This is a genomic window from Nitrospira sp. (assembly GCA_024760525.1).
Taxonomy (GTDB): domain Bacteria; phylum Nitrospirota; class Nitrospiria; order Nitrospirales; family Nitrospiraceae; genus Nitrospira_D.
In genome coordinates this window covers 1,210,791-1,672,163 of the sequence record CP060499.1, presented here as the reverse complement: position 1 = coordinate 1,672,163, position 461,373 = coordinate 1,210,791, and the positions used below count along the sequence as shown (strand labels likewise).

Annotated in this window: 423 protein-coding genes, 6 tRNA genes, 2 pseudogenes and 1 riboswitch; of the genes and pseudogenes, 193 read left to right on the top strand and 238 right to left on the bottom strand. The window is 55.8% G+C overall.

Features of this window, described 5'->3' with window-relative positions; translation table 11 throughout:
- Positions 1 to 600: 600 nt before the first annotated feature.
- Positions 601 to 2,736, top strand: a complete 2,136-nt coding sequence (glgX, locus tag H8K04_07900) for a glycogen debranching protein GlgX (protein UVT17449.1) — start codon at positions 601 to 603, stop codon at positions 2,734 to 2,736.
- Between the two features lie 47 nt (positions 2,737 to 2,783).
- Here the strand turns inward: glgX and H8K04_07895 are convergent, their stop codons facing one another.
- The 7 genes from H8K04_07895 to treZ form a co-directional block, all read right to left on the bottom strand.
- On the bottom strand, positions 2,784 to 3,134 hold the full coding sequence (locus H8K04_07895; GenBank protein UVT17448.1) for a hypothetical protein: 351 nt from the start codon (positions 3,132 to 3,134) through the stop codon (positions 2,784 to 2,786).
- A gap of 14 nt (positions 3,135 to 3,148) precedes the next feature.
- On the bottom strand, positions 3,149 to 4,606 hold the full coding sequence (locus H8K04_07890; GenBank protein UVT17447.1) for a cytochrome B6: 1,458 nt from the start codon (positions 4,604 to 4,606) through the stop codon (positions 3,149 to 3,151).
- 26 nt (positions 4,607 to 4,632) lie between these two features.
- Complete coding sequence (locus H8K04_07885; GenBank protein ID UVT17446.1) at positions 4,633 to 5,163, bottom strand: DUF4142 domain-containing protein; 531 nt, start codon at positions 5,161 to 5,163, stop codon at positions 4,633 to 4,635.
- Between the two features lie 48 nt (positions 5,164 to 5,211).
- Positions 5,212 to 6,387: an alpha/beta hydrolase gene (locus H8K04_07880; protein ID UVT17445.1), complete on the bottom strand. Its 1,176-nt coding sequence runs from the start codon at positions 6,385 to 6,387 to the stop codon at positions 5,212 to 5,214.
- A 522-nt stretch (positions 6,388 to 6,909) separates the two neighbouring features.
- Positions 6,910 to 7,518 carry a DUF2383 domain-containing protein gene (locus tag H8K04_07875; protein UVT17444.1) on the bottom strand — a complete coding sequence of 203 codons (609 nt, stop codon included), beginning with the start codon at positions 7,516 to 7,518 and terminating at the stop codon, positions 6,910 to 6,912.
- 386 nt (positions 7,519 to 7,904) lie between these two features.
- Positions 7,905 to 9,989, bottom strand: coding sequence for a glycogen debranching enzyme family protein (locus H8K04_07870; GenBank protein UVT17443.1), 2,085 nt, complete (start codon positions 9,987 to 9,989; stop codon positions 7,905 to 7,907).
- Positions 9,982 to 11,880, bottom strand: coding sequence for a malto-oligosyltrehalose trehalohydrolase (gene treZ, locus H8K04_07865; protein ID UVT17905.1), 1,899 nt, complete (start codon positions 11,878 to 11,880; stop codon positions 9,982 to 9,984). Before treZ ends, H8K04_07870 begins: the two co-directional genes overlap by 8 nt.
- A gap of 268 nt (positions 11,881 to 12,148) precedes the next feature.
- Between treZ and H8K04_07860 the strand changes: the two genes are divergently transcribed.
- Entirely contained in the window at positions 12,149 to 12,601 is a 453-nt protein-coding gene (locus H8K04_07860; protein ID UVT17442.1) for a hypothetical protein, read from the top strand.
- A gap of 61 nt (positions 12,602 to 12,662) precedes the next feature.
- On the top strand, positions 12,663 to 13,451 hold the full coding sequence (locus H8K04_07855) for a PAS domain-containing protein (GenBank protein UVT17441.1): 789 nt from the start codon (positions 12,663 to 12,665) through the stop codon (positions 13,449 to 13,451).
- A 55-nt stretch (positions 13,452 to 13,506) separates the two neighbouring features.
- On the opposite strand, the gene H8K04_07850 is transcribed toward H8K04_07855, so the two are convergent.
- Positions 13,507 to 14,883, bottom strand: a complete 1,377-nt coding sequence (locus tag H8K04_07850) for a glucose-6-phosphate dehydrogenase (protein UVT17440.1) — start codon at positions 14,881 to 14,883, stop codon at positions 13,507 to 13,509.
- 224 nt (positions 14,884 to 15,107) lie between these two features.
- On the opposite strand from H8K04_07850, the gene H8K04_07845 reads away from it, so the two are divergent.
- Both H8K04_07845 and H8K04_07840 read left to right on the top strand, forming a co-directional pair.
- Positions 15,108 to 15,183, top strand: a tRNA-Met gene (locus H8K04_07845).
- 671 nt (positions 15,184 to 15,854) lie between these two features.
- Entirely contained in the window at positions 15,855 to 17,048 is a 1,194-nt protein-coding gene (locus H8K04_07840; protein UVT17439.1) for a NarK/NasA family nitrate transporter, read from the top strand.
- 191 nt (positions 17,049 to 17,239) lie between these two features.
- Here the strand turns inward: H8K04_07840 and H8K04_07835 are convergent, their stop codons facing one another.
- The 7 genes from H8K04_07835 to H8K04_07805 form a co-directional block, all read right to left on the bottom strand.
- Positions 17,240 to 18,148, bottom strand: coding sequence for a nucleotide-binding protein (locus H8K04_07835; GenBank protein ID UVT17438.1), 909 nt, complete (start codon positions 18,146 to 18,148; stop codon positions 17,240 to 17,242).
- A 936-nt stretch (positions 18,149 to 19,084) separates the two neighbouring features.
- Positions 19,085 to 19,396 (bottom strand): hypothetical protein, encoded by a 312-nt coding sequence (locus H8K04_07830; protein UVT17437.1) that lies wholly within the window; start codon positions 19,394 to 19,396, stop codon positions 19,085 to 19,087.
- A 1,335-nt stretch (positions 19,397 to 20,731) separates the two neighbouring features.
- Positions 20,732 to 20,905 carry a hypothetical protein gene (locus H8K04_07825; GenBank protein UVT17436.1) on the bottom strand — a complete coding sequence of 58 codons (174 nt, stop codon included), beginning with the start codon at positions 20,903 to 20,905 and terminating at the stop codon, positions 20,732 to 20,734.
- A 451-nt stretch (positions 20,906 to 21,356) separates the two neighbouring features.
- Positions 21,357 to 21,845, bottom strand: a complete 489-nt coding sequence (locus H8K04_07820) for a DUF2127 domain-containing protein (GenBank protein UVT17435.1) — start codon at positions 21,843 to 21,845, stop codon at positions 21,357 to 21,359.
- Between the two features lie 425 nt (positions 21,846 to 22,270).
- Complete coding sequence (locus tag H8K04_07815; GenBank protein UVT17434.1) at positions 22,271 to 22,486, bottom strand: hypothetical protein; 216 nt, start codon at positions 22,484 to 22,486, stop codon at positions 22,271 to 22,273.
- Between the two features lie 292 nt (positions 22,487 to 22,778).
- Positions 22,779 to 23,192, bottom strand: coding sequence for a hypothetical protein (locus H8K04_07810; protein ID UVT17433.1), 414 nt, complete (start codon positions 23,190 to 23,192; stop codon positions 22,779 to 22,781).
- Between the two features lie 484 nt (positions 23,193 to 23,676).
- The gene (locus tag H8K04_07805) at positions 23,677 to 24,009 is read right to left on the bottom strand and encodes a hypothetical protein (protein UVT17432.1); all 333 of its coding nucleotides are present in this window, start codon (positions 24,007 to 24,009) and stop codon (positions 23,677 to 23,679) included.
- 435 nt (positions 24,010 to 24,444) lie between these two features.
- On the opposite strand from H8K04_07805, the gene H8K04_07800 reads away from it, so the two are divergent.
- Positions 24,445 to 24,957: an MEDS domain-containing protein gene (locus H8K04_07800; GenBank protein ID UVT17431.1), complete on the top strand. Its 513-nt coding sequence runs from the start codon at positions 24,445 to 24,447 to the stop codon at positions 24,955 to 24,957.
- 15 nt (positions 24,958 to 24,972) lie between these two features.
- On the opposite strand, the gene H8K04_07795 is transcribed toward H8K04_07800, so the two are convergent.
- Entirely contained in the window at positions 24,973 to 25,278 is a 306-nt protein-coding gene (locus tag H8K04_07795) for a hypothetical protein (GenBank protein UVT17430.1), read from the bottom strand.
- Positions 25,279 to 25,456: 178 nt separating this feature from the next.
- Between H8K04_07795 and H8K04_07790 the strand changes: the two genes are divergently transcribed.
- The gene (locus H8K04_07790) at positions 25,457 to 25,819 is read left to right on the top strand and encodes a response regulator (GenBank protein ID UVT17429.1); all 363 of its coding nucleotides are present in this window, start codon (positions 25,457 to 25,459) and stop codon (positions 25,817 to 25,819) included.
- A 173-nt stretch (positions 25,820 to 25,992) separates the two neighbouring features.
- On the opposite strand, the gene H8K04_07785 is transcribed toward H8K04_07790, so the two are convergent.
- Positions 25,993 to 26,208, bottom strand: coding sequence for a hypothetical protein (locus H8K04_07785; protein ID UVT17428.1), 216 nt, complete (start codon positions 26,206 to 26,208; stop codon positions 25,993 to 25,995).
- Between the two features lie 2,105 nt (positions 26,209 to 28,313).
- Between H8K04_07785 and H8K04_07780 the strand changes: the two genes are divergently transcribed.
- From H8K04_07780 to H8K04_07760, 5 genes are all read left to right on the top strand, one after another.
- Entirely contained in the window at positions 28,314 to 28,553 is a 240-nt protein-coding gene (locus tag H8K04_07780; GenBank protein ID UVT17427.1) for a hypothetical protein, read from the top strand.
- A 275-nt stretch (positions 28,554 to 28,828) separates the two neighbouring features.
- Entirely contained in the window at positions 28,829 to 29,017 is a 189-nt protein-coding gene (locus H8K04_07775) for a hypothetical protein (GenBank protein ID UVT17426.1), read from the top strand.
- A gap of 26 nt (positions 29,018 to 29,043) precedes the next feature.
- Entirely contained in the window at positions 29,044 to 29,343 is a 300-nt protein-coding gene (locus H8K04_07770) for a hypothetical protein (GenBank protein UVT17425.1), read from the top strand.
- A 130-nt stretch (positions 29,344 to 29,473) separates the two neighbouring features.
- Complete coding sequence (locus tag H8K04_07765; protein ID UVT17424.1) at positions 29,474 to 29,734, top strand: hypothetical protein; 261 nt, start codon at positions 29,474 to 29,476, stop codon at positions 29,732 to 29,734.
- Between the two features lie 266 nt (positions 29,735 to 30,000).
- The gene (locus tag H8K04_07760; GenBank protein UVT17423.1) at positions 30,001 to 30,183 is read left to right on the top strand and encodes a hypothetical protein; all 183 of its coding nucleotides are present in this window, start codon (positions 30,001 to 30,003) and stop codon (positions 30,181 to 30,183) included.
- A gap of 176 nt (positions 30,184 to 30,359) precedes the next feature.
- On the opposite strand, the gene H8K04_07755 is transcribed toward H8K04_07760, so the two are convergent.
- Positions 30,360 to 30,590, bottom strand: a complete 231-nt coding sequence (locus H8K04_07755) for a hypothetical protein (protein UVT17422.1) — start codon at positions 30,588 to 30,590, stop codon at positions 30,360 to 30,362.
- Between the two features lie 923 nt (positions 30,591 to 31,513).
- Between H8K04_07755 and H8K04_07750 the strand changes: the two genes are divergently transcribed.
- From H8K04_07750 to H8K04_07740, 3 genes are all read left to right on the top strand, one after another.
- Positions 31,514 to 31,933 carry a response regulator transcription factor gene (locus tag H8K04_07750; protein UVT17421.1) on the top strand — a complete coding sequence of 140 codons (420 nt, stop codon included), beginning with the start codon at positions 31,514 to 31,516 and terminating at the stop codon, positions 31,931 to 31,933.
- A gap of 186 nt (positions 31,934 to 32,119) precedes the next feature.
- The gene (locus H8K04_07745; GenBank protein UVT17420.1) at positions 32,120 to 32,731 is read left to right on the top strand and encodes a DUF4142 domain-containing protein; all 612 of its coding nucleotides are present in this window, start codon (positions 32,120 to 32,122) and stop codon (positions 32,729 to 32,731) included.
- A 560-nt stretch (positions 32,732 to 33,291) separates the two neighbouring features.
- Positions 33,292 to 33,777 (top strand): hemerythrin domain-containing protein, encoded by a 486-nt coding sequence (locus H8K04_07740; GenBank protein UVT17419.1) that lies wholly within the window; start codon positions 33,292 to 33,294, stop codon positions 33,775 to 33,777.
- A 212-nt stretch (positions 33,778 to 33,989) separates the two neighbouring features.
- On the opposite strand, the gene H8K04_07735 is transcribed toward H8K04_07740, so the two are convergent.
- Positions 33,990 to 35,993, bottom strand: a complete 2,004-nt coding sequence (locus H8K04_07735) for a cadherin-like beta sandwich domain-containing protein (GenBank protein ID UVT17418.1) — start codon at positions 35,991 to 35,993, stop codon at positions 33,990 to 33,992.
- Between the two features lie 344 nt (positions 35,994 to 36,337).
- On the opposite strand from H8K04_07735, the gene H8K04_07730 reads away from it, so the two are divergent.
- Positions 36,338 to 36,541 carry a hypothetical protein gene (locus H8K04_07730; GenBank protein UVT17417.1) on the top strand — a complete coding sequence of 68 codons (204 nt, stop codon included), beginning with the start codon at positions 36,338 to 36,340 and terminating at the stop codon, positions 36,539 to 36,541.
- 150 nt (positions 36,542 to 36,691) lie between these two features.
- Here H8K04_07730 and H8K04_07725 read toward each other — a convergent pair whose 3' ends face one another.
- From H8K04_07725 to H8K04_07710, 4 genes are all read right to left on the bottom strand, one after another.
- The gene (locus tag H8K04_07725; GenBank protein UVT17416.1) at positions 36,692 to 37,015 is read right to left on the bottom strand and encodes a 4a-hydroxytetrahydrobiopterin dehydratase; all 324 of its coding nucleotides are present in this window, start codon (positions 37,013 to 37,015) and stop codon (positions 36,692 to 36,694) included.
- A gap of 554 nt (positions 37,016 to 37,569) precedes the next feature.
- Positions 37,570 to 37,881 carry a hypothetical protein gene (locus H8K04_07720; protein ID UVT17415.1) on the bottom strand — a complete coding sequence of 104 codons (312 nt, stop codon included), beginning with the start codon at positions 37,879 to 37,881 and terminating at the stop codon, positions 37,570 to 37,572.
- 66 nt (positions 37,882 to 37,947) lie between these two features.
- The gene (locus H8K04_07715) at positions 37,948 to 38,397 is read right to left on the bottom strand and encodes an SRPBCC family protein (protein UVT17414.1); all 450 of its coding nucleotides are present in this window, start codon (positions 38,395 to 38,397) and stop codon (positions 37,948 to 37,950) included.
- A gap of 38 nt (positions 38,398 to 38,435) precedes the next feature.
- On the bottom strand, positions 38,436 to 39,104 hold the full coding sequence (locus H8K04_07710) for a PRC-barrel domain-containing protein (GenBank protein UVT17413.1): 669 nt from the start codon (positions 39,102 to 39,104) through the stop codon (positions 38,436 to 38,438).
- 1,119 nt (positions 39,105 to 40,223) lie between these two features.
- Between H8K04_07710 and H8K04_07705 the strand changes: the two genes are divergently transcribed.
- Positions 40,224 to 40,790, top strand: a complete 567-nt coding sequence (locus H8K04_07705) for an MEDS domain-containing protein (GenBank protein UVT17412.1) — start codon at positions 40,224 to 40,226, stop codon at positions 40,788 to 40,790.
- A 147-nt stretch (positions 40,791 to 40,937) separates the two neighbouring features.
- Here the strand turns inward: H8K04_07705 and H8K04_07700 are convergent, their stop codons facing one another.
- The 4 genes from H8K04_07700 to H8K04_07685 all read right to left on the bottom strand — a co-directional run bounded on the left by H8K04_07700 (position 40,938) and on the right by H8K04_07685 (position 43,203).
- A complete protein-coding gene (locus H8K04_07700; protein UVT17411.1) occupies positions 40,938 to 41,333 on the bottom strand; it encodes a response regulator in 396 nt (131 codons plus the stop codon).
- Between the two features lie 394 nt (positions 41,334 to 41,727).
- Positions 41,728 to 41,970 (bottom strand): hypothetical protein, encoded by a 243-nt coding sequence (locus H8K04_07695; protein UVT17410.1) that lies wholly within the window; start codon positions 41,968 to 41,970, stop codon positions 41,728 to 41,730.
- A gap of 146 nt (positions 41,971 to 42,116) precedes the next feature.
- Positions 42,117 to 42,383, bottom strand: coding sequence for a hypothetical protein (locus tag H8K04_07690; GenBank protein UVT17409.1), 267 nt, complete (start codon positions 42,381 to 42,383; stop codon positions 42,117 to 42,119).
- A gap of 346 nt (positions 42,384 to 42,729) precedes the next feature.
- A complete protein-coding gene (locus H8K04_07685) occupies positions 42,730 to 43,203 on the bottom strand; it encodes a hypothetical protein (protein UVT17408.1) in 474 nt (157 codons plus the stop codon).
- A 639-nt stretch (positions 43,204 to 43,842) separates the two neighbouring features.
- Here H8K04_07685 and H8K04_07680 point away from each other — a divergent pair.
- Together H8K04_07680 and H8K04_07675 are read left to right on the top strand one after the other, a co-directional pair.
- Positions 43,843 to 44,250 carry a hypothetical protein gene (locus tag H8K04_07680; GenBank protein UVT17407.1) on the top strand — a complete coding sequence of 136 codons (408 nt, stop codon included), beginning with the start codon at positions 43,843 to 43,845 and terminating at the stop codon, positions 44,248 to 44,250.
- A 323-nt stretch (positions 44,251 to 44,573) separates the two neighbouring features.
- Positions 44,574 to 44,933 carry a DUF3703 domain-containing protein gene (locus tag H8K04_07675; protein UVT17406.1) on the top strand — a complete coding sequence of 120 codons (360 nt, stop codon included), beginning with the start codon at positions 44,574 to 44,576 and terminating at the stop codon, positions 44,931 to 44,933.
- Positions 44,934 to 45,009: 76 nt separating this feature from the next.
- On the opposite strand, the gene H8K04_07670 is transcribed toward H8K04_07675, so the two are convergent.
- Entirely contained in the window at positions 45,010 to 47,622 is a 2,613-nt protein-coding gene (locus tag H8K04_07670; GenBank protein UVT17405.1) for an ABC transporter permease, read from the bottom strand.
- A gap of 154 nt (positions 47,623 to 47,776) precedes the next feature.
- Here H8K04_07670 and H8K04_07665 point away from each other — a divergent pair, with 154 nt between their 5' ends.
- A complete protein-coding gene (locus H8K04_07665; GenBank protein UVT17404.1) occupies positions 47,777 to 48,055 on the top strand; it encodes a response regulator transcription factor in 279 nt (92 codons plus the stop codon).
- A gap of 2 nt (positions 48,056 to 48,057) precedes the next feature.
- Here the strand turns inward: H8K04_07665 and H8K04_07660 are convergent, their stop codons facing one another.
- Together H8K04_07660 and H8K04_07655 are read right to left on the bottom strand one after the other, a co-directional pair.
- On the bottom strand, positions 48,058 to 48,984 hold the full coding sequence (locus tag H8K04_07660) for a dihydroorotate oxidase (protein ID UVT17403.1): 927 nt from the start codon (positions 48,982 to 48,984) through the stop codon (positions 48,058 to 48,060).
- The gene (locus H8K04_07655; GenBank protein UVT17402.1) at positions 48,984 to 49,682 is read right to left on the bottom strand and encodes an ABC transporter ATP-binding protein; all 699 of its coding nucleotides are present in this window, start codon (positions 49,680 to 49,682) and stop codon (positions 48,984 to 48,986) included. The genes H8K04_07660 and H8K04_07655 overlap by 1 nt, the downstream gene beginning before the upstream one ends.
- A 550-nt stretch (positions 49,683 to 50,232) precedes the next feature.
- Here H8K04_07655 and H8K04_07650 point away from each other — a divergent pair.
- The 5 genes from H8K04_07650 to H8K04_07630 all read left to right on the top strand — a co-directional run bounded on the left by H8K04_07650 (position 50,233) and on the right by H8K04_07630 (position 53,368).
- Entirely contained in the window at positions 50,233 to 50,625 is a 393-nt protein-coding gene (locus H8K04_07650) for a ComF family protein (GenBank protein ID UVT17401.1), read from the top strand.
- Between the two features lie 191 nt (positions 50,626 to 50,816).
- Positions 50,817 to 51,014 carry a helix-turn-helix domain-containing protein gene (locus tag H8K04_07645; GenBank protein UVT17400.1) on the top strand — a complete coding sequence of 66 codons (198 nt, stop codon included), beginning with the start codon at positions 50,817 to 50,819 and terminating at the stop codon, positions 51,012 to 51,014.
- A gap of 14 nt (positions 51,015 to 51,028) precedes the next feature.
- Entirely contained in the window at positions 51,029 to 51,469 is a 441-nt protein-coding gene (locus tag H8K04_07640) for a hypothetical protein (GenBank protein UVT17399.1), read from the top strand.
- 135 nt (positions 51,470 to 51,604) lie between these two features.
- The gene (locus H8K04_07635) at positions 51,605 to 52,081 is read left to right on the top strand and encodes a RusA family crossover junction endodeoxyribonuclease (GenBank protein UVT17398.1); all 477 of its coding nucleotides are present in this window, start codon (positions 51,605 to 51,607) and stop codon (positions 52,079 to 52,081) included.
- An 87-nt stretch (positions 52,082 to 52,168) separates the two neighbouring features.
- A complete protein-coding gene (locus tag H8K04_07630; protein UVT17397.1) occupies positions 52,169 to 53,368 on the top strand; it encodes a DUF3391 domain-containing protein in 1,200 nt (399 codons plus the stop codon).
- A gap of 32 nt (positions 53,369 to 53,400) precedes the next feature.
- Here the strand turns inward: H8K04_07630 and H8K04_07625 are convergent, their stop codons facing one another.
- The 16 genes from H8K04_07625 to H8K04_07550 form a co-directional block, all read right to left on the bottom strand.
- A complete protein-coding gene (locus tag H8K04_07625; GenBank protein UVT17396.1) occupies positions 53,401 to 54,636 on the bottom strand; it encodes an ABC transporter permease in 1,236 nt (411 codons plus the stop codon).
- Complete coding sequence (locus H8K04_07620) at positions 54,637 to 55,347, bottom strand: ABC transporter ATP-binding protein (protein UVT17395.1); 711 nt, start codon at positions 55,345 to 55,347, stop codon at positions 54,637 to 54,639.
- A gap of 117 nt (positions 55,348 to 55,464) precedes the next feature.
- Positions 55,465 to 56,730, bottom strand: a complete 1,266-nt coding sequence (locus H8K04_07615; protein UVT17394.1) for an efflux RND transporter periplasmic adaptor subunit — start codon at positions 56,728 to 56,730, stop codon at positions 55,465 to 55,467.
- 193 nt (positions 56,731 to 56,923) lie between these two features.
- Positions 56,924 to 58,261: an acetyl-CoA carboxylase biotin carboxylase subunit gene (gene accC / locus H8K04_07610; protein UVT17393.1), complete on the bottom strand. Its 1,338-nt coding sequence runs from the start codon at positions 58,259 to 58,261 to the stop codon at positions 56,924 to 56,926.
- 44 nt (positions 58,262 to 58,305) lie between these two features.
- Positions 58,306 to 58,824: an acetyl-CoA carboxylase biotin carboxyl carrier protein gene (accB, locus tag H8K04_07605; GenBank protein UVT17904.1), complete on the bottom strand. Its 519-nt coding sequence runs from the start codon at positions 58,822 to 58,824 to the stop codon at positions 58,306 to 58,308.
- 32 nt (positions 58,825 to 58,856) lie between these two features.
- Positions 58,857 to 59,417: an elongation factor P gene (gene efp, locus H8K04_07600; GenBank protein UVT17392.1), complete on the bottom strand. Its 561-nt coding sequence runs from the start codon at positions 59,415 to 59,417 to the stop codon at positions 58,857 to 58,859.
- A gap of 85 nt (positions 59,418 to 59,502) precedes the next feature.
- On the bottom strand, positions 59,503 to 59,964 hold the full coding sequence (gene aroQ / locus H8K04_07595; GenBank protein ID UVT17391.1) for a type II 3-dehydroquinate dehydratase: 462 nt from the start codon (positions 59,962 to 59,964) through the stop codon (positions 59,503 to 59,505).
- Between the two features lie 100 nt (positions 59,965 to 60,064).
- Complete coding sequence (locus H8K04_07590) at positions 60,065 to 60,817, bottom strand: tetratricopeptide repeat protein (GenBank protein UVT17390.1); 753 nt, start codon at positions 60,815 to 60,817, stop codon at positions 60,065 to 60,067.
- A 7-nt stretch (positions 60,818 to 60,824) separates the two neighbouring features.
- A complete protein-coding gene (gene coaBC, locus H8K04_07585; GenBank protein ID UVT17389.1) occupies positions 60,825 to 62,069 on the bottom strand; it encodes a bifunctional phosphopantothenoylcysteine decarboxylase/phosphopantothenate--cysteine ligase CoaBC in 1,245 nt (414 codons plus the stop codon).
- Between the two features lie 3 nt (positions 62,070 to 62,072).
- Positions 62,073 to 62,432, bottom strand: a complete 360-nt coding sequence (locus H8K04_07580; protein ID UVT17388.1) for a DNA-directed RNA polymerase subunit omega — start codon at positions 62,430 to 62,432, stop codon at positions 62,073 to 62,075.
- Between the two features lie 19 nt (positions 62,433 to 62,451).
- On the bottom strand, positions 62,452 to 63,168 hold the full coding sequence (gene gmk / locus H8K04_07575) for a guanylate kinase (protein UVT17387.1): 717 nt from the start codon (positions 63,166 to 63,168) through the stop codon (positions 62,452 to 62,454).
- On the bottom strand, positions 63,165 to 64,031 hold the full coding sequence (locus H8K04_07570; GenBank protein ID UVT17386.1) for a YicC family protein: 867 nt from the start codon (positions 64,029 to 64,031) through the stop codon (positions 63,165 to 63,167). The genes gmk and H8K04_07570 overlap by 4 nt, the downstream gene beginning before the upstream one ends.
- An 8-nt stretch (positions 64,032 to 64,039) precedes the next feature.
- Positions 64,040 to 64,627 carry an endonuclease III gene (nth, locus tag H8K04_07565; protein ID UVT17903.1) on the bottom strand — a complete coding sequence of 196 codons (588 nt, stop codon included), beginning with the start codon at positions 64,625 to 64,627 and terminating at the stop codon, positions 64,040 to 64,042.
- Between the two features lie 99 nt (positions 64,628 to 64,726).
- A complete protein-coding gene (gene hflX / locus H8K04_07560) occupies positions 64,727 to 66,466 on the bottom strand; it encodes a GTPase HflX (GenBank protein ID UVT17385.1) in 1,740 nt (579 codons plus the stop codon).
- Positions 66,414 to 67,529: a tRNA (adenosine(37)-N6)-threonylcarbamoyltransferase complex transferase subunit TsaD gene (tsaD, locus tag H8K04_07555; protein ID UVT17902.1), complete on the bottom strand. Its 1,116-nt coding sequence runs from the start codon at positions 67,527 to 67,529 to the stop codon at positions 66,414 to 66,416. The genes hflX and tsaD overlap by 53 nt, the downstream gene beginning before the upstream one ends.
- Before the next feature lie 109 nt (positions 67,530 to 67,638).
- Positions 67,639 to 70,065: an ATP-dependent Clp protease ATP-binding subunit gene (locus H8K04_07550; protein UVT17384.1), complete on the bottom strand. Its 2,427-nt coding sequence runs from the start codon at positions 70,063 to 70,065 to the stop codon at positions 67,639 to 67,641.
- Between the two features lie 274 nt (positions 70,066 to 70,339).
- Between H8K04_07550 and H8K04_07545 the strand changes: the two genes are divergently transcribed.
- A complete protein-coding gene (locus H8K04_07545; protein ID UVT17383.1) occupies positions 70,340 to 71,200 on the top strand; it encodes an NAD(+)/NADH kinase in 861 nt (286 codons plus the stop codon).
- A gap of 12 nt (positions 71,201 to 71,212) precedes the next feature.
- On the opposite strand, the gene H8K04_07540 is transcribed toward H8K04_07545, so the two are convergent.
- Complete coding sequence (locus H8K04_07540; protein ID UVT17382.1) at positions 71,213 to 72,574, bottom strand: FAD-dependent oxidoreductase; 1,362 nt, start codon at positions 72,572 to 72,574, stop codon at positions 71,213 to 71,215.
- A 517-nt stretch (positions 72,575 to 73,091) separates the two neighbouring features.
- Between H8K04_07540 and H8K04_07535 the strand changes: the two genes are divergently transcribed.
- Complete coding sequence (locus H8K04_07535) at positions 73,092 to 73,781, top strand: polyprenol monophosphomannose synthase (GenBank protein UVT17901.1); 690 nt, start codon at positions 73,092 to 73,094, stop codon at positions 73,779 to 73,781.
- 99 nt (positions 73,782 to 73,880) lie between these two features.
- On the opposite strand, the gene H8K04_07530 is transcribed toward H8K04_07535, so the two are convergent.
- The 9 genes from H8K04_07530 to radA all read right to left on the bottom strand — a co-directional run bounded on the left by H8K04_07530 (position 73,881) and on the right by radA (position 80,900).
- The gene (locus H8K04_07530; GenBank protein ID UVT17381.1) at positions 73,881 to 74,606 is read right to left on the bottom strand and encodes a hypothetical protein; all 726 of its coding nucleotides are present in this window, start codon (positions 74,604 to 74,606) and stop codon (positions 73,881 to 73,883) included.
- Positions 74,607 to 74,612: 6 nt separating this feature from the next.
- Entirely contained in the window at positions 74,613 to 75,065 is a 453-nt protein-coding gene (locus H8K04_07525; GenBank protein UVT17900.1) for a peptidylprolyl isomerase, read from the bottom strand.
- Positions 75,066 to 75,145: 80 nt separating this feature from the next.
- On the bottom strand, positions 75,146 to 76,240 hold the full coding sequence (locus H8K04_07520; GenBank protein UVT17380.1) for a hypothetical protein: 1,095 nt from the start codon (positions 76,238 to 76,240) through the stop codon (positions 75,146 to 75,148).
- A complete protein-coding gene (gene tatC / locus H8K04_07515) occupies positions 76,237 to 77,013 on the bottom strand; it encodes a twin-arginine translocase subunit TatC (protein UVT17379.1) in 777 nt (258 codons plus the stop codon). The genes H8K04_07520 and tatC overlap by 4 nt, the downstream gene beginning before the upstream one ends.
- A 45-nt stretch (positions 77,014 to 77,058) precedes the next feature.
- Positions 77,059 to 77,298: a YdcH family protein gene (locus H8K04_07510; protein UVT17378.1), complete on the bottom strand. Its 240-nt coding sequence runs from the start codon at positions 77,296 to 77,298 to the stop codon at positions 77,059 to 77,061.
- Between the two features lie 29 nt (positions 77,299 to 77,327).
- A complete protein-coding gene (gene rimI, locus H8K04_07505; GenBank protein UVT17377.1) occupies positions 77,328 to 77,873 on the bottom strand; it encodes a ribosomal protein S18-alanine N-acetyltransferase in 546 nt (181 codons plus the stop codon).
- Between the two features lie 14 nt (positions 77,874 to 77,887).
- Complete coding sequence (gene tsaB / locus H8K04_07500) at positions 77,888 to 78,661, bottom strand: tRNA (adenosine(37)-N6)-threonylcarbamoyltransferase complex dimerization subunit type 1 TsaB (GenBank protein ID UVT17376.1); 774 nt, start codon at positions 78,659 to 78,661, stop codon at positions 77,888 to 77,890.
- 6 nt (positions 78,662 to 78,667) lie between these two features.
- On the bottom strand, positions 78,668 to 79,432 hold the full coding sequence (locus H8K04_07495) for a hypothetical protein (GenBank protein UVT17375.1): 765 nt from the start codon (positions 79,430 to 79,432) through the stop codon (positions 78,668 to 78,670).
- Positions 79,433 to 79,538: 106 nt separating this feature from the next.
- Positions 79,539 to 80,900, bottom strand: a complete 1,362-nt coding sequence (gene radA / locus H8K04_07490) for a DNA repair protein RadA (GenBank protein UVT17374.1) — start codon at positions 80,898 to 80,900, stop codon at positions 79,539 to 79,541.
- A gap of 319 nt (positions 80,901 to 81,219) precedes the next feature.
- Here radA and H8K04_07485 point away from each other — a divergent pair, with 319 nt between their 5' ends.
- The 5 genes from H8K04_07485 (at position 81,220) to H8K04_07465 (ending at position 86,080) form a co-directional block, all read left to right on the top strand.
- Positions 81,220 to 81,654, top strand: coding sequence for an Rrf2 family transcriptional regulator (locus tag H8K04_07485; GenBank protein UVT17373.1), 435 nt, complete (start codon positions 81,220 to 81,222; stop codon positions 81,652 to 81,654).
- 6 nt (positions 81,655 to 81,660) lie between these two features.
- On the top strand, positions 81,661 to 82,509 hold the full coding sequence (locus tag H8K04_07480; protein ID UVT17372.1) for a sulfite exporter TauE/SafE family protein: 849 nt from the start codon (positions 81,661 to 81,663) through the stop codon (positions 82,507 to 82,509).
- Between the two features lie 280 nt (positions 82,510 to 82,789).
- Positions 82,790 to 83,395, top strand: a complete 606-nt coding sequence (locus H8K04_07475) for a fibronectin type III domain-containing protein (protein UVT17371.1) — start codon at positions 82,790 to 82,792, stop codon at positions 83,393 to 83,395.
- A gap of 176 nt (positions 83,396 to 83,571) precedes the next feature.
- Positions 83,572 to 85,437, top strand: a complete 1,866-nt coding sequence (locus H8K04_07470; GenBank protein UVT17370.1) for a transketolase — start codon at positions 83,572 to 83,574, stop codon at positions 85,435 to 85,437.
- A gap of 181 nt (positions 85,438 to 85,618) precedes the next feature.
- The gene (locus H8K04_07465) at positions 85,619 to 86,080 is read left to right on the top strand and encodes a cytochrome c (protein ID UVT17369.1); all 462 of its coding nucleotides are present in this window, start codon (positions 85,619 to 85,621) and stop codon (positions 86,078 to 86,080) included.
- Positions 86,081 to 86,239: 159 nt separating this feature from the next.
- On the opposite strand, the gene H8K04_07460 is transcribed toward H8K04_07465, so the two are convergent.
- Positions 86,240 to 86,560: a cupin domain-containing protein gene (locus H8K04_07460; protein ID UVT17368.1), complete on the bottom strand. Its 321-nt coding sequence runs from the start codon at positions 86,558 to 86,560 to the stop codon at positions 86,240 to 86,242.
- 39 nt (positions 86,561 to 86,599) lie between these two features.
- Positions 86,600 to 87,034 (bottom strand): hypothetical protein, encoded by a 435-nt coding sequence (locus tag H8K04_07455; GenBank protein UVT17367.1) that lies wholly within the window; start codon positions 87,032 to 87,034, stop codon positions 86,600 to 86,602.
- Positions 87,035 to 87,161: 127 nt separating this feature from the next.
- On the opposite strand from H8K04_07455, the gene H8K04_07450 reads away from it, so the two are divergent.
- Together H8K04_07450 and sthA (H8K04_07445) are read left to right on the top strand one after the other, a co-directional pair.
- Complete coding sequence (locus H8K04_07450) at positions 87,162 to 88,025, top strand: HDOD domain-containing protein (protein UVT17366.1); 864 nt, start codon at positions 87,162 to 87,164, stop codon at positions 88,023 to 88,025.
- Positions 88,022 to 89,437: a Si-specific NAD(P)(+) transhydrogenase gene (gene sthA, locus H8K04_07445; protein UVT17365.1), complete on the top strand. Its 1,416-nt coding sequence runs from the start codon at positions 88,022 to 88,024 to the stop codon at positions 89,435 to 89,437. The genes H8K04_07450 and sthA (H8K04_07445) overlap by 4 nt, the downstream gene beginning before the upstream one ends.
- Positions 89,438 to 89,527: 90 nt before the next feature.
- Here sthA (H8K04_07445) and H8K04_07440 read toward each other — a convergent pair whose 3' ends face one another.
- The 5 genes from H8K04_07440 to H8K04_07420 form a co-directional block, all read right to left on the bottom strand.
- The gene (locus H8K04_07440; GenBank protein ID UVT17364.1) at positions 89,528 to 89,878 is read right to left on the bottom strand and encodes a PilZ domain-containing protein; all 351 of its coding nucleotides are present in this window, start codon (positions 89,876 to 89,878) and stop codon (positions 89,528 to 89,530) included.
- Between the two features lie 26 nt (positions 89,879 to 89,904).
- On the bottom strand, positions 89,905 to 91,338 hold the full coding sequence (locus H8K04_07435) for an RtcB family protein (GenBank protein ID UVT17899.1): 1,434 nt from the start codon (positions 91,336 to 91,338) through the stop codon (positions 89,905 to 89,907).
- Between the two features lie 94 nt (positions 91,339 to 91,432).
- Positions 91,433 to 91,870, bottom strand: a complete 438-nt coding sequence (locus H8K04_07430; protein UVT17363.1) for an archease — start codon at positions 91,868 to 91,870, stop codon at positions 91,433 to 91,435.
- Between the two features lie 67 nt (positions 91,871 to 91,937).
- Positions 91,938 to 93,086, bottom strand: a complete 1,149-nt coding sequence (locus H8K04_07425; GenBank protein ID UVT17362.1) for an aminopeptidase P family protein — start codon at positions 93,084 to 93,086, stop codon at positions 91,938 to 91,940.
- 176 nt (positions 93,087 to 93,262) lie between these two features.
- Positions 93,263 to 96,622, bottom strand: a complete 3,360-nt coding sequence (locus tag H8K04_07420; protein ID UVT17361.1) for an AsmA-like C-terminal domain-containing protein — start codon at positions 96,620 to 96,622, stop codon at positions 93,263 to 93,265.
- A gap of 257 nt (positions 96,623 to 96,879) precedes the next feature.
- On the opposite strand from H8K04_07420, the gene H8K04_07415 reads away from it, so the two are divergent.
- Together H8K04_07415 and H8K04_07410 are read left to right on the top strand one after the other, a co-directional pair.
- A complete protein-coding gene (locus H8K04_07415; GenBank protein ID UVT17360.1) occupies positions 96,880 to 98,523 on the top strand; it encodes an alpha-D-glucose phosphate-specific phosphoglucomutase in 1,644 nt (547 codons plus the stop codon).
- 106 nt (positions 98,524 to 98,629) lie between these two features.
- The gene (locus H8K04_07410) at positions 98,630 to 99,424 is read left to right on the top strand and encodes a class I SAM-dependent methyltransferase (GenBank protein UVT17359.1); all 795 of its coding nucleotides are present in this window, start codon (positions 98,630 to 98,632) and stop codon (positions 99,422 to 99,424) included.
- Positions 99,425 to 99,507: 83 nt separating this feature from the next.
- Here the strand turns inward: H8K04_07410 and H8K04_07405 are convergent, their stop codons facing one another.
- From H8K04_07405 to H8K04_07380, 6 genes are all read right to left on the bottom strand, one after another.
- Positions 99,508 to 99,750 carry a hypothetical protein gene (locus H8K04_07405; protein UVT17358.1) on the bottom strand — a complete coding sequence of 81 codons (243 nt, stop codon included), beginning with the start codon at positions 99,748 to 99,750 and terminating at the stop codon, positions 99,508 to 99,510.
- Between the two features lie 280 nt (positions 99,751 to 100,030).
- Positions 100,031 to 100,948: a lipoyl synthase gene (lipA, locus tag H8K04_07400; GenBank protein ID UVT17357.1), complete on the bottom strand. Its 918-nt coding sequence runs from the start codon at positions 100,946 to 100,948 to the stop codon at positions 100,031 to 100,033.
- A gap of 4 nt (positions 100,949 to 100,952) precedes the next feature.
- Positions 100,953 to 101,318, bottom strand: a complete 366-nt coding sequence (locus H8K04_07395; GenBank protein UVT17356.1) for a hypothetical protein — start codon at positions 101,316 to 101,318, stop codon at positions 100,953 to 100,955.
- A 3-nt stretch (positions 101,319 to 101,321) separates the two neighbouring features.
- A complete protein-coding gene (locus H8K04_07390) occupies positions 101,322 to 101,687 on the bottom strand; it encodes a hypothetical protein (protein UVT17355.1) in 366 nt (121 codons plus the stop codon).
- Positions 101,688 to 101,732: 45 nt separating this feature from the next.
- Positions 101,733 to 102,038, bottom strand: a complete 306-nt coding sequence (locus H8K04_07385; protein UVT17354.1) for a Rieske 2Fe-2S domain-containing protein — start codon at positions 102,036 to 102,038, stop codon at positions 101,733 to 101,735.
- A 23-nt stretch (positions 102,039 to 102,061) separates the two neighbouring features.
- Positions 102,062 to 103,003, bottom strand: coding sequence for an Mrp/NBP35 family ATP-binding protein (locus H8K04_07380; GenBank protein ID UVT17353.1), 942 nt, complete (start codon positions 103,001 to 103,003; stop codon positions 102,062 to 102,064).
- 155 nt (positions 103,004 to 103,158) lie between these two features.
- Between H8K04_07380 and H8K04_07375 the strand changes: the two genes are divergently transcribed.
- Complete coding sequence (locus H8K04_07375; protein ID UVT17352.1) at positions 103,159 to 106,107, top strand: bifunctional proline dehydrogenase/L-glutamate gamma-semialdehyde dehydrogenase; 2,949 nt, start codon at positions 103,159 to 103,161, stop codon at positions 106,105 to 106,107.
- Here the strand turns inward: H8K04_07375 and H8K04_07370 are convergent.
- A complete protein-coding gene (locus tag H8K04_07370; protein ID UVT17351.1) occupies positions 106,000 to 106,896 on the bottom strand; it encodes a hypothetical protein in 897 nt (298 codons plus the stop codon). The genes H8K04_07375 and H8K04_07370 overlap by 108 nt on opposite strands.
- 137 nt (positions 106,897 to 107,033) lie before the next feature.
- Between H8K04_07370 and H8K04_07365 the strand changes: the two genes are divergently transcribed.
- Together H8K04_07365 and bioD are read left to right on the top strand one after the other, a co-directional pair.
- Positions 107,034 to 107,810 carry an SDR family oxidoreductase gene (locus tag H8K04_07365; GenBank protein UVT17350.1) on the top strand — a complete coding sequence of 259 codons (777 nt, stop codon included), beginning with the start codon at positions 107,034 to 107,036 and terminating at the stop codon, positions 107,808 to 107,810.
- A gap of 43 nt (positions 107,811 to 107,853) precedes the next feature.
- Positions 107,854 to 108,591, top strand: a complete 738-nt coding sequence (gene bioD / locus H8K04_07360; GenBank protein UVT17349.1) for a dethiobiotin synthase — start codon at positions 107,854 to 107,856, stop codon at positions 108,589 to 108,591.
- Here the strand turns inward: bioD and thiE are convergent.
- From thiE to H8K04_07345, 3 genes are read right to left on the bottom strand one after another with little or no spacing between them, the layout of a single operon-like run.
- Positions 108,542 to 109,156: a thiamine phosphate synthase gene (gene thiE, locus H8K04_07355; GenBank protein ID UVT17898.1), complete on the bottom strand. Its 615-nt coding sequence runs from the start codon at positions 109,154 to 109,156 to the stop codon at positions 108,542 to 108,544. The two genes, bioD and thiE, sit on opposite strands and share 50 nt — an antisense overlap.
- A 56-nt stretch (positions 109,157 to 109,212) precedes the next feature.
- A complete protein-coding gene (locus H8K04_07350; GenBank protein ID UVT17348.1) occupies positions 109,213 to 109,806 on the bottom strand; it encodes an SRPBCC family protein in 594 nt (197 codons plus the stop codon).
- Positions 109,799 to 110,911: a DGQHR domain-containing protein gene (locus H8K04_07345; GenBank protein UVT17347.1), complete on the bottom strand. Its 1,113-nt coding sequence runs from the start codon at positions 110,909 to 110,911 to the stop codon at positions 109,799 to 109,801. The genes H8K04_07350 and H8K04_07345 overlap by 8 nt, the downstream gene beginning before the upstream one ends.
- Before the next feature lie 484 nt (positions 110,912 to 111,395).
- Between H8K04_07345 and queG the strand changes: the two genes are divergently transcribed.
- The 6 genes from queG to H8K04_07315 all read left to right on the top strand — a co-directional run bounded on the left by queG (position 111,396) and on the right by H8K04_07315 (position 116,935).
- Positions 111,396 to 112,430 carry a tRNA epoxyqueuosine(34) reductase QueG gene (gene queG, locus H8K04_07340; GenBank protein ID UVT17346.1) on the top strand — a complete coding sequence of 345 codons (1,035 nt, stop codon included), beginning with the start codon at positions 111,396 to 111,398 and terminating at the stop codon, positions 112,428 to 112,430.
- Between the two features lie 179 nt (positions 112,431 to 112,609).
- Positions 112,610 to 113,557, top strand: coding sequence for a multicopper oxidase domain-containing protein (locus H8K04_07335; protein ID UVT17345.1), 948 nt, complete (start codon positions 112,610 to 112,612; stop codon positions 113,555 to 113,557).
- Positions 113,558 to 113,617: 60 nt separating this feature from the next.
- On the top strand, positions 113,618 to 114,061 hold the full coding sequence (locus H8K04_07330; protein UVT17344.1) for a group 1 truncated hemoglobin: 444 nt from the start codon (positions 113,618 to 113,620) through the stop codon (positions 114,059 to 114,061).
- A 264-nt stretch (positions 114,062 to 114,325) separates the two neighbouring features.
- Positions 114,326 to 114,784, top strand: a complete 459-nt coding sequence (locus H8K04_07325; GenBank protein ID UVT17343.1) for a cytochrome c — start codon at positions 114,326 to 114,328, stop codon at positions 114,782 to 114,784.
- A gap of 275 nt (positions 114,785 to 115,059) precedes the next feature.
- A complete protein-coding gene (locus H8K04_07320) occupies positions 115,060 to 116,397 on the top strand; it encodes a sigma-54-dependent Fis family transcriptional regulator (GenBank protein UVT17342.1) in 1,338 nt (445 codons plus the stop codon).
- Between the two features lie 130 nt (positions 116,398 to 116,527).
- Positions 116,528 to 116,935 carry a tetratricopeptide repeat protein gene (locus tag H8K04_07315; protein UVT17341.1) on the top strand — a complete coding sequence of 136 codons (408 nt, stop codon included), beginning with the start codon at positions 116,528 to 116,530 and terminating at the stop codon, positions 116,933 to 116,935.
- Here the strand turns inward: H8K04_07315 and H8K04_07310 are convergent.
- The 6 genes from H8K04_07310 to H8K04_07285 all read right to left on the bottom strand — a co-directional run bounded on the left by H8K04_07310 (position 116,932) and on the right by H8K04_07285 (position 119,789).
- The gene (locus H8K04_07310) at positions 116,932 to 117,744 is read right to left on the bottom strand and encodes a hypothetical protein (GenBank protein ID UVT17340.1); all 813 of its coding nucleotides are present in this window, start codon (positions 117,742 to 117,744) and stop codon (positions 116,932 to 116,934) included. The genes H8K04_07315 and H8K04_07310 overlap by 4 nt on opposite strands.
- 77 nt (positions 117,745 to 117,821) lie before the next feature.
- Positions 117,822 to 118,289 (bottom strand): thioredoxin-dependent thiol peroxidase, encoded by a 468-nt coding sequence (bcp, locus tag H8K04_07305; protein ID UVT17339.1) that lies wholly within the window; start codon positions 118,287 to 118,289, stop codon positions 117,822 to 117,824.
- A 14-nt stretch (positions 118,290 to 118,303) separates the two neighbouring features.
- Positions 118,304 to 118,750, bottom strand: a complete 447-nt coding sequence (locus H8K04_07300) for a tetratricopeptide repeat protein (GenBank protein UVT17338.1) — start codon at positions 118,748 to 118,750, stop codon at positions 118,304 to 118,306.
- Positions 118,751 to 118,768: 18 nt separating this feature from the next.
- Positions 118,769 to 119,053 (bottom strand): DUF507 family protein, encoded by a 285-nt coding sequence (locus tag H8K04_07295; protein UVT17337.1) that lies wholly within the window; start codon positions 119,051 to 119,053, stop codon positions 118,769 to 118,771.
- 65 nt (positions 119,054 to 119,118) lie between these two features.
- Entirely contained in the window at positions 119,119 to 119,400 is a 282-nt protein-coding gene (locus H8K04_07290; protein UVT17336.1) for a DUF507 family protein, read from the bottom strand.
- Between the two features lie 5 nt (positions 119,401 to 119,405).
- Positions 119,406 to 119,789, bottom strand: a complete 384-nt coding sequence (locus tag H8K04_07285; protein UVT17335.1) for a hypothetical protein — start codon at positions 119,787 to 119,789, stop codon at positions 119,406 to 119,408.
- Positions 119,790 to 120,002: 213 nt separating this feature from the next.
- Here H8K04_07285 and H8K04_07280 point away from each other — a divergent pair, with 213 nt between their 5' ends.
- From H8K04_07280 to H8K04_07255, 6 genes are all read left to right on the top strand, one after another.
- The gene (locus H8K04_07280; protein ID UVT17334.1) at positions 120,003 to 120,752 is read left to right on the top strand and encodes a Stp1/IreP family PP2C-type Ser/Thr phosphatase; all 750 of its coding nucleotides are present in this window, start codon (positions 120,003 to 120,005) and stop codon (positions 120,750 to 120,752) included.
- A gap of 88 nt (positions 120,753 to 120,840) precedes the next feature.
- On the top strand, positions 120,841 to 121,716 hold the full coding sequence (locus tag H8K04_07275; protein ID UVT17333.1) for a nuclear transport factor 2 family protein: 876 nt from the start codon (positions 120,841 to 120,843) through the stop codon (positions 121,714 to 121,716).
- Between the two features lie 80 nt (positions 121,717 to 121,796).
- Positions 121,797 to 122,807, top strand: coding sequence for a hypothetical protein (locus H8K04_07270; protein ID UVT17332.1), 1,011 nt, complete (start codon positions 121,797 to 121,799; stop codon positions 122,805 to 122,807).
- Between the two features lie 293 nt (positions 122,808 to 123,100).
- Positions 123,101 to 124,378: a hypothetical protein gene (locus H8K04_07265; GenBank protein UVT17331.1), complete on the top strand. Its 1,278-nt coding sequence runs from the start codon at positions 123,101 to 123,103 to the stop codon at positions 124,376 to 124,378.
- A gap of 88 nt (positions 124,379 to 124,466) precedes the next feature.
- On the top strand, positions 124,467 to 125,825 hold the full coding sequence (locus H8K04_07260) for a sigma-54-dependent Fis family transcriptional regulator (GenBank protein UVT17897.1): 1,359 nt from the start codon (positions 124,467 to 124,469) through the stop codon (positions 125,823 to 125,825).
- Positions 125,826 to 126,018: 193 nt separating this feature from the next.
- Entirely contained in the window at positions 126,019 to 127,149 is a 1,131-nt protein-coding gene (locus H8K04_07255) for a response regulator (GenBank protein UVT17330.1), read from the top strand.
- Here the strand turns inward: H8K04_07255 and recN are convergent, their stop codons facing one another.
- The 9 genes from recN to moaC form a co-directional block, all read right to left on the bottom strand.
- A complete protein-coding gene (recN, locus tag H8K04_07250; GenBank protein ID UVT17329.1) occupies positions 127,150 to 128,820 on the bottom strand; it encodes a DNA repair protein RecN in 1,671 nt (556 codons plus the stop codon). It abuts the gene before it with no gap.
- Positions 128,821 to 128,985: 165 nt separating this feature from the next.
- Positions 128,986 to 129,363: a thioredoxin gene (trxA, locus tag H8K04_07245; protein ID UVT17328.1), complete on the bottom strand. Its 378-nt coding sequence runs from the start codon at positions 129,361 to 129,363 to the stop codon at positions 128,986 to 128,988.
- 55 nt (positions 129,364 to 129,418) lie between these two features.
- On the bottom strand, positions 129,419 to 131,887 hold the full coding sequence (locus H8K04_07240; GenBank protein ID UVT17327.1) for an LPS-assembly protein LptD: 2,469 nt from the start codon (positions 131,885 to 131,887) through the stop codon (positions 129,419 to 129,421).
- A gap of 1 nt (position 131,888) precedes the next feature.
- Positions 131,889 to 133,187, bottom strand: a complete 1,299-nt coding sequence (locus H8K04_07235) for a bifunctional folylpolyglutamate synthase/dihydrofolate synthase (protein UVT17326.1) — start codon at positions 133,185 to 133,187, stop codon at positions 131,889 to 131,891.
- Positions 133,188 to 133,212: 25 nt separating this feature from the next.
- A complete protein-coding gene (locus tag H8K04_07230) occupies positions 133,213 to 134,049 on the bottom strand; it encodes an acetyl-CoA carboxylase carboxyltransferase subunit beta (protein ID UVT17325.1) in 837 nt (278 codons plus the stop codon).
- A gap of 125 nt (positions 134,050 to 134,174) precedes the next feature.
- Positions 134,175 to 134,879 carry a sulfite exporter TauE/SafE family protein gene (locus H8K04_07225; GenBank protein ID UVT17324.1) on the bottom strand — a complete coding sequence of 235 codons (705 nt, stop codon included), beginning with the start codon at positions 134,877 to 134,879 and terminating at the stop codon, positions 134,175 to 134,177.
- Positions 134,880 to 134,991: 112 nt separating this feature from the next.
- Positions 134,992 to 136,056, bottom strand: coding sequence for a GTP 3',8-cyclase MoaA (gene moaA / locus H8K04_07220; protein UVT17323.1), 1,065 nt, complete (start codon positions 136,054 to 136,056; stop codon positions 134,992 to 134,994).
- Between the two features lie 39 nt (positions 136,057 to 136,095).
- The gene (locus tag H8K04_07215; protein UVT17322.1) at positions 136,096 to 136,794 is read right to left on the bottom strand and encodes a molybdenum cofactor biosynthesis protein MoaE; all 699 of its coding nucleotides are present in this window, start codon (positions 136,792 to 136,794) and stop codon (positions 136,096 to 136,098) included.
- A 12-nt stretch (positions 136,795 to 136,806) separates the two neighbouring features.
- The gene (gene moaC / locus H8K04_07210) at positions 136,807 to 137,301 is read right to left on the bottom strand and encodes a cyclic pyranopterin monophosphate synthase MoaC (protein ID UVT17321.1); all 495 of its coding nucleotides are present in this window, start codon (positions 137,299 to 137,301) and stop codon (positions 136,807 to 136,809) included.
- Between the two features lie 477 nt (positions 137,302 to 137,778).
- Here moaC and H8K04_07205 point away from each other — a divergent pair, with 477 nt between their 5' ends.
- From H8K04_07205 to H8K04_07190, 4 genes are all read left to right on the top strand, one after another.
- Complete coding sequence (locus tag H8K04_07205; GenBank protein UVT17320.1) at positions 137,779 to 139,281, top strand: cadherin-like beta sandwich domain-containing protein; 1,503 nt, start codon at positions 137,779 to 137,781, stop codon at positions 139,279 to 139,281.
- Between the two features lie 187 nt (positions 139,282 to 139,468).
- Entirely contained in the window at positions 139,469 to 140,203 is a 735-nt protein-coding gene (locus H8K04_07200) for a hypothetical protein (protein UVT17319.1), read from the top strand.
- A 155-nt stretch (positions 140,204 to 140,358) separates the two neighbouring features.
- Positions 140,359 to 140,769, top strand: a complete 411-nt coding sequence (locus H8K04_07195; protein UVT17318.1) for a hypothetical protein — start codon at positions 140,359 to 140,361, stop codon at positions 140,767 to 140,769.
- 83 nt (positions 140,770 to 140,852) lie between these two features.
- Positions 140,853 to 141,401, top strand: a complete 549-nt coding sequence (locus H8K04_07190) for an OmpH family outer membrane protein (protein UVT17317.1) — start codon at positions 140,853 to 140,855, stop codon at positions 141,399 to 141,401.
- Positions 141,402 to 141,422: 21 nt separating this feature from the next.
- Here H8K04_07190 and H8K04_07185 read toward each other — a convergent pair whose 3' ends face one another.
- Complete coding sequence (locus tag H8K04_07185; protein UVT17316.1) at positions 141,423 to 141,788, bottom strand: sulfurtransferase; 366 nt, start codon at positions 141,786 to 141,788, stop codon at positions 141,423 to 141,425.
- A gap of 10 nt (positions 141,789 to 141,798) precedes the next feature.
- Complete coding sequence (locus H8K04_07180) at positions 141,799 to 142,878, bottom strand: PA0069 family radical SAM protein (protein ID UVT17896.1); 1,080 nt, start codon at positions 142,876 to 142,878, stop codon at positions 141,799 to 141,801.
- Positions 142,879 to 142,952: 74 nt separating this feature from the next.
- Between H8K04_07180 and serS the strand changes: the two genes are divergently transcribed.
- The 3 genes from serS (at position 142,953) to H8K04_07165 (ending at position 148,011) form a co-directional block, all read left to right on the top strand.
- On the top strand, positions 142,953 to 144,245 hold the full coding sequence (gene serS, locus H8K04_07175) for a serine--tRNA ligase (GenBank protein UVT17315.1): 1,293 nt from the start codon (positions 142,953 to 142,955) through the stop codon (positions 144,243 to 144,245).
- A gap of 979 nt (positions 144,246 to 145,224) precedes the next feature.
- Positions 145,225 to 147,408 (top strand): hypothetical protein, encoded by a 2,184-nt coding sequence (locus tag H8K04_07170; GenBank protein ID UVT17314.1) that lies wholly within the window; start codon positions 145,225 to 145,227, stop codon positions 147,406 to 147,408.
- A gap of 513 nt (positions 147,409 to 147,921) precedes the next feature.
- A tRNA-Ser gene (locus H8K04_07165) sits at positions 147,922 to 148,011 on the top strand.
- A 461-nt stretch (positions 148,012 to 148,472) separates the two neighbouring features.
- Here H8K04_07165 and H8K04_07160 read toward each other — a convergent pair.
- Together H8K04_07160 and H8K04_07155 are read right to left on the bottom strand one after the other, a co-directional pair.
- On the bottom strand, positions 148,473 to 148,964 hold the full coding sequence (locus H8K04_07160; protein ID UVT17313.1) for a universal stress protein: 492 nt from the start codon (positions 148,962 to 148,964) through the stop codon (positions 148,473 to 148,475).
- Between the two features lie 448 nt (positions 148,965 to 149,412).
- Positions 149,413 to 149,640: a hypothetical protein gene (locus H8K04_07155; protein UVT17312.1), complete on the bottom strand. Its 228-nt coding sequence runs from the start codon at positions 149,638 to 149,640 to the stop codon at positions 149,413 to 149,415.
- A 165-nt stretch (positions 149,641 to 149,805) separates the two neighbouring features.
- Between H8K04_07155 and H8K04_07150 the strand changes: the two genes are divergently transcribed.
- Entirely contained in the window at positions 149,806 to 150,120 is a 315-nt protein-coding gene (locus H8K04_07150) for a hypothetical protein (protein UVT17311.1), read from the top strand.
- A gap of 157 nt (positions 150,121 to 150,277) precedes the next feature.
- Here H8K04_07150 and H8K04_07145 read toward each other — a convergent pair whose 3' ends face one another.
- Positions 150,278 to 150,550 (bottom strand): hypothetical protein, encoded by a 273-nt coding sequence (locus tag H8K04_07145; protein ID UVT17310.1) that lies wholly within the window; start codon positions 150,548 to 150,550, stop codon positions 150,278 to 150,280.
- Positions 150,551 to 151,382: 832 nt separating this feature from the next.
- Here H8K04_07145 and H8K04_07140 point away from each other — a divergent pair.
- Both H8K04_07140 and H8K04_07135 read left to right on the top strand, forming a co-directional pair.
- Positions 151,383 to 151,955, top strand: a complete 573-nt coding sequence (locus H8K04_07140) for a Slp family lipoprotein (GenBank protein UVT17309.1) — start codon at positions 151,383 to 151,385, stop codon at positions 151,953 to 151,955.
- An 810-nt stretch (positions 151,956 to 152,765) separates the two neighbouring features.
- Positions 152,766 to 153,332 (top strand): MEDS domain-containing protein, encoded by a 567-nt coding sequence (locus H8K04_07135; GenBank protein ID UVT17308.1) that lies wholly within the window; start codon positions 152,766 to 152,768, stop codon positions 153,330 to 153,332.
- 383 nt (positions 153,333 to 153,715) lie between these two features.
- On the opposite strand, the gene H8K04_07130 is transcribed toward H8K04_07135, so the two are convergent.
- Entirely contained in the window at positions 153,716 to 153,862 is a 147-nt protein-coding gene (locus H8K04_07130) for a hypothetical protein (protein UVT17307.1), read from the bottom strand.
- A 568-nt stretch (positions 153,863 to 154,430) separates the two neighbouring features.
- Here H8K04_07130 and H8K04_07125 point away from each other — a divergent pair.
- A complete protein-coding gene (locus tag H8K04_07125; protein UVT17306.1) occupies positions 154,431 to 155,075 on the top strand; it encodes a hypothetical protein in 645 nt (214 codons plus the stop codon).
- A gap of 357 nt (positions 155,076 to 155,432) precedes the next feature.
- Here the strand turns inward: H8K04_07125 and H8K04_07120 are convergent, their stop codons facing one another.
- Both H8K04_07120 and H8K04_07115 read right to left on the bottom strand, forming a co-directional pair.
- Entirely contained in the window at positions 155,433 to 155,642 is a 210-nt protein-coding gene (locus H8K04_07120) for a hypothetical protein (protein ID UVT17305.1), read from the bottom strand.
- A gap of 230 nt (positions 155,643 to 155,872) precedes the next feature.
- Positions 155,873 to 156,175 (bottom strand): hypothetical protein, encoded by a 303-nt coding sequence (locus H8K04_07115; protein UVT17304.1) that lies wholly within the window; start codon positions 156,173 to 156,175, stop codon positions 155,873 to 155,875.
- Between the two features lie 520 nt (positions 156,176 to 156,695).
- On the opposite strand from H8K04_07115, the gene H8K04_07110 reads away from it, so the two are divergent.
- The 4 genes from H8K04_07110 (at position 156,696) to H8K04_07095 (ending at position 160,228) form a co-directional block, all read left to right on the top strand.
- The gene (locus H8K04_07110) at positions 156,696 to 157,232 is read left to right on the top strand and encodes a hypothetical protein (protein UVT17303.1); all 537 of its coding nucleotides are present in this window, start codon (positions 156,696 to 156,698) and stop codon (positions 157,230 to 157,232) included.
- Between the two features lie 198 nt (positions 157,233 to 157,430).
- Positions 157,431 to 157,850 carry a peptide-methionine (R)-S-oxide reductase MsrB gene (msrB, locus tag H8K04_07105; GenBank protein UVT17302.1) on the top strand — a complete coding sequence of 140 codons (420 nt, stop codon included), beginning with the start codon at positions 157,431 to 157,433 and terminating at the stop codon, positions 157,848 to 157,850.
- Between the two features lie 257 nt (positions 157,851 to 158,107).
- On the top strand, positions 158,108 to 159,280 hold the full coding sequence (locus tag H8K04_07100) for a hypothetical protein (protein UVT17301.1): 1,173 nt from the start codon (positions 158,108 to 158,110) through the stop codon (positions 159,278 to 159,280).
- A gap of 45 nt (positions 159,281 to 159,325) precedes the next feature.
- A complete protein-coding gene (locus H8K04_07095) occupies positions 159,326 to 160,228 on the top strand; it encodes an NAD(P)-dependent oxidoreductase (GenBank protein ID UVT17300.1) in 903 nt (300 codons plus the stop codon).
- A 97-nt stretch (positions 160,229 to 160,325) separates the two neighbouring features.
- On the opposite strand, the gene H8K04_07090 is transcribed toward H8K04_07095, so the two are convergent.
- Positions 160,326 to 160,892 carry a DsbA family protein gene (locus tag H8K04_07090; protein ID UVT17299.1) on the bottom strand — a complete coding sequence of 189 codons (567 nt, stop codon included), beginning with the start codon at positions 160,890 to 160,892 and terminating at the stop codon, positions 160,326 to 160,328.
- Between the two features lie 360 nt (positions 160,893 to 161,252).
- Positions 161,253 to 161,347, top strand: a riboswitch (cyclic di-GMP riboswitch).
- 88 nt (positions 161,348 to 161,435) lie between these two features.
- Between H8K04_07090 and H8K04_07085 the strand changes: the two genes are divergently transcribed.
- Positions 161,436 to 161,789: a flagellar biosynthesis protein FlgC gene (locus H8K04_07085; protein ID UVT17895.1), complete on the top strand. Its 354-nt coding sequence runs from the start codon at positions 161,436 to 161,438 to the stop codon at positions 161,787 to 161,789.
- Between the two features lie 122 nt (positions 161,790 to 161,911).
- Positions 161,912 to 164,086, top strand: coding sequence for a radical SAM protein (locus tag H8K04_07080; protein ID UVT17298.1), 2,175 nt, complete (start codon positions 161,912 to 161,914; stop codon positions 164,084 to 164,086).
- Between the two features lie 163 nt (positions 164,087 to 164,249).
- On the opposite strand, the gene H8K04_07075 is transcribed toward H8K04_07080, so the two are convergent.
- Both H8K04_07075 and H8K04_07070 read right to left on the bottom strand, forming a co-directional pair.
- Positions 164,250 to 165,467: a hypothetical protein gene (locus H8K04_07075; GenBank protein UVT17297.1), complete on the bottom strand. Its 1,218-nt coding sequence runs from the start codon at positions 165,465 to 165,467 to the stop codon at positions 164,250 to 164,252.
- 584 nt (positions 165,468 to 166,051) lie between these two features.
- Entirely contained in the window at positions 166,052 to 166,687 is a 636-nt protein-coding gene (locus H8K04_07070; protein UVT17296.1) for a peroxiredoxin, read from the bottom strand.
- 256 nt (positions 166,688 to 166,943) lie between these two features.
- On the opposite strand from H8K04_07070, the gene H8K04_07065 reads away from it, so the two are divergent.
- A complete protein-coding gene (locus tag H8K04_07065) occupies positions 166,944 to 167,258 on the top strand; it encodes a pentapeptide repeat-containing protein (GenBank protein UVT17894.1) in 315 nt (104 codons plus the stop codon).
- Positions 167,259 to 167,382: 124 nt separating this feature from the next.
- On the opposite strand, the gene H8K04_07060 is transcribed toward H8K04_07065, so the two are convergent.
- Positions 167,383 to 170,322 carry a DUF748 domain-containing protein gene (locus H8K04_07060; GenBank protein ID UVT17295.1) on the bottom strand — a complete coding sequence of 980 codons (2,940 nt, stop codon included), beginning with the start codon at positions 170,320 to 170,322 and terminating at the stop codon, positions 167,383 to 167,385.
- Positions 170,323 to 170,718: 396 nt separating this feature from the next.
- Positions 170,719 to 170,988: a hypothetical protein gene (locus tag H8K04_07055; GenBank protein UVT17294.1), complete on the bottom strand. Its 270-nt coding sequence runs from the start codon at positions 170,986 to 170,988 to the stop codon at positions 170,719 to 170,721.
- 213 nt (positions 170,989 to 171,201) lie between these two features.
- On the opposite strand from H8K04_07055, the gene H8K04_07050 reads away from it, so the two are divergent.
- Positions 171,202 to 171,438 (top strand): hypothetical protein, encoded by a 237-nt coding sequence (locus tag H8K04_07050; protein UVT17293.1) that lies wholly within the window; start codon positions 171,202 to 171,204, stop codon positions 171,436 to 171,438.
- An 846-nt stretch (positions 171,439 to 172,284) separates the two neighbouring features.
- On the opposite strand, the gene H8K04_07045 is transcribed toward H8K04_07050, so the two are convergent.
- A tRNA-Arg gene (locus H8K04_07045) sits at positions 172,285 to 172,361 on the bottom strand.
- Between the two features lie 12 nt (positions 172,362 to 172,373).
- Positions 172,374 to 172,514: a hypothetical protein gene (locus H8K04_07040; protein UVT17292.1), complete on the bottom strand. Its 141-nt coding sequence runs from the start codon at positions 172,512 to 172,514 to the stop codon at positions 172,374 to 172,376.
- Between the two features lie 1,082 nt (positions 172,515 to 173,596).
- Here H8K04_07040 and H8K04_07035 point away from each other — a divergent pair.
- From H8K04_07035 to H8K04_06985, 11 genes are all read left to right on the top strand, one after another.
- A complete protein-coding gene (locus H8K04_07035; protein UVT17291.1) occupies positions 173,597 to 173,797 on the top strand; it encodes a hypothetical protein in 201 nt (66 codons plus the stop codon).
- A 795-nt stretch (positions 173,798 to 174,592) separates the two neighbouring features.
- Positions 174,593 to 175,288 (top strand): C39 family peptidase, encoded by a 696-nt coding sequence (locus H8K04_07030; protein UVT17290.1) that lies wholly within the window; start codon positions 174,593 to 174,595, stop codon positions 175,286 to 175,288.
- Positions 175,279 to 175,965 carry a hypothetical protein gene (locus H8K04_07025; protein UVT17289.1) on the top strand — a complete coding sequence of 229 codons (687 nt, stop codon included), beginning with the start codon at positions 175,279 to 175,281 and terminating at the stop codon, positions 175,963 to 175,965. The genes H8K04_07030 and H8K04_07025 overlap by 10 nt, the downstream gene beginning before the upstream one ends.
- 546 nt (positions 175,966 to 176,511) lie before the next feature.
- Positions 176,512 to 179,532: a filamentous hemagglutinin N-terminal domain-containing protein gene (locus H8K04_07020; protein UVT17288.1), complete on the top strand. Its 3,021-nt coding sequence runs from the start codon at positions 176,512 to 176,514 to the stop codon at positions 179,530 to 179,532.
- Positions 179,529 to 181,337: a ShlB/FhaC/HecB family hemolysin secretion/activation protein gene (locus H8K04_07015; protein ID UVT17287.1), complete on the top strand. Its 1,809-nt coding sequence runs from the start codon at positions 179,529 to 179,531 to the stop codon at positions 181,335 to 181,337. Before H8K04_07020 ends, H8K04_07015 begins: the two co-directional genes overlap by 4 nt.
- 2 nt (positions 181,338 to 181,339) lie before the next feature.
- Positions 181,340 to 183,682, top strand: coding sequence for a CHAT domain-containing protein (locus H8K04_07010; protein ID UVT17286.1), 2,343 nt, complete (start codon positions 181,340 to 181,342; stop codon positions 183,680 to 183,682).
- Positions 183,683 to 183,693: 11 nt separating this feature from the next.
- Positions 183,694 to 184,452: a DUF928 domain-containing protein gene (locus H8K04_07005; GenBank protein ID UVT17285.1), complete on the top strand. Its 759-nt coding sequence runs from the start codon at positions 183,694 to 183,696 to the stop codon at positions 184,450 to 184,452.
- Positions 184,453 to 184,624: 172 nt separating this feature from the next.
- Positions 184,625 to 185,758, top strand: a complete 1,134-nt coding sequence (locus H8K04_07000) for an ABC transporter substrate-binding protein (GenBank protein UVT17284.1) — start codon at positions 184,625 to 184,627, stop codon at positions 185,756 to 185,758.
- A gap of 11 nt (positions 185,759 to 185,769) precedes the next feature.
- A complete protein-coding gene (locus tag H8K04_06995) occupies positions 185,770 to 188,073 on the top strand; it encodes a GAF domain-containing protein (GenBank protein UVT17283.1) in 2,304 nt (767 codons plus the stop codon).
- A gap of 66 nt (positions 188,074 to 188,139) precedes the next feature.
- Positions 188,140 to 189,591, top strand: coding sequence for a sigma-54-dependent Fis family transcriptional regulator (locus tag H8K04_06990; protein UVT17282.1), 1,452 nt, complete (start codon positions 188,140 to 188,142; stop codon positions 189,589 to 189,591).
- 287 nt (positions 189,592 to 189,878) lie between these two features.
- Complete coding sequence (locus H8K04_06985) at positions 189,879 to 191,867, top strand: copper oxidase (GenBank protein ID UVT17281.1); 1,989 nt, start codon at positions 189,879 to 189,881, stop codon at positions 191,865 to 191,867.
- 368 nt (positions 191,868 to 192,235) lie between these two features.
- Here the strand turns inward: H8K04_06985 and H8K04_06980 are convergent.
- The 3 genes from H8K04_06980 to rph form a co-directional block, all read right to left on the bottom strand.
- Positions 192,236 to 192,312, bottom strand: a tRNA-Pro gene (locus H8K04_06980).
- Positions 192,313 to 192,404: 92 nt separating this feature from the next.
- Entirely contained in the window at positions 192,405 to 192,998 is a 594-nt protein-coding gene (locus tag H8K04_06975; GenBank protein ID UVT17280.1) for an XTP/dITP diphosphatase, read from the bottom strand.
- Positions 192,999 to 193,005: 7 nt separating this feature from the next.
- Positions 193,006 to 193,749, bottom strand: a complete 744-nt coding sequence (gene rph, locus H8K04_06970; GenBank protein UVT17279.1) for a ribonuclease PH — start codon at positions 193,747 to 193,749, stop codon at positions 193,006 to 193,008.
- A gap of 434 nt (positions 193,750 to 194,183) precedes the next feature.
- Here rph and H8K04_06965 point away from each other — a divergent pair, with 434 nt between their 5' ends.
- Positions 194,184 to 195,323 (top strand): response regulator, encoded by a 1,140-nt coding sequence (locus H8K04_06965; GenBank protein ID UVT17278.1) that lies wholly within the window; start codon positions 194,184 to 194,186, stop codon positions 195,321 to 195,323.
- 152 nt (positions 195,324 to 195,475) lie between these two features.
- A complete protein-coding gene (locus H8K04_06960) occupies positions 195,476 to 195,970 on the top strand; it encodes a hypothetical protein (GenBank protein UVT17277.1) in 495 nt (164 codons plus the stop codon).
- Between the two features lie 148 nt (positions 195,971 to 196,118).
- Here the strand turns inward: H8K04_06960 and metH are convergent, their stop codons facing one another.
- Positions 196,119 to 199,817, bottom strand: coding sequence for a methionine synthase (metH, locus tag H8K04_06955; GenBank protein ID UVT17276.1), 3,699 nt, complete (start codon positions 199,815 to 199,817; stop codon positions 196,119 to 196,121).
- A 233-nt stretch (positions 199,818 to 200,050) separates the two neighbouring features.
- Between metH and H8K04_06950 the strand changes: the two genes are divergently transcribed.
- Positions 200,051 to 200,833 carry a hypothetical protein gene (locus H8K04_06950; GenBank protein UVT17275.1) on the top strand — a complete coding sequence of 261 codons (783 nt, stop codon included), beginning with the start codon at positions 200,051 to 200,053 and terminating at the stop codon, positions 200,831 to 200,833.
- A gap of 30 nt (positions 200,834 to 200,863) precedes the next feature.
- Here the strand turns inward: H8K04_06950 and H8K04_06945 are convergent, their stop codons facing one another.
- A complete protein-coding gene (locus H8K04_06945) occupies positions 200,864 to 201,415 on the bottom strand; it encodes a DUF4124 domain-containing protein (protein UVT17274.1) in 552 nt (183 codons plus the stop codon).
- A gap of 110 nt (positions 201,416 to 201,525) precedes the next feature.
- Here H8K04_06945 and H8K04_06940 point away from each other — a divergent pair, with 110 nt between their 5' ends.
- A complete protein-coding gene (locus H8K04_06940; GenBank protein UVT17273.1) occupies positions 201,526 to 201,966 on the top strand; it encodes a hypothetical protein in 441 nt (146 codons plus the stop codon).
- Between the two features lie 116 nt (positions 201,967 to 202,082).
- Here H8K04_06940 and H8K04_06935 read toward each other — a convergent pair whose 3' ends face one another.
- Together H8K04_06935 and H8K04_06930 are read right to left on the bottom strand one after the other, a co-directional pair.
- The gene (locus tag H8K04_06935; protein UVT17272.1) at positions 202,083 to 202,316 is read right to left on the bottom strand and encodes a DUF2007 domain-containing protein; all 234 of its coding nucleotides are present in this window, start codon (positions 202,314 to 202,316) and stop codon (positions 202,083 to 202,085) included.
- Between the two features lie 85 nt (positions 202,317 to 202,401).
- Complete coding sequence (locus tag H8K04_06930) at positions 202,402 to 202,686, bottom strand: hypothetical protein (GenBank protein ID UVT17271.1); 285 nt, start codon at positions 202,684 to 202,686, stop codon at positions 202,402 to 202,404.
- 69 nt (positions 202,687 to 202,755) lie between these two features.
- Between H8K04_06930 and H8K04_06925 the strand changes: the two genes are divergently transcribed.
- Both H8K04_06925 and H8K04_06920 read left to right on the top strand, forming a co-directional pair.
- Positions 202,756 to 203,493, top strand: coding sequence for an iron-containing redox enzyme family protein (locus H8K04_06925; protein UVT17893.1), 738 nt, complete (start codon positions 202,756 to 202,758; stop codon positions 203,491 to 203,493).
- Positions 203,490 to 204,374 carry an SUMF1/EgtB/PvdO family nonheme iron enzyme gene (locus H8K04_06920; protein UVT17270.1) on the top strand — a complete coding sequence of 295 codons (885 nt, stop codon included), beginning with the start codon at positions 203,490 to 203,492 and terminating at the stop codon, positions 204,372 to 204,374. The genes H8K04_06925 and H8K04_06920 overlap by 4 nt, the downstream gene beginning before the upstream one ends.
- Before the next feature lie 32 nt (positions 204,375 to 204,406).
- Here H8K04_06920 and H8K04_06915 read toward each other — a convergent pair whose 3' ends face one another.
- From H8K04_06915 to H8K04_06905, 3 genes are read right to left on the bottom strand one after another with little or no spacing between them, the layout of a single operon-like run.
- Positions 204,407 to 205,132: a hypothetical protein gene (locus H8K04_06915; GenBank protein ID UVT17269.1), complete on the bottom strand. Its 726-nt coding sequence runs from the start codon at positions 205,130 to 205,132 to the stop codon at positions 204,407 to 204,409.
- Positions 205,101 to 205,427: a hypothetical protein gene (locus H8K04_06910; GenBank protein ID UVT17268.1), complete on the bottom strand. Its 327-nt coding sequence runs from the start codon at positions 205,425 to 205,427 to the stop codon at positions 205,101 to 205,103. Before H8K04_06910 ends, H8K04_06915 begins: the two co-directional genes overlap by 32 nt.
- 3 nt (positions 205,428 to 205,430) lie before the next feature.
- Complete coding sequence (locus tag H8K04_06905) at positions 205,431 to 205,655, bottom strand: zinc ribbon domain-containing protein (GenBank protein UVT17267.1); 225 nt, start codon at positions 205,653 to 205,655, stop codon at positions 205,431 to 205,433.
- Positions 205,656 to 205,725: 70 nt separating this feature from the next.
- Between H8K04_06905 and H8K04_06900 the strand changes: the two genes are divergently transcribed.
- From H8K04_06900 to H8K04_06885, 4 genes are all read left to right on the top strand, one after another.
- Positions 205,726 to 205,998: a hypothetical protein gene (locus tag H8K04_06900; GenBank protein ID UVT17266.1), complete on the top strand. Its 273-nt coding sequence runs from the start codon at positions 205,726 to 205,728 to the stop codon at positions 205,996 to 205,998.
- A gap of 8 nt (positions 205,999 to 206,006) precedes the next feature.
- A complete protein-coding gene (hemW, locus tag H8K04_06895) occupies positions 206,007 to 207,122 on the top strand; it encodes a radical SAM family heme chaperone HemW (GenBank protein UVT17265.1) in 1,116 nt (371 codons plus the stop codon).
- 130 nt (positions 207,123 to 207,252) lie between these two features.
- Complete coding sequence (locus tag H8K04_06890) at positions 207,253 to 207,465, top strand: hypothetical protein (GenBank protein UVT17264.1); 213 nt, start codon at positions 207,253 to 207,255, stop codon at positions 207,463 to 207,465.
- Between the two features lie 76 nt (positions 207,466 to 207,541).
- Positions 207,542 to 207,838: an ATP-dependent Clp protease adaptor ClpS gene (locus H8K04_06885; GenBank protein UVT17263.1), complete on the top strand. Its 297-nt coding sequence runs from the start codon at positions 207,542 to 207,544 to the stop codon at positions 207,836 to 207,838.
- Positions 207,839 to 207,850: 12 nt separating this feature from the next.
- Here the strand turns inward: H8K04_06885 and H8K04_06880 are convergent, their stop codons facing one another.
- Positions 207,851 to 208,186: a hypothetical protein gene (locus H8K04_06880; protein ID UVT17262.1), complete on the bottom strand. Its 336-nt coding sequence runs from the start codon at positions 208,184 to 208,186 to the stop codon at positions 207,851 to 207,853.
- 247 nt (positions 208,187 to 208,433) lie between these two features.
- Here H8K04_06880 and H8K04_06875 point away from each other — a divergent pair, with 247 nt between their 5' ends.
- Positions 208,434 to 209,105 carry a DUF3386 family protein gene (locus H8K04_06875; GenBank protein UVT17261.1) on the top strand — a complete coding sequence of 224 codons (672 nt, stop codon included), beginning with the start codon at positions 208,434 to 208,436 and terminating at the stop codon, positions 209,103 to 209,105.
- A 2-nt stretch (positions 209,106 to 209,107) separates the two neighbouring features.
- Positions 209,108 to 209,563, top strand: a complete 456-nt coding sequence (locus H8K04_06870) for a DUF5069 domain-containing protein (GenBank protein UVT17260.1) — start codon at positions 209,108 to 209,110, stop codon at positions 209,561 to 209,563.
- Positions 209,564 to 209,598: 35 nt separating this feature from the next.
- Here H8K04_06870 and H8K04_06865 read toward each other — a convergent pair whose 3' ends face one another.
- The 12 genes from H8K04_06865 to H8K04_06810 all read right to left on the bottom strand — a co-directional run bounded on the left by H8K04_06865 (position 209,599) and on the right by H8K04_06810 (position 221,202).
- Positions 209,599 to 209,961, bottom strand: coding sequence for a hypothetical protein (locus H8K04_06865; protein ID UVT17259.1), 363 nt, complete (start codon positions 209,959 to 209,961; stop codon positions 209,599 to 209,601).
- A gap of 271 nt (positions 209,962 to 210,232) precedes the next feature.
- A complete protein-coding gene (locus H8K04_06860; protein ID UVT17258.1) occupies positions 210,233 to 210,697 on the bottom strand; it encodes a hypothetical protein in 465 nt (154 codons plus the stop codon).
- Between the two features lie 21 nt (positions 210,698 to 210,718).
- A complete protein-coding gene (locus tag H8K04_06855; protein UVT17257.1) occupies positions 210,719 to 211,345 on the bottom strand; it encodes an NAD(P)H-binding protein in 627 nt (208 codons plus the stop codon).
- A 310-nt stretch (positions 211,346 to 211,655) separates the two neighbouring features.
- Complete coding sequence (locus tag H8K04_06850; protein UVT17256.1) at positions 211,656 to 212,669, bottom strand: DUF4062 domain-containing protein; 1,014 nt, start codon at positions 212,667 to 212,669, stop codon at positions 211,656 to 211,658.
- A 498-nt stretch (positions 212,670 to 213,167) separates the two neighbouring features.
- Positions 213,168 to 214,019 carry a hypothetical protein gene (locus H8K04_06845; protein UVT17255.1) on the bottom strand — a complete coding sequence of 284 codons (852 nt, stop codon included), beginning with the start codon at positions 214,017 to 214,019 and terminating at the stop codon, positions 213,168 to 213,170.
- Between the two features lie 175 nt (positions 214,020 to 214,194).
- Complete coding sequence (tssI, locus tag H8K04_06840) at positions 214,195 to 216,339, bottom strand: type VI secretion system tip protein VgrG (GenBank protein ID UVT17254.1); 2,145 nt, start codon at positions 216,337 to 216,339, stop codon at positions 214,195 to 214,197.
- 181 nt (positions 216,340 to 216,520) lie between these two features.
- On the bottom strand, positions 216,521 to 217,294 hold the full coding sequence (locus H8K04_06835; protein ID UVT17253.1) for a DsbA family protein: 774 nt from the start codon (positions 217,292 to 217,294) through the stop codon (positions 216,521 to 216,523).
- A 97-nt stretch (positions 217,295 to 217,391) separates the two neighbouring features.
- Positions 217,392 to 218,144 carry a TPM domain-containing protein gene (locus tag H8K04_06830; protein UVT17252.1) on the bottom strand — a complete coding sequence of 251 codons (753 nt, stop codon included), beginning with the start codon at positions 218,142 to 218,144 and terminating at the stop codon, positions 217,392 to 217,394.
- Complete coding sequence (locus H8K04_06825; GenBank protein UVT17251.1) at positions 218,141 to 218,896, bottom strand: hypothetical protein; 756 nt, start codon at positions 218,894 to 218,896, stop codon at positions 218,141 to 218,143. Before H8K04_06825 ends, H8K04_06830 begins: the two co-directional genes overlap by 4 nt.
- Before the next feature lie 4 nt (positions 218,897 to 218,900).
- Positions 218,901 to 220,172 (bottom strand): FAD-dependent monooxygenase, encoded by a 1,272-nt coding sequence (locus tag H8K04_06820; protein ID UVT17250.1) that lies wholly within the window; start codon positions 220,170 to 220,172, stop codon positions 218,901 to 218,903.
- A gap of 92 nt (positions 220,173 to 220,264) precedes the next feature.
- A complete protein-coding gene (locus tag H8K04_06815) occupies positions 220,265 to 220,828 on the bottom strand; it encodes a phospholipase D family protein (GenBank protein UVT17249.1) in 564 nt (187 codons plus the stop codon).
- Positions 220,825 to 221,202 carry a hypothetical protein gene (locus tag H8K04_06810; protein UVT17892.1) on the bottom strand — a complete coding sequence of 126 codons (378 nt, stop codon included), beginning with the start codon at positions 221,200 to 221,202 and terminating at the stop codon, positions 220,825 to 220,827. The genes H8K04_06815 and H8K04_06810 overlap by 4 nt, the downstream gene beginning before the upstream one ends.
- Before the next feature lie 192 nt (positions 221,203 to 221,394).
- Between H8K04_06810 and thiS the strand changes: the two genes are divergently transcribed.
- The 9 genes from thiS to H8K04_06765 all read left to right on the top strand — a co-directional run bounded on the left by thiS (position 221,395) and on the right by H8K04_06765 (position 227,069).
- Positions 221,395 to 221,595, top strand: coding sequence for a sulfur carrier protein ThiS (thiS, locus tag H8K04_06805; GenBank protein UVT17248.1), 201 nt, complete (start codon positions 221,395 to 221,397; stop codon positions 221,593 to 221,595).
- Positions 221,592 to 222,521, top strand: coding sequence for a cysteine synthase A (gene cysK, locus H8K04_06800; protein UVT17247.1), 930 nt, complete (start codon positions 221,592 to 221,594; stop codon positions 222,519 to 222,521). The genes thiS and cysK (H8K04_06800) overlap by 4 nt, the downstream gene beginning before the upstream one ends.
- Positions 222,522 to 222,660: 139 nt before the next feature.
- Entirely contained in the window at positions 222,661 to 223,479 is an 819-nt protein-coding gene (moeB, locus tag H8K04_06795) for a molybdopterin-synthase adenylyltransferase MoeB (GenBank protein ID UVT17891.1), read from the top strand.
- A gap of 21 nt (positions 223,480 to 223,500) precedes the next feature.
- On the top strand, positions 223,501 to 224,751 hold the full coding sequence (locus tag H8K04_06790; GenBank protein ID UVT17246.1) for a threonine synthase: 1,251 nt from the start codon (positions 223,501 to 223,503) through the stop codon (positions 224,749 to 224,751).
- Positions 224,748 to 225,020 carry a MoaD/ThiS family protein gene (locus tag H8K04_06785; protein ID UVT17245.1) on the top strand — a complete coding sequence of 91 codons (273 nt, stop codon included), beginning with the start codon at positions 224,748 to 224,750 and terminating at the stop codon, positions 225,018 to 225,020. Before H8K04_06790 ends, H8K04_06785 begins: the two co-directional genes overlap by 4 nt.
- A 2-nt stretch (positions 225,021 to 225,022) precedes the next feature.
- A complete protein-coding gene (locus H8K04_06780) occupies positions 225,023 to 225,262 on the top strand; it encodes an NIL domain-containing protein (GenBank protein ID UVT17244.1) in 240 nt (79 codons plus the stop codon).
- A gap of 68 nt (positions 225,263 to 225,330) precedes the next feature.
- Entirely contained in the window at positions 225,331 to 226,134 is an 804-nt protein-coding gene (moeB, locus tag H8K04_06775) for a molybdopterin-synthase adenylyltransferase MoeB (protein UVT17243.1), read from the top strand.
- A 9-nt stretch (positions 226,135 to 226,143) separates the two neighbouring features.
- On the top strand, positions 226,144 to 226,653 hold the full coding sequence (locus H8K04_06770; protein ID UVT17242.1) for a M67 family metallopeptidase: 510 nt from the start codon (positions 226,144 to 226,146) through the stop codon (positions 226,651 to 226,653).
- Positions 226,654 to 226,727: 74 nt separating this feature from the next.
- A complete protein-coding gene (locus tag H8K04_06765; protein UVT17241.1) occupies positions 226,728 to 227,069 on the top strand; it encodes a hypothetical protein in 342 nt (113 codons plus the stop codon).
- Positions 227,070 to 227,095: 26 nt separating this feature from the next.
- Here H8K04_06765 and H8K04_06760 read toward each other — a convergent pair whose 3' ends face one another.
- The 13 genes and pseudogenes from H8K04_06760 to H8K04_06700 all read right to left on the bottom strand — a co-directional run bounded on the left by H8K04_06760 (position 227,096) and on the right by H8K04_06700 (position 241,707).
- Positions 227,096 to 227,353: a type II toxin-antitoxin system RelE/ParE family toxin gene (locus H8K04_06760; protein ID UVT17240.1), complete on the bottom strand. Its 258-nt coding sequence runs from the start codon at positions 227,351 to 227,353 to the stop codon at positions 227,096 to 227,098.
- Positions 227,350 to 227,598, bottom strand: a complete 249-nt coding sequence (locus H8K04_06755) for a type II toxin-antitoxin system Phd/YefM family antitoxin (protein UVT17239.1) — start codon at positions 227,596 to 227,598, stop codon at positions 227,350 to 227,352. The genes H8K04_06760 and H8K04_06755 overlap by 4 nt, the downstream gene beginning before the upstream one ends.
- Positions 227,599 to 227,950: 352 nt before the next feature.
- Positions 227,951 to 228,144: pseudogene (locus tag H8K04_06750) on the bottom strand (DUF2283 domain-containing protein).
- Between the two features lie 253 nt (positions 228,145 to 228,397).
- Entirely contained in the window at positions 228,398 to 228,604 is a 207-nt protein-coding gene (locus tag H8K04_06745; protein UVT17238.1) for a hypothetical protein, read from the bottom strand.
- Between the two features lie 3 nt (positions 228,605 to 228,607).
- Positions 228,608 to 228,802 carry a hypothetical protein gene (locus H8K04_06740; GenBank protein UVT17237.1) on the bottom strand — a complete coding sequence of 65 codons (195 nt, stop codon included), beginning with the start codon at positions 228,800 to 228,802 and terminating at the stop codon, positions 228,608 to 228,610.
- 362 nt (positions 228,803 to 229,164) lie between these two features.
- Positions 229,165 to 230,454 (bottom strand): nitrate oxidoreductase subunit beta, encoded by a 1,290-nt coding sequence (locus H8K04_06735; protein UVT17236.1) that lies wholly within the window; start codon positions 230,452 to 230,454, stop codon positions 229,165 to 229,167.
- Between the two features lie 75 nt (positions 230,455 to 230,529).
- The gene (locus tag H8K04_06730) at positions 230,530 to 233,967 is read right to left on the bottom strand and encodes a molybdopterin-dependent oxidoreductase (GenBank protein UVT17235.1); all 3,438 of its coding nucleotides are present in this window, start codon (positions 233,965 to 233,967) and stop codon (positions 230,530 to 230,532) included.
- Positions 233,968 to 234,466: 499 nt separating this feature from the next.
- Positions 234,467 to 235,942 (bottom strand): sigma-54-dependent Fis family transcriptional regulator, encoded by a 1,476-nt coding sequence (locus tag H8K04_06725; GenBank protein ID UVT17234.1) that lies wholly within the window; start codon positions 235,940 to 235,942, stop codon positions 234,467 to 234,469.
- Positions 235,943 to 235,953: 11 nt separating this feature from the next.
- A complete protein-coding gene (locus tag H8K04_06720; protein ID UVT17233.1) occupies positions 235,954 to 238,050 on the bottom strand; it encodes a CHASE3 domain-containing protein in 2,097 nt (698 codons plus the stop codon).
- Between the two features lie 100 nt (positions 238,051 to 238,150).
- A complete protein-coding gene (locus H8K04_06715; GenBank protein ID UVT17232.1) occupies positions 238,151 to 239,875 on the bottom strand; it encodes an ABC transporter ATP-binding protein in 1,725 nt (574 codons plus the stop codon).
- Positions 239,876 to 239,897: 22 nt separating this feature from the next.
- Positions 239,898 to 240,443, bottom strand: coding sequence for a peptide deformylase (gene def, locus H8K04_06710; protein ID UVT17231.1), 546 nt, complete (start codon positions 240,441 to 240,443; stop codon positions 239,898 to 239,900).
- A 49-nt stretch (positions 240,444 to 240,492) separates the two neighbouring features.
- The gene (locus tag H8K04_06705) at positions 240,493 to 241,281 is read right to left on the bottom strand and encodes a HEAT repeat domain-containing protein (protein ID UVT17230.1); all 789 of its coding nucleotides are present in this window, start codon (positions 241,279 to 241,281) and stop codon (positions 240,493 to 240,495) included.
- A gap of 129 nt (positions 241,282 to 241,410) precedes the next feature.
- The gene (locus tag H8K04_06700) at positions 241,411 to 241,707 is read right to left on the bottom strand and encodes a hypothetical protein (protein ID UVT17229.1); all 297 of its coding nucleotides are present in this window, start codon (positions 241,705 to 241,707) and stop codon (positions 241,411 to 241,413) included.
- 143 nt (positions 241,708 to 241,850) lie between these two features.
- Here H8K04_06700 and glgC point away from each other — a divergent pair, with 143 nt between their 5' ends.
- The 3 genes from glgC to H8K04_06685 all read left to right on the top strand — a co-directional run bounded on the left by glgC (position 241,851) and on the right by H8K04_06685 (position 246,085).
- Positions 241,851 to 243,089, top strand: coding sequence for a glucose-1-phosphate adenylyltransferase (glgC, locus tag H8K04_06695; protein UVT17228.1), 1,239 nt, complete (start codon positions 241,851 to 241,853; stop codon positions 243,087 to 243,089).
- Positions 243,064 to 244,923 carry a hypothetical protein gene (locus H8K04_06690; protein ID UVT17227.1) on the top strand — a complete coding sequence of 620 codons (1,860 nt, stop codon included), beginning with the start codon at positions 243,064 to 243,066 and terminating at the stop codon, positions 244,921 to 244,923. Before glgC ends, H8K04_06690 begins: the two co-directional genes overlap by 26 nt.
- A 106-nt stretch (positions 244,924 to 245,029) precedes the next feature.
- Positions 245,030 to 246,085: a DEAD/DEAH box helicase gene (locus tag H8K04_06685; protein ID UVT17226.1), complete on the top strand. Its 1,056-nt coding sequence runs from the start codon at positions 245,030 to 245,032 to the stop codon at positions 246,083 to 246,085.
- A 21-nt stretch (positions 246,086 to 246,106) separates the two neighbouring features.
- Here H8K04_06685 and H8K04_06680 read toward each other — a convergent pair whose 3' ends face one another.
- Positions 246,107 to 247,090: a hypothetical protein gene (locus tag H8K04_06680; GenBank protein UVT17225.1), complete on the bottom strand. Its 984-nt coding sequence runs from the start codon at positions 247,088 to 247,090 to the stop codon at positions 246,107 to 246,109.
- Positions 247,087 to 247,356 (bottom strand): hypothetical protein, encoded by a 270-nt coding sequence (locus H8K04_06675; protein UVT17224.1) that lies wholly within the window; start codon positions 247,354 to 247,356, stop codon positions 247,087 to 247,089. The genes H8K04_06680 and H8K04_06675 overlap by 4 nt, the downstream gene beginning before the upstream one ends.
- Positions 247,357 to 247,587: 231 nt before the next feature.
- On the opposite strand from H8K04_06675, the gene H8K04_06670 reads away from it, so the two are divergent.
- Positions 247,588 to 247,663: transfer RNA gene (locus tag H8K04_06670), tRNA-Phe, on the top strand.
- A gap of 413 nt (positions 247,664 to 248,076) precedes the next feature.
- On the opposite strand, the gene H8K04_06665 is transcribed toward H8K04_06670, so the two are convergent.
- Together H8K04_06665 and H8K04_06660 are read right to left on the bottom strand one after the other, a co-directional pair.
- Positions 248,077 to 248,295, bottom strand: coding sequence for a hypothetical protein (locus H8K04_06665; protein UVT17223.1), 219 nt, complete (start codon positions 248,293 to 248,295; stop codon positions 248,077 to 248,079).
- Between the two features lie 278 nt (positions 248,296 to 248,573).
- Positions 248,574 to 249,224, bottom strand: coding sequence for a hypothetical protein (locus H8K04_06660; GenBank protein UVT17222.1), 651 nt, complete (start codon positions 249,222 to 249,224; stop codon positions 248,574 to 248,576).
- Positions 249,225 to 249,796: 572 nt separating this feature from the next.
- Here H8K04_06660 and H8K04_06655 point away from each other — a divergent pair.
- The 3 genes from H8K04_06655 to H8K04_06645 all read left to right on the top strand — a co-directional run bounded on the left by H8K04_06655 (position 249,797) and on the right by H8K04_06645 (position 251,526).
- Positions 249,797 to 250,096, top strand: a complete 300-nt coding sequence (locus tag H8K04_06655; protein UVT17221.1) for a hypothetical protein — start codon at positions 249,797 to 249,799, stop codon at positions 250,094 to 250,096.
- Positions 250,097 to 250,450: 354 nt separating this feature from the next.
- Positions 250,451 to 250,819: a hypothetical protein gene (locus tag H8K04_06650; GenBank protein ID UVT17220.1), complete on the top strand. Its 369-nt coding sequence runs from the start codon at positions 250,451 to 250,453 to the stop codon at positions 250,817 to 250,819.
- A gap of 179 nt (positions 250,820 to 250,998) precedes the next feature.
- Positions 250,999 to 251,526, top strand: coding sequence for a hypothetical protein (locus H8K04_06645; GenBank protein ID UVT17219.1), 528 nt, complete (start codon positions 250,999 to 251,001; stop codon positions 251,524 to 251,526).
- A gap of 170 nt (positions 251,527 to 251,696) precedes the next feature.
- Here the strand turns inward: H8K04_06645 and H8K04_06640 are convergent, their stop codons facing one another.
- The gene (locus H8K04_06640) at positions 251,697 to 251,984 is read right to left on the bottom strand and encodes an N-acetyltransferase (protein UVT17890.1); all 288 of its coding nucleotides are present in this window, start codon (positions 251,982 to 251,984) and stop codon (positions 251,697 to 251,699) included.
- 534 nt (positions 251,985 to 252,518) lie between these two features.
- Here H8K04_06640 and H8K04_06635 point away from each other — a divergent pair.
- Complete coding sequence (locus H8K04_06635; GenBank protein UVT17218.1) at positions 252,519 to 252,758, top strand: hypothetical protein; 240 nt, start codon at positions 252,519 to 252,521, stop codon at positions 252,756 to 252,758.
- 242 nt (positions 252,759 to 253,000) lie between these two features.
- Here H8K04_06635 and H8K04_06630 read toward each other — a convergent pair whose 3' ends face one another.
- Entirely contained in the window at positions 253,001 to 253,471 is a 471-nt protein-coding gene (locus H8K04_06630; GenBank protein ID UVT17217.1) for a VOC family protein, read from the bottom strand.
- Positions 253,468 to 253,845 (bottom strand): helix-turn-helix transcriptional regulator, encoded by a 378-nt coding sequence (locus H8K04_06625; protein UVT17889.1) that lies wholly within the window; start codon positions 253,843 to 253,845, stop codon positions 253,468 to 253,470. The genes H8K04_06630 and H8K04_06625 overlap by 4 nt, the downstream gene beginning before the upstream one ends.
- 989 nt (positions 253,846 to 254,834) lie before the next feature.
- On the opposite strand from H8K04_06625, the gene H8K04_06620 reads away from it, so the two are divergent.
- On the top strand, positions 254,835 to 255,224 hold the full coding sequence (locus H8K04_06620) for a hypothetical protein (GenBank protein UVT17216.1): 390 nt from the start codon (positions 254,835 to 254,837) through the stop codon (positions 255,222 to 255,224).
- 233 nt (positions 255,225 to 255,457) lie between these two features.
- On the opposite strand, the gene H8K04_06615 is transcribed toward H8K04_06620, so the two are convergent.
- The 3 genes from H8K04_06615 to H8K04_06605 all read right to left on the bottom strand — a co-directional run bounded on the left by H8K04_06615 (position 255,458) and on the right by H8K04_06605 (position 256,679).
- Complete coding sequence (locus H8K04_06615; GenBank protein UVT17215.1) at positions 255,458 to 255,847, bottom strand: hypothetical protein; 390 nt, start codon at positions 255,845 to 255,847, stop codon at positions 255,458 to 255,460.
- Positions 255,848 to 255,944: 97 nt separating this feature from the next.
- Positions 255,945 to 256,109: a hypothetical protein gene (locus H8K04_06610; GenBank protein UVT17214.1), complete on the bottom strand. Its 165-nt coding sequence runs from the start codon at positions 256,107 to 256,109 to the stop codon at positions 255,945 to 255,947.
- A 330-nt stretch (positions 256,110 to 256,439) separates the two neighbouring features.
- Positions 256,440 to 256,679, bottom strand: coding sequence for a hypothetical protein (locus H8K04_06605; GenBank protein ID UVT17213.1), 240 nt, complete (start codon positions 256,677 to 256,679; stop codon positions 256,440 to 256,442).
- 961 nt (positions 256,680 to 257,640) lie between these two features.
- On the opposite strand from H8K04_06605, the gene H8K04_06600 reads away from it, so the two are divergent.
- Together H8K04_06600 and H8K04_06595 are read left to right on the top strand one after the other, a co-directional pair.
- Positions 257,641 to 258,036, top strand: a complete 396-nt coding sequence (locus H8K04_06600; protein ID UVT17212.1) for a hypothetical protein — start codon at positions 257,641 to 257,643, stop codon at positions 258,034 to 258,036.
- A 1,389-nt stretch (positions 258,037 to 259,425) separates the two neighbouring features.
- A complete protein-coding gene (locus tag H8K04_06595) occupies positions 259,426 to 260,562 on the top strand; it encodes a hypothetical protein (protein ID UVT17211.1) in 1,137 nt (378 codons plus the stop codon).
- Positions 260,563 to 262,132: 1,570 nt separating this feature from the next.
- Here the strand turns inward: H8K04_06595 and H8K04_06590 are convergent.
- The 5 genes from H8K04_06590 to H8K04_06570 form a co-directional block, all read right to left on the bottom strand.
- Positions 262,133 to 265,354 (bottom strand): efflux RND transporter permease subunit, encoded by a 3,222-nt coding sequence (locus tag H8K04_06590; protein UVT17210.1) that lies wholly within the window; start codon positions 265,352 to 265,354, stop codon positions 262,133 to 262,135.
- Positions 265,354 to 266,568 (bottom strand): efflux RND transporter periplasmic adaptor subunit, encoded by a 1,215-nt coding sequence (locus tag H8K04_06585; protein ID UVT17209.1) that lies wholly within the window; start codon positions 266,566 to 266,568, stop codon positions 265,354 to 265,356. The genes H8K04_06590 and H8K04_06585 overlap by 1 nt, the downstream gene beginning before the upstream one ends.
- Positions 266,565 to 267,773, bottom strand: coding sequence for a TolC family protein (locus H8K04_06580; protein ID UVT17208.1), 1,209 nt, complete (start codon positions 267,771 to 267,773; stop codon positions 266,565 to 266,567). Before H8K04_06580 ends, H8K04_06585 begins: the two co-directional genes overlap by 4 nt.
- Before the next feature lie 183 nt (positions 267,774 to 267,956).
- Positions 267,957 to 268,805: an RNA methyltransferase gene (locus tag H8K04_06575; GenBank protein ID UVT17207.1), complete on the bottom strand. Its 849-nt coding sequence runs from the start codon at positions 268,803 to 268,805 to the stop codon at positions 267,957 to 267,959.
- A 53-nt stretch (positions 268,806 to 268,858) separates the two neighbouring features.
- Positions 268,859 to 269,200, bottom strand: a complete 342-nt coding sequence (locus H8K04_06570) for a hypothetical protein (GenBank protein UVT17206.1) — start codon at positions 269,198 to 269,200, stop codon at positions 268,859 to 268,861.
- 162 nt (positions 269,201 to 269,362) lie between these two features.
- Here H8K04_06570 and H8K04_06565 point away from each other — a divergent pair, with 162 nt between their 5' ends.
- Positions 269,363 to 269,824 (top strand): helix-turn-helix transcriptional regulator, encoded by a 462-nt coding sequence (locus H8K04_06565; protein UVT17205.1) that lies wholly within the window; start codon positions 269,363 to 269,365, stop codon positions 269,822 to 269,824.
- A gap of 35 nt (positions 269,825 to 269,859) precedes the next feature.
- Here H8K04_06565 and H8K04_06560 read toward each other — a convergent pair whose 3' ends face one another.
- The 12 genes from H8K04_06560 to H8K04_06505 all read right to left on the bottom strand — a co-directional run bounded on the left by H8K04_06560 (position 269,860) and on the right by H8K04_06505 (position 290,058).
- Positions 269,860 to 278,529, bottom strand: coding sequence for a putative Ig domain-containing protein (locus tag H8K04_06560; GenBank protein UVT17204.1), 8,670 nt, complete (start codon positions 278,527 to 278,529; stop codon positions 269,860 to 269,862).
- 192 nt (positions 278,530 to 278,721) lie between these two features.
- Positions 278,722 to 279,900 carry a WD40 repeat domain-containing protein gene (locus H8K04_06555; protein UVT17203.1) on the bottom strand — a complete coding sequence of 393 codons (1,179 nt, stop codon included), beginning with the start codon at positions 279,898 to 279,900 and terminating at the stop codon, positions 278,722 to 278,724.
- Between the two features lie 10 nt (positions 279,901 to 279,910).
- On the bottom strand, positions 279,911 to 280,180 hold the full coding sequence (locus H8K04_06550; protein UVT17202.1) for a hypothetical protein: 270 nt from the start codon (positions 280,178 to 280,180) through the stop codon (positions 279,911 to 279,913).
- Between the two features lie 26 nt (positions 280,181 to 280,206).
- Positions 280,207 to 281,652 (bottom strand): WD40 repeat domain-containing protein, encoded by a 1,446-nt coding sequence (locus H8K04_06545; protein UVT17201.1) that lies wholly within the window; start codon positions 281,650 to 281,652, stop codon positions 280,207 to 280,209.
- A gap of 35 nt (positions 281,653 to 281,687) precedes the next feature.
- Positions 281,688 to 282,875, bottom strand: coding sequence for a WD40 repeat domain-containing protein (locus tag H8K04_06540; GenBank protein ID UVT17200.1), 1,188 nt, complete (start codon positions 282,873 to 282,875; stop codon positions 281,688 to 281,690).
- Positions 282,876 to 282,963: 88 nt separating this feature from the next.
- On the bottom strand, positions 282,964 to 283,281 hold the full coding sequence (locus H8K04_06535) for a hypothetical protein (GenBank protein UVT17199.1): 318 nt from the start codon (positions 283,279 to 283,281) through the stop codon (positions 282,964 to 282,966).
- A gap of 369 nt (positions 283,282 to 283,650) precedes the next feature.
- Positions 283,651 to 284,112, bottom strand: coding sequence for a VOC family protein (locus tag H8K04_06530; protein ID UVT17888.1), 462 nt, complete (start codon positions 284,110 to 284,112; stop codon positions 283,651 to 283,653).
- 116 nt (positions 284,113 to 284,228) lie between these two features.
- A complete protein-coding gene (locus H8K04_06525) occupies positions 284,229 to 286,184 on the bottom strand; it encodes a hypothetical protein (GenBank protein UVT17198.1) in 1,956 nt (651 codons plus the stop codon).
- Between the two features lie 101 nt (positions 286,185 to 286,285).
- A complete protein-coding gene (locus H8K04_06520) occupies positions 286,286 to 287,116 on the bottom strand; it encodes a thioredoxin domain-containing protein (protein ID UVT17197.1) in 831 nt (276 codons plus the stop codon).
- A 432-nt stretch (positions 287,117 to 287,548) separates the two neighbouring features.
- The gene (locus H8K04_06515) at positions 287,549 to 288,028 is read right to left on the bottom strand and encodes a VOC family protein (protein UVT17196.1); all 480 of its coding nucleotides are present in this window, start codon (positions 288,026 to 288,028) and stop codon (positions 287,549 to 287,551) included.
- A gap of 105 nt (positions 288,029 to 288,133) precedes the next feature.
- Entirely contained in the window at positions 288,134 to 288,613 is a 480-nt protein-coding gene (locus H8K04_06510; GenBank protein UVT17195.1) for a methylated-DNA--[protein]-cysteine S-methyltransferase, read from the bottom strand.
- Positions 288,614 to 288,615: 2 nt separating this feature from the next.
- Positions 288,616 to 290,058, bottom strand: coding sequence for a helix-turn-helix domain-containing protein (locus tag H8K04_06505; protein UVT17194.1), 1,443 nt, complete (start codon positions 290,056 to 290,058; stop codon positions 288,616 to 288,618).
- 490 nt (positions 290,059 to 290,548) lie between these two features.
- On the opposite strand from H8K04_06505, the gene H8K04_06500 reads away from it, so the two are divergent.
- Positions 290,549 to 290,788, top strand: a complete 240-nt coding sequence (locus tag H8K04_06500) for a hypothetical protein (GenBank protein ID UVT17193.1) — start codon at positions 290,549 to 290,551, stop codon at positions 290,786 to 290,788.
- A gap of 300 nt (positions 290,789 to 291,088) precedes the next feature.
- Here H8K04_06500 and H8K04_06495 read toward each other — a convergent pair whose 3' ends face one another.
- From H8K04_06495 to H8K04_06480, 4 genes are all read right to left on the bottom strand, one after another.
- Positions 291,089 to 292,318, bottom strand: a complete 1,230-nt coding sequence (locus H8K04_06495; protein ID UVT17192.1) for an alpha/beta fold hydrolase — start codon at positions 292,316 to 292,318, stop codon at positions 291,089 to 291,091.
- Positions 292,319 to 292,484: 166 nt separating this feature from the next.
- On the bottom strand, positions 292,485 to 295,907 hold the full coding sequence (locus tag H8K04_06490) for a sigma 54-interacting transcriptional regulator (GenBank protein ID UVT17191.1): 3,423 nt from the start codon (positions 295,905 to 295,907) through the stop codon (positions 292,485 to 292,487).
- A gap of 321 nt (positions 295,908 to 296,228) precedes the next feature.
- Complete coding sequence (locus H8K04_06485) at positions 296,229 to 296,378, bottom strand: hypothetical protein (protein ID UVT17190.1); 150 nt, start codon at positions 296,376 to 296,378, stop codon at positions 296,229 to 296,231.
- Positions 296,379 to 296,464: 86 nt separating this feature from the next.
- Positions 296,465 to 296,854, bottom strand: coding sequence for a hypothetical protein (locus tag H8K04_06480; GenBank protein UVT17189.1), 390 nt, complete (start codon positions 296,852 to 296,854; stop codon positions 296,465 to 296,467).
- 242 nt (positions 296,855 to 297,096) lie between these two features.
- On the opposite strand from H8K04_06480, the gene sthA (H8K04_06475) reads away from it, so the two are divergent.
- The 3 genes from sthA (H8K04_06475) (at position 297,097) to H8K04_06465 (ending at position 300,432) form a co-directional block, all read left to right on the top strand.
- The gene (gene sthA, locus H8K04_06475) at positions 297,097 to 298,500 is read left to right on the top strand and encodes a Si-specific NAD(P)(+) transhydrogenase (protein ID UVT17188.1); all 1,404 of its coding nucleotides are present in this window, start codon (positions 297,097 to 297,099) and stop codon (positions 298,498 to 298,500) included.
- A 277-nt stretch (positions 298,501 to 298,777) separates the two neighbouring features.
- Positions 298,778 to 299,260 (top strand): YbaK/EbsC family protein, encoded by a 483-nt coding sequence (locus H8K04_06470; protein ID UVT17187.1) that lies wholly within the window; start codon positions 298,778 to 298,780, stop codon positions 299,258 to 299,260.
- A gap of 167 nt (positions 299,261 to 299,427) precedes the next feature.
- A complete protein-coding gene (locus tag H8K04_06465; GenBank protein UVT17186.1) occupies positions 299,428 to 300,432 on the top strand; it encodes a TIM44-like domain-containing protein in 1,005 nt (334 codons plus the stop codon).
- 131 nt (positions 300,433 to 300,563) lie between these two features.
- Here H8K04_06465 and H8K04_06460 read toward each other — a convergent pair whose 3' ends face one another.
- Positions 300,564 to 301,121 (bottom strand): hypothetical protein, encoded by a 558-nt coding sequence (locus H8K04_06460; protein ID UVT17185.1) that lies wholly within the window; start codon positions 301,119 to 301,121, stop codon positions 300,564 to 300,566.
- Between the two features lie 308 nt (positions 301,122 to 301,429).
- Between H8K04_06460 and H8K04_06455 the strand changes: the two genes are divergently transcribed.
- Complete coding sequence (locus tag H8K04_06455; GenBank protein UVT17184.1) at positions 301,430 to 302,878, top strand: hypothetical protein; 1,449 nt, start codon at positions 301,430 to 301,432, stop codon at positions 302,876 to 302,878.
- Positions 302,879 to 303,209: 331 nt separating this feature from the next.
- Here H8K04_06455 and H8K04_06450 read toward each other — a convergent pair whose 3' ends face one another.
- Positions 303,210 to 303,623: a PIN domain nuclease gene (locus H8K04_06450; GenBank protein ID UVT17183.1), complete on the bottom strand. Its 414-nt coding sequence runs from the start codon at positions 303,621 to 303,623 to the stop codon at positions 303,210 to 303,212.
- Positions 303,620 to 303,829, bottom strand: a complete 210-nt coding sequence (locus tag H8K04_06445) for a type II toxin-antitoxin system VapB family antitoxin (protein ID UVT17182.1) — start codon at positions 303,827 to 303,829, stop codon at positions 303,620 to 303,622. The genes H8K04_06450 and H8K04_06445 overlap by 4 nt, the downstream gene beginning before the upstream one ends.
- Before the next feature lie 250 nt (positions 303,830 to 304,079).
- Here H8K04_06445 and H8K04_06440 point away from each other — a divergent pair, with 250 nt between their 5' ends.
- Positions 304,080 to 304,445: a PilZ domain-containing protein gene (locus H8K04_06440; GenBank protein UVT17181.1), complete on the top strand. Its 366-nt coding sequence runs from the start codon at positions 304,080 to 304,082 to the stop codon at positions 304,443 to 304,445.
- A 163-nt stretch (positions 304,446 to 304,608) separates the two neighbouring features.
- Here H8K04_06440 and H8K04_06435 read toward each other — a convergent pair whose 3' ends face one another.
- The 4 genes from H8K04_06435 to gltB form a co-directional block, all read right to left on the bottom strand.
- A complete protein-coding gene (locus H8K04_06435) occupies positions 304,609 to 304,827 on the bottom strand; it encodes a hypothetical protein (protein ID UVT17180.1) in 219 nt (72 codons plus the stop codon).
- The gene (locus tag H8K04_06430; GenBank protein UVT17179.1) at positions 304,820 to 305,329 is read right to left on the bottom strand and encodes a hypothetical protein; all 510 of its coding nucleotides are present in this window, start codon (positions 305,327 to 305,329) and stop codon (positions 304,820 to 304,822) included. The genes H8K04_06435 and H8K04_06430 overlap by 8 nt, the downstream gene beginning before the upstream one ends.
- Before the next feature lie 197 nt (positions 305,330 to 305,526).
- Entirely contained in the window at positions 305,527 to 306,963 is a 1,437-nt protein-coding gene (locus H8K04_06425) for a glutamate synthase subunit beta (GenBank protein UVT17178.1), read from the bottom strand.
- Positions 306,964 to 307,184: 221 nt separating this feature from the next.
- Positions 307,185 to 311,702 (bottom strand): glutamate synthase large subunit, encoded by a 4,518-nt coding sequence (gltB, locus tag H8K04_06420; protein ID UVT17177.1) that lies wholly within the window; start codon positions 311,700 to 311,702, stop codon positions 307,185 to 307,187.
- A 223-nt stretch (positions 311,703 to 311,925) separates the two neighbouring features.
- Between gltB and H8K04_06415 the strand changes: the two genes are divergently transcribed.
- The 3 genes from H8K04_06415 to H8K04_06405 all read left to right on the top strand — a co-directional run bounded on the left by H8K04_06415 (position 311,926) and on the right by H8K04_06405 (position 315,854).
- Entirely contained in the window at positions 311,926 to 312,930 is a 1,005-nt protein-coding gene (locus H8K04_06415) for a polyprenyl synthetase family protein (GenBank protein UVT17176.1), read from the top strand.
- A gap of 126 nt (positions 312,931 to 313,056) precedes the next feature.
- Positions 313,057 to 314,382: a DUF1015 domain-containing protein gene (locus H8K04_06410; protein UVT17175.1), complete on the top strand. Its 1,326-nt coding sequence runs from the start codon at positions 313,057 to 313,059 to the stop codon at positions 314,380 to 314,382.
- Between the two features lie 107 nt (positions 314,383 to 314,489).
- Positions 314,490 to 315,854 (top strand): sigma-54-dependent Fis family transcriptional regulator, encoded by a 1,365-nt coding sequence (locus tag H8K04_06405; GenBank protein UVT17174.1) that lies wholly within the window; start codon positions 314,490 to 314,492, stop codon positions 315,852 to 315,854.
- A gap of 57 nt (positions 315,855 to 315,911) precedes the next feature.
- Here the strand turns inward: H8K04_06405 and H8K04_06400 are convergent, their stop codons facing one another.
- From H8K04_06400 to vanZ, 3 genes are all read right to left on the bottom strand, one after another.
- Positions 315,912 to 316,670, bottom strand: coding sequence for an NDP-sugar synthase (locus H8K04_06400; GenBank protein ID UVT17173.1), 759 nt, complete (start codon positions 316,668 to 316,670; stop codon positions 315,912 to 315,914).
- 46 nt (positions 316,671 to 316,716) lie between these two features.
- The gene (locus H8K04_06395; protein UVT17172.1) at positions 316,717 to 317,820 is read right to left on the bottom strand and encodes a phosphotransferase; all 1,104 of its coding nucleotides are present in this window, start codon (positions 317,818 to 317,820) and stop codon (positions 316,717 to 316,719) included.
- Between the two features lie 68 nt (positions 317,821 to 317,888).
- Positions 317,889 to 318,290 carry a VanZ family protein gene (gene vanZ / locus H8K04_06390; GenBank protein ID UVT17171.1) on the bottom strand — a complete coding sequence of 134 codons (402 nt, stop codon included), beginning with the start codon at positions 318,288 to 318,290 and terminating at the stop codon, positions 317,889 to 317,891.
- A gap of 102 nt (positions 318,291 to 318,392) precedes the next feature.
- On the opposite strand from vanZ, the gene H8K04_06385 reads away from it, so the two are divergent.
- The 7 genes from H8K04_06385 (at position 318,393) to H8K04_06355 (ending at position 326,566) form a co-directional block, all read left to right on the top strand.
- On the top strand, positions 318,393 to 320,588 hold the full coding sequence (locus H8K04_06385; protein UVT17170.1) for a glycoside hydrolase: 2,196 nt from the start codon (positions 318,393 to 318,395) through the stop codon (positions 320,586 to 320,588).
- Positions 320,589 to 320,643: 55 nt separating this feature from the next.
- A complete protein-coding gene (galT, locus tag H8K04_06380) occupies positions 320,644 to 321,648 on the top strand; it encodes a galactose-1-phosphate uridylyltransferase (protein UVT17169.1) in 1,005 nt (334 codons plus the stop codon).
- Positions 321,649 to 321,702: 54 nt separating this feature from the next.
- Entirely contained in the window at positions 321,703 to 323,031 is a 1,329-nt protein-coding gene (locus H8K04_06375) for an HD domain-containing protein (GenBank protein UVT17887.1), read from the top strand.
- 72 nt (positions 323,032 to 323,103) lie between these two features.
- A complete protein-coding gene (locus H8K04_06370) occupies positions 323,104 to 323,298 on the top strand; it encodes a MoaD/ThiS family protein (GenBank protein ID UVT17168.1) in 195 nt (64 codons plus the stop codon).
- Positions 323,299 to 323,654: 356 nt separating this feature from the next.
- A complete protein-coding gene (locus tag H8K04_06365) occupies positions 323,655 to 323,888 on the top strand; it encodes a hypothetical protein (protein ID UVT17167.1) in 234 nt (77 codons plus the stop codon).
- Positions 323,889 to 324,154: 266 nt separating this feature from the next.
- Positions 324,155 to 324,230, top strand: a tRNA-Arg gene (locus H8K04_06360).
- 890 nt (positions 324,231 to 325,120) lie between these two features.
- Positions 325,121 to 326,566 carry a hypothetical protein gene (locus H8K04_06355; GenBank protein UVT17166.1) on the top strand — a complete coding sequence of 482 codons (1,446 nt, stop codon included), beginning with the start codon at positions 325,121 to 325,123 and terminating at the stop codon, positions 326,564 to 326,566.
- Positions 326,567 to 326,749: 183 nt separating this feature from the next.
- Here the strand turns inward: H8K04_06355 and H8K04_06350 are convergent, their stop codons facing one another.
- Together H8K04_06350 and H8K04_06345 are read right to left on the bottom strand one after the other, a co-directional pair.
- Positions 326,750 to 327,559: an OBAP family protein gene (locus H8K04_06350; GenBank protein UVT17165.1), complete on the bottom strand. Its 810-nt coding sequence runs from the start codon at positions 327,557 to 327,559 to the stop codon at positions 326,750 to 326,752.
- 89 nt (positions 327,560 to 327,648) lie between these two features.
- A complete protein-coding gene (locus tag H8K04_06345; protein ID UVT17164.1) occupies positions 327,649 to 328,041 on the bottom strand; it encodes a hypothetical protein in 393 nt (130 codons plus the stop codon).
- Positions 328,042 to 328,398: 357 nt separating this feature from the next.
- Here H8K04_06345 and H8K04_06340 point away from each other — a divergent pair, with 357 nt between their 5' ends.
- A complete protein-coding gene (locus tag H8K04_06340; protein ID UVT17163.1) occupies positions 328,399 to 329,850 on the top strand; it encodes a hypothetical protein in 1,452 nt (483 codons plus the stop codon).
- A 1,186-nt stretch (positions 329,851 to 331,036) separates the two neighbouring features.
- Here the strand turns inward: H8K04_06340 and H8K04_06335 are convergent.
- The gene (locus H8K04_06335; protein ID UVT17162.1) at positions 331,037 to 332,212 is read right to left on the bottom strand and encodes a class I SAM-dependent rRNA methyltransferase; all 1,176 of its coding nucleotides are present in this window, start codon (positions 332,210 to 332,212) and stop codon (positions 331,037 to 331,039) included.
- Positions 332,213 to 332,370: 158 nt separating this feature from the next.
- On the opposite strand from H8K04_06335, the gene H8K04_06330 reads away from it, so the two are divergent.
- The 5 genes from H8K04_06330 (at position 332,371) to H8K04_06310 (ending at position 338,434) form a co-directional block, all read left to right on the top strand.
- The gene (locus H8K04_06330; protein UVT17161.1) at positions 332,371 to 334,032 is read left to right on the top strand and encodes an alpha-keto acid decarboxylase family protein; all 1,662 of its coding nucleotides are present in this window, start codon (positions 332,371 to 332,373) and stop codon (positions 334,030 to 334,032) included.
- A 250-nt stretch (positions 334,033 to 334,282) separates the two neighbouring features.
- Positions 334,283 to 335,527: a glycosyl transferase gene (locus H8K04_06325; protein UVT17160.1), complete on the top strand. Its 1,245-nt coding sequence runs from the start codon at positions 334,283 to 334,285 to the stop codon at positions 335,525 to 335,527.
- Positions 335,524 to 336,849: a glycosyl transferase family 2 gene (locus H8K04_06320; protein UVT17159.1), complete on the top strand. Its 1,326-nt coding sequence runs from the start codon at positions 335,524 to 335,526 to the stop codon at positions 336,847 to 336,849. The genes H8K04_06325 and H8K04_06320 overlap by 4 nt, the downstream gene beginning before the upstream one ends.
- On the top strand, positions 336,846 to 337,553 hold the full coding sequence (locus tag H8K04_06315) for a hypothetical protein (GenBank protein UVT17158.1): 708 nt from the start codon (positions 336,846 to 336,848) through the stop codon (positions 337,551 to 337,553). The genes H8K04_06320 and H8K04_06315 overlap by 4 nt, the downstream gene beginning before the upstream one ends.
- The gene (locus H8K04_06310) at positions 337,553 to 338,434 is read left to right on the top strand and encodes an HAD-IIB family hydrolase (GenBank protein UVT17157.1); all 882 of its coding nucleotides are present in this window, start codon (positions 337,553 to 337,555) and stop codon (positions 338,432 to 338,434) included. The genes H8K04_06315 and H8K04_06310 overlap by 1 nt, the downstream gene beginning before the upstream one ends.
- A 28-nt stretch (positions 338,435 to 338,462) precedes the next feature.
- Here the strand turns inward: H8K04_06310 and H8K04_06305 are convergent, their stop codons facing one another.
- From H8K04_06305 to H8K04_06280, 6 genes are read right to left on the bottom strand one after another with little or no spacing between them, the layout of a single operon-like run.
- Complete coding sequence (locus H8K04_06305) at positions 338,463 to 338,906, bottom strand: type II toxin-antitoxin system VapC family toxin (protein ID UVT17156.1); 444 nt, start codon at positions 338,904 to 338,906, stop codon at positions 338,463 to 338,465.
- Positions 338,907 to 338,910: 4 nt separating this feature from the next.
- Positions 338,911 to 339,180 carry a hypothetical protein gene (locus tag H8K04_06300; GenBank protein ID UVT17155.1) on the bottom strand — a complete coding sequence of 90 codons (270 nt, stop codon included), beginning with the start codon at positions 339,178 to 339,180 and terminating at the stop codon, positions 338,911 to 338,913.
- A gap of 31 nt (positions 339,181 to 339,211) precedes the next feature.
- Positions 339,212 to 340,351: an LPP20 family lipoprotein gene (locus tag H8K04_06295; protein ID UVT17154.1), complete on the bottom strand. Its 1,140-nt coding sequence runs from the start codon at positions 340,349 to 340,351 to the stop codon at positions 339,212 to 339,214.
- Positions 340,348 to 341,835: a hypothetical protein gene (locus H8K04_06290; protein ID UVT17153.1), complete on the bottom strand. Its 1,488-nt coding sequence runs from the start codon at positions 341,833 to 341,835 to the stop codon at positions 340,348 to 340,350. Before H8K04_06290 ends, H8K04_06295 begins: the two co-directional genes overlap by 4 nt.
- Positions 341,836 to 341,850: 15 nt before the next feature.
- Complete coding sequence (locus H8K04_06285) at positions 341,851 to 342,459, bottom strand: penicillin-binding protein activator LpoB (GenBank protein ID UVT17886.1); 609 nt, start codon at positions 342,457 to 342,459, stop codon at positions 341,851 to 341,853.
- A 44-nt stretch (positions 342,460 to 342,503) separates the two neighbouring features.
- Positions 342,504 to 343,070, bottom strand: coding sequence for an LPP20 family lipoprotein (locus H8K04_06280; protein UVT17152.1), 567 nt, complete (start codon positions 343,068 to 343,070; stop codon positions 342,504 to 342,506).
- Positions 343,071 to 343,216: 146 nt separating this feature from the next.
- Between H8K04_06280 and H8K04_06275 the strand changes: the two genes are divergently transcribed.
- Positions 343,217 to 343,387: a hypothetical protein gene (locus H8K04_06275; protein ID UVT17151.1), complete on the top strand. Its 171-nt coding sequence runs from the start codon at positions 343,217 to 343,219 to the stop codon at positions 343,385 to 343,387.
- Between the two features lie 172 nt (positions 343,388 to 343,559).
- On the opposite strand, the gene H8K04_06270 is transcribed toward H8K04_06275, so the two are convergent.
- Positions 343,560 to 344,933 carry a caspase family protein gene (locus H8K04_06270; protein ID UVT17150.1) on the bottom strand — a complete coding sequence of 458 codons (1,374 nt, stop codon included), beginning with the start codon at positions 344,931 to 344,933 and terminating at the stop codon, positions 343,560 to 343,562.
- 190 nt (positions 344,934 to 345,123) lie between these two features.
- Here H8K04_06270 and acs point away from each other — a divergent pair, with 190 nt between their 5' ends.
- Both acs and H8K04_06260 read left to right on the top strand, forming a co-directional pair.
- Positions 345,124 to 347,013: an acetate--CoA ligase gene (gene acs / locus H8K04_06265; GenBank protein ID UVT17149.1), complete on the top strand. Its 1,890-nt coding sequence runs from the start codon at positions 345,124 to 345,126 to the stop codon at positions 347,011 to 347,013.
- Positions 347,014 to 347,065: 52 nt separating this feature from the next.
- Complete coding sequence (locus H8K04_06260) at positions 347,066 to 347,518, top strand: IPT/TIG domain-containing protein (GenBank protein UVT17148.1); 453 nt, start codon at positions 347,066 to 347,068, stop codon at positions 347,516 to 347,518.
- A gap of 404 nt (positions 347,519 to 347,922) precedes the next feature.
- Here H8K04_06260 and H8K04_06255 read toward each other — a convergent pair whose 3' ends face one another.
- From H8K04_06255 to H8K04_06200, 12 genes are all read right to left on the bottom strand, one after another.
- Positions 347,923 to 349,257 carry a hypothetical protein gene (locus H8K04_06255; protein UVT17147.1) on the bottom strand — a complete coding sequence of 445 codons (1,335 nt, stop codon included), beginning with the start codon at positions 349,255 to 349,257 and terminating at the stop codon, positions 347,923 to 347,925.
- 149 nt (positions 349,258 to 349,406) lie between these two features.
- A complete protein-coding gene (locus tag H8K04_06250) occupies positions 349,407 to 350,294 on the bottom strand; it encodes a nucleotide-binding protein (GenBank protein UVT17146.1) in 888 nt (295 codons plus the stop codon).
- Positions 350,295 to 350,936: 642 nt separating this feature from the next.
- Complete coding sequence (locus tag H8K04_06245) at positions 350,937 to 352,706, bottom strand: macro domain-containing protein (protein UVT17145.1); 1,770 nt, start codon at positions 352,704 to 352,706, stop codon at positions 350,937 to 350,939.
- A gap of 495 nt (positions 352,707 to 353,201) precedes the next feature.
- Entirely contained in the window at positions 353,202 to 353,855 is a 654-nt protein-coding gene (locus H8K04_06240) for a riboflavin synthase (GenBank protein ID UVT17144.1), read from the bottom strand.
- Between the two features lie 158 nt (positions 353,856 to 354,013).
- The gene (locus H8K04_06235; GenBank protein ID UVT17143.1) at positions 354,014 to 355,183 is read right to left on the bottom strand and encodes an MFS transporter; all 1,170 of its coding nucleotides are present in this window, start codon (positions 355,181 to 355,183) and stop codon (positions 354,014 to 354,016) included.
- Positions 355,180 to 355,995, bottom strand: coding sequence for a hypothetical protein (locus tag H8K04_06230; GenBank protein ID UVT17142.1), 816 nt, complete (start codon positions 355,993 to 355,995; stop codon positions 355,180 to 355,182). The genes H8K04_06235 and H8K04_06230 overlap by 4 nt, the downstream gene beginning before the upstream one ends.
- Positions 355,992 to 357,281 carry a hypothetical protein gene (locus tag H8K04_06225; protein ID UVT17141.1) on the bottom strand — a complete coding sequence of 430 codons (1,290 nt, stop codon included), beginning with the start codon at positions 357,279 to 357,281 and terminating at the stop codon, positions 355,992 to 355,994. The genes H8K04_06230 and H8K04_06225 overlap by 4 nt, the downstream gene beginning before the upstream one ends.
- Entirely contained in the window at positions 357,278 to 358,366 is a 1,089-nt protein-coding gene (gene ribD / locus H8K04_06220; protein UVT17885.1) for a bifunctional diaminohydroxyphosphoribosylaminopyrimidine deaminase/5-amino-6-(5-phosphoribosylamino)uracil reductase RibD, read from the bottom strand. The genes H8K04_06225 and ribD overlap by 4 nt, the downstream gene beginning before the upstream one ends.
- 26 nt (positions 358,367 to 358,392) lie before the next feature.
- The gene (locus H8K04_06215; protein ID UVT17140.1) at positions 358,393 to 361,191 is read right to left on the bottom strand and encodes a pyruvate, phosphate dikinase; all 2,799 of its coding nucleotides are present in this window, start codon (positions 361,189 to 361,191) and stop codon (positions 358,393 to 358,395) included.
- Positions 361,192 to 361,419: 228 nt separating this feature from the next.
- Entirely contained in the window at positions 361,420 to 361,911 is a 492-nt protein-coding gene (locus tag H8K04_06210) for a hypothetical protein (protein UVT17139.1), read from the bottom strand.
- A gap of 62 nt (positions 361,912 to 361,973) precedes the next feature.
- Positions 361,974 to 364,145, bottom strand: a complete 2,172-nt coding sequence (locus H8K04_06205; GenBank protein ID UVT17138.1) for a glycine--tRNA ligase subunit beta — start codon at positions 364,143 to 364,145, stop codon at positions 361,974 to 361,976.
- Complete coding sequence (locus H8K04_06200) at positions 364,142 to 365,035, bottom strand: glycine--tRNA ligase subunit alpha (protein UVT17137.1); 894 nt, start codon at positions 365,033 to 365,035, stop codon at positions 364,142 to 364,144. The genes H8K04_06205 and H8K04_06200 overlap by 4 nt, the downstream gene beginning before the upstream one ends.
- A gap of 1,002 nt (positions 365,036 to 366,037) precedes the next feature.
- Here H8K04_06200 and H8K04_06195 point away from each other — a divergent pair.
- The 9 genes from H8K04_06195 to H8K04_06155 all read left to right on the top strand — a co-directional run bounded on the left by H8K04_06195 (position 366,038) and on the right by H8K04_06155 (position 379,806).
- On the top strand, positions 366,038 to 368,335 hold the full coding sequence (locus tag H8K04_06195) for a cytochrome c (protein ID UVT17884.1): 2,298 nt from the start codon (positions 366,038 to 366,040) through the stop codon (positions 368,333 to 368,335).
- 30 nt (positions 368,336 to 368,365) lie between these two features.
- The gene (locus tag H8K04_06190; GenBank protein ID UVT17136.1) at positions 368,366 to 369,280 is read left to right on the top strand and encodes a hypothetical protein; all 915 of its coding nucleotides are present in this window, start codon (positions 368,366 to 368,368) and stop codon (positions 369,278 to 369,280) included.
- A 72-nt stretch (positions 369,281 to 369,352) separates the two neighbouring features.
- The gene (locus H8K04_06185; GenBank protein ID UVT17135.1) at positions 369,353 to 371,254 is read left to right on the top strand and encodes a hypothetical protein; all 1,902 of its coding nucleotides are present in this window, start codon (positions 369,353 to 369,355) and stop codon (positions 371,252 to 371,254) included.
- A gap of 36 nt (positions 371,255 to 371,290) precedes the next feature.
- Positions 371,291 to 372,589: a hypothetical protein gene (locus H8K04_06180; protein UVT17883.1), complete on the top strand. Its 1,299-nt coding sequence runs from the start codon at positions 371,291 to 371,293 to the stop codon at positions 372,587 to 372,589.
- Positions 372,586 to 374,097, top strand: coding sequence for a peroxidase (locus H8K04_06175; GenBank protein UVT17134.1), 1,512 nt, complete (start codon positions 372,586 to 372,588; stop codon positions 374,095 to 374,097). The genes H8K04_06180 and H8K04_06175 overlap by 4 nt, the downstream gene beginning before the upstream one ends.
- A gap of 89 nt (positions 374,098 to 374,186) precedes the next feature.
- Positions 374,187 to 375,347 carry a catalase family protein gene (locus tag H8K04_06170; GenBank protein UVT17882.1) on the top strand — a complete coding sequence of 387 codons (1,161 nt, stop codon included), beginning with the start codon at positions 374,187 to 374,189 and terminating at the stop codon, positions 375,345 to 375,347.
- A gap of 74 nt (positions 375,348 to 375,421) precedes the next feature.
- A complete protein-coding gene (locus tag H8K04_06165) occupies positions 375,422 to 376,696 on the top strand; it encodes a cytochrome P450 (GenBank protein ID UVT17133.1) in 1,275 nt (424 codons plus the stop codon).
- A 35-nt stretch (positions 376,697 to 376,731) separates the two neighbouring features.
- Positions 376,732 to 378,285: a hypothetical protein gene (locus H8K04_06160; GenBank protein ID UVT17132.1), complete on the top strand. Its 1,554-nt coding sequence runs from the start codon at positions 376,732 to 376,734 to the stop codon at positions 378,283 to 378,285.
- Positions 378,286 to 378,312: 27 nt separating this feature from the next.
- Positions 378,313 to 379,806 carry a peroxidase gene (locus H8K04_06155; protein ID UVT17131.1) on the top strand — a complete coding sequence of 498 codons (1,494 nt, stop codon included), beginning with the start codon at positions 378,313 to 378,315 and terminating at the stop codon, positions 379,804 to 379,806.
- A gap of 176 nt (positions 379,807 to 379,982) precedes the next feature.
- On the opposite strand, the gene H8K04_06150 is transcribed toward H8K04_06155, so the two are convergent.
- Complete coding sequence (locus H8K04_06150) at positions 379,983 to 380,150, bottom strand: hypothetical protein (GenBank protein UVT17130.1); 168 nt, start codon at positions 380,148 to 380,150, stop codon at positions 379,983 to 379,985.
- 298 nt (positions 380,151 to 380,448) lie between these two features.
- The gene (locus tag H8K04_06145; protein ID UVT17129.1) at positions 380,449 to 382,863 is read right to left on the bottom strand and encodes an endonuclease MutS2; all 2,415 of its coding nucleotides are present in this window, start codon (positions 382,861 to 382,863) and stop codon (positions 380,449 to 380,451) included.
- 222 nt (positions 382,864 to 383,085) lie between these two features.
- On the opposite strand from H8K04_06145, the gene gap reads away from it, so the two are divergent.
- From gap to secG, 4 genes are all read left to right on the top strand, one after another.
- On the top strand, positions 383,086 to 384,096 hold the full coding sequence (gap, locus tag H8K04_06140) for a type I glyceraldehyde-3-phosphate dehydrogenase (protein UVT17128.1): 1,011 nt from the start codon (positions 383,086 to 383,088) through the stop codon (positions 384,094 to 384,096).
- 89 nt (positions 384,097 to 384,185) lie between these two features.
- A complete protein-coding gene (locus H8K04_06135; protein ID UVT17881.1) occupies positions 384,186 to 385,379 on the top strand; it encodes a phosphoglycerate kinase in 1,194 nt (397 codons plus the stop codon).
- A 36-nt stretch (positions 385,380 to 385,415) separates the two neighbouring features.
- Complete coding sequence (locus H8K04_06130) at positions 385,416 to 386,198, top strand: triose-phosphate isomerase (protein UVT17127.1); 783 nt, start codon at positions 385,416 to 385,418, stop codon at positions 386,196 to 386,198.
- A 6-nt stretch (positions 386,199 to 386,204) separates the two neighbouring features.
- Entirely contained in the window at positions 386,205 to 386,561 is a 357-nt protein-coding gene (gene secG, locus H8K04_06125; protein ID UVT17126.1) for a preprotein translocase subunit SecG, read from the top strand.
- 93 nt (positions 386,562 to 386,654) lie between these two features.
- Here the strand turns inward: secG and H8K04_06120 are convergent, their stop codons facing one another.
- On the bottom strand, positions 386,655 to 387,569 hold the full coding sequence (locus H8K04_06120) for a branched-chain amino acid transaminase (protein UVT17125.1): 915 nt from the start codon (positions 387,567 to 387,569) through the stop codon (positions 386,655 to 386,657).
- A gap of 135 nt (positions 387,570 to 387,704) precedes the next feature.
- Entirely contained in the window at positions 387,705 to 388,049 is a 345-nt protein-coding gene (locus H8K04_06115) for a PilZ domain-containing protein (protein ID UVT17124.1), read from the bottom strand.
- Between the two features lie 210 nt (positions 388,050 to 388,259).
- On the opposite strand from H8K04_06115, the gene rplU reads away from it, so the two are divergent.
- The 9 genes from rplU (at position 388,260) to H8K04_06070 (ending at position 396,600) form a co-directional block, all read left to right on the top strand.
- Positions 388,260 to 388,574 carry a 50S ribosomal protein L21 gene (rplU, locus tag H8K04_06110; GenBank protein UVT17123.1) on the top strand — a complete coding sequence of 105 codons (315 nt, stop codon included), beginning with the start codon at positions 388,260 to 388,262 and terminating at the stop codon, positions 388,572 to 388,574.
- A 21-nt stretch (positions 388,575 to 388,595) separates the two neighbouring features.
- Positions 388,596 to 388,859 carry a 50S ribosomal protein L27 gene (rpmA, locus tag H8K04_06105; GenBank protein ID UVT17122.1) on the top strand — a complete coding sequence of 88 codons (264 nt, stop codon included), beginning with the start codon at positions 388,596 to 388,598 and terminating at the stop codon, positions 388,857 to 388,859.
- Positions 388,860 to 388,980: 121 nt separating this feature from the next.
- On the top strand, positions 388,981 to 390,006 hold the full coding sequence (gene obgE, locus H8K04_06100; protein ID UVT17121.1) for a GTPase ObgE: 1,026 nt from the start codon (positions 388,981 to 388,983) through the stop codon (positions 390,004 to 390,006).
- Positions 389,988 to 391,109 (top strand): glutamate 5-kinase, encoded by a 1,122-nt coding sequence (proB, locus tag H8K04_06095; protein ID UVT17120.1) that lies wholly within the window; start codon positions 389,988 to 389,990, stop codon positions 391,107 to 391,109. The genes obgE and proB overlap by 19 nt, the downstream gene beginning before the upstream one ends.
- A gap of 30 nt (positions 391,110 to 391,139) precedes the next feature.
- On the top strand, positions 391,140 to 391,874 hold the full coding sequence (gene nadD / locus H8K04_06090) for a nicotinate (nicotinamide) nucleotide adenylyltransferase (GenBank protein ID UVT17119.1): 735 nt from the start codon (positions 391,140 to 391,142) through the stop codon (positions 391,872 to 391,874).
- A 28-nt stretch (positions 391,875 to 391,902) separates the two neighbouring features.
- Complete coding sequence (rsfS, locus tag H8K04_06085; GenBank protein UVT17118.1) at positions 391,903 to 392,277, top strand: ribosome silencing factor; 375 nt, start codon at positions 391,903 to 391,905, stop codon at positions 392,275 to 392,277.
- 3 nt (positions 392,278 to 392,280) lie between these two features.
- Positions 392,281 to 393,681, top strand: a complete 1,401-nt coding sequence (locus tag H8K04_06080; protein UVT17117.1) for a tetratricopeptide repeat protein — start codon at positions 392,281 to 392,283, stop codon at positions 393,679 to 393,681.
- A 114-nt stretch (positions 393,682 to 393,795) separates the two neighbouring features.
- A complete protein-coding gene (gene bioB / locus H8K04_06075) occupies positions 393,796 to 394,788 on the top strand; it encodes a biotin synthase BioB (GenBank protein UVT17116.1) in 993 nt (330 codons plus the stop codon).
- A 570-nt stretch (positions 394,789 to 395,358) separates the two neighbouring features.
- Positions 395,359 to 396,600, top strand: a complete 1,242-nt coding sequence (locus H8K04_06070) for a class I SAM-dependent methyltransferase (protein ID UVT17880.1) — start codon at positions 395,359 to 395,361, stop codon at positions 396,598 to 396,600.
- A 340-nt stretch (positions 396,601 to 396,940) separates the two neighbouring features.
- Here the strand turns inward: H8K04_06070 and H8K04_06065 are convergent, their stop codons facing one another.
- Positions 396,941 to 398,698 (bottom strand): tetratricopeptide repeat protein, encoded by a 1,758-nt coding sequence (locus H8K04_06065; GenBank protein UVT17115.1) that lies wholly within the window; start codon positions 398,696 to 398,698, stop codon positions 396,941 to 396,943.
- A gap of 134 nt (positions 398,699 to 398,832) precedes the next feature.
- Here H8K04_06065 and trmL point away from each other — a divergent pair, with 134 nt between their 5' ends.
- The 3 genes from trmL to H8K04_06050 all read left to right on the top strand — a co-directional run bounded on the left by trmL (position 398,833) and on the right by H8K04_06050 (position 400,232).
- The gene (gene trmL / locus H8K04_06060) at positions 398,833 to 399,300 is read left to right on the top strand and encodes a tRNA (uridine(34)/cytosine(34)/5-carboxymethylaminomethyluridine(34)-2'-O)-methyltransferase TrmL (protein UVT17114.1); all 468 of its coding nucleotides are present in this window, start codon (positions 398,833 to 398,835) and stop codon (positions 399,298 to 399,300) included.
- 64 nt (positions 399,301 to 399,364) lie between these two features.
- On the top strand, positions 399,365 to 399,922 hold the full coding sequence (locus H8K04_06055) for a metal-dependent hydrolase (protein UVT17113.1): 558 nt from the start codon (positions 399,365 to 399,367) through the stop codon (positions 399,920 to 399,922).
- 139 nt (positions 399,923 to 400,061) lie between these two features.
- Positions 400,062 to 400,232: a YHS domain-containing protein gene (locus H8K04_06050; protein ID UVT17112.1), complete on the top strand. Its 171-nt coding sequence runs from the start codon at positions 400,062 to 400,064 to the stop codon at positions 400,230 to 400,232.
- A gap of 351 nt (positions 400,233 to 400,583) precedes the next feature.
- On the opposite strand, the gene cysK (H8K04_06045) is transcribed toward H8K04_06050, so the two are convergent.
- The 10 genes from cysK (H8K04_06045) to H8K04_06000 form a co-directional block, all read right to left on the bottom strand.
- Positions 400,584 to 401,516: a cysteine synthase A gene (gene cysK / locus H8K04_06045; GenBank protein UVT17111.1), complete on the bottom strand. Its 933-nt coding sequence runs from the start codon at positions 401,514 to 401,516 to the stop codon at positions 400,584 to 400,586.
- A gap of 61 nt (positions 401,517 to 401,577) precedes the next feature.
- Positions 401,578 to 402,645 (bottom strand): sulfate ABC transporter ATP-binding protein, encoded by a 1,068-nt coding sequence (locus tag H8K04_06040; GenBank protein UVT17110.1) that lies wholly within the window; start codon positions 402,643 to 402,645, stop codon positions 401,578 to 401,580.
- Between the two features lie 42 nt (positions 402,646 to 402,687).
- Positions 402,688 to 403,563: a sulfate ABC transporter permease subunit CysW gene (cysW, locus tag H8K04_06035; protein ID UVT17109.1), complete on the bottom strand. Its 876-nt coding sequence runs from the start codon at positions 403,561 to 403,563 to the stop codon at positions 402,688 to 402,690.
- Positions 403,564 to 403,569: 6 nt separating this feature from the next.
- The gene (gene cysT / locus H8K04_06030) at positions 403,570 to 404,406 is read right to left on the bottom strand and encodes a sulfate ABC transporter permease subunit CysT (GenBank protein UVT17108.1); all 837 of its coding nucleotides are present in this window, start codon (positions 404,404 to 404,406) and stop codon (positions 403,570 to 403,572) included.
- 16 nt (positions 404,407 to 404,422) lie between these two features.
- The gene (locus H8K04_06025) at positions 404,423 to 405,259 is read right to left on the bottom strand and encodes an amino acid racemase (protein ID UVT17879.1); all 837 of its coding nucleotides are present in this window, start codon (positions 405,257 to 405,259) and stop codon (positions 404,423 to 404,425) included.
- Between the two features lie 354 nt (positions 405,260 to 405,613).
- Complete coding sequence (locus H8K04_06020) at positions 405,614 to 406,663, bottom strand: sulfate ABC transporter substrate-binding protein (GenBank protein ID UVT17107.1); 1,050 nt, start codon at positions 406,661 to 406,663, stop codon at positions 405,614 to 405,616.
- A 58-nt stretch (positions 406,664 to 406,721) separates the two neighbouring features.
- Entirely contained in the window at positions 406,722 to 407,420 is a 699-nt protein-coding gene (locus H8K04_06015; GenBank protein UVT17106.1) for a hypothetical protein, read from the bottom strand.
- Entirely contained in the window at positions 407,417 to 408,241 is an 825-nt protein-coding gene (gene modA, locus H8K04_06010; protein ID UVT17105.1) for a molybdate ABC transporter substrate-binding protein, read from the bottom strand. Before modA (H8K04_06010) ends, H8K04_06015 begins: the two co-directional genes overlap by 4 nt.
- Positions 408,242 to 408,276: 35 nt before the next feature.
- Positions 408,277 to 409,914, bottom strand: coding sequence for a hypothetical protein (locus tag H8K04_06005; GenBank protein UVT17104.1), 1,638 nt, complete (start codon positions 409,912 to 409,914; stop codon positions 408,277 to 408,279).
- A gap of 158 nt (positions 409,915 to 410,072) precedes the next feature.
- The gene (locus H8K04_06000; protein ID UVT17103.1) at positions 410,073 to 410,261 is read right to left on the bottom strand and encodes a YezD family protein; all 189 of its coding nucleotides are present in this window, start codon (positions 410,259 to 410,261) and stop codon (positions 410,073 to 410,075) included.
- 295 nt (positions 410,262 to 410,556) lie between these two features.
- Between H8K04_06000 and H8K04_05995 the strand changes: the two genes are divergently transcribed.
- From H8K04_05995 to H8K04_05940, 12 genes are all read left to right on the top strand, one after another.
- The gene (locus tag H8K04_05995; protein UVT17102.1) at positions 410,557 to 411,738 is read left to right on the top strand and encodes a helix-turn-helix domain-containing protein; all 1,182 of its coding nucleotides are present in this window, start codon (positions 410,557 to 410,559) and stop codon (positions 411,736 to 411,738) included.
- A gap of 63 nt (positions 411,739 to 411,801) precedes the next feature.
- Positions 411,802 to 413,346, top strand: a complete 1,545-nt coding sequence (locus H8K04_05990) for an alginate export family protein (GenBank protein UVT17101.1) — start codon at positions 411,802 to 411,804, stop codon at positions 413,344 to 413,346.
- A 12-nt stretch (positions 413,347 to 413,358) separates the two neighbouring features.
- Positions 413,359 to 414,114, top strand: coding sequence for a molybdate ABC transporter substrate-binding protein (gene modA / locus H8K04_05985; protein UVT17100.1), 756 nt, complete (start codon positions 413,359 to 413,361; stop codon positions 414,112 to 414,114).
- Between the two features lie 9 nt (positions 414,115 to 414,123).
- Positions 414,124 to 414,798 (top strand): molybdate ABC transporter permease subunit, encoded by a 675-nt coding sequence (modB, locus tag H8K04_05980; GenBank protein ID UVT17099.1) that lies wholly within the window; start codon positions 414,124 to 414,126, stop codon positions 414,796 to 414,798.
- Positions 414,795 to 415,886, top strand: coding sequence for a molybdenum ABC transporter ATP-binding protein (gene modC / locus H8K04_05975; GenBank protein UVT17098.1), 1,092 nt, complete (start codon positions 414,795 to 414,797; stop codon positions 415,884 to 415,886). Before modB ends, modC begins: the two co-directional genes overlap by 4 nt.
- A gap of 33 nt (positions 415,887 to 415,919) precedes the next feature.
- Positions 415,920 to 416,447: a hypothetical protein gene (locus tag H8K04_05970; protein ID UVT17097.1), complete on the top strand. Its 528-nt coding sequence runs from the start codon at positions 415,920 to 415,922 to the stop codon at positions 416,445 to 416,447.
- A 127-nt stretch (positions 416,448 to 416,574) separates the two neighbouring features.
- Positions 416,575 to 416,967, top strand: a complete 393-nt coding sequence (locus H8K04_05965; protein ID UVT17096.1) for a TOBE domain-containing protein — start codon at positions 416,575 to 416,577, stop codon at positions 416,965 to 416,967.
- Between the two features lie 170 nt (positions 416,968 to 417,137).
- Positions 417,138 to 417,341 carry a TOBE domain-containing protein gene (locus H8K04_05960; GenBank protein UVT17878.1) on the top strand — a complete coding sequence of 68 codons (204 nt, stop codon included), beginning with the start codon at positions 417,138 to 417,140 and terminating at the stop codon, positions 417,339 to 417,341.
- A gap of 477 nt (positions 417,342 to 417,818) precedes the next feature.
- The gene (gene lexA / locus H8K04_05955) at positions 417,819 to 418,364 is read left to right on the top strand and encodes a repressor LexA (GenBank protein ID UVT17095.1); all 546 of its coding nucleotides are present in this window, start codon (positions 417,819 to 417,821) and stop codon (positions 418,362 to 418,364) included.
- Positions 418,365 to 418,384: 20 nt separating this feature from the next.
- Positions 418,385 to 418,633: a hypothetical protein gene (locus H8K04_05950; GenBank protein UVT17094.1), complete on the top strand. Its 249-nt coding sequence runs from the start codon at positions 418,385 to 418,387 to the stop codon at positions 418,631 to 418,633.
- A complete protein-coding gene (locus H8K04_05945; GenBank protein ID UVT17093.1) occupies positions 418,614 to 418,796 on the top strand; it encodes a hypothetical protein in 183 nt (60 codons plus the stop codon). Before H8K04_05950 ends, H8K04_05945 begins: the two co-directional genes overlap by 20 nt.
- Before the next feature lie 14 nt (positions 418,797 to 418,810).
- On the top strand, positions 418,811 to 419,629 hold the full coding sequence (locus H8K04_05940) for a hypothetical protein (protein UVT17092.1): 819 nt from the start codon (positions 418,811 to 418,813) through the stop codon (positions 419,627 to 419,629).
- Between the two features lie 52 nt (positions 419,630 to 419,681).
- On the opposite strand, the gene H8K04_05935 is transcribed toward H8K04_05940, so the two are convergent.
- The gene (locus H8K04_05935) at positions 419,682 to 420,386 is read right to left on the bottom strand and encodes a carbonic anhydrase (GenBank protein UVT17091.1); all 705 of its coding nucleotides are present in this window, start codon (positions 420,384 to 420,386) and stop codon (positions 419,682 to 419,684) included.
- Positions 420,387 to 421,089: 703 nt separating this feature from the next.
- Here H8K04_05935 and H8K04_05930 point away from each other — a divergent pair.
- Positions 421,090 to 422,295 (top strand): HipA domain-containing protein, encoded by a 1,206-nt coding sequence (locus H8K04_05930; protein ID UVT17090.1) that lies wholly within the window; start codon positions 421,090 to 421,092, stop codon positions 422,293 to 422,295.
- A complete protein-coding gene (locus H8K04_05925; protein ID UVT17089.1) occupies positions 422,244 to 422,444 on the top strand; it encodes a helix-turn-helix transcriptional regulator in 201 nt (66 codons plus the stop codon). Before H8K04_05930 ends, H8K04_05925 begins: the two co-directional genes overlap by 52 nt.
- 311 nt (positions 422,445 to 422,755) lie before the next feature.
- Here the strand turns inward: H8K04_05925 and H8K04_05920 are convergent, their stop codons facing one another.
- From H8K04_05920 to crcB, 16 genes and pseudogenes are all read right to left on the bottom strand, one after another.
- Positions 422,756 to 423,748: a phosphate ABC transporter substrate-binding protein gene (locus H8K04_05920; GenBank protein UVT17088.1), complete on the bottom strand. Its 993-nt coding sequence runs from the start codon at positions 423,746 to 423,748 to the stop codon at positions 422,756 to 422,758.
- A 56-nt stretch (positions 423,749 to 423,804) separates the two neighbouring features.
- Entirely contained in the window at positions 423,805 to 424,929 is a 1,125-nt protein-coding gene (gene arsB, locus H8K04_05915) for an ACR3 family arsenite efflux transporter (protein UVT17087.1), read from the bottom strand.
- Complete coding sequence (locus H8K04_05910; protein ID UVT17086.1) at positions 424,926 to 425,348, bottom strand: arsenate reductase ArsC; 423 nt, start codon at positions 425,346 to 425,348, stop codon at positions 424,926 to 424,928. Before H8K04_05910 ends, arsB begins: the two co-directional genes overlap by 4 nt.
- The gene (locus H8K04_05905; GenBank protein ID UVT17085.1) at positions 425,348 to 425,821 is read right to left on the bottom strand and encodes a VOC family protein; all 474 of its coding nucleotides are present in this window, start codon (positions 425,819 to 425,821) and stop codon (positions 425,348 to 425,350) included. The genes H8K04_05910 and H8K04_05905 overlap by 1 nt, the downstream gene beginning before the upstream one ends.
- Positions 425,818 to 426,195 carry a helix-turn-helix transcriptional regulator gene (locus H8K04_05900; GenBank protein UVT17084.1) on the bottom strand — a complete coding sequence of 126 codons (378 nt, stop codon included), beginning with the start codon at positions 426,193 to 426,195 and terminating at the stop codon, positions 425,818 to 425,820. The genes H8K04_05905 and H8K04_05900 overlap by 4 nt, the downstream gene beginning before the upstream one ends.
- A 64-nt stretch (positions 426,196 to 426,259) precedes the next feature.
- Positions 426,260 to 429,412, bottom strand: coding sequence for an efflux RND transporter permease subunit (locus tag H8K04_05895; protein UVT17083.1), 3,153 nt, complete (start codon positions 429,410 to 429,412; stop codon positions 426,260 to 426,262).
- 29 nt (positions 429,413 to 429,441) lie between these two features.
- Entirely contained in the window at positions 429,442 to 430,500 is a 1,059-nt protein-coding gene (locus H8K04_05890) for an efflux RND transporter periplasmic adaptor subunit (GenBank protein ID UVT17082.1), read from the bottom strand.
- A 164-nt stretch (positions 430,501 to 430,664) separates the two neighbouring features.
- Positions 430,665 to 431,879 (bottom strand): TolC family protein, encoded by a 1,215-nt coding sequence (locus H8K04_05885; protein UVT17081.1) that lies wholly within the window; start codon positions 431,877 to 431,879, stop codon positions 430,665 to 430,667.
- A 73-nt stretch (positions 431,880 to 431,952) separates the two neighbouring features.
- Complete coding sequence (locus H8K04_05880; GenBank protein UVT17080.1) at positions 431,953 to 432,585, bottom strand: hypothetical protein; 633 nt, start codon at positions 432,583 to 432,585, stop codon at positions 431,953 to 431,955.
- 91 nt (positions 432,586 to 432,676) lie between these two features.
- Entirely contained in the window at positions 432,677 to 432,868 is a 192-nt protein-coding gene (locus tag H8K04_05875; GenBank protein ID UVT17079.1) for a hypothetical protein, read from the bottom strand.
- Between the two features lie 46 nt (positions 432,869 to 432,914).
- Entirely contained in the window at positions 432,915 to 433,121 is a 207-nt protein-coding gene (locus H8K04_05870) for a hypothetical protein (protein UVT17078.1), read from the bottom strand.
- Between the two features lie 648 nt (positions 433,122 to 433,769).
- Positions 433,770 to 436,907, bottom strand: coding sequence for an efflux RND transporter permease subunit (locus H8K04_05865; protein UVT17077.1), 3,138 nt, complete (start codon positions 436,905 to 436,907; stop codon positions 433,770 to 433,772).
- 49 nt (positions 436,908 to 436,956) lie between these two features.
- Positions 436,957 to 438,666, bottom strand: coding sequence for an efflux RND transporter periplasmic adaptor subunit (locus tag H8K04_05860; protein UVT17076.1), 1,710 nt, complete (start codon positions 438,664 to 438,666; stop codon positions 436,957 to 436,959).
- A 16-nt stretch (positions 438,667 to 438,682) separates the two neighbouring features.
- Positions 438,683 to 439,972 carry a TolC family protein gene (locus H8K04_05855; GenBank protein ID UVT17075.1) on the bottom strand — a complete coding sequence of 430 codons (1,290 nt, stop codon included), beginning with the start codon at positions 439,970 to 439,972 and terminating at the stop codon, positions 438,683 to 438,685.
- 795 nt (positions 439,973 to 440,767) lie between these two features.
- Positions 440,768 to 441,589, bottom strand: coding sequence for a sulfite exporter TauE/SafE family protein (locus H8K04_05850; GenBank protein UVT17074.1), 822 nt, complete (start codon positions 441,587 to 441,589; stop codon positions 440,768 to 440,770).
- Positions 441,582 to 441,986, bottom strand: a pseudogene (gene crcB, locus H8K04_05845) (fluoride efflux transporter CrcB). The gene H8K04_05850 and the pseudogene crcB overlap by 8 nt, the downstream one beginning before the upstream one ends.
- Positions 441,987 to 442,090: 104 nt before the next feature.
- Between crcB and H8K04_05840 the strand changes: the two are divergent.
- On the top strand, positions 442,091 to 442,417 hold the full coding sequence (locus H8K04_05840; protein UVT17073.1) for a YnfA family protein: 327 nt from the start codon (positions 442,091 to 442,093) through the stop codon (positions 442,415 to 442,417).
- Positions 442,418 to 442,889: 472 nt separating this feature from the next.
- Here H8K04_05840 and H8K04_05835 read toward each other — a convergent pair whose 3' ends face one another.
- A complete protein-coding gene (locus tag H8K04_05835) occupies positions 442,890 to 443,363 on the bottom strand; it encodes a JAB domain-containing protein (protein ID UVT17072.1) in 474 nt (157 codons plus the stop codon).
- A gap of 655 nt (positions 443,364 to 444,018) precedes the next feature.
- Between H8K04_05835 and H8K04_05830 the strand changes: the two genes are divergently transcribed.
- The 14 genes from H8K04_05830 (at position 444,019) to H8K04_05765 (ending at position 458,820) form a co-directional block, all read left to right on the top strand.
- Entirely contained in the window at positions 444,019 to 444,360 is a 342-nt protein-coding gene (locus H8K04_05830) for a TrbC/VirB2 family protein (GenBank protein ID UVT17877.1), read from the top strand.
- Between the two features lies 1 nt (position 444,361).
- On the top strand, positions 444,362 to 444,703 hold the full coding sequence (locus H8K04_05825) for a VirB3 family type IV secretion system protein (protein ID UVT17071.1): 342 nt from the start codon (positions 444,362 to 444,364) through the stop codon (positions 444,701 to 444,703).
- 17 nt (positions 444,704 to 444,720) lie between these two features.
- Complete coding sequence (locus tag H8K04_05820) at positions 444,721 to 447,180, top strand: VirB4 family type IV secretion/conjugal transfer ATPase (GenBank protein ID UVT17070.1); 2,460 nt, start codon at positions 444,721 to 444,723, stop codon at positions 447,178 to 447,180.
- Between the two features lie 9 nt (positions 447,181 to 447,189).
- Complete coding sequence (locus tag H8K04_05815) at positions 447,190 to 448,236, top strand: type IV secretion system protein (protein UVT17069.1); 1,047 nt, start codon at positions 447,190 to 447,192, stop codon at positions 448,234 to 448,236.
- Between the two features lie 12 nt (positions 448,237 to 448,248).
- The gene (locus H8K04_05810; protein UVT17068.1) at positions 448,249 to 448,965 is read left to right on the top strand and encodes a type IV secretion system protein; all 717 of its coding nucleotides are present in this window, start codon (positions 448,249 to 448,251) and stop codon (positions 448,963 to 448,965) included.
- A gap of 37 nt (positions 448,966 to 449,002) precedes the next feature.
- Positions 449,003 to 449,758, top strand: coding sequence for a type IV secretion system protein VirB8 (locus H8K04_05805; GenBank protein UVT17067.1), 756 nt, complete (start codon positions 449,003 to 449,005; stop codon positions 449,756 to 449,758).
- 13 nt (positions 449,759 to 449,771) lie between these two features.
- Positions 449,772 to 450,698 (top strand): TrbG/VirB9 family P-type conjugative transfer protein, encoded by a 927-nt coding sequence (locus H8K04_05800; protein ID UVT17066.1) that lies wholly within the window; start codon positions 449,772 to 449,774, stop codon positions 450,696 to 450,698.
- Positions 450,699 to 450,708: 10 nt separating this feature from the next.
- Positions 450,709 to 452,115 (top strand): type IV secretion system protein VirB10, encoded by a 1,407-nt coding sequence (gene virB10 / locus H8K04_05795; protein UVT17065.1) that lies wholly within the window; start codon positions 450,709 to 450,711, stop codon positions 452,113 to 452,115.
- The gene (gene virB11, locus H8K04_05790; protein ID UVT17064.1) at positions 452,096 to 453,205 is read left to right on the top strand and encodes a P-type DNA transfer ATPase VirB11; all 1,110 of its coding nucleotides are present in this window, start codon (positions 452,096 to 452,098) and stop codon (positions 453,203 to 453,205) included. The genes virB10 and virB11 overlap by 20 nt, the downstream gene beginning before the upstream one ends.
- Positions 453,206 to 453,213: 8 nt before the next feature.
- Positions 453,214 to 455,331 (top strand): type IV secretory system conjugative DNA transfer family protein, encoded by a 2,118-nt coding sequence (locus tag H8K04_05785; protein UVT17063.1) that lies wholly within the window; start codon positions 453,214 to 453,216, stop codon positions 455,329 to 455,331.
- A 14-nt stretch (positions 455,332 to 455,345) separates the two neighbouring features.
- Positions 455,346 to 456,323: a hypothetical protein gene (locus H8K04_05780; protein UVT17062.1), complete on the top strand. Its 978-nt coding sequence runs from the start codon at positions 455,346 to 455,348 to the stop codon at positions 456,321 to 456,323.
- A gap of 18 nt (positions 456,324 to 456,341) precedes the next feature.
- Positions 456,342 to 457,445 (top strand): hypothetical protein, encoded by a 1,104-nt coding sequence (locus tag H8K04_05775; GenBank protein UVT17061.1) that lies wholly within the window; start codon positions 456,342 to 456,344, stop codon positions 457,443 to 457,445.
- 46 nt (positions 457,446 to 457,491) lie between these two features.
- On the top strand, positions 457,492 to 457,770 hold the full coding sequence (locus H8K04_05770) for a hypothetical protein (GenBank protein UVT17060.1): 279 nt from the start codon (positions 457,492 to 457,494) through the stop codon (positions 457,768 to 457,770).
- Between the two features lie 417 nt (positions 457,771 to 458,187).
- The gene (locus H8K04_05765; protein ID UVT17059.1) at positions 458,188 to 458,820 is read left to right on the top strand and encodes a hypothetical protein; all 633 of its coding nucleotides are present in this window, start codon (positions 458,188 to 458,190) and stop codon (positions 458,818 to 458,820) included.
- A gap of 837 nt (positions 458,821 to 459,657) precedes the next feature.
- On the opposite strand, the gene H8K04_05760 is transcribed toward H8K04_05765, so the two are convergent.
- Genes H8K04_05760 through H8K04_05750 form a run of 3 tightly spaced genes read right to left on the bottom strand, consistent with a single transcriptional unit; the run spans position 459,658 to position 461,370 of the window.
- A complete protein-coding gene (locus tag H8K04_05760; protein ID UVT17058.1) occupies positions 459,658 to 460,839 on the bottom strand; it encodes a ThiF family adenylyltransferase in 1,182 nt (393 codons plus the stop codon).
- Positions 460,814 to 461,092, bottom strand: a complete 279-nt coding sequence (locus H8K04_05755) for a multiubiquitin domain-containing protein (protein ID UVT17057.1) — start codon at positions 461,090 to 461,092, stop codon at positions 460,814 to 460,816. Before H8K04_05755 ends, H8K04_05760 begins: the two co-directional genes overlap by 26 nt.
- Before the next feature lie 38 nt (positions 461,093 to 461,130).
- The gene (locus H8K04_05750; protein UVT17056.1) at positions 461,131 to 461,370 is read right to left on the bottom strand and encodes a DUF2188 domain-containing protein; all 240 of its coding nucleotides are present in this window, start codon (positions 461,368 to 461,370) and stop codon (positions 461,131 to 461,133) included.
- Positions 461,371 to 461,373: the final 3 nt, after the last annotated feature.

The window sequence follows — 461,373 nt, the reverse complement described above, 5'->3', positions numbered from 1 at the left end:
AGCCGAGATACAGCCACGAGCGAAGCTGTATGTGGACTTGGTCGGCGGCAGTGTCGCGGCACAACCAGAAGTGAATAGAGTAACCAGTACGAGGGATACGAATGAGATTCGCTTGTCGCACGGAATCTTCACAATCCCAATCCGCGACTGAAGCAGATTTTGGTGTGGCTACAGTGCAAGCTCCTGTGCGTTTTCTGCGCACTCACTTGCATAGAATCCACGGTTCCGCCATTGCAATCCATAGGTCTTAGGTTGAGTCACTATTGACAACTCCTTGAATTGATTATCTATGGGAAAGTCAATTGCGGATGAACTGGGATTTCCCCTAAATAGCCGGACTTCGGAGCTCATGCATGAGACAAAAGTCTTCAAATTGGTTTCGGGCCTCCATATGAGCCAAAGCCGACTTGTGGTGAGAACCTGCGATATGGCATACCGATCGGACAATCTCCCGCATCTCCATAATCCCCGTCCGCCCGGCTGGTCCCCGTTCTTCGCAAAAGACGCCGACTCCCGTACTAGGGATAACCAGGGTAGTTATATTGCGCTGGTTGCCATAACATAGGCCGATTACACTCATTTTGCTGAGAGGTTACCGACATGCGTACATGGTCCGGAACGCCATTCCCATTAGGCGCCAATTGGGACGGTCAGGGAATCAACTTTGCCCTGTTTTCTGAGAATGCGACGAAGGTCGAGCTCTGTCTATTCGACCGTGCGGATGATCCCAAACCCTCCGTTTGTATCCCGATCGAAGAGCAGACCAACCAGGTATGGCACATTTACATGCCGGAGATTTTTCCCGGACAGCATTACGGGTATCGCGTTCATGGCCCCTATGATCCCAAGCAAGGGCATCGTTTCAACCCCGCGAAACTGCTCATCGACCCTTACGCCAAAGCGGTGGCGGGTAACGTGCAGTGGTCCGAAGGGCGTATGTTCGGCTATCGAATCGGCGACCCGCAAGCCGACTTGTCGATGGACGATCGAGACGATGCCGAGTTTATCCCCAAGAGTGTCGCGGTCGATTCCTCGTTCACGTGGGGGGCCGACAAGCTGCTCTGCACTCCCTGGGATGAGACGGTGATCTATGAGGTGCACGTCAAGGGACTGACCGCCCGTCATCCGGAGGTCCCGGAGGCCCTGCGCGGGACGTATCTGGGCATGACCTCACCCGCTGTCCTGGATCATCTCAAAACCCTCGGCGTGACCGCCGTCGAGTTGCTGCCCGTTCATCACTTTGTTCGCGATCAGCATCTGCACGATCGCGGACTCACGAACTATTGGGGCTACAATTCGATCGGGTTTTTCGCGCCTGACATCCGGTACGCGCATTCCCAAAAGCGCGGGGAGCAGGTGCGCGAATTCAAGACGATGGTGAAGACCCTGCACAGCGAGGGCATCGAAGTCATTCTTGACGTGGTCTACAACCATACCGCGGAAGGCAATCAGCTGGGCCCGACACTGTGCTTCCGGGGCATCGACAACGCCGCCTACTATCGTCTGGTGGACAACGACAAACGCTACTACATGGACTACACCGGATGCGGCAATACACTCAACATGAACCACCCGCGCGTGCTCCAGCTCATCATGGATAGCCTGCGCTACTGGGTCGAAGAGATGCACGTCGACGGGTTTCGCTTCGATCTTGCGTCTACCCTCGCGCGAGAGCTGCATGACGTGAACCGTTTGGGTGCGTTCTTCGACATCATTCATCAAGATCCGGTCCTCTCCCGTGTCAAGCTGATCGCCGAGCCATGGGATTTGGCCTCAGGTGGGTATCAGGTCGGAAACTTCCCTTTGGGCTGGGCCGAATGGAACGACAAGTACCGTGATACCATCCGCCGTTATTGGAAGGGCGACGGCGGACAAGTGTCCGAATTGGGCTACCGGCTTTCAGGCAGCAGCGACCTGTACGAACGCAGCGGCAAACGGCCGTACGCGAGCATCAACTTCGTGACCGCCCATGACGGCTTCACGCTCAACGATCTCGTGTCATACAACGAAAAGCACAATGAGGCGAACGGGGAAGAGAACCGGGACGGAACCGACAATAACCAAAGCTGGAACTGCGGCGTGGAGGGCCCGACCAATGATCCGGCTATCATGGCCTTGCGCGAACAGCAGAAGCGCAACTTCCTCACGACACTGCTCTTCTCCCAGGGTGTCCCCATGCTGTGCGGCGGCGATGAGCTCGGCCGCACGCAGGGAGGGAACAATAATGCCTACTGTCAGGACAATGAGACCAGCTGGTTCGACTGGGACGTGAAAGACCGGGATCGTCAGCTGTTGGCGTTTGTCCAGCGACTGATTCGATTACGGCGCGAACAGCCCGTGCTGCGCCGACGTCAGTTTTTCCAAGGACGGCGTATCCGTGGATCGGAAATCAAAGACATCGCCTGGTTCCGACCGGACGGCCATGAGATGACGGACCAAGATTGGCAAGATGCGCACGCCCGCTCCCTCGGCGTACGCCTGTCGGGTGATGCCATCCATGAGAAGGACTACAAAGGACGGCCTATCCACGGCGATACCTTACTGCTGCTGTTCAATGCCCACCACGAACAGCTCCCGTTCGTCCTCCCCGCGCATCAGCGTGGTGTTCGATGGGAAAGAATTCTCGATACGAGTGATCCGGAATCATTGGATGATCACAGGCAATTGCGAGGCGGCAAAACGTATGACCTCAATGCTCGTTCCATCGCCGTGCTACGGCTGCATAAGACGCGTTAACCCTCTTCGCGTGACCGGCCCGAATCGCTCGTAAGTCTCGCGCCGGTCTACCCTCCTTCACCAGGCAGCTTCTTGCTCGGCACGGTACCACCAGGGACAGGGCCGCCCGGAAGCGTGCCGCCGGGCACCGTCCCGCCGGGCAAGGTCCCCCCTGGAACGGTCCCACCCGGAACCGTTCCACCGGGGAGTGTCCCCCCTGGAACGGTCCCTCCAGGAACTGTTCCACCCGGAAGTGTACCCCCAGGCAGTGTACCTCCGGCCGGTGTATTGGTTAACCCAGATTTCTCCGTCTGTTTGCCGGCGGTGGGAAGCGAGGTCTCGGCTGCTCCAGGTGAAACTGCGAACACCACCAACCAAGCCGATAATCCTATTGCGAGGGTTGTAGGAGTCATGCTCATGACAATTCCGACCTTTATAGCGCCCGTAAAAATGCCGCCAGCGCCTTCTTCTCCTCTTGGTCGAGTTGAAGGCTCCCGACGACGTTGAAGAACTCCACCGTATCTTCCAATGTCGGCAATCGGCCGTCATGTAGATACGGCGGCGAGTCCTTAATCCCTCGCAACACGAACGTTTTGATGGGTCCATCGGCTAACGCGCCGAACCGTTCAAGATGCAGATCGTGCATTTGATGATCCGCATAGGAAGGCGGCATGTGACAGGCCGCACATTTGGCTTTTCCAAAAAATAGATCTTCGCCGCGCGCTTCCAGTTGAGTCGCCTGCGTTCGATCCAATCGTCCGGTCATAGGATCCAGATGCGGCGCCGGAGGGAAATCGATGATACTTTGCATCTGACCCATGTGCGCGACCTGCAGACGATCGATCATGTTGATCCCCTTTTTCATGGCACGAATCGGATCACCGTTGAAATAGGCCGTGCGCTGCTCAAATTCGGTAAAGTCCTCTAGAGATCGGATGGCTCGTTTCGAGCCGTGAATCTGCTGGTTGTACATTCCACGCAGGCTGGTAGTGTCGAGCCGGAACCGCTGCATCTGCGGTCGTGTGTCCGGATTCAAATGGAATTGTCCGGTGGTATGGAAGTTGACGTGGCAATCCAAGCAGGTGACTCCAAGGCTCGGGTTCGCCGTCTTTCGATCGTGCGTGAGATTGAATTCCTCCTGTGGAAACTGGGTCACGAGCAAGCGCAGTCCGTCCAGTTGCGTGTGTGTGACCAAGCCCCGAAACAGACGATCGAAATTATCGGCATTCAACACCTCCCCCTGCGAGACGTCGCCAAGCTCAGGGTGCGTCGTCAGAAAAATCGGCGGCGGAAATTCAGGGAGCCAACATTCGGGCAAATCAAAGTCAACGTCGACCCGTTCCAGTCTGGGGAATTGTTTGACTTGTACTTGGGGGAAAACCTGCCCCCCCACCGCATGTTTCGGGTGGGGTAAGCGATCGAACCCTGCGGGAAAGAGATGCCGACGCTTGATGTCCTCGGCCGATGAGCGACCCAAAGATTCCCACGTGACACTCGAGGGCAATTTGACGACAGGTCCGACTGGTTGCGGTTTTCCTTTTGTCATCGTCTGGCCGGACATGCGCTTACACGACAGATCGTATCGCTCTTCCAACAGTTTCCGTTGTTTGGTCGTGACCTCCGGCTTTTCCGCAATGTCTTTCTTCATGACCTGTTCGGCCATCTTCTGCGGGTCTTGCCCCGGCGGAGCGCCGAACACGTCGTAATAAAAATCCACTCCGTCAAAGCCCTTGGCTTTTGTCTGCTCGATAGATGTGTCTTGGCTCATCTGATGCCGCCCATCGGGCGAGATCTGTGCATGGCCGGAACGAACGAGCAGTGCCGCAACAGCAGCCGTGAGAACCAAGGCTGCTCCGAATGACACCGTTGTATGACTGGGTCCGCGTTTCATACGTTCATCTCCACCGGTTGCAAGGGTTAAGGATTCGTCTGCAGTGAATATTTCACTTGTCGCGCCTTTTCCCGATGGGCCTTCAAAATCGGCACAATCGAGATGATCCACTGCTTGATGTCTTGGTCTTGTGCCGTCTTTGCCTCGCGCTGGAACTCCTCCAGAGTCGTCTCATGGTTCTGCAGAATATAGTTCATGTAGGCGCGATCGAAGGCATGACCGGCGAGTTGAGATAACTCGTTCACCCGCTGCTTGTGTTCCTGATTGACTCCGGCGGAGAGCTGCACGCCGTCCTTCATAGCCAGTTGTTCGACTTGCTGACCGGCCTTCTTGTGGTCATCGACCATTTGCTGTCCGAATTCCTTGACACGCTCGTTCGTCGCGCGTTGAGCCGCAAGTTGGCCCAGGGATATTTCGATCTGGTGTTTTTCCGCCGCTTTGTTCAGAAATGACTGAGCGTTTGCTCGTGCTTCTGGTGTTCCTCCGAACGCATCATTTGAAGCGAAACTTGCCACCGCTGCAAGCATGGCGAGATACATCGAAACGAATCGCAGCATAGAATTACCCTTTGTTAATGTACGCACCGCTCATATCGCCGATGCGCTCTACTCCTGAAGCGGTTCTACTGGTACTGGGCGCCCTGAGCGGTCGTCATAACGGCCCAAAACAGGATCGTCGAACGACCCGTTCATATCCCTCGCAACCAATCGCACGGCCTTCTTGGCATCGCTCACCACTGCTCCCATCCCGAAAAATTCGTGCGTGACTCCTTCGTAATTATGATAGGTCACGGGGACGCCCGCTTGGAGCAGGCGCTCGGCATACCGTTCTCCCTCCGACCGCAGTGGGTCGATTTCTGCCGTGATGATGGTGGCCGGCGGCAGCCCTTTCAGATCCTGGACATTCACGAGATCAATCCATGGATTTCTGCCATCGCTCGGGTTGTTTAAGTATTTTTCGAAGAACCAGACCATCATCGACTTGTCCAACGGTTTAGCTTGAGCATTTTCTTGATAGGACGGGGTATTCAGGTCATACCCGGTTACAGGGTAGATGAGCGCCTGGTGCACCGGCAGGAGCTCTCCACGCCCGCGCGCCATCAGACATACCGCAGCCGCCAGATTGCCGCCGGCGCTTTCACCGGCCACAGCCACCATCGCCGGATCTCCACCAAAGCTTTCGGCGTTGCGCAGCACCCATTGATAGGCTGCGTAGGCATCCTCATGAGCCGCCGGAAACTTATGCTCCGGAGCTTTACGATATTCGACCGAGACCACAATGGCACGCGCAGTCTTCGCAAGGGCCCATGCCGAAGAGTCGTAGGTGTCAATCGTGGCGATCACCCACCCTCCCCCATGAAAATACACAATGACGGGAAAGGGACCTCGTCCTTCCGGTGTGTAGATGCGGATCGGCAGCGCACCGCCGGGGCCAGGAATCGTCCGGTTGTTGGTCTTTCCGACCGCTCTAGGCACCGTCTCCCGATTCCGTTCGCGCAGCAACGCTGCGACGGCATCCGCCGGCGTCGGTTGCGCTCGAGCATCCTCCGCCGACAGCGAAGCGATGTGTTTGGGGTTCAACCCTTGAAGCTCCGTGAGTACCACGGCCATATCTTTATCGGCTCGTGCTTTCGTGGCCGCCATCTCCTGCCTCACTTCCTTGGCCGGAGGCGTCTCGACCTTGCGATAGCCGCCGCCGTAGGTTTCCGTTTGTGACGTTTGACAGCCCATAAGGGCCTGCAGGCCGAACAAAAGGGCCATATGAAGAATTGATTGCCTCATGCTTGGTCTCCAGTTCTCGTTTGTTCAATCACGCCGTTTCCCTGTCGACTCAAGATCCTCATTGGGATTCTTCGAAGATTCCCACACAACGACAACGCTTATATGCGCCGATCAACAACTACCGTGAGTGTTTTATCTATCCCTCAATGGCGTGCCGCTGACGACTAGCATGTTCCCCAGATGTGTTGATAAGCGCGCATCGCCCGATCTGTGAGGTGCTCAACTTGTCGATGAGGAGTCTGTAGCGGATATCCGACGGAATGATTCGCGGGCTTGGCAAATCTTATTGCGTTCCAGTCTGGGAGAGATCGAGATTGGTCGCCTGATCTTTTACGGGGCGCGGCCCTTATAGCGCGCGCCCAGGCTTGCCTTGAGAGTCGTCTATGCGGTCTTTTGTTGCTTACGTGAAGATTTTGGCTTCACTCGTTCCTTGATGGCCAGGCTTTCTGACCCAGTTGTTCCCATTCAATTTCCGCTATTAAGAATTTCTCTCCCGTGCGCAAATTGACCTGTTGCGCCCCGTCAGGACTTAACCTTAGTTTGCTTGGCTTTTTCCGGAACCTCATCACCAAAGTACAGCTGGTGCGAATTCCGGTTCGTATCCGGCTGCACGGCGAACAGCAGGTCCGCCATTTCATCCGCATGCTCTTCTTCTTTGGCCAGAATGCCTTCCAACATGACTCGGGAAGTGGGATCCTTGTCGCCGAAGTACCGCACCATCTCCCTATAGCTCTCGATGGCAATGCGCTCGGCGATCAGATCCTCACGGATCATATCGGCCAATGAGGTGCCTTCCCGATATTCGCTGTGGCTGCGTTCCGCAATCACGGAAGGATGAAGTTCCGGCTTGCCTCCCAACTGCTTGATTCGCTCCGCGAGTTCATCGGCATGGGCCTGCTCCTCCTGGGCATGCTCCAAGAATTCGTCCTTGACTGCGGAAGAATTGATGCCGGTGGCCATGAAATAGTGGAATCGATAACGAAGCACACACATGTACTCGGTGGCCAGCGCATCGTTCAACACTTTGATGGCCTGCTCTCGATCCAACCCATACCCTTCGGTCATGGACCCTTCTTCGATATGCTTACGTGCCCGGTCCCGAATGGCCTGAATGTTGTTAGCAAACTGCATAAGATTTCCTCACCTTCTTCCCTCGATATGAGGGACGCTGTTCACACTAAGGTGTGCACAAAGCCTGCCGCTCAGCTTCTATTGAGCCCAGATGACATTTCCTCAGAACAATGACCGGTCACTACGACAACAGTGCGCATATTTCACCATAACCACGGACAATCTGTCTGAACATGGACATTCTGCATGAGTGCTTCGGATAGACATCGGCATGGCGTCGTGGTCTTAGGTCATGCTTCCTCATGACGAACCTGAATCAACCGGATGGATTGCTGATGCGTCCGTAGCGCATACAGGTCGTTGATTCCATCTCCCGGCAACGCGAAGATCGTGTCCACGTTCCAATTCAAGGAGGCGTTCCACCAAGATATCCGCAACCGTAACCGTCATGGCCTGTTACCCATACCTATCTCGCCGCGGTTTCTGCCGCTCGAATGTGCAGATTGTGTGACCTGGTAGGCCCGCAGAATCTCCGCCACGCTCCAGGCCTGCGCGACACATCCACGCGGGGCGAAGGGCGCCTCGGCATCGAATATCTCGCTCACGGTTCCCATCCCGTCGTCGAACAAGTAGACGTCAAACGCGTCCAAGAATCGCCGGCACTCTGCCCGGTCCACACCCGCCCTCAACGACGCATCGATGAAATGGCCGATCAACCACGCCCATACCGTCCCTTGATGGTAGGCCGCGTCACGCGCGCGCAGATCTCCGAAATACATCGGCTTATAGTCGCGGTGACCCGGCGCCAGACTGCGGAGTCCGAACGGCGTCAGCAATTTCTCACGGACGACGGTCAAGACCGGCATCCATCTCGCTTTCTCCAGAATTGGATATCGAAGCGACATGGTGAACACCTGATTAGGCCGGAGACTCGCATCATCGCCCGCCTCACCGTCCACGACATCGTATAAATACCCACCGGTTGCGTACCAAAAACGATCATTGAACGAATCCTCAATGTGTTTCGCCAACCCGTCCCAGCGGTCCGATCGCTCTCTCAGATCGTCGGCCCACCGCCCCATCAGTCGAATCGCGTTGTACCACAACGCCTGTATCTCCACCGGCTTGCCACGGCGTGGTGTGACCACCCAGTCCTCTACCTTGGCATCCATCCAGGTCAGCGCGTAACCCTGCGCTCCGGCCTTCAAGAGGCCGTCGCGCTCGTCGACACCGATTCCAAAATGCGTTCCCTTCAAATGATGCTCGACCACCTCTTTCAATGCCGGATACAGCACCATCAAGGTATCCCGGTCACCCGTCACCTCGTAATACCGATCGAGGGCGTGGAAGAACCACAAGGTGGCATCCGCCGTGTGATACAGTCCGGTGCGCTCCCCTTCGGGGAACAGATTGGGGATGAGCCCAGCCTTGATGTACCGCGCAAAGGTGCGCAGAATCGCGCGGCCCTCTCGGTGCCGGCCGGTGCACAGCGTCAGCCCTTCCAGACTGATCATCGTGTCCCGCCCCCAATCGGTGAACCAGTGATACCCTGCGATGACCGTCCGCGCTTCATCTCCGGAAGCCTGGGCCAAGGCGTGCTCTTCCATCCGGCTTCCGGGAAACACGATAAACTGATCCGCCGCCAACGTCAGAAGCGTTTCATGACGGTCGGCAGGAAGCCGGTCTGCCTGAACGACGAGTTTGTGCAGCCGCTCTCGTTCGGCGGCAAATATGGCATCGGCATCGTATTGAAGATTCTCCCAGGCTTCCATGCTTGCCACGAAGGATATCGGATGATCCCGATTCAACCGCACGGTGAAGTATCCGGGACTCTCCAGATCCTCGACATGCGCGGAGCCTCGATCGCGATCCACTCGATACGACACGCCATGGCTGACGGAAGCATCGGCCACAAATACACCCGCTTGCGGCCTCAGGCAAAGCTTCAATGGAGACACTCCTTCGCAAAGCGGCATCTCATATCGTCCTCTGACCATGGTCAGGAGGAACGGCGCCTTACGCGTCTCGCTGAGAGGTGCGTCGGGCATGCGAAAGGTCACGAACGGCCGCAGACGAAGAGTGACCGGTTCTCCGGCTTCCAATCGATATTCCACATACACGGTATTCTGCCCATAGGGCATGACGATCCGCTTGACCAAGTCCCGTCCTTGAAATGAAAACTGCCAGGTGGGCGTTTGCCACTCCCGGCGAAAGCTCGTGAGATGCTCGACAATGTCGGCATCCAGATGTCCGTCTGCGTACTCGGCTCCGCTCAAACATACGGAAGCGGTTCCTATCTGCAGTTCCTCGTCCAGGCGAGGAATGACGATCGTGCGGCCTCTGGGGGACGGCAAATCCGGGACAAATATGCCGTGATAGCGGCGTGTGGCCACCTGCATGAGCGTCGTCGACGAGTACCCCCCAAGTCCGTTCGTCACGAGCCATTCGCGCGACAGCAGAGCGTTGATATCCCCGCTTCGCGTCCACGGCAGGGCGATGACGGGCATGGATGGCTCGGGAGTTTCACCCATGGTCCTGCTCGCGAACGACCGCAGCGCCGTCGTAATCAATTTGAAACAACGTCGCGGACTCGGCCGGAATGTGCCACCCTTTTTCCGTGAGTGGATTCACCGTACCGGAGCCGCCGTACTGCGGGTGATCACTCGACCACATGAGGCTCCAAGACCACGTCTGCGGCGGCGCCAGGAGCGGCTCAGGGGCAGGAACCAGATGGAGATCGTCACCAAGATTGACGACAAGGAGGCGATCGCACCCCATTGCTTCGTAGTATCTGATCACAAACGCATGCGAACCCAACACAGCTCCGTCGAGCCGATCTCGCGCTTGCGCCGAGAACACCCTATCCTCCCGACGCAATCGCAACAGATCACAATGCAGCCGGTACAGTGGTTCGTGCTCTTGCTGCTCCGCCCAATGCAGTTTCGATCGCTCAAAAGCCGAGGGATCACTCGGATCCATCATGGAGGCCTGCGCATCTTCTGAGGCGTAGCTGGGAAACTGGCTCAAAAACTCTTGTCGTCCCTTGGCTACTTTTGGGCCGAGTTCGTGCCCCTCAAAATCCACGAAGTAGAGAAAGTTGCTCGACGCGCCGAATTCCTGTCCCATGAACAACATGGGGGTCTGAGGAGCGAGCAGCCAGAAGGCAGTAATCGCCCGGTATCGACCCGGGTTGGTCATTGTGTGGATCCGATCGCCCATCAACGTATTCCCGATCTGATCATGGTTCTGCAGATAAAACACAAAGCTGCTCGCCGGTTCCTTACCGACGACCGTCCCCCGGGCCTTGCCTTGCCAGTGATACCGTTGTCCTTGATACAAAAACCCTCGCTTCACGGCGGACACCAATTCTTGCGGCGCACCGAGATAGTCCGTGTAATAGGCTTCCCGCCGTCCGGTCACGGCAACGCGACAGGTGTGATGAAAGTCGTCGCTCCATATGGCGTCCAGCCCCCACCCTCCTTCATCGACCGGCCGAAGAGCCCGCATGTCCTGCTGCTCGCTTTCGGCGATCAGCACAATCGGCCGTTGCCCCGCTGTGCGCCGCGCTTCCACCGATAGGTCACCTAGGATATGCGTCTCGCTGGCATCATGGATCGCGTGGGTTGCATCGAGCCGAAGGCCGTCCAGTCGGAACTCCTTGATCCAATAGCATGCGTTCTGAATGACCATGTTGCGCATACCCTCGGACCTGGGCCCATCGAAATTGAGGGCTTGGCCCCACTCATTCGGATACCGGTCGGTCACATAGTCATCGCTGAATACCGACAAATAGTTTCCATCCGGCCCGAAATGGTTATACACGACGTCCAGAATGACACCGATCCCCCTCATGTGGGCCGCATCCACGAAGCGTTTCAAGGCGTCATGATCTCCATACCTGTGCGACGGGGCAAACAGACACACGCCGTCATATCCCCAATTCCAACGTCCGGGAAATTCGGCTACCGGCATGAGTTCGAGCAGGGTGATCCCAAGACGCTTGAGGCCGTCCAACTCCTGAATAGCGGCATCGAACGTGCCTTCCTTGGTAAATGCCCCGATATGCAATTCGTACAGGACCTGTCCCGCCATCCTGACGCCGGGCCAGTCCTGTTCTCGCCAGCTATAGGCGGAAGAGGCAACGATCTGCGAAGGACCGTGAGGTCCCTCCGGCTGGAAACGCGAACAGGGATCGGGGAAATCCCCTCCGGTGTTCAATCGATAGCGATACGTCATCCCGGAGCTGGCGGATGACATCGTTCCGCTGAAGTAACCACCCGCATCCTTTTCTAGAGCGAACGTGCGGCCGTTCCCGAACAGTACCTCCACACGTTCGACCTTGGGAGCCCAGACCCTGAACTGCACGCCGCCTTCGCCCACACAGGCTCCGAGCATGTTCCTTTGAGGCTTTGATGCTGACATGGATTTCGGCGCCGCATTCTCCGGAGCATCGGACATAGAGTCTTGCTTCGCCATCGTTGAATGGTGTGACACAAAAATCGGATTCATTCTCCTCTGCATGACGGAAGCCATCCGATTTTCAACGCTAACGGGTTCGGCGTCCCACTCGAACTGGTGAGAACCCTGGTTCCGGCACATCATGCCCTGGGGTCTTTGCCAGCATCTTCCCAAGACGCGAGCTGGCACTATGGGCCTGGCAATCACGGTGGTCAACCATGGGAGGGGATGTATGTCACACACTGATACGACTCACGGCGCATTGACACAGGCAGCGCTCGCGTTAGGCGTGGCGATTTTCGGAGCGGGATGCGCCATGAGCTTGCCCGATACGAGCAGAACCGGATCCATTCACGACATCAACATCGAACAGGAAAACGCTCCGAGCGAGGCCAGTGCAGGCGTAGGAGATGAAGTGCGCTTTGTGAATCATCGAACGGCTGCCATAAAGGTCCAATTCCTCGAGGGCGATCTGGACAAAGTGTCCTGCCAGCGAGGGTTCCGGTCTATGGGCCTTATGCGAGAAACCGCCAACATCTCTTCAGGAGAGGCCGCCAGCGTCTGTTTCAAGAAACCAGGTTTTTATAGCTACACCGTAAGGATGACCTCGAGTGTACCCGGGGGTGAAATCATACGCACAGGCAGCATACAGGTTGGGAAGGTTTCCCCCTCTCCCTCAAAGTGAGGAGTTGACGCGAATTTGTAAATGACCCACGACCTTGTCCTGGGTCGCTCAAGACAGCGTCATGACCATCGGCACGGTTCCGGATGTATCAGGCAAAATCATGAATGGTGTGTTCCCATACGATCAGTCGAAACCGATCCGTGTACAACCAATCGTGCTTGGAGCCATCACGAGTATCATTCTCTTATGTACATTCTTGGTCGATATCGGAACACCGGACGGAGTGGCCACATGGGTGCCCTACTGCATCGCCATCGTCCTTGCGCTGCAATGGAGAGGAGCGGCTACCATTGTGCCCGTCACGGCGGCGGCCTTGATCTTGATGGTTGTAGCATTCTTGTTGAGGCCGCTCGGAGATTTTCAAACCGAGACAACCAATCGAGCGATCGGGGCCGCAACCGTGACGGCCCTTGCCCTGGCATGCTTGTACATCGACTGGCGGCGACACAAGCACCGGAAGGCACTCGCGACAACGGCTTCGCGGCTCAACCGACTACGGTTTTTTGTCAATAGATTAAAGAGGGCGGCTGTTGTCCTGAGCGACAGCCGGGGACGAGTGACCGAATGGAATCAGGCCGCACAATACGTAACCGGTTACTCCATTGAGCAGATGATCGGACGACCGGTCTTTCGCATCTTCCACCGTCGAGAAATTGGGACTGCCAGTTGGGCACAGACCTATCGAAAAGCGCGTACCGAAGAGCGGGCTGTCTATGAAGCCGTGTGCTCTCGTTCCAATGGGTCCCTCTGTCACGTGAGCATCGTGATCAAACCGATCCGGAATCAGGCCGGGGCTCTACAAGGGTATTCGCTGTCCCTGCAGAAACATCGATGGAGAACACCGCGATAAAACGAGCATGGGTTACGGTTAGGCTCTCCCCATAATGACTCCCGCGATGTCTCCTCTATTCAAGAGAAGGCAGGCCAATGGAACCCGCCGGGTAGGATTGAAGCGGAACAACATCTTTCTTCCATGCGGCGGTGATCGGGTCTATGACCTTCCACGCTTCCTCTGCCTCATCGTCCCTGATAAAAAACATCGAGTTTCCGATGAGCACATCCCTGATGAGGCTCGCATAAGGAGTCATCGGCTCCGGCGCAAGATCCGTATGAAGTTCGACCGGCTCTGCTTCCAAGGGATTGCCTGGGCCATTCACATTGACAACCAATCCGACCTGATCAGGCTTGAGACCCAATCGTAACTCATTCGATCTGACCACCTGAGTCGAGATGAACGTTGAGTGCCGGGGAGGCTTGAAAAATATGGAGATTTCCTGCCGATCTTCCTTCAACGCCTTCCCGGTTCGTAAGACGAATGGGACCTTCCTCCACCGTGGATTGTCGATGAAGAAACGAACTTCTGCGAATGTCTCCGTACCACGATGAGGATCGACTCCCGGTTCATCCAGATATCCCTTTACAGCACGGCCCCCTGTCTGTCCGGCCGTATACCGACCTCGAGCCGTGTGCGCGGCGATTTGCTCCTCGGAGAATGGCCGGACCGCCTTCAACAGCTCCATTTTTCGATCATGCAGCTCGGGTTCGGTAAGCTCCGAAGGAGGCTCCAGCGCCAGCAAACACATCAACTGTAACAGGTGGTTTTGAATCATATCCTTGAGAGCGCCGGCGGCGTCATAGTACCCAATTCTCCCCTCCAGAGCATTCGTCTCTTCCCACACGATTTCGACTCTCTCCACGTGCTGATGATCCCATACCGACTCCAAGACCCGGTTGGCGAATCGAATGCCCAATATATTCTGCACCGTCTGTTTGGCCAAAAAATGGTCGACACGAAAAATATGGTCTTCAGGAAACATTTTATGTAACCCGCGGTTTAGGTCCTGCGCCGACTGCAGATTGTGACCGAACGGCTTTTCTATCATGATTCGGCTTTCGGCAGACAAGCCCAGTTCACCGAGCCGTCCAACGATTCCTTCTGAGATCGCCGGGGGGAGCCCCAAATAGAGCACGACGGGATCCCGTATCGTTCCGATCGCGTTTTTGAACCGACGAATGTCGGAGAGATCCACTGACGCCTGATTCACCCGGGTCAACAATTTCGGCAAGGCGCTCAGATTTGCGGTACTCCCGCATTCCTTGACACGCGCTTCAATGTGACGACGGAAGGTTCCGTCATCCTGCCAGACCTTTCTCGTGATCCCCAAGATCACAAATTCCTGAGGCAGTTGGTTTGCCGCTTCCAGCTCAGCCAGGGCAGGAAAGACATAGCGGCAGGCCACATCTGAACCGGCGCCAAGTAGGATGAAATGCTGAAAGTCCATCACGACCCTCGATAATTTTATGTACAGGTACAGTGCTGCGTCGTTGAGGCTCTCAGCCTATATTGTTTATCCTCCTACCCATACTGGCTGAACCCCTTGAGGACCTTCACAGCCCCCGTGACAAAGGGGTCTTCACGACCCCTATCGGACCGCTGTGGTGCGGCGATCTATACAGTGCCCAGGCAGCATGCTATAGTTACCGTTCATTTTGGAAAGTCTCGCGTGGCGGTGTAGCTCAGTTGGCAGAGCAGCGGACTCATAAGCCGCGGGTCGGCCGTTCGATCCGGCCCACCGCCACCAACTTTATTTTTCCCTGAACAACTAACGGGATCAGTCCAGCATAGTCGCCCGCTAGCTCCGCCGTGAAGTAACGGCCTAGCCGGTCTTCCGTTGGATGCAGCACAATCTTTTTTCCCCCTACCAGCCTATGGATAATGCTCCTTGCCTTACCGATTTCGTGGCAAGTCACCCTCATATAACGACAAATAACTGAAGCGAGGCTGTCGTGCGTTTGCAGCCGGTTAACTATCAGAATTCTGATTTCTAGTCGTTTTATCTTTCCAGTCTTTAGCAGAAGCTAAAATTGACCCGGTGAGGAATCCCTCGGGCGAGTCTTCAAGCGGTTCCACATCCGCTCCCCTTCCCCCAATTTTGTTCATAATAGCGATCCATTCTTTCATCGAACTTGATAGATGTTGAATACCGCATATCTTCAGCTTGTCACCCGACTGAAGCTGCGAAATCGCGCTTTCGAGGCCACATCGAGCAGCTTGATTCGCATCGTGAAGATTTCGACACATCCTGCCTATTTAAGACGTTCGACTTGGCGGACGTTTTCCTATGAATTCTCGGCGTAGGCGTAGCCAATCGCCTTTTTCTGTCGCTGTTTGCTGAAAATAGAACGGTGGCGTTCGCTTGCGCCGCTGAAAGCGGCTCCCCTATAGTGACCGCTATCCATCCGGAGGTCTGGCGTGTCTGGGATCTGGGACATCCTGAAAAGCGGTCATTGGCCGTCGCTGGCGGGGGCGTGGTTGCACCTGACGGTCAGTTTCATGGTCTGGCTGCTCGTCGGGGCCATGAGCATTCCGCTCATGGTGGCCCTGCAGCTGAGCGAGACCGAAATCGCCTGGCTCGTCTCCTTGCCGTTACTCGGCGGGGCGGTGTTACGGATGGTAGCCGGATGGAGCGCGGATTGGCTGGGCGCCAGGCCCACGGCCGTGGGCATCCTCGTGATGGAATGTCTAGTGTTGTGCTGGGGGTGGCTCGGTGTCACGGGATACGGAGAAGCGCTGGCTTTTTCGATCTGTCTGGGCGTGGCCGGAGCGAGTTTCGCGGTCACGCTCCCGATTGCGAGCCGCGCGTATCCTCTGCCGGCACAAGGATTTGTGCTCGGTATCGCGGCATCGGGAAACATCGGCACGGTGTTGATCTTATTTTTGGCGCCGCGTTGGGTTGCCGCACTGGATTGGCATCAGGTCTGCGGCATTATGGCCGGGATTGTCGCGGTCACTCTGGCGGGATTTGTACTGATGGTACCTCGAACAGCGAGGATTTCTGAGGACGGTGCGGTGGCCTGGTGGTACCATGCGGTGCAGTTGATTCACCGCCGGTTGGCCTATTGGCTCTCGTTCCTCTATGCCGTCACGTTCGGCGGTTTCGTGGGCCTGTGCAGTGTGCTCCCGCTGGTGCTGCACGATGTCTATCGGATCGACGCGATTGAGGCTGGCGCGGTGGCGGCGTTGTGCGGACTCATGGGGAGCGCGATCCGTCCGGTCGGCGGCTATGTCGCGGATCGTCAAGGAGGGCTACGGACTCTTTATTATGTCCTTCCGGTGATCGCAGGAGCGGTGGTAGCGGTGATCAGCCCTTCGCAGACCATGGCGGTCGTGATGATGGTCGTGGCCACAGCGGCAATGGGATTCGGCAACGGCGTGGTGTTCCAGTTGGTCGCCGAATGGTTTCCCAAGGACATCGGGTTGGCGTCCGGTGTGGTAGGGGCTTCCGGGGCTATCGGCGGATTTCTGCTGCCGATACTCATCGGGACGATGAAGGGGCTCTCAGGCAGCTACGAATCTGGGCTCTGGCTGTTTGCTGGGTTCACGATGTGTGCCTGGGGTACAGTGATCGTAACCCAAAACCCGAAAAGTGGGCCAGCGGGAGCTTAATGATCATTCATTTAAACGGATGGCCAGGAGCCGGAAAACGGTCTTCCCGTTCCGTCAGATGGACTGTTTCAAGTGCTGCTGGTCCTCGGGATACTACTCCAAGAGTTTGCCGGGTACTTTAACGACCAATTCGTCGTGAGATTGAATCTCAAGTCCCGCACAACACCCTTGATGTAATGGATTAGGGGTCTTTACAGGCTGTTCAAGAACCTGCTAATCACTGACTTTATCGGCTCTATCTGTTGTCGGTCTTCAAGCTGAGCATAAATATCACCACCCAAGTCAGCAGGCATTTTTGCTCCCGACTCACGTACGATCAGCACCCTAGACTTGCCCTTGAGCGCGCTGAAATAGCCCGCTTCAAATACCACGTTGTCTCGTGGCACTGCTTGAACCTTTGCGCTACCATCGGCTAGTTCGTCGTCCTTGGTGAATAGGAAGATGCCTGCGCCGCATCGCTTTGAGGCCATCTCAATCTGTTGAAGGATTGAGGTGGCAGGATCGAAGTCAGTTGCCCAATCAAGCACACTGAGACCAACCTCCGATATGAGGAAGCCCTTGAGAGTATTTGCGGTATCAGTTGACGAACTGCAATAGCCAAGGAAAATGTCTCGGCGCTCCTCGATGGCGCGCTTCCACGTAGCAAAAGGACCACGGAAGCTTTCGGTCTGTAGCCATGAAAGATCTTCTTTCAAAGGAATTGTAATGGCGTGGACTCGTGCGTGTTGGTCAAAAATCCCTCGCTGCTCGATCTCTATTGATATTGCGAGGATCGGGAGGTCAAGTGTGTGTGCCACGGCAGCCTCATATGGACAGTAGTCAGTCGGAAGCCAAACCTCTCTCCCCTCCAGCGTAGTTTTCCAAAAGGGCAGGCCGATGATTGCGGCGCCGGCACAACCTCTCGCCACTTTCTCGACCTCCTCAAGCGACCAACCGGCGCCAGCAGCCAGCCCAACGCCACCCTCAGGAGCAAGGAAGATCTGGGGTTCATAGCCCGTCCCCTTAATCTCATCGACGATCGCCTGTTTGATCTTCCTGCGAAGCGGATCCAGGCGAATGTCCCTCGGCGCGCTAATATAAACCCGCCGCTTAACGCTCATCTTCGTTCCTCTTATCAACACTAAAGCTAATGACGTGTATACTGACAAGCGCGGCAAGTCAATAAAAGGATACTCGGCCCGCTGATTGTGTATCAGCGGAAACTTTCATGGAAGACGAATTTCAGCAAGAATCCTGAAAAGTCGCAGGTCAACTCCCCCACTGGGTCTTAGGGGAAGATGTACTGCGTCATTCTCTGGACAGGTTTCCTTGCCGCCCAATTCACCGGTATGGTAAGCTGCAAACAAGTACATTCAGGCGGCATTCACGACACGTTGCAAAATCACACGTGTTTCCGGGCCAAAGTAATTTTTACTGCGGTCCACCGCCACCAAAAACCAGCGACTTAGTCCTCAGCTGCTCCTGCACCCTCCCCTCACGCGATCGAAAAGTTCCGTTTCTTCTCTCCAAGCTTCATCATCTCCATTGTACGCACAGGGAAGAAAGGAGCAGAGGGGTTGGTTCTGGCGCTATGGCCTTGCGTTGGTCCGATCCGGATGAACCCATACTTCCGGTTGAACCTGTACTACCGGTTCCAGACGGTTCGGTAGACAGACTCCTACTCTGTTTCATGATGATTTCAGCAGCCAGAAAGTCACAAACACGAGTCCCCACCCCACCGCATACGCAAATAGAACATGTTCAGCGCGCATCTGTGGTCCCCGTGTGACACGACCTCCGTAGTGATTGAGCATTGCCCAGCCAAAATAGAAGGCTCCGTCCTCTCACAAGAACGGAGCCTCCATCGAGCAGCGCAATTTTTACATCATGTTTCTGATAGGGTCTCTGCTACCGGATCATAATGTTTCCACGGCGCTATGCTCATCCGATGTTCCACTTCCTCTTCCAACCGACACTGGGACAGAACCTTGGCAGGACTCCCGATCAGGCTTCCTGTGATGCATTGGGAACACTCCTCAGGCAAGCCATAGATCGACTCAGTTTACACGCTGCAAAGTCGTGGTATGACCCTGGTCCGTCACATACGCTTTGACCAGGTCACCCACCACCACTTTATCCAATTTGGTGCTCTTATCGACATGGATCTTATAGCTCTTGCCGTCCTCATCTTTAATGGAATAGTACTCTCCCTCCATATTCAGCAAGGTTCCCTTGATCGTGTCTTTCGTCAGGCGCTCTTTGATCGTGGGACTCGCTTCCTTCTCCGCCATGGGATCAGCAGCGTAGGCCACGCCGATACCGGAGCTCAGCAATCCAACCGCCAGGATAGTTAATAATGCCGTTTTCATAATTCCTCCATTTAGTGTTGATCTATTCTCTCAGAGGATTCTCAAATCGGGAGCTGGGGAAACACCGTGGATGAACATGAGCTATGAAAAAAGATAACTTGGGAGGAGGTGCCGACTCGCCATATCGACCGATTCCTGATGAGCCGTAACGCCTCTACCGTATGTCCAGCCCTAAGGCACCAGCGCGGGAACGGGGTTCCGATGCAACGATGTCAGGTTCTGCGAATCAAAGCCAGAGGGCGTCACCTTTTCTCCTGTCAATGCAAACCGAATATGGGTCCCTTACCAAAGTCGGTTGGGGATCTGCCGAGCATGCGCGGGTGACAGGTGTTAGTACGGTGTTAGAAGGAGCGACAAGAAGAGCTGAAGTGAAATAATTGGAAGTCAGGTTCCAAGTAAATGCTTCCTGATTGAAGGAAGGAGGGATTGAACCTAGAGCGCCATGACTCCTCTTCCCGATGTTTTAAAGGGGAAATGATTAGTCTCCACCATATCTGCGCGGGTTTTCACTAGCACCGGGCAGTTCCTCGATATTCACTGCGATGGGTGAGTCTCGGGTCTTTCCTGGTAGGCCCACCGTTACAGCACGTTATGATGGAGCCATGCTTCGGAACGCAGGATGTGGTGAACCATTGTGAGAGTTGATGTTCTATAAACGCTGATCCAATTGTTTCGCTCCCCGTACAGCCAATTCCGCGTCGTCGTGGTCTGCTGTTCGAGCGAGCGAAACAGCGCTCCCCTACTCAGAAGGAGGGACATGCTATGAAGCGCGTTGTCAACTTCTTGATTGCATTCACAACTCTCGGACCTACGCTCGCGGTCGCAGAGGAGGCTACCCATGGATCATATCGGGGAATTGGATTCATATATTTCACAATCATTGGCGCGATCTTAATTTACGGCGTCAATGATGCCTTCGGGAAAAGAGCCATGCTAATCGCAGCCCCCATCATTGTCATCGGCCTATATCTGTTTCTGCCAGGGGCTTAGCCGGCCGACCTATTGGATGTGGAGACGAACAGTTAGAGAGTGCTTTCGCGTTTAGCGCGTCATTGGTCGCACTCTCGATATAGGCCAGGGTACCCCAATGGCCAAACCTTGCAGAAGTTGCGGATCTGCCGGATCCAACACGGTGAGAGACCTTTTGTCCTGTGCCTCAACCCTTATTGGGGCGCCATTGCCAAACCCGTGGAGGGGTGGTCGATTCGAGAATACGAGGCGGTCAAGATCCAACGGACGAACCGGTGCAGGATGCCGCTTCGGTGTTGGCACAAATTAAAGCCCTGTATCCTTAAGGTCAAACCTGATAGCCGGGTCAAAAGCCGGACTCCAGTCTCATGATTGTCCGCAGACTTTCACCACGTTCTCTCCGCATACGATGCAACTGTAATTTCCAGTCCGATAACCGCCCTCACTCCATTCCAATTCCAAGTTCAAATGTTCGCACTTATCAGGATTTGGCTGCTGTTTCCACTTGACGCGGAGTTCAGCCGCTTGCGTCGTAGTCATAGTGCCCCTCCCTGGTAAACCCTGTTCGTTAAGAGGTTCGTAGGCCCGTGTTACCATAACGCTTCTTCAAGTATGGGGATACTGGTGTCTTCACTGGAACTTCAATAAAATCTCGATCGCCAAACATCAGGATTGGCAGCTAATTCGCTTACAGTATGGCCTCCAAACATGTTCCAAACGTACTGCGTCCGCTGTAACCAAACAGGAACCTGGTATCTGGATAGTGCATGCTGGAATCCCTCACCGGTTCATGCAGAGGAGCGGTCGCTTACCAATGATCATACCGCTCAGCCCGCCCCTCGGCTACTCATGGATACCGGAATGTGGGAATTGAATGTCTTCATTTCCTGTTCAACGGAGGACACGGAGGATTGCCGTCATTTCGTGAGGACTGATCGACAGACGACGTTCGAAGAAGCTACGGTCCAATGCATGGCCTATAGCCAACTCATTATCGGTGACAAGATGCTGAATTGTTATTCTCAACGCCTCTAGCACGCCATGCACTCACGAGCAGATACCCAACGATCACGGTATTGATACAGAGCGTCAGAAGCTTCAGAGCGGTCACTTCTTGTAGCAGGCTATGCAGTTGCCACGGGATGAATGAACCAACCACGACGACCGAGAGATATGAGGCCCAGGGCTTAGAGAACCAGAGACCTCCCCCTTGAACAAATGCGAGTCCGCCATATACGAAGCTGCCAATACTCAATGCCTCCAGCATTTCATTGGTAACTGGCAGGAGGTTGGTCAGGAGCCAATAAATGAAGTGATTCTCAGGATCCAAGCGAATGACACGAAGCCAGTCTTTGACAACAAGCAGTTGGTTCTCATCCACGAGAATCAACCCGCCGACTCCCCCTCCGATCAGCAGCAACCCCTGAAGCAAGTAATAGGTAGCAAGCAGTTTCAGAAACCATGGAGAAGACTGCTTCACGGTGAGGCCATTCCCAATACTTGCGGCAGTGCAGCCCCAATCAATGCTCTAGCTATAAAAGAAGACCATCCCGTGTCCCCAATCCCGTCATTACGATGGTTTCTGTTCTGCATAGTCTCGTTCTCCTTGATCATCTAAAAGTGAAGGACTTGTATGCAGGCTCATGCTGCCTCTCATTTCGAGGCTCAGTTCATTGGCCCCCGCGCAATCCTAGCTAAGCCTAAAGGAGTTCTGTACTGGGGAAAGACATGGGTGGGAGTTCTCTCAGAGCGACCGACTATCAACCTCACAACGAGGGAGAGATTTGGGAGTCACGAAAGAAAATGATTACACCATATCTGCGTATGTTTTCACCAGCGCCGGTCTGGCCCCTCAATGCTGACTGCGAGCCCTGAGCGTCCCCCACCAAATGGAAAGAGCGATGGTTAGAGACAATTGGCATCAATCAATCGCTGTCCAGTTTCGAGCGCTTTGGCATGGGCTTGCTCTTCAGATTGGCTGGGTGCGCCAATCGTCTGTATCGCCTGCGGATCGTCAGTCTCGTTCGACGCCGCAGGCCAGATCGTCGTGACGAGCAGCCAGTTGCTTCCCATATGACGCACCGCAGTGGAAATCTTTCTTCCTTTGTAGAAGCTTTCCATGTCTCACTCCATCAGCATGAATCAATGTTATTTTGTGTTTAGCTAGTCTCCCCGCGACATCCTCTTCTGCCGTTGCGAAGCTCCCCGAGTGTAGCCTCTCGTGAATAGCGAGGTCCCAAACTCAAGAATGTTGTATTAATAAATCCACATCCCCTCAGATTGCTCTTCGGTGGTCAATACGATCTCATGGTCTTTATAGCCGCAGGCTGTGTTTCCCCGAATTGAACGTCCTTGAGCTTCAGACTCATTGATCCATTGTAAATCTGGAAACGAGAAAGGCCTTGGCCAGTTTCTACGGCACGACCTCGGCGTTGTCAGACGAATTCAGCAGATAGAGGGTTTCGTTCTTGATAAAGAATCGATACGGTTGCTCGCCGACGTAACTGCCCTTTAGATTCTTCGCATCGATGCCCACCTGCACAAGATAGCCAAACACCGGAGAAGGGTTTTTCGTTCCTGAGATGCGCACGTAACCCTTCTGTGGCTCTCCGAAAAATCGATAGTGGGCGGTATGCGGATCAAACAGAACACCTTGCATGTAGTCCTTCACGGCACTCTGGTAGTTGTGTGAAACCGGGACTCTCCCATAGTCCGCCCTCGCGATCTGTTCAGGAGTGACAAGGGGGATGGATGTGACGCACCCGAAGGTAAAGAACAGGAGAAGGGCCGGGAGTGTTTTGAGGCAGGAATTCAACGGGACGAACATTGCTTCTCCTCGCAGTATTCAAGGGATCTCCGCTGCGTAGCTGGCTACTAGTGGACGGCCTCCTCACCATTCCCAGCTTCCCCAATCAATTCAATATCGTTCAGCCATGCCTCGGGGACAACGTGACCTGTTGCTAGGCCCTCGTTCTGAGAATCAAACCGCCAGCTTTACTCGGTGGTCCGACAGCCCGGGTGGTTGCAGGCACACGCATTGCCCTCGGTGCGGCCAGTGCGGCATTCCTCAGAGCAGAATTCTTTTCCCGCCTTAGCGGGACATCTACACTGAGGATGGGCGCATTGCTTTTCGGTCATGATTGTCGCCTCAATGCCCACCCTGCACCGCCGCCGTGTGGCCTTAGGCGGTCACATAGGCCTTGACCAGGACACCGGCAGCCCTTTGTCCAGCTGGTACTGTCAGAACCTGAACGCATTTATGCGTCGCAGCAAAACCTTAGGGGCTCGCAATACAGACCATAGATCTGGTGCTAGTTTCTGATCGTGTCGATGACATCCTTTCTCGTTGACCCCCCGGTGGATGGATAGACATCACCTTTGGAGCCGACATCCTCGATGACATCCTTTCTTTTCTCTTTTCCGGGTGTCATGCTGTCGGGCTGCGCCCCTTTCTTCGGGACTTGCTCCATAACATCCACTCTCTCCTGACTTCCCGCTTCCTTCGTGCTCTTGGACACCGCGTTCTCCTTTGTGCGCTCCTTGTTTCCCTGTGGGTCTGCTGCGAAGGTGTCGAAAGGGCTCAAGATCAGGGTTGCAGCCAGCATCGACAATAATCCAACTGTTGCTAGGTTTTTTCCTCTCATGACATCCTCCCCTTATTTAGTGAGACTGGTCTAGACACCACACAGCCATCTAATGCATCCCAGATTGGACCGGAACAAGCAGACAGCAACCTGCGACGACTTAAAATTAGGTTGCTGGATTTAGAATAGTTCCGTGTGGTGAAAGGATCCTACTAGGAAAACACATAGTGGCTAGTTCGTCCCCATCAGCGGTGCTCTCCAGAAATGAGGTACCTGATTGTGGGTTCGTCTAGGAAGGACCAACATCGGCCATGCGATGATGCTGAGTCATTTCTGATGAGACATTCTTGTCCGGTACATGAGTTGGAGTGTTTTGTTGGCAAACCAGACCCTCCAGTCCGATTTCGCGAATAGAATAAGCAACGCGAGCATGAGAAAAACATTTGTGTACCCGCAGAATCCTCGGTTTATAGTTGGTTCGATTGCCACGCATCTGTGTATGTTTTATCGGCAGCCCGCAGAGTTGTTGCAGTCGCTGCAGCCTTTCTGAGCGCGGGCCTGGCTAAAGAAGAATCGTGTCTCTGGATTCTTCCCCCACCGTTGACCATATCATCAGCCCTTGATGAACTGGCGCACCATGGCCTGGACGGATCAGCGCTGTTAGCCGCAGAGCAGCTGCACATCTCGTCTGCCGAGTACAGGTATGGCGATGGCACCTTTGATGTCGATGATTCCCTGGATCGGCTCGCGGCCTTACCGGCCAGGGCTCGTCAGCTCGGTTATGTGAGTGTGCGGGCGGCGGGCGGACCGAAGCCATTTACGTCAATCGAATCTCGCCAGGCCTTTATGCGCTACGAACACCAGGCCACAACGATCATTGCTGCATCTCCAATGATCGCCTTGTGCTGCCAGGCCTCAATCCAGAGCTTGGAAGCGGACACGTTCAAGATTATGAGGGCTCATCCACAAACGTTGCTGCGAACGCACACTGGATGGGCCGGCATCTGAGTCGAAGACAGAACCTTAGGCTGATGGAAACTCCCAGACCGAGATGCGTGGACTGGCAGATTCCGGCGCGGGTACACGGATGCTTGTCCTGAAGGCCTTCTTCACGAGATCACTGTATTGGGGGGAAGTCCACGTCAGCGACCATTCCATTTGTGTGCGGGAGTATTGGCGGTCGTGCGTGATTTCGATCTTGACCCACGTCTCAATGCGATCGTCGGGGGGAGAGATTTTCAGAGCCAGTGGTTTGTCTGCGGACCAGTTCCCACGCACCCATCCGCGTGGGGTAAGATGCCACTCAACATGAAATGTTTCAATCCTCATGCTGGATGGTCGATTGTATGAGGGGGACGGCTTCCCCCTCAGGACTCACGGCACAATTATTATACCAAATAGATAGGAATATTAATCAATATATTATCCCATGACCAATCCACCTTTTCGTTGAAACCTCATCCCTTTCACGTACACTTTTAAGAAAGACGAATATTGAGGGAGATCTATGGCCACTATACTCGTGATTGATGATGCCGCGCCCGTTCGCAGGTTGCTTGCTAACACGCTCCAGTCGGCAGGCCATGAGGTGGTGGAAGCGTCTTCCGGGCGGGAGGGGCTGGCGGTATACCGTCAGCGACCGGCGGATCTGGTCATGGTGGACATGCTGATGCCGGAGCTGAATGGGTTGGACACCATCATCGAGCTCACCCGTGAATTCCTGAACGTCAAGGTCATTGCCGTTTCAGGCATGGATGGTGAGCGGAGTTTACTCAGTACCGCCAGGCTATTGGGTGCCCGTCAAACACTTCGCAAGCCCTTTGGCATGGAGGAAATACTCAGCATGATCCGATATGAGCTGGCGCATTAACTCCTCCTACCGCCGTTTTGATCCTGGTGTTGCAAACCCCTTATGGAACACTTTTCCTAAGAGCGGAGGATGCGCCGGTTCGGTTGGGTGGCTGGCGAGGGAATGCGTAATGCAGCACGGTGCACCTTGCGGCCCTCTGTTGCAACGGTTTCAGAACGCGGTCTTGAGGAGTCCTACTTTTCTCTCTTCAAGTGATCGACAACTTGATTGACGATGTCGTTCCTTAACGCAATCGGATCAACGGAAACATTCAAAATTCTCTGACAGAAAGGACAAACCATGCTTGCGCCGATCCATTTTTTCTGATTGCCTTGGTGGATAGGAAGCTGCTCAAATCCGACCTTTTGTAGGATCTGATTGCAGTGAGGGCATTTACCTGTGTGACTCATGGTCATCTCTCCTATCTTTTAGCCGAAACACTGCAGATGGGCAACGGCAATGTACCTATTTACATGTTCAGCGTCAATATTTGTGTGTAGGTAGGACTTTTCAACACTTTCTATTCCGAATCAGCAACGGGGGTACATGTGAATATGAATCCACCGTTTGCCAACATACCCATGACGAAACAACTATTGATGTTCACGGGTCGTAAGCCGTTTTGGCCCTTCTAAGCGGCTTCTTCTATACGGACAACCGGAATGAATGCTACTGATGCTGTCATCTCTGCAATCATATGTTCTTCTGTTGGGAACAGAGCTTGCTGGGCCCTGGGTTTCTAGGCGTATAGGCAGTTACACACGAGTGCCGCAATGCCTTGATTGAGACAACCGTAAAAAATGGAAGGCGCCCGCTGAAATATACTGGAGCGTGTCGGGCTGGAGACAAGGCAATGGATCTTCGCATTAGTGGGTATGATGAGACAGGTACGGGGTGAAGAGCTCGTATTGAAACGCGGGACTAGGACGGGAAACGCACTCTATTTGCCGGAATGACAGTTTCGTCAGAAAGGCTCGGGAGAGCTACCACTTTACGATACGACTCTCGTGCCTATTCACATTCATGCTCAGGTCTCCCCTCCGAGTCATTATCAGTCACTCCATCCAACTCCGCCATTTTGATACCACCAAATACATTAGTCCTATAATGGCCGCCACCAAGAACGGTTCGATAATCCATGGCATCATAGCTTGTCACCTCTCTTCCATATCATCACTGGTACAAAGCCCATAGGTGTCGATTGCGATTGATAAGAATAAGGCCCCGCTGATCCCTATGACTCAGGATGCCGCTTCGATATAAGTTTTTAACTTGTGAGTACATTCAGGACAATCCGACAGGATCTCTCCCGTAGAGCGCCTCACGCCATTACCGGCTTGATCACACGACGAATGTGAGACGTTCATAAATGATACTCCTAGCTTGCGCAGAAAGCGAATGCCTACCGGGCATGTAGCCCGTCTTGTTCGCAGGGCAACTCTCTGTTCGTGTGTGTGACGTCCCAGCGTTCGATGACACGCAACCGGACGTGGCTGCAAGTGGTCCGCCATTTCGACAAGAAACGCCGGACCTATATTTATCTCGTTTCGACCGATCAGGTGATCGAGGGTCGCCACGGAACGCTAGCTACGCCGTGCCGATCCAATCCTGGACAAGTCACGAAGGACCGAACATCAGCAATCTGTCGTTCCGGAAACCACCTTCCAGCAAAGACTCCGCCACGTTTCCTTCCCGCACCCTGACAAAACATTGACGGCTTCAACGCTTGTACACCGTCAAGCTCATGACACTTTATACCCAAGTTATACTACGTATAGTGTAAATACGTGCCATATTGAATGGCACCATTTGGTGCAGCTCTTGCTTATGTTTGCAATCAGCCGTCAACGCAATCAACCTAGGAGGAATCAATGGAATGTCCAAAATGCAAGGGGATGATGATGTTAGAGCGGTTCTCAGATTTCTTTTTCGCGTTTTATGCATGGAAATGCATCAATTGCGGCGCCATTATCGACCGCACCATTTCGAATAATCGCCACAAGAGTTTGTCTCTCCAAAGATCTCAGGCCGTCGCCGCGCGTTAAACGCCTGATCGGGTTGCTCCAAAGAGTCCGAAGGTGCGGTTTCTTAACGGGAGTTTAGGAGGGTGCCACTCCCGATGAGAAGGAAATAGCCGGTATTATAGAAGACATGTAGAGCGATGGAGGGATACACAGATCCAAAGCGCTCCCGTACGAGCGGTGGACAGCCCTTTATGCAGGAGATTACTTACCGGCACGGATGTTTGAGAGAAGAGAGTGGCAGGGTGTTGTTCCTAGAAAGTAGCGGTACTATTTTCTGCTGTTCTCCCCACCCACCACCTTGATCCCTAGGTCCCTTTATGGCCTAGGGCTCGCAGCGAATGGCCTCATCCCGTACGTCTGTTTTTCTTCCTCAGAAATATTCCGAATCTCCAACGCCCTGTGGTAGAACCGCACTGCTTCTCATATGTCCTGGCGCACAGAGAGGTATTCAGGGCCTGATAAGAATGGTCCTGTGGGGGGTATCGTCGCGCATGCCTAAGGATGATTGTGTAGTCTGTGTCCTGATCGAAGAGTCCGCAGCCGCGCTCGAACGCTGGACCCAGATGCATGGGGCTTCTGAGGAAGTCGAGTCGCTGCACCAACATGCGGACCCAACAGACTGTGCATATTGGCGTGCCGGGTATCTCAAAGCGCTACAAGACATCCTATCCCTAATAGCCAGCCGAGAGGAACCGGGTAAGAAATTCGGGACCTACAGTTTATTCCACTAGGGCGAGCGTCATTCGACGGACAAGAACACGGGCCTTGGATAGTCCTGAAGCTGTGCAAGGAAGATCCAACTCATTACGCCGCATAGTACGACTTCATCCCAAATCAATTACCCATTTCCTACTGTGCTGCAAACGATTGGAGCATCCGGCCAATCCGAAGATGAAGCCCATACGACCGCACTCGACACTGTCCAAGGATTAGTCGGTAATTACTATCTGTAAAGACCTTGTTTCTACATAGTCGGCTGAAGTGCTCTCTCAATGGAGGACCGCAGGTGGATAACATCGTCCAGGTGAATCAGGATCTCTATCTCAACATTGTCGAGGCGGTGAAGATCGAGGCTCATGGAAAGAGCTTTCGCATCTCGATCAGGAACGGCAATGGGTCCCTCACGGAGTATTATTGCCATCCCGAAGCACCGGGGTACGAGAAACTGAAAACCCTCTTGACGAAAGCCAAATAGGACGTGCCTTGCACGTCGAGATCACTATGAGCGACGATCACAAAGCATTGGACCTGGAAAAGAGACGAATCATACAAGACTCCCTTGAGAACCTGTTCCATGATGTCAAGATCGGAGGAGACTTCCTCACGCTCTTCGCCTTTAACAACGGCAAGGACAGTTGGCAATTGCAGTTCAATCGGGAGTTCCTGGACGATCTGCGCTCCATAAGGACACTTCAGCTCTATATGGAGAACACGGTTATTCCGGCTGTTTTAGCACATCCAGCAATGCGAGTTCGAATAGGTTCCGATGGAGGGATCACCATCGCCGAGAAACTGTCCTAAATTGCCTCATAGATCAATCCTGGAATCACTACTTCTCCTTAATGTTGTTCTCTAATTGTCCTGAATATTACGTACGCTTAAAATTTGTTGGCTTGACGGAGTCCCTTGGTCCTAGGGCATGGAGAGAGCCATGGAGACGGGCTACAAAGGGAGAAAAATCATGACGACGGCGGCTGTCGAGGGACCCGGCAGTTGGACCGTTGAAACGCGGGTGTGGCCGGCGCCGGAGGATGGGTCTGACCATCCCAAGACGTTACCGACCCTCGCCATCACTGCGCGATCCGAGGACGAAGCCCATGTGAGAGCCATCGAGGCTGGGAAGGCGTGGATCGATTCCAATTGGAAGCACTTCGGACCCGTGCCCGACGACAATTTTCATCTGCGTGCCTAGGTCCTTCACCCGCGACCCCACTCCTGCGTTTGTATTTCTCGTCCCACCGCTTTCCTTTTCTCCTGGCGCTGCATACAGGGTAGGGAACCATAGCCCACGACGTGGGCAGGGTCCACCATCTTGAACTGATAGTGCCTTACCGTCCCAGTATAATAATGTAGGAAACTCAGGAAATTCCTGATTGCTGATATATGCCCTTCTCAGGCTTAATCGCCACCAGCCTAGGTGGCGTATTCACGCTTCATTGTGCAGGAGGACGTTCGCTCATGGAATCGATACGTGACGAGATCCGGCAATTTGCGATCGCTGCTGAACGCTTGATCGTTATCGGCACGAACCCCGACGAGCTTAATAAAAGAGAACGTGAGACCATTCAACATTACCTCGCTATGCTTGCCGCGAAGTTTCCAGCTGTACTTGGAGACGAACCTCAAACCTCTTCGTTTTGACGTGATTTCAGCGTTTTCTTCCGCCTGCTTGATCGTCGGCGCAATCGGCTGACCTTCCCTTTCCCCTGCTGCTGCAAAGCCAATGAAGCCTTATGTCCATGACGTGGGCATGCCGGTTCCACGAGATAGCGGGAAAGCAAGGAGACTTCACTCATATAAGTCCATTTCGTGTTCACTCAAAGACACACTCTACTTTCCGCCGCCACCCACACCACCAGACGAACCCATACCGCCACTCGATCCCGTGCCACCGGATGAACCCGCACTACCGGGCGTGCTCGTACCACCAGTTGAGCCCCTGTTCCCTGATGCACACCCTGTTCCAGTATCGCTCCCCCCAGTGGTTCCAATACCGGGATTAGTCTTGCTCGAATCGGGCGCACTTCCTGATCCTCCCCTTGTTGCATCCCCGCCCTTTCCCGGTCTCGTGATCTCGGGGCCTCCTTGTCCTATCGCTCCTCCCGAACCACCTGAAGTTCCACTACCCAACTGGGCTTGTAATGTTCCGCCGGTGAAAAAGACGATTCCACCGACCATCATCAATGCGCACGTTTGAAGGATCTTCGTCTCGCCTTCTCTTTTCCTCGGATATGACCTACTCACTTTTTGTTAAGCTTCTTTGTCGGATCGTAGCGAACCTCCGAGTAGATCTACACTGGGACAATGCATGGGAAGTGGAAGGAAGGAATGGCTGCCCCAGGGATGGGCACTGAGGGATAGCTCTGGCTGAATGGATGGCATATCCACGCTATCGTATGAGCGTGAGAAATGATCCTTCATTGAACTTGATGATTGAGGAGAGCGCAGGAGAAGCAGAAAACACAGAGCAGAACGATACTGTTCGACTAAATAAGCGCATCGACCTTAACGTGTTCGAACACGCTCATTATGAGGAAGACAACCATGGAGTGTGATGCCAACGGCATGTCCCATACTGGAAAACTATCAAGGGCGCCAGATCGTGTTGACTTCTGGCCAACAGGAGGGCGGAAACTGGGTCTGCGAATACGTCATTTTAGAGACAGGACACACGCCTCGCCGTCCACAAGAGGTTACCCTAAAGGAATTTTTCATTCTCCCAGTGAAGCCACGACGGCCGCCCTCCTCGCGGCGCAAACAATCATCGATTCCCGTGCAAAGGCCGGTAAGGTCGTGAAATCGCTGGCACGGTGAATGTCCCGTTCCAGATGCTTTCACTGCCTTGTGCCTCACTTCGTCTTAACCACTCAAGGTCATATTCCCTCCCTAGGGTATGTCCGAGCATAATTCCTACTCGGAGTCCGCTAAGCTCATGGAGTCTACGGATGGGTCACCTTCGGTCCAGATGTCTATGACTGTGCAACGCACACCAGCTTCCGTCAACACCGGGAGAACACCATCCCAGCCCGTTCGCGTGCTCGTGGTCGAGAACCATCGTCTGATCCGCCAGGAGTTGCGGGACATGGTCAATTCCTCTGATGAGTTCACGGTTGTCGGCGAAGCAGAGAACGGGGAGTTGGCCTGCGTGCTGGCACAACAACTACAGCCAGATGTCATCCTCATGGATCGGGACATGCCCAGAATGAATGGCCTCGATGCGACGCGGTGGATCAAAACGACGCAGCCCCAGGTGATCATTATCGGGCTCTCGGTCTACCCAAGTGGCGCAGTCGCCCGTGACATGAAAGCCGCAGGCGCGTCGGCCTACCTGACGAAGGAAGCCTCGCCGGAGGACTTCTACCAGGCCATTCATTCCGCGCTCTTTAAGTAGGCTGGGCTTCATCCTCTCTCGTAGCGTCTCACATATGTGAGACAATTCCTGGCCCAGGTCATAAACCCGTAGCCATGGTTCCTTGCCTTGCCAGGTCGTGACATCCAGCTGCTCATCTCGTTCCCCTAAGGGCCTTCCTAGTACGAACCCCAATCGCAGTCCGTTACGATTGAATGCGACCATGTCATGGAGGTCGCCATACAGCAGCAGCCACCACCATGTCATCGTTATACATCTCAACATGAGGAGGGCGCTATGTCTCATCCCATCGCATCGATCATATGTGGGGTTGCTGTTGTCATCCTGTCAACCTCCTGGGTTACGGCCGCTCCCGACGTTCCCCTACAAACCACCGAAGCATTCCTACAAAAAACCGCCACTGGTCAGCAGCAGGAAATCGACCTTGGCCACTTGGCAACGCAGAAGGCTGAGAGTGAGGAAGTCAAACGGTTCGGCGCCCGGATGGTGGCCGACCATCAAAAGGCTCGACAAGAGGTTCAGCAGCTGGCCTCCAAGGGAGGACTTCAGCTGGTAAACCAATCGAGCGAGTCGCACACCGCGATGAAAGCTCAGCTCGACAGAGCATCAGGCAAGGGGTTTGATCGCGCCTATATCGCCCTGATATTGCAGGAACATGCGATGGAAATGAAGGAGCTCGAACAGCGCGCACGCGACGAAAAGAATCAAGCGGTTCGTCAATGGGCAGCTGACGCTGTACCAGTGATGAAAGATCACCTTGCCAAGGCGAAAACGATCGCTTCTTCTCTGGGCGTCCCCGAAGAACACATCGAGGAATAGAGAGTGCTTCAAGAGCATGTCGATACGACTGTCTCACTTAATGGGTAACGAAGTGGGGGGAGCCAGAGGATCAGCCGTCTGAGACAGAGGCTGCCAACATGCCGACGCCCAAGAGGTACGGTGAATCCCTGGATCGGCGCCACCCTCAAGCTCCGCCATGGACCAGTCCGCTTTCCTGAGAGGATGCAGTCATGCCTGCCAAGAAGTCATCCAAGCGCGGCGCCAATAAGAGGCACACATGGAGGGCCGCTAGAGGTCCTGCCATAAAGTCAGGAAACAAGCCGTTCCTCGATACCAGCCGCATCCCATGGTTTCCTGCCGTCCCAAAGACCGGAATGGACGCCTCGCCGGTCTCCTTAAGAATTTGAATAAAAAGTAACGACGCGCATACATGAACTGTTTGGAAAGAAACCAAAGGACGAGGTCACATACGAATCGCCCCTGCCGTGCATTTGAGTGTCGAGGCTTTGTTCCATCGGCATTCCTATGCTCTTTCCTAGTAGGACACCGGTCCGAAGTCCATTACGTTGGACAAGTATTGTTTACAAAAGGAGGTCGCTATGTCAGGCAGAACAGCAGTCGTACCCGGCGTGATTGAGATGTTGAAAGAGGACCATGAGAAGGTGAAAAGGTTGTTCGAAGAGTTCGAATCAGCGGAGAGGAAAGAGCAAGCAGACATCGCCGCCACCGCGATTATGGAACTCGAGGTCCATGCCGATTTGGAGGAGAAGCTCATCTACCCGGCAATTCGCGAGGCCATCGACGATGACGAACAGATGAACGAGGCGATCGAGGAGCACCATCTCGTTCACGTTCTCATCAAGGAGCTGAAGAAGCTCAAACCGAAGGATGAAGCCTTTCAGGCCAAGTTCAAAGTCCTGGGAGAGTTGGTCAAGCATCATGTCGAGGAAGAAGAAGGGGAAATGTTCCCAAAGGCACAAGAAACCGAGCTCGACTGGGAAGCACTGGAGATGGAGGTGATGAAGCGCAAGGACACCGTGGTGAACAAGTTTACCAGGGGCAAGAAGCCCTTTGCCAAAACCTAGCTGCTCTAGGCCGCTTTTCTCCAAGCCATGAGAGAAAAGCGGCCCTGCCTACCGCTCCGTCACGCGAAGGCTCACTGTGCTGAGGACTGACTCATGTCAGTCCTTATGACTGCTGTGCGTTGTTCCGAAAAATGAACAGAAGCGCGTTATCGGGAGAACAGTCTCATGAGTGGATGGTTCGAGCCGGATGGATACGTGCGTAGCAGGTGACATTAATCATCTTCCTCATTTCCATTGTTTCCGTTTCCGTTATTTCCTCCATTTCCTCTGTTACTACCGTTCCCCCTATTGCCGCCATTATTGCCCTCGTCTTCATTGGCCGCACGATTTACCGTGATGGAGTAGGTCTTCGATCTCCCATTCGCAGCTGTCACCGTGATCGACACGAATGTGCTCGTTCCTGCTTCGTTAAGCGATATGATCGTTTGTCCTGTCGGGACTCCTGTCCCGGCGCTCACTGAACCGGACATCACGGCATTCGCGTCGGCCTTGGTCGCCGAAACGTTCATGCTCGTGACATCGGTCGCCACGTGTACCGCATAGTCCTCTGTTCCCGCCGCGAACGAAGGAGTTAAGGACCCTGGCGAGACAGCCAGGGCCGACAGGTTGTTATTGTTCGAAGAAGCTGTTCGGTTCACGGTGATGCGGTACGTCTTGGAGGTCCCATTCGAGGCGGTGACCGCGATCAACACCACCGTCGCTGTCCCCTCTCCGCCGAGCTGTATGGATGCTTGGCCGGTGGCTGTTCCTGCTCCGGCTGTCACGTCTTCAGACATCACGGCATTGGCATCGGCTTTGGTTGCAGAAACATTCACGCTGGTGACGGTATTTGCCACGTTTACCGTATAGGTCAGAGTGCTTTGTGCAAACGCAGGGACCAAGGGGCCTGGAGACACGTTCAAGGCGGACAAGTTGTTGTTCCCACCTAATGCGGCACGTTCGACTTCCACCGTATAGGTCCTCTGAGCCCCGTTCTGCGCCGTCACCACAATATTGATCAGAGTGCTCAACCCCGCTGCACGCAACGTAATGGGGTGAGCCTGTCCGGAGGTGGTGGGTGTCCCGTTCACCGTCATCGTGGAACTAGAATTTTGCAGAGTCGGCGTCACCGTGACGGTAGTTACACTGGTCGCCACACTCACAGAGTAGTCTTCCGCACCGGAATTGAAGGTGGGAGATAAGGGACCGGGCGACACCGTCAATGCTGATAGGTTGTTGGTCCCTGCAAGGGCGGCGCGCACCACGTTCACCGAATAGGTTTTGGAGGGGCCGTTCTGAGGGTTCACGATGATATTGATAAAGGTGTTTGCTCCCGGTCCGTTCAACGTGATGGTTTGAGCCTGACCTGAGTTCGTGACTTGGCCATTCACGGTCATGCTTGCTGCGTTATCTTGTACGCTCGGGGTGACCGTGACACTGGTCACGCTGGTTGCCACATTGACCGTATAGCCGACCGTGCCGGCGCTGAAGGCCGGGGACAAAGCACCCGGTGAAATAGCCAGACCCTGCAAGTTGTTGTTGGCGGATATTCCGCGACCTACGGCCACCACGTAGGCCTTGTCATTGCCATTTTGAGCCGTCACGATAATCGTGATGCTCGTGCTTTGGCCTGGGCCATTGAGGGTTATGGCACGGGCTTGACCGGAGAACGCGGCTTGTCCATTTACCGTGAAGGTTGCAGCAGGATCCGACAGCGTGGGTGTGACATTGATGCTTGCGACGCTGTTGGCCACACTGACGGAATAACTTTGTACGTTCGCATCAAATGCGGGGGCCAGGGTTCCGGAGGAGACCGACAGACTCTGTAATGAGTTGTCTCCGACCAATCCCGCTCTGATCAGCCGAATGGTGTACGTTCTTGAATTGTTCGTTGATTCAGAAACCACAATATTGACGACCGTCGTCGAACCTGCCGGATCCAGTGTAATGGTACGGCTTGTCGTCGCCTGACCGTCGATGGTCACGGTGTCGCCTGACACTGCCGCTTGGGCGGTGACGATCACACTTGCAATGTTGCTGGTCAGATCGACACGGTATGAGGTTGTTCCGCCGCTGAACCCCGGTTGAAGGGTGCCGGGACTGACTGTCAGTCTGGAGAGCTCGACTTCCGGGTTCAGTGTTCCTGTATCGCTACAGCCATACGTGCTCAACCCGAGAGCAACAAGAAGAGCGGCGGCTAGATACCGACTCGCAGCGGAGTTAAGAGGATGCTTCATTCGAACCATGTGCTGGACGACATCATGAAGGTGATAATTATTCAATCCTGGACAAGTCCATCTATGAATAGGGCTAGATTCGCAAGGAAGTAGGGATACCCCTAGGCCGTATCGATCCGGTATGCACCTGAGCGCTATAATGGGGCGAGCAGCTTCATACCGTGATGTGGCGGCAGCCGTTGAAGACATCACGAGGTAACGAGCGCTGGTGCCGTACTCTGCAATCGTTCATTGCCCAAGAATCCAATACAATGTGCAGTGAGTAATCATCAAAGTATTTGCGCCGCGTTCCTCTTGCTGTTGCATCGATTCCGTTCAATAGTGGTGATTGAATCGGAGGACCGATGATAGAAACCGCCAAATACTGCCAACCATGCATCGACACGCTATTTCCAGACACAGTGAAGACGGAGGAAGAGAAACAGTTCCTCGATGCCCATCTCTTCGCCCCTCGACCGGCCTCTGATTATGGTCCCACCAACGAGGAAGGGATGTGCCACAAATGTGGACAGCGCGCTCTCGTGACGTATTATCGACTGCCTGGATGAGGCAGGGCAGCGTTGTGAAGACTCGCCATGAACGTTCGATGTGGAAGAACCCTATCCTTCCTGCCAGGACAACCACCCTCAGGCCTTTCAAGCCGGACGTTCGGCAGAAGCTTTCGGCTCACAGAGTTATGAAGAGATTGCGCAAGCCGTTCAGCTTCCTCGATCTGGTCCTGGAAGGGCCATATTTACAACTATACGATCGATCTTTTGGGCGAGGTCAAAGTCGCGCTCGCTGATACCGCCCACCTCGTGCGTCGACAGGTGCAACTTCACGGTGTCATAGACGTTCGACCACTCCGGATGATGGGCCATCGCCTCGGCTGCTTGAGCGACCTTGGTCATGAAGGCGAACGCCGTGACAAAATCATTGAATTTATACTCTCTGTAGAGCGTTCCGTGATCCAAGGCCCAATCGTTCAGGTTGTTTAGCCGATCCTTGATCTCAGGATCTGACAATTTCCGTACCGCTGTCATAGCAACCTCCCATGAAATTCCAAGTGCCTGTGCGGCCTCCACATCACGAGCGTCTCAGGATCATTGTGGGCAATGCTGGCTGGATGGACGCCTAGCCGCAACCCCGGATGCCTTTGCGTGGGCATGGGCTTTTGTGAAGTATATGACGGCCTCAACGATGGCGCATATCCCTGCTCGCAACCAACTGTTCAAGCAATTGCAGTTCTCCCAAAGGTAAGAATGGTATTTCGGATGGCACTTGTCCCGATGTGCGCAGCTCCTCGATTCGCCTCGGCGCAACGCTTACATGAGTGCCTGCATCGTCAGCGGCGCATTGTCTTCTGTCCGATTGTTGACGTCAAAAAGAAAGCTCCGTCCTCGTTCAAGAACGGAGCTTGTCGAACAGCGCAATCTTTCCATCATGTCTTCGATAACGTTTCCGTCATCGGTTCACAACGTGTCCACTGCTCTGTTCTAGGATGATGGTATCGTTTATCTGTCTCGGCCGGTACTGGGAGAGCCCCTTGATTCCTTTCGTCATACCGCGCGCGATCCCAATCAGTCCGAATACACACTCAGTTCGCCCGCTGCAAGGTCGTTGTATGGCCTTGCTCCGTCACGTATGCTTTAATTTGATCACCCGGCAGCACTTTGTCGAGCTTCGTACTCTTGTCGACATGAATCTTGCGGTCTATGCCATTCTCATCTCTTATGTAGTAGTTTTCTCCCACAATACTCATTAGAACCCCCGTGATCGAATCTTTGGTCAGTCGCTCTTTGATGGTGGGACTGGCTTCTTTCTCCGCCATAGGATCCGCTGCGTAGGTACCGCCGATTCCAAAGCCCAATAGTCCAACCACAAGCATCGATAGGAGTATGGTTTTCATAGAACCTCCGTCTGTTATTCTTCAGGCGAGTGCCGTAATGAAACCTGAGCGCGCGTTCTTATTCGCTCAGCTCACATTCCCTCGCCAGGCACCGGTTGCTTGTCCACGCGACTCGATGAACTCCTTGAATCGCTTTAAGTCCCTTTCCACTCGCTGAGACACCACCCCCACGGCATCATCCGTTCTCTCGACCACTCCGTGGGGCTCATGCTCGATGCGCAGGTTGATCTTCGACTTCCCCTCTGTGACAGGAGAAAAGATGACGATCCCTTCGTTCTTCGCCCCGTGTTGACTCCGCCATGCGATCCGTTGATCGGGAACTTGTTCGGTGATTTCCGCATCCCATACTTCCTGCTTTCCGCCAATACTGGCTTTCCAATGCAGATGCTTATCGTCGATCTGCCGGACTTGCTCGACCCCCTCCATGAATCGAGGGAATTCTTCAAATTGGGTCCATTGATTGTAGGCAGTCCGGACCGAAACATTCAGATCAATAGCTTTCTCTATGACAGACATCGTGATCGCCCTCCTGGCTCGATGGTTATTGGGTCAAATTACCGCTTGCTGCTCGGGTGATCCCCTTCATAACCGGGTGCGCCGCCGGGCGGAAGTGTCCTGGTCCCGCTTGGACCGGCACCTCCAACTTCGGACTCACCCATCGGACCCACAGCGGCTGGGCGGTCGGTGCCGCCCCCATCGGGAGCCACGCCTTGCGGCTTCGGTTGACCCCGAACCTTATTAATCTCCTCCATATAAGTGGACGTGTCCGGAGACTTGTCTGTAGCCTGCGTCGCGTTGGTCGAGGGTTGCAGTTCCTCTTTCGTCGCATTCAAGGTCAGCTGTCCTCCGCTTTGCTTGAATTGGCTCCATTGAAGCGGCAGTTGGTGTTTAGTGCCTTCGACCTCGAGGACCGCATATTCCACCTTTCCGGTCTTGGTATCCTTCAACAGCTTTTCGATCGTTCCCAGCGTCTCTCCTTTTGTGTTTTTGACGACCTGATCGAGCGCGCCGCCCTTCTCATCGACTAAGGCACCGCGTCGGACGGGCACCACGTCGTACTCCTCAACAGTGCCTGGTTGTCCACCCGTCATGTCCGTGGCTTGCTTTTCCACGGACGATTTCGGCGGCTTTGGTTTTAAATCCCCTTCCGCAAAGACCCAATGCGGCACGATCACCATCACAGTCACCGCCGTCATATAGTGCAGCAGATTATGTATCTTCATCCCTCACTCCTTCCTGTTGTGACACCTGTGTCGGTCGAGCAAATACAGACCCACTTCACGTAGCGTCTATTCTGCTAGCGCGGCTCAAGCCTTTCCTGCCGTACTGGTCGCCGCTTACCAGGACCGCCTGAGCGAATCCGGTTGGTGTTGATCAACGTTCGCCTCTCTGACCTTGCTGGTTATACCGTAGCCTAGCCTCAAGGATTTCAATACTGGGGAAAGACATGGGAAAGCGGCAAGACGAGATAATGTGCGGCGACTCAGGCCTCGGGAAACGTCTAGTCTGTGTTGTGAACTTCGGAGTTGGTCCTCTTATCTAAACGCTCACCGTTGCACATGCATTCAGACAGTGCGGCCGAGAAAAGCCGGCGTCGCACTGTCAGCAACCTGCAGACGCAGCCGTCGTGGATAATTGAAGCCGGACACAAGGTGCGTCCAGAGAGGGGCCACGTACTCGGGTGAGTCCTAGCGCCTCTATCCTCTTTAGAAAGTTCCGATTCCACTCAGGACGCTCATCATGTCCATTGGTCTCACGATTGTGACCATTCAAATTATAGGCGCCTATCACGTGACCGCGAGGATCACCGGCAACGCGTCCGAGACTACACTGGGCCAGCCGAAGGGTTCTGAAACTGGGCGACCTTACGGATGAGGAAGCGGAGGCCCTCGGAACATGTCCAAGCGGCTTGCCGTCCTGTTCGGTAAAAACCAGGACGATCCAGGTGACTAGCCTATTGTGGTGTAACGCCGACTACCACAGGGCGGGTAGATCTTGGGAGTGTTCCTAGCCTAGAATACGACACGTTGAGATTATCCTCGGCGTATCCAAGGATGCTTGGTGGTTTGTATCCTAAGGGAAGAGGCCATAGCGAAGAGCACCCGAGAAGTACATCCGAGACATACTGTTTGTTCCACATAGCGCGAGAATTATTCGATAGGCATGAGGAAACCAGCGTAGACCGGCCGGTTAACATATCCCAAGCAGGTCTAACGCGCTAAGCCCCGTTGTGAGCCGCTCGATGGCCGAACGATCCTTCCCACTCTGGGTTCATCAACTCTTTCTCGGCGAGACACCGGAGAATGCAGAGATATCCACATATCACGTAGGAGGGTACCCCCATGCCTGCCAGTGGTATTCGTGGCATTCATGATATTCCCTTGGGATCACATCTCTGTCTGTTCTATCGGCGGCCCACAGAATTTCTGCGAGTTACTGCTTCCTTTCTGAAGGCCGGTTTGGCGGAACGCGAGTTGTGTGTCTGGGTGCTTCCGCCCCCGTTGACCATTCTGGTGGCCCTTGATGAACTGTCCAATCACGGCCTTCACGGTCCAGCGCTGCAAGCCGAGAAGCAGCTGCACATCTCGTCTGCGGAAGACTGGTATGGTGACGGGGCCTTCGATGTGGACGATTCCCTGGATCGGCTGACCGCCTTACCGGCCATGGCTCGCCAGCTCGGCTATACGGGGGTTCGTGCCGTGGGCGGACCGGGGCAGTTTCTGTCTGAAGAGCGTCGCCAGGCCTTTATGCGCTACGAGCGCCATGCGACTGCAGTCATCGCCGAACATCCATTCATCGGATTATGTTGTTACGCCTCAATCCGGTGTTTAGCGACAGATATGTTCGATATCATGTGCGCCCATCCCCGGGCCTTGCTTCGCACGCACGGAGGATGGGCCAGCATCTGAGCGGAAGCGTGAATTTGTATTCTACCCATAAGAGCACTGACCAATCTGTGGCAGAACTATCTGCTTGTTCGGCTGTGATCAGGTTTCAGACTCTCAAGGAACGCTTCCGATCCTGATGTGCGATACAGCGGCATCCCGTTCTTACCACTACCGATTGCCATCACAAACTCTCCGATTCGAATTGAAGAGTAACCCCTCGACTTTAGCTCTGATATCGGAGATACGCACGGGCTTATCAAAATAGGCGCTTGCCCCGGACTGCATGACATGGTCTCTCACTTGAGCTCCGCCGAAAGCCGTCATGACAAGAATGGGACACTGCGGAGCGAGTCTGTGCAATCGTGAAATATAATCCGTTGCTCCTGCGGGCAGGTGGAGGTCCGTCAAGATAATATCGGGAGGCGCTTCCAGCACGGCACGGAGGGCCTCCTCGCCATCCTGGGCTTCGCGAATCCGATAACCTGCGCTCCAGAATTCATCATGGAGCAGATGGCGCATGTCTCGATCGCACTCAACGATCAACACAGTCGTTGTGTTAGCCATAATCGTCGCTTCCCGTGAACGAAACCCAGTCGCTGCAAGCATGCCTTACGTTCGCAATTCACATGAGTGAACTTCAGCAAGAGGAGTGCCACTGCAATTCGAGTGTGTTTCACAGGGAAATGGCGGACGAATCGTTGAAGCCGATCCTCGTGGGGGCCTTTTGCAACAGAAGTCCAGATGGGCCTGTAGCAGTAGTACCAGGAATTAGCGCGACGGAGATCAAAACTTATGACTATAGGAGTGCGCTGTGACAACCTACCAAAACTTTAGATGCCTATGGCTTGGTTGATCGCTATATTGATTCAACGCGTGCAAAAGGGACAACCGCCTTCCTTCATTTGCCCCTGACGTGTGATTAAGAGCCGGAAGCCGCGGGTCCCCCGTTCGATCCAGGTCACCGTTGGATCACGGAATCGATGAGCTTTTTTGCTTTGTGCAGGGCCGCGCCTTCTGATTCTTGGCGAGTCGCGAAGGCCCCATCAGGGTAGTTCGTGATATAGGCCGATTGTATTGGCGAGAATCGAATGAATACATAATGGCAGCGCCATGTTCCATCCTCGCCCTGCTGAGGAACCAACGAGATCATGCGCCCCTTATACTCATGCGTGGTTGGAGGGTCGAGACGTTCACCATTCATAGCCCCTCTTCATCTTCCGCCCTCTAGATGGTGGACTCCTGGCCGCCGTCCCTAATCATGCTCTCGCATGTAGTCCATGATGGGTTCAATAAGCTCCCTGATAGCGAGGAGATTTTCACGGGTACTACGGCAAATAGAGGCCCATTCTAACTCGGATTGCAGTCAGCCGAAGCATGCTCGGTTCGGCGATCCGTTCCTCTATTCGCTCGAATCCACAGGGCATGATTCTGAGTATCGACATTGGCTGAAATGCGGTCTCCTTGATTAATGGGAGACTTCTCCGTTGCTTCATCGGTCTGCACGCTCACTTCCTTTCCGCTCTCGTCTTTTAGTACATACGTTGGGCCTTCCACACGTACCACCTCGCCGGAAATCAGATGGCTTCCCCGCATGGCACTTTGTTCGGCTCGCATTGCATTTTGCCCAGATGGTATGTCACATGGGCCACTGATAATCTTGTCTCCTCCCGATGCCATGCAACCGATCTGTAGGATAGTGGCGAGTCCCAGGAACAATACACTTCCTGCTCGAATATCTCTTGGAATGGACATCATACCGCCTCCTCGTTGTCTGGACCTTCATACGTAAGTGTACAGGTCTGGACGCGTCTGCATGACCTGGGCACCTTCCTAGTCTTGGCATACATGACATCCGGCAATCTCCCGCCGATTGCGGCACGAATCGGTACACCCCTTCACGTGGTTTAACGTGGAAACTCATGTGTCGTGTGCGATTCGGAAAGAAGAGGGAAGTGGACCGCTACAGTCCTTCCCAAACCTGACAACTGCCATGGTGCTGACTTGGAAACGGTCCGAATACGGAGAGGTGGCGCGATGAAACGGCTATGAATTCGCGTGATTCGCGTCGGTAGGCTGGAAAGATGGTCGTGAGATTGACGCCCCCATTCGAGGTGGTTTCAAGAAAAGAAAGAGATCCATTGGTTAGAAGAAGCCCAACGTCTGATGACCCTAAATTTCCTAACAATCGAGCATGGCGGTTCTGAATATCAATGCTATCGAAATGAAGGAGAAAATCTTTTTCGGGTTCAGTCTTGATCGTCACATTGCCGTCCTCCCAATAGGTTTGGGACACAATGGAAAATTTACACTTCAATGAATGCGTTTGCAGTAATTTGTGGAAAAGATCATCCTCAGACGCCCAGCCAAGCGTCGCGCATAGCGGGACAACTAGAATAGCGCTGCAGGACATTCGCTTTAGGATATCTCGCGTCATGACATTTCTCCTCCCCTCTGCAGGGGGATGGTTCTACTCGGGTGGATGCCGCTGGAGAAAAGCGACTTACGGAATACAAACTCACAGGGAATGTTCGTATTTTCATCTCCCCAACACATTCTTTCCTTTGTTCACTTTATAGCACTGTACGACAAAGCGGAAGTAGGGCCTAAGGAAGACTTCCCAACTGCGAAACCGCTGCGCGACAGGAGATGTCGGAACGTTACTTCATTGTACGAAACGGTCATTGAGTTTCTCGCACCTTCCTTGCTCAAAGTGAGCAGCCTGTCTAGCCCATTCTCGTGAATACCTCCACTCCTCCCGTCATGTCGAAAAGGGCACTTGGCTCTTCTCTCTATCCTTGCTGGGGCTATTCCCAGGTTCGCACCGGAGATCATCGACCTAGAATGACAGCATTGCTCTCCCCGCTCAGGGAGGAGGTGGCCATGGCGCTTGGACCGATCGAGGATCTACTAACGTACCGACTGCGTCAAACCCATACCCGTTCCATGGGGACCGGGGCATCCCCCGATGATTCCCGCAATAGGCCAATCAGGTGGGTCATGTTTTGGTTGCTGTGTCTGAATGTCATGCTCTTTCTCTGACAATATTAAAAAACCTCAACCGACCGAGGCGACGATGACCACACACACCCATGATCGTGTTCGCGCACACACGGCACCGGAAGTTAACCGACGGTTGGATCATGAGGCACAAAGACGCGTTGAGACGTATGCCGACAGCAGTGCGAAGGAGCTGACTCGCCGAATTGCAGAGCTTGACCGGGAATGGGATATCGAACGCGTGCTCGAGTTGAACGCATCGGTCCTCGCCTTTTCCGGCCTCTGTTTAGGCATCATCCGTAGTCGAAAATGGCTCATCCTCCCCGGCCTCGTGTTGCCGTTTCTCTTTCAGCACGCCGTGGAGGGGTGGTGTCCGCCCCTTCCCCTTCTGCGCCGCCTTGGAGTGCGCAGCCGAAAGGAAATCGATCGCGAAAAATATACCTTGAAGGCGCTCCGTGGCGACTTTTCAGAATGTGAGGTCTAGTCGATTCCAACCGATGGAGACCTCTTTCCGCGCTAAGGCCTAATAATCCCTCCAGCGTGTTCGGAGACTTTCTCTCCCGGCAGGTTTCAGCCCTCCCAGTGCTAGCCCTTTTCGATGTTTTCGTTCTGCAGGAGTCGAAGCACTCACTTGGACCGTTTCTTGATCATCCTATTGCGAGCGACCGGGGCTTAAACGAGTTGCATCGTGAGTGCCTCGGAGGAAGATCGCCCAGGTCCATCCTTTCTATTTTTCTCTCCCCAACACCCTGGCTTCTGATTCGGTTGTAGCGTACAGTGAGAGACTCCATTCTCTTGGAAATGAGCATGCATCCCGTGCTCCGACAAGCCTATGAGAAAGAACTGACGGAAGCGGTCGCTCAGTACAATGCTGGTGACCTCCAGCTTGCATTTTTCCAACTTGAGCGCGCACATATCTTGGGACAATCCTTTCCTGTTGAACACGCAAAGGCCCACTGGTGGATGCTCAAGGTCGGATGGAGACGCCGGGATTTCGTTGAGATCACTGGTCAGATCCCACGAATTCTGGGAGCACTGCTTTTCTCACGAATTTGGGTACCGATAGGCAATCCTGGCGGAGCCCGAGTACCTCCGTTTCAGCCCATGCCCGTTCCTGAAGAGTTTCGATCCATATTGAAGCAGTATGGCCGAGACTCTGAGACATGACGTGCGCTGGGGAACCGCGCAACGGACATCTCGAAAGTCAGCCTGCGCTGTCCATCGTCCGCCCGCATTGCGCACATTACTCTTCCCTCAACCCCTCTATGACCGGTTGCCGCGCCGCCCACCGAGCCGGGAAGTAGCCCGCCACCAACGTGGCAATCGCTGCGAGAGTCACCGCCTGAACCAAAGCGCCGATCGGGACGATCATCTGAATCGTCCATCCGAAGGATTGCTTGTTGATGACCTTTATGAGTAACAGGGAAAGGAGCCCGCCTCCAATGAGACCTAAGGTAATTCCTACTGCACCGAGATAGGCCGCCTCCCAAAGCACGAGCTGTCGAATTTGCTCTGAGCTGCCGCCGATGGCCCGTAGGGTCGCAAACTCCCGGCGCCGTTCGAGGATGGACGTGATCAGCGTATTGACGATCCCCAACATGGCGATCACGACGGCGATCGCTTCCAGCACATAGGTCAGCAAGAACGTGCGGTCGAAGATTTCGAGAATTTCTTTGCGGAGCTCGGCGTTGCTGATCACCAACGGTGGGAGCCTTCCGGCGGCTTTGTCGCTCAATCGTTCCGTAATTCGTTCCCTCACAGGATCGATGCTCGATCCGGCGCTCAGGTAGACCGGGAATACCGTGATCAATTCATCGTGCCATAAGGACTGATAGAGCGCTCGATCCATGAGGAGCTTGCCGCCGTCGGTCGAATAATCATAAAACACCGCCACGATAGGAAATCGTCTGGCGCCGCTCGGCGTCATGATCTCAAGTGTCGATCCCTCCTGCACGCCCAATCGGTCGGCCAATACCTCGGAAACGAGGAGACCGCCGGTATCGGCAGCCCGATTGAGTTGTTCGGAGGAATCGCCATTCCGTACTAGATACCGGCTCCATTGGGCATGCAACCGCAAATCCCGTGATACGATGGCCACACGGTGGCCGTTGACCTCCACCCGCACATCACGGTAGCTATCCACCGCCGCCACGCCGGGGGTCGCGGACAACACGTCCAACCACGAGGGTGGGAGACTCCGCCCCACGCTCCCGATCTCCGTGCCGCGCAACCACATCGACGGCGCCACGACCAGATCAGCCAGGACTGTATCGGTCACCCATACCTCCACCGTATGTCGAAAACTTCGCACCATGACCAGCACCCCGATCATGATGGCGAGTCCCACCATTAAGGCGGAAACCGTGACTCCGTTGCGGCCAGGATTGCGCGATGCATGCTCCACCGCAATCCCCCTCATGACTCCCCGCGCGCCGAACTCACGCCCCACGTATCGGCGGCGGCGCCATCCGGTCACACAGATCGGCGCCAAACAGGCCAGCCCTGCCAGCAAACACAATGTGGCCGCATATCCCAACAGAGGAACCCCGCGAATGGGTCCCGGCCAACTCAACAGTCCTGCGAGAGCGAGCAAACTCAGTCCGAAGATGCCAAGGGTTCCCACCCTCAACTGTTGACTGGCTTCGTAATCACCGGGAGCTAAGGCGCGCACCGTTGCAGTGCGGCTGGCATCCAAACTAGGACCGATGGCACCGATCATGGAGACCACACAGCCGATGATGATCCCCTCGAGCACGATATTCCAAAATTGTGCCGTCCAGAGCAGGCCGCTCTCGCCGGCGCCCACGGGTACGTAAAGATCCGAGATGGTTCGGCTGAGCAGCGCAATGAGCTCTTGAGCCAATACCATCCCCGCCACGCTTCCGACGGTTCCTCCTAAGAATCCGAAGAAGCCGGCTTCCATCAAGAACAGAGCCGCCACTCGTGACTGAGTCATCCCGATGGCCCGATAGATTCCGATCTCGCGTCTCCTCTGCGCAACGGCAAACGCCATCGTGTTGTAAATCAGAAACATTCCGACCAAGAGCCCGACCCAGCTCAGGACCGTCAAATTGAGGCGGAACGCACGCACCATTTGCTCGACTTGCTTCGTCCGATTTGCGGGCCGTTCGACGGTGAGGTGCGGAGGGAGAACGGTTCGTATCCTTTCGGCTACTTCCTCGACGGACATGTTCGTGTCGGTCACGAGATCGATTCGATCCACCTTTCCGACCATGCCGAACGTAACTTGCGCCGCGGCGATATCCATGACGGCCATGCGTTCCCATGACGAGTTCCGGTCTGATTCGCTTCGAAGAATTCCGGCCACCCGACACGTGAGACGCCCAGGCCCGATGAGAAAGTCGACGTGGTCATCGATCGACAGATTCCACTCAGTCGCCAGTTTCGCTCCCAACAACACGGCCTGCGGATGGATCATGTCCATCAACCGGCTTTCCGTCGTCGGCTGGCTTATTCGAAACCCGCGTGAATTGAGTTCGGCCAGTAGATCGAGTCCCAACACCTGTGTCGCGTTGTCCGGCCGGTCTCCACTCACCCGAACCGCCGTTTGTAGAATCACCGGAGATGCAGAGGTCACACCTGTGACCCTTCGTATACGAGTGATGACCTGTTCATCCAATCCGGTCTCTTCTCCTGACACTTCCAAAGTGGTCGGACCCGCCACTGTCAGCACCGCCTGTTCGAATGAACGCAGCACATCGACATTGGCGGTCCGTACCGCCACGGAAGCTGACACCCCAAGCGCCACCCCGACGATCGTCAGCAGCGTACGTAACGGCCACTGCTTCAGATGTGAAAGCAGTAAAAGCGCAACAACCTTAGCGAACGTGGACATTGATTTAGAGGAGAACCACGGTACGCAGAAATGGCCTCATTTGATGCCTTGCGAGGAATTGCAGGTCACTACGGCGTTTGCATATATCGGCAGTTTTATTTACACGATTTCTCTCGTTTGCTAGACTGCCGACTAACGTCGATAAGGAGTACCGATGGCAAAAAAGCAGGATACCGCGACACTGCAGTTCCAACCGGCCGATCGCCGCTTCAAATCCGCGCTCCACATCACTCCCCGCCAGCGCGAGATCCTACGCTTGGTCGCGCTCGGCCATACCAACCGGGAAATTGCCACTTCGCTGGACATCAGTGTGCGGACGGTTGAAGTTCATCGCTTCAATCTGATGCGCCGACTCAATGTTCGGAACGTCGCCCAGCTCCTGCGTCAGGCACTGCAGCAGAACCTATTGCCGCGCAATTTCGGCGCCAAGTAAGCTTACAATTCTTTGAGCCGGCCTCGGCACTCCTGAATCGATTGATATCCCTTCTTCATCAACACTGCGGTCAGTTCCGCTTCGAGTCGGGCAAAGACATCCAGCCCTTCTTCCACCAGCACCGTGCCGATTTGAACGGCTGACGCGCCGCACAAGAAGTGTTCGAAGGCATCAACGCCCTCGACGATCCCGCCGGTGCCTATGATCGGCATCTTCCCTTCAAACAATTTATAGAAGGCCCGGACGTTGGCCAGCGCAACCGGTTTGATCAGTCGCCCTCCTAACCCTCCGAATCCACCCTTCGGCTTGATCACGACGGTTTCACGTTCCGGATCGACCACCACACCGTTGCCGACCGAATTGATCATGTTGAGAAAGTCTACTCCACACCGCCCAAGCACCGCACCCATGACCTCATGATGCGCCGGATCAAAGTAAGGCGGCAGCTTGACTCCCATCGGCACCGTAATCTTTCGGCGAACTTTCTTCAGGAGCCGCTCAGACGCTTCCGGGTCGTAGCCTATTTGCGGTTTGCCGGGAATATTCGGACAAGAGAGATTGACCTCGATGAGATCCGGCTTGGCTGCGTCGATGACCTCTGCGATCGTGGGGAAATCGTCTTCGCCAAGTCCGGCCACGCTGGCCATGACGGGTTTTCCGAAACTTTTGAGATGAGGAATCAATTCGGCATAGGCTTGATAGCCGAGATTGGGGAGCCCCATCGAATTGATCGATCCTCCCGGAAACCCGTAATACCGTGGCTCAGGGTTCCCTTGGCGCGGTTCAATCGTCATCGACTTGGTGACGATGGCTCCTGTACCGGATTTGGCTAACGCCACAAGCTCATCTCGCGTGACGCACAACGCGCCTGCTGCGTTCATGAAACAGCTCGGGAAGGTGACACCGGCTATGGTCGTAGAAAGATTCATCACGGAGCGACCAGTTCAGTGGTGCGTTCGGTACGCGAGACCAGCCGTCCATCCCGCATGCTCCACGTATAGTCGGCGGATTGCGCCGCCTGCGAGCTGTGGGTCACCAGCAGAACCGTCTGTCCGCCGGATTCCGCCAATTCCCGAATAAGTGTCATAATGTCCGCTCCCTGATGAGAATCGATATTTCCCGTCGGCTCATCGGCCAGCAAGAGACGCGGTCGATGCGCCAGCGCTCGCGCGATCGCAATTCGTTGTTGTTCTCCACCGGATAGCTCGGCGGGTCGATGCCGGCGACGGTGACTCATTCCAACCTTGTTCAACATTTCGTCCACCCGTTTTTCGATGTCCCCTCCCTGTTCACCTCGCAGCATCAAGGGCAGCGCTACATTCTCTTCAGCCGTCAAGCCGTGAACCAAATGGAAGGCTTGAAAGATAATCCCGATGGTTTCACGTCTGATCTTGGTCCAGTCGTAGCTGGTCAGGTGTGTGGTGGATCGTCCATCGAGCACGATCTCCCCGGAAGTCGGCATGTCCAGACCCGCAACAAGGTTCAAGAGGGTGCTTTTCCCGCATCCGCTGGGCCCTACGAATGCACAGAACTCACCGGACCGAATCTCCAAATTTACGCCCTGCAGGGCCGTGACTACAGCCTCCCCGCGCGAATAGGTTTTCGAAAGTTGCCGCAATGTCACCATATCGACGCCGATTTCTCCAAAGACAGACCGTGCTCCTCGAGAAATTCTTATTCCTATAGCACAACGAATCAGAGGGCCACAACCTTGACACAGGTGGGTATTTTACCCTAACTATATGTTAGGCAATGATGACAGTCAGCCGATGGCCAGACGAATGTCAGAATTGGTCATAAGTCTCATGCGCCGTGCACTACGGCTTTTCCTACCGATTCATTGCTCGAGCTGCGGTCGCCTGCTGGGAGATGATCCGGTCCCTCACTTTTGTGGGAACTGCTGGAACACGATCTCCCTCATGCCTGCCGGTCGGTGCTCTCGTTGCGACCGTCCCTTTCCTTCTGCGATTGCCACGACCTACAGTCCGAACCATGTATGTCAATCGTGTGCCGAGCGTCCGCCTTCCTATACAAGGGCCTGGGCTCTATACCCCTACAGACCTCCGCTCCAGGATGCGCTCTGCCTCTTTAAGTACCAGGGCAAGGTCTCACTGGCGTCTCCGCTATCCGCACTCATGACCGACCGGCTTCCCCAGCTTGATTTCGTGGATGTGATCATGCCCGTGCCCTTGCATCGTGACCGACTCCGGCAGCGGGAATTCAATCAGTCCCTGCTGCTCGCCGACCAGATAGGGCGCTATCTGAACATTCCTGTCTCGTACACGAATCTGATCCGAAGCGCTCACGCTCCAGCCCAAACCACATTGTCTCGGAAGAGCCGACTGAAAAACCTTCGTCGAGCCTTTTCGGTACGACACCCCGGTGCAATCGTCAATCGACGCGTTCTGCTCATCGACGACGTTTTCACGACCGGTACGACGGTGAACGAATGTGCGAAGACATTACGCAGAGCAGGATCTGGTGACGTATTCGTTCTGACCTTGGGGCGAACCGTGGATTCGAATCTCGTCCCTGACCGTATCCTCTCTCGCCATCCCTATCCCTTCTGAGCGATTCGGAGGTCCAACTCATGCCCATTTACGAGTACTCGTGCCGCACCTGGCTGGGAGCAATTGACCATACCGACGGCCTTTGACATGCAATGTCATACATTTTCACTTGACATTCCCACCCCGATATCTAGAATACCCACATACTGGAGGCAGTATGCACATTCTCAGCCTTGGTGGCAGGTGGAGTGATGAGCATGACTCCAAAGAGCGAACTGATGACGGCGACAGAAACATGCCGTTACCTCAAAATCACACAACGTACGCTCTATCGCTATCTACGGAGTCGGCAGATTCCCGCCTTCAAGCTCGGAAAAGAATGGCGATTTGTGCGTTCGGATTTGGAGCAGTGGATTCGCGACCGAACCCGAACCGCCGTGAACTCCTAAACTAGGATATCGACATGTTTGCTGGCGAGTACCTGTGTAAGGTTGATGAGAAAGGGCGTTTCATCGTCCCCTCACCGATCCGTGAACAAATTGAAGCCGAAGGCCAGGCCGTGATGTTTCTCAGAGGGCCGGAGCAGTCATTGTTGATCTATTCAACGAAAGAATGGGAGAAAGTTCTCGAACGCACAAGAACTTCTCTCGATGAAGACCAAAGTCGTTTATTTATGCACTTTGTCGTTTCCGAAGCGGGCTCATCGGACATCGACAAGACAGGGCGGATCTTGATTCCGGGTCGCTTACGAAAGCTTGTACCGGTCGATGAAGACCAGGAGATTATACTCGTCGGCTTGTATCATAAAATGGAAATTTGGAATCCAAGCGAGTGGCGTCGGTATATTGCTCGCACTGAAGACCGTTATGATCAGAACGTGGCAAAGATCCTGAACCTGCTCTAGTTCAGCTCCATGCCTCCCAACCGACATCGTCGCAATTCCTATTCATCAAGGTTGCCTCTTCGCACGGTTTCCCATCGCACGGAGGGAAGGTTTCCGTCCTCAGCGAAAACACCTCCGCTTCTCAAAGATGCGGCCGTGTCGACGAAATCTAACCCGTCGAACTTGAACACGGTCCGGGAACCATCGCATCCGCGTATCGCCAGATCGGACGGACTCATGATCACGCTGCCTGTCCCACCCAGCATTAATCATCAATATGCGACAGTGAACGGGCGCCGATTGTTATCCTCTGCCGGACGCGCATATAAAACGCAGGTGCGCCAACAAGTGTGGATCGCGTTTGCGCAATGCCCGTCCAGACTTTCCTTCCAGACCCGGCTTCAATCCGAACCGCTGGCGCTTTCAATCCGGTTCTTTTTTGCATCCTCACTACGTCGCGACCTCGACAGCGGTCTCAAGATCGCCCAAGATGCCGTCTGCGAAGGCCTCGGCGTAAACGACAATCGCATCGTCGAAACCCATCTCTACAAACATGTCGACAAAGCCGATCCTCGAATCGAAGTTTCTCTTTCTTTCATTGATCCGGACACTCAGCCTGACCGCCTGCCGTAAGGTTCTCTCCTCTACAGTTGTCTCCAATTCCGACCGATACTGAAGGGCGTTCTTTTCGAAACCGTTTCAGGCACCGCCCGTATCCCGATGGCAAAGATACAAGTTTCCATTTTCGAGCTTCGAATCGGCATGTACGTTGCCGGCCTAGACCTCCCGTGGTTTCGCTCGCCCTTCCTCCGCCATTCATTTCTGGTCGAGGATACTTCGCAGATCGTAAAACTGATGCGCGCAGGGGTAAAGACGGTCGATGTCGATCCCGACCGAGGAGTGGCTTCCCCGCCGCCGTCATCATCGAATACACCCCCATCTGCGTCCGAGATCACCGATTCCACCATTCTCAAACGAACCAAGGCCCTCGCCCAGCTGAACGAGGAATATGCTCAGGCGAAGAAGGCCAAACAACAGTTGGATCAAGCTGTACAATCCGTTTTTGCGACCATCGCCAAGACAGGGACGGTCAATGCTCGGCAAGCGGCCGAAGCGGTCCAAGAAATCACGATCGTCATGAGAACGCTCACCGATTCCTCCATTTTCATGGCATTGAGTCAAAACCGGAGCGGTGACTCCACGCTCAGTCGACATGCGCTGGCTACCTGCACTTTGTCGCTGGTCATAGGCCAGACATTTCAGTTCAACCCTCTGGAATTGCAGGAGCTTGCTATCGCCGCTCTGCTCCATGACATTGGACTCCTACAGGTTCGACCGGCCATTGTCCGTCGTGTTCACAGCGCTTCCAATCTGTGCCAAGCCGACCGACAGGAGTTTGAGACGCATCCCCGTCTCGCAGTTCTCACATTACAGCGACAAGGCGGAGTTGAACCCGCCGTCTTGGATCTCATCGCCAACCACCATGCTGATGTCACCGACGGCCGCGACCGGAGCGAGACGCCGCGACAGCTTTCAACGGACCGTACGCGTATCCTGATGATCGCGGATCAATACGATGAACTGATCACCGGATTCGGCGGGACTTCGCCCCTCACTCCCCATCAGGCGTTTCAACGCTTGTACCAAGCAGCGCAGCAGGGCCGGCTCGATCATCGAATTCTATCGTCATTTATCGCGAGAGTCGGCATATACCCAGTTCATAGTTGCGTACGACTGAATACACAGGAGTTAGCGGTGGTCACAGAACTTAATTCAGAGAAGCTCCACCTACCGATCATCACAATTACGCATCAGTCGAGAGAGTTTCAATACCCGACGCCGTTTGTCGTCGATCTCTCATGTCAAACGGACGAATCTCAGCCGCGTGTCATCGAAACAATTGTCACAATGGATACGTGAAGAAAGAACGCTCGTTGCGGATCGCCGCCACCTTACTCGTAGCGCAACGCTTCGATGGGATTGAGCCGAGAGGCTTTATTGGCCGGATATAAACCGAAGAAGAGGCCCACCACGACGGAAAAGGCAAATGCCACTATAACTGTGTCGCTCGAAATAATAGTCGGCCAGCCGGCAATCACCGTCGTCAAGCGGGCACTTAGAACTCCAAAGAGGATGCCGATACAGCCGCCAACCACGCTGAGGGTCATCGCCTCGATCAGGAACTGCATCATGATATGCCGTCGCTTTGCCCCCACTGCCAGACGCACGCCGATCTCTCTTGTACGCTCGGTCACAGAAACCAGCAGAATGTTCATGATGCCGATTCCGCCGACGAACAGCGAGATAGAGGCGATCGCCATCAACATGACCGTCAAGGTTTGACTGGTTCCCTCCTGTACCTGACCGATATCGACCAGCGTGCGGATCGTAAAATCGTCCGACTGACCACTTTGCAGACGATGACGAGACCTCATGAGGTCTCGAATCTGCTCTGCCGCGTCCGGCAGATCCTCGGTTCGATCCGTGGATGTGACGATGGCTGTCACCGACCCAAGAAAGAGCGTCCCAAAAACTTTCCGCTCGGCCGTACTGAACGGGATGATCACGACATCGTCCTGATCCCATCCCTGAGGGGACTGCCCTTTAGGCGACAGAATCCCAATGACATGAAACGGCACGTTTCTTATACGAATCACCGCCCCGACTGGCTCCTCGCCGGGATCGAACAGGTTCTCAACCACCGTCTGCCCAAGCAGCGCCACCCGAGCTGCGCCATCCAAATCTTCCTGAGTAAAGGAGCCCCCGCTGCTGAAGGACCAGTCTCGAATACTGAGGAGACTGGGCGACGCTCCTTGAATCGAGCAATTCCAGTTGCGGTTGCCGTACACGATCTGCGCCTGATCACGTTTGTACCAGCCCGTATCGGACAGAAGCGGGAGCTTCTTCTTCAGGTCCAGGGCATCTCCGACGGTCAATGTCACCGCGCTGCCCATTGCCCCACGTACCCCACCCGCAGTCGTGGAGCCAGGCCAGATAAAGATGACATTGGTCCCCATTGTGGCTATTTGCCGCTGTACGGCCCGTTTGGCTCCCTCCCCAATGCTGACCATGGCGATGACCGCCCCGACACCAATAATGATCCCGAGCATCGTCAAGCCGGCGCGCAGTCGGTTTCGCCCGAGGATGCGCAGTGCAGTGACGATGGTCAGCCACACGAATGCGGACATTTATGCCCCCACAATTTGAGATCGTCCCTCGGCCACTCGATCGCTCAAGATCTGCCCGTCCTTGATGACAATTTCGCGCGAAGCATAGGCGGCAATATCGACCTCATGGGTCACCAAGATCACCGTAATACCGTCCCGGTTCAACCCTCCGAGAATGCCCATGATTTCTTGGCTGGACTGTGTATCGAGGTTTCCGGTCGGCTCGTCGGCCAACAGCAACGAGGGTGCGGTCACCAGCGCCCGAGCAATCGCCACCCGTTGTTGCTGGCCTCCCGAAAGTTGCGTGGGAGCATGATGTTCGCGCCCGCTCAATCCGACACGTTGAAGCGCGGCAGATGCCAACGCACGCTGCTCCTTCATAGAAAGTCCTCGGTAGAACAACGGCAACTGAGCGTTTTCCAACGCACTGGTCCGGGGAATGAGGTTGAAACTTTGAAAGACAAAACCGATCTGGCGATTCCGAATCTCTGCCAACTGATCGGACCGCAAGTGTCCAACTTCCTGGCCGTTTAGCCGGTATTGTCCCCTCGTGGGTTGATCGAGACAGCCGAGGATGTTCATCAGTGTGGACTTCCCCGATCCACTTGAACCCATGATCGCGACAAACTCACCCTGCTGAATCGTGAGATTTAGCCCGCGCAACGCCTGCACCTCGACATCACCGAGGCGGTAGACCTTCCAAATATCTTCGCACACAATCAAGGGAGTCACGAACGAACACCATGGCGCAGGAACTTGGGGACGGCTGGGATGGAAAGCGCCCTCTCGGTGTCAAAGCTATTGCTCTTCACCGGACGACGACAGCTAAAGAAGAACCCCTCAGGCAAGTCAGGTACCCCCGCGTGGACGAGGACGCTGCGGCTGGTTACCAAACCCCGGCGGCAATTCGCTGCCCTTCTTTTCGCCGAACGGCTGTTCGATCCCAACCACGACCATATCTCCTTCCGTCAGGCCACCGGAAAGGATCTCTGTCGTCACACCGTCCGAGATACCGGTCTCTACCGAGAGAGCAGCCAGATCACCGTTCTCTCCAGGCTTCCAGATGGTTCTCGACGCCATCGTTCGAACGTCGAACTTGACCGGACGGCCTCCGTCCCCTTTAGCGGGTCTCCCGTCGGACCCCTGCCGGGCTCCCTCACCCTTTGGAGGCATGAACCGGAGGGCTGCGTTGGGAACCTTGAGTACATGGTCCTTCTGGGCCACGATGATCGATACGTTGGCGGTCATGCCGGGTTTTAACCGCAGATCCCTGTTATCCACTCCAACCACTACGTTGTAGGTCACGACATTCTGCACATTGATGGGTGCGAGCCGCACCTGCTTGATGGTGCCGAAAAATGACATGCCAGGATAGGCATCCACCGTAAAAACGGCTTCCTTGCCCTCTGTCATTCCGCCGATATCCGATTCACTCACATTGGTATCGACCTGCATTTTGGTGAGATCGAGGGCAATCAGAAACAGATTAGGCGTGGAGAAGCTGGCCGCAACTGTCTGCCCGACTTCGATGTTCCTGGCAACAACGATACCGTCGACGGGCGATCGAATGACAGTGTATTTCAATTCCAACTCAGTCGCATTTAAGGCTGCCTCGGCCTGCTTGACCTGCGCCTCGGCAACCCGCACCTGTGCTTGCGCGCTTTCGAAATTAGTGAGTGCGACATCGACGTCATTTTGCGAAACAAACTGCTGAGGCAACAATGACTGGGCTCGGTCTAATTCGCGCTTGCGCTGAGCCAGGTCGGCCTTGGAGTGTGCCCCGTTCGAACGGGCCATCTCCAGATTGCTGAAGGCCTGTTCTCGGCGGGCCTTGAACGGTTCGGGATCGATGGTCGCTACGGTATCTCCAGCCTTGACGCTCGAATTGAAATCCGCGTGGAGGCTCTTGATCATCCCCGACACCTGCGTGCCGACCTGGACCAACACAACCGGATTGATCGTCCCTGTTGCGCTGACCACGGAAACGACCTGACCACGCTCGACCGCAGCCGTGCGGTAGCGGACGGGCGCTTTACGCTCCCCGTTGAAAAACACATAGCCACCTATGGCCAACCCGATGGCTAACACGCTGACAATCAACCCAATACGGCGCATGAATGAGGAACTCCACCCTTGAAACGCGCGTTTATCCTATCAAGAAGACCTCTGATAATCATCTCCATCGGGGATCAGCGATGAACAGCTTGCATAGCTTAACACGCGGGCAGTCGCATACCAAGAAAGGAGAAACCTTGGTCGAGGAAACGCTGTAAAGACCGGTATTTAGCGGAGAGAGCCTAGGGGACGCTTATCCCAAAAATCGTTCCAAGAATGTCGTCGACACATGGCCCTTCTGAAAGTCGGGATCATCGAGAATCCGGCGGTGAAGCGGGAGCGTCGTTTTGATGCCTTCAATGACACACTCACTCAGTGCTCGTCTCATGCGAGCCATGGACTCCTGCCGATCACGGCCATGGGTGATCAGCTTCGCGATCATCGAGTCGTAGTAGGGAACGACGGCCGAACCTGACTCCATCGCAGAATCCACCCGCACCCCGAAACCTCCCGGCGGACTGTACTTGGTGATGACCCCCGGCGAGGGAGTGAACTTCTCTGGATCTTCGGCGTTTATACGGCATTCCATGCTATGGCCGGTGAGCACGACGTCCTGTTGCCGGATCGAAAGCGCATGACCGGCGGCAAGACGGATCTGCTCTTTGATCAAATCGATGCCCGTCACCATTTCGGTAATGGGATGCTCGACTTGGATGCGGGTATTGACTTCCATGAAATAGAAATTCCGATCCTTGTCGAGCAGAAATTCGACGGTTCCGACGTTTCGATAATGTGCCGCCTTCACGGCTTCCACAGCGACTCGACCGAGCTCCCGACGCAATTTTTCATCCACGACGGGGGACGGGGTCTCCTCGACCAGTTTTTGATGCCGCCGTTGAATCGAGCAATCCCGCTCCCCGAGGTGAATCACGCGGCCCTGGTTGTCGGCCAAAATCTGCACTTCGATATGGCGAGGTTCAAGGAAATAGCGTTCAAGGTACACCCCGTCGTTGCCGAAGGTCGATTTGGCTTCAGCTTGAGCGGCTTGAAAGGCCCGGCCCAAGTCTTCCGCCTTATTGACGACCCGCATGCCTCGCCCTCCCCCTCCGGCCGTCGCCTTGATGATGACGGGGAAACCGATCTTCTGTGCGGCCAGCAAGGCATCCTCCTCGCTTCGCAATTCGCCAGGGCTCCCGGGTGTGACCGGAAGGCCGCGCTTCGCGACGATCTCGCGCGCCTTCGCTTTATCCCCCATCATGGCGATATTTTCAGAGCTCGGCCCGATGAATTTGATGCCGATGGACTCACAGACTTCGGCGAAATGGGCGTTTTCGGACAGGAATCCGTACCCGGGATGGATGGCATCGACTCCTGTGATCTCTGCAGCGCTCAGAACATTCGGAATGTTACGGTAACTCAAAGCGGATTCGGCAGGCCCGACACACACCTTTTCGTCGGCCACTCGAACGTGCAGAGCAAGCGCGTCGGCTTCGGAATGAATGGCGACGGTCTTGATTCCGAGTTCCTTACACGCTCGGATCACTCGCAGCGCGATCTCTCCGCGATTGGCGATCAGAACTTTCTTAAACACGTCTCGGCTCCGGTACAGTTGGAGAGGACTGCCGTCAGAACGACCTATGAAGCAGTTTTGGGATCGATGAGAAATAACGCCTGACCATATTCCACTGACTTGGTGCTTTCCACCAATATCTTGACGATACGACCGTCCACCTCGGATTCAATTTCATTCATGAGCTTCATCGCTTCAACGATGCACAGCACTTGCCCCTTCCTCACAGAATCTCCCTCTTCCACATAAGGATCGGCATCAGGCGAGGGAGACCGGTAAAACGTGCCGACGATGGGTGACGTCACGGTCACAAATCCCGTGGCTCCTTCCACGACCGGCGTCATGGCTGTCGCCTGATGTGCCGGCTGTTGAGAAGGAACTGGAACCGTCTCCTGCGCGACGGCCGCAAAAGGCTTGGCGCCGAATTCGTGGCGAACTCGGATCCTGATCCCCTGACGCTCAAACTCAAGCTCGGTCAAATTATTACGTCGAAGCAGATCGATGAGTTCTTGGATCTGCTTCACGGAGCCGCCTGTGAGCGATGCCTCCGAGATCGGCTTGTTCACAGCATCCGGCAACACGATCCGACGAGTCTTTGCCTTCGATCGACGACGACTCACCGAACACGCTCCACATAGGACCGAGTGCGGGTATCGATCCGGATGACGGTGCCGACCTCCAAGTACAGCGGGACTTTGATCGTCGCCCCTGTTTCGACGACCGCCGGCTTGGTCCCCCCCGATGCAGTATCTCCCCGCACACCGGGATCCGCATCGACCACCTTGAGCTCGATAAAGTTCGGCAACTCAACCGCAATCGGCCGATGCTGATAGATGAGGATCTTGGCGACCATGTTTTCTTTCAAGAGATCGGCATTCTCTCCTAACTGACTTCTCTCAAACGTCAGTTGCTCATAAGTCTCCGTATCCATGAGCGTATAGGAATCTCCGGTGGCGTAGAGAAACTGCATGTCGCGTTCTTCCAAATCAGGCTCTTCAAACCGTTCGCCTGATCGAAACGTACGGTCCAACACATTTCCGGAAAGATAGCTCTTCAATTTGGTGCGCACGAACGCGCCGCCCTTGCCGGGCTTTACATGCTGAAATTCAACGATATAAAAAGGTTCGCCTTCAACCATCAACCGTACACCGCTCCGAAAATCAACCGTGGAAATCACTCGTCACTCCCTTCGACAATGAGCCCGAACGGCCCGAGTCCACCCCTACTCTCCGCCTTGCAGTACGTCTGCCGGCAGAGCAACCTCATTCTGAAGAACTTTCGGCCCCGGACACAGATAGGTGCTCGCATAATCCTCGCAGAGCCAAGAGATAGCCTGCAGGACCGAACCCGGACACCTGCCCCAAGGCAACTCCGGAGACATAGGAATGTCGCCGGAAGTCTTCACGCCGATATATGTTCGACAAATGAACTTCGACGGTGGGCAGATCAACGGCGGCCAGAGCATCGCGTATCGCGATGCTGGTATGGGTATAGGCGGCCGGATTGATGATGACACCCTGATAGCCGCGTCGCCCTTCTTGAATCCACGTCACCAATTCACCTTCGAGATTCGACTGCCGAATCACCAGCTCTGCTCCAAGCTCTCCTCCCAATTTCACGAGAGACGCATCGATCTCTGCCAGCGTTGTCGTCCCATAAATGGATTCTTCGCGATTACCCAATAGGTTCAGATTGGGACCATGCAGAACCAAGATGCGCGGCATATCGCGTATGAAACCTCCTATATCTACACCCGATTCACACCGCCCGCACACCAAGGGCGGCATTCTAGCAGTCCCGTTTCAGGGGGTCAAACCGTTGAAGTCACGAGGAAGTTTTGGGGCTTGGGCGAGAAAGCGCTTGAGAGTCTCGCCGACGTGCCTGAATGGAGGTGAGCCACTGCTCAAGTTGTGTGACGGCCGGATTTCCGGTCACTTGTGCACTTGGTGTCGTAACGGCGGTCGCAGAGACAAGTCGATCTTCTGAAAAAGTCCCCTGGCCGGACAACGTGTCGGCTTCACTGTTGGGGGGCAACGTGGCATCACGTAAGGCGGATGTCACCGGTTCCCCCCGACTACGGTCCGCTTCAAGGCTTGCCGTGTCGGCTGATTTCTCGGACGACTGTCCTTGCACTTCACTTGTACCATCAGCCCCTGATGCGTCGAGACCGGCACGAAGGGATAACGCCTCTTGGTCCTGTGGGTTAACGGCGAGAATGACGTTGCAGGACCGAATGGCTGCCTCCTTGGCCCCTTGGGCTACATACAGCTTGGCCAATGTGCGATGCGCACGAAGATTATCGGGACTGACTTTTATGGCTTCCTCAAGGATAGCTTTCGCCTTGATCGGCTGATTCATCTGCTCGTAGGCCCGACCTAATGCCACCATGGCCGTAATGAACCCTGGGTAGGTTTTCAGCCCGTCTTCAAGGACGGCCACTGCCTCTTCCCACATGCCGGCTTTGCCGTACTCCTCCGCCAGAGGGATGAAGACTTTGGACCCTGGCTCTTTGGCAAAGGCTAAGGCCAGTCGATCGATCTCGTCGGCGTTACCTGTCTTCTTCGAACCCGGGGCCATAGATCGTTTACTCCACTAAGGATGCGCGACGAGACGACATGTCGCACATGTCGTGCACGGCAGTCAGTATTTCGTCCGCCAGGCGACGCTTGGACATGAGAGGCAACGCCCGTTCTTCGCCCGTAGCCGAGAGGATCACCGCCGCGTTGTCATCACTCCCGAAGCCGGCTCCCGCTTGGGTCACATCGTTGGCCACGATGAGGTCGAGTCCCTTTCCTCTGATCTTGTCCTTCGCATGAGACACCACGTGCTCCGTTTCCGCCGCGAATCCAACCACGATTTGCGATGTCCGCCGCGCAGATAACATCGTGAGAATGTCCGGAGTCGATTCAAGCTCCAACACGATCTCGGATTTCCCCTGCTTTTTGAGTTTTTGTGCCGCAAGCATTTTGGGCCGAAAGTCCGCGACCGCCGCCGCCATGATCAGGACCGTGGAGGAAGAGAACTGCCGACACAACGCGTCGGCCATTTCGCCGGCGGTGCCCACACGAACCGTGGTGACTCCCGACGGAGGAGTTAGAAACGAAGGGCCGGTGACCAACACGACCTCAGCCCCTCGATCCCGCGCGGCTTCCGCAATTGCGTACCCCATTTTGCCGGACGAACGATTGGAAATAAAACGCACCGGATCGATCGGTTCGTGAGTTGGGCCGGCGGATACCAAGACTCGTTGACCCCGCCAATCCTGCTGAGGGATGAGGGCTGCGTGGACTGCATCCAAGATACTGGACTCTGAGGAAAGCCTCCCCTGGGCAACCTGTCCGGAGGCAAGCGGTCCTACCTCAGGATCGAGCACGACGACACCGCGAGATCGAAGCGTGTGCACATGTTGAACGACCGTGGGATGTGTCCACATGCCGCCGTCCATGGCCGGAACGATGATGACCGGGCATCGAGCACTCAACAGCATGGTGGTCAGTACATCATCTGCCAGTCCAAGAGCCGCCTTCGCGAGAAAATTCGCCGTCGCCGGCGCCACGATAATCGCATGGGCATGCTCAGGAACCGTGAGGTGGGCCATCTCCTCATGAGCCTCAAAGAGATCCGTCGTGACCCGGCTGCCGGAGAGAACCTCAAACGTCAGGGGAGTCACGAATTTCGTGGCGGCCTGCGTCATGACGACCGACACCGTCGCACCTTCGCGTGTGAAGGCTCTAAGGAGTCCGACTGCTTTATACGCAGCGATGCTTCCCGTGATCCCCAAGGCAAGACGCTTGCCCCTCAGACTGGTCTGCGATGGCGCGACGTCCACAGTCTACTCCTCGGTCGGAGCTGCCGTCGGTTGGACCGTATCATCCACATACACACTGAGCTCTTTCTTGATCTCCCGGGCGTCCTCACCGGTCATCATCGCGATACGCTCAGTTTCGCCTTCCTTCCCGCGCTTGGCTTCCTTCATGGCATCGCGGGCCTCTTTGCCGGTCAAATATCTGGCATGCCCCCTCAACACCTCATCAAGCGCGATGGTCGTTTCTTTCGTAAAACGAGAAGACACGGCAGGCTTGGCTCCTTGAGTCAAGTGCTTCGCGCGTTGGGAGGCGACGATCACCAATCGGTGGCGGGAGTCAAATTCATCAGTTGTGTATTGCGGCAACAAACTCAGCATGTCGATCATAATCCGCCTCGCTCCTCTTCTAGACAGTGGTTGATGGTTCTCGATCGTCGAGTTTCGTCTCTTTCTCCAGAATAAAGCTCTGTTCCAGCCAATGCATGTCCATGCGTTTCGTCTTCAAGCGTTCCGCCAGAAAAATGCTTTGCAACTCGCGAAGAGATTGCGCGAGATCGTCGTTACGAACAATGTAATAGTACTCCCGGAAACACCAGACCTCTTCTTTCACCTTCCGCAATCGGCGTGCAATTTCATCCGGAGAATCCGACCCCCGACTTTGGAGTCGAGTACGCAGCGTGTCCATGGACGGAGGAAGAATGAAGATATAGACGGCATCCTCGAACTTCTTCTTGATCTGGAGGGCGCCTTGGACATCGATCTCAAGCAACACGTCGATACCCTGCTCCATCCTGTCCATCAGGGGTTTCCGCGGGGTTCCATACCAATGGCTGTAGACATGCGCGTATTCCAAGAATTCATTCCGCGCCACCATATCGTGAAACACTTTTTCTTCGATAAAGAAGTAGTCGCGTCCGTGTTCTTCTCCCGGGCGCGGCTTTCTCGTCGTAAACGATACCGAATGCCACACCCCGGAAACTGAGGTCACGATCTGTTTGCACAAGGTCGTCTTCCCCGCGCCTGAAGGAGCCGAAATGATGTACAGAATTCCCCGGCGCTCGGGAGCTTGCCGCTTCCCGGTCACGACTGGAGGGGGATTACTGGTGGTTATCGCCGTGCTCATTCGACGTTCTGTACCTGCTCACGCAACCGCTCAAGCTCTGCCTTCATTCGCACGACATCCGCCGTGATCGCAGCGTCGTTGGCTTTCGATCCGATCGTATTGACTTCCCGACCCATCTCTTGAAGGAGGAAGTCCAGCGTCTTGCCGACAGGCTCCGTGCCTCTGATCGTACGGTCAAACTGTACCATATGCGCGTCTAGTCTGACCAATTCTTCTGTAATGTCGCACCGGTCGGCATACGTGGCCAGTTCCTGATTGAGTCGGGGAAGATCCGGGATAGCATCTCCCAATAACTTCTCGACTCGCAGCTTCATACGATCAAAGGTTTCCCCCGCGACATGCGGTGCACGAGCCGAGACCGCCGTCTTGCATTCACGCAAATGGTTGAGTCTGGCCAGAATATCCTGCGCGAGGAGCTCACCCTCCTTTTTACGCATGCTTGCCATATCGAGCACGGCCTTCAGCCCAAGTTTTTCCACCAATTTTGCGAGTTTGGGATCGTCGGTCGGCTGATCAGAAAACGCAAGAATATCTCGGAACCCCGCTATCAGCCCGATGTCGATGGAGCCTTTCAGCTTCAACGTCCGCTGGAGTGCGCGAAGAGCGTGATGGTACTGTTTCGCCAATCCAGCGTCAAGCTGCAAGGCGCGAGCATTGCCACGCCCCCCTTGCAGCAACACCGTGACATCCACTCTTCCACGCGCACAATGCTGTTGAATGGTCTTCCGAAATACTTCTTCCAAAAGGTTCAGCAATTTCGGCAGACGAATGGACATTTCAAGGAAACGATGATTGACCGACTTCACTTCTACGGTGACCGTCCCATCGGACCACACTCCCTGTCGCCGGCCAAATCCAGTCATGCTTTTAATCATTTCAACCGTTTTCCTTCCCACCCACAGACATCGAAAATCGGGCAGACCGCGCAGCGAGGCTTCCGCGCGAGGCAGACATACCTCCCATGAAGCAATATCCGTTGCGACACGTCCGTCCACTGGGCTTGCGGATAAAGGGATTGGAGGTCCCGCTCAATCTGTTCCGGATCGTTGGAACGTGTCATAGCCAAGCGGTTGGCCACTCGTTTCACATGCGTATCAACCACGAGGGCTGGCTTTCCAAAAGCCGCTCCAAGGAGCACGTTGGCGGTTTTTCTCCCGACCCCGGGAATCGAAGTGAGTTCCTCCATCGTGTCCGGCACCTGGCCGCCAAAACGTGTGCTGATGGCCTGCGCACAGCCGACTAGGTTCTTCGCTTTGTTCTTATAAAAACCGGTCGATCTGATCAGCCCCTCAAGCTCCGTCGGCATCGCCTTGGCCATTGCACGAGGCGTGGCATACCGCTTGAACAGTGCAGGCGTCACTTGATTGACTCTCAGATCGGTGCATTGCGCAGAAAGAATTGTCGCCACCAACAACTGCCATGGAGATCGGTATGCCAATTCGACTTTTGTCGTCGGCATAGCACGGCGCAAGTTTATGGCGATCTGAGCCGGACGGTCCGGTGCAGGCGGTGCATTCGTGTGTTGAGCCTTCTTCACGGCGGGCTGATTGTGCAGCGGTTACCGACGAGATGCAAGGGCCAGTGCATCGTCCTGCAATGCCGTGCCGGACATCCGATCTTCCGCGATCGGCAGAGCTCTGACGTGTGTCTCCAGTCTCGCCAGGAGAGGATGAAGCGTGGAGGGCTGGATGGCCGAAATCCCAATGGCGTCGTAACGTCGACAGAGCAATTCGACTTGCTGCGAAGGTGCTTGATCACACTTATTGAACACGAGCAATCGCGGTATTGTCGTCAACTGCAGCTCCTCGAGAATAGCCACGACGGCGGTGATCTGAACGTCGATGTCCGCGGCGCTGATATCGACAACATGAAGCAAGAGATCTGCCTCCCGTAGTTCATCAAGTGTGGTCCGAAAGGCTCCGACCAATTCCTGTGGAAGATCCCGGATGAACCCTACGGTGTCCGTAATAATGATTTCGCGATCCTCCGGGAACCGCAGGCGTCGGCTGGTCGTGTCGAGCGTTTCAAACAATCTGTTTTGAGCCGAAACCTGACTTTTCGTCAGCACATTGAGCAGCGTCGACTTACCCGCGTTCGTATACCCGACGAGAGACACAACGGGAAGGCCATACCGGCCACGGCGGGACCGCCGTCGGTCTTGATGCCGCGTAAACTGCTCCAGCTCTCGCTCCAAATGCGTAATGCGATCGCGTACCCGGCGGCGATCGGTCTCCAATTTTGTTTCCCCTGGCCCACGAGTGCCGATGCCACCGCCCAGACGAGACAGTTGCGTACCCTTTCCGGATAATCGTGGGAGCAGGTACCGCAATTGTGCCAGCTCTACTTGTACCTTGCCCTCGCGACTGTGCGCTCGCCGAGCAAAGATGTCCAAAATCAGCTGTGTGCGGTCGATCACTTTGATATCGGTCATTTCCAAAATCGCTCGCAGTTGAGCCGGCGACAGCGTTTGATCGAAAATCACCATATCGGCGCCCCGATGCAGCGTCTGAATCAGTACGTCCTTCATCTTGCCACTGCCGAGAAGATACCGCTGATGCCCATCCCCGGTTCGTTGTGTCATGCGGTCGATCACCGTGACATCGGCGGACGTAGCCAGCTCCGCCAGTTCAGCCAAATGTTCTTCTTGCTCCGTTCGACTCTTCACAGAGGCGCTGACCAAGATCGCTGACTCCTTGCCCTTTTCAACCGCGTGGTGCGCCCGGACCTGCTGAAGCTCAGCTTCGAGTTCGTCAATAAACTCGTCGAACCTCATGGTCAGGTTGTGAAAAGGGACAGCCTTGTGCACCTTGAACAATTGACCAGTCGAACTGGGCGGGAGCAAATGCGCCATGTACAGATGGCCTAGCCTACCGTCCTCCTCAATGGAAAGGACCGCGACCAGGTCAAGCCGTAAGAATGCGAGATCGGTGAGCAGCTCCTGGTTTAACGGGTTGTCATGTAGTTGCGTCCGAATGAACCGCAGACCACGAAGAGATCGAGTTCCCGCACGGAACAGAGTCAGGGTCGTCGAAGACAGCGTCAACTCCGTACCCACGATCACTTCTTGAACTTGGCCCCGTCGCGTCAGCAGCACACCGAGCGGCCGGCGAATCTCTAGAGTGAGTTGCGCCATAGCTTTGGCCAGTTCCGGTGAAATGAGTTTGTCACTGGGGACCCTTCGGCGGTAGAGTCGTTCGAGTGACCCCACTTGGCCGGCACGCAGACCTGTGAGATGACCACGGATATCAGTAATAGGCTGTCTCCCTTCTGTCGGGGACAGCCATGCGGCATTCCCCATCGAGAACCGTGGAAGCCTCCATCGGGCTGATGTCAAAATTCAAGGATAGTCCTGCTCCACCCATGAGCAACTGACGCCCGGCTGAAGCGATCATGGCGGCATTGTCGGTACAGTACTCGGCCGTCGGCAGCGACAGACGGATCTGCTCACGCGCCGCACGTTCGCGTAAGACGGCCCGCAATCGTGAGTTCGCCGAGACGCCTCCCACCACGGCAAGCGCACACAGGTTCGACTGCTTAAGAGCAGCGAAGGCTTTCGTGACTAACACCTGGACGATCGCTTCTTGATAGCCTGCCGCCAAGTCGGCGATCTGCCCAGGCCGCAGAGGCGCAGCCATGTCCCGCAGCCGATAGAGCAAAGACGTCTTGAGACCGCTGAAACTGAACTCAAGGCTGTTCTTTGCCTGATGGAATCGAGGAAATCGAATGGCCTGTGGATCACCGGAACGTGCGATGCGATCAACAGCAGGTCCACCTGGATACCCTAGACCAAGCATCTGGGCGCCTTTATCGAACGCTTCACCGGCCGCATCGTCGCGAGTGCGTCCGAGCAGAGCGCACCGACCATCCGGATCACGGCGATAGAGATGAGTATGCCCACCGGATACGACCAGGACGATGCAGGGCAGAGGAAACGTCGGATCGGCAAGCCAAGCCGAAGCGATATGGCCCTGTAGATGATTGACCCCGATGATAGGAATGCCCAATCCGTAGCTTAAGGCTTTGGCGTAGTTGACCCCCACCAGGAGTGCGCCGGCGAGTCCGGGGCCTTGAGTGACGGCCACAGCAGCAAGATCAGTTTTCAAGACCTGGGCGGTTCCCAAGGCCTCTTTGACGACCGTGTCGATGCTGCCAAGATGCGCGCGTGCCGCCAATTCAGGAACAACGCCCCCAAATCTTTCATGGACGGCCACTTGTGAAGAGACGACGTTGGAAAGCACGGTCCCCTCGCGATCGAGTACGGCTGCAGCCGTCTCATCGCATGAGGACTCAATGCCGAGAATCGGCCCGTGATTCCACTCGGCTTGGTACGTAAGCTTCGGTTGTTTGAAAGGAAGACGCATCATGGTACGAGGAAACCGAGGAGGAGCGAGGAACAAAACGGCCTCTGCAGCGATCCGCCGCAGAGGCCACTCAATGATTGCATCGGGCTCGTCACAATCACGAAGGATACTACACTCCAGCCATAGCCTCCTGCTCAATAAAGGTCGGAGCCCCATCCCGAAGAACCACTTTCACCTTGCGACTCTCCTTGAAACGTCCTCTGATGAGCTCATCAGAGAGCGGGTCGCCGATGGCACGTTGGATAGCCCGCCGCATCGGCCTCGCTCCATACAGCGGCTCATACCCTTCCTTAATGAGCCATTGCTTGACTTCGTCATCCACCTCGATCTCAATCCCCTTGTCCAACAAGCGAAGATTCAGCTCGCGGAGGAGAATATCCAGGATGCTGTAGAGCTGCTCTTTCTCGAGCTGATGGAAAATGACGATCTCATCAATTCGGTTCAAGAACTCAGGACTGAACGACTTCCGGAGTTCCCCGAGTACTTCTTCCTTTTTCCGACGGGCGGCTTCGCCTTCCGTACTCTGAAAACCAAGAGACACGCCTTTTTGAATCATCTTGGTCCCGATATTGGACGTCATAATGACCACTGTATTCTTGAAATCGACTTTTCGCCCAAGACTATCGGTCAACACGCCGTCGTCCAACACCTGAAGCAAAACGTTGAACACATCAGGATGGGCCTTCTCGATTTCATCGAACAAGACGACGGAATACGGTCGTCGGCGAACTTTTTCGGTCAGCTGCCCGCCTTCTTCGTACCCGACATAGCCAGGGGGTGCGCCGAAGAGACGAGAACTCGTAAATTTCTCCTGGTACTCGGACATATCTACACGGATCAACGCATCCTCGCTGTTGAACAGAAACTCTGCCAGCGTCCTGGCCAGCTCTGTTTTTCCGACCCCTGTCGGGCCCAGGAAGATGAATGAGCCAATCGGTTTCCGGGCTTCCTTCAAGCCGGCGCGGGAACGGCGGATGGCGCGGGCGACCGCCGAAATTGCCTCATTTTGACCCACCACTCGCTTGTGGAGAAACTCCTCCATCCGCAACAGCTTGTTGGACTCCTCCTCCTCCAATTTGAAGAGCGGAATACCGGTCATTTTTGAGACAACATAGGCGACGTCTTCTTTGCCAATCACCGGCTTGTTCTTTTCCTGGCTCTTTTTCCACTCGCGCTTCGATTCGTCCAGCAGCTTGCGCAACCGCTCCTCTTCCTCACGATGCCGCACCGCCTCCTCGAAATTCTGCATAGAGATGGAGAGTTCCTTCTCTCGAGCAACTTTCTTGAGCTCTTGCTCCATCGCTTTCAACTCGGAGGGCAGGGCATACGTTTGGAGCTTGGCCCGCGACCCGGTTTCGTCGATCAAATCGATCGCCTTGTCGGGCAAGAACCGGTCGGTGATATACCGGTCGGACAACTTCACGGCCTCGACGATCGCATCTTCCGTGATCTCTACTCCGTGATGTTCTTCGTATCGATCCCGAAGCCCTTGAATGATACGCACAGTTTCGTCGAGATTCGGCGGTTGTACATGAATCGGCTGGAATCGACGTTTCAATGCCCCGTCTTTTTCAATGTGCTTGCGGTACTCATCCAAGGTCGTGGCTCCAATGCACTGAATCTCACCCCGCGAAAGCGCCGGCTTGAGCATATTCGAGGCGTCGATAGACCCCTCGGCGGCTCCTGCCCCGACCAGTGTATGGAGTTCGTCGATAAAGATGATGATATTGCCGGCTTGGACGATCTCCTTCATGACGACCTTGAGACGCTCTTCAAATTGCCCACGATACTTGGTACCGGCCACGAGAGAGCCCAGATCGAGCGCAATGACCCGGCGAGAGAGCAAATTGTCGGGGACTTCAGACTGCACGATCCTCTGGGCCAGTCCTTCGACAATTGCAGTTTTCCCGACACCGGATTCGCCGATCAGCACGGGATTGTTTTTGCTTCTTCGACTCAGAATCTGTAGAACACGCTCGATTTCATCGGCCCGGCCGATCACCGGATCCAGTTGACCTTCTTGGGCCAACTGAGTCAGATCCCGGCCGAATTCGTCGAGAGCGGGAGTATTGCTCTTCCGGTCACGCTCACGTGGAGCAGACTTTCGCAAAAACGTGACCGTCAGCTGCCTGGCCGTTAACAGGTTCGCGCCCAAGCTCCGAAGAATTTTTCCCCCGATCCCCTCTTCTTCCCGAAGAAGACCAAGGAGAAGATGCTCACTCCCGATGTGATTATGGCCAAGGAGGCGGGCCTCCTCCACTCCGTATTCGATCACTTTCTTCACTCGTGGGCTGAAGGGGATTTCACCAAACGTCATGGTGGTCCCGCCACCAGGTAGGTTTCGCTCGATTTCAAGCCGGATCTGTTCGGTGGAAAGACCCATCTTTTTCAAGATCATAAGGGCGATACCATCGGACTCACGAAGTATGGCCAAAACGAGGTGTTCGGTCCCGAGATAGTCGTTTTGGTGCCGTTCGGCCTCTTCCCGCGCGAGGATGATGATCTTTCGACCTTTGTCCGTGAATCGTTCGAACATCCTGCCTCCTTCTAGTGAGTGCGAATCATGGGCGCGTTCGAGCAAAACCGTTGAAAAATCTTGACCTAATTCTAACCACAGTATGCGTGAGAGTCAAGGTTGAGCGGAGAACAAGACAGTGCGACACGACGACATCGACCACAACCTCGCCGCTCATTTTTTCTTTTTCTCTGAACCGACGCGACTCGCACCTCGCTTGGCTCTCCGTTGACATAAAAAGGAGCATCTCGATACAATCTCGCTCCGCTTTACGCCATCCATGGGTTTATTATTCGTGAAAAGTAAAAGTATCGGGATTTTGACCAAGCCGAAGTTTCCCGAAGTCAAATCCACGCTGCTCGGAGTCGTGGCGTGGCTCCGTGCGCGCAACATCGATGTCCTTCTCGACACAACATCGGCAACATTACTGAACGAACGGGGCGGGATTCCCAAGACCCAGCTGGCCGACAAAGCCGACGTTCTGTTGGTGCTTGGGGGAGACGGAACCATCCTGAATGCCGCTCGGCTGGCCTCGGAACGGAGCATTCCTATCCTCGGCGTCAACATGGGGGGTCTGGGCTTCCTCACCGAAGTCCGGTTGGACAATCTCTATCCCTCCCTAGAGCGAGTATTCGCCAACGACTTTACCCTTGACGAGCGACTCATGCTGGCAACGCACGTTCATCGGCACGGGGAAACAGTTGCTCGCGGAGTTGTGCTGAACGACATCGTGATCAGCAAAGGGACACTGGCCCGCATGATCGAACTCCAAATCGCTATCCAGGGACAATTCGTCACGAATCTACGCGGTGACGGTCTGATTATCGGGACGCCAACCGGCTCTACTGCCTACTCTCTTTCTGCCGGAGGCCCCATCATGAACCCTGCTGTGCAGGCTCTGATCTTGACGCCGATCTGTCCGCACACCCTGACGCATCGCCCTTTAATCGTCCCGGGAAATGTCATGATCGAAGTGACGTTGACGAGTAGGGATGACGGATCAATGGCCACACTCGACGGGCAAGTCGGCGTCGCCATTACACAGGGCGATACGGCGGTGATTGAGGTTTCAGATCATCGGACCAGATTGATCAGATTTCCTGAAAGCCACTACTACGAAGTGCTGAGGGAAAAACTGAAATGGGGTCACGGATGAGGGGCAGCAGAATCAACTGCTGGACACCCTCCCCTGTTCAATGTGCTTGAGCATCTCCTGATTGGCCACAAACTTGAATTCCCCTATACAATCAGCTTTCCCAGTGGATGAACGCTCTGCCACATCGAGTGCTCGTAACCCGTTCACATCGACCGGCCGGCTCTGCCGCTTCCTCAGAAGTACATGTAAATGATCAAGCACCGTCTTGATGTCGCCACCGCCGTGTTTAGTCGCTAGATAGCGTTCGACGATCTCCGCGCACCAATCTCCGTCACGTTTCGCGACGCCGACAAGCCCCTCACTGGCTTTCCTGGCCCAACCGGCCAAAAACACACCATCCATGACCTTGCCGGCACTTTCGTCATATGCCTGAAAGAGCGCATCGTCGGGATCATTCCCTGTCTTGTTGGGGTTTGTCACAAACATGCCGTTCTTGTATGGGAGGCCGACCGTTTCATCGACTTTGTCTCCAACGGCGAACACCACAGAATCGCATGGAAATTCGTACAGCTGCTTCAAGCCTACGGCGACGGTATCCTCCCCCTTGGGGTCAAGCCTGTTGTCTTCCATCTCAAGCCCACGAACTCGATTGTGGGCATCGACCAAAATCCGCTTCGGCGACGCGAGGAACCGGAAGCCCATCTTCGTCTCGGAGACTTTTGGCTCACATTTCGTGAACTCGTCGGTGAACCCTTTCAAGACTTCGTCGGGATTCTGCCCGACCTTGACCATGCGTTCTTTGATGCGTTCAAACTCGCCTTTGATCCCGTCAAGGTCCATATTGGCGCAGATGGTACGGATTTCTTTTGGATTGTATTTACGCTCAACCGGACCCCGCCGCACGATTGCCGTGACCCGTTCCACCTTCTTGTAGCGAATCAACCAATGGGCAATGTCTACCATCACGTCGCCCGCCCCAATGACCGCGACATGTTTTCCCACCTCAAACGGACGGTCGCCAAAGCCTGGCAGCCGATTGAAGTGATAGACTACGTCTTTCGCATGAAACACGCCTTGAGCTGAATCCCCCTCAACCCCGATGGCCTTGGTTCCTTGCGCGCCGATCGTAAAGACGACCGCGCTTGCTCCAAGCCCACGCACATCCTCAACCGTGAGATCCTTCCCATTTCCAATTGAGACATTCCCCAAATAATGGACATTCTTCTGCTGAAGCAGCTCCCAGTATTGCTTTTTGAGCCCGCCACGGAGTTTTAACTTGGAGGGGAATATTCCATACTCCGCCAAGCCGCCGAATTTGATGTCGCGATTGAGGATGACGACTTCATGGCCCGTCTTCGAGAGCGAGCTCGCAACGGCCATACCGGCCGGTCCCGCTCCCACCACAATAACTACATGCGCCTGAGATCCGCTCATACAGCATTCCTTAAGAAGTGAGTGATAGAAAAGCGTGGAATATCAATGGATCGCGGAATGTAGCATAGCCGTTCCCACACTGTCAAAAACTGTGATCGGATGGCAACGATAGCCGATCGGATCGCTACTTGCGCGGGTATCCCCCGTCGATTACAATGCCGCTCGCTTCCACGAAGGGGGCAACCCTCTGGCGAATCAACCCCCCTGTACTCTCAAGCGACACACGAACGTCATGATACCCACTAGTCAATCACTCTCTCCATCGTTAGCCGAGGCTCAGACACCTCCCGTACATTACTACCCCGTCTGCAAGGGTGACAGCGCGCTTCTTCTGAAAAACCTGGGCATGGAAGAGGCCTTCATTGTCCCTGACTTCGATCTCGCTGAAGAACTCATTGCCCGCGGGGTCGACAGCTCGCGCGTGGCTATCAGCCGTGAAGCGCAGGACCCGGGGTATTCTCAAGCGGCAGGAGGTAAACAGCTTGTGCCCGCCTCACCGTTCGAATTCGACCAATCGATTCTCATTGTCCTTCCAACCTACAACGAACGTTCCAATCTTGAAGCACTTGTGACCGCGATCGGCCGATATTTGGTGGCTGATACGTTGATCGTTGATGACAATTCACCGGACGGCACCGGACAGCTAGCCGATGAACTCAGTTGCCGACACGGCCATGTACACGTGTTGCATCGGGCCAGGAAGGAAGGGCTTGGACCGGCCTATCTCGCGGGATTCGAATGGGCGTTGCACCGAAAGTATGATCGTATCATTGAGATGGATTGTGATTTCAGCCACGCTCCGTGGGATCTGCCTCGCTTGGTACACCGCAGCCGCACCGCCGACCTCGTAATTGGAAGCCGCTATGTACCGGGCGGTGGGACGGAAAATTGGAACGCACGCCGGCGGTTGGTCTCTCGTTGCGGCAACACGTATGTCAGTCTCTTCCTCGGCTCGAATATCCATGACTGGACAGGAGGATTCCGCTGCTATCGTCGCGAGCTTTTGGAGAAGATGGATCTCGAAACCGTGAGGGCCAAAGGGTACATCTTCCAAGTCGAGCTGGCCTGGCGAGCCGTGCGACTGGGCGCCAACGTACATGAATTACCTATCCGCTTCAGTGATCGTATCCAAGGCCAGTCCAAACTCGGCTGGGCCTCGCTCATCGAGGGACTGACGGCAGTCCCGAAAATGTATCTTCGGAGCTGACCCAGGCGAGAGCCGTGCCTCCACCCTTTCCACACTCTCCATGCTCCTCACCGCTCGACTTCGGCTGATGGGATGAGCCGGTCGTCAGCCACGCTGCTGTTAACAGACGGCCTGACCATGCACGCAAGACTGTTTGAAAGAAACCGTCGGCTCAGCGGGCTCAAGTTTGGTTAAATCGATGATCAGTTCGTCTTTGGCGTTGGCCAAAACCCCGTCGAGCAGGCTGCTCTTCACAGGAATAACGGCTTCAGCAGGCTGAAAGATCAGATCGAAGCCTTTTGCCGCGGTTGGTCGCATGGGATAACGCCGATCGTAGATCATCCCATAGGCCGGAATACCGTAAATGATCCGCCAGTTCCCCAGCAGAATATGCATCTCAGTTCCGTGAACATACAGCCCGCCCGTCGTAATAATCCTCCTCGCGAAGGTTTGCGGTTGGCTCAAGTAGAAGGTGACGCGTTCATTGTATTTCGCTTCCGCCAGCGCCTCCGATATCCGCGTAGACAGGAGCCCCAGTTCCTCATCGGTAAACGCCGGGACTAACGGGGATTCACCTTGTATCCAGCGTTGCAGCGCAACCCGATGTTCCCGCACCTTCATGCCCGACAAAATCGCGCGTATTTTTTCCGGCTCCATTACGAAGGGGTGGGCATGGTGACCCGGCGGCCATTCAGCGAGCACATCCGCGTCTTCCTCCAGTCGGACGTAATTGACCGGATCCTCATACACAATTCGTGACGGCACATGAGGAGTGGCGCAACCGAGGAGGACGAAAACAGAGGCCACAACTACCGCGGTGGACCGCCATGCCGATTCAACCTGCATGACACACTACCCTTCGCTCACGATCACGGTCATCTCTGCGCGCTCCAACGGATTGTCTCGCCCATCGCGTTTCATCGTGACGATCTTGTCGGCCACATCCATGCCGCTGACAACTTCCCCGAACACCGTATATTGCCAGTCGAGGAAATTAGCGTCCGCGATGCAGATAAAGAACTGAGAACCGGCACTATCCGGATCATTCGCCCGAGCCATTGAGACAATGCCCCGCTTATGAGGCTTACTGTTGAATTCAGCCTTTACCTTATACCCTGGTCCACCCATTCCATGTGACGACCGGTCGGACTCTTTGCTGTTCGGATCTCCTCCTTGGATCATGAAACCGGGGATGACGCGGTGAAACGTCGTCCCATTGTAGAACCCTTCTTTGGAGAGCTTGATAAAGTTGCTGACATGCCCGGGCGCCACGTCCGGGAAAAATCTGAGAATGATTTCTCCCATCGGTTGCCCCTTACTCGTCACGGCTATTGTGGCTCGTGTCTTCTCGTTGATATCCGACATTGCGTGCATCCTTTCAGTGATCATCGAAAGAGAAAGGGCGGCGGCGCCGTCCCTGCTTCCAATCCTTGGTTGACAGCCACCCAGCTGTGACCGTCATCGCTTCGAAACACTCCCGCGCTCGTCCCCGCATAAAGACCTTTGTCTCCGGTCCCGATCAACACCTGAACCGCGAGGTTGGTCAATCCTTTATTCACAGGAATCCATTGCTTGCCCTTGTCCACCGTTTTAAAAATCCCGTTTCCGGTCGCCACGACCAATCCCTGGTCGCTGAACACGATACCCCGGATAGAGTCGTTGGGCAGCGCCCGGCTGATCGGTCGCCAGGTTAACCCACCGTCGGCACTGCGAAAGACGCCGCCATCGAAAGTGCCTGCAAAAATGCTCTGGTCTTGATCGATGACCAATACGCGAATGAAGTTTTCGATCATCCCTTCATGATCCTTCAACCCATGTCGCAACCGCACCCAACCGGATGAACGAGGGCTGAACCGAAAGACGCCCTTCCCGGAAGTCCCGGCAAACAATGTTCCGTCGGTCGAGCGAGCCAGTGCATGAACCAAAATATCATCCAGTCCCGCAGTCACGGGCGTCCAGTAATTTTCAGAGTCATTCAACCGATACACACCATCGCCTGTCCCTGCATACAGTTCATGATCGACCGTCATCAGGGCTTTGACTTCAAGCCGCTTGAGACCTCCGTTGATCGGCTGCCACGTGTTCCCTTCATCACGCGAACGAAACACCCCGCCACGAAATGTGCCGGCATAGACTGCACCGTCTTTCGCTGAGGCCAGACTTAAAATAAACGGATCAGTGACACCCCCTCCGACCGGAATCCAGGTGGCACCTCGGTCCATGGTACGAAAAATCCCATGTCCGAAAGATCCTGCGTAGATCGTCCCGCTTCCGGCCATCACGAGGGCCTGCACGCTGGCCACGGATTGTTCAAACGGCCCCGACGTCGCCAACGGTTCCGAGGTCATCGACGACGATATCGGCGAGAGATCGGAAGACCCGACGCTCTCCCCCGAGGCCAAGCCGAGCACACTACCCCACATCAGTATCGCAGACATGACGACTCGTATCCGCTTGGCATTCACGGTCTGAGGTGTCATCGAACCCTCGTTCCGGCAGTATTGATCGGCAAATCCGGATCAAGCGGCAAATCGACTCCACTTTGGTCCTGGCTCCGGCCGAACAAGCGGGCGCCGAGGATTCCGATCTCATACAGCACCATCAACGGAACCGCCATCAGAAGCATAGTAAAGAGCGTCGCGTCAGGGGTGACGATGGCGGAGACGATGAGACACGACAAAACGGCATGTTTCCGATACCGCACAAACGTGTGCGCGGATGCCATTCCGGTCATCGCCGCCAGCGTCATCACCAACGGCAATTCGAACGCGCAGCCGAAGATGAGCAGGAATTTCACATTGAAATCAATGTACGTCCCGACACTCAACTGGGGCGTCACATCCCGGTCGAGCCCGAAGTTCACAAACAGATCGATCACCAGCGGCAGAATGACTAAATTGCAGAATACCAGTCCCAGTGCGAAGAGACTTCCAGCCGCACAAAACAGGGGAATCGCCCATCGTTGTTCTTTCGCCAACAACGCCGGCTCGATGAACTTCCAGGACTGGTAGAAGATAACGGGAAGACTGAGAATGACGGCCGCGAGCAACGAGACCTTGATCGAGGCGAACAGCGCCTCCGTGGGTCCATAAAACGCGAGCTGGTTCGGGAACGGTTTATTCAGCCAAGCGATCATCTCGGCTGAAAAAGAGAACGTCACGATCAACGAACCCAAAAGGGTTGCGCCGATGATGACCAATCGTCGCTTGACGGATGCGATATGGACGACAAGCGGATTGACGACCTGTTCCATAACGACAGATTCAGCTACGCGGAGGGCCGGCAGGCGGCCGGCCTCTCATTGGGTGGGCTGCAGCCCTTGTTCGCGATAGTGGCGAATAAGTTCGGCGAGTTTGTCTTTCTTCGCCAGTTTTTCTTTTTGCATCCGTTTTTTCTCGACCTCTTCGGTCGGCGTCAGGACATGGCGTCTCTGCAGCTCATTCAGTTCAAGATCCAGGCGATGGTGGGACTCTTCCAATTCCCGGAATTCGGTGTTGGAGTGGCGAAGCTGTTCGACAATCGCGTCTTCCGTCAACATGCGACACCTCCTGGTTAGGTTGAGTCTATTTAGACTGATTCACCTCCACCGGCCGACACACGGTTTCGGCGTTGGCCACCGTGCATCACAAGCGGGCTCAATTCCATGAGTACTGCGTCTTCAATGGGATTGGTATAGTACTGAGGGCGTGTGCTGATCGGCGCGAACCCCATACGGGCATAAAGCGCGCGTGCCGGTTCATTCGAAGCTCTGACTTCGAGAACCGCCCGAGTGGCCCCTTGCTCCAGACCCAGGCGGATGGCTTCAGCCGCAAGAGCACGTCCGACCCCTTGCCTCCGCATGGTTGCTCTGACGGCTAAATTCATCAGTCGAAGCTCTTCAAACACGATCCAGAAACAATGGTACCCGATGATGCTGGCTCTGGCCAGCGCCTCCGCTCTTCCGCCATGCACCGCAACGAAAAAATGTGCGAATTGGTTTCCGGTCAATTCTGCTTCCAGCATTTTGCGCGTCCAGGGGGACGAGAAGCAAGCCTCTTCCAACGACAGGATGTCCGGCAACATATCCGGCGTCGCCGGGAGGATCTCAACCTCACCAAGAGCCCCGTTATTCATACTTCAAATGTGTTCTACCGCCGACGGCCTCTGGCCAATCGTTCAGCAACTTTCTTTTCGATGCGCTTCTGCCGTCGTGCGACCGGTGACACTCCCCCTGACCGCTCATACTGTATTTCCGCTTCGACTCGCTGAACATAGAGCGGTGCAACCACATCGTCCGCGATCTCGCCTCGTCGAAGCCGTTCTCTTCCGAGCAACGCCACGGGCACGGCCGAAGGTTTAAAGACCTCTATAGATCCTACCGTCACGGTCGCAGACGCGGGCAATGCCGCTCGAATCTCGCACTCCATCGAGGACCATCCTGCTCCGAATACCAGCGTGCGCTCGGAGAGGCTCTGTGCCAAAGCCCGTGGACTCCCGACTTGTTCACCCAACACGCGATTCAATCGCCCATCCTGCGTCCAGCGAAAAATTGCCCAGTACACCTCTCCTCGACGACTGATCAACACCGGACACACCGGAGTCGTTGCCGTTCTTGCACGCCACGCCATTGCTTCCAAGGTTGGGACCAGTGCCAATGGACGTCCGCTTGCAGCCCGCAGTCCTAGGCATGTCGCAAGTCCTACACGGATACCCGTAAACGAGCCTGGCCCGATCGAACACGCGAGGCCGCCGATGTCACGGAGTTGTAATTCGGATTGAGCGAGGAGTCGATGGATCGTAGGCAAAAGTAGAGATCCGTGGGCGCCGCCGGCTTCCTGCTCATGCGTGGCCAAGACGAAATCGTCTTTGACGATCGCCACACTCTGCCAGGTCGTGGCCGTTTCAACCGCGAGAATGTTCATCGCCGATTATGAAATCTGTCCCAGGTCTTCCGCTTTGATCGCTTGATTCTGATGCATCTCATGGAAAATGACCTGTACGGTGCCTTGCCCCCGGCCGTCCTCAAGAGAAATTTTGAACGGACGGAGCGTCCGGACATCCTGATCGCCGACTGCTTCTGCTGGAACAGGCCCCACCTCATTCAGCGGCCTAAAATCCTCGTACTGAATCGTCGCTTCCACCTCTCCGTTGGAGCCCAGCCGATCTTCCTGTACCACCAACAATCGGCGGTCGAACCACAGGCGGCGGATCGGTGGACGCGATGCGCCGGCTCCCTCGCTGACCGGCGCATAGACGTCCAGGCGATATCGGTTTTTATCTTCCGCTAACTTAACCGTCTCATCCTTGGCGATCGAACTCGTTCCCAACACACCGCCGACGGCCCAGGCACTCAACTGAGAAAATCGAGCCAACTTCCCGAGCTCTTTCATGTCGGATTGACGACCGGTATAGACCTTCCCTTCAATGGGCAGACGGAGCTTATACCATTCATCGGCTTGAACAAACTCAAACAGTTCGTTCCCGATCGGCGTAAAGCCCCTGAGCCGAAAGGCATTCGGGCGGCGATAATAGACCGCACCCTCAACCCGCGACACGATGGGAATGAGGCCCCCTCGCACCTTGGCACTGAACAGTCCTTTCAGAGAATGAACCGCCGCATTTCGCTGACGCAACAGAGCCGTTAGTTCTTCCGCCGTCACCTGTTTAAGCGGCAGCTCCTCCTTCGGAGCCATGAGGGCACAACCAGTTATTAATATAGCCGCGAACGGCACAACAACCGATAGAACGGCGCGGCGCTTCGCGATGGTGCCTGTTGAATGTTCAGCAGAGCCCTGGTTCCTACGCCAATACCGCATCGAGCGCCTCTCGCACTTCTTGAATGCCGATCAAATCCATCCCCTCGATAGGCTCCAGCTTGGTCAGATTCCGCTCAGGCAAAATGCAGCGTTTAAATCCCATCTTGGCCGCTTCGCGGATGCGCGCTTCGGCTTGGCTGACGGCACGCACCTCTCCACCTAACCCGACTTCCCCTAATAACAACATCCCAGGCTCGACGGGCACCTCCCGCAAGCTTGATGTGACGGCCGCCACAATGCCTAGGTCGATTGCCGGCTCATCAATATGCATCCCTCCGACGACGTTCACATAGACATCCTGTCCGGAGAGGTGTACGCCCAACCGCTTCTCCATCACGGCGAGCAAGAGCGAGACTCGATTCAACTCCACCCCGTTCGCCATCCGCTTGGGCATCGCATAGCTGGTTGAAGAGACCAACGCTTGGAGTTCCACCAGGATTGGCCTGGTCCCTTCGAGACTCGACACGACCACCGACCCAGTACTCCTATGAGGACGCTCAGCCAAGAACAGTTCTGAAGGGTTGTTCACTTCTTCGAGCCCCGCATCCTTCATTTGAAAGACACCGATCTCGTTCGTCGAGCCAAAACGATTTTTCACGGCGCGGAGGATTCGGTAGCTATGTCCCTTGTCGCCTTCAAAATACAAGACCGTATCGACGATATGTTCCAGCAACCGAGGCCCGGCGATGGCCCCTTCCTTGGTGACATGCCCAATGATGAAGACAGGAACTCCCGCCCGCTTGGCAAACCACATAAGCTGCCCGGCTACCTCCTGCACCTGACTAATGCTGCCGGGAGCGGACGTCAGCTGTTCCGTGTAGACGGTTTGAATCGAATCGACCACCACGGCGGCCGGCTCAATATCCTGCACCGCTTTCAAGATCTGCTCAAGGGACGTTTCGGCCAAAATGAGCAAATGCGGATGCTCGATACCCAGACGCTGCCCGCGCATCTTGATTTGTCGAGGAGACTCTTCGCCGGAGACATACAGAACGGGTGTGTCCTTCGCGGCCAACTTCGGCAGGACTTGCAACAAAAGCGTCGTCTTGCCGATCCCCGGATCTCCTCCGATCAAGATCACCGAGCCGGGAATCACGCCACCCCCCAGAACCCTGTCAAATTCTCCGATGTGCGTGAGCCGACGATCCTCCCCTACTACCTCGATATCGGAGATGGGCGTCGCTGCAGCCTGAACTGTTTTCATCGCAGCGGGACGCCCCTTACCGGTCGCCGCCTGCCGCTCCTCCTTCATCGTGTTCCAGCCGCCGCAGTCTGGGCATCGGCCAAGCCACCGTGGCGCTTGGTGTCCACAGGACTGGCACGAAAAAACGATCTTGGGTTTCAAAAATTACCCTCACAGAGAAACAGTCTCATGCGGCTATTTTAATGGATGCACGGAGGGAAGAAAAGCCGGGAATGTCCGACCCCCGAAGCAGAAACCCCGACTGGAGCGCGGTCAAGTTTTGAAGGGTTATACAGCTTTTCACAACCCAGGTGTCACCCCAATCTTCTTCCCATCGTAGAAGCCTACACACTCTTTTGATGAACGCCACACTACCCCTACAGGAGAGCTTCAGCGATGTCGCGCCTGAGAAATTTTCGTCTTGACGGACCACCAAGATGTACCCTATTTTCTTACTTGTTGATTAACATAGTCATATTTGATGAAGCTCTCGAAAAAAAGCGAGTACGGTCTTCGAGCCTTACTTGAACTGACGCTGGCACATGGCCATGCCACGCTGCAGAGGCATGACATTGCGGCTCGACAGCATATCCCCATCGAATTTTTGGAGCAGATTCTCCTAATGCTCAAACGAGCCGGGCTCGTTTCCAGTCGGCGAGGAGTAAAGGGGGGATACACCCTTATCAAGCCGCCGAAGGATGTCACCCTGGGGCAAGTGATCCGCATACTCGACGGTCCTCTTGCTCCAATCGGTTGTGTCAGTAAGACGGCGTATCAAAAATGCGGTGATTGCCCTTATGCCAATATGGCGCGCTGCCCGGTACAGCAGGTGATGGGTACAGTCCGTGACGCGATCGCCGGAATTTTGGATCACTATACACTTGCCGACTTTGCATCCGGCCGTTACAAGGACTGACCCTCGATGGATACAGTTGTTCTTGTCCTGATTACGTTTGTCGCCGCCACGGTCAATGGCGCGCTGGGGTACGGCTTTTCTTCCATCACCGTTCCTGTCGCTTTATTGTTTTACACCAATCGCATTTTGAACCCGGCCCTTGTGCTCATTGAACTCGTCCTCAATAGCTATGTGCTGTTCATGAATCGAAAAAGTGTCCCGAACATCTGGCGACGGGTGACTCCCATTCTCATCGGCTTAGTCATCGGAATCGGCATCGGCAGCTACATTCTCTTTCTGGTTCAGCCGGCATGGATCAAGTTCGTCACCTATTTCTTTCTGTTACCGTTGATTCTGCTTCAGGCTGCCGGCATCCGGAAACCCATTCAAGCTGAACGTGTCATTGCCGTCCCCTTTGGGGTGGGAATTGGCACACTCTATTCCGTCACGACCATTTCCGGCCCTCCGCTCGCTCTTCTCTTCAATAATCAGGGTTATGCCAAGCAAGACTTCCGGGCCGCATTGGGAGTCATACGCGTCGCGGAATCCTCGCTCACGGCCATCGCCTATGGATTCATCGGCTTCTACAGCGCCGGCAGTATGGAAATTATTCCTTACATTATTCCGAGTGTCATGATCGGGATCCCTTTAGGAACGTATCTCATTCGCTTGATGGATCCCGAGACATTCCGGCGCATTTGCATGGCGTTCGATGGATTGATCGTTGGGTTTGGCCTCTCTCGAGTCTTGACTGAATTAAACCTTGCCTCAACCGTCACCACCTACAGCATTCTGTCGATCGTGATTCTGATCAACGGCTATTTGCTGTTCAGGTTTTTTAGAGATCGCGCCGACCCCCATCGAATTCCGTCTTGATGGCTACCCTTCCTCGGTCTCTGCACGACCGTGGGAACCGACGAAAAACCCCTCCTCTTTCAGCTTTTCGCTATTACCCTTGGCGGTACTTGAAGGTTGAATCCTTCACACCTGCAACTGCCTCTAGGTCGACAAGATACCTAACCTGTTGAATAATTGTAATTCTCTTCTCCTATTTCTTGGGTATAAGTTTTGCTGAACCCCCTGATCGTTCTACATTGCGTACTTGAACGGAAAAGGTTTAGTCATCGCAATTCACCTGTAAGGAGTGTTTCTTATTATGAAGACTCATGTGATTTCGATCAATCTGGTCTATAAGAAGTTTGCCATCGCGTTGGCCCATCTCATGATGCTAAGTGTCATCGTCCTTCCACTGGCCGGATGCGGTGACGATGGCGGAGGAGCACCACCCATCTCTTCACTCTCCACACCGACAGAAGCTCCTTCTGGAACGGACACCCCTCCTGGTGAAGTCGACGGGTCTGACTCTACTATTCCTCAGAACAACGTGGCGGAGTCAGACCATGATAACCGTCTAACTGAACTCGCAGAATTAAACCCTGAACTTTCTGAGGAAGAGGAAGACCCGACGATCTCAATGACCCCCACTCCAGCCGGGGTCACTGCGCGGTTGTCATGGGACGCGTCCACTGATCCCAATGTGGCCGGTTACCATGTCTATTACGGAAAAGAATCATCTGGAGAGCCTGGCTCATGTTCCTATGAGGGAAGCCAAGGGGTTACAGCTCCGCCGGCCACAATTAACGGACTTGAGCCCAATACACCCTATTTCTTTGCAATCAGTGCGTACGGCGGTGAGGAGGGCGAATTGGAAAGCCCCTGTTCGAATGAAGTACTCGTAGTCACACCTCCTGCCCAAAGCTGAGTGAGCACGTTCGCCGCGTCATGACTCTCTTGCAGCTCCCCTGGTTCACTTCAGGGGAGCTGATCCTTTCATTGACCTCCCCCCCGACGATTTGTTAGCCTCAAGTTCTTTCATGCGGCTTCCGAAAATAAACAGTCAGGAAGCCATTATTGACGACTATTCCGAAAGGATCTCCCATGGCCGGTTCACTTGCCTCGTCCGAACTGCTGACCGCCTTACACAATAAAGCGACCCAACTTCGCATCGACAGTGTGCGGGCTACCAGCGAAGCAGGGAGCGGCCATCCGTCAAGCTGCGCGTCTGCCGCCGACATCGTTGCCGCATTGTTTTTCTCCGTCATGCGTTACGATCCGCACAATCCTAAGGCGCCTAACAGCGACCGTTTTGTCTTGTCGAAAGGACATGCCGCTCCGCTGCTCTATGCGGCGTGGGCAGAAGCCGGGCTTTTCCCGACAAGCGATCTTCTTAAACTGCGCACTCTGAAGTCCGATCTTGAAGGACATCCCACTCCGCGTTTGCCGTTTGTGGATATGGCGACCGGGTCACTGGGACAGGGACTTCCCGTGGGCGTCGGCATCGCCCTCAATGCGAAGTTCATAGACAAACTCGATTACCGAACCTACGTGGTGATGGGGGATGGAGAATCGGTCGAAGGTTCGGTGTGGGAGGCAGCCGAGATCGCACGCCAATACGGTTTGGATAATTTGTGCGCGATCGTGGATGTGAACCGGCTCGGGCAAAGCGATCCTACCATGCTGCAACACGACATGGAGGCCTACCGTTCCCGATGGGCAGGATTTGGCTGGCATGCGATCGTCGTCGACGGCCATGATATCGCAGCAATCCTCCAGGCTTTCGACGAGGCGACCCGCACCAAAGGGCGGCCGACCGTGGTCCTGGCCCGAACGTACAAAGGCAAGGGCATTTCGTTCATCGAGAACAAAGCAGATTGGCACGGCAAACCGCTGAAGAAAGGGGAAGAGACCCAGCGGGCTCTCGACGAACTGACGAAGCAATTACACCCGAATGGTGCCTCTATTCAGATCCCAAAACCATCGGCCCCCGCCGCCACACCGGCCCCGGTCGGTGCGATGCCGGCACCGCCGTACAAACTCGGCGACTCCGTCGCGACGCGCGAAGCCTTCGGCGCAGCACTCGAGGCCTTGGGGTCTGTCAACCCCTCGGTGGTTGCGCTGGATGCCGACGTGAAGAATTCGACATATACCGACAAATTCGGGAAGAAATTCTCCAGCCGGTTCTTCGAAAGTTTTATCGCGGAACAAACTATGGTCGGGGCTGCAGCCGGTCTTGCAGCGTGCGGGAAAATCCCTTTTGCTGCGACATTTGCCTGTTTTTTGAGCCGCGCCTACGATTTTATCCGCATGGCCGCCATCAGCGGATCGAACATCAAACTCGTCGGGACACATGTCGGTGTGAGCATCGGTGAGGATGGTCCGTCACAAATGGGACTGGAAGACATCGCGATGATGGCGGCGCAACCAAACGTCACGGTGCTGTACCCCTCAGACGGTAACTCGACCTATCACTTGGTCGAAGCCGCCGCCAACCATAAAGGAATGGTCTACGTGCGTGCCGGAAGACCGAAAAACCCGGTGATTTATGGCCCGGAAGAGCGTTTCCATATCGGCGGCAGCAAAGTCGTCCGGCAGAGCGTTTCGGATGTACTCACCATCGTGGCCGCAGGAGTCACGTTGTTCGAGGCGTTGAAAGCGCATGACCAGCTGAAGTCGAACGGCATTGCGGTTCGCGTCATCGATCTCTACAGTATCGCCCCCATCGATAGACACACCTTATTGGATAGCGGCCGCGCTACACAGTCCCGAATTCTCACGGTTGAGGATCACTACGCCCACGGAGGCCTTGGCGATGCCGTCCTCAGTGCCGTCGCAACCGAGGGGATCAAGGTCCACAAACTCGCCGTCCGGGAAATCCCGCATAGTGGGAAACCCGAAGAACTCGTGGATCATTATGGCATTGGAGTGCGGTCTATTGTCGAGGCAGCCAAACAGATCATCAAATAGCTGGCCTTGCATGGAGGGCGACAACCAACTCGATCAATTCCCTTCTTGATTGTCATGTTTTCATTTTTTCTCAGGGGAAATATGGTATAGTGCACTGCACCAATGGTGCAGTGGAAACGTCGACCAATTCAAGCACACCAAACGGGCAGATCATCCATTACATATTGAGTAGGAGGTGCGAATGACGAGAAGGAATGTGAGGCTATCGCTTCTGGTAATCGGGTGCGCACTGATTTTTTCGGGAGGCATAGCCTCCGCCGAGGATCTTCCCCCGTTGGCTCCGGTTCCACCCGATTATGCCGACAAGAAAATGCCGGCCGGTGGGTGGACTGACGCAAAAGCCATCGAGGAGGGAGGAAAGATTTATAGGGGTGAATTCAAGACCGAGGTCAACTGCAGCAGTTGCCACGGAAAGGACGGCGCACCGGTGAAAAAGGGTGCACGGGACCTTCGTGATCCCAAAATCGTCTGCCGCTTCTCAGACGCGTACTGGTTCTGGCGCGTCGCCGAAGGAGTTCCAAAGACAAAGATGAAAGCCAATAAGGGCCTCCTATCGGAAGAGCAGATCTGGCAGGTGATGGCATATGAAAACCAGTTTTCGCATGGGGGTAAGCCGGCCGACCGTTCGTGTTACAAACCCTAGGTGGAGCGCTGTTTCGGTTTAACGAACCGTCTAGAGACTCCGGAGATCTCGAAAAGTTTGGAGTCTCTGCAAATCTGGTAAGAGCACTATTACAGGGGGAAGAGAACATGAAGTTCTCTTCCCTCTGTTTATTGGATTCCCAGACGCTTGGTGGAATATTCAGGCCGGATTGGGGGCCATAAACACCAAGACCTTAAGCCGCCCGGTTGTATGGTTCTTCACACCATGCTCTTGCCCAGCCGGTGCCAGAGTGCCCTGCCCCGCATCGAGTACTTGCTGATCAGTGCCGACCTGAAATGTTCCTTGACCCTCTAAGACAATGTACACCTTGTCTTGATGACCATGCACATGCCCCGTTTGCTCTTGGCCCGGCTCAAAGCAGTAGATGTCGCAGAAGAACCGGTCCGTTTGAAACACATTGTTCTTCTTCATTTTCTGACTATTGAATTGCTGGAAGTCCGCAAGTGTGACAACCTCCATTATGGATACTCCCTTGGTGCGACCAGTTGGAAGCGGTGATCAGGGCATGTGCGATTGCAGTTTTTGGTATGAATGTTTCAGATCGTTCAGGGCGGTGTTCATCCCTTCCCGTACCTCATGCCATTTTGCATCGGTGGCACTCCTTAATTCGTCTAACCTCTCCTTAACTCCATCTTTCTTTTTCTCCAACTCATGGATCGCTTTCTGAAGCTCAGCTCGCGTGGACTCCGAGGCGTCTGTGATCCTGCCGCGCAACCCGATGATTTCCCTCTGAATGATCGCCAATTCCTCATGAGCTTTCCGCTGGAAGGCCTCCTTTTGCTGAGCCGTATATTGCTTGGTGGCCTCGATCGTTTCTTGGGCTTCCTTCGCGATCTTTTCGGTATTCGCCGGGGATTCAGCCGCCATACCCGACACAGGGATCACCCCTACTATTGCAAATACGACACCCGCCGCAATTCGACCACAATTCATGAACCCCTCCGCAAGACACCAAAGTATAGTCTGCAACCATCGCAAAGTCACGATCGCTAAACTTTCACCGGTAACCAGCCGAAAAAGAAGGTCGTGAGCGCCATGTCTGCAACTAAGGAGTCACTTCATGCCTCCTGACCTCCAGTCAGCACCTGCTCCTCTTGAGAAGCTCGAACAGCTTCTGAATCAAAAGGTCGAAAAAGGAGAGGTTGAGCTTCCGTTATTGCCTCAAGTCGCCAGCCAGGTCATGGCCTTGACGTCGGACCCTTCGGCAGACGCGGCCAAACTGTCTTCGCTCATCCATCAGGATCAGGCCCTCGCGGCGCACGTGCTCCGCATCGCCAATTCGCCCGCGTACATGCCGCGAAGCCCCGTCGTCTCTCTTCAACACGCCGTCGCCATGCTCGGCATCAACTTGCTGTCCGAAATCGCCTTCACCGCTTCGCTAAAAACAGGGGCATTCCAGGTGCCGGGATATGAGGACGACGTGAAGCGATTGTGGCGGCATTCGTTAGGCAGCGGCGCGTTCGCAAAGGAAGTCGCGCGGATACGACGCGTGAATGTGGAAAGCGCATACCTGTGCGGCCTCTTACATGGAATCGGAAAGCCCGTCGTCTTGCGCACCGTCACGACGCTCGCCCGTGACCAGAAAATCACCTTGGACGGCTCAGCGCTTCGCATGCTGATCGATGGGTACCATACGCGTGTCGGCCACCTCATCGCAGAAAAATGGAACCTCCCCAAACCGGTCATGGAAGCCATTCAACACTATAGTGATTACGATCACGCCACGGCGTTCAAACAGGACTGCATGCTCACCTGCGTTGCCGATCGACTGGCCAGCAATCTGCTCGCACCCGAAGACATGCCTGATGAAACATTGCGCGAGCATCCGGTATTCACGGAGTTGAACCTGTATCCTAATGACATTGACCAGCTCGTCGCGGGGAAGGACAAGGTGCTGGCCATCGTCAACGCGATGAACCTATGAGTACACCAACTGTTTTTGACATCATCGTCATTGGAGCCGGCCCCGCCGGCCAAAAAGCGGCCATTCAGGGCGCCAAAGCCAACAAGCGCGTGGCGCTCATTGAACGGGAACGCGGCATCGGGGGCAGCTGTGTCTACCGCGGAACGATTCCCAGCAAGACGTTACGAGAAAGCGCCCTTCATCTTGATGTGCTCAAGCGAGCCAGCGCGGCCTTCGAATTCAACCTCAGACCTGACACACAAATCGCCACCCTTCTGGGCCGGCTGGAAGACGTAGTGAAGGCGCATGATACGTTCATGAGCCAACAGCTGCGGCGCAACGGCATCTTCCTTTTCCACGGCCGCGCGTGCTTCGTCAACGACCGTGTGATCGAAATGCAGACTGTTGACGGAGCCAGTCAACGCTTCACCGCCGACACCATTGTGATTGCCACCGGGTCGCGCCCGAGAAATCCGCCGGAGATTCCCGTCGATCACGAACATATCCTCGACAGCGACTCACTCCTTTCAATGATCTATTTGCCGCGCTCGCTGACGATCATCGGTGGTGGCGTCATCGGATGCGAGTATGCCTCGATTTTCTCTCTGTTGGGCACGCAGGTGACGTTGGTCGATCAAGCCCCCGCGCCCCTTCAGTTTATGGACCAAGAGCTGGTCCGGCAATTCATCACAATTTTCGAGCGACAGGGCGGGCACTACCTGGGAGGGCAGAAAGTACGGGAAGTCCATTGGGATGGCGCAGCGCACGTCGTCACAAAACTTGGCAGCGGTATGACCGTGAAAAGCGAAAAGATGCTCGTTGCGCTCGGAAGGCAAGCGAATGTCGAGGATCTCAATCTGAGCGCCGCAGGGCTCCAGGCCACGGCTAAGGGTACTCTTCCGGTCAACCAATTCTGTCAGACGGATGTCCCTCACATCTACGCAGCCGGAGATATGGTCGGTGCGCCGACCCTGGCGTCAAAAGCCATGGAGGAGGGCCGCAGGGCTGTCCGCCACGCCCTCAACCTCCCGGTCGGCGATGCCGCCTCCACCATTCCACTGGGCATCTATACGATTCCGGAAATGGCCAGTATCGGCCTTGACGAGAAAAGTGCACGGGAACGGTACAGAGATCCGCTGGTCGGACGGGCCAAGTTCGAAGAAATCGCTCGCGCACAGATATCCGGTGCCGGCCATGGTCTCCTCAAGATGGTGGCTGATCCCGACGGCGAGCGGCTCCTGGGCATTCAAATCGTCGGGGATTCCGCCACGGAACTGGTGCACGTGGGCCAATTGGCTCTTCAAAGCACCGCAACCATCGAATCCTTCATCGATAACGTCTTCAACTTTCCGACCTATGCCGAGGCCTACCGGATCGCCGCGCTTGATATCCTGGGCCAAGTGGCAAAACGTCGATCGGCTAAAGCCGCGTAGGCGTCCAACGTCCCAATCCATCGCTCTCCTGATTGAATGCGCAGCTCCCGATCGGCCGGAATCAGAGGAGACACTGCGTCGGTCGAAGAACTACTCGAGGTCGCTCTCGTGAGGTTTTCGCTTGAATAATTCCATTTCCAAGTCTTGGACTACATGGTGGAGCCTGGCCCATTCATCGGGATCCAACTTCACAAACTCGCATCCGAAACTGCCGGCTCGAAACCATCGCACCACCGCTTTGGAAATCTGGATGGGAGGTTCATCCTCACAACTCTGAACCCGCAGCTGCAGAACCGTCCCCGGCTCCACTTCGATAAGAGTGTACACACGGCAACCTCGAATAGAGAGATCGCTCAGAGTGCCTTCACCCGACACGACGTTCGTTGAGCTGAACGAACTTCGAAATGTAACCGGAAAGCGGGCATCCTTTCGTTGTTCCACGGGCACACCCATAGGCGCGTGAGTTGCTAGCCTTTTATATTGCCGATTGGACGCAATTCCGCCACTGGTTTTGTGATTCCCGCACGATCGACTGCTTGGACCACCTCGGAGATGTTTTTATAGGCGAAGCCCGCCTCCTCGGCCAGGCCGGACATGGAGACGGCCTTCACGAGGATGCCTCGCTGCTTCATTTGACTTTGCACTTGCTCCCCCCGAATGGCTTTCTTCGCTTGCGCGCGCGACATCGTACGGCCCGACCCATGCATCGTCGAAGCAAAGGTGTCACGCATCGCTCCTTCCGTCCCCGCCAACAGGTATGAGCCGGTTTCCATTGAACCGCCGCAGATAACCGGCTGTCCTGTCGCGCGATACCGTGGAGGAAGATCGGGACTGCCGGGTCCCAAGGCCCTCGTCGATCCCTTCCGGTGCACGACCACATCGCCTTCCGGGTGCCGCTCGACTTTGGCGATATTGTGTGCCACGTCATAGACCAGCTCCATTCCCATCTCCTCAGCCGCTCGACCGAAGACCGCAGAGAAGGCTTCGCGGATCTGATGGGTGATGACTTGACGGTTGGCAAACGCCATGTTGGCGGCACAATTCATGGCCGAGAAATAATCCTGCCCTTCGATTGATGAAAAGGGAGCACAGGCCAGTTGCTGGTCCTTGACGGAAATTCCGTATCGCCGCATCGCTTTTTCGAATCCTTTAAGATAGTCACTCGCCACCTGGTGACCGAACCCGCGTGAGCCGCAATGAACCATCACGACGATCTGATCCTGTCCCGTAATCCCCCAGGCCGCAGCGGTCTCGTCGTCAAACACACGATCCTTAGAAACCACCTGGACCTCAAGGTAGTGGTTGCCCGACCCCAAGGTCCCCAGCTGATTGATGCCTCGACTGACCGCCCGATCGCTGATTTTCGATGGGTCCGCGCCGGCGATACATCCCCTCTCTTCAATCGCATCGAGATCCCGATGCCAGCCAAACCCCTGCTCGACACACCACCGGGCCCCCTTGGCTATGACATCCTCGAACGAGGAACGGTTCAACCGTACGAACCCACTCGCGCCCACGCCCGCCGGTACCCTCCGAAACAATTCCGTCATCAATCCTTCGAGGTGTGGCTCTACGTCCTCACGGGTGAGATCGGTTCTGATGAGCCGCATTCCGCAATTGACGTCATACCCGACGCCGCCGGGTGAGATGATGCCGGATCCGACATCAAATGCCGCGACTCCACCGATGGGAAAGCCATAGCCCCAATGGCCATCCGGCATGCACAGCGCGTACCGTCTGATGCCGGGCAGGCAGGCAACATTCGTCACTTGCTCGAACACCCCAGAATCCATGGCCTGAAGGATGGCCGGCGTGGCATAGATCCGCGCGGGAACCAGCATCCCATCCTTTTCTGTCGGAGGGATCTCCCAGACCTCGTCCAAGATCCGCACGACCCTCATGTCAGTATTCAGTTTCATGATCGATGACCCGGTTCATCATTTTCGCCCCACTGTTGTTCGCGAACGACGAAGAACGAGATACGCTTCGCGCATCTTATACATCCAACACGATCCTGACGGTCCATTGCCCTTGTTCCTGGGCGAGTCGATAGAGATGCTTGGTGACTCCTTTTACATCGGCCCTCAACGTTTGCGTGGAGCCATTGACCGGGTCACCATAAAGCAGCCCCCTTAGGTTCCAGCAGCCGTCGTCGTGCCGAGTGAGGATGAGTTCCGCCTTGCTGAATACGACCCCGGCCGCATCCTTCCAATACACCAGGTCCGAGAGCCAATCAAACAACAGCGCGGCGGGATCGTCGTCTGTTCGCTCAATCGCTTGTCGCCAAGAGGAGCCAATTGTGTCAGGATCAGCCAGCGCCTCCATGATCGCGCAGGTCGCTCCTTGGAAGAGTTCCTGAAGTGAATCGCCGGAGGCGTCGAATGCCAGATCAGCTGTGGCGATGTCGTCTAGAAACCGAAAAGAGTGAGGCATCCGAGTGCACTCGAAGCGCTGAGCCGATCAGAAGCGCCGCGGGGAGAGCGTACCCCTTGATTGTAGGCTACTCAAGCTCGAAGATCTTGGGGAAGTTGGTGAGATTGCGACAACCGTCCCGCGTCACCAGCACCATGTCCTCGATTCGGACCGCTCCCAATCCCGGATAGTACAGTCCTGGTTCGACGGTAACGACATGGCCCTCTTGCAGGAGAGACCCGGTTCGGCTGATACGAGGCGCTTCGTGAATATCCAGCCCTACCCCATGCCCGGTCCCGTGAAAGTACCCCTGCCTACGGCCGTTCACCACGCCGGTCTTGTATCCCGCTTTCTCGAAACGCGCGCAGATGCCGTGATGGATTTTCATTCCGTCGGCGCCGTCCTTGATCTTGTCGATGGCCTCTTCCTGGGCATCCTTCACGATTCCATACAACCGCTTCAAGTCCTGACTCACCGTCCCGCGTATGACCGTACGCGACATATCCGCAAAATAGCGGCTCGTCGCAGATCGAGGAAACACGTCAAAAATAATGCTGCGATGAGCCGGCAAGGGGCCGCTCCCTTCATTGTGCGGATCACAGGCTTGCTCCCCTCCCGCCACAATCGTATGTTGGGCCACGCAGTTCTGTTCCATGAGTCTCACGTTGATCAGCTGTTTCACCCGTTCGGCGGTCAAGACGGCTACATCAAGCCAGAGCGCTCCGTCACGTATCGTCGCCCGCCGCAGCATATCATGCGCTGAAGCCACGGCATCTTCAGTCGCTCGCTGAGACTGTTCGATATGGCGAACCTCTTCCGCACTTTTCACCACACGTTGCTCGTAGAAGGGATCGCGCTTCGGTTTCAGGCTGTATCCCAACTCTTGCAACCGTGTGGCATGGATGAATGGGAAATTGGCCGGCACCAGCAGACGGCGCACCTTGAACTCTTTTAACACGATGTGCACGATATCGACCGTCGTCGGGTCTTTGATACCCTGGTTCTTCGCCTTCTGTTCGATCTCGGAGTAGGACAGCACTCGATCGACCGACGCTTGAGCCCTGGCGCGATCCATTTCCAGGTCACTCATGACCATCAATCGCTCACCCTTGACCTCCAAATAGATAAACGGATCCGGAGCGATGAATCGCGTCGCATAGAACAAATTCGAGTCCTGTTCGCTGGCGGCAATGAACAATGTGGCGGCTTCAAGGTGAGACATCGTGGTGCGTTTCATGGATGTATCAGTGGAATGATAGCGCTCGGCAATGCCGCTGCAAACGAGGGACCGCGGCGCACCCTCTGGGGTACGTTGAGGGACTAAACGATGCGAGAACGAAGCCGGCGAGCATTTTCAGCATCTTGAACGGGATGCTAGCATGGGAGCGTAGGTCGGTCAAGAATTGGTGTTGGTCAAGGCACGACAGGAGCTGGTGAGAGAGTCATATCCTTTGGTCTCACTCCAGTTTCTTCATCGGGCGTTACCAGATCCATGGGAAGCGTCAGCGTATTCGTCAAGACATCGACCGCCAGTTGGGCCAAGCCCGACAGGCCGGTCGCAAAGGACTTTACCGGCAGATAGGTCACTTCAGGATCTTCTAACGCGCCCTTCACGGTGAACATTGCTGTGGCCAACCCCTTGCGGTCCCCGGCAATGATTCGGCCAAAGAGTGGAATCGTCTTGAGAAATTGTGAATAGGACCCAAACGGACTCACGGCCACGGCGAGATCCAGTTGATCCGTCGGCAGGTCGTAATTTCCGGCGGCGGTAATCTTCAGAATCGGGCTATCGATAATGAGATTTTCTGTCTGAAACATGCCGTCTTGAATGGTCACGATCGCGGATATCCTGTTATACGGGAGTCCCTCCTTTTCAAGATCGACCTTCCCCTGCAGCACAGCGGGGAGGTTCAGCAAACTGATGATTTTCCATACCGCCCGCTCATTTGATTTTAGGATGCGCCCGTTTTCCAACAACAGCTCGACTTTTCCGTTCAACGAAGGGTAGATCCCGTGTGGATTGCGTCCGTGGCCTCGAAGCACACCGCTGAAACGGATTTCTCCTGACACACTGTGGGCTTGCGTCTTCGTCAGTCTCATGAGGTCATCGAACTCCACTCCGGTGGCCCGGAACGAGAGGTCAAGGTCCGCCGGCGCCTTGGGTGGAAGTTGCACCACCAGCCGTCCAGCCACGTGTCCGTGGGTCGACTCGCCGGAAATCCGGTCGATATCCAATACACCGTCCTGAATATTGATCCGCGCCGAAATCGCGCCGAACTTCATATGCCTGTAGTGCCCCCGCGCGACAGCCGCCGACATAGTGACATGACTGGTGGCCGCTAACGTTTCGAGAAACTCACGAATCGGAGTCCGCTCACCCTTCGGAATCAGCAAACCCAAGTCAAGCTGGTTTGATTCGATCCTCCCGGTGATCAACGGCTTTGCCGGCCAGTTTCGAATCGCGGCCTCTATGGCAATGTCGCTGCCCTGAACTTTGAACGACAGCCGCTTGAGTTCGACCTCGTTGCGCACAAATTTTACGCGCGCATAGAGGTCCTGAATATGTCCTTCGATCCCCTTGGCCGTCATCAATCCATTCGTCAACCCCATCCATCCGGTGATCCGCCACGCCTTCCAATCCGTGTCTTTGCCTTTGATGTCGAGCGAGAGCTCGAGATTACCTGCCTCAAGCCAACTCTTGGATGCCCACTCCGGCAGACTGGATACCGACAACGTGCTGGTCGCCACGGCCATATCAATCATGAAGCGATCGCCGAAATGCAGGGTTCCCTTAGCCGGAATACTCACCGCGGGCAAAACCAGCTCTACCCGATGCAACGTCACACCGGTGCCCTGGGGCATCATGCCTTCAAACTCGACCGTGGCCTGCGCTCCAACAGGTTTTTCTATCGACCCCAGCGTCACTTTAGCCTCATCGAGCACGACTGTTCCTCGAATCTGCGGCCTCGTCGTCGAACCTGCTAGAACAACTGCCGAGCTGAGCGTACCCACGAAGGCCTCTGGTTGAGTTACAGCGGGTCGGAACAAGCGCGCCATCTGCGCAGCATCGCCGCGCGTACGAATGGCAAAGTCTTGAAATACGCTCGCCGTGCCGCCGCCAATCATTCCTTGGACCTGCACAGTGGTCCCTCCAAGATGTCCGGTGACTTGTTCAAACTGAGTAGACCCATCAGCCAGAACGAATCGCCCCTGCACTCCGGTCAGACGCTCAGGCAACGCGACATGGGAGAAACTGATCTGACGAGCTGTAATCTCCCCACCGGCAAACGTAATCCCACCGGACTGATTCAAAGGGCCCACAAGACGAAAGGTCGACTGTGCCATACCCTCCGCATCCCGAATGCCGGCAAGCATTTGCGTGACTCGCCCGGCCGATACGGTCTTGGCCAAAAACTCCAGCAAATGCGCAGCCCCCGTCTCTCCTGTGATCTCCAGTTCGAGCCACGGGCCTGCGTCAAGAAACGACACCTCCGCTTTTCCATCAGTGATGTGCATCGCTCCGTACAGTCCGGTCACCTTCGCGATGCGAACACGTCCAGCCTCTACAATGACGACCGCAGCCAAATCTTTCACCGCCACACGATCGCGGCCGATCAGTCCTTGACCTTCACGAATATGGAACTCCCCGGTCGTCGAAAGCTGAGGGCCGGTCGTGGCAGATCCGGTCAATGTCGCATTGATGACCTGCACCTTGCCGTCAATCTGGCGATCTGCCAGTACAGCTGGAAGCTGCGGGTGGATCCAAGCCGAGGGAATCGTTTTCAGCAGCTGAGGAAGAGCGACAAGCGTGCTGGTGAACGTCACCGAAAACGTGGGCTGAGGCGTCAGAAGGCCGGCGAGATTGGCATTTCCTGTCATCGTGATATCGTTCAAATGCGCGGTCATCTCTGATAACACCATGTCATACCCGGCTACCCCCGGCATCACGCGAACGGTGCTCCGGAGATTCAAGGCACCTTGAAGATGCTCAGGAACCGGCCGAGGGCCAAGAAAGTCAGCGGCGTCACGCACTTTGAGATCAGCGGCATCGATATGTCCTTCGAACTGAAATCCTGAACCAGGTTGTCCTGTTTCTTCCCCGGATAAGGACACTGGTTGCTCCGCTTGTTTGATGACTCCATCGAGTGAAACAGCCGATAGTCCCTGCGCCCCTTGGTGAGCCGCCGACGCATGCAATTCCGCAAGCCCACGGTCGGCCCGGACAAGCAGGCCGAACTCGACGTGTTCCAATTTGATGGACCGAATTCCATCGGGTCTGGCCGAATCGATGACGGTAATCGTGCCATTCACGAGCTTGGCTTCCCTGATCATGAATGTCTGGGCCATCTGCTCCATCGTTCGTTCATCGGTATCGGCCTGGCCGTTCAATCCATCCAGAACATTCCAGCGACCACGTTCGTTCCGCCGAAGCGTGAGTGTCGGCTCCTCGATCAATAATCGTTTCCCAACGACTTGCTTCTTGAGAAGCGGCCAGAGACGCAGAACAAGATTGACCCGCTTAGCCGTCAATACCGCCTGATCCGATTGGGGGTCATGAATGGTGACGTCGGAGAGTTCCACACGAATGCGCGGGAAGACGACAAATTTCACGCGATGAACGTCGATCTTCCTCCCCAGGCTCTCTTCGAGTTGATTGAGGACAAAGTCCTTGAGATAGTCTTCCCCGGTCAGTTCTCTGGAGAACGCAAGAAAGATTCCGACCATCATCACGAGGGAAAGGATAATGACAAGCGCAAGCCGAAGACGGGACACACCACCCCCTCAGAGCACATAAGCGTCGTTCTTGGCATCTTACCGGATCGATCAGTTTAAATCTATCAACTCAGCGTTCTACAAGGGATTTCTCACCGCGCCTTCACGCGTCCTCGACGTCCCTTCGATGTAGATAAGGCGTAAAGAAATCGTTCGCGTCACTACCATCTTGATATCGCACCAGCAGTCACACCCTCTCATCTTCATCTGACTTTCCCGAGTTGACAGAGAACGGGTATTGGAACTACACCTTGTCTATGGACACTCATCCTCTCGCAGGACAGCCGGCACCCACGTCAATCCTCGTGGATCTGAGTAAGCTCTTGTCTGCGTATTCGACCGGGAAGCCGGACCCATCTGCCCGTGAACAACGCGTTTCATTCGGCACGTCAGGGCATCGAGGCTCCTCTTTTAAGCACAGCTTTAACGATGATCATGTCGCGGCGATCACTCAAGCAGTCTGCGAATATCGGACTGCACAGCATACGACCGGCCCGCTCTATTTGGGGAAGGATACGCACGCACTGTCGGAACCTGCCTTGGTCACTGCGCTCGAAGTCCTCGCGGCAAATGGTGTTGAGGTCATGATCGACAGGAATGACGGATTCACACCGACGCCCGTTATCTCACATGCGATCCTCACTTATAACCGAGGCCGAACTTCCGGGTTAGCCGACGGTGTCGTCATCACTCCATCCCATAATCCGCCGGAAGACGGCGGGATCAAATACAACCCCCCGCATGGAGGACCCGCCGATACGCAGGTCACCAAGTGGATTGAGGACCGAGCGAATGCCTTGCTGAGCCAAAAACTCCACGGCACGAAGCGCATGTCGATCGGACTGGCCCGGCAGGCACCCACAACCCATCGACACGAGTACACCGGCGCATATCTTGGGGACCTTATCAACGTAATCGATTTCGATGTCATCAAGTCCGCCAGATTGAAGCTTGCCATCGATCCCCTAGGTGGCTCCGGTGTGGCCTATTGGCAGCCACTGGCAGAGCGCTACGGACTCGATATTGAGATCGTCAATCCGGTAGTTGATCCGACATTTCGATTCATGCCGTTGGACTGGGACGGCAAGATTCGCATGGACTGTTCATCTCCCTATGCGATGGCCAATCTCATCGCTTTGAAAGATCGCTTCGACGTGGCATTCGGAAACGATGCGGACAACGACCGGCACGGCATCGTGACTCGCTCCGGCTTGATGAATCCCAATCACTTCCTCGCCGTTTCGATTGCCTATCTCTTCGCCAATCGTCCCGGCTGGCATTCTGACGCTGGTATCGGCAAAACCTTGGTCAGTAGTAGCTTGATCGACCGAGTTGCCGCCAAACTTCAACGAAAACTTGTCGAAGTGCCGGTGGGCTTCAAGTGGTTCGTGAGCGGTCTGCTCGAAGGATCACTCGGCTTCGGTGGCGAAGAAAGTGCCGGCGCATCGTTCCTCCGTCACAACGGCACAGTCTGGTCTACCGACAAGGACGGCATCATCATGGACCTGTTGGCGGCTGAGATGATGGCCAAAACCGGCCGCGATCCGTCCGAGTTATACCGGGACCTTACCGGAGAACTTGGTGAGCCGGTCTATGAACGCGTCGATGCACCTGCGACGCCTGAGCAAAAAGCCGTTCTCTCCAAACTCTCACCCGATCAAGTGAACGCAGCCGAACTGGCCGGAGACCGAATCGTAAGCATGCTGACCAAAGCTCCGGGCAACAACGCAGCGATCGGTGGTCTGAAAGTCGTGACCGAGAACGGCTGGTTCGCCGCCCGGCCCTCAGGCACGGAGGATGTGTATAAGCTTTACGCAGAAAGTTTCAAGGGAAGAGAACATTTGAAACAGATACAGGAAGAGGCACGAGCGTTAGTCGGGAAAGCCCTGAAAATCCATTGATGCCCGGTATTCCGAATATGGAGTTCCTCGAGGTGAGCAGCGCTCCATACCAAGGTGCCTCATCCGATATCCGCAAGGACAAGCCTGATTCCCACCTCCTTCTACCATGAACCAGCCTGCTCTTCGATGGCCTCTTCCGAAGCATGATTATTGGTCCACGCCCTTTGCGGAATCGCTGCTCCGCCATTTGGATCTTCGTCCAGGTATCGGCGTTCTCGATGTCGCCTGCGGTCATGGCATTCCGGCCTTTTATTTGGCTGAACAGGTTGGCCCAACAGGAGAAGTGATGGCCATCGATGCGAGTGCCGGTCAAGTCGCACGCGCGCGAGCCATTCAAGGTTCGCAATTGCCATGGCTTCGATTCGAGTGTATGGACATGCGATCCCTGCCTGCCGATCTGCCGACATTTGATCGCATCACGGGAAATCTTTCGGTCATGTTCTTTCGCCCGAACCGACTCAGAGCGGTTCAGGGACTGGTGCAACATCTCAAACCGGGAGGTCAGCTGGTGCTGACCTTTCCATCGCATGGGACGTTCGATTCACTCTGGCAGCGAATAGATCAGGCGATGATCCAGCACGGCCTGATTGGCGAGCAAGAGCGTTTTCAGGGTTACCTGAACGAACGACCTTCAGCGCAAGATGGGCGACGATGGCTCGAGGAACTCGACCTTGAGCACATCGAGGCAATTGAATACCCACTCGAAGTCACGACCGGCCCCGATCATGAGTTTCTCTATCACCCGCTGCTTCGCGGTGGTTTTCTTGACGACGTCTACGAGTGTTTTGAGGATCAGTCCCTCGCCGACCGGTTTATGATCGAAATCTCGCAAGACATTGCTCGATTCACACCGCTGATTGCTCAACGCTGTGTGCTTTCGGGATGCACACGCACTTCGTGAGAAACCGGAGAGACTAGGATGGACGATTTGGAAGAAATCTGAGGAGGACATGGCCATATCCTCCTCAGTCGTTTCAGCAGGTCTTAGCGGTTCATCGGTGCGATATAAGGATACACCGGCCCTGTAGACTCGATACTTCCGATGACATCCACGCGCGCCTCATGAGCTCCGCCTTTGTTGCTGTCCAACTGCGTCACCAGCTCCTTGTGGGTATCAATAACATCGACCCGACGTGTGTCGGCAGTAAGACTGTTTGAGGTGTCCGCCATGGCAGTTGCAGCCATCGACAAGAATCCAACGGTCAACATCATACTCTTCACACTCATGACATCCCTCCTCTTATAAAGTGAACTCTGTATACTCATGCTTTTTTTATAATTCCGTCACATGAACGCCACATGAATAAATCATGAAGACTTCTTCATGAGCGTTCTTTAATCGAGAGCTCGCTGTAGTTTTGGCGGGGGGATTATCGAGAAGCTCACTCGCAGTATGAAAGTACCGCCTGGCCTGCTGAAGACAAGAAACGAAAGTCTATGCGAAACGAGGAAGGATCGAAATACAATGCCCCATGATCACCGTGAGATGCCCCAGGTCGATCTTTCTTTACGATGCGCGGTCGCTCTGTTGCTCGGCATGATAGGAACTTCTGACCAGCGGACCCGATTCAACGTGACTGAAACCCATTGCGAACCCTTCCTCTTTTAATGCGATGAATTCAGACGGATCGTAGAATCGGGCGACGGGAAGGTGGTCTCGCGTCGGCTGGAGATATTGACCGATGGTGATGATGTCGCAATCAACCTTCCGGAGATCGTGCATGACTTCGCGCGCTTCATCAAGTGTTTCACCCATCCCTACGATCAGACCGGACTTCGTTCTCATTCCATGCTGCTTTGCGCGTGCAAGAAGGTCGATCGATCGCTGATACTTTCCCTGTGGGCGGATCGATGAGAAGAGCCGTCTCACGGTCTCAATGTTGTGATTCAAAATCTCCGGCTTCTCCGCACAGACTGCCGCCAGAGCTGCCTCATTTCCCTCGAAATCCGGAATCAATACTTCAATCGTGCAGGTCGGATTGAGATGTCTGGTCTGCCGAATTGTTTCGGCGAAGACCGACGCGCCCCCGTCCTGTAGTTCGTCGCGATTCACGGACGTGATGACGGCATGGAGAAGACCGAGCGCGCGAATCGCCTCTGCGACACGATATGGCTCTCCGTTATCGACCGGAATCGGCTTCCCGGTCTGCACTGAGCAATAGTGGCAGCGCCTGGTACAGATGTCGCCGAGGATCAGGAACGTCGCGGTGCGGGCATTCCAACATTCCCACCTGTTTGGACAGCCCGCCTCTTCGCAAATCGTGTGGAGCTTCAGCCGCTCCATCGTTTGCTTAATATCGAGATACTCCGGGCCGGTTTTGGCCTGCACCTTGAACCATGACGGAAGACGAGGCCGGCCATCAGAGGATGCCTCGTCTCGCCGAACCGGTGAAGACCGGAGATGGCCCAGCGGAACAAAGGTCATGAGGCTATCCATTCACCGAGCGAGATCTAATCCAGTTCTTGATCTTCTCAAAGAAACCACGTTGCGCCGGCTCGGCTTGCGGCGGATCCGGATACTCCACCCAGAGTTCCTGGGAACCGAGATAGACACCGTTGCGAAAACTCATTTGAGTCTTGAGTTGTCTGTACCCCTGAGCCTGTAAGGCCTGGATCAAAACGGTGAGTGCTTCCTCGGAGGTCCGATGTATCTCCGTCGTGACACGGACGGTTTCATACCGCAAGACCGCCCGATACCCTTGTCCCGTTCGCTCGAACTCGACCGGCCGGCTGAATCCGCGTTCGCGGTCATCCAACCCGGCAAGCTGATGTTTGTCGAACCCCACCTGCCCCATCAGTCATGCTAACGCTCTGAAGACGGCAACTAAGTCGCTGAGCGCGATGGTCTTGTTCCTGAGCACGGCCCGTTCAGCTTGCATCGCCTCTCGACTCTTCGTGTCGGCCGAACCGGCTTTTAAACACGCGGCACCCAGCGTCAGAATCCGGTCACACTCTTCGGCGAGCTTCCTCTTCACGACTGGATTGACCGACAGGATTTCCATGAGCTGTCGGCGTGTCTCATCGAGGTGCGTCTGCAGTTCGGAATCCGGATAGTTCTTCCGAGCGGCGTCATCGAAGCAACGATCCAGGTACTGCGTGAGAAAGACGTAGAGACGCACGAGCGTCGCCGCGATCTCGGTCTGATCTTCGGGAGAAATAGCCATCGCCTCAGCTCCCTGCCCTGCTCGTCCTTTCAGACTCGTTCATACCTAAAGTAATACTTTCACATCATCGCCTTCGATTTGCACCTGATAGGCCAGTACCTTTGCAGATGGATTATTCAGGCAGGCGCCGGTCGTCACGTTGAATTGCCATCCATGCCAAGGACAAGTCACGACGTTCCCTTCCAACTCTCCTTCTCCCAAAGGCCCTTCACGATGACAGCAGGTATTGTCGATGGCACGGATATCTCCCTCTACATTAAATACTGCCAGACTCATCCCGTTTACTTCTGCCACAATACCGTGTCCCGGCTTCACATCGGCTACCGCTGCTATGCGTATGAACTCTGCCATTCCTTCCCTCCGCAATGACGTCTTCAATTAGAGCTAAAGGGTTGCTTGATCTTTTTGAGCAAACTATCGATGGACGAGCCGCTTTTTCCATCAGATTTTAGCTTGTCCATGATCGTCTTCGCAATATCGCGGAAAGCCGCGGCTTGGGGAGATGCCGGATTGGCTACCACGATCGGATGGCCGGTATCTCCACCATCCCGGATGGCAGGATCAATCGGGATCCGTCCAAGAAACGGGACACTGAGCTTCGCCGCCGCCCGCTCACCTCCACCGTAGGAGAAAATCTCCGTCCGCTCACCGCAGTGTCCGCATACGAAGTGGCTCATGTTTTCCACGATTCCTAGAAGGGGAACATTCACCTTCTGGAACATGCCCATCCCCTTACGGACATCATAGAGAGCCACCTCTTGCGGCGTGGTGACGGTAATTGCCCCGGCCAATGGAACCATTTGCGATAAAGAGAGTTGCACATCACCGGTACCCGGAGGCAGATCGATGAGCAGATAGTCTAACTCTCCCCACAGCACATCCCGAAAAAACGCTTGCAGATACTGGTGAACCATCGGCCCGCGCCACACGAGCGGGGCTTCTTCAGGCACCAGAAATGCCATGGAGATCAGCTTCACCCCATAATTCTCGACAGGAACAATTTTACCGTCCTTCTGTTCCGGTCCGGTCGTGCTGCCCATCATCATGGGGATATTGGGGCCGTAGAGATCGGCATCCAATAATCCAACCTTTGCCCCGGCCAATGCCAATGCACAGGCCAGATTCGATGCAACAGTCGACTTGCCGACACCTCCTTTACCGCTGCTGATCGCAATGACGTGCTTGACTCCGGGGATCAATGTATCTTTTGCCTGGGGCTGCTCGGCCCCATGAGCATGTTCGTCAGCCATACGTATTCTCCCATCCGATTGTGCTCGACCGTCGCCATATGCTGAGACGCCTCGTCGAGCCGACATAAAGTGTACGGTCTCATCTTAAGCGATGCGATGCGTGAAATGAAATGGGTCGCTTGGACCATGGCTCTATAACCGACTGGGGAAGGCGAAGCCATGGACATCAGTCGTTAGGCATGTATACTGAAGTCAAACGGAGTCGATATGCAGGTGCCTCGATGACCATGTCGCCATCACTTGAGCCGGCCATCGTTCGTATCGGTGAGCAGCTCGCACAGCTCTCCGCCGGGCTTTCGCCCTCCCTCTTCGACGGTCGCTGGTGGTCCCAGTCGGCAATTAATTTGGCCATGAAGGACGCCTCGTTCAAGACACGCTTGTTTCACTTCATCGATGTGCTTCCTGTCATTCAAGATGACGAACGAGTCGTCTCGCTCGCCGAAGAGTATTTCGGTCGATCAGGCAGCGAGCTGTTTGGACTTCAATGGGGATTGAAGGCAGTGGCCTCTACCGGCATCGGCGCACGCCTCGCAGGCAAATCGATCAGAAAACAGGTCGAACAAATGGCGAGGACCTTTATCGCAGGCGCTTCGATCGAAGAAGCAGTTCCAGTCTTGTCCCAGTTATGGAAGGAAGGTCGGGCCTCCTCTGTTGATCTGTTGGGAGAAGCCACGATCAGCGAGCTGGAAGCCGATCACTACCGTGATCAATGCCTGAACGCGTTGAACGAGTTTGGGAAAGCAGCCGAAGCCTGGCCCTCCGCTTCCCTGCTTGAGCGAGACCATCTGGGGCCGATTCCGCGTGTACAGCTTTCACTCAAGATTTCCGCCCTCTCCTCACGACTGGATCCGATCGATCCCGATGGAAGTTACGAGTCGGTCGCCGCGCGCCTCCGTCCGCTGGTCGACCGGGCGCAATCGCTCCCCGCCGGCCTCATTTTCGATATGGAGCAAGCAGAAACGAAGAATCTGATCTTGGACATTTTCAAACGGCTCTTTGCCGAGCCCGCCTATCGGACCTATCCCTACGCCGGGCTTGCGCTGCAGGCCTATCATCAAGAAACCGAACAAGACGTAGAGGACTTGCTGGCCTGGGTCCGCACGCGCGGCGTGCCGATCACGATCCGACTGGTCAAGGGAGCCTATTGGGATTCAGACACCGTCCGATACCGACAAGCCGGTTGGCCGGTTCCCCTTTTTGAACACAAAGCGGAAACCGACCTGAATTACGAACGCTTGATTCCGGTGCTGTTTCGACATGCCGATCTGATCCGCCCCGCCTTCGGCACGCACAACCTTCGTACCTTGGCGGCTGTGGAAGCCCACGCGGAATCGCTTGGACTGGCACCTGAAGCCCGAGAATACCAGATGATCTTCGGTATGGCCGAGCCGTTCCAACACGCCATGGTGAAATTGGGCCGTCGCGTCCGCTTGTATACCCCCGCCGGACGTTTGCTCCCCGGCATGGCGTATTTGGTTCGGCGACTGTTGGAAAATACATCCAATGAATCGTTCCTGCAAAAGGAGTATGTGGAATCCCAACCGCTCACCCGGTTGCTCGCCTCCCCGACCGTCTCGTCCGACATTCGCCGTTTATCAGTGAGCGTTCCGCCGGTGTTCAACAATGAGCCGCATAGTGACTTTTCTCTGGCCGCGACTCGGACAGCCATGCAGGCGGAGATTGTGTCGGTTCGGTCTCAGCTCGGCCGCCGACGGGAAGCCACGGTCACGGAGAGAGGTCAGACCGGTCCGTTATTGGAATCCCGCAATCCTGCGCAACCAAGTGAGATCGTGGTTCAAGTGCGGAGTGCATCGGTATCCGATCTAAATGAAGTTATCGAACATGCACTGAAACAATGGGACGGCTGGCGGCAAAAAGCCCCGGAAGCTCGGTCGGACATTCTGCGCCAGGCTGCCTCCGCAATGGGTCGTCGCCGCTACGAACTTGCGGCATGGGAAATCTTTGAAGTCGGCAAACCTTGGCGTGACGCTGATGCCGATGTTGCTGAAGCCATCGATTTTCTCCGCTACTACGCCGACGAAATGGACCGTCTCGCACAACCGGTGCGGTTAGGTACCCATCCGGGAGAACTCAACCAGCGCACCTATGGTCCACGCGGCGTAACCGCAGTCATCGCGCCATGGAACTTTCCCCTCGCCATCCCGACGGGAATGGTCTCGGCCGCGCTCGTGACCGGCAATCCTGTCCTCTTCAAACCATCGGAACGGTCGTCCGGCCTGGGGATTCTGCTCACCGATATTTTGATCGAGGCGGGCGTACCGGCTGGTTGCTTGACATGCCTTCCAGGTGGACCGGATATGGGAGAAGCGCTCGTGGCGCATCCCGATGTCGTCACGATCGCGTTTACCGGATCAAAAGCTGCGGGGCTTCGCATTCTCAACGAAGCGTCGCATGTTCGCCCGGGACAGCGCATGATCAAGCGGGTCATCGCAGAGATGGGGGGTAAAAATGCCATCGTTGTCGATGAAACGGCGGATCTCGACGAAGCGATCGCCGGCATCATGACATCATTCTCGGGCTACGCGGGACAAAAGTGTTCGGCCTGCTCACGGGTGATTGTTCATCGCGCCGTCTATGACTCCTTCGTGGCCCGTCTGCGCGAAGCGGTCCTGAGCGTGGAAGTCGGCGATCCTTGGAAGCCGGGCACTAAGGTGGGACCGGTGATCGATGCACGAGCCCAAGCAAGCATCCAACGATATATTTCGCGTGGCCAGGAGGAAGGCCGGCTGCTTGTGCAACGAACCGTGGACCAGAACGGGTATTTCATCGGACCGACGGTGATTGTCGATATCCAACCGCACCACCGTTTGGCGCAAGAGGAGATCTTTGGACCGGTGCTGGCGGTCATGAAGGCGGAGAGCTTCGCCGATGCGATTCGGTTGGCCAACGGAACCGACTATGCATTGACCGGAGGAGTGTATGCCAGAAGTCCGGCTAGTCTTGCCAAGGCGCGGGAGGAATTCGACGTCGGGAACCTCTACTTGAATCGGCCGATTACAGGCGCCTTGGTCTTTCGTCAGCCCTTCGGAGGGCATCGCTTCTCAGGAACGGGGGCGAAAGCCGGCGGGGAGGAGTCCCTGACTCAGTTCATGATTACCAGAGTGATCAGCGAAAATACCCTTCGCCGAGGATTTGAATCCGCGCAATGAAGCCTTCAGCGGTTTGACATCGTGTTCCTCAAGTTCTTCCGTGATTTCCGTCACGACACCGCGGTCTTCTTTGACGGCGGATAATTCCTGCCGTTCCGAATATTTCACCAGCCCGACGCCCTTCGCGAACCAAGCCGTCATCACATCGATTCCTGAAACGGTCCGGCGGCTGCCCGATAAACGAATCTTCATGTTCATCCGTGCTTCTACTTTTACGGCATCCTGAAACGTCCCGGCCGGGACCGTGATGGTTTCTCGAGCGACCACCTTACTCCATCCCTGGACATCGACTTTTTCATCAGTTCCATCACGATCCATGTCGCTGCCGAAATCCACCCCCATGCGGTCAAACTGTTGAAACGACGAAGGTACTTTAAGGGGAAATCGGAAAATCTGATACGGTGTAATCTGTTTCTCCAGCGGTGTTCCTGGGTCCGACCCATAGTACACGATGCCGACCGCGTCCCGCCGATAATAACTGTCCGATGGCCCATGATCTCCCGGATTGGTGTCATGGAACACCGTCACGGCGACTCCATTGATCGTCTTGGTTCCTGAAACCGTCGACACGTTCGTGAAAAACTTCAGTTCGATGGTCTGAAGCGGGCCCTCGCTGATTTGGCCACGATAGGTCCAGCGGCTTCCGAGCGTGTCAGGGAAATACTCCTCGGACTTGAGGATCGTCAGTGCCTCCTCCGCGCCAATCGACGTGGGCCAGGCGTACAGCCCCAGGAGCAAACAGATTCCCACTGTCAGTACCACTCGCAGAGGCAGTCTACGTCTCACCATGATCATGCTCCAAATACCGAGTTTTGACGGTACCACAGGAATCCCGATAGCGGCAAGCCACCGGCGTTCCTAGGATCCGGTCTGGCGCTCGACTCCCGCTTGCCTTCGGCGGTTACTCCCCGCATAATTCTCTCCGCATGGAATCTCCGGCATCGTCAATACTTCCTGTCGCGGACCGCCCGACCAATGCCGTTGTTCATTCGGCTGCACTGATCACTGGAGCCTCCGGAGGCATCGGTCGGGCCATCAGTCAGGCGTTTGGAAGGATCGGATGGTACGTCGGTGTTCATTACTATCGGAATAACCCGGCGGCGGAAGCGACCTTGGATGGCGTCGTCAAAGCCGGTGGAACCGGTGACATCTACTGTGCGGATATTCGAGAAGCTGAATCCATACGCCGCATGATCGACACTTTCGCCAATCGCTCGTCTGGTCCCCTGGCCTTCATCTGCAACGCAGGAATCGGACAGAGCGACTTGCTTGTGCGCCATTCAGAAGAAATCTGGGATAACGTCATCGCCACCAATCTCACGGGAACGTTCCACTGTCTGCGGGCGATTGCGCCGCAGTTGCTCGTTCGCGGTGGAGGCTCCATCATTGTCATCGGTTCCCACACAGGGTTCCATGGCGCGACCGGCCAGAGCGCATATGCAACCTCGAAGGCCGGTTTGATCGGACTCGTCAGAACGGCCGCGCTGGAATGGGGCGCACAGAATATTCGAGTGAATCTCGTGCTACCGGGATGGCAGAAGACCGACTTGACCGAAGGCCTGTTTCCGGGAGAACACGGCTGGCCCGACCATGCGTTACGCCGTCCGCCGGCCATCGAAGAAGTCGTCGGGACCATCGTTCACTTGGCCCAACTCAAGGATGTATCGGGACAAGTGTGGAACTGCGACAGCAGACATCTTTGATTGAGATGAGGCCTCACATGCCGGACACCGTTGGAGCGGGATCATGAAAGGCGGAATCTTCATCACCGGCACCGATACCGGAGTTGGAAAGACACTCGTTGCGGCTGCGCTCGCCCTTCATCTCAAAAAACGCGGGCTTTCGGTGGGCGTGATGAAACCCATTGAGACCGGGGTCACCGCAGGAGGAGAAGCCCGATCGGATGCCGCGCGGCTGCGAGCCGTCATTGAAAGCGAGGAGGCGCTCGGAGCGATCCGCCCCTACTCGTTCGAACTGCCGGTCGCTCCACTCGCCGCGGCTCGAATGGAGGGACAGGATATCAATCCAGGCACGATCAGAAAAGTCTATCGGCTCTTCTCCAGCCGATATGACTGCATGGTGGTGGAGGGAGTCGGCGGGGTACATGTACCCATCACGGGCCGTGACGACGTCATGAGCTTGATCAAGCTCTTGCGGCTTCCAGTCGTGGTCGTTGGACGGTCCGGATTGGGCGGGATCAATCATGCATTACTGACCATCGAGGCCCTTCGACGAAAGCAGATCCACATCATCGCCCTCGTCTTGAATCGGACCGACTCAGTCCGATCGGCCCTCTCCCGATTTCAAGAGCGATCAACCCTTGAGATTCTCCGCCAACAGGCTGGTGTACCACTGGTCGGCCCGCTCCCCTATGAACCCGGCATGCCGGGCCGTTTCTGTCCCTCAGCCAAGCATCTTGCCCGATCCGCTGCAATCAAGAAGCTGGCGAAGTTGGTGCTGAAATTCGCGAGACGAAGTCGTTGACGGCGTCCCGAATGTCCAGCGCCTTCAAAATCGCGGAAATCACCGCCACCCCGTCGGCTCCTGCACGCATCACTTTCTCAACATTCTGCGGCGTAATCCCGCCTATGGCGAAGATCGGCAGCGCCGTCAGCAGACGAATCTCCGTCAGTCCCTCAACGCCGACGATGGGATCATGATCGGCCTTGGAACTAGGCTTAAAGATCGGGCCAAATCCCAAATAGTCCGGTTCACCGGCAATCACCGCCGACACCTGCTCCGGATTGTGCGTTGAGACGCCGATCAGCTTGTCAGGTCCCATCACGGCTCGCGCAAGACTGAGCGGAAGATCTCCCTGCCCGAGATGGACTCCGTCCGCATCTACAGACAGCGCCAGGTCGCAGCGGTCATTGACGATGAACAGCACACCGAGTTCCCGCGCGACATTCCTGAGCACCGACGCTTCAGCGTAGGCCGCCTTCATCGAGTCAGTCTTGTTTCGGTACTGAAAGAGCTTGGCACCGGCTGCGGCCGACACCTTCAAGACATCCGCCAGAGGGCGATGGGGACTGATCGAAGGATCGAGAATGACATAGAGGCCGGACAGTGCCCGGGCACCAGAACTCTTCCTGGCGGATGCCTCCATCATGTTCCCGGCCGCTTGGAATGATCCAACGCCTTCTGTTTGACAAGGCGGAAATGCGCTTCCAGCTCTTGACGCATGGCGACCGCTACGAGCCAATCCGGTACCATGGCCTCGATCTCAACGACGAGTTCAAAATCGGCGCGTGTCTGATTTCCCTCTCCGGCAGGCTGGAGTCTCCAGACTCGATGATAGCGCTTGAAGTCTCCGCCCTTCAGCTCGGTCACGAGGCCGCCATCCGGCAAGGCCTTTGACTCCGTGACCAGCCGATGCTCGCCGGGCATCAACGCGTGATCGATGCGAAGGTCGACCGTGGCCACTCCATCTCTGATATTCAACCCGGCCACCCGCATTCGCACTTCGAAGAGATCGGGCCAATGTCGATAATCAGTCAACAGCGCCTGAACCACGGCCGGGCTCGCCGGGAAGAGCACATGCGCCGTCGCACGCACTCCGCCGCCGGACTCTGCCGCGACCTCTAACCTGTCGGTTTCAGCCGCCACCGAAGTGACAGCCCCCCACACCGCAGCGGACTGAAGATCTGTAAAGACCAGCAGCAAGAGAAGAACCGGGAATATTCCGCTTCGCTTATCCAACAATCGCATCCAGCAACCGCTGGTGAATCTTCCGAACCCGTTCAAGTTGCCCCTTGGCCGGGAAACGCTCATAGAAGCCGTCGGCACGAAAGTCCTTGGTCAGAGGCGCCCAAGGCTTGACGATCTCGGCAAACGGCTTGTGGGAACGTTGCTCGTCCCAGTCATTGATGAGCTTGCGATCCACGATCAGATCGTCCAGCACACGAATCAACGCCTTCAGTGTCACATCGCGGGTGAACATATACCGCTCGTTCTGCCCCCAGACCTCGCTCATGACGTCCTTCACTCCTTTGAGGTAATCGCGCACCAGGGCATAACACCGATCGGGTTTCATTCCAAGGTGCGACTCCATCCAGCGCTTATGGGCCGTCACGACCTTCAACAGCTCATTGAAGACCTCGGACTGCAGAATCCACTTTTCCTGTTTGCTCCGTCCTCCCAGTCGATTGATCTTATACTGCAACGGCGAGTCCGGCTCGCCGTACAGGAGATCGGCGACCTTCGCGGCGAATTTCTTTTCCGGACTTTCCCACGACACCTTTTCATACAGATCAACCAAATGTGACCGGTTGATCCGCGTGTGCGTGGAATTGATGATGACGAACATTTCCGTGGCGAAGTCCGCGCTCCGTCCGTCGAACAACAGGCAGGGCACCTCGACCTGCGCGCTTTGATCCGAATGTTTTTCATGGAAAAAGTGAAGCCCGGCGAGGCGGTGTTGTCCGTCGATCACCAGATACTTTCCCTTGGGTTCGCTCAAATGGCCGATTGATTCCGAATCGTCCATTTTTTGGAATCGAAGTGTTTCATCGGTAAACAGCAGCACCGTGCCGGGAATCATCGGCTGGGCCACGACAGTCTCATAAAAATTGACGATCTGCTTGATCTTCTGCCGATTCAAAACGCGCTGAAAGCCTTTTTCGCTGCGTTCGATTCCTGCGATGAACTGCGCCACTTCGTCATGCTCGGAGATCTTGCTTTGTGCGATTTCTTCACCTTCGAAATAGTAGCGGCTCGTAAAGCGAACCTTTTCCAACAACGCATCGGCTTTATACGCGATAAAATAGAACGTGCCCTCTTTCTGCTTGATCCGCGTGGCGAGCATAGGGCCTCCAGTGGTTGACAGAGAACCTGACGGAAAGATTCTACGCGCACACTCACATGGCCGCAAGATAATCGGCTGTGTTACCATCCGAACCGATGTTCAAGCGACAGGTCTCACTCAGTCTTCTGGTGTCGATATTTCTACTCCCTCTCGCGTTCTCCGTCGATGCCGAGGCACAGAGGGTCGACGATGCTGGAGCCACCACGGAACTTTCATGCAGCTTTGCAATGGAGAAAGGCCAAATTGGACGCCCATGCCGCGTTCCATTTCCACAAGGATGCCTTGTTGCGTATATTCCCGGCACTCAGCAACCCTGGACGACGATCTCAAAAGGAGGGAAACTGCAGTGCCGCTTCGACGAGAAGGAAACCGATTGGAAGACGCGGATCACCGGCACATGTGGCAGATGCCAATCGGTCTATTGTTCAGTTCAGTTCAGCGTACGTTTTGATTGTTCCGCTCACCACTAATCGCCCGTGTGTCCATGTCTCTTTCCACAGCCTTCAAACAAGAAGCTCGCTCCCTGGGATTTGATGCGGTCGGCATTGTGCGCGTCAACCCCGACGATCCATCCTCGTCGACCAAAGATCAGCCAGTCACGTCCTCCAACGATCATACGACATCCCTCCCCCGGCGCCTATTCAGTCGTCTTACCGAATGGCTCCGCCGAGACTATCACGGCACCATGGCATGGATGGGACGTGCTCCTGAAAAACGGGCCGACCCTCGCTTAGTACTGCCTGGATGCCGATCAATCATTTCGTTGGGGATCAACTATCTCACTGAACATCGGGCCAATGAACAGCCCGGTCATGGTCGTATCGCTCGGTATGCTTGGGGGAAGGATTATCACAAGGTCCTGAGCGGCAAACTCAAGCAACTTGAGCAATTCATTCACACTGTGACACCGGACGCTCAAACCCGGTCCTATGTCGATACCGGCCCGGTTATGGAAAAAGCCTGGGCGGAACAGGCGGGCCTTGGCTGGATCGGAAAACATTCCAATCTTGTCTCAGCTGAATATGGCTCCTGGTTGTTGCTGGGAGAAATTCTCACCACCTTGGAACTGGAGCCAGACGAACCGGCAACCGATCTCTGCGGCAGCTGCACCCTGTGCATTCAGGCTTGTCCCACCAAAGCCATCGTCGAGCCCTATGTCGTCGACGCCACTCGTTGCATTTCCTACCTCACGATCGAACTGCGCGGCGATGCCGACGCGATCTCCGATGACCTTCAGGCAGGCATGGGGAACAAGATCTTCGGTTGCGATGACTGCCTCGACGTATGTCCGTTCAACCTCAGGGCAGAACCGACCCAGGAGAGTGCCTTTCAACCTTCGAGCGTGACGCTGGCACCCACGTTGAGCGAGCTTTCGAGCATGGATGAATCGACCTTTGCCACGGTGTTTCAGCACAGCCCGATCCGTCGTGCAAAACATCAGGGGCTTCGGCGGAATGTCGCAATCGCGCAACACAACCTGACATCGTCCCAAACATCCCGGATCGTCTCATCGAAATAAGACTTTTCCCGGCTGATTCCGGTTCAGATAATTCTTCCTCTCCAAAATTGACTAATAGACCTTCGTACGCTAATATCCGGCGCATTTGAGTTAAGGGGACGGGGGGGTAAGGGGAGCCAATACGCTGCGCTCCTCAATGCAGCGTTTCTATTTCCACTAATATTAAAAGGGAGGCGACCATGCAGAGGTTTCGTGTGCTCACATCTACCCTAGGACTTGCCGTCCTATTGGGGGCCAGCGGGTGTATCACTATGCCCGGATCCGCAGGCGCAAAAGTCCATGATGTCACGTTCACGGCGACTGAGTCGGAAATCGTTATCGGCGGCACCGGCGAGAAGTACAAGGCCTGGACCTTTAATGGTCAGATGCCCGGCCCGGTTGTGCGGGTGACCGAGGGTGATACCGTCAATTTCACCCTCGTCAACCCCTCGACGAACGCTCAAGGCCATTCGATGGACTTTCACGCGGCAGAGCTCGACTTCCTGAAGAACTACCGAGAAATCAAGCCCGGCGAGACGATCAAGTATACCTTCGTCGCGAAGAAGCCCGGCGTGTTCTTCTATCACTGCGGTGCACCGCCGATGATCCAACACGTGGGCCGCGGCATGTTCGGGGCGATCATCGTTGATCCGAAGGATGCGAACGCCTGGCCCAAGGCCGATCGGGAATTCGTCTTGGTGCAATCCGAGCTGTGGAAGAACCCGGACAACGTGCAGGCGATGTTCGATCGGAAGTTTGACCATACGATCTTCAACGGCGGCATCTTCAAGTACCATCCCTTCTTCCCGGGATCGGAGCCGTTGGAAGTCAAGGTGGGCGAGCGGGTACGGATCTATTTCGTGAATGCCGGCCCGAACGAGTTCTCTGCTCTCCATCCAATCGCGGAAATCTGGGACAATGTCTACGAGAGCGGCAATCCTGCCAACAAATTCACGGGAGTCCAGACCTATGTGGTCGGTCCAGGCAGCGCCGCCACATTCGATATGATCGTTGATGAACCGGGCGCGTATCCTGTCGTAACCCACTCCTTAACGGGAGCCTTACGCGGAGCGATCGCGGTGGTGATCGCCAATCAGCACCCCAAGAAGTATGACAGCTTGATGCCACTCACACCCTGGAACCCGTAACCCCGGGCCAGGGTACGGAGGTCATACGGTTATTTCATCTTATAAAAAGGAGCAGACGACATGAGATTCTCGAAGCAGATAGCAACGGTCGCCGTTGCGGTAGCGGCAACGTGGACATTGAGCAGCGCAACATCTTTTGCGGCGGACCGATCGCTCTATGAGCGGCTGGGCGGGCAAGGCGCCATTCAGGCCGTCGTCACCAAGTTCATCAACAACGTGGGCGGAGACAAGCGGATTAACAGCTACTTCGCGACCACCGATCTCAAGAAGCTCAATAAGCTTTTGGTCGAGCAGGTGTGTGCGGCAAGCGGCGGTCCCTGCACCTATTCAGGTCGAGATATGAAGACAACGCACAAGGGCATGAAAGTCACCACCGCAGCCTTCAATGCGCTCGTGGAGGATCTGGTCAGCGCACTGGATACCTTTAACGTGCCGGAGAAAGAAAAGGGTGAGTTGCTCTCCGTCCTCGGACCGATGAAGAGCGATATCGTCGAAGTTCCTTGACGACTCGCAGTGGTGAACACTGCAGGGCTCACGTGAGTCGCTTGCGGGCCAGAATCTCTTGAGACTCTGGCCCGCAACGTCTTCACCTAGACACCTAAACCAGCCTCCAACTCTCCATCGTCCCCGATCACTTTCGACTCGGCAGGGGTGCTGCCACTTAGGACAATACCGTGTTATCATACTTTCAAAATCTGCGCCTCTGAACACGCGGCGCCGGTAACCATCTGACGTTAACATGAGTGGGTTAATCATCAAGGAGGAATCATGAGAGGGAAGCGTTTGATCATGACCGTGTGCAGTATCGTCGCCGTTGCTTCGTGGAGTACGGCCGGATGGGCAGCTCCCGAGGCCGATCCCCTAAAGCCGCGTGTTCCGGAGGCTGAACGTCCTGATGCACGAAAAATGAAGAGCCCAATAACCGTCACACCAGAGGTGCTCGCCAAAGGTAAGGAACTCTATGAAGGCAAGGGCACCTGTGCGAATTGTCACAACCAGAACGGAAACGGAGAAGGCGCCGGTGGGATGTTGTTGTCGCCGGGTCCCCGAAACTTCACGAACTGCAAGTTTCATAAGAAGCGGAACGACGGGGAACTCTTCTGGGTCGTCAAGAACGGGAGTCCCGGCACCGGCATGCCGGCCCTTGTGAAGGGCGGCGTGCTCACCGAAGAGGAAGCCTGGACGATTATTGCCTACGAACGGACCTTCTGTAATGACGCTGAATAACCGCTGAAGACATCCAGCATCGTGCATTTCGAAACGAGCTGTAGGTCGACCCGTTCGACCTACAGCTCGTTTTCCCTCCCCATCCATCCTCCAGACCCAGAAGAAGCTAACCAGATTGACTCGCCGGACTTAAGCTGCTCAGAGCTCCAAGCACCTTAATGCCACCTGGGATTCTTGCCCCTCTCATCTATACCCTTTTCTTCCTCACCCAAATGGGTGTAGGCTTAGAATAAGTTGCACTGGTTCTTTAGGAGTCCCAAATAAGGAGCACTCCGATGAACCTTCCCGTGTTCCTCTTGATCTCAAAAGACCCCGGTCTCAGGCGGCTCCTTCAAACCGCATTTCCCCACTCAAGCGTGCACTCGGCGGGCACGGTATCAGAGGGACTTATTCTCTGGTCGAAAATTTCGCCATCTCTGGTTGTCGGCGAAGGGAGTCCGCATACGCTGGCCCCCCTGCTTGAATATGCCCGCCAGGGTCCTGGATTCCCGGCTGTGGTTGCGATCGGGGATCGCGATTCCGTCAAAGACGCGGTTGAGATCATGCGCGCCGGCGCGGCGGATTGCTTGACCAAGCCGATTCTTCTGGAAGATTTGCAGACTGCCGTTGCTCGAGCACTTCACCAACCTTGGCCTGTTCCATCCTTCTCTCCGCATGATCCGTTCGCCTCGATCATCAGCGTCTCGCCGCAAATGAACCTGATGAAGCAACTGGCCAAAGAAGTGGCATCGTCCGATGCGACCGTTCTCATTTCCGGAGAAAGTGGAACGGGCAAGGAACTATTTGCAGAGGCCATTCACCGTGAGAGTCCACGAGCCGCCGGTCCGCTGGTTGCGCTGAATTGCGCCGGCATTCCTGAAAATCTCTTGGAAGCCGAACTATTCGGGTATGAATCCGGCGCCTTCACCGACGCCAAGCGGGCCAAGCCTGGCCGCTTTCAAATGGCTGAGGGGGGCACGCTCTTTCTCGACGAAATCGGAGAAATGAGCCCAATGGCCCAAGCCAAACTCCTGCGGGTGCTGGAAAACCACACGATCGATCCGTTGGGCGATACTCGAAGCCACAAAGTGAACATCCGAATCATCGCCGCTACGAATGAAGACCTGCTCGCACGTATCAAAGCCGGCCGGTTCCGACTCGATCTCTACTATCGGCTGAATGTGTATCAGTTACGCATTCCCCCCTTGCGTGAGCGGCTTGAAGACATTGAGCCGATTCTCCTGATTTTTTTGGATCGGGCCAGAAAGGAACGCGGGTGCCGCATCAAGACCGTTGCGCCATCGACTCTTGCCGTTCTTCAGAAGCACGAGTGGCCCGGCAACGTCCGGGAACTGCACAACGTCGTCGAATGGCTGACGATTACGTGCAAAGAAGAGATGATCGAGCCCCACCATTTACCGGCTTCTGTGAAAGCCCGTCCCTCAACAGATACCCTGAGTCTAGAACCCAGACCGTCGCTGCTGGCCTTTGGGTTGTCGTTCCAGGAGATGGAGAAGAAGATACTGGAAGAGGCGTTGAAAAAAACCTCGGGCAACGTATCGGAAGCCAGCCGTCTCCTCAAGATGACGCGCAACACACTTCGCTATCGCATGGCGAAGTACCAGCTTCAGTAAGGAGGCCGCTCGCGGGAACAACACGGAGAGGTTTGGGTGCGCGCTCCTCCCGTTGAGCATGCACTCAGTCAGCCGACACAGAACGTCTGAATGACCGCAGACCTTGTCCGAGGGACCGAGGGGGTGAACTATGAATCTCGTCCGATGTACCGCCGCACTCACCCTCGTTCTCCTGCACTATGGTTGTGCGTCCACACCCGCACCGCTGCCCGCCGCTCCCGAAAGCAGTGCCATCGCCGTCCGTCACAACGCGGAAGGGATTACCCACTATGAGATGGGGCATTGGCCGGATGCCAGAGCTCACTTCACCTCAGCCACCGAAGCTGATCCGAACCTTGCCGAATCTCACTTCAATTTGGCCTTGACGCTCGACAAACTGGGCCTTCATGCGGAGGCGACGGCCCATTTTAAAAGAGCCGCTGAGCTCGCGCCGGCCAACCCCGCCATCGTTCACTCGAGTGCCTATAGAAGTCATACCGCTCCTCCTTCGCCATCCAGTTACGGCCCAGGCGGGTATGGGGGAATGGGCGGGTACTAGAGCTTCTTCCTGACGGCTTTCCAATCCTTCGCCACTTTCGCTTTGCGCGGAATTTCGCCTTTTAGTGGTTCAGGAACGATGATCGCGTCGAGGCGACGTTGCAGGAAGGCCTCGGCGAAGATTCGTGAGCGCCCGATCCCGGTCTTGATCGTCTTCCAACCTGCAGCGTGGAACTCGTCAACTTTTGCTCCCAAGGCATTGGCATCCGGCGGTAACGCCATCACATAGCCCGTGGGAAACTTGTATGTCTTGAGCCAGTCTCTGGCTTCTGCGGTCGCCTGAAACCCATCCCTCCCTCCCGGCAAGAAGACAAGATAGATGACTCGGTAGTAAAACTGTGTGAGCTTCCCGAGTTCATCCGCCGCCTCGGGCATCGGTTTTTGTGCTGATTCCAGCGTCAATCCGACGGCAGGCACTCGACTGGGTGGCGATTCCTCGATCAGCGAAGACAGCTCGATCATAATGATGGGATTTCTTTTTTCCCATATCACCAGATTGGCTTGGCCCTCCGTGGACGCCACTCGTGGGCTGTTGCCGACACGGACGTGAACCTGTACCAGGCCTTGCGCCTTGGGGGTATAGGCCAAGAAGGCTTTTCCATCCCCGCCGGTCATGGCGGTGGCGACCGTTTTTCCATCGATCACCAATTCGAGCGGTTCTCCACCGAGCATCGCACTCGTGAAAAACCCCTTCGTGATCAATTTCGCTTCAATGGTGGTCGGCTGATTGGGAGACGTCAGCGCATCTTTGACGAGGATGGTTGCAGCGACTTTTTCCCCAGCCTCGAGGAGGGCGGCATTGACGGACATACCGAAGCAAGAAATGAGAAGGAACCAGAGTCTGCAGGAGATGATGGCCGGAAACTGCACAGCCGACGGACTTTCCGCTATGCTTTCAGTGCTTTGAGGACTTCGTCTGCATGTCCATCGACTTTGACCTTCCGAAAAATCGCCTTGAGCTTGCCGTCGGAATCGATGACGAAGGTGCTGCGTTCAATGCCCCAATACTTTTTCCCGTACATGTTCTTCTCTTTGTAGACCCCGTACGCCTTCGAGATTGCGGCATCTTCATCGCTGAGCAACGGAAACGGGAGCCCGAATTTCTTGATGAATTTCTGGTGGGACTCTTTGCCGTCCAGACTCACGCCCACAATGCTGCCGCCCGCCCGAAGAATCTGCGACTCCACATCACGAAAGTCACAAGACTCCTTCGTACACCCCGGTGTATCGTCTTTCGGATAGAAGTACAACACGACCTGTTTGCCCTTGAAGTTCTTCAAGGTCACGGTTTTCCCATGCTGGTCCGGGATTGCGAGTTCCGGCGCGTTGTCTCCGACTGCAAGTTCTTTCGTCATTGATCCATCCTTCATTAATAGCGAGGGGCGCCAAAGTTCGGCCGGGTCGTCCCATAGGGACGCGATTTTGTGCGATTCTTGGTTTCAGGACTTCCGTACGGCGAGAGCGCCGGCGAATCCCAGATGGTTTTGTCTCCGGGAGACAAATCTGCAGCCTCCAAAAAATGTTGCCGAGCAACGTCCGAATCGCCCAGCGCATTCAATGCCAAGGCATAGTTGTAATGGGCAGGGCCGGACTCCGGGGCCGCGGCGACCGCTTGCTCAAAGTACCGCTTGGCTTCTTCGAACTGTTTCGCCTGGTAGGCCTGTGTTCCCTGCTCCGTCAAGACCGTAGCCTGAGACTTCACTTCCCCGTCGAGCGCAAGCGGCACGAGGGGCTTGCGCTTCTGTGAGCACGCGGTTGCGCTTACAAGTATCAGTACGACACCCAGAACTGCCAATCGTTGTATGGTCCTTCCCATAACGGCGCTACCTCTGCCTCAGGTTTTCGTGTGTTTGCGCGTTTCCTCTTCGAACGTCTTCCGATAGAGCACGTCCCACTCAGCACTCCCTTCGACAATGCCCCGCGAATAGGATAACAACTTCGCTCTCACTATTCGATCGATCTCCTGTTCCTGCGCCAACTCGGCAGCCAATACCCGCTTGATCTCTTTCAAGACCCGCTCGTCCCCGCTCTTGACCTTGGTGCCGGTATTTTTCTTGATAGCTGTGAGAACCACATGGGACAGATGACTGACCTTCTCCTCGCTCAACATGCGACACACGACGTGGGCCGCTCGTATCTCGTCGTTCGCAAGCCCTTCACGAAATACGCTTCACGTTTCACGTTTTATAGAATGATGCCCCGTTCACGAACCAACTTCTGCTTCACCATCTGAAACATCTTTTGATAGTCAACCTGTCCCTGCTCGATTTGCTGTTCATACGCCTTCAGCATGTGCCGCACTTCTGCGTTCACACGATCCTCTGCCGATAACTCGTGCGTAATGGCCTGATCGAGGGCATCGATGAATGCCTTGCGTTCTCCGACCAGCTCAACATGTTTCTCCCCTTGGAGATGCCCCGCGAGGCTCTCGGCCATATGTCGTACACGTTCTTTCGAGAGCCGCATCGTCTTCACCCCGGTTCAACTAGGATCGTCGATGCATCCATTACTCGTCGGAGTTGCGTCGCATCCCCTATAATCGTTCCGATAATATTCACTCGATCCGCCGGGACTGGATCAGCACCCAAACTCATCGGTGTTCGCCCAAAAAAGATGGCCAGAACCTGCCCCGCTCCCCAGAAGGCGATGTCTCCGATCTTCACCTGAGTCGTCGCCGTTTCCCGATGGTCGCGAACTCCGGGAATTGGAAAGTAAAACTCTTCCCCCCATGTATTAACGGCAGCCTTGACCGGAAGTGCCGCGTACACTTGGTCCGCCGTCTTAGTCTTTCTCAGTTCCGCCTCCAGCCGAACTCCAGCTATCGTAATGCGGATTCGCTTCGCCGGCACAATCATGTCAGCAATCTACCAACTGCAACCTTCGTGGCGGTACGAACTCTAGCTTGTCTCCTAGGCGAAATCAAGGTTACAATCCCTCCCTATGCTCACTTCCAACTTCATCCTTCTTCCGGACACGGAGCCTGCCGGAGGACGCCACTTGCTGGAAGACCTGCTTGACCGGTTTGGTCTCTCCTCATTATCCAACGGCCTTCAGCCGGCATATTCCCGATGAGCGCTTGGATCGGCATCGGTCGGAGCGAGATCGGCCTGGTTCGCACCATGAATCAGGATGCGTACGCTATCATTGATCATTTGGGAATTTGGGCTGTGGCGGATGGGATGGGCGGGCATGCCGGCGGCGAAATCGCGGCCCAGGTGGCCATCGCGACGATCCAAGCCCAAGCAGCGTCGGCGAGTGACCTGCTTCGAAATGGTCAGGTGCCTCCGACGGATGTGTTGACTGACCTGATCAGCCGGGCGCATGAGGCGATCCTCGATCGAGCCAAATCGAAATCGAAGCTGAAAGGGATGGGCACGACCATTGTGCTGCTCGCGATTGTGCCGACTCAAACACCGGTTGCGTATCTCGCTCATGTCGGCGACAGCCGCGCCTACCGATTTCGATCGGGCACGCTTACTCCGCTGACCAAAGATCATAGTGTGATCGAAAAATATCTGGAGCGCGGTATCTTAACGCCGCAATCGGCGAAAACCCATCCTGAACGGCATGTCCTGACCCGTGCGTTGGGCGTGTCGGCGGCGGCAAACCCCACCATCGCAGCATTCCCCATACTCGATGAGGATCTTGTACTGCTCTGCTCGGATGGTCTGACCAAGATGTTGGAGGATGAGGACATTCAGCGCGTTCTTGCCGATGGCGACATCGACCCCGCTCAGGTCTGCGAGCGCCTCGTTACAGCGGCGCTGGATCGCGGAGGGGAAGACAACGTGACAGTCGTGGTCGTGGCCCGTCGATAGGTCAGGTCGTACTTCGTTGTTGACATGGCCCATCAGGCCGTGTACGTTTCTTGGTCATTTGAAACTTGGCAAGCCTATGGAGTTCTCTATGCCCCGTGCGGGATCGTTTGTTTGTGGAAGCCTGCTCCTTCTCATCGGTCTCGCTCCAACCGTGAGAGCCTCGGAACCTCCCGATCCGGAAACCGCCATTCGCCAGATGGTACGCGCCAACGCCGAAAAAGATCTCCCGACGCTTTCTCGCCTGATGGCGCATGACGCCGATATCGTCAGTTACTCGGTCGGTGGTCGCAAATATGTCGGCTGGCCGGAGTTTGAACAAGAAATGCGTGAAGAATTTGTCAACACGCAGAAGATTGAGATCCCGATTACTGAGCTCAAGGTCTGGACGAAAGGCGACCTGGCCTGGTTTACGATGGAGCTCGACTATACTCGCTATGTCGGCGAAGGATCCGCCGTGAAACGGACGGTACTTCCCTTAAGAGAAACGGGCGTGCTCGAACGCCGTGCCGGCCGTTGGCAACTGTTGTCGTGGCACGAATCGTTTCGGTCCGCTCAATTGGGAGGCCCGCTGGCTTCACCGTCGATGGCTGCAGGATCGCAAAAGCTTGTCAGTGGCGCGGCTGCCGCAATGCCGGATGTGAGTGGGGAATGGGATATTCTCGAAGTCGAGGACGAAAAACGCTACAAGGCGACATTGGACAAGAATGGGAACGGCCCCTACACGCAACACGGCGGACGGTTTGTCACAACAAAAATTGAGAACCGACTGTGGCAAGGGACCTGGCACCAGCCCGGCAACGACCGCGAAGGCGGCTTTGAGGTCCTCCTCTCGGAAGACGGCACGCAAGCAAAGGGAATCTGGTGGTACACGCGAGTCGATACGAGAAAAAACATTCCGCCCAAGGAACACGGCGGCACCTATCACTGGAAGAAAGTGACACCGTCACCGGCCAGCGTTCAATGAGCTGGCTCGTTTGTTTTCAGTCATACCACGAAATCGGAGTCCGGTTTAACATCACTGCTTCACTTCCTCTGGGAGGTCTTATGCGCAGATCCCTCGTGTTGTTTATCTCTACCTTTTTCATGATCTCTTCAGCCTACGCCGACGGTGGTGGGCATGAACATCATGCCATCCCCACCCTGAAAAAACAGGTGGGCTCAAAGATTACGTATGGAGAAAATACGGCGACCCTGACCTTTGGTCCCATCGACCTTCCGACGGGCCATGGCGAAGGCGATATGGGTGACTCCATGCCTCGGTTCAACTTCCAATTGCCTGAGGACAAGTATTTGATCGGCTTCAAGTCGGCCCTTTCCACAGTCGATGGAAAGGAATTGCCGAGAAATTACCTGCACCATATTTTGATGATCAACAACACCAGACCGAGCGTGTCGTGCCCGGGTGAGCCGCTCTTCTTCGGTGGAGCAGGACTCGAAATGTCCGAGACGCAATTCCCCGACGGATACGGAGTGAAGCTTTCGGCAGCCGACAAACTCATGACGGTTGTCGCGTTCTATCATGGCGCCCCCCCCACCAAGGACGTCATCGCAACCTTCACAATGTATTTTGCGCCGAAGGCCAAACCGGTCAAAGCGATGGACATCTATCAGGTCGGCGTCAACATCGTCTGCTTCACCAAATTCGGCGATCGGCCCGCGGATCAGACCGATGAAGGAATTGAAATCGGGCCAGGTGTCCAAGTCCGTACGGCACCATTGAAGTTCAGCATGGACGGTTGCGTCAAATACGCCTATCCGCACGGACATGATGAGTTGCTCTTGATCGCGTTGGAGAATAAAACCAAGAAACAGACCCTCCTCCGGACAGTACCGGATGTTGAGTCGGACGGAACTCTCCGCGAATTCTTACCCCATCAAGTGTACAAAGACGGCCAAGGATTCCCTATCTCGAAGGACGATGACTATGAGATGGTGATGGTCTACCATCATTCTTTGCATAAAACTGAACTCCAGCACGGCATGGGCAATTACTTGCTGTATATGACGCCGGGTACCTGTCCGGCACCGACACGGAGTGCCTCCGTCACTCCCTAAACTCAATGTCATCACCTACCGGCCGATCATTGGCCGGTAGGTGTGCCGACCGCCCATACAGGTTCCTTCGTCTGCCCGCTCTTCCGGAGTTTTGTCGCTGATCTCGGCGATTGGTCCCTCCTCCTCGCTCTACACGGACAGTCGATATCCGATCGTACTCAGTCATGTCAAAAACCCAAATCCGCTGGCTGAAAGGGCACCCGGCGTGTATACTTCACACCTAGTGATGATACGTAATAGTCTTTTCACCACGCATCACCATAGGGTGGCATGAAGTATCGCTCATCACGCCCATGACCGTTCGCACCTCTCCCCAACCGAATACCCCACTATCAGGGACGGAGTCGCTGCAACAACTCACACGATTCATGCGGGACATGGGGCACCCGACGAATCTTTCCGTTATTGCCGAGCGAATCTTGATTGGTCTATCAGAAGCCTCTCAGTACCCGAACGGGTCCCTTTATCTGTTCGAACGTGAGCGCGAGCGTTTTCGTCACGCGCTCTCCTATGGGCAGATAGATACGGCCGCCATGCTTCCGGTGGTGGCCCTCAGCGACCCTCTTGTCCAAGACCTCGTTCGGCGCCGGCACATCCTCGACTCGTCCATGTTGTCCGCTTCGGTCCATGCGACCGCTTCCGACAACGGGATGGCCGCCGTACTCAGTGCTCTCCCCGCAAATCTGGCGATTCCGCTGTTGACTCAAGGCAGGCTGATCGCGTTCGTGCTACTCCGATCTCAAGCTGAAGGCTCTGGGCTCGCGCACCAGGCTACGGATCTGCTGACCGCCATGGCCCAGAGTGCGGCCAATGCGCTCGATTCCCTCCTAATCCATGAAGATCTTCGCCAATCCCAGGCCCTGATGCGACGAACCGATCGCTTGCGTTCATTGGAAATTATCGCCGGTGGTTTCGCGCATGAGATCCGAAACCCCCTGACCTCGATCAAGACGTTCATTCAGCTGGCTCCCGAACGGAAGGATGACCGACAATTCATCGGAGAATTCAGCCGAATGGTGCTCGAGGACGTCCATCGAATTGAACGTCTTATTCAGGAGATCCTCGACTACGCTCGCTACATGGAACCTAAACTGACCGATGAGGACCTGAATGAGATCGTCCTGTCATGCTTGTACTTCATCCAAGTGAAGGCGGACAGACGCGGGATCAAGATTGAAAAAGAGTTGGCGTCCGAGCTTCCCCGTGGCATGTTAGATCGGCAGCAAATCAAACAGGTCCTTTTGAACTTGCTCCTGAACGCGATGGATGCCATTGGCGAAAACACCGGCACGCTCCGGGTTCGAACTCATCGACTCCAGAAACCAGACGGTGAAGTGTGGGCGCAAATCGAAATCGAAGATACGGGACACGGCATCTCGATTGAGAACCTCGATCACATCTTCGACCCATTCTTTACGACCAAGCATGCGAGCCCAGTGAACGAAGGGACAGGATTGGGCCTGACCATCGCACACCAGATCATTCTGGAGCATCGGGGAGAGATTCGGGTTCAGAGCACCGAAGGGATCGGTACGACGTTCCGGATTAATCTTCCTTCCGATCACGGGTAGAACGCAAGGAGTGGATGTGGAGAGCGCGGTCACCAAAAAACGAGTGCTGTTGATCGACGACGAGGCGCGAGTCCGTGCCTCTCTCAAAATGGTATTGGAGCCGATTTACGACATTCTCCAGGCAGTCGACGGGCATGAGGGACTCGATATGTTTCGGAAGGAAGAGCCCGACCTTGTCTTGCTCGACGTCATTCTTCCCGGAACCGACGGTCTGGCGGTGCTTCAAACGCTTCGCATGGAAAAGAAAATAACCCCGGTCATCATGCTCACGGGCACGAAATCCGTGAAAACCGCCGTCGATGCCATGAAGCTCGGGGCAGCCGACTATCTCTCGAAACCGTTCGACGTCGATGAACTTCGCATTGTCGTCGATCGCGCCCTCAACTCTTCCGAATTGGAGCGTGAGGTCAAGCAGCTGCGCGCTCAAGTCGTCCAGCGATATGCCTTTCACAATCTGATCGGGAAGAGTCAGGGCATGCAGGAGATCTACTCAAAGATCGAGCAGGTGGCCGACAGTCGCACCACTGTTCTCATCACCGGAGAGAGCGGGACGGGTAAAGAATTGGTCGCGAAAGCATTGCATTATAACAGTTCACGGAGAGAGCGTCCTTTCGTCGCACTGAACTGCGCGGCTCTCCCCGAAACGCTGATTGAAAGCGAACTCTTCGGGCATGAAAAGGGGTCCTTTACCGATGCTACGGCGCGACGCGTCGGGCAGTTCGAGTTGGCGAACACCGGGACGTTGTTCCTCGATGAGATCGGCGATTTGAGTCCCGTCACACAGGCGAAACTCCTCCGTGTCATTCAGGAGCGAGAATTTACAAGAATCGGCGGTGTGCAGTCGATTAAAGTCGACGTCCGCATTGTGGCAGCGACAAATAAGAATCTTGACGAGCTGGTTCGAAAAGGACAATTCCGAGAAGATCTCTACTATCGCATCAATGTGATCTTGCTCTATCTCCCTCCGCTTCGCGAACGGGGCGAGGATATCCCTCTCCTTGCCAAGCATTTCCTTGCAAAGCGGCTGGAAGAAGAGGGCCGGCCACATATGGAATTTGGGAAAGACGCGTTAGAACTCCTGACTCGTTATCCCTGGCCGGGGAACGTTCGCGAGCTGGAAAACTTCGTCGAACAGGCTTTCATCTGGTCTCAACATGCTTCAGAAATCACCCCGGAACATCTACCGGCATCGATCAAGAGCGACTCCCGCTCAACATCTCTTCGAGACGATACTCTCGCAGGTCGCATGTCTCTCGAAAAAGCGGTGATGGAGTTTGAGCGGGAAATCATTCTCGATGCATTAAACCGAACAAACTACGTACAAACCCACGCCGCCAATCTACTTGGGATCAGCCGCCGCATGCTCAAATACCGCATGGATACGCTCGGCATCGGCCGCCCAGACCAGCCTGTCGGTCAAGATCATGAACAATCAGTGCAAGAATGACACATATTATCCACAAGAATGTCACATTTATGCACAAACTACTACATTCGCCATCTTAATAGATAGGTACCCTAGCAGTATTGCAACCTACCTATAGTTGATATCACGACCCCTACTACTGTATATTGAAGCGCCTTATAACTGACTGAAAAGGAATAGGAATTGCTTTTAAAATGTCGGACTTTTCGATGTTATGAGCATAACTTCTGAGCAGCTTGAAACAAGGCCCACTGTACTAGTTGTTGATGATGAGGCGGGCCCTCGAGATTCTCTTAAAGTCATCCTTCGTCCCTTCTTCGACATCCACGCTGTGGAAAATGCCAAGACAGCGTTGGAAGTTCTAAGAAGCGAGCCTATCGATCTCATTACACTGGATCAGAAGCTTCCAGACCGCCATGGGCTGGACCTCCTTCAGGAGATTAAGCGCGATCATCCCAATGTGGAGGTCGTAATTATCACAGGCTATGGGAGTCTAAGGGCTGCCATGGAAGGCACTCGGCACGGAGCCGCGGGTTACTTGCTTAAGCCGTTCAACATCAACGAGCTTATTACCCTCATCCAGCAGACGATGGAAAAGAAACGCCGACTCGACTTTCTTCGTCATTGCCTGAAGACATCAACAGAGCTCTGGGGATCGGAGGGAGAAAGCGTAGGGGCCTGGGATAGGCTTAAGGCAGGATACTTTGCTCTTTGCACGAAATCAGAGGGTGATTTTGTCTCGGAACAAGAAGGGGGAATGAACCTCCTGCCGCTCCTCTCGGATATCCTGGAGGCCACGGACCGTCAATTGCTTAATCATTCGAGCCGTGTGAGTTTCAATGCCACGTTGATGGCTGCCAGGCTGAGCCTTACGCTCTCCGAACAAAAGACGTTGGCCATGGGAGCCTTCCTGCATGATATAGGGAAAGCCGGCCTTCCATCTTATAGATTTGCAGAAGACCAGATCCTACCGTCAGGTGAGCCGGCCGTGTGTAAGGAACATTGCGACAGAGGTGCGCGGCTGATTAAGCCACTGGGCTTGCCAATCGAGGTAGGGCAAATCATCGCATCCCACCACGAACGATGGGATGGGCAAGGCTATCCTCGCGGACTTCAAGGCGCGGAGATTCCGCTGCTGGCCCGTATTGTCTGCATCGCCCAAGCATTTGATCACCTGACTGCGGACACGCCAGGCCGATCTTCCCTCTCCATCGATGCCGCAATCCACCAGATCTCGCTTCAATCGCATACACATTTCGACCCGCTCCTCCTGGAGCTCTTCATTGACGTCGTAAAGGAATCCACTGCCTCTATTCCCGCCACGACTATCGCCCCTGCCGCATAATTATTCGTGCGCTCCGGCGATCAATTCTGCCGCCGTCGCCCGAGTCTTTTGAGTCACCCGTTCCCCGCCGAGCATACGCGCAATTTCACCCTCGCGGCTCATTCCGGCCAGCACACGCACTGAAGCCACCGTCCGTCCCTTCACTTCCGATTTTTCTACACAGAAATGATGGCGGGCTTGGGAAGCCACCTGCGGCAGATGAGTGATACATAATACTTGATGATACTGCCCCAGCGCCCGTAACCGTTTCCCGATCGTCGCCGCAACCGCCCCTCCGACTCCCGTATCTATTTCGTCGAAGATCAAAACCGGCACATGATCGACGTCGGCAAGGACGGATTTCAGGGCCAGCATCACTCGGGAGAGTTCCCCCCCGGATGTCACGCGAGACATGGGCTTCAACGGTTCTCCGACATTGGCGGACAACAGAAACTCGACACGATCGACTCCATCCGAGCCATACGCCTCGTTCGGCATGACCTGGACCAGGAAGCGTACGGATCCCATTCTCAACGCATCAAGCTCCTTGCCCACCAGTTTCGTCAACCGTTTTGCTGCTTCCTTTCGTTTGTCCGAAAGCCGCCGTGCCAAGTCCGAAACCTTCACCTGTTGTTCATGAATGAGTCGATCATATCGCTCGATCTCACTGTCCGATCGCCAGAGCTGCTCCAGCTCGTCCTTCACCCGCTCATGCGTCGCCAGAACGGCCTCGATAGTCCCACCATACTTCTTCTTCATGTTCTGGATGAGAGCCAAACGATCCTCGATCGCCGTCAACCGCATCGGGTCTGCGTCCAAACGTTCGGTGTAACTACGAAGACTATCTGCGACTTCCTTCAGCAGTACTTTGGCCTCAGATGCGAGCCGACTCGTCCCTTCCATCTCAGGGTCGATGTGGGTCAGTTCACCCAACACGCGTTCCGTCAACGTCACGTTAGTCAAGATGCCATGACCATCACCTTGAATCCGTTCCTGAGCCTCCGACACCAGTTCAGCCAGACGGCGTGACGAACCCAAGCGTTGGCGTTCGGCTTGCAAAACCTCTTCCTCTCCGATACGGCAGACGGCCTCATCCAATTCCTGCCGTTGAAACTTCAAAAGATCTTCCCGCTGCGCCCGCTGCTGCATGGCAACAGCCAGCTCAGCGCGCTCTTGACGGGAACGTACCCAATCCTGATGCGTCGTTCGATACGTGAGCCGCAATTCCTGCAAACGACCGAACGCATCGAGAACTTCAAGCTGAGCGGGATTGGACAATACCGATTGCTGATCATGCTGACCGTGGATATCGATCAACGTACCGGCAAACTCTTCAAGCAGATGGACCGGGCTCAATACTCCGTTCAGGTACACTCTGTTCCTTCCTGATCGGGCAATGATGCGCCGAATGATAAGCTCAGAGTCCTGTGGGCCAAGAATCTCTTGGGCTCGCAGGACTTGGAGGATGGGATGCGCGGGAGGAATTTCGAATGATGCCTCAAGGTGCGCTTCGTCTGCGCCGAACCGAATCTGGTCGTTTGAGGCGCGCCCACCGACCAGAAGGGCCACCGCATCGATTAACAGGGACTTACCGGTCCCTGTTTCGCCGGTTAACACGGTAAACCCTGAGTCTATGTTCAGACTCAGCTGTTCAATGACGGCAAAATTGGTGATACGCAGCTCAGTGAGCATGGCTGCGGCGGCAAGGAATTTTAGCCGGATGCGGGAGACACATGTGCACACTCAAAACGGCGGTCTCGCGAGATCACACCGAGCACAAACGTGAAGCGTATGCTTGAATACGTTGAGCGCCTGAGCGATGCGACAACAACACCAGCCGCTGTGTTCGACACCTCTCTAGGCAGTCCCCGCATGTTGCGCGAGGAGCGAATCGATGACTTCCTTGAATTGGCGTTTTGGCCTGGCTCCTACCAGCTTTTCAACCGGCTGACCATTCTTAAAAAAGAGAATGGTGGGAATGCTCATCACCTGGTAACGACCGGCCACTTCCGGATTCTCGTCGGTGTTCAGCTTTCGGACTTTGAGCTTCCCGTCGTACTCTTTGGCCAATTCATCAACGATGGGAGCCACCATTTGACAGGGGCCGCACCACACGGCCCAAAAATCCACCATGACAAGTTCCGAGGCCTTCATGACTTCGGCATCCCAAGTCGAATCTTCAACTTTCAAGGCGTCACCAGCCACGTCTTCGCCCTCCTTCAGGGTTAAAATCATGCACACACACCTACCACGGCATCGTACCCCACCATTGATTTTAGTGTCAAACGGATCATCGCCCTGTTTGAGCTCCCGTCGATCCATCAGCTGCCCCGGAGGCTTGAGGAGGGAGCCCATAGGGCCCGCCTGGAGCCGCCCACGGAAGGCCACGCTCGCCCCACAGGAGCGGGCTCAGTAGCGTCCGCATCACGACGGTTCCGGTGCTCTCGGTCCAACCGACCCCCGTGAGACTCAACATGAAGCTGTACTGCTCACGATCGGGGAATTTCAGATAATAAAACCCGACCGACCAACACTTGCATGGGTTCTGATACAGCGCCACCGCATCCAATTCAGGACTTCTTCCATTCTTGACGTCATAGTACGCTTTCGCCCCGAAAGCCCATCCCCACGGAGTGCGCACCGCGCCGCCCATCGTGACAAACTGGATCTCCTGTGTCGGGGCATACACCTCGTTGAACGAGATAGGATTCCAAAGATCGCCTCGCCGCACTCGATTGCCTTCTCTCGTGTACCGTTGGCCTACTTCGAAATACCAATTGGTTCCTTCTTGAAACCGAAGATCCGTGTTGAACTGGCTCACGCCTGGCTGATAGGGATCGAAGAACGCGTCAATCGTCAGGTATCGATTTATGGGAGGCCGCATCGCCCAGGCCTGGGCGGCGCGTCCGAATATTGGGGCATCCAGTTGTGAGATCCCCGCAAACGGCGGGAGGTTGTTGCCGATGACGGCCCGCATCCAGATATCAGAAAATTTCTTCCCTTGAATGGATACCGTAGCCGGCTGGAGCGGTTGTGTAACGGACCCCAGGAAGGGAAGGACGCCCGGCGTGAAATCCCGAGCCATCATCTGCACATCGCCGACACGATAACTCTGAGCCACGGTCAGGTCCAACCAGTTGAATGCCGTTTGTTTACCTGATTCCAGCACACGGCTACGCATCATATAGGTCAGCAGATTCTTTTTCGGCAGGTCGTCGACCTGGTCGATTTGAGTCAGTTCGGATTGCCTCGTGGACGGCACATACTCGTACGTCACAGAGGGTTCGACTGTGTGCAACAGGCTACCCCCGTCAGCGAGCGAAAACCGGCGCGCCAGCTTGGAGGTGGCGTCCACCCCCAACCAAAAAGTCTCCCGATGCTGTCCTTCCTCTGACTGCGCTCCCCGCGTGTAATACACCTCACGGAACTTTGCTTGCGGGCGGATCCCAATCATGTGCCCAAGCTGAATTACCTCAGTCGCAATCCCAGGAACCATATTGATCCTGTTGAGCGTAAACCCTTGATCTCGGTAAAAGTTGACGTAATTGCCTTCCATGCCCAACAAGAGAGGCGAATTGAACAGTGAGACGTAGGGAAGGTTGTAGCCGGCCTCCGGCAGACGTTGAAACGTGTCCTTTCCACCGGCTTGTAACGGCTGTAGGTAGAGACCCAAGAGATAGAGGTTGCCGTAGGGCAGCCGCTGGGTCGCCATAAGGTTTGATTCGGCGCTCGGTAAGGCTCGCAGCACCCCCGAATTGCTCAACTGTTGAAGAAAGTTCGGGTCGGTGACCAAATTCGCGTTCGCTCGGAGCAAAAGCGTATCGGTAATGAATTGCGTATGACTACCGGTCAGTGTTGCCCGTGATTTTTCGGCATTCGCTCCGGTGTCGGTCGCGCCCGAGACACCGGAAAGCTGTGTCTGTTGCAAATAGCTCAGATACCACTTTCCACGGGATCGCCGGTCCAGGACATACCGATACTCGACATCCGACCCATATCCCAAGTTACTGTAGTAGGACGGTGAAATGGTGAGATCCTGACTCGGATTGATGGCCCAGAAAAAACTTCCCCGTACGTGGGTGCCGAAGCGACTGTCATACCCGACGGTTGGAATAAGAAATCCGGTCTGGCGTTTGGTCAGCGGATAGGAAAAGGTAGGCAAGGGAATGGTCGGGACATCGAATAGACAGAACCACCCGCTTTTGAACGCCAATGTATCACCCATGCCCATATCAAGATCCTTAAACCGGAACCGCCACGCCGGCACTTCGCCCCCTTGCGCATCACAGTTTGTAAAGCTGCCGTCTTTCGCCCGGTAATGGTATTCTGAAAATCGCTGCAACAGCCGACCCGAAACCAGCGTGTTGGTAGACGGAACGTAGAGTTGCCCGTGCGCGGCGACACCGGCCTCGGTGTTGATATTGATGTCCATCCGTTCGGCCGTGACATCCGCCTGCGGATCCGTTAGATGCACATGGCCAATAGCCGTCAGAATCCCCGGAAGAACCTGAATGGTGACATGATCGGCGGTCAGCCTCATCATGCCCTGTTGGATCACGACCGACCCGTCCGCGTCATACACTTCCGTGTCTTGCCGATAGTCAATGCGTTCCGCAGTGATATCGAGAGGGGCGGATGAGGCGGGCGACGCTCCGGCGCCAACCCGGTTTTCCGCAGCTGATCCAGGATATGGAGAGAGGAAGAGCACGGTGACGACGAGCAGGAGCCACCGGCAGATCCACAAGAAAGGATCTACCATGTTAACCACGGATCGGTGACAGACCACAGCCGCTTACTGCCGCTTTGATATCCCCCAGGAGCATGAGTGATCCGGCTATACAGATAAGATCGTGAGGCATTGCCCGGCTTCTGGCAACTGCCAGCGCATCCATAGGAAGAACGGACTCCGACAGCGAGCCATGCCATTCTTGCAGGGCTGCGCGAAGATCTTGAATCGTGGCAGATCGTGCAAGAGCCGCCTGTGTCAACACGATCTCCGACACCATCGGCAGCAACGGCGCGATGAATCCCCGATGATCTTTATCGCGCATCATGCCCCACACCAGAATAATCCGAGAAGTTGGATGATTTGTGGAATATTCGTTCAGATATCGTGCGAGCGCATGCGCCGCGGCAGGGTTATGTGCGCCATCGAGCAAAACCTTCGGAGACTCATCGATGGACTCTAGGCGACCGTCCCATGACACAGTCCGGAGGCCCTCACGTACGGCCGTGTCATTCGTTGCCAGCCCCAATTGACCGGCAGCTTCAAGCAGTGCCAACGCACAAGCGGCGTTGTCCCACTGGTGGCGCCCTGCCAGGCCGCAAGCCAGCCCCTCGATCACACGTGTCACTCCGCGATACGCAAACACCTTGGAGTCATTCCCTTCAACATGAAACTCGCGGCCCAGCTGCCACAACGGTGCCGTCCGATCGACAGCGATCCGGCGCAGCACGGTTTCAGCTTCCGACCCCATACGTCCCACCACGACCGGTACGGACGGCTTGATGATGCCCCCTTTTTCGAAGGCGATCGCACCCTCCGTGTGCCCCAAGTACTCCTGATGATCCAGACCGATCGTCGTGATTGCGCTGCCGAGCGGTCGTTCCATGACGTTGGTCGCGTCAAACCGTCCGCCCAACCCGACTTCCAGTACGGCGACGTCGACTTCAGACTCTGCGAAGTACAGGAACGCGAGGGCCGTCGTCATCTCAAAAAAAGTCGGCTGCAGATCGTGTTTCAGGGCGGCCCTCAATCGCGTGATCAACTCTCCTACGCGATCTTCCGTGATCACGCAACCATTGACACGAATCCGTTCACGGAATTCGATCAGATGGGGAGATGTATAGAGCCCGACGCGCCGGCCTGAATGTTGAAGCACCGCCGCGGCCATTGCCGCGGTCGACCCTTTGCCATTGGTACCTCCGATATGAAGCACATGAAGTGCGTGGTGAGGATTGCCGACCCTCTCCAAGAGGAGCCGCATGGTCTCCAGACCCAGCTTGATGCCGTGCTTTTGAAGGCTGTAAAGGTATTCGATAACGGAGGAGTAGCTCATCAACAAGCCGGAAGGACGCAGAAGGCTAAAAATGATTCACGAGAGTGCCGACCGTCTCCTTAAGACGCTTGCGCTCGACGATCATATCGATCATCCCGTGCTCGAGAAGGAATTCAGACCGTTGGAATTGATCCGGCAATTGCTGTTTGATCGTCTGTTCGATCACTCGAGGTCCGGCAAAACCGATCAAGGCTTTCGGTTCCGCAATAATCACATCTCCCAACATCGCCACACTGGCCGTGACACCCCCGAACGTAGGATCGGAGAGGATTGAAATGAAGGGCAGTTTGGCTTCTCCCAACTTCGCCACCGCCGTCGACGTTTTGGCCATCTGCATCAACGAGAAGATACCTTCCTGCATCCGTGCTCCCCCGGAGGCGGTCACCAGAATGACGGGCAATTTTAACTCCAAAGCCCGATCGATCGCGCGGCAGAGTTTTTCACCAACCACCGAGCCCATACTGCCGCCCATGAAGCTGAAATCGAACACACACAGCACCACGCGGCGGCCATTCACCGTGCCTTCACCGATCACGAGAGCATCTTTTCGACCGGTCTTTTCTTGGTGTGCCTTCACTCGCTCTCGATAAGACTTGGTGTCGTGAAAAGTCAAGGGATCTTGAGCCTCCAATCCGACATCCCATTCTTTGAACGTCCCGAGATCGATAAGCAATCCGATCCGTTCCGTGACTGAAATAGGGAAATGATACTCGCACTTCGGGCAGACCTTGTTGTTCCGGTCGACTTCTTTCCGATAGACGATTTCCCGGCAGTGATTGCACTTGAGCCACATCCCCTCGCTGCCTTTAGAGCGAGGCGGCGGGACTGATTCTGCCGGCTTGTCTTTCTTGAACCACGCCATGATCGCTGCGCCTATCCAGACCTAAGTGGGCAACCCTCACCTCGATGCGGCCGGGAAAGAATACCATACCCTGATTTCCGATGCACTTTTCTGCCGTGCCGACATCTGAGGAACCATTCGTCTCACTACCCGATCGCGGACGACGTCAACTCGACCAGCATCCACACCCCGACCGAGACACTGGCAAGACTGGCAAAACCCTGTACCCCGACAAAAAGTTGCCGGCTGACCGAACGTGAATAGATGATCGGAACACTGATCGTCAGGCCGATCACCATCATACCGATAATAGACCCTACCCCGAAGACGAGAATCGACAAGAGGCCGGCGACCACGTCTGTCGTTGTGGCAAGAATCATCAACATCAGCGCGGCGGATCCAGCCAGCCCATGCGCCATACCGATACAGAGTGGACGAATCAACTCGGTCATCCAATGCCGATGACGATGATCTTCCTGTCGTTGGTGACTGTGAAAATGAACGTGCGGGCGGCCGTCGTGGTGATGGCTATGCACGTGCCATCGCTCCCGGTAGAGCCTAAAGGCCAACGTGACGCCGAGCAGGATCAGCAAGACGGCCACACACGATTCAGCGATGACTTCGAATTGTGCGGGGATATGAACTCCCCAAGCAAGAACGACCGCCCCTACAAGCAATAAGGTCAGGGTATGCCCGATGCCCCACCATAACCCAACGGCGCCGGACGCCAAGAGCGACGGTCGCTCAGCAAGCACCGTGGAAACCGCTGCAAGATGATCGGTATCCAGGGCGTGCCGCAGCCCAAGCAGAAAGCCGACTCCTAGCAATGTCGCAACCTGCATGTCCGGCATGATCAATCGGGCAGCGGACCTAGACCGAGTCTACTCGGCAAATCTAGAACGATACCGCATTCCATGCACAGAACCACGTTTTATATCGGAGGACACGCCGGACTACACGCACTTATCCGCCACGGGCATGCATCTCCAGATGCGGATCTTGCCGAAGCTGATCAATGTCGATCAACCCTCCGGCTCGAAGCCCAACCCGCTCCAAGGCCTTACGCTCTTCCGCTCCACGATCACGGCGGGTCGTCCATCCGGCCCCGATCATCTCCCGCATTTGCACAGGACTGCTTCCCATACGGAGCGGCTTGCGCAAATCAATACCGGACGTAGCGTACAGGCACAGATACCAAAATCCGTCGGCCGTGACACGACTGCGGTCGCACTGGGCGCAAAAAGGCATCGTCGTCGACGGAATAATCCCAAAGATTGTGCCGTCCGGCAACAAGAATCGCTGGGCTGGAGCACTCCCCCGTTCCGGAAGCGGCGTGACCCGGCCATACCGTCGACTCAAGGATGCCAGGATCATGTCTTGCGACAGAACTTTGTCCATGCTCCACTCGTTCGCCCCCCCAACATCCATGTACTCAATGAAACGAACCTCAGCGTGATAGTGTTTGGCGAATTCGATCAACGCACTCAGTTCATCTTCGTTGAATCCCCGGATCGCAACCGTGTCGAGTTTCAAACTCGCAAAACCCGTCTTACCGACCGATTCGATACCCTCCAACACTCGTGAAAATTCATCGCGCCCGGCCAATTGACGGAACCGCTCCGGTCGGAGCGTATCCAAACTGACCGTCACCCGGTCAAGACCCGCTTCATAGAGCCCTTGGGCATACTCGGCCAACAGAATACCATTCGTCGTCAAGGCCACTTCCTCAATCCGCCGATCCTGCCGCAGCAACCGCACAAACCGTGCAAGGTCCCGTCGCAAGAGCGGTTCTCCTCCGGTCAGTCTGACCTTCTCCACTCCGAGATCGGCGAAGTATCCCGCAAGCGTCGCCATTTCCTCGAAGCTTAGAAGATCCTCGCGTGGAAGCCAGACATACTCCGGTTCCGGCATACAATATTTGCAGCGGAGATTGCATCGGTCCGTGACCGACAGGCGAAGACTACCGAGCGGGCGACCGAATGCATCGCGTAGAGGGGAGATAGAACGCTGCGGCATGGACTGATCCATTGTCTCTTCTCCGGACTCACCCCTAGGGCGCTCAGTCGATTATGGGTGCTCCTCGACCCACACCTCTCCTTCAGGCGTGTGTTCCAGCTTCCAAATCGGCGTGATCTGCTTTAATTCATCAATGGCCCACTTGCAGGCACGGAACGCGTCCGCACGATGTTCGGCACCGGCAATGATCAGCACAATGTTCTCGCCGATTGTAATCTCTCCATACCGGTGGATAATGAGCAGTTCGAGGATATCGAAATCTTTCAGCGCCCGCTCTCGAATCTCACGCAACGTTGTTTGCGCCATTCCCTCATAGTGCTCAAAGGTGAGGCTATCCACCTCCCGCCCTTTCGACCGGTCACGCGCCGTCCCTAAAAAGATCGAGACGCCGCCGATTCGTTTGGACCGGCCACGGACGCGGTTGATCTCGGCATCGACGGAAAAATCTTCCTGCTGGACGCGGACGAATTGGCGGTCGTCCGTCTCATCGTTCATGCCAGTCCCGCCGGCGAAAGGGGGCAGCAGAGCGATCTCATCCCCATCTTTGATTTCTGTCTCCTCGTGCGCGATTTCCTGATTCACCGATACCAGCACCTTCTTCTTGTGAAGCAGTTCCCCGATTGCAGGATAGCCGCTAGTGATGGCTCCGACCAGATCCTTGACCCGCCGACCATTCGCCAAATCCAATGACAACGATCCCCGATTGCCGGCCATCATTTTCGTCATCCCGAATAACTTGACCGTTACCATGGTCTCTGATCCTCACTCCCTTCGAATATAGGCGCCGGACTTCCCCCCGGATTTGGAAAGAAGGCAGACCTCGCTGAAACTCATGGCACGGTCCACCGACTTGCACATATCGTAAATGGTCAGCGCCGCAACCGTGGCCGCCGTCATCGCTTCCATTTCGACGCCCGTCGGCCCTGTCGTCTTGGCCGTCGCCGTAATGGTGATGGAACAGCGGCCTTGTGGATCGGGCTGAAGTTCTTCATTGAATGCAATATCGACACTGGTGAGGAGAATCGGATGGCACATGGGGATGAGATCCGGCGTCCTTTTCGCGCCCATCACGCCGGCGACCTGAGCGACCGACAAGACATCACCCTTCTGAATCTTGCCCCGCTGGATCTTTTCAAGGGTTTCGGGAAGCAGGAATACCCTGGCTTGAGCTGTGGCAAGCCGTTCAGACGAATCTTTCGCGCCGACGTCGACCATACGCGCGCGCCCAGACTCATTAAAGTGGGTGAATTCGGCCATTTTACCCGTTGAATCAGTATGTTGTGATGAAACCAGTAGTGGGATTATAGGTGCCGCCTGAAATGAAGGTCAAGCCGGAAGGGAACGGTCACCTATTGTAAGAGACAGCAATTTTATGGTTAGACCAACCCACCTGCTGTCACGGGAGACCAAGACCTCTTGACGGTCGCACATCAGGCTCCCCTCGCCATCGTCGATCCACGTGGATGTTGGGATCACCTCCGCCGGTAACAAGGCTTCCCGACATGAGGCCTTTCCTGCTCGCTTACCCATACATACGTAGGATAGATCGGTTTCGACCCCGCTCGTAATATGCAACTCCACCGTTTGGGATTTAAGGGCAGATAGATCCCGCAGCTCATGCACCAAGAGACACTTGGCCGGCACCGCATAAGACGCCCTCTCCTCGCTGAGTCGTATCTGGTATCCGTCGCGCTTCTCGTTGCAATCTGCCTTGGCTCCTATGGTTGTCAGGATGTGGGGTCGGTTAACCAAGGGGTTGAACTTGCCAGTCTGACCATTACCCCCGGAACACTTCAACCGTCCTTTGCCAGTAACACCACCCAATACAATGTCGACCTCACCAGCGACATTGCAACCGTGACCATCACGGCGCAACCGCGAGTGGCCGGCGACACGGTGACTATCAATGGGCAGACCACGACGAGAAGAGATATTCAACTGGGCCCGGTGGGATCAGTGACTCCCGTGAGTATCGTGGTGTCAGAATCAACGAGCAATTCAAGAATCTACATCGTGCTTCTCAACAAAGCCAACTTAGCCGGAAACAATTCGTTGCAGAGCTTGACCGTTTCGCCCGGAACTCTGGTTCCCACATTCAATGCCAACACGCTCAGCTATACAGTCAATGTCGCCAATAACGTCGGAGGTATTGCGGTAACCCCCACCCTGGACGACCCTGCTGCGACGATGACGGTCGACGGGCAAGCCGCCGTCTCAGGCCAGGCACGCGCAATTACCCTCAATGACTCCGGCCAAAGCACGACCATCACCGTTATCGTGACAGCCCAGAACGGAACTCAGAAAACCTACCTGGTTACGATGAATCGTGGAATATCGGGCAACAACTTTTTGCAGAGCTTAACCATAGTCCCGGGAACATTGGATCCGCCTTTCAGTGCCGGCACAGTCGGGTACACGATGGATGTCGCGAGCAGTGTGACCAGCGTAACAGTGACGCCGACGTTGCAAGATACGACGGCGAGCCTGACGGTGAATGGGCAGGCCATCAACTCCGGGCAGCCCCGTATCATTACGTTGCGCGGACCAGGTTTGAGCACCTTTATCAATATTGTGGTGACCGCGCAAAATGGCACCAGAACAACATATTCCGTGGACGTATTTCGCACTGCACTGAGCGGAAACAACAGACTCTCGGCCTTGACGGTGACACCCGGCATCTTGGACCCCGCGTTCAACCCGAACACCACCAAGTATACGGTGGACCTGGCGACCACCGTCAGCAGCGTCACGGTGACGGCGACTCTTCAGGATCCAAGCGCCGGCATGGAGGTGAATGGCCAGGGCATCAGCTCGGGTCAGGCGCGGGACATTACCCTTGGAGCTCCGGGCTCACGCACCGACATCGACCTCGTCGTCGTGGCCCCGAACGGCAGATCCAAGACCTATCGCATCACCCTCGAACGCGCAGCCCCTGCGAGCAACAACAGACTCTCGGCCTTGACGGTGACACCCGGCATCTTGGACCCCGCGTTCAATCCGAACACCACCAAGTATACGGTGGACCTGGCGACCACCGTCAGCAGCGTCACGGTGACGGCGACTCTTCAGGATCCAAGTGCCGGCATGGAGGTGAATGGCCAGGGTATCGGCTCGGGTCAGGCGCGGGACATTACCCTTGGAGCTCCGGGCTCGCGCACCGACATCGACCTTGTCGTGGTCGCCCCCAACGGCAGTTCCAGAACCTATCGCATCACCGTCGAACGAGCCGCGCCCTAGATTGAGGTGATTGCAAGACCCTTCCGTCCACAGTGTAACAGGTGGCATGCGTACTCCGGTGCCGCTTTCTCAGCGCGCTGCCCATACCGTCTAGGCCGTCCTCTGGCTCGAGCTCTCGTAATGAATTCTTCTGTCAATAGACTCCTACAATGGCCTTGCTATACTGCTCTGCAGTGGGACACGCGTCATGAAGAAACGCCTGATTGGGAGCGCAGCGCTTGCATTGATCGCAATCACCGGGAGTCTCTGGTGGATATACAACTCCCTGGATGCTCAGATCGCTTCCGCCATCCGTCGCTATGGACCGGAAATCACCGGTGTACCGATCAGCCTATCAGGCGTCAGTATCAGCTTGGCGGAGGGAAGAGCCGCATTGCGAGGTCTCATAGTCGGCAATCCTGACGGCTTTAGGACCACACACGCTCTGTCGCTTGGTGAAATCCGCATGACACTCGACATCGGCTCGCTCACGACAGACGTGATCCGAATCAAAGAGATCACACTCGTCAAACCTGAAATCACGTATGAATACACCTCTGCAGGCAGCAACCTCGACAGGCTTCAACGCAACATCGAGCGCTATGTGTCTCGTCAACACGGCGAGGGGAACATTTCAGGAGACTCCGAATCAGGCAAAAAGCTGGTCATCGAGCATCTTTACATTATGAACGGAACAGTTCGCGTCCGCACCGACATGCTTGGCGCTCAATCGGCATCACTGGCGTTACCCGATCTGCATCTTCAGGACATCGGCAAGATATCGAACGGCACAACCACCGGAGAGGCCATGAGACAGATTCTTGGCCCGCTCGTTCAACAGACCGGCGCGTCTATGGCGTCGCCTGGCCTCGGGACCGCAGGCAAGGTCATCCAGAAGGGTGTGGACACGGCGACCGGCACAATCAAGCGACTTTTCAGGTAGTTCGATCACACGTTTCCAACCGATTTTTTCACGATCCCTCTCACCGAACGGTGGAAAATTCCCGCGCGTTTCAGTACACTCTCTCCGAGCCGAAGCCGCCTTCCTAAGAAAGGGCTGGCTCAATCCAACTACAACCGTCAGTCGTCGGGAACGCCATGGGATTGCTGAGCAGACTGTTCAATATGCCGTCGTTCAACGGTGCCACCAACGCGCTGTTGGTTGAGTTGGCCCTGCCGGAACTCACAGAATCACAGCGTTCACAGCTGAAGGGCCGGGTCATTGAACTGTTCCGTGCCCACAGAGCTTCAGACGGGCCGGCGGAAATCCTGCTGGTGGAGCTCAATCAAACCCCACGCATCTTTCAGTTGAACATGGTGGCCCTCGCAATGAAAGACCTTGGCTACCCGCCTCCGTTCAAAAAAGAAAGATTACAAAAGATCCGGAACCCCTTCGACCCAACCCACGCGGACGAATACGCCATGAGGGCGGTCGCGCGACGGCTCAAATGGCATTATGGCGTCGAGGTCTGGATCGCGGAGGAGTCGATCAGTTTTGATTCGTGGTAACAATCTGTTCGCTTGACAGGCCTCTACGGCACGGTTATTCTTCCCCGGTTCTCCCATTTGGTCAGGAGGCATAAGAGGACGATATGCTGATTTCTGCTGCGCGACCCCTGTTCCTTGCAGTGCTGCTCTTCTCGGTTCTTCCGCTCATCGCACCCGCCGCCCACGCCGCTGAATTCAAGATGGCTGTGGTAGACCCACAGTCCGTCTTGGAAAAGTCAAAAGCCGGCAAGCGAGCGCTCGATGGGCTGAAGGAATACGTCTCGACCAGGCAGAAACTCCTCCAGAGAGATGAAGAAGATCTTCGGAATTACGAAAAGCAGTTGAAAGAGCAGGCTCCCAAGTGGAATGAGACCGAACGGAAGGAAAAAGAGGGCCAGTTCCGGACGAAGGTCCAGGACTTCCAAAAGCGCGCCCAGGAATTCAATCAGGAACTCCAGAAGAAACAGAAAGAATTGGTCGACGAATACATGAAGAAAATCTCCGCGGCGACACAATCCGTCGCTGAAAAGGGAGGCATTGCGCTCGTCGTCGACAAAGGCAGCGAGCAAACCGTCAAGATCGTGATCTACAGCAAAGATACGATCGATCTGACCGACCAAGTGATAAAGGAATTCGACAGAACCAATAAGTAGCCGGCTGAACCGCATTCCAACCTATTCCAATGGGTAGCCGGCCTCTCGCCACGCCCGTATCCCGCCATCCATTGAAATCACATTGGTGTATCCCATCTGTTGCAGCGCATCGGCGGAGAGCGCGGACCGAAACCCGCCTCCGCAATACAGGACGATAGGGTCCTGCTTATCAGGGACTATCGCCTCAATATCCCGCTCAATAATTCCCTTGCCGAGATGACGCGCTCCCCGCGCATGATCCTTGGCAAATTCGTGGTCTTCCCGAACATCGATGAAATGAAACCGTTCACCCCGGTCGAGACGCGCCTTCACATCACCGGCACTGCTTTCTTTCACTCGTTGTTTGGCGCGGTTGACCAGTTCCAAAAAGCCCGGATGATGTTGCATGTCTTCTCCTTTAGAATAATGACGGCTGTTCGACGCCTGGCCGACGAAACGTCTCAGGAATACTGCCGATATGGTCCTCTTCAAATCCCGCCCGGCGCTTGGCCATGGCGAACAACTGCTCGATCAACTCCCAATAAGTCCCCTGCCCGGCTTGACGCCTGAAGAATCGGCTTTCTGTGAGTGCCCCGCCGCGCACCTCGCGTATTCGATTTGTAATCTTTCCGATCCGTTCAGGAAATGACTCCCGCATCCGTTCCAGGAACACCGCCTCCAAACTTCCGGACAATCTCAACAAGCTGTGGGTAGCGGTATGCGCGCCGGCCTGACGCGCCCGCTCCAGCAATTCAGGGATATCATCTTCGTTCAAACCAGGGATGACAGGCGCAACGGAGACGCCCGTTGGAATACCGGCCTCGGAGAGTGTCTTCATGGCGGAGAAACGCTTGGTGATCGACGGCGCATGGGGCTCCACTTTCCGGCCTGTCTCGTCTGAGGAAAACGGGATGCTGAAATACACACAGACCCAAGCTTCCCGGCTCAGTCTGGTCAGCACGTCGAGATCACGGAGAATCAACGATCCTTTTGTAATGATCCCCACGGGATTCCGGTACTCCGCGCAGACCTCCAAGCAGGCGCGAGTCAATCCGTACTCAGCCTCGAGCGGCTGATAACAATCCGTGTTGCCGGAAAAGACGATCAGCTCTCCGCGCCAGGAGGGTTTGTCCAAGGCGCGCCGGAGCAATTGCGGCGCCTCCTCTTTCACGATGATTTTGCTTTCGAAGTCGGTTCCTGCCCCGAATCCCCAATACTCATGGGACGGACGAGCGTAGCAGTAGGCACAGGCATGAAAGCACCCTCGATAGGGATTGACACTCCATCGAAACGGCAAGTCCGGGCTGTCGTTGCGGCTCAAAATCTCCCGACTGTCGTCTGAATACACTGTCAGTGTCGCCGCACCAGCCGGTTCGAGGAGTTCCCGATGCTGCGATTCAAACGGGTTCGGGGGATTGGAGATTGAGCGCATGCGCCCATCCTGTCTCTTATACCCAATCGATGTCAATTCCCTTCCCAAGTCGGCCGCCCATAGCATGCAGGCCCGTCGTTTCATTGACTCTCCTGAACTCAGATGCTAGATTCCAACCGCTTTTTTTTGAAGAGCGACCTGTGTACGATCTGAAGCAACTCCGCGAAAACCTCGACCACATCCGTACCTCTCTCGGGCGACGCGGGAACGACGTTCCGTGGGATGATCTCGAACAGTTGAGCGAAGAGCGCCGCGCCGTGACGACGCAGGTCGAGCAGCTCCGGTACGAACTCAACAAAGGCTCCGAAGAGGTCGCTCGTCTTCGTCGCGCCAAAGAACCGGCTGAAGCAGCGATGGCGGCCATGAAACAGTTAGGGGGCCGCATTAAGGACCTCGAGGGAAATCAACGAAAGGTCGAGGAGGCGCTGACCGATGTGGCGCTTCGAATCCCCAACCTTCCACACGCCTCGGTCCCCGTGGGGTCCGACGCCTCAGAGAATGTCGAGGTTCGTCGATGGGGCACCATCCCGTCTTTTACAAGTCCCCCCAAGCCCCATTGGGAAATCGGAGAGAACCTCGGCATCTTGGATTTCGATCGAGCCGCGAAGATCGCGGGAGCCAGGTTTTCTGTCGTGACCGGCACCGGCGCCAGGCTCGAACGAGCTCTGATCAACTATATGCTTGATCTGCATACCACGCAGCATGGATATCGAGAAGTGTTGCCGCCGCTCATGGTGAATCGTCTCGCCATGACCGGGACCGGCCAGCTTCCTAAGTTTGAAGAGGATCTCTTCCGCCTGCGGGACGAAGACTATTTCCTGATACCGACCGCGGAAGTGCCGGTGACCAACCTGCATCGAGAAGAAATCCTGAGCGGCGACAGCTTGCCTGTCCGCTATACCGCCTATACCCCATGCTTTCGGCGAGAGGCGGGATCGTATGGAAAAGATACGAGAGGCCTGATTCGGCTTCACCAATTCAACAAAGTGGAGTTGGTCTCATTGACGACACCCGATCACTCGTATGAGGAACTTGAGCGGTTGACGGGTCACGCGGAGTCGATCTTACAGGGGCTGAAGCTCCCGTACCGTGTCATCACATTGTGCACGGGCGATATGGGATTTTCCGCCGCCAAAACCTATGACATCGAGGTATGGCTGCCGTCTCAGCAACAGTATCGGGAGATCTCGTCCTGCAGCAACTTCGAAGCGTTTCAGGCCAGGCGAGCGAACATCAAGTATCGGCCGACCGGAGGAAAGAAAGACGCCAAGAGCGACTTTGTCCACACGCTGAATGGCTCCGGATTGGCTGTAGGACGGACATTAGTCGCCATCTTGGAGAACTTCCAGCAGCCGGACGGTTCGGTTGAGATTCCCGCCGTGTTGCGGTCCTATATGGGTGGACTGGAGAAGATCACGAAAGAAACGCTGTAGCTGAAGATTCGTTTCACCAAGCCTTGAAACCCAGTATGAGTACTGGCAAGAGGGCGTGAGCAGTACCTACTGTCCTCTCTCAACATTTTTATGTGATCTGGCGTCGTTTTCCTCGTTTGCCCCCTGAATTTCCCCCCGCTGTTGTGTCGCTTTAAGCGGAGGTTTTTGCGCGTAGGCGATGTGGTCACGATTTAATCCTACGGTGACCATGCGTTGACGGCGTGAAGTCTCCCGGTACGCGAAATATTGTAGGGTTTAATTCTTGTGATTGTGAAGAGGGGCTCGCCTTGTTCTCTCGTGGTCTTTGCGAAGGAATCCCAGGACAAGTCGTCAAATGACCGAGCTGTTCGGAGCATAACGGGACCGATTGGGGAGATCTGAGAGGAACAGCGGGCCCGGCAGTACACCCAGAACGTGATGTGTGGATACCGCTGGATACTCGGACTGCTCTGAAAAGACAGTGAACTTCCGCCTCTTCCCCTATCCGGCAGACCCCCACCCGCCTATGCTTGAGGCCCACATTCGATTTACCACATGAGGAGAAAAAGTCAGAGAGTCCCTCGAATTTCCTCACACAACTGGCCTACAATACCCCCCGTATAGCGAACCAAGCCGACGCCATTCACTCGAGGGTGGTATGCTGCGGTTCATCTGGGACAGAATCGAAACGCTTCTCAGGCCGGACCAGGTCGTACTCCAACCATTCATAGATTTTGATCCTCGATCGGGCAATTTAAGAATCGCCCTCCATAGTGACCTCAATGGAAAACCCATTTACCTGAGCCGGCGGTCTCTAGCGCAAGGGGGTGGTACATTCAGAGGACGGAGTTTCATCGTCAATACTTATGGCCTTGACGTTATCCAGAACATAGGAGCCTCCTGTGAATGGACAGATGATGTGACGCTGTGCTGCAGGGGAGACAATGTCCCCGGCTGCTTGGACTCATTGCGAACATGGTTCAGAGTTGAACAAACACCCGTGGCCAGGGCTGTCACGATTCACACGGCACCGCTCGAACATCGTACCTACCTCGACCTGGACGACCCCGAAACCTTAATTGTCAGGCAAACACTTACGACTGCCGACGAGTCGCTTATCCCGCTTCCCGCCCCTGCTCGTGAGGAGCATCCGTGCTGGGTGCGGGTCTCCGATCAATTTTTCAAGTTGCCGAAGGAATTGGCGCAATTGCCGACCCAGGGAACTGAAGTGGCACCGGGTACACGCCGGCTTGTGATGGATGAGGTTCCTGAGTTCCTTGAAAAGGAACTGCCTACGCTCAAGAAGTCCAGCCGAGTCCTCATCAATAAAGAAGCCGGCGAGCTTCGAGTCGTTGCGACCACTCCAAAAACACACACGTTAATCGATTTTGACGAAGGCGCATCGAAAGTTGTCGCACGGCCTCAGTACAAATACGGGAATGAATCCCTTGATCATGCCGAACTACAAGGGGCCGATGAGTCCAGAAAGTATTATAAAAAACAGAAGACCTACTACAGAGTTGATTGGACCCAGGTCCATCGGGTGAAGACCGCGCTCAAGGACAGCAGATTTGAGGAGCAACCGGACGGTTCATACCGTGGGCCAAGCTATAGCTACGATGAAATCATCGAGATCTTTTCGAAGTTTGGCATACTTTCCGAAAGCGCGGCCTTCGCAAGATTTAAGCAGCGGCTGTTCGATTTTTCGACGATTGACTCCTTAGCACTTCCAGAAGATCTCCGACCAGGCATATCTGTGCGGGATTATCAGCATCATGGATATGAGTGGTTGGCATTTCTCAAACGATATGGACTCCCCGGAATTTTGGCGGATGAAATGGGTCTTGGGAGAACACTGCAAGCTCTCCTGACAATTGCACATGTTCGCCAGGAGCATGGCCGCTGCCCCTCCCTGGTCGTGTGCCCGGCAGGTCTCGTAGAGAAGTGGGCCGACGAGGCCGATAAAGCTCTCTCGGAGTTTGTGGTGCTCACCCACTCCGGGGACAATCGCAATGAAGCACTCAGGGTTCAAGGGCCGCATGTGGATCTCGTGGTGACCTCCTATGAAACCATGGTCCGCGACGTGGAAGATCTCCGACGCATCCCATGGCGATTCCTTATTCTCGATGAGGCACAAAGGATTACAAATCCTGACACACCACGAGCCAAAGCGGTTCGCACAATTCCGGCAGAGGCACGCTTCGCGATTACCGGCCTATCGATTGAGAACAAATTACAAGATTTATGGTCAGTCTTCGACTGTCTTGCACCAGGATTCCTGTTCTCTAAGGGTGAGGATGAAAAATGGGTCTCGGATCCCATTGAGCATCGTGGTGATAAGAATGGACGGGATCTTCTTCGAAAGAAAACTCGACCATTTATCCTACGGCGGCTGAAAAAAGATGTGGCAAAGGAACTGCCGGATAAGATCGAGAAGACTGTACGGTGTGATCTCACGACGAAACAGCGCGCACTGTACGAGGCTGTTGTCACAAGGGATCTCGAGGAGGCGATCACAGCCACGGGCCGTGAGCAATTGACCCTTGGCAACCCCCATATCTTCAGCGTGGTGTTGAAACTCAAGCAGATTTGCTGCCATCCAGGCTTAGTGACGGGAGACTTCGAGGAATTCAAGCCAGGGGTATCAGGAAAGTTCGATGCCTTCATGGAAATACTCGAGGAGATCTTGGACAGTCGAGCGACTGAGCTGGAGCCGAATAAGTTGGTTATCTTCAGTCAATTTGTCCCAATGACGACGTTCCTCCAGAAATTTATTCTGTCCAAGGGTCGTTCCTGTGAAAGAATTGATGACACTGTTCATCCCGGGGAAAGGCCTGCCGTCTGCAGGTGGTTCAATTCTCAGCCGTCCCAGTTCGGAGTTGTGTCCACCCTTTTCTCAGGCGAAGTGGGCTTGGACTTACAAAGCGCCAACTACGTCGCGGTATACGATCACTGGTGGAACCCAGCAGTTCGTTCTCAAGCTGTTCATCGAGTCCATCGGATTGGCCAGAGGCGGACCGTCGTTGCGTTCCACATTCTTGCCCGTGGAACATTGGAAGACAAGATCGAGGCCAAGCTTCTCAAGCAGAAGGACCTTTTTGACTTGACGATTAGACCCGATCAATATTTACGGAAAGAACTCACGCGGGAAGAGTTGCTGGATCTTGTTCGGCTGCAACAGTAAGCTTCATGATGCTGTTACTCACGAAGCATTTCGAATTGGAGGTTGCCAACTTCATTTTTCTCCGAACACCGCTGCTTGGATGTCTGTACATTGGCCCAGACTCGGGATATGGCCGTTTGGTGAGGCTTAGTCCGACGGCGATTGATGGACCTCGCCGTGAGTACGTCGACAGCACCAGGCGAAAGTTGCGAGCGCAACGCAGTTAAGAAATGCCTTCCACCGACGAAATTGAAATACCGCAAGACACCGACTTGAGACACTTTGTGTTCTGCTTCATTGCTTGAATTGTGTCACGATCTCTTGACCGCCCACGTCTGTTATGCGAAGAATGGCTGCGCGCGCCGAAGACCGTGCCATCCTGGAAAATCCAGCGGCCGGACAGTTCAGTTGAAATTCCCGTCGTGTTACGGCCGTATGGGGGGATTGGAAAGAATCCAGACAGAAGCCACTCGGGGAACCATTTTCGGTCGCCAAGAACCATCTTAAGGGCTCCCGGTCGGGTCAAGCAGGGTTGGAGGGGTGACGGAGCGGCCGAACGTGCCGGTCTTGAAAACCGGAGATGGGGTAACCCATCCGCGAGTTCAAATCTCGCCCCCTCCGCCATCTATCAATGCAGTGTCATCCACCGCCAATGGATAGCCCGGACTATGCCGGACACCGGAACGTGCCCCTACTGTGGAAAGAGGATCGCCAATCTCAAGATCGAACCAATTGGCAACTACGAAGGGGTGGGCAACAAATACTCCGGGATCACTCTTCTATGTCCTGGTTGTAAGAATCTGCTACAAGCAGAGATTCACTATCATCAACTCAATGGGTAAAGTTCCCGCCGGTTATCGCACAGGACCACCTACCGGAGGGGAAGTGACATCACCTATTCATCAAGACGATGAGCCTTACGGCGAGCTTGGGGGTGACTGCGGATTCCCGGGAGGAATGGGTTCAGGCTTTGGTGGCGGGACCGGCGAGGGCGGAATGGGTTGTGGCGGAAGAGGATCGACAGCGGACGCCATGATCATATCAGAGTAGCTGCTCGGATTACCGACGAGGTGTTCTATGAATGCTCAAGGCTTTGTGATGATCCAGATCGCCACGTCTTGCGCATCACGCAGTAGATGGTCAGTGATACCGCCGCCGAAGATCCGCGTGATTCCAGTCGTGCCCGTGCGTCCCACGACAATGGTGTCGTGATCTCCCTTTTTCGCCTCTTCGAGAATGGTATTCGCGATGTTGTCCTCATGTCCAAACTTCAGGGCGACTCTGCTTTTGTCAAAGCCGGCACGGATCAATGTTTCGCAGGCTCGCTCGAGAATTGGGCATTCTGCCTCTTTTTCCTTCCTCACCCACGCCTCCCGTTCTTCCCTCAAACGATCGCTCAGCACCTCTTCCATGTGGGGATTTTCAGATCCGCCATGCTCCAATAAGCCACGTGGTATGGGTTTAAGTACATGAAAGAGCGTAACGATGACACTTGGTGTCTGCTGGAGAAGCGACCCCACATATCGCACGGCATGCAAAGCGTTTTCGGATTCGTCCACTGCCACAAGGATCCGCATTTAGGACTCCGTGTTAAACCGACGTGAGGCCCCCAATCGTTGGCGGCAAAAAGAAAGCTCCGTCCTTTTCAAGAACGGAGCCCCACGAACAGCGCAATATTTCCATAAAGCCCTCGATAGCGTTTCCGTTACCGGTTCGTCATGTTTCCACTGCTCTGTTCTAGTGTCATGCTATCGTCTCCTTGTCTCGGTCGGTACTGGGAGACTCCCTTAATGAAGCTAAGGACACCGTGGTGACCAAGTATACTAGGGGCAAGCAGCCCTTAACCAAGGCCTAACTCATCTAGGGCCACTTTTCTCCTGACCATGAGAGAGAAGCGGCCCTGCCGACTCCCCCATCACCAGAGTATATATGTGACTAAGCCGATCGCTCCGCCTAGCACTTCAGCGTCATGAAGGAATGAACCTCAGCTTTCGACAATGGTAGGATGGCACCCTCAGATCCCGTTCACGTACCGGTGGTCGATGACCATCTTTGCTCCGCCAAGAGTCGAGGAGCCTGATCTGTTCCTACGACGGCTTCGAGGTCATCGGCGAAGCCGAAAATGGCAAGCAGGCCTGTGAGGTTACCTAGCAGGAACATCCAGATGGTCATCCCCATGGATCGGGACATGACCAGAACGAATGAAATCGAAGCGACGCGACGGATTACGACGACGGGTCCCCACATCATCATTATCGGGCTCAGTCAACCCAAGTGGCGGAGTCGCTCGGGACATGAAGGTTGCGGGCGCGTCGGCCTACCTGACGAAGGAAGCTTCGCCGGAGGACTTCTACCAGGCCATCCATTCCGTGCTCTTTAGGCAGACCAGACTTCAATCTATACGTTATGGAGGATTCCGTGGACACTGAGAGTGGAAAAGGTGGAATGGTTCCGACAAAACTTCAGTCCATCCGGGAATGTCTCGAAAAGCAATTCGTAGACGTAAAGTTCCGTCAGGATATAAGACCGACATTTAGCTTTACCAACGGCGTCGGCAAGCAGTCCTGGCACCTCGTGATCAACGAGGAGTTTTTAGCTGACCCCATGTCCATCCAGGAGTTGCGACAATTCGTAATCGACAAGGTCATCAAGAAGGTCCAGCAGAATCCCGGCAAACGAATTCAGATTTCAAAGTATAAGGACATCACCGTCGAAGAGAAAAATCTTTCGTAGCGTTCCCGCAGTGGAACAGAACCACGCCTAAGACCGACGAGTGTCAGGATTTTTCGACCTGTAGCCTACGCACTAAAGCTTGGATCGTCAACGGCGCACTTCCCTCTGGCCGATTGTTGACGGTCACGCCAAAAAAGAAAGCTCCGTCGTGTTTCAACTATTTTTTCGTATCTGGGATCTCCTTCAATGCTGCGCCTTGAAGAGTATTGATCTTCACCAGCCTTTCGATTTCGTTCCTTAACCGGTCATTTTCTTCTCTGAGAAATGCGATCTTGTCTGTCTGGAGTACCAGCTTTGCGTGAAAGTGCCAATAAAGCCCTCCTCCGATCAGAGAACAGACCGTCAATAAAGTTATGCCAAACGACGCTGGCGCGTGCTTCACCACTTGCCACTCCACACGTAACTTGGAGTCAGACTCGTTGGTCCCCATGTCTCACCCCCTTGGACGAGGTCGTAGAATACTGGCGTGTTTGATCGAGGGCAAGCTCGTCACACCTCTTCTTACGTGTCCCCTCGCCGCTGCCCCCTCGTTTGAACCAGGCCACGAACAGCCCCTATATGTCCGGAATTGCGGCACTTCCTCTCGCCATGTGATTTCTCCACTGTCAGCTATACTTGATCCTTTGGAGAGAGGTTGATCATGAACACACCTCATACCAGGTTTCTCTGCCGAACGTGCTGTGTGACGTCGGAACCAACCATGACACTCCTCATCACTGAGTGGTTTGGAAACTGCCAGAAATGTGGAACGTGGGAACAGCTCTGTTTTCATCATTCCCGGCCAGTCCTCTATCCGACGACATCACGCTCATAAAATCCACGTCCTTCGTAACATTCATGAATTCCAAGAACCTCCCTATCCTCATGCTTGGTGCGCTGGATGTAAATAGCTATGGGCTAGAGGACGCAACTGCATCCAAACCTTCCAAGAACCTTACGGCTCGCTCCTGTTGCGTGTTTCCACATCATTCTGTATTTTTGAAACAATCAAGCGCACATGGTTCTAGTTGGTCTTGAAAACCGGAGATGGGAGAACTCATCCGCGTGTTCGAATCTTGCCCCTCCTCCATTTATCAAGACAGTGTCATCCACCACCAGTTGATAGCCCGGAAGTCCTCTGCTACAACTCGCCCACTCATGGCCCGTCCTCTTTCGACAAAAGTTAGAAGCCAAGAGCCGACAATGTTTGATAGATATAAGCGATCATCGTCTACCGAGACCTCAGGTCCATGCGGTATGGCTCGAGCACGAGTACGAAAGCTGTGACCGGTCAGAACGTCAAACTCAAGCACAGTATGCGGATCAGCGCGAGCAGATTGACTCAGATTCTCTTCATGACGGTCCTCTGCATGACCGTCGGGTGCACCGCCGTGCCGCGCAAATATCTGGAAGAGGCTGATCCGACGCTCAAGTTTTCTTGGCTGGCTGCCACGCCCGAACTGTATCAAGATCGGCTTGTCATACTAGGGGCCGTCATTGTGAAGGAGGAAATGCGCAATGGACACCTCTGGTTGCACGTTAAGAATCGGCCACTCGATGAGAATTACCGTCCACAACTTCCTCCCGGCCCAAGCGATCACGACGCAGGGAAGTATTGGATTGTCGTGAGGAAACATCACACGTTACCCAGTTCCTACCGCAGTTGGGCCGATATGACCATTGTCGGTCGTGTCATCGGCGTTGGCCCTGAAGCCCAACCGCTCGTGAACTTGATATATGCACGCGGATGGGGAATGACTCCGGCACATGATGGCGTGTGGGAGCACGCGGTGGATGAGAACTACGGCCCAACGCCGCCGCCGGAACTCATCCGCGAATCGGACCCATTCAAGTAACCGCGCCTCGAAGAATTTCCCGCATGTACCCGACACCACAATCGGACGAGAACCTGGTGAAGGGGTCTCAGTGGCTCTCTGAGAACGCAGGCCATCAACGACAATTGCCGTTCTGCAACCTCGCCATAGCCATCCCTGTATAGCCCAAGTCTCGAAACCTCCCACCGAAACGACCTACCGTGTCACTGGACGTGTCACCTTTTTCTCCTGGATGTGCCGATCAAGCCGCTTCGCTGCCTCCCGGAGATCATCTCCACTCGTGACGCCATGACGATCAACACTGACCGTATTTTGTGACCGCTGATCTCATAGCGACATTCTCAGACACTCCTGCTCCTCGTCACTTCCTCATTTCGGTGCGCCGAAGATCGTGAACGTCCTGCCCTGTTCTCCAACCCGCTTGCATGCCCTCCTTCACCCCCTCGATGGGAGTTCACAGGTCACGTCATGGGATGTTCCCCTCGAATAACTCGCCCCTCCTCACGAGTGGCGGATCAACTACCGTACTTAACGTACGTTAAATTACTAGGGTATCATTTCCCTCCCATCCTGGTGTATTTATACATAGCTTTGGTCCCCGTCAGGGGTTGCTCATGCGCTCCCCAGCGGTTCTCATCGCACTGAAAGAACTCACCGAACAACGAGCGTGCGACCAACTCCATATTCTCTGCCGAGACGGTCCGGCACAGTAAGTTGCGCCGTGGAGCCACTCGATGGCCAAGCGACTCTGCCCCCTGGGGTACCTTCGGAGCCTTTCCTGCAATCACGCGCAGAAGTCAGAGCCTCCACGTGAGGAAGGAGGGTATTCTCATGCCTGCTAGTGGGATTCGCGGCACTCACGACATCCCGTTGGGCTCCCACCTCTGTTTGTTTTATCGACGGCCCACGGAGTTTATTCAGGTGACCGCCTCTTTTCTCAAAGCCGGCCTGGCCGGCCACGAGTTCTGTGTCTGGATTGTTCCGCCACCCTTGACCATCCCGGTAGCCCTCGGTGAATTGTCCTATCACGGCCTCAACGGTCCGGCGCTGCAAGCCACGAAGCAGCTTCACATCTCGTCTGCGGAAGACTGGTACTGTGACGGCGGCTTCAATCTGGAGGATTCTCTGGATCGGCTGGCCACCTTACCGAACATGGCTCGTCAGCTCGGCTATACGACTGTTCGTGCCGTAGGTGGGCCGGGGCCATTTACGTCTCAAGAGACTCGTCAGGCCTTTATGCTCTACGAACGCCATGCGACCGCACTCATTGCCACATATCCATTAATCGCGTTGTGCTGTTATGCCTCAATCCAAGGCATAGCAACGGATATGTTCGACATCATCCGTGCCCATCCTCAGGCTTTAATTCGCACGCACTTGGGATGGGCTGGCATCTGAACTCTAAGGGTGAACGTCAACTGTATCCGTGATCGCCTGCCTAGAGCGTAGGTGCTCCGCTACCGACGATACGGACATGGCATTGATTGCGTCCGAACGAGGGAATAAGATTTCCGCGACTGTTCTACTCCCAGTGGCGTGTTCTCAGCTCAAGCTCTAGGCGATTCCTTCCATTTATCAAGGAGGTCATGCCAATGCCTGGTAAAGCCGACATCATCACGTACGTTATCCTTGGAGCGTTTGCATTGGCTATCATCGTCTGGGCGATGATGAATACAGGGTACAAGGGTCCGGGGTAATTGAATCGATTGCGGTGCTATCCCTTCCTGATAGTCATACCGACGGTGCCGTGTCGGATGGCCCTAAGATGAGACACGGCTAGTTCAGCCGGCCGCTCGTCCTGTCGCCACGATGGCTTGCATCGATGCACGATACGGACTGTCCCCACCAGTCATCGCATAGGTCGCAGCTACGGCCTCAACAATACGATTCCACACACTCAGCGCAAGCAGGCCGCCACACATTATCATAATACGGCAGATTTCTCCTGGATCATCGGCTGGGGAGCAGTAGGGAAACTACGCTTTTTATCCTAGCTGCCCATTCCTTAACCGAGACCCTGACCATGACGGAGGAGTATGTGGGATGAGTCGGTTGCGTGAGCCGTGCGTCGCTTGAACCGGAACCTCCAGGTATTGCTTACATAACCATGGATGAGCCACGGGCGACTTGCTCACTCTGTAATACCAGCATTTAGCGAGGGGCCTCCGCATCTCCCGTGCGGGTTGGAAACCGCCCTGCTTTGATCCCTTTGGCGGCCCTGAGGGCTATTCCTAGCCTAAATCAAGGGAATGGTCAGGTTATCATGATTCAGGTCTAAGAATGATTGCGAGTGTGTCGATAGTGGTGCGGGAGTGATTTCCTCCCCGACGACAATTTATACGACTTTAGTGCGTTTCGAACCGGACGATGGAATGGTTTCTCCAGTGGATACCATTTGGCATGCGCATAAGAGCTGACTGGTTCCAGCATGAACTGAACACTCATCTGGAGATTGGCAATACCCAGCTCGAATTATTTTCCCGAAGGAAGCTCCGTATGAAGGTTACTCCTTTTCTCCTCTGTGCGCTCACGGGCATGGTGACGGGGTGCGCCCTTGAACAAGAAGTGTCACGCACTCCTCGAACGGCGGTTGAGCAGGTCCTGTTGACTCAGGCAGTCGAGCAGGCCCTGAAGAATCTATCGATTCGCCTGCCCGAGGGCGTCAATGTAGACGTGGATGCAACTGGGCTCGACAGCGCTCAGTCCAGGCCTCGCATGACGAATGGGGAGGCAGGCGTGATTGATCGTCCATCGCGCGACATTCTATACATCAGGGATGCCGTGGCCGCGGAGTTGGGCCGCCAAGGCTATCGTGTCTCCGCCCGAGACATTGCGCCATATTCGGTGCGTGTGATGGCCGAATCGTTCGGGACCATGCAGGGAATGACATTCGTGGGTATGCCGCCCGTTCAGAGCGTATTGATTCCCTTCTCGCTCCCCGAACTCACACTCTACAAGAATCAGAGCCAAAGCGGGTACGTCCGGCTCCATGTAGATGTTTTCGATCACCGAACCGGTGAGTTTCTCGGGTCCACTCCCAAACTGATTGGACGAGCATTTTACAACCAGTACACGTTGCTGATTCTTGCGACCTGGCACCGCACCGATGTGACGGCGCCACCCTTCGCGGGAAGCGAGTAAGCATTTCCAGCCTGTACCCATCCCCGGGGCGGGTCTCTTGCGTGTCAAGTGCCTTTCTAATTTTCCGCCACCCTGCGAAAGCAAGCCTCCTCCCTTTGTCCTGGTGCTGCAAATGGAATATGGCACCTATCCCATGACGGAGGCTGGGTGCGCCGGTTCAAACGATCATTGGTGGCGGGAAAGCCCACCAAAGCCACCTTAAATGAAAGTCCGGGGTACGTGAGAATGGGTGGGGCTAAGCTACTCTATAGCAGGTTGATCGCTACTGGATCTGGTTCTGGTTCTGGAAGATCGACTCACTCGGACAAACTTTGAGGTGGTCGCTGTACAATGCAGGCTTACCTGCGTAGGACGAGGTTACAATATCAGAATGTCCATTTCTGCAATTAGATCCAATACGTCTTGCAGGGCGATCAGATAGCCATAGGTCCAATACTTACGCTCCGTTGAGTCTGCATCAAGATGCCGTTGGTCTCGCATGACAGCGGAGCCATGTTCAGCCATCCACTCCTCCAGATCGGCTGCTCGCGTTTCCAAATGACGGACCAACCCGTTCTTCTCGCTCATACTTTTACGGTAGTCTCAAATTCTCTTCATTGCAACACAAAAAATCCCTCACTACAGCGTTTGTGCATTTCAGGACCGTATCTCCTTGGGTCAACCCATCTCATCGACATAGCCAGCCGTCCTGAAAGATGATCTCTATCGCTTCAAGGACCAGGAATGATCCGTCAACACTCTCAGAACCCTGGCTGCGGGTCTCTCACCACCCGAAGAACAGCTAGGGTACTCGTGGACTATTTCGGCGCTGGAATGAACTCTAGAAAATCTCCCGTGCAGTTTTCTACGCGCCGATTTTCCGGCAGTGGATATCTCGGATCACAGAGCCATGCGAATCGAATCGTGTCGATCAGATATACCCTGACAGGAAACGGGTCGGTGCCAGGGGTGAGGCGGTACCAGTGCCAGCCCACCTTCAACTCGCTTTTCGGCCCTTCTTGATTGCCGTCCACCCCTGGTGCATCTTTCTCGTCTTGTGTCACCACCAATTCCTTTCGTTCAACACCGCTTCCCGCCGATGCGTCACACACAATCGTCATGAGCGCCACTGTTTATTCTGACGGTTATTGTAAAACAATCCAGCCACGCGAGGCCCCCGTAATCGTTCAGAGGTTCCTCTTTTATGAGAACTTGCGTTCTTGCACCGTCATCACACTGTGTCGTTTAAGGGGGCTCCTCTCCCGTTGCTCCTCACCAGGTCGTCGCAACAAGGTGGGCCTAATCTCAACAATGCGTCCATTGATCCACCAGCGTTCTTTGCTTCCATCATAGCCATTCGCACCTACGACGTAAAGCTCAGACATCCTCGTCGGCGGGGCGTTGTAATAATGATCCGCGGAAAGACAGCGGTCAGGACCCGAACCTGGAGCAACTCTTGAATCGGTCGCTTGTCCATGGCTCCCACGCTCTGTCGCAAGGTTAGCCGTGCGATGGATGGCAGGCTAAAACAACCTTGGCGATTCTTTCAATGGATCTCATGACGAGGTGTTGACACCTCGTTCTCCTCCACGTAGGTTTTTCCTGAGACCTCGTCGCTTGTACACACAGGACACGAACATTGTGGATTGGTCAGTGCTGATCGGCCTATTCGTGCTTCTCATCCTCGGTGGAGCCGGCATGTTCTGTCTCCGCAGATTCATCGCGAAAACCAGGAAAGAGTTTCAAGAACATCAACCCGCCCTTCGTGTGACCAACCTCTCGACGATGAATGCCGGAGATGTGATTACGTTGACACCGGAATTGGAAAACGCCGGGCGCGGAGCGGCCTTCGATTGCGTGCTCCAGCTGAGAGGATGGGACGGCGACTTCTCCGTCAAGGCCATGTACCCGGATGGGCCACGGCACCGGAAACACGCCATCCCGATCGTTCTTGGTCCGGAAGCGCCGATCCGGGCGAAATCCCTCAGCAGGTGCTATTTGCGACTATCGTGTCGTGATCGGTGGGAACTGCGGTACGAATGTTGGTACCCCGTCATTCAAGCACAGAACCCGAACACTCACCTGTACAACATTCAGATCGACCTGACTCGACCGGAACTGACTGAGCCGAACCTCTCATTTCCAGAGATGTGGAAGTTGCTTCGGAAACATCTCTGAACCACTGATGCAATGTGGAAGCCGGACTGAGACAGCGCGTTACATGACACCCTCTCCATCGCAGTTGCATTCCCATTTCCTGGACTTTACCATTTCAGTAACGGGACCAAGAGGTTACCCAGCTTATGGCGATGTAAGATTCGTGTCCGATGGACGACTGATCGGCAGTCGCCCATCCGACGCCAGAAGGAGATTCTTATGCCTCCTAAAATTCAGATCGCTCCAATCGTCAAAGTGACAAAAGCCGATGAAGAATGGAGGAAACAGTTGTCGTCTGCCGCCTACCGAGTATTACGGCATGAAGATACAGAACGCCCGTTTGTCAATCCGTTGCATGAGAACCACGAGTCCGGAATCTATTATTGTGCGGGCTGCGACTTACCGCTGTTCTCCTCCGAGCACAAGTTCGACAGCCGTACAGGCTGGCCCAGCTTCTGGCAGCCGATCGATTCCCGCGTCATCGAAAGCCGCACCGATTTCAAACTTTTTGTCCCCCGTACGGAGGTGCATTGCGCCCGATGCGAGGGTCACCAGGGTCACGTGTTTAAGGACGGGCCGAAGCCGACCGGCCTTCGCTATTGCATCAATGGGGTCGCACTGAAATTCGTGGCCGGCTGATTGTGCTGGACTATCACTATTTTCTTTCGACCAACGGTCTTCCTGCACGCCAGCGCAAGCGACCGGCCTCCCGTCAATCGCCGCTGGCACTCCCCGGCTGATTCGCGGTACAATCCGCGACCACGGATCATCGAGTTAACATTGTCATGTTCCGCCGAGCACTACCGCCTACATCTCTTCTTCTCCTCTTTCCATTCCTTCTTTCGTGTGGTGAGGCGGGCAGTCTGTTCGCGTCAAAGACAGACCCTTGTTCCTTGATGACGGTCGCAGATGCGGAACGAGCCCTCGGTGAACCGGTTCGGGATGGAATTTCTACCGAACCGATGACCTGTCTCTTCCAAGCTCAACGCCACGAAGGCAATGCCGTCACCGTTCAGCTTGATGAAGCCTCCGGCAAGGACCGGCGGACTTGGTTCAATAAAGAGCGCTTACGTCGCGACAGCCTCCTGATACCCGGCTTGGGTGACGGAGCGGTGAGAATCGACTCCTCTCCTACCTTGTCCCGCCTGACTTTTATGCATAAGGATGCACTGGTGACGGTGATCGTCGCCTCGACCAAACAGAATCATCTCGGTGAATCTGCCACTGTGTTGAGCCGGACCGTCGCAACCCGCTATGGAGCGACGTTGACTGCGACGCTCCCACCCACTGCCACCGCGCCTCCGACCGATCACGGAGTAACGGCCGAACCCATCCCGCTCACAGCTCCCGTCGCGCTCACACAAACTCATCCTGTTCCCTCCGGGACTCAGGTCGGGCCCCAGAAAGCGGCCGCCCTGAATCCCGCAAGCTTGATAGGAACGTGGCGCACTCGTGTGACACAGGGTACGGCTCAACATGACCTGCTGCTCATCATCCAGCCGAACCTGGAATGGTCGCTCTCTTCGATGATGCAATTTGAGGGTGTCTTGAACGCCGAAGCAGGGCTGTGGTCTCTCGAACGAGCGAACACCTTCAAGGGTCTTGGATGGAAAGGGACCTACCGCAAGAATTCCCCGAACTCCTTCGCCAGCACCGGCAGCGTCCAGGCGACCTGGACGAGGCTTTCGATCGATCAAGACCCGCCACACATTCCGGCTGAACTGTGGAAACTGCGGCGAGAAGCGACCAGTGTGCCGGTATTCCAACTCAAAACGGTCGATCCGGACTTGGTCGGCGCGTGGGAAGGAACCGGCACCTATGCGGGCGGATCCGCCACGTTCGTGTGGGCGATCAAACCCTCTGCGGCCACGGGCTTGCTGATCGTGGATACGCTCCGTGGAACCGTACAGACCAAAGACGGCATCCCACAACTCCACCCCGTCCAAAAACAGCAACAACGGGTCAGCATCGTTGCCCTCCATGACCATGGCTTTACGACGACTGATGGGAAAACCAATCTTCGATGGAGCAAACTTCGTCCTGAATCGGTAGAGGATCGTCAGCTCTAGCAATCGCGCTCGCCGATCACGCTCCCCCGGAAAGGAACCTTTCTCATGGCGAACAGAGCAGTCGGCATCGGGTTCGTCGGAATAGGCCGCATGGGCGCCAACATGGCGCGCCGACTTCACGAACGTGATTTCCGTCTGACCTCGGTCTACGACCTACAACCAGCGGTTGCCTTGTCACTAGCCGCTGAGCTCAAGATCCATGCTGCGAAAACTCCGGCTGAGGTAGCCGGCAGTTCCACCGTCATTATCACAGTCATCTCCGACGATGCGGCAATGCGTTCAATCTTCTCTGAGCACAACGAAGCCAGCCTTCTTGGGAAAGCCCGAGACCGGCTCTTCATCAACTGCGCGACCCTTTCCCCAGGCGTTCACCGAGATATTGAACGGCTGGTCACGGCACAGGGTGGGACATGCCTGGAAGCGTGCATGGCGGGGAGCATCACCCAAGCTCGACAAGGCACACTGTACCTGATGTGCGGCGGCAACCCCGAGGTCTTTGCCAAGGCGAAGGTCATCCTGGAAGCGCTCGGAACCACCTTGCGATATATCGGCCAGGCCGGCGAAGCGGCAAAAGTGAAAGCACTCGTCAACATGGTGATGAACAGTAATACGGCCGCGCTGGCGGAAGGGTTGGGACTGGGAGCGGCGCTTGGAATCGACCTCACGCTACTGCGCGAAGTCTTCGGCCAAACGGGCGCGGCCTCCCGTGTGCTGGAAACCGACGGAGAAGATATGCAGCAACGCGCGCACGAATGTTATTTCTCCGCCGCCCATGCCGCAAAAGATTCGACCATCGCGCTCGACCTGGCTCACCGTGCCGGACTCTCTCTGCCGGTCGCCCATGCGACCCTGAGCCAATACCGTCGCTTGATTGAATTGGGGAAAGGTGACTTGGATAAATCGGCGGTGGCCGAATTGACGTTTCTCGACCGTGAAGGGCTGCGCTAGCCGCAGCACTTGTTTAGGCATTACCAAGCAAGCGCAATGACACAACGCGCTTACGTGGCTGGCGTGTGGGGAGCGGTTTTGTTGATTGCGGCTTGGCCTATCCCGAAAAGAAGGACCGTACCTGATCTGCCGATACATAGCCGACCAGGAAATCTCCATCCGGAGCAACGATCAATGGAACACCGGTCTGGCCCGTTGCGTGCCATGCCGTTTCCCATTTCTGAGTGGTACTGCGACTGTGCCCGTCAACGTCTTCAGTGAAATGCTCTCCCGCCAACTGCTCCAGGATCTTTGGATCGGAAATGTCTTGTCCTTCACACCAGAAAGCGCGGTATGCCCGTTGAAGAAAATCCATTCCGCGCGCAACATCCTGTCCTAACAACGAGATCGCTTGTTCGATCGCGGCCTGAGTATTCGGTTTACCGCTCGGCAATGCGATGGGAAGACCGGGAGCCAGTCGTTGTACTACCGCCACTTCATGCCGCAGTTCAGCCTCCCACGAACCTTGCCAAGGTTTCATCGATTTCGGCAGATGCGGTGCATGTTGCACTCCGCGCCATTCACAGCGATGCAGCAAATCCATTTGATGCAGCCGCTCATGCTGGGCGTAGCAAAAAGGACAGTTGAAATCGCTATAGAGAACAAATTTGTCGGAAGAAACCATGGCGCCACTTTACAGAAGTGGCTCGCCGGAGTCTACTCTGACATTCACATACGACAGACAAGAGATGCCCAACAAGATCGTCGCTCGGCGTTGAACAACGGTGTTTGGAGGCTCGTCGGAAGCACTGTCGACATCACAGGATCGATGCGGCCTTATTGATCCTAGTCTGCGCCTGCGCATCACAAGTGTCCCGCGTAAGTTGCCATTCTCGATTGAGGGTGAACAGCCCACCTGCAACCTAAGTGTTCGATTCTGCTGGTTGGTGACGGCCGCTCTCAGTTAGTACACCCCAGCTTCTGCTACACTTCAACTAGTCGTTCGCTCAAGTATCAGGCAAAAGGGCCGATATAGTTTTCGACAGGGTGAAAAAGGCAAACCACCCGAGAGGGTGGGACGCAAAGCCGAGGGACCTTACTAGGGACGGAACATGTTCCAGGGTCAGCCTAGCTGCCACACAATCGAGGACCTGACCAGTCTGGATCTCCCTCCCATTCCCCCGGTACCTTCCCCTGAATTGCAGTCGCAACCGATCGGAGGTGCCGCATGATTTCCGCGATCCATACCGCACTGTCAGGCCTGACGGCTTTCGGTAAACAGATCGAAGTCGTGGCACACAATGTTGCGAACGTCAACACTGACGGCTTCAAAAGATCGAAGACGGAGTTTGTCGAAGTACCTACCGGTGGTGTCCTCCCGGTGGTTGAGAAGGACAATTCCGCCGGCCCAACTGCCCTTCGAGACACAGGCAGCAGCCCGACCATGGTCGAGCTTTCGAATGTCGATCTTGGCGAAGAAACGGTGCAACAAATCTTGGCGCAACGCAGTTTCGAAGCCAACCTGCATACACTCAAAACGGGAGATGCCCTGCTCGGCAGTATCCTGGATCTAAGAAAGTAGGAGTGCGACTGATCGGCACGCCATATGCGCGTCGATTTCAACACTGAAACGAGCACATCGCTGACAACCGGCTCTCCGCGCCGGACATAGCATTCGAGTCTCTCTCTATGCTATGTCGGGTCATGACTTCCCCTCGTGTGTTATTGCTGATTCCTCCGTTGACTCAGCTCAATACCCCCTACCCATCCACCGCCTATCTGACGGGGTTTCTTGAGTCTCGCAAAATCCAGGTTGACCAAGCTGACTTGGGCATTGAAATGGTACTACGCATGTTCAGCCCTGACGGCCTTCGATGTATCTTCAGGCAACTGCGCCACTACGACGGCTCTCTTCCCAAGGAAGCGCTCGCCATGATGAAGGCGGAGCACAGCTACATCACCATGGTCGGACCCGTCATCACCTTCTTGCAGGGATGCACTCCAGATGCCGCCTTGCGTTTGATTCAGCCGGGCGTGCTACCTCAGGGGCCAAGATTTCTGGGTCGTAAGACATTCCCTCGGTCTGTATCCGTCGTTGATAGGGCCAAACAATGGGCCACATTCTTTCTTGAAGACCTCGCTGATTTGGTTCAGGCCACCATCACTCCACATTTTGCGTTAAGCCGATATGCTGAACACATTGGACGCTCCGCCTCATCCTTTGATCAAATCGTCACGGCTTTAGCCGAGCCACCAACTGTGATCGATGAATGGTTGTTGATGTCGTTCTGGCAACACTTCGAGCGGGTCCGGCCATCGCTGATCGGTCTTTCTGTCCCGTTTCCCGGTAATCTCTATGGCGCATTCCTTATCGCCAAAGCGATCAAGCAACGCCATCCCGATCTGCCGGTAGCCATCGGCGGAGGCTATGTGAACACAGAATTACGCCGAGTGGCTGACCCTCGAGTGTTTGATTATGTCGACTTCATCACGCTCGACAACGGTGAACGGCCGATCCTCTCGTTGATCGAACATCTCTCCGGCCTCCGCTCCCGCCGATCCTTGTGCCGCACCATGTATCGCGAAGCAGGTCGTGTGATCTATGCCGACGACCCCTCGTCGACCGACTTCACGATGAATGACATCGGCTGTCCGACCTATCGCGGCTTGGCGCTCGATCGTTACCTGACCATACTCGACAGTACCAATCCGATGCATCGTCTCTGGTCGGAGGGCCACTGGAATAAATTGACCGTGGCACACGGGTGCTACTGGAAACAATGCACCTTCTGCGATGTGGGCCTCAACTATATCAGCCGGTACGAGATGACGCCGACTGATCGCCTCGTGCAGCAGATTGAACAACTCCTCGCAGAGACGGGCCGGAGAGGGTTTCATTTCGTTGACGAGGCGGCGCCGCCGGCTGCTTTGAAAGCGTTGGCGCTCGCACTCCTGGAGCGGCGGATCAACATCACCTGGTGGGGCAATATCCGCTTTGAGACCGCCTTTTCACCGGACCTTTGCCGGCTCCTTTCCGCCTCCGGCTGTATCGCCGTGACGGCAGGGCTCGAAGCTGCTTCAGACCGTTTATTGGACAATATGAAGAAGGGTATCACTGTCGATCAGACCGCATTGGTTGCCGCCGGATTTAAAGAGGCCGGGATCTTGATCCATGCGTACCTCATGTATGGGTGCCCGTCGGAGACGATTCAGGAGACGGTCGATTCGCTCGAGCGTGTCCGTCAACTTGTGGCCGCCGACCTCCTTCAATCCGCCTTTTGGCACCGCTTCACCGTCACGGCTCACAGTCCGGTCGGCCTGAATCCTTCAGGGCATGGCCTCCGTATTCTAGGACCTGAGTTTCAGGGCTTTGCCGAGAATGATCTTCTGCATGACGATCGTCGTGGAGAAGCCCCGGCTTGGCTCGGCGAAGGACTCCGGCGATCACTTTTGAACTATCTCGAACGGCGAGGACTCGATCTCGATGTCCGCCAATGGTTCGATTGCGACGTTCCCCGCCCCCATGTGCCGTCCACGTGGCTGTACCGTCTGCTCAAAACCCGGAGAACCGACGACAGTTCATCTGCAGAACGGCGATTCGTGTGGCTGGGCGGACCGGTGACCTGTGCCTCGGCCGGAAACAAATCACGACTCATTCTCCCCGGGCCTCAGACAGATCAGGTGCTCATCCTTCCAGAAGCGCAAGCCCGATGGCTGGAGCAACTGACTAGAGAGGCCACGCCGCAACTTCCGTCTCCTGCCTATCCGCACATACGAGAAGCATTCCGCCTGTTTCCTGGAGTGTCATCGGAGCTGAACGGCTTTCTGACCACCTCTTCGTGGAAAAAGATCCGCGCTGCCGGCCTAGTGCTTGTCTAGCTTCATCCGCTTCATCTTTTCGATCGACTCAGACTGCCAAGTGTGGCTTCCGTATGTCGGCAGGAGACACCTGCGGCAGGAAGACATAAAGGAAGAGCCGGAACCCACGCTGTGGGTTCCGGCTCTCCTTTGAGAAACAGACTTTCTAGTTCACGCGAGCAGCTTAGTATTGCAACTGTAAGGCTACGTGGAACGAATCAGCCTTCTGCACTGCTTGTTCCGGAGCGATGAAGGAGAACCCTCCCACGCTTCCGTTGAAATCCCCGTACCGGTAGAAGGCCGAGACACGGGCATTGTGGCCGGAAATGATATAGTTAACCCCGGTTTCCCATTCCTGCCGCAGGTTGGCGTAGAGTGGGTCAACACTGGTAAACCGCACATAGGGTTGGAATCGTCCGATGCCGACCTGATGCGGGATCAAGTACAAGCCATACACCGTCCAGGAATGGCCGTTGAATATACAAAAACAGTTTCCGAACGCGCCAGCGCCGGGTTCGAAGGCCCCAACACCATAATTCGCAAAGTAGCGCTTGAACTCACCGTTGAACGTGAACACACCCAGGTTGTTCGGCAGCAGCTTCTCAAACAACACATCGACGGAGAGGGAGGTAAAATCCGAGATGTTGCCGGTGACCGGATTCCCCGCACCATCCTTTTGATGTAACACGTTTCCTGAAAGCGCGAGGATGTCTCCCGCGGTTCCGTAATAGGTACCACTCGTGTAGTAGCCGGGGTTGTCTTCGTCATTCAACAGGTTCCACTGCAGACGTCCAGCGTACAACAAGCTGCCGGTGGGGTTCGGACCACCGCGCGTACCCGTGAAGACGGATGCGACGTACAATAGGTGAGTGCCGAATGGATGGATCTTTCCGAAGAAGACGGCGCCGTTGTCACGACCATAGAGACCAGACTGCCCACCGGTCCCGCCATTGGGACCACCTGGGAAGTTTCCGCTGAAATCAGCCGGGTTAAACGGTGTGCGGAAACCATCGTAGGTCGCGTGGTAGAACGGACCGTTCAACTCACCGCGCTCGTTCGGTACCAAGGTGCGTCCGACCCAGAGGTTGATCAGCTCGTTGAACTCGAATTTCCCGATGGCATCGAGCAATCCAATGTTGGAGTTGCCGCCAAAATGATTGCCGCCACCACCGACGTTACAGTTGAAACATTCCGTGTTGAACGTAAACTTGACGTACTTGTGGATCTGCCCGTTGATGTAGATACGAGCATTGTCCACTTTGAAGTCGTTGCTGTAATGGCCCCCTGCAGCCCCCTCTATAGAGTTGAAACTGGTGCGGATACCCATACCGACGGAAATCCACTTGTCGTCGTCGGCCTTGATTGTGCCACCAGCATAGGCACTGGGGAGCGTGGATCCCATTCCAGCCACCAGGGCCATAACGGCGCCAGCAACTGCAAATCTTGACCACCGCCTTTTAAAATGTCCCTTCATACTGTTGCCCTCCCTTGTGAGTAATATGTACCAGGTGCCCACTCCAGCTGAACAAGAAAGTCGGCGGCGAGTATGCCTAAGTCGTCAAAATATAGCAAGATTTTTTTCTCATAGTACCCGGCCAATCAGGCTTCCATTCAGGATTTTCCCTAATACAGACCGAGCTTTCCCCTAGATCTTGATCGGGCCTTCCCCTAATTCGGATGACGAAGCATGCTGCCGACCGCTGTTTATCAAACGACTCTCCCGTTAGGCATACGAACCGTCGGGTATGGTGAGATTGTATCGGCGAGGCTATCACGGATTCTCCGGGGGTAGAATCCTTTTCGTCAATTGATCAATTCATGACATTTACTTGGGTAGTACAATGGAACACTTTGCCGATGGGAAAAATGGCGCAAAGATCTAACGGAGAGGCTCTCGTGGGACGACCAGTATGACGGGGAAAAAGAAGCGAGCGGGGAGGCGCTTGGCGTCTCCCCGCTCGCTTACTTCCGAAAGATGGGCAAAACTTACCGATTGGGTTGCGGCGTATACCGCAAATAAGGCTTCACGGTCTTGAATCCCTTGGGGAAGAGATCTTTCGCCTCGGCGTCACTCACCGCTGGAGTGATGATGCAATCTTCGCCCTCTTTCCAGTTCGCCGGGGTCGCGACTTTGAACTTCGACGTCAGTTGCAGGGAGTCAATCACCCTCAACAGCTCATCGAAGTTCCGGCCGCAGGACGCCGGATAGGTCAATGACAGCTTCACTTTCTTGTCGGGACCGATCATAAAAACCGATCGCACGGTCATATTATCGAGGGCATTGGGATGGATCATGTCGTACAGCGTCGCCACCTTCTTATCCGGGTCGGCAATGATGGGATAATTCACCGTCGTTTTTTGGGTTTCGTTGATGTCGTTGATCCAACCCTTATGAGAATCCATCGGATCGACGCTGACGGCAATGACCTTCACTCCCCGCTTCTTGAACTCCGGCGTGATCTTGGCCATCGTCCCCAACTCTGTCGTGCAGACGGGTGTATAGTCCTTGGGGTGTGAGAATAGGATCCCCCAGCTGTTTCCAAGCCATTCATGAAAATTGATGGTTCCCTCCGTCGTCTCCGCCGTAAAATTCGGCGCTTCGTCTCCCAATCGCACAGCCATGACATACCTCCTTGTGTCGTAATGTAGTCTAAGTAAAATCCGCCGAACTGTTACCATACTGTTTTGCAACACGCGAGCGCAAGAGGGAGCGCACTACGTGTCGAATACCGGACGCTATGATTCATACTGGACGAACAGCGCTGGCCAGCTCAAGTTTTGTGTCCTCATACCGATATGGCTCATGAGGCTTTCGGCGGAGCAGCACATGGACAAGACAGGCGCGTCACGCACGAATCTGCATATATCAAAGGATCCGATGTATTTGATGCTGCGTGAAGGCTGCATCAAGGAGTTCAACGTCAAGAAGGCTGCGGGGGATACATGTGATCTACGGGGATGTGATCTGCGTGGTCTCGATCTTCGGGGTCTCGACGCGGACGGGCTCGATTTCAGCGACTGCTACTTTCGGCAATCCGATCTCCGAGGTATCGACTTAAGCAAGGCGATTATGGACGGTGCCAGTATCAACGCCTGTAAGATTTCAGGGGTACTCTTTCCTCGGGAGCTCAGCGCTTCGGAGATTGAGCTGTCACTCCTGCACGGGACACGGATGCGGTACAACGTAAAGTGATGAAGCTGGCTCAGGTGTCGGCGGTATCGTCCCGCCAGTGAAGCGTTCCTCGTGAAGCGTATCTCGCGAAAATGTTCTTCTCCCTCATCATAACGAGATACGAACGACGTTTGACGAAAGACAACTATTGGGATTCGGCAGACAGCGACAATTGAGTTCGAACCCTTTCATGGCCGGACTCGGCACCGGCCGCATCGAGGAGAGCGACTCGCTCCTCCGTCAGCTTTCCATCTTCCAGGAGCCGATTGCGTACCGCCTCAGCGCGTTGGCGGGCCAGCGTTTCCAGCTCGCTGTTGGATATCTGTACGGCTGCCGCCAATTTCCGCCTCATCTCTTCCACCGTCGGCTGAGCAGACCCATCTGCGGTCTGGTCTGCGGGTTGCACCGGCAGTCTGGCGAAGAGTTTTTCCACCAGACGCTGCTCCTCTTGTGGCGAAAGCTCCTCCTGATCGGATTTCGCTCCACCGCGTAGCGCGAAGAGTTGCTCCCGCAGTTTCATCGTGCGAAGCACCGCACCGTCAAGCGTCGCATCAAACGTTCCCGTGATATCCAGCCGAAGCCCAGTTCGCTCATCCAACGCTTTCTCCAATGCGTCGAGTTTTGCCATCTCACCGTTGACCAGCGAAGCACTCCCGGGCTGAAACTCGATAAATTGCAGATCCTCCTCGCCCCCGCCACCCGGTACGAGCTTCCCCATCAAGGCAAAGGGCGAGGCGACGACTTTCCCCAGCAGATTGAGCAACGTCGAAAGGACCACCTTGCCGTATTTGAAATCCGGATCCTTCAGATTGCCTCGAATGGGCATATCGATATCAATCATCCCCTTGCGATCTTTCAGGAGCGCCACAAGAAGCGGAACGGGAAGCGAGGTCGCATCCGGGCTGTTCGTCTTCTCGCCAAACGTCAATTGGTCGAGATGCACAAGGTTCTCCGCTTCCAACACTTTCTGCGACACCTTGTACCTCAAATCGAGCGACAACTTGCCTCTGGACAGGCCATATCCTACATACTTGCCGGTGTAGGGACTGCTCGGTGTCAGATCCATTCCGCCGAGCGTGATGATGAGATCGGTGAAAGCGTCTTCACTCAATGGGTTGATCTTTCCGGCGATTTTGAGCGGGGCCGCGCGTCCGACTCTGCCTGTCAGGTTGATGTCGGCTTTCTTCAGTTGCTTCGACGACAATCCTTTAATGGTGCCGCCGAAATCCGTGAGACTGGTCCGCACCTTTGGCTCAATGGATAGGTCCTGATACGTCGCAGCCAACTTCACCAACTTGACCTGGTCGATGGTCACAGCCACAGGCTCAGTAGGTTTGGCTGGAGACTTCTCGGCCTTGGGTCCCTTTTGATCCGCTGCCTGATCGCCCTGAGGAGGCGACGCGGCGAGACGTGAGAGGTTGAGTTGCCCGTCGGCATCGATCATCATCTGGATGGACGGTTCTTGCCAGACGATTTCTGCGATCTTCACCGCCGTCGGCTCCACATCCAGCGCGATGTGATTCACATTCAACGCTTTCCACGTCACCACGTTTTCGAAGTCTTTCCGATCCACGATCGCCAGCCGATTCACCGCCAGGTTTCCCTGAAACCCCAGCAAGGGTTCGTTCACATGCTCCTTGGCAAAGTGCGCCGTTCCATTGAGATCGATCGCGCCCTCCGCGACGTCGGCCGTGAGGAACCGATCGAGGTACGGTTGAAAGGGATGGATATCGATGTGTTCCAGTTTGAGATCCACATCGGCACCCAGCGGTTCCACCCCCACCTTCCCCTTCACGTCGATAGAACCCGTCTCATTCAATTTCAGCGACAGATCGATCGGAAGCGGTTTTCGGAACGGAATATGGACATCCTTTACCGTGACGTTCATCGCGTCTATATTCACATGGCCGGGGCGCTCAAGCGTCCGGTCTTCGAACGACGCGCCGTAGTTCTTGATTGCGACTTCGTCGACAGTGATGGACCAGGGCTTTGCCGGCTTCTCTTCCTTGGCGTTTGCAGATGAAGGCTTCTTCGCCGCTTCTCTACCGTCGACCGGAGTAAAGAGCGATTGATAGTTGAGCACACCATCGGTTTCCAGCCACGCATCGAACCTGGCATTCATGGAATGGACCTTGGTGATATCGATGGTCTGTTTTTGCAAATCCAGGTGAATCCCCTCCACATCAAAGGCCGGGATATTGACCACCGGTTCGATCCCACCCCGTTCCACGATTGCCAGATTCCGCAGGGACACTTTTCCGTTCTTTACGATCGCCGCAGGCCCCTGACCTCGGAGATCGAAATGATAGGATGCCGACAGACCAAGCACGCCCTGCGGGATATCGAGCTGAAACTGGTCACGCACAGCTTGATACAAGGTTTGCAGTTTGACCCCGGATAAGCTGATCCTGCCGTCGGACTCCACCGGTTCCAGAAAGATCGTCCCTTCCCACGTCACCACTTCGTCTTTCCCGATCTCCGCCTTGAAGGCATGGGCGTTTTCGCTCCCCTGAGACTGAATGGTGCTGAAGTTCCGCAGCACGATCTGGATCGGGACGACATCGATCAGGACCGGCCTCGGCTTGCTATCATCCCGGTATTCCAGAATCCCCCGCTCGATCTCCAGCAGATCGATCTCCACCGGCATTGCCTTCTTGGGCTCGCTAGGAGCCTGAGTCGGCTTCGCCGCGGCGGCATCCGGCGGCGGAGCCAACGACATCAGATTCAGCGTTCCCTCAGGGTTCACTCTGGCCGCCACAAAGGGCATCGACAGTCGAATTTCGTCGAACGCGATCTTCTGCAAGAACAGCGTGCTCACATCAAGATCGACGAACAATTCTTCAAACCCCAAGAGCGGCGTCTGATCAGAATCCCGCACTTCTAATCCATTGAGTTGCAGAGACAGCGTGAATGGATTGAACGCCGCGTCATGTAGGACGACGGGATGCTTGATCGCCTCGCCGGCGGCTGGAACACCATACGCTTTGATGAGATAGGGAAGCAGGAAGAACCCGACGAGCGTGTAAAGAACAACACCTCCCACTAGAGCGCCGATCACGACACGGAGGCGAAGGAGCTGACGCATACCGGATGGGATCCTCGGAAAGTTAAGATTTCGACCAAAACTATAGGTGACGACACCGATGAATGTCTACTGGGGAATACCCGCTTGCCATGGAATGTATTAGGAAATGCAACCAGCTTCCACGAACGACCGGCAGGTGCCGGCAAAGTATTCGCGAACCTCTCGCCGCCAGCAAGAAGCGTCTGGGAAAGGGTACCCTCACTGCACCGAAGCAGAAGCCGTCTGTCCTGCTCGATGACACGCAGACGAAGCAGTCCCGACGGTTCACCGCATATTCTCATCCGATCGCATCCTCCCCGTCTAGCCTCTCCGTGACCTCCGTTCTATCAGCCGCATGTCCCGAATGAGTCCGCCGAAGCCGTTGTGACCGGTTGCGCTTTTTGGTTTCCCGCTCAATCATGGCTTACGCTTCAGCGGATCACGTTGTGCAATCGTCTTGGACGCAGAGGGGGCAGCGCCTATTTCGAATTTATCGATGATCTGTTTTGCTTCTCTCCATGCTGCTGATTTGGCCTCTCGGCGGGACGAGAAGGTGCCATCAACATGCCCTTCCTGGCACCCCCAGCAGCTTTGTCCGAATTCAAGAATGGTATAGGAGCATTGCCATGTTCCATCGGTCTGACAGAACGGATTCAAATCGATCTGTCGTTTCTTATATTTGGGCATGGGTGTCTCTAAGTGGTCAGCCAGTCCCCCCGCATCGAACCCTGCCTCGTGAAGAGGGGTCGTGACGCGAGCGGTCAGTTGCGTGATTGACCCTACAAACAGTGGGTAACGTGCGACAACTAGGAGTTGACTCTGTTTGGAATACGAATGTTGCTAGGCCCGACGACAGATATTGGAATTCATGCCGTGAGAAAAGACTTCATGAGGAGGCCAATGGTTGGACGGTCGAGAAACGAACATGCCGTGATTTATAAGAAGCACCAGATTGAACTGGCGGCTCGCCAGCAAGAGGATGGGCGATGGGTATGTCAGTATGTCATTATTGAGTTTGGACCAAGGCATTGGCGGTACAACAAGGGCTTCCCTGACGGTCGATTTGGCACCCGGCAGCAAGCCGAAGCCGCTGCGCTGAAACAGGCTCGCCGGATCATCAATTCCTTCATGACCTGAGTCTAGGGGCTGGTTCCTCCCTGCCCCGCCGCCACTTACCTGGCCCTCTTGCGCAGCGAGCCGAAGCATCATTGAAAGACGATCGGGACCTGGAGTCGTCTCGCTGTCGGCATCGGGCACATTGATACCGCCACCGTGGCCCGTTGGGTTGACGCATCGGCGTTGAAATCGACACGCATATTGATCGAAATGCCGGCCCGTCATCGGAATAGCCCCACCCTCTGACGGCATTGGTGCTCCCCGTGCAACCGTGATCGAATCGCTCTGTTGAAACTGGAGAGGTGGCATCAGCGGCAACCCTCTCAGTGGGAGTCGTGGCAGTCCTGCACGCCCCGCACAGGAAGCCCAGCTCCCCAACTGCCGAAGCCAGCGAATCCACGTCCGCCGCGTTCGCGGTCACACCTTTGGCTGTCCCGTGAGTGTTGAAGGTGGAAGTTTTGGCGACGCCCTTGAAGGACATCACGGCGGCCACCGCGGCACTACTATCCCGAACGGCCGCACACACAATGGCAATGTTCGAGCCAGCCAATGTTTATGCGTCGAGTCGAGATGGAGGGTTATGGACGCACCTACGAGCCTGCGTTACGTCGAGCCGAAATTCTCAACGCGAATTTTCATATACTCCGGCACACCACAGCAAGCCGTCCTGTAGCCTGTGGCCTGTCGCTGCTGGCCGTGAAAGAGAGCTTAGGACATCGACGCATTCAGACGACGCTCGCTGTTCGCATCTCTCCCCTGCCCACCTACCCGAAGCCATCAATGCTGAGAGCTTGCGTGAAACCGTGACTCAAACCGTGACCGGTGGTGCGTCGATACAGGCAGGCAATCACGAAGTCATTGATTTTATGGTGCGCCCGGCTGGAATCGAACCAGCGACCCTCAGCTTAGAAGGCTGATGCTCTATCCGACTGAGCTACGGGCGCACATGAGAAGAGTCAATCACTGATGGATTTGGCATTTTGTGCCATTTTATGTGCCATTCGGTCAAGCAATGCAACATCCGGTGTCAGGCCGCCGAGCGACGCCACCGCCGTTCGCAGATGCATGCAGCCCGGTCTGGCATCGCGCAAGGTCATGCTAAAACTCTTGTGCCTCAAGCCTTCTTGAATGTCTGCAACGGGTATCGCCGCTCTGCCACTCGCTTCACTTTTTCACAACCATCACGGGTCTGAGCGGAATCAAATGGACATTGGAGGAAGAAACAAAGGGAACACACACATTTATGAAGAACTCTTCACCATTTCATCATAGAGGTTTCATCTTGGACGTGTATAAGGAGCACAGTCAAACGAAAGAAGGGGGTGCCCATCATGATGTCTTTTATGGAAGTGTACATATTGGTTGCTATCTTCGGAACACTCTACGGAATGTTGCAGCTCGCCAGTCGTTGACGAGTTCGACTCTCAGGGACGAGAGCGCGCAACGGTACCGTGAGTATCTGGGATCCTCAAGGCTCCCTGGTCGGACCGGCCTGGCCCAGTTGATTGAAACACTTCGCCTCTGTCTTTGATTGGCGCTCCGCTCGCCGCCGCCTCAAACCACCCTCCTATTTCTCATGAGACAATGAGAACCCTCTGAGGTCTTTCGGCTCAGAGGCATCCATGTATTCATCGTCCTGTGACGTGGTCAAGTAAAGCATCTCATAAGTTCCTCATCACCATTCCAGTCAGAGTCCACAGCGTGCGGTGAATCAAATTGGATTCAGGTTGAATCTCTTTGGGTTCACTATTATTCCCATTCCTTAAAACAAGAAATAGAAATCTTGCCGCGCACAAACGTGGCAGCAGCGCGACAGTCAAGCTCTCGCGCGAATCTTTGTGTGCGTGTGAATTCGAAGTTGCATGAGTGGCTCGTCCTTTGCTAGTGCGAGCAGACTATAGGGCCGATCAGACCGGAAAGAGATCGGCAAGTGGCAGGGTTCCTTGTATGTAACCATTTTCACAGGAAGGAGGGCTGTATGCGTCTCGCTGGTCTCTTGATACCCGACTCATCACTGATGGGTTTGGCTCAAGGCGTACGCGTCTTCGATAGGTTCGACGCCGACGCGGGCCGAGTCGACGTCATTGCAAGCATTGGATCTCAAGGACCGGCATATCCCTACACAATTCCAAGGAATCGCTGATACCAAAACCAGAGTGTCGACCGAAAGGAAGGCACCATGTGGATGTTAGTCATCATTCTGTTGAACACGGTGCCCGGAATAAGCACGGTCACTTTGCTACAGACGTATCCTACATCCCAGGAGTGCCACAGCGAGCGCGATCGTATCGGCGATGAGATGACAAAGGCCTATCCCGATGACCGTAGCTTTGAGATTGCGTGTCGATTCAATCCACGGGCAGCCATCGTCAAATCGTAAATTCGCAGGTTAGTGCTGAATGGACTTATACGAATGGGGTGGCGCCGAGATATTTGGATCAATTAAAACTGGCACCACAAGATACGGTGGAGAAACATGAGCTGAAACTGGGCCATGGACGTTGAAGGAGAATGCGAACACTCGGAAGGGTTATTGTAGGAAATGATTGATTGGAATAATCAGCAGGCCGTCAAAGAACTTGCCGCCTAGGTTGGAGTTGGGTTGTGGTAAGAAGTAGTTCAATAAATTTGCGAAATTGCAAGTTAGGTGCTGAGGGATGTGGATGACACCTCCCATTTATAGGCCAGTCACAGCATGCGCACGAAGTAAGTCTAGACTGCCGGCAAACAGCTAGGGTTTCTGGAATTCATATGAGAGGAGAAACAATGAGACAAGAAATAAAGTTGTTCGTTCCACTCGGGGGACACTTGTTGTTGGTATGCCTAATTGTTGGGATGATTGCCACATGGTCAGTACCGATCCACGCTGCTACCGTGACGATTACCATTGATTGTGAGAAGGGCACGATGACGACGAAGGATGGCGTCGAAGAACCAGTTCCGCCAGGTGCTTGCCCTCCTCCGCTGTCTTGGCAGCCTGGCCCTCCGCCAAATGGTGCCATTCAGGTGAACCCGACTGGGCCCCTTCCACCTGGAGCATCGTGCGCTACCGGCATGGCCCATAACCGATGCTCGCGTCAGGGCTTCGCATGTGACCCTGGGAAGACGTGTAAAGACACTTGGAATTCAGTTACCAACGCTTGTATGTGCAAGTGCATGTAACGAGTGGAAGTGCATGGATGGCAAGAGGCAAGAGAAGATGAAAAGATACATGCTCGCAAGTGTATTTGTGCTCTTCACATTATCACTGTACGATTCTAGCTCGGCACAGACGTGTACTCCCGATTACGGATTCGCAACAGTTACACCGCGATCTCAAGAAACTGGCCAGTGGTGCTGGGCAGCGACCCAACAGATGGTCATGGAATCCCATGGAAATCAGTATTCAATACCTCAGTGTCTTCTCGTCACAGAGATTTTACGCGGCCAGCGGAGGATTTCCCGCAATGTCCGTAGCTGCTGCGACCCAGAATATATGTTAGATCCAGTTTGTTCTCGCCCAAGTTGGCCGGACTTTCCAAAAAAAAATTTTAATACGATTAGAACACACCTACGACCCGCGCAGGGTCTTAGTTGGGAGGAGATAACGGACCAAATCTGCCGCGGCCATCCGCTTGTTATCACCTTAGAATTTAGCCAAAGTTCACACCAATACGTGGTGGCGGGATACAGAGTGTTGGGAAACGGCAAGCGACTGATATATGTCCTTGATCCTCTCGGGATTGACGAGAGCGACCCGACGGCCACAGAAGATCGCTGGCGATCCTTTCAGTATTTCTATGTTGAAGCCTGGGGTGGACAAGCAAAGCATTCCTATGACTATATTGAGATCTGCCCCTACGAAACCATGATGGATGGTAAGTGCGGATAACAACTTCTGCCATTCTTGCGATTGGTTTAAGCCTCGTACTCTGGCATGGGATTCATATGCCTATTCACTCTCAAGCCGCTCCCACGGCCGACATGGCGGCTGACGAAGGCTTGGCTCAACTGCCTGACTTGGTCACATCGGATACCGCGAAAGGGCTAGGATTCACCTCAATGAGCGAAGCGTCCACAGCGACGGTTGACAAAGCTTTCCCCTTGAAAACCTATACCGTCGATTTAAACGCGTTAAGAAAGTTCAAACGAGGTGATGACGCAGAGAAACTGCTGCTGGACCGAGATATCATCATCTATCCCATTAAGGTCGGCGAGAGAGTACGGTCTTCTATGACTGTCAGTCGATTACGGGATGGGACCTGGGATGTGACGGGATGGGGTGCACCAGGATTCATCGGTGAGTTAATAGATCTCGAAATTCCAGAACCCAAAAACAAAGACATATTCGTCGTAGTCTGGATACCGGAACTCAACCTTTATTTTCTGGGCGAGCGCCAACAGGATGGGAAATTACTACTGTCATCGATTAACAGTCGACCAGGATTAGAATTGGAAAAACATGTATGGAGACGAGCCCCAGACGTTTTTCAACAACTCTCTAAGCTTTTGCCGACTGCAAAGCCTCGCAAGCCCAGCAGCTCTGTCAAACCTCGGGAACCAGAATAATCTCCTCGCATATCATGGAGGTGCAGATGCGACGTGCTAGCAATTTTCGTTCCCTCCTCTCATTAGTGTTCGTTATCGGGGTTCTCTTGTGCGAAATGGCTCCTGCTTCCGCCATACCAGAACCAGATTCTGTAATGGCCTGTGAAGATGATGGTAACGGCTTCATGGTTTTGGTCAAGGACAAACGGCCCCCTGGGGCATGTCCGCCTAATATTTCGTTACCCCAAGGCAGCGCCCCACCTCCCGGCGCTATCCAAATTAACCCTATCGGTGTACTCCCTGATGATGCAGTTTGTGAACACGCTTCCAACAGTGCATGCTCCCAACAAGGGCTTGCGTGTTTGCCGGGCAAGACCTGTAAGGACACATGGAATAATGAAACACATCAGTGCATGTGCCAATGTAGAAGCAGATAGGAGAGCACTATTCGATGAGGTTGAGTCAGAGATGTGCGAACCAACACGTTCTTGGGTCACATGATCTCATTATGCAGTGATGAGGATTCAAACTCTCTCGATTAGTAGCGATATCTGGGGAGCATTCATCATGCAAGACAGAGGGGCGTTTCTCGCAACTTCGCTTAACTCTGTGCGGATTATTGCGTCGATCTGCCTCACTTTCATCTCTATCTCTAGTTTCTTCCAAGCAGAAGTCCGAGCTGAAGTCACGACTTCCATTACAGTTACAACTGGCACTGGAAATCTTAACACCACAATCACGCAAAACGACCATATCTACAACATTACCAATGGCACCAGGGTAGGCACAAATGTTTTCCATAGTTTTGGAAACTTTAGCGTGGGGGCAACCGATGTTGCCAACTTCCAGAACACTGCGGTGAACGGAGTTTTTCCGCCCACCTCGAATATCTTAGGTCGTGTCAGCGGCGGAAATATTTCCAATATCTTCGGCACCGTCCAAACAACCGGCTTCGGGGATGCCAATCTCTTTCTCATGAATCAAGCCGGATTCTTGTTCGGGCCGGACTCCGCTCTGAATGTCGGCGGAATAGTGACCTTTACATCAGCCGATTATCTGCGATTGACTGATGGGGGACGATTCAATACCTCGCTGAGTCCAAGTGTACCGGATCTCCTGACTACAGCGCCGGTAGTTGCGTTTGGATTCTTGGGTCAAAGTCCAGGAGCTATCACTATTCGGGGGAGTCAGTTCACCGTATCAGAGCAAAAAGGCATTTCGCTCGTCGGAGGAAACATTACGGTTGAATCCGGAACCCTAGATGACAACACAACTCAACCAACCCGGATCTTCGCTCCTGGTGGACAGATCTCCCTGGGAAGCGCAGCCTCACCCGGAGAAATCCTAGCAACTAACCTTCTGCTGGATTCAGGCATGACCTTGGGAAGCATTAGCATCACACAGGGATCGACTCTTGATGTATCAAGTGACGCGGCTGGTACCGTGACCATTCGAGGTGGTCAATTAGTGATTGACGACGGTACCATCTCAGCCGATACAGTCACCGTCGATGGCGCTCCGACATCTATTGACATCAATGTTGCGGGGAACATTCTGATTTCTGATACGCGCAACAGTCCGGCGCTCACAGCAAGAACGAGTGGGACCGGCAGTGCCGGTGACATACAGATTATGGCTGCAAATTTTGAGGGCATCTCGACTTCCGACTCATTCGAGCCTAGCTATCTCGTCGACACAACAACTTCTGGTGTTGGAAGAGCCGGTACCGTTAGCATCACTACTGGAATTCTAACGGTGTCCAACCTGAACCCTCTGTTTGGTTTCATCGGTACCGGCACATTGGGTGAAGGCCACGGTGGCGATGTTGCGATTACAGCGGAGAGTGTCCGGTTACAGAACACATCCATCAATACAGGAGATGCCTTCGCTCGATTACTCTTTCAAGAGGCCTCAGGATCTGCCGGCAACCTCACTATTGAGTCGGACAGTCTCCGTCTTACCAATGCAGCATTATTTGCGGATGCATTCTCTGCCTTTGCAAATTCTCAACAGGCCGGCAATGTCACACTCAATGTGCGCGACATAAGCATGAATGGCGGAGCAGTCACTGCCATTGGCATTGCCAAAGGCGGTGCAATATTTGTTGCTACCGATCGCATGATAACAGATTTCACAATCTTCGAATCAAACACGGTTTCCGGGCCAGGCGGTGGCATTACCATCAACGCCAATGCTGTCGAGATGACAAATGCCAGCTCACTCATCAGTACAACATTCGGTGACGGTCAAGCCGGTGACATTCATGTCACAACCACGGATCATGTAAGTCTATTGGGCACAGGTCCATTTTCCGCTGAAAGGCCGACAGGGTTTTTTAGCAACTCCACTGGAGACTTCGGTCCTTCGGGAGATGCGGGAAATATCTTCGTGACAACTCCGCGACTGGAGATAGCGGGTGGGGCACGTATCAACACCAGTACCATCAGTAGCGGGCGTGGTGGAGATGTTAGGCTCAACGTGATTAAAGAGATTTCCATTTCAGGTGAGCTTCCCATCGACGAACCAGAACCAATCTTCGGCATCGGCAGCGTTCACCCCAGTGGTGTGTTTACGAAAACGGTGGGAAGCGACTTGTGTGTCAATGCCTGCGGTGATGCTGGAAGAATTTTGGTTACTGCCGGATCATTGACATTAACAAACGGTGCACAGATCAATAGCGGGACCAGCAACAACGGCCATGGGGGTGACATCACGGTACATTCAACAAAAGCCATTGACCTGTCCGGAACTTTGGCTGATGGCTCTCCAGTGGGTATCTTTAGCCGTTCGATTGGTACGGCACCTGACGCCGGTCCAGGCGGCAAGGTCACTCTCGCAGCCGGGCAATCTGTGACCATTCAGAACCGCGCGTCGGTCTCCGCCAGCAGCACTGGGCCGGGCAACGCGGGTGATATTTCAATCAACGCAGGCCAGCAACTTGACGTCCAAAACGGCTCAATCACGACGAAGGCCGATCAAGCCAGCGGCGGCAACATCGATATTCGAGCCATCGATCAAATCCGGTTCGTGAGTAGTCACATCAGCGCTTCGGTCGGTGCCGACAGCGGCAACGGCGGCAACATCACGATCGATCCGAACGTGGTTATTCTGCAGAATGCCCAGATCCTCGCAAATGCGGTCCAAGGGCATGGCGGTAATATCACGATTACGACACCGGTGTTTCTGCAGGATCAGGCAAGCCTCGTCGATGCATCCTCACAATTCGGTGTCAACGGCACGGTGAAGATTCAGTCCCCTACGTCGAATTTGAGCGAGACGGTCACGCAGCTCCCGTCGAAGCCGAGCGAAATCCAGGCGCTCTTGCAGAACCGTTGTGCCGCACTTGCCGGCGGCGAACAGAGCACGTTTATTGTCGCCGGACGTGATGCCCTCCCCTCCCAGCCAGGCGGGTGGCTCAGTAGCCCCGTGTCGATGGATCATTTCACTGGAGAGGATCTGGAGCATGCGGCGGGTCCGAGTGCGATCGCACATGTAACTGAGACCGAGATCGTGTCCCTTCGACGGCTGACGCCGCCCGGGTTTTTGGTTCGAGCGTTTGCGAGTGGATCCACAGGCTGCCACTCATGACGGTTGGCACCGGCGAACCGGCGCCAAGAGCCCGGCGCCGGTTCATCGCCCAAGCCTTTCTCTCCTGTGGTTTGGCCATGACTATCCTCGCGACTGTTTCCCCGCTCTCAGCACAAGTTGTTCCTCCAATCTTTGATCCCACGCTTCGATCCGGCGAACCGCCTGCTCCGCTGAAGAAGGAATTCAAACCACCTCCACCGACACCAAGCCCTACCCTCCCGATGGTGCCTCCACCACTGCCGGACAGCGAGGGGCAGAAACCTCTCGGCCGGGTGCGCGTGTATGTGAATGCCATCCAGGTCACCGGCAATACCGTCTTCTCGGACGCAGAAGTCGAAGCCATTACCAAGACCTATACGAACCGAACCTTGACGACCGAAGATTTGGAGCGGCTCCGGCTCGCGTTGACACTCATGTATGTCAACAAGGGCTACATCACCTCCGGCGCAATCATTCCCGATCAGGATGTGAAGGACGGTGTCATTCAGATACAGATCGTCGAGGGAGCCCTGTCACGAATCGACGTCGAAGGGACGAACTGGTTTCGGCAAGGCTACTTGAGTGACCGCGTGGCCTTAGGCGCGCGTCCTCCACTCAAACTCGAACCGATCCAAGAGCGGTTGCAATTGCTCCAGCGAGATCCCCGTATCGAACGAATCAATGCCGAACTGCGCCCAGGCGACCAGCGCGGCGAAAGTGTTCTCAATGTGAAAGTCAAAGAGGCCAGTCCGTGGAAAGCGTGGCTGGAGTTCAATAACTTCCAGACGCCGACCGTGGGTGCAGAACGAGGTCTGATCACCATGGCCCACCTCAATGTGACAGGACATGGTGATCCTCTCACCCTCACCTACGGAGGTTCACGTGGGGTGCACCCGATCATCGACGTTTCTTACAGCTTGCCGCTGAACCGGTACGACACAACTTTCACCGCGTCGTATCGCCGAAACGAGTTTCTCGTCGTCAGCGACCAGTTTCGCGCCTTGAATTTGAACTCGGAGTCTGAAATCATCGGCTTCACGCTTCGGCAACCGATCTATCGAAGTTTGACCGACGAACTCGCCGTGGCAGTCACCGGCGAGCATCTCTCCAACAAGATTACCTCGGCCTTCGACTTACCTGGTCAACCATTCATTTTTGTTCCCGGAGCGTCCGACACCGGGGTGAGCACCGTGAGCGCCCTTCGGTTCATTCAGGAATATCAGCACCGGTCTTCATCCTCCGTAATTGCGTTCCGCTCCCGCGTCAGCCTGGGCTTTGATGTCCTAGGGGCCACGATCAATTCGCGCGATAGGCTCACCCCCGAGGGCGATCCGTTGCCCAGCGGACGGTTTGTGTCCTGGTTGGGCCAACTACAGGCGGTAAAACGGCTCGACCAGTGGGCAGGCTGGCAGATCCTCGGACGGCTGGATATCCAGCTCAGCAACAACCGGTTGTTTCCGCTCGAACAGATCCCGATGGGGGGACGCTTCAGCGTGCGCGGCTATCGGGAAAACACGCTGGTGCGGGACAATGGATTCATCGCTTCCCTGGAAAGCCGGATTCCCCTCCTCAAGTTTGCCAGCGGCGAAGATATGGTTCAGTTTGCCCAATTCGTTGACGTCGGACGAGCCTGGATCTCGCGTGACAGCACGCCGTCTCCCGAGACGCTCGCCAGCGTTGGTCTCGGCGTCCGCTGGAACGCCTTGCCCCGCGACAGGGCTCGGTTCGAACTCTATTGGGGCGTCCCGCTCAATCATGTGCCCCATCCATCCGGCAACCTTCAAGACCACGGCATTCATCTCCAAGTCGTGGTCCAGGCGTTATAATAATGAGCCACGCGACACCAGTACGCACTCGACGTTCCCTCCGTTTCGCGCTGTGCGGAATCTGCTTTCTCTTCTTCGTCATGGTTCTGCTGTACGCCGTCACCCGATCAGAATCGCATCAAACCTCATCTCCCGGTGATTCCTTCATGAAGGAAGGCGGGCAGCATTTTGAGCGCGGAGCCTTCGGTGAGGCCTTGTCCCATTGGAAACAGGCTGCGGATTTCTATAAAGGTATGGGGAACGTTCCAGCGCAGGTTGAGGCGCTCATTCTCTCTGCTCAGGCATCGGTGGCCTTGGGCCAATCCACACCAGCGCTCCAGTCTTTGGAACTGGCCCTTTCGCTTTCCCACATGGGCGGCGATCCCCTGGCTGAGGCCTCCGTCCTCGGTCATTTGGGGCGCACCTATTTGACGCTTCGGCGACTGGCCGAAGCATCGGAATATCTCCATCAAGCATCGGCGTCAGCACGGAAACAAGACTCTTCGCCGCTCATGGCCGCGACGCTGAACGATCTCGGCATCCTGTTCGTGTTGAAGCAGCAAGACCAGGACGCTCTGAATGCGTTCGATGAAAGCGTGAGCTTCGCGCAAAAGGCCAACTTGCCGCTGCTCTCTGCCACCGGCCGCGCCAATGCCGCGCGGGTCCTGCTGCGCCTCAATCAACCGGTCAATAGCCGCATGGCGCTCGATGCCGCGCTCGATCAGTTGAAGGATGTGTCACCATCCCGAAACAGATCTCTCGGATTGATCGGTATGGCTCTGGTCTACCAGCGTCTTGCTTCACAGCTGCCCCAGATGCATGATTCCCTCTTGCTGAGGGTTGCGGGCATGCTCCAGGAAGCGGCCACAGTCACTGAGCAGCTGGGCGACAAGAGAACCTTGTCGTATGCTCTTGGGTATCTCGGTCATCTCTACGAGACAGAATCTCGTCTGGACGAAGCGCTCCGGCTGACCAGGCGGGCGCTGTTCGCGGCGCAATCGGTGGACGCGCCAGAAGCCCTCTACCGCTGGCAATGGCAGTTGGGGCGGCAGCTGGCCGCAATCGGAGAATTGGATAACGCCATCGTTTCGTACCGGCAAGCGGCATCCACGCTCCAACCGATTCGCGTGGAAGTGGCGCAAACATCCTCCGAGGATCCTATAGCCGGTCAGGATGCCGTAAAGCCGATGTTCTTCGAGCTGGCCGATCTCTTGCTCCAGCGGGCATCGCTCACTGATGAGCGTAAAGCAGCAGAAGGGTATCTGCTTGCAGCTCGAGATGCGATTGAGGCGTACAAGACGGCCGAGCTGCGAGACTATTTTCAGGACGACTGTGTCGATGCAGCCCGGTCGAGAGTGACGACGTTCGATCAGTTGTCGCCTCACACTGCCGTTGTGTACCCTATCATGTTCACTTCCCGTCTGGAGTTGCTTGTCAGCCTGCCTTCCGGACTCAAGCGCATCTCGGTTCCCGTGACCTCCGATCGGCTGACCCAGGAGATCCGGGCATTCCGTCGAGTGGTGGAAAAACGGACTACCCGGGAGTATCTACCGCATGCACAACAGTTGTACGACTGGCTGGTGCGTCCGATCGAACCGGATCTTTTGAGTTCGGTGATTACCACGCTGGTGTTCGTGCCGGACAGTTCACTCCGCACGATTCCGCTGGCGTCCCTCCATGACGGCTCGTCCTTCCTGATCACAAAATTCGCCCTGGCTTTGACTCCGGGCATTACGTTGACCGATCCAAAACCGTTGAACCGCGAGAAGCTGCGTTTCCTCGCTGTCGGCCTCACGAAATCCGTCCAAGGTTTTCCTCCCCTTCCCTATGTCGCGGAGGAGGTCGCCTCGATCGAGCAGCTGTACACAAGCGATCAACTTATCAATAATGCCTTTCAGGCGCCCAGACTGGAACAGGAGTTACGCGATGGACGCTATGGGGCGTTGCACATTGCGACGCACGGCAGATTTTCAACCGATGTGAACGATTCGTTTCTCTTGACGTTCGACGGGAAATTGACGATGCAGACGCTTGATCAACTGGTCGGCCTCTTTCGGTTCCGGCAAGAGCCACTCGAGCTGTTGACCTTGAGCGCATGCCAGACAGGCGTCGGTGACGATCGCGCCGCTCTCGGCCTGGCCGGCGTCGCGTTGAAGGCCGGAGCCCGGAGCGCATTGGCGACGTTATGGTTCATCAACGACGAAGCGTCGGCGACGTTGATTTCCGAATTTTATCGGCAATTGCGGAATCCATCTCTGTCAAAAGCCGTCGCGCTCCAGCGCGCACAGTTGAAACTCTTGGGTGACCGCGTGTATGAGCATCCGGCCTACTGGTCCCCATTTCTCCTGCTGAACAATTGGCTATGAAAGGAGGATCCATGCGATTTTCCAGGAGTGCTGTACTGATCGCAGGATTGAGCCTCGTCCCGACCATTATTGGACCACCTATGTTCGTTGCTGCGGCAGACAAACCGACCGCCCCAGCGGCAGGCCGGCAGGATGACTTGTCGAGTCCTGTTTATACTCCGCCGAAGAAGTTGACTCTCCGCGCGCGTGTCGGAGGAGCCTTGCGGGGAACGGAGGGCAACGAACCGGAAATCGTCGCTTTGGTGCCCGACCATGTCGGGTTGACCGTCAAACAGACGCCGACACTCAGTTGGTACCTCTCGAAGCCGACGACCTACCCTCTCCGATTCACGCTCAACGACACTCAGAAAATTCGTCCGGTCTATGAAGGTCCGCTCCCCACTCCCGTTGACGCAGGGGTTCAGTCTATCGATCTCAAGGCCTTCGGACTCGTGCTTGAGCCCAATGTCCAGTATCGATGGTTCGTCTCCGCCCGTCGCAATTCCGATTCCCACTCCCAAGATATCGTCGCGGGCGGAATGATCGAGCGATGCGAATTCAGCGAATGTCTGACGATCGCCTCTCCGAATATGAACTGCGATGGTGAGAGTGTGCGCACCAATGCCATGATGGGGCTCTGGTACGACGCGATGGACTGCCTCTGCTCGTTGATCACGAAGGATCCCAGAGATGCGACGCTGCGGAGGATGCGTGCCGCCTTGCTCAGGCAAGTCGGCCTACATGGCGTGGCGGACTGGGATCTTCGATCAATCCAGATCAATGCTAAATAGCGGCTTGCAGACACCCATCGATACAGGATGTGCGATCCAGGCGGGAGAATCTAATCGGATTCAGTTCGTATCTATTTGGATTCACCTTGCAAAGTTTATTCGAGACCGCTGATGTCTGAGTGTCCATAGCCCTGTCCGCGTCAGTTCAGGACGTGGGGAACCCTCAATTCCAATGGCACAGCGCTTGCTCCATCACGATAATACAACGGCAACATTCTCAACCGAACAAGTTCACATACAGAAACATATCGTCTCTCGTCCGATCGAAACGTTTCGGTTGCACTATCCTGATGCATTGACTGCAGAGTCCATGATCATTGATTACTCGAACGGCGTATTGATGCCCTTTCTTTCTGATATCGGCCGTAACCAGATACGAGTGCGCTTTTCACACGCATGGCTGCTGTCTTTCGTGTTCGTCGCGCTCTGGACCGTTGCCCCTGCGAGCGTGACAGCTGCCGGGGTCGAGATTGCCATCTTGAAGTCGTCCGATCTCAAGGCCTATAACGAGGCAATCGAAGGGTTCAAGGTGACGGCGCCGGGAACTTCGATCTACGCTGAGTACGATCTGCGAGGTGATCTGGAACGGGGAAAGCAACTTGCCAGGACAATCCGGAATTCGACATCTTCACTCGTGGTGGCCGTCGGTCTCAAGGCAGCGCTGGCGGCTCAGCTTGAGATTGTGGACGTTCCCATTCTCTACATGATGATTCTCGACCCATTGAGACACCATCTCACCGCCGCCAATATGGCCGGCGTGATGCTGGAAGTTCCAATGGATCGTCAGTTCAAGGTCATGCGCACGTTCCTCCCCGCCCTTCATCGGATCGGCGTGATCTACAATGCCGACAAGACTGCGGCCAAGCTCAAGGAGGCAGAGTCCCAAGCCGCCGTCCATGAGTTTCAAGTACAGGGGTTTCCGGTGGAAAACGAGAAAGAGGTTCCACAGCAACTGCGGTCACTTCTATCGGAATCAGAAGCCTTATGGTTCATTCCGGACTCGACCGTCCTGACGGATGAATCGATTCGCTTTATTCTGGAATCGGCGGTCGCCAAACGGGTTCCGGTCGTCGGGTTCTCATCAGAATTTACACGTCTCGGCGCGTTACTCAGCATCTCGATCGATTACGGGGAAGTCGGCCGTGAAGCCGGCCTGCTGGCCAAACGGATTCTGAACGGCGAACAGTTGCCGCTCAAGCCGATTTCGGTTCACCGAATCAAAATTACGGTCAATCAGAAGATGGCGCGGTATTTGGGCATCACCATCCCAAAAGAGTTCGACAGCCTTATCGACGAAACGTATTGACCGGTCTGATCATGGGCACACACCTTCGCGACAGGCGGGAATCGGAGTCCACCGCTCGGTTTTTCGGCCTTCGCTTGAAGTTCGTAAGCTTGTTCGGCTTCATTCTCGTGATGACCTGTTCGTCCTTGAGCTGGTATTTCCTCGAAACTCGGCGCCAAGCCATGACGGACAACCTGGAAGAACTCGGAAACATCTTGCTGACCAATACCGTTCGGAACGATCACTTTCGGATCGCCGGTGTCGTTCTCGAAGATCGCATCACACTCGGCCAATTCATACAGAGTCTGATGACGATCGATCACGTCGTCTACGTAATCATCACTTCCGCCGACGGTCGTATCCTGGAACAGCAAAGCAAACGCACACGGAGGACGGTGAACGAGTCCGCTCCGACTACGGAACAGCCCCTCTACCCGGACGACCGCATCTCAGCATCACTGCTCCATGCCCCGCTGACCGTTCCGCTCATGACCAAACTCGTTCTGTCTGCGGAGCAGACATTGGTCCCCCAAGAACAGTATTCAGACTGGCTCCTCCCCTATCTCGTGCGCAAGGAAACCTTGTTCGACTTTGCGATGCCGGTCCTTCGGAAATCCTCGTCCGAGCCCGCCCAACCCCACTTTTCGGTCGAATTGGAGGACAAGCAAGGTGCAATGACCCCGACAACACTTTCCCCGGTGATCGGCCTCGTGCGCATCGGGATCACCGACGCGCAATCCAAACAGGCGCTACTCGCCATCGTGCACAATGTCTCGATTCTAACGATGCTCATTATTGCGGCAGGCATCCTCGGTGCTCACCTGCTCACGTCACGCATTACGACGCCGCTCCGGAGCCTCGCCAACTCCGCTCGGCAACTCGCAAAAGGAAATGATGCACCGGTTCGACTCACGGCCTCCACCCACGACGAAGTGGGTGAGCTGACACAGGTATTCAACGTGATGACACAGTCCCTTCATGATCGCAATAATGCGATCACCATGAACCTCGACACGATCAGGAAGCAGGTCAGACAATTGACCACGGTCCATCAAGCCAGCACCGCGATCGCGAGTACCAACATGTTCGATATGGACCAACTGCTGGATTCGGTGCTCCACCTGCTCGTCGAGAACCTAGGTTTTTCCCGAATGGTCGTGTTCCTTCATCATCCGGAACGGGGCTGCGCCTCCATCGCTCGGAGCCTTGGATTTGCGCCGGAGATCCAAGAGGCAAGTCGCAGGTTGGAAATACCCGTCGTGAGCGGCAGCATCACGGCCGAACTCATCATTCATGGCAAACCGGTGCTGATCAGCGACGTCGAAACCATCGCGCATCGCATGCACCCGCCCGTGCTTGACTTGATGCGTCACTCAGGGGTGCGGTCGTTCGTCGCCGTACCACTCCAAAGTCATACAAAAATCCTCGGATACCTAGGCGGAGACCGCGGCGCTTACCAATGCGCCGAAGAGGATCTCCATATCCTGCTGACGATTGCAGGCCACGTCGCGGCCGCCATCGATAATGCCAAGGCTTACTCCGAACTAACCGAGCTCACGCAGCATCTCGAGGAGCGCATCGCGCAACGGACGGAAGAGTTGTCACTCGCCAACTTACAGCTGCAGGCTCACGACACGCGCCGATCAAAGTATGTCAAAGTCGTTTCACATGAGCTGCGGACTCCTATGACAGCGATCAGGAGTTTCGCGGAGAACATGCTCGACGGCGTCACAGGACCGCTCACCGAACAGCAGCGTATCTATCTCACACGCATCAAACACAGCGTTGCTCGGCTTGCGAGATTGGCGGATGAGTTGCTTGATTGGTTACGTTCCGACAATCTTCGGTTACAACATGTCTGTATCGGTCACATTGCAACAACCGTTGCCGAAGGTTTGGAAACGGTCGCGTCAGATAACCAAGTCTCCCTCACCCTTGCGCCGATCGATAGCCTTCCATTGATCCAGGGTGACCGCGACAAATTGGAGCAGGTTCTGGTGAATCTCCTCGGAAATGCGATCAAATTCACACCATCAGGCGGCCGCGTCACCGTCGATTTTAGCGCAGGCCCACCAGGATTCGTACAGACGTGCGTCGCCGATACCGGCTGCGGAATAGACGCCTCTCACCTCCCGTATATTTTCGATGAGTTTTCCGAGGTGCCGTCGGCCATGCCTGCATCACAGGGTGCTCAACTGGGATTGTCCATCACTAAAACGCTCGTAGAAAGACATCACGGGCGGATCTGGGTGGAAAGTCACCCTGGGTCCGGATCACGTGTTTACTTCACACTCCCGATTGCTGGATCGCCGAATGAGCCAGGCCGGACAACATAAGCCATCCGTCGCGTACCGCCATGTTCCTTGGGACGGAGACGCCTATCTCGAAAGGACGGGAATTTTATGCGCGCCAAGATACTGATTGTGGATGACGAGAATGATATCCGCATGGGCTTGGAGAATCGCGTCACATGGATGGGGCATGAGCCCCTCATCGCCAACGATGTTGCAAGCGCGCTCCGCCTGATCCGGGAAGAGGAGCCCGATCTCGTCTTGTTGGATTTGAAGCTTGGCCAGGAATCCGGGCTGGAGGTGCTACAACAAGTTCATGATACGTCACATTTGAATCAGCCTAAAGGAGAGGGCACCCTGCCGACTTCGGGTACGCATACAACCCCGCTCATCGTCATCCTTACGGCGTTCGGAACCATCGAGCTTGCAGTGCAGGCCATGCAACTCGGGGCCTTCGATTTTGTTCCGAAACCGTTTACCGCAGAGCACTTAACCGTTGTGATCAAGAAGGCATTGGACACCGTCGCCCTCCATCATCAATTCAATCGGCTTCGAAAGGAGGTCGATGACCAGCTCGACCCCATCGTCGCTACCAACAAGCAGATGGCCGTGCAACTCGCTTGTGCGAAGAAAGCGGCCGCTTCGACCGCAACCGTCTTATTGCTCGGCGAAACCGGAACCGGCAAGGAAATTCTAGCCCGCGCCATTCATCGGTGGAGCCCTCGAGCCCACAAACCATTCGTGGCCGTCAATTGCGCAGCCATTCCTGAAACATTGATCGAGAGCGAACTTTTCGGGCATGAAAAAGGCGCCTTCACCGGCGCCACGTCAATGAAGCGAGGCCAATTCGAAGAAGCGGACGGCGGAACGTTGTTTCTCGACGAGATCGGTGACATGAGCATGAGCACACAGGCCAAAGTCCTGCGCGCATTACAAGATCAGGTGTTCCCCAGGGTCGGAGGTACCAAGTCGGTCAAAGTCGACGTGAGGGTTCTTGCCGCCACGAATAGAGACCTGAGACAGGCAATCCGTCAAGGGATGTTCCGGGAAGACTTATACTTTCGCCTTGCCGTCATCACGGTCACGCCACCCCCCCTGCGGGAACGAATGGACGATCTTCTCGCTCTTGCACAGCACTTCATCAGTTCTCGACCCGTCAAGCTGGGGCTTCAGAAACGTTTCGTGCTCAGCGATCCAGCGTTGGAAGCATTGCAACGCTATTCCTGGCCCGGCAATATCCGTGAGTTAGAGAATGTGATCTCCCGCGCTCTTGTGTTATGCACCGGGGACACCATTGAACCGGAGGATCTTTTGTTGCCTGATACTCCCAATCGCCCAAGGCAGGAACCAGGCATTTCTGCGGACGGTGAAACCGTTTTTCATTCTTATCATGAAAGTATGGATGCCCAGAGCCGAAAGCTTATCGAAAATGCGTTGATTCGGAACGGATGGAATCAAACGAAAGCGGCAGCCGAGCTCGGCCTTCAGCGAACCTACTTGACCAAACTGCTGCGCCAAAAGCGGATCTCAGGAAGACCGCCGGCTTCTTCGTCCTTCGTCTGAGCAGCAAGCGACTCTTCTTGGAAATCCTCATTCATGTTCAGCTTCTCAGAGAAGCCCCCTGAGCCCTTCAGCTTTGCGCCCCCTACTCCTCTGTATCTAATTGATTCACCCTTGAATCCATTTTGATTCGGAAGCGAGCCATCAGACGTATGCGAAGAGACTCGACAACCATGTAATACAATCAGTTAGATTTGAACCCTCTGTGGCCCGAGAAATGCTTAGCCCTGGCCGACGACATCATTCAGATGACTGCCATTAGTGATTTGTTTTGACAAAAGGAGGGTTCGATGAACCGGTCTGGTACCTTTGCGGCCGCTCTCTGCCTAATAGCTGGAGTAGCCGGGTGTTCGGGAGACGATCCTGCTGCTAATCCTGCTAATAATGGACAGAGGCCTGTAGCAGCGGCGACCTTTGACGTGACGGACGAGCCGGGCCACTGGTTTGATACGGGAACTCCCGTTGCCGGAACCCGTTCCCTGGCCATCGTGAAACCAGGCGACAGGGTACGGTTTCTCCAAACGAGGTCACAATTTGGTCCAAATGGCCGGTCACGCGTAGAGGCGTTCCACACCGTCACAAGTCTGATTTGGCCCGTCGATGCGACCCCCGCTGAGCGTCTTGATCAGGATAAAGCAAACAAGGACGACCATGACGTGGTCTTGAGGACCCCGGGTCTCCATGTGTTCGTATGCAAACTACATCCCTATATGTTGGCTGGTGTGATCGTCGATGATTCGAAGACCGAGGGGCTGGACATCGGCGAGAAGCTCCATCTCTTAGGCGTCACCCACACGGAGGATGCTCGTAAACCCGCAGCCGCAGCAAACGCCTTCCCCAGCAACTCAGACCTAGGGCTCAGGTTGTTGCGCGCATTCTTCATCGTCACAAGTCCATCGAATTGGAAGGACTATACCAAGGTTGGAACCCCCTATAAGCCCGCCTATCCAGCGGTGCCTGTCCGCGTCACCGGCGGCGCAGTCGTTCCGGATCTCAATGCGGCACTCCAAGGATCCTTTGACGGCGACGCGATTCCCGCATTGAAGACACCCGCAATCGATGGTGTGGGTGAAGTGTGGGTCGACACGCAGTACGAGCAAAGCGCCGGCAAGGGCGACGCCTATCCGAGCACTGTGACCGTGGTCGATGTGGAAGGAACGAACAAGTGGACGGTCACGCGCAAGATTGCGTTGCCTGACCAAAAAATGAATAACGCCCACAATCTGTGGGCGAGTCACGATCAGACGCAGATTTATAACACAGAATGGCACGGCAAGAGCTTGTACGTCATGAATCGCGCGGACGGCGCACTCTTGCAGGAGATCGAGGTCGGCCAAGATCCGGCGCACGTGATGACCAGAGTCAATACCGAGCAGGTACACGTGGGACTGAACGGAGGAAATTCAGTCGTCGAACTGAACAAGGCCGCCAATGGGACCCTGAGCATCAACCGCAATATTCTGGTGCAAAACCCAGGGGACAAACAAGCACAGCCGCACGCCCATTGGATGGGCCATGATGGCCAGACGATGGTGACCCCCAACTCCAATACGAATGACTCCACGTTCTGGGATTTCCTCACTGACAAAATCAAATCTAAACCCGCCACCGGCACTCTGCCCATCGCTGCAGGAATCAACCCGGACTCGACGAAATACTATGTCTCAAACTATTTGGGACACAGCATTTCCGTCATCGACATGGCAAGTGGGAACAAGATCAAGGACATCCCGCTCCTCGATCCTTCTCCCACCGGAAACTACGATGTCGTGAACGGACCAAAACAAGGAGCTCCGATTGGTGGTCTGCCCATTCAGACTCCAGTGAGCCCCGATGGCAAATTTGTGATCACGGGAAACACCTTGACCGGAACGATCACGATCATCGATACCGCCGCGGATGGCGGTAAAGGCGCACTCGTCGCGAGTGTGGCATGCGATCCGGGATGTCATGGCGTGAACTTCGGTGCGAAGAAAGGCGGAGGGTACTACGCCTATATCACCAGCAAGTTCTCCAACCGCTTGATCGTCTTGGATTACGATCCGAACAATGACGGCAATGTCGCGGATGCCGTGATTGCGGGTTGGGTGGTACTGGCCGATGGCGCGGCCCCGACGGATGACCCTATCTCTGGCAATGCGGGCATGGGCGGACAGGGCCTGTTGCCTGTTCCCAATGTCTATAATGGGTGGGTGCAAAAGCTGCCGAAAGCATTCTGCGATGAGCTCTCGCCCGCACAGCGGAATCCGATCGGCGCTGCTGTGCCGGTGTGCCCATAGCGATGTATTCAGAGCGGATTCGCTCAGAAACCCTCGCATAGGCTGCATAGCCCAGGACCTGGTGACGGTGGTTCAACACCATCGCTCCGGGTCCTCCGGGATTATCGCTTGCCGATCTTTCGAGCCTTCCTGAAAATCGGCACAATGCAGCAGGTCAAAGGCATACACATTCAGAATGTCTTCGAAATGCGGGACAAAACTCTCAGCGGTCGCTAGACTTGGCCGGCACTCGTGAATCGCAATCCCGCTTGCTCCGGACAGTGGATCATCAAAGTGAGGCGATCGGATCTGATCAACATGTGTGAAGGTCTCTTTCCGCGGGACGATGACGATAAGATGATAAATAGCGGTACATACGAAGTGTGGTTTGGTCGGGGCGAGAGGATTTGAACCTCCGACATCCTGCTCCCAAAGCAGGCGCGCTACCGGGCTGCGCTACGCCCCGACACAGAGGATACGGGAGGAAGGCCTCCGTCGTCGTGCTCATCTCTCATTCGCTGAAGCCTCGTCATACACCTCTCAATATCTCCTGGAGACTTAGCGATGTTGCTTCAGCCATTCCCGTAATTGAACGAATGCTTTCGCGCGATGACTGATCCGATTCTTTTCTTCTACCGTCAACTGGGCCAATGTTTTTCCCAATTCAGGAACCAAGAACACTGGATCATACCCAAAGCCCTGGTCTCCGATTGCCGCTTCGGCAATGAGCCCTTCTAGACTACCCTGTGTCACGTGGACATCGCCACCAGGAAATGCAATCGCGGCAACAGTTAGGAATCTTGCTCTGCGCTGAGTTGCCGGAATACCTGCCAGCTCCCGCAAGAGCTTACGGCAGTTATCTTCATACGTGGCATATTCCCCGGCATAGCGGGCGGTAAACACGCCGGGACGACCCTCAAGGGCATCGACTTCCAGTCCCGTGTCATCGGCAACCGCCGGAACGCCGGTCGCCCGGGCGATCTCCTTGGCCTTTTTGATCGCATTCGCCTCGCAGGTCACCCCGTCTTCCTCCACTTCCGGAGCAGTAGGGAAATCCGCCAAGGTACGGATGTGAATTCCAAGACCTCCGAGAAGTGCGCTAAGTTCCCGCCCTTTATCAGGATTGCGGGTGGCGAGAACGACCTCTTTCATCGACGTTTCAATCGAGCGCACCGATCAGCTCTTTCTGAATGGCGGTAAGCCGTTGGATGGCTTGCCACCCGAGCGCCAAAAAGTCATCCATATCCTGCTTGGCAAACGGCGTGCGTTCCGCCGTGCCTTGCACTTCGACATAGCGGCCGCGACCGGTCATGACTAAGTTCATATCCACTTCCGCCATCGAATCCTCGGTGTACGCCAGGTCCACCATGACTTCTCCGCCGACCTTTCCAACGCTGATGGCCGCCAAGTAGTCGGTTAATGGCATCTTTTTCAAGAGATCTCGCTTTTTCAGCACGGTACAGGCATCGGCCAGCGCAATGAAGGCACCTGTAATGGAGGCTGTCCTGGTGCCTCCATCCGCTTGAATCACGTCGCAATCGATCCAGATAGACCGCTCTCCCAATTGAGACAAGTCGGTAACGGATCGCAAGGCTCGCCCGACCAGCCGCTGAATTTCCAGAGTTCTCCCGCCTTGTTTGCCCTTGACCGCCTCTCGAGGCGACCGCTCGTGCGTCGCACGAGGCAACATGGCGTATTCCGCCGTGACCCATCCGGTTCCCTTGCCTTTGAGAAACGGCGGAACCTTTTCCTCGACCGATGCCGTACAGATCACCTTCGTATCTCCCATCTCGATGAGCACAGCCCCTTCCGCATGTTTGATGAAATGCCGTGTCACCTTGACGGGGCGGACTTGATCCTTCCGGCGCCCATCGAAACGTCCTAAGCCTGAAATTCCACTCATTCCTAAGTTCCTTCCTCAACAGTAAAATAGGAATTATAGTGAAGGCTCCGGGAAAGCGCAAACCAACCGCTCGGTTGAGCAGTGCGGATGAGTCGATGAGCCGCTCTCTTCTCATTTGTACAAAAGCAGCCGGTCGAATTTGACGAGTTCTGTACAATCTTTTGACGCATAGTCCGGCATCGGAATCGAGACCGGATAGGATCATCCGACGGGGTATATCCCAAAACCTCTCCTGACGCGGCGATTGTATCCCCCCGTACTCGAGTCGATCGGCATGAGACAGTAACAACATGACGCCGTCGAGGCAAAATCCAGTGGCACAAAAAGTGCACCAAAAGTACGCCGCTCTCCCATATTCAGGTCTGACGCCAATGAGCCGATAGAGAGTACACAACACAATCCTCGGTCCCGACGAAACGAACAAGATCCGACTCATGGCGACACTGCTGGATTCCACGCATCAAGCGCTTCTCGATAACCGCAACATTCTAGTTGTCGACGATGAAGAGCCGATCAGACGTCTCCTCGCCTACATGCTTGAATCTCACGGTTATTCCGTTGATTGCGCCGCAGACGCGCGTGAGGCCCGGCAAAAACTGGGATCGGAACCCTTTGCGTTGATGCTGTGCGACGTCAATATGCCAGGAGAATCCGGCATGGACCTCGTGCGCCACATCCTCGGGGAACATCATCATACTGCGGCCATCATGGTCACAGGCCTCGACAGCTCGGTCCTGGCCAACGCTGCGCTGGACGTCGGCGCCTTTGGATACATCATCAAGCCGTTCGAGTCGAACGAAGTGTTGATCGACGTCGCCAACGCGTTCCGCCGACGCCGTCTTGAGATGGAAAACCGTCTCCATCGCGAGAACCTGGAGGATATGGTCCGGACGAGAACGCTGGCGTTACAGCAGGCATTGGACTGGCTTGAACGCAGCGAAAAAGAGCTCCGCCTCTCGCGCGAAGAGACCATTCAGCGGCTGGCCATCGCCGCGGAGTTCCGTGACAGCTCAACCGCGCAACATATTCAACGCATGGCCCACTACTCCGAGTTGCTCGCCCGCAAGGCGGGGCTGTCTCCTGAGCGATGCGACCTGATCCGTACAGCCAGTCCCATGCACGATATCGGCAAGATCGGCACTCCGGATCATGTGTTGCTGAAACCTGGACGGTTCACGGAGGAGGAATTCGGGGTCATCGCGCAACATGCGGAGATCGGCTACCGAATTCTCAGCGGTTCCGATGCAGAGCTACTGAAAGTCGCGGCCTTGATCGCCTACACCCATCACGAGCGCTATGACGGCACTGGGTATCCCCGCGGGCTGAAGGGCGAGGCTATTCCTATCGAGGGCCGCATCGTCGCGATCGCCGATGCCTTTGATGCACTCACGACACAGCGGGTTTATAAACCGGCCTTCGAGATCAGTCACGCGATTGAACTGATGCTGAAAAACCGCGGCAAACATTTCGACCCCGAACTGCTGGATCTCTTCGTCGCATCGGTCGATGAATTGGCGCACATCCGCGATCAATACGCTGATCGCACGGACCTCACCACATTCCGCCAGTCGTAGAGAGCGCTCCGGGCTCGCAGCTTGCTCGATTCTCCGCAATTCGTTGACCCACTTTGATGCCGTCGATATACTCGTTTCAACCTACCTGAAGCACCTCACCCGCTCTCGACCGGGCGAATGAGGGAAAGGCATCATCGAGCATGGCAAAAAGGATGACCGCGGTTCGAAAGCGTACCCGAAGCCGAAATTGGATCGCGTACCTCTGTGAAGCCTTGGTCACCTCCGGCGCGATGCCGACCTGGGAAGCCGCCACCTATCTGACCGAGAACTTGTTCGGGGAAAAGCCCAACCCGCGCCTCCTGACCCCCGCCAATCCTCACGAGGTCACCGTGCAGTTGCTGCATCGCCTGTATCACCCGATCGTTGAAGCTGCCTCGCGGGACGTTCTGCTTCCATCCGCCTCGATGGTGCATATCTTCACCGACATCAGCCTCACCGGCAACTCTGCGGTCCTCGTCGTCTTGTTCCCAGGACACCACAGACCCCAACAGCTTTTGATGCTGGATGCCGCCAAGGCATGGGACCTCGTGTTCTCGGACGCTGAGTCCTTCAACGCTTGGGCTGAAGAGCGGTACCGGCAGCTCGTGAATGCTCTACGAAACACTATGGTGCACTTAGAGGATGATCTCCTGAAATCAGTGGTCTAAACTCCTTTCCATTTGGCCCACACCGTGCCCCGTGATCCCGGTCCCAGCGGTAACAGAACGTCCCGCACTACTCAAATTGGTTGGAGGACACGAAGTTTCGAGTTACCGCCTAGCCGCAAGTCGGACTGTGGGTTTCCAACCGAGCTATTCAGGCCGGTTCGTAGTTCAGATTAGGCGAGAGCCACCGCTCGATGGTGCGGAGATCCATTCCCTTACGGCGGGCGTAGTCTTCGACTTGATCTTTCCCGATCTTGCCCACAGCAAAGTATTTAGCGTCCGGATGGGCGAAATAGAATCCGCTTACTGCCGCGGCAGGCAACATGGCATAACTCTCGGTCAGGATGATCCCGGCGTGTTTTTCCGCGGACAAGAGATCAAACAGTATCCGCTTCTCGGTATGATCCGGACAGGCCGGATACCCTGGTGCCGGACGGATCCCACGGTATCGTTCACGGATCAAATCGTCATTCGTCAATTGTTCCTTGTTGCCATACCCCCACTCTTCTCGCACCCGTTTGTGGAGAAATTCTGCAAAGGCTTCGGCCAACCGGTCCGCGAGGGCCTTGGCCATAATCGAATTATAGTCGTCATGGTCCTTATCAAACCGCCTACACAGTTCGTCCAACCCAATGCCGGCTGTGACAGCGAAGGCTCCCATGTAGTCCTGCCGACCTGATTCCTTCGGCGCAACATAGTCGGCCAATGACAGATTGGGCTGTCCCGTCGGTTTTTCCGATTGCTGACGCAAATGATGGATTGTCGTGAGCACCGTCTCCCGAGATGTATCCTGATAGACCTCAATGTCATCCCCGAGGCTTGCGGCCGGAAAGAACCCATACACGCCCTTGGCGTTGAGCTGTCCCTTGTGAACAATTTCATCAAGGAGGCGCCGCGCATCGTCGTACAGTTCCTGGGCCTTAGGGCCGACGGTCGGATCTTCAAAGATCGTCGGATAGCGCCCTCTTAATTCCCACGTGTGAAAGAACGGCGACCAATCGATATAGGGAATCAGTTCGACCAACGATTGATCGGTGATCGTCCGAACACCGAATACCGACGGCACGGGAATATCGGTCTTCTCCCAGTCCGATATGAACCGATTGGCGCGGGCTTGGGCGATCGCGGCAAGCGGTTTCTCGCCTCGATCGCGATGCGATTGTCTCACCCGCTCATAATCGTCCCGCACTCGTTTCACGAAATCCGGCTTCTGCGTTTGGCTGACCAGACTTCCCACCACGCCCACCGCTCGTGACGCGTCCAACACATGGACTACGCCCGGTTCATAAGAAGGCGCGATCTTGACCGCCGTGTGCGCCTTACTGGTCGTCGCGCCACCGATCAAGAGCGGCAGATCGAAACCTTCGCGCGTCATTTCCTTTGCCACATGGACCATTTCGTCGAGCGATGGAGTGATCAGCCCGCTCAAGCCGATGATGTCCGGTTTATTCTCTCGAGCCGCGGCTAGAATCTTCTCGCACGGCACCATCACGCCAAGATCGATCACTTCATAGTTGTTGCAGCCAAGCACGACACCGACGATGTTTTTCCCGATATCGTGGACATCGCCCTTGACGGTGGCGAGTAAGATCTTGCCCTGCGCTTGAAAATTTCCGGTCCGCCTCTTTTCTTCTTCCATGAACGGCATGAGATAGGCCACGGCCTTTTTCATCACGCGGGCGCTCTTGACGACCTGAGGCAGGAACATCTTGCCTGAACCGAATAAGTCGCCGACGACGTTCATGCCGGCCATCAACGGCCCTTCGATGACCTCCAACGGTTTAGGATATTTCCGGCGTGCCTCCTCTGTATCCTGATCGATGTAGTCCGTAATGCCCTTGATGAGCGCATGGGATAACCGTTCCTCTACCGTCCCTTTGCGCCATTCATCGTCCTTGGCAACCGTTTTCCCTTTCGCTTTCACGGTTTCCGCGAACGTCACCAGACGTTCGGTGGCATCCGACCGCCGGTTGAGCAACACGTCTTCCACCAGCTCAAGCAAGTCTTTGGGAACCTCTTGATAGACTGCCAGTTGCCCGGCATTGACAATGCCCATATCAAGCCCGGCCTTGATGGCGTGATAGAGGAACGCCGCGTGCATGGCTTCCCGCACCACATTGTTTCCTCGGAACGAGAACGAAATATTGCTGATGCCTCCGCTGACTTTCGCACCCGGCAGGTTCTGTTTGATCCAGCGCGCCGCCTCGATGAAATTCACGGCGTAGTTGTTGTGTTCCTCGATCCCTGTGGCCACGGTCAAGATGTTCGGATCGAAGATGATATCTTGCGGAGGAAACCCGACTTGCTCCGTGAGGATCTTGTAGGAGCGCGCGCAGATCTCCTTCTTTCGCTCCAGTGTGTCCGCTTGGCCCTGTTCGTCGAACGCCATGACGACAACCGCCGCACCGTAGCGACGGATGAGTGTCGCTTGATCAATAAATTTCTGCTCGCCTTCCTTCAGACTGATACTATTGACGACGGCCTTGCCTTGAATATTTCTCAGGCCGGTCTCGAGCACCTCCCACTTGGAACTGTCCACCATGATGGGCACTTTGCAGATATCCGGCTCGGAGGCCACCAAGCGAAGAAACTTTTCCATCGCCGCCCTGGAATCGAGCATGCCTTCGTCCATGTTCACATCGACAATTTGCGCCCCACCCTCGACTTGCTGCCGCGCCACCGACAGCGCCGCCTCATAATCGCCGGCCAGAATCAGCTTTGCGAAGGCCGGCGAGCCGGTCACGTTCGTTCGCTCGCCGATGTTGACGAAGTTTGAGTCCGGCCTGATGGTGACGGCTTCAAGACCGCTCAATCGTGTGTATGGCTCGACTCTTGAAAGGGCATGCGGTTTCACCCCGCGCACAGCTTCCGCAATCTGCTTGATATGAGGCGGCGTCGTGCCGCAACAGCCGCCGACGATGTTCAGCCACCCGTTTTCCGCCCATTCCCGGAGCTGGGGCGCCAACGTTTCCGGCGTCTCGGGAAATCCGGTCGGTAACAGCGGATTCGGAAGGCCCGCGTTGGGATGTGCGCTCACGTAGATCGGCGCGATCTGTGACAATTCTTCGATCAGGGGGCGCATCTCTTTGGGACCGAGCGCGCAATTCATCCCCACACTCAACAACGGCACATGGGAAATGGAATTCCAGAACGCTTCGACGGTCTGCCCGGTCACACCCCGATTGCTGCCGGCTTGGATGAATGTCACCGACGCCATAATCGGGACCCGGCGGGCGCCGGACGCGAACGCCTGTTGGATCGCAAAGAATGCGGCCTTGGCATTCAACGTGTCAAAGATGGTCTCCACAAGCAAAAGATCGACGCCACCATCGAGCAAACCCCTAACTTGTTGGTCATAGGCTTTGACCAGCTCTTCATAGGTCGTCCCGCGAGATGCGGGGCTGTTGACATCGGTGGAAATCGACGAGGTCTTCGTCGTAGGTCCAATCGCTCCGGCTACAAAACATCGCCGTCCCGGCTGGGCCTGCTCTACGGCCACGGCGGCCCGTCGGGCACACTCCGCTCCCGCTTTGGCCAATTCATAGCCCAGAGTGTCCATCCCGTAATCCGCCAGCGAGATCGACTGAGAATTGAACGTATTTGTCTCGATAATATCCGCGCCGGCTTCCAGATACTGCCGATGGATCTCTTCAATGACAGTGGGTTGGGTGAGATTCAACAGGTCGTTGTGACCCTTGAGATCCTTCTTCCAGTCCTTGAATCGATCCCCGCGAAAGGCGGCCTCATCCAGCTTCCGTTGCTGGATCATCGTGCCCATCGCTCCGTCGAGGATGAGAATCCGCTCATGAAGAAGCCGTTCGAGCTCGCTGTTTCCCGACGCGGGCACCATTGCTAAAACCCCTTCCTTTCACAATCAGATAATGCGCCTGATCCTACTGGAGCGAATTGTTCCTGGCAAGTCTATCAACAGAGGTTTTACGGTGTAGCAGGCGCCGCTTTCCAGAGATATGTGATCGATGGGCAAAGTGTTCAGCACGCCAACAGCTCCAATAGTCGGCCACTGGTGAAGGAGCCAGACTGCAAATTGACACCTTTCGGCCGATCCGCATACCATGGGGAGCCATGTCAATTCCTCAGGTTGCCGCGAGAACTCTGGCGGCGCTGATTGTCCTTGGAATCCCTATCCTCCTTCCGGGCCTCTCCCATGCGGCGGCCTATTTCGAGGATGGCTTTCTTGGACTCACCCAAGCCGAATTGCATACCAAGCTCGGCATGCCGCAGGCGGTGCGGGACCGAAAATCCGCGCTGCGTGTCTTCACCTATTACCCGATCGCCGATTGGTCTAACTATTTCAGCAAGCTGGTCTCCCCCGAAAACGGTGAAGATGTGTACACCTACAAGCGTGAGGGCATCGATATCCGCTATTCCTTCAGCTACATCGTCGATCCGAATGATCACGAAGAAAACCGACCGTTGATCGTACGGCTGGTGGACATCGAATTATCCCCGGCTGTGCCGATCAGCAGGCTCCCGGCCATCATCTCGGAGTTGCGCCCTTCAGCCGATGCAACCAGCCCTGCCTTTCGATCCAACATTTGGTTGCTGTTGTTCAAAGGCCAGCCCTCCCCGGAAGCGCGTTTCATCGTGAGAGAACACGGCAAGGATCAGCTCGATTGGACCCTGTGCTTCCAATTATTCTCATTGCAAGGTCTCCCCGACCGGCTCACAACCGATGCCCTGATCGATCGTGTGGAAATCAGTGCGCAAAGCCTTGCCTTGGTGACGCGGCGCCAGCGGCACACCCATGAGCCCATGACCAATCCCTATTCTGATCAATTCAACCAGCGACTAGCTCCAGATAAACCGCGAGCCAGGCCTGTTCCCGTTCCAAAATATTCGGAGTGATCGACAGAATTCTGCGGGAAGTGATGGGACTTACTGCGGAACTTGTTGTAGGCGATCCTGTTGAGCTTGTCCAGATGCCGCGGCTTTCTTCTTCATGGTATCCATCGGACCTCCGTCGCTCGTATACATGAGCACGGGGGTGCCGATCGCAATGACGATCAGCAGACCCATGGCCAGCAACCGGATCATGGGACTGTTTTTGCTCAAATACATGATAATCAACAGGACCATCGCCGCAATACCGGCATAAGTCAGAATGGGCGACTGAGTCCAACTGGGATGCTTCATATCGACCGAAGGCAGCTGAAACCCGAAACCGTTGACCTGTTCTTTGACCGTATCCCGTACCGTATCCACCACCGAGGGCGACTTTTTCACCGGATCGGGACGCTCGTGCGTCTTGACCTTGGCGCGGTACTTTTCAGGAATCGTCTCCGGTGAGTCGGTAAAGACCGGGTTCCCTTGATCGTCGATGTAGGAATACACGGTGGCAGCGTGCACCCCGACGACGCCCCAATGCCAGACGGCGAAGGCAGCGACCAACCAGATCGAAATGACACTCCGGTATTCTCGATACGGCATAGCTGCAAGTATATCGTTTCGCCCGGCATTTGGAATTGATTACTGAAAACAGCCCATTCCTTGACTCCGTCACACGCCGTTGTTAGCATGCGCCGCTTCCGCGTGACATCATGACCACCGACCTTCAGCCGGCTTTGCCCGAATCACAACCCGAAGAACCGTCGTTTATTCGCCGCCGCCCGGTGAGGATCATCATCTATGCCGGTCTCACACTCTTTGTCCTCATGGCGGTGATATGGCCGCTGATCGTTCAGCTTGGCGACCCTGACTTTCAGAAACACATCGAACAACACCGTGTCATGGTGGGCATGAGCAAGGAGCAGGTGCTGCAGTCCTGGGGTGGGCCACAGACGATCAATACCACCTTCACCAAAGACGGAATACGGCAAGAGGAATGGATCTTCGAGGATTGGGAAAGCGCGGCGGTCGTCCGTCACCGCTATCTCTATTTCGAAGAGGGGATCCTGATCGGCGGATGGTACGAAGGATCCGGCGAACGCCGCTCTCGCGACTTCCCAACCGAGAAACCCCACCCCAAAATCCAGCCATAACCGCGTCAGCCGACAACGTATCTCGTGAAACGTCGTTCGCATCTCGCAATCAAGAATCTACCTCCTGCTTGCGATCCACGCTTCACGAACGACGAGTGTGGTTTCTTCGCCCGCCGTTAGGCTGTCGTCTCGCGAATGGAGAGTCGGAGCCGGCTCAACAACACTTCGGCACGAACCCGATCGACCGCATCGACCAAGATGCGGCTCACAAAGAACGGCATCCCCGGATACAAGCTGCTGACATGTTCACCATGGACGACGTATGCGATGCGGTTGCCGTCGAGCAAGCTTTTGATCATCGCGAGTTCGCCGATGTCCTGCGCGTTGATGAGATGGATCATCCGCCGCATACGCCGCTTACCGCTCGCTCATGTATGCTTGAAACCCTTCCATTGATTGCACTTTGCCGCCCATCTCTTTAGACTCAAAAGGATGTCACGGCGTTTCCGTGATTCGGGCACGCCGTTCCTGGCCTGGGCCTCCCGAAATGGTGAGCACGCGTTTCCATTCACGGACTTGGTAGATCGCCCATGCGTTCGGCTGGCCCTTGAAGAAGGCGGTAGGATCTTCACCGCTGGCATTGAGGAAGATGGGTTCGGTAAACCCCTCTTCCAACACATAGTCGAGTAACGAATCGGTCGTAAAACCGGTCCCACGAAGGGCGACGTCGGCCAACACATTCAGGATTTCGTCGGGATTCTGTATCGTGATCGGGTTCATCGGCTGTTCCCTTCGACCCAAATTGTAACGACGCACGACCCAAGAAGGCAAGGTATCGTGTCCACTCGTATGAAGAAATCTGTGTTCCTTGAAGCGCTTCTCGATATCATGGACACGAAACATCACTGGGCCTGGGAACATTTTTCTTCGGGTGGGCTCACCAAATCCCAGCTCAAGACTCACTTCCAGCACGAGTACGCTGTCTATGTTCGAGACTTTCCTGTCTACTTGGCGCGGATCCTGGGAAAGAACCCGCCCTTTCCGGTCCGCCACATGTTGGCCGAAAACATCTACGAGGAAGAGACCGGAGGTCTCTCCTTGGGGAAATCCCATCCTGAACTGTTTCTGACGATGATGGAAGGATTGGGTTTCAGCCGTAAGGATTTCGAACGCGATCATCTCCTGCCAGCGGCCCGAATCTATCGAGCCTGGCTGGAGAGAATGTCCAACCACCGCCATTGGGTGTTTGCCGCTGCAACTTTGACGGTGTTCGTCGAAGGGAGTGTGAAGGATCGCCAAGAACTTCGTGCCCCTTCGAAGAAAAAAAGCGCCGAAGACATCGAATCTATCGTCGGCATTCACCCCCTCGTCCGCTATCATGGGGTTCCGTCCAACCGCATGGACCTGGTTCGAGCCCACCAACTGGTCGAAGCAGGACATCGATATGATGCGTATGACATGGTCGTAAACTACACGCCGGCGGCGCTTCGACCATCGGTCCTGACGTGCGTCAAACGAAGCTTGTCGTTGTGGCTGACCTATCGCGATGCCGTCGCCAAGGCCTGCCGTCTCACAAAGCCCCAATGAGAGGGTTTCTTGTCCCCTTGTGCGCGCTGTTGATCGCCGTCGGCCATCAACCGCCCGCTGACGCCGCAGACATTTCGAGCGCCATGGTCTTGATTCCTCCCGGAGAATTTATAATGGGAACGCCCGAGGGAAGCGACGGCTTTCCTGACGAGCATCCCGAACGCCGTGTCCTCCTCGGTGGATACCTCCTCGACCGCTATGAAGTGACCAATGAAGCCTATGCCGCATTCGTTCGAGGGACCGGTCATCGCGCTCCAGCGAATTCGAGCCAAGCCGCGACGCTCTGGGCGAATGATCGGCCTCTACCCGGCATCGAGGACCATCCCGTCGTCAACGTGAGTTGGGAAGATGCCGACGCCTATTGTCGCTGGGCCGGGAAACGCCTGCCCACTGAAGCCGAATGGGAAAAAGCCGCACGCGGAACCGATGGCCGGCGATATCCCTGGGGAAACGACTGGGACTTTACAAGAGCCAACAGCGCCAGCTATTGGGCACAACGAACGATCGAGTTCAACAGTGGAGCGGATTGGGACGCCTTCTGGATCAGGGGCGACGGAGCTCGTCTGGCCAAAGAAAAAGGCATACTGGGGGAAGTCTTGACGACGCCGGTGGACGGCTTTCCCCAATCGGTCAGCCCTTACGGTGTATTCGGCATGGCCGGCAACGCAGCGGAATGGGTGCAGGACTGGTATGATCCGAACTATTACCGGAATGCACCTCTGAGCGATCCTCAGGGTCCAAGCCGAGGGGCGATCAAAGCCATGCGCGGCGGGTCATGGCTGAAACCCGCAGCAAGCCTTCGAACAAGTGACCGCGATTGGGGAACGATGGACAGCCGTCCCAGTGGGACCGGGTTTCGCTGTGCAAACGACGCGCATTAGCCGGCCTATTCTCGCCTAGGCACAGCCCGAGGTTATCTTCGCAAATATCGGGGCACGTGTGAATTCCTCAAAACAACCTCCACGTGTTCAATCCTCACCATGGGCATGATCATGCCCACGCCTTCCTCGTCGTGCGAGAAGTCGTAGATGATCGACTCGGAAGGACTCAGTGCACCGGCCATTACGACGATCACGTGCACTTTTTCATGCCTGGCAAGACGCCGGCTGATGAGATCAGCGAGTGTGTTGTCCGGTTTGACCCGCAGATTACTCGGTAGCTCCTCAGGCTTGAATCGAACCATCCCCCAACTTGTTGCAGTGAACTCAGGGCCGACGGCCACCGAATACCCCTTGGTCTCAGGATCGAATTGCGACAATTCTCCGGTCCACACGAACGCCACCTGCCGGTTCAGAGCCGGATTCCCTTCGCGAGCTGCATCCCGCTCACGGTTCAGGTTGAAGAGCCGCTCGTCATGGCCTGGATCATGGTGGCCGGAGCCGTACACCGCAGCCCAATCTGGAGGCGCCCCGTCCAACGCCGTCAGAAATGCCTCAATGGCGCTCCGTTCGATCAAGAGATGAGTACCCGAGGGCAGGAGAGAATCGAGCTGCGTCAAGGCGGTCGTTTTCAGGGGATGAAGCACCACCGCATCTTCCGATCGTACTTCAGCGGGCACGAGGAGCAGATCGGACAAGCACAGGAGCGAAAGCACCGGGGCGAGAAGCCTACTCAACAGGAGCGCGAGCAAGCAGTTCATCGTAAGAGGCCCTCAGGGCCATGACGCCCGCGTGATCGTCGGTGAGCACCCCGGTCTCGACAAGGACCCCAAGTCGAGGGGCGGGATTCAGCCGCCGAAGGCCGGATTGAGTCAGGCCATCCGTGGTCAGCGCCTTACCATAGATGCCGAGCCACGATTCCGTCACAGCGCGCAATCCCGCATCCGCCGATTTCATGCGGCCCAAGCGCACTTGTTGCAGCAGCTTGATCAGAGGATCGGATTGCAAAATAGTCGAGATCGCCTGTTGCAGCGCCTGTTCACCCGCTATGCTCATAGCTCAATTCATCGAACAGGCGCCGGGTCCTCGGGGATCACCGCAACTGCCGCAGGCGCCTGACCCGCCTGATGAAGCCCAGCCGGCCGTGGCGCCCACTCCAAAGGAGGAAAACTGCTTGTCGAGCTCGGTGGCCTTGCACTTGGGGCAGACCGCCGCCGCCGATCCATGGGTCAGCAACTCAAAACGATGATTGCATTCACGGCACACATATTCGAAGATAGGCATAGGTCACGACTCCTTAGTGTGAGCCCGTATTATAAAATCACACCGGCTGAATGGCAACGACAGGAACTCTATGTATCAAGAAGAAAAATCTTTCGTCCTTCGCTTCTCACTCGAAGCTTCGTTTCCTGACGATTATGGGGGCGACGAAGATGCGCACATCTGGGTGCGCGAGTGGGAAGCTCGTATCAAACCGCAACTGATCAAGACCGTCTTTGAATCGCTCCGTCAGCAGGGAGGGTGGGCTTCTCACATCCGCAACCGCGGGGTGTCCCCGGCAGATGAGATCGAGGTTGTCTTGACGAGGGATTTTTCCAAGCCTCTTCCATTGTCATTCGAACGATGACAACCCCGGTGGATATCGGTTTGTATGTTCATGTCCCCTTCTGTCGCCGTCGGTGTCATTTCTGCGCCTTCTACCTTGAAATCGCTCGATCCGATCGTATGACCCGATTTCGTTCCGCCCTCGTCCAAGAGATGGCGCTCTATCGCCGGCAAGAGTTTCTGAACGGTCGATCCCTGCACAGTATCTACTTCGGCGGCGGGACGCCGACGTCCCTTCCCGCTGATCACCTGGCCGCGCTTCTGAATCTGATTCGGGACACATGGCCGACCAGTCCCATGGCGGAAATCACAGTGGAAGCTCATCCATCTACCGTCACTGTCGAAGATCTTTCGGTCTTGACCGATGCCGGATTCAATCGGATCAGTCTCGGGGCGGAATCGATGAACGACCAGGATTTTGCGCCCATTGGACGATTTGGACGGGTTCAGGACACGGCAACTGCCGTTCAGGCCGCGCGCCGCGCCGGGTTTACAAACGTCAACCTCGATCTGATGTACGGGCTACCGGGTCAGTCGTTGACGGATTGGACGAATACGTTGGAATCGCTCCTGACGCTTGAACCGTCGCATATCTCCTGTTACTCGCTTACGGTTGAAGACGGTACACGGCTCGCTCATCACGTGGCGCGAAATCTCATCGTGCCCGCCGATGATGCGCTTCAAACCGACATGGAGTCCGCGGCAGAAGGCGTCCTCACTGAGGCAGGATTTTCGCGCTATGAGATTTCCAACTACGCCAAGCCGGGATTCGCCTGCCGGCACAATGTGCTTTACTGGACCGGTGGTGACTATCTGGGACTCGGCCCAAGCGCTCAGTCCTATCTCGATGGAACCAGATTTGGGAATGTCGCGGATCTCGACGCCTATGCGGACATGTTGAGCACCCAGTGTCCGCCGGTTACGGATCGCACTCCACTTTCAACCTCCGAGCGCCAGAGAGACGCCCTGGTATTCGGGTTGCGCCTCCTTCGCGGCGTTCCACGACGGACAATCCAACATGCGGAGCGAAACCTTCAGATCAACGAACTTGTGGAGTCCGGACTGCTCGACTTGGATCGCGATCGAATTTGGCTCACTCCCTTGGGACGACGATATGCCGATACCGTGGCGGAGAAACTCTACTGAGTGAAAGCCAGACGCATCATGAGTCCGGCAAGGTTATTCCAATTGTCCCCGCATACATGAACGGGCGCTTCCCGGATTGACAAGACGCTCGCAACCGGAGGACACTAACGGAGGTTTCGGAGAGCACCTCATGCCGGTAAACATGGATCCGACGAAGAAACGTCGCCGCTCTCATCCGGCTACCTTACCGGTTCCTGCGGATACGTCCACGAGCACGGCATCGAACCTACCGGCCCAAACTTTTGGCGCAGAAACCGCCGAGGATCGAGAGAAAGAATTGGCCGACGCCGAATTGAAAAACCTATGGGACGCGACCGAAGTGATCGATATGGACAAGGTGTAGAAATCCGGTTTACTGATTCGCGATCGAGCGGTTAAAGAGAAACCCTTTCCATCGGATCTGCTAGAATTCCTGTTCGATGCCGACACCCTCCACACCACAGACGATTCCGGGAACCACTGAAGATGTGCAAATCGGCTCGGACGTCGGATTCGAGTCGCGGGTGGTCGTGTACAACTGCGATTGTCACACCTACCAACAAGTCATCGAGCTCTTTTGCCGGTTCATTCCCGGTATGACTTCCACCAAAGCTTTTGAATTGGCTTGGCGTATCGATCACGACGGAGAAGCGATCGTCTTCGCGGGGTCGACGGAACAGGCGGACGATATTGCGGCAAAACTCGCAGGGGGTGGGTTACGGGTGGCTGTGCAGTAGTCCGACCTTCCTTCACTTACGCTTGGATTTGCCTTTAGCGGCTTTGACCGGCTTGCTATGGGCTGGTTTCGCTGGAACCGTCTTCGCGTTCTTCACCGGCGCCGAGACGGTCGATTTCGATTTTTTCTCCGCAGTCTTGGACTTGCTCCCATGTGAGTTCTTCACGGGAGCCATGTACATGGACGTTTTGTTGACCTTGGCCAGCTGATCTCCGCTGAGCACACGCACTTGATAGAGCTCGAACAGTTTGCTGATAGCTTTTGTGTCGCCTCGCCTTGCCGCATTCAACAATTTACGGCGTTGGTTCATCTCCTCTTCTTCGGTATGCGAAGCAGCTCGTCGTTCCATGCCCACCCTTTCTCAAAGACTCACGGCTGATCGGGGCAACAAGATCTCAACATCCCGACCTAAAAATTGTCGAAGTATATCAGAACTATAAAGTTTTTTGAATATCGAATGTGTGGCCTCCTCGCGATGCGTCCTGACGCTTTTTTGAAAAGGAGATACCGCCGGGTCAGTGGATTTCACTATTGAGCAATACCGCGGGCCTCGGTATAAGTATAGCAATCTTGTACATTCTCTAAGAGGAGCCATCATGGAACACACGCAAGAAGCATCGACCATACCCGATGACCCGCAGGCTCGTTCGGTCCTGCGCCGAGCATTCGAATCGACCGCCCGGTGGCCGAAGGATTTTCAGGGATTCACGGCGGATCTCACGGTGAATGTGAACGGGAAAGAAACCAGCGGCTCGGTGCTTGTCAAAAGTCCCCGCGAGGTCTCCGTTCAGTTGACCGACGGTGAGACACAAAAGTGGGCGCAGGAGCAGCTGGGCATGATCGCCGTCCATCGTGGGCCGCGGAGCTTCGAAGAATCCGACGGGAAGTATTCGCTGACGATGGAGGAAGACGGCCATCCATTCGGCGCCAAGCTGAACATCCATGGCTCCAATTCCTTTTACCGCGTCAAAGACAATCGCATCACGCAGATCAATCGAAAAATGGCCCATCCGGGCATGAATCCGTTTGCGTTTACGATCAATGTGGAAGAAAGCGCGGTCACGCAGGATCAGAAGCATCTCACCACCAGGTACACGGTGTATTACTATTCACCAACCGACGGCAAATTGACCAATGTCGAAAGCTTCACCGACAGCCATGTCCGCGTCGGCGCGTGCGACCTGCCGGCGGCGAGACGGATTATCTCTTACGACCAGGGGCAGGTCGTGGTCAAACACCTTGCGTTCAAGAACCACAAGTTGCTCTGATCATGGACCTGCGGAAAAACTTCCCCCGCAGCATGCGATTCAGGCTGGCGGGTTATGCCCATCTCGCGCGCATGATCGACAAATGTCGCGCCGTGCTGGCCGGCACGGAAGGCGAATACATCTATCCCTGCCCGATGGACGAACGGCTGATGAGTTTCGCGGGAATCACCAGCGGGCAATTCACGGACGCTGTCCAGGCCAATCCTGCCGATGAAGGAGTCGTGGGATGGTTTGAACGGCAGGCACGGCCGCGGACGGCTGCCGAGTTGGAAGAATGGAATCAGAAGCTGCTGGCCCGCGGGCCGAGTTCCCCTGCGAGCGCGGCACGGTTCAAAGAATACCTTGCCGCCATCGATCCATCACGGACCGACATCACTGCGTGGTCGGATTTGCAAGACTTGGAAGAAGGACGGGTCGTTCCTAGACAGAAGCCGCTAGATCAATCTGCCGCTCGGTAGCGTTTTCTTACATTGACGAGAGAACCGTCATCCCCCTAATTCCAAAACCGCCACCACGGCTTGCGGGACGGCGCATCCTCAACGGATAAGGCCGGTATCTCGGCGGGGAGCTGCTGCATGTCCTGGCTCCGAACTGGTAGCCCATCCTGAGTAAGCGGGATCAATGCCACCACCCGTTGTTTGAACTGCTCGACCAACTCCGGCTCGAAGTTGAACTGTTCACCCAACTGCCGGCGAGCGGCGAACTCTACCAGTATGTCGGATGGGACCCACTGGTCGGACACCATCAACGACTTGGCTAACTCCTCCTCACCGTGTGGCTGAAAGTTGCAGTGAGGGCAGGACGTCCACGCGCCAGCCTTCATCCGTCCGCATTCAAGACAAACCGCCACACTCATCGACCTGTCCTCAACCCTGCAGGAGCGCGAGCAAACCCTCATATATTATTGCTAGCAAGTTCGATGCTACGGCCTCAGATGTTTCACAGCGAGCATCCTCAAATAAACTCGATGGGGATGGACTGAGTGCGCCCCTTATAGAGGTTTCAATTGAATCCGATTCGATTCACTCTTGAATCGAAAAAGATACAGAAGAGGTGGTGCTTCTGAGCCAGGAGTCAGCACATCGGTTTCGGTAGATGAGCGCCGCGCACTCATTCTTGCCGCTCGATCACTCGATCTTTTCCCAGAAACGGCGCCGATTTGGGATGTTCGGAAACACAAGCTGCCCCTCGTGGATCGTAAACGGCTGAGCGATGTGTTCTTGTCCCTCTAACAGCAGTTCAAGAATTTTCCCTTCGCTTCTCCACACACCAGGCGTCATCGGCGAGCGGCTGGAAGCCGTCACGATCCAGTTCTCCAACGTCCCGTCGGCATGTAAGACCAAATGTTCATCCTTTGGCTGTTCGAACACGATGGTCGTCTTGCGCCAATGCCCCACGAGAATGCGCGCGTTCTCAGACAGTGGGATGCTCGACTGCGCGGTTTCAGGCACAGCCGGTGCTTGGACCATCAGAACCGGTGCTCTTTCCGCAATCGGTTCAACCTCTGCTGCTCGCGAAGAGACAGCGGCTCCCGTTATCATCAAAGCCGCCACGAACGACATGATGCATAACCGTTTGGTGTTTTGCGTCATGACAGAACCTCCTGAGCGACATCAGTAAGTGAGTGTCACATACTTGCCAAGGCACGTCGGGTGCTCTGCCTGCGCTACCATGAAGTGCGCGACATCGGATCGGGCAATGGCCCCGACCCGCATCCCTTCGACCAGTTCATCCAGTACGCGATAACGGCCCGTCATTGCGCCGTTGGTCAACCGGCCCGGCCGCACAATTTCCCAGCGTGGATAGGCCTCGGCAATCAGCCGCTCCTGCTCGCTCTTGTCCGCATAGACTGCCTTGAGCAACAGCGTGAACAGGATCCTCATCGGGAGAGCGTTGTAGCCCCAGCTATCGCCCGCACCGAACCCGGTGAGCACGAGAAGCGTTGCTGAGGAACCGGTCTCCTGCAATACCTGAAGTAAGAGACGCGCCGAGTCGGAGAACATCGTTGTGGGGAAAGGACTCTTTGTGCCGAGTGTCACGTGGATAACCTCGGCTCCCGCCACTGCGGCCCTGACGTTATTGAGATTCGTCGCACTGCCCTGCACTCTTCTTAGATTGGGGTGATCCGGGAGTGGAACGACCCGCCGCGACAAGGTGCTCGCTTCATGACCCTTCTGAAGGGCGAGACGCGTGACCTCAAGCCCGATACCGGCCGAGGCACCGACAATGGCGATCTTCATGTGCCTATTCCCTTAGCTCTTGATCTCCACGAAGGAAGGACAGCTGGGCACATTCTACGTTTTCGAGAGAGGCAGGTCTATGGCGAGTTGGGGAGACTGACGTTGCCCAGCAAACGGCGGAAATTTCCGGTGGAGTGCTCCACGACCACGCGAGGTCAAACCCGAGTGAGCGCTGGTAGAACTCCAGCAAGAGTTGATGAGACAGGCCGGTGAGTATTATCGACTGCTGAACATGCGAGCTAATGTCTCCCCGAGGCAAGGCATCCTGTCTCCTAGAGCCGCATGTTGAGCCAGGAGTTGGACAACAGACTCAGACTCCAAGCGCTGAGATGCCCTTTCGCCGGAGGATGGCATCTATGTCAGTAGGGCCGACATTATGCTCACGTAAGAGTGCTACAGAAGCGCCGGTACCGTTCTTGGCAATGTCGGCGAATATGTCGGTTGGGGTGATCTTGTGGCCTGCGGGTACCAACTTATTCAACCTGCGGATGGACGAAGCCACACAACCTGAGAGCCAGGGTCGCTCCGCGAGAATGTATGGCTCATCGGTAACCGGACCTGCAGTCGGCTTCGGAAGCGCTGTTTCCGGGATTTCAAGAACAACCTGCTGAAGCGGCGCGTCTTGTACTCGTAGCAGCGCCGAGAACAGATCGCGCGTCTGAATGCCAGGGTCACCAGCGAGTCGGTTTTCATTGTAGGCGATGTTGATCGCCCGTTGAGTACCAGCATCGAGCTTGGGCCATAGATCGTGAAGAGCCATGATTGAATCCTCACTTGGGGTGGCGCGTGAACGCCGTGTACCCTCCCTAGCTTCGACCAGCTTGGGAAGTCTCTGGCATAGGTGCTTTCGGATCGTACCTTCAAAAACCGCGTGTTCACCGTATGTCCAGGTCAGGGCTTTGCCATCAAGCTCTTTCCGGAACAACAGGACTTTCTTGAACTGCTCTAGCTCCTCCAGAGAGTTAGAATAGAAGGGTTCTTGGCAGAAGTAGAACATCAAGGGCATGGATGGCTCCTTCTGCCAACGCGCGCAAGCTATGCGGTACTCCTCCTCTGTACCTGACTCTGCTATGCCGGTTGGCGTACCGAATCGGCGCCACATTACACCCACGAAGATATCAAAATCAGGGATCTGATCATTGATGACTTGCTGTGGACGGCCCGCATCAGGAACCGCGTTGCTCTCCCATTTGACGACCTCAAGAGTGCACCCAATTAGAGGGCATGTGGTGACATTAATTTCTTCAACAGCCCGTACAAGAGCAGACCTTTCCAACGGCACGTCACCTGGCGAGGCAATGAACACGCGAAACCGATGAGACATAGTCCCCTCCGGCGGCTTAACAGTGTTTCGCTGGGTCCGCGAAAGTTTCGAATACATTATGCACATTCTCAGCAAGTTCATTGGCTTCGTCAAGCGCGCCCGAGGTCACCGTCGTTTCATATCGATTTCATGTGCGCCCTGAACCAGCAACGGCCTGCTTCTGGACTTGATGAGAACGGCGAGAATTGTTGAAGCAGCACTACTTACCGCGAAAATGCAAGACGGAACAAAGACTCCCGACCCCTTTGGTTCTTCGCTTCCCTTTGTTTCTTCGCAACTAACTTTTTGGTCTGTTCAAATCTAACACTCCAGGTACCAGATTAGTTTCAACGATGAAGTCGGGTGTGCCCGAGATGTCGATCTCGGTGGCGAGCGCTCGATTCTTTGAACAACGCCATGCCATGTAGAGTTAGCCATGTCCCTCCCTGGCCAGCACAGGTGGAGTTAGACGCTGGTGTGGATTTGGATTTACTTCCTTACATCCCTTGTTCACTGGCCTTAGATTCGATCAAACGTCATCACCTTGCGGTCGATGCGGTATTTAATCCTCGCCTGACAACCGGCAATCACGGTGGTCTGGCCCGATGGCCCTGATGCCTTCTCGTTCAAAACAAAGTCAAACACCTGCTTTTTCGGTCCCGGCACCAACGGTGTTGATGAGCGACGTAATGGGTTGAAGCCGAAATTAGGGAGAGGATCACGTTCAAAAAATTGCATGCTGGGCTCAACGAGGGTTGATTCTGTGCTGATGCCCCTGTGGCCCCACGAGAACTGCCTGATCACCCTTTCCCCGTGTTTGGCGACGCCAAACTGGACCTCTCTTCTCCGTCCGTCAGGCGAGTCCCAGCGCAAGGTGATGTCATTTTTCCCATGGATATCACACCCGGCAAGCATCGCGAACCTCAACCGACTGAGCGAGACATCGTAGAGCGGGATGATCGTGAAATCTTTGCCGGAGGAGAAGGATTGCCCATTGGGAACCAATTCGCGCACAGTGATATCGAGATGCATGGATCGAGGCTTACCGTCCCCTTCGGCCTCGTGATACAGAAGGGTCAGACCGGTGGCGGGATTATAGGTTTTCGTCTGACGCTGGGTTTGGGCAGGAGAGATATATGCGACGCTGATCTCGACGGGGACCGTCACCGGGAGGTTCGGGGCGATGCGGAGGTTCACGGAGACGCTCTTCGACGTCACCTGGATCGCGTTTCGGACAGTGGTGAGACTCGCGGTCGGCGCGATCGCTTGTACGGTTGCGTTGGACACGACAAGGCCGGGTAAGACCCCTCGTTCAGCGCCGTCTCCCGTCGATCTTGTCTTGTGATGCATTGCTGGCGCGGTAGTCAGCATCGGTTTTTGCGCGCATGCCGCCGGGAGGCCACACAAAAGTGTGACGCAGAATAACAATGCTACGCGAGCCAGCCTCTCACGCCAACACCGCACGAGGTCAATCAAAAAGTATCTCCCGCGAATCTATCTATTCCTCAAGGTACTCCCGTATCTTCATGCACTCCAAAGGTCTCTCCTAATTCTGCTGAATCTTCCGGCCTTTCAGCACAAGATCACCCGACGCTTTCAGCGAAATCTTCTTCCCCTCGATGACGATGTCCCCGCTCTTTTTCATGTGTATCTTGGCGCTCCCGGTCTGGATGGTGATTTCATCGCCGGCATCGAGCACCAGTTTCTTGCCGGCTTTAACGGCGGCATCCTTTCCTGCGCTTTCGCTGATATTCTCGCCGGCGCTGGCCGCTATACTTTTTCCGGCATTGATCACCACGTCCTTGCCCGCCTTGAGGGAAATATTCTTTCCCGCATTCTCGGAAATGTCACCGCCGGCATCGACGGATTTGCTCGTTCCAATATGTTCACTGCTCCCGCGGCCGACCGTGACCGACTTCGCTGCTCCGGTCTCTTCGGTTCTGGCGGCACCGACCGTTTCCTTCATCGCCCCGCCGACACTCACGTGATAGGCCGCGCCGATGGTCAAGACCTGTGAACGCCCGGTGGTATGAGCCGAATCCGCGCTGACCGTGATCGTTTCATTCCCGCTGACAGTTTCGCTGTGGTTGCCGCCTACCGTCAGCGTCTTATGATTGCCGACCTTGAGCGTTGCGTCGTGTCCGACCGACCGGCTCTCGTCCTGTTCGACTTCGATCGTCAAGGTCTTTTCCGCATGCAGATAGATTTCTTCGTTCCCGATCTTATCCTCGAAGCGCAGTTCGTTGAAGTTGGCCGGACCGCCGCCTTTACTCGACCGACTCTTGATACCGCTCTGGGTTTGTTGCGCCGGCAAGGCATAGGGCGGCATCTGCTCCGCGTTATAGACACGGCCGGTGATGATCGGATGGTCAGGATCGCCTTCGAGGAATTCGACGATCACTTCTTGCCCAATGCGTGGAATGAACATCGCGCCCCATTGTTTGCCGGCCCAGAGCTGAGAAACACGCACCCAGCAGGAACTGGCCTCGTTCTTGTTTCCCTCCCGATCCCAGAAGAACTGCACCTTGACGCGACCGTACTGATCGACATGGATTTCTTCTCCGACCGGTCCTACGACGACAGCCGTCTGAGGCCCCTGCACAATCGGTCTTGGGGTCAGCCGTTCCGGCCGATAGGGAACGCTGCGCGGGATCGCCGTGAAGGTATTCGTATAGGTTAGGTGCTCTTGCCCACCACTACCCCTGCCGCCAGCTTCACCGATCGAAGCCGTATGGTGGACCTGCGTGAGCACATAGGCCTGGTTCATGTCTTTGCGGAAGTATTCCTTGAAATCGAACGCATAGCCGGCTGCAAAGGTCCGGCAGGCGCCGGTGCCCCGTAAAGTGAGAGACTGCGCTTCTTCCTCCTCAATCCTGGTCTTGGCGAGTCTATCTCCTTGCACCTTCTTTTCGTATTCGCCAGGGTAATCGTACATCTCGTATGCGTCGTCGCCGCCGACCGTCGCCATCAGGCTGGTGCTCGGCATTTCAAAATTGTAGTCCGTCAGCGTGTATTTGCCCGCACGAAACTCTCGTGCGATTTGGAGGCGGTGAATTACATCTGCTTCGTTCGGTGCGCTGCCTTCCGGCTTCCATCGCGCCGACGCCGTTTCGGGGCAAGGTTTGTGCGAGGAAGACTGGTCGGCAAGCACCAGCGTGTGCTTCCTTTCTTCGTGTTCGAAGAAGTAAAACATTCCATGTTGTTCCATGAGACGCGAAACGAAACTGAAGTCGGTCTCTCGATACTGCACGCAATAGTCGACAGGCTCCCAAATACCCTGTAACTCGCTCCTGACATCCTTGAAGCCGGCATTGTCGAAGATCTTCAAGAGGATGTCGGGAATGGTCATATTCTGAAAGGTGCGGCAATCGGCCGTTCGCGTGAGAAACCAGAACCACGGCACCATGGTCGCTCGATAGGTGGCTAACTCGCGCTCCTCGCCGGTCTGCATAAACCGACTCATGAAGCCGTTGAAGTATCGTTTCTTGTCCATCCCCAGGCTGAGCCGGACCGAGATCCGTTTTCCGACGATGTCTTCGAACTTGATGTCGCGATTCGTTGAGAGCAGATCGAGCTCAAAGGCAAAGAGCCGTGAGATCGACTCCTGCCCGGTGAATCCTCTGAGGAAGAGGATATCCTTCCCCAGCGGCGTGTCGATGGCGATAGGGCTATTTTCCTGCGTGTTAGGCACTGTCAGTCGTCCCTTTTGCGCTTCTGCCGTTCATCCAACCAGGGTCTTGTTGGTCTCGGCAAGAGGCGGCACACGCCCATGGGGCGCACATTCTCGGCCGGTTTACAGCAGCCGTCAAGCGCCGCTGAGGTGATCGCCCGTCCACATTGCTCTCATTTGGCCGGCCTTGATTTCTGCTTCGTCATTTTCCCTGTCCTGCCCGGGCGATCAACTCCTTCAATCCGTTCAAATCCAGTGCTCCAGGCACCAGTTCAGTCCCCACGATGAACCCCGGAGTGCCCGAGATGCCGAGATCGTTAGCGAGCGCCCGGTTCTTCTCGATGACAGCCTGCCACTTCGGATCGGCCATGTCCGTCTCCAGACGTTTGGCGTCGAGGCCAACGCGAACGGCAATCTTCAAGATCGCTTCCCTGGTCATATCGGCATGAGACGCCAGCAACGCTTCATGGAATGCCTGGTGCTTGCCCTGCGCCTGAGACGCGAGCGCGGCCTTGGCCGCAAGCTCCGACGGCTCGCCCAAAATAGGGAAGTCCTTATAGACCACCCGCACACGGCGATCTTCCTTCTGAAGTTCCGTAACAGCCGAAGCCGCCTTCTTACAGTAGCCGCAGCGGTAGTCGTAAAACTCCACCACGGTGATCTCGCCCTTCGGATTGCCGCTGACCGGTGAGGTCGGATCGTGGAGCAGCTCTTTTTGTTTCGCGGCGACAGCCGTTTTTTGACGCTCTTGCAGTTCAGCCTGTCGTTTGGCTTCCATGGCCTGCAGCGATTGGACGATCACTTCCGGGTGGGTGCGAATGTAGCGTTCAATCGCCGCATCGGTGAGGTCTTGAGAGGGAGTTGAAGCAGTCTTACTGTCATGGGCCGTGGTTGCACAGCCGGAAAAGAATAGAGATAGGATTGCAAAGGCGCTCAGCGTCGACTGGAACCGCCTCCAGATACAGGTACTGTTCATTGCTGAATCTCCACTATGGTTAGAAAACTGAGAACCGGCAGTATGGATACTGCATAGATGAGTCGCACCAAATCCGTGGGTCAGTTTCGCCTCTCCGCTATCTCCACCCCTCCCCGCTCGTGCCGCCGCCAAAGCCGCCCCAATTCCCACCGAATCCACCTTGACCCGTTCCCCAATATTCACCATTTTGAATGCGCCTGTAGGGGTGCCGCAGATCCGGCCGGCTGATCCACCAGAAAAATGAAATGATCGCAACGGTGGTGCCGAGCGTAATCCAAACCCCAAGTCCCCGAAACCGGGTCCGTGTCGGGGCATCGAACCTCACCTCTTGTGCAGGTGTGGCCAGTGCAACGGCTGATCGGTACAGACCCTCACCGAAATGCCCGCGCTCGATCGCAGGTTGAAGATAGATTCGACTGACTTCACTTCTGACGGCGGGTGTAATAACCGGAAACATTTTTCGCCCTAAGGCCATCGCCGCTTGCCGTTCCTGTACGGCGACCAGCACCATTACCCCATGTTCCTGCTGCGTGGAGCCGATTTGCCATTTTTCATACAGCGCGTCCGCGTATTCCTTGGCCGATGGATACGGTTTAATCGTGGGCACCGTCACGATGACCATTTCGACGCCGCTTTTCTTTTCAAGATCTATGCAGACGGACCTGATGCGTTCCTTCCACTCTGCCTCCACCACCTGCGCATGATCGCTGACATATCCGATGGGACTGGGAAGAGGCACACGCTCTTTGGGCCGATCGTACAATGACGCGTGAGCGGCAGCGACCCACAGCACGACGATAAAACTCATCACCGTCACTCTGGTAAGTCGCCGGCCGGATCGAAGCATCATCGCTTGATGCGCTCTTCTGCGGAGTGTACGAGTCGAGTCAGAGTTTCAAGGTATCGGTCCATGAGTCTTGGGATCTCCTTCTGGCCTGGGGAAATGTGCCCACGCTTGAGCGATAGCGCGTCATGAAGCCCAGCAAGATCAATCTCCAGATAGGACTCGACGTCCTTCAGGAGGGGCTCTCCGTGGGCGATAACCGGACGCCCCAGCAATCGTTGTAGACCCCGCAGTGCGGGGAGGAGCGCCGTAACGGACAGCGGCAAGAGAATGATAATGGCTTCTTCTGAACTTTGCCCTTCGACGAGGCGCTGGCGGAGACGGAGGAGATTTCCCCGTAACGCCTGGATGACTTCGGCAGCCAAATACCGAGGGTCGATCTTGAGGCCGACGAAGGGATCTTGCCCCCAGAGCAGCCGATGGCATTCGAGAATGTCTTGATATTCGAGGGGGAAGGCAGATGAGCCGGATTGGAGGTCGTCTGCCGTCAGAAACAACGGAACAACCACTTGCTCTTTGCTCCAGCGTTTGTGAATGGCGCTATATTTTTTTAAGACAGCAAGATCGTCAGACGACATCACCAACAGTACATTGAGGTTGGAACGCCCCGGCAGGAATTCTCCTCGTACCGCGCTACCATATAAGATGATCCCTTCTACTTCATTTCCATACGTTTTCGTGACATCCTTTATGTATGACTTTAATAGTTTATGAGTCTCATCAGGCAAGCCGTCTATCGTCCAGTCTATCGGGGACATGATCCTACTGCATGCCTCCCGCCGCCGTGTGACGAGCTGATGGATCCGGCAGGAATCCAGCCGCCATGATCCGATCGAGCGGACTAAATGGAGGGGTCTTGCGAAGTCCCGCCGTGGTGGACAAGACACGATAGCGCAGGCGCGCGTTGCGATCGAGCGTGCGAAAGACCCGATCGCGGAGAAATGCGATGGCCGGATTCGCCGTGTTCCAAAATAACACTTGTTCGTCGGCCAACTTCTGCAGCATCGTGACGTGAGGCCGACGTGCCTGTTCGTAGGCCTTCAACGTCCCGGCGGAATACTCGTTCTTCGCCAGACACGCAGGCAAGAGGTCTGCCAGTGTCATCGCATCCACCATCGCCTGCATGCGCCCTTGCGAGGCATGCGGATTCATGGCATGCGCTGCATCCCCGATCAGCACCGCCCCGTCGGCCACCCATGTCGGAGTGCGGACGCGCCCGGTCGGCATGAAGGCGGTTTGCTTCCAGTCGGCTAATGTCCGAAATATTGCCTCGCTGGACGGATCGATCGCGATCCAGGCCTCTTGGAGGGCTGGAATGCCTGCCTCTTTCACACGGTCGTATGACCCTGCTTTGATCATATAGAACGCATAGACTTTGTTCCCCGCAGCGGGAAACATGCCGAGGATCGTCCGCTTGCCGACGAAATACTTGGCTTCATTCAGAGGAACCGCGGCTTCCAACATGGCAATCAGGTACCCTTGCGGGTAGAGATGGAGATCGGCTGGAATCTGCAAGGCTTCGCGAACTTTTGAGAACGCCCCATCGGCGCCGACGACCACCTTCGCTTTCACGGTCACGTGGTCGTCCCCCTGCTTGGCCGTCAGCCCGACCACCCGGCCATTCTCACGAAGCAACCCCATGAAGGTCGTGCGGTACCGTAGCGAGACGGAGGATTCGCTCTCGATCGCGTTCAGAATGGCATGATGCGCCACGTTAGGCAAGGTCACTACGGCCCGATTATAGGGTGGAGGAAGATCCCCATAGTCCACGGTGCACAGCCGCTCGCCGCCGACACGGCAGAAATGAAACTTGTGCACGATACGCGTGGACTCCACCGGCAAGCGGCCCAGCAACCCCAAGCGATCGAGAACTTGCTGGCCGTTCGGTTGCAGGATTTCCCCTCGCAAGCCCTGTGGAGGTCCAGGTGCTTGCTCGAAAACAATCGTTTTGATTCCCTTCTGGGCTAGTGCGAGCGCAAGCACTGCCCCACCCCCGCCTGCTCCAACTACCGCAATGTCCGTTTCCTCAACCATTGTTCCTCATATCTATACCCACTCGACGATGCATCCGAACGGCGATCAAGGTTGCGCCTTCTTTCCAAAGTCTCAGGACTGTGACTCTCTCGCTATTTCCACTCGGTAAATCGCTCCTGGTCCTTCCAGAGCGAGAGAAACTTTTCACGGGCCTTGACGGTAATCGCATGGTCTCGAATAATATCCACCCGCTCATCATTGTAACGGTTGCCACTGGTGGTCTGATTCATGGATCCGTTGGTATTGACCTCGTCATCGACGACGACCTGTTTCAAATGCATAAGACCGTCATGCCGATTGATCTTGATCGGAATGCCGGCTTCCCGCAACGTTGAAAGAGCCGTCTGCTGCTTCGTATCCTGAAGCCGATCGCGATCCGAGAGGATACGCACATCAATACCGCGTTTTTTGGCTTCGACCAGCGCCTTCACCGAGAGAGGCGATGTCAAACCGTACGCGGCAACGAAGATGTACCGCTTGGCATGATCATAAATCCTCACGACACGTTCGAGCGGTTTATCCTCGGGGGAATACCAGACGTCCACCGACGCAGCTGAGACGTCGCAACGCGACCCCGTCAGGACCATTGCTGCGCACGAAAGCACGAGACCGACACAGAACCGATTGCCGAACCGGGACTGCGCGGGCCGGGTCATTCCAGCTCGAAGAGATCGCGGAAGTGGTCTTCCGAGGATTCCCAGGCCTGTGGCGCTTGAACCTGGAGCCATTGTCGGAGAAATTGTTTTTGCTCCTGCGTGAGCAGCTGCTTGATCTGATGAGACCGTCCTTGAAGAGGCTGAAGGAGACTCACCTGCTTCCCGACATCCAGCATCGCTGTCCGGACATACAGATTCGTGAAAGCAGCCGGCTTATCCTCAGTCCCCTCGCCTTGAACCCAGACGGAAAGAAACTTATCCAGGACGAGGCCGGCGCTATCCAGAGCCGGTTCTGTGTCATGGAACAGTTCATTCTCGGACTCAGGTAAAGGAGTAGATTCTGCAGCGCGAAAGAGGAAGTTCTTTTTCCACATTGCCAGCGGCATAGTGGCGACGAGGCGGATCAAAGTCAAGTCACTCCCGCTCGCGCCACAATCGGATCTGGTTTTAATGAATCCAATCGAACGCTCTTGTCTCTCATGAACAAAGGGGGCAGCCTTGACAAGCGGATCACGCCTTTGTTACTTTGAAAATTCTTCAATCTATAAGCCAACTTGGGAGAATTTGTGCAGGTCAAGATCAATGGGAAGCCGGAAGAGATCCAGAGCGGAACCGTTCTCGATCTGTTGCAAACCAAGAACATCGAACCGCATATGGTCGCCGTAGAAGTCAACGACAAGGTTCTGGAACGTGACCATTTTGCCACGACCCACCTCAATGAAGGAGATCAGGTAGAGTTCCTCTTCTATATGGGAGGGGGTCGGTGAGTACGACCTTGCATAAAGACATTACTGAACTGATCGGCAAGACCCCGCTGGTCCGGCTCAACCGCCTGACAAACACGGGCTCGGCCACGATCTATGGGAAAGTGGAGTTTTTCAATCCCGCCGGCAGCGTCAAGGATCGGATCTGCCTCAACATGATCGACGAGGCGGAACGCCAAGGGAAGCTCAAGCCGGGCGGAACCATTGTCGAACCAACCAGCGGAAACACGGGTATCGGCCTGGCCTTGGTCGCTGCCGTGCGCGGGTACAAGTTGATCCTCGTCATGCCGGAAAGCATGAGCATGGAACGGGCCAGCTTGCTGTCGTCGTATGGGGCCCAGTTGGTCTTGACCCCGGCCTGGGAAGGCATGAAAGGATCGATCAAGGAAGCGGAAAGCATCCTGGCCCAGAATCCGTCGTATTTCATGCCTGACCAATTCTCGAACCCGGCCAACCCCGCAATTCATAGGATGACGACGGCGTTGGAAATTTGGGATGCGCTCGAAGGAAAGATCGATGCTTTTGTGGCCGCCGTGGGAACCGGCGGAACCATCACGGGATGCGGTGAAGTGTTCAAGGAAAGAAACCCGCACGTAAAAATTATCGCCGTTGAACCGGCTGGCTCACCCGTGTTGTCAGGAGGTGATCCCGGCCCGCACAAGATTCAAGGGATCGGCGCGGGCTTTATTCCCAAGGTGCTCAATCGAAAAATACTCGATCGCGTGATCACGGTCACCGATGATGAGGCCTATCAAACCGCAAAGCAGCTGTCGAGGAAAGAAGGCCTGTTGGTCGGCATCTCAGCCGGCGCGAATGTCTTTGCCGCCCAAAAGGTTGCCGATGAACTGGGCCCCGGTAAGAATGTCGTCACCGTGCTCTGCGATACCGGCGAACGGTATATCAGCATCGAAAAGTATTTCAACATATAAGAACGCTGAAAATGGCTTCCAACTTTGTTCTCGGCTCAAGAAAATCCTCAACGTACCCCAGAGGGTACGCCTCCGGTTTTCTTTGGCCTGCGGCCTCGTTGGAAACCCATTTTGAGCGTTCTTGGCACCACTGACTAAGATGGATTTTACTGAAGAACAGATCAACCGTTACAGCCGGCATATTCTGTTGCCCGAAGTCGGTGGCAAGGGGCAGAAGAAGATCGCTAAATCCAGGATTCTTCTGGTCGGCGCCGGTGGTCTTGGCTCCCCGGCAGCCTTGTACTTGGCCGCAGCAGGAGTCGGCACGATCGGGTTGATCGACAGCGATGTCGTGGACCTGACAAACCTCCAACGTCAGATTCTTCACCATACGCCCGATGTCGGCCGCCCCAAGGTCGTGTCCGGCAAAGAAAAGATCCAAGCGCTGAACCCCGACGTGTCGGTGTCGATGTATGAAGAACGTCTCACGGCCGGCAACGCGCTCAAGATCTTCGCCGATTACGATGTCGTGATCGATGGTGTCGATAACTTTACGGCGAAGTTCCTGATCAACGACGCCTGTTTCTTCGCGGGGAAACCGCTGGTTCATGGAGGCATTCTTCGATTCGATGGGCGTATCACGACCATCATCCCAAAGAAATCGGCCTGCTATCGTTGCGTGTTCAAAGCGCCTCCCCCGCCGGGGTTGGTCGCTTCCTGCCAGGAAGCCGGAGTCATCGGCGTGCTGGCAGGGATCGTCGGAACGATTCAGGCAACCGAGGCGCTGAAGCTCGTGCTGGGCATCGGACGACCGCTGACGGATCGTTTGCTCGACTTCGACGCCCGTAAGACACTGTTTCGAGAGATCAAAGTCCGCCGGAACCCGAGCTGTGCGCTCTGCGGGGCGCATCCGACGATCACTGAGCTGTTCGATGACGGAGACCCCTATGCCGGATGTGCCGAACGTTCATCCGCATAGCGTTGAAAAGGTGGTGCGCCGATGAGCAAAATGAAAGCGCTGGTCTGCCGCGAGTGCGGCAAGGAATACCCGACAAAAGCCATCCATGTCTGCGAGATGTGCTTCGGCCCCCTCGAAGTGAAGTACAACTACGACGAAATCAAGAAAACCATCTCCCGCAAAAAGATCGAGGACGGTCCGCGCAGCATGTGGCGTTACATCGATCTGCTGCCGGTCGAGGGAACGAATTTTGTCGGCCCGCACGCCGGATTCACTCCGCTCGTGCGCGCCAAAAATCTCGGCGCCTATCTCGGACTCGACGAGCTGTACATCAAGAACGACACCGTAAATCATCCGACCCTGTCGTTTAAGGATCGCGTCGTCGCCGTGGCCCTCACGCGCGCGCGCGAGCTGGGCTTCGAAACCGTGGCTTGCGCATCGACCGGCAACTTGGCGAACTCGGTGGCCGCCCACGCCGCCTCCGCCAATCTTCACTGCTACGTGTTCATCCCCGGCGACCTCGAAGCCGCAAAGGTGCTCGGCAATCTGATCTATAAGCCGCACGTCGTCGAGATCGAAGGCAACTATGACGATGTCAACCGCCTCTGCAGCGAGATCGCCGCTGAACATGGCTGGGCCTTCGTGAATATCAACATTCGCCCCTATTATGCGGAAGGCTCGAAGACGCTCGCCTTTGAGACGGTGGAGCAACTTGGATGGAGAACGCCCGATCAAGTCGTCATTCCCATGGCATCAGGCTCTCTGTTGACCAAGATTTGGAAGGGGTTGCACGAAATGAAAGCCTTAGGCCTGATCGACGCCGTTCACACTAAGATCAACGGCGCCCAAGCGGAAGGCTGCTCGCCGATTTCCACTGCATTCAAGGCGGGGCGCGACTTCTTCAAGCCGGTGAAACCGCAGACGATCGCCAAGTCCCTTGCCATCGGCAACCCCGCCGATGGGTACTATGCGCTCAAGGCGACCGCCGAGAGTCATGGATCCATGGACATGGTGACGGATGCAGAAGTGGTAGAAGGGATCCAGCTGCTGGCCCAAACCGAAGGCATCTTCGCGGAGACAGCCGGAGGCGTGACAATCGGCGTGCTCAAGAAGCTCGTCAAGCAAGGAGTGATCAAGAAAGATGAGGTGACGGTGGCGTACGTCACCGGCAACGGCCTGAAGACCCAGGAGGCGGTGATCGATTCCGTCGGTCGCCCGGTACGCATCCAACCCAGCCTGGTCGCCTTCGAAAAGACGTTTAAAATGGGAAAGAACGGTGGTGGTGACGCATGATCAAAGTTCGTATTCCGACTCCCCTTCGTCCCCTGACCAAAGGCCAGGGTGAGGTCGAGACCAAAGCCGGCAGTGTGGTGGAGATGATCGAGATGTTGAACAGCGCGCATCCCGGCATCAAAGATCGCCTGTGCGATGAAACGGGAGAGCTCCGTCGCTTCGTGAACATTTACGTCAACGAAGAAGACATTCGTTTCCTCAAGGGGAAAGACACCTCCCTCAAGGATGGCGACGAGGTTTCCATCGTCCCGGCGATCGCGGGAGGATAACCATGGCTCATTTGCGCTTTCATATTCGTTTTCCTGAGGACAAGATCAGAGAACCGATCATTTATCAGATCGGGCGCGAGTATAACGTCGTCACCGATGTCCGACGCGCCGATGTTCGCGACACGACAGGTTGGGCGGATGTGGAACTTTCAGGTGATACGGCCGAGATCGAACGGGCCGTGGCCGGGCTACGCGCCAAAGGCTGCGTCGTCGATCCGATTGAATTGAACGTGGTGGAATGACAGAACATGAAGCGCATTTCGCGCTAAGATCGCGCTTCACGATTCACGAACGACGAGAGACGAATTTGATGGAACTCACTGAGAAACAAATCCAACGGTACAGCCGGCACATCCTCCTTCAAGACGTCGGAGGAAAAGGCCAGCTGAAACTCAACCAGGCTAAGGTCCTTCTGATCGGCGCAGGTGGTCTCGGCTCTCCGGCCGGTCTGTATCTCGCCGCAGCCGGCATTGGAACTATTGGATTGGTCGACGGGGACGTGGTCGACCTCTCGAATCTCCAGCGGCAAATCATGCACTCGACTGCGACGCTTGGGCAACCCAAGGTTGAATCCGGCCGAAAGACTCTCTCGGCGATCAACCCTGACATTGCCATTAGGACCTATCATCAGCTGGTCGATGCGGAGAACATCTTACCGCTCGTCTCGCAGTACGATATCGTGCTCGACGGTTCCGATAACTTCACGACGCGATTCTTGGTCAACGACGCCTGTTTTTTTGCCAAGAAAACACTGATCTCAGCCAGCATGTTTCGGTTTGAAGGCCAACTGACGACCATCAAGCCGCACCAGGGCTATCCCTGCTATCGTTGTCTCTATCCCGAGCCCCCTCCGGCCGGCTTAGTGCCCAATTGCCAGGAGGCCGGTGTGCTTGGCGTCTTGGCAGGCACGATGGGAATCCTGCAGGCGTCGGAAGCCATCAAGGAGATCCTCGGTATCGGAGAAACAGTGGCCGACAAACTGGTGATCTACGATGCCCTCGACATGAAATTCAGAAAGGTCAATCGCCCGAAGGATCCGGCCTGTCCGCTCTGTGGGCCAAATCCTAAAATCAAGGATTTGAGTCTGGATTACGCAGTCAGCTGCACCATCTAGTGAATGATCGTGGCGGACTTGGTTATTCCACAGCATATCCTCGACGACATCATCGCGCACGCAAAAGAACTCACTCCCTACGAATGCTGCGGGCTTCTGGCCGGAACCGATGGCCTCGTCAGCCATCTGTATCGCATCAAGAACATCGTCGCGATGGAGGGCGCCCAACATCTGTCCTCATTCGATTCGGCAAAAGCCGCCCACCTCGAACGGCTATCCCCCGCTGAGCGCGCGGAAATCGCGTTCGTCATGGACATGCAGGACTTTTCGGCCGCGAAGAAGGATATGCGCAACCAAGGTCTAGACCTTCAAATCGTGTATCACTCCCATCCCCACGATCCGGCCCGGCCCTCGGTGACCGACATCAAGATCGCCACCGACTATGAAGAGATTTGGCCGAAGATCAATCTGCCGCTTCCCGCGTATCTCCTTGTCTCACTCATGAATTCCGAACCGGACATCAAGACCTATTGGATCAAATCCGGCCGAGTCATCCTCGCCGATGTCCTCATCCGCTGAACCTCATTTTTACGGTTCACATCTTCGCGGGAATGTAATAATGTTTCCTTGAAGCCGGTTGTGAGGTGTTGCGCGTGCGAGTGCGGCGACGAAAGCTAAGCCTTGGCCTTTCTCTTATAGCGTACCTATTCGCTTCGATGCTGACGACGGTCTACGCCGAAGACCGGAGTTTTTACAGTCCGGTGATTTACATCGACAAGGAGCAGAATCAGATCCTCATCTCCACGAGCGGAAAAGTGTTCTACGTCGAGGTGCCGGACCCGGCGAAGGCGCACATCGAAAAGCTGCCTATTTCCGGCCTCGTGGATTTTGTAGTCGAAATGCGCGGTGAGGATCAGCTCCCTCTGATCAAGAGCTGGAAAGTGAAATCCGGCGAATCAACCTGCGTGTATTTCAACGGGAAAGAATGCAAATAGCGGTGGCTGACAGCACCGGAAGCCCGTCATACCTTATAGACGTCACTTCGGTGCCCGACGGTCAGGACGAGTATCAGCAGCTCACTTTTTCTCACCTTGTATAGAATCCGCCAATCACCGACGCGGTATGACCATCGGTCGCTCAGAAGTCCGGTCAGACGCTTCCCCAATTCTGGATGCTCCGAGAGCCGGATGATCGCCCGGCCGATTCGCTCTTTGACTGTTTTATCCAGCCTGGCAAGACGGCGCGCCGCTTCCTCCGTGTAAAGGATGCGGTACGTCATTTGAAGATGTCTTCGTGCTCGACCAGCCGCCGGGCACGTTCATCCTCTTCCGCTTTCAGCAGAGAGAGCATGAGCTTCTTGTCCGCAAGAATCTCCAATGTCTCGAGCTCTTCTGGAGACAAGAGAACAGCCGACGCGGCACCATTTCGAGTGATAATGACACGCCCGCGCTTTTTCTTTCGGAGCGACGCGACCATCTCCGGTAAGTGCGCCCGCACATACGATACCGATGCAATTTTGGTCATAGCTAAACCTCCACCCATACTGTACATGATCTTGTACATACGTACCAGTCGATTTCATGGAGGAGATGAAGAGGTGAAGACTAACTCTCGCTGATCAAGCCCTGGAAAGTGAAATCCGGCGAATCGACCTGCATGTACTTCAATGGGAGGGGTGAAGGTAAGCACGCGCCTACTTTTAGTATCTCCATTGTAATGCAGGGAATGACACCTGCCCCTTCCGGGTTCAGATGTCAACAGAACCAATCCATACGAACAATCGGTCAGACGCTAATGAACTCGCTTTCCTTGTTGTAGACACCAATGTCCCCATCGGTGATGTCCCTACGGCCTCAGCAAATTCCTGCATCTACTCTTAAGCTGCAATGCCTTCAACCGTCAGCTGACCGACATCCGTTCGCTTGCATGCTCAAAGGTAATTGCGCAGACGTTTCTTTTGGCATCGACATCCAAGATTGTGTTTTCATCAAGGTCTTTTGATTCGGTGATGTCACCGGCTCGAAACTCGATGTACAATGTGTCCGTCTCTCGGAAATAACTCACCTTCATGGCTCATACCCTCTGTCAAAAAATGCGTTACGAACGGTCGATCCATCATTCAGTAAAATAACACGTAGATATCGGTTGTCCGTTTCTTCGATTCTTGCCCACCGCCTGATTCGACCATCCGCCTGCACATATTCCTTTTCAGGATATTTGATAACGTGCTCAATCCATTCGTCCTTGATTCCTTCTCTGTCCGGCCTCGTTCTCGTCGTCTGAAAGTAACGCGTTGTTTTCAATGAAGTCGACCCGCCGGCACCTATTCTCCGCTGCCGGCCATGTCGTCGATGAGAGGTCGATTGATATCGGTGCAGCCAAGACACATCGTATCGAACAGGGCTTCAAAATCAGCAACGAAATTCTTGGCATCCGGCAGTTTCTCGGCCACCACCTGATCATGGCAGGTATCACACAGCATGATGAGGCCGCGCGAGACCGCCACCGTTTTCCTTCCACCGCTTCCCATGTGCTACACCGATCCTTTTTGAAGGGCCACGAAAAAATCTTCGGCTTCGAGGTCAATCCCGCACTGTGGGCATTCGTACGGTCGATCCGGTTCCGGAACGTTTAACGGGATACGATCGATTCTCCCCTGGCAGACGTGATAGAAACGCCCTCGCGCGTGTTCGTCATCCAACGGATCACTCTCGTACAACAGCACCATCGATTGACTGCCTCACGTTCTTCTTATGGTAGGGAATATACCGGCCGCTCACTGTCATCCGCAACTTCACGGACCCGCCAATCTATTGCCGCACTATTACCTGGTGCCGGCACGCGCTTCGCATGCCCGAAAGCGATTGCTCTGAATGGTATCAAAATTTTTCATCGAGGGACAAGGAGCTTGTGCGCATGGAGGAAGAGATAGGAGCGCTGAAAAAGACAGGATCTATCGATCCGATTCCACAGGTACTCGAACCCACAACTTTTTAGCAAAGCAGGAGCGGAACTCCTCGTCGGACCTCCGCTCCTGCTTCCGAGACCATGGGTGGGTGTGCCACGGTCTGGGGCTGCCGCGCGGCAGGTCTAGAGCCAGGTGACGCGTTCGGCGGGGCGAATATAGATGGGCTCCTCGACCTGAATGCGGGCGACTTCCTTGCCCGACTTGTTGAAGCCCAACACCGTATCGTTGTACATCTCGAACCGCTTGCCGTGGATCTGCGTCTCGAAGACTTTCGGCCCGGGAATCACGTCATAGCGGAAGACGATCTGCTGACTCGCCCGCCACAACTGCAGCACGGCCAACAGTTCCCGGCTCGGCACCAGATACTTCTCGATGGCATTGTCCACCCCGGGGCCGAACATCTGCCGGGCATACCCGCGCGGGCTGTGCCGCGGCGGGATGTAGAAGCCATTGGGCTCGGTGCCCCATTGCGGATAGAGCGGGAGCGCCACTTGCTCGACCCGGATGGCGTAGTACAGGGGGTGCCACCGATCCTCCGCCCACAGGCCGTCCTCCCCGATCCGCACCAGGCTCTGCATGCGAATCTTGCCCACGCAGGCCGCCATGCAGCGTGTTTCCATCGGCTCGCCGCCCGTCAGCGGATCCTTGCCTTCGATCCGCGGATAGCAGGCAATGCACTTTTCACTGACCCGGGTCGTCCCCCGGTACATCGGCTTCTTGTACGGACACTGCTCGACACATTTCTTGTACCCCCGGCAGCGGTTCTGGTCGATCAACACGATGCCGTCCTCCGGCCGCTTGTAGATCGCTTTGCGCGGGCAGGCCGCCAGGCACCCCGGGTAGGTACAGTGGTTACAGATCCGCTGCAGGTAGAAGAAGAAGGTTTCGTGCTCCGGCAGGCTGCTCCCCGTCATTTTCCACGGTTCGTCCCGGGAGAAGCCGGTCTTGTCGATCCCTTCGACCAAGGCCCGCATGGAGGTGGCGGTGTCTTCGTAGATGTTCACGAACCGCCATTCCTGGTCGGTCGGTATGTACCCGATCGCGGCCTGGCCCACTTTGGCCCCCGCATCGAAGATGGTCATCCCTTCGAACACGCCATAGGGCGCATGGTGTTTGCGGCCCACCCGCACGTTCCACACCTGGCCCCCCGGATTGACCTGTTCGATCAACTGCGTGATTTTCACGTCGTAGAACTGCGGGTACCCGCCGTAGGGCTTGGTCTCCACGTTGTTCCACCACATGTATTCCTGCCCCTTGGAGAACAGCCACGTCGACTTGTCCGCCATGCTGCAGGTCTGGCACGCGAGACACCGGTTGATGTTGAACACAAAGGCAAACTGCCACTTCGGATGTCGTTCCTCGTACGGGTACAACATCTTCCGCCCCAGTTGCCAGTTATAGACTTCAGGCATTGCGTCTCTCCTTTTCGTTCGGTCCGAGGGACGGGGCCGCGTGGACGCGGCCCCTCGCCCCTCTCTGCCGGACGGTTAGACCTTGATTTTGATGTGTTCGCCTTTGAGCCACTTGATCATGAACTCGTTCTCTTGCCCCGGCGTAAAGCCGGTGCGCACCGGCTCCCACGGCCCTCGGGCCCCGATCCCGCCGTCTTCCGCTTTGGTGATGCGGATCAGGCACTCCTTCGGAACCGTATTAATAGCATGGTGGTCGACCTGATATCCCCATTTGAACTTCCAGGCAATGGCATGTTTGCCCGGGAGCGAGTCGGTTTGGTGTATCGGCATCAGCCAGTTGCGTGTAAAGGACTGTTGTGCACCGTACCGGAAATTCGACTGATACCCCGTATCGATCGCGATGGCCCGGCCGTCCGGGCGGGTTTCATGGCCCTTCACCGATTTCGGAGTCGACACATAGGGCGCATGCTTCGCCATCGTGACATGGTACGGATAAGCCGGGTTGTATTTTGCGCGAATCATCAACCGGGCGACTTTGTAGTAGGGGTCGCTCGGTTTCCAGCCACGGTACGGGCGATCGACGGGGTTCCCGTCGACATACACATAGTCGCCGTCGTTGATCCCGCGATCTTTCGCCGCTTGCGGGTTGATGTGGATCTGGTGCTCGCCCACCCCCGGCGTCCGTTTATCCATGCGGTACGGATCCCCGAAGTTGGATTCGTAAATCTGCACCCAGTCGTTCACCGACCACTGACTGTGCACCCGATGGCGCGTTTTGGGCGTCACGCAATAGAACTGGTAGCCTTTCTCCCACAAGGGATTGCTATGGCGCTTGATTTCCGCCCATGACAGTTTGATGTTCCGAATCATCTTGTCGTCATGGTGTTGCGCCGTGATCGGAATACCGTAGTCGTCGGGCCGAACGTAGGGATTCGTCGTGAAGATGGCGTTCGGCAAATACGGCGTCGCCTCCGGCCCTTCACGGTGCACGATGAAGTTTTCTCCGTACTCAATGGCCTCCGGCTCAATGCGATAGGTCTCGATTCTTCCTGATCTGGTCCACATGGGCTTCGACTCGTTGGTCTCTTCCCAGAGTGGATGCCGCGGATAGGTGCGCACCATGACCATCCAGCCCTTTTCTGACTTCAGCAGCACATCAGCGCTGTAGCCATAGAAGGTGCTGGAGGCGTCGAGTATCCGCTGTGCATACACGTCGACCCGATTCTGAAAGACGAACTGAAAGATGTCCCGCATGCGCTGGTCGCCCGTCATGTCGGCCAGTTTGGCTGCCACCCCGGTGAAGGTGTCGATATCGTTGCGAGTATCGTACAAAGGACGAATGCCGCCTTTCCAAATCTGCACCCAGGGATTCGATACGGTGGCCGTCATTTCCGGATAGGTGAATTCCATCCAAGAGTTAACGGCAAAGGCGATGTCGTTGTGATTGACGTCGGAGGTCATCTCGATGTCCTGCGTGATGAGGCATTCGATGTTCGGATCGACGTTGCGCACCATGTCGTAATGGTGTTTTGAGTTATTCAAGATGTTGACGTTCACCACCCAACGCAGCTTGCTGGGACTCGGCATGTGGGTCTTGCCGGTGAACACCTTGCGGCCGTACTTCGGCGTATTGACGATCAAGGCCGTATCGCCATGGTTCCAGTAGCCGGGCTCTTCACCATAATAGTAGTTCCTGTATTTGATTTCCTTCCCATGGGCGTTGGGATCCAGATTGATATTCCAAGGATCTTCCGATAGGTGGACGCCGCAGCCGACGCCTGACCAGGGAGTGGCATTCCAAATCCCCACTTTGTAGTTACCGGACCAGGTATGGCACCCGGTGCCGAACTTGCCGATATTCCCGGTCAAGGTCATGACGAGCGCCGCAGCCCGCCCCATCTCCGTCATATGGAAATAGTGGCAGACCCCTTCGCCGTTGTGAATCGCAGCGGGTTTAATCGTGCCGTTGTCGCGAGCCCAACGCACGATCAAATCCTTAGGCGCCCGCGTGATCTGGTGCACAGTGTCCAAATCGTAATCTTGGAAGTGGACCAAGTACATCTGGTAAATCGACATCGCATCGATTTCACGACCGTTGAGGAGTTTGACCCGATAGGTGCCGGTCAAAGCCGGATCAATCCCGCTTTTGTCCAAATGCCAGCCGACCTGTTCGCGATGCAGCGGGACAGCCTGTTTTTTGTCCGAGTCCCAGACCATGAACCCGCCTAACCGTTCGATCTGATTTGGTTTCAACGATTGGACACGGCCCGAATAGCTGTGTGAAAAGTCGGGGAACTTGTAGTCTGCAATCACGTCCCGGGGGTCCAAATACTGCAAGGTGTCCGTCCGGACCAACAGAGGCAAATCCGTGAACTGCTTGATATAGTCGATGTCCTGCATATTCTCATCGAGAATGATCTTGCAGGCGCCGAGGAACAGCGCGGCATCCGCATTCGGCCGAACAGGAATCCAGTAGTCGGCTCGTTGGGCCGTCGGATTATATTCCGGAGTGATGACGCAGATACGAGCGCCGCGCTCGATCGATTCGAGCTTCCAGTGCGCTTCCGGCATTTTATTCTCGACGAAGTTCTTGCCCCAGCTCGTGTTCATTTTGGTGAACCGCATATCGCTCAAATCGACATCGCAGTTTTGCGTGCCGTTCCAAAACGGCTGGGATGGATCCTGATCGCCGTGCCAGGTGTAATTGTTCCAATATCGGCCTCCTTGGGCTTGGTCGGGTCCAACTTTGCGGATCCAACTGTCCAACAACGGCAGGACACTGTTGTTGAAACGGGTATTCCCGTGCTTGCCGATGAGTCCGAGAATGGGCATGCCGGCCCTGTGTTTGAAGCAGCGCACGCCGGCGCCCTTCATCATTTCAATCATCTCCGGCGCATACCCCTGCTCCCGCAGCCGCCGCGCCCCGGCTTCCCCACTGTAGCGGGTGGCGATCACAATCATGGCCTTGGCCGCATAGGTAAACGCGGTATCCCACGAGACCCGCAGCATGTCGTCCAAGAAGCGACTGTCAAACTTATACTTCCGCTTGGACTCCGGGGTCAGCTCCGGCGAGCCGTCATCCATCCACTGCTTCCAGCCCTTCCGCATCAAGGGGCCCTTCAGCCGATAGGGCCCGTAGACCCGCCGGTGGAAGGTAAACCCTTTCAGACACATGCGGGGATTCTGGGCGAACGTCCCCCGGTTGCCGTACAAGTCCTCATAGGTTTGGTGGTCGTAGTTCTGCTCCACGCGCATGACCACGCCGTTGCGCACAAAGGCCCGAATCCGACAGGCGTGCGTATCGTTGGGCGAGCAGACCCACGTGAAGGAGGAATCATACCGATACTGGTCATGATAGACGCGCTCCCAGGAGCGGTCCGGGTAGTCCCCCAGGGGATTGCCCACCTCGATCACCGGCTGGAGCGCGGTCAACGCCAGGACCTTGTCCGCCACGGCGGCAGCGGCGACCGTGCCGACGGAGACCTTCAGAAATTGGCGACGTGACAAAAACATTGTAGCTACCTCCTCAAGTTGGGAACTGCAATTTTCTCGTACTTTTGGATCGTCATCCGAGCTCTTTTCGTTCCAAGTAGAATCGTAGGCGTATGAAGGCTACAAATACCGTCAGGGCTTGAGAGCAAAAGCGTTGCCAACACGAAAGGAACTACGCCCAGAGAAAATCGATGGTGCTAACTACACGAAATTGAACGTGAAAAATTGAATCACTGGAAGCAGCTGTAGAGAAGAGGAAGGTCCGTCCGGCGCCGATCGAATATGATGATATGCGTGACGTGATAAATCTTATAGTTCATCCAATCTATCAATCTTTTATATCGGCATATTTATATATTCGCCGACCTGAATATTCCACAATGACTTGGGGAAATGGATTATCAGTTCGATCAGGCGATCATTTTGCTACGAAAACTAAACGTGACTGTAGCAGGGTAAAGGAGAGAATTCCTGAAGAAGGATCGGCTAGAGAAGGACTGTTACCTGCAAGCGACAACTCTTACTGACCTTCAAGACCTTCGTCGCTTCCTAAAAATCGTTTCATGAGCAGTGAGAAATGTTGACGAGGAATTCCGCTGTCTGCGGCAGCTTTCGTGATGACACCGCCGTGCTGCGCGAGTTTGACCCGCAGGTAGGACTTCGTAAACTCTTCGAGCGCTCGTTCCTTCGCCTCCATATACGGAAGAGCGGCCAACCCAGGGTCTGCTGGTACTAGACTGTCCGTATCATCTTGTTGAAGCACACGTTGGACATCTCGAGCTGAAATGGTATCGCTAGTCAAAAACATGACCAGCCGCTCCATGACATTGCGAAGCTCTCGTCCGTTCCCGGGCCAAGCATAGGACATCAGCACACGCACCGCCTCTTCATCAAGATGGCACGGGGGCTTGCCCATCGCTTGAACGAGGCGGCTGAGCATATGGCGCGCGATAAGGGGAACGTCTTCACGGCGCTCGCGAAGCGGGGGCACTCGAATCGAGACGACGGCGAGCCGATAATACAAATCCTTCCTGAAGGTCCCCGCCCGCACCCGTGCCTCGAGATCTCGGTTGGTCGCAGCAATCACGCGCATATCGACTCGGCGAACTCTGGTTCCGCCTACCGGACGCACTTCGTTTTCCTCCAAGACACGCAAGAGTTTTGCTTGAAGGAGAAGCGGCAGTTCCCCGATTTCGTCCAGAAATACGGTGCCGCCGTTCGCCAACTCAATGAGGCCGGGCTTGTCGGCGATAGCCCCCGTAAAGGCGCCCCGCACATGCCCGAACAGCTCGGACTCCATCATTCCATCGGGGACCGTCGTACAATCGATCACCTGAAACGGTTGATCGGCCTTTGCGCTCTGCTGGTGAATGGCTCGGGCGATCATCCCCTTTCCCGTTCCCGTTTCCCCGGTGATCAAGACCGTGGACTGGACTTGGGCCGCCTCACTGATACTTCGCCTGACTTGCTCGAAGGCGATGCTGCCCCCCACGAAGCCATTGACTTCGAATTGCCGGCGATCCTGCTGCTCGTAGATCGCATGCCGCCGCAGTATTTCGGAGATTCGGATCGCCCGATGGAGACGGATCCCTAAATCTTGCGCATTGACGGGTTTGAGCACATAGTCGAACGCGCCTCGCCGCATCGCATCCACGGCCATAGGGACCGCGTTCATCCGCGTGACCACCAACACCGGCAATTCCGGATCGATCGTCTGGAGGCGGCTGACCAGATCCAGCCCGTCCATCCCGGGCAACACGAGGTCGGTGAGCACCACATCGACGGCCCGTTCACTGATCAATTGCAAGGCCCCTTCGGCCGTGGGACGCACTTCCATGTCGAAGTCTCCCCCCAACGGCTTCAGATCCGCCGCTTCGAGGGCATGCAGCATCAACTCCACGTCCGTTGCGTTATCCTCGACGACCAAAATCGTGAACGGCGCCGTTGATCTGGCTCTGGTCGATCGCAAGGCCGATACTCCACCGTAGGTCATCATTTCATCCTTCCTCACGAGACCTCCCGTCGAATGACACCGGCCGCATCGAGTCGCGTGGACAACTGCACCCGCTCGTTGAACATCCCCACGCGCTCCTGCACACTCGGAACTGTGAACCGTACCGTACAGCCGGGTCCTTCGGTGTCTTCAATCCACACCTTGCCGCCGTATAGCTCCACGATGCGCTGGGTGATGGTCAACCCGATTCCGCTTCCGGTTGTATCGGACATCAACAAGCGGACAAACGGTTGAAATACTCGGGTGCGTTGATGCAGGGGAATTCCGATGCCGTTGTCTTTCACATCGAATGTGACCAAAGGACCGTGGACTCGAGCGCGGATCTCCACTGCAGGCGACCTCCCCTCCCGAGCGAACTTCAGCGCATTTGAGATCAGATTGTCAAAGACCTGTCGAAGATGCGCATCATGGCAGGCGACGAGCGGCAGTCCTGATTCGACAGACACGATCCCCTGGAGCCGTTCGATCTCTTCGGCATGGACCCTCACCACCTCACGGATGACCGCGGCCGGATCGACGGCCACGGCAATCCCCGGTTCCGCACCCACACGAGCCACCGTTAAGATACCTTCAACCCGCTGCACCAGGTCCTTTCCATTTTCTTCAATAAGCGATAACCAGCGCTTTGTCCTTGCATCGAGTTTCCCGACATCCTGCTGAATGAGTAGCCGGGCAAGTTCTTCCATGCGGGCTCCGGGTCCTTTGAGGTCATGAGCCAACGCTTCCGCCAAATGCTCGAGTTGCCGAAGGCGTATCATCAATCCGCGTTGTTTCTGTTGGGCCGCCCGCTGCAGCCGCGCGTTCAAAATGGCCAACGAGATTTCCTGCGCCAAGCCTTCCGCCAAACGCTGATTCCACTCATGTCCCGCCCGTGGTCGCTCGCTCATAAACGACAGAACACCGAACGGAATCCCGTCCGCCAGCAGCGGGACTGCCAGTACGCTGCCCTCTATTAGATTGCTCCTCTTCGTCCAGAGCCACTCGTCCGAACGAGACCGTTCCCCAGCGGCGGTCCCGCGCGTCTCAAACGCCTGGACACAAATCGGAAGCTCTTTCCAAGGCACAACCGATGTCTTCAGTCGGTCGTTCCAGTCGCCGGAAGCGGCTTCGACAATCCAAGAACTCTCCCGTTCATCGCACAGCAGCAGCAGACAGATATCTGCGCGCACCAATCCAACCGCTCGGTCTGTGATTCGATAGAGCGCCTGGTCAAGCTCGTCCGGACCGCTGGCATTGATCTCTTGCCCGATGGCATTGAGCGCCTCGATCTCCTTGAGATTCGTCTCGATGCGGCGAGCCATGGCGAGGTAGGCGTCTGCCAACTGACCGAGTTCGTCCTTTGTCTTTCCACCGTCGGCCAACAGTTGAGTAATTCCCGCCACATCGACTTGCGCTCCGATCCTTGCCGTGGCGGATTGAAGCCGCGTGATAGGCTCGGTGAGCGCTTGAGCCAACACTCGTGAGACAATCCATCCCAGCGCAACCACACCGGCCAAGGTCACCCACAGTCCGATAAATGTTCGCTGTGACAACCCATCGGCCTGTTTCTGAAGTGAGTTGCGTTCCCGTTCCAAGCGGTCTTCGAGGGTGCGGAGGTCCTGGAGTAGAACATCGGATAGTCGAAGTCCTTCACCAGACCGTACATAGGCCAGCGCTTTCTCCGCCAGTCCGTTTCGAATGTCCGCGATCAAATCGAGCTTCGATCGCAACAACACTTTGAGTTGTTGCTCGATCTTTCCGAGACCGTTCGAAGCACCGGGAAGCCTGGCGAGCGACGTGGTGGCATTGGACAACGCTTGATCGAGTCTCGCTTCCGCGTCGGCCAGGGGAGCAAGAAAAGCCGGGCTCTGCGTCAAGACATAGCCGCGAAATCCGTCTTCGATGTCGATGGCCAGTCTCCCCAGCAGATGTACTTCCTCTTCTGCCAGCATGACTTCCTGCCGCTGTTGTTGAAGCACGAGCAGCTGTTGGACGAAATAGAGATGAAGAGCAATGCCGACACTAAGCGGCACACAAAGCAAGAGAAGCGCCGCCCATACCTTGTGTTGAATGCGAAGCCGGTCCACCCACTGTGTGACCCATCGGTCCATCACGCAGTGCCCTCTCAATTCACGAATGTACGGCTAAATGTGAGCCTCGGAAGAAAGCAATGTCAAGACCGGCCACTCTTGTCGTCTTCCCGGTAGGCGCTCATACCTGGAACTGAGCCTCGTAGAGGCCCGCGTAGACCCCTCCACGACTGAGCAGAGCATCATGCCGGCCATCTTCCACCAGCCGACCTTTATCGAGCACCAAAATCCGATCCACATCATGGAGGGTAGACAAACGGTGGGCAATGATGAACGTGGTTCGACCAACAGTCAGGTCGGTCAAGGCTTCGCGGATTTTCACTTCGGTCTCCGTGTCGATATTGGACGTCGCTTCGTCAAAAATAACGATGGGTGGATCCTTCAACAACACCCGCGCGATCGAAACCCGCTGCTTTTGGCCGACCGACAACTTGACCCCTCGTTCACCGATCCAGGTATCATATCCTTCCGGCAATGCCGCAATGAACTCGTGCGCTCTCGCCACGCGCGCCGCCGCTTCCAGCCGATCCTGATCCGCGTTCAAATGGCCGTACAGGAGATTGTCTTTCACCGTCCCGTTGAATAAAAACGGTTCCTGTTGCACAAACCCGATCTGCTCTCGCAGATACGCAATCGGAAGGTCCCGAATATCTGTTCCATCAATGAGGATCGCCCCGTCCGTCACATCGTAAAACCGCATCAACAACTTGAGCAACGTGCTCTTCCCGGCGCCGCTCATCCCAACCAGTGCCACGCGTTCCCCGGCCGGCACCGTCGCTTCGAACTCTTTCAGCACGGGGACATCGGGCCGGTAGTGGAACCGCACGTGCGTGAATCGAACCTCCCCATGGGCGCGCTGAATGGGTGCGACCGCACCGGGACGATCGGCGACTTCGGGAACCGTATCCAGCACATCGAACACCCGCTCGCTCGCCGCCAACGCATGTTGCAACATATGATTGACTGAATGAATCTGATTGATCGGGACGTAGAACATCGCCAGATAGGACAGAAACAACACCAGCTCGCCGAGTGTGAGCCGGCCTTCCATGACCTCTCCCGCGCCATACCACAGGATCAAGACGGTCCCGAAGGCCGCGACGAGAATCATTCCCGGTGAATAGACTGACCACAGCACCATCGCTTTGAGATTCTTTTCGCTATACGCATGGCTCAGCCGGTCGAACCTGGCCTGTTCATGTTCTTGTCGGCCGAACCCCATCGTCTCCCTGATGCCGGACAACGAATCTTGCAGATAGCCGTTCAGCTCGGCGGCGCTTTGTCTGGTCTGCTGATAGTACCCGTGTACCCTCGAGGTAAACCAGCTCGCGGACACGGCCAGCAGTGGGATCGGCAGGAGCGAAAGTGCCGCCAGCTTCCAGTTGAGCATGAATAACAGCCCCGTGATCCCGATAAGCGTCAACGATGCCGTCAGCATCCCTTCGAGCCCGTCGATAAAGATCCGCTCGACATGCTCCGTGTCGTTTGTGACTCGGGACATGATCTCGCCCGTGGACCGATTCTCAAAATAGGTAATCGAGAGGCGTTGGAGGGCGGAAAAGATGTGCCGGCGCAGGTCATGGACGACGGTCTGCTCAAGTTGATTGTTGAGCCTGATCCGCAGCGAGGCGAACAGATTTTTGAACACATAGGCGCCGACCAGGAGGCCGATCGCCCATGGCAAGAGCGACGCTTGTTTGGCTTGGATCACGTCGTCGATGATGATTTTGATGACCCAAGGAGGAACCAGCTCCATCGCCGTGGCGCAACCGGCGCAGACCAACGTCGCGATCGCGAGCGTCCGATGGGGCCGAAGATAGAGAAGAACACGAAAAAGAGATTTCACAATCGGCCAGGCACGGAAGGCATTAAATCACGTTTGTGGGCTCTTGTTGCCAATACTGCGAGAACTCTTGAAGTTGTGTCAGGGTGGACATATCCGTCATACGATCGAGAAAGACTTTGCCGATCAAGTGATCAAGCTCGTGTTGAATGCAGACCGCATAGAGGCCGGTCGCCTCAAAATCCAGAGTCTTCCCTTTCCGATCGAGTCCCTTGACGCGCACCAGGGAAGGCCTCGTGACTTTCCCTCGCAGTCCGTCGACGCTCAGGCAGCCTTCCCAGTTTTCCACCTGCTGGGGACCGTAATACACGATCGATGGATTGATGAGGACTGTCTCGGGGAACCCCCCTTCGCCCTTGCAGGCCATTACGACCAATTGAATCGAGCGCGAGACCTGAGGCGCGGCCAGCCCAATGCCCGGCTCGTCGTACATGGTTTCAAACATGTCGTCGATCAACCGTTGCAGGTCTGACGATTTGATGTCCCGGGGATCGATCGGAGCGGCGATTTTGCGAAGGATCGGATTCCCGAGTTTGGCGATATTCAGCATGGTTCCCGTCTTCGTCTTCATATCATTATATTCGTAACATAGGAATCTCTTGGCCCGCAACCTCCCTCCGTTAGGAACTCCGCTTCGACCGCCGTGGCTCCGGAATCTCAAAGACGTCTTTGTTGGTATCCCACCACTCGACCCATTCGTTCGACCACAGCGCCCGATCCTGTTTGGTCGAGGTATCCCAATCGTGGAATTCGGTCTCATGGCGCGTAAGAATCCACAGCGATTGCAGCGCCGAGAGGGCCACGAAGCGTTCGTCATCGCTTACGATCGGGATCAAGAGTGGAATGACGGCCTTTTGCCGGACATACCGCGATTCAAACGCGGCAGCCTTTCTGACCGACGGATTGGGGTCTTTCGCCATCACCTCGATGGCTTCGGGCGCTTTGGCCGGATCCAGACGGACCGCAACCCGCAAGGCATGTTCCCTCACGCGAGGAAGTTCACCCTGCTCCTTTGCCGTGGAGATGAGCGCTGAAACCCCTGCCACGCCTTTCATCATCAACAGGGTCTCGATCGCATTGTACCGGATTCTCGGACTGGACATAGTGAGGGCCTTGACCAAAACCGGGACTGAGGGCTCTCCCAGATGGACGAATTCTCCCATGGCCCAAAACTCCTGCTTGCCTTCCAGCAACGGCAGCAAGGCTTCGGCACGCTGCAGTTCTTCGGGACTCAGCGGATTCTTGTTCGGCGGGATCGAGACATCCGGTATCTCCTGATTCTTCGGCGGGGCCTCATAGGGCATTTGGACGGACCAGACACGCGCGGGCTGATCGAACCACGCACAGAATGCCTCCCCTCCCACAACGCTGGAGAGGATAACCGCGGCCATGCATACATACTTGATCACGCTGTTTGAGCTCCTTCTAGTTGGAGGTCACCGTGTGGCACATGTCGAATGGGGCGTTGATTATGAGACGATATCACCAAATCGAATCGGTAGGAGCGAGCGGCACAACCGCTCCAAGAGCGGTTCGGATTAATCCAGCGCGGCGTTGGTCGCGCGGAGATGCTTTCTGACTCGAACTTTTTCGTGGTGCTTGCGAAGCAACTGCCGACGGAGGATCTCACTGTTTTCCGCGACAATCCTGACCAGACGATCCATATCTTCAGCATGATCTCGAACGAGTTCGGACAGTTTCTGCATCTGCCCTTCCAACCGTTCCAGACGCCACGCCATATCGTCCACCGGGCCGGAAGACGATTTCGCCGAAAGCTTTGTTACGCGACTGTTGGTGCTCCGAGGTAGTGCGGCGACCACGACATCTCGCTTCATGCTGACTCCTTTGCTTCAAATACTTTGCACGCTGTTCACGCCGACGAGCAGAACCGGATCTGGCCTAGTATTATCCGCATGGATCGGGAAGTCAACGATTCCGCTTCCTTTCTATTTCATGCTAGTCCTGCTAGAATTTGCCCGTGAAAAATATTTTTACGATGGTCTTGGCCGGCGGCAAGGGCGAGCGACTCTTCCCACTCACGGACCAACGCGCGAAGCCGGCGGTTCCGTTCGGAGGCAAATACCGAATCATCGACTTTACCCTGAGCAATTGCCTCAATTCCGGTCTCCGTAAGATCGCCGTTCTCATTCAGTACAAATCGCATTCTCTCGATCGTCATATCCGAGTCGGCTGGGATATTCTCAACGCTGAACTGGGAGAGTATATCGCCTCCGTTCCCCCTCAGCAGCGTATCAGCGAAGATTGGTATCGGGGCACCGCGGATGCCGTCTATCAGAACATGTTCTTGATCGACGGGGAGCATCCTGAGTTCCTGTTCATCCTCGCCGGCGACCATGTATATAAGATGAACTATGCGGAAATGTACCACTGGCTCATCGCGAAGAGCGCGGATGCGGTGGTCGGCGCCATCGACATCCCGGTCCAGGAGGCTACTCGCTTCGGCGTCATCGCGGTGGACGAGGATTATCGGATTACCCGCTTCGATGAAAAGCCGGCGAACCCCATTCCGCTTCCCAACGATCCCGCCCACGCCTTTGCATCGATGGGCATTTATCTGTTCCGCACGAAGGCGCTCCGCGAACACTTGATTGCCGACGCGCAAGGGGGCGGCGCGCACGACTTCGGGAAAAACATCATTCCGAGAATGATCGAGCAACGGCGGGTGTACGCGTTCAAGTTCCACGACGCCAATAAGAAGGCCATCAAATACTGGCGCGATATCGGCACGCTCGATGCCTACTGGGAAGCGAATATGGATCTGGTCGCCGTCGATCCTCAATTCAACTTGTACGACCCTGAATGGCCGATCAGAACCTATCAAGGGCAATTTCCGCCGGCCAAGTTTGTCTTCGCGCAGGATTATCAGGGAGGCCGGATGGGCGTCGCGCTCGATTCGATCGTCTGCGGCGGGTGTATCATCTCAGGCGGACGGGTGCAGAATTCAATCTTGTCTCCCAATGTCCGCGTGCAAGACCATGCCGATGTTCGCGAATCCATCGTCATGGAGAACGTGATGATCGGCGAGCACAGCCGTATCAAGCGCGCCATCATCGACAAGGGTGTCACGATTCCCCCCAACACTGAAATCGGGTACAATCGCGAAGCCGATGCTCAACGGTTCACCGTCACCGAATCGGGTCTCGTCGTGATCTCAAAGGGAATGAAGCTGCATGCCGCCGTCGATCCATCCGGTTGATCTCGTCACCGCCCTCCGCCAGAAGCATCTCACACCCGCAATCGTGTTCCTTACTTCACGCCGGGCCTGCGACGAAGCCATGGAGGCCTTCGACCATGCCGACATCGTCCTTCCCCCGATCCGGCAAGAGGCCATCGCCGGAACCCTCGAACGGGTCACGGCTCAGCATCCCAGCATTGCGGAACACCCGCTTCTTCCCATCGTGCGGCGGGTCGGCGTCGCCGCCCATCACGCCGGACACTTGCCTTCCTGGAAAATCGCGATCGAAGAGTTGATGCGGCAGGGTAATCTCGATGCGGTGTTTGCGACCACGACTCTGGCCGCAGGTGTGGATTTCCCGGCTCGCACGGTCGTGATCACCCAATCGAGCATCCGCAAGTCGCGCGATTTCACCGACCTGACGATCGGAGAAGTCCAGCAGATCGCCGGACGGGCCGGCCGCCGCGGGAAGGATCTCGTCGGGTTCGCGGTCGTGACCCCTTCTCCTTATATCGACTTGGGGGTGCTGACCAAAGGCTTGACCGGGCAGCCCGAGGCGATCGACAGCCAATTCACGATCAGCTACCCGATGGTCTTGAACCTCTTGAAAGCCCATCCTCATGAGCACATTCAAGGAATTCTCGCCAAGAGCTTCGCGCAATTCCAGCTCAACCAGCGCGCCGAACTCCTCGAACAAAAACTGGACGTGCTCCATGTGCAGCTGGAACCGTTCGGCCCCCGCGTCTGCACCGATTGGATCACGCAATGGCAAACCTTCGATCATGCGCGCAGACACCGCCCCACGCGGCATCAGATTCACCGGTCGGAGTCTCCGGAAATATCCGCTCGCTTGCCGTTTTTGACGCCGGGGCGCGTGGTGGGGCTCACCAAAGGACGCGGAATTGTGCTCCGGCAGTATCGGAGCAAAGGCCAAAAGAACTCCATGCTCACCGTCTTGCGACCGGACAACGCCGTCACCGAATGCCCGGCCACGAGCATTAAAGAAGTCTATGACCGCGTCTACGAATGCGAGGAGATTTCGACGTATCCGTGGTGTTCGGCCGAAGCGTTTGATCGGCTCAGTTATCAACTGGAAGAACTGCCGACGCGATTGCCCGTCCTTCCCATTCTCGTACCGACCCACAGCGAGCCGCTGCCCGATGCGATCGTGCAATCGCTGGGTGATTTTCCCTGCCCGACGTGTTCTTCGCGCGCAGCCTGCCAGAAAGACTTCCACACGGCCTCGCGGCTTCGCCAGGAACAGCAGCGCCACATTAAGTCCATACAAGCGCTGCGGACCAGTTTATGGCATCGATTCCAAGAGCGCGTGGAAGTGCTCCAGAAATTCGGGTATCTCACGCTGGCGGCCCAACTCACGACTGAAGGCGAATGGGCCAGGCTCATCCGTATCGATCACTCGCTGTTGATTACGGAACTGATCCGTGCCGAAGCCTTCACGGGCGCAGACCCGTCCCTCCTCACGGGCATCATGGCCAGTCTGGCCCACGATGACGACCGTCCCGGCGCCTTTCCGCGCATCAGCGCCGGACTGAGCTCGCTGTTGGGGCAGGTGCGCAAATTGGCGGAGAGTTTATCTCCGTATGAAGACCCTCCCCTCCTGCGCGCGGACGTCGCAGCCTTGGCCGAACGCTGGGTCGCCGATCCTACCCTCACGTGGATCGGGCTTTGCCGATTGACCACGATGGCAGAAGGCGATATCTACCGTCTACTTGCCCGAACCCTGGAGTTTTTGTCGCAGATTCAGACGCTGAAAGACACTCATCCCGGCCTCGCTGATTGTGCCGGGAACGCGATTACGCTGATCCGCCGTGGAGTCTTGGAGGAATTGCCATAATGAAGACGTCGCTCGTCGTTCGTGACGCGTCGTTCGCAAGCATCTGCTTTCCTTCTCCGATCCGCGTGCGCTTCGCACCTCCCGCTTCACCCCTGTTGAGAAAACTATGACGACCGACGAACTTGAACAACTACTCGCACAACAGCCCGTGGGCCTCTTGCATCGCCTTGCGCGCGGCCGCATCCATCGGCACTTCCGTGCCGGCAAGCGGCGCATCATCGAGCTGCTTCTTCAACACTCAAGCCACAATCGTGCAGGCTTCGAATCCGACCTGCAGGCACTGATCGGAGAACGGCAATCTCGCCCAGAAGCGACGTCGCCGCGCATCCCTCGCCCTCCAACGATCGCTCATAAGAAGAAGTCACTGCAGGGTGCAGAGCCGGAATCCTCCGAGTCGTCCGTCTCACTGTCGGGCTGGCTGGAAGGCATCGGGGTTCCTCCTCCGCAACCATTCATACCGGATCCCTGGCAAAGCGAGGCCTTGTCCGCTCTGAATGAAACCGACGTCGTGATCAGTGTCCCGACCGGAAGCGGAAAAACCTATGTCGCCGTCGAGGCGGCCCGTCGAGCCATGGAAGACAATCGCACGGTCATTTACACTTCGCCCCTCAAGGCCTTATCCAACACCAAGTACACGGAGTTTTCCCGGATCTTCGGCCCGGACAAAGTGGGCATTCTTACCGGAGACCGCCAAGAAAACGGTCAAGCCCCGCTGCTCATCATGACGACGGAGATTCTGCGCAACCTGCTCTATGATGCCGCGAGCGGAGAAATCGATGTTCGATTGGATACGTTGGGGCTCGTGATCCTCGATGAGTCGCAATACATCGCTGATCCGGAGCGAGGAGTCGTGTGGGAAGAAACCATCATCTTTTGCCCATCACAGGCCAGACTGCTGTTGCTCTCCGCCTCGATCGGCAATCCTCAGGATATTGCCGATTGGCTGACCTCAATCCGGACTACCACTTGCCGGCTGGTGCGCCACAGCAAACGCACGGTTCCCCTCAGAGCCGGTTATTTACACCCAAATGGGAAACTGACTCCGCTCTTCCGGACGCTGGGAATTCCATACGGGCACCCCAATCAGCTTCATCCGGAGGCCAAGCGCCTCTTTCTTGAATACGAAGACGAAACCCTGCCGTCCGGACGCACGAGACGCTAACCGGGTTACGATCTGAAACGATCAAAAGGATGCGGTGAGGCCGACCGTGGCACCGTGGCGGAAGGTTTGCAATTCCGTGAGGGGAGCCGTCTCAGAACCGCTTCCAAGAGTATGGACTTCCCATCGTCCGTAGTATGTCCGGTTCCACATGACCCGATACCCCGCCGTCAGCGCAAGCCGACGAGTCAGCATGATCTTTATGGACGGCTCAATACTCGCGCCTACTCCCACGCCCCACATCGAGAAGCTCGGATCCTGCTGCAAATCCACCCGCTGAAAATGGATGTCTTCATTGAACACGACACTGGCGGGTGAAAACAGCATCTTCACATTGGCACTGACTCGTTGCACGACTTGATATTCGAGTTGCCCGCCGATTTGTAGAGGAGTAATCCAATGGGTCGTGTTCTTGATCGCGGGTAATGTCGGGGAAGTCGGACCACAGGTGAGCACGGTCGAGTCGCAGCTGAGCCGGGTAATCCCGGTCGCTTCGTACGTGGTTCGCCAATACTGAAAGCCGCCCAGCAGATCCAGATGTCCGCGGCCGTTTGAAAATTCGACGGCCCGATATCCGGCATTCCCACTGACATACCATGTTCCTTTGCCCATGGTGTCGCTGCTCGTGCGGGAAAATAATCGCTGTCCTGCCAAGTAGTCATCATCGGTCAGCGACCCTCGATCAAAATCCACCGAGAAGCCGAAATGCCCTTGCAGGTAAAAGCGACGCGCGAGATTCAATTGTGCTCCGACGTCGAGAATATGAGTATCGCTGTCCTTAAACGTCAGCTTGGATGTCGGATCACCGAGTACGGGATTGAGCCCCGACGCATCATGACTCCACATGGTTTCGCCTGTCGTATACAGCCATGATCCGACGGATAACTCCAATCGCGGCCGCGCTTGCGGTTCAGGATCTTGCCCCCAGGCGGAGACAGCAGGAATCACCAGCATCACGAAGGCGACTGCCGAGCAGACCCAGCTTGACCCCTCACGTGCTCGGATCACCGCCGGACGCCTCCACGCTGGATCACGACCGTATCGAAGCATCGCTCAGTCTGGTCCGGCATGGCCCGTCCACAGGCGGCTTTAATGTCCTGCTCCTGCAGGTTCCGTTGAATGAATGCCGAAAACCAGACCAGCCATGTACCGATGATGGCAAGCAACACGGCACTCGCCGCGATATAACTCCACGCCGTCCAGGGAGATGTGGAGTTGTTCGGGGCACCAACAGGAGCTGCCTCTTCTCCCTTCACGAGATGAACGGATGCCATGACGGATTTCCTCGACAAGAAGATAACTCGATCGAACCAACCACCCGATCATACCCGACACTCTGCTCACTGAATAGACTTTTTCGCTCTCTCTCGCCGACTGAACCGATGTCTCCGCTCTGTACAAAACATGTGGAACTCTGATCATCCACCTTGGTAAGATGCGTCCGGCGATTGTGCTGATTCCACATGTTGGAACGATCAATCGCCGTACGATCGCGACCCTCCCGTGCCGAGGTAGCTCAGTTGGCAGAGCACAGCCCTGAAAAGGCTGGTGTCGACAGTTCGATTCTGTCCCTCGGCACCACACATATTCCCCTGACAAATAGAAGAGAACGCCGTACAACCCCGAATGAGGGACATCCCTTCCTCATTTCCCCTAGCTTGACCCCTAATCATAGACACTGTGACCATATGCGGCGTATGTGGCGATGGGGCAGTTCTATCAGGACTGCATTGAACATGGAAATCCGAGTGAGTAATGTATGCGATCGAAAATCATGACCCGCTGTCCATTCTGCGGATTGTACGGCCCGCATCGACCCAAGAAATCTTTCATGCTCTACATGTACGAAATCATTGCGATTATTTGTTCAGATCAACGAATATCGAAGGCTGCCCGAGTAGAATGCGTCGCGTGCTCCCATATGTTTAAACACTGAGAGGAACTTCACGCTGCCGACGGGGAAGTGAGTTTGACTTGCCGACGGGACAGTTGGCTCAGACGCGCTGCTGGGTGGGTCTATCTCGGAGATGCTCTTTGACGTACTTCAGCGCGAGAACGGGAACATAATCTGGGATGCAAGCCACCTGATCAAGAAGGTGGATTTCCTTCCAGAGGATGTCATGCGCTTCGGAGGGTGTCAAAGCAAACCACTTCGCCAAGTCGCTGACATCATACTCGATGGCTTTCGTGTCTACCGTGGATACCATCAGCATGCTCCACTCCCATGCTGATCCAATCCTGGAGGAATATCTAGAGACAAGCCACTAAACTAGTAGCTTTACTAGTCAGTGCCGGCCAAACCTTAGCGTATGTCAAGTACTGGGGACCGACGATTCCACTCTTCTACGTGGCGCTTGCAGAGTGTCGCTCTCCCGATCGTATCATCCAGTGTCTACCCTCGACGTGTCGGGTAGAAAGGATCAGCAGAATACAACGAACTTAGCGTATTGAGGGGAGCAAAGTCATGTCATCTACCCCACGACAGGCAGAATTAAGGCTGTTTTGTGAGAAACCTCCGGCGGAGACCAGCAAGACCGAGCAGACCGCTGCCAAACAGGAACACGGCTCCGGGAAGGGGCACCGGCGCAAGGTTAAGGTTGCCATGAACGCCCGTAATCTGGCCGCTGAGAGTGTTGCCTAAGCCGTCACTGTAGCTGAATTCTCCGTCGAATAGCGGAAATTTGGCAGACAGTGCATTGGCGGCGCCGAGGAGGGAATCGTCATGAAACGCCCTGCCTGTGAGCTCGTTAAAAACCACGCCAAAAGAACTTTGAGAACCACCAAAGCTAAAGGCTACCGCGTCGAAGTTTCCCGGGACGTGAAAAACGTTCATGACGTAATCCACGGATGGATTGGATATCGTAGAACCTAAAAAGAAAGATCCAGGAACAGGAACATACAGGCTCATCTGATTGTCTGAAATCTGATCCTCTAATCCTCCCGGATCAAAGGTCACCCGCAGGATGGAACCCACTCCGACGCCTGACACATCGCCACGTTCTTCCAGTACTGTGCCGGTCATGGTCACCGGGGCCGCATAGGCCGGGTGTGTTGCGGCGAACATTCCTACAAAGGAAGCTGCTGCCGCTGCGGATTGGAAAGCCTTGAATGGGTTGCTGAAAGTCTTGCGAAATATAGACATTTAATTCTCCCTCAATTGTAGAGACTTGCCCTTGTTTGCACGGCGTGCATGACATAGGAGGCTAGTACTTGCCAACCCGTAAGAGCATAGGTACTAGCCGTATTTTAGAACGGCTAAAGTAATGCCTCTTTGTTAGGTCGAGTTATTGATTCTAGAGATCCTCGATTTCTAATGGATGGGCACAAATCTCAATTTTACGTAAATTCTTTTGCCGGATGATTGGTGCGGTGGGCGGCGTAGGAAGCTCTCCATTCCCTGCCCCGACGCGCATTACCCTGTTCTCCAGCGCGTCAGACCGCAAGCCAAGCCGGTTCGCTGGAGTCGCTGGGTTTTGACGAGACGATACACGTCGCTCGCTCACACTCCTAGCCTTTTCCCTAGTAGCACGACCCGTCCGGAATGTTTAGTCTGGTGCTGTCCAGTTATTGGAAAGCGGACTTCACCATGGCACGCTTCACAGAAATCTAACTCATCATTCCCATTGTCACGATCCTGGTCATTGGGTGGAGTAGCGCGTTGTTGAGCATTCTGTTCTTCTATCATTTCCTAGCATCGCTTAGTGGGGAGGTTGAATGATGAGCATGTTGAATTACCTCTTTTCAAATTCCAGGCTGAGATTCTCCTCTCGTTTTTCAATGGCTGGACGGTCGAGAAACGAACATGCCGTGATTTATAAGAGGCGCCAGATTGAACTGGCGGCTCGCCAGCAAGAGGACGGGCGATGGGTATGTCAGTATGTCATTATTGAGTTCGGACCAAGGCATTGGCGGCACAACAAGGGCTTGCTTGACGGTCGATTTGGCACCCGGCAACAAGCCGAAGCCGCTGCGCTGAAACAGGCCCGCCGGATCATCAACTCCTCTATGACCTGAGTCTAGGGCCGGTTCCTCCCTTCCCCCCGCCGCCACTTACTTGGCTCTCCTGCGCAGCGAGCCGAAGCATCATTGAAAGACGATCGGAGCCTGGAGTCGTCTGCCTGTCGCCAGCGCCCACATGGAGACCGCTCCAGTCGCCCATGGCGTATTCGCTCCCCCATCGTAATCGAAGACCACGGGGGAGGCCTGGTGGTGATACGCTGGAAATGAATGGCTAGGTCGTAGAGGATTCCATGAAGCCCTCCGGCCACCGACAAACTTGCCGGGGGGTCTTCCCCCAGGTGTTATTAGGGTGTTACATTCGGGGCCAGAGTCAGGGAGAGTCCGACAAAGGCAGACAAGGAGAAGCAAGTGGGGATTGATAGCCCAGGAGCGAGGGGTGGAGGAATCTTTGCTGCCATCAAGGCGTTTCCGGATTCCTCCTTCTACAGTCTGTCCCTCGGCACCACCCATATCATTACTCTTCCATGGGGCACCCTATGTCTCATCGTCATGCTGTGCGTCTGTGTGCTGGTGCAGATGTTCGGCCTGCCGGTGACCCTGTTGAGCCTCTTAACCACCTCCGACATGCTCACGGGATCGATCTGCGGTGATCCCTTGGTCCTTCCTCTAGCACCTGAGCTGCATCCCTCGAACACGTTGCGTCTTTGCGTCGTCGGGCATCCAACGCCCTACCTACCTGTGTTGGCCACTTCGGTCTTTCATCCGCCTTTGACCTAACCTCTCCCCTTTCTACATGTATGCATCGGCCACCGAGTTCTGACCGGGAGGATCCTGTCAAGCCTTGCGTGCGAAGGCTCTCGAGGAAGAGCTGCGTGACTGGTCATCGATCATCGACATCTAGATCTTGAACCTGAAGCTTCCCGCATTGGGAGGCAAATATCCGTTGGAGAGGACGCGTGGATCTTCTCGTTCTGTGTCTCATTGTCGTGATGGGCTGGAGTGTTTGGATGGGATTTCGCCGATCGTCACGTCAGCACAAAGACGGCGCCGGCCCGCACCACCACGACACGGTAACGCAGCAGAGCGCCACGCTCAGCGGGGAGACTGCTGCGCTCGACAACACGCCAGATCCGCACAGTCGGGTATTCACAGCCGAGGACGAACGTCATGCGTTCGAGGCCGGCCAGCCGATCTGGATCCGTTACGAAGATAAATCCGGCGTGGTTACGGAACGGGTAGTTGAGATCTATCGCCCAAGCGAAGATGAAGTGATCTATACCTGGTGTCGTAGGAAGCGGGCCCCGCGCACTTTTGTCCGCCGGAAGATCAGTCACTGGCGACTGCTACCCGAGCGTTTCGACTTTGATCCGATCGTGGCCCAATATTGGAATGAGGAATGGCTTCGCGAGCGGTTCGAAAAAAACCCATGGAGGCGCTGGCTGCGGCGCCAGCCGAAAGAGATCGCCGACCGGTACAAGGAATGACACGCAAACAACCGCACAGTGCGGCAGCAGCACTAGAACACGCATTATTGACGGAATACGTGCCGGGGATTTCAGAAGATCACGTTGCAGATCTTGAAAAGAAGGGTCTGCTGGCGAAGGGGAAGGCGCATATATCGGCGCCTTGCCGACCGATTCAGAAAGACGATGACCTAATAATCAGAAATCAAATCCTGATACTCACTATGTCGCCGGAGCCAACCGGCGGCATAGCCGCATAGGGGCACCGCGTTCAGTTTTTCTGCGCGCACCACTTCCATTAATTGAGTCATGAATTCCCCGGCCGCACCCTTCCCGCGCAAGTCCTGCGGCGCGAAAACGTAATCAATGTAGAGCGTATTCTTATCCTTGTGGACATTGGCGTAAACCACCAAGTTGCCGAACGCCATTTCATAGCGTTTTTCACCCTCATTATAGGTTACTTGATTGTTTGGAATCATGGCTTGCCACTCCTTTTGAGTATCCATCAATAACATTTTCGAGCCAAAAAGAAAGCTCCGTCCTTGTTCAAGAACGGAGTCCAGATGGTGCTCTGCTGATGCAGGCACCTGAATCCATTTTTATTCTATACGAATCGGATTGATTCACTTCGTAGATGCGGTCGTTGGCGGAAACCTTCTAATTTTCATGAGATTCCCCCAGGCGCGTTCCTTGCTTAGAGTATTTCTTTCTATTCGATTCGTCCTCTGGGATGAGGGCCTCCATGGAGCGATTGAGTGACGTGCAATTCTTCATGATCATCGTCGCAATCTTGCTCTTGGCCTGGGGCATCGCGATACTCGTGGCTCCGTAAAGTACTTCAGTATGGTTAGAGAGTTCGATGGTGAGACGGTCGAACAGCGACCGAAATTAGTTCAGGGGAAAGTCAGGGGGGCATGGTCTTGGAGATGTCTCACTCTGGCGCGGGCCCACGCTAACCACCGAGGCCGAAGACTCGTCAAGGATCGACCGAGAAAGCAGACAGTCAAGAGCAAATGACCAGAGCGGTGATCTACAGAGGATTCACCATTCAGCCCGCACCTCGACATCTCGCGGAGATTGGCATGTGGGGATTGAGCCTTCGCATTTCGTGGACCACTAAACACAACGAACAGATCGTGTGTCCATTTTTCACGGCTGATGTGTATGCGACAGAGGACGAAGCTGCGACCCTCAGCATTGCCTATGGCAAACTCATCATTGATGGCAAGATTCCCGGCTCATCGGTTGGATAGCCACCCGGTTCACCATAGCCGCTGAGTACACAATTCGGTGTGGCGCTCAGAGCGCACTCGTTCTCAACTGCTTGGATCATCCAGCTTCTGCTAGAAATCGACCATCTGACTACGCGCCGAGTTCCCCGTACGGAGAAAGAGTACTCGCTGCTTCATGGCATTCCGAACCAGTGCGCATCAAGGCGTCTGCGATGATCGAGCGGCCATACGTTACCAGAGCAGATCACCAAGGACTCTCTTCATCAACCGCAACACCCGGCGGTCTTTTCAGATGGTTCACAGCACCCAGGCTGTCCCTTTGTGTCAGGAGTACAACAGGCTCCCTGCACTTCAGGTGACTCCCCGAATACCTGTACCTCTTCCATTGTTTTGTAAGTTTCCCATGGGATGCCCGACGGGTCGCGTACCCAAGACTTGTCCGACTTGGCATAGCAGCATACCGTTTCGCCCTCGTCGAACAATGAGAGATCAGTACTCGTCAATCGTTCCCGAATCTCCGCGAGTTCCCCATCTTCCTCAACCTGAATGCCGAGATGGTCAACCCCTTTCGTACGCGCACGGGTGGAAATGGCAAAGTTCACCCGAAGATCATCGAGCAACCACTTTGCGTAATCCGTCTTGGTTTTGATGGGTGCTGCGCCGAATAGGGCAGTGTAGAACTTAATGCCCTCGTTGATATTGTCCACGCCGACATGCACATGAAAGCGTTTCATGATCGTGCCCCCTTCGGTTGGGATGTACAGCAATCTGAGAGTTCGATGATCGAGCAGCCACGCTTCTTGTCACTACGGATACTCGCAAACCTGGCGCTGCAGCAATCTTTGACCATGTACTGAATGAGCGCGTTGAAGAAGTCGAAGTCGGCCGTGTAGATAATCGACCGCCCTTCGCGTCTGGAGGAGATGAGTTTCGCGTTGTGCAGGTGATTGAGATGGAACGAGAGCGTATTGTGTGGGACATTCAGCGCCCCACTAATCGTTCCTGCCGGCGTTCCTCCCGGCCCGTGGTTCACGAGTAGACGAAACACCTGCAACCGAGTTTCTTGTGAGAGGGCATCGAACGCAGCCAGAGCTTGGTTAATGTCCATGTGTCCAGAATAATAGACATATGATCGACTTGTCAAGCGGCCCTTCCCTGCCCGACGCCTCTTAAAATCCTCTCCGGCGCGAGGCTAGAGAGGTTAATCAGTTCGGAGAAGCGGTAATGGAAGAATCGCCCAAGCGATCACCGACTTCAGCAACCTCCTCGGCCTGTTCAAGTTCCTCGCCGGGTCGCCTATGGGCCGTCTCGCGGTTACACCCCGGACGGTTCGATAGGTTCTTCTTGTAGGGGCGAGGACGTTTTGGTGAGCACTTTGATCTAAGCTATTTTTCAAGACTGCACCTTGATTGATGAAGATTTTTTCATGCGCTATTCATACTCTCTTCATCTCTAGGATGTATGGTAATGGCAGCCATCGTCAGGCACAAGAAAGGTCAACAGACGAAGCAGTCTACCCCGACATCTCGCCTGTTGACGGCCTAAGGAGTGGTCTGGAGCACCCACTAGACGGCTTCCTTAGGCTTCTTGCCTGGTGACCAATCCCTTTATGTCTATCTGCGGCCTCCTTTCCACCTCCTCCACATTCTAGGAAGACTACCGGTCCAGAGCGTCCGGTACCCCAACGAAGATGATCCACGAAGACGTGCTCACGATCTCATCATGAGAGATTCACGTTCGAGAGGCACAGAACGGCTCCATGGTATAATGAAGAATGCCTGCCAAGAAGCACCCTAAGCCACACCCCACTGTCAAAAACAAATGGAAGCGCGGCAAGAAGTTTGACTCAAAGTCCGCAAGTAATCTGCTTATAGACACGAGTCGGATACCGTGGTTTCCAATCATTCCGAAGCCCCGTACGGACGCCTAGCCGCGGCACCTCGCTGACGATTTACATGATGCCTCGCGCAACGATCAAAGCAGTGACTGTTCGAATCGATTGAGGGGCTGGGGCTTATTGTAGGTCGGCCCAGAGCTTCGTAGAATAGCACCGGCCGGTTCACCAAGCGCGCCTATTCATTCGGCGAGGATTCCCCGTTGAAGATCTGTCCGGCAAGTTTCGCGGCACTGTTTCTTCTCTGCACGCTAGGATGCGTCACACCTGTCACCCCGGAGCAGATTGCGAGTGCCGACTACGGGACGGTCCCAGATCCACAAATCTACCAAAATGCCGTGAAAGACTACATGGAAGGTGTTCTGTTTGACCCATACACCGCGCACTATCGATTCGTGGGAGCGCCAAAGAAAAGCTACGCGTATCTCTCCGGAACGAGAAAGCCCCCAGTGTTTGGCTATCTTGTGCAGGTGGCGATCAATGCGAAGAACTTGTGGGGCACCTATATGGGTGAGCAACCGTTTCGATTCTTTATTAAGAACGAAATGCTGTATCCGCTGAGCAAGTCCGAGAAGGCCGAAGTGGTGCAGTGAAACTTGCAAGTGCTGCGCGTGCGGTCAGCGAACTGGCCTTGAGCGACTTGTCGTCCTGATCGACGAGCTTCAGCTGGATACCGTGACCTGTCTCGCCGATGACGTCTTCGACCTCAATCCCTCCGGGATCCAGGCTTTCACAACACGAGACCGTTTCAGACGCACGCGCGGGACGACGGCCACTCCCTCGCAAACCAAATCATTCAGATACGAGAAAGTTCGTGCTGTCGCAGTCATCTTCGTGACCAAGCGAAGATCATGATGGTGTTCAATGCCTTGCGCCAATTTTGAAGGGAGAACACGACCAACTGACCAATGTAGACAACGCCCTGAACGATTGAGAACGTCAATCTTCTCATGCTGAGTCCATACCTTCCTCCGATCAGGGGAGGATTGGACAGCGGAAGCGGAGCATGGGGATCGAGTGCATCAACGATCCGTTTTGCCTCTTCCAAGGCAGCTGCTTCGGCCTCTTCGTGGGATGGAAAGAGCGCATCAGGGCAACCTTTGCGGTACGCCCAACAGGTTGGTCTGAATTCAATGATGGTATACGGACAACGCCAGGTCCCATCCTCTTGCCGTTTGGGGGCCAAGTTGATCCTGCGGTGCTTATAGTCCGGCATGGTCGTTTTCTCCAGCCATCACAATACGCTGAGAAACCCGTGAGATCACAAATGCAGAAGCGATGCCAGTTGCCGGAAAGAGTTCGGCACACTGTCTTCATCGGATCGACTGTTCCCCCTGCTGGACAGTCAGCGAAAATTGCGTAACTGCTGTTGATAAAGCACGGGGTGTGGTTTTCATCGTTTCAGACAGCACGTTCTCGCACTTGTTCGGTGCGACATCAGCACCCAATGTATCGGGGTGATTGCGTTGCTCAGCCATGGATACGAGTCTCCCGTACCGGAGTTACGATGGTGTTACCGCAGTGTTTATTCTTGTCGCGCCACTCACTGGCCCCGCCCTCCCCCAACGACGGGTCGGGCCTGCGATGCACCGGTGGAGTGCTTTGCCGCGTGGGTGGCAAAACAAGACCCGATCTGCCAGAAATTTGGTGGGAGAATTACACAGGCTGTATTAAGCGCACTTCAACTTGACCGTGCAGCTCGGTAGATTGGCCCTGGCTTGGCGTCCGTGTTCGCGCTAGATCTTCCCGGAGTTCCTACCCTCCCGGCAAAATGCTTTCGGCAACGATGGTCCTGCTCGAACTTCTCACTAGACCATCGCCGAGAACCCGGGTCGCCGAAAAGAGTCGATGAAGATCGACCACTCACCAACCTCGGTCCAGACCAGCACCGCAATCTCTTGTTCGGCACCGCAAGATTGGATCAGCAGGAGTACACCGAGAAATAGGGTAATCATGACGGGCCAGACCATCGCCAGAGCACCAAGAACGAGGATGAGCGTAATTCCCGCCAACGTCTGCTGAACGAGTGGGCTCTTGGCTCTCATCATAGGATCCTCCTTGCTTGCTCTCTTACACATATCAATATGTTTGTTAAATGAGTCACATCATAGTTCATATGGAGAAATACGAACAGCTAGGAAAACTACTAGAGGACACAGGGGCGATGATTAAGAGGAAGTAGATTGCTCCGGCAACGCCAAAATGAAAGCTCCGTCCTTTATGAAGGGCGGAGCCCTCATCGAACAGCGCAATGTTTACATCATGTTATCGATACGTTTCCGTTAACGCTTCACAATGTGTCCCTTGCTCTCTTCTACTGACTTGCTACGGATTTCATGTCACGACGGGCACTGGGAGCATCCCCCTCTCGAGGCTTGAATCGTCAAGTGTCCATCGCGTTCCAGCCGACCGACCCAGCGATAAGGTCGCCACTCTCGTTTACATTCCACCTTCATGAGGAGATCCTCATGTCCTTCTAACTCACCCTTCATCTCCCGGTTGTATGTTGGAATCCTATGGATGCCGCAAACTGTTGGACACTCGGCGTAGGAATCCTCGCATTGGTAGGTGCGGTGGTCTTCATCTACAAGAAGAGCCAGCAACCGTGAATGCCGATACCAGATCCCGTTAGGTTCCCCCTGGGGGATTGACTAGGTTCATACGAGCGCCTCCTTGCCTAGAATGATGATAGGCTCTCCGCATCATGAGAAAGTTTGTACGGCTAGCGCCCCATGTTGGTTGGTCAAACGGGAATGCGGAAGCAACATGAGAATGCGCAGTCACCTTCTTCTCATACCGCTGGTCTGCCTCTCCGGTTGTCTCGTGACTTATCGTGATTTCCCCATACATTCGATCCCCAGCACGTCTGGGGCACCTGCACCCGTTCCGTGTCATCAGACCATTCATTTTTCATACGGTCTGACGGAAGGCAGTGCAATGTCGACATGGGGAGGGATATATCAATGGACTTTTAACAGTGCGTTGTCACCGCCAAACGTAGCTCGTGCCATGGAAGACGCATTGCAACATGCCGCGGGCTGTAGCAACGATGTCGTCTACACGATATGGCCCAGGACGGAAATCGTGGTCCATATTCAAGAGAAACCGTATCCGTGGCATTGGTATGGTGAGGTGCTCGGGCGGCTCTCATCCAATACGTCTTTCATTATTCCCTTTTACATTGATGAAGGGGGGTGGGAATTCTCTTACCGGGTGAGTCAACGAGATCTGCATACAAAGACATACAAATACGACATCACCGCGCGACAATTCTATTGGGCTGCGTTGATTCCCTTTTCCTGGATGAATGTCTTCACCTATAGCCTGGAAGATGCCGTGCAATCGACCACCGCTCAGTTTGTGACAGATGCCCGGCGAGATGGGTATTTGGGAAGAACGAATTGACTCGGCAAGCAACAACTGGGCATGAGAGCAGGTAAGGAAAGAAGATGAGACTCAGGTCTATGAGTATTCTGCATCGAATCGGATCAACGGAGTCGACACGCACAAGAGAGGAGACTCGTTCTCACTTTGGTCCGATTTGACACTCAAGCGTGTGCCACAAAATCACCGATCCAATAACTCAAACCTGTTCGAATCATCACGGGGGTGCCTCATGGACTTTCTCATTCTACTTCTCATTGTCGCGCTGGGCTGGTTTGGATGGGAATCGTTTCGTGACTCCTCGCGCTAGCGACTGATGTCCGAGCATGACCGGCTGACACCGTCGCATTCCGTATGTAGCTGTGGAATCGGTGAACCGGCTGGATATGTCGTCGCAGGAAATCGTCCGTGAGATAACGAACGGAAGCCCACCAGCTATTATCGAGCCCAAGCAAAGAGTCTTCCCATCCTGCTCGCGTAAGTATCGAGAACCGAGCCAGATTCAGGCCGTGGATCTTGGACAGGACGTTCAAGTGTATCGACGATACGTCTCGCTTCTTCCAGTGCGGCCGATGTGGCAGCATCACGGGACGCGAAGATTCCGTCAGGGTATCCTTGGCAGTACCCCCAGGACGTTTGTCTGAATTCAATAATGGTATACTGACAGCGCCACGTCCCATCGTTATTATCCCGTCTCGGAGTCAACTCGATCCTGCAATGCTTATGGTCCGGCATAATTGCTTGCTCCAGGTACCAATCTTCCTAACTCAGCCGAATCACCTGTCTTAGTGATGTGATCATGACACGCGTGCAGGCGCGATGCTAGCGCTCCAAATGGATCGATCCATCTGGACCTGGCTGATAGTGTCCATTTCCTCCAACCATTCACCAAGTGCGGCTGCGACCTCTGCGATCATCAATTGCACCCTCAATGTTTATCCTACTCATTCCATCACGAATACTCTGCAATCACGTTTACCATACCAATGACTATACCTAAGTCTTATATTTTGAGTACTATTATGCCGCCGATCGCATGATCCGGAGGGATCTCCGCACGCTTCCCGCGAGAAAGGTTTCTAGAACTTCTCCTTTCACGACGTAAGACTCACCGTCTAGACCTACCTTTGATGCGTGATTGGCCTGGCAACCTGGTTGAGGTCCAGGCACCTAATTCTGCGCCCGGTAGCATTAGTGTCGGAGCCAGGGTCAACTCCTAGTTATTGCGATCTCTCACTTCATTATAGGTTCATGTTCAACAATCACGCAGCGAGGTCGCCGTATCGAGCCCTCGCACCTCCTCTGTGGAGACCGGAGACAGCGAGCACGCGGAACTACAAGCATCGCAGGATCGAGTTCACTCCCAGGCCGGACACTGATGGGAATCAATCAGATAGGACATAGAGCGATATGACAACACGCATACCCAGCATCGAAAGTTTTCGGGTGTTGGCCATTGTGATGGTGATCCTTTGGCATACAGATTTTGTAACCAACCTCATACGATCGGCAGGTGGACGGTTGCCCGTCGTTGTGACGGCCAGTCTCATCTGGTGGGCAGGCGTACCGTACTTTCTGATCACGGCTGGCTATTTTTTTCGGCAGTCCGTACAGAATCACGGAAATCATCTGGATCAGTACCGCCGCTATGTCACCCCCCTTACATGGATGCTCACGGCGTGGTTATGTGTCTATTCATTTGTTCCACGCAATTGGCCCGGCGAGGTTGTTCATCACGGTCTGTGGCAGCCGTTTTACTTGGAAGCTCTGAGAAACGTCCTTCAACTCAAGACGCACACTCTACAGTCGTTTCTGGAAGGGCAGCGTCCCGTGGCTCACCTCTGGTTTGTTCCCGCCCTTCTGTTCAGTCTTGCCATTCTGACCTTGATGGAAATCTACCGGCTGCAGAAGTACGTGATCCCTTTGATCATCGGTCTCTATGCGTTCGTTCTCGCAGAAGAAGCGGCGGGAGGGTATCTCTTCCGCTCCACGGTACACCTCGAGCTGTGGTCGATCGCGCTGCTTCTCACCGCCATCGGATGGTGGTTGGTAGGACACCAACGGCCTTCCGCGGCCTTGGCCTGTTCGGTGATTGTCGCAGGATACACCTTCGCACTCATCGAAGGGGAAATCATGCAGACACTACTCCATAGTTCACGGCGCACGATCCTGGATCATAATTACTTGGGTGGGATTCTCATAGGACTCGGGATCTTTCTGCTTGCCCTCGCGAAACCGCGACTGGGAAGGACCACTCCATTCCCATCGCTCGCGACATTGACGTTGGGCATCTATCTCTCGCATTTCTTCGTCATCTATACGCTTGATCCTGTGAGATCAAGGCTGCGAGGCGCGTTTCCTGTATGGGGAGACGGGTGTTTCACACTCCTCATCTACGGCATTTCCGCGCTGCTGACGCTCGCTTTAATGAAGGTGCCCATCGCCAGATATCTAGTGGTGAGACCTGCTAAGAAGCATCAGAGGATAGCGCCCAGTTCCAAGGATGAAAGACCTGCTGTTACGAAGCTCGGAGCCAATCCCGATTGATAATGTGGCTCTTGACTTTAGGTTTTTCGCGCGCATCCACCGATGTCCCTCCCTCTCCAGTCACTACGCCTCTTGCTGCCTCCGGCGCTGCTGCGCTAAGGAGGCTTGGCGACAAAAGGTCCTCATCTTGAGCCTTGATGTTCTCCCGTAAAACTGGACCAGCAAAAACTGAAATCTCCTGGTAGACTGCGGCCCTCGACCAGGTAGGTGGCATGAAGAAGCGCCAGTTTCCAGAGGGGCGGATTGCAATGGCCTTGCGGCAGAGAGACGCGAGGTTCTCGATTCCAGAAGTCACACGGGCCCTCGGGATCAGCGAAGCAACCTACTCTCTGCGGCGGAAGAATTACAGACAGACCGCGGTGGCCGAGATCAGGCGGTTGCGACAGCTGGAGACCTTGTCCTGCTGAGACGGTTGCGCCGGTTGGCCCAAGCCTTCCCCGATTCTATCATCTCCGGCTGCACTCGATGCCGCGACTCGAGGGCTGGAAGATTAACCGCGAGCAGGTGCATCGGCTCTCTCAGGAAGAAGGCTGGCCGTGCGACTCTCACGTCACCGAAAACTCGCTACTCACTTCAGGGTTGTGCCGCAATCCCCGAGCCAGGTGAACGAACCTTGGCGCATGAATCTTGTGGCCGATACGGTATTGGATGGCCGGCAGTCCCAATGTCCGAGCGTGATAGGCTGATGCCGTCCAATCTTATGTGCAGCTGTGGACACGGTGAACAGGCTGGATATCGCGGGGCAGGGAACCGGCCGTGATAGAACGATCGAACACTCACCAGTTATTCATCGAGACCAAGCAAAGAGTCTTCCCATTCTGCTTGCGTAAGTTCCCAGAACAGAGCCAGATTCAGACCGTGGATCTTGGACAGGGCGTTCAAGTGTATCGACGATGCGCTTCGCCTCTTCCAGAGCTACCGATGCGGCGGCATCACGGGACGCGAAGATCCCGTCAGGGTACCCTTGGCGGTACCCCCAGGACGTTTGCCTGAATTCAATAATCGTATACTGACAGCGCCACGTCCCATTACTATTATCCCGTCTCGGAGTCAACTCGATCCAACGATGCTTATACTCCGGCATGATCCTTTTCCTCCAATTTCCGGTTTTCCGGTCAGTCTCTCAATCCAAAATGTGTTCTGTGTGGGAGCCGACTACATAAGTGCGGCAGCAGCCATACCCAACGAGCCTTGTCAGCCTCTCTGCAGAAATTGTATGGCGAAGAGATTCATCTTGGCACCCTGAGACATGCGATCTCGCATAGATTGATCAATGCGTTTTATTGCTCAATTTTCCTATCTGTTGCATCACATTTTTAATGTTTAGTGACTGAAACATCCATCCCCCAAAAGAGGGGTATTATTTTTCAGAAAACTATGCAGTGGATACCGAACCCTATGAATATGTAGGAGAAATATTCCCTACAATCGCATCTCCGTGCAATTCCAGACCTCAGCTTTGTGATCAATGGAGTATGGTCGATTTGCCATCATCTGCCGCCATTTCGGTGTATTTGCGGGCGATGGCCGACAGTTGTGCTTCCACACACTTCAAGACTGACGCGTCACGTCAGGTCGAGGGTATTTCGCCGGGATGGCGGGAAAGTTTCGGCTCACCATTTCCATGAAGAGTTCCGGAGTCATGGAGGTCAAGCATCGCTCCTCCTCGCGGGTCGCCGCGATGCATGGCTCCACCCGAGTGCCCTTCCAGCCATCGATAGAGGACCGGCAGCATGATTAAGGTCAGCAGTGTCGAACTCACGAGGCCGCCGATGACGACGATCGCCAGAGGACGTTGCACCTCCGACCCGATACCTTGCGCGAATGCAAGCGGGACGAGACCCAACAGCGCGACCAGGGCGGTCATCAAGACGGGCCGCAATCGAAGGAGGGCCCCTGAGGTGACCGCTTCATCCAGGCTGTGGCCGTCTTCGCGCAGCTTATTCATGTAGGACACGAGCACGATGCCGTTCAGCACCGCCACACCGAAGAGGTTGATGAAACCGATGGAGGCCGGCACGCTGAGATACTCTTTTGTCAGCCACAGGGCCACCACACCACCGATCAACGCAAATGGCAGATTCAAAATGATCAGAGCCGCCTGCCGAAGCGAGTTGAACGTCGAGTACAGCAGGAAAAAGATCAATCCGATCGTGATTGGAACGATGATGCGCAACTTCGCCATGGCCCGTTCCATATTCTCGAACGACCCGCCCCACGTGACTTTGTAGCCGGTGGGGAGATCCACACGTTGCTCGATTTTCTGCTGCGCTTCGGCGACCAGACTGCCGATGTCACGCCCCAGCGTATTGAACCCGATCGATACGTAGCGTTGAAGCTGATCGCGGCTGATCCGGCCGGGTCCTTCTTCCAGTTGCACGGTCCCCAGGTCTGCCAGGGGAATAAGACCACCGCCTGGATCATTGAGCATAATGTTGCTGATGGTCTCGACGCTGTCTCTGTACTGTTTGGGGAACCGCACCACCAAATCGAACCGTTGCTGTCCTTCATACACGCGAGTCGCAACCTCTCCTCCAATGGCGGTCGTGATGATTTCCCGCACATCGGCGACATTGATCCCATAGCGGGCGATCTTGCTGCGATCGATGTCGATGGTGAGGTAGGGTTGTCCGAACAATTGCTCCACCTTGATGTCTCGAACACCGCGGACGGTTTCCAACACCTCGGCAATTTCCTGGGCTTTGTTCCGCAGCATCTCCAAATCATCGCCGAACAGTTTGACGGTGGCTTCCGTGCGGACGCCGGAGATCAACTCATCGACCCGCTGCTGGATCGGCTGGCTGATCAGGAACGTCGCCCCCGAGACGCTGGTTAAACGTTCACGGAACTTCTGCATGAGCTCCGGCATAGTCCGCGCCGTCGTCCATTGATCCAACGGCCGAAGCCGCACGACCGGATCACTCTCGTTCGGCTCTTGGGGATCGTTCCCCAATTCCGTGCGGCCGATTTTCGACACGACCATCTCCACTTCCGGAAACTCCATGATCGCCTGCTGCATGCGCTTTTCGATTTCGATGGACTCGGGAAGCGACACGCTGGGAAGCCGAATGGTTTGTGGGGCTACCGATCCTTCGTTTAGAATCGGGATGAATTCAGTTCCCAATGACGGCACCAATGCCAGCGCGCCGATTAAAGCACTCACAGCCATTACCACCACCGCGGTCCGGTGCCCAAGAGCCCAGCGAAGCACAGGGTCGTAAAGACGCTTGGTTTGCCGGACGATCCAAGGATCCTCCTCACTGCCTCGGGTCAGCGCCAAAGAACAGAGAACCGGGGAGAGCGTGAGCGATAACAGGAGCGACACCAACAGGGCGATCATGATGGTGTAGGCGAGCGGTTTGAACATCTTCCCTTCCATCCCGTGGAGAGACAGGAGGGGCAAGAAAACCAGGATAATGATGAGAATGCCGAACACAACCGGTTGTCCGACTTCCTTCACTGCATTCATGATGAGTTGCAGCCTGGGTGTGGCAGCGGCGGAATGGTGCGACAGATGACGGTAGACGTTTTCGACGACGACGACCGACCCATCCACGATCATCCCGATTGCAATGGCCAGCCCCCCCAGGGACATCAGATTGGCCGTCAACCCGATTTGCCCCATCACGATGAACGTGGCAAGCGGCGCCAAGACCAAGGTGCCGACGACGATCAGCGCGCTGCGAATGTTCCCCAGAAACAGGAACAATACGACGACCACGAGCACGACACCTTCCGCCAGCGACTTGTACACGGTGTTCAATGCCTCGGTGATCAGTTCGATACGGTCGTAAAACGGCACGATCCGCAACCCGTTCGGCAACAAGTGCTTGGCATGGATGTCTTCGATGCGGGCCTTGATACCCTCCACGACATCCCGCGCGTTCCCGCCCCGCAACATCAGCACGATTCCACTGACCACCTCGCGCTCCCCATTCAAGACCGTTGCGCCGTGCCTCACCGCATGGTCGACGCGCACATGAGCGACGTCCGAGACATAGACCGGAGTTCCACCGGTTTCCTTGACCACGATCCGTTCGATGTCCTGAAGGGAGCGGATCAGCCCGATCCCCCGCACGATGTATTTTTCCGCATGCTTTTCCAGGATATTGCCCCCGGCATTGGCGTTGTTCCTGGCCACCGCGTCGAACACGTCACGAAGCGTGAGGTTGAATTTTCGCAACATGCCCGGTTCGACCAGCACTTGATATTGCTTGACGTACCCTCCCATTGAATTGACATCGATGACCTCCGGCGTGCTCTTCAAGAGCGGTCGAATCACCCAATCTTGAATCGTACGTTGAGCGATCAAATTTTGGTGTTCGGCTTCGTTACCAGCAACAAACCCCGCAGGGGCCTCCAAGTAATATTGGAACACCTCGCCCAACCCCGTGCTATTCGGCATGAGCATCGGCTTAGCCCCGGGAGGAAGTTGTTCCTCGACTTCAAGCAGTCGTTCAAGCACCAATTGGCGGGCCAGGTTGATATCCATGGAGTCATCGAACACGATCGTAATAAGCGACAGACCGACTTTGGTGAGGGAGCGCATCTCCGTGAGGGAGGGCACCCCCGTGAGCTGCAGCTCGATCGGATAAGTCACCAAGCGCTCGACCTCGGCCGGCGAAAGGCCGGGGGCCTTCGTGACGACCTGCACCAACACACTGGTCACGTCGGGGAAGGCGTCGATTGGAATGGTCCGGAAGGCATAGATACCTCCGGCTCCGATCATGATCGCGCAGATGATGATGAGCATCCGCTGACGCAGGGAGATGTCGAGGAGGCGGGAGACCATCAGACGGGTTTCTTCAACAACTCGGACTTCAAGACAAAGGCACCGTTCGTCACAACCGGCTCCCCTTCGTTCAGGCCCCCGAGGATTGAGGTGAGCGTGCCGTTGGATTCGCCCACGTGGACCTCGCGCAATTCGTACTCGTTCGCGCTGCGTTGCACGAAGACGAACGTTCGACCTTGATCGCGTTGCAGCGCCGCCTCCGGCACCGCCAATCGGTCCGGCTGCGCTTCGGAAAAGAGGCGAATGGTCGCGAACATTTCGGGTTTGAGCCGTCCATCCAAGTTCGGCAGTTCAAGCCTGAGCTGCATGGTCCGCGTCACGGGATCCAGAACGTCTCCCACATAGGTGATCGTCCCCTTGAACACTTCATTGGGATAGGCATTGATACGGACCTCGACCTGCGTGCCGCCTGACGCATGAATAGAATGGGCGAAAGGAATGTCTTTCTCCGGGATGTTGGCTTGAACCCAGACCTCCGATAGATCCGCGATCACGAACAGCTTTTCGGTGGTCTCGACGACTTCGCCACGCGTCAGATTGCGCCCGATAATACGGCCCGCGAACGGCGCTACAATCGGCACGACGGATCGGATCTCCCGACTGCGGTCGAGCCGGCGAAGTTCTTCACTGCTCATTCCCAACAGCTTCAGCCGATCGCGCGACTCATTGGCCTCGGCCTGAGTGCTCAGCAGTTCTGCATGCCGCCGTTGCGCTTCCGCTTCCCCGATCACTTTTTCCTCCAGAAGGAATTGGGCGCGGCTATAGGCTTGCTCCGCTACATGAAGTTTGGCTTGTGCCTTGAGATGACCCGATTGAGCCAGGCCTAATTCACTGCTGTATAGAATCGCCAATGGTGCGTTCGCTTTGACTTCTTGGCCGAGGTCCGCATATACCTCGACCACTCGACCGCGAACCAAGGTCGTAATTTCCGCCATGTTCCGTTGATTGGGCTGAACGATTGCGGGGAAATCCCGGTGGGTTCGAAAGTCGCTACGTGCTACCGGCTGGACCATCAGCCCAACCCGTGACGATTCTTCCGTCGACAGCGTGATGACCCCCGGCGCGGACACCGCGACGGGCGACCTACTGGCCACCACATCGCTCGGCGTCCCATCACAACCTGCCTCCATCACCATTAAGCCGAATAGAAGACCCCGAACACCCCGACTGACAGATGGAGAAGAAGTTCGTATTGAATCGAACAAGACGTTCACAACGCTCCCCCTACAGCTTGCTCAAGCCTGGCCAGCGAGACGGAGAGGTCGCGCCGCGCCAGTGCATAGTCCAGTAACGTCTGTCGCTGCACGCGCTGTGCGTCAAGCACTTCCAACAGACTGGATGCGCCTTGTTGAAAACTGAACTGCGCGAGCCTCAGAGCCTCCTGAGCCTGTTTCAACAACCCTTTATCGAATACTTCGATCAATTCCGCCGTCGTGCGGACATCCTGATAATGCTGATAGACGGCTCGTCCCAATTCATTGCGTGTCCGGAGCAGCTCTGCTTCCTCACGGCGTTTGGCCCCCAGCGACGACGCAATTTCTCCCTGACGCCGGTACCAGAGCGGTACGGGCACGGAGAGACCGCCTTGAAACGCTTCCCGCCCCATCTCTCGCCAATAGCCCCCGTTCACGGTGACCGTCGGCACCCGTGCCTGCCGTTCAAATTCAATCTTCCAGTCCGATTGTTCCACGGATTTCAGCAGGCGCTGGATCGTCGGATGCTGCTCCATCATGCGAGCCATTAAACCTTCAATCTGCAAATCTCGAGGAATCGTCCTGAACTCGCCATGGACCGTATAAGTCGGTCCGAGTGCGCCGCCGGTCAAGGTGTCGACAACGACGCGGCTGATGCGAACATGATTTTCGGCCCGCGCGAGCAACTGCCGAGCTTTCAGAACCTCGACTTCCGCTTTGATCGATTCGAATTGCGGGGCCTCGCCCGATTTGACCCGCGCCTTGACGATCCGCGCCACACCTTCAACGATGTCGAGATTCAGACGCGCCAGATCGAAATCCTGCTGGGACAGCAACAGATCGTAGAATGCGACCTTGACCTGCGAGGCCAGATTCAGCCGGGTCTCCGACATCCCGACGTTGGCCGTCGCCAATCCGAGATCCGCGACTCGTTGCCGGGCGGCTCGCATGGCCGGCCATTCCACGGGCTGTCCGACCGTCACATTGTATTCGGCAAGTGACTGAATATTTTCCGGTGGACCCACGGTCGTGTCTTTAAGCCTCCCGTGTCCACCGCTGCTGGACACAGTCGGGTTGGGGTACGCGCCTGCCGACGTCTGATGCCCTTTCTGCTGCTCAATATTGCCTTCTGCCGATGAGACGATGGGATTCCTTGCCAAGACCAAATCGACAATCATATCGAGGCTATACACCTGTCCCACAGCTTCAGCGGAAGCCGTGGCCACACCAAGTCCTATGCTCATTCCGCAAATTAGAATGAGAACCAGCCTCATCATCCTCTCCTGCCTAAACATCTGAGACTTCCGCCCATAACATTTCCAACTTGAGCCCGTAATATCTGAGACTTTCACCCATAACATTTGAGACATCAACACATAGTAGGCTGAATTCGGTTTATTTTCAAATATCTACACCAACCGTTGCGGTTTCTCGGATGTGAGCTTCGAGTCGAGCGGTAACCCACTGAAGTAGAACGCCGAGATCGCCGCCGTTGCGGCAACATTCAGCGACTCCACTCCCTGAGCCAGCGGGATAGAAAACGTAACCAGAGAAGCTTTTACCACATCTGGTGCCAGCCCCCCTCCCTCATTTCCGACGGCAATCACGAGACGGCGGGGAATCCTCCGAATCGTCCTGATCGAGACTCTGTCAGCCGAAGGCAAAAGCGCCGAATAGATGTCGCATCCGTTCGAAGAAAATGTCCGAACGTCCTTGATATAAAAAACAGGGAGACTGAGAATCGTGCCGGCCGTGGCACGGACTACTTTGGGGCTCAAGTAATCGGCGGAATCAGCGCTCAACCATACCCCGGACAGATTTAGTGCCGCGGCCGTCCTAATGATCGCTCCCACATTCGCCGGATCTTGTAGGCGATCCGCATACACTCCCAATACTCTTGATTGGGTGAACACCTGTGCTTCGTCCCACCGAGGCTGTTGGATAACAGCCAGCATGCCTTGGGGTACACCAACCTCGGTCAGCTTTTCAAAGATGGCGTCCGGACACACATACTGACGACCAGGGAGCTTGGCGCGCGTTCGCCGGTCTGCGTCAGTTTCTACACGGAGGTAACGCGGAGATACAATCAGACTGCGAATAGATTGTGGGTACCGAGAAATCAGATCGAGGCAAGATTTGACGCCTTCGACGACGAAAGCTCCTTCCCTCGACCTGATTTTCTTGTCCCGAAGGAGTTGCCTGATCAGAGAGCTCTGCGCACGGGTCAGAGCCAGCAGATGCGGCACTGCATCCACCATACCCCTTGACATCACGCTGCGGGAGATATCGTCAAGAAGGATGAGTCAGTCAACTACCGGCGCCTTCGTTCGGAGGCCGCTTCTGCAGCGCGAATACGCTGAGCCCTCGCCTTGGCTCGCTTCAGCGCGGTCAGCTTTCCTCGAGTCCGTGTTTGCTCGAACTGGAGTTGTTCAAGCTGAGACTGTAAGTGGGCCTTCTCTTGCTTGTGAAGACTTGCGCACTCTGCCTTGGAAAGCTGGGTCCAATCTCCACAGTTCCTCGCCCGTTTGATTCGCTCGTCCAACGATTCTCGAAGCTGTCTCGCCCGCATCGTCATCAGAGACTTAAGGGCATCTTGCCGGCGCTGGACCTCTTCCTCCTCAGCCATGATACCGCGAATATCCGTCCCCAACATGGATCTCCACCTCCTTCAACTCCACACATAAATCTCGCGCGCGCATTATACCCGATTTGGCGTCCGATCGAAACGCCTCTTAAGCAATTGACAAATAACGATAATATTGAAACTGGAGACTGATTTATTGAAGCTGGACACGCCATTGTGTATCATCGCGCGATGTCGATCGGACCATGTCTCCAAGCGTGGAGACTCTCGAAAAATTACTCTCTCACCTCGTTATCAGACGCAGCGGGCATTTCTCACGAGCTCCTCGAACAAATCGAATCGGGCCAAATGGATCCGACCATCAGTACACTGCAAGCGCTCGCTGGTGCACTCGGCATCCCTCCATCTTGGCTGTTCGACGACCCTCGGTCCTTTACATGCCTATTCACGGACGCGGACGAGAGTGAGCAACCGGACACTTCGCAGACCGATCCGGTGACCGATCGTATCTTGGCCGGATCGCGCGCAGATCGATCCCTCTATGTCCTCCTGACAACGCTCATTCAATCCGGCGACCCCAAACTTCTACGGGCCGCCGAAATGAGTCTCCGTAGTTTGGTGAAGCAATCTCGGCAGGCAACCGTCCCCTGGCAACAACGCCCCTCAGGACACTTCGAGCCCCCTAGCGACTAGTTCAGCTGCCTGAGCGCTGAACGTCCGGCTTACCTCTACTGCCAACTCGCGGCTAACACGGCCTGGACCTCTTGAGGCCGCTGCTCAATGGCCTGATCCCACGTGAGGCCGGATTGTTGCGTGAGCGCCGCCATGGCCTGAATGAGTTGATCGACCTGCGTGCTCAGCAACGTTTGCCCATTGCCGGCCTGAATCGTCTCAATTCGATTCGTGGTCCCACCATACCAGTTCTCGACGGTCACGTGATCGGACGAGCCATGGATGGCAAGCCTCAGATGGTTGGCTTGGCGACTGATCACCAGATCGAGCGGTTGCACTGCGCTGTCGTAGCACATACTGTCCGCTGACCCACTCGTGTCCTGCACCCGATCCTTGCCCGCACCGCGCCCGACCAGATAGGTGTCGTTGCCCTTGCCGCCCACCAGCGTATCATTCCAGATACCGCCGTCGAGGGTGTCGTGGCCCGTCCCGCCGCTGAGGACGTTCGCTGCGCTGTTCCCCGTAAGCACATTGTTCAAGGTATTACCGATTCCATTGATGGCACCCGTACCGGTCAGCGTGAGATTTTCGAGGTTGCTCCCGAGTGTCCAGGTGATCGAACTTTGGACCGTATCGGTCCCGGCATTGCTGCCTTCGACGACGCAATCTCCGCTGCCGACCACGTAGGTATCGGCGCCGAGGCCACCCACTAGCGTATCGCTGCCCAATCCCCCATCGAGGCGGTCGTTGCCGGCGCCGCCGGTCACGGTATTGTTCCTACTGTTGCCGATCAGCACGTTGTCGAGCGCATTGCCGGTTCCATTGATCGTGGCCGTCGCCGTCAAGGTCAGGTTTTCCACATTCTTCCCGAGAGTGTAGGTGATGCTGCTCTGGACGGTGTCCGTCCCTTCGTTCACGAGCTCGGTCACGACATCCCCGGTCGCATCGACCCAATAGGTATCGTTCCCGGTCCCACCGGTCATGGTGTCGTTGCCCAAGCCGCCATCAAGCAGGTCGTCGCCCGCTTGACCGTGTAAGGTATCGCGGCCAGCCAACCCAAACAGCTGATCGTTCCCCGCCCCGCCGGTGAGCACGTCATGTGCGCTCGTGCCCCTCAACACGAGATTGGGGTTCGTGACCGTCACGTCGAACAGATCGAACGCGCTGAGATTGCCGCTGTCCGTCGCGGTAATCTTGAGGGGCAGCACGCCGACATCGCCAGCCCCCGGCGTGCCGGTAAACGTCCTGGTCGTGGGATTGAACGCAAGCCACCCCGGCAGCGCCGTGCCGTCGGCACACCTGGCCGCATAGGTCAGGGTGTCACCCGCATCGACATCGGCAAATGTGTTGGCCGCCACGCTGAAGGTCATCGCCTCTCCTGCAAGAGCCGCCTGATCCACGATCGGATTCGTCAGGGTCGGCGCATCGTTGACGTTCCAGATCGAGAGCTGAAAATCAGTCGAGGCATGCAGGTGTCCTGCATCCGTCGCCGTGAGCGCGAGCGCGAGCGTCCCCACATCGTCATTCAGCGGCGTGCCGCTGAATGTCAGGGTGGCGGCATTGAAGCTCACCCAGGTCGGCAAAGCACTCCCACTGGCCAGGGTGGCACTGTAGGTCAACGAATCTCCGACATCCTCGTCTGCAAAGATGGAGCCCGGGACCACGAAGGTGAACAACGCGTCTTCCACCGTGGTTTGATCCACCAGCGGCGTGATGACCGTCGGCGCCTCGTTCACATTCTGGATCGTGAGGGTGAATGTATCGGAGGCACTGAGATCGCCGGCGTCTGTTGCCGTGACCATAAGATCCAAGCTCCCCACCTCTGCATCATCGGGTATACCAGTAAATATCCGCGTCACCGAATCAAAGCGCAGCCATGTTGGGAGCGCGGTGCCGTCGCCCAGACTCGCACGGTATGTCAGCGAGTCATGTATATCCGCATCGGCAAAGGTGCTCGCCGGCACTTGCACAGATACGGGCACGCCCTCCAGCACCGTCTGATCCGCCAGCGGCGCGGCCACCGTCGGCGCATGGTTGGCTGGTGTCATGAGAAGGTCGACAAGGGTCGCGGTGGTACCATCGGCAAACTCTAGAGTCTCTACCACTCGTGAACCGTTCATGCCGCTCGGATCGAAGTTGGTCAGCACCAGCTTGTCAGTCCCGCTGGTACCTACCTGAATGGCCAGTGTCCGAGTGAACAGATTCCGGCTAAATGCCAGATCAGTCTGTGTTATACCCGCACCGAAAAGAATACGATTCCCCTCTCCTAGCTCGGGGACATCCTCAATCGTGTCGTACCCATCACCGATGTCATAGCGATAGGTATCATTGCCCTCTCCTCCCACCATGGTGTCTATTCCAATTGCCCCATGAAGCCGGTCATTCCCTAAACCACCCTCCAAGAAGTTATTCCCATCATTGCCGACGAGCACGTTGTCTAACGTATTACCGGTCCCACTGAGATTCGCTGAACCGACTAATCTGAGGTTCTCGACGTTCTCCCCAAGCGTATAGGAAAGACCGCTCCGTACCGTATCCGTGCCTTCATTCGCATTCTCCGTGACTACATCGCCTAGATCATCGATGACATAGGTGTCATGACCTGCTCCACCATTCATCGTATCGGCGCCCAGACCACCATCGAGAACATTGTTCCCCCTATTGCCAACGAGTACATTATTCAATTCATTTCCAGTTCCATTGATGTCTGATCCGCCTGCCAACGTCAGGTTTTCGACATTGGATCCCAGCGTGTAGTTCACTGCACTGAGGACACGGTCGATCCCTTCATTCGATAGTTCCGTGACCACATCGGAAAGGGAATCCACACTGTATGTGTCGTTGCCCAGTCCGCCCACGAGCGTATCGACACCTTGCCCGCCGAATAACGAATCGTCTCCCGACAGACCTACGATACGATCACTCACATTGGTCCCATTGATGATATCGTTTGCGGACGTCCCCGAGAGATCGAAACCCCGTGCAATGAGTTGGTCATAGGACAGGGAGAATCCGTCGGCAAAGCGGAAGCGGTCGATGCTGTGGCTACCCAGGGCATCATTAGGGTTAAACGTTGCGAGATGAACCGCATCCCCAGTCGTACCGACACGAATCATCAGAGACCCCAGACCCAAGCTCAAATCCTCAGGCGTAATACCCGGCCCAAATTGTAGCGTGTTGCCTGCGTCAGGAGCTGCCGTATCCGCGATTGAATCGATGCCATCCCCGAAGTTAAAGACATAGGTGTCATCGCCCGCTCCACCGGCGAGACTATCGTTGCCTGTACCGCCGGTGTGTGTGTCATTGCCCGATGTTCCAGTGAGTACGTCGTTGCCGCTCGTCCCTACCACTTGACCGGGAGTCGCCAGAAGATCGGCGAGTTGAACGGTACTGCCGTCCTGTAACGCGAGAGTCTGAGCCACGATGGAACCATCTGCACCCGATAACGTAAAGTTTTCCAAACGGATGACATCGACTCCACCCGTGCCCACTTCAATCGTCAATCGCTTCGCGGCCCGATCCTGTGTAAAAAGGAGATCCCCCAAGGCAATGCCGGCCCCGAACTGAATACGATTACCAGCACCGGCCCCAGCCGTATCCTGAATCGTATCCGTCCCGTCGCCTCTATTGAACACATACGTGTCCTCAGTCGTGGGGTTCCCTTGCAGAAGATCGTTACCCAACCCGCCGTAAAATTTGGACGGCCCGGTTCCTCCAATGAGCACATCCTCGCCCTTCCAACCGACAAGCACGCTCGCCCCATCCCCGCCCGTGAGGATGTCATTTCCATTCCCCCCAAGGACCGTACTGTTACCGGTGCCCGCACTCACCATACGATCCTCATCTGTAAAGAGCAGCGCATCGGTAAGGTCATTCAAATCAAGAGCCAGCCCGTCATTGAATGCCAAACTCCGAATGCCGAGCCGCCCATCTGCAAACGCACCGAGATCCAATCCCGCACCGGTAGTCCCGACCTTGATGAACAACGGTCCATCGGCGATCTTGAGATCGATATCTGATACAGTGATTCCTTCTCCAAAAAGAATCCTGTTATTCGCCAAGACGGAATTTCCATCTTGATCAAGGACAAATTCTCTATCATCCTCGATCTCGTCGCGACCATCCTCCACGTTGTAGATGTACGTGTCAGCACCGTCCCCTCCGCTCAGGAAGTCGTCTCCGCCTCCTCCAATCAATGTATCATCGCCGACATCACCACTCAGGCTGTCACGCCCCGCAAAACCGAATAGCGTATCGTTGGCAAACGTGCCGAACAATTCACCATCGTCTCCGGCCGTGCCTCGAACCTCCACACCACGCAAAAACAGCTGATCAAACGTCGTGGTCACACCATCCGCAAACTCGAAGAGATCCACCGCTCGAAGTGTCGAGGGATTCAGTGCCTCAAAACTTATGAATTGAAGGGCATCTCCGGCATTTCCAACATGAAGGGTCAAAAGGCCGTTATTGAATTGCCCACTGTGCTCCAACCGTAGTGAGGTCGTGTCGATCCCAGCTCCAAACAGCACTCGATTGACTTCTCCTGGGTGAGCGACATCGTCAATGAGATCGCACCCATCACCGAGATTGAAGACATACGTATCTTGCCCAGACCCGCCGATCAGCACATCATTCCCCCGTGCTCCGGTTATCGTATCGTCCCCAGACCCACCCCGAATGATGTCGACCGCCGTTGTCCCAATCAGGACATCATTGCCGGCCAAACCATCTATTGCCGGCTTCAGAAAATCTGCCAACTGCACATCAAAACCACCGTGGGTTTGCTCAATGCCTCCGGTAAAACTGATCGTCTCCAATACCATCGATCCGGTCGCATGAGTGGGATCAAAGTTGTCCAACACGACTCCATCACCGGCTGTTCCAATCCCAATAAACAGACTCCCGGAACTCTGTGCAAAGGTGAGATCGCTGGGGCGTATGGAGGCCCCCAATTGCAATCGATTTCCTTCCCCGGGCGAGGCCGTGTCATGGATCGTATCCACTCCATTGCCGGCAAGCCCGTCCACATAATAGGTATCGTTACCGGTTCCTCCACTTAGATGGTCATTTCCCGGTCCGAAGCTCGTATCGCCATATCCACCCCAGAGCGTATCGTTGCCGGCACCACCCTGAAGAATATTATTCTGAAAGTTCCCTCGAAGGTCGTTATTCCCAGCATTGCCAGAACCGATAATAGGAGTCGGACCGGAAAATTCCGCATAACTCAGCTGAAGGGCTTCGACATTGTCCGGCAGCGTGTAATCGACAGAACTCCTGATAACATCATGCCCTTCCCCAGGGAGCTCAATCACTTGATCTCCGGGATCCTCCACGTAATACACATCGTTTCCACCGCCACCCGACATGACATCGTTACCCCCAAGTCCATCCAGCGAATCATCCCCGCCCAGACCAATCAATGTGTCGGACAGATCAGACCCTGTGAGTCCGCTTCCACTTGGGTCGGCTACGAGAGGGAACTCGGCAATCTGCGCAATCAACGCATCTCGGTTCCACACCGTCCCATCGGCAAACGACACCTGAAACGACTGAAACGAGCGCTGTCTAAAATTGGCAATGCTGACTTGATCTGTCGTTCCTGCGACATTCAGCAGCAGCGCTCCCTCGGAAGACAGCTGGAGCGTCACATCGGTCGGAGCAATGCCGGAAGCCATTCGGACCGTGTTCAGGTCAGTCCCCGAAGGATCTTGATCAAAGACGGTCACATGTCCATGCCCTCGGTCAAAAAGATACGTGTCGCTCCCGTCCGCCCCATATAAACCGGCATGTCCACCTGCACCGGATAAGGTGTCATTGAGTGGTGAGCCCTGAAGAATGGCATGATCAGCGGTGTCCGACAGCACCACACCCGGAGTGCGGCTCAAAATAGTCGGGGTATCCCATACCGTGCCGTCAAAAAATTGGAGCGATTGGACACCCAGCGAACGGATCGGATCGAAAGGGTCGAAATTGAGGATATGCACCTCATCGCCTTGTGTCCCGTAATTGAGCACGATGCCTTGTTGCGCATCGCGGGTGAATGTCACGGCATCAGACGTGATGTCAGACCCAAATACGAGGGTATTGTCGCCGTCGGGGCTGTCCCAAATCGACGTCACCCCATTTCCCACATCCACCAGATAGGTGTCGCCGCCACCCCACCCAACCAACGTGTGATTCCCTCCACTGCCCGACAACGTGTCGGCAAGTGTAGATCCCTGTAACGTCTGCCCTCCTATACTCTCGGAGAGGATTAAACCGGGCGTTCGGCTTTCGACAGCCGCTTTATTCCAACTTGTTCCATCTGAGAACGTGATTGTGTACGTGCCATCCACAAAATAGCTGCCAATGCCCAAGACGTCATCCGTCCCATTGATGCGCAGCAACAAATCACCATGGCTATTGGTCTGCAAGATGAGATCGTCTTGCCGCACACTCGTGTTCATGGCAAGAATCACGCGGCTGGTCGTCCCACTAAACGTATCGTGATCGTACCCGCGTCCAAACACAACGGTTGAAACAAATGATGAGGGTGACCCAATCAGCGTGTCATTCCCAGCGCCTCCGTCGAACGTGACATTCCCTCCTCCACTCAGCTGATCATCCCCTTCATCACCATAGAGGAGACTGCCGAAGCCTGACGCAGCGAAGAGCGTGTCATTGCCTGCACCGCCATGCAGGGTCGCATGGCTGCTCAAACCACCGCGCAGGATATCGTTGCCGGCATCTCCGAAAAGATCGGCCTCCCCGCCGACACCGCCTTCGATGACGTCATTCCCTCCACCCCCATAAATGAGGTTCCGCCCACCAAACAAATAATGGCTCGTGCCGCCAATCAACTGGTCTGCGCTGTCCCCGCCATAAATTGTGTTGTCGCCCAACCCTCCTTGAACGTAGTTGCCATTGGGCCCACCAATGATCAGATTACTGACAGATCCCTGAACATCGGCATAAAAATTCGCATTGCCTAGAATGACATTGGCAAACGAGATTCCTGTCTGAGGGACGAATCCTTGAAGACTTCCCCAATCAGTGAGGGCCGGTCCGGACCCGGCAACAATCGTGTGATTTCCGACTCCAAAATTCACCAGGAGATTGCCCTCGGCCATCACCACGCCGGTCTGACTCACATCTGTCACAACATTGAATCCTCCACCTACACTGACTGTACTGGTCCCACCTCCAACCCCAATGAGGTTATTCCCCCCACTGGCCACCACGATGTTCTCTGTCCCGAGGGCCTCAATCGCATTATTCCCGCCTCCCGCCACGATGACGTTTTTCCCCAGCCCCCCTTGAATACTGTGATTGCCGTCTCCCACAGTGATTTCCAAATCACCTGAGATGAGAAGCGAATGACCATCGATGAGGGGATCAGGATCGGAACTTTCTCCTCCACCACCTCCGTCTGGATTGGGACCTGGCTCATATCCAGTTCCATCGACCACCCCCCCGTCACTGCCTCCGTCGACCACGTGAGCCTCACCATCTTCACCGATATATACGATGAAGCCTTTATCACTCTTGAAGAGAACGGCTGCACCGGAAGGCAGCATTGCCGGACTGAGGATAGTATTGCCGGTGCCGAGATTTGTTGAGTTAGGCGGAACTGGACCAATAATAGTGTTATTGTTGCCCAAATTGGTCAGCGTCGTATTGGGCCTAAGCACGAGATTATTATTGCTGCCCAGATTGGTAAGGTGGACGCTGCCACCAGGAGCGGTCACAAGAGTCGAGTTGGTCGTGTTGAGCTGAAGGGTCGTGGGAAATGTAGTGGTCTGCACCGTCGAGTTGTTCAGCGCAAGAATATAGCTTCCATCTCCATTGATGTTGGCTTGAGCACCAGGCTGGATCGTCACCATGGAGTTGTTCAGATTATTGGCCGTGAATCCTTGGCCGGACACGCGGAGAGTAGTCCGACCATCGGCGAGAATCTTCATCGTCCCTTCAGACTCCACCTCGCCGGCGAGATTAAAATTTTTCCGAACAATGACGGAGCTCTTGTCCACAGGATTTACTGTCTTAGTGACGGTCGCAATCACATTGTTGTGAGCATCCACCGTGGACGAGGTGAGATTGCCATTGGCCTGAATGGTGGTTGTTTGCACACTCCTGATGAGCCCCCCGGAACCAACATCAGTCGCCACTGCCGTGACGGAGCGGTCAGGATTCACCGTGAAGGAGACTGTGCCATTGCTGGATGCCGCTTGCACAGCCAAGGCGTCGCGAAGAAAGGAAGGGCTAAGTTGAGGGATGACTTGCGATTTGAACGATTGTTGATAGGCGCCGATCAGGTGCTGCAGCGTCGAATCGGACATCAGGCCGAGGGGTCCGAACAGTGCGCCAATGTTTTCCATCACCGACCGGGTATAGGGAACCTCCACTTGGGTCCCCACAGGGACACCTACCAATTTGGCGACATCATTCGGATGAACATAATTGGTAAGCCCGGTGAGGGTAGACGTATTGATTCCTTCGGCAGTAAGGATGGCCCCGATTCCGATGGCTCCGAACGTGACACCCGTAATCGTGACGCCTTCACTTGCCGCTCTAGCAGCAATGTAATCGACCTCCGCCCCACCCAGCGAATGGCCGGTGTAGGTGACATCTCCTCCAAAACGATTCTTAACGAGCTGATGAAACTGTAGCGCGGAATTAAAGGCTTCTGGTTTTTGACCAAGCTTAACCTGCGCAACCGTGCTGACATCGTGAGTAAGAATCTCCATTCCTCTAACCGCCGCGACGGTGTCTCCATGACCATTCTGATATATCGCACCATAAAAACCATCTAATGGGTTGCTGAATGAGTCAACCCGAGTCCAGCCGGCAGGTGCCCCAGAATTGTTGTATACATCCGCGCTCAGGTTCGTTAGCTCCGCTCTTGTAACCATCCGCTCCTCCTCAAAGAGTTACATTCTCTATTTATGTTGTTCCCAAATCTTTACTTCCGACCCGCCTCCGCCAGAAATTAGGTATCTTCGATCTTGGCTGAGAACCATAGAATCTATTAGCCCATCATGGCCTGTCAGAGTCGTCACCAACTCCCCTCCTGCCATGTTCCATATCTTGATCGTCCTGTCTTGACTTGCTGAAACTAGAAAGCGCTCGTTTTCTAGAAACACCAGAGATTGGACCTCACCCACATGCCCGATCAACTCTCTGACTATCGAACCAGTCTCAAGATTCCAAATTCGAATAGGATCACCATTCCGTTTTTTCACCATCTCGTTTGTCTTCTGATCTAAGCTACCTCGTTCTGTTCCAGTGCTCGTTCCAGAAGCTAGGAACTTCCCATCGGAAGTGAAAGCTAACGCCGTAATTGCGCCAGTATGTCCAAGTAATGTCTTCACCACTTCGCCACTGCCTACATCAAGAAGTTGAATTATGTAGTGTTCAAACAACTCACCCTTCTCCCTTTCCCACTGCCCTAACACGAGGATGTTCCCGTGCGGGCTAAAGACAACCGGCCCCTGGAGGTGAGTCGACAGTCGAACGGCCTGTGTCAATCGTCCGGTGGCCGTTTCATAGATACCGATCGCTCCACCTTGGAATCCCACTGCCAGGGACTGACTATCTGGACTGTATTGCAGAGACTCCACCATTCCGACCCCCTTGGGAGCATCACGCGTTACGATGGGCGGCGGCTGGAGCCGTTGGAGAATCGTATCGGTTCCGGCTTGGAAGACAAATACACAGGTATCTGCCAACGTAATCATGCCGCGACCGACGGCGAAGAATCGTCCATCTGGGCTATAGGCCAGGGCTTGCGTGCTACCCTTCAGCCCTTTCAGCACACGGAGCGGAGCACCTGTTCTGACATCCCATACGCTGATCGTCGGACTCAGAATGCCGCCGGCTGAGACCTCCCGTCCGTTCGGGCTCATGGCCACTGTTGTGACTCCCGAGTCATGGTGCAGCCGATGTTTGATGGTCCACGTTGGAGGTTTCGTTTCCTCTGAGGGGCGCTCACCCGCCATGGCAAGATCCCTTTCCCAAATGATGAAAAGTAATGGACTTGCGAGCTCCGCAAGTCCAATCGCCAGCACGGCCGCAGTCACGGCGATCAACATATTGCGAGTAACAATCTGCACTGTCATCCTCATCTTCCTATGAATGACGTACATACCCGCAAAGGCCAAGCTTGACCTGTGCTACTGTCCCGACATCCTGCAGGAGAAGTTCCATCCCCCTAATGGCCGCAACCATCTCGCCTTGGGCATTTCGATATACTGCGCCATAGAAACCGGTATCTGGGTCTGGGAACGCTCTGACTAGTGTCCAATTTGAGTTTTGGGCGATCGTTCTGCCCACATCAACAGACGTGTAATCGGTATAAACTGCTGCACTCGGATCAGCCAGCTCTTTACTTGTCACCATTGGGATCTCCTACTTGATGAATTACCTTAAGGTTTCTGTTTCCAAATACTAATATCTCCGCTATCCCCACCTGACACTAAGGACGTGCCGTCCTGGGTCACGGCAATCGAGTTGATCAGGTCATGATGCGCGGTCAATGTCACAATGTTGTCTGTTCTTTCGAAGTCCCAGATTCTCACAGTCCTGTCGTAGCTTCCCGACACGAGCGTCTGTCCGCGATCAGCAAACGTGACTGACCGAACGGCACCTCTATGCCCCACAAATTCTTTGACAATCTCACCTGTCTCTACGTCCCAAATTCTAATAGGATCCTCATTGCGTCGCTCAACTCCTTGGTTCGTCTTCTTGTCTAACCCGATACGCATTGCTCCGGTGTTTGATCCCGAAGCCAAATATCTACCGTCCGGACTAAATGATAGAGCTAAAACCAAGTCCGAATGCCCCGCTAAACTCTTCATAATGTCACCAGTGCTGGGCCGGAGGAGGTGGATTACATGGGGATGGAACAAATTACTTTCATTTTTATTCCATTGACCCAAAGCGAGTAGCTGACCATTTGGACTATATGCGATGGGTCCTTGCAAAGAAGAGTTCAGCGTCACACTTTGCCTTAAATGTCCGGTCGCGGCCTCGTAGATACCGATCGCTCCTCCTTGGAACCCCACGGCCAGAAACTGGCTATCCGGGCTGTATTGCAGAGACTCCACCATTCCGACCCCCTTTGGAGCATCACGCGTGACGATGGGCGGCGGCTGAAGCCGTTGGAGAATCCTATCGGTTCCGGCTTGGAAGACAAATACACAGGTATCCGCCGACGTAATCATCCCGCGACCAGCGGCAAAGAACCGCCCATCCGCGCTGTAGGCCAAGGCTTGCGTACTCCCCTTCAGTCCTTTCAGAACACGGATTCGAGCACCTGTTTCGACATTCCACACGCTGATTGTCGGACTCAGAATGCCGCCGGCTGAGACTTCCCGTCCGTTCGGGCTCATCGCCACTGTCGTGACCCCCGAATCATGGTGCAGCCGATGTTTGATGGTCCACATTGGAGGTTTCGTCTCCTCTGATGGGCGTTCAGTCGCCATGGCAAGATCCTTTGCAGAAAAAGAAGGGATGAAGGGAATTGGGAATTCGCCGCAGCCAATCGCCAGCACGGCCGCAGTCGTCGTGATCAGCGTATTGCGAGCAATAATCTGCATTGTCGCCCTCACCTTCTTATGAATGATGATACGTTCACAGGCACTCACACGAGGTTTAAGGCCAAGCTTGACCTGTGCAATAACTCCAACGTCGAGGAGAGACTTTTCCATACCTCTCATCGCCGCAAAGAGTTCCCCGTCGGCATTCTGATAGACCGCGCCATAAAATCCCCCATTGCCAGGGAATTCGTTGATACGAGTCCAGCCAGTCGGCGCGCCTGAAGGGTTGTACACGTCATTGCTTAAGTTCGTTAACTCACCAGTGGTAGCCATTAGTCTCTCCCTTATGAATACTTGCCCTTTCACTCTCAATCACGTTGCCAGATCTTGATCTCAGCCCCCCCGCCGGAGGCTAAGTATTTTGAATTCCTGTTTACTGCAACAGACGCTACATAGTCGTCATGACCTGTTAGGGTGGAGATTACTGTTCCTCTTGGCACATCCCATACTTTGATGGTCTTGTCGTAACTACCCGAAACCAAGATTTGGCCATCCTCAATAAATACAAGGGACGTGACGCGCCGACGATGCCCGACCAATTCCTTCACCAGCATGCCCGCCTCAACATCCCAGAGACGAATTGGATCATCATTCTGTTTTCTCACCATATGATTTGTCTTGGGGTCTAAACTTTCTTGTACTTGCCCGGTAGTTGACCCTGAGGCCAGGAGATGGCCTCGCGGATCAAAGGCTAACGCCGTAGTCAGATCAGTGTGGCCCGGAAAGGTTTTGACAACTCCCCCTTCTGCCGAGGTGTCCAGGAGTTGAATTTCCATAGGACTCCAGAAGTGCTCACTCTCTCTCCCCTCCCTTGTTTTCCACTGCCCAAAGGCGAGGTATTTCCCGTCGGGACTATAGGCGAGGGCTCCAAACGATGGCGTATACACGGTCTTCCTCTTGATGAGCTGGCCAGTTGCCACCTCATAGATCCCAATTCCACCTCCGCGAAAAGTCACGGCAAGAAACTGACTGTCTGGGCTATATTGCAGTGACTCCACCATGCCGACGCCCTTTGAGGCAAAGCTGGTGGCAATCGGCGGGGGGACAAGACGTTGCAAGATCGTGCCGGTGCCTGCCTGAAAGAGAAAGACACAAATATCCGCGGAGGTAATCATCCCGCGTCCGACCGCAAATGACTTGCCATCGGGACTATAGGCCAGGACCTGCGTGCTGCCCTTGAGGCCTTTGATATGACGAACTAACCTGCCGGTTTCGACATCCCAGATGCTCACCAACGGGCTCAGAATTCCTCCGGCCGCGACCTCAGTCCCGCTGGGATTCATGGCCACAGTGGTAACGCCTGAGTCATGGTGCAGCCGATGTTTGATGGTCCACGTTGGAGGTTTCGTCTCCTCTGATGGGCGTTCAGTCGCCATGGCAAGATCCTTTGCAGAAATAGAAGGGATGAAGAGACTTGCGAGTTCGACGAGACCAATCGCGAGCATACCCGCAGTCGCGATTACTTGCAGACACCTCGGTACCAGCTGTCGCATCATCCCTGACTCCGCCATCATTCACTCCCAGCCGTTGTCTGGATGCATTTCCATAACTTATCGACTTCGCATTCAGTGCCTCTTGTCCATCCTACGCCTTCGGTTTCTGCGCCGCTCCCAAACTCCCCAGCACCTGTTGAATCTGCTTCCGTAGGCGCGCCAGAGCGCTAACGTCTAGTGCCACGCGGGTGACCAGATGCCCTTCCACACCTTTCGGAGCCGCCAGGCCGTCTTTTGCCGTCTTCGCAATCGCGGCAAGGAAAGCTGGCTCGATGAAGCCGAAATCCAGATAGGCGATGCCCTGCGCGATCCCGACATTGGTGTAGTTGGCTGCTCGTGGGTGGGCCGAAGAATCAGAAGGTTTCAACCGGACGTTTAACGCAATGGTCGTGTCTTTCTGCTCGCTCATCAACGCACACTCCTTGACAGTGGGTGAACAACCTAAAGAATAGCTCTTGTAAGTTTAAACACTCACGTGTCTATTCCTAATCATAAAGTGGCGTGAGTGTAGTTGCGCTCTCAGCTATCTGTCAAGAGTCATCTCCTACAAATCGGCTTCCAGAGCCACTTTAATGGCACTATACGAAAGTGTGGAGAAAGGAACCGTGCGCAGGAGAAAGGTATCTAAGGAGATCTAAGAGGTGCTGATATCGCGTCACGTCCGGCACGATACATAGAGTGGCGTGCATCCAGGTGTATTGCTACACGGAGCCTCACCAAAGGGGGCAGGCCACTGAACCATACTCATGAGCTTGGAATCTGTCTGTAGAGGTCTTCGCTACGCCCCGCCCTGTTGTTTCATGAAGGTTTCTGCCCGTTTGGCCATTTCGTCGAGCGGCACATCCTCGACATGTGTGGCGAAGTGCCAATGATGTCCGAAGGGATCTTCCAAGCTGCCGGAACGGTCACCGTAGAATTTGTCCTCAACCGGGGTGATCACTTTCGCGCCGGCGGCGACGGCTCGTTTCACGAATGCATCCACGTCTTGCACGTACACCATGATGCTGACCGGCGAACCACCGAGCGATTGAGGGCTCTTGCAATTCATGTCCGGGAATTCGTCGGCCAGCATGACGATCGCCGTTCCGATCTTGATCTCCGCATGTCCGACCTTTCCATCCGGAGTCGGGATGCGCATGATTTCCGTGGCTCCGAAGGCCTTCGCATAAAACTCAAGCGCCTGAGCTGCGTCGTTGATGATGAGATACGGCGCCGCGCCTTCATATCCCGTCATTAACATTGTGATGGCAGAAAGCCGCATTGACTCAGTGAATCTAGAATAGAAAGCAGCTTAGTGACCACCGCATGGGAAACCCCATGCGGTGGTGTTTCACTAAGGACAATGTGCAAATCGAGCTATTTGCATTTATAGAACGGCGCGCCTGAACATGCCCCGGACTTACATTTGTGGTCGTTCCCGAATGAGCCGACTGAGCCGCACTTCTCTCCTTCGTCCAGCTTGCGCCGACACTTATTCTCTTTAAAGTCCAAGCCGGCGTCGCAATACTCGCCGGGATCGCAGTCGGGATCCTTCTGGCATACACAGGTCCCTTTGGCACCATCGACGGCACTGCATTTGCCTTGCTTGCAGGCATCGTCGTTGTAGCAGGCGTCGCCCCTGTCGACTGAATTAGGCGTGTAACAATGGCCGAACTTACAATATCCGCTCTTGCATTGATGGCCCCCGCCGGCTATGTCGCACGTCTCATGGTCGTTCTTGAGCGCCATACAACTATTCTTCGTGATGTCCAACCCGGCGTTGCAGTATTTGCCCGGACTACAGTCTGTATCCCCCCGGCACACACACGTGCCCTTCGTTCCGTCCAGGCTGCTGCATTTCCCCTCTTTGCAGGCGTCATTGAGGTAGCATGTTTCACCCATCGGCACCGAGTTCGGGGTGTAGCACCGGGACAGCTTGCAATAGCCGCTCTTGCACTGGTGATCTCCTCCGGCGATATCGCAGGTTTCGTTATCCGCCTTCTTGGCCACACACTGATTCTTGTTGAGATCGATCCCCGCATTGCAGAACTGGCCGGCCGCGCAATCATTGTCGCGATTGCATTCCTGCTGCTTCGTGAGATACCGGGAGACGGCAATGTAATGGTAGATCGTTCGCTTGTCCGTCGTGTCTGCGTCACACATCTGATAGGACACCGTGTCGTACAAACCGGTGAAGCGAGTGTTTTTGCAACTCCTCTTGCCCTCGTCTTCCACAAACCCATATTCATCGTCCAGCCCGAACGCGTGCCCCACTTCGTGCCAGTAACTTTTATCGCTGGTCATCGTTGAAAAGTTGTTGGGCTGAAACACGTTCGATTTGTACATCTGATTGAAGTGCGCACGGAGAAACTTCGTCGCAAAATGAACCGACAGATGATCCCCTTTCTGAAAGAGGTTTCGCGTCGACTGCGGGAAGGAGGCGTCATTGTGGCCTTCGAGGAGCAGCTTCAGCCGAAATACTCCCGGGATGCTCCAATAGGCCTCGCTGGTTCGCACAAAGTTATTCAGAATCCAGCCTTGTGGCGTCACCTTTACTGCCTGGTTCCGAGACGCATCCCACCTCCAAAATAGATCGGTGCCTTTCTTCACACGGCAGCCGGTGAAGGTGTCCCCGCCTTTTTCATACCGATATTCGATTAAGCCCTGACTGATGAACTTATTTTCAGGATCCCGGCGATGTAGCTCTTTGTCATCGTACCTGCCGACATCTCCGGGGAAGTACGTCGATGTCGAACAGAGGGTATTGGAGATAGGTCTGGCATCGGGCTTCAGCCCGAACACCTGCACAGCGTCAGAAGGATTGGCCACCTGCGAAGCCTCGTACAGTTGCTCGGCATGGCTCGGATCGAAATCGACACGGCCATCAACCAGCTCATTGAATAGAGGCTTATAGGGAATGATCATGGTCCACACCCCGTTCTCCTTACTCAGCATATAGACGTACTTGAAACTGAGCAGCGAGCCGATCGGTAGCCCCACAAAATCGTAATGTCCCCGGATCACTTTGGGATCGAGATTGGCGGCCTTCAATACCTCAGTCTTTTCACTGGCGCCAGCCGATCCGGTGAGTTTCAGCACTTCGTCGCCTTTCGTGTCTCGCTGGCGGTTACACTGCAGGATGATTCCGTTCCAGCGCCGGTCTCCGAGGTACGTGTCGTCGGGAAAGAGTTCTTCGTAGAGTTTCTCATCATTCTCAATTCCGGGAGTGACGGGCCGGAACAGTTCCGTCACGTCCTTGCAAAGATCCGCATGTGCGGTCGAGCCCAGCAGGATGACACTCAGGAATAGGATGGATAGGAACGTGATCTTCATTGGCGTGCTCCCTGTCTCATTCAGCGAAGTGGCAACTGGACACCAGGTTGTCAGACAATTCGCCCTCACCAGCCTTATCCACACGGACCTATGACCGGCGCTTACCTGGCCATCGCGTGTGCGTCCGGCAACATTTTCTTAATGATGCGATCGAAATCCTGCTTCGGGTGATTGCCGATCAACGAGACGCCGTTGATGACGAAGGCCGGTGTACCATCGAAACCAAACTGTTCGGCCTCGGCACGATCAGCCGCAATGCGCTGTGTCACCGTGTCGCTTTGCAGATCCCGCTCGAGCCGCGCCTGATCGATCTCAAGGCCCGAAGCAATCTCCTTCAAGACTTCGACACCGCGAGACAAACTCCGCTGTTGCTGAAAAACAATGTCATGAAACCTCCACGCCTGCTCTTCGCTCTGGAGGGCAATGGCTTCGAAATACCTGGCTGCTGGTTCGGCCGTGGCGTGAAAGCTAAGCGGAATATGCTTGTAGACAAGTCGAACCGTGTCCCCATGCGCGGTCAGCACTTCGTGCAGCGTCGAGTAGGCGGCCCGGCAGTAGGGACATTCAAAATCACTGTACTCTACGATGGTGACAGGGGCTTGCCGCGCGCCACGGACCGGGCGATCCTCCGCGATTTGTGGAACTTTGGGATGCGCCAGCTCGGCTCGCCATCGGGCTTCTTCGATCTTTGTCTTGCGCAGTTCGATCCCACGCTCTGTCAGATCCGCGAGCATCACCGGATCTTGCGCTAACGCACGAACGATAATGTCCGGGTGCTTCTGTAGAATTCTTTCGAGGAGATCTTTGAATTCGGTCTCAGACACCTCGGATCGCGATGTCTGAGCCCCTACAGAATCCGAGATGCCGACCAGACTTCCCATTGACACCACCAACCCAACGACCAGACATGCAAAGTTTTGTATTGTTGGCATCGTAAGTCCCTCCTCAATTGATCTGGTAGCCGAAGTCCTTATCGTCGGAGTTTTTGGTGCTTCTTCCGTGAACCCGTCGAATGTCTCACGCGCATCCGCAAAATCCATTCCACTTCGCGGCTAAGTGCTAATCAGCAAGACTGTACATGCATCTGAAGGGTCAACACTTTTCACTGAGAGCAATGCGTACGATCAGAGATACAGCTGTGTATCTACTCGGATACCAGGGAGGATAGTGATCTTACTCACATCGACGCGTCAATCACTGGCAGTCCCAAGGGCAGAAGACAGATCACCCACAATAATTACCAGCGCGCAATGTGCACGAGTGGTAACGAAAATAGATAGGATTGAATAAGAATAAGCCGCGTAATCAAGTATGAGTCAAGAATCGTTGATATCTACAGCTCATGGTCAAGGCGACTGGGGACACTACGCCCCGCCCTGTTGTTTCATGAAGGCCACTGCACGTTTCGCCATTTCGTCGGGCGGCACATCTTCGACATGTGTGGCGAAGTGCCAGTGGTGTCCGAAGGGATCTTCCAAGCTGCCGGAACGGTCACCGTAGAATTTGTCCTCAACCGGGGTGATCACTTTCGCGCCGGCCGCCACGGCTCGTTTCACGAATGCATCCACGTCTTGCACGTACACCATGATGCTCACCGGCGAACCGCCGAGCGAGTGAGGGCTCTTGCAATTCATGTCCGGGAATTCGTCGGCCAACATGACGATCGCCGCCCCGATCTTGATCTCCGCATGTCCGATCTTTCCATCCGGGGTTGGGATGCGCATGATTTCAGTGGCTCCAAAGGCTTTCCCATAAAACTCAAGCGCGCGAACTGCGTCGTGGATGATGAGATACGGCGTCGCGCCTTCATAGCCCACTGGAATTGCGTACACCTTCCCTGCCATGGACGACCTCCTTCGTTGCTAGTTCTGGGTACCACTTCAGCACGTACGCTGATTGACGTCACACCTCCTCACAGCGAGGATGTCTCGCGCACATACACACTTGACCTAGGGCTGCGCTTCCAATGACAGGAGGGCGCGCTTTTTCTCCAAACCGCCAGCGTAACCGGTGAGCGAACCGTTCGAGCCGACAATGCGATGGCAGGGCACGATGATGCTGATTGGATTGCGGCCGGTGGCTGCACCGGCTGCTCGTGCACTCCCGGGGTAACCTGCGCGCTGCGCCAGTTCGGCATACGCGATGGTTTGACCGAACCGGACGCTTGCAATCGCCTTCCACACGGCGCGCTGGAACGGTGTGCCGTGCGGCGCGACTTTGACGGTAAACCGCGCCCGCCTGCCGTCGAAATACTCCGACAGCTCGCGCTTCGCGTGGCATAACGGCGCATGCCGGCCGGCTCGTTTCCACTCCTTGTCGACGCGAGGGTGATACTTCTGTCCGGTGAAATAGACACCTGTCAGCGCGTGGTCATCGGCAACCAGCAACATACGTCCGCGGGGACTCTGATAGTAGTCGTAGTACGGCATGATTACTCCTTGATCAGTGAGTGCCAGAGCTGCATCACGGCATACGCGCGCCATGGCCGCCATGCTTCACCGGCTTCGAGCACGCGGCGAGCATTTTTCTCCTTCAGCGCCTTCATGACGCCGAGATCGGTATGAGGAAATGCATCCGGCCAGGCAAGCGCCCGCATGGCGATGTACTGCGCCGTCCATTCTCCCACGCCGGGCAGCGTGCGCAAACGCTCCAGCGTTTCATCGAGATCTGCGTGAGGCGTCAGGACGAGGCCACCGTCCGCGACCGCACGCGCGAGCGTGATCACCGAGCGTGCGCGCGCCGCCGGCATCCCCAGACGCGCGATGAGGCCGACCGCCGCGTCAGCCACACGCGCTGCGGATGGAAACACCGTAGTCAATGCTTGAAACGGTGTCTCGAGCGGATCCCCGATCGCAGCAGCGAAGCGACTCGCGATGGTCCGTGCCGCGGCAACGGTCACTTGTTGCCCAATAATCGCACGCACCGCGACTTCGAATCCGTCGAATGCACCCAGGACGCGTATACCAGGACGCTGTGCCAACTTTCCCAACACGCCTGCAATCTCTGTCGGATTGCAGGACAGATCCATGAGCGTCTTGATACGCGCAAGCAATGGCGGCAGAACCCGGGCGAGCGATGAAGAGACTGCGACATGGAGTGCCGGTTTCTTCGGTGATGGTCGGATCTCGACCCAACCCACATGGCCGTTCCCCTCCGATGTCACACGGACGGTGCGCCGGTAACAGGGGCCGTCAAGCATCTCAACACCGTCAATGGCCCGTGCACCGAGAAACGCCGTCATTGCCGGCCAATCATAAGGCGGGCGGTAACTGAGTTCGAAGCTCAGGGCATCGGCCACCGGCATTGCCTGACCATTCACGCGCCGGCGCAACTGTCCAGGTTGAAGGCGATATCGCTGTCTGAAGAGTGCGTTGAAGCGCCGCAGGCTCCCAAATCCGCTCGCGAGCGCGACTTCGGTGACCGGCAAACCGGTATCAGTCAGCAAACGCTTGGCGAGAAGCAGACGCTGCGTCTGGGCAAACTCGATGGGCGAAACGCCAAACTCGGCGCCGAATACTCGTCGCAGATGCCGATCGGTGATGCCGAGGCTCGATGCGATACCGACTAATCCGTCAGAGTCGAGCGCACGATCCTCGATCAGGCTCGCCGCGGCCTGTGCCACGCGTGTGGTCGCATCCACGCTCGCATTGCCCGGTGCAAGTTCGGGACGACAGCGCAGACACGGCCGGTAGCCGTCAACCTCGGCTGCAGCGGCGCTCGGATAAAATCGGCAGTTCTCGAGCCTGGGCGGCTTGACCGGACAGATCGGCCGGCAATAGATACGCGTCGATGAGACAGCGATGAAAAATCGTCCGTCGAAGCGCGCATCGCGCGCCAGCAGTGCGCGGTAGCAGGTGACAGCATCGAGCAACATGGGTGTGATTATAGCTGCAGCGGGTGACACCCTGCTCGCCATTTTCGGACATGACGATCCAAGTGGGAAACCTAGAGGAAGGAACGGTAAGGGACGGGCCGTCTGCCGTCACAAACGAGATTCTCCGGCAGACAACTGCTCCCAGACTTCCGGCAACAACGCCACGGCCAAATAATTGAAGCGGGTTCGCCGCAGGAAGGCCGCTGGTGAGAGGCGCGGAGGGGGGTTGTTTTTTCCAGCGCAGGAGTTACAATACGGCCCGTTTATCGAGACCGATTGACTCATCCACCACACTTATATAGAGAGGCATACCGTGAGTCTGCGAACTATTCTACGGCTCGTTGTGGCAATAGGCGTTTATGGTACCGTCGGTCAAGCCTGGGCATATGACACCAGTCCGTACTCCCCAGGCAGCATAGACCCGTGTACTCAAGTGTATTTTTCTGCGTTCACGCCCACTCCATTTTCGGCGGAGAAGAATAATGTAGAGGTGGCGCCGAAATCAGAATTTTCATTTCTTGCATCCAAAACCACCAACTGGCCAAGCATCACCGTGAAGATCAAGGACGAAAAGGTCCCGGTGACGGTCACCACGATCACGAACGGGTACCTGGTCAAGGGCAAACTGCCCGCCACCGTGACAGGCAGCTACATCCGGGTCGAAGTTTTCGCCAAAGGACCCAACGATTGTGACAAAGCCGATGGCTGGCTGTTGAAAGTAGGCAAGTAACTGTGAGCGAGACGATGTGGGCAGGGATCTTCCCCGCCCATGTCGGTACGGCGGTACTAGCCCGATTGGTCCTCAGGGCTCCTCTTCTTCCACGGACTCGATCGACGCTTGCAGCGTCGCTGATGCTGCCACGCCTCCCTTAGAGTTCGCGTGTCGTAAAATAGGATCTCTTTCTTAGTTTGCTCTGCCAAGGAGAAACAGCCCGAACCTTCCGAGACCGGGGTTCGGGCTGCTTTCATCTCATCGGGTCTACATTGCGACCTGCGCGCTCGGAGAAAACGGAAACGAATCCTCCGCTAGTTAGCTTCGCAGCGATCTGAAGCCCACACGTACCTCTTCTGAGAAGAGTTCTGGCTGTTCCCACGCCGCAAAGTGTCCGCCCTTGTCGAGCCTGTTGTAATGGATCAGCTTGGGATAGGCCCGCTCTGCCCAGCTCCGCGGAGCTGGATAGAGTTCGTCGGGGAAGACGCTCACTGCAACCGGGATAGAAACGCCTTTGGCATTGAAATACCCCTGACCCCAATACTCCCAATAGAGACGAGCGCCGGAAAGCGCCGTGTTCGTCAACCAGGTGATCGTGATGTTGTCAAGAATGTCGTCGCGCGTGAGGCCCTCGACTTGTCCTTGAAAGACGCCTGAGATCAGCTCGTAGCTGCGTGCGTCGTGATCAAGAAAATACGCCGCTAGGCCGATGGGTGAATCTGCAATTCCGTATAATGTCTGCGGTCGCAGGCCCATCTGGTACCCGTAGCCGATTCCCTTTTGATAGACGAACTGTACGCGCTCATATGCGACCTTTTCATCGGCCGAGAGACCCGCTGGCGCCGGTGCGCCGGAAAAGGCCGCCCCGTCAATGTCGGCTGGAAAGATACCGGGCATGTTGGTGTGAATGCCGAGCAACTCCGGGGCGGCCTGCACCCCCATCATATCGACGATGACCGCACCCCAATCACCGCCTTGCGCCACAAACTTCGCATACCCAAGACGCTTCATCAGCGTGGTCCAAGCGCGAGCGATTCTGTCGGGACCCCAGCCGGGCGTGGTCGGTTTTCCTGAATACCCATAGCCTGGGATCGACGGAATCACCACGTGAAAGGCATCGGATGTCTTTCCGCCATGTGCGGTGGGATTGGTCAGCGGATCGATGATCTTCATCTGTTCGATGATCGAGCCTGGCCATCCATGCGTCACGATCAGCGGCAGCGCATTGTCGTGTCTTGAACGGACGTGAATGAAATGAATGTCCAGTCCATCGATCTCTGTGATGAATTGCGGCACGGCATTCATCTTTGCCTCAATCTTGCGCCAGTCATATTCTGTCGCCCAATAGCGCGCCAGCGCCTGCATCGTTGCGAGTTGTACGCCTTGCGATGCATCGGTCACTGTCTCTCGTTCGGGCCACTTCGTTGCATTGATTCGTCTGCGCAATTCCGTGAGTTCCGCTTCCGGAACATTCACATGAAAGGAACGAATGGCATTCTTGGCAGGGGTCCGCTCGGTGCCAGATTGTGTGAGAGTGGCTTCTGTCATGATATCCTCCTTGAAGGTTTAAAGGGTTGTTTCCCCGTGATTAGGACACACCTCTCCTTCAGCAATTGGCAGACCACTCACAACTCAATGAGAAATCAAGAGATAGGCGCGCTTGTGGATTTGTGAATTTGGCGAATCCGGCGAATGTGGTGATTCTGGCGAGATTTCAGCCAAACTTGAATTGGCCCTTTTGAATCTTCAGAGCACGAATCTTGTGTTCAAGCGTCGACGGCGGAATGTTAAGCTTGGCAGCAGCTCCGGATGGCCCGGACACTCGGCCTCGGCTAGCGACCAACGCGGCCTCAATAATCTCCCGCTCAGTTCGCGGCTCGCGCTCGGATGACACCGATGGCGTGCCACGTAGGACCTGAGACGATTCATTCGAGAACCATACATCGTCGACGGCAAATACATCGCCGGGACTCAGGATCACTGACCTTTCGATGACATTTTGCAACTCTCGAATATTGCCAGGCCAGTCGTACGCCTTTAACCGCTCCAAGGTTCGTTTTTCGATGGTCCGGATATTTTTCCCCGCCTTCTTCGCATAGCGCTGGACGAAGTACTCGACCAGCATCAACATGTCATCTTTCCGCTCTCGAAGTGGCGGCATTTCAATGGGAAATACATTGAGGCGATAGTAGAGATCTTCGCGGAAGTTGCCATTCGCTATGGCGGTTCTGAGGTCTCGATGCGTGGCTGCAATGACGCGAACATCAACATGGATCGGTTGCCCGCCCCCGACTCGCTCCAATTCCCGCTCTTGCAAGACTCTCAACAATGCGACCTGCGTGTCGGGCGGAAGGTCACCCACTTCATCTAGAAAAATGGTGCCGCCATCCGCCAGCTCGAAGCGCCCAAAACGTCGCTGACTGGCTCCGGTGAAGGCTCCTTTTTCATGGCCGAACAGTTCCGAGGAGATGAGTCCCGGTGCCAATGCGGCGCAGTTCACACTGACGAAGGCGCGAGAAGATCTCTGAGATCGCTTATGGATGGCACGGGCGATGAGTTCCTTGCCCGTGCCCGTTTCGCCTGAAATCAACACGGTGGAGTCTGTGGGAGCTACCTTGCCAACGCGAGAAAGGACAGTCTTCAGCCTGTTCGAGGAACCGACAATTTCCTCAAACATGGACGCACGATCCACCTCGTCCCGCAACGCCAAATTTTCCCGATAGAGACGATCCTTGAGTTCCCGAATCTCGGCTTCGCGCTCCTGGAGCTCGCGATAGAGACGGGTAGTCTCGAGCAGCAATTCCTGACTCGCGTTCAGCCTCTGGCGTTCGAGTTCCGCTTCCATCCGTAGTCTCTCTTCTCGCTCCGCAGTCTCACGACGAAGCTTGGCCAACTTGAGATGCACCTCCACGCGCGCGATCAGCTCGCGCGCCGCGAAGGGCTTCACGAGGTAATCGTCTGCACCGGCGTGAAGTCCCTCCACACGTGACTCCTCTCCCGCCCTCGCGGAGAGCAGGATGATGGGCGTGCCGGCAAGCAGCGAGTCGTCGCGAATCGCTCGAAGCAGCTGGAATCCGTCCATTTGGGGCATCATGACGTCGGCCAGAAGGAGCGCGGGTCGCAAGATTCGCGTGGTTTCAAAGGCCTGGCGGCCGTCTGAGACCGTATGCACTTCATATCGGCCGTCCAGCAGGTGTCTAAGGTATTTGCGCATATCCGCATTATCGTCGGCCACAATGATCAATTCGCGGTCAGCCACCGATTCCGGTCGTCCCAACGGTGCCAACTTGGGAAGTGTCATTACGTCGACCGGGCTCCCCTCATCTGGCAACCACCCCTGCGCCTCTTGGGCATACGCATCGACTCTGACTCCGGCGTTAGTGACCGACCGTGTCGCCTGAACGCACTCCGGGGGCAAGTGCTCCCTGCCGAGAGGAATCGTCACTGTAAACGTACTCCCTTGACCAAGCTTGCTCTCCATGTCCACGTCGCCGCCATGGAGTCTCACGAGTTCCCTCACAAAGGCCAAGCCGATTCCGGTGCCTTCGTAGGATCGTGCGTGGACCCCTTCGACCCGATGAAACCGCTCGAAGATCCGCTCGTGATGCTCTTCGGGAATCCCTACCCCTGTATCTCGGACCTGCAATCGGACAGCGCCTTCCATCGGATTCAACGTAACAGTTACAGACCCATACAATGTGAACTTAAATGCGTTGGACAGGAGGTTGGAGACCACCTTCTCCCACATGTCGTGGTCGACGTACACTGGCTCGACGATTGGTGGACATTCAACTGTGAACTCCAAGCCGGCGTTCTCCATCGCTGAACGGAACACGCTGGCGATCTCAGACGTGAACACAGGCAGGTCTGTCGGCTCATAGACCGCCTGGACGCGGCCTGCCTCAATGCGCGAGAAGTCGAGAAGCGTATTGACCAGTTTCAGCAATCGAAGCGCGTTCCGTCTGACCGTGAACAATTGCTCGTGACGCTCCGCGCCGAGACGTTCGCTTGCCTCCGACAGGACCTCTTCGAGCGGACCCAGGATCAATGAGAGCGGCGTCCGAAACTCATGGCTGACGTTGCTGAAAAACGCGGTTTTGGCCCGATCGAGCTCCGAAAGGGACTCAGCGCGTCGGCGCTCCTGCTCGTACGCGCGCGCGCTGGCCAACGCGATGGAGACTTGTTCGGCGATCCGGAGAACGAAGTGACGGTAGTTGTCGTCGAACGCGCGGCCCGGGTGAATACCGAGCACGAGGAACCCGATTGCCTCGCTATGCTGGCGCAGCCGGATCGGTACGACGGTCGCCTTCTCCGGAGGAAACGGCCAACCGGGAATCGACAGTGCAGACGATCGTTCCCCAAGTTCCACAATGAGGCACTCATCTGTCACTGCGGCGTTGAATCTCCAGAGACTCTCACCATTGCAGTCCACGAGCGCCGGACGCAACTCATCGTCGGTTTCCGCACTGACACTTGCGAGACGTGCCCGGCGCTCGCCCGGCAAAAACTCATAGAGAAACGCGAACGGCGCGCTGGAACGATTCTGACCGAGCGTTTCCGCGCTCACGCGCCAGACCTCTTGCTCGTTGCGCGCCTCAGCCGTTCGCGACGCCAAATCGCGGAGCACCTGTCTGCGTCGGTCTTCGATCACACGTTCTGTCATATCCAGAGCGTTGGTCAACACACCGCCTACATCGCCGTTGTCATCCGGAATAGGGCTGTATGAGAATGCGAAATAGCACTCTTCGAGATAGTTGTTGCGGTGGAACATGAAGAGCTGGTGGGTCAAAGTGCTGACGGGCTGACCTTGCGTAAAGACCGTGTCGAAGCGGGGTCCGATGAAGTCCCACGCCTCTGCAAGCACGTCGCGGCAACTGCGACCCAAGGCCCCTGGGTGCTTGTTTCCGACCACGACCCCGTATGCATCGTTGTAGAGCATTGTATAGTCAGGACCCCAAGAAATGAGCATCGGATGCCCGGAGCCGAGCACAATGCGCACGCAAGCTCGTAGCGATACCGGCCACTGCTCCACGGGACCCAGCACTGTCGTGGACCAGTCGACGGCGCGCATCCGCGCTCCCATCTCGCCGCCTCCGGCGAAGACCGATTCGATCAACTGTGTTTTGATGAGATCCACGGCAGAATCCCTGGACTCGGCTTCGGCAGGATGCAGGAGTATAACCGAATCAATTGTCGCTCGTCACCGACTCACGATTGTTGAGGGGACCGATGGATATCGCTCATCGAGCTTATACAAACCTGCTGGGGTGGTGATGTCGCCAATCGACGTTGGACCGAGAACGCTTCGGTCTGCCACACTCGGCGAACCAAGAGCAAGGTCTGAGGAGTTGGAATTCAGCTGATGTAGTCGACTCTGGTCATGCCCGATCACTTGGGCATCGAAGTTCTTGGGGAAAAGGCGTACAATCTGCGATGAACAAACCGCCCGTGTTTACTCTCAGGGCTCCTCTTCTTCCACGGACTCAATCGACGCTTGCAGCGCGGCGACAAACGCCGCCGGCTGATCCAGTGCGTTCTTTGTCAATTGGAATTCGCTGACCAACACCCCGTCTTTGTCGACAACGACCAACCGATACCCTTCTTTCACAGCAGTTCCTCTTTTCTCCTATGTGCTGAACACACGCGCGTTGATGTGTCTCACAGACCGGTAGCCCGGGCAAGTCTCAACTGGAACTAAAACGGAAACCGGATGCCTAACTGGACTTCATTCGGGATCATCTGCCCGGCGAGGCCTTTCATTCCGGTATCGGAGAGGTTGGAGGAGGAAGATGGAGCGGACAGGGAAGTCGTGAGCGAGCGATCAATTTCTGTGGAATAGCCGCCTCCGAACCCAGCGCCGACATATGGCATGAGCGTCGCTCCCCCCACCGAGAGCTGTCTCGACACAGTCGGAAGGGTTCGCAGGATCAACGTGCCATCCATCGGCATGGACGCCGATGGTTCCTGTAATTTTGCGGTCTCCGCTGTTGTAGACAGCGGCACAGGCGCCGTCACACTGGACGGTGCCGGACCGATCTCGCTTCCCTCTCCGCCTGTACCCGCATGGGAAAATGCCAGACCCATGCTTACACCGATCAGAGTGGCTATCCCCAGAGACCCTATTATCATGCGAAGCCGAGGCATACCTTTACCATACAACCTGTCCCGCGACGATTCAAGCAGTCCACCGACTCGCAGACCCATGGAATCGGATTGAACAGTCTCCGCCCCTCCGGACTGGCTTCAAACAATCCGCAATTTTCTTGGCGAGCAGCAGTCGTCAGGATATCGTAAGCACCGACGAAAGGTACGTTCCAAGATCTTCTATGAAATCGTATGACATGCTGGTGGTCGGAAGCGGGCCAGCCGGCCAAAAAGCCGCAGTCCAGGCAGCGAAGCTGTCCAAGCGCGTTGCCCTGATCGAGAAATCGTCGCAACTGGGTGGAACGTCTCTCAACACAGGCACCTTACCCAGCAAGACCCTCAAAGACACGATCGAATACATTCATGGGTTGGTCCGGCGAGGATTACCCCAGCTGGGCGCGGAACTGACCAGACGGCTGACGTTGCCCGACCTCATGGCGCGCAAAGATCAGGTCATCGAGACCGAAATCGCCGTGATCACCGACCAATTGAAACGTAACGGCATCGAGACTATCCAGGGCACCGCCGGTTTTGTCGATCCGCATACGTTGAGCGTCGCACGATCGGATCGGCAGATCGATTATGTCCATGCCCCGGTCATCGTCTTGGCCACCGGATCACGGCCCCGCCGCCCCTCGGAGATACCCTTCGACGACGTGACAATCTTCGACTCCGACACGTTTCTGCGCACGACCAAGCATCCGGCGAGTATCATCGTCATCGGAGGTGGTGTCATCGGAACTGAATATGCGTCGATGCTGGCCGCCTTCGGCATCGAGGTCACTCTCATCGACCGGAGGACGCAGATGTTGCGGTTCCTCGACCTGGAAATCGCGAGCGCACTCGATACTGAAATGCAACACAACGGGGTCTCGATCCGGCTCGGACAAGAACATCTGGACATCGCCGTCAACGAAGCCGGGCGCCCCACGGTTCAACTCCATCCTGGTGAAAACGTGACGGCCGACATGCTGCTGTACACCATGGGAAGGGTCGGCAATACGGAAGCCTTGAACCTCGCCGCGATCGGCCTCGTCACCGACCGGCAAGGACAACTTCAAGTCAACGCCCATTACCAGACCGCTATTCCCCATATATACGCAGCGGGTGATGTCATCGGCTTTCCCGCCCTCGCCGCGACGGCGATGGAGCAAGGCCGCCTTGCCGCGTGTCACGCCCTTCACGTATCCGACGAGCATGAGATAAAGGTGATTCCGTACGGCATCTACAGCATTCCCGAGGTTTCGATGGTCGGAAAGACGGAGGAGGAACTCACCATCGCGGGTATTCCACACGCCTCAGGGAGAGCCTTTTTTCGAGAAATGGCGCGTGGCCACATCAGCGGTGAGCTCCACGGTCTCTTGAAAGTGGTCTTTCACCGCGACACACACAAGCTCCTGGGCGTTCATATCATCGGCCAGGGAGCCACTGAATTGATCCATATCGGACAATCGGTCCTGACGTATGAAGGCACGGTCGAGTATTTCGTTCGGAATGTCTTCAATTACCCCACGATGGCCGAGTGCTATCGCACTGCGGCTCTGGATGGCCTGAATCGGCTACACCATCATCCTCAACCGAGATAAACCGGCATCAGGCGGCCGCTCCCACCGCACCCTTCGCGATCCGATCACCCATGAAAAAAGAACGGTCGGATTTGTAATAATCGTTGTGGGCGCTCCTTCAAACGGAATATAATCACTAAAATATAGTCAGCATGTGTTGCCGGTCATTATGATCTAGATGGAGGCGTAATTATGAGCCCCATCCCGACGATCACCCCGTCCTCTCCAGGCACTGCCCTAGATGTATTGCTCACCAGCGGCCTCCGTCTGGAGGTCAAGCGCCACAGGAGGTACGATCATGCCCATTCCATACTCGCTGAAGACGCATCTCGATCGTGAACACGTGCATTATGATGTGTTGCCGCACTCACAGACGTTCCGCGCTCTTGCGGTTGCACGGACACTCCGTGTACCGGAACAGGTGATGGCCAAGGTCGTGATCGTGAAGGTGAAAGAGCGATTCGTCACGACGGTGCTGCCGGCCACCTGGAAGGTGGATGTGCCGTGCCTGCGGAAGATGTTCGGGACCCACCGCGTCCGTCTCGCGACCGAAGAAGAAATCACCCAGCTCTTCCCGGATTGCGAGGTCGGCGCGATGCCGCCTCTTGGGACACTATATGGGCTCCCTGTTTATGTGGATCGGTCGCTGACGGATGACGAGGAAATCGTCTTTGAAGGGGGCACGCACTCGGAGGCAATCCGCATGCGCTACTGGGATTTTGCCGCGCTGGTCTTTCCCACCGTGGCCGAATTCCACCGCGCGCCTATGGCGACGTGTTGATCCGGCTTGGGCGTTCCCACCCAGCGCATCCAGACCGAGAGCGGTGCAGTTCGATCGTCGCTCGATGTGGTCATCCCGGCAGCGAATTTCAGGTTTTCTTGGCCCAAAGCTGCTAGGATGAGTCGATATCGATCAACGCGTCCTAGCCTCTCGTGAAAGGAAACCCCATGGTGAAAATCTCACACCTCGTTGCGATCTGCCTTATCGCCTCGCTCGTCGGCATGCCGACTCTCTCGTTTGCAAAGGCGCGGGGATCGGGCGGAGGTTTTTCGGGCGCCTCTCGCGGTGGAACCTCGCCAATGGGGATGGGCAGCCGTGGATCCCGCACCTATCAAGACAACGGCGCCAAGCCCATTGAACAATCCACCGCTCCCAAGCCGTCAACCGCCCCACCGCCTCACGCAGCAAACAGCCCAACCGGTCAGTCCGCTCCGGCCACCTCTCCGTCATGGTGGCAACGCAATCCGTTGCTCGCCGGCATCGCCGGTGGGTTAGCCGGAACCTGGATCGGGCATATGCTCTTCGGCGCGACAGAGAGCAGCGCCCAGACCACGGACGCGCAGCCGGGATCGGGATCGAACTCCTTCGGACTGCTCTTGCTGCTGATGATGGCCGGAGCCGGGGTGCTCTATTATTTCAAAAAAGTCCGCCGCACACCGGCACCGGTGTTCACCGGGCTCTCAGGGAACTCGGCCACGAGGGGAAGTCTCATCGACATCTCGTCCAACGCCGCCACCCATAGGCCGACAACCGATGCCCTCAGCGTGACCACCGAGGACAAGGCAGTCTTTCAGCAACTCCTGACCGACATTCAATCCGCCTGGAGCACGCAAGATGTGGCGGCGTTGCGCCGCGCTCTGACGCCTGAAATGCTGAGCTATTTCAGCACCGCCTTGGCCGAGGACAACAGCCGAGGAGTGCACAATCACGTCGAAGGAGTAGAGTTGCTCAAGGGAGACGTGCGCGAAGCCTGGACCGAGGACAGCACGGACTACGCAACCGTGGATCTTCGCTGGAACGCACGCGACTATACCGTCTCCACGACGATCCCACGCGGAGAACCAGGCTATCTGATCGAGGGCAGTGAGGAGACCCCGAGTGAATCTTTCGAAGTCTGGACCTTCATGCGCGTGCGGGATGGACGGTGGCTGCTATCGGCTATTCAGCAATAATCTTCAAGGGAAGGCGGCTGACTCACCACGTCAGCCGCCGATCCATTTCCAGGTCTTCGGAGAACCTCCGATCGGCTTCAGCTGAAATGGAACTGAGTTAAAGCCACAGGACATATCGGCCAACTGAGCGGCTACTGTGGTGTTTGCCGCTTCAAGTTCATGCGTAGGGTCTTCATTCCCCCGCCATTCATGGAGTTGTGGCCCTTCCCCGTCAGAGACAGCGTGCCTCCCCCGAACGTCTCCAGTTCCTTACATCCCCGCTTGTTGAATTCGACGACATAGGTCAACGCCGCACTCACGGCGACCTGGTTCTCATGGTTCGGAGTCGTCTTGGTTTCCTGCGGCTCCAGATCGAAATTCTTCTCCTCGACGACCTTCCCGCCCAACTCGCACTTATATTGGACATGGCCGGTCAACACAGCATCTTTCACGCCGCTGTCCTTATCTTCTACGGAAAATGTCACCACATACTGATCGCTCGGCGCTACCTCGACAGTCTGTCCGTCCTGCACAATATCTTTTCGCTCTTTCGTCACCACGTTGTAGGTCTGCCAGGCAACAGTTGGCGGAGAAGCATCGGAGCCCGGAATGGCGACCATCGGGACCGGTTTGACACAGCCGGCAGACAAAAGACTGAGCATGCTTACAGACAATACGGACATCCTGACAGCGAGACGATATGATTTCATGACGAACTCCTTTGCGTTCATGGGAGTGAGCGGCGGCATGCTAGGCGGTTCGCAGGATGGAGTCAAGCAGACTGTTGCGAGGAGATCAAGCCATGCCCACCACTGCATTACCAAATGAGAAATGAGCGGAACTGTTTACTTTTGGGCTTTGCCAAAATGGAGGCTTGCCCGTCGAGGCGGCGGAACCGTACACTTCAAGCTTGAAGCGCTGGTTTGCCATGGGGTGCAGCGCTCCCGCTCATCTTCCGACAGGTGAGATCCAGAGCACATCCGTCCACGAAAAAGGGTGTGGTCCTCTCACAGGATATATGGGTATTCAATTGCAGTTCAGACATGTCTTAGGCTGGCCGTCACTGGCCTGGGTGGCACAATGTTCCGACACCGAGGTGATACTCGCGCACGGCAGCCGGGTTGAAACAGAGCCGGAGTGGTTTGCTGAAGCCGTCTGGGACGGTCCATTTGCAGAAGGCCGGTTCGATCAAACGGACATCGTATTTGGGTCCGGCGGGCGAGTGTCCGGCGGCATCGTGACGTTTGTGTCATCCGGCTCCACCGTCGATCGCTTGGTTTCCATCCAGGTGCGGAACCATGTCTATATCTCCAATTCTCTGGTCGCGCTGTGCGCCACGCTGAATCTTTCCATCGACCCCCTCGCGGACGATTACTATTCGAACTTCCGATCGATTATTGACGGCCTTCAGAAATACAACGATCTCCTTCACACTACGCAAGGCCCTCTACGTCTCACGTACTTTCATAATCTTCGATGGAACGGCCGATCGCTCGACGTGACAGAGAAGCCGTTCGGTGACCGAATCTTCAATACCTTCAAAGAATACAGATATTTTCTGGAATCCTCGCTGAACGCCATCGGTGGGAACATGATGGACCCACTGCGCAAGTGGCCCTATCAGCCGCTGGGGACCCTCTCTGCAGGGTATGACTCCTCCACGATTGCCGTGCTGGCCCGCGAAATGGGGAATACGGACGTGCTGACGTTTCAACGGGGAAGAGAAGGTCGTGTCGATAGCGGTGAGCCCATCGCGAAGCGACTCGGTCTTCGCGCCATCGTGCTCGACCGGACCGCGTGGCGACAGGAGCCGTTCGCGGAAGTGCCGTTTCTTGCCGCCGACGCCTATGGAGAAGAGGTACACTTCGCAGCGGCACGGCGCCATTTGCAGGAACGAGTCCTGTTGACCGGGTATTATGGCGACATCGTGTGGGGCATCGACCCGCACGATCGATCGCCAGATATCGTTCGGGGAGATCCGACCGGGCTGGCGCTTACCGAATGGCGATTATGGGTGGGATTTATCCATTGTCCGGTGCTGTTCCTTGGCGTGAGAAATAGCGAACAGGTCTATCGCATTTCAACCAGCGAGGAAATGCGACCATGGAGCGTGGGCGGCGATTATGACCGTCCGTTCTGCCGACGGATCATCGAGGAGGCCGGTGTAGATCGAGAACTCTTCGCTCGAGAAAAGAACGCAACCGCGGTCGTGCTCTGGAACCCCAACGAGGGGTTCCTTCCCGACGAGTCCATGCGAGACTACAGACGATGGTTACAGCACCATGCGACAGGCTGGTTGCGGCGGAAAATGATCCCGCCCAGTTGGAGGGGACAGGCGTATGGGATGGCATCGCGCCTGCCTGGTGGGTGGCGCCTTGTCCGTGCTCCCAGATATTTTGACTACCTCTTTCCTTGGGCTCTGGAGCACGCCAAACGGCGGTATATGGGTATGGGTTCCATATTTTGACCGAAATTGCGTCAGATGTGCTTTTAAATAGGCCATGAATACCTGGTGATCATGCAACGCGTCTGACGCCGAGTCACCGTAGGGCTGATCCACTAAGGCATCTGGATGATGGAACACTTCACCTACCGCATGTCCGACATGCTGGCGAGGATCGAATGGTCGGGGCTCTGGCCACGTTGCTCGATGAGTCTGATGTCTCGCTTCGCGGCACTCGCCGCGAAGCGAATACTGTTCCAAGGCTAGAAAACACTCCCTGCCATTTTTTTCTCTCAAGTGGGCAATGCCACCATGAAGAGCTTTCGGGCTGCGCGGGGATAATGCTGACCAATGATCAATTGCCGTTCCCTTTCTCTGGATGCACAACTTTCAATCCAAGCCCATCTTCGAATGGGTCAAAGTCGCGATCATTGTGAAGTAATGTGTGGCCCTCGATCAGGCAAAAGGTAGCGATAAGACAATCGATTGTCCTTCGAACGGTTCTACCGGAGGCGCGAAGCTTCCGATAGTTCGCAGCCGCTTGAATGGCTAATTCAACAGTTCCTGTTTCAAAGACGGCGAGCCTCAGAAGTTCTCCCTGCACTGTCTTGAATTGGTCATCGTTGGTTACTCCTTGCAACACCTCACAAAGAATCAGATCGGTAAGCCCTAGTCGTTCGCTGATCAAGTGGGATTCGAGCCATACGGTGTGAGGTGTCGTCGTACCCCGGATGTAATCGACCCAGACCGTCGTATCGACTATGGTCATGAAGCTACCTTGATCCGGCCTTCGCGCATCGTATCGAGATCACCCTCCCATGTGATCTTTCCACGTAAGCGGCGAATGCCTTCCTGTCCCTTTACCTTGATCAGTAATCGGAGGCCTTCTTCTACGACGGCCTTCTTGGTTGAAAGACCCGTCGCCTTCATCGCCTGTCGCATAAGACTATTGTCGATCACGATATTGGTACGCATAGGCCCTCCGCATCATAATGTGTATGATTCCCATCATAATACACACTCGCCTTAGGCACAACAAGGGGAGAGAAACTCCGTGTGTGAAGCGATGGGGGCGGAGAAGTATGTCAAACGCAACAGACGGGCGCCACGCACCAGACTCGTATTCACAGTCGCTCCGTCAGCGCCACGTTAATAGCCAAATAAGCCGAACCGCTTTCAAGTTTTCCTTGGTGTTACCGATATAGGCAATAGCACGGAGGCACGTATGCGGCTACGGAGTAGCCCGAGAATGCATGTGCGGTTTCCCGCCAGCGTCCAGACCGACGACGGCGCAGGTGACGGAATTCTCTTCAATCTCTCACTAACGGGATGCAGGATGCAAAGCAGTGTCGCCCTGACTCCAGGGAGCTACCTCGCGCTGCATATCGAAACCCCCGACGCGAAATCTCCCCTGGCCGTCGAAGTCTCAATCGTGCGTTGGACCAAAGACAACCAGTTCGGGATCGAGTTCCTTCGCTACGCCCAAGGCGACCGTCAGCGAGTCTTGGATCTGATCGAAGGTCATGAATCGTCTGCCACCTCTGATCACACTGAGCATGAAGAAGTGCCCCTCAGTACCGTCGCCGCGTAAGAGCCTTTTCCTTTGAATCGTTCCTGAAAGGTTCTTAGCTGTTCAAACCAATCATGTAGCGTGACAGAACCCGCGGCTTTACTTCGCTAATTGTTCGAGGGCTTTCAAACCGAGGTAGCGACCATTGCAGCCATTTCCCGGTCTTCGGCCGTGGCCCAGACGATTATTCCGACGATGATCCCATCGCGTCCCATTCTTCTTGAGTCATCATCCGTCTTGGCTTTAAGGCCCCGGTCGCGTAGGCCAGCTGCAACGCCTCCTCCAGCCAGGCTATCCGCTGCGTAGGTGTTGCCGCCAGCATGGCATCCAACAGACTTTGGTTGTCGGCTGACCACTCCTTAGTTCGATACGTCTCCGGAGCATCAGATTCTTTGTCAGCCATGCTGGCGCTCTGCGTTCTTTCTTCGGATCGCTTCAAGGTGCTTGAGATCCTCTAAATCCTGAGGCCTCCCAGCGTGCCGCTTCAAAGTAATTAAATCGTCCAGCGCAACCACTCGAACCGGTGTCGCTCCCACTATGGCCTCCTGCGACCGAGCCCAGAGCTCTTCAAAGGGCACTTCAGGATTCAGCAACAAGTCTAGGACTCTCATAGGATTGGCCGGATCGACAAGAGAAAATGCTTTCATGTGTTTCTCGGAACGCCATGTTTCGCGCACCACCGGATCGGCAAAAGCGCTCGCGGTGACCGGCGCTTGCGGACGAAATCCTTTCTCTTCGAGCGCGTGAATCATTTTCCTGGCTTCTTGCGGTGCCAAATCGACAGCCAGATCTACATCCGCCGTCAACCGGGCATGGCCATGCAAGAGCATCGCGACTCCTCCTACCACCACATACCGCACGCCGGCTTCGTTCAAAATCTGAAATATAGGTTCATACACCAACATAAAGCCATTCTAGCGCATACGCAAAAAAACGCCAGCACGACAATGTCGGATACGTTGCATGCCGACTGACTATGGTTTGCTTATGAGATTGTTTTGAGTAGCTCGCACAATGCGAGGAGAGCCGGAAGCACTGGAGAGAGAAACTGCAGATGGTTCAAACTGTCATCGCCGACGGTAAGTCTGTGCTTCTTTCTTTTTCATTTCACAGACGCCTTCGCGGATTTTCCGGCGTGCAGATACTGATCGATCCCCGCCGCCATTTTGCGGCCTTCGGCGATGGCCCAGACGATGAGTGACGCCCCGCGTTTCGTGTCGCCGCCGGCGAAGACCCCGTCAAGGTTGGTCATGAAGTTCCCGTCGACCGTCACAGCGCCACGCGCGTCATACTTCACTCCCAGGTCATCGAGCAGGCCGTTCTTGACCGGACCGGTGAACCCCATGGCCAGCAGCACCAGATCGGCGTTCATTTCAAACTCGGTGTTGGGAATAGGCGTGAACTTGCCGTTGCTGAACTGCACGCGATGCGCGTGCAGCTTGGTGACATGGCCGTTGTGGCCGGTAAACTTCGTCGTGGACACGCTCCATTGCCGGTCACAGCCTTCTTCATGGGCATGCGACGTGCGCAGTTGCATCGGCCAGAGCGGCCAAGGGGTTGACTCGGCACGCTGCGGCGGTGGCTCCGATAGCAACTCAAATTGATGCGCTTCGACGCAGCCTTGACGATGTGTGGTCCCAAGACAGTCGGACCCCGTATCACCACCCCCGATGATGACCACCCGTTTGCCTTTCGCCGTGATCGGCTCATCGCTGAGAGGAATGCCTGCCGTGCGCTTATTCTGCTGAGTCAGATATTCCATTGCGAGATGCACGCCCTTGAGTTCTCTTCCCGGAATCGGCAACTCACGGGCCTGTTCGGCACCGAGCGTCAAACCCACGGCATCGAACTGTTTGCGCAACTGCTCGCCGCTGATGGCCTTTCCGACCGCGACGCCGGTTTGAAACTTCACTCCCTCGACCTTCATCTGCTCCAATCGCCTGTCGATGACCCACTTCTCCATCTTGAAGTCGGGAATGCCGTAACGAAGCAGGCCGCCGATCCGATCAGCTTTCTCGAAGAGGGTCACGTCATGTCCGGCCCGAGCCAGTTGCTGCGCGGCAGCGAGCCCCGCTGGCCCGGAACCGACGATCGCTACCGTTTTCCCGGTTTTGATGACCGGCAATATCGGAGTGACGAGACCATCGTTGAAGCCGCGATCGACGATGTTCCATTCGATGACGCGGATGGAAACCGGATCTTCGTTGATACCCAGCACACAAGCCCCTTCGCAGGGCGCGGGACAGAGACGTCCGGTAAACTCTGGAAAGTTATTCGTCGTGTGCAGGGCCTTCAGCGCGTCCTTCCAGCGGCCGCGATAGACAAGATCGTTCCATTCCGGGATCAGATTGACCACGGGACAACCGGTATTACCCTGGCAAAACGGCACACCGCAATCCATACAGCGCGCGCCTTGAGTCTTCAGCTTCTCTTCGGCGATCGGCTCATACATTTCCTTCCAATCGAGCACACGCAACTCGACCGGCTTTCGCTTCGGGCCCTCGCGGGCATATTTCATGAAGCCTTTTGGGTCACCCATGGCTACTTAACTTTGTCCCCCTCGAATCATATATTGGCGATTGACTGGGAAACCCTCAATTTCACCCGCCCAACCCTGCGCGCTTTCACACCCGCCCTCCCCAGCCTGCCGGTGCAGGCCTTTCCACATGGACGTGCGCTTTACCCTACTTGGATCACCCATGTCTTACTCGTCGTTCGCCTTTCGTATCTCGTGCTCGTACGCGCGCTTCACCATACGGTTCAATGCACGGCGCTCGCTTTACGCTTCCGTTCTTCCATGACCCGTTTGTAATCGACCGGCATCACCTTCACGAATTTTGGAACCGTGGCATCGAACGCATCGAGAACCTGCTTGGCCTTCCGGCTGCCGGTGTACATGAAATGTTTCGTGATCAATCCATGGAGCAGCTGTTTGTCTTCCTTGGTCGTGACCGGCTCCAGCTCAACCATGCCGGTATTGCAGCGGCTTTGGAATGTCCCGCCGTCATCCAATACGAAGGCGACGCCCCCGGACATCCCGGCCGCGAAGTTGCGCCCGGTCCCGCCGAGCACCACGACCACGCCCCCGGTCATATACTCACACCCGTGATCGCCCGTTCCCTCAACGACGGCATGCGCCCCACTGTTTCGAACAGCAAATCGCTCGCCCGCCCGTCCATAGAAATACGCTTCGCCCTGCGTCGCGCCATATAATGAGGTATTCCCGATCAGAATGGTTTCTTCAGGATCGTAGAGCGCGTCCTTCGGCGGGTACACGATGATCTTGCCGCCGGACAATCCCTTCCCGATATAATCGTTCGACTCCCCTTCCAGGGTCAGCGTAATGCCTCGCGCAAGGAACGCCCCGAAGGATTGGCCGGCCGACCCGTTGAACTTGATCGAGATCGTATCTTCCGGGAGACCTTCCAGGCCGTATTTCTTGGCGATCTTACTGGACAGAACTGTGCCGGTCGTCCGATTCACGTTGCGGATCGGCAGTTGAACATTCACCTTTTCGCCCTTGTCGATCGCCGGCCGGCACAGCTCCACCAGCTCGTTATCGAGAATATGATCAAGGCCGTGATCCTGCTTTTGCACACAATAGCGAGCCACGTTCGGCCCCACGTCGGGCATGACCAGCAAGGGCGAAAGATCCAACCCTTTGGCCTTCCAGTGATCGACCGCCTTGGTGATTTTGAGCTTATCGACCCGGCCGACCATCTCGTTGATCGTCCTGAACCCGAGCTTCGCCATCAGTTGCCGCGCTTCTTCGGCGACGAAGAACAGGTAATTCACGATATGTTCCGGCTTGCCGTTGAATTTCTTCCGCAGTTCGGGATCTTGTGTCGCGATGCCGACGGGACAGGTGTTCAGGTGGCACTTGCGCATCATGATGCAGCCTTCGACGATGAGCGGCGCCGTCGCAAATCCATACTCCTCGGCGCCAAGCAGCGTGGCGATCACCACGTCGCGGCCTGTTTTCATCTGTCCGTCCGTTTCAACGCGAATACGTCCGCGGAGATCGTTGAGCACCAGTGTTTGGTGAGTTTCCGCCAGCCCCAGCTCCCACGGGATACCGGCATACTTGATCGACGACAACGGCGACGCGCCCGTGCCGCCGGAATCACCGCTGATCAGGACTTTGTCGGCATGGGCTTTGGCGACACCAGCCGCCACGGTCCCGACTCCGACTTCGGCGACGAGCTTGACCGAGACACCAGCCTCCGGATTCGAGTTCTTCAAGTCGAAGATCAGCTGAGCCAAATCCTCAATCGAGTAGATATCGTGATGCGGCGGAGGCGAGATCAGCTGTACGCCCGGCGTGGCATAGCGGAACCGCGCAATATTCTCATCGACCTTGTGTCCGGGCAACTGTCCTCCCTCACCCGGTTTCGCGCCCTGCGCCATCTTGATCTGCAATTCACGCGCATTGACCAGGTAATGCGCCGTCACACCGAACCGGGCCGAGGCCACTTGCTTGATATAACTGTTCTTCGAATCACCGTTCGGCAGCGGTTTGAACCGCTCGGGATCTTCACCGCCTTCCCCGGTGTTGCTCTTGCCACCGAGCCGGTTCATGGCGATCGCGAGCGTTTCATGCGCTTCCTTGCTGATCGACCCGAACGACATCGCGCCGGTGTTGAAGCGCTTGACGATGTCTTTGGCAGGCTCCACCTCGTCGATGGAAATCGGTTGGGGTGCAAATTTAAAATCGAACAGGCCGCGCAAGTTCGACCGCCGCTGACTCTCATCGTTGATGAGTTGAGCGAATTCCGCATAGGTCTTCGCGTCGTTCGCGCGGCTGGCATGCTGCAATTTGTAGATCGTGTCAGGATTCCAATTGTGATGCTCGCTCTGAATGCGGTAATGAACCTCTCCGCCAAAATCCAGTTGGCGGATCGCCGCCGGTTCGTAGGCCGTCCGATGCCGGCGTAACGTTTCCTCGCCGATCTCGCCGATGCCCACTCCTTCGATGCGCGACGCCGTCCCCGTAAAGTACCGATCGATCAGGTCATGATTCAATCCGATGGCCTCGAAAATCTGCGCCCCGCAGTAGGATTGCACGGTCGAGATGCCCATCTTGGAGAAGATTTTGAGCAGGCCCTTATTGATCGCCTTGATGAACTTGCCTTCCGCTGTTTGTGCGTCGAGCCCTTCCGGCAAATACTCGTCGCGTTCCATATCGACGAGCGTTTCGAAGACGAGATAGGGATTGATCGTCCCGGCGCCGTAACCGATCAAGCAAGCGAATTGATGCACATCACGCGGTTCCCCGGTTTCCAGGATGAGTCCGACTTCGGTTCTCGAGCATTCCCGCACCAAGTGGTGGTGGACAGCCGAAATACCGAGGAGGCTGGGAATCGGTGCCCAGGCCTCGTCGACTCCGCGATCACTGAGGATCAAGAATTTGTAGCCTTCTTTGATCGCCTGCGACGCCTCCCGGCACAGCTCGTCGACCGCTGCGCCAAGACCGTCCGCCCCTTCGGCCACACGGAACAACATGCGGAGCGTCTTACTCTTGAAGTTCGGGTCCGAAATTCCGCGGATCTTTTGGAGATCGGCGTTCGTCAAAATCGGTTGTTGCACTTTGATCCGCCGGCACGATTCGGGCGACTCATCCATCAGATTGGGCTTCGGCCCGATGTTCGTGACCAGCGACATCACCAGCTGCTCGCGAATCGGGTCAATGGGCGGATTCGTGACCTGGGCGAACAATTGCTTGAAATACTTGAACAACAGCTGCGGCCGATTCGACAGCACCGCCAGAGGCGTGTCGGTCCCCATCGACGACACCGGTTCCTCGCCGTTGACGATCATGGGCGTGATGACCATCTTCAACTCTTCCACCGTGTAGCCGAATGCCTGCTGCCGTTGCCTGATCGTGGGGTGATCGGGCTGCGGCACGTTCAACGGTTCCGGCAGCTCGTCGAGCGACACACCGTATTGCGTCACCCAGCTTCGATACGGCTTCCGTTTGACGATATCGGCTTTGATCTCTTCATCATCGATAATCCGGCCCTGTACCGTATCGACCAAGAACATGCGTCCGGGCATGAGCCGGCCCTTCATCCGAATGTCCTTTGCCGGGGCCGGGAGCACTCCGGCTTCCGACGCCAGCACGACCGTTCCATCCGTCATCACTTGGTAGCGGCACGGGCGGAGTCCATTGCGATCCAACGTTGCGCCGATCATCTTGCCGTCGGTAAAGCACACGGCCGCCGGCCCGTCCCACGGCTCCATCATGGCCGCGTGATACTGATAAAAACCCCGGCGATCCAAATCCATTTGCGAATTCGCGACCCACGGCTCGGGAATCAACATCATCATGGCGTGCGGCAGCGAACGTCCGCCGAGCAGCAGAAATTCAAGCGTATTGTCCAGACAGGCCGAATCGCTTTGATTCTCGGAGACGATCGGGAACAGTTTCTCCATGTCCTTGCCGAACAGTTCGGAGTGGAGACGGCCCTGACGCGCCTTCATCCAATTGACGTTGCCCTTCAGGGTATTGATCTCGCCGTTGTGGCACACATACCGATAGGGATGCGCGCGCGGCCACGTGGGAAAGGTATTCGTGCTGAAACGCGAGTGCACCAGCGCCAGTGCGCTCACCATCCGTTCGTCGGTGAGATCCTGGTAGTATGCCGCCATTTGATGGGGAAGCAGGAGCCCCTTGTAGACGATGGTATTGGCCGACAAGCTCGACACGTAGAAGTGTTCTCGTCCTTGAATCGCCGACTGTTCCACTGCTTGTTCGACCCGCTTGCGGATCACATAGAGCTTTCGTTCAAACTGGGCCTCATTCAACGCGTCGCGCGCGATGAAGATTTGCCGCATGAACGGCTCCGTGGTGCGCGCTTGTTCACCGATTTGATCGCTCTTGACGGGTACATCACGCCAGCCGAGCAGGCGCAGGCCTTCTTCACCGATGATTTCAGTGAACAGCCGCTCGCACAGGCGGCGGGAATCCGCATTCGGTGGCAGGAACAACTGCCCCACCCCATACTCGCCCTCCCCGGGCAATGACACACCGGCATCGCCGGCGACCCGTTTCAGAAAGGTGTGCGGGACTTGCAACAGAATACCGGCTCCGTCCCCGGTGCATGGATCGCATCCCTGCGCTCCGCGATGAGTCAGATTCTCCAGTACTTGAAGCCCTTTCCGCACAATGTCGTGGGACTTCTTCCCTTTGATGTTGACGACGAAGCCGATCCCACAAGAATCCTTCTCATGTCGGGGATCATAGAGCCCTTGCTGACGGGGGAAACCGGGAAGATTCATGTGTCTATCTCGTTTAAAGATCGAGCGTTTTCCTATTGAATGGAGAATGACGCGAGAGAGAAACTTTGGGTGAATTGAACCCCATAGTCCTCAGGCCGATTCTCAGGCGATTGTCACGGTGGGACAGACCTTACTGGATGGGTCATTCTTCTGTCAAGATTGCGTGTTCTTATCGCCGTCATTTGCTTGACTTTATTTCCTCGGCTGCCATACCATCCGCGGCATGACACAAGGTCCAGTAATTGCCACCCTGCACAGTATGGCCGATGTGTGGGAAGCCTATCGCGCCGAGCTGGATGGAGTTGAAGATCGAGTCCGAAAGAACCTGGACTCCAGCGTGACCCTGGTCAACACGGTTGCCGCCCATATCTTGAGCGGCGGCGGCAAGCGCATCAGACCCCTGCTTTTACTCCTGTCGGCCCGCCTCTGCGGGTATCCGGGATCCGAGCACCATCAGCTGGGCAGCATTGTGGAATACATTCACACCGCAACCCTGTTACACGACGATGTGGTGGATGATGCCGATATTCGGAGGGGCAGGCGAACCGCTCGAAAGGTTTGGGGAAACCAGATCAGCATTCTAGTCGGCGACTATCTCTATACCAAGGCGATGTGCAAAGTCGTCGAGTTCCAGAGTCAAGGAATCAATGAAGTCCTCGCCGATGCCTGTAAAAAAATGGCTGAAGGTGAAGTCCTTCAGCTGTATTACAACGGAAACCCCTCGATGCCGGAGATTGACTACATCAAGATCGTCGAGCACAAAACCGCCGGATTGATCGCCGCTTCCTGCCGAATGGGCGCCATTCTGGCCGAAGCCTCGGAGACACAGCAGAATGCGTTGTTCCGCTTCGGTCAGTACCTCGGCATTGCGTTCCAGGTTGCCGACGATACGTTGGATTATACCGCGAACGGCGAGTCGCTCGGAAAAACGATCGGCCAGGACCTCCGCCAGGGAAAGGCTACGCTGCCGCTCCTGCACCTGCTGCAGCATTGTTCGGAGCAGGACAGACAGATGATCAAAGATCGCATGGAAACTCGGACGCTCAGCACGTCCGATCTAGAGCGCATTCTTTTGCTGATGGCCGATTTCGGGTCGATCACCTACGCCATGGATCGCGCCCGAGCGTATATCGCCGCCGCCAAGCATGAACTCGATCGCTTCGACGATAGTACCGCGCGGCGTGCGCTGTCGGTCGCCGCTGATTACATGATTACCCGCGATCGGTAATTGCCTTTCCGCCAGCCGGACGTACGCTGGGCCGTGGGAGCGGCGCGGCGTAGGCGAAAGAACCCCGCTCTCTCTTGTAACCATCTAAACCATCGTCGCTGTTGCGACACTGCAAAGGGGCTGTTCATGTCACAGATCTTTCCATTTCAGGGTACCTTGTTCGACCAGACGATCGTGGGCGCCATCAAGGATGTGATCGCTCCACCGTACGATATCATCGATGCGGAAGGGCAGAAGCGGCTCCACGACCGGCATCCCCACAATATCATCCGCATGGAATTGGGGCTGGACCAGACCGGTGATAGTCCCGCTCATAACCGGTACACCCGGGCAGCCGCTGCGCTTCGGGCCTGGATCAAGGACGGCATCCTCAAACGCGATGAGCGGCCGGCAGTTTATTACCATACGATTGAATACAGCCCTCCCTACTCAGCGCCGGATGCGCCCAAGAAGGTGTTACGAGGGTTCCTGGCCTTGGCCAAGCTGGAGGCCCTGGATTCCGGGCATATCTATCCGCATGAGAACACGCGCGCGGCGGCGAAAACCGATCGCCTGAACCTCATCGAAGCCTGCCGGACGAACTTCAGTCCGATCTGGTCCCTCTACTCCGATCCGCTCGGTGTCATCATGGGACTCCTGGAGGCCGAGGTAAAGGGCAAACCCGCGCTCTACGATTTTCAAGACGATGCCGGCTGCCGCGAACGTCTGTGGGCCGTGACCGATGCGGCCGTCCTCGGACAGATGACCGATACGATGCGGAGTAAGCCGCTGTTCATTGCAGACGGTCATCACCGCTATGAGACCGCGTTGAACTATCAAAAACTCCGTCGACAACAGGACAGCACTCAGGCCGGGCTCCGGCCTTACGACTCAGTATTGATGTTGCTCTCCCAGCTTGAAGATCCGGGGTTGACGGTGTTGCCGACACACCGGGTAACGACCACTCCACTGCCCTCTCTGGACCAGATCAAGCAGTCGCTCGGCGAGATGTTCGAGTTCCGAGAGTTTCCCTATACTCCGTCTACACAGAGTCAGACGCGCCACCAGTTTCTGACCGCATTGAGGACGGAAGGAAAGAGCGCGCCGGTGTTCGGCCTGACCCGGCAAGGCGATGAGCGATACGTCACCCTAACGCTGAAACCGGCGCATCGGCCCTCTGCGCAGGCATCACCTCGGACCAAGCTTGACGTCTCTCTACTTCAACAGCTCATCGTGACCAAGCTTTGCCCGACTCAACAGGAGCAGGAAGCCATTCTGTACACGAAAGATGATCACGAAGCGCTCGATTGGGTGGCTCGAGGAACAGGGACAGGCGCGTTTCTCCTTAACGCCACCAAGGTCAGTGAAGTGCAAGCCGTCGCGGCGGCCGGCGAACGGATGCCGCACAAATCCACATACTTTTACCCGAAGCCGTTGACGGGACTCGTCATCAATGTCATGGAGAATCCGTGAGGGGTTGGGTGAAGCCTCAGATGAAGGAAGATGGGATAGATGTCGCCTAAACAATGCATTGAGACCCGCGCCTCACAGGTAACCTCTCACGCCTCACGAGCCGGAGTATGAACGCGAAGATTCTTATCGTCGACGATGACCCCGACATCGTCCTGATGCTCGAGGATCGGTTACAGGCGTCCGGGTACGAAACCGTCATGGCATCGGAGGGGCAGCAGGCGCTGGATCAGATCGTTCACGAGTCTCCCCAACTCGTCCTGCTGGATCTGTCGCTGCCCAGGCTCTCGGGTCTCGACGTGCTCAGGCGTCTTTCGCAGATGAAACCGGCGGAGAACCTTCCCGTCATCGTCATGACGGCGCATGGATCCATTGAAGCGGCCGTGGAAGCCATGAAAGAAGGGGCGTACGACTTCCTGACCAAACCCCTCGACAAAGACCATCTCCTGATCGTGATCCGCAAGGCTTTGGAGCGGGACTCGCTGCAACGGCAAGTCGCGTATCTTCGTTCCGAGGTCGACAGCCGTTACGCCGCCATCGTCGGGAACAGCCCGTCCGTACGATCCGTCGTGGACGCGGCGCAACGAGCCGCGAAGTCCGATGCGAGCGTCTTGCTTCTCGGCCAAAGCGGGACCGGAAAGGAACTCTTTGCTCGATCGATCCATCAGTGGAGCCCTCGGAGCACCATGCCGCTTGTCGTCATCAACTGCGTCGCGTTGACGGAGACGCTCCTCGAGAACGAACTGTTCGGCCACGAACGCGGCGCGTTCACAGGGGCGGACCGGCAGCAAAAGGGAAAGCTGGAAATGGCCGACGGGGGAACCGTGTTCCTCGACGAGATCGGAGACATGTCGCTGCCCCTGCAAGCCAAGCTGCTCCGGGTCCTGCAAGACCGGGAGTTCCAACGAGTGGGCGGATCCAAGACGGTCTCGGTGAACATTCGCATTATCGCCGCAACCAACAAGGAGCTCCGGCAGGCCGTGAGGGTGGGCCAGTTCCGCGAAGATCTGTATTTCCGGCTCAACGTCGTGACCCTGACGTTGCCGCCGCTTCGTGAGCGGCAGGGAGATGTGACAGCCCTCGCGCAGTTCTTCCTGGAGCGCCATGCGAGAGATGCGAAGCGACCGGGCATGACGCTCAGCGGGGCGACGCTGGATACGTTGACCCGTTATCCGTGGCCGGGAAACATTCGGGAGTTGGACAATGTCATCGCGCGGGCCGTCGTCTTGAGTCCAAAGGACACGATTGAGCCGGACATGCTGGCCCTGCTGGCGGATGATGCCAATCTCCGGGGGAACAATGATCCCGCATTGCCGTATCTGGACCTGCCTTACCACGAATCGATGGAACAACACAGCCGCTACATCATCACGCGTGCGATGGAACGGGCGGACGGTAATCAGACGAAGGCGGCCGAATCACTGAAGCTCCAGCGAACCTATCTCGCCCGACTGCTCAAACAGCAAAAGGATTAGAGCAACCACCGAGCCATCGGTTATCGGCCGAGCGACGTGGCTCGACCGAGACCCAACTCAGCTGCGAGGAAGACGCGGTTCGAGAGGGGCGCGGTCTTCCAGACGAATCAGTCCTGCTCGGGCATCCTTCTCAGCTTGCGCGTAGCGTCCGACTGTTCCGACATCCGACCAGTAGCCGTGCAGGTCATAGCCGAGGACTGTTTCTCCGCGCTCGATGGCGGCAACATAGGGATCGATAATCGAAGAAGCCTCCCCCTTCGGAACCTGCCGGAGGAGCCGGGGATCCAAGATGTGAATCCCGGCGAACATGCGTGGCACCGTTGGGAAGGAACCAACGCGGCCTTTTCCCGTGATGCGCAGGATCCGATCGTTGTCTCCCACCTCCACCAACCCCCACTGGACTGCGTCCGCATCCTCACGCAGCACCAGCGTCGCCGCCGCTTGTCGCCTGAGGTGAAAATCACGGAGCGCTCCGAGATCCAGTTCCACGAGCGTATCCCCATTGAGGACCAACACCGGTTCCTCTGAAAAATGAGGCTCGGCCTGTTTGATTCCCCCACCCGTTCCCAGAATGACTGGTTCGTGTGAATACACGATCCGAACCCCGTATTTTGAGCCGTTGCCCAAGGCCTGTTCGATCATCGGACCCAAATAATGAAGGTTGACGACGATCTGATCAAATCCATGTCTTTTCAGTAGCAGGACGTTCCAGACGATAAGCGGAGTGCCGCCGACCGGCAGCAATGGTTTAGGAATGGTGTTGGTCAACGGCCTGAGACGGGTTCCAAGACCAGCCGCAAGGATCATGGCCTTCATAAGACCCTCTAAGGCGTCCTCACCCTCACGCCTTACACTTCACCGGTCATTGCAGTTCCGGCACATAGGGGGTGAGGTGTCTCCGGAGCGTCTCCAACTCCGGATATTTGTGAAGATTGCGTTTGACGTAACTCAAGACGCGGGGAATATCGGCCAAGAATTTCGAGTTGCCCTTGACCCGATCGATGTAGACGAACCGGCCGGCCGCCTTCAGATTCCGCTGAATGCTCGTGAGATCGACCAGGCGCCGGAATGCGGCGCGATTGGTCCAAACGACACGCCGCTCGGCCAGTTGATCGAGATAGTAGTTCACCAAATCGTCGACGAGGGTTTCATCGAGTTGAATGTAGGCATCTCGCAGGAGCGACGCCAGATCATAGGTGGCCGGCCCCATCAAGGCGTCCTGGAAGTCGATCACCCCAAGCCGCAGTCCATCCACCATCAAATTGCGTGAATGATAGTCGCGATGCGTGAACACGCGCGGCTGGGCGGCCAATTGTTCCGCAATGTTCTCGAACCCACGGCGAATGGCCGACGCATCCGCGTCGGACAACGGCGTTCCGTTGCGCGCCGCAACCCCATACTCAAGGAAGTGCTCGAACTCCCACATCAGCAACGGCACGTCGAAACTCCGGTGAAACGCCAAACATTTCGGATCCGCCGGCGTCGTCGCCTTGATCTGCATCTGCACCAGGACATTGATGGCCTGCTTATAGCGGGACTCCAGGCCTGGCGCATCCGCGCGGCTGACGGCCTCCGCCAGGGTCACATCTCCGAAATCTTCCAGATAGAGCAGTCCGCCGGATTGATCATAGTAGTGGAGCGCGGGCACGGGGACATTTATTTTAGCCAAATGCGACATGATGTTGACGAACGGCAGCTCTGAGATCGGATGCATCGAGCCGCTCACCGCCTCTTCGGATTGCTTGAACCCTTCCGGTTCAGCCAACTGCATGACGATGACGGAATGCGGCGGCCCGCCTGTAAGGGTCGCTCGATAGTAGCGCCGGTTGGAGGCGTCGCCCGCCAACGGCGTCACGGTCTTCAAGACGAGACCCGGCGGTAGATGAGTCTCGACAGCCTTTGCGATATGTTTGTGATCCGGTGGAGACAGCGGAGCCTTGGAAGGAGTCGTGTCGGCCGTCGGCATAGTCGGCAAATTATAGCGAGCGTCCTGCGACTTGTCACGAAGACGTCGGATTTGATCGATGATCGATGTTACGGCTGGGCTTCCGGAAGAGAGTTCACGGGCTTGAGATTGAACACCCAATGCATGGCGATCGCTCCGATCGTCCCTCCGATCGTATCGGCCAGCCAATCGAGCCAACTCGAGTCCCGAAAAGGAACGAACGATTGGTGGATCTCGTCGGTGATCCCATACAACGAGGCGAGTAGAATGGCCACCGGAATCGCCTGCTGCTTCCACCAGTCTCCTCGGGTGCTGCGAAGAGCCCGATAGCACAACGCACCCATGACCGCATAGGCCGCGACATGGATCACCTTGTCACTGAACAGTTTGATGAACGAAGGCAGATGTTCCTCGGGATGAGACTGAGATGACATATAAAAAATGAACGCCGCATACGCACACACGGGCCCCCAGTAACGCAAGAAGATCATCGTCTATTCCTTCAACCGCGGCTCATGGAAAATCAGGCTCATTGATTGCAGGCCTATACTCCCTATGACATACTGCCAAAAAATGAAGGGAAATCGTTCTCGATGAAGCACGTCCACGTCTGCTTCTTCTGGCATATGCACCAGCCGTACTACACCGACCCGTTGGCGGGATCGGCCAGCATGCCGTGGGTGCGTCTCCATGCGACCAAAGCCTATTATGATATGGCGTATCTCCTGGAGCAATTTCCGGACGTCAGATCGACGTTCAATTTTACCCCATCGCTCCTCTTACAACTTCAGGAAATCGCGACCGGTACGGTGCTCGATCTGTTTCTTGAACACGCGCAGCGACCGGCGGCCGGCCTGACCCTTGAGGAAAAAGCTTTTCTGATCCGGCATTTCTTTTCGGCCAATTGGGCGACGATGGTACGCCCCTACCCACGGTACCATGAATTACTGGTCAAACGCGGACTGGAAGTCCATGGGGACGATCTGCGCCGCGTCGCTCGTCAATTTTCCACGCAAGAACTGTTGGACCTGCAGGTGTGGCACAACCTTGCCTGGTTCGGGTACGGCACTGTCCGACAGTATCCCCGACTGGCCGCGCTGCGCCAGAAAAATCGCGGCTTCACAGAGGACGAGAAACAGGAAATGTTGGCGCTCCAACGCGCTGCCGTGCAGGAAATCGTGCCCAGGTATCGGGCGCTCATGGAGCGTGGTCAAATTGAACTCACCACGACTCCTTTTTTTCATCCTATTCTGCCGCTGGTCATCGATACGGACATCAACCGGCGCGCCAGACCGGACCTCCCCCTCCCGGCGCGCTTCCGTGCGCCTGAAGACGCGTCGGTCCAACTTCGGGAGGCCGTCGGTTTCCACCACCAGACCTTCGGGCGCCCCCCGACCGGCCTGTGGCCTTCTGAGGGATCGGTCTGTCCCGAAATGCTTCTTCTCGTTCATCAGGCCGGCCTGCGCTGGCTGGCGACCGATGAAGGCATCCTCGCTCGCACCCTAGCGATGGGTGGCCGGCCGTGGCACCGACAGTCGGCCCTCTACCAACCGTACCATATCGGCGAAGCCGAACAATCCCTCACCATCCTCTTCCGCGACCGGGAGATCTCCGACGCGTTCGGATTCGTCTACCATAAGACAACACCCGAGTCCGCTGCCGAGGATGTCACGCGGCGGCTCCGGAGCATCATCCATGATGCGCCGCAAGATCGGGTCCTCATCGCCGTTATTTTGGACGGCGAAAACCCTTGGGAACATTATCACGACGGCGGTGAGCGGTTTCTTTCGCTTCTGTATGAAAGCTTGACCAGCCGCCATTTGGAGAAGCCCGGGCAGATCGCCGTCCAGGCTTCGACTATTTCCGACGCGATCGCGGCGGTTCCGCCCAGCCAGCATTTACCCGGCCTCCATTCCGGTTCTTGGATCAACTCAGACTATAAGATCTGGATCGGACACCACGAAGACAATCGCGGGTGGGATCTTCTCGGTCACACCCGCACACGGCTGATGGAGCTAGCTCCGAATCTTTCCCCTGATCGCGCGCAGGCGGCGTGGCGAGAGCTGTACGCCGCGGAAGGCAGCGACTGGTTCTGGTGGTACGGGGACGATTTCGATACCGATTTTAAACCGGAATTCGACCGGCTCTTTCGGACTCATCTCCGCAACGTCTGGACACACATGGGTCTGCCGCCTCCCGCGCAATTGAACCATCCGATCTGCCACCTCACGACGGTCTCCGAATCCGACGTGGTGCAACAGCCGGTCGCGCTGCTCAACCCCAGGATCGACGGAATGGTGACGGACTTTTTCGAGTGGCGTGGGGCAGGCCGCATCAACACCCAGCCTCCTCTTGGAGCCATGTGGAAAGCCGACGGACTGTTCATCGCAATTCACTTCGGTTGGACCTTAGACCAATTTGTGATGCGATTCGATCCGGACGAGACCAGCGCCAAGAAAGAAGGTCTGGAAGTCGATATCACGTTGCAGGGACCTCAATCGACGTTTCGGGTCACCTTTGCTCTCGCTTCGCCGGGGGAATTTCTTTTGTCTCACCAGACCAAGCCGGAAACCTGGGAGGAGAGCGGCTCCTATGGATCGATCGCCTCCCGCTCGATTCTCGAGCTGGCCGTCCCCTGGAAAGAGCTTCACCTGGAGCAAGGGCATACAGTTCAGATGTCGATCGTCATACGGGAGCATGGGCTCGAAGTGGCTCGCTATCCCGGTCTACGCCCTGCCGTCCTCACGGTGCCGGGTCCTGAATTTGAAGCGGAACTGTGGAGAGTCTAAGCGGAATCGTGCTCGACACTGACCGCTCGGACTCTGTGAATCTTATGGAGCCATCATGCCAGATCTGAGACGTGATCCCATTGTCGGTCGCTGGGTGATCATTTCCACCGAACGGAACGGCCGCCCGCATGACTTTATCAAGCTCCAACCGGCCCGACCGATTTCCATGGCCCTCTGTCCCTTTTGTCCCGGACAGGAGCGGCTCACGCCGAAGGAAATCATGGCCTATCGTCCGCAACCTAGCACACCCAATTCTCCGAACTGGACGGTGCGCGTCGTCCCCAACAAATTCCCCGCGCTGCAAGTCGAAGGGGACATGGGACGGGAGGGCGTCGGCCTGTATGACCGCATGAACGGGGTGGGCGCTCATGAAGTCATCATCGAAACGCCCAACCACGTCGAAGGCCTCGCCGATCTGCCGGCCAAGAAAATCGAGGACATGCTCTGGGCTTATCGCGACCGGATCCTCGACCTCAGAAAAGATCTGCGATTCCGCTACATTCTTATTTTCAAGAACCACGGCGCCTCCGCCGGCGCCACGCTGGAACATAGCCATTCCCAGCTGATCGCGTTGCCGATCGTTCCGACCAACGTGCAGGAAGAGCTCGACGGATGCCGCACCCACTACCAGCAGAAGGAGCGGTGCATCTACTGCGACATCCTCCGGCAAGACCTCTCCGATGGAGATCGTATTGTGGCCGAGAATCCTGAGTTCATCTGCATGACCCCGTTCGCGCCGCGCTTTCCGTTCGAAATGTGGATTCTTCCCAAACGTCACGCCGCCTATTTCGAGGAGAGCCAAAAGTCGCAGTTCGAATTTCTGGCCCCCATCCTGTCGGAATCGCTCCGGCGCATGGACAAGGTCCTGGCACGACCTTCCTATAACTTCATCCTTCATAGCTCCCCACTCCATGAAAAGACCGGCGAGTACTACCACTGGCATCTGGAAATCATCCCCAAGCTGACGCAGGTTGCCGGATTCGAATGGGGCACGGGCTTTTACATCAATCCGGTGTCGCCGGAAGAAGCCGCAAAGTTTCTCCGCGAAGCAGGGATTTAGGTGCCGACGCGTTTTCGTCTTGAAGACCCCTCGCTGGCGGGGACTCTTCGCCGTATCGAACAAGCGGTCCGTCGCGGGGGCGGGAGAACCTGGTTGGTCGGCGGCTGTGTACGCGATCTCGTGCTCGGCCGACATCCCCGCGATCTGGACATCGAAATTACCGGCCTCCCCCCCGGTCAAGTCCACGCGCTACTCGCGGAACACTTCTCCGTCCAGTTCGTCGGAAAAGCCTTCGAGGTGTTCAAGCTGCAGGGTCTGCCGATAGACATTTCCATTCCCTCCCGTCCGCTCGTCGACGGCACAACCGGCCCTGGCCTCGCGCGACAGGCCGATCCCGGCATGCCGATCGACGAAGCGCTTGCGCGCCGCGACTTCACCATCAATGCCATGGCCTGGGACCCGGACACTACGGAGCTTCGCGATCCATTCAACGGTCGCAGTGACCTTGGCGCGCATATCCTGCGCCACGTGGGACCCCGGTTTGCCGAGGATCCACTGCGAGTCCTACGCGGGATGCAGCTATCCGCACGCTTTGAATTGACCGTTGCGCCGGAAACGGTGGCCCTGTGCCAAACTCTGTCCCAAGAGGAGCAACCGAGCGAACGGCTCTGGGAGGAATGGAAGAAACTCCTGCTCCAAGGCATCAAGCCGTCGAGAGGCCTGCATTTCTTGCGGCAGTGCGGATGGCTCCGCTTTTATCCCGAGATCGCGGCGCTTCAGGACTGTCCACAGGATCCCGCATGGCACCCGGAAGGCGACGTCTGGATTCACACCCTGCACTGTTTGGATTGGTTCGCTGCGGAGCGAACCGGCAATGAAGAAGACGACCTGATCGTCGGATTGGGCATACTCTGTCATGACTTCGGCAAACCACACACGACGATTGAGGAGTATGGGCGCGTAAGCTCACGCGGACATGAATCGGAAGGAGAAGTTCCCACGCGACGCTTTCTCGAGCGGCTGACCAGCCGCCAGGACGTGATCGACGAGGTGCTCCCTCTGGTCAGTTGCCATCTCCGCCCCCGTGCGCTTTTTGATGCGAAGGCATCGGACAGCGCGGTCCGCCGACTCGCCAGACAGGTCAAACGTATCGATCGTTTGGTGCGCGTCGCACGGGCCGACCACGCAGGCCGTCCGCCAAAGCCGTTTGACGGGTTCCCCGCGGGCGAGTGGTTGATGACCAGAGCAAAACAGTTGGAGGTCGACTGTCGGACTCCTACTCCTCTTGTCATGGGCCGACACCTGTTGGAATTGGGGGTCCAGCCGGGTCCCGACATGGGCCGGCTGCTCGATGACTGTTACGAAGCACAACTGGACGGGACATTCGCCACGTTGGAAGAAGGCCTCACCTACGCAAAGACGAAATTTTCAGCTCGGTGCTAGTCGGCTTCGTTCCTCCTGATATTCTGAATTTCACTCTTGCCCCTCGATCTCTGTACCGACTATCATCCTCCCATGCAGGTACATCTGAATCACCCTCCCCGGTCGATCGAAATCAAGGGTCCCAAACGAGTCAAGGAGCTCCTGCGGGACTTGAATCTCGTCGTCGAGGCGCACTTAGTCATTCGTGGTGACGAGCTAGTCACCGAAGACGAGATGCTTTCCGACAAGGATCAGATCGAAATCCGACCGGTGATTTCGGGCGGATGAGACCGGGCGTTGCTTACCCCTCACAACCTGGTCGCCTAACGACGACATTCCATCTTGCCATCTCTCCTTCAAACCGAACTTTGGACAAATCTGCACAGGCTCACTGCCTAGATAATGATCTAGCCCAACTCACTAAATGAGGCGGTTTAGTCAAGCCGCAACCATTCTGCTACAGCATTCTGTAGGGAAATCCATTCGCGCTTGTATGAGAAGAATTTTGTAACCCACTGATTCATCAGGAGTCTCTGTTTCATGTTGTGAATAGGTCGGAACGGCACTACCCTTGCTGAAGTGTTTATCCAAGTGCCGACGAATGGCACACATTTTTACAACTATCTTACAGGGGGTATCTCATAATGAAGAGCATGTTGATGGCAGTCATGGCAGTGGCAGTGGCGGTCACCTTCAGCGCGCCTGCGTTCGCCGGCGAGAAGAAGGAAGAGAAGAAGAGCGGCCACGTGGTGGTCTATGGCGACGAGAAGAAGGACAAGGGCGGCAAGGCTGACGAGACCTACGGCGACAAGAAGGAAGAGAAGAAGGGCGGCCATGCCGACACCTTCGGTGAGAAGAAAGAGGACAAGGGCAAGTAAGCTCCTGCGTCTTGAGCGATGCTAGTTTGCTTGGGGGCTTCCTACTCAGTAGGGAGCCCCCAAGTTGTTTCAGTATCCGCCATCTGCCGATAATCCGGATTTGGACCGATCCTCACTTGACCCCTTCTCTCCCGGAACTGTATAACCACTCCCTCTGGTACGTGCTGAGACAGAAGCGCTGAGTGCTGAGACGAGATTCCATCCGTCACCATCGTCCTCAAGCTGGCCCTGTACCTCAGGACTCATACCGCAGCAGTGGTAGGCATGCGCCCGTAGCTCAATGGATAGAGCACCAGACTACGGATCTGGGGGTTACAGGTTCAAGTCCTGTCGGGCGCACCAAACCTTGCTTGGCGTGTACCGCGCGCTCTTCATCGTTTTAGGGTAACTATCGCGCGCGGATGAACACCTCCAGTAGTCTTACCCAACCTCCATGCCTCACTCGTGCCGGCGGCTCATCAGGCGGAGCCTCTCTTTGATTGCCGCGCGCGGATGAACACCTCCAGCGTTTCCTTCCCCATTCCCTTGCTGACGGATCTGGGTCTATTGCATTTCATCCTGTCGGGCGCACCATGAATCAACAAATTTTCTTCTCTTCCCTACTTTCAGTTCATCACTGGTGGCGGCCTTGGTGACGATTAGCCGCAAGGCTTCCTCGATCGGCTGCTTCTCTCAGTCGCCTAGCGCAAGATGTGAATACCGGAGCGTTGTTTGAAGATCACGATGACCAAAAACTTTCCTTCACAGAGGCTGGATCAACGCCCAAGGCTTCCATAAGGTGTCTGCCTAGTTCCGTCACCATACAATCCAATCGTATCATCCTACGTCTGACTCTTTACATTGATATCCTTCGCTTGGCCTCACGAACTCAGTCTGGTGTGTATCTAATGACAAACATATGAATTTCTAAAGTGAAGACAACTTGTCCGAGATGTTTCTTGATGCGTCTCTCATGGCATTCAACTTGCTGCTATCGGACATGATACAGAACAGGCACGTTCGTCTACGCCTGTTGGTTGAAAAATCAGCTCGGCGGCGATCCCGGCACCGACCCAGGAGCCTATGCTGAGCGCAGAGAAGACGCAGCGCCTCTCAAGAGAACGGCGGGGATGTGCTCGCTGAAGAATAGATCGTGGTGAGAGCGGGTCCGACTTGCGCCACGCCATGGCTCCATCAATCACAAGCTCAGCCGCTGTCGGAGAAAGAACTGCGGCAGTTACAGTGTCTTAACTATGCGTTTCATTACTGCGTTGGTCCTCTGCGTCATCGCGATAGGCCAATCGTCTTTTGCCTTGCAGCAGCCGACACCAGCCCGTGGGCCTCTGAGTGTCCATCCGATCAACCCCCGTTATTTCACGGATGGTACCAAGAACCCGGATGGGTCGTTGCGTGCCGTCTACCTGACCGGGTCACACACCTGGAATAATATGGCGGACACGGGTCAAGGCAGCAGTCCCCCGGCATTTGACTTCGATGCCTATCTCGATTTCCTGGAACGACATCGCCACAACTTCATTCGTCTTTGGAGCAAGGAAGAGACGGCTTGGGATACCAGGTCGAGTCCCGAAGCCGTCAAACACCGAGTGCGTCATACCATCGCCCCTCACCCTTGGGCGCGGACCGGTCCGGGCAATGCCCTCGATGGGAAACCGAAGTTTGATCTCAACACGTTCGACCCAGCCTATTTTGAGCGGCTCCGGTTGCGTGTTGAGGCAGCAGGGCGACGTGGGATTTACGCATCTGTCATGTTGTTCGAAGGCTACGTGCTACAGCACGTGCCCAACTCATGGAACGACCACCCATTTCATCGGGACAACAACATCAGCGGTATCGACGGAGACCCGAATGATGACGGGCTCGGCCTGGAAACGCACACCCTCGACATTCCGGCTGTCACGCATCTGCAAAAGGCCTACATCCGGCACGTCATCGACACCGTGGGGGATCTCGACAATGTGCTCTATGAAATCTCCAACGAAAGCGGCGCGTACTCGACTGAGTGGCAATCTCACCTGATTCGCTTCATCAAGGAATACGAAGCCACGCGCGAGAAGCAGCACCCCGTGGGAATGACGGTTCAATGGAGCAAGAATCCACTGCATCGAGGCACGAACCAGGCACTTTTCGACAGTCCCGCCGACTGGGTTTCTCCTGGCAGCAACGTGCCCGATGGCCGTCAGTACCAGTCAGATCCTCCTCCAGCCGACGGTCGCAAAGTGGTCCTCCTAGACACCGATCATCTGTGGGGTATCGGTGGTGATGTCGGTTGGGTATGGAAGAGTTTCACCCGCGGCTACTCCCCGTTGTTCATGGACCCATACGACAACAGCATTCTGGGTAAAGCTCCCCCAACCGATTGGGATGCGATTCGCGCAAGCCTCGGCCAGACACGACGCCTCGCCGATCGGGTGGATCTAGCCGCAATGACCCCATGTGAAGACCTCGTCTCGACGAGCTACTGCATTGCACAGCCTAACGCCGTTTATATCGCCTATCTGCCGGAGGGTGGCAATGTAACGGTCGATCTCCGATCGGCAACCGGTTCGTTTCAAGTCGACTGGATAGCTCCGGTCGAAGGAACGATCATCCGGGACCAGCCGGCACTTGGCCGAGCGAGGCAGCAGTTCACCGCCCCATATAGAGGAGCAGCGGTGCTCTTCCTGTCGAGAGGGAAGTAAGTCCGCCGGGATCCGGAGCAGCATGAGATGCCGCACGTTTCACTCACTGGCCTTACATGCGACCCTTGGCTGATCAATACACACGAATGGAAGAGGGTTGTCGTGAAGTACCCCTAATGCTTCACAATATCCGGTTCCGCCGGCCGCCTGGCTTGACGGTACGCGCGCCTGCAAGAAGAGTCCCTACCGGGGCGTGGGGGCCGGCGCGCGTTTCGTGGGATCGTCCGGGTGGGACACGACAGCGTCTTGTTTGAGGGACTTCAGAGTCAGCTGCAGGACGTGACCCTGCTGCCATGCATCGGCACCCGACGCGATCGGAGGGGCCACGATGCTTTTTCGATCCTTGCGCTTTTCCTTGCTCTGAATCTGGAGACGCCGATCCCGCGACGCGACCAGACCTGCCTGCGCTTGACCATCGGCGGTAAAGCCCATCATCAAAAACGGATGGCCCAACGGCAACACCAGACTTTGATCGGTATGCCAGGTGTGCCACGTCTTTCCATAGGTCGCGATGAGCTTCTGCATGAACTCGTGCTCCGCCTGCTGCGGAATACCGGGGGCGACAAGTTGCCCGCTTTTCACCTCATGCACGTGGCTGTGCCACAATTTCTTCTCCTCAGGCGGCAGCATCTGAAAGAGACGTTTGCTGATGATGTACTCCACCCCAATGATCTTGGCGTCCTTTGTGTTCCCGTCGAAAATGACGCACTGGTTCACCTCCTCGTTGACCTTGGAGCAGAAATGGTGCGCTTCCACTTGCGCCTGTATCTGGCCATTATAAAAGTGAAATCCATCCAAGTAGATGTTCAAGGCATCAATGGGCGTCTTCCCTTGAAGCAGAACCGCTCCGGTCTCCACCAACGTGGCCTTTGTCGAGCCTTTTTCTCCGGGAACTTCCACGAGTGAAACGGTGTTGTTCCCTGCACAGGCCGCGAAGGCACACACGAGAGTCAGGAGTAGAGAAGCTTTCACGTCAGGCGAACTTCTAGGCATAAGAGCCTCCCTCGTTGCTAACGCTGTATAGCGCACGGGCTTCTTCCATTGTGCGAAGTGCGCGCCTCGAAGAAGAGACTCCTGCCTCTTTAGCTGGGACCCGGAGGATCTTCACGATCTTCTCCGGTGAGCACCTCGGCTTCCTGCTCTTCAAGTGCCTCCAGCTCCGTCACAATGGTCTGGAGAATCTGCCGGCGTTGCTGAAGTCCCTTCTTGGGGATGTCTCGCGTCAAAGGCTCCTGAGCTGATTCGGGCAAATTGACGAGCGCTTCGGCCTCGCCCACGGTAGCATATTTGTACGATTCCACATATCGATGATCAGCCCCATAGATTTTGATCAGCATCTCTTCTGTATCGGCGTCAAACTGATCGAAGGTAGGATGGACGGCCGTGTGGTGAGCAAGGCCTTCGAGCTTTTCGATCTGCGACTTGAGCGCATCGCTTCGGGATTGCGAATGATACATGGAATTCACTTCGACCATAACTTCATCTCCTTCTGTTCGGTCCAATCGAATAGCCCTATTCCTCTCACGTGTTCGTCAGGCGCTCAGCATACCTATACTGTTGACGACAGCAACAGCTGCTCAGCGGACATGAGAGGGGGATACTAGCTTCGGAGCCGAAGACGAAGGTACTAGCCGTCCCCTAGGTCACGACGGGGAATCCAGCCGCTTTCTTGGCTTCCTTCAAAAGAGGCTTGCCGTAGAGGTGGCCGAAAAGTAGACTCCACGTGATAGTCTGAAAGACCGGTTTGGCAAGGGAGGGCGCGCTTCTCACGCCACTCTCGTCCCGCCATCATACACTTGAACGTGTGGGCTTATCGCAGGGTATCAGGATCTATGGGTATCCAGTTACAGTTCAGACCTGTCTTAGGATGGCCGTCTCTGGCCTGGGTGGCACAATGTTCCAACACCGAAATTGTGCTCGCGCACGGAAGCCGGGTGGAAACCACGCCGGAGTGGTTTGCGGAAGCGGTATGGGATGGTCCGTTCGGAGAAGGCCGTTTGGATCAAACGGACCTCGTATTTGGGTCCGGCGGTCGATCTTCCGGAGGGATTATCACGTTTGTGTCCTCCGGCTCCACCGTTGATCGCTTGCTTTCCATCCAGGTTGGGAAAGATGTCTACGTTTCAAATTCTCTGGTCGCGCTATGCGCCACGCTGAATCTTTCGGTCGATCCCTTTTCGGATCGTTACTATTCCAGTTTCCGCTCCATTCAGAACGGCATTCACAAATATCAGCCGCTCCTGCAGACGACCCAGGGACCGATACGCCTCACGTACTTTCACAATCTTCGATGGGATGGCCGATCGCTCGGCGTCGTTGAGAAACCGTTTGGTGACAGATGCTTTGACACGTTCGAAGCGTACAAGCGCTTTCTGCAAACCTCGCTCAGCGCCATCGGTCGGAACATGGCAGATCCCCTACGTAAGTGGCCGTATCGCCCTCTGGGCACTCTTTCCGCAGGGTACGACTCCCCCACGATCGCCGTGCTGGCCCGAGAAATGGGCAATACGGAGGTGCTGACTTTTCAGCACGGGCGAGAAGGATTAGCCGATAGCGGGGAGACCATCGCGGCGCGGCTCGGTCTCAGTGCCATCGTGCTCGACCGAGCAAGCTGGCGACAGGAGCCATTCGCAGAGGTGCCGTTTCTTGCGGCCGACGCGTATGGCATGGAGATGCACTTCGTTGCGGCGCGATCCTGGTTGCAAGGACGCGTGTTGCTGACCGGGCACCATGGAGACACCGTGTGGGGCACCGGCGATTACGATCTGACGCCGAACATCGTACGGAACGGAGCGCCGTCCGGGCTTGCGCTGAGTGAGTGGCGATTATGGGTGGGATTCATCCATTGTCCGGCGACGTTCCTTGGCGTGCGGAATATCGAGCACATCCATCGAGTATCCATCGGCGAGGAGATGGAACCCTGGAGTGTGGGTGGCGATTATGACCGTCCGATTTGTCGACGGATCGTCGAGGAGGCCGGCGTTGAGCGCACCCTCTTCGGTCGAGAGAAGAATGCCACCGCAGTCGTACTCTGGAACTCGAACGAGGGATTTCTCCCCGAGGAGTCCATGCAGGACTACTCACGATGGTTACGGCAGCACGCCCTCGGATGGTTGCGGCGGTGCATGGTCCCACCGAGTTGGCGGGCACAAGCGCACAGGATGGCATCGCGCGTGCCTGGCGGGTGGCGCCTTGTCAGAGGTCCCAGATACTTTGACTACCTGTTTCCGTGGGCTCTGGAACACGCCAAACGGCGATATATGGGTATGGGGCCCATTTTTTGACCGATACCCTATCGGGCGGCGCCTTTTGGAAAAGTCTTAGACTGAAGATGAGAGGGGCACGCTCTTTCCATCGGATAACTTTTGGAGGCGATCTGACTCAGCTCTTCGACCCGTAGCGTAAAAAGTCGTACGCTCGCCGGAACGCTTTAACTTTTGCGAGTGACCTCCTCACAAGCAGAAACAGGTCTCTCACGACACCTCTGTAGTGACGTGTGTGATATCGAAACAATGCTTCTCTCGGAAGTCTATACCGCATACCTTCTTCCACTGTGTATGCGCAAGGATTGCACATGCCGCAGGGCATTCCATTTTTCGGCTCGTGACAAAACCAGGATTTCTCCAGGAGCTCAATAAATCCGTGTTTTCTCGCAAGGTCTCGCATGTGCATTTTGGAGTATTCCAGGATAGGGAATTCAAATCTCGCGAAGATACTTTCGTCGCCGGTTACGCTTTGCTTTAACCTATATCCACCCATTGGCGTCTGCTCAACGTACCCCTTCAAAAAAGAATAGAGTTTGTCATCGATGTGCACACTGAGTTCTAAGTCGGTGACGTTTTTCGATTTGGCATAGCGGGCTAGCCAATCATACTGATACCCCAAATGGGAGCGTTGCCTGAGTCGCTTCCATGCCTGTGAGATATCTGAATCTTCAGGGATTTCTGTGATCACAGTGATTTGTAATGGACCAATTCGATGATAGGCGCGAGGATGTGATGTCTTCAGCGCGTCCTTCACTTGTGCGATCGCTTGCAATTCGCGGAGACTGGATGGCCTGGTCGTATCGATGATGTAGTGCGGTTCCACTCTTGTTCCGTCGACCACTGTTGAGTACAGAACTCTGAAGGTTGAGTCCCACCCTCCCGTCCAAAGAATTTTGACGCATTTCTCGCTCGATTTTTCGAGTGAGTCTCCATCTGAGATTGAAACGTGTTTCATATCAGCAGCCTACGGATGAACACGTCCCCGCTCTTGTTTAGGTAAGAGACACGACGAAGCCTGCCAAAGCAAGATCTCGGTATGACGCCGCTCTTCAATGCTTCCTCAGCTGCATTCAGGCCTGAGCAGGTTACGTGTAGGTGTACACCGCGGTCCCATGGAAGGCAACCAGAGATAGCCTGCAGGCATGAAACCGGAGGGTATACCGGGACGGAACAGACATTCAGATCCTTCGCCCACTTAGCCTGCTTAGAGCATCTGGACTATAAAACATTTCAGGTAGCGAGTTTCCGGCATGCCGGCGAGGATCGGATGATCGGGACTCTGGCCCCGTTGTTCGATGAGCCGGATGTCTCGCTTGGCATCGAGCGCGGCAAGGCGAATGCTGTTCCAGAGATCCGCTTCGGATACCGGGTGAGAACAACTACATGTCACCAGAAACCCTTCCGGCTTCAACAGTTTCAATCCCAGAAGATTGATATCTTTGTATCCCGCTAACGCCCCGGCCAGGGCTTGCTTGCTGCGAGCAAATGCCGGAGGATCGAGAATGACAAGATCATAGCGTCGCCCGGATTTGACCAAATGGCGCATGTCTTCGAACGCATCGGCTTGGCGATACGTGCAACGATGCTCCACTTGGTTCATCGCGGCATGCTTTCGCGCCATGGCAAGAGTGTCTTGGCTGGCATCTAACCCTTCCACCGACGCGGCCCCAGCGAGGGCGGCATGGATGCCGAAGGCGCCGGTATGGCAGAACACCTCCAACACCTCCGCTTCCGCCGCCAATTTGGCTGCCGCCAGCCGATTCTCCCGTTGATCGCAAAACCACCCCGTCTTCTGTCCCCGTTCCACATCAACAATGAAGTGTGCGGCGCCTTCCTGGATGTGGACTTGTGTGGGGCCGTTGCCACGAAGCAAGCCGCGTTCAAGGGGCAATCCTTCAAGCTGCCGGATCTTGGCATCATTCCGCAGATAGACGCTCGAGACCTTCAATTCCTGAATCAGCAAGTCCGCAATGAGGTCCTTCCGGCTCTCCATCCCCGCGGATAAAGTCTGCATGACCAGCAGCTGATCGTACCGATCGACAATCAGGCCCGGCAGTCGATCTCCTTCGCCAAAAACCACGCGATAAGCATCGGAGTGGGCAACCACACGTTGTCGCAGATGAATCGCTTGCCGAATTCTCTCCCTCCAGAATCGCTCATCGATGGGCTCATCCTGAAACGTCAGCAAGCGGACTCGAATTTTCGAGGAAGGGCTATAGAGACCACGCCCATAGAAACGGCCGTCGGCTGTCAGCACATCGATCAGACCGCCGGCCTCCGGTTGCCCTGTGACCGGACCCAGATAACCCGCATAGAGCCAGAGATGGCGTCCCTGGGGGATCCTTGATGAATTGAGGCGGACCTGGGCGGTCGAGATCATGGTTGCCAATCGTGACAGGTTTTGCCTGACTCTACCAGGTCTAAAATTCAGTGCGGGCGATCGTCACAATCCATTCATCGGCTGGTTGTTCTTGACGAACTGCAGTCAGTATGTTTTCCTGATGCCAACACATTCAACAGACCTTTGAAAGCACGAGCATGAGCGACAAAGCGACCATTGGGACCGCCGTGTTGGATCGCCTGCATCGTTTGGGCGTCCGCCATATTTTTGGGATCCCGGGCGACTACGTTCTGTCTCTCTATCAATTGATCGAGGCGTCACCGATCACACACATCGGGACGACGCGGGAAGATTGCGCCGGCTTTGCGGCCGACGCGTATGCCCGGATCAACGGCATCGGGGCTGTCTGCGTGACCTATTGCGTCGGCGGGTTGAATACCGTCAACGCCATTGCCTGCGCATATGCTGAACGGTCGCCTGTCGTCCTCCTGACCGGTTCGCCGGGCCTCTGTGAACGAACTCGCACACCCTATTTGCACCATATGGTCCGTGATTTTGCGACGCAACGGGAAGTTTTCGAACAGATGACCGTTGCTGCGGTGACTCTGGATGATCCGCTGACCGCTGAGCGCCAGATGGATCAGGCGTTTGCCGCCCTGCTTCGGTACCGCCGTCCCATTTATATCGAAATCCCCAGAGACATGGTTCACTGTCCCCTCACCGGCGGGATGAAGCCGATCTGCATCGAGGATACGCCGAGTGACCCGGCGGCCCTGGAAGAAGCGATCGGTGAAGTGCGGATCATGCTGGCCTCCGCCAAAAAGCCCGCGATGCTGGTCGGCGCGGAAGTCGGCCGGTTTGGATTGCAGGACGATCTGGCTCGGTTGGTGGAACAACTCAATATTCCGATCGCCTCGACCCTGCTCGGGAAATCGATCATTCGGGAGGATCACCCACTCTATGTGGGCGTGTACGGTGGGCTCATCGGCCGGGAAGAAGTCCAGCAGTTCATCAACGATTCCGACTGCCTGTTGATCCTGGGATCCATTCTGTCCGATGTGGAAGATCTGGATGCCACGTCGCCCTTGCTTTCAGAGGGGCGAACCATCCATGCAACAGCCGACCGTGTTGCGATCAAGCATCACCGGTATGAGTCCATCAAGTTCCAGGACTTCGTCCAGGGCCTGGTGAAATCTCCGCTTCCGTCCTTTTCTCGCTCGCAGCGATCACTTCCTGCCCGAACTCCGGCAGCATCGTCGGCTCTAAACTTGGACGCGCCGATCACCCTGGAAGGACTCTTTCGACATCTGGATACGGTGCTGACCGAAAAGACGGTCGTGATTGCCGATGTGGGGGAATCGCTCTTTGCCGCGGCTGACCTGCACGTCCGCCACCGCTTTGAGTTTCTGTCACCGGCTTATTACACATCGATGGGATTCGCCGTTCCCGCTGCGCTAGGGGCCTCGTTCGCCGATCCCAGCTTGCGGCCGATCGTGCTGGTGGGAGACGGGGCCTTTCAGATGACTGGAACCGAGTTGGCCAGCTGTGTACGGTATCGTCAATCGCCGATCGTCGTCCTTCTTAATAACCGCGGCTATTCAACAGAGCGCGAGATTCTGGAAGGGCCCTTTAACGACGTGCACGAATGGCAATATGAGCGGGTGTGTGATCTCATCGGAGGGGGACAGGGTTCACGTGTAAGTACCCAAAGAGAGTTTGAACAGCATCTCGCCGCCGCCTTTGCAGACCAAAGCCAGCTGCATTTCCTCAACGTCCTCTTGAGCCCGCATGATCGTTCTCCCGGGATGGTGCGCCTGGCGCGGCGTTTGGGCAAGAAGCTTTCAACTGATAAACCATAGGGAAAACCATTCACCCCTGCCTCCTTTTCCCTACATCCCCAGTGGCTTGCTCCTTGAACTCACGCGAATCACAGCAAGAACCTGTGTGAATCCAAGGGTCTAGCCACAGTCGACGATGGCATACCCCCTGCACTCTCTAACGGGTTTGTACTAGCATTATCCCTAGGTACACACTTCCATTTCGTCCCGCTGGCTTTACGACCGGCGTTCAGCAATAATCACGGCACTAGGGATCTCTAGAGAGGACACCGTGTCTGATTTTTATCAAAATGGCGTTGTGACCGTTCTGCACCGCCTTGGTCAGTCCAATACTGAACAACTTGAGGAGGAACTCGAACGGTATGCGAAGACGACTCCGATCGCGCTGGTCCTTCCATCGCTCTACGCAGAGTTGGAACGTCCTGCTCTCAAGCGTATCGTCGAAACCCTGAGCGAGGTCCGTTATATCAATGAGATCGTCATTTCCTTGGATCAAGCCTCCGCATTGGAATTCAGACTGGCCAAGCAATTCTTTTCCCAACTACCCCAACGCGTCCGTGTCATCTGGAATGACGGGACTCGAATTCAGGCTCTTCTCAATATATTGGTTTCGCATGAGATCGACATCGGGCTACAGGGCAAGGGGCGCGGATGTTGGACTGCCTATGGCTATGTACTGGCGCGAGGGGAAAGCCAGGTGATGGCGCTTCATGACTGCGACATTGTGAGCTATGACCGTCAATATCTCGCTCGCCTCTGTTACCCCGTGGCCAATCCGAACCTCGCATACGAGTTCTGCAAGGGGTATTACAGCCGGGTGACGGACCGCATGCATGGCCGTGTCACTCGCCTCTTCATCACCCCGCTGATCCGCAGCCTGCAATTGCTGGTCGGCCCGCATCCTCTCCTGTCGTTTCTCGACAGTTTCCGGTATCCGCTTGCCGGCGAGTTCGCGATGGTGCGTGATCTGGCCTGGATCAATCGCATTCCCGGCGACTGGGGGCTGGAAATCGGCATGCTGGCCGAGGTGTACCGCAATTGCGCGCTCCGGCGGATCTGCCAGGCGGATATCGCCGATGCCTATGAGCACAAGCATCAAACGCTGTCGACGCACAATCCGGATGCGGGCTTGTTGAAAATGTGCGTCGACATCACGAAATCTCTCTTTCGCAACTTGGCCAGCGAAGGGTTGGTCCTGTCGGAAAGTACGCTCAAGACCTTGCGGGCCACCTACCTCCAGGCAGCTCAAGAAGCCATCAGCCGGTACGAGAATGATGCCGCGATCAACAGTCTGCGCTTTGACCGTCATGAAGAGCGGCGCGCGGTTGAGGTGTTCCTCCGCGGGATGATGTTGGCCACCGACAGCTTTCTCGGTGACCCATTGGGCGTACCCATGATCTCTAACTGGAGCCGGGTCACCCATGCCGTACCCGATATCTTTCATCGGCTCATGGACGCCGTCGAACAAGATCACGCCTGGGACCCAACAGCGGAAACGCGGCAACCGACCCCATGAATAACGGTCTGATCCCACTCACAGCCGAGACCGAATCTCTCCTGGAAACGGTGCGCAGCGCCGATATCCTGGTCGGTATTCCCAGCTTCAACAATGCGGGGACCGTCGGCCACGTCGTCCGCGCGGTCGGCGCGGGCTTAGCCAAATATTTTAGCGGCCATCGCGCCGTCCTGGTGAATTCCGACGGTGGCTCCACCGATGGAACCGCCGCGATCGTAGCCCATACGATGGTCGATTTGGAGCCGCTCTTTATCAGCGATCGACAAAGCACGCTGCAGCGCATCGTGACCCCTTATCACGGCATTCCAGGCAAGGGCAGCGCCTTCCGCACGATTTTTGAGATCGCTCGGCGATTGAAAGTCACGGCCTGCGCGGTCGTCGATTCGGACGTGCGCAGCATCACACCTGAGTGGATGGAACTGCTCCTGCATCCCATCCTCAAGGAAGGCTACGACTATGTGGCGCCGTATTATCGACGTCACAAGTACGACGGCACGATCACCAACAGCATCGCCTACCCACTGACCCGCGCACTATACGGGCAGGAGGTTCGCCAACCGATCGGCGGAGATTTCGGCTTCACCGGAGAACTGGCCCAACACTATCTTGAAAAACATGTCTGGGAATCTGACGTGGCACGTTTCGGCATCGATATCTGGATGACGACCGAAGCGATCACGAGCGGCGCCAAGGTCTGTCAAAGTTTTCTCGGTGCCAAGATTCATGACCCCAAGGATCCTGCCGCCGACCTCTCATCCATGTTGCGACAGGTCGTCGGCGCCTTGTTTGCCTTGATGGAATCCCATGCGTCCAGTTGGCTACCGATCACCGGCTCTCGAAAGGTTCCTCTATTCGGCTTCCAATATGAAGTAGGGGTCGAGCCGGTCAACGTCAATGTCGAGCGGATGGTGGACTTCTTTCACCTCGGGCTCACGGATCTCCACGATATTTGGTCGCGCATTCTCTCGGAGGATTCACTGGATCAGCTGTCCCGCCTCCGAGGCGTGCCCATGCGGGACTTTCGCATTCCCGATGCGTTGTGGGCTCAGATCATTTATGACGCTGCTCTGGCGCACCATCGACACGTGCTTCCGCAGGAACATCTCCTGAAAGCGCTGACCCCTCTCTATCTAGGGAAAACCGCATCGTTCGTGCTCGATACCCAGGGACTCACGACGGCGGAAGCCGAGCATCTCATCGAAGGTCTCTGCCGAACGTTTGAGAAACAGAAAGAATACCTTGTCACCCGTTGGCCTCAGTCTCATGACGCGCGGGAAGTCATCGGTGCCGCTCGCGCAAGGCCTGAAAGGAGTCAGCCATGACTTCAACCTGGGAACATACCTTACTCGGACCAGTCACCACCCTCGGGGAACGCGTGCTCGCCATCCTTCCCAACATCCTGGCCATGATGGTTCTCCTATTAGTCGGTCTGGCAGTGGCCTATGGAACCGGACACTTGATGGAACGACTGCTTCGTGTCATCGGCTTGGATCGGCTCTGCGACCGAATCGGGATTGCCGGCGCCCTCCTGAGAGGAGGCATCAAATCCGATCCGTCCTATATCATCGGCCGCATCACGTACTGGCTTATCGTGATCTTCGCGACCACCGCATCGCTCGGCGCACTCGACGTCGCCCCGATCAATGAAGCGGCTCACTCGCTCTTATCCTACATCCCCCATTTGGTCACTGCGGCGGTCATCGGGATCATCGGCTATCTCGTTTCAAACTTTGTCTCTCAAGCCGTCCTTATCGCCGCCGTGAATGCCGGTTTGCCGCCGGCCCGCTGGATCGCAGCGGGTACGCGCTGGGGCATTCAATTGTTGACGGTGGCGATGGCACTCGAACAGTTGGGGATTGCCCAGCACATCGTGGTCGTCGGGTTCGGCATTACGTGGGGAGGCCTCGTCCTGGCCGCCGCGCTTGCCCTGGGGTTGGGCGGAAAGGATCTGGCGAAGGATTTTCTGGAGCGACGCTTGGCCGGACATTCCAGATCGCAGATCAACGAAGACTTACGCCATCTCTAATGACTATGTCACGCTATCTGCTCTTTACAGACCTGGACGGCTGTCTCCTAGACGCCAACACCTACTCTTTCGACGAAGCACGCCCGGCGCTTGCCGCTCTCCGCTCCCAGAACATTCCGGTCATTCTCGTTTCGGGAAAAACCCGCGCGGAAATCGAACCGCTTCGGGAACGCCTCGATCACCATGACCCCTTTATCGTCGAAAATGGAGCGGCGGTTTTCGTCCCTCATGGCACGTTTGACTTCCCATTGGAACGGTCTCGACGCCGCTCTTCGTATCACGTCATCGAACTGGGCACGCCCTACGCTCTCCTGCGTGATGTGCTGAGGCAAATCGAAGAGGCCGTCGGGACGCCGCTGCGAGGATTCGGCGACCTGTCGGTCGACGAAGTCATGGCGCAGACGGGGCTTGCTCGTGAAGATGCGCTGCGAGCCATGCTTCGGGAGTTTGATGAGCCGTTTCTAGTCAACGGGCCTCCCAAGCTGATCGAGGAAATCTGTCGCCAGATCGTGACACGCGGCCTCTGTTGGACGAGAGGCGGGCGCTTCTTCCACCTGACCGGAAACAACGATAAAGGGCGAGCCGCGGAAATTCTTCTCCGCTGTTATAAGCGGCAAGGACGGTTACACAAGCTGCCGGACGAGGTGGAAACCATCGGTATCGGCGATAGCTTGAACGATCTTCCGCTCCTGCTGACGGTCGATCGCCCGATATTGGTGCAAAAACCAGACGGTTCGTATGACCCGGACATTAACCTCCCGAACCTCATTCGCGCGCCGGGAATCGGTCCTGCCGGATGGAACCATGCCGTGCTGGAACTTCTACGCCAAGCCTCCGACGAGACGACCCGCGGCCGATCGGCCAATATCAGAGCCTCATGATCGCGGCGTCCCCACGCGCACGAACGCGCTAGTCTTCCGCAGGATTGATAATGTGCAACCCCGCGGTCTTGGACGCGGCCAACAGCTGTGTATCCGCGCTGACGACGGTCAACCTCAACGGTTTCAGTTCCAACGCCAGCGCAAGGTGCATGACCTGGGGCGATCGTAGGAACGGATACTCCAAGGCCAATTCCTTGGTGGCCAAGTAGGTCTCCATCTTCGGCGCAATGAACTGATAGAGCCCTTGCTTGGATTCAATCTCGAACTTGTAGAGAACGGAATAGCAATCATCCCGCGTAATCTGGCCCTCCTGCGCCCGCGCACACAGGATCGAATAGAAGTCCGTCACGGACCACGTCGGAACGATCGCCACTTTTCCCCGTTTCACCATCAGCTTGTTCACGATGCGGGTACCCCGCTCCATGCTGTACCGCTTGATGAGCGCGGTTGAGTCAAAATAGTAGTATGGCATCCCGTTACACCCTCCCTTTCAGAATGATTTCGGCGAGCGGCCCTTGGAGCTTGGAGAGCCGATCTTGCAGCTCATCGAGCGGCACCTCTTCATACCCTTCTTTTCGCAAGGTGTCGGCCAGATTGCCGTTATTGAAAGACACGGTGTCTTCCTTCAAGCGATCGTTCAATCGGCGCTTCGCCAGCCGGCTCGAAACTTTTTGCCCTGACTTGGTCAATCCCCGTCCCCTGCTCCGTGGAGCTCGACTTGCTGTTAGTTCATCCGACTTTTTCACAATCGCCGCCTCCTCATGAAAGAATGTTCGTTTACCGCCTCACCGATGATTCTTCTCGCGGGCAACCAGCCGGCATCACTGCCGCCTCGGGCAACGCGCCCTCGCCGAAGATATGCGAGGCGATCGCCCTGGCCACATCCGACGACAATTCTTGTTGTATGACACGGAGTGTCTTTGCGGTCGCTTCGCGCTCCGTCAAGTGCCCTTCCTTCCCACCCCGTGCCACTGCCCCGACGACCCGCTGCGCCACCGGATCCATAATCTCGAAATCACTGCACCATCGGACATACTTGAAGTATGGATCTTGGACATCGATGGGAAACAGCCGGACCGTGCCTCGAACGACCAATTCCGCAGAACCGGCTTCCGTGCTTGCCGCCTTGGTCGTCACGTGAAATCCTTCACGGACAAGCCCTTCTGCAAGTGCCCGTCCAACCGGCTCTGCATGATCACCCGACACTTGTACCGCAAGCACCAGATTCGTGGCAAGAAATTGCTCCAGTTCGCCGGATAATTCGTTGACCCGATAGGCGGACGGGGTTCCTCGTCCACTCACGCGAATCACACGCAAATCCGTATTGTAGATCTCGCGCAACACCAAATTGCGACCGGCCCGCCGAAGGGCGTGAACCTTGGCAAGCTTGTCGGTGGCCTGCCGGGCCTCGGCGACATCGGCGTCGATCGCGCGATCCAACGTCGAGACCTTGTCCATGAGCGATGACTCAGCCTGGGAACGGTTCATCACCGCCAAGGCATAGTGTATTCCTTCGTTCGTGTCGTACCACGCATCCATGATGCTCACATTTTCGAGCACCTTATCGGTCGAAACTTTCGTCACGTTGTCGATCGCCAACCGTCGTTCCGCATTGGAGACACCGCGGTTCTCAACGACCAAATAGGATTCCCAGTCTTTCGCCTGCGCTGCGACTTCCGCCTTGAAGATGCGGGCGACGGCCGCATAGGCCTGGTCCGCTGCGCTGTTCCGGCTGTCGGCTTGGCCGACGCCGGTCAGGTACTGGGTAGATGGATACTCCGAGCTCCGGCCCTCGACCCACTCCGGCTTTCCCTTTCCGGCGAACCACGCACACCCGGTCGATATGGATATGAGGCAGCACAGACTGATGAAGACCGCCGGGTTTTGCCTGAAGGCCGATCCACGACTGGGCATCATTGCATCACACGCTGAATAATGAACGTCGTCTGCCCGGCGGCAAGCGAGAGCGGTTGCCCGTTCTGCCCTATGGCCACTCCCGATCCCGACGGCTGAATGGACACTCGGTACTGACCCGGCGGTACCCATGCCCTGGCGACATGAATTTCGTCCGGTAAGGTCTGCCAACTTCGCTTGTCGGCTTCCTCAGACGCTACCGCCAGCCCCTTGGCCAACAACTCAACAAGAAGTCCGACCCATGGAGCGGCATCTTTGCCTGCGGCATGCTGAGCTCCTCTCGTCACTCCCTCCGCCATCGCGAATTTCGTGGCGGCTCGAGCGAGAGCCTTCGCGGTAATCGCCGGCAAACGTTCCGACAGGCTCTTCTCGGCGAGGGCCGTCACATTATGCGCAAGTTCCGATCGCACCGTGACCGAACGGCCGTCTGAATCGGTCAGCGTCATGTTTTCAAACGCCACCCGCGTTTTTTGCGGAACCAACCTGGGGAGCGCAACGCGGACGACCCGTCCGTTGAGTCCATAAAGCACGCCGTCCATTGCGCGATTTCGCGGATAGGGAGACTGGAAGACTCCACGATTGATCAAGACCAACTGCAGCGCATCCGGACTGATAGGTAAATCCAAGTACAGATCCTCTTTTCGTGGAGCGCGCCCATTATAGCTGATCATCACGACTTGAGCGAGTTGCTCCAGGGATGAGAACGGCTGCCACGACGCATCAGGGAATGTTTGCCGGTAGGACGTGAGCTCGGTCGTCAGGTTAAGCGCCTCCGCCGTGCGCAAGAGATCTCCGCGCAAAGACGGAGGAGACGACATTCTCAGCCATCCCCGCATGGCATCATAGGCCTCATACGCGTTGCGATACGCGATAAATGCGTTATTGAGGTCGCCGGCCGCTTCGTACAAGATGCCGCTGAGGTACCGAGCAAACCCGTCGTTTCGGTATTTGCCGGTATCCGTGACTCTGTCACCCAGCATGTTGAGGCGGTGATCGACGCGCCGCGCCTCTACCAGTGCTTCCTGAAGTTGTCCCAGTGCCGCATAGTTGAGGGCGTTGACCACGTTGATCATCACGTGCTCGTAGGCATCACCTTCATATGGCAAGGTGTTGTCATTGGTCAGAAAGGCGGCGGTTTCCGAACGAATACTCCTGGTGTAGAGACGTTCAACTTCCTCTTCGGCGCGCTCGAACATGTCACTACTTTGCTGATACTGGCCCGCTAACTGCAGCACCATGCCGCGATCCATCTCGTACAGCAGCCGCCCTTTGGCCCCATATTCCTTCTGGGTCTGCTCGACAATCGCCGCCGCCCGCTGGGGATCACCGGCAACGAGGCTTTGTTCGATAAGGAGGTAGCGATTGACGGAAGGACCGCACCCGGTGGAGAGCACGAGGACGGCAAGCAATAGGGCCAGGGAGATTGGGATGGTAATGCGCACCCGCACCGAACCACTGTGGACGAAGCGTGGGAAGAGTGGGCTCAACAGCGTCCGTGGAACCTAAAAGATCGTGCGTTTCTTCTCCACCACTTTCTTGATCTTCTTCTGTCCGTACCAAACCTTGGCATTGTTCTCCAGATCGATCATCTGAAGATCCACCTGGTAAAATACTGCTTTGGTTCCGTCGACTTCGTCGAGAATGGTGGCGATCGTACCCTTCATCATGAAATCCGCCCCGATCTCTTTCCCGGGGGCTTTCTGCGTTTCTTCACGAGCATAAATAGCTTGCTCTTTCCGCTCGGTTCGAACTTCGTCACGCTCACCCTTACCGGCTACGAAGGTGACTTTTTGAGAATTGGTGAGCTCCCGTTCCAGATCCGTAATAAACGTCTGCACGCTGATATGTTCATGGCTGCTGTTCAATACCGTCCCGACGACGACGACAGGCTGCCGCTGGTTCGCCTTCTCAAAATTTCCGAGCCAGGGATATTGTAACGCCTCTTTGACCATCGCCTCCGCCACCATCCTGGAATCCGTATCATTCCACCTGCCGCTCAAATCAGTGACGACCCCTGCGTCGACACGAGTCACCTTGGTTGCCTGTCCGCATCCGAACAAAGCGAGGGCCGCACCAAGCATGACGACAAGAGAAGGACGACACGGTTGCATCACGATAGACCTCCGGGAAGGAATAGATGTCTCATGCGTCGAGATTAGTGCACACCTCGCTTTTCTTCTTCCTTCTCCAACCGTTCAAACAAACGATCGGCATTCTTCCGCACGAAATCCCGGACTTGGGAATTGAGTTCTTTGGCCTGCTCCAAATTATTCTTCATGTCCTCCAAGCTCAACTTGGTCAAGACGTAATAGGTATTGGTCTTGGGATCCATATACTGATCGATCTTACGGACGCCGCTGAGTGTCGTGGTCGTGATGGTCTTGATGGCTCTCTCGACATTCTGCTCTTCCGTATTCCGGGTGAAATCCCCCGCGGTGGTCGACGCGGCGTAGTCTCTCATCAGATATCCGGTATAGGTCTCAAACGTCCTGGCAATTTCCGCCCTGCCGCGGTTTTCCGCCGTGTCCCAGGCGAGCGGCGCATTCCGTACCCCGGCTACCGCCCCCACGCCATAGAATGCCTTCGTATCTTTCTCGTTAAATGCCCCTGACCCCTGCTGAACCCATTTGGGAGGACCACCACAAGCCACAAGTCCCAGGATGAGAAGGACGGCAAGACCGGATCCGACCAGTCTTGAACGAATCGCTTGTGACCTGATCATACAATCCTCCTTAGGGTGAATAAGTATAATTGCTGTACGTATAACATCCCGCGCAAAAACGTTCGAATCATGCTAGCATGCGATTTTTGGGCAGTCAACGCAACGCGCGCTTCGTGCGGCCGCACTATCGATAAGGAGAAGACTCTGTGGCAGAGATCCAAATTGAGGACGGCATCATTAGCATTCTTAACCTTGATATCCAAGATCCAAAAACCGCCGCAGTACTCTCGGCCTACCCTCAAGAGCGTTGGGCGGAGATCACTCGGCGAGCCGTGAAGATCGGCCTCGGATATCTCAAGGGTGGTGAAGCTGACTAACCGGTTTTCGACAAACTAATTTCCTGTTTATGGACTCACAAGAGCCCGCAGGCTGTTCAAAAAGACCTTCCAGCAAGGCCGCAACGAGCGAGGAGGCGAAGCGTACTCAGTCCCGTACGTTGAGCCTCTGAGCAACGTGAGAACGAAGCTGGAAGACTTTTTCAACAGCCTGCTAGGGCTTTGGAGCGTGATCTGCCTGACTGACGGCAGCATGAGCCCGAGCATGTGTGCCGCCCAGCTCTACGTACCGGCGAAATGCCTCCACTGACTTGGGCTGATCATTGAGATGATCGGCGTACAGCGCCCCCAATGCAAAGTAGACGTCTTGATACCCGTTGTTCACGCGCACTGCTTGCCGGAGGGCCGCCTCGGCGTCAGCAAACTCTCTCCGCTTTTCGTGAATCAATCCCAGCGTGTAGAATGAATCCGGGTTGTCCGGCGCGTATTTGACCGCAAGAAGACCGGCGTTCAGGGCCTCATCAAGGTTCGGCATCACCTCTAACAGGACATAACTCTTCAGCACGTAGGCATCACCGTAGGTCGGATCATACCCAATCGCCCGGTCCAGCCGCTCGACCGCTTCTTCCGTCGACTTTCCTTCCTGCAGCAGCGCAAAGGCACGTTCGTATTGAACCTTGGCTTCCTGCTGCCGTTCGAAAGGAGTCCGAGGTCCGGCTCCAAGCGTAAATGCCGACTTTTTTCCTTCGATCAGCACGGTGTCGCCATCACCGTCGATTCGTAGACTGGTCGGATGCTGTGATCCTTTGGAGACCGCACCGACCTCTTGCACGAGATAGGTGCCGAGCTCGGAGGCCATGAGCCAGCCGTTTCCGTCCAGATCTGCAGACCCTGAAAGTCCGTTCAACAGCGTCTGAATAAAGCGGCTACTGTGATCGAAGCGACCGGAGACTTCTCCTTTACTGGCCGCGCTGATGACCTGAACCGCCCGGCGCTCGGTGTCCGACTCCGGGCCAACCCGTCCTTCCAAGGAGAGTCCCTGTGGTTCGGTTGTCTCCCACCCATAGACCGGCGCATCCAGAATGAGCAGTGTGTGTTTCGAAGCCGACCTCCTTGTAAACTCTTTGAGATGCTCGACCGTAATCGATTTGGCTGCGTTATTGAGTTGTGCATCCAATGGAACCAGGTATCCCCGATCTTGCCCGTCAGCATCTTGTATCGACCCGGCATGACCCACATAGAAAAGAACCAGCCGGTCCATGCGCCCTACTTTTCTCGGCAACATGTCGTGCAACAGCTGATGTAGACGTCGGCCGCTTGCATCCTTGTCGTACAGTTCGACCACCTCGTCGAACCCCAATCGCCGGAACGCCTCGGCGACCTTCTTGGCGTCGTTGATCGCTCCCGGAATGGACGGCGCAAGAACATAGTTCTCGATTCCGATAATGATGGCCCAAGATTTGTAATAAAGACCTTCCGGTTTTCCCAATTGAGCTTCAGCGGTGGACGGGGCGCCGATCGAGAAAATACCGGACACGTGAGCAACCAGCAGAAAGAGACCCAACACATTGATCACGCAGCGTTTCATAAGATGTCTTGCAGCGACGTCAAATCAGCCTATCCCCGGCTTCGACACGTGTCAAGAAACGCAAGAGGGAGGCCGGGCGCGGCCGGAACGAATAGAGTCCTCGAGAAAATGTATGGTTGCAGGTGTCCTCGGGTTTCTCCATAATTGTGTCTTTGCGGTTGACCGCCTTGAAGGAGGAGACCCTTCTGCCATGAGCGACAAGATCGAAACCCTCTTGAAGGAAAGCCGGACGTACCGGCCGACACCCAAGACAATAGCCGCAGCCTACATCAAAGACTACGAAACCGAATACAAGAAATCCATCGCCGACCCGGAAGGGTTTTGGAGCGAGGCCGCAAAGGAGCTCGAGTGGTTCTCTCCTTGGGACAAGGTCCTCGACTGGGACTATCCATGGGCCAAATGGTTTGTCGGGGCACGATGTAACATTGCCTATAACTGCCTTGACCGTCACGTGAAGACCTGGCGCAAGAATAAAGTCGCGCTGATCTGGGTGGGCGAAAACGATCAAGAACGAATTTTTACGTATAGCGAACTCTATCGGCAGGTCAACCGCTGCGCAAACGCTCTCAAAAAGCTGGGGCTCCAGAAAGGTGATCGCGTCACCATCTACTTGCCCAAAATCCCCGAACAGGTCGTCGCCATGCTGGCCTGCGCCAGGATCGGCCTCATCCACAGCGTCGTCTATTCGGGTTTCAGCGCTCCGGCCCTTGCCAGCCGTATCAACGACGCGGAAACCAAGGTTGTGATTACGGCCGATGTCGGGTTCGACCGCGGCAAGGCCATCCACTTGAAGCCCGTCGTGGACGAGGCACTCAAGACTTGCCCGACGGTCAACCATGTCGTTGTCGTCCAGCGCCAAACGCAAAATCCGTCCCTTGCTGCCCCAAAGGAAATCGACTGGAACGCATGGCTGGCTTCTGAGCGACCGGTCTGTGAAGCGGAGCCGTTGGACGCCGAAACGCCGCTCTATATTCTCTATACGTCCGGCACCACCGGGAGGCCAAAGGGCGTTGTCCATGTGCATGGCGGATATATGGTCGGCACCTATACGACGACGAAGTATGTGTTCGACCTGAAAGACGACGACGTGTACTTCTGCGTGGCCGACCCAGGATGGGTCACAGGCCACAGCTATATCGTCTATGGCCCGCTGCTCAACGGCGCCACGATTTTGACCGCAGAAGGCAAGCCGGACTATCCGAATCCCGGCCGATGGTGGGACCTCATTGAACGGTATGGCGTATCGATTTTCTATACGACCCCGACAGCCATCCGCCTGCTCATGCGCTACGGCGAAGACTGGCCGAAGAAATTCGATCTCTCGACGCTCCGCATCCTTGGAAGCGTAGGAGAACCGATCAACCCGGAAGCGTGGGAATGGTTTCATCGTGTCACGGGCGAGGACAAACCCATCATGGACACCTGGTGGCAGACCGAAACAGGATCGATCCTGATCACCCCTCTTCCCACCGTGCCGCTGAAACCCGGCTCGGCCACGCGACCGTTTTTTGGGATTGAAGCCGATGTCGTCGATCGTGAGGGGAATTCCCTCCCTGTCAATGCCGGTGGTTTCGCCGTCATCAAGAAACCCTGGCCCGCCATGATGCGCACTATTTATAAGGATCCTGAACGCTACAAAACCTACTGGACCACCATCCCCAATTGCTATACCGCCGGCGATGTCTGCCACAAGGACGCAGACGGCTATCTGTGGTTCATGGGCCGCGCGGATGACGTGATTAAGGTGGCCGGAAATCGGCTTGGCACCGCCGAAGTCGAAAGCGCGTTAGTCAGCCATCCCGCCGTCGCGGAGGCTGCCGTGATCGGCAAACCCCACAAGACAGTCGGCGAGTCGATCAAAGCCTTCATCATCCTGAAACAAGGAGAAACCGAAAGCCCGGCCTTGATCAAGTCGATCAAGGATCAAGTCCTGAAGGAATTGGGCAAGATCGGGGTCCCGTCTGAAATCGACATCGTGGCTTCGCTCCCGAAAACCCGGTCCGGAAAAATTATGCGGCGAGTGCTCAAAGCAAAAGAGCTGGGACAAGACCCGGGAGATATTTCGACCATCGAGGAATAACGTACAGACCAGTGACACACGATCTATCCTGAACTCATTGAAGGGAATCACAATGGCGCAACCAACCATTTTTACAGCAGCACTCTTGTTCGGTGCACTCACCCTGCCGTGGCAAGTCATCGGCCCGGACCTCACGTTTGCCGAGGACCAGAAATTCAAAGCGACTCCACAATCCAAGACCATCAAACCGAAGACGGAACCCAAGTTTCACTCAGCTGAAACCGCCGCAAAGGCCAAAGCCTGCTTCGGCGTCGCTCCGCAGATCGCCAAGCTGGTTCCTGATGAAGGAAAGCCTGGCGCCAAAGTGACCATCAAGGGCATGCAGTTCGGCTCGCCCGAATGTTTGCGCGGCGTGTCATTCGGCCCGGGCCAAGCCGCCGTTTTTACGATGCGCAACGAGTCCACGATCGTGGCCACCGTCCCGACCATCAGTCGTAAGGGTCTTGTGATTGTGACCGTCACAACAGCTTCCGGCGAAGATTCCAAAGCATTCTTGCTCAAGTAGCAGAACCGCGCGGCGAGTCTTTCGGCATGAAGTGGGGAAGAAAACCAGGTGAGCCGATCTATCTCAGGTGGCACCTGCTGAGCCTTGCCTTGGCCGTGGTTTTCCCCCTCGTCTGCCTACAACTGTACAAGGTTTACATCGGGCCGCTAAGCTTCGATGCTCAGTTGGGTGTGGGGCTTTTCGTCTCTCTCGTTCTCGGCCTCGCACTTCACTTCGCCTTCCGTGCTTCGGCCAAGAACCAGCCTTAGGATCGAGGCAGATTAAGAATCGCTTAAGTGCGGCAGTGACTAACTAACATGGCGCGTGCTGGAGTCTTAAGTGGCATGATTCAGCTGGCATTCCTGCGCTATGCACGGGTCAAGATCCGCCCCTCACTCTTTTGCTCAACCCTCGCGACATGTTGTTCAAGTAATCCCTTGGTCTGTCAGATCTAGTAGACCATCCTTGGTGCCCGCGATTGGGTACCGCCGCACACACACCATCGAGTACGGTCCTTCAAACACCAGCGAGAGCTCGACAACAGCTGGTTCTACAAGCCAGGCGAGAGCAGAGGCCGGAGCAAGATCCTCGTCGAACAAAAGATGCGGGTGGGTCTGACGAGAAACTCGACTGGGTGACTTCGCGAATATCTTGCTCAGGAGAAGTACACACTCGTGGAAGAGCTTCTGACCATCCCAACGTCCAAGCCACCATCGCTCATTGATGGCGATCCGAGCCCCTTGAGGATTCCGAGGACCTCCGATTCGGATCCGCCCCATCCACTCCGGGCTCTCGTCCCAGTACAAAACTAACAAGCCTAGGTCTTCGACCGAGACAGCGTTGGATTCAGGGGGACTCGCTGTTCGCCGCCGTCGCTGCTGCAACAATACTGCATATAGTCGGATGATGAGGTCGTCAATCCGGTTCCAGTCGAAGGACTTGGTCTTCCCCTTGAGCAGGTCGAGGAGGGAACTACCAGGAAGTTGCCAGGAACTGGGCAAGCTCGGGTCAATCCGAACCATGATCTCTGGTGTGAAAATGTAGGGATCCATCTCCTCATAGAAGTCCTCATTGGCCTCCGCAATAAACTCCTGGACTTGGAGGCCATCGTTGTCGATATGTTCTTTGAGCTGGCACTCGATGAAGTCGTTCCGGAAGTCAGTTGACATCGACGGCGCCATCTGGACGGCAAAACTGGTCATCGGCATGGCCACTCGCTTGCTTCCGAGCCAGAGAATGGGTCCACCCTCGACCAAAAGCCTCTCCATTTGATAGAGAATATCGCCACTGACACCGCCCGTCGATGTGTGGGACCTCGCCTCCTCAAGATTAACGCTGCGCTTCTTCTTCATCCAGTCGAAAAGGGTAGCGATTCGTTTCTCGTCTTCACTATGAAACATCACGCGTACCTCCAACTCGAGGGGGCTGGAAGTATCCCGGACCAGCAGACCAGTAAAAGGGTCGTAGGCGTAGACGTGGCGTCCGGCCCGCAATGCATAGTCGCGTTCGAAAGACACCCAGAACGAGGACGCGGATGCGCCTCCACGCAAGTATATTAGCGCGTCGCAGTCGAGAATGCGGGGCACGATGGTATCGCTCACAGCGTGGGCGGGGTCAGGTTCAACACGCCGAAATATGACGAGCTTTGGGTGCTTCTTCGCCTTCTTGGCCAGCTTCGCAAGCTCTGCAACGCCGTCTAAGTCTTGGTAAGAGTGTGAAACGAAACAACGGTTGGGTAGATCGGCCCAAGGATCAGTCATGAGATCCTCCCTGTCTCACGTAGATTCTGGTACTGTCATCTACAAATTCATGTCGGACTAACCTCCGGTATTAGCCGTGCCGAATTGCTGCGTCGTCTGCAGCGGCGGTGGGATATGGTTTATGACGCTCCCCGTTTGACTTCGAAGTATCAGAGATTCCTCGCAATGAAATCGCTTAGGCGCCCTTCGATTGAATTGACATCGGCCGTCTTAGCTAGGTGAACATAGATCGCTCCACCGACGTCCGCTGGCATCTTCGCGTCTCCATGCCTGATAATTAAGCATCTCTCTGGTCCCTTCGAACTCATGAAGTACCCAGACTCAAATACGACGTTGTCTCGTGGCGCCGCTACTCCGGGCGCCCCTTCGAGAGGGTCATCCTCGCTGAAAAGGAAGACGCCACAAGAACATGCGGCACGTGCGTTCTCAATCTCGCTGAGGATTGAACCTCCGGCTCGGAAATCCATAGCCCAGTTCAAAACTGATGCACCTAGCTTCTCAAGCCGTAGCTGGATCTGAGCGGCCATACCGGCACTTTTGCTGCAATAACCAAGGAAGATGTCCTTCCTCGCGCTCAGCTCACGCACCCACGCGTTGAAGCGCTTTGTGAAGTCCGGCCCTTCGACCCACTTATCATCTGCGGTCTCTGGTACATAAGTTATGGTCCTTCCTCCTCCGTTCCAGACAATCCCCCGATCTTCAACCCCCTCCTCCTTGAGCAACAGCACGGGCAGTCCATGTGTCAGGGCCACAGCGCCCTCATAATGGTTGAATTCTCCCACTAGTTTCGTCATGGTGTTGATCTCAGAGATCGTCCATCTGGGAAATCCGATTACTATAGCCCCAACGCACTGTCGCATCACGCAGTCGACCTTCTCAAAGCTCCACGATAGGTTTTCTGGAATGCCCGACTCCCAGAACTCCTGGGGAGAGTAACCGGCCTGGCGAACCTTGTTAAGAATTGCCACCTTTAGGAGTCGCCGACGTTCGTCGAGACGTTTGTTGGTAGTCGCGCTGACAAAGACTCGCTTTTCCATGATGCCCTCCATTTCATCCCGCGGCGAAGATGTTGAGTATCAGATCTTTCGAGCCCAACTATGTTTAGGCCGATCCGCATAAGCGCAGCATACAGCAGTGTTGCGCCCCATAATCCGCGACGAACGTTTACGCATCGTATGCCGATTGTGTCGTCGTTTTCACAAGTTGCAACCGTATGATTCTTCTTCACCGGTTCTTATGTGGATCGACATATCACTCGTCCTGTGGAGCGCGACGGCTTGGCAGCCGTTATCCTTGTTGGTTATGTGTATACCCCTCGCCGAAGCGTGTCCTCTTTCACCAAGGCCTCGGAAGGCGCCGCTGTGCATCCTCCATGGCTTAACAGTGGTGGCTTCCTGCGTATGTGGTAAGGAGGCCACTGCTCCATCCATCATTCAGGTTGCCCTTCGGTTGCACGCTATTGGTGGAAGCGCGTCCCAGCGCGGTACGATTGAGCGGGTGAGAACGACTACCCCAAATTGCGTCTCGCAAGCTTCATCAATCAGCAACTCGATCTCATGCCCGTCCTCGGCTCGGAAGGCGTTCGATCCTTCATGGAAACGTGAACGGAAAATAATATTCAAAAATGTCACATGATTTCACCCTCGTTCGACTGAGGTCTCGAATGCTGAGCAATGATGTCACAGAGACACACGAGGCACCACCGAAGAGGGCCACGGTTCGTCCGACCAAGCGCTATCATCGGCACCAAGAATCCGCTCGACCATTGCCCGAGCATCGGAGCGTGCCAGTTGCGCCTCTCGATAGACAACGAACACGACTGTTGTTGGGTTGGATTCATCGGACAGGTCGTTGTAGCCCTCGAGAAGTCCACGGAAGGAGTCTTCGGGCAACAATCCTGCAACGCCAGTTCCGAGCAGTGGCACGGACAACACACCAACACCAAGCGCGGCTGCCCGGCGAAGGACATCCTTAAATGTTCTACGAACGTCGGCACCGGTGACTCGATAACCGTCAATAGAGACCTCGATTGTTGCAGCGTGGATGATGTAATGGACTGGCAAGAACCCTCCTGACGTTACTCGGCTCTCACCTTGTGGCACAGGGGCGAACTTGCTCACCTCGTGGAGCGTGGTGCGCATTCCTGCTTTATCAGCAAGCGCAACCGCGACACCGCCGCCAACACTAAGGAATGTGTCGTCTGGACTCACAACAGCTCGGACATGGCCATTGAAACTCTCGTTCCCGAGATATGATCGACTTGCGATATCCCCGTAAGCTACCCACACGTTCCTGCCTTTTCGCGTCAACTCGAATGCGCGTTCGACGCTTGGGCCCTGTTCATCAGGGTTTGTGGATCCAGGGTTCGGTCGCTTGAGTTTACGGATGTGCTCATCCACGCGCTGAGGTGGTAGGTTCGCACCGGCAAACACCCTCCGTAGGCGCATTTCGTGATCCAAATATGGCTCTGCACGGCCGATCACACGCCGATCGCCTGACAATTCAATCAAATCAATAAGAAACTGACCGCTACCAAACACGGGGAAAAATGCAAACTGGACCCGCGAAGTTGCCATCCGAGTCATCATCTTTTTGATCTCAGGACCAATCTCGCCCAGGTGGATTGCCTCGCGAACAGTATTCTCAAGCTTCATTGAGTCCATTGGTTCACGGGGCTTGGAGCCTACAAATACTCCCCAAAGAAGGCCTCTGTCGAAGGTACCGCTACTGAGACTAGATTCCATAGTGAGGTCCTCAAAGAAGCTGTACACACTCTTTTCATACCCAGCCAATCCAACTATTACTAGGCCTTGGTGCTCTAGAAGCCGCGAACTACGGGTACGGAGCGCTTCATCAATCCGAACCGTCTCCTCATCTGTGTTCAAAACGTTGTGCGTGTCGTAGTCGCCGTGTAGCTTCATACAGAAGCAACGTTCCGGATCCGGCCTCCAAAATTGCACCTCGCTTCCTGTGCGAAGAGGCTGACACTCTCGAATTCCCTGAGTGGCGAAGGCGTTTTCAAGTAGCTTGTCGAAGTTTGTTGTCAGGCAAGTCCGACCTAAAATACCCTCATTCATGAGGATGGCTGCGCCGTGATGGGCAAATGATGGACTTACGCGTGTCAAAGCTCTGCGAAAGAAGTCGACTCGGTCAGCCGGATTGGCGTACTGCGTACGAATACATTTGGCATATCTCTCATCACTGCGATCCCAAGCGAGATTCTCCGCAAGCCACGCGCGGGCGTCTGGCGAATCGAAAGGGGCGTCTTCTCCAAACCCGTGAAGACGCAACTGACTTTTCGCGATCTGCTGGCAGATTTGATTGGCGGTGGGAACGCCAGCCTCAACCGACAAACCGGCACCCCAAAATGCATGGTAGGCACCGTGCGCCTCAAGAATCTGAGCAGCGGCCATTCGATCAGACACTACCTTGTATGGCGTGTCGCCCATAGCCAATCTTCGTTACTGTCCAACAATGCTTAAACAGCCGGTATAATCCCGCAGAAGCAACTAGCTCAGTATTCTCCTATCTCCGCAGGCAGGCAATGGAGATCTGCCCTGACCAATTGACTTGACGCACGTTGGGATCCAGCATCGTTTTCGCGTTGATATGATATACAGACCGGATAAACCGATTTACAGATCATCGATTGGACTTCTAACCCCGTAAGCTCTGTTGATCAGGACATGGTGTAAATCATCCTGGAGCTGGCGTCCTCTTGTGACCGAGTAATTCCTGGTTCGTGAGGAATCGACACCAGAGCGGCATATTCTCGGCCGATCTGCAGACTCCGTCAAGTCTCACCAGCCGAGGCTTCTGAGAATTGATTACATTTTGCGAGATGGTTGAGTACGCTGGAATCGGAGAGGGTTAACTCAGCTGCGTGTGAGGCAGCGTTCCCTATCTAGACTGACTGCCGGTAGCTGAAGGCTAATCTCCGCAAGTCAGATCAGTCCACGTTTCTGCAGGTAGTCTTTATCGATACTGATAACGGGTTTAGGAAGCTGGTCGCGCTCTTGAAGCAAACGCTCGACATACTTCCCGATGAGATCTGATTCAAGATTCACAAGATCGTTGACCTGTTTGAGACCGAGCGTCGTCACTTTCGCCGTATGCGGAATGATCGTCACGGAAAAGGCTTTGTCGCTCACCTCGTTCACCGTTAGGCTGATGCCATCGACGGTCACGGAGCCTTTCACGACACAGTACCGCAATATATGCTGAGGGGCTTCGATGGTGAAAATAATCGCGTTAGCGTCCTGATGTCGTCCCCGGATGGTGCCGACCCCATCCACATGGCCGGCCACCAGATGCCCGCCGATGCGTTCGTTGAGCCTCATGGCTCGCTCTAGGTTCACCGGCATTCCCACTGCAAAGCTACCGAGCGTCGTCACGGAGAGTGTTTCAGGTGAGACCTCCACGGAAAAGTCATGCTCGGTTCTCGATACGACTGTGAGACAGATTCCATTCACGCTGACACTGTCACCGATCTTGAGGTCGCTCATCACAGTCGAGGCGAGGATCGTGAGCTTGGTTCCCGCAAGCGTTTTCCCCAGGGAAGTGATTGCGCCCATTTCTTCGACGATGCCGGAGAACATCAGTCTTTCCTCATAATGATCTGCTTCACCACATAGACGAACAGCACAAGCAACACAACGACGCCCAGACCAGCCAGCGTGCCGATCACAAGATTCTCAGCCGCAATCTCTCTCATCATGCGCCAATTATATCGCAGCCCTCATCGAGATAGCAGCGTCTACATTCGCTTCATCGCCACCCAGAACACGCTCGCTGCCACCAGTTGTATCCCGGCAATGATGCCGAAGGCCATGGGATAACTCAGGTTTGCAATCAGCACGCCCGCCAATAACGGTCCACTGGCGTGCCCGATATCCATGATCGTCCCCTGCATCCCCATACCCGCCCCGAGTGTCTTGAACTCGGAACTGTCTGCGACAAGCGCTGATGAAGACGAAGACACGACCGCCTCGCCGAAACCAAAACCGGCGGACAACACAAGCATAAGAGGAAACATCGAAACTTGCGGGATGAGGACAAAGGTTCCGGCGCAGATCAGCAGGCCGAGAACGATCAGCGGTTGGCGGCCGACTCGGTCGGATATCCGGCCCATAATCGGCTTGGAAAAAAACGACGTGAACGCCTGGACCGTGAACAACGTTCCCACCTCTCCCGGATTGAGCCCAACGGAGATACCGTACAGCGGCAGAAATGCCATCAAGGCGCCATTCGCGATCATCTTGGCCGCATCCGTGGAACTGGTCACCAAGACCTTCTTATTCCGCACGACGACGGCAAACCCTTTCCACATTTCCACCAGCACAGGGGCTAGCCCTTTTTCGCGGAGTCTCGGAGGCGGTGGCGTGAGGTGAAGGCTGTAGAAAATGATGCCGGCTATACAGCCGAATATCCCGGCTGTGACGAATGCCGAGGAAAACCCCGCTTGATAGACAAAATAGCCGCCGATGAACGGCCCGAGCAGCGCACCGGATTGTGTGCACGCGGTATACGTACCCAGCGCGGCACCGCGCCGTTCCCGGTACAAGTCCGCCACGGTCGCCAAGGCGCTGGGGGCAAAGATGGCCGTCGCCAAGCCATGAAACATCCGGAGAGCCGTCAGGACGTTCAAGTCCGACACGAACGGGTAGATAAACGGCGGCACACCGAACGCAATGACCCCTATCTGCAGGAGCAACCGTCGCCCATAGATATCGGACAATGCCCCGGACGGAAGCTTGAGAAGGACACCGGTCAAGGTCGAAACCGAGACAATCAGTCCGATTCGCTCGGGTCCGGCGCCCAGTGACTCCGCGAACAGCGCCAACACGGGCATGCGCACCATATTGTAACTGATGAAACAGAACACACCGACGGTGCAGAGCAGCGTGAAACTACGGGCAGTGGTCATGGGATGGATTTGTCGCGGGTAATCGCTTTATCGATATCTTGAAGGGGGATGAGCGCCGTTTTCAAGAAGGCCACGTGATGCTCTTGCAATGGTGGCGGATCCATGGCCGCTACCAATACCCGTTGGGGGTCTCGTCTCATCGCCAGACCCAATCTATTGACGGTCTCCACCCCTTTTTGCAATCTGCTTTTGACAATGCGGGTGACGAGCGGATGCAGCAGGGAAACCAACCCTGAGAGGAAACGATTGTCCAGCTTCGTATACGCGACCAATGTGCTGTCCATCATTTCTTCACGATTTGCATTGCTCACGAGATCTGCCCGGAGAAAGACGACCGCTTTTCCTGTGACATGCGGGAGCAGCCGGCTCTCGTGCGATCCTTCGAGATAATAAATACGGGACGTGGCATCCTCATACACAAGCTCCACGATGCCTTTGGTCCCCTCACCATCATCACCCCAGAAGCGACCTGGGCCTCGGCCCTCTGACTGGTATAACCCAAGCTTGAGGCGCCTCATCAACGCCGCAGTAAATGGAGGGTGATCCAGCAAATGCCGATACATCGGTTCAGAGAGTGCGGCTCGGACCGGGCCTACCCTGCTTTCGGTTGTATGGTCCTGGATAATGGCTTGCAGCTTACACGCCCAGCTCGGATCCACTCGCTGAACGGGAAAGGTCAGTCCGGCATGAACCTCCGATAATGGACAGGATTCGGACTGCCCAGGTCCAGCCGACAAAACAATCCCCACTCCGAACCCAACGGCGAGCATGCTCGCTACGTGTCGCGGTGTGAATTGCCGCGTGGAGCTCATGAAGTCGGCTTCTCTATGGCGATCGTGAGATGGACAGGAATGAGCCGCTCAGGGTCCTGCCGTAATCTGGCTTGTCGCAGCAAGGTTTCAACCGACGGCGAAACCGTTCCCTCGAACGAAAGACGGCCGTTCGTCATCACCGTGAGCGGGGCGGAGAAATTAATGAGCTGATCGTTCAAAAACAAGCTGTACCGCTGAACGCGCTCGGCAACGACCTCGATGCGATTGTTTCCAACAATCGCCGCGTCGATCTTGGCATATTCACGGCGCTTGATTCGCTCATCACGTTTGTCGACCAGGTCTTCTGAAAACGCGGCGATGGGGTCGGTTGATTCCAACCTCACCCAGTTGAACGGCTGAAAATGGCTGGCATCGCGCACGAGAGTCAGTCTCGACGGCAGCGGTTCGCGGCGCCGGCTATCGAACCAGGCAACAAGGTCCGGCAGTTCTTCTTTCGGGAAATAGTGGCCTCCGGCGATGGGATGCTCGCGCTCATGCTCACGGTACACGTACGGATAGCCAAGCGCGTCCAGTTCTCGGGCGATCGACCGGCTGAGGTCCACGGGCATGACCTGATCTTTCGCTCCATGAATGATATAGACCGGAGTGTTGCGAAGATTGGCTAGGAAAGGCATCAGCACGTTATCCAGTCCGCTGGCCATAGGCGCGAGCCCTGCAAACAGCGGCGCATGATGCATGCCGATCAGCCAGGCACCGATCCCCCCGTTCGACATGCCGGTGAGAAAAATCCGATCCGGGTCGATATGATACCGCCAGCGAGCTTGCCGGATCGTTTCCAGCACTAAATCTTCGGCCTGCCTTGTAAACCACGCGCCGGAGGGATAGGTGGGACAGGCCAACAGATAGTCATTGCTCAACCGTGCTCGCCATCGTTCCAAATACTCTTCTCCGGTAAACCCGTATCCATGTAAACACACGACTAAGGCATAGCTTTTCGACGCCTGATACGTCGTCGGAATCAGCATCGACAGCGGGTACGTCCGTCCCCGGACCACGATCTGTTCGTCAGGAAGCGTGCCGACAGGTTGGCTCTGATAGGTTCGTCCTGCTGTTAAGATCTGAGATACCGACTCGACGGAGGCATTCTTATCGGAAAGAATGCTCAAGAGTAAGCGTTCCGCCTCATCACTATTGTCCGTATCGAGAAATCTATCGATCAGCGAAGTAAGAGTCTTGGCGGATGGTTCCGACACCTCCGCGAAACCGGAACCCATGCCGACCGTAATAAGCACTGACAGGATGAGAGCGCTGATCCGTGCCGTCACAGATCTCCTTCCACCACGATGTCATCACCAACGGATCGTGTCACCATATGACGCAGCTTGATCGCTCCTGCGAGCCGAGCCGGACTTTTCCCACCGATGATGCCTTTGGCATCTTGACCACCAAGAAGCACCGGCGCCACATAGAAACGAATATGATCGACCAACTTACCTCTCAGCATCGCGGCGTTCACTTCACCTCCGCCTTCCACCAATACAGACATCATACCGCGCCGACCGAGTCGTGTGAGTAGAACAGGCAACGACACACGGCCCCGTACAGCGGGAAGGATGAGAACCTCGAGACCCTTCTTTTCGAAAGCTGAGCGCCGCGCCCGTGGAGCCGCGGCAGTTGTGGCAATAACGGTTTTTGCTCGGTCTTGTTGTGTCAGGATTCGCGCCTTGAGCGGAGTGCGCAGCCGGCTGTCCACGACGATCCGGAGAGGCTGCCGTGCCGCCAACGTCTCGAATTTCGTCCCGATTCTCGCGGTCAGCGAAGGATCATCGGCCAGAACGGTTCCGACTCCAACCAATACGGCATCGGCATCACGGCGAAGCTGATGCGCCTCCCGGCGAGACGTCACGCCCGTCATCCACCGCGACTCCCCTGTCGCCGTGGCCAGCTTTCCGTCAAGGGTCATACCGGCTTTGAGCATCACATAGGGGCGCCCGGTCTTCATAAAATGGCAGTAGGCTTTGTTCAGCTCTTCCGCTTCCAACCGCGCAACTCCGATCGTGAGGGACATTCCACTCTGGCGAAGCTGCTTGATCCCTCTTCCTTTCACCGAGGGATTGGGATCATGCATCGCGATGACCACGCGGCGGACCCCGGACCGGACGATTTCAGGGACACAAGGAGGCGTGCGCTTCTTCAGGTGGCAACAAGGCTCAAGGGTGACATAGAGCGTCGCCCCTCGGGCACGATGCCCTGCTTGCCGCAGTGCGAGGATTTCTGCGTGGGGAGTTCCAGGCCGGAGATGAAAACCCTGTCCGATGATGCGACCTTGACGAACCACCAAGGCCCCAACCATCGGATTTGGGCTTGCCGTTCCCCGGCCCTTCGCGGCCAGGCGAAGGGCCAGGGTCATATAGCGAAGGTCGTGGATCTTTTTGGTCACCGTCTTTTTCGGGCCACGCGGGATCGACGGCGACTCGGGCGTACTTTCGTCGACCTCACTCGTGACGACGTAGCGGGTTGAGCGGACTTCTTGGCATCCGCTTCCGCCAGAGCGGCATGCGCAGCGGCCAATCTGGCAATCGCCACTCGATACGGCGAACAGCTCACGTAATCCAAGCCCAGTTCATGGCAGAACTCCACGGAACTCGGATCACCCCCGTGCTCGCCGCATATGCCCAACTTGATATCGGACCTGGTTTGCCGGCCTCCGGCGATGGCCTGGCGCATCAACGATCCAACTCCCTCCCGGTCCAACACGGCGAACGGATCCGATTCCATAATGTTGACGGTTCGATAATGGTCGATGAATTTTGCCGCATCATCGCGCGAAAACCCAAACGTGGTTTGCGTCAGATCGTTCGTCCCGAACGAAAAGAATTCGGCTTCTTTGGCGATGTGTTCGGCGGTGACGGCTGCGCGGGGCAATTCGATCATCGTCCCGATCAGGTACGACAGTTTCACGTCGTAGCGCTTCGTCGTTTCTTGAGCCACTTCACGGATCAGATCTTTCTGCGACTTCATCTCCGAGACCATGCCCACGAGCGGAATCATGATCTCGGGAACGATCTTCACGCCCTCTTTCGCCAGCTCGCAGGCGGCCTCCATGATCGCTCTCGCCTGCATGCGCGTGATTTCAGGCATGGTGATCCCCAACCGGCATCCGCGAAGACCGAGCATCGGATTAAATTCGTGCAGCTCCTCGACTCTGGCCAGAAGCCGGCGCTGTTCTTCCAGCTTGGCCCCGTCATGTCCCGTCAATTCCAGCTGGGCGATCTCGACCATCAGCTCTTCCCGCTTGGGCAAAAACTCATGGAGCGGCGGATCGAGCAAGCGAATCGTCACGGGATACCCTTTCATCTCTCGGTAGAGTCCGACGAAATCCTGCTTCTGCAGAGGCAGCAGCTGATCCAGGTATTTTTCACGCTCTTCTTTCGTTCGGGCCAAGATCATCTTCTGCATGATCAGAATGCGATCCTCGGCGAAAAACATGTGTTCGGTCCGGCACAGGCCGATGCCTTCCGCGCCGAACCCTCTGGCGATCTTCGCCTGGTCCGGCACGTCGGCGTTCGCACGGACGCGAAGCCTGCGGAAACCGTCGGCCCAGGACAGAATCGTCGCGAACCGTTGATATTTGTCGGACTTTTTTGGATCCAGCTTCCCCTGAATGACTTGAATGATTTCTGATTCGACGACCGGGATATCGCCCTCATACACATTGCCGGTCGATCCGTTGATCGAGAGATAATCTCCCTCCCTGAACGTCTTGGCGCCGATCTTCACCGTTTGGCTGTCCAGCACCTCGACCGCGTCACACCCTGCGACACAGACCTTGCCCATCTGCCGTGCGACTACGGCGGCATGAGACGTCATCCCGCCGCGCGCCGTCAAGAAACCGGCCGCCGCGTTCATCCCGTGAATATCATCCGGGCTGGTCTCCTGCCTGACGAGCACGACGCGATTGCCCGCCGCTCTCAGTTCAACCGCGCGATCAGGGGTCAGCGCGATCTTCCCCGCGGCTGCGCCCGGCCCGGCCGGCAACCCCTTCCCCAGCGGGTTCGATTTCGATTCTTCTTTGGAGTCGAAAATCGGATAGAGATACTGCGCGAGTTGATCGGCCCCGATACGCTGCACCGCTTCCTGCTTGGAAATGACCCCTTCTTTCACCATATCCACGGCGATCTTCACCGCCGCAATCCCCGTCCGCTTGCCGACACGGGTTTGCAGCATATACAGCTTGCCTTCCTGAATCGTAAATTCGAGGTCCAGCATATCCCGGTAGTGCTTTTCGAGCTTCTTATACGTATGTTCGAGGTCCTTGTAAGCGTCAGGGACATTTTTCGCGAGGGCACTCACCGGAAGAGGGGTTCGGATCCCCGCCACGACATCCTCGCCTTGCGCATTCATCAAACATTCACCGAAGAAGGCCCGATCGCCGGAACTCGGGCTCCGCGTAAAGGCCACCCCCGTGCCGCTTGTCTCCCCCATATTCCCAAAGACCATCGCCACCACGTTCACCGCGGTTCCCCAGGAATCGGGAATGCTGTACAACCGGCGGTAGGTAATGGCGCGCGCGCCGAACCAGGACGAAAAGACGGCGTTGATCGCCAGTTCCAGTTGCTCGAGTGGCTCATCCGGAAAATCTTTTTTCGTTTCTTCCTTGATGAGGGCTTTGAAACTTGCAACCAATTCGCGGAGATGCCTGGCATCCAAATGCGTCTCGTGCGCGACCCCGACTTCGGCTTTCTTGTGTTTGAGGATGGCTTCGAAATGCTCGCGAGGCACACCCATCACGATACTGCCGAACATCGACACGAATCTCCGATAGCTGTCCTGGGCGAACCGATCGTTCCGCGTTTTTACCGCCAAACCCTCCACGGTCTTCGTCGTGAGGCCGACGTTCAGCACGGTGTCCATCATGCCCGGCATGGAGGCTCGCGCGCCGGATCGAACTGAGACCAGCAACGGCCGTTCAGGATTCCCGAATCCCATGCCCATCGATCGTTCGACACGTTTAAGCGCTTGCAACGTCGCAGGCCACATTCCTTGGGGGTATTGCTTGCCGATCCTGTAATACTCGACGCAGGCTTCGGTGGAAATCGTAAACCCAGGCGGGACTGAGATACCCAAATTGGTCATCTCGGCCAGCCCTGCGCCTTTTCCACCGAGCAACTCCTTCATGTTCGAGGTGCCCTCGGCTTTGCCATCACCGAAATAGTAGACGTATTTCTTTGCCACGTGACCTCTCCTTCTCGCAGGATGCTGAAAAATCCTGCCAGCGGCGTTCTCGCATCGCTCAGCGGCTCAACGTACCGAAGCGTACGCCTCGCCACTTCGCTCGCTGCGGCCTTGCTGGACAGCCCTTTTGAGCATCCTGAAATTATCTGGCGTTAACATTCTACGGAAACTTCGGCCATACGACCGATAGCAACAAGGTTCTCCGCAGCCTCCTGAAACAAGTCCGTGTCAATGAGCGGGCGACGCACGCCGGCCATCGGTTGATTCCAAACGAAGCCGATAGCGGTTCACGAGGAACCACTTCGCCCTGACGCCACCGACGATAGTGACGGTGACAAACAGCATCAGCATCAGTAACCGGTAATCCGCTTGAATACCTTCATCGACATGGTATTGACCGTCGGCCCCCTTCTTGAGCTTCGTGTCAGGTTGGAGATAGTGGGTCCTTCCACTAGGATCGGAAAGATTGAGCCATTCCGAACAGAGCTGAACAGGTTCATTCGCGCCAGGCAATGACTGCCACCTAAGCTGAAGGCACACATCCTGTTTGGCATTGAACAGATCGGGTGTCTTCACCAAGTCATCCAAGTTGATGCCGCTGAGTCTGAGCCCGGCGAGAAGGATCGCATTACAGAGCACGATCAAGGCCACCGAGACTGCCAGGGAAAATCGCCGGACCTTGTCCGCCCGACGGCGGCTGTCCGTCATCGGCTGATCCATGGCACCTCCAGTTTTGCCTTACGCCTCGCCGGCCGGATGCCTGTCTCTTGGTCCGATTTGACCTACCGTCCTTGTACCACAATCTGGGAAAAGTCCGCGAATGACATGAACAGCCCATCGACCTCTTTGAGCAGCGACAGCCGGTTGCTGCGAACGGCCTTGTCCTCGGCATTCACCATCACGGCCTCGAAAAAGGCATCGACGGCGGGCTTGAAACCCACCAGCGCGTCCAGTGCCCGGCCGTACTCGCCGGCTTTGACCGAAGCCTCGATCCGGCCGCGTTCGTTCGTGACGGCTTTGTAGAGCGCAGTTTCGGCAGCGTCCTGAAACCGCGCCTCGTCGACCGCTTCCTGGGTCCATTGTTCTTTTTCCACAAGCCTGTGCGCCCGCTTGAACGCTACGATCAAGGAATCGAACTCCGGCTTTTCCGTCACGGCTTCGAGCGCCTTCATTTTCTGGACAAGATCGACGAGGTCAATCGCGTTGTCATGCGCCGGCTTCAACACCGACTCGATGACGTCATCGCGCAAGGCATACACGATCCGGCCGTAGTGTCGAACCCGCTCAAAGATAAACTCTGTGATGCGCAGGCGTGCTTCCCGTTCCGATCCCGGGGCGCCTTTGAATCCGTCCTTCGCCACGATATCCATGGCATGATCGATACATGTTCGGAGATTGATTCGAAGGTTCCCCTCAAGCACGATCCTCACGATCGCGGTGGCGTGACGGCGTAATGCAAAAGGATCTTCCGATCCCGTCGGGACGATCCCCACATGGAAAAATGCGGCGATAGAATCCAGCCGATCTGCCAGGGAAAGAATCTGCCCGGCCGGTGTCTTGGGTAATTCTCCTTCAATCGCCTTAGGCAGATATTGCTCTCGAATCGACTGGCCCACCGCAGTCGACTCTCCATCATGTAGGGCATACTCGCCCCCCATGATGCCTTGCAGTTCAGGAAACTCACCCACAATCCCCGTCAGCAGATCGGCTTTGGACAAAGCCGCCGACCGATCACAAACTTGCCGTAACGCATCCTGTCCAGGATCCAGATGAGCGGCGATCAAGACAGCCAGTTTTCTGATTCGCTCCTGCTTCTGGGCCATCGTACCGAGTTTCTGATGGAACGTGACGCCGGTGAGTTTTCTCCCCCGTTCCTCCAGCCTCACTTTTCGGTCTTCATCGAAGAAAAACTTCGCATCCGCCAATCGTGCCGCCAGCACTCGCTCGTTCCCCGCGCGGATCAGCGACATATTTTTGACTTCATTGTTGGCAACGGCGATGAACTGCGGCGCCAGCTTGCCGGACTTCTTATCCCTGATCGAGAAAAATCCTTGGTGTTCTTTCATCGAGGTCATCAAGACTTCTTGAGGAACCGCCAAATACTCCGGCTTGAAGTTGCCCAGGACGGCGCAAGGCCATTCCGTCGTATATACCGCCTGATCGAGGAGGGATGCATCGGCATTCAGTCCGACCCCGGCCTTGGCACAAAGACGGTCGATTTGCTCACGAATCGTGGTTCGGCGGCGGTCGGGCTCGATGATCACTCCCTGCCGCTCAAGCCCATGGGTGTAGGTCTTGAAATCCTTCACGGTAATCGGCTTTCCGTTGCCCATCACGCGATGACCGTATGTCCGATTGCCGGCTTTGATGCCGGCCACCTGTACCGGCACCACCTTCCCCCCAAACAAGGCAACGATCCATCGCACGGGCCTCGCGAACCGTAGACCCGTTTCGTTCCACTTCATGGCTTTCGGAAACGACATTTTTTCGATCAGTTGTGGCAGCAATTCAGGGAGAAGCGTCGCCGTCGCTCGCCCCCCATCACGCTTCACCGCGAAAAGATATTGGCCTTTTGGCGTTTCACGAGTCTCCAAGCTCTCCACAGGGACACCCTGGCCGGCAGCAAACCCTATGGCCGCCTTCGTAGGCTGGCCGGCTTGATCAAACGCTACCGTTCTTGACGGCCCCATTGTTTCCTTGACGACGGCTGTTTGATGGGTGGCCAAGCGATCGACGGTCAAGACCAGCCGTCGAGGTGTCGCATAGGTGTTGATCGATTCGAAGGTCAATCGCGCGTCATGCAAGAGACGGTCGGCACTTTCTCGAAGAGATGCCGCGGCTGGAACGATAAATTCGAACGGCAGTTCCTCCGTGCCGATCTCGAACAATAACTCGGCGTGGGCTTTGGCCGGCAGAGTCCGTTGCTGCCGTTTCTTGACGGGTGTGCGGCTCATCGATGCGTGACCTGCGCCTTCATCAACGGATGTCCCATCGCCGCCCGCTCATCGCGATAGCGCTCGGCGCATTGCCTGGCGAGAGCCCGCACCCGAGCGATGTAGCCCGTCCGTTCAGCGACGCTGATCGCCCCTCGGGCATCCAGCAGATTGAACAGGTGGGATGATTTGATGCAGTAATCGTAAGCCGACAGCGTCAGACGCTGATCGGTCTGCGCAAGCAATCGTTTGCACTCCGCTTCATTCGCCTGGAACGCTTGCATGAGCATGGCCACGTCCGCCTGCTCGAAGTTATAGCGCGACCCTTGTACTTCGGTCTCGTGATGGATGTCTCGATATGTGACACGGTCGGTCCAGGCGAGATCAAAGACGTTGTCGACTCCCTGGAGATACATCGCGATGCGTTCCGTGCCATAGGTGATTTCGCCGGTGATCGGGCTCAGTTCAATCCCACCGATCTCCTGAAAGTACGTAAACTGAGTGATCTCCATCCCGTCCAGTCTTACTTCCCATCCTAATCCCCAGGCCCCCAGCGTCGGCGATTCCCAATCGTCTTGGATGAAGCGGATGTCGTGGTGTTTCGGATTGATCCCAAGCCGAGCCAGACTGTCCAGATACAGCTCTTGGATGTTGTCCGGAGAAGGCTTCAGCACGACTTGGTATTGGTAATAGTGCTGAAGACGGTTCGGGTTTTCCCCATAGCGGCCATCGGTCGGGCGCCGGCAGGGTTGGGCATAGGCCGACCGCCAGGGTTCTGGTCCGAGTGATCGCAGAAATGTGGCCGGATGAAAGGTGCCGGCACCCATTTCCATGTCATAGGGTTGATGAATGACACACCCTTGATCGCCCCAGAATCGATGAAGGGCAAGAATGAGTTCTTGGAAAGTCACTGAACCTATAGCCTGGTCTGGAGAGATGATCAGACGCTTAGTTTAAGAAATAACTAGCCAGGCTAGCAAGAATGCTTTTCACCTGTCAAGGAACAAGCCCTCTAGATCAATGGCTTGTAGTTCGACAGGCGGCAAGATTCAGGATATCTTACTTATCACGCCTGTATGGTAGGGCGATTGAACTTCCGTATGTTCCCTCCATGACGATATGGCAGCTCTACATCATGGCATGAGCGAAATCGGCTGATCTCTCGCCCCAGCCGGTGCCGGAGGAGAGTCACAGCCATCGAATTCTTCTTCCTTCATCACAAAATAATCAAAACCAAACTACTACGTAAACACTGTCGAAACAGCGTACGCTCCCCGAGAAGCTGCTTCTCAAGCTGCATACCGTGAGATCGCTCCGCATTACATGCGCACCACTGTCTTACGGACTCGTTACTTTTGCTGGAGTCCGTCCCGACAAATCGAAAAATCTTCTTCGCTCGTATCTTTCTGTCTTCTTCGGTATCCGATTCGATACTCGTCTACGGGTTTAACTCTTGAGCTCCTTCTACTATCTCCACAAATCTGATGGTCATCCCCGGTCCGCGGTTCGGCAAGCTCTTTGCCTATTTGCTCTTTGGACAGTCGTTAGGTATCTTGCCGTCCAGGTTCATTGACTATGGACGGTTTCCGTCGAAAGGAGACCTCCATGAGCCGTCGAACGACAACTAATTCTCAGAATTACCAGAATCGCGAGAGGAGAAATACCGGTCTTATACCCTCTTCGGCAGCTCTCGACGAGCTGACCACACGTAGGTAGTACACCAAGAGCGACGGGCTCCTTGGGGAAGCCGCACGTAAGAACAGGAGGAAGACATGGTCATACGACGGACACACGCAGTGCTTACCATCATGCTCGGCCTGGCTTTGTTTGTCGGTGCATTCGCCCTACACGATGGACCGGTAAATGCCGCGAGCAACCCACCAATCACTTCACCGTTCCAATATGGCAAGAATCTGACGGAGGCCGAGCGAATCGGAGCGGACATTTGGTTCAACGCCACAGCCGGCAATGCGCGCTTCTTTACTTACGTCTATCAGCAACGGCTCGGCGTCATGATCGACTGGTATCGGGTCTTGCGCAGCGACGCGCGCGCGGAGCGCTTCCATCGGTGGGGTCTCATCAACGATCCGGACTGCTGTACACCGGGCGATCCTCAGTGTCCGGCTAAGAGTTATGACGAGACCTATGGGTTTGACTATTGCCCCGGCGATGACGAATTGCTCAAGCATGTCGGGAAGCCCGGCTATCGCGATCCCGCCTGCGATCTGAAGGATGTTCCACTCGCCAAAGATGATCCTCACGGTCCCAAAGATATGCGTCAGTCAGCCTGCGACCTCGAATTCGGCACGTCGACCGGAGCACTGGGGTTGCGAAAATTTCCCAATCCAAAGTTCAACAAGGTGAAATGGCTGAAGATCAACGGCGGGCACTTGGACTCGTGGGACGGCTACACGGCCAAAGTGGCGCCGCGGAAGGACCGTGAAGCGCCAGCGAAAAGTCATTTAGTCGATGGCTCCATTGAACCCCCCTACCGCATCGGCATGTCCTGCGGAGCCTGCCACATCGCCTTTGACCCACTCCATCCTCCTAAAGATCCCGCCCATCCGAAATGGGAGAATCTCTCCGGTACGGTCGGCAATCAATACGGCCGATTTGCGCAGATCTTAGGGTCAGGAATGGCGCCAAACACCATTGAGTACCAAATCTATGGGCATTCTAGGCCGGGCGCCGTCGATACGTCGGCCATTCCCAACGATCAGGTCAACAATGCCGGCACGATGAACGCAATTATCAATCTGGCCAAGCGGCCGACCTTTGAGGAAGACATCATCAAATGGCGCAAAACCAACCAATGTCCGGCTGGAGTCGACGAGCGGACCTGTTGGTGCGAACCGGGCAAGGACGGCAAGTGCTGGGAGCGGGGCCGAAAGAAAGAGTTCGTTCACCATATTTTGAAAGGTGGAGAAGACAGTATCGGTACCCTTGAAGCAATTCAACGTGTGTACTTCAACATCGGAAGCTGCTCCGAGGAAGGGTGGGTCAACCATCTCACGGATATGCGGCAACTCGATCCCACGATGCGCGGGTTTGGGCAGACGCCGTTCGACATCGGACAGGTTCGCCGGGACTGTCCGCAGTTCCGGGCGATTGAAGATCGCTTGGGCGAAATCGCTCAGTTCTTGTTAACTGGAGCCCCGGCCGATCTCTACCAAGCCCGTGGGTTGAAGAACAACGCCGCGCTTGTCGAACAACTCAATAAGGAATTCGGCAAAGGTGCAGTCGAGCAGGGCCGCGCGATTTTCGCGAGCAAATGCGCTTCGTGCCATTCCAGCCAGAACGGACCGTTCGAGAATCGAGACTTTCGAACGGTCTCCGCAGATCCCAAGGATAAAGGCATCCGCGTCGATTGGCTCGGGAACGACAAGCTCATCCCCGTGAGCGAAGTCGGCACAAACCGCTCGCGATCCCTCCATTCCAATCACATGCAAGGCCGCGTCTGGGAAGAGTACGCCTCTGAGACCTTACGGGCGAAGCCCGGCGACCCACAACTCAAGGAACCCTCGGACGGTGGACGGGGCTACTACCGAAATATCTCCCTGTTGAGTCTGTGGGCCTATGCCCCCTTCATGCACAATAACGCAGTGGGCCCTGAAGTCTGTGGTGGCCCGTTGGACGAGCACTATTACCCGCCGTATGTCGGTAAAGATGGGAAGCCACTGGCCAGCCCGCCGCCCTGTTGGGTATTCGATCCCAGCGTAGAGGGGCGATTCACGCTCTACAAAGCGTCGATGAAAGAGCTGCTCAACCCATCCCAACGAATTCCAAAAGTGACCGGATTCAATTCCGATGTGACCATTCGACTGTTCCCGAAGCTGGGTGACGACAAGCAGGAGCGTTTTATTGACACGGCCATTCGCTTTCCGGTCGGCACGCCGGCCGCGCGCATTGGGAACTTCCGCCATAAGGAGCTGGTGGGAGACCTCGTCATGGCGCGGGTAGATTTCGACAAACTGAAAACCAAGTACGCCGGCCGGTATGGAGCGGAAAAAGGCGAACGGATCGCCAAAACGATCCAAGACAAGGGCACGGAGCTGATCGCGAAACCGGGATCGATACTCGAGGCGGGAGCGGAATTGCGCGAGATCTACAGTAACAGTCTCGCGGTCATCGAAAACGATGGGCACCGATTCGGCGAGGATCTCTCGGATCAGGAGAAGGATGCGCTGACAGCGTTCCTCGCGACACTCTGATGGCATGAACCCTGGGAAGAGGTGATCACAATGCGACGCATACGATGGTTGATGTCGATCGGCCTGATGGTAAGCCAAACCGTTCTCCTTGGGTGTAACCCAGATCCGCCGCCGATTCCATTTGCACAGAGCGGCGAACGATATTCCGACAAGATCGACTTGGCCCGACTGGAGCACGAGTCCCCCCTCAAACCGGCCGATCTCATGAAGATCACGCCGGACAATCTCAAGGGGGCCACTCAGGAACAGGTCGATCAGATCTATGCCCGGCTGACAGCCGGCCCGGTTCCGGATGGGGTGTACGATGGGCAAATGTTTTTCCCGAAGGGATCGACCGAACGGGCCCGCCTTGCCGAAATCGTCGGAGGAGGCATCAAAGGATTCATCGTCGACCTCAAGGCCGCCACACTCGAGCACATCGGTGAATTTATCTGGAAAGGGAAGGTCTTTTATCGCAGCGAAGGAGTCCTTCGAAATCGCATCGAGGATCTGCTCATCCTGAAGCCGATTGTGGGTCCCGACATCGAGAGGATCCAAAAACTGGACGTAGACGGCAAGGATGCCTGGTTGTTGTTCCCCGCGAAACTCTATTGTGGTCAGAGCCTGCTGGATGGGCGTCGAGAATCCATCATCATCGACTATGCCTTTACGGACGACCTGCCTGGCTACCGTGAGATGCCGGACGTGCTGGCCGGACGGGAAGGCTTGGAGATACGCGACGAGATTCGCATGGTTCGCCCCGGGTTCTATCTTGGGCGTGCCTACATCAGAAAGGTCTTCGCATTGAATTTCACCCTCTATAACAAAGCGGTCGCGGAGAAGGAGGCACTTGGCTTTGTCGGCTCTGGGGCCATCACTGAAGACTGTTGGATCGGCAATCAACGCATGACGGCGATGACCAACAAGCCGGGCAACCAACATGCCCGGGTAGCGGAAACCCAGTGATTGCGAATGTCAAACGGACAAACCATGCGACGAATGGCCAGACCGTGGGCGACGAGATTGGGATGTATGGTCATGATCACGGTATTGGTTTCAGGATGTGATCCCCGAGATGCAGGAACGTCTGCTGACCAACGGCCGGCCAAGGCTGCACAATCTGCTGCTCTTTCGCCTCCCAGCTCCACGATACCACCATGGGTTGTCGATCCGACCGAACCAGGAACGAACCTTCCACCGATTGGGCGATCTCTGTTTGATTTCCTTATTACAAAGAACGTGAACGGTAAGAGGATCTATGACATTCCATTTCCGTTCTCCGCTCTGTTGGCTCGGATTGAATCGCACCTCCATTCCGAACGCGCACAGCCGGCCCTGAAGCGATTGCTGATTCCCGTCAACCGCTCGCTGCAGCGGCGGGCCGGCGACGGCGAGTACTTTACCTATCCGCGAGCTGTGCTCGCCGTCGATACGGAAGCCGATTCGGCCGCAGGCGCGTCGAGCCTCCATCTCAAAGATCGGCTCTTCATCGGCTACCACGAAAAGACGGCTGTATTGGAGATCATCAGCTATAACGAGGCGGCGGGCCGGTTCGAGTTTCAGATTGTCAGCGGCTATCTGGCCGGTGGAACGCCGACTGTCCGGTATGCCAATCGTGCACTCTGCACCGCCTGCCACCAGAATCAGAGCCCCATCTTTTCCCGTCCCATGTGGGATGAAACCAACGTGAATCCCAAAATCGCCGCGCTCATTGCGCATCAACGCCGCCAATATCACGGCTTTCCCATTCGACAAGGGGTGGGCGTGCTACAGGCCTTCGATGACGCCACGGACCGAGCCAACGAGATTTCGCTGGCCCACCTGCTCTGGCGCGAGGGATGCGAACAGGCCGATCGACCGGAACAGTCGATCAGGTGTCGAGCCGAACTGATCGAGTGGCTGCTCCGGTATGCGATGTCAAAAGGATCGGTCCGGGATTGGCAAACTGGAGATATCCGCGTGGAGCCACCATCCTTCCTTGCCGCGTGGCGAGCACGCTGGCCGCGAGGGCTGTCCATTCCCAATCCGGATATCCCTAACCGCAATCCGTTTCGATATGTGGCGGTAAGCGAGTTTCCAGGGCTCAGTGAGGTGGAAGCCACTGCCCTGGAGGGAGGTGAAGCACGATCCTTGTTTCGCGGGCCGCACGAACCGACGCTGCCGCGAGAACCACTGGAAGTGTGGACCGTCCCCGATACCCCACCGACACTCGAACGAGTCCTCGCTACGTTCGCGCAGTTTTTCACTAGAGCGGACCTCAATCGACTGGAACACGTGGCACATCGGCAACCTGAGCGGTTCAAATATGCGGTAGGCGCAATGGCACGAGAGACCTTGATGGGCCGAACCGATGTGTTCGCAAACCAGCCCTTCCGCCGTGTGACACTCTTGGCGGCACTCGATCAGCAATTGGGCGTTCCGGTCGCCGCTCGCTGCTGTCTGGATGATCGTGGCATGCCCCTCCCGGTGGACGACGAAGTTGCCTCTCATGCCAGACCCCGTGTCGCACACGAGGCTTCACCGATCGGCGGACACAAGACATTCCATCAGTATTGTGGTGCCTGCCATCATGGAGAGGATAGTTTCCCCCCGAACTTTCTCCATGGATCTCCTGCCGAAGTCGAGGCGAATTTATCGCAATGTGCCGAACGGATCTTCGTGCGGTTAGGTATGTGGGATCTTGCCGGTCCCGCACAGCTGGAAGCGCCGATGCCGCCGGCCATGCATCTATGGCATCACCGAGTGAGCCTGGACCAGTGGAAGAGTCATCCAGATCTGCAGATGCTTCGCAAGGAAACAGCGGCGGCGATCCACCGAACACGGGGTGCAACATTTAACCCGGAAGATTTGCTGCGACAGGACTACGACACCTTACCGGCCTGCCTCGCACCCCGTCGTGAACCAACCGTGGCATCGGGATCGGGAGCACACCGTGGATAGGCCGATAGCCAAGACTGCCACGAGATGGGTGATACCGTGACTCCGCAGTCCCAATTCATGCTGGTGGCGCAGGTCACGCCAGGCCGGGACCGCAGTCTGCGGGACCTGCTGAACACGATGAATTCGAAACCGGGTCTGGCCGACCCAATGAACGCGGTCTTGCCATTCGGACAGTTCGAACACCTCCATTTCGCACGGCTGGTGGTGCTGGACGATCCCACGCTCGGCGACGTTGAAGCGCACGGTGTCCCGCGCCCGAGCCTGCCCGTCCACCTTGCGTTTATCGGCAGCTGCGACGGATCAGCAGGCGAGTGCATCGCCGATCTGGCTCGGCGCGCGGATACGGGGTTGCGCCGAATCTTCATGCACTGCGACGGCTTCAAGGTGGATGAGGATCTACTACCCTGGATGCAAGCGCATCAATCTCGACTCGCGGCCAACTACATCAACTGGGTCGGTCGCACGGTACGGCAAGTCAAGGAGGAAAGCGCACTGCAACGTGCTCTCGCCGAAAAAGTGCCGCGCGCGTCGCTCGCATCGGCCACGCAAGCTCAGCAACTCCGGCGCGAGTTGATCGACTTCGTCGATGCTGAAGTCAGCGCTGGAAGGCTTGGCCTGACGCCGCCTGAGCCGACACCACTGCGTTGGCATATCGCCAAGTTTCTCCATCTCGTTGCGATTCCGCTGGCGGGCCTGATCCTGCTGCCGTTTCTGATCGTCCTGTCGCCGCTCTTGATCTTCATCTTGCGAACGAAAGAGAACAGCGACGCCGAAATATGCCCGCCCCCTGACCGCGCGGCGCTCCTGGAATTGCAACATCTGGAAGACCACGACGTGACCAACCAGTACACGGCGTTCGGCTCGGTCAAGCCGGGGCTGTTTCGCCGCTGGCTCGTGACTGTGCTGCTGGTGCTGATCGACTATACCTGTCGCCATGTCTTCACGCGCGGGTTTCTCGCACGCGTGCAGACGATTCACTTCGCGTTCTGGGCCTTTCTCGACGACAAGCGCCGGCTCGTCTTCACCAGCAACTATGACGGAGGCCACGAGGCCTACATGGACGACTTCATCAACAAGGTGGCGTGGGGCCTGAATCTCGCTTTCAGCCATGGCGTGGGCTGGCCGCGCACGCGATGGCTGGTCGCGCGCGGGGCACGCATTGAGAATAAGTTCAAGCACTACCAGCGGCGCCATCAGTTGCCGACACAGGTCTGGTACCAGGCCTACCCGGGCCTGGCCCTGGTCAACCTCAAGCGCAACCAGCGCATCAGGGAAGGGCTGGAGCTTGCGCACGTGACCGATACGCAGGCTCAAGCCTGGTTACAGCTGCTATGAGCACAATCCTGAGTCAGGGGAGGTCTGTGGAACTGGACGACGTTCAGGGCCTGGTGCGGTTCGGGTACAAGCACCTGACGGAAGCGTGTTTTCTCCTACTGCGCGTCAAGGATCCGGCCGCTGCGCGCGCGTGGCTGGCGCAGGCACCGCTAACGAGCGCCGTCAAGGCCGATCCACTGCCCGAGACTGCGCTCCACGTCGCCCTGACGAGCGAGGGACTGCGTGCATTGGAGTTCGCCCCCGATCTGCTCGCGGAGTTTTCAGCTGAATTTGTCGCCGGCATGGCGAGTGATGCCGCACGCGCGCGCCGTCTGGGAGATATCGGCGCCAATGATCCAAGCGGATGGCAATGGGGCGCCGGGGAGCGGGTGCCGCACGTCGCCGTGTTTCTATATGCCCGTTCCGGGCGACTGGCGGCGTGGGAACAGGAGATCGAAGCGCAATGCGAGGCCGGATTCATGCGCATCGAACGCCTGTCGACATCCGATTTACATGGCGTGGAACCGTTTGGATTCGTCGACGGCATCTCGCAACCGCAAATCGATTGGGAGCGCAAGCGCCCGGTGCGCGACCAGGACCAGCTCGAGTACAGCAACGTGAGTTGCCTCGGCGAGTTCCTGCTCGGCTATCCCAACGAATACGGGCTCTACACACCGCGTCCGCTGCTTACTCCACGGCGTGACCCCGATGCTCTCCTGCCGAGAGCCGAAGACGCGCCGGACCAAGCCGACCTCGGACGCAACGGCTGCTATCTCGTGTTGCGTCAACTTCACCAGGACGTGCAAGGCTTCTGGCGCGAACTGGACCGGCAAGCGGAAGGCAATACGGACGTGCGAGAGCAACTCGCCGCCGCGATGGTTGGCCGGAAGAAAAACGGCGAACCTCTGATCGCGCCAAGCGAGGACTCAGTCGCCGGCGACCCTCCCGCGCAGCAATCAAAACTGAACGACTTCACCTACGGAGCTGATCCGCGAGGGCTGCGCTGCCCGTTGGGCGCTCACATTCGCCGGACCAATCCGCGCAATGCGGATTTGCCGGGCGGCCCGGGGGGAATCCTCTCGCGTCTGTGGCGCATGTTGGGATTCAACGCAGCGGCGCTGGAACAGGATTTGGTCGCATCGACACGCTTTCATCGCCTGCTTCGCCGTGGGCGAACATTCGGTGCAGGCGTCACGCCTGAGCTGTCCGCGACGCAATCCTCGCCCTGCACAGAGACCGGGATCTATTTCATCTGCCTTGTGGCCAATATCAAGCGCCAGTTCGAGTTCGTGCAAAGCGCGTGGTTGATCGGGAGCAAGTTTGCCGGGCTCACCGGCGAAAGCGACCCACTGCTCGGCCATCGATTGCCGGACCCCGGAGATTCTCCCACCGACGGCTTCTCGATTCCGCAAGCCGATGGTCCGGATCGACGGCTGACCGGCCTGCCACAGTTCGTCACCGTGCAAGGCGGCGCCTACTTTTTCCTGCCCGGTATTCGCGCATTGCGGTACCTCGCAAAGGCGCGCTGAAAGGGGTCACCATGACAAGGAACGTGTTGGGTTCAAACACGAGCCGTCCGGTGCCGCCTTCCAATACGGGTTCGGCAGTCCTCAATTGGATCAGCGATACGTCCCTGCGACTGGTGCAACTGCAGCGGCGCATCGATCCTTGGATGCGTCCGGCCTTCGATGCGGTGCTGCGAGACCCGATCACGAGTCTGACCACCGCCCTGATCAACCGGCAGCGTCGGGACGAAGGGCTGAAGATTGCCGAGGAACGGGTGCAACCAGACGAAGAAACCTCGCTCCAATCGATTATCGATACCTTCCAAAAGCAGATGCGCGGGCTGTGGAAGCCGGGCGGATTCGAACGCGGCGGAAATACGAAGACCCACGGCATCGTGCGCGCGGAGTTCATCGTCCACGACGGCCTGCCGTCGCAGTTCCGACACGGTATCTACGCGCAGCCCAAGACCTATCGCGCATGGGTCCGCTTTTCCGGGCCCGGGCCCTACGTGACGCCGGACATCGACGACGTGGGGTTCATGAGCATCAGCATCAAGCTGATGGGAGTTCCCGGTCCAAAATTAATGGACGAGGAGAAATTCACGCAGGACATGTTTGGCGTGTCCACGCCGACCTTTGTCACACCGGACACGCGCGCGAACGCTCAGTTGCAGCTTGAGAGCCTGAAGAATGCGCAGATGTTCTACTTTTTCAATCTTCACCGTCCCCACCTGTTGGACTTCATCATGCAGGGACTGTGGATCAAGACGCAGAGTAGTCCATTCGAGGCGCCGTACTTCAGTTGCGTGCCCTATCTGCTGGGAGAAGGGCAGGCGATGCAGTATTCGGTGTGGCCGAAATCAAACAAGAAAACCCCAATCCCACGCCTGCCGCTGCGGCCGCCTGATGACTACCTGCGCAAGGCCATGGTCGCCGCCCTCGATGAGGGCGATGTCGAGCTGGATATTCGCTTGCAGTTACAGACCGATCCTCATCTGATGCCGATCGAAAACAATGCGGTGATGTGGCCGGAGCGACTGTCGCCCCGGGTCTCGGTGGCCACCTTGCGCATCCCAAAGCAGAAGTTTGACTCACCGGCGCAGATCGCGTTCGCGCGACGCCTATCGTACAACCCGTGGCACTGCATCGCCGAGCACCGCCCGCTCGGCAATCAAAGCCGGGCACGGCGCCGCATGTATTTCGAGTTATCGAAGTTGCGACACGACATGAACGCTGAGCCGCACTATGAGCCGACTGGGGATGAAACCTTTTAATTAGGCACACTCGCACACGGCGGATGAATTGGAATCACATTGTTCTGTGCATGTCAGAGGCGCCTGGTGTCCCCATGAATCACATGTCCCGGCTTCCCTCCACGTGGCGCTCCTGTCTTATCCCCCGCAGTGACACCATTCGAGCGTGGCTGATCGCGCCGTGGGTGTTTCGTCTATTCAACGCGATCTTGAGACGATGGGCACCGGTCCTAGAGCTGGGCAAACTGGTGATTGTCAGCCGGCACGCAGATGTGGTGGACGGGTTGGCGCATGACACCGAGTTCACGATTGCCGAGATCAACGCGGAGCGCACGAATCGCGACAATGGCCCATTCGTCTTGAGCATGGATCGTTCCCCGCAACATGACCGTGAAAAGGATCTTTTGAACGAGGTCATGCATCGCACGGATCTTGAACGCATTCGTGCCATGGTCTCGACCAAGGCCGAGGAATGCATGGCACACGTGCGCCAGCAGGGGTGGCTGGATGTAGTTGGTGGGCTGACCCGTATTGTCCCACTGCGCGTGGTCGGTGAGTATTTTGGGGTGCCAGGGCCGGACGATGCGGTGATGTTGCGTTGGATGCGGACGCTGTTCAACGATCTGTTCCTCAATCCCTTCGACTGTCCGCGGACCGTGCGTCAGGCGAAGGAATCGTTCGACCAACTGCGGCCCTATCTTCTCGGGTGGATCGCTCGGCGGAAGGACGAGATTGGCTCGGGCCGTCAGGATGTTCCTGATGACGTGCTCACCCGCATGCTGCGTCGACAGCGCGAACCCGGCATGGACTGGCTGGACGACGACACAGTGCGCCGGAATATCTCCGGCCTAATCATCGGGGCGATCGACACGACCAGCGCGTCCGCGGTTCGGGCCATCGACGAACTGTTACGACGTCCCGCCGCATGGGCCGCCGCTCGTGAGGCCGCCTTAGCCGGCGACGAGGCGACGGTGTCGCGGTATGTATTTGAAGCCTTGCGATTTAATCCGCATAACCCGTTCGTGACCCGGTACAGCCAGGAAGGGGCCACCGTCGGTCGCAACACCCCACGCGAGCGACGCCTCCCAAAGGGCAAGACCGTCATCTTTGGCACGTTCTCTGGGATGTTCGACCGAACGGTGTTTCATGAACCCGGGCAATTTCGGACCGACAGGAATCCAACAGAGTACCTGCACTCTAGTTCGGGTCTCCATGCCTGCCAGGGGCGCTACATCAACGGCGTGCAGATCCCACTGCTGGTGGCTGCCGTACTTCGGCTTGGCAAGGTATCCCGAGCATGCGGGTGGGACGGACGCGTCGCCTGGGATGGCCCTTTCCCGGATCGGTTACTCCTCACGGTGGCGGGTTGATCGAGCGTGGTCTCTCGTGGAAGCTGGTGAAAGACATGTCTGAACAACACGCGCTGACGGTGATCGTGCCTGTACCTGATGAGAAGATTGAAGGGCTTCAGGCGCTGTTGAATGCCGTCGGCCGGAACATCACCAATCCGGGTGCGCCAGGAGCGGGCAGCGTCAAACTGGAATGGGTTCGTGACTATCTCCCTCCATCGCACACGATTCAACAGGGTCCACATTTCATCGAGTTTGGTCGGCTGACGACGGTGCATTTCCTCCGTTGGGTGCTTCTGGAGCCGGCACGCGATGCGACGGGCGGACTCATCGCGGCCAACCTGGCCTTCTCGACCGACTATGACGGTCCATTCGAAGAGCACGTGAATGAACTGGTTATGGTTGCCGAACCGGCCCTGCGCGCGATCTACTCCTTTTGCGATCCATCGCCTGGGAATGAGTCGCTGCAGGCCTACTTGTCGGCGCATCGGCGACAGGAGGCGGCGTTTTATCGAGGACATCCCGGGCGATCGACTCAGCAGATCCTGACGGTCGACAATCAGAGCGAAGAGGAACAACGGCTGGTGTTGGAACTGGAGCTCGATCGGGTTCATGCCACGAGGGCGGCAACTCCATCCACCATCATTGAGAGATTACGGCAGGCGACAGGCCGAAGCGGGTGGAAATCGGCGCCGTCAAGCGGATCGCCGCCTGGAATCGCGACGAGAACGCTTGTCCTTGTGGCCTTCGCAGGACTCACGCCGCTGGGGATTCTGTACGGAATTGGGACGCACCTCTTCGATCAGATTCCGGCGCGCGTGCTCTTCACGGTATCCATGCCTCTCCTGGCATTCGCGCTCTTCGCCGCGCTGCTGAACCTGCTCAATCGGATCGAGCATGGACGTGAACAACGGATCTTGCAACGGGAAGGGCCTCCGCAGCAGGTGGATGGGTCGATCGACCCCTATGTGGCCGACCGGAGCGACGTCCGTCTCCGGATGGTGACGGAACTCGAAGACCGTGGACCCCTGGTGCAGAACCAACTGACCCATGTGGTGAACGTGAAGCCGGGCATAGTCAGGCTTGCGCTCTTGCGCACGGTGTTGGCGACCGGCAACTTTTTGACCCATACACTGTTCGTGCGCGGCATCTTGACAGGGATCGCCACGATACATTTTGCTCGCTGGGTCTTGATCGACGACAACCGGAGGCTGCTGTTCTTCAGCAATTACGACTTCAGTTGGGAAAGCTATTTGGGCGATTTCATTGATCAGGCATCGGATGGACTCACTGGTATCTGGTGCAATACGACCTTGTTCCCGCGCACCCGGATCCACACTGTGAGCGGGTTGGTGCGTCTCACGATGTTCGTTCTCCGATTCTTGCCGTGGTTCTCGTGGCTGCCCGCAGTGCATGTGTTTGAAGGTGGCGCGCGACGCGAGCAGGAGTTCAAGCGGTGGACCAGAGACCATCAAGTTCCGACTCAGGTCTGGTACAGCGCCTATCCTCGGTTCAGTGTTACCAATGTGAACGGCAATACCGAAATCGCGCAGGGGTTGTTCCAGCCGTTGACCGGCGACGTGCAAGCGGCTTGGCTGCGACGTCTGTAACGGTGCGCATGTGATGAGAGGTCGAGCATGATTCCATACGGTGAACGTCGATTGGAGTATCACGACATTCAAGGATTGGTCCAGCATGACTATGTGGAGCTGCCCTCGGCGATCTTCGTCCTGTGCCAGGTGACGGATCCTGAGCGTGCCCACGCATGGCTCGCTGGCTTGGTCGAACAGATCGAACGGGTCAGCCGGCTTGCTCTCGATCATCCCAGGCGCACGAGCGCGGTGCATGTCGCCTTCACCAGCCATGGGTTAAGCGCGTTAGGCGTGGCTGCGGAGGTGCTGAATCAATTTCCCCGTGAATTCCGAGAAGGGATGGCCACCCTGCAGCGGGAACGATTGTTGGGTGACCGTGGGGAAAGCCGCGCCGTCAACTGGGAATGGGGGGCCGAACGCGATTCGACGCGGGCCGACGACCATCCGCGGCCGGATCCGAGGCTGCACGTGATGCTGATGGTGTACGCGCACGATGCAGACATGCTGCGCGATCGGATCGAGACGTTGTTACCTCGTGGAACGGATCAGGGACTTCGTGAACTCAAACGGTTCGACACAGTGTTTCTTGCAGGTCCTGAGCGTGAGGCCGACGGACGATTGGTCGGGCCGAAAGAACATTTCGGTTTCAGGGACGGAATTGGCCAGCCGCACGTGGCGGGTATGCCTCCGAGCGATCCGAATGTGAATCCGGCGGAGGGGAACACCATCGCGCCCGGCGAAGTGCTGCTCGGGTATGCCAACTCGTACGGCGAAATGCCGGAGGGGCCTACTGATGTCCATGGTCTGGGTTTCGGGAGGAACGGCACGTTTCTCGTGTTCCGGCAGTTGCGGCAGGACGTCAAACAATTCTGGGACTATGTCGCGGCGTGCTCAGACAGTGAAGCCGACGCAGCGATCAAGCTGGCGGCGAAAATGGTCGGGCGCTGGCCGGATGGCACCCCTCTGGTCGTGTCCCCGAATCATTCCAACCCTGAGGCGCGGACACACAATCAATTTCTATACGCAAGCGACCGAGATCATCCCGATCCCTATGGCACGCGTTGTCCCATCGGGGCGCACATCCGCCGAACCAATCCTCGCGACTCGCTGGGTGATGATCCTGCCCAGGCTTTGGAACTGGCCAATCAGCATCGCATCATCCGGCGCTCCAGGGCCTATGGACCGCCGCTGGTCGAGAATATGGATCCCAAGAGTATGATGGGCGCCGTCGACAATGGAGCGGAGCGCGGACTTCATTTTCTCTGTCTGAACGCCGCCATCGACCGCCAGTTTGAATTCGTGCAGAGTCTCTGGGCCAACAATCCGAAGTTCGGGAATTTGTACGAAGATCCGGATCCCTTGATCGGTGTGCAGGATGGGCGAACCGGACAGTTCACCGTCCAAGGCCAACCGATCCGCTGCCGCTATAGCAACATGCAACGGTTTGTGCAGGTACGCGGCGGTGCCTATTTCTTTCTGCCCGGCATCGAAGCGATTCGAACGCTCGCTCGGAATTCGACGACAGCCTTGAGCCGCTGAAACCCTCAGAACATTTCGCCCTGCCCTGAGGCACCATGGAGGCCTGTCTTCCGAGAAGCATGGTCGAGGATCAATGAACCCGGATTCCGCAGATGATCGGTCTTGGTGTAGAGCAGGCGGTCAACTTCTCCTGTAGAGAGAGGAGGTTTGGCATGCGCATCCATCAGCCCGCCGCGTCACCGCTCTAACCGAAGATCCGCTTTGCCTTCACCCATCGCCGAGAATTTCTGCAACAGATCCGCATATAAGACCTTGAGCAAGCCATTCTCATGCTCCAATTCCCTCAGACGCTTCCTCTCGGACACCTTCCGGCTCTGCATTTCAAAGAATTTCGTTTTACGCATGCTGACCCTCCTGGCTAAACGTGATTCGTGTGCAAGAACTTATCAAGGAACAGAGACATACAACGACCGAGCAAACTCGATACCAAACAAAGCTACTGGAAGCCGTAATACTCACGAAATATCCTGTAAGAGCAAGCAGTTACACTATTCAATAGACCGCGAGAGGCATGGAACAGATTGATGGCTGAATCAGACGCGGTATCGAGTTAGATACTGGGATGGATCAGAAACGATACAGGCGAACACTGAAATATTTTGCGAAAGCCCTCCGGTTCAATGAAAGAGCGCACGAAAGTAGTCACCGTAACCTCGCCACGGTCGCTCCATCCCCTCCCTCGGCTTGATCACCAGGGCGAAACTCCGCCACATAGGGCGACTCTTCCAGATACTCGCGCAGGACAGATTTGAGGCGACCAGTCCCATGCCCATGGATGATACGGAGGTACGGCGCGCCGTTCAGAGCCGCCCGGTCTAATGCCGCGACGACCTGATCGAGTGCGTCATCTGCCGCCTGCCCTCGTACGTCCACCACTGTTTGTTCATCCAGCCCCAATCCATTGCTCGTCGAAACTCGCCGGGACATTGGAGACGTTGATGTCGATGGTGCCGTCGCACTGGATTCCTGCGCGACACCCACCAGGCTTGAGACAGTCGCCAGGATTTCGCCCTCACCGACTTTGACACGAACACGTTTTTTCCCTTGAGGCGTTTCCAGCAAACTTCCGGTCATGGCCAACCCGACGATTTCCACCGTATCGCCGATCCCAAGCTGTTCAAGTGGAATCGGCTTGCCGGTTGGAGCAAGTTCTTCTCTCGTTCGCGTTTCCAATTCGTGCAAGCGCTCCTTTGTTTCCTTCGCCTTGATGAGCTTCTGCTCACGCTTCAGGGAGTCGACGGTGGCCTGGACCTCCGCTCGTGCGCGTTGAAACTGTTCGCCGAGTTTCTTCTTGAGCCCTCGTCGGGCTTCCTGCTCGGCCGCTTCCAATTGTGCTCGGAGCGCTTGTGCTTCCCGAGCCGCTTGCTCGGCTTCTTCCCTGGCTCTCTGGATCCGGACGCTATCTTCAGCCAGTTGGCGCTGTTTCCGTTGCAAATCGGCCATGAGTTCGTCGAGCCGTTGGTTATCGCGGTGGAGCCGCGTTCGCGCGTCGTTCACGATACGTTCATCCATGCCGAGTCGACCGGCGATCTCCAAGGCTGAAGAACCACCCGGGATCCCGGCGAACAATCGGTAGGTCGGCGCGAAACGCTCCACGTCGAATTCCACGCTGGCATTGGCGAAACCAGGAGTCGTCTGCGCCAGCTCTTTGAGCGCACCATAATGCGTCGTTGCCACCACCTTCATGTTCATTTCGACCAAGCGGCACAGAAGCGCCTCTGCCAAGGCCGCGCCTTCTTGCGGATCGGTCGAGGTCACCGGCTCATCAAGAAGCACCAGCGAGCACGGCGTGGAGCATTCGTTTGGTGTCGGTTTGGCGGCGCTCTCGGAAAGCAATCGGATCATATGGGTCATGTGGGCCGAAAAACTGGACAGATCGCGGCTCAAGTCCTGTGCATCCCCGATGTCGGCGTAGAGATCCGTGAAGAGCGCCATCTCGGATTCCGGAGCGCAGGGGAGATGCAGCCCTGCCCGCACCATGAGCGCGAACAGACCAAGGATCTTGAGTGTGACGGTCTTCCCTCCCGTATTCGGTCCGGAGATCACCAGAACCCGGATCGCTTCTTCCATGTGAATGTCATTGGCCACAACGTGATCTTTCGCGATGAGCAGCAGCGGATGCCGTGCCTGCTTGAGGACCACACGTCCCTGCTCATTCAACGCGACAGGATTACATTTCAGCCGACGACTCACCTCGGCTTTCGCTTTGATGACATCGCATTCGGCCAACGCCTCGATTCCCTGACCGATATCGTTCGCGTTGGAAGCCACCAACCCGCTGAGCTCTCGCAAGATGCGATGCACCTCCCGCTCGATCTCCAAATCCGCCACTTTAATAGAATTGTTCAGTTCGACTAATTCGCGAGGCTCCACAAAAACGGTTGCGCCGCTGGCCGACACGTCGTGGACGATCCCGGGAACTCTCCCCCGCATGTCCGCCTTTACCGGCACGACATAGCGGCCTTCTCGTTGTGCAAAATACGACTCTTGGAGCACATCTTCATATCTTTTGGAATGCAAGATCCGCTCGAGATGCTGACGCATGTCATGCTTGAGCTCCTGTGCCTGACTTGTCAGACGCTGGAGTTCCGGCGACGCCGAATCTTTAATCGACCCGTCTGTTTGGATGACTCTCTCAATAGACCTCAGGAGGCCCTGCAGACTCTTCGTGACATGAAGCGGTTCCAGAACCCTCGCCAGAGTCCGCGTCTCGACTGTATGGGACTTTGCGTATTGCTCCACTTCAGTCATCAGTGTCAGGACGATCACGCAATCTCGCAATTCAACCGGCTCAAGCTCTCCACCCTTGCATGATCGAGTCAGTTGCTCGCGAATATCGGGAAATGACAGCGTCGGCACCGGATCACTCCCTTCCAGCAAGCGCACCATTTCCGTCGTCTCTTGTTGACGGAGGCATGCCTCCGCGAGGTTACCCGACAGGGGAAGAGACCGGCATCGAGCCATTCCGATTACCGAGCGTGCATGCTGCGCGAGGAGCTCCAGTAACCGAGGCCACTCCAATGCCTGTGCCGCCTGTTCAGATAATGTCTCGCCCACTTGAGTCTCCAGAATTGCCCGCCCGTACTTGGACCCCACAGCCACGTACCGGAATGAAAAGCGCGCCAACGGGTCCGGTGCCTACGAGCAGCCCCCGTTGTTATCACATTTTGACGCTATCCCAGTATCTTGACAAGAAGGAGAGGGCGTCGATACTATCGCGGTTCGTCCTGTGCCATCCAGGTGTACGCAACCAATATATTCGCATGTAGAGGATTAGCCATGACCATTCGTGTTGGAATCAATGGGTTCGGACGTATCGGGCGCAACGTGCTGCGTGCGTCGATGGGTGACAAAGACCTTCATATCGTTGCGATCAACGATCTGACGGACGCGAAGACGCTTGCGTATCTGCTCAAGTACGACTCGGTGCACGGCACCCTTTCCGCCAGTGTTGAAGCCAAGGAAGACCAGATCCTCGTGGACGGGAAACCCATCACCGTGCTCGCGGTCAAAGATCCGAAAGAACTGCCCTGGAAGGCGCTGAACGTCGACGTGGTCATTGAATCGACCGGCCGATTTACCGACCGGGAATCGGCGGGTAAACACTTGTCCGCAGGCGCCAAGCACGTGATCATTTCGGCACCGGCGAAAGATCCCGATGTGACCATCGTACTCGGCGTGAACGACGACAAGTTTGATCCGAAATCCCACCACATTGTGTCCAACGCCTCCTGTACGACCAACTGCCTGGCACCGGTCGCCAAGGTCTTGCTGGAAACGTTCGGCATCAAGCATGGGATCATGACCACGATCCATTCTTATACCAACGATCAGCAGCTCCTCGACCTTCCTCACAAGGACCTTCGGCGCGCCCGTGCAGCCGGCATGTCGATGATTCCGACCAGCACCGGCGCGGCCAAAGCCCTGCATCTCGTGATACCGGAACTCAAGGGCAAATTGGACGGCCTCGCCATTCGAGTGCCGACGCCGAATGTGTCCCTGGTCGATCTCACCGTGGAAACCGAGAAGGATTGCGATATCGCATCCGTGAATGCCGCATTCAAGAAGGCTGCGGAGGGTCCGCTCAAGGGCATTCTCAAGTACTCTGAAGACCCTATCGTCTCCATCGATCAGAAGGGTGACGATCACTCGGCCACCGTCGATGCTCCATTGACCAACGTCGTGGACAAGCGCATGGTCAAGGTGACAGCCTGGTACGACAACGAATGGGGCTACTCATGCCGAGTCCGCGACCTGGTGAAGGTCTTGGCCGGAAAGTCTACGCACTGAGCGCCTCGAGCGTGAAGGTGGGATAGGCGTCCAACGAATTCATCGAACCCGTTTTGGCCGAACCTAGCTGAAGGAGCCTCGCCATGAACTTGCACAAGAAAACGATCGACGATGTGCAACTTCGTGGCAAGCGCGTCATCATCCGCGCCGATTTCAACGTCCCGCTCGATGAAGCACTGCAAATTACCGACGACACCCGCATTCGCTCGACCTTGCCGACCATCAATCGCGTCGTCGACGAGGGCGCCAAAGTTATTCTCTGCTCTCACCTCGGTCGGCCGAAGGGTGCCTTTGAGCCCAAGTATAGCCTGGCGCCTGTCGCAAAACGCCTGGGCCGGCTGCTCGGTAAAGAAGTGATCTTCGCGCCGGACTGTATTGGCCCGGCCGTCGAGAAGCTGGTCGCCAAGATGAAGGACGGAGATGTGCTCTTGCTGGAAAATCTCCGCTTTCACGAAGGCGAGGAGAAGAACGACGACGCCTTCGCCAAGGCCCTGGCTTCGCTCGGCGACGTCTTCATCAACGACGCCTTCGGAGCAGCGCATCGGGCTCACGCGTCGACCGTCGGGATCACGAAGTTCATTGCTGATGCGGCCGCAGGCGCGCTGCTGAAGAAGGAAATCGAGTACCTCGAGGGCGCTGTCGCCAACCCCGTTCGGCCGTTTGCCGCCATTCTGGGAGGCGCGAAGGTCTCCGGAAAGATCGGCGTCATCGAAAACCTGGGGAAGAAAGTCGATAAAGTCATCATCGGCGGCGGGATGGCGTTTACGTTCTTGAAGGCCAAGGGCATGGAGATCGGTAATTCCCTCGTCGAAATGGACATGTTGGATTTTGCCCGGGGAATCGAAGACCACGCGCTCTCACGGGGAGTCAAATTTTACCTGCCCGTCGATTGTGTGGTTGCGGCCAGCCGAGAGGTGGGCGCTGAAACCAAGATTGTTCCTGTGCAGGAGATTCCCAAAGGATGGTATGCCCTCGACATCGGTCCGGCCTCCGTCAAGCTGTTCAATGAGGCAGTTCAAAATGCGAAAACCATCCTGTGGAACGGGCCGATGGGTGTGTTCGAAATCGACGCCTATGCCAGAGGCACGTTTGCCATGGCTCACGCGATCGCCGATGCTTACGCCCTCACGATAGTCGGCGGCGGCGAAACGAGTCTGGCCGTTCATCGAGCCGGCGTCTCGGAGAATATGTCGTTCATCTCCACCGGAGGTGGCGCGGCCCTGGAATTACTCGAAGGCAAAACACTTCCCGGCCTTGCGGCGCTGCCTGACCGCCAGAACTGATCGATCACCCTCAAAGAATAGAGACCGGGAATCGCGGTGCGCAGAGTCCTGATCGTCGGCAACTGGAAGATGAATAAGACCGCGTCCGAAGCGGTCTCCTTCGTGCGTGAGCTGAAAGAGCGCCTTCCTGCTCCATCCACAACCGCTGAACTGGCCATTGCTCCCCCATTCACTGCACTGGAATCGGTCCGCAACGCCTTGGGCCCATCGTCTCCGATTCAGCTCGGCGCCCAGAATATGTTTTGGGAAGATAGCGGCGCCTTTACGGGAGAAGTCTCCGCGCCTATGCTCAAAGATCTCGGCTGTCGCTATGTCATCCTAGGCCATTCTGAGCGGCGGACTCTTTTCGGCGAGCAGAACGACGGCATCCATAAGAAGATTCGAGCGGCGCTCAAACATGGGCTGCGCCCCATCCTCTGCATCGGGGAATCGCTGGCCCAACGAGACGGCGGGACGACCGACACCGTGCTGACCCACCAACTCCAGGAAAGTCTGTCCGGCCTTCCCTCCGACGCGATGGCCGACTTCATCATCGCCTATGAGCCGGTATGGGCGATCGGCACCGGCAAAGCAGCGACGGCGGACCAAGCCGTGGCCGCCCACCGCACGATCCGACAAGTCCTTGCCGTCACATGGTCACCCACGATCGCCGAATCCACGAGGATTCTCTATGGAGGGAGCGTCACGCCTCAAAACGCAGAATCGTTGTTATCCTCTGACCAGATCGACGGCGCGCTCATCGGCGGAGCTTGTCTCCAGGTTGATTCCTTTGCTACAATCGCCAAGATCGCTTCCGTCTCTAGGCCAATCGGAGTCTGAAATCTCATGCTGTATACGCTGATTGTCGTAGTCCACGTGCTGATATGTTTTCTGATGATCGGGGCGATTCTTCTGCAATCAGGGAAGGGAGCGGAGATCGGCGCCGCATTCGGCGGCTCCAGCCAGACGGTGTTTGGAAGCCGGGGGCCCGCCAACTTCCTGAGCAAGTTTACCGTCATCGTCGCGGCCGTATTCATGGTCACGTCGCTCACGCTGGCAATTTTGGCCAAGCAACGGAACTTTTCCTCGACCGTGATTGACCTGCAGCAAAAAAGCGAACCGGCGGCACCTCCGTCGGCGCCACCCTCCCAGCCATCCTCGGAATCGCATCCATCAGGAGACACTCCAGCAGCCGGCCACTAACCGAGCGGAACCAGCTTCGTGTTTTTCTTCAAACGGGAATATCGCGGGGAGGCCGCTCACCCGGTCAATGATCGTTCTACGGTGCTTCGATCGTCAGACCCGGGTCAGCCAGGACTCGTGGGCAGGATCTTCGCCACGCACAATTGAAAAGAAGGCATGTTGGAGGGCACGCGTAATCGGTCCGGGCGCGCCATTTCCGATTCGCCGATTGTCGATTTCTCGAACCGGGGTCAATTCGGCGGCAGTGCCGGTCACGAACACTTCGTCGGCGATGTACATTTCATCGCGCGTGAATCGTTCTTCGGCCACGGCGATTTTTCGCTCTTGGGCCAATTGGATGACGGAATTCCTCGTGATCCCTTCCAGCACCGACGTGAGCGGCGTCGTTTTGAGAACGCCCCGGCGAACGATAAACACATTCTCTCCGGTTCCCTCGGCTACGTAGCCCTCGGGGTCGAGAAGAATCGCTTCGTCATATCCGTCGGCCTTGGCCTGCCGCTTGGCCATGATGGAGTTCACATAGTATCCGGATATTTTTCCTCTGGTCATGGACACATTCACATGGTGCCTGGTGAAGGAAGAAACACACGCACGCATCCCATTGGCCAGCGCATCGTCGCCCAGGTACGCGCCCCATTTCCAAGCCGCAATGGCCATCCGTATCGGATTGTCGCCCGGGTGCACGCCCATGGCACCGTACCCGATGTAGACCAAGGGACGAATGTAACAGGCATCGAGACGATTGATGCGAACTGTTTCCACAATGGCGTCGGCCATCTGTTTCTTGTCGTACGGCATGGCCATCATGGCGATGTGGGCCGAATCAAACAGTCGATCGACATGCTCCTGCAGCCGGAAAATTGCGGATCCCGATTTGCCCTTGTAACACCGGAGTCCTTCAAACGCTGCCAGACCATAATGTAACGAATGAGTGAGGACGTGGACGTTGGCCTCCTCCCACGCCACAAACTTTCCGTCCATCCAGATTTTTTCAACTGGTTCCAGCATTGGAGGCAATCTCCCGTTCAGGATGATGCAACCCCGGCTCGATCAACGAGACCGACTATAGCGTGAGGCTGTACGGGGGTCAAGCAAACGGACCGACACCTAGCCCGGAACATGGTCGCCGGGTGATGCGATCGCTTACGAAGAGGCGCAATAGGCGCGAAGGCGGGAACTCAAAAACGTTCCGATTCGATCTTCCCCATCCGGGCTCATGGTCACCACTTTAGCCCCAAACAACAGACCACGCACCCATCGAACAAGAACACGCTGGATTTCGACCGGTTCATCTTTGTCAGGAAGGGTGAGCCGAATGACAAGCTCCATCCCGGGCACCACTTGATGATCACCTAGGACGCGGAATCCGTTACGACACAGGTTCATGACGGTTCCCTTTCCCAGAAAATCTCCGCCCAGGTAGTACACCTCGCAGCGAACGGGAATCCGGTGATACGTACGAATCACAAATTTGTTGGTAGCAGGCATGGTCTCGTTGTCTTCTCCCCGTCTGTACTGTAAAAGCACCGGAGCGGTGCTATCTCTTGGTGGCGCTCAGCATACGTGCGGGCGGGGCCAACGTCCTAGCCCACGAAAGAGGGGGCTTGCGGGTGATCGCTGATTCATGAGGCGCTCGGCTTGACACCCCTTGTACCCCCATGTTAAATGAACCGTTCCTCTAGCGTGGAGATATGGATTATGTACGCAATCGTTGAAACGGGTGGTAAACAATATCGGGTCGAAACAGGTTCTACGATTCAGGTCCAGAGCTTGCCCGGAGACGTCGGAGCTCGGGTCGAGCTCGACCAGGTTCATCTGGTACACGGCGACGCCGGTGTCATGATCGGACAGCCGCTCCTCAGCGGTGCCAAAGTCACAGCCGAAATCGTGCGGCACGGACGGACTCGATCGATTACCGTGTTTAAAAAGAAACGCCGTAAGAACTACCGCCGCACCCGTGGACACCGACAAGGATTCACCAAGCTGTTGATTACGAATATTGCAACGGCCTAATTAGGACGAGAAGGACCTACCATGGCGACAAACAAAGGCGGCGGATCATCACGTAACGGCCGCGACAGCAATCCTCAATATTTAGGCGTGAAGGCCTATGGCGGTCAAACGGTTACCGCCGGCAGCATTATCGTCCGCCAGCGCGGCACCAAGTTTTTTCCTGGGTTCAATGTGGACCTTGGGAGGGACCATACCTTGTTCGCCAGAATGAGCGGCGTGGTCAAGTTTGAGGGTGGACGCGGCAGACGAAAGGTCAGCGTGTACCCTGTTCCAACCAAGTCCTGAATCTCGTTTGCGCTCGCGTCCCTAACGATCATGGTTGGGTAAATTCTCCCTCCCCTCCTCGGCTCAGGGTCAGGTATACTTTCTCATCTCTTCATAAACCGTCTATAGGGTTTACCAGGCTATGTTCGTCGATGAGGTACACATCACGGTGCGAGCCGGCCGCGGCGGAAACGGCATCTGCAGCTTCCGAAGGGAGATGTTCGTTCCACGCGGAGGTCCGGACGGCGGCGACGGCGGCGACGGCGGCGATATCATCATGACCGCGTCCCATCGATTGACGACTCTGCTCGACCTCCGCTACCAGAAGCAGTATGAAGCCCAAGATGGGCGCCCCGGTGGGGGGTCCAATTGCACCGGCCGCTCGGGAGAAGACGTCACCATCACCGTTCCCGTCGGTACCATCGTCTACGATGACCAGACGAAAGAAATAGTCGTCGATTTCATCGAAGATGGCCAAACAGCCGTGATCGCACAAGGAGGGCGGGGTGGGAAAGGGAACAGCAACTTCGCCACCTCCGTCAATCGAGTGCCGACAAAATGCACTCCCGGCACCCAGGGAGAAGAACGGACCTTGCGGCTCGAGCTCAAACTGCTTGCCGACGTTGGGCTGCTGGGATTTCCGAATGCCGGGAAATCAACGCTCATTGCCGCTATTTCAGCGGCGCGTCCCAAGATCGCCGATTATCCCTTTACCACGCTGGTTCCGAATCTTGGCGTTGTTCGCTGGGGATCCGACCGCAGCTTTGTCGTAGCCGATATCCCCGGCTTGATCGAGGGCGCTCACGAAGGAAAGGGTCTGGGGGTACAGTTCCTCCGTCATATCGAACGCACCGCATTCTTACTCCACCTGATCGATGTCTCAGAATGGGCCGCTGAAGATCCAGTCGCCAGTTTCGAAACTCTGCGGCAGGAACTTGCTGCCTACGACCCGACACTCACCCGCCGCCCATTTGCGGTCGTTGCGACAAAGATCGATGTGATCGGCCAAAGTGAGCGGCTGGCTCAGTTGCAGACCTATTGCCGGCAGCAAGGCTATCCCTGCTTGGCGATTTCGGCCGCCACCAATCAGGGGCTCGACAACCTGATCCTTCACGTCGGGAAGCAGATGGAGACGTTGCGGACGATCCCATGCGAGACACACTCCTAGCACAGGCCAAACGGATCGTCATCAAGATCGGCAGCAGTCTGATTGCTTCGCGTGCAGAGGGTTTACGCCCCCACCAAATCGAGCGATTGGCCGGTGAAATCGCTTCTCTCCGGACTCAGGGTCGTGAGGTCCTGATCGTCTCCTCCGGTGCCATCGTCTCCGGCATTCGAAAGTTACAGCTGAAAGACTATCCCAAAAGCCTTCCAGTCAAGCAGGCTGCGGCGGCTGTGGGGCAAAGCCGACTGATGTGGGCCTATGAAAAGGCCTTCGAGCGCCTGGGGATTCAGGTGGCGCAGATTCTCCTCACCCACCAGGATCTCGCTGATCGACGCCGTTTTCTCAATGCCCGCCATACCCTTTCGGCGCTCATTGGGTTCGGCATTCTGCCGATCATCAACGAAAATGATACCGTCGCGGTTGATGAGATCAGAGTCGGCGACAACGACACCCTTGCAAGCGAAGTGGCTCACCTGGCGGATGCAGACCTGCTGGTGATTCTCTCGGACGTCGACGGCCTTTATACTGAAGATCCGCGCAAAAATCCGTCCGCCACTCTGATTCCACTCATTCCGGAGATTACCCAAGATATTGAGCGCCTGGCAGGGGTGTCCAGCACATTTGAAGGCACCGGGGGAATGGCAACCAAGCTACGGGCCGCCAAAAAAGTCGGAGAGTATGGAATCTCTACCCTGATTCTCAACGGCGAACGGGCCGGACTCCTGCCGAAAGTTCTCGCCGGTGAGCCAGGCGGAAGTCTCTTTCTTGCCAGGGAGCGCCGCCTCAACAGCCGCAAACATTGGATCGCCTTCACGCTTCGGCCCCGCGGCCAGATACACCTCGACCGAGGAGCAGTCGATGCCCTGACGAAGCGAGGGAAAAGTCTGTTGGCTTCGGGCATTCTCCAGGTCGCGGGATCATTTGAAGCCGGTGATGCGGTGAGTTGTCTTGATACGGACGGAAAGGAATTCGCCAAAGGCTTGGTGAACTGTTCGTCCGACTCATTACACCGAATGAGAGGGCTCAAGACAGCGGATATTCAAGAGAAGTTCGGCCCTCAGGAATATGAAGAAGTCATCCATCGAGACAATCTTGTGATCCTCTAGTCGCGGGTCTTGAGTGCTGAATCCTGCGTTATGAATGCTCCTCAACCCTCAGTGCGCAGCACTCAGCGCCCGGTTCCGCATCGTCTCGGCTTATTCGGCGGCAGTTTCAACCCCATTCACAACGGGCACCTGGCTATTGCGCATGACGTGCACGACCGGATGGAGCTCTCTCGAATCCTCTTCATTCCAACCGGCGACCCACCGCATAAGCAGGACCAATCACTCGCTTCAGCGAATGTTCGGCTCGAAATGGTGCGTCTGGCGACCGCCGGAATCCCGGCTTTTGACGTCACCGACCTCGAGCTGCGGCGAAAGGGGAAATCATACTCCATCGATACGGTTCTTGAACTACAAGAGCAGTTTGGCCCTTCCACAGAGCTGTTCTTTATCATTGGGCTGGACGCGTTTCTCGATCTCCCTATGTGGAAAGCACCGGAGCAGATCTTGAAGATCTGCCGTTTCGTCGTGGTTCCCAGGCCGGGACGATCTTTCAGTGCTCTAGCCAAGATGTCCCTGTTTCCCCATCTCGATCCACAGATGCTTGCGCAGCTCGACGCCGGTGCGGTGAGCAAGGTGGATATTGCCGTCCCCGCCTCTCCCGGGGTCACCTGCTTGTCCCTCCCGCCCCATCCGACCTCCGCATCGGAAATCAGACAGAGGATTCGGTCTGGACTGCCGCTGGCAAATATGTTGCCCCCCTCAGTAGAATCTTATATACTTCACCATAATCTTTATCAGGAGGGCAGTAATCGTACGCGCATCTAAGGCCACCGCCCTTGCCGTAGCTAGGGCTATGTCTGACAAGAAGGCCCTCGATGTCCAAGTCCTCCACGTCGCCCCGCTCACCTCAATCGCTGATTACCTGGTCATCGGGTCGGCGGAATCCGACAGACAAACACGCGCGGTCGCTGACTCCATTGTCGACGCACTCTCTCGCATGGGCCAACGGCCGCTGAGCATTGAAGGGACGACCTCGGGCCAGTGGGTTCTCCTCGATTTTGGCGATGTCGTGGCCCATGTATTCAGGCAGGACTCTCGGTCGCACTATGCGATTGAGCGTCTGTGGAGCGACGCGCGGCATGTTCCTATTCCTGACGAAGCGCCGGCCCCAGCGACCGCCCCAAAGCGGCGCATGACCCGGAAGACGGATTCGCAGAAGACGGTGTAGGCCATGTTCAAACTGCTGATCACCATTTTCGTCATCAGCGCCGGGGTATTCATCTACAGCTATTTCCGCGAGTTGAACCCGGGGACCGTCGTCGTCCACACCGGCCCAGGCGCAGAGTTTGAGCTCAGTCCCGTCACACTCGTCTTGATCTCCATGGCATTCGGGGCGGTACTCGCCACCTTTGTCGTGGGGCTGCAACAAACGGCGCATTTGATCTTGAATTGGCGCAGTAACCGACTGGTGCGTCGGAAAGAGAAGGTCGACACACTCCATCGGGACGGAACCCATGCGTTCATGTCGAAACGCACGTTGGAAGCGATTACGCTCTTTGAAAAAGCCCTAGCCATCGATCCCAATCGCGTCGATTCGCTTCTTTGGTTGGGGAATATCTACCGGGCGGAACAGAATTTCCCCGAAGCCGTCCGGCTCCATCAACATGCGCATCGCGTCGATGATCGGAACATTGAGGTCTTGTTGGAGTTGGGCAAGGATTTGGAAGAAGCCAAACGGTATGAAGAGGCGCTTCAAGCGCTCCAGAAGATTCTCAAGATTGAGCCCGACAACCTGACGGCCCTCATCCGAAAACGGGACCTCAACATCCGCATGGAGCGATGGAGCGAAGCGCTTGAGATTCAGCACCGCTTACTTAAAGCCAATCTGCCCGCTCCCGAAAAGCAGGCGGAAGCGGCGCTGCTGGTCGGATGCATGTACGAAGTCGGGCGGCAACTCCTCGAACGCGGGCATCCCGACAAAGCTCGGCGATACTTCCGAGGCGCCATCAAGAAAGACCGCAGTTTCCTCCCCGCCTATATTGGGATGGGTGAAATTCTGCTCCACGAAGGCAAAACCAAAGACGCTGTAGAAATCCTGAAGAAGGTGTATGCGCGAACGCGTAGCGTGATCATTCTGCATCGGCTGGAAGAACTCTTCTTGGATCAAGGCGAGCCCAGCGAGATCATCAGAATCTATCAGGAGGCCTTGCAGCAAAACCCGCAGAATCCGATCCTCCAATTCTACCTGGGCAAACTGTACTATCGGCTGGAAATGGTGGATGAGGCGTTCGATCTGCTTTCGACCATAGAGGGACCTCAAGATCACCTCTTGGACTATCACAAGATCATGGCCAATCTCTTCCTACGCAAGCAGCATTTTGAGGAAGCCATCATCGAATTGAAGAAAGCCCTCAGCTTCAAGAAGCGTGTGGTGGTCCCCTATATCTGCACTCAGTGCCAGCAGGAGTCAGTCGAGTGGTCCGGCCGCTGCCGCCGTTGCGCCAAGTGGAATACGCTCACGGCGCTCCCCTGGCTCGAAGCCGGCCAAGCCGCTGCACACTCGGATGCCGAGCCCTCATCCGTGCCCGCAGTTCCTTACCAAGGCATTGCTTCTCCGTTTGAAACCGTGTAGGTTTCCCACCGGTATTTGCGGATCATTTGACCTGACAGATTCGGGAAGTCTTGCTCCTCGATTCAACGGATCGAAAACGAAGCAGCCCATCACGTCACTGTTTTTGAGGATTCTATGAACTATATGACCTTGGCAGATAAAGCTCTCAATGACGAACTCCTTACCGAAGGAGAATGCCACTCCGTCTTGAGTGCGCCGGACGACGAATTGCTTTCATTGTTGCACGCGGCCTTTCAAGTCCGATCCAAACACTTCGGCCGCACCGTTCGCCTGCAGATGCTCCAGAATGCCAAGAGCGGAGCGTGTCAAGAAGACTGCCACTACTGTTCGCAATCCTCCATCTCGACGGCACCGATCGAACGCTACAATCTCCTTCCGCAGAAGCAAATGATCGCGGGCGCCCGGCAAGCGGCCGCATCAAAAGCCCAGCGCTACTGCATCGTCATCAGCGGACGCAGTCCATTGGATCGTGAAATCGACGAAATCGCCGGAGCTGTGCGCGCCATCAAGCAGGAAGTCCCGATTCAAATATGTTGTTCGCTTGGAATAATGAACGAATCCCAAGCCAAGAGACTGAAAGCAGCAGGCGTCGATCGGGTGAACCACAACTTGAACACCAGCGAGGCTTTTCACGCATCGATTTGCACGACCCATACATTTCAGGACCGGCTGGCGACGATCAGAAATGCCCGTGCAGCAGGATTAGAAATCTGCTCGGGTGGAATTGTCGGCATGGGAGAAAAGGACGAGGATTTGATCGAACTGGCGATGGCTCTGCGCGAGGTAAAGCCGGATTCGATCCCCCTCAACACGCTTCATCCGGTAGCCGGCACTCCATTGGAGAATTGCGACCACCTCACGCCCCAGCGCTGTTTGAAAGTACTCTGCCTCTTCCGCTTTCTTCACCCCAGCACGGAAATTCGCATTGCGGGTGGTCGAGAACACAACCTACGCAGCTTGCAACCTCTCGCTCTCTATCCAGCCGACTCCGTCTTCGTGAACGGATATCTGACGACCCCGGGCGCTCCGGCTCCGGAAGTCTGGGGCATGATCAAAGATCTCGGCTTCACGATCGAAGTGGATTATCAGCAGCCGGTGGCAGGCTAATCGTTGGAGTGGACGTTCGACTGGCTCGACACCCTCGTTGCATTAGTACTGCCGAACCACATGGCTCGGGGAAAACCGCTTTTACTAGAGAATTCCTTCCACCTGCACCACAGCTACCGGAGAGAGTAGAACGGCAGACAGAGAACACACGGTTTGCGCAGAGTGTTGCGGCGTGCACTCCGTAGAGCAGCAAAGTCGGCACGAACAACCGCCAAGGTGTATGGCACGCAGATCTACGTGTGAGAAAACGGGAAAGGTAGTGGCGAGAAGACCTTGAGCATGCCGATGCTTCTCGACACATCATGGCAGACCATACCGAAACATACTTATCATTATTACACCCGTCCCATCCAGTGCGATGGCGGCGAATGACGAGTCAGAGAATGGGCGCTCTGTTCATCCGTAGTCATTGGTAATATTTCTTATCATCCCAAATTTCCTGCTTGCTTCATGACTGTGTTTCCTCCAATTCCGCTCGCTAGTGGCCGCCCGGAAAGAATCTTGAGTATTCTGCGAGAAGCTGGTTTTACCTTCGAGGCGGTCAAAGCACGGCTGGGTACGGAATATCGTATGTGGCCGCCCGAAGAGGCTGATGGGATCGGGCGATTTCGAGCCTTTGTGCAGTGTGCCAGCATGGATGCTGACATCGGAGCTCGCATGTTGTCTGCCAGCCGGTCGGGAATCCTTGGGACGATCTCTAACTATTTCATACGGAGAGGACCGAAAGATCGACTGGACATGCTGATTTGGTTATTCTTGTTGAACGAGCCCGTACAAACGACGACCCTCGCTTGCCTCTTCTCGCCTAATGACCTCAGTGCACTTGCCGCTATGAAATTGATTCGTTTGGATGGGGACGTAGCCGTATGTGACCTCGCGTTTTTCGAGTGTGCGGGTCTCTTTTTTGCGACCGACGCGCGGGTAAGACCTCCGTCCGGCGTGAACAGCGTCATGCCCTTGCTTCCGGACTCCTTCGATTTTGTTGGTTCTGTGTCACGAAAGCCGGTGGAGTCGACATTGGACCTGTGCACCGGCTCAGGTGTCCATGCCCTCGTCGCATCGCGCCATTCGAAGCACGTAGTCGCGACGGACATCAGCCCACGAGCGTTACAATTCGCTGAGTTCAACGCTTGGTTTAACGGCATCACAAACATTGAATTCCGTCGAGGCGATCTCTTCCATGCCGTGGAAGGCAGGACCTTTGACCTTATTCTTTCAAATCCCCCATATATGCCTGATACTACAACCTCCCCGGGCGATAACCGGTTCTGCGGTGGTCGAATGGGCGACGTGTTGTGGTCGAAAATCCTACAAGGTCTCGGAAAGCATCTGCGTTCCGAGGGACTCTGTCAGATGATCCACATGATCCTTCAGTTTGGCAATGAACGTCCTGAAGATAAAACCCGGGCTTTACTTGGTCCACTTGCCGACTTATGCAACATCGTCATTTGCTCCAATACTATTGCCTATCGAAATGAAGAAACCCAGTCTGCAACTTCTATCCATTATGGTGTTACAACTATCAAACGATGCGTGAACCCTAGAGAAGTATTCTCCAGCTGCGGCCCCTTTTACCCACCATTGTCCTTTGATGTGTCAGACCTGCTTTTGGCCCTTGAGCAAGCGTCATTACCCGAGGAGCGAACACTCGTCTGTAAACACTACTTCATGCAGTCAAAGGGAAACAGGGTATTTAGCGGCGGCGGGGCACTGATGAGGATAGTCAATTTCTTGGTCTACTGTCACTTAGTCGTACGTCGTACGTTGCGTGTTCGTAGTCGCATTCATAGTGCCTTGCGCATTTTTCGTTGAATGTGCAGCGCTGCGCAACGACCGATACTTAGAATATTGCTGGTAAATGCACCCGACTGGGGTTATTGATGGCAGCGTCGCTGAGTTGAAGGGTCAGGCACCGCTTTAAGAAGGATTTCTTACTCGTTGCAATTTCTACCATTGCTGCTCGGGGGAGTCCAATCAACAACGATCGCGTTGATGAATTGATTAATCGCATTCTTCGAGGCGAGCACTGTTACAGAACTAACCAGTGCTGTGCTTAAACTACCCAGAAAGAGAGACTACCGTAGAGGCTAGTCTGCGAAAGCTTCCAGTCGAACCGTCGTGTGACCAGTCTGGAAACTGACTGAACAAGTCATCAAGGCTGATTGCGGTCGACGATCCGGAATCGGACTTCATCCACATAGGTATAGGCGGAGGCTCGCTCACCCGCAAACAACCCGCAGCGATAGAGACCCGGCGTCCAGCCGGTTTTCGGACGGTTCAAGAGGAAATAGCCGGAGCGATCGTTCATGGTGGTCATGACCCGGTCCTGTACTGTCGTTTGCGGATCCTCGGTCATCGCAGGCACTTCCGGTGAACATCGTGCGGTCAGCGACACGCTGTCGAATGAATCCGACACCAGTTTAAAGACCAAGTAGATTTCGGGTTGAGTGGCGAAAAACGTGTCTCCCGGATTCAGCGGGATGAACTCGTGGGCGCCGGTCGGAAAGTCGTCCCGCACAACTTTGGCGGCTGGAATCACGAAGCGAAACCAGCTGAAATCGGCATCACGACCCGCAATCGCCACTCCCGTATCCAGCGTCTTCTGCGGCTCTATCTTTTCGAGGGCTCCTGCGTAGACAGCTTCTTCCGGCAGCGAAGGTGAAGAATCCCTCCGGCTATCGGCCTTTTTGGCTTCCTCTTCTTTCAGCTTCACCAAGTCCGGGACATGAGGCCGCACTTTATCGAGCCAGCGGCCAATCTTCTCTTTGGCCAGCACTCGCGTACCGGCCGGTATCGGGACATCCTTGTTGACCTGTTCAAACTCAACCGCGGCATCATACAACATCTGAAAGTGGACAAAAGCTTCGTCCCATCGTTCCAACTCCACATAGCACTGCCCCATGCGATAGGTCGTGTCCGCGAAGTCTTCCTCACTTGGGTTCAGATTGGACATGTTGCCGAACACAGCGAGCGCATCTTCGCATCGGCCTAATTGCATGAGAGTCAGGCCCAACTGATGGGTGGCCAGGGAATCATAAGGATTGAGGCTCAGCAACTTGCGATACATCGGTTCGGCTTGCCGATACCGACCTGCTTCGAACAGTTTCCAAGCATCAGAACGAATGGCGGCCCATTCCTTCAGTTGAGACTCGGCGGTCTGAGGCGTCGGTGCCGGCTTGAATCGCCGCCCCCGTTCCATGGATTCATACAGCTGTGCAAGCTGATTCCTAGCCGGAACCTCGAGGGGAGAACCCGGTGGCACATGGTGCAGCACATAATGCAGATCCGTGTCGGCTCCTTGATAATCGAGGACGTCGAAGCGCGCACGAGCCAGCGCCAGTCTCCAACCTAACAGGCCCGGCATGAGTCCTACGGCCCGCTTGTACGCATCCAGAGATTCCTCCAAGCGGTCGAGCTTTCGGAGTTCTTGCGCCAGACGCCAGTGGATCAACGGATTGTTCTCTTCGATCCTGGCGATCTCATATAATTCCGCGATCGCGCCCTCGTCTTGTCCCCACCGCGCCAACAGACCCCACTTGGCCCAGCGGATATCCAATGCCGTGGGCTGTACGGCAAGAGCCCGGTCGTACGCTTGAATGGCTTCTTGGGGATCGCGAAACGTGGAAAGAATATCTCCGCGGAGCTTGTACAGAGAAACCGCGTTCGGATGAATACTCACGCCGTGGTCAAGGATCTCTAGCGCCGTCGTGATCGCGCCACTCTCCCATGCGGCCCCGGCATGCTGAGCAACCTGTTCGTCTGAACCAAGCGAGTGCTCGCCAGCCAACGCGGAGAAACCCGTGCTGAGCGTCAGGATCAGCGGCATGCCAACGAGTCGGACCATCAAGCACTTGATCGGCTGGACGGTGAACCATTGCGCCCCTGCGGGCAAGTATCGAGCTCGAATCATCCTGTTTTCCCTTCAGCAGACTCACTATATCAAGAAGCCAGTGACGGCGAAATGAGTCGACTCCTTGTGCGTCCTTCTCGGCGCATCGGGCTGCATCGTGAAAACACCCGCTTCGTGATACACTTCCTCCCCCGATGTTCGACGTGATCCTTTATCAGCCGGAGATCCCGCCCAACACAGGCAACATCATCCGCCTGTGCGCCAATACCGGCGCGAGATTGCACCTCGTGAAACCGCTTGGTTTTTCGATGGGCGATAAGCAACTGACACGCGCCGGGCTGGATTACCACGAGTTTGCCACGCTCCAGGTCTACGACAGCTGGGCGGCGTGCGCAACCCGGTTTGCCGGCTGCCGGCTGTTTGCCGTTTCCACCAGAGGTACTCAACGCTACGATCTGAACACGTACGCGACAAACGACGTGTTCCTCTTCGGACCGGAAAGTCGCGGGCTGCCGACTGAATTGCTGGAAGCCGTTGCTGAACAGCAGCGGATCCGACTTCCCATGATGCCCGACAGCAGAAGCTTGAATCTCTCCAATACTGTGGCGGTCGTGGTATACGAAGCGTGGCGGCAGATCGGATTCCTGAACAGCCGTGCGTAGTCCCGTTCAAACGATGGGACGCAGGTGCCGTTGCCTAAGAAGGCTATCTGCAATGACGTGACACATGGCCTCTGCCTTCTCTCATGCGTTCGTCGCCCTTGCCTTGGGTAAAGCTCCTCAACATCCCATCATGACTCCGCCTGTTTTGCTGCTGGGCGCGGTCTGCTCGATTGTTCCGGATGTGGATGTCTTAGGCTTCTCCTTTGGCATTCAATATGGCGATCTCTGGGGGCATCGAGGCATGACACACTCTCTCTTCCTCGCCGGTCTGCTAAGCGCCGCTCTCATAGGTCTGTTCTACCGAAACAGATCGGCATCGACAAAAGCGTGGCGTTGTGCCTATTTCTTTCTCTGCACCGCTTCCCATGGTGTGCTGGACGCCATGACCGACGGAGGATTAGGTGTAGCGTTCCTCTCCCCGTTCGACACAAACCGATATTTCTTCACTGTTCGACCGGTTGCGGTGTCTCCGATCGGTGCCACTGAGTTTTTCAGCACGGATGCTCTGCGTATCCTCGCCAGTGAGATCAAGTGGATTTGGTTTCCCACGATCGGGATATACCTGATTCTTCGCGCGCTTCACTCTGTATGGCGCTATAAGTCCGAAAAAGGATTGCGATGATGCTCCTATAAACACTCATAGAATGTGACTACGTGCGATGGAAGGACTAGGGAACTACCCAGTTCGGACAAAGGATGATCCTCTACGACAATTAAGAACAGTAGAAATGTACTTCGGATATGAACAAAGGGAGCATGCCATGACACGTACTTCCAAGACGGTTAAAGACCCGGTGTGCCTAATGGAGATCGATCCTGACGAGGCGGTCGAGCGGGAAGATTATCAGCGCCGCCACTATTACTTCTGCAACGCAGTTTGCCATAGCGCGTTTCAACTAGATCCCGAGCGTTATGCGAAACAAACTATGTGAATGAGGGCGGCGACGGGTCGGCTCTGTCCTCATCCCACTGACCTTACCTACGGTGTTCCCGCCCGCCACATGTACACGATGGCGAGCGAGATCTCACGCAGGACAAGTCTGGAACGCCCATGCGGGCTTCCAGGTAGTGTGCAGACACGTCCTGATCTGCTTCTGGAGCAACTCCTCCCCTGCAATCATTGCTGAACAAGCAGCATTGTGCGCTGACTAGACCTGAAATCCTGCACAAAACAACGGCACACATTCTGCCGAGTTGAGGTAGGAAAGGAAACCACTGAACAGGCAAGGATACGATACGCGAAAAAACTCTGTTCAATCGATAAATTCCATGGCGACCTGCCATCAAACCTCAGCGAAATACTTTCCCATGCTGAGATATCGTTCGCCGGTATCACAAAGTATCGTGACAACCGTTTTATCGCGCCCCAATTCGGCCGCTACCCGCCGGGCCGCAGCCACGTTCGCGCCGGAAGAGATTCCTCCGAACAACCCTTCTTGGCTCGCCAGGAGTTTAGAGGTGCAATACGCCTCGTCGTCCGTGACCGCAATGACCCGGTCAAGGATCTTCCGATTCAAGACGTCCGGCACAAATCCCGCGCCGATGCCCTGAATCTTGTGAGGTCCAGGAACGCCTCCGGAAAGAACTGGTGAAGCGCTTGGTTCAACGGCGATGATGCGGACCGTTTGGTTCCGTTCTTTGAACACTTCGCCGCAACCCGTAATCGTGCCACCGGTGCCGACGCCGGCGACGAACGCATCAATGCGGCCGTCCAACGCATTCCAAATTTCCTCAGCCGTCGTTCTCCGATGCATCGCCGGATTCGCGGGGTTCGAGAATTGATCCGGTTTGAAGTATGACGGGTTACGGCTCACAATGCGGTCGGCTTCTCTAATTGAACCCAACATCCCTTCCCAACCGGCGGTGCACACCAATTCCGCTCCATACGACGATAAGAGACTGGCCCGTTCCAGACTCATGGTTTCCGGCATGACGAGGATCAATTTGTACCCTCGTACCGCTGCGATAAGCGCCAGGCCGATGCCGGTGTTCCCACTGGTTGGCTCGACGATCGTCGCGCCGGGCTTCAGCCGTCCGCTTCGCTCCGCCTCATCGACCATATTGAGGCAAATTCTGTCTTTTACGCTGCCGCCGGGGTTCGCATATTCCACCTTTGCATAGATCGTTGCACCGCCTTGGGGCGAAAGCCGATTCAGCCGAACGAGCGGTGTATTCCCGATCCATTCCGTCGCATTGTTATACCGTCGATCGGTCACCGACCGCCTCCCATGTCATGGCTTGACTTTCATATATCGACAGTCGATCTGGCGAGCGGAATTACGCATGAGGCACTTTGAACACCTGCAACTGCTTCGGGTGCACAAAGACGACATCACCTTGCTGTAATTTCAACTCACGATAACGTTCCTTCGTCAACTCGACCGCGATAATTTCAGACGATTCTTTCGACACCAGTTCCACATGAACTCGTGCGCCGGCCGTAATGAGAAACTGGACGGTCGCTTCGAGTTGTGTCGGTGCGGTCCGAGTCGGGCTGAGCTCAAAATCATGAGGCCGCACGAACGTCACTTCCTTATGATCGGAAGCATCTCCATCGGCCTGCGCCCGTTCACCGGCCTCCTTATCCAAGAGTCGGTCATGTGAAATGCGCCCGTGGAACACATTGACATCGCCGAGGAATTGGTACACGAACGGAGTTGCCGGATTTTCATAGACTTCATCCGGTGTACCCACCTGCTCAATACTCCCCTGATGCATCACGACGACACGATGAGCCGCTTCCAGAGCTTCTTCTTGATCGTGGGTCACTAAGATGCTCGTAATATGCAAGTCGTCGTGGAGCCGCCGGAGCCATCGGCGGAGTTCTTTACGGACCTTCGCATCCAATGCTCCAAACGGTTCATCCAGCAGAAGAAGTTTCGGCTCCACCGCCAATGCTCTGGCCAGTGCGACACGTTGTCGCTGGCCTCCCGAGAGCTGACTGGGATACCGATCAGCCATCGCCTGCAGCTGCACAAGCCTCAGCAACTCCTGAACTTTCTCTTGTATTCGCGCTACAGAAGGGCGTTGTGTCCGAGGAAGCACGTTCAGTCCAAACGCGACGTTCTCCGCCACGGTCATGTGCCGAAACAGCGCATAATGCTGGAAGACGAATCCCACTCGGCGCTCGGTGATTCGTTGATCCGTCACCTCCGTGCCGTGTAGAAAGATGCGTCCCTGATCCGGTCGTTCCAATCCAGCGAGAATTCTCAGCAGCGTCGTCTTGCCGCAACCGGACGGGCCGAGGAGCGCAACAAGTTCTCCCGCCTCAACCTGCAGGTTGACGTCGTTCAATACCGTGAACGTTCCAAACCGTTTCGTAACATGATCGACCCGGATACTCATGATGGACTCCTGGCTAATATAGGCATCTGTGTCCAGTGACCGCTAGGGCATGCGCTGATGCGGTGAGGCTGTTTTCCGCTCGATCAGCGCCTTTGCCGAGAGGGTTACGATCGCCAACAGGGTCAGGAGTGAGGCGACGCCAAACGCCGACGCAGCGTTGTACTCGTTGTATAGAATCTCGACATGCAGCGGCATCGTGTTCGTCAGCCCTCGGATATGGCCTGAGACCACCGACACCGCGCCGAACTCACCCATCGCACGCGCATTGCACAAAATCACCCCATAAAGGAGACTCCATTTGATGTTCGGCAGCGTCACGCGTGTAAACATTTGCCAGCCCGAGGCCCCCAGCGTGATGGCCGCTTCCTCTTCCTCACGCCCTTGCGATTGCATAAGGGGAATGAGCTCGCGGGCGACAAACGGAACCGTCACAAAAATCGTTGCGAGGACGATACCGGGCAACGCAAAGATGATCTTGATATCGTGCTCGGCCAACCACGGCCCCAGCCAGCCCTGAGCCCCAAAGAGCAGGACATAGATCAATCCAGAGATCACGGGAGAGACAGCCAACGGCATATCGATCAGGGTAATAAGCGCCTGCTTACCGATGAATTCGAACTTGGCGATAGCCCAAGCCGCCGCCACCCCGAAGACGGCGTTCAGCGGCACAGCCACAGCCGCGACCAGGAGGGTCAAACGTATCGCCGCAAGGGCATCCTCATTGAGAAACGACTCGAAGTAACTGGCGAGTCCATGTTTCAACGCTTCGCTAAAGATGGCGACAATCGGGACGAATAGGAAGAGCGTCAAATAGAGGAACGCGGCGGCAATCAACAGCTTACGGACGAGAGAGCTCTCGGTCGTGAGCGAATCTTTCCACTCCAGATCCTTGTCGGCGGCAGTCGTGACAGAATTCATAGGTTCCTATTGATTCATGTGGCGAGTGCTGCTCCACCACTGAAGGAGGTTGATCGCCAAGGCCAGGACAAACGATGCCACAAGCATCACCACGCCCAGCGCAGTGGCTCCCGAATAATTGTACTGTTCCAATTTGGTCATGATCAGCAGCGGGGTGATCTCCGATTTGAGGGGCATATTGCCCGCAATGAAAATGACCGATCCATACTCCCCGACGGCGCGCGCAAACGCCATCGCGATCCCGGTCAGGAGCGCAGGCCAAAGCTCGGGCACGATGACGGCTCGAAATGTTTGCCATCGATTGGCCCCCAGCGTGGTGGCGGCCTCTTCAACTTCCTTGTCCAAATCCTGCAGCACCGGCTGTACAGTACGAACGACAAACGGCAATCCGATGAACGTCAGCGCAACAAGTACACCCAACGGAGTGAAAGCGACCTTGATGCCCAACGGTTCCAGATACCGGCCGATCCATCCGTTTGACGCATAGATCGCCGTCAGCGTAATGCCGGCGACTGCGGTCGGCAGGGCAAAGGGGAGATCGACGAGCGCATCGACGAGAGACCGGCCTGGGAAACGGTACCTGACCAACACCCACGCGATGATCGACCCGAACAATCCGTTGATGAGCGCGCCGACCAGCGAAGCCCCGAACGTCAGCTGATAGGAGGCAATGGCCCGTGGGTTGGTGACGATCTCCCAAAACTGTTCCCAGGACAATGTACTGGTCTTTATAAAGAGGCCGCTGAGAGGGATCAACACGATGAGGCTGAAATAAAAGATGGCGAACCCCAATGTCAGACCGAATCCTGGGAGCACGCTGGGCTGTTTCAACGTCAGGCGCATAAGGTGTTTGTCCGTATCAATTCGCGGGTATTCCGTGTATACGAAAACCCACTCGTCTCATCACTGAAGCCTTCATCGCCATGTCAGTTTTGGTCCGCACACAACACTCTGTTGGTGAAACTCTCATGCATCGACGACCTGTCTCACGCTCTTCTCCCGACTGCCATTGCCTCTGGACCCCGTAACGCAGCTCAGCTCGCGCCAGCAAGCGTGTAGAGTCCAGCAGCGGAAGAACCGATTGTTCCTCAGAGAGGAATACAGGCAATTCCGTGCATCCGAGAATGACCGCTTCAACCCCCTCCTCGGCCATCTCCGAGATCACCTTCTGCAAAAAAAGGCGAGAGCCGCTTGTGAACCGGCCTGCAATCAGTTCACTCCGAATCATCTGCTGAATTCGGACCCTGTCGGCCCCCGTTGGAATCACCATCTGTATATCTCGCTGCTTCAGCGCATGCCGATAGATCGACCCTTCCATGACGATCTGCGTTCCGAGAATTCCGACTCGTCGCCATCCGTGCTGCATGATTTCTTCCAGAACCGGCTTGGCGATGTGCAGCCACGGGAGCGGCGATTCAACCAAGTCAATAGCCTTGTGCAACGTGTTGTTCGGACAAATAATGAAATCGGCGCCGACCCGGGCCAGTTTGGAGGCCGAGTGAGACATGAGAGCCGCCACCTCTCTCCAGTCGTCCCGGTCGATCGCGTTGAGATATAGATCAAGGGGGAACGAATGGAGCGTGATCTCGGGGTGCTCATCTCGGCGCCCCAAGACATGCTCCGCTTCCAGACTCAAGGTCCGGTAACAGAGGGCTGCTCCCTCAGCCGTTCCGGCGACAATGCCGACATGCGGAATTCTTTGATCGAGGTTACCCATTGATAGAAAGTTCCCGATATCGACGAGAATCAAAACAAACAGATTCCGAGCGCGCATCGACATCCATCTGTCGGCCTCGCTTCAAAAAATACACAGGCAATCCTCGGCGCGACGCTTCACCGCGCACTCTTCTTGCCAATGTATGACTCACCCGGTCCAACACCACGACGACTGCCTCAGTGCCTTTAGGGATCGATCGCACCAGATCACGATGCTTGCGCCCCGTCCAATGCTCTACGCGACTTTTTCTGCCGCCCGACCGCTTCCGGAACACTTCGGCGGAATCACCCCCGACTCCCTGCCGCCTCCGCCATTAGCCCCGCGCTCGGCGAGCTATTTCAGCTTGTAGATCTCGTCAAAGACTCCACCGTCTGCAAAATGTGTCTGCTGTGCCTTTTGCCACCCTCCGAATACGTCATTGATCGTAAACAAACTCACTTTCGAGAACTGGCCCGCATATTTGGCCAACGCCGCCTCCGAACGGGGGCGGTAAAAGTGCTTGGCTGCGATCTCCTGGCCTTCATCTGAATAGAGATACTGGAGGTAGGCCTGCGCCTGGGTTTCGGTGCCCTTTTTCTTCGCCACCGAATCGACGAGCGATACGGTCGGCTCAGCGAGGATGCTGACCGACGGGGTCACAATCTCGAATTTCCCCGCGCCGAATTCCTTGAGCGCCAAATATGCCTCGTTTTCCCATCCGACCAGCACGTCCCCGATTCCGCGCTCAACGAATGTCGTGGTTGCACCCCGTGCACCCGAATCGAGCACCGGCACATTCGCGTAAAACTTTCCGATAAATTCCTTAGCCTTCGTGTCGCTATTGTCATATTTTTTCAGTGCATAGCCCCATGCGGACAGATAGGCCCAGCGCGCGGCCCCCGACGTTTTCGGATTGGCAGGAATGACCGCCACTCCGGGTTTCACGAGGTCGTCCCAATCACGAATGGCTTTGGGATTTCCCTTCCGCACCAGGAAGACAATAGTCGAGGTATAGGGTGAACTGTTGTGTGGCAACCGTGTCTGCCAATTTGCCGGCAACAGGCGAGCTTTGGCGATGGCATCCACGTCATAGGCCAAGGCCAACGTCACCACGTCGGCATCCAGGCCGTCGATCACGGCCCGCGCTTGTTTGCTGGACCCAGCGTGCGATTGCTTGACGACGACCGGTTGGCCTTTTTCCTTCTGCCAATACTTGGCAAAGGCCGCATTGAATTCCTGGTACAGCTCCCGCGTCGGATCATAGGACACATTTAAGATGACCACCGATTCGGCAGCCTGAAGCGATGAACTCAGCAAAAGCAATCCAGACAACACTGCCGTTATAGATATAGGTGCTAACCGTTTTATCCGCACAACATGCTCCTTTCTCTTCTCAGTCTTCATGACCCAATCGCCTCCACGACAGCAATCCCGTTCAGACCGGTCGAACCGGACTGCTCGTTCACGAGCGGGGACTTTTTGTGAGCGCGTCAAGTGCGTCACGGTACCGAATCTGCAGTTCCTCCCGCTGGTCGATCGTGAACAAGCTCCAACCGGAACGGGTGGAGTGCAAATACTCTTCCGGCTCAAATGTCGCATGAAAGGCCGGAGCCTGTTCGGGCACATTCGGCATCTGACGGTCATACTTGCTGATGTCAGGCCCAGGACTATGGCGGTCATGGGCTTCGCTCAAGGCGAGATACAGCAGATTGCCTTGAACGGACAGCCAACCGGATGTCGTTTCCTCTTCTCCATACTCAGTCACCTGACCGAGGTGAAAATAGACACGCTGATCCGGCGAGGCCAGCTCCAAGGCCCTGGAAATTGCCGGTGCGAGCACCGCTACCTCTTCATTGCGAAAGGCCCTTGTTCGCTCGGCTTCTCCGGAAAGGAGTTGATGGACCATGTTGCGTTGTTTCCAAATGCGCACCCCTCTCAACAACGAACCGACCTCGCTTGGAGTTAATGCCGCTGGATGAGTGTTCACGTGAGGAGCAGGATCTTTCTCTAAATACACACGATTGAGTCCGGATTGATAGATGCTCATCTCCGGCGCAACTGAAGTCCCTGCGCAACCATTCATGATGGCGATGCTTAGGACGAGAAGTGTGCGGGCAAACCATGAACTACGATGTTTGTCACTGCTTGTCCTTTCCCTCATGGCTTGACCTCCTCGCGCTGTGTGAGGTTGATATCTGATACGATCGGCTCAAATCCGTATTGTTTGAATTCCCCCTGCGCCTTTTCGCTCTGCAGGAACGAAACGAAGTCGCGGGCTCCCGAAATGTTGCGTGCCGTCCAAGGTGAGGCGACTCCGTATGTGATCGGTCTATGACTGCCGGATGGCGCCGAATCGATGATGCGCACTCGCTTAGATCCGATGGCATCGGTTCGATGTACCACACCCAGCTCCGCCTCTCCCTTTGAGACAAGATCCAGGACGGCTCGAGAATGTTCTCCGTAGATGAATTGAGATTTCAGACGGGACTCGAGGTTTCGATCTCTCAAGAACTGGATGGTGTCTTTGCCGACGGCTGACGCCGAGGGATCTCCGATGGCGATATGCCTCACGGGTTTGGTCTCAAGATCTTGAATGGAGTCGAGCTGTGCCGGGAACGCACTGTTGGTGATCAACACAAGGGCCGTACGAGCGTAGACATGTTTGGTGCCTTTAAGGATAAGCTCCTTGCTTTCCAGCTGATCGATGTCCTCGATGAGCGCAGGAAGATATACATCCACCGGTGCCCCTTCCTCGATTTGCTTGGTGAGTGTCTTGGGTTGCGCATAAATGACCCGTACCGCGAGGTCTCGGTTTTGCGCTTCGAAAAGAGGCAATATCTTTCGAAGCACGTCTTTCAGGTTAGTAGCCGCCGCGATGGTGAGGACCTCGGATTGTGCATACGCGGGTGGAGTCACTGATCCGGCAAATGAGACGATACTGATGAAGAACAGTGCGCGAGCAAGGCGATGCGCGAATGTCATGACAGTCTCCTTATGTCTGTGCTGTTTCATCTGCGTTAGAAATAAAATTGATACTGGACATTGAATCGGTTTTCGACGAGATCCCGGCCAAATCCCGGAAGATTTTCGAAGGGGAACCGATCCGGCGCTCGTCCACCGCTGCCCATCGTAATATTCGAATAATCGAGAATGATGCGATTATTGTACGTGCCGTCAAAGCTATAGCTGATGGCAACGCCCAGTTCTTTGGTCAAATCCTGTTTCTGTCTGATCGAAGGATCCAGGATGCCATATCGGACCGCGACTTCGAGCTTGCGCGGGATCACATATTTCCCCACTTGCACATACCAGCCCCAGGCATCACCAAGTGACACCGGCGGCCCAACGGCGAGCGGACTGGTCGGGATTGTTCCCAAGTCGAACGGTCTGGTTCCAGCATCGCCATTCCGTACATCTTGAATGCGATAGAACCCTTCCGCTTGAAGCGACCAGCCCTTGTATTTGAGGATATAATCCAGATTAAACGTGTGAAAATCGTAAATGCCGCCACCGAGTAGCCTCCCATTGTAGGCCTGGGTGACTCGCTGACGAAACGTCCGCTCGACGATGTCGGATCGGATCGAGCTCAGGTAGTTTTGAGCCGGATCGTAAGCATAGGCGAAGGCGACGGCGGTTTGAGGGGTTCTGGAATTGAGAATATCTCCCTGGCCGTACCCGGGATTGCCCGCGAGCTTATAGAGCAATCTGACCGTGTACATCATTTCCCCGGTCAAAAAACGAGTATCGTAGTTGTATGTTCTGGTCGTTCCGGCACTTGGCCCTCCTCCGCCGGTGGGTGGCAGCACATTCTGACTGACCGCCGTGCCCTCTCGCGTGAGATTTGCTCCAACTCCGCCCCAAATACCGATGGCATAATTAAACTTATACTTCTCTTCATCACTCATAATGGTGATACCCACGTCCCGACTGCTCTGGAGGTTCGCCGCAAAAACCCTCTGCACCACCATGTTATCCGCAAAAGTCGTCGTGGCATTGGACGTGATCAGCGCGCGATTGAACCAGACTCGTTGCTGACCGACTTGAACCGTGGCCCAAGGGATGTGCCATGACGAAATATACGCATCGAGCAGGTTGAGTCGTCCGCTCCCGCCTTCTTGGTCAAAGGCCGGTTGGGTCGCCGCCAAAGAAAAATTGTATCGAATGTCAGGATCAAAGGCGTATCCCATGAATTGAAGCTGCACATTGGAAACTGAAAATTTATTCGAATCGCTCTGATACCGATATGCTCGATACTCGACTTGCCCACCGAGAATCTCCGGATTTCTCGAGTCGCCGATTATCCCCCAGGCCTCGTTGTAAGCACTGTGGGTGTAGCGCACTTGTGTAAGCAGTCGAAGCTTGAGCAGAAATTTTTCACCGACGCGGAAGTTCAATCCATTGTTGACATCGACATTAAAGTTCGGCTTGGTGAGCCGTTCTCTGGTTTCGATGACCTTCAGGCCTTTGCTGTACTCTTCTTCCGAAATCAGTCCTTTCAAGTAGAGATACTTCAAGCCTGGATCTTCGCCCGAGTAGTACTCCCACTTGCCGTCCTTCCTCACGAATTGACCTTCTTCCACGGCCAAAGTCGGTGAAACACGTGTAAGCGATATCGCCATGATCACGAGCAAAAGAATGGAACCGGAAATTCTCATGTCGCGTTCCTTCCTGACATGTGAACTTCCGGTGGTCCGGTCAGTTCTTAGTTAAATGAATTGACAGCAACTCTGGCACTTCCAGTCGTCTGGACTACCTACCCGATCGTCTCAATACTCCTGGGTACAGCCGCTCTTTTTGAACTGTCATCAGCGCGTTATCGAATCGAGCGTGAAAGTGTGCCGTCAAAGCGTGTCTTTTCTTTTCGTTCAATCTGGACCACTTTGGAGTCATGAACGATGATTTCGACAGACCCGAACCGAATTCCTCTCAGTGCGAGCAGAATTGCTTGCTCGACCGCCGCATCTGAGTTTGAATTCGTTACGTCTTGATCTGCCTTAGACATGTTTACGGCTGACTTTCTGAAATCAACTCAATCCCTACATTACCGATCATGATTAACGATGCATCTTATAACTAAACTAGAGTTTCTTTGTCAACATAATAAATAATAAACTCTAACTTTTTACTATCTATAATAAACTCAACTATTTACGAGATATTCATATCCTTAAATGATTGTTTGACATCCTCTCGATTTCCAATATTCCCAGCTAGACAATTTACTCATTTTTGGCCTTACGAAAAAAACGTGTACATTATAATTGACATATGACAATTGTGCTTGCTATACAGCCGCCATGAAGATTCAGACCGAACAACGTGAAAACGCCGGTCAGTTTTCCAATCGCCTCAAATCTGTCCGAACGAGGAACGGCTTCTCTCAGGGCGAGCTCGCCAGGCGAGCGGGCATGACGCGGCAGGCTGTCTCTTCCATTGAATCAAATCGGTATTTGCCGACCACGGCCGTTGCGCTCCGGCTGGCCTCTGTTTTGTCATGCCGTGTAGAGGATCTATTCGCTCTTATCCCGGCTGAAGACATCATCGAAGGTGAGTTGATCGGTCAGCGCCTAGAAAAAGAGCCAAATATTTCCCCCATTCGGGTCAAGGTTTCCACTATAGGAAGACGGATGATCGTGCGCCCTGTCGCCGACTTGGGCGGGCAGCTCTCCATCGCCGTTCCTGCCGATGGATATATCGCCGACACGCATCACAAGTCCTCCGGCACGACCGTTCGAGTCAAACTTTCGCGGGATCGGGAAGTGATCCAACAGGAAATCTCCGTGGCCGGATGCGACCCGGCGATTTTTTTGGCCGGTGAACATTTACGGCGACGCAAGGATCAGACGACGGTCGTCGGTTGGCCGATGGGAAGCATGGCGGCGCTGCGGGCCTTGCAGCGTGGCGAGGTCCATGTTGCCGGATTGCACCTATTTGATCCAGCCACCGGCGAATCGAATATGCCGTTCCTTCGGCGGCACCTCAAAGGATCGGCCTATGAAATCGTCACGTTTGCGACGTGGGAAGAGGGCTTCTTGGTTCGAAAAGGCAATCCATTGTCCATCCGGACTGCAGCCGATCTTGCCCAACCGACGGTTACTGTGGTCAATCGGGAGGAAGGCTCTGGGGCGAGGCTGCTGCTTGATCAACGATTGCGGGCATCCGGAGTAGAACCGACCCATGTTCAAGGATACGACCGGATCGTATCCTCTCATTTTGAAGTGGCTCGAGCCATCAATGGACGCCAGGCCGACGTTGGGATTGGCATTCGCTCGGCGGCACAACTTTTTGGACTCGACTTCGTTCCACTACAAGCCGCGCGCTACGATCTGGTCGTACCCAAGTTTTACTTAAAATCCCATCCGACCCTAGCCCACTTGTTTGAGACCATCGTGAGCGGACCATTTCGAAATGAGATCGAAGCCTTGGGAGGATACGACACGACCGACACGGGGAAAGTCCATGCCCTGCGGGCCGTTTAAGTACTTTCTCGCCAGGTTTCACACACACTTTTACAACAACCGCCGGAACAAAAAGGAGAATCGATGTCGAAGAAATCGTGGTGGTGGGCCTTGCTCAGTGTGCCGCTCCTGTTTTTGGGGACGGACATAACAAAGGCCGTCGAGTATGGGGAGCTGGTACAGAAAGACGGCAAATGGGAATTCAAGGAGACGGAAGATCCGGTCATCAAACTCATGCACGACAAACACTGGATCAACGACGAAGAGTATTTCAAAGTCACCGATCGTCAGGGGAAAAATTGGATCGAACCCGTCGATGCGGTGCTGAATCGACGGCGGGAAATGGAGTGGGTTCGTTACGAAAAGACTGCGCTCCACTTACCCGACTGGCTCGATCTCGGGTTCGAAAACCGAACCCGGTTTGAATCATATGATCATCCCTGGCGGGCCAGCCAGGCCATTGGAAACGGACGGACGGACGCACAAATTGCCTTGCGGTCGAGGGTGCGTATCGGCTTAGGTGGCGACGGTCCTTTGAAGCTCTTGTTCGAGGGGCAAGATTCGCGTTCCTTTCTCGATGGAGACCGTGGCGATTTCCGGGACACGACCACAGTCAATGAATTCGACGTCCTACAGTTGGTCGGGTCATTAACCGTAAACAATCTCTTTGGAACCGGGCTTCGTACCGATGTTCACTTCGGACGCATGACCTTGGATCTCGGCAATCGCCGGTTGGTCGCACGAAATGCGTTTCGCAACACGACCAATTCCTTCGATGGGTTTCACTGGCAACTCAGTCAAGACAAGACCTGGAGAATCCGGGGGTTTGCGACGCAACCGGTCGTGCGTGACGACACGAGGCTCGATCAACAATACAACAACCTGCTCTTTTGGGGAACCTACTTTGAAAGTCGCCATTTCCCATGGTTCCTGGTCGACGCCTATTATTTGGGCCTGAACGATCAACGACTCCCGAACGGGACTACGCACCGTACCTACACGACCGCCGGAGGTCGCTTCTACAAGGACCCCAAGCCGGGGGAACCGGACTATGAAATAGAGACCACGTGGCAAACCGGCCGTCGTGGCGTCACCGATCACTTCGCCCACTTTCAGCATCTGGAACTCGGCTATATGTTCAATGTGCCCTGGACCCCTCGACTCGTGTTTCAATTTGACTATGCCAGTGGAGATCGCCAACCGGGCGATAGTCAGGATGAAGGGTTCGACACCTTGTTTGGCGCGCGGCGATGGGAGTACGGGCCAACCGGCACCTGGGGCCCATTTTCCAGAACCAACCTCATCACGCCGGGTTGGCGCATATTCCTCAACCCAACTCCCAATTGGATTTTGATGGCCAAACATCGCGTTTGGTATCTGGCGCAGGACAGAGATGTCTTCGGCAATACCGGCTTGCGGGACCAGACCGGGAATTCCGGCACGTCGTTGGGGCATGACGTCGAACTGCAAGCGCAATGGATGATCAACGCGAACCTAGATTTCGATGTGGGGTACGTGCACTGGTTCAAAGGCTCGTATTTTGACAGCCCCACCATCCTCGCCCAAATGCCTTCCGGTGGAAACAAAGATTCGGATTATTTTTATGCGTCGATACGGCTCAGAATTTAGAAAGGATTGACCATGAAACTGAAGGTTCTCGCATGGTGCTTGTGTGTGTGTTCGAGTATGGCGGTACCATCGGCCTTCGCCGAACAAGCCGTAGTGGCCGTCGCCGCCAATTTTGTTCCGCCGTTCCGTGAAATCGCAATCGAGTTTGAACAATCGACCGGGCATCAGCTTCGGGTTGCTGCCGGTTCCTCCGGAAATTTTTATTCGCAGATCAAGAATGGCGCACCGTTCGATGTGTTCTTCTCAGCCGACATGGAACGGCCCAAGAAGTTGGAAGATGAGGAGTTGGGCGTCAAGGATTCCCGTTTCACCTATGCCATTGGCCGGATCGTGCTCTGGAGTCCGAATGCCGATCTGATCAAGGGAGAAGAGACGTTGCGTTCAAAGAAATTCAAACGTTTGGCCATCGCAAACCCAAAAACCGCACCATACGGCGTCGCGGCCATGCAGACTCTACAAAAGCTGGAGCTCTGGGAGACTCTGCAACCCCAAATCGTCATGGGTGAAAGTATTGGCCAGACGATGGGATTCATCGAATCCGGGAATGCGCAATTGGGATTTGTGGCCTTATCTCAAGTCATGGATCCGAGAATCAAGGGGCAAGGCAGCCGCTGGGATGTCCCCACCAATCTGCATGAACCGATCAAACAAGACGTGATCTTGTTGACGAAGGGAAAGGATAATGCAGCGGCAAAAGCGCTCCTGGAGTTCATGAGCGGGCCGCAAGCCGGAAAGATCATCCAATACTATGGGTATGAGTTGAAGTAGAGCGTGCATATGGGAGCTTTGACAGACCTGGATCTCAGCGCGCTATGGGTCAGCGTCCGACTGGCCACGATGACCGTGGTTGTTCTTCTAATTGTGGGAACTCCCCTCGCCTGGTGGCTGGCTCATACCAGATCCCGATTGAGACCCATCGTGGAAGCCGCTGTCGCGCTCCCGATCGTGCTTCCTCCTACCGTCCTGGGATTCTACATTCTCGTCGCGCTGGGTCCGTACGGACCGTTAGGCCATTTTGCCAACCTCACACTGGCATTTACTTTCACCGGCCTGGTCATCGCCTCGGTTTTTTATTCGATGCCATTCGTGATACAGCCGCTGCAAAGCGCATTCGAAGCCGCCGGTCAGGCTCCGCTGGAAGCCGCCTGGTCACTACGCGCGTCGAAGCTGGATGCGTTTCTGACGGTGATATCCCCTATCGCGCTACGAGGCTATATCAGCGCGATTGTGCTCGGGTTCGCGCATACGATGGGAGAGTTCGGGGTGGTGCTCATGGTCGGGGGATCGATTCCGGGACAAACGCGCGTCCTCTCGACAACCATTTTTGAGCATGTCGAAGCCATGGAATATGGTCAGGCGCATGCGATTTCCGCCTTCATGCTAGGCTTCTCGTTTCTCGTATTGTTGGCCGTGTACATCGTAAACCGACGATTCCCCATCCATGTGTCATGAGCCGACTGTTGGCCCGCTTTGATGTGCGATTTTCGGCGTTTCATCTGGACATCGATGTGGATGTTCCGATGTCGGGCATTACCGCCATCTTCGGACCGTCCGGATCGGGGAAGACCACTCTCTTGAGATGTCTGGCCGGGCTCGAACGGGCTCCAGATGGCTTCATGCAGGTCGGCGAGGATGTCTGGCAGGATGAAGCAAAAGATCTGTGCCTGCCGCTCTATAAGCGGCCGGTCGGGTATGTCTTCCAAGAACCCCGCCTGTTCCCCCATTACAACGTACGCGCAAATCTGCTGTATGGCTACACGCGTATTCCTTCAGAAGAACGTCGCATTGCAATCGAACAAATCGTCGACATCCTGGGAATCGCCCATCTGCTTGAACGCCGTATTCACAAACTCTCCGGCGGCGAGCAACAGCGAGTGGCGATCGGCCGCGCGCTGCTGACAAGTCCCAAACTGCTCCTGTTGGATGAGCCACTTGCCTCGCTGGATATTCAACGCAAGCAAGAGCTCCTTCCCTTTATCCGTCGTCTGCATGAGGAACTCCGCATCCCGGTGATCTATGTCAGTCATGCGATCGCTGAAATCCTTCAACTGGCAGACCGTGTCGTTCTTTTGAAAGAGGGGAAGGTCATCGCGTCCGGCGCGCTCAATGAGCTGTTCACTTCTTTGCAATTCCGGGGACATTTCGGAGCGCATCGAATCGGCGCCATCTTGGAGGCTCATGTCGCTGCTCACGAAGCGCAGTACGGCCTCACCCAACTGGAATTCAATGGCCAGCGCCTCTTTGTGCCGCTTCAGCCGGTCGCCGTTGGACAGGTCGTGCGCGTACACATCCTTTCCAGTGATGTCAGCCTCGTCCTGGAGAAGGCCATCGCGCCGACCAGCGTGTTGAACATTCTGGAGGCCACGATTGTCGAGATCCGGGAGATGGACCAGGCCTCGGTCGACGTGCTGTTGGATATCGGAGTTCCTCTCGTGGCCAGCATCACCCGGAAATCGCTCGTCACGCTGGGATTGAAACCAGAGCAGCGAGTCTTCGCCCACATCAAGACCGTCGCGCTGAATGAAGAGTTGATGACCTAGCGGATGGCATCATCTTCGATCGGAGGTCCGATCATGAATCATGACCCCATCTCCGGCGAGAGAGTTTCTGATCATCCGAAGGGCAGCATGCTCCTCGCCGATTCCATGGTCACCCTAGTGAAAGGAATCGTTCATTCCCAACAGGTGGGTCTTCTTCACCCCACGGTACGCATCCGCGCGGGACGGCGAGTCGACATGCGCATCACGCTGGCACTCGACGATGACCGTTGCTTTTTCCCCGGACAGCCGGTCATCGCCAAGATTCCGGCTGAGGCCGTTCGGCTCGAGGCCGGATTATTTCGTCGGAGCAGACAGCGGCTGAACCGCTGGTACGGTCGCATTGTGCTGATAAAGCCGCTTGTGGAAGGGCAAACCGTCACGGCAAAAGTTCATGGCGAAAGCTGGGCTCTGGCCAGCTCGGTGCCGGTCTTGGGTTCCACGACTTCCGCCCGAACCTGGGATTCAGTCAATATCGTCGTGGATCCTCAGAGGATTGAGCTATTTCCCGGTCAGAGAGCGGCTCCTCTCGGGCACGAGGCGCCCGTATACGGACCACATTGACAATACGGGACCGGCGAATGTGGATGCAGGACTACAGAACCAAAGATCCGTCGAGGCCACTTCAGTGGAAGACCCTCTCAAGGCTAGGCAGGCTCCAGTGCAGTCAATTCAATGATAGGAACCAACGATGGCGAAAAGAATGCTGGGTGACGTGCTAACCGCCAAGGAAGCGGCACGATATGTTCGGCTGACATTGCCGACATTCTATCGATATATCTGGGAGGGTAAAATTGAGACCGCGAAGATTGGGGGACGCTATCGATTTACAAAATCGTTGCTCGACCGGTGGCTTGGTAAAAAGTCGTCCGGTGCTGATGATGTCAGTGGGCGAAATAAGCTCGTCGGCAGGGTGACCGGAATCAAGCGGGACGCGATTATGGCACAGATCGACGTCGACATTGGTTCCCACAAAATCACCGCCGTGATCACTCGTGATGCGCTGGACGAACTCGGTCTCCGCCTCGGAGACACCGCGATCGCCTTAGTCAAAGCGACCGAGGTCATGATCGTGAAAGACTAAACGGCTCCATTCGAACCACCTCGTCCCGACTGTCTTGACTTACAAAGCCGATTGATCCCGTACAAACTAGCGAAAAATTCTTACCGAACGCACATCCTTTTCCCATGAGAGGCTGATACGGTACGAGGAGGAGCTACGACGATTCTTTACTCATCAAAGGAGGACAGATGATGAAACTTAGCGCGCGCAATCAGTTCCAAGGCACCGTCAGTCGCATCACAGAAGGACAAGCGATGGCCGAAGTAACGGTGAAGGTCGGCACACTCGAGTTTGTTGCGGCCATCACGGAAGGCTCCGTGAAGAATATGGGGTTGAAAGTGAATGACTCGGTGATGGTCGCCATCAAAGCCACAGAAGTGATGATCGGAAAGTAACGGCGCGTACGTATTGCGTTGCGATAGAGGTCGGCATAACGCTCCGCTTACCCGCTGGTTGAGGCGGGTAAGCGGAGCTTGGCATGTCGCCATCGCTGCTGATTTCTTCTTCAGCTTCTCATCACGCAATCTCCCCTGATTCAACTGACGGTCACACTCTCCCCAATTTCTGTGGATAAGCCTGTGAACAAGTGCCTTCGCGATGCCTGAATCAGCCGAATGCGTGGGGAGAGACCCTTTTGCCTATTTTTTAATCATTGATTGAAAATGGGAATGGGCCACTACATCTAGTGGTCTTCGGCGTACACAGAAAGGAAAGCCTTAGAAGTCGGTTAATTCTATGTTTCGAAATTGTTAGAGAGTTCGTAACGTTGAAATCATTCTTAAGTCAAGAAGTTATACACAGCAGTCTTCGTGAATATCCTAAAACATAAGCCCTTGACAGGGGGAAATAGGTATGTTACCAATGGTTACACGATGAAAGCGCAGGACCTCAAACGCCTTCGAGAAGAACTAGGCCTCACGCAGCAGCAACTTGCGGAGGCATTGCACACCACGCGGGTATCCGTCGCGCGGTATGAAGCAGGGATGCGGAAGATTCCCGGTGTTGTGTCAGTTGTGCTGGATCAATTACGACAGCAGACGGCGATTCCGATGGCCGGTCTGGTTGCAGCCGGTTCCCCCATCGACCCGGTGCCGCAATCGGAACTCGTGGACGTGCCGCCAAGTATGTTGCGGGGCGGTGAGACCTTCGCATTAAAGGTGAAGGGCGAGTCCATGAAAGATGACGGGATTTTGTCCGGCGATCTGGTGGTCGTGCGTAAACAGAGCACGGCTAAAAACGGGCAAACCGTCGTCGCCTTGGTGAATCGCGAAGCCACGATCAAGACGTATTTTAAGATGGATTCGCGTATTGAACTGCACCCGGCCAATGAAACGATGCAGCCGATCATCGTCCGGCCATCCGATGAGTTTCACATCGAAGGGCTTGTCATCGGCGTCATTCGCCATTGTGCCGTGTAGGGAACCGAAAGGAGGGAGCGATGGACGCGATCGAACACACAGTCATCACGAAAGACCGGTTGATGGATTTGGAAAGGACGGTGGCCGCGTTGGATACCCGGCTACGGACAATGCAGTGGGGACTGCAGAAACCCCATGCCGGCTCACTGATTGGGCGTTTTCGGAGCATGATGAGATTCAGACAGGGAAACGAGTTTATGTCGACCGTCTGCAATCAACGTGTGCGTTCGAATACGAAGGTGGTGCTTCATGATGGTCCAAGAGCGTAAATCATCATCCGTGACGACAGGTCCCTGCTCCGATTGCGGAATGATCGTCGAGCAGCGGGTGGAATCCATCGATAGCCTGACCCACTCCACCGTCCAGCTGTGCGCCTCCTGTTGGAATGCGTACCGGCAGCGACAAGTCTTTTCCGGCGGGTGCTGCGGATAGGAGAACACCCCGGTATGAGCGGCGCAGAAGCAACAAGAAGTAGCGCGCTACGGTTGCCGACTGCCGGCATGGAGCATCTCCGTGACCGGCGCGCGTCACGGTCAACATCCGTGGGAGAAACAGCGAGGAATTCGGTCAACCATGCGATTGTACTCAATCCATCCGATCGACTGACCGTGTTGTACGGTCATCCGGTCGCCTCAAGAATCGCCGTACAGGTTCTCGTCGATCGTGCCCTGTCCGGGCGTCCAATCGTGTATCTGGATGGAGCCCACACATTCGATGCGCTGCTTATAGGGAAATTGGCTCGCAGCCGTCGGCAGCAGACTCGGAAAGCACTTGGCATGATCCATGTGGCGCGCGCCTTCAGCGCACGGCAATTGGAACGCCTGCTGTCCCAGTGTTTGGCCGGTGCCTTGGAGCGCTATCAAGCCAATACGGCGGTCATCTCCGGCCTACTTGAAACGCTGTCCGTAGACGGTTTGACGGACAACGAGGCCGACCGGCTGGCGGACCGGATGATCGAATCGGTGCGCCACTTGACGCGGCAGGGAGTTTCGCTGCTCTGCCCCTGCCCTTCCGTTCCAAGGCCGATGACTCCGGCTCATCGGCTGTTTACCGCATTGCGTTCGATGAGCACCCGTTGCATCCGTGTACATGAAGCGCAGGGCAACGTCATAACGGAAGAACTCTCGTTGGACCCTATGCCCGCTTATGTGGAGCATTTTGAGGCCCCCGGCGCAGACCACCTCTCCCCTTCCAATCCGACTGTCAGCGCCTTACCGTTCGGCCATGCCCCCGTAGCTCAGTTGGATGGAGCAGCGGTTTCCTAAACAAGACGAGGGCTTCTGCAGCGACACACTATGGCGGACATGCGCCGTGCAATCACCTCATCGAAACTTTGCCGGTGGCAAGATCGTACACCGCAGCTTCTACCCTGAGACTTCCGGCTTTGATCGCATCCCGGATCACGGGAGAAGACATGCGCAGCAACTCTGCCTGAATCCGCGCATTGGCTTCAATTGCCGCATCGATGTTGCCGCCGGACCGCGCCACTCCCGGCTGAAGGTGTTGGTACAGAGCGCTGATTTGCCCGGGTACAGGTGTAGTTTTCATCGCCGCCTTGACCGCTCCGCATCCACTATGACCGAGGACCAGCAGCACTTTGATCCCGAGAACGGCAACTCCATATTCGAGTCCGGCAATCACCTCAGGCGTGACCATATTTCCAGCCACTCGAGTGACAAATAGTCGGCCGATCGTTTGATCGAACACGAGTTCGACAGGCACACGAGAATCGGCGCAGGCAAGAATCCCGGCGAATGGCTCCTGTTTGTCGACCGTATGCTCTCTCAGAATAGCGAGGTCGTGTTCGAGCGAGGTCAGTTGATTCGCGACTGTACGCTGATTCCCTACGAGCAATTTCTCCAGAGCTTCGTCCGGACTCAGATTGCTTTGAGCGTAGCTTGGTCGAGGAAAAACCAGCTCGCTCCCCGCCTGAGTGGCAATGCCTACCACCACGCCTGACACGATCGTTTGCAGAACCTGTCTCCTGCTGACCACCGAGTCACTCGATGTACGATCTTCCATTTGCCATGCCCTCCTCATCGCTCACGGTTGGGACCCTTCGCCCTGACAGGTATTCACCCGGTTCCTTTGGCGTTGCTGATCCGCTGATCAGCGGCGGTACGAAACCATGGTCATGAGGGCCAAGTCAAATCACGGCGAATGGCGGAGTGAATCTCGGTAGGCTAGCCATACAGAGAAGGCTATCTATGGGAACAGGAGGCTGAAACCGAAATGGAGGGTACAATCGGGGTTGACAGGAAGTCGCAAACCATTGAAACTACGGCCATGCCCCCGTAGCTCAGTTGGATAGAGCAGCGGTTTCCTAAGCCCTTCCGACCTTCCCTCACATCTCCTTGTTAGAACAGTGAAACCCATCTGTAGGAGAGGCGTTTTGCTTTTTTTCGACTCAGTTCTGGTCAGCCCAATTCAGGGGAATTTGGGCCAGTTGTGCTGTGAAGAGAACACGCCGGGAACACGTAGGGTTTATGCTTATGTGCTTGGAATTTGATTGATGAACATTTTCATATTGGCAATCCTTCCTCTACTGGTCTTCTTACTCATCGACGGCATGATCGCAGTCTCGACAACCGTTAACCATCTTCCTCTCTCCCCCTTGAATCCGATGTGGTAAACTTTAGTTTACCAATATATCAATAACTTATCATCAGTAAAATATAGTTTACCCTTTTTAATTAAATTCATTCATGGTAAATTATAATTTACCATGGCAAACTCACTTTGGGGAAACATCTATTATAAGGACCACTTCGCAGGAATCCTGCGCCAGGAACCAGGAGATCGGACTTCTTTTACCTACCATGAAAGTTACCTTTCCTCTGGTCAGCCGTCCATAGCGCATACTCTTCCTCTTCAGACAGAGCCCGTGATATCGGAGTCCGGGCTGCCGCCATTCTTTGACAACCTGGTCGCAGAAGGCTGGCTGGAAGAAGCGCAGACGCGCCTACTGGCCAAGCGCCGGGCCTCGCGCTTTGAATTGCTGTTGGCTTTCGGGCAGGACTGCGCTGGCGCCGTCTCCGTGATCGATCCGGAACCGCAGGAGCGCGGCACCATCCAACCTGACAACCCCATGGACATGGCGGTCATGGCCGGGCGGGCATCGCTCTCGGGTATCCAGCCCAAGTTGGCCCTCATCGAGGAGGATGGAAAATTCAGGCCGGCGCGCGCGAGGGAATTGAGCACGCATATCGGGAAATTCCCGTCGCCGCGTCATGAGGACCTGACGGCCAATGAATACCTGACGACGATGGCGCTCAAGGCGCTGCTGCCCGACGACAGCATTGTTGATCTGTACATGGGACGCATTGAGGGTTTTACTGATCAGGTGCTCATCATCAAGCGTTTTGACCGGACGGCGGACGGCCAACGGATACATTTCGAGGAGTTTAACCAGCTGCTGGGCAACCCTTCCGAGGCAAAATACAGCGGAAGCCACCAAAGCATGGCGGATTTCCTTCGGCAGACGCCGGGCTGCCTGCCCGCCGAGATCTACAGGCTCTACTTGCGCATCCTCGCCGGGGTTCTGCTCGGCAACACCGACATGCATCTAAAGAACTTCGCCATGTTCCATACCGATGCCGGCTTGCGATTGTCACCCGCGTACGACGCCGTATCGGCAGTCTTGTATGGGTATAAGACCATTGCGCTATCGATCGGCGGTGCTACAAATATTTCGATAGTGAATTTGAAGCCGCAGACACTGATCCGATTGGGTCAGGAGTTCGGTTTATCCACAGACGCTATGGCGATGGCAACGGGTCAGCTGGATCGACGCCGGCAGGCCGCCAGGGAGGCCATCGCGAAGAGCAAGATCGACAGCAATTCGATAAAAGATGAAATATTCTCACACATGGACAAACGATGGAACGGAACCTTCGCCTTGATTGGCAAGGCCTTGTCGAAGAAGCAGTAAGGCGCCGCAAGGAACAGAAATTAAGCCAGAAGAAGCTTGCCGTGCTGGCGGGTGTCAGCGGCCCGACGGTTAATGATTTCGAACAGAAACGGTCGACCATTACGCTGGGATCAGCTCTGAAAATCCTCAGATGCCTGGGGCTGGCTTGAAGCGATGCTGGTCCGGGAAACTTGGAACGGTGGCATCGGTGGTTCAACGAGTTGGACGAGCGACTCGCACCCGGCTGATGTTTCCAGTGTCCCCAGGCCTTCCGCCGGGTGGGACTCGCTTCGTCCGGACTGCTGCAGCGTGGTTGCAGTTAAAGACGCGGCAGTAGCTGGAGCCTATGGCTGTGCTAAGGTGTCGATGTGGGGTAGGTCTTCACGCTGGTCATGGTAATGAGCCAGGGACAGATTCTCGATATTCTCCCTCGCCATAAGGGGCGAGGGAGATATCATCGTCCCATAGCGGGCACCACGCGCTAATCAAGTTTCTTCAGTTCTTTCTCGATGATCTCGGCTTTCAGTGGGAAAAACCCGTCCTTGATCACCACCTGTTGCCCTTCTTTGCTATAGATGAATTTGACGAACTCTCTGACGATCGGATCCAGAGGTTTATTCGGCGCTTTGTTAACATAGATATAGAGATGACGCCAGAGCGGATAGGATCCATTATCCGCGTTTTGTTGGCTGGCCTCTTGAAACGGCATGCCGTCCTTCTCTGCCAGTGGAACGGTGCGGACGTTCGAGGTGAGATATCCTATACCACTATAGCCGATACCCGCCTGGTCTTCACTTATACCTTGGACCACGGAGGCTGAGCCCGGCTGTTCTTTTACTTCGTCCTTGAAATCCCCGTTTTTGAGGGCATGTTCCTTGAAGAATCCATAGGTACCAGAGGCGGAATTCCGTCCATAGATACTGATCGGACTATCGCCCAGCCCGTCAGCAAAGCCGGCCTCTTTCCACATCCGAATGTTGCCATCGTGGCCCCAGCGGCGGCTCTTGGAGAAGATCGCATCGACTTGCGCCATCGTGAGTCCCTGTATCGGATTGTCCTTGTTGACGTAGACCGCAAGCGCATCAATGGCGACGGGGATCGCGGTGGGTTTATATCTGTGTTTCTTTTCGAAGGCATCGATCTCGGTATTTTTCATCGAGCGGGACATCGGCCCAAACTGCGCCGTGCCTTCGATCAATGCCGGTGGAGCGGTGCTCGAACCCTTGCCTTCGATCTGAATTTTAACGCTGGGATATTGTTTGCGAAATCCTTCGGCCCAGAGGGTCATCAGATTATTGAGCGTATCCGAGCCGATGCTGTTGACATTGCCGGACACCCCGCTGACCTTGACGTAGGCCTTCAAACCGGGGTCGAGCGTGACCACGTTATCGGCATAGACCGGAGAACTGTTGGAAATAAACGCCCCAAGAATGGCGACACACCCCAGACCGGACCAGGTAATTGCTCTGTTCATTGCAACCTCCTTTCATCATGCATAAAAGTTGATGTGTGAGGGAGACCCGAGTTGACTTACTGGAGCGTGGCCGGCTCGCGAGCGTGAACGAGTTGTGAAGGCTGGCCGTCTCTCTCTTGAGACTCTGCGGGGAACCAATGCCGCGTCTGGTTGCAGACCCGACAGATGGAGAGCATCACTGGCACTTCCACCAGCACGCCGACCACTGTCACCAGGGCGGCACCGGACTCAGCACCAAAGAGCGCGATCGCCGTGGCGACGGCCAATTCAAAGAAATTGCTGGCCCCAATCAAGGCACCCGGAGCCGCCACCGAATACGGCACCTTGAGCCATTTCATCGACCCATAGGCCAGCGACGCATTTAAGTAGACCTGGAGCAAAATCGGAATGGCGATCAAGAGGACATGCCAGAGTTTCCCGGTAATATTCTCCGCCTGAAAGGCGAATATCAGCACCAGGGTGAGCAGCAATGCCACAATGGTGACGGGGCCGAACCGGCCTATTATGTTCACTTCGAACCATTCTTTTCCGTACTGACCGATGAACCACATCCGCGCTGCAATGCCGATGGTCAACGGGATCACAATGAACGCAAGGACTGAATAGAAGAGGACTTCAAACGGAACGCTGAGCGATGACGCGCCGCTGACCAGAAACCCGACGATCGGCGCGAAGAGGACAAGCATAATGAGATCGTTGACTGCTACCTGAACCAAGGTGTAGCCGGGATCGCCGTCCGTCAGATAACTCCAGACGAACACCATTGCGGTACAGGGCGCTGCAGCCAGGATGATCGAACCCGCGATATATTGGTCAGCTTCCCCCGGAGTGACCCAAACGGAAAAGATGTAGCGAAAGAACAGCCACGCGAAGAAGGCCATCGAGAACGGCTTCACTAGCCAGTTGATCACCAACGTCACGGCCAAGCCCTTCGGCCGCTTGCCGACATTGCGCACGGAGGCAAAGTCCACCTTCATCATCATCGGAATGATCATCAGCCAGATCAACATGGCCATAGGGAAATTGATGTGGCTTCCTTCTCCGAATTCCAGGCTTCGGAAGGTCTGAACGACATCAGGGAAGGCCTTCCCAAGGAAAACCCCCGCCGCCATGCAGCCAGCGACCCAGAGGGTGAGATATCGCTCAAAGAGATTGAGTTGTTTGCTCGTGGGTGCCGTCATTTTAGTAATTCCTCAATACGGTTCTTGAGCATGACGAACGCCTGATCAAACGCCGCGTCTTTTTCGGTCTCGGATCCGGTAGCTTTCGCCGGGTCGGGCGTGCTCCAGTGCAGTTTCTTGGCCTTGCCGGGGAATAGTGGACAGCTTTCTCCGGCGGCTTGGTCGCAGACCGTGATGATGAGATTGTAGGATTGCCAAGCCACTTCATCCACTGACTTACTGCTTGGATTCCCGGGATTGATACCATGGCGTTGTAGAGTGTCAATCGACTTCGGGTGAACATAACGCGCTGGCATGGTTCCGGCACTCCACGCCTGATAGTGGCCTTGGCCGAGATGATTAATCAGGGCTTCGGCCATAATGGAGCGGCAGGAATTTCCCGTACACAGCACCAGCACTTTGAGCGGAGGATTTTCCATCAGCCGCAACATCCCGCTGTTTTCTCGGAAGGTTCACAGCAATTGGGCGTGCCCATCGTCTCCGGGGTGCAGCAGGCACTTTCGGCGCTCACGGATTTCTCTGCAAAAATCTGTGCATCTTCCATCGTTCGGTAGGTTTCCCATGCCACGCCCGCAGGGTCTTGCACCCATGTTTTATCGGACTTGGCATAGCAACAGACCGTTTCACCTTCATCGAATACGGGCAACGCTGCGCTTTTCAACCGTCCGCGTAATTCATCCAACTCACCATTGTCATCAACTTGAATGCCTAAATGGTCAACGCCCTTCTTACTAGCGCGGGTCGAAATCGCAAAATTCACACGGGGGTCATCGAGCAGCCATTTCGCATAGTCCGGCTTAGTCTTAACTGGCTTCGCGCCAAAGAGGGCACTGTAGAAGGGAATGGCTTGCCCGATATTTTCAACACCGATATGGATATGAAGACGTTTCATGATTTTTCCCCCTTGGTAACAGGTGGACAACAGCTGGGCATCTCAATAACGGAACAGCCCCGTTTCTTATCCTCGCGAATACTGGCAAACTCCATGCGGCAACAATCCTTCACCATGTAACGGATGAGGTCGGTGAAGAACTCAAAATTGGCCCTGTAAATAATGGAGCGGCCTTCGCGCCGCGATTGGACAAGGCCCGCATGGCTCATGTGCGATAAATGGAAGGACAGCGTGTTATGCGGGATGCCGAGCGTCTCGCTTAACGTTCCGGCGGGTGCACCGTCTCTTCCATGCTCAACCAGCAAACGGAACACCCTCAAACGGGTTTCCTGCGAAAGAGCGTCAAAAGCAGCTACGGCTTCATTGTTTTCCATATTTCCAGAATAATAGACATACAATAAGAAGTCAACCCCCTGTCATTCACTTATTTTCTTCACGCTAGAAACTCGGTCTATTGGGCACGGTATCTCTTTGGCTTCTCCCTTTTCGCTGGGTCCATGCTTTTCGAAGTCGTTCTTCCCAGACGTACAGCGTCGGAAGGACGAGAAGCGTGAGCGCTGTCGATGTCACAAGTCCGCCAATCACCACAGTGGCGAGTGGACGTTGCACTTCCGCGCCAGCAGAGGTTGAGAGAGCCATGGGTACGAATCCCAAGCTGGCTACCAGCGCGGTCATCAAGACCGGCCGCATGCGGACCAACGCCCCTTCATAGGCTGCGTCTTCCGCCGAGCGCCCCTGCTTTCGCAGATCTAAAATGTAGGACATCAACACGACACCATTGAGAACCGCCACGCCGAAGAGTGCAATGAACCCGACTCCTGCGGAGATCGAAAAAGGCATGCCACGGAATACCAACGCCAGAATGCCTCCGGTTGCCGCCAGTGGCACATTAAGATAGATGAGCAGCGCCGGCCTGAGACTATTGAAAGTTGTGTACAAGAGGACGAAGATAAGAAACAGCGTGATCGGTACGACAATCGCGAGCCGAGCAGACGCGCGCTGCAGATTTTCAAATTCACCACCCCATTCAATCCAATACCCAGGCGGCAGGGGCACGTGACGGGCCACCGCGTTCTGCGCTGCGCCAACAAATCCGGCGAGGTCTCGCCCGCGCACATTAGTTTCGACGGCCAGCCGCCGTTGAATGTTTTCCCGGCTGATTTGCGCCAGACCGGTTTCGGTACGAATATCCGCCAGTTGCCTCAGTGGGATGAGGCGACCTTCTGCATCGGCGATGCGAATATCCAGAATACGCTCGAGATTCTTCCGGTCTTCAGGACTAAACCGCACTTGCATGAAAAACCGGCGATTCCCCTGCACGACTTGTCCGACCGTCCGTCCGCCCAGCGTTGTGACGGTATCCAAAATCTGCTCAACATTGATGCCATAGCGAGCGATCTTTTCGCGGTCGATGGCTACCACGTGGTAAGGCATGCCGGCCACCTGCTCAGCCTTGGTGTCTGACGCTCCGGGGACCTCTGAGACCACCCGGACGACCTGATCACCAAGGCGGCGCAGAGTCTCCATATCTTCACCGAAAATGGTAATGGCAATATCGGAGCGCACTCCCGCGATTAATTCCTGGACCCTGAGCTCAATCGGCTGAGAATAACTAAACGTGTTCCCTGGAACAGCCTTAGCCAATGCCCCGTTGATCGCATCAATTAAATCATCCTTCGTGCTCGCGCTCGTCCGCTGCGAATCGGGCTTCATAATGAGATAGATGTCGCTAACCTCGACACCCATTGGATCGGTCGCGATTTCTGCTCGTCCAGTTCTCGATACAACTGTGGCCACTTCTGGAAACTCTTTGAGGACCTGCTCAATGCGGGTCGTGGTCCGAACTGATTCCTCTAAAGAGACGCTCGGCAGCCGCCATGCTTGCAGGGCGATGGTGCCTTCATCGAGCGTCGGAATAAACTCTGCGCCAAGAAAGGCGGCTACGCCGAGGCTGGTGGCAAACAGCGCAGCGGCAAGGCTTCCGGCGATAGCCGGGCGCCGCATCGTCTTTGCGAGAAATGGGCGATACCATCGCTTGGCCTGACGAATGATCCAGGTCTCCTCCTCTTTCACGCCTTGGCTAAGGAACAGACTTGCCAGCACCGGCGTGACGGTCAAGATCAGCACTAGAGACCCCACGAGCGCAAAGATGACGGTCACGGCCATCGGGCGAAACATCTTTCCTTCAATCCCTTGCAGACTCAGGATCGGCAGGTAGACGATGATAATGATGCCCACCGCAAACACGATCGGGCGCAGCACTTCTCGGCCGGCTTCGAGAATTACCACCCGCGTGTCGACCTCCGACAGGTGCGGGTTACTGTCGATGGCTTGTCGTCGTCCGGCAAGATGCCGGAGGGTGTTCTCAATCATGACGACGGACGCGTCCACAATCAGGCCGAAGTCGATCGCGCCAAGACTCATCAGGTTGCCCGAGATGTCGGCGGTCAGCATCCCGGTGAACGCCACCAGCATGGAAAGCGGGATGGCGGCGGTGACGATAAGGCCGGCCCGGAGATTTCCCAGAATGAGAAACAGCACGGCGATCACCAGTAATGCGCCCTCGGTCAAATTGGTACTGACAGTGTTAATCGTTTTTCTGACCAAATCGGTGCGATCGTAATAGGGCTCGATGGTCACACCGGGCGGCAAGGTTTTCTCGATCTGCTGCAGCTTGGTTTTCACCCGGTCCACGACAACGCGTCCATTCTCACCAATGAGCATCATGACGATGCCCGTAACCACCTCGCCACGACCATCGCGTGTGACGGCGCCTTGCCGGACCATAGGAGCAAACCGCGTCTTGCCCAAATTCCGGATATATATCGGCGTTCCGTTATGCCCGGTCGCCACGATGATGTTGTCGATGTCCTCCAATGTTTGCACAAGACCTTCACCCCGAATTAAATACTGCTCTTGGGCATGTTCGATATAACCTCCACCGGAATTAGCATTGTTCTGCTCGAGCGCCCGGAAGACTTGTTCGAGTGGGATTTTGTAGGAGACTAATTTGGCGGCATCGAGTTGCACTTCGTAAGTCTGCAACTCTCCACCGTAGGTGTTGACTTCCACCACCCCGGGAACGGAGCGGAGCTTAAAGGCAATATCCCAATCGAGAATTGTCCGCCGCTCCATGAGGGAATAGCCATTTCCTTTGACCTCGAACTGGAAGATCTCGCCCAATCCCGTTGAAATTGGTCCTAGCTCGGGGTTACCAAAACGCGGTCCGATCGCTTCGCGGGCCCGAGGCAATCGTTCCATCACCAGGCGCCGACAAAAGTAGATGTCCATTCCCTCGTCAAAATAGATGGTCACTGCCGAGAGCCCGAACCGGGAGACAGACCGGATCAGGGTGATACCAGGCAATCCGGACATCGCAGTCTCGACCGGGAAGGTAATGAATTGCTCGACCTCGACCGGGGAAAGGCCAGGCCCATTCGTGAGGATCTGGACTTGGTTCGGTGTTACGTCCGGAACGGCATCAATCGGCAGCTGCCGCATGGCATAGACGCCGCTGATGACGATGAGAAGGGCAAACACCAGAATCACAAAGCGGTTTGCCAGCGAAAATTCGAGGACTCGATTCAGCATAACAGGTGGTCTCCTAGTGGCATCAGCCGCTAACCTCCTCCACCTACCTGTTCTTTCAGTAAGATTGATTTGAGATAGAAAGCCCCAGTCGTCACGACCTTTTCCCCCTCACGTAAGCCCGAGCGAATCTCGCCATACGGCGGTGATCGCCGTCCCACGGTTACCTGCCTCGCCTCATACGTGCCTGGTTTCTTTTCCACAAACGCCACGGTCTTGTCGTTTACCTGGTGAAGAGCATCCAGCGGGGCGACGAGCGTATCATTGCCGCGGCCCGGCAAGATGACCGCAGCTCTGGCAAACATCCCAGGCCTGAGGCGACGCTGGGGATTTGGTATTTCGATGCGCGCATCGACCGTGCGGGTCGCGGGATTCATGACGTCACTGAGATAGACGATTGTTCCCTGGAAGATTTCGCCAGGAAGGGCATCCACCGTAATCTCCACATCGGCTCCCACTCGAACAGCCGCAAGATTCTGTTCATAGACATCAAGGATGATCCACACGGTAGCCAAGTCGACAATCGTAAAGGCCGTATCCTTCGGATTGATTAATTCTCCCAACGCGATCGTCCGTTCGATGACGGTTCCGTTCAAGGAAGAGACCAAAGGGAAATAAGAGAGGGGTTGCTCCTTGGCACTCCAATCGAGGCGCTTGATGTCTTCCTCGGACAGGCCGATGAGGCGTAACGCCTCATGGGTTGCGCGATAGGCGGCGAGGCTCTTTTCATGGCGTCCCTTCGCGTCCAGGAATTCCTTCTCCGAGGTAATCTGTTCTTTGTACAGCCCCTCTTCCCGAACATAGTTTCGCATATCCACATCATGGCTCGTCTTCGCCTGAAGAAAGTCGGATTTCTTTTGGCCCAGTTCGATGCTGTCCAGGAGGGCCAAGACTTGTCCTGACTTGACGTGTTGACCCAGCACCGCCTTGACCTCGATGACCCGGCCTTCAATGCGAGGACTCAGATGCGCCAGACGGTATTCGTTAGGCTTGATCGTGGCTGTGGCCGTGATCTCATCACGAAAGGGCCGGCGTTCGATGACGGTTGTCTGAAAAGCTTGTCCTGTGAGTGCCTCAGGTGGAACTGTCATTTGATGTGACTCACTGCTCTCATGACGCGCCCGTAATTTCTCTGCCTCCGCTGTTGCGTTCGGCGATGGCTGCTCTACACGACCCTCATTACAGCCCACGGCAAGAAAGATGAGCAGGCTGCAAATCGCTTCGATGCGCGTTCGTGACCGGAAGCGAGACCAGCTCATCGCAGTTCCCCCGTCCAACGTTCCAACCGCGCCAGTTCGACGGAGAGATTCGCCCGAGCCTGGGCATACTCAAGTAACATCTGTCGATGCACTCGTTGGGCATCAATGAACTCAAGAAGGCTCGCCGCGCCTTGCTGAAAACTAATCTTTGCGATCCGTAACGTCTCTTCAGCCTGTTTCAATAACCCTTTCTCAAACACGTCGAGCTGGTCCTGTGCCGCGTGGGCTTCCTCCACAGATTCGGTAATCGCTGAGACTAGATCATTTTGTGTCCTCACTTGCTCTGCCTCAGCTCGTTCCTTCGCCGACAAGGCCACCGTGATTTCTCCCTGCCGTCGATACCACAGCGGTATGGGGACACTTAGGCGAGCCAGGTAGGCCGTCTCGGCCGCTTCCTGGTGAAACAGGCCGGAGACCGTGACAAAAGGAATCAGAGATTGGCGTTCCTGCACAACGCTGTGCCCTGCCCGTTCGATTTCTTTTTGGACGCGATGAACCGTCGGATGCTGTTGTAGGGCGCTGGCAATTAAGTCTTCGAGGTACAATTCTGGTCGAGATGATACGAAGTCACCTTGGACATTGAAGTTTTTGCCGAGCACACCACCGGTTAGCGCATTTAGTCGAGACCGCGCGACAACCAAGGTGTGTTGAGCGTGATTTAAATCATTGCCGACCTTTTGAACTTCTACATTTGCTTTCAGGGTCTCAAAAGGTCTCGCCTGCCCAGCATCTACGCGAGCTTTGACGCTGCGGTGGAAGTCCTGCACGATAGCAAGAGCTTCCGTGATCAATTGCGCATTGCGCTGGGCGAGAAGTAGTTGGTAAAAGGCAATTTTGACATCAGCAAGGACATTTAACCGAGTCGCATCGGCGCTCGCCTCAAATCCGGCCAATCCCGCCTCGGCCGCCCGCTGACGGGCTTGGCGCATACCGGGCCACTCCAGCGGTTGACTCACCGTTACGCCACGCTCGAAGAACTGAGTATTTCCGAGAGACTCGCGGGTTCTACCGGGTCCGAAAGTTCCATCAATGGATGGATTGGGATAGGCCGAAGCGGTTGTTCGAATCCCGCGTCCCCGCATGACGAGGCTGGCCGCTTCCTGTAAACCAGGGTTGTTCTGTAGGGCCACGCCGATCATTTCCTCTAATCGATAGGAACGACTCTCTTGAACTTGCGCCAGGACCACTGTGCCGGTGAGGAGGACCGGCATGAGGACTCCTGCAAAAAGCAAAGCTCGTAGCAACGGATGTACCATGACAACTCCTCCTTACTTGTGAGGACAGTTACTTGCGCATCACCCAACCGATAAGCGGCGGTAACCAACAGAGATTCGCAACAATTGTCTCGATGGCCGTTAAGGTTTGTGTTGTAGGACTGAACCCCAACAGCCTCGCGGTTAGGAGGCCAGTGGGGACCACGAGAATAATTGCTGCGCTACTCAGCATGACGGGGTGTCTGACGTATTCGCTCAGCGCTCCTCCCCATGCCCCTACTTTTTTTCGAAGGAAGACGACACCGGCGACATTCGCCCCAAATTGGTCGCTCAAGGCGTAAAAGTATGGGATGTAAAAACCTTGCACTCCGTAGACATCGATTCCGATCATTCGGCTTCCCCAATCGATGACCCACGGAAGCACCATCCCAGACAGCTTTCCCCACCCATACGCCTCGGCCATTGACCCCGCTGAAGCTCGAATGCGTCGCCGGATGGCATAGATACCTTCAAACAGGCTTTCTCCTTCTCCGGAAAGCGTGCGAACGAGGGATTGACCGAGTGCACTTTGCTGGAATCCAAAATGATCAAGTACCGCGCCGGTAATGAGTCCACCTGCGAATCCTGCTCCGGTATACTTGAGCAGCTCACCGAATTCTTCCTGCTCATCACATGAATGACACTGCGCCTCGTGATCGACCATACTTACTCCAACTTATTTCAACCACTGGTTAGCCCAGTGCATGCATCGATTGACGGATTAGCAGAATAAGTGCTTATTGCAAGAGGCTTCGTCACGATCTGTCCTCTCCCTTTATTAACAGTAAAGTGGCAACGATGACGTAGGCTACAACCCACTTGATGTTCTCGGTGTCCGACGACACGAACTGCGATACCGGCACATAACTAAAGAGGAGGATCACAAACATCGCGACCCCCACCCAATTCCACCAGCGCATCTCCAGCATGAAATTAGCTCCTTTCATCCTCACGCTCTTAGAGCGTCTATTCGCCTCATCGCAAAACCAGGAATCAGGATAGGTCGCGGTCCGGACCTCCTCGTATTAACAATACGATCGCAACAATGGCGTAGGCTGCAATCGGAATGGCCCACAGGATCTTCGTGCTATCAAATTCCGGGGTGTCTAACCCCAGGATCAGCCATATCGGCTCAGCAGCGATGATTAAGATCCCCAACATCACAAATCCCACCCAATTGGACCCTCGCATCCTCATCATAAGATGAACTCCCTTCATCTCATCTCTACCTTGTATGGGCCATGGCCCGTACGCAGTGCATGTAAGACTAGACAATCGCTGGGCCGCATCCTGAGTGCAATACACTCAATACAGATAGAGACGTCAGAAGCCACATGATCATAGTGCATGAAGCTTTCTCATTGTCCGCCGTGCGGGCAATGCTCGCCTGTTGCCTTGTGCGAACAGCTGGTTGTGTTAGACGCTGAGGGGAGGATGGAAGAGGAACACGATAAAAGTCGGCACGAATAGCGCGGAAGTTGAGCTTACGTTCTCTGTGAGAAGAGACAGGGACTCAGGAACCGTAAGGGACACCGACTGGAATACAAAATGACACGGACATCCATGATCCAACACACTCGCCTCAGGGGAGGCAGAACCGCGCACTATTTCAGCTTGTATTGAGTGGTTAGTAACTTGCCACTCATCCAGACAGGTGAGACCCGTGAGTTGCACTCCAAGCAGGAAAACTAGCCCTATAAGCAACAGATTTGTCTGTCTCAGCGTTAACATGGTGCCCTAATATACCATAGTCTGCAGCTTTCGGATCGAGTTCTGTAGCTGCTTTTTCTCGTCTTCCATAACCCACACAATATAACGTGGAGAGCAAAAGCATCCACATCTGCCAGTTCATTCCGATGTCACTTCAGGAGATGGGGTGAGGAGTCTGGGTAATCCAAGCCCACGCCATAAGGCATAGATGGCGGGAATGACTAATAAGGTCAGGATCGTCGACGAAATCATCCCCCCGATCATCGGCGCCGCAATCCGTTTCATCACGTCGGCGCCGGTTCCGGTTGTCCACATGATAGGGAGCAACCCACCCATGATTGCGGCGACGGTCATCATCTTGGGTCGCACGCGTTGAACCGCACCCTCCATGATCGCTTCGCGGAGATCCTGCGCCGTGGCCATGCGACCTTCACGTACACGCCGCTCATACACTTCATCGAGATAGACGAGCATCACCACCCCCGTCTCAGCTGCCACGCCAGCCAGCGCAATGATGCCCACCCAGACTGCCACGCTGAGGTTATAGCCCAGGTATTGGAGATACCAGATGGCTCCGATCACGGCGAAGGGGACGGAAAGGAGGACGATCAGGGCTTTAGCGAGCGATCGAAAATTCAGGTACAAAAGCAACAGAATCACGGCCAATGTCATCGGGACCACTAGCTTCAATCGCTCTTCCGCCCGCACCAGGTGTTCGTACTGACCGGTCCAGATTAGCCGGTAGCCGGACGGGAGCGTCACTAGTTCGCGGACTGCCCGTTGGGCGTCCTGCACATAGCCGCGCAAGTCTCGTCCGCTGACCGACACCGAGACGAGTCCGGCGAGCGATCCCGCCTCATCTGCGATCGACGGGGGCCCTTGCGTGATTACCATTTCCGCGATTTGACTGAGGGGAACCTGCGCGCCGGTCGGCGTGGGAATCAGCACCCGCTTGAGCCGGTCCGGATCGTCGCGCAGCTCGCGCTTGTAGCGAACATTGACCGGATACCGTTCACGCCCCTCCACCGTGGTCGTCACGGTTTCTCCTCCAATGGCTGAAGTGATCACCGCTTGCACGTCTCCCACCGTCAGGCCATAGCGGGCCGCTTCACCCCGATTGACGATCAGATCCAAGTAATAGCCTTCGTTCAACCGTTCGGCAAAGGCGCTTTTGGTACCCGGAACAGTCGCCAAGGCCTGCTCGATCTCTAGACCGATTCGCTCGATTGTCTTCAAGTCCGGCCCCAGCACTTTGATTCCCACCGGACTTCGGACACCGGTCGTGATCATTTCCGTGCGAGTCTGAATCGGCATCCACCAGATGTTCGGAAAGCCAGGGATGCGCAGTTTGGCATCCATCTCATCAATCAACCGGTCCCAGGTCATGCCAGGTCGCCATTGCGCTTCCGGTTTCAAGGTAACCGTAATCTCAGCCATTCCTACAAAGGCTGGATCGGTGGCGGTCGGAGCCTTCCCCATTTTGCCGAATACCCGTTCAACTTCCGGGAAAGTGGTGAGCAACTGATCCTGAACCTGCAAGACCTTCGTCGCTTCGGGGATAGAAAGACCCGGGACGGTGGTCGGCATGTACAGGATGGTGCCCTCGTTCAGCGGCGGCATAAATTCCGCGCCGAGTCGAGAGAACACCGGCACCGTAGCGGCCACTGCCGCGACAGCGACGCCTACGGTCAGCCACCGGACTCGCAGGGCGCCTGAGAGGATGGGGCGATACAGGGCAATGAGCCACCGGTTCAGAGGATTTTTGGCTTCAGGGTGAACCTTCCCACGAATCAACAACACCATCAGCACGGGCGCCAACGTCACCGAGAGCGCGGTAGCAAAGAGCATTGAAAAGGTCTTGGTGTAGGCCAACGGCGTGAAGAGCCGTCCTTCCTGCGCTTCCAGGGAAAAAATCGGCAGGAACGATACAGCGATCACCAGCAGTGAAAAGAACAGAGGCCGCCCGACCGCTATTGCGGCAGCGATGATGATTTCCGTCCGGTTGCCTGAGGGAGATTGCTCCAACCGTTTATGGGCATTCTCGACCATCACGATCGCGGCATCAACCATGGCTCCGATGGCGATGGCGATCCCGCCCAATGACATGATGTTGGACGTAATCTTCAAGTAAGCCATCGGAATAAAAGCGAGCAGCACTGCCACTGGGAGAATGAGGATGGCCACCAGGGCGCTTCGAACGTGAAACAGAAAAACCAGTGCGATCAGACTCACTATCACACTTTCTTCAACCAGCTTCTCGCGGAGGACGGCGATCGCGCGATGAATAAGATCGGACCGATCATAAGTGGGAACAATGCGTATGCCCTCGGGCAAGGCGGGAGCAATGTCTTTCAATCTGGCTTTGAGCCGTTCGATCACTGTGAGCGCGTTCTCTCCGGCCCGCATGATCACGATGCCGCCGACCGTCTGGCCCTTGCCGTCCAATTCGGCAATGCCCCGCCGCTGGTCCGGCCCGAGTTGGACATTCCCGATGTCACGCACCAGGATCGGCGTACCTCGTCCATCCGTGCCGACGGGAATCAGCTCAATCTCATCAACCGACCGAAGATAGCCCCGTCCTCGAATGACGTACTCGGTACCGGCCATCTCCAACACTCGGCCGCTTACCTCGGCGTTGCTGTTGCGGACGGCTTCGATGACCTTCTGAATCGGGAGCCGATAAGCCGCTAACGTATTGGGGTCTACTTCAATTTGGTATTGTTTGACGAATCCACCGATCGCCGACACTTCCGCCACGCCAGGCACACTTTCCAGTTGGTACCGTAGATACCAATCCTGCAGACTCCTAAGCTGTGCAAGGTCGTGCGCCCCCGACTCGTCCACCAACGCGTACTGATAGACCCACCCAACACCGGTCGCATCCGGCCCCAGGGTCGGCGTCACGCCTGTCGGCAACTTGCCGGTAAGCTTCTGCAGATATTCGAGGACACGACTTCTTGCCCAGTAAAGATCAGTCCGGTCTTCAAAAATCACATACACGTAGGAAACACCGTATTCCGAAACACCTCGGACCCGTTTGACTTTAGGTCCAGCGAGCAGAGAGGTCACGACCGGGTAGGTAATTTGATCCTCAATAAGCGTGGGGCTGCGCCCCTGCCACTCGGTGTAGACGATCACCTGAACATCCGAAAGATCGGGAATGGCATCCAGCGGGACCTGAAACAAGGCCCACAGGCCCCAACTTGCCAGTACTAATACACAGAGAATGACGAGGACCGGATTGCGTGCACTCCCTTCGATAAGTCGAGCGATCATTGTTGTTTATCCCCCCACCCCGCGGCCTCAAGACGCACGCCTTTCTTGACTACATTCCATTCCCTGCGACTGAGAATTGAAACTTTTCAATAATCGGTGGTTGGCCTGGGATGCTCACGTTAGCGGTTACGACCCAAGTACCGCCCATGCCGAACAGCACCTTCCCTTCATAGAGTCCGTCCTTGGTCTGGTGCGCCGTCACCTTGGAATCGGTCATGCCTGGCATCGGCATGGTATAGACGAATAGGACTTGTGCATTAGTCACTGGCTTGTCGTTCAGATTCATTACCTTGAGCTTGAGGAGCACGTCACCGGCCTTGGGCGTTTCTGGAAGAGTGGTCAAGGTCAGCATGTATCCGCCGACCTTACGAGGTTCGGAAATCGCTTTCGCTGAACCCGAATCCATACCCGGCATTCCGCTCATGTCCTTCATGCCCTGCATTTCTTCCATTCCCTTCATACCTTTCATCCCCTGCATGCCGGACATGCCTTCCATCCCCTCCATCTTGGCTTCATAGGCGCCACGCATTTGCCAGTCCCCCATGCCGACCCTTCCCATCATGCCCTGCATGCTCGAAGCCGATGCTAATTTGCTCTCCGCATCCAATAAGAAATTGGCTGAGGTGACGATCCGATCTCCTTCTTTGAGTCCTTCCATGACTTCCACTGCATCCTGACTTCGACGCCCCACCTTGATCGAAGCAGGCTCATATCGCCCTTGCCCTCGATCCATGAACACGAGTTGACGGAGTCCCGTATCCAATATGGCTTCCTTCGGCACCACTAAGGTCCTGACCGAATCCGTCCGCAGGGTCACGTTCCCATACATGCCCGGCTTCAATTTCAACCTAGGATTCCGAAATTCCAACCGCACCCGTACTGTACGGGCTTCGGTATTCAGCGTCGGATATACATAGGCCACCTTGCCGTTGAATGTTTCTCCGGGATAGGCAGCGAAGGTCACCGCAGCCGGCTGACCGACTTTCGTGATCGCCACCTCTGGTTCATAAATTTCGGCGGAGATCCAGACCATGGAAAGATCCGCGATCTCATACAGCGTTGTGCCAGGCTCAACATACTTCCCCGGCAAGGCATCACGTTTCATCACAATACCGGAGGAAGGAGCGTAGACCGTGAGCACCGGGTCGGCGAGGCCCCGACGCTCAAGAGCCTCGATCTGTGACTCGGTCACATCCCAGAGTCGCAAACGCTCCCGCGCACTAGCCACGAGCGCATCAGCATTGGTTTTTACTTCGTCGAGCGGGCTCCCGGCCAGTTGCGCACGCATTTTTAGAGCAAGGAGATATTCATCTTGCGTGGATAAGAGATCCGGCGAATAGATAGTGAAGAGTGGTTCACCTTTGCGAACCGGACGACCGATCGAATCGACGAAGACCTTGCGAACCCATCCGGGTATTTTCAGTGTGACTTGCGCGAAGCTCCGTTCGTCGTAGCCGACCGTGCCAACCGTACGAATCTCTTCATCCAGCGTTGCATGGGCGGCCGGCGCACTGCGGACGCCGATCAACTGTCTCGCCACCGCCGGAACAACCACAGCCCCGGAAGAAGCGTCTGACATGCCTGGCATTGGCTCCCTATCTCTCATGGATTTCGCACCTTCCATTGACATCTCTTCTCTGGTCATCGACATGTCGCTCATCCCGCGATGTGCGGCAAAGAACCCGGCGCTGACTCCGACCAATAGGGCGGCTGCGGCAACACCGACAATAAGACCGTTTCTGTGCAGGTCCTGACTCATGGCCGTTCCTCCTTTCTTAGCTGTTCTCATGCAGGGCGGTTCCGATCACCTGTTCGAGTTCCGCGAGACGATTCTCCCGCTCGACCAACGCCCGGTAGTACTCCAGTTGAAACCCTCGCAAGGATCGCTGGGTATCAATGAGATCCAAGAACCCTCCCCTTCCCGTACGGTACACGACTTGCGCTGCCTCCAAGTTCTGCACGGCCTGGGGTAGGATCGTGGTGTGATACAACCTGGCCACTTGTTCACTCGCGCGGACCTTGGCCAAGATGTCGTTGACCTGGAAACGAGTGATGTTCTCCAGCGTGTGCCGTTGTGCACGGGCCGCCGCGACGGATGCCAAGGCTTCTTGCACACCGGCGTCATACTTCGGTTTGGTCCAGAAGCTGAACGGGATGGTCATAGCCATGTAGGCGCCAAATCCATCATTGGCCTGAAAGTTTTGAAAACGCTGGAATGCCACATTAAAGTCCGGATAGTACTGACGCTGAGCGAGCATGCGAGACTGCTCGCTGTGGCGGACCGTCAGTTCTGCGGCTTTCAACTCCGGTCGAGCGTTCAGCGCAAGGCGGTGCAGATCATCAATAGTGGTATCAATCGGCCTCAGAGACGGCTCCTGCGGAACGCCCAACGGCGATAAGGGATCCCGGTCCAAGAGCGTATTCAGCAGCGCGGCAGCGGTCTCCTGCCGCTGTTCCAGAACGGGAAGGTGCTGGTGCAACACAGACACCTCGACCTGAGCCTTAAACACATCGGCCTGTGTTCCCTTTCCGGCCCGGAACTTCGCGTTCGCAATCTCGAAGAACTGCCTGAGCAATCCGACCTGTTCATGATGAATCTGGATCGCTTTATGCGCAAGAAACAGGTCGTAGTAAGCCTGCTTGAGACGGGCGATCAGCTCCCTTTCTTTCCCATGCAGCGCCTGCTCGGTTATCTCGGCTGACCGACTCGCGATTTCGCTTTTAAGGGCCCGCTTGCCCGGGAATGGGAAATTCTGCGAGAGGCTGAAGATGGTGTTCTGCGTCTGCGTGACGTTGAAGCTCTGCGGAAAATTCCACAAGTTCACGGACAGAGTGGGATCGTCCAGTGACCGTGCTTGTATAATTCGTTGTGAGGAAGCTTCCCATTGCTTGCGTGCCGAGACAAGCTCTGGGTTTCTCTCCAAGGCTTCCCGGATCAAGTCCTGCAACACCAAAGGCGATTGTGCAGCCTGATCGGCGGCATCGACGACATGGCGTCCATCTATTGCGAGTGTCATGCTCAAGACTGTTATGGCCAGTAGCAAAAAACGAATTGCACGAGTCATGGGTTAGTCCTCCCCAGAGCTTTCCTGCCCGAATCTCAGACTTTCATCCCGCTACAGAGGAAACAGCGGGATGAGCTCATGCTCGGAGCCGGGCAGATAACGCAATGATGAAACGATATGAGGAAGAACCAGAAAGATCAGATTCGAAGCACTGTGCTAGCGAGAGACTGATGGGGAGGAGAAGTTGATTCGAGATGGAGATATAGACTGGTAATCCGTACGAGCCGAGGGCTCACCGTGGAAAGCGTGGGCAGCGTATGGTCTGCCGACCAATGATGGTCCACGAGCAACGATGATGATTGAGCCTGGGATTCGACTCCCAAGATCTTGAATGCGTCACACAATTGCCGACTAGGTTGTTCTTCCGGAGTTGAGCAGCCGTTGGCCATGGACGCATCGCTGATATATGACAGAGGCAGTACGCAAGCGTACGCATTGAAGCTGAATGCCAGGAGGAATACCGCGATGGTCCCCGCGAGAAGAGATCGGGAGTGATGAGAGCTTAAATACATATGGTAAGTCTATCCTTCTGTCAACTTAATCGTCAACGGTATTTATATTACTGCAGCTCACTGCCTGTGCCTGTTACGTCTTCGTGAATTCGAGGAATTGTTTCGCCCTATCGACATGCCTACTGGCTTTCAGAATTACCGCTCCCTGTTCAATGGTGGGTGAGCGTCAGCGGGTATTAGCCAGTGTTTCCCCGTTTGCTCCAGTGTGGGAGCTGAGTCCATGAAAAGGGCAATGATGTCAATATAGGCTGTACAGTCCCCTCCTATGATAAATGGAGGCGGTCTAGTGCCGCCAAATTTTGACTGCTGAAATAAGGAGAATGGCGGCGAGCAACGGCAGCAGGAAGGTACTCGGCACGACGCCAAGCAGCAGCGCACCGCTGAAGCTACCGACTAGTGACCCGCCGACCATCACCGATACGAATATTTTGTTACGGCTCAGCACGGCAAAGCTTTGGTCTTGGCTGTAGCGCAGGAATCCTATCAGCATGGTTGGCAAGCTCACCGCGAGCGACAAACTACCAGCCAGCTTGATGTCACAGCCGAACAGAAGAACGAGTGTGGGGATAAGGAATTCACCACCAGCCACTCCCATCAATGAGGCGACTGCACCAATCCCGAACCCAGCAATCAGCCCGGCAATAATTTTCACCCATCCACCCAGCAATGGCCGTTCAGCAGCACTCATATCATGACCCGCGAGTAGCACCACCGAGATGATGACGAGGAGTATGGCAATAATCCGGTAGAGCAACCCAGCGGGGAGCTTGGTTGCCCAGCCTGCCCCAATCCATGCCCCGGCCAGGCTTCCGGCTAACAAATTGGCGATGACCATCCAATGCGCCGCAATCTCGGCAAGCGGGACGGTGGTTGCGCGAAACGGCAGGGCTGAGCCAACCACGACCAAGCTCATCGCCTTATTCATGATGACCGATTCCAGCGCGGCAAACTGGAAGACACTGATAAGGAGAGGCAAGCGGAATTCCGCCCCGCCGAGTCCTATCAATCCACCGAGTACACCGATACCCGCTCCGCCGGCGAAGGCCGAGAAGATGTTCCGTTCTCCACGAGTAACGGTTACCCTAATATCATTTGCCCTACTCATTACTCCCCTGTTTACCGAACTGGCGCACGATGAAGAGTCCAGCGAACAAATCCCCTATGGACAACATCAAGGAAGCGATAATATGAACCGCTATCGACCCAATCTCCCCACGCTCAGAAAGCACGACAGCTTCGAGCGAAAATGTGGAAAACGTCGTAAAGCCACCGAGGATACCGGTGGTTAAGAACGGTCGCCATGATTACCGGGATCAAACTTGAGGGCAAAGCGGCCAGCCAGCAGACCCATTACGAGCGAGCCGACGACGTTGATCAAAAAAGCTCCCATAAGGAAGGACTGAGCCTATCAGGCGTGAGGTGGCAACGTTGCCGCCATGACGCATTGCACCCCCAACCCCGGCTCCGACAAAGACAATGACATAACCAGCGACAGCGTGCATTCAGCCGCCTTTGCGTTCTTGTTTCTGAAGGGTGATAGCATAACCGCCTCGGTACAGCACCCGGAAAGTTGAGCTTTTTCACATCAACTACCCAAGAAGGAGATTTGATGCTCACAATAATAATTTATATCGCGGCGGCCATTGCTGAAATTGCCGGGTGTTTTGCCGTTTGGTTGTGGTACCGGGAGGGCAAACCCCTACTCTGGCTGTTACCCGGTATGGTTTCCCTTGCCTTGTTCGCATGGTTACTTTCGCTCAGTCCCGCAGAATATGCAGGCCGCGCCTACGCGGTCTATGGGGGTATCTACATTGCAACCACGCTTGGTTGGCTGTGGGCAGTGGAAGGCATACGCCCCGACCGTTGGGATATCATCGGAGCAACCGTCTCCCTCATCGGCGCGGCCATCATTCTCTGGGTTCCACGTACATGATCTGTCCGGGACCTTCGTTCTTACCTCTGCATCGGCGGGCTTAACTTGGCTATAAGAACCGAACACATAGCAGTCCCCGTCCTTTCGCCGCAGCACCGCTTTACATTTATAGCATTCATAAACCTGGAAACATGCGTCTATCGGCCTTGCTTGTTCCACACTGCTCCGACGCTCCCCGCAGCGAACACTGTGTCACCACCACGCGCCTATACCGCACGCAGTAGTACAAAGGCGAGACCATGACACGTTCGTCGCCCCACGTTCTGGACATAATCTATTGGATATAAGTCTCGTTGGGCACCACGAGTGACAGCACATCATGGCCCCATCAGCATGTTGCCTATTTAGGTGTCCGCTGTGGCAAAAGCAGAGCATTAGTTGTGGTAGGGACGTGGAATGTGAATGTGTCGACATGCGTCATCTGCTTAGAAGATTCATCGAGAGGAGGTGCGAGCAAACTTTCGCTGTCGCCTCAGAGCGGCCAGCCCTGATCTGCAAAACTGTAGAGACCGTCGTCACCGAGAATGAGATGGTCGAGCAGCCTGATGCCTAGTACGTCTCCAGCTTCGCGCAGGCGTTTGGTGAGCGTCCTATCCTCAGGGCTCGGCGTGGGATCTCCAGACGGATGGTTGTGGACGGCAATGATCGCACAGGCGTTGAGAAGGATTGCGGTTTTGAAAACTTCCCGAGGGTGAACAATGCTGAGGGTGAGCGACCCGATCGAGACGATGTTCACACCAATACTGGTGTTCTTGGCATCGAGACAACAGACGAGAAATTGCTCGCGATCGAGCCCGGCAAAGCATGGGCGCAGCGCCGCTGCCGCGGCAGCGGAATCGCGAAGAAGACCGCAGGGAGCGGTGTGGCCACCCTCAGAAACGAGCGTGACACGGTAGCGCGGAATGAACTGTGGAACGGAAAGTCGGTTAACGGATTGTTTAGCCATGGTGGCACCTCCTGCATGTTGAACGAACTGGCGCTTTCGCAAAGACCAAAGCGCCAGGGCAGGACAACGGAGGTGACAGGGCGGGACTGCCGAAGCAGCACGGGCGAATGGAGACTTAGCGGCGGCCGTGACAGATCTGTGCTGGCGCGGACGTTGCGTCGGGCGATCCGTGTGCGACGGACACCCGGCCTTCCATGGCTGAACAATTTCGATTAACCGCCTCAGAATGAATTGCGAGCGTACCGTTCGATAACGGAGACCGATCTCTGCCACAACGACACGCACACACTTCTCTGTTGTCATCGACACAATTCAATCATGTGAACTCCGCACCTACGTAGTCACCACAGACTTGACCCAAAAAGTGAACCTCACTACATGTCACCCCCGTTTGGACAGTGCTGCGAGCACAGAATGGTATGCAGGCTCGCCGCAGAGATCACAGAGCCGCGGCAACGCCATTGCGTGGCGCCGTGGGATGCAAGCGGCGAGGATCAAACATCCGCATGGAGCGGTCATCGGAAAGGCGGTGTCCCCTGACGGTCCGGCGTTCGGCATGACAGAAACCAACTGTTCATCTATGGAAATCCAAATAGCAGTATTGGATATCGGCGGTGAAACCTCTCACAGAAAGGAAGAAAAGATGGAAGACGTGATGACGGAAGCGGGAGTGACAAAGGAACGTATTTCAGGGACCTGGAGAGAGGCCAGACGAGGGAATGGGCGTTTGATCGCGGCCGCCTCTTGGCTACTTGGAGTGGTCATCCTGTTGGAATCGGACCCAGTCTGGGCCCAGATCACCAAGGTGAACACGGTGATGCAGAATGTGCAAACGGTCCTGACGAGTGTCGCCGTGACACTCTTTACCGTCGCCATCATGTGGGCGGGATTCAAAATGGCCTTCAGCCACGCGCAATGGTCCGACGTGAGTAACGTCGTGATTGGCGGAATCTTGGTGGGCGGTGCCGCGGGAATCGCGGCCTGGCTGATCAACTAGCATGGACGGATTTCGCGATCCCATCTTCACTGGTTGCACGAGGCCCGCGATGTTGGGCGGCGTGCCAATTGTTCCGCTGATTCTGATCGGTGGTCTCGCGCTTTTGTTATCGGTCTGGCTGTATTACCTCGTGAGCGGCTACGTCTCGCTGGGACTTGTGCTGATCGCAATCTCGATCGTGCTCTGGATGCGGCAGACGACGAAGACGGACGATCAGCGCTTGCGCCAAGTGATGCTGCGGGCGCGTATGCGGTTCCAGCACGGACCGAGTCGCGCGACCTGGAGTGCCATTTCCTATGGTCCCCTGTCATGGAAGACACGACGATCACAGTGGAAAAGTTGAGTCATAGACCTATGTTGATGAGAACCAGAGTCGCCCTCACAAAAGCCGCGTCTGCGCAGATTCCCGCGAGTGACTATATCCCGCTGGGCACGGCGATCACGCCCACCGTCCTCACATTGACCGGCGGCGAATACCTCGCCTGTTGGAAACTGGAGGGGATCACGTTCGAAACGTCGGATCGTGCAGAAGTCCTGCTTCGCAAAGAAGCGCTGCACCAGTTTCTCCGATCCCTGGGTGGCGGTTCCTTTGCCGTTTGGTCCCATAAAATTCGGCGGGTCGTCACTGAGCGGTTAGAAGGCATCTCAACCAATCCGTTCTGTCAAAGCCTGACCGACCGCTACTATGGGTCGTTTGAACAGCATCGACAAATGGCGACGGAGTTGTACCTGTCCCTGTTGTACCGACCGTTTCCTTCCAAGATCGCAAGCTTCTTCACTCGCATGGGCACGCGCACCCTTGCCCAACGACGAGAGCAGGAGACCGGACAGCTGACCATCCTGGAAGACATGGGCAAACAGCTCGAAGCAAGTCTGAGCCGCTATGGGCCCACACGCCTCGGCACCTATACGAAACAGGACAACGTGTACTCCGACCAGCTGGCCTTTCTCGGCTACCTCATCAATGGAGTCTGGGAGGAAATCCCCCTGCGCCGGGCGCCCCTGGCGTCGTATCTCCCTACTTCACGCCTGCACTTCGGCGACCGGACGGGCATGATGGAAATCTGGCACCCGCGCGAACGGAAATTCGCCGGGTTTCTCGACATGCAGGAATACCCCCCGTTCTCTGAGCCGGGCATGAACAACGGCTTGCTCTATAGCGATGCCGAGTACATCGAAACCCAGAGCTTCTCATGCCTTAACAAACGTGCGGCCCTCAAATCGCTTGCCAATCAGAAAGGACATTTGATCGCGTCGGAAGACGCGGCGACGCGCGAGATCGAACAGATGGACCAAGCCGCGGATGATCTGCAGAGCGGACTCATCGATCTGGGCCAGTACCATTACAGTCTGGCGATCTTTGGCAACACGCTGGAATCGGTGAGCACCGCTCTTGCCGACGCACGGGCCACGTTTCAGGATGGGCCGGGTTTCAAGATGGCGCGGGTGGATGTGATCCCCGAATGTGCCTGGTTCGCGCAGTTACCAGGGAACTGGAGTCTGCGGCCCCGCGAAGCTGTCATAACGAGCCGAAACTTTGTCTGCCTCAGTCCCTTTCACAACTTTGCGCGCGGCAAACGAGCCGGCAATCCCTGGGGCGAAGCCTTGGCCCTGTTCAAGACCCCGAGCGGGCAGCCCTACTATTTCAACTTTCACGCGTCCCCGGAGGACCGGGATTCACGCGATGAAAAGTATCCCGGCAATACATTTATCTGCGGCAGCACGGGTGTGGGCAAGACCGCGCTTGAATTGTCTCTCTTGGCCTTCGCCACCAAGTACCAGGGCCTCCGCTGCGTGGTCTTCGACAAAGATCGCGGCGCGGAGATCGGCATTCGGGCGATGGGCGGGAAGTATGAGTCCCTGAAACGCGGAAGACCAACCGGCTTCAATCCCTTGCAGCTCGAACCCAACCCCCAGAATTGGCAATTCTGCGAACAGCTGGTGGCACAACTCGTCAAACAACCTGGTGACGAGATTCCACGGCTCACCGCGAATGAGCAAACCGAGATCAGCCAGGCCGTGCAGACGGTGATGAGTGAGGCGGTCTCACCGGACCTGCGTTGTCTGTCCCTCCTCCGTCAGAACCTATCTGCGACTGGCGACCAGAGTGTGCGGGCGCGGTTGAAGCGTTGGACCCGCGGTCACTCGCTGGGCTGGGCATTCGACAATCCGCATGAGACCCACAATACCAGCGAGGCACGACTATTCGGATATGACTATACAGACTTTCTGGATGATCCCGAAGTTCGAACCCCGATCATGGCTTATCTGCTCCATTTGACCGAACGACTGATCACGGGCGAGCCCTTCATCTATGTCATGGAGGAATTCTGGAAGCCGCTGCGAGATCCGGTGTTCGCGGACTTCGCCTTCAACAAACAGAAGACCATTCGAAAACAATCCGGCCTCGGCGTCTTCGTGACGCAATCGCCCTCGGATGTGCTGGGACATCCGATCGGGAAAACAATGGTCGAACAGAGCGTGACGCAAATCTTCTTGCCCAATCCTCGCGCCGACCGTGAGGACTATGTGGAGGGGTTCAAAGTCACGGAGGCGGAATTTCACATCATTAAGAATCTCGGGGAAGCGAGCCGCCTGTTTCTCGTGAAGCAGGGCCACAGCTCCGCGATCGTGCAATTCGACCTAGGCAGCATGCCGGATCTATTGAATGTCCTATCCGGCACGACGGACAACGTGACGTTGTTGGACCAGATCCGAGCCGAAGTGGGTGATGATCCCACAGTCTGGCTGCCTCTGTTCCATGAGCGTATCGCAGCACGGAAACGCCTCCGACGTGAGAACGGAAGAGGAGCAACGTAGAGGACACTTATGGGGATGGCGACCTACATCGAGCAGTCGGTCAATAACGCGTTGGACCACTACGTCGTGACCTCCAGCGATGCCGTCATCGGAGTGCTCACACCGATCGCAGTGACGGCGGTGACGCTCTATGTGATGTGGACCGGCTTACAGGTGTTGCGCGGCGACGTGCAGGAACCGGTTACCGCGCTTGTGTGGCGGTGGTTTCGCGTGGCGCTCATCACTGGGCTGACGTTGAACGGACCACAGTATCGGAGCCTCGTGAAAGAAGGGTTGGACGGGATTCAAGAGGCCTTCGCCTCCGCTTTCGGCGGAGCGCTGTCGATGGGAGGGACCATTGATCAGATGGCGAACCCTTTTACGACGCTCATGGAAACCCTGTTCACGGAAGCAAGTTCTGGACTGATGCCGCAATTCTCACTGTTTATCGCGGGCGCAATCTGCGCCACGGCTTCGATCGTGATGGCCTTTGTTGCGATGGGGCTCTTTCTCGTCGCGAAAGTGAGCCTCGCCCTGCTGCTCTCGGTCGGACCCGCCTTCATCTTCTGCGCGATGTTTCCGGTCACGCAGCGCTATGCGGAGAACTGGCTGTCCAGCTCGCTGGTCGCGGTCTTTACGAATATCCTCATCATGGCGGTCATCACCTTTCTCGCGAGCCTTCTGCGAAATGCCTGTCTGCATGTGCTGCAGGCCTATTCTGCCTCCTCCATTCTGGCGGATGTCGTCGGCCTGCTGTTTCTCTCCATCACCGCCGCCTATGTCTTGCTGCACGTCGCGTCGCTGGGGGCGAGTTTGGCCGGAGGCCTCTCGTTGGGAAACCCAGCCGGTGATGCCACCAGGAGAGGAATGGTTCTACTGCACGGCGTCACGTCCGGTCTGAGTCGGTTGATCCCATCAGCCATGGTCTCCACCGGGGGTTCCTTGAGTGGACCGCGAACCGCGGTGGCTCGCGCCCTGCTGAGCGCACTGCCTGCCGTGAGGAACCAGCCAGGGAGTGACCTCTATCAACGGGCCTCGTTGGAGCGGTTACGCAACAGCGTCTCGCGTAAGGAGTAAACCATGTCCCGCATGAAACGCACAGTGATAGCGATCGGCATTGCCCTGATGATCGTCGTGAGTCCAACGTCGAAAGCCCACACCACGGGAATTCCCGTCATCGACACGGCAAATCTCGTGCAATCCATCGTGCAAGCCCTCGCCTGGATACAACAGTTTCAGCAAATGCAGCAACAGATCCTCCAAGCCGACCAGCAAATTCACGCGATCATGGGTTCCCGCAACATGGGGAGTCTCTTGAACAATCTGACCTTGGCCGGAGTCGTCCCCTCCGACGTCAACGCTGTCTACCATGCGATTCGGTCTGGTGGGGTTCAGGGCCTGACCGCGGCGGCGCAGATCATCCGTCACAATCGCATGATCTATAACTGCGAAGGCAAGACCGGTGATGCCCTGCGCATCTGTCAAAACATGCTGAACCAGACGCCCCAAAGTCAGGCCTATTACGCGAACACCTATCAGATGCTGCTCGGCCGTATGCAGCAGATCCGGGCTTTGACGACTCGCATCAATCAGACCGAGGACGAAAAAGGGATTCTGGAACTCAATGGCCGGATCGCAGCGGAGCAGGCCCAGGTGAGCAACGACACGAACCGCATCCTGACGATGAAATCCATGATCGAGGCGGAAGAAAAAGCCGCGCAACAGGAACAGCAAGAACGAGTGCTTAAGATGTTGGCCCCCGGCACGTCCCGGACCTTCGACCACATGGCTCCCTGGACGCCGTAGTCCTGCCCATCAGACAGAGGACAAGAAAGTGGCTGAGATGACAAACAAGACGGATTCCTCACTCGTGAGTGTAGCGGACGAACCGCAATTCTACGATCAGGGTCGCGACTGGGATACCGACTGGCGGCTGAGGCTAGAGGCGTCGGAACGAAAGGCCTGGTGGGTCGCGGGGACCGCCTGCGCTCTGGCCCTGATCTTAGGGATAGGCATCGCCTGTCTGGCGCCGATCAAAACCACCGTCCCCTATGTCTTCGCAATCGATCGCGCCAGCGGCAACGTGGAGCTGGTGAGCGCGGCAGATGATCGGACCGTGCTGGGATATCAGGAATTGCTGGATAAACATTGGACGCAGAAATACGTGATCGCACGAGAATCTTACTCGTACCGGCTCCTCCAAGCCGACTACGACCAGGTCTTGGCGATGAGTACGGATGAGATCGGTCGAGACTACGCAGGCCTCTTTGACGGCGTGCACGCCCGCGATAAGCAGTTAGGGACCGGTATCGAATGGCGCGTGAATGTCTTGAGCGTGACCGTTCAGAGCGATGCGATTGGTCCGAAAGCCACGGTGCGATTCGAGAAGACGGTAAAGCGGACGGACGCTCACAGCGTCGAGCCGCCGCAGTATTTCATCGCGACGGTCTCGTTCGAGTACCGCCACACGATGAAAGGGCAGGAAAAGGATCTGATACAGAACCCGCTGGGCTACAAAGTGACGGGCTATCGGGTCGACGCGGAAATCGGGACGATGACGCCGCCGACGTCGGTCCTGTCGATGGTCGAGAAGAAATAGGGAGAGTCTGGTCATGCACGTCATGAACAAACACACAGGGTCGATCACGATATGTCTCACCGTCGTCCTTCTCTGTTCAGGAACCTCATCGGACGCGGCGGAGGTCCCGGAGCCTGGCGACGGAGATCAGCGAGTGCGTTACGTGACCTATCAACGTGATGAGGTGACCCGCGTGACGGTGCGCCGTGGTGTCGTCACGCGCGTTGTCCTGGGAGACGACGAACACATCGTCATCGCCGGCAGTGGCTTTCTCGCGGACTGTGCGAAGTCGGAAGCAGAATGGTGCATCAGGGCCGATATCGGGACCAATCAGGTCTGGATCAAGCCCAAAGACCATGCGACGCACAACAATCTGGAAATCCGCACAGACAAGCGGGACTACAGCCTAGAGTTCACCGTCGTGGGAGACCATCGTATCGAACGAAAGCAGAACGCCAGGCAGGGGCCACGCGAAAAAGATGAGCCGATGTACCGCGTCATTTTCCGGTATCCGCTGATTCCGTCACACCATGCCGCCATGACGGCGATGCAAGCCTCGGCCCATCGCGCAAAACAAGCTCGCGACAAGGCCGACGTGCTCGCCGAGCGGCTGGGCTCTTTTACACCCGAACCGCGCAATTGGTCCTATTCGATGGAGGTGCTTCCGGGAGGAGACGATATCGCCCCCGCGCTCGTATTCGATGACGGCCGCTTTACCTATTTTCTGTTTCCTCCCAATCGCGAGATCCCCGCCATCTTTTACTTCTCGCCGTTGGGCGAAGAAACTCGCATCAATTTTCACATGGAGAAGGAGCTCGCCGTCGTGCAGCGAATGGGGCGGCGGTTTGTGTTGCGCTTGGGCGATGCCGTGGTCGGCATCTGGAATGACGCCTACGACAAGACCGGCGTGCCCGCCATCGAAGGAACCACCGTCTCAGGTATTACCAGGACGCTACGCTGAAGGAACGAGGATGGAACAACCACACGAGTCGAGAGAGCGAGCTGAACAAAAGACACCCGCTGTGGATGGAATCGTGTCGGTCAACCACCACGCCGGTGGCAGGAACGAGACAGCGGCGCGCGCAGCGTTCCTGGTCGTGATGGCCATCGTAGTAGTGGTGGGACTCGTCTTCGCCGCCAATAGCTGGAGTGCGAAGCGGAAGGCGGAAGTGACAAATGAGGAACGGGCCGCAAAGGTAGAGAACAAACCGGCTCAAGTCGGACTGAGGCGGGTCTTTGAGACCGATCCCCTGCCACCTCAACACACAACGTCATTCGTGCGATTGACCAGCCAGTCGCCTGTCGCGTCCGCTGAACATGTGATGCGCTCGCCACGCGACAGAGGAATCGATGACGGAAGTCGACCAATGGCGCTTGCTGCTGACACGACACAAGGCAACGCATCACTCAGCACACGCTCTTCCAGCCGGTTCGGTGGGGAAGTCCTAGTGACAAACTCCCCTCCTTCGGACATTCCCCGGACTCAACAAGCGGGAACCGGACCAGACGCAGCCCTCTCCTTGGTACGCGAGCTTCTCAACGGCGCGAGACAGCCGGACGCGATGGGGTCCACGAGCATGTTGGGCGGACCAGCGATTCCTGTCAGCACGGCGACAGACACAGGCAGCTCGACACCTCCGTCGACTGGATACATGGGCGGACCCAGCGGCCCTTCGATTGGAGTGACAAGCGTCGGGCTCGCAGCCCCACCCGGTCCTGCGGCCAGCGGATCCGGTCCCATTGGTGGACTCCTAACGCCATCGGACACACCAAAAGTCCAGGCCGGTCTCTTGGGTGATCGCAACCTGATCTTGCCAAAAGGTAGAACCATCGACTGTGCCATGACCGTCCGTGTGATCAATGAAGTCGCCGGCATGGCGACCTGTGTCTTGAACAGCGATGTGTATAGCGACAACGGTCGCGTCGTGCTCCTCGAACGAGGATCGGAAGCGGTCGGCGAATATGCGGCGACAATGGCGCAAGGCCAGCGCCGTCTCTTTCTTCTCTGGACGAGGGTCAAGACGCCGACTGGAGTTGTTATCAATCTCAATTCACCAGCCTCCGACGCGCTCGGCACCTCCGGATTGGTAGGTGTCGTGGATAATCATTGGTGGGACCGTTTGGGCGCGGCCTTTCTTCTCTCGCTCGTCCAGGATGGGATCGGTTTGGCGACCGCAACGCAGGCCGGCGGCGGGGGCGCGCAAAGTCTCGGGATCTATCAACATTCCGCTACGACGGGGAATCGCATGGCGGAACTCATCCTCCAATCCACCATTAACATCAAACCCACGCTCTACAAGAACCAGGGCGACCGCGGGACGATCTTCGTCGCGCGGGATCTGGATTTCAGCACCGTCTATGAACTGCATCCCCACTGACCTGCTCGCGCACGACACGATGGTGCGCGAGTTGCTGCGGCCCTTGCTTCAGTATCTCGCGCTCCCCGGCGCCACCGAGATCGTGGTGAATCGGCCGCAAGAAGTCTACATCGAGGTTGGTGCAGCCTGGCAGCACCACCTCGCACCGGATCTGTCCCTCAATCAATTGACGGCGCTCGCGACAGCCATCGCAACCGCGACCGAGCAGGAGATCGGACCACACCACCCGATTCTCTCCGCCATGTTGCCGGATGGGGAACGGGTGCAAATCGTCGTGCCACCCGCAGTGGAAGTGGGAACCCTGTCGATTTCGATCCGCCGGCCCAGCGCCTGGATCAAGACACTGCATGAATATGAAACAGAGGGGGCTTTCAACCGCTATGTTTGGGGCAAGGCGGCGACCCTGGACTGTCGCGTCGCTGAGCTCGACCGAGATGAACGGCAGTTGGTGAACTATCTCGCCAGGCGTCAATTGGGTTCGTTCATTCGGGCGGCGGTGCTGGCGAAAAAGAATATCGCCGTCGTGGGGGACACAGGTTCCGGAAAAACAACGCTCATGAAATCAATCTGTCAGACCGTCCCGGAGCAGGAACGACTCATCACGATCGAGGATGTGCGCGAATTGTTGCTCCCTCAGCACGGCAACCGGGTGCATCTCTTGTATGCCAAAGGCGGACAAGGGACGGCGACGGTGTCGCCGTCTGAGCTGATTGCCTCCATCCTCCGCATGAAGCCGGACCGGGTGCTCCTCGCCGAGTTGCGCGGGGGAGAAGCGTTCGACTTCCTCAAACTCCTCACCACAGGACATAGTGGATCGATTACCTCCTACCACGCGGAGTCCTGTGCACTCGCAGCCGAACGCTATGTCTTCATGTGCAAAGAACATGAACAGGCGGCAACGTATGATGTGTCAACTCTGAAGCGCCTGGTGGCCTTGACCATCGACGTGATTCTCCATGTGGTCGCGCAGAATCACTACGACGAGGAAGGACATCCAATAAGAAAAGACCGCTACGTCGCAGAAGTCCACTATGACCCGATCGCAAAACTTGTCGCGCGATTCGGAGAAGCCACCCTTGTGAGAGCGTAGAGGAACCGATGTCACGCAAAAGCATGCGGATCGCGGTGGCCTTGTTGCTCTATCTCCCGCTTGGGCTCTGCGGAGCAGATGCCCTCGCCGGCGCCGTTTTCTCGCTCGCCAACAAACAGATGCCAGACGACCTCTCCCTGACTCGCTGGCCGGAGTCCTGGCGAGCCTATGGAGAGGATCCGATTCAGCGCAAGCGGCTGCAATTCTCCGCCGCACTCGGAGGGTTCGCCGTATTCGGCCTCCCGACGCTGGTCATGGTGTCCTTCACGAATCGGAGGAAACCGCTCCATGGCGAGGCGCGATTTGCGTCTCATGATGAAATTCAACAGGCCGGGCTCTATGGAGAGCGTGGCGTCATCGTGGGAAAGGTGGGGCGGCGGTACCTGGTGTACGCGGGCCAGGAATTCGTGTTGCTGGCGGCGCCGACCAGATCCGGTAAAGGCGTGAGCATCGTGCTCCCGAACCTGCTCCACTACGACGAGTCGGTCGTGGTCTTGGACATCAAAATGGAAAACTTCGCCTACACGTCGAAGTTCCGACAGGCGCACGGACATCAAGTATTCCTGTTCAATCCCTTTGGCGCGGACGGCAAGACCCATCGCTGGAATCCATTGGATGCCGTCGATCGCGACCCGAATCGACGAGTGGGCGAGATCCAAGCCATCGGGCAAGTGCTCTATCCGACGGAGCAGATCAAGGATGCCTTCTGGAACGAATCCGCCCGCAACCTCTTTCTCGGACTGACTCTCTACGTGATAGAGAGTCCGTCATTACCCTGCAGCCTGGGGGAAGTGCTCCGGCAGGCTTCCGGCAAGGGGCAGCCCATCAAGGACTATCTGCAAGACCTCATCAGCACCAGGGCCAAGAGTGCCGCCCCGCTGAGCGACGACTGTACGGCGCCCCTGCATCGCTTCTGCGCCACCAGCGAAAATACCATGGCGGGGATCCTCGCCACCCTGACGGCTCCACTCACAATCTTTAGTAATCCCATCGTCGATGCGTCAACGAGTGCGACGGACTTCGACCTGAAACAGGTGCGCGCGCAACGAATGTCCATCTATGTCGGCATTCCGGCCAATCGACTCAGCGATGCAGCGTTGCTGGTCAACCTGTTCTTCTCACAACTGATTCATTACAACACCGTCGACTTGCCCGCGACGAATCCCCGCTTGAAGTACCAGTGCCTCGTGATCCTCGATGAGTTCCCCGCCATTGGGCGGGTTAACATTCTCGCAAAGGCCGTCGGCTTCATCGCCGGCTACAATCTGCGTCTGCTGCCGATCATTCAGAGCCTCTCACAGCTCGAAGCGGTCTATGGTGAAAAGGATGCCCGCACCTTCGTCACGAACCACGCCTGCCAGATCCTCTTTGCGCCTCGCGAACAACGAGACGCACAGTACTATTCCCAGATGCTCGGCACGTACACGGCCGACGCGCTCTCGACCGGCACGAGCCGACCACTCGCCTGGGGCAACGGCAAACAGGCCTCGTCCAGTTCCACCCGCTCGGAACAGGCTCGGCCTCTGTTGCTGCCACAGGAAGTGAAGGAACTCGGAGACCAGCGGGCGATCATCAACCTGATGCATACCAAGCCGATCCTCTGCGACAAGGCACGGTTCTATACCGATCTGATCTTCGTCGATCGGTTGAAGCGCATCAGTCCATCCCTCGCCTCGGTCGGGAAGCGGATGCCAACCCAAGCTGAACTCGAAGAGGCGGCCTTCGTGAGCCGGGAGCTGTCCGTGGAGATTCCCAGGCTCGACCTGGAACTCCATCGCGCCAAAGCCGAACGACGGGTGCGTCCAGTACAACCTGATGAGCCGATCGACGTGTCGAAGCTGGCGATAGATCTGACCATACTGCCGCCGGTCGTTCCGCGCGACCCACCGACGTTCGAAGAAGTGAACGATTTGGTCGATGCCTTTGTTGCCCAACTGCAATGGACCGACAAGGTTGAGACAGGAGTCACTGCTGTGGAACGAGAAAACGGCGGAGTGAGTATCGAGCAGGGGGTGCCACACGGAGCCTCGAGCGGACCGACGGAGAAGATGAGTCTCGTGACCGAACGAGCAAGAACCCAGAGTACAGAGGGGAAGATTGATCGGTCCTTGGTGGATCGAGAGTGAGAAGAGAGGGACGTATGACCATATTCATCAGAAGGCGGACAAGACTTCTAGATTTTGTAATCCTCATCGTCTGCACCGCGACACTGTCTTGTGTTCAGAAGCCAGTGGTTCCATCCGGTGCGGCTCGCGTGCCCATCAATAGTGACGAGAAGATCCATCAGTACCGCGAAGGGGTGAAGAACGACCAGCGTGAGAAACAGGAGCGAAGTCTCCTGGCACGGCAGCTGGAAACGCTGGCACAACAGGTCCAGGAGTTGAGTACCGCGCTAACCATCGTGCAACTCCACCAGCAGGAGATGACCAAGGGCAAATCCCGGTCTGGCCTCGCGATCACCAAGACAGCACTCACAATCAATCCCCTTTCACCAGAGTGGAAAGGTCCACCGACGAGCGCCCTACCACCGCACGAAGGTGGTACCTCTCCGGCCGTGTCTGATCTGAGCCTGATACACACCGAGACGGACCAGAGTGCAGAAGAGCCTTCGACACCGGGTGGACTCACCTGTGGCATGGGCTTATCAGCAGCGCCATCCCCCTTCCCTTCTCCTCTGAAACCCGAAGAGCCGACCGACTCGTGGAGGCCACGAGTCATTGAATTGAGTAAACAGGAACAGATCGAATTACATCGCCATAGTGTCATCTTCCGGGTTTCTGAACGGGTGGGGCGTTCTGAGTTTTTTCCCAGCAAACCTCTACAATCGCACCTGAAACAAGTCTTGAGGCGAGGGTCTTGTCTGCAGGTGCGTGGGTATACGGACGGAGACAAGGATCGGTGGATCGAGCGTGAGACAGCCAAGCAGCGGGCCTACAAGGCACGTGCCTATCTCATCGCCCAAGGTTATGCCCCGAACCAAATCGAGATCACCGTCGTGCCCATTGGGGAACATGTAGCCGACAATGCGACGAAGAAAGGTCGGGCGAAGAATCGACGGGTGGAGATTGAAGTGAAGGAGCATAATCCGGCGTCCATCTGGCCGCAGTGGTACGGATAGGAGAGAGGAAGGGACACGATGAATGAACTAGGGCTGGGCGAGCAGCAACCAACCAAACGGAAGGACGAGCGGAAGCCTGCGGACGGAATACAGGACGAGAACCCTGGACAACCACAACTGAATCAGCGTCGTGACGCCGCCGAATCCTTGCGGAAGCGCTTCATCGAAGCCGGCGAGCAATTTTACTACCGCACGGCAATCGGCGAGCCCACGAAGGTTGCGTTTACTGATCACGGGAAAAGACTAGTCACGGAACATGACGACCCGAGCGTGATTCAGGGGATGGTACTCCGGGCCAAAGCGAAGGGCTGGACCACCGTGCGGGTGAACGGCACTCCTGAGTTCAAAACGGAAGCGTGGGTGCAAGCGACAATCGCCGGACTTGATGTAGAAGGCTATACGCCGCGTGCAGTCGATTTGGCGCGCGCGGAGGACCGCAGGGAACCGCGCCCGGTCCGTCGTAAGACGGCACAGCAGCCTGTCGAACGCGAAGCGTCTCCTCATCGGGCGACGGATGATCATGTCAGAAAACCAGATGAGAGCCTGAGCGCCGGCCAACAAGTCGCGGTGGCCACGCTCGAAGCAATTCTGAAGGCACGGGGGGATTCCCCCACAATGATCGCTGCGGCCGTTCAGGAAATGAAGACGCGATTGCAGGGTGAACGAGTCGTGGTGGGCACCGTTGTGGACTACGGCATAGACCACTATGGACACGATGTCCAGAAGGACAAGAGTTATTTCGTGAAGATACTGACTGCTCGTGGTGAACGAGAGATCTGGGGCATCGATCTGGCGCGCGCCCGCGAACAGAGAAACGTGCAACGGGGTGATGCAGTGGCGCTGGTGCAACAGGCGCACGAGAGCGTGACTGAGGCGGCTCCGCTGCGGGATGAGTCTGGCGAATCAATCGGCTCGACTTCACAACCAGCGATTCGGAATCGGTGGGAGATCCTCAAGCTTGACTCTCGCGGGGTCGTTGAACAGCATCAACTGAACGAGGCGTTGCGTGTCGGCACACAGGAACCGATCGTGCCTCGGTTCGATCACACAGCAACACGGACTGATCACACGTCGAATATCACACGAAGCCCTGCCTTGGAACGGACACGAGGCGGCCGGTGACTCATGTCGTCGAGAACATGTCCCCGGATCGTACGGAGGTGAGCCCATGATTTGGGGGAGGAGACGCGACTGGATCGTGACCCTTGTGGGAGTGGGCTTCCTCATCATGGCCCATGATGCGCCGGCTCAAACGGCGCCTAAACCGTCCTTCTTGGAGGGTGACGCCAGGCTGGCCTGTGAATGTCTCCTGTGCTTATCAGCAGGCACGCAGGCTCCGAAGGAATGCGAAAGCGCATTGATGAAATACTACTTGATCCAGGGAACGAGTCCATTCCAAACGCTGGTGAAGCGGCAGAACTTTTTACAGCTCTGCCCGAAGAAATAGACTCACCAGCGCATGTCGAACTGAAGGGATCGCCCGGTGGTCCCGTCACAAGACCGAGCTACGGTGCCAGGTTCGCCGTTGCACAACACCTGCAGACGCGGTGACTGGGAGTAGCCCCTACCAAGATCAAGCTTCTCTCCTAAGATGCCCGCGTTTGAGCTCCACATTAATTAAAAACTAGATTTAATTAATGTATGATTTATCCCTCGTTAGTGCTACGTATTTCGACTCTCCCTCTTGTGTAGAACTTATCCTACCTCAAGGGAATGGTCCCAAAACCTGTCCTTCCTCATAACAACACGGCGCCACGCGCCTCCTCCGTCTGCTATCTGGGCAACGACATGACGTACAGGGGGCTCGTGAGGCGTGCGGATTCGCGAGTCACCACATATCAAAGGGAAGGAAGGACGCACTATTATGCAGAAAGATCGATTGGCGACGCTCACCATGGATATTGTTGTTAACCATCCGACCAAGCGCGCGGCCCTTGACTCGGTCCATTCGAGGCTCAGTCCCTGGGCACAGGCCGAGTGGGACCGTGCCCGCAATGGTGTATCCATCATTGAACGAGCGGCCCACCTCGGTCACTCGATTCGGGAACAACGTCGCTGCGACGAAAGCCTGATTCAACACATCTTTGCAGCTCTCGATGGACGGACTTGTGTCGTCCTCGACGCAACCTATTGCTTCATGACTAAACGGATGCTGGACCGGAGGACGGGACGACGCATCCCTCCTGACGCGGTGCGCCGCTTTGCGTCGCAACCGATCGCTAGTCTGCTCCTTTGCCCCCGCGCACATCAGGATTTGAAACAACGAGGCGTCGACACGATCGGCGACCTCCTGCTTCATGCCTATGAATGGCTATCGCCGAAGCGCTTAGCACCCGGCAAGCCGGTGATGAATGTCCGGCTTTCGGTTCGCCGTTGTCTACGGATTCTCGGTGTGGAGATCGTCTTTCCCGAGATTAGACAGCGGGCGATCTATTGTCCGTGCTGTGAGCACACCGAGACGGATGTGATGAAGATCGTCGCGTTAGCCGGGGTGTGAGTGAGAACAAGGAAATGAAAGGGGCCATCATCTGAATGAATCATGGCCCTTGCAGCAAGAGAACAAATGCTGAAAGACTCAGATTTCATCCAGACTCCATCCGGGCTCTTTTAGAAGCGGACCACGGTCACGTTGTAGAACAGACCTTTACCCCGAGACCTTCAACACACTTTGCCGTTGCAGGCCGCACAGCGACGAACAGCGAACTTGCCTTGCATCACTGCAAATCTCGAAGACGAGATCAATTCGCCGATGCCTTGATACAAAAGCAACGGTGCAGCCGGTTTGCGGCGGTTGCACCTGCCTTCTAAGCTCTGTTCCTTTCGTCGGATCGCTAAAAGGGTAAGCCACGACTGGCTTAGCGTGTAGTTCTCTTGTTCCACAGCCCAAACCATTTCTTGAAGGCCCTCCACGGTGTGTCGATCCAGGTCGATTGCTGTACCGGTCCTTTGTGTTGTGACGGTGGCGCTGCCGAGAGTCCATCCTCCTGACTGTTCGCCTCAGCGAAGTAGGCATCCCGCATCCTCTGGTCCAGTGCACGACCGTATTCGATCTGCTTTTTGGTCATTGACCCGGCCCACACAACCTTGCTATTGCGAATCCAGTAGTGCGACCGGCACCTAAAACTCCAATTTCCGATAGAGGGATAAAGCGTTACGGCCCCGTGGGCAATCTGCAATGACCAATCGATCGGGCCAAGAGGCGTAACAACTTCCTCACCACAGCCACAACAGCAGCGATGTGTGGCGGTTCGATATCGCTGCGAAACATACAAAACACCGTCTTCCAAACGCTCAGGTATATACTCTACCAACTGAAGCCGGAGAAAAGTCTGTCTCACATCGTGACCGTTTCGTCGCGTGTAAGTTGATGCGCATTAATCGCGTAAACCGACTGGTGTTCCTGATAACAATCCTGATAGAAACCGCAGAACTTCTTCCATTTTAAGACCGCAAGCGCGGCGTTGAGTGCGTTCAGATCGGCGACCTGAATGTTCGTGCCATATAGGTCTTCCGCAACTGCGCCTTCGAGCGACACGTGGCGCGCGAAGTGATCACGCTTTCCGGGAGTGCTGAGTGTAATCCGGCATGCTCCAACAAGGCATGCCTGATCTTCGATCATCTCAAGCTCCATGCCGACATCAATAAACGGTATATTATTTAACCTCATAAACTCCGAAATCATCTTGCGAACGGTCGGACGATCTATGCATACGAAAACAAAATCAAAGTTGGCAAGATAGCCAATGGTTTCATCGCTAATGAATTCTTGGTTTGGAATCACCCCGCGACGCAGACGACTGTATAGCGACGTGTAGTATTCAACCTTCGAAAGATTCTGTCTCAGGTCATCCAGCGACGCTGCACCTGGTGAGCGGAAGGCGTTGTGCTGAAGGAATCGGTCACCGTCGAATAGATGAATTTCATGCACAGGCGTCTTAGCAACTAGGTCCAGCACATATGCACCGGTCCCGCCGAGTCCGACGACGGCGATCTTCTTCATGGCGAGTTTGATGGACGCAGGTACGATGCCTGCGCGACTGGTTGCAGAATCAGCATACAGAAAAACGGAATCTTCCTCGCACGCTTCAATGGGACGAAATGTCCGCGCTGTCACGTCTGGCTTCAGCGACCTCGCCGGATTGGAAAGAATTTCGTCGTACTGCGTAATCTTGGCGTAGTAATCGGGATAGTCGGCCTTTGCCGAGAAGCGAAAGTCCACCACCACGCCCTCGCACAGCTTCTGCCTGCACTGCTGTGGGCCAAGCGCCGTAATTGGCGCGCCAGTAGCGTGGCAGGGCAGTTCACCTGCAAACCATACCTGATGATCTCGCGGTTTCTGTGTAATGTCGTCATTCAGCGCGAGGTCGGTGACGACGGCGCCAAGGGCCACCGTCCTCCCTGACGTGACGTAAGGAACGGAGCGGACGATCAGAAACCCGCTCCGAACCTCAATCTCATACCCCTCATCTTGCAGCCGCTTCAGGTCGGGGCTACGAGCGATCAGTTTTACGGACATTTAACACCATCCCATCCTGAACCTTGACTTCCTGCCCCTCGACAAGAGAGCCGTCCTTGCCATGCGGATTAGAATAAGTAACTGTGAAAGAAACCGTTTCGGATGGCTGTTCTCCGGGGTATGCCAAATGCACAGCCTCGATGTAGGTTAGCTTGTGATCTGTGATAGTACGGCGGCGTCCGTTGACGATGATCGTGAACGACTTTTGGTGGCCGGGGGCGTCTACTTGATGGCTTGCTTTTTCCTGTATCATTTGCGATTACCTCTCTCTGAAGATTGTTAATAAATTTTCTACCCGCGAGGTGGATTTGGATCACCGCCGTGGCTGTCGCTGCTGCCGATTTGACCATTGAGGTTATGGATTCGGAGCTCTGTGCCCTGATTGCGGCTGACCTCTCGGCCCTCGTCGATAGCTTCACGCTTCGTATCGTGGTGACTGGTGGCGCGTTCGGCCCCTCCTCGCTTAACATCCCAGCCACCCTGTGGGTTATGGACGACATGATGGGTTTCAGGACCTTTTCTAGGTTTCATTAT

Excerpts from the sequence above, each read along its gene's own strand:
- H8K04_06950 (UVT17275.1), top strand. The coding sequence starts at position 200,051 with ATGTCAATTCCTCAGGTTGCCGCGAGAACTCTGGCGGCGCTGATTGTC.
- H8K04_06245 (UVT17145.1), bottom strand. The coding sequence starts at position 352,706 with ATGGGCGACACGCCATACAAGGTAGTGTCTGATCGAATGGCCGCTGCT.
- H8K04_06630 (UVT17217.1), bottom strand. The coding sequence starts at position 253,471 with ATGAAACGCTTTCATGTGCATGTCGGCGTGGACAATATCAACGAGGGC.
- H8K04_07745 (UVT17420.1), top strand. The coding sequence starts at position 32,120 with ATGGAGGTCGCCATACAGCAGCAGCCACCACCATGTCATCGTTATACA.
- H8K04_07770 (UVT17425.1), top strand. The coding sequence starts at position 29,044 with ATGAGCGACGATCACAAAGCATTGGACCTGGAAAAGAGACGAATCATA.
- H8K04_07705 (UVT17412.1), top strand. The coding sequence starts at position 40,224 with ATGCCTGCCAGTGGTATTCGTGGCATTCATGATATTCCCTTGGGATCA.
- virB11 (UVT17064.1), top strand. The coding sequence starts at position 452,096 with ATGAACTGCATCCCCACTGACCTGCTCGCGCACGACACGATGGTGCGC.
- H8K04_07680 (UVT17407.1), top strand. The coding sequence starts at position 43,843 with ATGACCACACACACCCATGATCGTGTTCGCGCACACACGGCACCGGAA.
- H8K04_06890 (UVT17264.1), top strand. The coding sequence starts at position 207,253 with ATGCCGGTAAACATGGATCCGACGAAGAAACGTCGCCGCTCTCATCCG.
- H8K04_06870 (UVT17260.1), top strand. The coding sequence starts at position 209,108 with ATGGACCTGCGGAAAAACTTCCCCCGCAGCATGCGATTCAGGCTGGCG.
- modA (UVT17100.1), top strand. The coding sequence starts at position 413,359 with ATGAAACTGAAGGTTCTCGCATGGTGCTTGTGTGTGTGTTCGAGTATG.
- H8K04_05965 (UVT17096.1), top strand. The coding sequence starts at position 416,575 with ATGGCGAAAAGAATGCTGGGTGACGTGCTAACCGCCAAGGAAGCGGCA.
- H8K04_06175 (UVT17134.1), top strand. The coding sequence starts at position 372,586 with ATGAGCACAATCCTGAGTCAGGGGAGGTCTGTGGAACTGGACGACGTT.
- H8K04_07810 (UVT17433.1), bottom strand. The coding sequence starts at position 23,192 with ATGTTCGTCCCGTTGAATTCCTGCCTCAAAACACTCCCGGCCCTTCTC.
- H8K04_06445 (UVT17182.1), bottom strand. The coding sequence starts at position 303,829 with ATGCGTACCAATATCGTGATCGACAATAGTCTTATGCGACAGGCGATG.
- trmL (UVT17114.1), top strand. The coding sequence starts at position 398,833 with ATGTTCGACGTGATCCTTTATCAGCCGGAGATCCCGCCCAACACAGGC.
- tsaB (UVT17376.1), bottom strand. The coding sequence starts at position 78,661 with ATGAACATTCTCGCGGTTGAAACGGCCACGACCTGGCAGAGTGTGGCG.
- H8K04_07330 (UVT17344.1), top strand. The coding sequence starts at position 113,618 with ATGAGATTCTCGAAGCAGATAGCAACGGTCGCCGTTGCGGTAGCGGCA.
- H8K04_06515 (UVT17196.1), bottom strand. The coding sequence starts at position 288,028 with ATGGCAGGGAAGGTGTACGCAATTCCAGTGGGCTATGAAGGCGCGACG.
- rpmA (UVT17122.1), top strand. The coding sequence starts at position 388,596 with ATGGCGACAAACAAAGGCGGCGGATCATCACGTAACGGCCGCGACAGC.
- H8K04_06530 (UVT17888.1), bottom strand. The coding sequence starts at position 284,112 with ATGTTAATGACGGGATATGAAGGCGCGGCGCCGTATCTCATCATCAAC.
- H8K04_05815 (UVT17069.1), top strand. The coding sequence starts at position 447,190 with ATGGGGATGGCGACCTACATCGAGCAGTCGGTCAATAACGCGTTGGAC.
- H8K04_06860 (UVT17258.1), bottom strand. The coding sequence starts at position 210,697 with ATGACGCAAAACACCAAACGGTTATGCATCATGTCGTTCGTGGCGGCT.
- H8K04_05925 (UVT17089.1), top strand. The coding sequence starts at position 422,244 with ATGGAACGGAACCTTCGCCTTGATTGGCAAGGCCTTGTCGAAGAAGCA.
- H8K04_07285 (UVT17335.1), bottom strand. The coding sequence starts at position 119,789 with ATGATTGTGCCGGCGAAGCGAATCCGCATTACGATAGCTGGAGTTCGG.
- H8K04_05805 (UVT17067.1), top strand. The coding sequence starts at position 449,003 with ATGACAAACAAGACGGATTCCTCACTCGTGAGTGTAGCGGACGAACCG.
- H8K04_05920 (UVT17088.1), bottom strand. The coding sequence starts at position 423,748 with ATGAACAGAGCAATTACCTGGTCCGGTCTGGGGTGTGTCGCCATTCTT.
- H8K04_06005 (UVT17104.1), bottom strand. The coding sequence starts at position 409,914 with ATGAGAATTTCCGGTTCCATTCTTTTGCTCGTGATCATGGCGATATCG.
- H8K04_07325 (UVT17343.1), top strand. The coding sequence starts at position 114,326 with ATGAGAGGGAAGCGTTTGATCATGACCGTGTGCAGTATCGTCGCCGTT.
- H8K04_06280 (UVT17152.1), bottom strand. The coding sequence starts at position 343,070 with ATGATCAGGTCACAAGCGATTCGTTCAAGACTGGTCGGATCCGGTCTT.
- H8K04_06460 (UVT17185.1), bottom strand. The coding sequence starts at position 301,121 with ATGAAATCATATCGTCTCGCTGTCAGGATGTCCGTATTGTCTGTAAGC.
- H8K04_07135 (UVT17308.1), top strand. The coding sequence starts at position 152,766 with ATGCCTGCTAGTGGGATTCGCGGCACTCACGACATCCCGTTGGGCTCC.
- H8K04_06615 (UVT17215.1), bottom strand. The coding sequence starts at position 255,847 with ATGCCGGACTATAAGCACCGCAGGATCAACTTGGCCCCCAAACGGCAA.
- H8K04_07120 (UVT17305.1), bottom strand. The coding sequence starts at position 155,642 with ATGAGCGAGAAGAACGGGTTGGTCCGTCATTTGGAAACGCGAGCAGCC.
- H8K04_07235 (UVT17326.1), bottom strand. The coding sequence starts at position 133,187 with ATGAGCTACTCCTCCGTTATCGAATACCTTTACAGCCTTCAAAAGCAC.
- H8K04_06605 (UVT17213.1), bottom strand. The coding sequence starts at position 256,679 with ATGATGAGAGCCAAGAGCCCACTCGTTCAGCAGACGTTGGCGGGAATT.
- rph (UVT17279.1), bottom strand. The coding sequence starts at position 193,749 with ATGAGTGGAATTTCAGGCTTAGGACGTTTCGATGGGCGCCGGAAGGAT.
- H8K04_07070 (UVT17296.1), bottom strand. The coding sequence starts at position 166,687 with ATGGCTGTGCGATTGGGAGACGAAGCGCCGAATTTTACGGCGGAGACG.
- H8K04_06455 (UVT17184.1), top strand. The coding sequence starts at position 301,430 with ATGGGTATTCAATTGCAGTTCAGACATGTCTTAGGCTGGCCGTCACTG.
- hflX (UVT17385.1), bottom strand. The coding sequence starts at position 66,466 with ATGGGGAATGCCGCATGGCTGTCCCCGACAGAAGGGAGACAGCCTATT.
- H8K04_07475 (UVT17371.1), top strand. The coding sequence starts at position 82,790 with ATGAAGACTCATGTGATTTCGATCAATCTGGTCTATAAGAAGTTTGCC.
- H8K04_06875 (UVT17261.1), top strand. The coding sequence starts at position 208,434 with ATGGAACACACGCAAGAAGCATCGACCATACCCGATGACCCGCAGGCT.
- H8K04_07470 (UVT17370.1), top strand. The coding sequence starts at position 83,572 with ATGGCCGGTTCACTTGCCTCGTCCGAACTGCTGACCGCCTTACACAAT.
- H8K04_06255 (UVT17147.1), bottom strand. The coding sequence starts at position 349,257 with ATGACTGATCCTTGGGCCGATCTACCCAACCGTTGTTTCGTTTCACAC.
- H8K04_06975 (UVT17280.1), bottom strand. The coding sequence starts at position 192,998 with ATGAAAGAGGTCGTTCTCGCCACCCGCAATCCTGATAAAGGGCGGGAA.
- H8K04_06575 (UVT17207.1), bottom strand. The coding sequence starts at position 268,805 with ATGGTGGATGCAGTGCCGCATCTGCTGGCTCTGACCCGTGCGCAGAGC.
- H8K04_06210 (UVT17139.1), bottom strand. The coding sequence starts at position 361,911 with ATGGATCAGCCGATGACGGACAGCCGCCGTCGGGCGGACAAGGTCCGG.
- modB (UVT17099.1), top strand. The coding sequence starts at position 414,124 with ATGGGAGCTTTGACAGACCTGGATCTCAGCGCGCTATGGGTCAGCGTC.
- H8K04_06415 (UVT17176.1), top strand. The coding sequence starts at position 311,926 with ATGACACAAGGTCCAGTAATTGCCACCCTGCACAGTATGGCCGATGTG.
- H8K04_07300 (UVT17338.1), bottom strand. The coding sequence starts at position 118,750 with ATGGGAAGGACCATACAACGATTGGCAGTTCTGGGTGTCGTACTGATA.
- H8K04_06155 (UVT17131.1), top strand. The coding sequence starts at position 378,313 with ATGATTCCATACGGTGAACGTCGATTGGAGTATCACGACATTCAAGGA.
- H8K04_07335 (UVT17345.1), top strand. The coding sequence starts at position 112,610 with ATGCAGAGGTTTCGTGTGCTCACATCTACCCTAGGACTTGCCGTCCTA.
- moaA (UVT17323.1), bottom strand. The coding sequence starts at position 136,056 with ATGGATCAGTCCATGCCGCAGCGTTCTATCTCCCCTCTACGCGATGCA.
- H8K04_07550 (UVT17384.1), bottom strand. The coding sequence starts at position 70,065 with ATGTTCGAACGATTCACGGACAAAGGTCGAAAGATCATCATCCTCGCG.
- H8K04_06985 (UVT17281.1), top strand. The coding sequence starts at position 189,879 with ATGAACCGGTCTGGTACCTTTGCGGCCGCTCTCTGCCTAATAGCTGGA.
- metH (UVT17276.1), bottom strand. The coding sequence starts at position 199,817 with ATGGTGCCCGCGTCGGGAAACAGCGAGCTCGAACGGCTTCTTCATGAG.
- H8K04_07690 (UVT17409.1), bottom strand. The coding sequence starts at position 42,383 with ATGCGAGCCGAACAAAGTGCCATGCGGGGAAGCCATCTGATTTCCGGC.
- H8K04_06320 (UVT17159.1), top strand. The coding sequence starts at position 335,524 with ATGAATAACGGTCTGATCCCACTCACAGCCGAGACCGAATCTCTCCTG.
- H8K04_07240 (UVT17327.1), bottom strand. The coding sequence starts at position 131,887 with ATGGTAGATCCTTTCTTGTGGATCTGCCGGTGGCTCCTGCTCGTCGTC.
- H8K04_07365 (UVT17350.1), top strand. The coding sequence starts at position 107,034 with ATGGAATCTCCGGCATCGTCAATACTTCCTGTCGCGGACCGCCCGACC.
- H8K04_06160 (UVT17132.1), top strand. The coding sequence starts at position 376,732 with ATGTCTGAACAACACGCGCTGACGGTGATCGTGCCTGTACCTGATGAG.
- H8K04_06725 (UVT17234.1), bottom strand. The coding sequence starts at position 235,942 with ATGATGACCTACGGTGGAGTATCGGCCTTGCGATCGACCAGAGCCAGA.
- H8K04_07805 (UVT17432.1), bottom strand. The coding sequence starts at position 24,009 with ATGAGAGGAAAAAACCTAGCAACAGTTGGATTATTGTCGATGCTGGCT.
- H8K04_05770 (UVT17060.1), top strand. The coding sequence starts at position 457,492 with ATGATTTGGGGGAGGAGACGCGACTGGATCGTGACCCTTGTGGGAGTG.
- H8K04_05860 (UVT17076.1), bottom strand. The coding sequence starts at position 438,666 with ATGAGTCAGGACCTGCACAGAAACGGTCTTATTGTCGGTGTTGCCGCA.
- H8K04_07815 (UVT17434.1), bottom strand. The coding sequence starts at position 22,486 with ATGGAAAGCTTCTACAAAGGAAGAAAGATTTCCACTGCGGTGCGTCAT.
- H8K04_06730 (UVT17235.1), bottom strand. The coding sequence starts at position 233,967 with ATGTTTTTGTCACGTCGCCAATTTCTGAAGGTCTCCGTCGGCACGGTC.
- H8K04_06535 (UVT17199.1), bottom strand. The coding sequence starts at position 283,281 with ATGAGCGAGCAGAAAGACACGACCATTGCGTTAAACGTCCGGTTGAAA.
- H8K04_06635 (UVT17218.1), top strand. The coding sequence starts at position 252,519 with ATGACCAGAGCGGTGATCTACAGAGGATTCACCATTCAGCCCGCACCT.
- H8K04_06745 (UVT17238.1), bottom strand. The coding sequence starts at position 228,604 with ATGGGAAGCGGTGGAAGGAAAACGGTGGCGGTCTCGCGCGGCCTCATC.
- H8K04_07725 (UVT17416.1), bottom strand. The coding sequence starts at position 37,015 with ATGACAGCGGTACGGAAATTGTCAGATCCTGAGATCAAGGATCGGCTA.
- H8K04_06760 (UVT17240.1), bottom strand. The coding sequence starts at position 227,353 with ATGACGTACCGCATCCTTTACACGGAGGAAGCGGCGCGCCGTCTTGCC.
- H8K04_07185 (UVT17316.1), bottom strand. The coding sequence starts at position 141,788 with ATGCAACATCATCCGGGCTTTTTGGAACTGGTCAACCGCGCCAAACAA.
- H8K04_07830 (UVT17437.1), bottom strand. The coding sequence starts at position 19,396 with ATGAAAACGGCATTATTAACTATCCTGGCGGTTGGATTGCTGAGCTCC.
- H8K04_05945 (UVT17093.1), top strand. The coding sequence starts at position 418,614 with ATGATGGTCCAAGAGCGTAAATCATCATCCGTGACGACAGGTCCCTGC.
- H8K04_06675 (UVT17224.1), bottom strand. The coding sequence starts at position 247,356 with ATGGCATCCGTTCATCTCGTGAAGGGAGAAGAGGCAGCTCCTGTTGGT.
- H8K04_06115 (UVT17124.1), bottom strand. The coding sequence starts at position 388,049 with ATGCCTGCTACCAACAAATTTGTGATTCGTACGTATCACCGGATTCCC.
- H8K04_07885 (UVT17446.1), bottom strand. The coding sequence starts at position 5,163 with ATGCTGCGATTCGTTTCGATGTATCTCGCCATGCTTGCAGCGGTGGCA.
- ribD (UVT17885.1), bottom strand. The coding sequence starts at position 358,366 with ATGACCCTGGCCCTTCGCCTGGCCGCGAAGGGCCGGGGAACGGCAAGC.
- moeB (UVT17891.1), top strand. The coding sequence starts at position 222,661 with ATGGATTTTACTGAAGAACAGATCAACCGTTACAGCCGGCATATTCTG.
- H8K04_06545 (UVT17201.1), bottom strand. The coding sequence starts at position 281,652 with ATGGCTACCACTGGTGAGTTAACGAACTTAAGCAATGACGTGTACAAC.
- H8K04_06920 (UVT17270.1), top strand. The coding sequence starts at position 203,490 with ATGAGAGGGTTTCTTGTCCCCTTGTGCGCGCTGTTGATCGCCGTCGGC.
- H8K04_07710 (UVT17413.1), bottom strand. The coding sequence starts at position 39,104 with ATGAAGATACATAATCTGCTGCACTATATGACGGCGGTGACTGTGATG.
- H8K04_07035 (UVT17291.1), top strand. The coding sequence starts at position 173,597 with ATGTGGATGTTAGTCATCATTCTGTTGAACACGGTGCCCGGAATAAGC.
- H8K04_06880 (UVT17262.1), bottom strand. The coding sequence starts at position 208,186 with ATGGAACGACGAGCTGCTTCGCATACCGAAGAAGAGGAGATGAACCAA.
- H8K04_07155 (UVT17312.1), bottom strand. The coding sequence starts at position 149,640 with ATGATGATGTGGGGACCCGTCGTCGTAATCCGTCGCGTCGCTTCGATT.
- H8K04_07055 (UVT17294.1), bottom strand. The coding sequence starts at position 170,988 with ATGCCCAAATATAAGAAACGACAGATCGATTTGAATCCGTTCTGTCAG.
- H8K04_05750 (UVT17056.1), bottom strand. The coding sequence starts at position 461,370 with ATGAAACCTAGAAAAGGTCCTGAAACCCATCATGTCGTCCATAACCCA.
- H8K04_06350 (UVT17165.1), bottom strand. The coding sequence starts at position 327,559 with ATGCCTAGAAGTTCGCCTGACGTGAAAGCTTCTCTACTCCTGACTCTC.
- H8K04_07090 (UVT17299.1), bottom strand. The coding sequence starts at position 160,892 with ATGGTTTCTTCCGACAAATTTGTTCTCTATAGCGATTTCAACTGTCCT.
- queG (UVT17346.1), top strand. The coding sequence starts at position 111,396 with ATGTCTCTTTCCACAGCCTTCAAACAAGAAGCTCGCTCCCTGGGATTT.
- H8K04_07880 (UVT17445.1), bottom strand. The coding sequence starts at position 6,387 with ATGAGGCAATCAATTCTTCATATGGCCCTTTTGTTCGGCCTGCAGGCC.
- H8K04_05775 (UVT17061.1), top strand. The coding sequence starts at position 456,342 with ATGAATGAACTAGGGCTGGGCGAGCAGCAACCAACCAAACGGAAGGAC.
- H8K04_07855 (UVT17441.1), top strand. The coding sequence starts at position 12,663 with ATGACCATCGGCACGGTTCCGGATGTATCAGGCAAAATCATGAATGGT.
- H8K04_07020 (UVT17288.1), top strand. The coding sequence starts at position 176,512 with ATGCAAGACAGAGGGGCGTTTCTCGCAACTTCGCTTAACTCTGTGCGG.
- H8K04_07650 (UVT17401.1), top strand. The coding sequence starts at position 50,233 with ATGCCCGTGCCCTTGCATCGTGACCGACTCCGGCAGCGGGAATTCAAT.
- H8K04_05825 (UVT17071.1), top strand. The coding sequence starts at position 444,362 with ATGGACGGATTTCGCGATCCCATCTTCACTGGTTGCACGAGGCCCGCG.
- H8K04_07835 (UVT17438.1), bottom strand. The coding sequence starts at position 18,148 with ATGAGCGTTAAGCGGCGGGTTTATATTAGCGCGCCGAGGGACATTCGC.
- H8K04_06335 (UVT17162.1), bottom strand. The coding sequence starts at position 332,212 with ATGATCTCGACCGCCCAGGTCCGCCTCAATTCATCAAGGATCCCCCAG.
- H8K04_06425 (UVT17178.1), bottom strand. The coding sequence starts at position 306,963 with ATGGGTGACCCAAAAGGCTTCATGAAATATGCCCGCGAGGGCCCGAAG.
- H8K04_06755 (UVT17239.1), bottom strand. The coding sequence starts at position 227,598 with ATGACCAAAATTGCATCGGTATCGTATGTGCGGGCGCACTTACCGGAG.
- H8K04_07455 (UVT17367.1), bottom strand. The coding sequence starts at position 87,034 with ATGAATTGTGGTCGAATTGCGGCGGGTGTCGTATTTGCAATAGTAGGG.
- H8K04_07000 (UVT17284.1), top strand. The coding sequence starts at position 184,625 with ATGGCACAGCGCTTGCTCCATCACGATAATACAACGGCAACATTCTCA.
- H8K04_05990 (UVT17101.1), top strand. The coding sequence starts at position 411,802 with ATGTCGAAGAAATCGTGGTGGTGGGCCTTGCTCAGTGTGCCGCTCCTG.
- H8K04_06995 (UVT17283.1), top strand. The coding sequence starts at position 185,770 with ATGGGCACACACCTTCGCGACAGGCGGGAATCGGAGTCCACCGCTCGG.
- H8K04_05950 (UVT17094.1), top strand. The coding sequence starts at position 418,385 with ATGGACGCGATCGAACACACAGTCATCACGAAAGACCGGTTGATGGAT.
- H8K04_06185 (UVT17135.1), top strand. The coding sequence starts at position 369,353 with ATGATCACGGTATTGGTTTCAGGATGTGATCCCCGAGATGCAGGAACG.
- H8K04_07130 (UVT17307.1), bottom strand. The coding sequence starts at position 153,862 with ATGATAATGTGTGGCGGCCTGCTTGCGCTGAGTGTGTGGAATCGTATT.
- H8K04_05910 (UVT17086.1), bottom strand. The coding sequence starts at position 425,348 with ATGGAAAATCCTCCGCTCAAAGTGCTGGTGCTGTGTACGGGAAATTCC.
- H8K04_07590 (UVT17390.1), bottom strand. The coding sequence starts at position 60,817 with ATGGCCCCGGGTTCGAAGAAGACAGGTAACGCCGACGAGATCGATCGA.
- bioD (UVT17349.1), top strand. The coding sequence starts at position 107,854 with ATGAAAGGCGGAATCTTCATCACCGGCACCGATACCGGAGTTGGAAAG.
- nth (UVT17903.1), bottom strand. The coding sequence starts at position 64,627 with ATGCCGACGACAAAAGTCGAATTGGCATACCGATCTCCATGGCAGTTG.
- bcp (UVT17339.1), bottom strand. The coding sequence starts at position 118,289 with ATGACGAAAGAACTTGCAGTCGGAGACAACGCGCCGGAACTCGCAATC.
- H8K04_07265 (UVT17331.1), top strand. The coding sequence starts at position 123,101 with ATGACCGTTCGCACCTCTCCCCAACCGAATACCCCACTATCAGGGACG.
- H8K04_06310 (UVT17157.1), top strand. The coding sequence starts at position 337,553 with ATGACTATGTCACGCTATCTGCTCTTTACAGACCTGGACGGCTGTCTC.
- H8K04_07180 (UVT17896.1), bottom strand. The coding sequence starts at position 142,878 with ATGCTATGGGCGGCCGACTTGGGAAGGGAATTGACATCGATTGGGTAT.
- H8K04_07015 (UVT17287.1), top strand. The coding sequence starts at position 179,529 with ATGACGGTTGGCACCGGCGAACCGGCGCCAAGAGCCCGGCGCCGGTTC.
- H8K04_06260 (UVT17148.1), top strand. The coding sequence starts at position 347,066 with ATGGCGCAACCAACCATTTTTACAGCAGCACTCTTGTTCGGTGCACTC.
- H8K04_07825 (UVT17436.1), bottom strand. The coding sequence starts at position 20,905 with ATGACTACGACGCAAGCGGCTGAACTCCGCGTCAAGTGGAAACAGCAG.
- H8K04_06640 (UVT17890.1), bottom strand. The coding sequence starts at position 251,984 with ATGATTCCAAACAATCAAGTAACCTATAATGAGGGTGAAAAACGCTAT.
- H8K04_06900 (UVT17266.1), top strand. The coding sequence starts at position 205,726 with ATGTATCAAGAAGAAAAATCTTTCGTCCTTCGCTTCTCACTCGAAGCT.
- H8K04_07290 (UVT17336.1), bottom strand. The coding sequence starts at position 119,400 with ATGCGGCTCTCGAAAGAACGTGTACGACATATGGCCGAGAGCCTCGCG.
- H8K04_07080 (UVT17298.1), top strand. The coding sequence starts at position 161,912 with ATGACTTCCCCTCGTGTGTTATTGCTGATTCCTCCGTTGACTCAGCTC.
- H8K04_06395 (UVT17172.1), bottom strand. The coding sequence starts at position 317,820 with ATGCCGACGGCCGACACGACTCCTTCCAAGGCTCCGCTGTCTCCACCG.
- H8K04_05870 (UVT17078.1), bottom strand. The coding sequence starts at position 433,121 with ATGATGAGGATGCGAGGGTCCAATTGGGTGGGATTTGTGATGTTGGGG.
- H8K04_06720 (UVT17233.1), bottom strand. The coding sequence starts at position 238,050 with ATGGACCGATGGGTCACACAGTGGGTGGACCGGCTTCGCATTCAACAC.
- H8K04_05850 (UVT17074.1), bottom strand. The coding sequence starts at position 441,589 with ATGAGTAGGGCAAATGATATTAGGGTAACCGTTACTCGTGGAGAACGG.
- H8K04_06410 (UVT17175.1), top strand. The coding sequence starts at position 313,057 with ATGTCACAGATCTTTCCATTTCAGGGTACCTTGTTCGACCAGACGATC.
- H8K04_07310 (UVT17340.1), bottom strand. The coding sequence starts at position 117,744 with ATGTCCGTCAATGCCGCCCTCCTCGAGGCTGGGGAAAAAGTCGCTGCA.
- H8K04_06780 (UVT17244.1), top strand. The coding sequence starts at position 225,023 with ATGGCTCATTTGCGCTTTCATATTCGTTTTCCTGAGGACAAGATCAGA.
- H8K04_05900 (UVT17084.1), bottom strand. The coding sequence starts at position 426,195 with ATGGAAAACAATGAAGCCGTAGCTGCTTTTGACGCTCTTTCGCAGGAA.
- H8K04_07625 (UVT17396.1), bottom strand. The coding sequence starts at position 54,636 with ATGTCCGCATTCGTGTGGCTGACCATCGTCACTGCACTGCGCATCCTC.
- H8K04_06940 (UVT17273.1), top strand. The coding sequence starts at position 201,526 with ATGACCACCGACCTTCAGCCGGCTTTGCCCGAATCACAACCCGAAGAA.
- H8K04_06660 (UVT17222.1), bottom strand. The coding sequence starts at position 249,224 with ATGTCTATATTTCGCAAGACTTTCAGCAACCCATTCAAGGCTTTCCAA.
- rimI (UVT17377.1), bottom strand. The coding sequence starts at position 77,873 with ATGAATAACGGGGCTCTTGGTGAGGTTGAGATCCTCCCGGCGACGCCG.
- H8K04_07850 (UVT17440.1), bottom strand. The coding sequence starts at position 14,883 with ATGGACTTTCAGCATTTCATCCTACTTGGCGCCGGTTCAGATGTGGCC.
- H8K04_07225 (UVT17324.1), bottom strand. The coding sequence starts at position 134,879 with ATGCCGGACATGCAGGTTGCGACATTGCTAGGAGTCGGCTTTCTGCTT.
- H8K04_06790 (UVT17246.1), top strand. The coding sequence starts at position 223,501 with ATGAGCAAAATGAAAGCGCTGGTCTGCCGCGAGTGCGGCAAGGAATAC.
- H8K04_06960 (UVT17277.1), top strand. The coding sequence starts at position 195,476 with ATGACCGCGGTTCGAAAGCGTACCCGAAGCCGAAATTGGATCGCGTAC.
- H8K04_07345 (UVT17347.1), bottom strand. The coding sequence starts at position 110,911 with ATGCTCGCCACGCGGATCAAGCAGAAAGAGGGCACGTTCTATTTTATC.
- H8K04_05755 (UVT17057.1), bottom strand. The coding sequence starts at position 461,092 with ATGATACAGGAAAAAGCAAGCCATCAAGTAGACGCCCCCGGCCACCAA.
- H8K04_05810 (UVT17068.1), top strand. The coding sequence starts at position 448,249 with ATGAAACGCACAGTGATAGCGATCGGCATTGCCCTGATGATCGTCGTG.
- H8K04_07260 (UVT17897.1), top strand. The coding sequence starts at position 124,467 with ATGGTATTGGAGCCGATTTACGACATTCTCCAGGCAGTCGACGGGCAT.
- H8K04_07385 (UVT17354.1), bottom strand. The coding sequence starts at position 102,038 with ATGGCAGAGTTCATACGCATAGCAGCGGTAGCCGATGTGAAGCCGGGA.
- H8K04_06340 (UVT17163.1), top strand. The coding sequence starts at position 328,399 with ATGGGTATCCAGTTACAGTTCAGACCTGTCTTAGGATGGCCGTCTCTG.
- glgX (UVT17449.1), top strand. The coding sequence starts at position 601 with ATGCGTACATGGTCCGGAACGCCATTCCCATTAGGCGCCAATTGGGAC.
- H8K04_06235 (UVT17143.1), bottom strand. The coding sequence starts at position 355,183 with ATGACCACTGCCCGTAGTTTCACGCTGCTCTGCACCGTCGGTGTGTTC.
- treZ (UVT17905.1), bottom strand. The coding sequence starts at position 11,880 with ATGTCAGCATCAAAGCCTCAAAGGAACATGCTCGGAGCCTGTGTGGGC.
- H8K04_06700 (UVT17229.1), bottom strand. The coding sequence starts at position 241,707 with ATGAAGCGAGATGTCGTGGTCGCCGCACTACCTCGGAGCACCAACAGT.
- H8K04_07040 (UVT17292.1), bottom strand. The coding sequence starts at position 172,514 with ATGACCTTGCGCGATGCCAGACCGGGCTGCATGCATCTGCGAACGGCG.
- H8K04_07570 (UVT17386.1), bottom strand. The coding sequence starts at position 64,031 with ATGACTGGATTTGGCCGGCGACAGGGAGTGTGGTCCGATGGGACGGTC.
- H8K04_07665 (UVT17404.1), top strand. The coding sequence starts at position 47,777 with ATGGCAAAAAAGCAGGATACCGCGACACTGCAGTTCCAACCGGCCGAT.
- H8K04_07450 (UVT17366.1), top strand. The coding sequence starts at position 87,162 with ATGCCTCCTGACCTCCAGTCAGCACCTGCTCCTCTTGAGAAGCTCGAA.
- trxA (UVT17328.1), bottom strand. The coding sequence starts at position 129,363 with ATGATTTTAACCCTGAAGGAGGGCGAAGACGTGGCTGGTGACGCCTTG.
- H8K04_06735 (UVT17236.1), bottom strand. The coding sequence starts at position 230,454 with ATGCCTGAAGTCTATAACTGGCAACTGGGGCGGAAGATGTTGTACCCG.
- H8K04_06625 (UVT17889.1), bottom strand. The coding sequence starts at position 253,845 with ATGGACATTAACCAAGCTCTGGCTGCGTTCGATGCCCTCTCACAAGAA.
- H8K04_05780 (UVT17062.1), top strand. The coding sequence starts at position 455,346 with ATGACCATATTCATCAGAAGGCGGACAAGACTTCTAGATTTTGTAATC.
- modA (UVT17105.1), bottom strand. The coding sequence starts at position 408,241 with ATGACATTCGCGCATCGCCTTGCTCGCGCACTGTTCTTCATCAGTATC.
- H8K04_06480 (UVT17189.1), bottom strand. The coding sequence starts at position 296,854 with ATGGGTCTGGCATTTTCCCATGCGGGTACAGGCGGAGAGGGAAGCGAG.
- H8K04_07670 (UVT17405.1), bottom strand. The coding sequence starts at position 47,622 with ATGTCCACGTTCGCTAAGGTTGTTGCGCTTTTACTGCTTTCACATCTG.
- H8K04_06885 (UVT17263.1), top strand. The coding sequence starts at position 207,542 with ATGCCGACACCCTCCACACCACAGACGATTCCGGGAACCACTGAAGAT.
- H8K04_07435 (UVT17899.1), bottom strand. The coding sequence starts at position 91,338 with ATGAGGGTCGTGCGGATCTTGGACGAGGTCTGGGAGATCCCTCCGACA.
- H8K04_06065 (UVT17115.1), bottom strand. The coding sequence starts at position 398,698 with ATGATTCGAGCTCGATACTTGCCCGCAGGGGCGCAATGGTTCACCGTC.
- gltB (UVT17177.1), bottom strand. The coding sequence starts at position 311,702 with ATGAATCTTCCCGGTTTCCCCCGTCAGCAAGGGCTCTATGATCCCCGA.
- cysW (UVT17109.1), bottom strand. The coding sequence starts at position 403,563 with ATGAATTCTGTCACGACTGCCGCCGACAAGGATCTGGAGTGGAAAGAT.
- H8K04_07195 (UVT17318.1), top strand. The coding sequence starts at position 140,359 with ATGGGATTGCTGAGCAGACTGTTCAATATGCCGTCGTTCAACGGTGCC.
- H8K04_06450 (UVT17183.1), bottom strand. The coding sequence starts at position 303,623 with ATGACCATAGTCGATACGACGGTCTGGGTCGATTACATCCGGGGTACG.
- def (UVT17231.1), bottom strand. The coding sequence starts at position 240,443 with ATGAAGACGAAGACGGGAACCATGCTGAATATCGCCAAACTCGGGAAT.
- H8K04_07095 (UVT17300.1), top strand. The coding sequence starts at position 159,326 with ATGGCGAACAGAGCAGTCGGCATCGGGTTCGTCGGAATAGGCCGCATG.
- H8K04_06050 (UVT17112.1), top strand. The coding sequence starts at position 400,062 with ATGACACGTACTTCCAAGACGGTTAAAGACCCGGTGTGCCTAATGGAG.
- H8K04_06240 (UVT17144.1), bottom strand. The coding sequence starts at position 353,855 with ATGTTCTCCGGCATCGTCGAAGAAATGGGCGCAATCACTTCCCTGGGG.
- H8K04_06910 (UVT17268.1), bottom strand. The coding sequence starts at position 205,427 with ATGAGCATAGCGGGTGAACAGGCGCTGCAACAGGCGATCTCGACTATT.
- H8K04_05895 (UVT17083.1), bottom strand. The coding sequence starts at position 429,412 with ATGCTGAATCGAGTCCTCGAATTTTCGCTGGCAAACCGCTTTGTGATT.
- H8K04_06665 (UVT17223.1), bottom strand. The coding sequence starts at position 248,295 with ATGCTGATGGTATCCACGGTAGACACGAAAGCCATCGAGTATGATGTC.
- H8K04_07145 (UVT17310.1), bottom strand. The coding sequence starts at position 150,550 with ATGGGGACCAACGAGTCTGACTCCAAGTTACGTGTGGAGTGGCAAGTG.
- H8K04_06205 (UVT17138.1), bottom strand. The coding sequence starts at position 364,145 with ATGAGCCGCACACCCGTCAAGAAACGGCAGCAACGGACTCTGCCGGCC.
- H8K04_06040 (UVT17110.1), bottom strand. The coding sequence starts at position 402,645 with ATGAGTATCCGGGTCGATCATGTTACGAAACGGTTTGGAACGTTCACG.
- gap (UVT17128.1), top strand. The coding sequence starts at position 383,086 with ATGACCATTCGTGTTGGAATCAATGGGTTCGGACGTATCGGGCGCAAC.
- H8K04_07075 (UVT17297.1), bottom strand. The coding sequence starts at position 165,467 with ATGGGATCCACGCTCCCCAGTGCCTATGCTGGTGGCACAATCAAGGCC.
- H8K04_05935 (UVT17091.1), bottom strand. The coding sequence starts at position 420,386 with ATGGAAGATCGTACATCGAGTGACTCGGTGGTCAGCAGGAGACAGGTT.
- H8K04_06430 (UVT17179.1), bottom strand. The coding sequence starts at position 305,329 with ATGTTGGTGTATGAACCTATATTTCAGATTTTGAACGAAGCCGGCGTG.
- H8K04_07630 (UVT17397.1), top strand. The coding sequence starts at position 52,169 with ATGGCAAAGATACAAGTTTCCATTTTCGAGCTTCGAATCGGCATGTAC.
- H8K04_06690 (UVT17227.1), top strand. The coding sequence starts at position 243,064 with ATGCCGCCGTCGATCCATCCGGTTGATCTCGTCACCGCCCTCCGCCAG.
- H8K04_07375 (UVT17352.1), top strand. The coding sequence starts at position 103,159 with ATGACCATGTCGCCATCACTTGAGCCGGCCATCGTTCGTATCGGTGAG.
- H8K04_07695 (UVT17410.1), bottom strand. The coding sequence starts at position 41,970 with ATGAATGGTGAACGTCTCGACCCTCCAACCACGCATGAGTATAAGGGG.
- H8K04_07785 (UVT17428.1), bottom strand. The coding sequence starts at position 26,208 with ATGAGTCACACAGGTAAATGCCCTCACTGCAATCAGATCCTACAAAAG.
- H8K04_07640 (UVT17399.1), top strand. The coding sequence starts at position 51,029 with ATGTTTGCTGGCGAGTACCTGTGTAAGGTTGATGAGAAAGGGCGTTTC.
- H8K04_07540 (UVT17382.1), bottom strand. The coding sequence starts at position 72,574 with ATGAGCGGATCTCAGGCGCATGTAGTTATTGTGGTGGGAGCGGGACCG.
- secG (UVT17126.1), top strand. The coding sequence starts at position 386,205 with ATGCTGTATACGCTGATTGTCGTAGTCCACGTGCTGATATGTTTTCTG.
- H8K04_07380 (UVT17353.1), bottom strand. The coding sequence starts at position 103,003 with ATGTCGGCTCGACGAGGCGTCTCAGCATATGGCGACGGTCGAGCACAA.
- H8K04_06550 (UVT17202.1), bottom strand. The coding sequence starts at position 280,180 with ATGGTGACAAGTAAAGAGCTGGCTGATCCGAGTGCAGCAGTTTATACC.
- H8K04_05835 (UVT17072.1), bottom strand. The coding sequence starts at position 443,363 with ATGGCTAAACAATCCGTTAACCGACTTTCCGTTCCACAGTTCATTCCG.
- H8K04_06825 (UVT17251.1), bottom strand. The coding sequence starts at position 218,896 with ATGTCCCCGATAGACTGGACGATAGACGGCTTGCCTGATGAGACTCAT.
- H8K04_07315 (UVT17341.1), top strand. The coding sequence starts at position 116,528 with ATGAATCTCGTCCGATGTACCGCCGCACTCACCCTCGTTCTCCTGCAC.
- H8K04_06385 (UVT17170.1), top strand. The coding sequence starts at position 318,393 with ATGAAGCACGTCCACGTCTGCTTCTTCTGGCATATGCACCAGCCGTAC.
- H8K04_07870 (UVT17443.1), bottom strand. The coding sequence starts at position 9,989 with ATGGGTGAAACTCCCGAGCCATCCATGCCCGTCATCGCCCTGCCGTGG.
- H8K04_06250 (UVT17146.1), bottom strand. The coding sequence starts at position 350,294 with ATGGAAAAGCGAGTCTTTGTCAGCGCGACTACCAACAAACGTCTCGAC.
- H8K04_07395 (UVT17356.1), bottom strand. The coding sequence starts at position 101,318 with ATGGGGCAGGTGGGGTTCGACAAACATCAGCTTGCCGGGTTGGATGAC.
- H8K04_07510 (UVT17378.1), bottom strand. The coding sequence starts at position 77,298 with ATGTTGACGGAAGACGCGATTGTCGAACAGCTTCGCCACTCCAACACC.
- H8K04_06285 (UVT17886.1), bottom strand. The coding sequence starts at position 342,459 with ATGCAACCGTGTCGTCCTTCTCTTGTCGTCATGCTTGGTGCGGCCCTC.
- moeB (UVT17243.1), top strand. The coding sequence starts at position 225,331 with ATGGAACTCACTGAGAAACAAATCCAACGGTACAGCCGGCACATCCTC.
- H8K04_07010 (UVT17286.1), top strand. The coding sequence starts at position 181,340 with ATGAGCCACGCGACACCAGTACGCACTCGACGTTCCCTCCGTTTCGCG.
- H8K04_06020 (UVT17107.1), bottom strand. The coding sequence starts at position 406,663 with ATGAAGACTGAGAAGAGAAAGGAGCATGTTGTGCGGATAAAACGGTTA.
- H8K04_07425 (UVT17362.1), bottom strand. The coding sequence starts at position 93,086 with ATGAAACGCACCACGATGTCTCACCTTGAAGCCGCCACATTGTTCATT.
- H8K04_05800 (UVT17066.1), top strand. The coding sequence starts at position 449,772 with ATGCACGTCATGAACAAACACACAGGGTCGATCACGATATGTCTCACC.
- H8K04_07275 (UVT17333.1), top strand. The coding sequence starts at position 120,841 with ATGCCCCGTGCGGGATCGTTTGTTTGTGGAAGCCTGCTCCTTCTCATC.
- H8K04_06845 (UVT17255.1), bottom strand. The coding sequence starts at position 214,019 with ATGCTGACTACCGCGCCAGCAATGCATCACAAGACAAGATCGACGGGA.
- H8K04_06505 (UVT17194.1), bottom strand. The coding sequence starts at position 290,058 with ATGTTGCTCGATGCTGTCACCTGCTACCGCGCACTGCTGGCGCGCGAT.
- H8K04_07485 (UVT17373.1), top strand. The coding sequence starts at position 81,220 with ATGAAGCTCTCGAAAAAAAGCGAGTACGGTCTTCGAGCCTTACTTGAA.
- H8K04_07890 (UVT17447.1), bottom strand. The coding sequence starts at position 4,606 with ATGAAACGCGGACCCAGTCATACAACGGTGTCATTCGGAGCAGCCTTG.
- H8K04_06850 (UVT17256.1), bottom strand. The coding sequence starts at position 212,669 with ATGTCTCATCGGTTTCGCGTGTTCATTGCCTCGCCAGGTGACGTGCCG.
- H8K04_07720 (UVT17415.1), bottom strand. The coding sequence starts at position 37,881 with ATGAAAACCATACTCCTATCGATGCTTGTGGTTGGACTATTGGGCTTT.
- H8K04_06120 (UVT17125.1), bottom strand. The coding sequence starts at position 387,569 with ATGCTGGAACCAGTTGAAAAAATCTGGATGGACGGAAAGTTTGTGGCG.
- obgE (UVT17121.1), top strand. The coding sequence starts at position 388,981 with ATGTTCGTCGATGAGGTACACATCACGGTGCGAGCCGGCCGCGGCGGA.
- virB10 (UVT17065.1), top strand. The coding sequence starts at position 450,709 with ATGGAACAACCACACGAGTCGAGAGAGCGAGCTGAACAAAAGACACCC.
- cysT (UVT17108.1), bottom strand. The coding sequence starts at position 404,406 with ATGCGCCTGACGTTGAAACAGCCCAGCGTGCTCCCAGGATTCGGTCTG.
- H8K04_07065 (UVT17894.1), top strand. The coding sequence starts at position 166,944 with ATGTATTTGATGCTGCGTGAAGGCTGCATCAAGGAGTTCAACGTCAAG.
- H8K04_05785 (UVT17063.1), top strand. The coding sequence starts at position 453,214 with ATGTCACGCAAAAGCATGCGGATCGCGGTGGCCTTGTTGCTCTATCTC.
- H8K04_07415 (UVT17360.1), top strand. The coding sequence starts at position 96,880 with ATGGACACTCATCCTCTCGCAGGACAGCCGGCACCCACGTCAATCCTC.
- H8K04_07750 (UVT17421.1), top strand. The coding sequence starts at position 31,514 with ATGACTGTGCAACGCACACCAGCTTCCGTCAACACCGGGAGAACACCA.
- msrB (UVT17302.1), top strand. The coding sequence starts at position 157,431 with ATGCCTCCTAAAATTCAGATCGCTCCAATCGTCAAAGTGACAAAAGCC.
- lexA (UVT17095.1), top strand. The coding sequence starts at position 417,819 with ATGAAAGCGCAGGACCTCAAACGCCTTCGAGAAGAACTAGGCCTCACG.
- H8K04_07255 (UVT17330.1), top strand. The coding sequence starts at position 126,019 with ATGAGCATAACTTCTGAGCAGCTTGAAACAAGGCCCACTGTACTAGTT.
- tsaD (UVT17902.1), bottom strand. The coding sequence starts at position 67,529 with ATGCGTCTTCCTTTCAAACAACCGAAGCTTACGTACCAAGCCGAGTGG.
- H8K04_06295 (UVT17154.1), bottom strand. The coding sequence starts at position 340,351 with ATGATGCCCAGTCGTGGATCGGCCTTCAGGCAAAACCCGGCGGTCTTC.
- H8K04_06945 (UVT17274.1), bottom strand. The coding sequence starts at position 201,415 with ATGCCGTATCGAGAATACCGGAGTGTCATTTCGATCTGGTTGGTCGCT.
- H8K04_06355 (UVT17166.1), top strand. The coding sequence starts at position 325,121 with ATGCGTTTCATTACTGCGTTGGTCCTCTGCGTCATCGCGATAGGCCAA.
- rsfS (UVT17118.1), top strand. The coding sequence starts at position 391,903 with ATGTCTGACAAGAAGGCCCTCGATGTCCAAGTCCTCCACGTCGCCCCG.
- H8K04_06470 (UVT17187.1), top strand. The coding sequence starts at position 298,778 with ATGCCCATTCCATACTCGCTGAAGACGCATCTCGATCGTGAACACGTG.
- H8K04_07495 (UVT17375.1), bottom strand. The coding sequence starts at position 79,432 with ATGGCTCCGAAGGAGGAGCTGCCGCTTAAACAGGTGACGGCGGAAGAA.
- H8K04_07215 (UVT17322.1), bottom strand. The coding sequence starts at position 136,794 with ATGGTAACGGTCAAGTTATTCGGGATGACGAAAATGATGGCCGGCAAT.
- H8K04_06000 (UVT17103.1), bottom strand. The coding sequence starts at position 410,261 with ATGTCTAAGGCAGATCAAGACGTAACGAATTCAAACTCAGATGCGGCG.
- H8K04_06015 (UVT17106.1), bottom strand. The coding sequence starts at position 407,420 with ATGAGGGAAAGGACAAGCAGTGACAAACATCGTAGTTCATGGTTTGCC.
- H8K04_05875 (UVT17079.1), bottom strand. The coding sequence starts at position 432,868 with ATGAAAGGAGCTAATTTCATGCTGGAGATGCGCTGGTGGAATTGGGTG.
- H8K04_07465 (UVT17369.1), top strand. The coding sequence starts at position 85,619 with ATGACGAGAAGGAATGTGAGGCTATCGCTTCTGGTAATCGGGTGCGCA.
- H8K04_06785 (UVT17245.1), top strand. The coding sequence starts at position 224,748 with ATGATCAAAGTTCGTATTCCGACTCCCCTTCGTCCCCTGACCAAAGGC.
- H8K04_06055 (UVT17113.1), top strand. The coding sequence starts at position 399,365 with ATGGCCTCTGCCTTCTCTCATGCGTTCGTCGCCCTTGCCTTGGGTAAA.
- H8K04_07200 (UVT17319.1), top strand. The coding sequence starts at position 139,469 with ATGAAGAAACGCCTGATTGGGAGCGCAGCGCTTGCATTGATCGCAATC.
- H8K04_07050 (UVT17293.1), top strand. The coding sequence starts at position 171,202 with ATGGTTGGACGGTCGAGAAACGAACATGCCGTGATTTATAAGAAGCAC.
- H8K04_07270 (UVT17332.1), top strand. The coding sequence starts at position 121,797 with ATGCGCAGATCCCTCGTGTTGTTTATCTCTACCTTTTTCATGATCTCT.
- H8K04_06440 (UVT17181.1), top strand. The coding sequence starts at position 304,080 with ATGCGGCTACGGAGTAGCCCGAGAATGCATGTGCGGTTTCCCGCCAGC.
- H8K04_07755 (UVT17422.1), bottom strand. The coding sequence starts at position 30,590 with ATGCAACAAGGGGAGGATCAGGAAGTGCGCCCGATTCGAGCAAGACTA.
- H8K04_07430 (UVT17363.1), bottom strand. The coding sequence starts at position 91,870 with ATGCCTCACTCTTTTCGGTTTCTAGACGACATCGCCACAGCTGATCTG.
- H8K04_07480 (UVT17372.1), top strand. The coding sequence starts at position 81,661 with ATGGATACAGTTGTTCTTGTCCTGATTACGTTTGTCGCCGCCACGGTC.
- H8K04_06855 (UVT17257.1), bottom strand. The coding sequence starts at position 211,345 with ATGAAGATCGCCATTGTCGGTGCCTCGGCCGGTATCGGGCTTGAGGTC.
- sthA (UVT17188.1), top strand. The coding sequence starts at position 297,097 with ATGAAATCGTATGACATGCTGGTGGTCGGAAGCGGGCCAGCCGGCCAA.
- H8K04_06815 (UVT17249.1), bottom strand. The coding sequence starts at position 220,828 with ATGACCCGGCCCGCGCAGTCCCGGTTCGGCAATCGGTTCTGTGTCGGT.
- H8K04_06565 (UVT17205.1), top strand. The coding sequence starts at position 269,363 with ATGTCGATCGGACCATGTCTCCAAGCGTGGAGACTCTCGAAAAATTAC.
- H8K04_07115 (UVT17304.1), bottom strand. The coding sequence starts at position 156,175 with ATGACGATTGTGTGTGACGCATCGGCGGGAAGCGGTGTTGAACGAAAG.
- H8K04_07580 (UVT17388.1), bottom strand. The coding sequence starts at position 62,432 with ATGATCGACATGCTGAGTTTGTTGCCGCAATACACAACTGATGAATTT.
- H8K04_07780 (UVT17427.1), top strand. The coding sequence starts at position 28,314 with ATGCCTAAGGATGATTGTGTAGTCTGTGTCCTGATCGAAGAGTCCGCA.
- H8K04_07760 (UVT17423.1), top strand. The coding sequence starts at position 30,001 with ATGGAATCGATACGTGACGAGATCCGGCAATTTGCGATCGCTGCTGAA.
- moaC (UVT17321.1), bottom strand. The coding sequence starts at position 137,301 with ATGGCCGAATTCACCCACTTTAATGAGTCTGGGCGCGCGCGTATGGTC.
- H8K04_06435 (UVT17180.1), bottom strand. The coding sequence starts at position 304,827 with ATGGCTGACAAAGAATCTGATGCTCCGGAGACGTATCGAACTAAGGAG.
- arsB (UVT17087.1), bottom strand. The coding sequence starts at position 424,929 with ATGACGGCACCCACGAGCAAACAACTCAATCTCTTTGAGCGATATCTC.
- H8K04_05905 (UVT17085.1), bottom strand. The coding sequence starts at position 425,821 with ATGAAACGTCTTCATATCCATATCGGTGTTGAAAATATCGGGCAAGCC.
- lipA (UVT17357.1), bottom strand. The coding sequence starts at position 100,948 with ATGACCTTTGTTCCGCTGGGCCATCTCCGGTCTTCACCGGTTCGGCGA.
- recN (UVT17329.1), bottom strand. The coding sequence starts at position 128,820 with ATGCTCACTGAGCTGCGTATCACCAATTTTGCCGTCATTGAACAGCTG.
- H8K04_07390 (UVT17355.1), bottom strand. The coding sequence starts at position 101,687 with ATGGCTATTTCTCCCGAAGATCAGACCGAGATCGCGGCGACGCTCGTG.
- H8K04_06560 (UVT17204.1), bottom strand. The coding sequence starts at position 278,529 with ATGGAGATTCTTACTCACGATGTCAGCACGGTTGCGCAGGTTAAGCTT.
- H8K04_06820 (UVT17250.1), bottom strand. The coding sequence starts at position 220,172 with ATGGTTGAGGAAACGGACATTGCGGTAGTTGGAGCAGGCGGGGGTGGG.
- H8K04_07895 (UVT17448.1), bottom strand. The coding sequence starts at position 3,134 with ATGAGCATGACTCCTACAACCCTCGCAATAGGATTATCGGCTTGGTTG.
- H8K04_07030 (UVT17290.1), top strand. The coding sequence starts at position 174,593 with ATGGATGGCAAGAGGCAAGAGAAGATGAAAAGATACATGCTCGCAAGT.
- galT (UVT17169.1), top strand. The coding sequence starts at position 320,644 with ATGCCAGATCTGAGACGTGATCCCATTGTCGGTCGCTGGGTGATCATT.
- H8K04_07085 (UVT17895.1), top strand. The coding sequence starts at position 161,436 with ATGATTTCCGCGATCCATACCGCACTGTCAGGCCTGACGGCTTTCGGT.
- H8K04_07280 (UVT17334.1), top strand. The coding sequence starts at position 120,003 with ATGAGCGCTTGGATCGGCATCGGTCGGAGCGAGATCGGCCTGGTTCGC.
- H8K04_05855 (UVT17075.1), bottom strand. The coding sequence starts at position 439,972 with ATGACTCGTGCAATTCGTTTTTTGCTACTGGCCATAACAGTCTTGAGC.
- H8K04_07655 (UVT17402.1), bottom strand. The coding sequence starts at position 49,682 with ATGGTGACATTGCGGCAACTTTCGAAAACCTATTCGCGCGGGGAGGCT.
- proB (UVT17120.1), top strand. The coding sequence starts at position 389,988 with ATGCGAGACACACTCCTAGCACAGGCCAAACGGATCGTCATCAAGATC.
- H8K04_06830 (UVT17252.1), bottom strand. The coding sequence starts at position 218,144 with ATGATGCTTCGATCCGGCCGGCGACTTACCAGAGTGACGGTGATGAGT.
- H8K04_06405 (UVT17174.1), top strand. The coding sequence starts at position 314,490 with ATGAACGCGAAGATTCTTATCGTCGACGATGACCCCGACATCGTCCTG.
- H8K04_07460 (UVT17368.1), bottom strand. The coding sequence starts at position 86,560 with ATGGAGGTTGTCACACTTGCGGACTTCCAGCAATTCAATAGTCAGAAA.
- H8K04_07370 (UVT17351.1), bottom strand. The coding sequence starts at position 106,896 with ATGGTGAGACGTAGACTGCCTCTGCGAGTGGTACTGACAGTGGGAATC.
- H8K04_07100 (UVT17301.1), top strand. The coding sequence starts at position 158,108 with ATGACGGTCGCAGATGCGGAACGAGCCCTCGGTGAACCGGTTCGGGAT.
- H8K04_05880 (UVT17080.1), bottom strand. The coding sequence starts at position 432,585 with ATGGTCGATCACGAGGCGCAGTGTCATTCATGTGATGAGCAGGAAGAA.
- H8K04_06270 (UVT17150.1), bottom strand. The coding sequence starts at position 344,933 with ATGAAACGCTGCGTGATCAATGTGTTGGGTCTCTTTCTGCTGGTTGCT.
- H8K04_07685 (UVT17408.1), bottom strand. The coding sequence starts at position 43,203 with ATGACGCGAGATATCCTAAAGCGAATGTCCTGCAGCGCTATTCTAGTT.
- H8K04_06230 (UVT17142.1), bottom strand. The coding sequence starts at position 355,995 with ATGAGCTCCACGCGGCAATTCACACCGCGACACGTAGCGAGCATGCTC.
- H8K04_07530 (UVT17381.1), bottom strand. The coding sequence starts at position 74,606 with ATGCAGGTTGAATCGGCATGGCGGTCCACCGCGGTAGTTGTGGCCTCT.
- H8K04_06510 (UVT17195.1), bottom strand. The coding sequence starts at position 288,613 with ATGCCGTACTACGACTACTATCAGAGTCCCCGCGGACGTATGTTGCTG.
- H8K04_06915 (UVT17269.1), bottom strand. The coding sequence starts at position 205,132 with ATGAACTGCTTGCTCGCGCTCCTGTTGAGTAGGCTTCTCGCCCCGGTG.
- vanZ (UVT17171.1), bottom strand. The coding sequence starts at position 318,290 with ATGATCTTCTTGCGTTACTGGGGGCCCGTGTGTGCGTATGCGGCGTTC.
- H8K04_07125 (UVT17306.1), top strand. The coding sequence starts at position 154,431 with ATGAAGGTTACTCCTTTTCTCCTCTGTGCGCTCACGGGCATGGTGACG.
- H8K04_07060 (UVT17295.1), bottom strand. The coding sequence starts at position 170,322 with ATGCGTCAGCTCCTTCGCCTCCGTGTCGTGATCGGCGCTCTAGTGGGA.
- H8K04_07795 (UVT17430.1), bottom strand. The coding sequence starts at position 25,278 with ATGAGGATTGAAACATTTCATGTTGAGTGGCATCTTACCCCACGCGGA.
- H8K04_05885 (UVT17081.1), bottom strand. The coding sequence starts at position 431,879 with ATGCCGGTCCTCCTCACCGGCACAGTGGTCCTGGCGCAAGTTCAAGAG.
- H8K04_06190 (UVT17136.1), top strand. The coding sequence starts at position 368,366 with ATGCGACGCATACGATGGTTGATGTCGATCGGCCTGATGGTAAGCCAA.
- H8K04_07860 (UVT17442.1), top strand. The coding sequence starts at position 12,149 with ATGTCACACACTGATACGACTCACGGCGCATTGACACAGGCAGCGCTC.
- H8K04_07790 (UVT17429.1), top strand. The coding sequence starts at position 25,457 with ATGGCCACTATACTCGTGATTGATGATGCCGCGCCCGTTCGCAGGTTG.
- H8K04_05820 (UVT17070.1), top strand. The coding sequence starts at position 444,721 with ATGAGAACCAGAGTCGCCCTCACAAAAGCCGCGTCTGCGCAGATTCCC.
- H8K04_06590 (UVT17210.1), bottom strand. The coding sequence starts at position 265,354 with ATGGTCTCCCGCCTCCTCGACATCTCCCTGCGTCAGCGGATGCTCATC.
- H8K04_07735 (UVT17418.1), bottom strand. The coding sequence starts at position 35,993 with ATGAAGCATCCTCTTAACTCCGCTGCGAGTCGGTATCTAGCCGCCGCT.
- H8K04_06495 (UVT17192.1), bottom strand. The coding sequence starts at position 292,318 with ATGACAGAAGCCACTCTCACACAATCTGGCACCGAGCGGACCCCTGCC.
- H8K04_06835 (UVT17253.1), bottom strand. The coding sequence starts at position 217,294 with ATGAACAGTACCTGTATCTGGAGGCGGTTCCAGTCGACGCTGAGCGCC.
- H8K04_06525 (UVT17198.1), bottom strand. The coding sequence starts at position 286,184 with ATGAAGATCACGTTCCTATCCATCCTATTCCTGAGTGTCATCCTGCTG.
- H8K04_07190 (UVT17317.1), top strand. The coding sequence starts at position 140,853 with ATGCTGATTTCTGCTGCGCGACCCCTGTTCCTTGCAGTGCTGCTCTTC.
- H8K04_06365 (UVT17167.1), top strand. The coding sequence starts at position 323,655 with ATGAAGAGCATGTTGATGGCAGTCATGGCAGTGGCAGTGGCGGTCACC.
- H8K04_06865 (UVT17259.1), bottom strand. The coding sequence starts at position 209,961 with ATGAGTGTGGCGGTTTGTCTTGAATGCGGACGGATGAAGGCTGGCGCG.
- H8K04_06930 (UVT17271.1), bottom strand. The coding sequence starts at position 202,686 with ATGAACCCGATCACGATACAGAATCCCGACGAAATCCTGAATGTGTTG.
- H8K04_07405 (UVT17358.1), bottom strand. The coding sequence starts at position 99,750 with ATGAGTGTGAAGAGTATGATGTTGACCGTTGGATTCTTGTCGATGGCT.
- H8K04_06315 (UVT17158.1), top strand. The coding sequence starts at position 336,846 with ATGACTTCAACCTGGGAACATACCTTACTCGGACCAGTCACCACCCTC.
- H8K04_05970 (UVT17097.1), top strand. The coding sequence starts at position 415,920 with ATGAATCATGACCCCATCTCCGGCGAGAGAGTTTCTGATCATCCGAAG.
- H8K04_06080 (UVT17117.1), top strand. The coding sequence starts at position 392,281 with ATGTTCAAACTGCTGATCACCATTTTCGTCATCAGCGCCGGGGTATTC.
- H8K04_07675 (UVT17406.1), top strand. The coding sequence starts at position 44,574 with ATGCATCCCGTGCTCCGACAAGCCTATGAGAAAGAACTGACGGAAGCG.
- gmk (UVT17387.1), bottom strand. The coding sequence starts at position 63,168 with ATGAGCACGGCGATAACCACCAGTAATCCCCCTCCAGTCGTGACCGGG.
- H8K04_06400 (UVT17173.1), bottom strand. The coding sequence starts at position 316,670 with ATGAAGGCCATGATCCTTGCGGCTGGTCTTGGAACCCGTCTCAGGCCG.
- H8K04_06600 (UVT17212.1), top strand. The coding sequence starts at position 257,641 with ATGGAAGACGCATTGCAACATGCCGCGGGCTGTAGCAACGATGTCGTC.
- H8K04_05940 (UVT17092.1), top strand. The coding sequence starts at position 418,811 with ATGAGCGGCGCAGAAGCAACAAGAAGTAGCGCGCTACGGTTGCCGACT.
- H8K04_06965 (UVT17278.1), top strand. The coding sequence starts at position 194,184 with ATGGCGACACTGCTGGATTCCACGCATCAAGCGCTTCTCGATAACCGC.
- H8K04_05890 (UVT17082.1), bottom strand. The coding sequence starts at position 430,500 with ATGACAGTTCCACCTGAGGCACTCACAGGACAAGCTTTTCAGACAACC.
- rplU (UVT17123.1), top strand. The coding sequence starts at position 388,260 with ATGTACGCAATCGTTGAAACGGGTGGTAAACAATATCGGGTCGAAACA.
- H8K04_05760 (UVT17058.1), bottom strand. The coding sequence starts at position 460,839 with ATGTCCGTAAAACTGATCGCTCGTAGCCCCGACCTGAAGCGGCTGCAA.
- H8K04_06570 (UVT17206.1), bottom strand. The coding sequence starts at position 269,200 with ATGTTGGGGACGGATATTCGCGGTATCATGGCTGAGGAGGAAGAGGTC.
- H8K04_06520 (UVT17197.1), bottom strand. The coding sequence starts at position 287,116 with ATGCCAACAATACAAAACTTTGCATGTCTGGTCGTTGGGTTGGTGGTG.
- sthA (UVT17365.1), top strand. The coding sequence starts at position 88,022 with ATGAGTACACCAACTGTTTTTGACATCATCGTCATTGGAGCCGGCCCC.
- H8K04_06305 (UVT17156.1), bottom strand. The coding sequence starts at position 338,906 with ATGCCATACTACTATTTTGACTCAACCGCGCTCATCAAGCGGTACAGC.
- H8K04_07730 (UVT17417.1), top strand. The coding sequence starts at position 36,338 with ATGATAGAAACCGCCAAATACTGCCAACCATGCATCGACACGCTATTT.
- H8K04_06990 (UVT17282.1), top strand. The coding sequence starts at position 188,140 with ATGCGCGCCAAGATACTGATTGTGGATGACGAGAATGATATCCGCATG.
- H8K04_07520 (UVT17380.1), bottom strand. The coding sequence starts at position 76,240 with ATGACACCTCAGACCGTGAATGCCAAGCGGATACGAGTCGTCATGTCT.
- H8K04_07005 (UVT17285.1), top strand. The coding sequence starts at position 183,694 with ATGCGATTTTCCAGGAGTGCTGTACTGATCGCAGGATTGAGCCTCGTC.
- H8K04_05765 (UVT17059.1), top strand. The coding sequence starts at position 458,188 with ATGCAGAAAGATCGATTGGCGACGCTCACCATGGATATTGTTGTTAAC.
- H8K04_07765 (UVT17424.1), top strand. The coding sequence starts at position 29,474 with ATGGAGACGGGCTACAAAGGGAGAAAAATCATGACGACGGCGGCTGTC.
- H8K04_07160 (UVT17313.1), bottom strand. The coding sequence starts at position 148,964 with ATGCGGATCCTTGTGGCAGTGGACGAATCCGAAAACGCTTTGCATGCC.
- H8K04_05995 (UVT17102.1), top strand. The coding sequence starts at position 410,557 with ATGAAGATTCAGACCGAACAACGTGAAAACGCCGGTCAGTTTTCCAAT.
- H8K04_07660 (UVT17403.1), bottom strand. The coding sequence starts at position 48,984 with ATGAATCTTTCTACGACCATAGCCGGTGTCACCTTCCCGAGCTGTTTC.
- H8K04_05830 (UVT17877.1), top strand. The coding sequence starts at position 444,019 with ATGACGGAAGCGGGAGTGACAAAGGAACGTATTTCAGGGACCTGGAGA.
- H8K04_07615 (UVT17394.1), bottom strand. The coding sequence starts at position 56,730 with ATGCGCCGTATTGGGTTGATTGTCAGCGTGTTAGCCATCGGGTTGGCC.
- H8K04_06925 (UVT17893.1), top strand. The coding sequence starts at position 202,756 with ATGAAGAAATCTGTGTTCCTTGAAGCGCTTCTCGATATCATGGACACG.
- H8K04_07740 (UVT17419.1), top strand. The coding sequence starts at position 33,292 with ATGTCAGGCAGAACAGCAGTCGTACCCGGCGTGATTGAGATGTTGAAA.
- modC (UVT17098.1), top strand. The coding sequence starts at position 414,795 with ATGAGCCGACTGTTGGCCCGCTTTGATGTGCGATTTTCGGCGTTTCAT.
- H8K04_05865 (UVT17077.1), bottom strand. The coding sequence starts at position 436,907 with ATGATCGCTCGACTTATCGAAGGGAGTGCACGCAATCCGGTCCTCGTC.
- H8K04_07410 (UVT17359.1), top strand. The coding sequence starts at position 98,630 with ATGAACCAGCCTGCTCTTCGATGGCCTCTTCCGAAGCATGATTATTGG.
- H8K04_06370 (UVT17168.1), top strand. The coding sequence starts at position 323,104 with ATGCAGGTACATCTGAATCACCCTCCCCGGTCGATCGAAATCAAGGGT.
- H8K04_06810 (UVT17892.1), bottom strand. The coding sequence starts at position 221,202 with ATGTGGAAAAAGAACTTCCTCTTTCGCGCTGCAGAATCTACTCCTTTA.
- H8K04_06685 (UVT17226.1), top strand. The coding sequence starts at position 245,030 with ATGACGACCGACGAACTTGAACAACTACTCGCACAACAGCCCGTGGGC.
- H8K04_05960 (UVT17878.1), top strand. The coding sequence starts at position 417,138 with ATGAAACTTAGCGCGCGCAATCAGTTCCAAGGCACCGTCAGTCGCATC.
- H8K04_06740 (UVT17237.1), bottom strand. The coding sequence starts at position 228,802 with ATGGTGCTGTTGTACGAGAGTGATCCGTTGGATGACGAACACGCGCGA.
- tatC (UVT17379.1), bottom strand. The coding sequence starts at position 77,013 with ATGGAACAGGTCGTCAATCCGCTTGTCGTCCATATCGCATCCGTCAAG.
- aroQ (UVT17391.1), bottom strand. The coding sequence starts at position 59,964 with ATGCCGCGCATCTTGGTTCTGCATGGTCCCAATCTGAACCTATTGGGT.
- H8K04_06165 (UVT17133.1), top strand. The coding sequence starts at position 375,422 with ATGAATCACATGTCCCGGCTTCCCTCCACGTGGCGCTCCTGTCTTATC.
- H8K04_06610 (UVT17214.1), bottom strand. The coding sequence starts at position 256,109 with ATGGCTGAGCAACGCAATCACCCCGATACATTGGGTGCTGATGTCGCA.
- H8K04_07875 (UVT17444.1), bottom strand. The coding sequence starts at position 7,518 with ATGCAGTTTGCTAACAACATTCAGGCCATTCGGGACCGGGCACGTAAG.
- H8K04_07715 (UVT17414.1), bottom strand. The coding sequence starts at position 38,397 with ATGTCTGTCATAGAGAAAGCTATTGATCTGAATGTTTCGGTCCGGACT.
- H8K04_06595 (UVT17211.1), top strand. The coding sequence starts at position 259,426 with ATGACAACACGCATACCCAGCATCGAAAGTTTTCGGGTGTTGGCCATT.
- H8K04_05930 (UVT17090.1), top strand. The coding sequence starts at position 421,090 with ATGGCAAACTCACTTTGGGGAAACATCTATTATAAGGACCACTTCGCA.
- H8K04_06150 (UVT17130.1), bottom strand. The coding sequence starts at position 380,150 with ATGCGTAAAACGAAATTCTTTGAAATGCAGAGCCGGAAGGTGTCCGAG.
- bioB (UVT17116.1), top strand. The coding sequence starts at position 393,796 with ATGAACTATATGACCTTGGCAGATAAAGCTCTCAATGACGAACTCCTT.
- H8K04_07230 (UVT17325.1), bottom strand. The coding sequence starts at position 134,049 with ATGGCGTGGTTCAAGAAAGACAAGCCGGCAGAATCAGTCCCGCCGCCT.
- H8K04_06465 (UVT17186.1), top strand. The coding sequence starts at position 299,428 with ATGGTGAAAATCTCACACCTCGTTGCGATCTGCCTTATCGCCTCGCTC.
- H8K04_06330 (UVT17161.1), top strand. The coding sequence starts at position 332,371 with ATGAGCGACAAAGCGACCATTGGGACCGCCGTGTTGGATCGCCTGCAT.
- H8K04_07525 (UVT17900.1), bottom strand. The coding sequence starts at position 75,065 with ATGGGAGAAATCATTCTCAGATTTTTCCCGGACGTGGCGCCCGGGCAT.
- H8K04_07645 (UVT17400.1), top strand. The coding sequence starts at position 50,817 with ATGAGCATGACTCCAAAGAGCGAACTGATGACGGCGACAGAAACATGC.
- acs (UVT17149.1), top strand. The coding sequence starts at position 345,124 with ATGAGCGACAAGATCGAAACCCTCTTGAAGGAAAGCCGGACGTACCGG.
- H8K04_06905 (UVT17267.1), bottom strand. The coding sequence starts at position 205,655 with ATGCCTATCTTCGAATATGTGTGCCGTGAATGCAATCATCGTTTTGAG.
- H8K04_06540 (UVT17200.1), bottom strand. The coding sequence starts at position 282,875 with ATGATGCGACAGCTGGTACCGAGGTGTCTGCAAGTAATCGCGACTGCG.
- H8K04_07320 (UVT17342.1), top strand. The coding sequence starts at position 115,060 with ATGAACCTTCCCGTGTTCCTCTTGATCTCAAAAGACCCCGGTCTCAGG.
- H8K04_07700 (UVT17411.1), bottom strand. The coding sequence starts at position 41,333 with ATGGCTAACACAACGACTGTGTTGATCGTTGAGTGCGATCGAGACATG.
- H8K04_06345 (UVT17164.1), bottom strand. The coding sequence starts at position 328,041 with ATGGTCGAAGTGAATTCCATGTATCATTCGCAATCCCGAAGCGATGCG.
- H8K04_06555 (UVT17203.1), bottom strand. The coding sequence starts at position 279,900 with ATGACAGTGCAGATTGTTACTCGCAATATGTTGATCGCCGTGACTGCG.
- nadD (UVT17119.1), top strand. The coding sequence starts at position 391,140 with ATGAATGCTCCTCAACCCTCAGTGCGCAGCACTCAGCGCCCGGTTCCG.
- H8K04_06935 (UVT17272.1), bottom strand. The coding sequence starts at position 202,316 with ATGCGGCGGATGATCCATCTCATCAACGCGCAGGACATCGGCGAACTC.
- H8K04_06655 (UVT17221.1), top strand. The coding sequence starts at position 249,797 with ATGATGAGCATGTTGAATTACCTCTTTTCAAATTCCAGGCTGAGATTC.
- H8K04_06070 (UVT17880.1), top strand. The coding sequence starts at position 395,359 with ATGTGGCCGCCCGAAGAGGCTGATGGGATCGGGCGATTTCGAGCCTTT.